Origin of the sequence: Streptomyces sp. NPDC088254 (genome assembly GCF_044740925.1) — a bacterium.
GTDB lineage: Bacteria > Actinomycetota > Actinomycetes > Streptomycetales > Streptomycetaceae > Streptomyces.
Map to the genome: position 1 here is coordinate 571,301 of NZ_JBIURQ010000001.1, position 461,373 is coordinate 1,032,673.

Below are 461,373 nucleotides of genomic sequence, written 5' to 3' on the forward strand. Positions count from 1 at the left end.
GTCGACGAACCGCAGCACACGCCGGCGCCCCCGGTGCGTCAACCCGCCCACCCCGCGCCCCCGTCGACGCCCCAGGCCGCCCCCGCACCGCCGCCCCCGCCGACGCCGCCCGCCTTCCCCGCGACCGTGCCCCCGTCCGGCCACCGGACCCCGCCTGCGCCGCCGCCCGCACCGCCCGCCGCCCCGCCGGTCCGCCTGACCAAGGTGACGCTCACCAAGAGCGCTCCCTCGGTGTCGCTGACCAAGCAGGGCGGAACCTCGGGCGCCATGCGCGTGAACCTCAAGTGGGAGGTGCGCAAGCAGTTCTCCGGGTGGGGAAGCAAACGCGGACGCGCCGTCGCGCTCCACAACGACCTCGACCTCGACCTGTGCGCCCTGTTCGAACTCGCCGACGGCCGCAAGGGAGTCGTCCAGGCCCTCGGGAACGCCTTCGGCGCCCTGCACCAGCCGCCGTACATCCACCTGGACGGCGACGACCGCACCGGTGCGGTGGCGAGCGGCGAGAACCTCACCATCAACCTCGACCACCGCGACGACTTCAAGCGCATCCTCGTCTTCGTCACCATCTACGAGGGCGCCCGCTCCTTCGCCGACCTGCACGCCACTGTCACCCTTCACCCACAGCACGGCGCCCCGATCGACTTCTCGCTGGACGAGTGCACCGTCCCCTCCACCGTGTGCGCGCTCGCGCTCATCACCCACACCGGCGGCGACCTCGTCGTCCAGCGCGAAGCCCGCTACCTGGTGCCGCAGCGCGGGGTGAGCCCCCAGCGCACGGTCGACCACGCCTACGGCTGGGGCATGAACTGGACCCCCGGCCGCAAGTAGACGCCGACCCGCGCAGGCCCTAACCCTCGTCGGGCAGCGGGCCCGGGCGGGCGTAGGTGCGGCCCTTCCAGGCCGCACCGCGCCCGCGGTGGTGCCGCGCCGCGGACTCCACCGTCATCAGCAGATACAGCGCGGCGGTGAACGGCAGCAGCGGAGCCGGCCACAGCGGCAGGCGGTAGTAGCGCAGCATCGGCGCGTACGTCCCCGCCATCACCAGCCACGCGAGCGCGCCGCACACCGCCGCGGCCGGGAGGCCGAGCACCAGCCCTGCCGCGACGGCGAGCGGCGGCACCAGGTACACCAGGGCCAGACCCAGCACCGTGCCCGCCAGCAGCGGCGGACTGTGGCGCAGTTGCGCGTAGGCGCTGCGCGACACCATCCGCCACAGGTCGCGCAGCCCCGGGTACGGGCGCACGCTGTCCACCTTGTCGGCGAGCCCGAGCCAGATGTGCCCGCCCGAGCTCTTCACGGCGCGCGCGAGGGCCACGTCGTCGATGACCGCGTGCCGGACGGCGTCCGGGACCCGGGCCCGCTGTGCCGCATCGGTGCGCAGCAGGACGCAGCCGCCCGCCGCGGCCGCCGTCCGCGCCCCGCGCCGGCCGACCCTGCGGAACGGGTACAGCTGCGCGAAGAAGTAGACGAACGCCGGCACGACCAGCCGCTCCCAACGGCTCTCCACCCGCAGCCTCGCCATCTGGGAGACGAGGTCGAAGCCGCCCGCACGTGCCGCCGCCACCAGCTCGCGCAGACTGTCGGGCGCGTGCGCGATGTCGGCGTCCGTCAGCAGGAGGTACTCGGGCCCACGCGCGCGTGCGAGATCGATGCCGTGGCGCACGGCCCACAGCTTGCCGGTCCAGCCGGCCGGCGGCTCACCCGGCGAGCACACCGTCAGCGGCAGCCCGCCGTGCCGCCGTGCCAGTTCACGCGCCAGCTCCCCGGTGCCGTCCGAACTGCCGTCGTCGACGAGGAAGACCTCCGCACGGCCGGGATAGTCCTGCGCCAACAGGGACGGCAGGCTCGCGGGCAGCACCGCCGCCTCGTCGCGGGCCGGGACGACGACGCCCACGTCCGGCCAGTCCGCGGGCGTCTCGCGCGGGGGCAGCCGGATGTCCGTACGCCAGAAGAAGCCCTGGCAGCAGAGCAGCCACAGCCAGACGAGCAGGGAGACGGACGCGATCCACACGATGGCGCTCACGGCCGCAGTCTGCCCCACCGCAGGGAGGCCGCAAGAGCGCATCGTCTATGGTGACCGGGTGAAGATCGCGCTCATGGACTCCGGAATCGGGCTGTTGGCGGCCACCGCCGCGGTACGGCGCCTGCGACCCGACGCCGATCTCGTGCTCTCCCTGGACCCTGAAGGCATGCCCTGGGGACCGCGCACGCCCGAGGACCTCACCGCGCGCGCGGTGGCCGTCGCGGAGGCCGCCGCGGCCCGCCGGCCCGACGCGCTCATCGTCGGCTGCAACACGGCGACCGTGCACGCCCTGCCCGCCCTGCGGGCCCGTCTCGAACCGGAGATCCCGGTGATCGGCACGGTCCCCGCGATCAAGCCGGCCGCGGCCGGCGGCGGTCCCGTCGCCATCTGGGCCACGCCCGCCACGACCGGCAGCCCCTATCAGCGCAACCTCATCCGGGACTTCGCCGACGGCGTGCCCGTCGCCGAGGTGCCCTGCTGGGGCCTGGCCGAGGCCGTCGAGCAGGCGGACGAGACGGCGATCGGCGCCGCCGTCGCCGCGGCCGCCGCGCTGACGCCCGAGGACGTCACGACCGTGGTCCTGGGCTGCACCCACTACGAACTGGTCGCCGAACGCATTCGCGCCGCCGTGCAGCGCCCCGGCCGCCCGCCGCTCGTCCTGCACGGCTCGGCCGGTGCTGTGGCCGCGCAGGCCCTGCGCCGCGTGGGCGCCGGCCTGCACCCCGAGAGCGAGACCCTCGGCACGGTGACGGTCCTGCTCAGCGGCCAGGAGGGCACGCTTCCCGCGCCCGCGCTGGCCTACGCCGAGGGCCGGCTCCTGCAGGAGGTCAGCCCCGCGCGCTGACGGCGGCTCGCGGTTCGCTCCGCGGGTCGGTCCGTCCCGGCCGGCGCAGTGACCCTGCGCTACGGAGTACCGGCGGAGCGAAACCTGAGTAACCTCGTCCTTATGAGGGACCACCCCCAGGACGAGAAGGCCCCGCATGCCCCTGTCTGGCACGGGCGGGCCACCAACCGTTTCCAGTGGCTGCTCGCGCTCACCGGGGCCGCCTGTATGGCACTCGGCATCGAACTGGCGATCGACTCCGCGTGGACCTCAGGGGCCGCGCCGCTCGTCATGTCCGTCGTCGGCTGCATCGCCGCCGGGCTCCTGGTCCTCTTCGGGACCCTGGCGTTCGTCCACGTCGACCTGAAGCTCGACAAGGAGTCCTTGGAAGTGCGCTGCGGTCACATCGGGCTGCCGCGTCGCCGTATCCCGCTGTCCCACGTCGCCGCAGCGGATTTCGAGCCGCACGTCACCCCGCGCCAATGGGGCGGCTGGGGCTACCGCTGGCGTCCGGAGAAGGGCACCGCCGTCGTCGTACGCCGCGGGGAGGGCGTGGTGCTCCGACTGTGGGACGGACACACCTTCACCATCACCGTGGACGACGCCGAATCCGCCGTCCAGGCGATCAGGGCCCGGCTGCGGCAGGGCAGCACGCCGGGGGCGGCGCACTGACGTCAGGTGTGCGCTGCGCTGCCGTGGACCGTGCTGTCGGCCAAAAGCTCACTCGCCGTAGACTCCCGGAGTGACCGTCACCGCAACTTCCGTGGGCCGACCGGACCAGGTGGAGCCCGCGACCGCGCCGCCGCTCCGTGCTCGGCTCCTGCGCCTCGTCCCCGCCGTCGTAGCGGCGCTCTCCGGCGTCCTGCTCTACGTCAGCTTCCCGCCCCGCACCCTGTGGTGGCTGGCCCTGCCGGCCTTCGCCGGGTTCGGCTGGGCGGTGCGCGGGCGCCGCTGGAAGGCGGCCCTCGGCCTCGGCTACCTTTTCGGCCTCGGCTTCCTGCTGCCGCTGCTGGTGTGGACGGGCGTCGAGGTCGGCCCCGGGCCCTGGCTCGCCCTGGTCGTCATCGAGGCGGTCTTCGTCGCGCTGACCGGCGTCGGGATCGCCGCCGTGTCCAAGCTTCCGGCCTGGCCCGTGTGGGCGGCGGCGGTGTGGATCGCCGGCGAGGCGGCACGCGCGCGTGTGCCCTTCCGCGGCTTCCCCTGGGGCAAGATCGCGTTCGGCCAGGCGGACGGCGTCTTCCTCCCGCTGGCGGCGGTCGGCGGCACCCCGGTGCTCGGCTTCGCCGTCGTCCTGTGCGGCTTCGGGCTGTACGAAGCGGTCCGCGTGGGTCTCGAACGGCGCCGCACGCGCGAGGTGCGCCGAGCCGCGGCCGCCGTGGCCCTGCTCAGCCTGGCCTTGCCGGTGGTGGCGGCCGTGGCAGCCCGCCCGCTGCTCAGCGACACCGCTCAGGACGGCACCGCCACGGTCGCCGTCATCCAGGGCAACGTCCCCCGCCTCGGTCTGGAGTTCAACGCCCAGCGGCGGGCCGTGCTCGACCACCACGCGCGCGAGACGGAGCGGCTGGCCGCCGAGATCAGGGCCGGCAAGGCGCCCCGGCCGGACTTCGTACTGTGGCCGGAGAACTCCTCCGACATCGACCCCTTCGCCAACGCGGACGCCGCCGCTGTCATCGAGCGGGCGGCGAAGGCGATCGACGCGCCCATCTCGGTCGGCGGGGTCGTCGAACGCGACGGCAAGCTCTACAACGAGCAGATCCTCTGGGACCCGGTGAAGGGCCCCACGCAGACGTACGACAAGCGGCAGATCCAGCCGTTCGGCGAGTACCTGCCGCTGCGGTCGCTGATCGGGGCGATCAACGGCGAATGGACGTCGATGGTCCGCCGGGACTTCAGCCGGGGGACCCGGCCGGGCGTGTTCGACATGGGCGAGGCCAAGGTGGGCCTGGTCACCTGCTACGAGGCCGCCTTCGACTGGGCCGTGCGCTCCGAGGTCGCCGACGGCGCCCAGCTGATCTCGGTCCCCAGCAACAACGCCACCTTCGACCGCAGCGAGATGACCTACCAGCAGCTCGCCATGTCCCGGGTGCGCGCCGTCGAGCACAGCAGGACCGTCACCGTGCCGGTGACCAGCGGCGTCAGTGCGATCATCATGCCGGACGGGACGATCACCCAGAAGACCGGCATGTTCGTGGCCGACTCCCTGGTGCAGAAGGTGCCGCTGCGCACCTCCGAGACGCCGGCGACGCGGCTGGGCGTCCTCCCGGAGATCGCCCTGGTGCTTGTCGCGGCGGGCGGCCTGGCCTGGGCGATCGGCGCCGCGGTGCGCGGGCGGCGCGCCGGTGGCGTGTAGCCGTACGCCGGTCGCCCGCTCCCCTGAGCGGCCGGGCGGTGTCACGGCCGCCCGTTAGGGTCGGGCCATGGCTACTCCTGACTTCATCCGTACGCTCCGGGCGTCCGCCGGGAACCAACTGCTGTGGCTTCCCGGCGTCACGGCGGTCGTCTTCGACGACGAGGGACGCGTGCTGCTCGGCCGCCGCTCCGACACCCTCAAGTGGGCGGTGATCGGCGGCATCCCCGACCCGGGGGAGCAGCCCGCGGTCTGCGCTGTGCGGGAGGTCCGGGAGGAGACCGCGGTGGACTGCGTAGTCGAGCGGGTCGTCCTCGTCCAGGCGCAGGAGCCGGTCACGTACGCCAACGGCGACGTCTGCCAGTACATGGACATCACGTTCCGCTGCCGTGCGGTGGGCGGCGAGGCCCGCGTCAACGACGACGAGTCGCTGGAGGTGGGATGGTTCGCGGTGGACGCCCTGCCGGAGCTGAACCAGTTCGCCCTGCTGCGGATCAAGCAGGCGCTGACCGACGCACCTACATGGTTCGACACCATGGGTTCTCAGTGAAGTATGGCTTCTGACCATATGGGGCGGGGGAGGGGCGCTCCCTAGGGTCAGGGCATGACCGCTCGCAGCGCCCCTCCGGCCCTCCAAGCCACCCCGCTCGACCTCGGCGGTCGCACCGCCCTCGTCACCGGCGCCGCCGGCGGCATCGGCCGTGCCTGTGCGCTCCGCCTCGCGGCCGCCGGGGCCGAGGTGCGGGCGGTCGACCTGGACGCCGCCGGCCTGAAGGACCTCGTAGGCAGCGCCGACGGCCTGCCCGGCGCGGTGGAACCCCACGTCCTGGACCTCACCGACCTCGACGCGGCCGAACGGGCCGCCGCCGGAACCGACGTCCTGGTCAACAACGCCGGACTTCAGCTGGTGCGGCCGCTGGAGGAGTTCCCGCCCGACGTCTTCCACACGGTGCTCACCGTGATGCTGGAGGCGCCGTTCCGCCTCATCCGCGGCGCGCTGCCCCACATGTACGGGCAGGGCTGGGGGCGCATCGTCAACGTCTCCTCGGTCCACGGGCTGCGCGCCTCCGCCTACAAGTCGGCCTATGTCGCGGCCAAGCACGGACTGGAGGGACTGTCCAAGACGGCCGCCCTCGAAGGCGCGCCCCACGGGGTCACCTCCAACTGCGTGAACCCGGCCTACGTGCGCACCCCGCTGGTGGAGAAGCAGCTCGCCGACCAGGCGCGCACCCACGGACTGCCCGAGGAGCGCGTGCTCGCGGAGGTGCTGCTGCGGGACAGCGCCGTCAAACGGCTCATCGAACCGGAGGAGGTCGCCGAGGCCGTCGCCTACCTGTGCGGCCCCCGGGCGTCCTTCATGACCGGCGCGTCCGTCGTCCTCGACGGCGGCTGGACCGCGCACTGAGCGAGCCGACCGCGAGCGGATCCCGAAGTTGTCCACAGGCATGACGAGCCGGCCCGTTCATGAGCAATCCTGTGCACATGTCCCGCGATCACGTGGAGCCGATCGAGCGCTCCGTCACCGACGCCGAGCCGGCCGTCGACGCCGAGTCGGCGACCGGCGCCGAGCCGGAAGCTGCCGCGCCCGGCATCTCCGGCGCCGCCGCACCGGCTTCCGGCGCCCCCGGCGCAGCCGAGTGCGTCGAGGCGCCGTTCCTCGAACTGCTCGCCCGGGGCGCGGCCGTCGAGGCGTACGAGCGGCCGGTGCTCCTGGCGCGCGCCGAGGGACACCCCGCCGACCGGATCGCGGCCCTCGAACACGCCAAGCTGCTCGCGCTGCGGGTGCGTGCCGAGCTGGAGGGCCGCCGCCGGCGGGAGGCCGAACTGTCGGCGCTGTTCGAGACCGCCCACGACCTGGCCGGCCTGCGCGACGTCGACGCCGTCCTCCAGGCGATCGTGCAACGGGCCCGCTCGCTGCTGGGCACGGACGTCGCCTACCTCAGCCTCAACGACCCCGCGCGCGGCGACACCTACATGAGGGTCACCGAGGGCTCCGTGGCCGCCCGCTTCCAGCAACTGCGCCTCGGCATGGGCGAGGGGCTCGGCGGCCTCGTGGCCCAGACGGCCCGCCCCTATGTCACCGACGACTACTTCCGGGACGACCGCTTCCGGCACACCACGACCATCGACGCCGGCGTGCACGACGAGGGCCTGGTCGCCATCCTCGGCGTGCCGCTGACCCTCGGCGCGAACGTCATCGGGGTGCTGTTCGCCGCCGACCGGCGCGCGCGGGTCTTCGAACGGGAGCAGATCGCCCTGCTCGGCTCCTTCGCCGCACTCGCCGTCGCCGCACTGGACACCGCCAACCTGCTCACCGAGACCCGCTCCGCCCTGGCCCGGCTGGAGCGGGCCAACGAGATCATCCAGGACCGCAGCGCGGTCATCGAGCGTGCCTCCGACGTCCACGACCGGCTCGCCGAACTCGTGCTGCGCGGTGGCGGCGTCCATGACGTGGCCGCTGCCGTCTCGCAAGTCCTGCACGGGGAAGTCGAGTTCATCGAATCCGCGCCCGCTGCGGCCGTGGAGGCGTCCCGCACCGAAGGACACGCCGTGCGGCACGAGGACGACTGGATCGCGGCCGTCGCCGCGGGTGGCGAACTGCTCGGTGCGCTCGTCCTGCGCGGCCATCCCGGACTCGACCCCGTCGACCAGCGCACCCTGGAACGCGCCGCGATGGTCACGTCACTGTTGCTGCTCGCCCGGCGCTCCGCCGCCGAGGCGGAACAACGCGTCCGGGGCGAACTGCTGGACGACCTGCTCGACGCCCGCGACCGCGATCCCCGCCTGCTGCGCGACCGCGCCGCCCGGCTGCGCGCCGACCTCGACGCCACCCATGTCGTGCTCGCGGCGCGCCTGGACGCCGCCGCGCCCGACGCCGACCAGGAGGCGGCCGCCCGCCGCCGCCTGTGGTCCGCCGCCTCCCACCTCGCCGCCACCCGACAGGGCCTGGCCGCCGCCCGCGACGGAGGCACCGTCCTGCTGCTGCCCCTGGAACCGGGCGACACCGCGACCGAGCTGGCCCGTCGCACCGCGCGGCACCTCGGCACCGCCGTCCACGAAGCGGTCACCGTCGGCGCCTCCGCACCCGTGCGCGACCTCACCGCCCATCCGGACGCCGTCGTCGCCGGGTACGAGGAGAGCCGCCGCTGCCTTCAGGCGCTGCGCCTGCTGGGCCGCTCGGGAGACGGGGCGGCCGCCGAGGACTTCGGCTTCCTGGGGCTGCTGCTCGCCGGCGACCGGGATGTGACGGGCTTCGTCGACCGCACCATCGGCAAGGTCGTCGGCTACGACGAACGGCGCGGCACCGACCTCGTCCGCACCCTCGACGCCTACTTCGCCTGCGGCATGAGCCCGGCCCGCACCAAGGACCGGCTCCACGTCCACGTCAACACGGTGGCCCAGCGCCTGGAACGCGTGGGCCGGCTCCTGGGAGACGACTGGCAGAGCCCGGCTCGCACCCTGGAGATACAACTGGCCCTCAGACTGCACGCGTTGGCAAACCCCGCACGCCGCTGACCCCCGTGCGCGCGGGCGGCGCACGGAGGTCGTCAGGGTGAGGGGAGCCGCGTCGCCGGCTCCACGCTCAGACGGCGCGGACGTCCGCTGCGGGAGCCTCCTCGCTCTCCTCCGCGCCGGCGGAGGGACCGGCGTCGGCCAGGTCGCGGTGCCGGGTCTCCTTGGCCGAGGCCACGGCGACCACGGTCAGCAGGACCGCCGCGATCACATACAGGGCGATCGGGGTGGAGCTGTCGTAGTCGGCCAGCAGCGCGGTGGCGATCAGAGGCGCCGGCGCGCCGGCGGCCACGGAGGCGAACTGGGCGCCGATGGAAGCCCCGGAGTAGCGCATCCGGGTTGCGAACATCTCCGAGAAGAAGGCGGCCTGGGGCGCGTACATGGCCCCGTGCAGCACCAGACCGACGGTCACGGCGAGGACGAGGCTGCTGAGGCGGCCCGTGTCGACGAGCGTGAAGAAGGGGAACATCCACAGTCCGACACCCACCGCGCCGACCAGGTACACAGGACGCCGCCCGATCCGGTCCGACAGCGCGCCCCAGGCCGGGATCACCGCGAAGTGCACGGCGGAGGCGATGAGGACGGCGTTCAGGGCGGTCTGCTTGGAGACGCCGGCCGAGGTCGTCGCGTACACGAGGATGAACGCGGTGATGACGTAGTAGGAGATGTTCTCCGCCATGCGCGCGCCCATTGCCACCAGCACGTCACGCCAGTGGTGACGCAGCACCGACACGAGCGGCAGCTTCTCGGCGTCGGCCGCCCCCTGCGTGGCCTTGCGGGCCTCGGCCTGTTCCAACGCCTGCCGGAAGACGGGCGATTCGTCGACGGACAGACGGATCCACAGTCCGACGATCACCAGTACACCGGAGAGCAGGAACGGGATCCGCCAGCCCCAGCTGACGAAGGCGGTGTCCGACAGCACGGCGGTGAGCAGGGACAGCACGCCGGTCGCGAGCAGCTGCCCCGCCGGCGCACCGGTCTGCGGCCAGGAAGCCCAGTACCCGCGCCGCCGCGCGTCGCCGTGCTCCGACACCAGCAGCACGGCCCCGCCCCACTCACCGCCGAGCGCGAAGCCCTGCACCAGTCGCAGCAGGGTCAGCAGCACCGGCGCGGCGGTCCCGACGTCGGCGTGGGTGGGCAGCAGGCCGATCGCGAAGGTCGCCCCGCCCATCAGCAGCAGACTCAGCACCAGCAGCTTCTTGCGCCCGAGCCGGTCCCCGAAGTGCCCGAACACCAACGCCCCGAGCGGCCGCGCCGCGAACCCGACGGCGTAGGTGAGGAAGGAGAGCAGCGTGCCGACGAGCGGATCGGAGTCCGGAAAGAACAGCTTGTTGAAGACGAGCGCGGCTGCGGAACCGTACAGGAAGAAGTCGTACCACTCGATGGTGGTCCCTATGAGGCTGGCGGCGACGATTCTGGGGAGGCTGGCGGGGGGTGGGGGAGCGGTGGTTCCGGAGGCCATGTGCGCCACTTCCTCGTGTGCGGTGGGGACGGGTACGTGTCGGCACACGGTAGGAAGATGCAGGTCAGGGGCACATGTGGTGGGGCACCATAGTTCGGTGGGCGGCTATGCGTGCGGCCACCATGCCGGGGCGCAGGAGGGCTACTCGGGGGCTTGCGAGTGGTCGATACCAGCGCTGTCCGGTGCGCGTAGTTGGGGGTGATTTGACGCTGCGGTGCTGACTCCCGTGCTGGTTCGGTGCTGACTGAAAGCCCACGTCATCACCCGTCTTCAACCCTCCCGTGCTGACTTGGTGCTGACTACGCTGCGTTGAACTCGGACATCTGGGCTCGATCCGCTCAGAGGCGTCACCTGTGTGATTGGGCTGGGAGACCGTGCCCGTCGCGCCGCTCAGTCCACTGGGCACTGGCATGGCACTGCGGCGGTCCCGATGCTCGTTCGTCCCAGCAGGTTCTTCGTCTGCTGGTGGTACACGGCTTGCATGGCGCTGACCAGCGCGAATGTGACGGCCGATGTGGATCTGGCGGTCTCTGGCCCGCATATGGTCCGGATCTTGGTTGTGGGTTGAGCGAGATCTCGACTGGGTTGGGTAGGGCCAACGGCACTGTTCGCAGTCTCAGAGTCCGGAGGGTTTGGCGAGGCGATTTCTGATGGGCCGGCTCCGCTCATACCGTGGCCGTTGACACCCGGCGAGGGGAGCTGCGAGCGCTGTCTTGAATCCGCGTCGATCGTTTCGGACACGATGCGTCGGTGGATGCGTTGCCGGAATCAGGGAGACACGAGTAGCGTGTGCAGGCTTGTGCCGTCTTGGTCTGTGGTGATGTGAGGGAACCTTTGCCCGATTCCGTCGCTTTGAGGTGTGCCGGGAGTGGGCATGCCTGACACCGATCTTCTGCGTGCGAGCCGTGACGGCGATCAGTTCCACTATCACTGGGCGGCTCGGCAGGCACTGAAGCTATTGCTCCCTGGTGCAGAATTGACTGCGATCGCCATCGAGGGCGTGTCGCAGGATGACACGGCGGGGCGCGACGGTGAAGACGTCATTGACATCGCCGAGTACTACGGCGCGACCGGACTTCGCGAAGCGAACCGCGTGGTGTATCGCCAGCTGAAGCATTCGACTGCGCGGGCCACCGAGGAGTGGACCGTGTCGGGACTTGGCGGCACCGTCAGCGGATTTGCAGAGAAGTACCGACGAATCAAGCTGGAGTCGCCGGGACTTGAGCGGAAGGTCATCTTCGAGTTCCTATCCAACCGGCCGGTCCGCGACTCCGTTCTGCGTGCGATCAGAGTTCTGGCAGGGGGCGGTGAGCTCGGCGACTACGCTCACGAGGTCAAGTTTCTCAAACAATATGCGGGGTTCTCGGACGACGCAGACGGCGAAGCCGGTTTCTTCAATCAGCTGCAAGTGGATCCCACAGCGCCAGGCTTGCTGCGACTCGAAGGGCTGTTCCGGCTGGATCTAGCCGGATTTCTGCCCGGCGCTGCCGATGTGCAGCCGCTTCTGCTGAAAGAGATGATCGCGCGACGCGCGACCTCGCTGGAGACGAATCACGTCGTCGACCGCTCCACTGTGCTTACTGCTCTCGGGGTGCCACCAGAGCGCCTTCTGCCTGCCCCCAACCTCATCGACCTGCCCGGACGCGTCATTGTGACTCCGCAGACTCGTGCGATCGTCGATGACATCGTGCGGCTCGCCCCGCGGCCTGTCATTGTCCACGCGGCCGGCGGTGTAGGGAAATCTGTGCTTACCACGCAGATTGAACGGAACTTGCCGGCGGGCTCCATCACTCTCGTCTACGACTGCTTCGGGAACGGGAGTTACCGTCGCTCCAGCTCGCCCCGCCACCAGCATCAACAAGGCTTGGTCCAGCTGGCTAATGAGCTTGCTGCGCATGCCCTTTGCGATCCGTTGATTCCGGCCGGTACGGCCCAGCCGGCCGATTACGCGAAGGCATTCGTGGTGAGAGTCCGGCGCGCGGCAGAAGCCATCGCGGCCTCCACCCCGGGAGCGCTCTTGGTTCTCGTAGTGGACGCGGCCGACAATGCGGCTCTCATCGCGAGAGATGGTGGTGAGCGCGCCTTCGTCGCAGACCTGTTGCGGGAGGCGCTACCGGACAACGTGCGACTCGTCATGCTGTGCCGCACCGAACGCGTCGATCTGCTGGAACCACCGCCTGGTGTCCACAGAATCGAGCTCGCGGGATTCGGCGTCGCCGAATCCAGGCAGCATTTGGCGTCGGTGTTCGGAGTGGTCACGGAGGCACAGGCGGCCGAGTTCCACCGTCGTACCGGCGGCAACCCCCGGGTCCAGGCGTTCGTTCTTAGCACGACGTCGGACCTCGAGTCCTGTCTCGCCTCTCTCGGGGAGGCGAGACATCCCGACGTCTCCTTGCTCGACGAACTCCTGCAGGGCTTGGTGGACCAGTGTAAGGACGCCAACCACCATCTGAGTGCGGAGATCGACCGACTGTGCGAGGCCATGGCCGCACTTCGGCCGAGGATCCCCGTAGGCGTTCTGGCCGAGCTGTGCGGCGTGCCGGCCTCGGTCATCCACAGCTTCGCAGCGGATCTCCGCCGCCCTCTGCTCGTCGATGGTGACGCCCTGCAGTTCCGTGACGAACCGACCGAGACTTGGTTTCGAACGAGGTATCGTCCGACCGGCCAGTCCCTGATCGACTTCATTGACCGCCTGACGCCGCTCGCCGCAGGCGAACCGTATGTGGCAGCTTCTTTGCCGCAACTGCTGTGGGAGGCCGGTCAGGTCGACACCCTGGTTGAGCTGGCGATGACCGACGGCGCCCTCCCCGAGGGGGACGATCTGGAACAACGGGAGATCGCTCAGCAGCGGGCTCAGTTCGCCCTCAAGGCCACGCTACGCGTGGGCAAGGAATGGGAGGCGGCCCGGCTTGCAATCAAGGCTGGAAGCCTGGCCGCCGGGCACTCTCGTCGGCTTCATCTGCTGAGGAGCAATACCGACCTGGCGGGCGCGTTCCTGGACGCCAGCACGGTCGAAGACATGGTGGCGAACCGTAGCCTTGCCTCGGACTGGCCAGGTTCCAACCTTCACTTCGAAGGCTCCTTGCTCTCGTTCGCCGCAGGCCAGACCGACTTCGCCCGCAGTCGACTGCGCAGCGCGGCGGAATGGCTCAAGGCATGGGTGCGGCGGCCTGACGACGACGATCCGCACCGACACCACGTCACCGCGGCGGACATTGCTGAAGTCGCCTTCGGACTACTCAACACCGACGGTGTGGAGGCGTGCGCCGAGTACTTGGCCCGATGGCGCCCCAATCGAGTTGGCTTCGAAGCTGGAGTGATCATCACTACCCGGCTAGCCGACTCGGGCCGTACTGAGGAACTGGAGGCCCTCGGTCACGCGGCCACGCGCTTGAAGTACCTCCAGTTCGCCGTCGCCTATGCCGCCTGGCAGGCCAACCTCGTGTGCCAGGCACCGCTTGCGCGGCGCCTGGTGAGAATGCTGAAGCGCCAACACAGACCCGTCTCCTTTCGCCGACATCCGGGTGTCCCGGAGGAGAACAAGGCACTTCCGGCGGTCGGTTGGATCATCGCCATGGGGCTGCGCCACGGCGTGCTGTCGGACGCGGAGGCCGAACGGATCCTGCGTCTCAATCTCCCTGACGACCTGGGCCGGGGTGCCGGAAGCCGCTACGGCCGCAACACCGACACACTTGCCCTCCTGTGCGGCTTCGCACTGCTATCGAAGATCCGGAGGCAGCCCTTTGACGCAGACATGCTTGCGGGTGACGACGTCCTGGAAGTGCGGCAACATCCTCATACGTACTCGCGCACACTGAACGACCACGAGCAGAGCGTGGTGCCCCTCGGTGCCTGGGCGAGCCTCTGGACCGACTGCCTAGTCGGAGCCTCCGGCGACACAGAAGTCCCGTTCCGGGATCTCGTGGCCTCCATGCCGGGACAGCATGGTGGACATGAGGTGCCGTACTTCCTCTATCGAGGAGTCGCGCGACTCGGTGTCCGGATTCTCGCCTTCGGCTCGTCCGACGTGACGCGTCAGCTCCTGCTCGACTGGTACCGGGCCACGCAGAGGAACATTGCAGATGAAGTCCTGATTGACGCCGTCCGCGCAGCGGCCCCCGTCGATGAATTGCAGCACATCGCTGTCGAACTCGCGGAGTCCGTCGCTGCGTCGCTCGACACCACACAGGACAGTGCTGAGTACAAGGCGGAGCAGATGGTGAAACTCGCTCGCGCAGTCCAGCGATTTGACACACGCGAGGCTCACGCCTACTTCACCAGGGCGATCGATCTGACCGACCGCGTGGGCGACGACGTACATGTGCTGTGGGGGAGCGTCCTCGCCGTCGCTCGCCGAGCCTCCGAGGGCAATCACGACGACGATCGCCGCGCATATCGCGTTGCACAGCTTGCCGAGAGCATTCAGCCCTATCTCGGGGACGGAATGGATCACGCCGCGGTCCTGAGCGTCATGGGCCGCTTGAACCCGACGACCGCGACAGTCGTCGCCTCCCGTTGGCGTGACCGTCGGTTGTGTACTGAGGGTCCGTTCATTCAGGCACTTCTCGACGAGGAAACGGGCCCGCTTGCTCCCTCCGCGGTCACTGCTCTGGCGACGGTGCCGTTCGACGAGTACCGTGTCGGCGCCCTCCAGCTCGTTGAACGAGCCTTTCGCGAGGCTCCCGACGACGGCGAACGCATCGCCGGGATTCTGGGAGAGTTCCTGCGTGCACGTCGTTTCAGCAGCGAGTCCTTCGAACGCCTTGACCACGCCACCAGCGAATTGGGCATCGACCTCTCCGGCACGTTGTTCGCCGTCCGGTCCCGCAACATCGCGTTCCCAGCGTCGTCCGGCTACAGCTCTCCCCGGTGGACGCGGGGTGAGGAGGACGAAGGGCGGATGGCGCGTACGCGACAGTTGGAGGCTGCCCTAGCAGCGTGTGATCTATCCATCCAGGAGGGCTGGGAGATGGCTCGCCAACTGGTACGCGGATCGGACCACTTGCTGCGTATGGAGCAGGTCATCGACCACGCGGTTAGGGTCCCCCTGCGCCAACTCGACGACATGCTCATCGCATTCCAGTCCAACCCCCACCTCAGCACCTTCGACTACACACATCTGGTCCAGAGGCTGGAAGAGCTGCCCTTGCTGCCCCTGGCCGCCCGCCAGCAACTACGTCACCTCGCTGACATGGTCACCACGCGGTTCAGCCGGGAACTGACCACAAAGGGCTACGAGCCGATCAACCTACAAGGGCTCGCCGGTCTGGCCGGCACACCTGATGCGGATCTGCTCGGAACGGCACTCCGGGAACTCGGTTCGCAGCCTGCTGCGTTCCTCCCCGAGGAGTGCTACTACCTGGCGGCCCGGCTCGCTCCCCGGCTCACCGGCGTACAGGCGCAGGTCGTCCTGGACGACTTCGGGACCATGCTGGCCGGCCTCGCCCCCGACGATTCGGCCGACGGGAGGTTCGCCGATCTTCCCGCCAAACCAGCAGCGGCTGCAGAATGCTTCGCAGGCTATCTATGGGCGGTTCTCGGTGACCCCGAGCCCGGCGCTAGGTGGCGGGCGGCGCACTGCGTCCGACTCCTCGCCGAACTCGGTTGCCAAGAAGAACTCGACGCGCTGCAGCGCTTCGCGCTGGGCACTCTTGACGTCACCCCGTTCCACGATGCTCATCTGCCTTTCTACGACCGACACGCCCTCCAATGGCTACTCTTCGCCCTTGCACGCGCCGCTCAGAACACGGCAACGCATCAAGGACTGATCGAATTCGAGCCGTTGCTGCGTAAGGTCGTCTTCGATGACGAACCGCATGTCGTGATGCAGGAGAGCGCGAAAGTGATCTGCCTCGCCCTGGCCTCTTCCGGCTACGGAAGTCTGACAGCAGACGAACTCGACATCGTGCGCAGCATCAACAGACCGAAGAATGTTGTCAGCCAGTCATGGGCTGAACGCAGGGCAAGGGAACCGAGTGACGCGGATGAGGGATCCCTCGCACTTGAGCCGAGCGATTTCCGGTTCGACTGGGACTTCAAAGACCGCTGGTGCAAACCGCTAGGGGAGGCTTTCGGGATCTCAGAGGAGACGGTCCTGCGACTCGTCGGGCACACCATCACGGCCACCTGGCAGCTCGCCTGTCGTGGCGTACATGAGGACGACCCGCGCTACGCGCTTAAGTTGTACAGGGAAGGAAGCACCTTCGCCCACCATACGACCTGGCCGGACGCCGACGATCTGGACTTTTATCTCTCCACCCACGCCGTGTGGACTGTCGCCGGGGAACTGCTGAAGACGCATCCCGTGTACCAGGACAGCGAGGCGGACACAGACCTGTTCACCGACTGGCTCGGTGACTTCCTACTCACGCGCGACGACGGCAGATGGCTTGCCGACCGGCGAGACGCCTCGCCCCAAAGCGTCTTCCAGGGACCATACGACTCACCAAGACCCGACTGGATCTGGCGGTTGAACAGCCAGCACTTCAGTGAGCGTCTCCTGGCGAGCGACGGGTGGGTCACGGTCTGGGAGAGCTCCGACGACACGAGCTATGAGGCCGCGCAACAAGTCCTGATTCGCAGCGCTCTGGTCACTCCCGAAAAGGCCAGGGCGCTCGCGCTCGCCCTGCAGACCGCCCCTTCGTACATGGCATACCGAATCCCGGACGCCGACGACAGCGAGTACCAGTTCGATACCCAAGGCTTCCAACTGACGGGATGGATTGCCGTCCCGGACGGCCGCGAAGGCCAGGACAACAGAGACCCGCTAGCCGGCGGGGTCCGGTACCCGCCGTACCGGCCCGTTGAGGAATTCGTCGGTCTGCTTGGGCTGGAACCGGACGCAGACATGCGCGAATGGACCCGTGCCGACGGCCTCGCCCTCCGCAGCACTGTCTGGGACGACACAGCCGCGACCAGCTCGGACCGAGTAACAGGAACTGAGGGACAGCGGCTGGAAATCCGGCGCGATGCCCTCCAGCAAATCCTTTCCCTGACCGGACGTAGCATGATCGTTGAAGTGATGATCGACCGCACTCATAAAGACCACAATGAGCCCTACTCGGTGAGGTACGACCAAGACGATGACGAATCCCTCCCCCCACGCGAAAGGTCCTACAAGATTTACCTCTTCGATGACTCCGGAAGATGCGGAGAGCTTTGAGCGCACCCTCGAACTGGGCAAAGAGATCGCAGCTAGCCTCCCGGACCACGATGTACTGGGCCGATGGATGGCCCACCACATCGGCGACTTGATCATCCGCGCCGAGACAGCCTCTGAGGCGGAAGTTGACGACGTACGGCGTGAAACGGCGACCGCTGTGCTCGCGCTTTGGAACCACCGGGCGGCACTCCCCATCTCCAGACCGCCGCTCGACACGTTCGAGCCCGTCTTCACCGCTCTGGAACGGCTGAGCGAGCCTCAAGACCCGTGGGGCTTCTACCGGATGTTCCAGCGGGGGAGTGAACCCAGCGAGGACGACATGGCAGCAGCGCCGCTGCTTCGGATCGCATTGAACCTTGAGGAGATCGTCCGCCGCGTCGTACGTACGATCGTCACAGTCGCTGCACGGGAAGCCGCCGACAGGGAGGCGAAGTGGCTGAGGCTCTCTGACCATGTCGAAGACGACGAGCAGCGAGCCGCCCGGGATGCGATCCTCGAGTTGGCACGGACCCTCGAAACGTACGCCGGTGATGCTGACGGTCAACCAGCAGCGGGGGATGCCGGGCTCTCGAAGTTGATCACTGACCTCCTGCGTGCCGAGGCTCAGCTCGCAGAAGCCCGGGGAGCACTTGAGGACCGTCTGCCCGGGAATCGGTCTGAGAGAGAGTCCGGCGGTCCTGTCTGAGGGCGGGGACACCTGTTGCTGCTGATTGACCTCGGCAGTTCATGACGGCCTCATGCAATTGGCGCACTGTTTCGGCGTGTTGTGCTGAGGGGCAGCGCGGGCATGCCTCGTCGATCGGTGGGGTGCCGTCGTCGCCTTCCTCAACGTCTCGGCGCCAACGATCATGTCCAGGTTTCGGGAGCATTCAGCTGGATGCCCAGATATGGGTCAAGCTTTTGGTGTGTGCTCCGGTTGGAAAGCACTTCTACAACAACCTCGCCATGATCGCCCTGCCCCCGTCCCCGGACTGAGGCACAATTGATCCTTGACGGACTTGGTTAGTCAGATGAGGTGGACTGTCCAGGCACGCTCGTGGTCGCGCGTGAAGAACGCCATTACGGCAAGCTCCTGCCGCTGCGTCAATGACATGCTAGGGAGTTTGTTCAAGGCGTCTCGTGTGACGACTGGGGCCGTGCTGGGTTTGGAGTGATGAACAACGCGAGGCAGCGAAATTCGCTATTAGGGCCCCCAAACTGGGTGTACGGAAGCCAGGCGAGTGTGTAGGTGCCTCGCAGAACTCGGGTGTTGTCCGGGAAGGAACCGCCGGCCCACAGCAAGGTGCCGCTCAGTTCGCGCCCGTGGTGGATACGGAACTCCTCGTCCCTGGTGGGCATCCTGCTTTGCCTGGGGCGCCACAGCGCCGCCTCGTTTGTGATGAGTAGGGCCAGCCCGTTCTGGTCCTCGCGGTCGCAGAAGCGTTCCAGTCTTGCTACGTCCCGCAGGAAGTCCCTACGTGCGACGTCTGGGGCATTGTGTCCGCGCAAGGCGTACTCCTCGGGAGGCGTCCCTGCTGTACCCGACCATTGTCGGGTCACGTACTTGAACTCGATTGCCGTACGGCCCGCCGGCCCCAGGCACAGTAGGTCCAGGTACTCCGAGGCGTTTCTTCCACGCACCGGGACCTCGAGACGGCACCTGACCTCCGGTGCGACCTCGCCTACAGCGAGGGCGAAACTGTGCTGGAGATCGGCCTCGGAGTGGAATACCGGCCGCCGCGCGCGCAGACACTCCAGGACTTCGTCCAGCGTGGCGCTACCCGCGATCGTCTCCAGGGTGGCGGGTGGGGGCGGGGGTGTTGGCATCGGCGTGACCATGACGCCATTGAAGACTGTGCGGCCTGCCCATGTCAGCTGACGTCGACTACCGGCGACAGGACGTCGGCCACATCGCTGGATGCCGAAGCGCGGTCGATGCGGGCCAGGACCAGGGCGTTGTCAGCGAGGACGGCCCAGTCGGCGGCCTCCAGAGCCATGAGAGCGATGCGGGCCTGGCTGCCGGTCAGGGCAGCGGTCACGGCGCTGGGATGGGTTGGGTTGGTGTCGAGGCGGACGTGAGCGTCGATGGAGGTGGTCACGGTGGGTGTCGTCTCTTCTGCCGGTGGCCGGGCCTTCGGGTCCGGCCACCGGCGTGAGTGGGGTGCTATCGGATTGCTCGCGCGGCGCGGGCGGCGTGAGCGGCCGTCGTGGTCGGCGGGCCGGCGCGAGTGGCGGGTGCCGGACGCGGCCCTGGTGGCGGGACAGTTCCGGTGGCGTGCTGCCAGCGGGTGCGAACGGCGCTGATGTCGGCGAGGGAGCGGCGGGCGCCCACCACAAGCTGGAACGGGGTGTTCGCCGGGTCTCCGGCGTACGCCGAGATGCGCCGGCCAGCGTGATCGGCGGTGGCCAGGAGGGAGCGCTGTAGGGCACGTTCGCCCCAGTGCTCCACGGAACCGGCCGGTTCGGCCAGCAGGCGGAGCACCTCGTCGGGTTCACTCGCGTTGTCGAGTAGGCCGCGCTGTAGGGCCTCCCATAGGACGGTGACGGGGTCGACGGGCTCGCGGCGGCGGGCCAGGGCGGTCAGGCATTGCCACAGGCCGGCGTGCAGGGGCCGGGTGAGGTCGTCGGGGAGCAGCCACCGGACGGACTCGACGGAGGCGGGGTGGGCAGTGGCGGTCGCGAGCAGCAGTTGCTCCTCCTCGACCGCCTCGGTGTGGTCGGTGGTGATGGCCGGCGGCGGTGCCGCGGTGCGTGGCAGCACTCCGGCGCGCGGCGGGAACCGGCTCGCGATGTCGTCCACGACCGCGGTGAGCGCTTCGGCCTCGGCGAGCACTATCTCGACTGGGTGCGGGTGGGTGGCGTCGTCGACGCTATGGATGAGGCGTTCGGCGGCCGTCTGCAGGCGCCGGCGGGCGTGTTCGGCCTCGACCATCCGTGCGTAGGCCGGTGCGTGGCGGGGCCAGGGGCAGACCTGGATGAGGGTGTGCAGGTAGGAGGCGGTCAGTCCGCGCGCCTGTTCGCGCCCCGCGGCGAGCACTTGGTCGAGCCATTTGGTGTTCTTCGCGTGCTCGGCGGGGTCGGGCGGAGGCAGGGTGCTGATGGCGGTGAACAGGGCGGCGTGCGCGGCGGTGGAGAACGAGTCGGCGGCGATGCCGGTCACGTCGCCGAGGCGGTGTGGATGAAGGAGGAGGGCGCCGAGGAGGGCCTGCTCGACGTGGAACACCGGCTGCGGCGGTGCGATGGCGTCGAGGTGGTCTTCTTCGGGTTCGGGGACGTGGGGCATCAGGCTGCGAGGGTGAAGTCGTCGGGGTTGAGGGTGACGCCGAGGTGCGGGGCGAGGAGGTGGCCGGCGAGCAACGGCGGTACGGCGTTGCCGATCTGGGAGAACTGCTGGCCCTTGTTGCCGGCCCAGGGGTAGTCGGCGGGGAAGGTCTGCAGGAGGCCGGCCTCGCGGGCGGTGATCCGGATCGGCTCGGGTACCGCTGACGTGTCCGTGTCCTCGGTCGGAGGTGAGGCTGGTTCGGCGACCCAGGTGCACTCGTTCGCGCGGTGCCCGAAGAACAGTGTGCCCGCCGGCTCGGACAGCGGGCGGACGGTGGCGTTCGCTTGGTTGTTGCTGCGCAGGGACCAGGACCAGCGGTGTGCGTCGGCGGTGAACGTCGGCGCCGGAGCGTCGGCGGCACGGTTCTGTCGTGTGCCGTGCCGTGCCTTCCAGCCAGTTCCTTCGCGGCGGGACTGCAGGAGCACACCGTCCGGCCTGGGCATCCAGGTGCCGCGCTCCCGGGCGTCGGAGAGGGACTTGCGGGAGCCCGAAGGGAACGGTTCGGGTCCGCCGCCGGGTCCGCCGCCGGCGCAGACGGTGGGAACGGGCCGATCAGTCGCGCCCCATCCGAGGGCCTCGGCCATGCTGACCCAGCGGGCGCGGCCCGGACCGAACAGCGAGTCAGGCTCGGCGACTTGGGCGTGGGTGGGAGTTGGAGGCTGTGCCGTACGGACCCGGGAGGCGATCAGGATCGCTCGCCTGCGCGTCTGTGGAACGCCGAAGTCGGCGGCGTTGAGGATCCCGTACCAGACCGAGAAACCCCAGCCGCGCAGAACGGCCGCGTACTGCTTCCACAGCGGCAGAACGTCCAGCACCTCCTCCATCGCGACCCACTCGGGCTCTCCGACCGTGTTTAGGGCATGCAGGTAGCGCATCGGCTCGGCCGCGAGCAGGGAGCGCTCGTCGCGGCAGGCGGCGAGGAGACGCTCGCGGGTGTCACGGCCGACGGCGAGGTCCTCCACCGCCGTGTGCACCAGCGGCTGGTCGAGCAGGCCGAGGCGTTTGCCGGCCATGCTCCATGCCTGGCACGGCGGGGAGGCGATCAGCCCGCGCGTGCGGCCGAGGAAGGGCCACGTCGGATACATGGCCACGTCGGTCCGGATCGTCAACTGCCCGGCGGCCACGCGCGTCTTGCAGGCCCATTCGTCCCATTCCAGGCCGACGTCGCGCACGCCGAGGACGCCCAGTGCCCTGCTCCAGCCGCCCGGCCCCGCGAAGATGTCGAGTATCACGTGGCCAGCCCGAAGTCGTCGCGGGTGAGCACGTCCGTGTCCCCGCGGCACGCCCAGGGGGAGCAGCCGTCCATGACGCCGTTCTCCAGCGCGTCGGCTTCGTCCGCGTCTATGCGCAGTGCTGCCCGTTCGGCGGCGGTGACGTGGTCGATCGGCGCCTGGCTCAGCGGGACGCGGGAGCGGTGCAGGAACGCCTCGCCGAGCAGTCGGCTGCCCGAGGCGTTGGCGCGGGCATTGCCCTGCCGGATGGCCGCATCGAATTCGACGACGTCCGCCCACTCGGAAGGGGACGTGTCCCTGATGTGCCTCCACTGCGCATTTCCGTGGAACGGGCATCCCAGGCAGCTCGATTTCGGTGTCTTCGCCAGCCCGAGCGAGGTCAGGTAACGAACGCAGTCCGCTCTGCTCCAGCCAAGGTCCAGGAGTGGATGCCGGTTGCGCATGTATTTCACGTCGGCGTCTTTGGCGCGGTGGAACTCGTCGGTGGAGATCCCCACCCACTGCTCAACGAACACGCCCTTGGGGATTCGCGAGGGGTAGGGGTGTCCGAGGAGTTCGCGTACCTTCTGCTTTATTGGTTTCACCTTGTATTCGCCGGTGCACTGCCTGCGGGTCATGCCGGGCCGCCCGTCCTTATTCAGGATGTGCAGGGGCATGGAGGCGAAGTGGTGGTCCGGGTTCAGGGCGTCGCTGCGAATGTTTCCGGCTGAGACGCGGAGGACCGGTATGCCGGCGGGCTTGGCTATCTCCTGTTCCAGTCGGTCCAGGTGGGCGTAAACGGCTTGGGGTTCCCATCCGGTGTCGGCGAATATCGCGTAGTCGACCTTCGGGAGGATCCCTTCTGCTGAAAGGGCGAGCAGGGTGCTGGACTGAACTCCCGCGCCCAGGGAAAGGGCACGGAATTGAGGCTGATCTGAAATGGTTTGTCCTGGAGATGGGGAAATGGGGGGCGCGCCCTCAATGAGGCTGGTGCGTCAGCCGGCTGGGCGGGATTAGCCGGTCGCGGTGTATGGCGTGGTGGAGGGCGGGGATGCGGTCGAGGAGGTCGGTGGCCGACTCGATGAACTGCTGTGGTGAGGGGCGGATGAGGATGGCCGGCCCCTTCGTGGCGTTGGCTCGGCGGCGTTGGTTCTCCACGGCGCGGGCGAGGGTTGCGGTCAGTTCGGCGCTTGCGTCCTGGGCGGCCTTGGCGATCTGCGCGATGTGGTCGAGGAGCAGCAGCTTCCCGGCCGTGGTGTGCGGCGTGTGCTGGGCGAGGTCAAGGAACAGCCACAGGGCGGCGCTGGCGAGGTCTTGGGCGTCGGTGATCCGCGCGGCCAGTGCGTGCGCGTGGCCGATGGCGTTGGTGCGCAGGGCTCGGTGCAGGACAAGGGCCTCGGCCACGATCCGGTCGAGGGCCTCGGTCAGGGTGGAGCGATCAGAGCGATCAGGCACGGGGCTCCGTGAGGGTGGTCGGGTGCAGGGCTCGGGCGAACGCGGCCGTCAGGTCCGGGGCTTGGGCAGGGTCGGTGGCCAGGGCGCGGACGACGGGGGTGCCGATGACGACGGCGTCCACCAGCGGGGCGACGCGTGCGGCGAGGGCTGGGGTGGAGATCCCGACTCCCGAGACCACGGGCACTGGGCTCGCGGCGCGTAGGCGCTGGGTGAAGCCGGCGAGTCCGGGGATGTCGAGCTGGCCTCCGTAGCCGGTGGAGGCCGTGGTGGCGGGTGCGTAGAGCCATCCGGAGGCGCCGGCGACCGCGGCCGTGAGGAGGGGGTCGGGGGTGGTGCGCGGGATGAGGTGTGGGGTGCGAAGGCCCGTCGCTCGTGCGTTTTTGTGCCAGTGGGCCGTTTGGTGGGCGGGCAGGTCGACGATCATCACGCCGGCGGCGCCGGCGTCGGCGAACAGGCCGGCCACGTACGCGGGGCCGTGGCGGCTCACGGGCTCCCAGTAGGTCATGACAACGGTCGGCCGGAGGCTGGCGGCGTGTTCGACGGCGCGCACCGCGTGGTCGAGGGCGTTTCCGCTGCGCAGGGCGCGGTGGTAGGCGGCCTGAATGACGGGACCGTCGAGGGCTGCGTCCTCGGTGGGCAGGCCGACCTCGAACAGGTCGGCACCTGCGTGCGCGAGCTGATCGAGGTGCTGGCGCTGTGCGGTTGCCGGGTGCAGGCCGGCGGGGACGAACACGCCCAGCGCACAGGATCCTTGGGTGAGGTAGGTCTGGAGGGGATCGGCGGTGGCCAGGTTGGTGCCTTTCCCGGCGGGTGGGCTGTCGCCGGAGGTCAGCGGCGGCGCCCGGCCGGTGGAGTCGTGGGCGCGGGTGGGCTGGCGGTGTGGCGCGGTTGCGCGGCAGGCGGCACGGGCGCGGCGGGCTGGCTGCTGAAAGCGGGTGCGACGGCGTCGAGGATCTTGGTGACCTGCTGAGCCTGGTCGTGGGCCTCCCGGAGCTGCTCGGCGACGCTGTCGGGGAGCCGGTCCCATTGAGTCTGGTACTGGTAGCGCTGGATGATCTCGGTGGCGTTGCGCAGCTGCTCGGCGAGCTGTTGCAGGATCGCGGTCTGCTGCTCGGGGGCGGTCGCGGTGTGGGTGGCCTGCAGGAGCGCGTCAACGGCGGTAGGCAGCGCATCGTCGTCCGTGGGAAGGCCGTGGAGCTGGGCGTGCAGGGCTTGGGCGAAGACCGTCACGGGGCCGCCGCAGGAGCCGTGGTCGTACTTGGCTGCCGCCTGTCGGCGGACGCTGAAGCTGACGGTCACATCACGGGGAGCGGCGCCGGGGTGGATCTGGTCGGCAAGCGCGCAGGCAAGGTCATGCGCGCTCGGGGTCTCGGATGACGTGGCAAGACTCCAAGAGGGATAGCGGTCAACGGCTGGAGTGCGAAGGTGTGTACCGCCACGCGCCCTTGACCGCGGCTCGACGATCGTTCACACCCGACCCCACCCGCGTGGGGGTCAACGGGTGTGACGGCGGGTCGAAGGCGTGGTCGGTGTGCGGATGGCGGCAGATGACGGGCGGCGGGGAGCGGGAGGGATGTCGGCCGGCGTGGGGATGCCGAGGTCGACGCGGACACCGAGACCGTGGGTGTAGGCGTGGGTTTCGGCAGCTGCCACGGCGCCGAGTAGGCCGCGCGCGTCCAGCCCGTCCGGCGGTCGATAGGACAAGCCGTTCGCCACCGGGGTGAAGCCGTGCTGCTCCAGGAGGGAACGCGCGGCGGCAGTCCTGGCCGTCACCGCCACGGCGCCGGCGCTGAAGTGGAAGCGGATCTCAGGATCGGCGACGGGACTGTCGGGGCTCCAGCGGGTCGTCCAGCAGAGATCGACCAGGTCGTGGGTGTGGGCCAGGAGCCCGTACATCGCGATCCCGGCACGCTCGTGCGCGTCCTGGTCAGTGCCCGGCGGCAGCAGGTAGAGCGTGCGGCCGAGGTGCTCCCGGGCGCGGAACCCGGCCTCGGTCAGCAGCCGGTCGGCATCGCGGATGCGGCGGTTGATGACGACGAAGGTGTGCCCGTCGTCGGTGGACCCGATGAACACATCGGGGAAGTCCAAAAGAGACACGGTGGTCCAGGGGATCGGGGAAACGGGATCTGGCGGCTGTTTCAGCGGGCCCGGCGAGCCTGCACGTGGTGGTACCGCGCCTGCTGAGCGGGACGGCCGCGGCGATGACCGCGTCCAGCGCTGCTGACGGACGTCATGTCGTCGCGTTCGTGGGATGCGTAGGTGCCGATGAGCGTGTCCTGTCAGGGCGCTTGCCACAGTGTGCGAGCGATCTGCGAGGTTCCGCGGTCCGTCCGCGGCCGGGACGGCGTGTGCCAGCCCGGCCTTGGAGGACGGTGGGCCAGGATGCGCCACCCGGCGCCGCGCAGCGAGGCTCCGCTCTCCCCTGCCTTCGTATAGGTGATCAGCCGCCGGTATCCGAGCGCTTTGGCCGCTCTCCAAGCAGCTCCGTACAGCAGGGAGTTGGCGTTGCGTGTGCCGTCACTGGCGGTGCGGGTGACTTCGAGGGTGATGCCGTCGTCCAAGTGGCGGGCGACAGGGCGGCCGACCACGGCCACGGCGCGCAGGATGTTGGCCTCGTCGGCGGCACCGAGGGAGAAGATCTGTCCGGCGGGCGGCGGGTGGTGCCGGTGCCAGAGGCGGACGAACTCCTTGGCGTCCCGAGAGCGGACGGGCACCAGGTGCAGGCGCGATTCGCTCACGCCGCGGGCCCGAAGTTGGACTGGACCGGCGCGTGCTTGGCGATGGCCCGGGCGGTGATCGCCTTGGATGCGCGGTCGGACGCCGCGGACAGTTCTGCCGCGCCGGGCTCTTGGTACCACGGGCGCAGGTCGAGCATGGCGGCGCGCAGACCGGTGGCGAAGCAGAGGGCCGTGCCCTTGGGCAGGGCGCGGATCTCGTCGGCGGGAAGGATCCGCTGCTGTCGCATCGACACCGAGGTCGACTTGCCGGACTCGGAGTGCGAGGTCGAGGTGGTCTCGACGTCGTGGTCGCCGATCAGGCGGGACAGCTTGTCCGCGAAGTCGGGGTCGTCGATACCGGAGCCGATGACCTTGACGGTAGAGGCGGACCACATGGCGTCCATGCCGGCGTCCCCCCAGACCTTCTGGCCCTGGCGGTAGGACTGCAGGATCGTGATCGGGATGATGCCGCGCGACCCGAGGTGCGAGTACAGGTCCGGAAGGTCCGAGATCTTGCACACGTTGGCGGCCTCGTCGAGGATCGCGAGCATGGGCGGGTCGAGGCGTCCTCCGGCGCGTTCGGCCTGGGCGGTCGCGGCCCGCATCACCGAGTCCGCGCACGCGGCGATCAGCGCCGAAGCTCCGCCTCCGCCGTCCTTGCTCAACAGGAACAACGTGTCGGTGGAGGTGACGAACTCCGACGGCCTGAACTCCGGGACGTTCTTCTGCGGGGTGACCCAGGCGGCGATCTCGCGGTTGAGCAGCGCGGCGGCGTACTGGCGGGCGGTCTCGTAGATGCCGTCCCGGGTTTCCGGCGGTCCTTCCACGGTGCCCTTGAGCTGGGCGGCAACGGCGGTGAACCCGTGGTCGCGGAGGATGTCGAGCGGGGTGCGGTCGGCGGGGAAGGCCAGCCACTGCATGACGTCGGTGATCGGCCGCTCGTCCAGGGCTGCGGCGAGGAAGAGCTGCGCGAGGATGTTGGATCCGGCCTTGGACCAGAAGTCGCCCTGTTGGGAGGCGTCCACGGAGGCGGCGAGGAAGTGGCCGGCCAGCCGCCCGGCGCCGTCGAGGGTTTTGGCGTCCGCCAAGGGGTTCCACCACATCTCGCGTGCGGCGTGCGCGATCTGCTGCGGGTCCATCGACCATACCCGTCCCACCGTGGCGCGGGCGTCGTAGGTGGCGGTGAACGCATCGCCGGCGGCCTTGTTCGAGGTCAGCAGGACCGGGCCGGGCGCGGCGAGGATGGAGGGGATCGCGAGCGAGGTGGTCTTGCCCGAGCGGGGCGCCATGATGGCGACGGCCACGTCCTCGTAGCCCATGCGGATCTCCTGCTTGGTGCCCTGCAGGTTGCCGAGGAGGATGCCGGTGTCGCGGGCCTCGATGTGCTTGGCGTCCTTCAGGCTCGGGCGCAGGGAGCGGGCCTTGTCGGTGATCGCCTTGGCCATCATCGGTTCGATGTCCCGGGCCTTGGCCATGCCGGTGATCTTCTTCTTCTTGGCCGCCGCTGCGGTTCTTGTGCCGGGCCCACAGGATGCCCGCTGTTGTCCCGAGGGCCAGGAGGAGGAGAACGGGAACGATGCGTGCCCCGATCAGCAGGGATGTTTCTCCCGCGTGGGGCCAGAGGCGCTGAGGGTGGAGCAGGGCGGTGGTCGGCTGGTACGGCGCCCAGCTGCCTCCGGTGAGGTAGGCGGTGATGTTGCCGGACAGCCAGGCGAGGTGGGACAGGGGGACGACGAGGGCTGCGACTCCGATCAGGAGGCGCAGGACGATGTCGTACCCGTCGCTGGAACTGTTGGAGGAGGTGGGGGGCAAAGAATTACGTGCCTTCCGGGCGGGGGCGGGGCATTCAGCGGCTGCGGCTGTTCCTGGCCGGCGGCTGGCGCGGCGGGCCTGGAGTTGCCAGCGGGACGTCGCTGAAGGCGGCGATGAGTTCGACCGGGGTGCGGGCGCCGAAACTCGCGTACCAGGCGGGCCGGTCCGGCTCCGCTGCATGGTTGAGGGTCCACCACTGTCCGTCGGGATCGGGTTCCAGGCGCAGGAGGGTCTCCTGGTCCGGGCTGGAGAGCAGGACGCGGGGTATCAGGGGGTCGTTGCCGTGGCTCCAGCCGCAGGCGCGGTGCAGGGAGACGGTGATCCAGGCGGGGGCACCGCCGCCGACCAGGTGGCGCGGCGTGATGAAGTCAACCTCGACGGTCTCGGGAGTCGGGGGCGTGCTCACTTCCGTGCCGTAGCTCGCCGGTCTGGCGCGGTGGCCGGGGCCGGTGTCGGTGTGGGGGCCAGGGGTGAAGGGGCTTTGCGGGCGGCCGTGTTGATCTCGCAGAGCGCCTTGCCGTGGGTGGCCCAGTCGTCGAGGTAGCTCCACGATTCGGCGTGATGTGCGGCGAGTGCGTCGTCGAAGTCCGGGGTGCCGGGCTTGGCGGGGGCGGGGAGGGCGTCGCGGGTGAGCAGCCATTGCTCGTGCAGTTCGTCGAGTCGGTCGAGGGCGTCGCGCAGGACGCCCAGCTGGTAGACCCAGCGGCTCTGCACGTTGGTCTCCGGGAGCTGGGCCAGTTGCGTTTCGGCCGTGGCCAGCAGGTGACGGGCGCCGTACCGGAGCGGCTCGAATGCCTCGGCGGTGTCGGCGTCGCGCTGGCTGGCGCGCAGGCCGTAGGCGTGGTCGTCGTAGGGCCATCCGTCGAGGTCGGTGTGCTCGTCGGAGTAGGCGTCCCAGGCGTCGAGGATCTTCTTGCTGTCGCTCACGTAATGGTCGAGGTGACGGAGGAGGGCGCGGTGTGCGCGGTGATCGGCGGAAATGGGAAAGGGGTCCTGTCGGTTCAGCGGCGGGCGGCCGGCTGGGCGGTGTGGGCCTTTGCCGGGGTCGGTGCGGGTTTCGTCTGCTGCCTGCGGGCGGAGCGTGCCCGGGCACGGAGCGACTCGATACGGGCGGTGTGGGCGTCGACCACCTGCTGCGGGCGCAGCGGGCTGGGCTCCTGCACGGCGCTGTAGTGGCCGGTGCGGTCGTACATGCCGCGCTGGAGCGGGCTGCGGTCGGCCAGCGCGGTGAGGAACGATCCGACATGGTGGGCGGGGACGTCCTCGTCGAAGTAGGCGTGCCAGATGCGCGGGCCGGGGAACTGCCCGTCGCCGGGCTCGCAGGTCTCAACGTGCCAGGACGACCGGCCACTGAATTCGCTCAATGGGCGCAGTTCGATGTGGCACATGGAGTCCGGCGAGCGCGCCGTACCGTCTGCGTCGCGGTGCCAGCCCGCCGAGGTCACCGGCTGCCACGGGTCTGGCTGTTGTGGCGGCGGGGCGATGAGGGCATCGGTGAAGCCGGCGAGGACCTCGGCGGGCACGAGTTCACCAAACTCGGCGTACCAGCCGGGCTCGGTGTCGGTGGGCTCGGCCCGCAGCCGCCACCACGCAGAGGTGGCGGACTGCGGGTCGAACTGGAGGCTGTGGCGGAGGTCGGGACTGCGCAGGACGATCTCGGCACTCAAAGGGTCGGAGACGGCGCTCCATCCGGCGGCGGCCAGGCCGTGGGTGACGTGGCGGGCATCCCCGGGGCCGGCGAGGTGGCGGGGACTGGTGTCGAAGGGGATCCGCCAGGCGTGCTTGTCGGCGAACCCGGCGAGCTGCCGTTCGCTCAGCGGCACCGGCCGCACCCCGGCTCACTCGAGGCGGCGCTGACGATCTGCTTGCGCAGCTCGTCCAGGACGTAGTGGAGCATGTACTGGTCGGTCTGCACCCACGCGGCGGCACGCAGCTGGGTGACCAGATCGCTGATCTTCTCGCTGCGCGGTGTGTTCGGGTGGCTCTGTACGGCGCGGGCGAGGGCGCGCAGGGTGTCGCCGAGTTGGATGGGCAGGCCGGTGTATTCGTCGAGGAGGGGTTCGACGAGAGCGAGCGCCTCCTTGGGGTCGGGGTTCTCGCGCAGGTATTCGGTGAGGCGGCACAGGGTGTCGGTCGCGGCGCGGATGGTGTCCGGGGTGAGTGAAGGCATCGGGCCCCTCGGGGTGGTGGGTGTCGTGGTCAGCGGCGGGTTCGTGTGCCGTCGGCTGCGGCGGCGTGGGCGCGGGCGGTGGTGCGCGGTCTGGTGCTTCGGGCGCTGTTGCGGGCCCAGGTGGCGGCTCGGGCGGCCGTGATGCGGGCCTGCTGCCAAGCGCTGAGTTGGGAGGGCTTGACGGATACCGACCAGGTGCGGATCTGCGCGCTGTGGGGTACGCGTCCGCGCGGGCGCATCACGGGGTCGGGGCTGGCGAGTTCGGTGGAGAAGGCTTGCACGAGGTGCATCGGGGTGTTCGGCGTGAAGTGGGCCGTCCAGCCGTTGCCTTGCTTGTCCTGCGCTCCGCTCCACCACATCGCCGCCCCGTCGGGGTTCTGGCGGTACTGCATCCAGGCGGTGCCATCGGGGCTGGTCGCGACGTAGTGTTCGCCCTCGAAACGCGTGTGCCAGTTCTGCTCCTGCAGCGGGGCCCAGACGTTGGGGGCGTGGGCGGAGCGGGGACGGGTGAGGGCGTCGGACAGGCCGGCGACGACCTCTACCGGGGCCTGACGGCCCAGGTGCGCCGACCACTCGCCGCTGGCCCCGTCTGCCCGGCCGTGGATGGTCCAGCCGCCGGGAAGGACGTAAGGGTCGTAGGCGACGCGGACGGTCCGGTCCGGGCTCTCCATAAGCAAGGGGCCGCCGGTCTTGGACTTGTCCCGCCAGCCCGAGGCGCGCAGGAACTCCGAGACGTGCCGGACGTCGCCGCCGCCTGCCAGGGCACGGGGCTGGACGAGGTAGTGCTGCTCGGCCTGCTCGCCGGGCCCCCAGCCCTGCCACTGCTTCTTCTTCACCGGCGCCGCCGGACCACGAGCGGTGCGGGCATCGGCGGCTTCGCCGCGGTGGTGGCGGGCTGGGTGCTGACGTGCTGCAGGGCGTCCTTGTGTTCGTCCAGGTCGAGGGTGATGTCGTGCAGTTCGTTCGAGGCACGGCCCAGAGCGAGCCACACCTCCGCGGGGAGCGCGCCGCGCTCTGCCTGGTCCTTGGCGAACACGCTTCCGGTGGCGACGAGGTGAGTGACGCCACCGAGAACTCCGACGTCTGGGTCGAGAACGCGGGCGATGACCTGCGCGGCCTGGGGTGGGGGAAGCTGCGAGAGGTGGTCGGTGAGCTGGCCGAGCTGGCGGGTGATCTCGTCGGCCAGTCTCACCGGATAGGGGGCGGGGTGGGACATGCTCCTCCGGGGCGGTGAACGGTCAGTGGTGGTGGCGCTGCCCGACGCGCTGTGACTCGGCGAGGACGGCCTCCGGGCGGGCGCCGGCCAGCGGGGAGGCGTGGTCGGGTCCGGTCGGAATGCAGGCGCGCAGATTGCGGCGGAAGAGGGCCGTGGCGAGTCGGGGCTTGAGCCGTTTGCTGATCGGTGGGGGTGTGCGGGGTGCTACGGGTTTCTCCGGGAGTCGGGCGGTGTGCTAGGCGGCCCCGGCGGGGTGCCGGGGCCGCCCGGGCGTCTTACGGGGTACGGCGGGCCGGTGCGGAGCGCGCCGGTGCCGGTAGGTGGCTTCGTCGACCGGTCAGGAGCAAGGCGGGGAGACCGAGGTTGGCCTCCGCCTGCTTCACCGAGACCTGGTGGCTGGCGTACGGGTGCCGGCCGGTACCGGCGGCATGGATGCCGGGGCGGAGGTGGGCGCGGTCCGGGCTGCGGGGTGCTGGAGGGCAGTGCCGATGCCGAGGGCGTCGAGCTGCGGGCCGATCTCACGCAGGGCGCGGGCCTGGACCCGGGTGTCGTCACCACCCAGGCGGTAGATGCCGCTCTGCGGGTCCCGGATAAAGCCGTGGGCGACGAGGATGGCGCCGGCCCGGTCGTCGGCGGGGGCGGTGGCGACGCTGCCGTCCGGCTGCCAGGTCAGGACGATCCGGTCCGGCTGGGAGGGCTGGATGCCACCCAGGGCGTTGTGCCGGACCTGTGCGAGCGCACGGTCGTAGCGGGCGAGCAGATCGCCGGCGACCTGCTCGGCACCCAGGAACGGGTCGTCTGCCAGGGCGACGCCGTTGGGCTCAGGGACAGCCCGGTACGCCTTGTCGGGCAGGGCGCGCGGGGCGACGGCGGCGAGAAGGAAGCCGTCGCGTCCGTCGTGCCGGTCCAGGAGGACGAGTTGGGCGCCGTCGGGGCGGCTCAGGACGGCTGCCTGCGTCAGCGGGTGCTCGGCGAGGGAGGCGGCGACCAGGTCCAGGTCCCAGATCCGGTCGGCGAGTTCGGCGAGGTCGTCTTTGGCGTCGGCTGTCAGGTGCGTGCTGGTCCAGGTATCGGGGAGTTCACCGGCGAGGACGTCGGCGTACGAGGCGAGGTGCTCGGAGGTGTCGTGGTCGTGCATGGTGTCCTTGGGCAGTTGCAGGGGCTCAGCGGCGCAGGCGGGTGGCACCGACGGGCGGCGGTGCCGGGGCCGGCAGTGCACGCGGCGGGGGTGGGCAGGCGCACACGGCGGAGCGTTCGGGCTCGTGGTCGGGCACCTGCTCGGCGCAGGGGCGGCGGCCGGGGTGAGGGCGTGCCGGTCGGCCAGCCGTTCGCGGGTGTACGCGAGGTCGGAGTGGATGACGCGGACGTATTCGTCGGCGAGGTAGCGCAGGCGCCGGGCGGTGTGCGGATCGGTCGCGTTGCGAGTCCGTCGAAGAACTCCGCCAGAGCGCCGAGGGTTTCCTCCAACCCGGCGAGAATGCCGTCGTGGGGCGCGGTGAGTTCGGTGAGGATGTCGGCTGCCTCGGCGGTGTCGGTGGCTTCGCGCAGGCGTTCGGCGAGGTGGGAGACCGAGGTACCGAGCGTGGTATAGCGCGCGGGGCGGGCGTCGGTGCCGAAAGGTTCGTCGCAGTCGACGTGGTACCCGGCAGCCCGCAGGCGCGCTACGGCATCGGTGGCGAGACGGGACTCGTCATCCTCAGTGAGGCCGGCGGGGGCGCGGTGGTAGGTCTCGTGGAGGCGGACGACCGCGATGAATCCCGCGCGCTGGAGAATGCTGTGTGCCGCCAAGTCGTCGCCGCGCGCGCGGAGTTCGCTGGAGTTCGAATCGCGGCGGATGTCCATAAAGCGGCCGGTATGGGGCAAGGAGGCGTTGCTCCTACGGAGATCTGTGGGCGGTGTGCCGGGCTACGGTCGGTGCGGCGGCGATCCGGGACCGGCGGACCAGGTGGGCCGCGGTGGTGTCCAGGTCCTGCTGGATCGCGTGGAGCCGGCGGGTGATCAGCTCCAGACCGTGTGCCGCTTCGGTGCCGGCGGCTCCGGGCTGACGGGCGATGCGGTGAGCGGTGTGCTCGATCAGTCCGCGGACCGTGGCCAGCGGGCCGGCCTGCTCGTCGGCGAGCTGCGTAAGGACGCTCGCGAGCTGCGCCGATGCGGTGGGCGCCGTAGGGACAGCCGGGCGTGTCGCGGGTCCGGTGCGGGCGGGGATCAAGTTGAGATCCTGTTCGATGCGGCTTGCCTCGCCCGCAAGGCGCCGCAGGATGTCTGCGGGCGGGGTGCGCCACGTGCCGTCGAGGTGGATCAGGTTGGCGATCAGGTCCAGGCGTCCGGGCTGTGCCTGGACGGCGATCCACCGCCAGCCGTGCTCCGCGGCGCCGGGTATCTCGATACCGGCGGCTCGCGCGAACCGGTGAGCGGTTTCGGCCCACTCGGGACCGGTCAGCTCCCGGTCGTCCGGGTGGAGGCGGATGTCGAGATGGAGGATCGCCCGCCGGTCGTCGTCCGCACTGGCAGTGAACGGATGCTCCAGGTAGGGATCTTCGAGGTGCTCGGCCCACTGAGCGGATGTCCAGGTTCTCTGCTCGTCGTTGGGAGTGTAGTAATCCAGGCCCTGCCAGTGGGCGACGATGGTGTACTCCGTCAGGCCCTCGTTCGCAGAAAGGGGCCCTCCGAGTGCCTCGGCGAGCGGGTCGCGCGGCGAGTGGGCCCGCGCGTGCAGGCGGGGGATCATGACGGCACCCCGCTCAACGTGCGGGTGGGCGGCCGGTGCTGATGAAGGTCGCGGGCCGTGCAGAGCAGGGAGCGCTCGCGACCAGGGCGGTGCGGCCGTGGCGGTGCATGGAGGAAGTCATCGGCCGCCCCGGATGTCCACGATGTGCACGAGCTGGCCCAAGGCGGTGGTGGTGTACCAGCCGCAGTCGATCAGCTCGTCGCGGTCGGCGAACCGCGTAAGGAGTGCATCCTCCATGGCCCGTAGGTAGATCAGGCAGTCCGGGCAGCGGCGCGAGAGGTGCACGAGGTAGCGGGGGTGGGCGGTGACGTAGGACTGGGCGCCGCCGGTCGCATCACGCAGCCGCCAGCCGTCCTCGTCGGTCGGGGTGTGCCAGGACGGGGCCACGACGCGCATCGCATCGCCCCACAGTTCTCCGCCGGCCATCCCCTTCAGGACGACGACGGTGTCACCGGCCTGGAAGTGGGCGTGAGTGATGTCCCGATCGGGGGTGAGCGGGTCGGGCATCGGTGCGAACGCCGAGGTGGGCGGGGGCTGGGACATGAGTTCCTTCCACGCAGATGCTGGCGGGGTGGGAGCATCAATAGTCCGGAGGAACGCCGGTTTGGCTAACCGGGGTTCTCCGGCTATGTTGCCCCGGCGTCAGCGGAACGGGTTCTCCGTCCCGCGGTCCGCCTCATCGGCTGCGTCGAGGAGTTCGAGCAGGTCAGTGCCTGCGGCGTCACGCTGATCGATCCACCATCCGGCACGGGTGATGGCGCGGGCCTTCTCCTCCAGCTCCGCCCAGTCCGCCTCGTCCCACGTGCCCTCGACGACGAGCGCGGTGTGCGCGGCCATCATCAGCTGGTGGCGGGAGCGCTCACCCCAGTCCAGGGCCTTGGCCGGGCCCTCCAACTGCGGCATGTCGAACTGCTTCGCCCACGCGAGGGTTGCCTGCTGCTCCTCGGCCCGCTTGGCCGCGAGCCACTCCTTATTGGACCCGGTGTCGGCGTCGCGCGCCGCCTTCCAGCAGTCGGTGCAGTCCTTCGACGTGAGCCAGCGGGCGAAGCTGGCCCGCTTGTCGGCAGGGCGATTGGACAGGTCATGATCCACGCGGTGGGAGCAGGCGTGCTCCACGGTCCAGTGCGTACGCACGGCCATAATTCGATCTCCTCAAAGGGGTTGCAAGGTGGGGGTTGCGCCCTGATCAGGGCGTCTTGTTCCGGGGGGCCGTCGGGGGTCGGACTGCTCGCGGGTGCCATCGGGACCGCCCGCCGGTCGCGGCCGTCAGATGGACGGTCGGAGCGTACGTGGGCTTCGGCGGGATCGGCCGGGCCGAAGGCGGGGAGGTGGTGGGCGGTGTAGAGCGCTGCGTCGTCCGGCCGGCGGCGGCCTGGGCGAGACGGCTGCGGCGCTCCTGCAGGCCGTTCGGCCGGGCGGGGCGTGGCGGGCCGGCCGAGAGGGACGGGTCGAGGCGGATGTCGGCCTGCACGGTGTAGCCGTGGCGGCGCAGGTCGTGGACGGCTTGGCGGGTGCGGCGGACTCCGTCGCGCTCGGGCTCGCTGAGCCGGTACAGGCCGGGTTCTCCGGGAACGGGTTCGAACTGCTCGCGCTCCAGGTACCAGTGGGCGAGGTGCGCGGGCATAGAGGCGGTGAAGGAGGCGACGAAGCCGTGTTCCTCGTGGTCGCCGAAGGCGAAGTGGGTGCCGGGTTGCAAGGGGGCGGTGTTCTCCTCGGGGCGGGGGGCGGAAAGGTCAGGGGCCGCGGTGCGCGGGCCGGGCCGCGGTAAGGGGGCGGGCCGGCGCGGCGACGGGCAGAGCCGGGCGGCGGTTGGGGTGCGCTGATGCGGGCCTGACGCAAGAACGTTCCGCCGTCGGTGAGCCAGGTCTCGATGGCCGGCCACGCGCGTGCTCGGCGCTTTTGCTCCGGCACGAAACCGCCGTGGACGATCTCGTCGACCAGGATCTCGGCATCAATCACGGCGTCGGCCAGACGGGAGAGGGCCGCGGCGTCGTCGGGCCACGGGCTGCTCGCGGGTCGGCACTGGTCGAGCAGCACCGGGGCGTGGTCGACGACGGTCAGGAAACGGCGCCAGATGGTCGAGGAACAACTCCGTCGCGGCGCCGCGAGCAGCGGCGCTCAGCGGGGTGGCGTCGCTGTAGCGGCCGGAGGCGTTCATGGCCTGCCAGGTGTCGTGCTCGCAGCGGATGTCCCCGAGTACAGCGGCGATGGCCGCCGTCTGGCGGGCGTGGACGGCCTGCTCGTAGGCCGGCAGGTACCGGCCGGTGAGTGCCTGGGCAGCCCGTCCGGCAAACGGCGGCAGGACGATGCTGCGCGGGGCGTGGGGATCGCCGTAGCCCCCTTCCAGTCCCTCGGGCGAGAAGGACCCCACCAGGTAGTCGAGTTGACGGCCGGGGCGTTCGATGAACAGCAGCGTGATGCCCTGCACCGCGTCGGTGAGGAGCGCGGCGTAGGGGATTCGCTCGCTCTGGACGGCGCGGCCGAGTTCGCCGCTGTCCCAGATCCAGGGGACGAGGTCTTCCTGCCAGGCGGGGTGCGAGTAGATCTCGACCGAGGCGTGCCACTGGCCGGGCAGGAGGCGCGCGAGGTCGCGGGCGGGGTCGCCGATGAACCGGCGGCTGCTCGTGTGCACGCTGGTGCGGTGCCGCTTCGCGCACCTGATCAGGTCGACCACGGTGGTCTTGGTGCCGTCCGCGGGCAGGTGCCAGACGCCGTCGTCGTCCCGCTGGAAGCCGCTCTCCGCGAGGGCGGTGTGCGCCCAGGGGTACTGCTCGCCCTAGGCGATGGCGCGCTGCCGCCGTGGCGGGCTTCGGGCCGCTGGGGAGCGCCGGGGTCGTCGGAGGGGGCCGAGTCGTAGAGGACCTCGAACAGCGACGGGTCGTCGGGGTGCTCACGCTTCGCGATCCAGCCCTCGGGGTCTCCGGGCGGGCGCTCGGAGGACGGCTCCTGCGGCGGACCGATGATCAGGTAACTGTCGTCGGGGGGAGAGACGCGCACGATGTAGGCGCTGAGGCCGAACTCGATGTCGCACTGCAGGCCGCGCGCCCGCAGCGGCGTGGTGATGTGCGCGTGGCGACGCCACAGCTCCTGCCACCACGAGGTGTCCACGTTGCGGTGGTCGGGAAGCGGTGCGAGCCAGGCAACGCGGCGGGAGTCTGGGGTGCTCGCTTCGTCAGCGGCCACGGTTCCTCCCGCGGGAGGCGGCGGGCGATCGGTGCGGTGGAGGCGTCCGTCCAGTGGGGGTGACTCCCAGCTGCGACTCCTGACTGAAGCCGAGTTCGTACTCGTCGTGGGTGGCGATCAGGTCGCGTTCCATCTGGGCGTCCTGGTCGGCGACCTGTGCCATGAGGTCGTCGACTTCGGCTCGGCGTTGTTGGTATTCGGCCCATTCGGTGGCGTTCAGGTGAGGGGGACGTTTCAAGAGGACTTCGTGTGCAGGCGGTGGCGGTGCCGTGTCGATCAACAGTGGTGGTCCCTGGCGGGATCGCGTTTGCGAGAGTCGGGCGGGACTGGAATCGCAGAAAGAGAGCTATCGGCGGGGTGCGGTACCGGGGGACGGAGGAGCGGGCGGGACGCCTGCGCTGGCCCCAGGCTGGCCGCCGGTCGGTGTCGCGGGGGTGGGAGCCGGGTCGTAGGCGGCGCGCAGCCTGCTCAGGCCGGCCTCGTCGGCGAGGGCCAGGACCGACAGCGCCCGGCTGGCCGCCGTCATCAGCAGGTTTGAGGGAGACCCCTTGGCCGCACCGCGGTTCTCCCGCCGCCACCGGGCGGCGGCGACGAGGTAGTCGCTCACGGCGCGCAGTGCAGGTTCGGCGGCGTCCAGGACGTGGTCGGTGACTGCTTCGATCTCTGCGGGAGTCTGAGCCGCGGCGAGGGCGTCCAGGTAGGGGGTGAGATCAGGTGCGGGCCGGGGCTGGTCCGGCAGCGGATGCGCGTCGAGGAAGGGCTGCGCGTCGCGTCGCGCCCACCGCTTCAGGTCGCCGCGGGTGGCGAGGTTGTACCGGGCGGCGTGGATCTGGTCGGCGTCGCGGCCGACGTTGTCGTACAGGTCGAAGTCCGGGTCACGCGGGGAGATACGAGAGTCCTTCGATGGGGTGTTGTCAGGCTTCGTGAACTAGACGCATTTTCAATGCATTCGGGCGTCGGTGTCGAAGAGCGCCAGCTCGTTGGGATGCAGCAGGTGCTGGACGATGAAGGATCTGCCAGCGACTTTCCACAGACCACGGCCCCGGTTGAGGTGCGCGATGGCGTCCATTTCCACGGAGGTCAGGCCCAGCAGGGCGGCGGCGGCGTGGAGTTGGTCGGTCTCCTGGCGGTAGATGATCCGGGTGCTGCAGTCGGCAAGGAGGCCCTCCGCGAGGGCGCGGCCTTTTGATCCGGCGTCGCCGGCGGTGAGCAGGTCGGACAGCCGGTGGATCACCATGAGGTTGGCGATGCCAAGGCCACGGGAGAGCTTCCACTGAGCCTGCATCCGCTGGAGCAGACCGACGTGCCGCATCAACCGCCACGCCTCGTCGTACACGATCCAGCGCCTGCCGCCGTTCGGATCGGAGAGGGCGGACTCCATCCAGGCACTTGCGCAGGTCATGGCCAGGACGAGGGCGGTGTCGTCGCCGGATCCGCCGAGGCGGGACAGGTCGATGGTGAGCATCGGCGCGTGCGGGTCGAAGGCGACGGTGGAGGGGGCGTCGAACATGCCGGCCAGGTCACCGTGGACGAGGCGGCGCATCGCGTGGGCCAGGTCGCGGGCGGCGTCGCCGAGCTGGCCGGACATCATGCCGGCGGCTTCGTCGAGCGCACTGGGGGTGTTGAGGGTGGCGGCGACGTCGCCGAGGAGCGGGGTGCGGCCGGTGGCGGCGGCGCGGGTGACGACGGCGTCGAGGGCGACGTCGAGGGCGGTGTGCTCCATGGGCATCAGGTCCCGGCCCAGGACGGTCCGGGCGAGGGAGCCGAGCAGGAGCAGGCGTCGTTTGCGGATCTCGCCGACCCAGTCGGCCTCCGTGACGCTGTCCGGTCGCGGGGCCGCGTCCAGGGGGTTCAGGCGTCCGGGCAGTCCGGGGCCGAGAGCGACGGACCGGCCGCCGAGGGCTTGCGCCACCGGCGTCCACTCGCCTTTGGGATCACAGGGGACGTAGACGCGGTAGCCGAAGGCCACCGAGCGCAGCGCGAAGGACTTGGCGAGCGCGCTCTTGCCCTGGCCGATCACCCCGGCGAGCAGGAGGTTGGGGTTGGTGAATCCCTCGACCTTGCCGTACAGCGCGAACGGGTCGAAGACGAACGACGCTTCCGCGTGGACGTCGCGGCCGATGTAGATGCCCTCGGCGCCGAGCCCGCCTTCGGCGAGGAAGGGGTAGGCGCCGGCGGCCACGGCGGTGGTCATGCGGTAGGCGGGCAGCTTCAGCCGGTTGTTGCGCGCGGATGCGGGCCCGGGACGTCCGCTCGGAGGGTAGAGCGGAGCGGGCATCTCGTGCTCGGCGGGTGTTCTCTCGGCCTGGTGGGCGCTGGCTTCGGCGCGGGCCTTGGCGGCGGCTTCGGCGAGCTGGCGGCGGGCTGCCTTGCGGCTGGCCCGGTCGGTGCCGTGGGGGGTGAACAGCGGGCTGGCGGAGGCGCGGCGGGCGCGGCGAGCGGGCCGGTGGCTCATCGGAGGCCCTCGATTCTGCGGGTGGTGCTCATCGCACGCAGGCCGTGGTATGCGGGCGGAGGTCGGTGGGGGTGGTCTTGCGCCGGATGCTGTGCCCGGTGGCGAGGTGGCGTTGGCAGATGGTCAGCACGGGCGGCCCTTCGGGCAGCCGTTCCGGATGGCACGCGCTCGTCTCGGTGTCTGTCTGCTCTGTATTGCCGGGCAGCAGGTGGAAGGCGGAGTGGAGCTCGGTGGTGGCCTGCCACAGGCGGGTGTGTGCGGTGGCGAGGTGGCGGCCTGCTGCAGGATGCGGGGGCCCTGCTACCTCGGCCAACTGGTCGATGAACCGGTGTAGTTCGGTGAGGTGGGCGTGGAGGGTGTCGAGGTGCCCGCGATCCGGGGGCGCCGCACGGTTGAGGTCACGAGCGTGGTGGCGGACGCCTGCCGTGGCGGCCCGAAGGTAGGGGTGCGCGTCGGGCGCGCTGGGACGGGGAGGGATCAATGGGAGGTCCTTGCCGCCAAAGAGGCGGGAGCGGGGTGTGGGGGCGAACTGGCAGCTACAGGGTGGTGCGGGCCAGGGGGAGTGCGGCGACGGCGAACGCGTCGGGCTGCTGGTAATTCAGCCGTCGCAGGTCGACGCCCGAGGTGACGGCGTGGGTCTCGATCTGTGCGCAGGCGGCGTCCAGGAGGGCGTCGGTCTCGGCGGTGACGGTGACGAGGCCGGTCAGGGCGACGTCCGCGTGTCCGGCGATGAGCTGGCGTTCGCGGGTTTTGACGTCGGCGTACTCGACGGAGTCCTCTTCGGAATCGACCTGTCCGCGGCGGGCGCGCTCGTTGGCGTCGGCGATGATCGCGGCCTTCTTGCGCTGGACGTCCCGCAGTGCGGACTCGAGCCCCTGCGGTACGTAGATGAGGGAGAGGCTGCGTCGCACGCCGGCCGTGAACATGAGGCCGTGCATGAAACCGGCGTTCGTCTCGGTGCGGGGCCAGTTCTCCACCCAATACGTGGCGTGCCGTGCGCTGTCGGTGGCGAGGCGGTCGTACTCCTCGACCTGGACGACGGGACCTGCGGCTGCGGGATCGGCCTCGGCGCGGCCGGTGTCGGACCACTGCTGGAGTGAGGCGAGGGCCCCCGGGTCGTAGGCGGTGCGGATGACGGCGGCGATCTCCCGCGCGGTCAGCCACCCGGTGACCATCAGTCCGGCGTTGCGGGCCGCCTGGGCGATGGAGGCGGTGGTCTGCTCCATGACGGTGAACGCCCCGGGCAGCCCGCCGCCGGCCTGCGAGATCAGCCGCCGGGCGGCTTTGAGGTCGAGGGAGATGGCGAGGTAGGTCTCGTGGGGTGCGGCGGCGGGACCGGCCGAGGCGACCAGTTCGGAGTAGATCTGTCCGGCGACCGGTGTCTGGGGCTGCCCGTTCTGGGCCCAGTGGCGGGTGAGGGTGTCGCCGCTGTCGGGGACGGTGCGTTCCAGCACCTGCACGGTGGCGATGTGCCCGGTGCGGGCGATGCCCGCGAGCGCGCGTCCCCAGCTGCCCACGTTGTGGTTCTGGGTGGCGGGGTCGAGGAGGGCGAAGGCGCGGCTGCTGACCCGGGCGATGGCGGTCAGGGTCTGCCGGTGTGGGTCGTGCACGGCCGCGGCGCCGTTGGCGGAGTCGCCGGGGGTGACCACCTTGAGGGAGGCGGCCGTGCCGGGCAGGTGGAGGATGCCGTCCTGCCGGGGCCGGGTGACGGGCCGGGCGAGCCAGAGCGTCTGGCCGGTGCGTCGGCGCTGTGCGTAGCGGGCGACGATCGGCGCCCAGTCGATCAGGGAGCGTCCGTGCCGACGGATCACCACGAGCGCACCGGAAGCCGCCCACAGCGGTGCCAGGGCGACGGCGCCGACCAGCCCGGTGGAGACCACCGTCATCAGCAGCAGCACCAGCGTGCAGGAAACAAGGACGAGTTGCGGCAGGGAGAGGCCGAGGAGGATGCCGCGGCGGGACCGGTGCGGAAACTTCACGGTGACCGGAGCGACGGAGAGATCAGTCAAGGGGCGGGTCCTGAAGGCGCGGACGGAAACCCGGGGGCGGGGGTGCAGTACACGTCCCGCCCCCGGTAGACGGACAGGGGATCAGAGGCCGGTCGCAGGCGGCGGCGGTGAGGCCGTCCCGCTGGGCGTGGCGTTCTGTGCCCCAGGGGACGGCGGTGCGCCTTGCGGCGGCGGGGTCGTGGTCGGCGGCACTGACTGCCAGCCGCCTTGCTGGCCGGACGCGGCGCTCACGCCGGATCCGCCCGGCCCCGGGCTGCCGCCCACCTGGCCGCTGGTGTCATCCGACACGCTCGTCGGCGCGGGCTGGACGGCCTTCTCCAGGCCGGACTTCATGGCACCGCCACCGGGCGAGCCGCCCGTTCCGCCACCCTGCGAAGCGTCCTTGCCGCCGCCGCTGTCGCCGGTCGGGTTGGCGGCGATGTCGCCGGGGAATCCGCCTCCGCCTGCGGCGTCGGGGCCTTGCGCGGCGGCGACACCCGCTCCGGCTGCCGCGCCGCCGGTTCCGGCGGTGGCGGCTGCTGCCGCGGCCTTGCGGGCGGCGTTTTCGGCGTGGGCCTTGGCGATCTGCGCTCCTGCGCCGCCGGCGCGGTGGATGGACTCGCCGTCGGTGCCGTCGGCCGCCCAGTGCACGAACTTGAAGACGGCATAGGGGCACAGCAGCACCAGGATCATGATCACGATGCCGGACATGACGTCGGCGAGGGCGGCGATGCCGTCGGTGGCGTCGGTCTTGCCCATGGCGGCGATGCCGAGCACGAAGATCACAGTCATCAGCAGCTTGCTGACGACGAGGGTGGCGGTGGCTTCGATCCAGCCCTTGCGCCAGCGGCGTGCGACTTCCCAGCCGCCGCCGGCGGACGCGAAGACGGCCAGGGTGACCATGACGAGGATGCCGACCTTGCGGACCATCATCACGCACCAGTAGAGGAAGGCGCCGATGGCGGCGCCGAGACCGACGACGACTGGGACGAGCCAGCCGAGTCCGGCCAGGGACCCGATCTGGCTGACCTTCACGATGCGGCGCACGGCCGACTCGATGCTCAGGTGCGCGGTCTTGAACAGGCCGTCGCTGACGGCGTCGACGACTTCGACGGCGACCGTGGTCAGGGCGATGGCGCAGAACGCGAACAGGACCCCTGACATGGTGCCGGTGAACGCCTGGGTGAGGGCTTGTCCGTCGCGTCTGACAGCGGCCCGGACGAGCTGCGCGCAGAAGGTGGCGACCAGCAGGACCAGGCCCAGCGGCAGCAGCATCTCGTAGTTGTCGCGGAACCATCCGGCATTCAGGTCGACCCTCGTGGTGGTGTTGACCGCCTTGGCGGCCAAGTCGGCCGCTGCCGCAGCCAGCTCACCTGCGGACTTCGCCATCCAGTCACCGATGGCCTTGCCAGGGTCCGAGGCGAAATCGACCGCGTCGCCGACGGCACAGAGCTTGTCCGCCAGGGGGTAATCACAGAAACCCACGGGGAATTACTCCTCCTTGTCTCGTGTCAGGCGCGGGTCACTGCGTGACGCTCGAAGCGATGGCGGCCAGGGCACAGTCGTGGCCGGGGCGGCACTGCACGGCGAGGGTCACGGCGCGGTCCTCGGCTCCGCCGCCGCCCTTCTTCCATGCGATCTGCTGCTTGCCGTTGACGGTGACGACGTAGATGTACGCCTCGGTGATCGCCGAGGGGTCCTCGGCGAGGGCCTGCTTGAACGCGCCCGGGTAGTGGCCTTCGGTGACGCGGGCGGTGGCGTGCTGGTCCTGGTCGGCCATCCGCGACCACAGCAACGGATCAGGGACCTGGCCGGAGACGGACGCCCAGTCGGCGTAGGTGGGCTCCTTGGTCAGCCACTCGCGCATGCCGGCGAGCTGCTGGTCGCGGCTGGTGTCGCGGGTGTCGTAGGACCACAGCATCTGGGCTGCTGCCTTGGCGTACGCGACCGGCTCGGAGATCTGCGGAGGCTTGGGCACGGAACCGGAGTCGGCCTCGGGTTTCGGTGCGGGGGCCTCGGAGGAGGACGGGCTGTGCGTTGCGGCCGGCCCGGCTGCTGTCGGATCCCGGTGGGCGTTGCCGCTGCCGGACAGCCAGGCGACGGCTGCGGCGATGGTGAGCAGGACGGTGACGACCAGAGCGACGATGGCGATGCGTCGGTTGGCCGACCAGCCGACGCCGTAAGAGGACAGCGAGAGGGTGGGGAATCGGTTCCGCATCAGTGGACCTGCGAGCCGAGGGTGGAGAAGAACGCGACGATTCCGTTCGCGGCGCCGAGGCCGAGGGCGGCGCCCGCGGCGACGACGGCGCCCTTCTTGCCGTTGGCCTCGGCCTGGTGGCCGCCGGTGTGGTGGCCCCATGCCCACACGCCGAGCGAGACGGCGAGGGCGCCGACGACGGCGATGATCCCGAACATGTTGATCGAGTTGACGACGTTCTTCAGCACGCTGAGCCCGGGCAGGCCGCCGCCCTTGGGCGAGATCCCTGGGTCGTAGGCGAGCTGGATGACGCGGTCTGCGAGAGGGAGGGACATAGGTGTGGCGGGCTCCTTGCATACGCGGGCCAGACGAGGGGCCGGCGGGGGAGGGGAAGCAGAGGGGGTGGGGAGATGCGCTCGGGGCGCGGGAGATCGCCGCGGCGGCCGGCCTGGAGCGGTGGCCGGGCGGTGGCGTCAGATGACGCGGCGGGCGGCGAGAATCGTCCAGTCCTTGATCGGGGTGATCCGGACCGGCTTGGTGGTGCGCGGTGCCTCGATCGCGAGGCCCTCGCCGATGTACATGCCGACGTGCTCGGGACGGCTCGCGGTACCGCGGCTGAAGATGAGGTCACCGGGCTTGAGCTGGGCGGGCGAGACTGCCTTGCCCTCGTTGACCTGCGTGTACGTGGTGCGGCTGAGGGTGACGCCGGCGTGTGCGTACGCCTGCTGCATCAGCGAGCTGCAGTCGCAGCGGCCCATCGGGTCGGGGCCGTGGGCGTTGGTGCAGGATCCGCCCCACTGGTAGAGGGTGCCGAGCTGGTGCATCGCCCACTCGATGGCGTTGCGTGCCTTCGGGTCGGCGTCCTTGGGGATCTTGTATCCCTTCGGGACGCTGCCCTCGGGGATGGGGCCAAAGCCGGAGCCGTCCTGGCCCGGAGCGCAGCCGGTAGTGCCGGCTCCCGGGTCCTTGCCTGTGTTCGGCTCCTTGGCGTCCTTGTTGTTGCCGGCGCCGGGGAAGGTCTTGGCGATGGCTTCCTGCAGCGCGGTGGCCAGGTGCTCCCACTGCGCGTAGGCGTCCGGCAGGCCGGACTGCTGTACTGCTTGGGCGGCCTGGGTGACGGTCATCTGCTGCCAGCCGTTCACCTTGAGCAGGTGCTTGTAGAACTGCTCGCTCGCGTACGTCGGGTCACGGATCTGCTCGGCGGTGCCCCAGCCTTGGGAGGGACGCTGCTGGAACAACCCAAGGCTGTCCCTGTCGCCGTAGTTGAGGTTGCGTAGCCTCGACTCCTGCATCGCCGTGGCGAGCGCGATGACCTGGCCCTTCTTGGGGACGTCGAGGCTGATACCGGTGGCCACGATCGTCTGGGCATTGGGCACCTGCTCGGCGGGCAGGTCCAGGCCCTCGACGTGGACGTTCTTGCCGGACGCCCCGTCGAGGATCTTGGTGACCTGCTCGGCGACCTTGCCGGTGTTGATGTCGTTCAGGCAGATGAGGGAGCTGCTGCTGCTTTGAACGGCGTCCGCGGAGGACGCCATCATCATGCCGGTGCCGGCGAGCAGAAGCGGGGAGAGGAAGACGACGCCGATGCCGGCGGCGAGCGCCTTCAACCGGAGCGGACCGCTCGTGGGTCAGCGAGGTCGGGCAGGGGTGGGTAGCGAGACGTCATGAGCGTGTCCTTCGGGGGTGCGGTGTCCGGCGTGCCGCGTGCGCGAGGCGTGGTGGAAGGGCGCGGCGGCCGGGGTGGGCGATCAAGGCGGACCGATGTGGGGCGAGTTGCCGCTCGCTCCCAGCTGGCCGGGCCGTGAGCTAGGTGTGTCAGGGCAAGGGGGTACCTCCGTGAGGTGTGGCGGGGGAGTAGCCAGCGGCGGTGTCCGCCGGGCGGTTCAAAAACAGTAGATGCGGATTGGCGGTTGACCAAAAAGCTGGCGCGAGGTGCCGGAATCCGGCACCCTCGCACGGCACTTCTTGGTCGTCGGCGGATTCGCCTCTACAGTTTTTGGACTCCCCTCGCCTCCTCGGTCTGCGGCCCTGGGCTTCTGCATGCCCACTTCCGGCCTGCGAGGACTCTGTGCGAGGCGGCTAGTTCCCACCGTGAATCCGCACCCGAATAGGGGCCCCTCTTTGCCTTTTTCCCTTCACCAGGGCGACGCCCTTGCCGTTCTCTCCGGCCTTCCGGACGGCTGCGTCGACTCCGTCATCACCGACCCGCCGTACAACAGCGGTGGCCGGACCGCGAAGGAGCGCACCACCCGCTCCGCGAAGCAGAAGTACACCTCCGCCGATGCCAAGAACGACCTCGCAGACTTTACCGGCGAGAACATGGACCAGAGGTCCTACGCGTTCTGGCTGACGCAGATCATGACCGAAGCGCACCGTCTGACGAAGACCGGCGGGACCGCGCTGCTGTTCACCGACTGGCGTCAGCTCCCGACGACGACGGACGCGATCCAGGCAGCCGGGTGGCTGTGGCGCGGTGTGCTGGCCTGGCACAAGCCGCAGGCCAGGCCGCAGAAGGGCCGGTTCACCCAGAACTGCGAATTCATCGTCTGGGCGTCGAAGGGGGCGATCGACGGCTCCCAGAACCCGGTCTATCTGCCCGGCATGTACTCGGCGTCGCAGCCCTCGGGCGCGCAGCGCCGGCACATCACGCAGAAGCCGGTCGAGGTGATGCGCGAGCTGGTCAAGATCAGCCCCGAGGGCGGCACGGTCCTCGACTTCTGCGCCGGCTCCGGCTCCACGGGCGTGGCCGCTCTGCTGGAAGGCCGGGACTTCATCGGCGTGGAGAAGACCGAGCACTACGCGTCGATCGCGGCCGACCGGCTCACCGAGACGATCCGCGAAACCCTCACGCAGGACGACGTGGACCTTACCGGCTGAGACCCGTCCTTGCCTTCTGCCAAGGCGACCGGCTCCCCAAGCGTAGCCGTCGGCGACATACCGCCGCAGTGGCCGTGCAGCTCGCCGGATGGGCCGCGCGCAGACGCTTCCGTCCTTTTCTCATCCCGTGTCTCGTAGGAGGCCGAGCTTTTCAATGCCCGAATCAACAAAGTCGCCTGACGATGGCGAGTTGGAGCCGGTTCGTATTCCGGACCGACAGCTGGAGGGAATCGAGGCGAGCGTGCGGCGGCTCATGGAGCAGTCGGCGCAACAGGCTCAGCAGCTCGACCACCTCGCGTCCGCCCCGCCGTCCAGCGGATCACCGTTCGCGGCCTTCGGCATGCCAGGACTCGGTGGGCCGCCTCCCGCCGCTCCACCGGAGCCCCGCCCGATCCTGGAACTCGATGGAGAAGAACGCGAGGACGAACTCGACGCCCTGTCCGACTGGGTGGATGACTTCTTTCTCCCGGTGTACGGGGCGGAGGTCACCACCGCGGCTCCCTGGTGCCTGCAGTGGCAGGAGCACGACGACGTGGTGGCCTGGCTCCACGCCCTGTGGCTCGCCTACCAGCAGCACAAGGATCCCGAAGCCGGGCTGTCCGGTCTGTTCGTGTGGCACCGGGACTTCCTCACCCACGCCGTCGCGGCGATCCGCGCGCCGGGTGGGCCGCTGTCGGCCTGCATGACCTCGCCCGACCGGCCCGCGCACCGCCTTCTGCCCGGCCCGCCGCCGTCCGTGCGCACGGAGACGGCGAACACGACACAAGCCGCCGAACCGGACGAGCCGACGTCATGACCGCGGGAGCGGGACAGCCCGCCTTCGCACTGAGCTTCGACCCCCGCGCGCTGACCGATCTCCTCCAGGCCCCCAGCGACATACGCGACCTCACCCTCGCCTACCTGCAGGATGTCGTGAACGCGCAGCGCTTCGGCCTGCGTCTCGACGGTGACCTGGAGGGATTCAGGAAGCTGTTCGTGGACTCGCGCAAGGACTGGCGTGTCGTCTACGGCGTCCGCCCGGCACCTGCGGAGTCCGCGCATCCCAAGGAGATCCACGTCGTCGCCATCCGGCCGCGAGCAGGCAACGACGTCTACGATGAGGTCGGCCGCCGCCTAGGGATGACTCGTCGGCCGCTGAGCGCCCGCACCCACGCGGCACGCTCGCGTTCCCCGCAGCTGACCACCCGCGCTCCCGTACCCCGGCCCGGTCCGCCGCCCACCGCACTGCCGGGGCTGCCCCGTCCCGCCCCTAACCCCGCGCACCATCACACCCGCTGAACGCACAGAGGTCCGCCTATGCACCCTCCACCCGCGCCGGCACCCACCCGGCGTGCGGTCTCCCCGCTCGACCACCGCCTCCAAGCCGTCACCGGGCACGACATCGACACCGTGTGGGCCTACCGCGACCGCGGCGTCCTCGACGAGCAGCACGCCCACCTGGTCGACCGGCACCGTGAACTGGCCAAGGCCCAGACCAGCGTCACCTTCTACCTCCGGCTCCTCAACCGCCTGTCCAGCGGCGAGTTCGACGTCGACATCGCCCTGTTCACGCGCATCGACCGCACCGTGGACCAGCTGGAAGAGGCCGCCGCCGCCCGGGCGGTGCTCGCCGCCCTGGAGCCCATCGAAGCCGCAGCGGCGGCTTCCGCGCCCGACGCACGGCAGCTCTCGACGGATGACCAGGCGGCGCTGCTCGCCATCGCCGGCGGCGCCAAGCTCTACGAACACCTGCTGACCGGCCGGATGTCCGTCACAGCCGCCTCCGGTACCCGCATCCCCCACGCCAAGCTGCAGCAGTTGGAGGACGCCGGCCTGGTCGTCCGGGACACCGGCCACCCCGTGCACGCAGGCCAGCCGGTCGCGCTCACCGACGCCGGACGGGCCGCGCTGTTCGCCGCCCGCCGGGCTCCCACGGTGCAGGCGCCGAAGGTCCCGGCTCGCCCCGGCGCATCGCGGCCCACCCCGGCGCAGCGGCGCTGACTTCACCGAAAGGCCCTTGTTGTCTCCCACCGACCCGGCGCCGGACCGGAAGTCCCTCCCCGAAGTCGACTTCGACCTGGACGACCTCGACGCCGACGAGGAGAAATACCTCGACTTCTACCGCAAGGTCGCCGTCCACGAGGACATGCTCGTTCCCCTCGCCGAACACCACGACGGCCCGCACAGCTAATACGTCCTGTTCGACCGCACCACCACCTGGGGGCACCCCGGCATGCCGCAGGTGCTCGCCGTGCATCTGCAACGGGACCGCGAGAAGCGGACGTTCAGCTTCGAGCATGCCCCTCTGCCGCTGCCCGCGATGGCGCAGTCCTGGCTCATCCACCGTGGCTGTCCGTCCGATGCCATCGCCCTCGCCCCACTCGGCCCGCCGCCAGCGGACGAGGCCACGCGCGCGCTGGAGTTGCGCCTCGCCGGCGACGGCGACCACTACGCCATGGGCTACTCCTACACCAGCGACGACCCGGACGACATGGTCATCGTCGTGGCCCTGCGTGCCCTGGACGAGCGAGCTCCCTCGCCGTTCCGCGTCGTGGTCGAAGAGGTCGACACCGAGACGTGGACGCACACCCTGCGCGAGGGCGGCTTCGACACGCTCGGCGAGGCACTGCAGTGGTGCGACGACCGCCTCGCGGGCGAGGCCGGCCCTCTTCCGCCGGTCCGCCCGGCAGCCGCAGTTAGCCGCCCGGCCGGCTTGCCGAAGGTTCCTGCCCCGCGCCCGCCCGGCCGCTCACGCTGAGCGTCAAAGCCGACCAGGGCGGCGCAACATAGCCGACGATCGCCGGTTAGCCAAACCGGCGAATATCCGGATTCTTATACAGCCGCCGGGACAACACCCGCGGCACCTTCCCCGCCATCCCTATGCCTTCACGGAGGTTTCTTCCGCATGCGCTCCACCCGAATTGCCATATCCGCAGCCATGCTCGGCGCACTCGCTCTGCCTGTGCTGTCCGCCACCACCGCCAGCGCGACCCCCGCGAGCAGCTGCTCGTCCCAGCCGCCGCTGCCGTACGAGGTACACACCAGGGCCGTGACCATCCGGTCCAAGGCCACCACGAAGTCCACCGCGCTCGGCGTGCTCTACAAGAGCCACAAGTTCACCGTGCACAAGAAGAGCGGCAACTGGCTCTACATCACGGACAAGACCACCGGGGTCAAGGGCTGGGTCTCCGGCACGTACGTCTACCGCGACGTCCGAATGTGCCTGGACTGACAGAGCCCAGCAGGTGCCCGTAAGCGGCTCAGCCACCGGGTACGGCAGTCCCTCCCACCCCAGGGATCGGCCTTTCCAGAACAGGAGATTTCCCTTTGCCCGATGGCATATCCGATGAGTCTGAGGATGTCGTGGGCGTGCTCACCGAACGGATCGAAGCGCGCTTCGACATGGGCATGGACCAGTTGAAGGCCGCGGTCGCCGCCGCGCCGACCGCGAATCCCGATGCCACCGACGTCGTCAAGTGGCATGGCCTTCTCGTCGAGGCCCAGTCCGTGCTGGAGCGTGCGGAGGACGACCTCCTCGCTGCGCTGCAAACCCAGCCCAGCGAGATCGACGATCCGACGATGGGCCTCGCCCACCGGGTGAACGCGGCCGTCACCGCCCGCGACGGCCGAGCCATGGTCGTGCGCTGGCTCCTCGACCCGGACGCCCCGGGGAAGAAGGACCTCGCCGCCCAACGCCTCGCCCGCCTCCGGCCCCGAACCGGCCCGGCGGTGCAGACCAGCGCTCCCCACCGGCCCGCAGGCACAGCCGCACCGGCATCGGCGTGGCGGCCGGCAAGGACCGCCCGATGAGCCGGGACAAGGCCAGCACCATGGACGCCGACCTGCAGAAGGTCTTCGGCAACCCGCTACCCGAGCTGTACGAGACGGCTGCCAGCCCAGGTGCCTCGCCCGCGCTCGCCCGTGCCCTGGAGCTGCGTTCGTTCCTGGCGCTCACCGAGGAGCAGGTCGCCCGCGTCCGCGACCGCGTCCACGCCGACATGGACCCGGACCGCGACATGGGCGAACTGTCGGCGGACAAGCTCCGCTTCGACGCGCAGTGGCTGGAAGCCGCACTGGAGGCCCGCGACGGCTACCGCGCCGCCCTCGGCGGACTGCTGCGCACCATGCCCCCGCCTGCCCAGCAGGCTCGGCCCGTACGAACGGCTCAGCTCAGGGCCACCGCAACCCTGCCCCCGTCTGCCGCCCCGGCACCGCAGCGTGCCGGGGCGGCCCGGGCCCGCCGACCGTGAAAGCCCCCGCTTGCCCCACCTCACGTCCACCGACATAGCCGGACGGATCGAGGACTTGTACGGCGCGCCGCTCGCCGACCTCGAAGCCCACGCCCAGGGCCAGCCGCCCGGCATGCTCTCCGCCCTGCTCGGCATGCACGACGACCTCGCCCTCGCCGAGCGCAGCATCGACGTCCACCGCGACCACCTCGCCCGGCTCATCCACCCCGAGCGGCAGATCGACCCGCACGAGGTCTCCCACCTCCTCGACGGTGCACGCCGGCTCGCCGAAGCCGTCGCCGTCCGCGACGTCCAGGCCAAGTCGGTCGCCGCCGTCCTGCAGAGCCTGGCTCGCGTCCCGGCCCCGACGCCTGCCCCGCCGGCTCCCTCGCCGTCCGTTCCAGCTCCGCCTCTACCGGTGCCGAGCCCGGCACACAGCCGCTGACCCAGGCGATCTCTCTCTTTCCTTCACCCAGGAGTTCCTCCCTTGGCCATCACCGCTCTGCCCCCTGACACCGACGCCGACATCGCCCGGGTCACCGAGGCCCTCGCCATGATCACCCCACGCTGGAACGTGAGGATCCTCCTGGCCCTCTCTGGCCCGCCGCTGCGCTACAGCGAGCTGGCGGCCAAGGTGTCCTGGCTGCAGAACGGCCAGCTCCACCCCAAGCTCAAGTCTCTGTGCGACGCCGGACTCGTCGAACGCACCGAACACACCGCACGGCACGTGAGCTACCGCCACACCGAACGTGGCGCGGCCCTGCTGCCGGTCCTGCCGGTGATCGTCACCTGGGCCGAGGGACACCTGGAGAAGGCGGACGGTCCGCTGCCCGCGATCGAGCAGATCGAGGACGGCCTCACCCTGCTCACCCGGCGCCACGCCGCCGCCATCCTGTGGGTGCTCAAGTCCCGACAGGAGGTCAGCGGCCGGGCTCTGGCCCGGATCGTGATGCCCAGCAGCGACTGGACCAACATTTATCCGCCGCTGCGGCAGCTCGTCGCCGACGGCCTGGTCGACACCGACGGCATCGGCCAGCCCTACCGGCTGTCCGCAGCCGGCGACGGCCTTGGCCCCGTGCTCGGCGCCCTGTCCGCCTGGTCCGCCGGGCAGAGCCTCGACCAGGCGGCCCAACACCCGGTCTGGGGACAGCCGCAGGCGAAGCCCGCGCCGAGGCCGTGGCTCAGCAGCCAGCCACGGCCGACCCCCGCGGCGCTCCCACCCGCTCGCACGACCGCATCCTCTCCGGCGTGGCACCACCGCGATCTCTTCTCGCACGCTACGACCGCCCGCCCGAAGGCAGCCATCCCGGCGGGAGGCCCGCGCCGATGAGCACCCCCTTCACCCCTGCCGAAGTACGCCACGCCGTCGAACTTCTCGCCTCGCGCTCCTTGATCCGCCTGGTCACCGAGATCGACGACAACGGCGCCATACCGCCGCGACGGCTGGCCGGCACCCTGCCCGACCTCTCCACGCACCAACTGCGAAGCGCCTCCGACACGGCCCGCGCCCACGGCCTCGTCCGGATCGCACCCGGCTCCGGTCTCGAACTTAGCGAGGCAGGAGCGGAGTTGGCCGACCTGTACGACGCGATGGCTCGCTGGGCCCGGCGTCACGCCGTCCCGGCCCCCGTCTGCGAGTTCAGCCGCCGTATCCGGCACGTCCTCGACCTGTTGGCACCGTCGCTCTCCACCGAGCGCGCCGACGCTCTCTCTCCGCTGACCGGCGACGGTGCCGAGGCGGGGCTGGCCCGTCCCCGCACCCTCCTGATCCAGTGGCTGGCCGACAACCCCCAGGTGGCCAGGGTGCCCGAGCCTGAGCCGGTCGCGTGAGCGCAGCGGTCACACCGCGGCACGCACGCCACACCGGCGGGCTGATGCGCAGCATCTACCTGCCGCGCACGGCGGACGCGTTGGCGTTCGCGATGTCCACCTACGGCATCCCGCTGCTTGTCCTAGCCACGACGCGATCCGCTGCGCTGACGGGCGCCGCCTTCGCCCTGGAGTGGATTCCGCGGCTGGCTGCGTTCGGGTGGGCCGGCTCGGTCGTTGACCGGCGCGGTGCCTCAGTGGTTTTCCATCTTGCCTCCCTGGGGAGGGCGCTGGCCCTCGCCGCTGGCGCGGTCCTGCTCCACCTCCACCCGTCCGGCACCGTGGCGGGCGCGACCGTGATGGTGCTGGCGGCGACGACCGGCGTGCTCACCGAGTTCAGCTATATCGCGGCCGAGACCGCGGGCGCCGCCGCCGGACGGCGAGCAGGACGGCGGGCCCACCGTGTCCAGGCCGTCCTGCTTGGCATCGACCAGACCGCAACCATGGCCGGGCCGGCGTTCGCCGCAGTGCTCCTGCTCGCCGGGCCGCCGCCGATGCTGGCAATGATCAGCGTGCTCTCGCTGCTGGCTGCCATGCTCGCCCTGCGCACCCCGCCCTCGCCCGTGGCACCGGCCCGCGCGCCGAAGGGGCAGTCCGGCGCCGGACTGCTCACCGGGTGGCGCACCATCCGCTCGCTGCCCGCGCTCGGCTGGCTCGTGACCGGGCTGACCCTGTCCAACCTGGCCACCGGCCTTCTCCAAGCGGCCGGCCCCGTGATCGTCGTCAAGCACTTCGGGCAGTCCACCACCGCCGTCGGCCTCGTCTGGTCCGCCGCTGCCGCAGCGACGCTCCTCAGCGTCACATTCTGCCGGTTTGCGATCGACCGCCTCGGTCTGTGGCCGGTCGGCGCCGCCTGCGCCGCCCTCGCCTCACTCGGCTGTCTCGCCGCCGCCCAGGCCCCCGACTACCGGTCCTACCTCGTCCTAGTCGCGGTCCTCATGGCGGGCGAAGGAGGCATGACGGTCGTCCTGCGCACCCTGCGCTCCCGCCTGATCCCTCCGGAGAAGTTCGGCAGCACCCTGTCGGCGACCATCCTCATCCTCCTGCTGCCCTTCCCCGTCGCCGGCGTACTCACCGCGCTCACGCCGACCGACGCACTGGGCCACGTCATCACCGCATGTGCCGTCCTGCAGGGCCTCGGACTGGCCCTCGCCTTCACGCGCCTGCGCACCGATCCGGCCCTGCGCACCTGACCCTGCTGCGTCCCAGCCTGTGGAGAACTTCATGTCCATCGCCGCCCTCGGATCGCACCGTGCGACCGGTCGCACCATCACCGAGCAGTTCCACGCCTTCGACGCCCACAACCCGAACGTCTACCGGGCCCTGGAACCGCATGGCCGCCCGCCGTCTGGCCGCCGGCGTCACACGCGTCGGCGTGAAGGACCTCTTCGAGGACCTTCGCCGCCAACTCCCGTACGGCGTCGTCGGGCTGAACAACAACTTCACCGCCCTCTAGCCCGCCGCCTGATCGACGAGCACCCCCACTGGGCCAGCGCGTTCGACTTCGGCACCGACCACGCCGCTCAGCCTCGCCCGCACCGCTCCCGGCGGCTGCTCGCCGGACACCCACAGCGGGCCGCCCCCGCCGATGTCCGCCACCCACATCTCCCTGCCCCCTCTTTAGATTCTGAGGAGCCCGTTCTTGTCCGACCGTCCTGTCGTCCTGGTCGTCGCCGCATCCGACATGGAGGCCGAGGCGTACCGCGGGTACTGCCTTCAGTCCGTGGCCTCCGCCTACGACGTCGTCCTGATCACCGGCGAAGAGCCCTCATGGGAGACGCCGTACCTGCGGGACTGTGTGGTCGTGTCAGACCCGACCGACCAGGCGGCGCTGTCCGCCGCCGGCCGGGCCCTGGCCGACCGCTACGACCTGGCCGGCGTGTTCACCTGGACCGAGTGGTACCTCGTCCCGGTCGCCCGCCTCGCCCGCCAGCTCGGCCTGCCCACCACCGCCCCGGAAGCCATGCAGGCATGCCGCAACAAGGCCACCTCCCGCCTCTTGTTCGCCCGGCACGGGGTTCCATCGGCCGCCTCGGTGAGCGTGCGCACGCGCGCCGAGGCCCAGGCGGCGGCCGAGCGGATCGGCTACCCGGTCGTGCTGAAGCCCGCCGCGCACGCGGCCAGTATCGGCGTGATCCGCGCCGACACCCCCGAACAGCTCACCGCCGCCTTCACGTTCGCCGACCAAGCGGCCGGGCTGGGGCTCGAGTCCACCAGCGTGCTGGTGGAGGAATATCTCGACGGGCCCGAGGTATCGGCCGAGTGTGTCACCTACGGCGGTGAGACCACCGTGGTGGCCGTCACCCGCAAGACGGTCAGCGCCCCGCCCTATTTCGAGGAACTGGCCCACTCCGTCGACGCCGCCGACCCGCTGCTCGACCTGGTCGCACCGGCGGCACGCGCCGCGATCCACGCCCTGGGAATCACCGACGGCGTCTCCCATGTCGAGATGCGGCTGGTCGACGGCCGGCCGCGGCTGGTCGAGGTCAACGGCCGGATCGCCGGCGACATGATCGGCCACCTCGTCCAGCTCGCCACCGGCATCGACCTGCCGCGCAACGCCGCCGACATCGCCTGCGGCCGTGCCCCCGACCTCACCCCGACCCGGTCCTCGGCCGCCGCGATCCAGCTGCTCTACCCCGACACCTCCGGCACCCTGCTCCGCCTCGGATTCGACGGCGCCAGCCCGCGCTGGTTGGAACGCGTGCACTTCCAGCACCAGGTCGGCGACCAGCTGCTCCTCCCGGCCGACGGCGGCAACATGTTCACCGCCCGTATCGGCTACCTGATCACCACCGCCCCCACCGCGGACCTCGCACAGACCCGCGCCAAGCAGGCTGTGCGCCATCTGCAGGTCGCCCTGGTGCCGCACACGGCCGACGAGCCTGCTGCGGGTGGCCGCCCCGCATGACCCGCGCCGACGCTTCCGTGCGCCGCAGCCGTGTCCTGCTGACCAGCTACTTCCTCGGCCTGGGCGTGGTGATGGCGGTCTGGGGCGCCCGGATGCCGGCCGTCCAGCACGCCGCTCACCTCACCACCGCCGGCCTGTCGCTCGTCCTGCTCGCCGCCGCTGTCGGCATGGTTGCCGGACTGCAGGCCGGCGGCCGACTCGCCCGGCCCGACCGACTTCCCCTGCTCCTGATTGGCGGAGCTGTCGCACTGGGAGCGGCTCTCGCCGTGCTGGGGCAGTGCCGGACGCTGACCTCGCTACTCGCGGCGGCTGTCACCTTCGGTGCCGCGCACGGTGTCCTGGACGTCGCCGCCAATACCGCGGCGGTTCGCTGCCAGAACGCCGCCAGCCGGCCGGTCATGTCCTCCCTGCACGCCGCGTACTCGATCGGTGCCCTGGGCGGTGCCGCCCTGGCCGCTGCCACTGCGCGCACAGCCCACAGCGCCTTGTTTATGGCCACCGGCCTCGCGCTGACCGCGACCGTGCTCGTGGCCGGGCCGCGCACCCTCGCGCTGAGCGGCGCCGACCAGCCCAAGCTGCCGGAGCCCCAGGGGGCCGGTCAGGGCCGGGCGGGAGGTGTGTGGCTGTTGGGTGCGCTGGCGGCTGCGAGCCTGCTGGGGGAGGGGGCGGCGGCCGACTGGGCCGCAGTGCACCTGCACACGCTGCACGCCACAACCGCCCTCAGCGCGACAGCGTTTGCCCTCAACAGCATGGGCATGGCGATCGGCCGGCTCACCGGCGACTGGCTCACGACCCGCTTCGGCGCTCCTGCCGTGGTCCGCACCGGCGCTGCGCTCGCCGCCGGCGGACTGACCACCGGCGTCCTGGTCGGCAGCGTGCTTGCGGCGCTGGCCGGCTGGGCGGTCTTCGGGCTCGGCCTGTCCAGCACCGTCCCCTCCCTGATCACCGCCGCCGGCAGACACGGCCCGAGGGCCGTCGCCACGGTCTCCGTCACCGGCTACCTCGGCCTCCTCGCCGGCCCCGCCGTCATCGGCGCCCTCGCCAGCGCCACCACCTTGCCCACGGCCCTGCTGCTGCCCGCCCTCCTCGCAGCCGCTCTCGCCGCCCTCACCCGCCGAGCCCTGGAGAACACCGCCCCTTGACCCGCCCCACCGGCCCCGACGCCGTCATCCTTGACTACAACGGCGTCCTCGGCCTGCAGCCCACCCGCGCCCAGTGGCTACGGCTGGCCCGTACCGCTTCCTGGCCCGAAGACGATCTCGCAGCATTCCAGCGCGTCTTCTGGAACGCCCGCGACCTCTACGACGCCGGCCAGCTCAGCGACCTGGCGTACTGGGCCCGCGTCCTCGGCTTCCATCCGGGCCCCCGCCTGTTGCGCGAACTCCTCGCCGCAGACACCGACATGTGGACCGCGACCGACGAGGGCGTTCTGTCCGTCCTGTGCCGCGCCCATGCCACCGGACTGCCGATGGTGCTGTTGTCCAACGCACCCGCCCACCTCAGTACGGTGCTGGACACCCACGACTGGCGCCGAATGATGACCCAGGCGCTCTACTCGGCCCGCCTGCAGCTGTGCAAGCCCGCCCCGGCCACCTACCAGCAGGCACTGCAGGCCACCGGGGTGAGAGATCCACGACGCGTGCTGTTCGTGGACGACCGCCCCGACAACTGCCAGGCAGCCACCCGCCTGGGCCTGCGCACGCTGCACTACACCGGCTCCACCGACGCCCTCCGAGCGGCTCTGCTGCCCGCCGGCTGACTCATCCGCCCACGCCGCCACTCAGGAACCCGTGTCCCTTCACGACGACCGTCACACGCTCGACGGAGACGTCTTCGTCTCCCCGCGCCATCTCGCCGGCAGCACCTGCACCGGCGACCCTGCCCTCGTCCCGCTCCTCGACCATGGCTGGGACCTTCAGTACGACGACCTCGGCAACGTGTACGTCAACGCCCCCGACCGGCGCGTGCGCTTGGGCTACCTGCCCGAAGGCGAGGACGACGGACTCTGGCGCATCAACGCCTACAAGGACCCATTCGGCCCCCCGACATGGGGCGTGTGTTTCAACGACCGCGTCCCCACCGAGTTCGTCCAGGCGTTCACCACCGCCATCGCCACCGCCTACGAACAGGGGCCGGACACCTACCTCGCCAGGCCGGTCTCGGGAACCGACGAGCACGATCCCTTCCTCGCCGTCGTGCCTCTCCTGCAACAGGGCTGGCAGATCGACCGTCCCCGCTGGGGCGTCTTCGCCGTGCAGGCCCCGGACGGCCTCGCCGGCCTGGAGTTCACCACCGGGGACCTCGATCCGGAAGCCGAGCTGACCACCCGTGACGCCCGCTGGCAGCTCTGGGCGGGAAAATCCATCGACCGGCCCGTCTGGTACGCGACGGCCAGCACCGACACCCCCGTCGCCCTGCTAACCGCAGTCACGCAGTGCGTCGCCGACCCGACCCCGCTGCCCCGGTGGCGCCTGGAAACCCTCAGCTACATCGAGGGCATGGCCCAGCTCACCCCCATCATCCCGCCACAGTCGCCGGCCCCAACCCCGCTCGACGTGCAGCGGGCTGCCGCCTCCCGCCGGCCGGCCGCGCTGCAGGCTGCGAGTGTCCCTCGGTGGAGCACCACCAGCCGACCAGCCCTACCCAGCCCGCGCCGATAGCGCCGGTCCGTTCTCGACTGGAGTTCTCTCTTGCCCCTGCACGCCGCCGAGTTCTTCGCCAAGTTGTGCCTCCCCTTCCACGACCACGCCGTCGTAGGCGCCACCTACTTCGCCGCCCCGGTCCCGGGCGCACCGCTGCGGCTGCGAATCGACTTCACCGCCACCATCCACGCGGACACCTACGGCGGACTTCGTGTGGCGGTCATCCACCCGGGCCGCGGAGAAATCGACGCGGTCGCCCTCAGCTTCCTCGATCACGGCACCTTCCACCGCCGCGACGAAGCCAACAACACCCGGCCGAACACCAAGCAGTACGGCACGTTCAGCACCAACCGCCACCCCGGCCAGCCACCCTGGGACGGAGCCGTCACCACCGGGCTGCGCGACGCCATCGAGCAGTACACCACCGTCTGGTTCCCCGGCGCCTGGGACGCGTTCACGCCCAGCCCCGCGGCGAGCCGGACCGCGCACCGGGCGCCCTACCCGCCGGCCACACGCAGCCAAGCCCGCACCCGCTGAATCCCCGTGCGGTGACCGACCTTCCACCAACCGATCAAGGAGCCCTCTTCCCCGTGCACGCTCGTTTCGTCCGTGGCGCCGTCCGATCCGCCGCCGTCGCCGCCGCGGTGACCGGCACCCTCACCTGGGCGCCGACCGCGAACGCCCAACCCTCCGAACCGACACCCTCCGCGTCGGTCACTGCTGCCGACACACCGGCCCCGGACGCGGGCAGCGTTGAGATCACCACCAGGGACACGGCCGGAGATGTGCTCCCCGACGCCGCGTTCCTGCTGCTCGACTCAGCCGGCCAGGAGGCCGGACGCGGGACAACCGACGCGCGGGGGAAGCTGACCTTCCCCGACCTCGCCCCGGGCGTCTACCGGCTCAAGGAGACGACCTCCGGCAACCCGCTCCACGAGGTTGTCGCCGACCAGGACGTCATCATCACGCCCGGCGCGACCACGCGGCTGACGATCATCGATCCGTTCAAGGCCGCCAGGGTCCACCTGCAGGCCAAGGACGACAAGACCGGCAAGCTCCTGCCCGGCGCAACCGTGAACATCGGCACCGGCACCTCAACGCTGGTCACCCTGACGACCGGCGCCAAGGGCATGGCCTCCGGGGAGCTGCCGGTGTCGAGCCGGAAGACGGAGTTCTGGGTCAAGCAGGTCAAGGCACCTGCCGGTACGACCTCTACAAGCCGTCCAAGACGTTCACCGCGGGCCCCGGCTCACCGGTGACTGTGACCGTCACCAACACCAAGACTGCGACCAGCCCGAAGCCCGACCCCTCGGACAAGCCGACGCGCAAGCCCACCGGTACCCCGTCCACACACGAGGACAAGCCGGGCAGCGAGACCGGCGGGGCCAAGCCTTCCGCGCCGCACACCGGCACGCCGGATGCCAAACCCACCTCCACCGCAGCCGCGATCCCGGACGGCGACTCCACGCCGGCGACGCCGGCAGGCTCCCTCGCCCATACCGGCGCCGACGCCACCCCCTGGATCGCCGCAGGCGCGGGGATCCTTGTCGTCGCAGGCGCCGTCACCCTGGTCGCTGTCCACCGTCGCACGACTACCGAGTCCGAACCGCACGACAACGGCGAGACGAACTAGCCGAACATCGACCACCGCCAGCAGGCTCCCGGGTATCCGGGGGCCTGCCGGCATTCTCTCGACGCCCAACTGCTGCCCCTCCGGCACCGCACACGCGAGGCGGTGTCACCTACTCAGGGCGGCCTCCGCGTCGGCGAGGGTGTCGAAGACGTGCAGAACTTGATCGGCTCCGGTCATCGCGTTCGACTCAGAGCCGTAGGCGACGGCATGAAGCCCTTGCAGTCTGTTCTCCCCGGCCGCTGCCGGGCAGCCCTGGCGGTAGCGGCCGGAGATCCCATGCGAACACCCTTCGACTTGCCCCGATACCTCGATTCATGCCATCACACGCCCGACTGTTCAGCCGCGCCCCTAAGGGGGCGAATCGACTCCGTGCGTACGGTGCTCCATTTGTGCAGGTGCCAGCTGCCGCCTGCCGTCTGTCCCCGGTCGGGTGAGCTGTTCCTTGGACCGCAGCCGAACGCTTGGTATCGGCTGATGTGGAGATTTAGGCGCGTGCCGGGGGCAGCTCGTAGCGGCTGACGGCCAGGTACGGTTTCGGTGTCGCCGCTTCGAGGAGGCCCTCGTCGCCTTCCAGGACGAGTGCCGGCTCCTGGGTCCGGCGCAGCAGGCTGCTCCACTCGCTCGTCGCACCGCGCTCGTAGGCGTCGCGGAGCAGGGGGCGCAGCCGGGGGCGGGCTTGCTCCTGGCGCTCGCGGAAGATCCGCCTTTGGGTGAGTCGCTGTTCTTCTTGAGCTTCGTCGCTGAGGCCCTGGTCATCGGCCGGCTGGTCCTCGGCGGGAAGTCCTGGAGTGCTCCGGGCGATGGCGAGGTCTTCCTCGTGGAGGCGCTCGCATGTGGCGAAGAGCTTGCGTGACATGCCGAGGTGGACGTCGGTTCCGGGGATGCGGCAGGTGAGGAAGTCGTCGAGTCCCCTGGAGCGGATAGCGGCGCGCAGGGTGTGCTGCTCGGCTTGGAGGCGCGCAGGGTGTGCTGCTCGGCTTGGACTGCTGCTCCTCGGGCGTCGGCCCGCATGGCCAGGGTGAGGCCGTCGTCTTCCAGTGGTGTGGTCAGGCTCAAGCGTCGAACCCGGGAAGTGCGGTCAGCAGGCACCGCCACCGTGCGCAGTTGCGAGGCGGGAGCGGAACGCAGGGCGAGGTAGGTGAGCATCTGGGCCCGGGCTGCGGCGATGAGCGCGTCGTCGCTGTCGCCGAGATGCTCTTCCAGATTGCCTCGGCCCGCCACTGCCTCGTCGCTGTCGGATCCGGAAGGGCCGAGGGGCGGCTGGCCAGGGTGCAGGTTGTGGTCGATGGTGAGGAAGAGATCATCTCCAGGGCGTACGGACGCTCCGACCAGGACGGCGCGGTGCGCGTACGCGCTGAGGATCTTGCTGCCGGCCGCCAGCTGCGCCCACCATGCAAAGGCATCGAGTCTCGCGAACGATTAGGGCGGCGCAGGTGGGTGATCGAGCGCACCATGTCGTGGCTGTCCGGCTACCGCCGGCTCAGCCCCGTTACGAGCGAAATCCCCGCAATTACCTGGCCTTTCTTGGACTCGCCGCAGCCATCTGCTGCTACAAGCGACTCGTCCGCCTCACCAGGTAGGACGCGGTCTTAGCAGCTCGGATTCTGCCACGGTTCCAAGGTCGACGAGGCCGTCAGCGCGGCTGTCAATGGCGGGCGAATCCGCTGGTCAGCGGTGGCGTGCGGGTCCCATGGGGCGGCCCATCGGCCTGTACAAAAGTACGCCCTGGCTGGCTAATGGGAGGCGCGAGCGGCGCTCAGGCGGGCATGGAGGGTCTGCCGGGATATCCCCGTCATGCGGGCTAGTGCGGCGAGGTTCACCTCAACGCCGTCCCCCTCCATTAGCTGGACCATGCGGACAATCTCATCGAGCGCTTCGGCGCGCACGGCATTGCCGAACGCCCAGGAACACGCCTTCCCCTGGATGATGTCCAGGCGGCCCTCCGTGATCGAATCGCCCTCCGCGTAGGTCAGCACTTCCCCGATCGGGTTCTGGTCGAAGCGGTCAAGGATTTTGTGCGCCTCTTCCACGTCGATCGAGGTCAGCTCCAGCTTCCCACCCCCGAACTCCCAACGCCCGGTGAGGCGCTCGTACAGTTCGGCCTTGCGGGTCGACCGCGCCGCCAACTCGCGCCACTCTTCGGCTCTCTCCCCCTGACCGATCTTGTCGGCTTCAGCAGCCCTGCGGTACTGATCGCCGGCGCTGATGCGGTACCGCTCGGCTTCCTTCTGAAGGCGCTTGTCATCAAACATGCTGTTATGTAAAGGGCTTAACACTCAAAGCGTCAAGTCCTTTACGGATGCTGGCAGCCTTCCGGCCGTTATCGCCACTCGTTGCCTTCGTGTTGTCCGCCCGTCCGGGCGGCCCTACTCCTGCGCCGCCACCCCTTCCGCCGTAGCCCTTCGGGTGCCGCCGGAGTGTGAGTGAGGCTACAGGCTTCCACCTTTCCGGAGCCCACGTACGTGACGGTCGCCGACCTGCGGCGCGAGTTCGCCACCCTGGCCGGCACGTACGCCCCTTCGTCTGAGCGAAGGGACGAGACCGCGACCGTCGCTGACGGGGAAGCCTCGCCCTCCCGGTCCGTAGATAGCCACCACGTTGATGACCTGGACGAACGTCGTGATGAACCTGACGTGCGGGTCCTGGCTTCTGACGACGACAGCGACGGCGACGACGAAGACTGGGAGCGCATCCTCGTCGAGGAGTTGAAGGGGCTTCGAGAGGAAGAAGACCGGATCGAGCGCCAGGCCGAAGAGGAGCTTCGGATCGTGCTCGAAGCCCTTGGCCCGACCAACCTCGACCGGCGCATGACCGTCGAGGACGCCGATCCCGACGAGGCCAAGCGGCAGGCAGGCTCGCGGCAGGCAGCCGCGGCTTCCCGCATCGCCATGAACGGCGCCCGGTCAACGAACTGGACGCACATGACCCGCGACCGGCGGGCCCTCGGGTACGTGCGCCTGTCGCGTACGGGCACCCCGCGCGGCTGGTGCGCCATGTTGATCAGCCGCGGACCGGTCCACAAGTCCCGCGAGTCCGCCACCTTCGCGGACGGAGACAGGTACCACGACAACTGCCACTGCTACGCGATGCCGATCTGGAATCGGGATCAGTACCAGTCGAGCGAACTGACCGCCATCTCACGGCAGTACGAGGCCCTGGGGCCAGAGGTCACCAAGGGCCACACCGGCAAGGGCGCGGTGAGCGTCTGGCGCCGGTACATCCGCAAGCAACAGCGAGTCGCAGCCCAGGAGGCGCGGCAGTCCACGAGCACGGCCCCGGAGGCGTGAAGTGTCTGACGAGAAGCCAACGAGGAGGAGACCCCGACCGGCCAGAAGTCGGACGAGGAGCGGAAGCCGGACGGCAGCGCAGGTGCCGGCGGATCGTCGAGCAACGAGGAAGACGAGCCCGACTGGGCCCGAAGGGAACTGGCGAAGGTCCGCAACGAGGCGGCCGGATACCGAACCCGACTGCGAGACGCCGAGACGAAGCTCTCCGAGGCCAAGAGCCCGGAGGAGTTCGAGGTCGCCCTCGCGGACGTGAAGGCCAAGAACGCCGAGCTTGAGCGCTCTCTCCTCGTCACCACCGTGGCCGGCAAGTTCGACCTCCCCGACGCCCTGGCCGGACGCCTTCACGGCGAGACCCCCGAGGAGCTGGAGGCCGATGCGAAGGCCCTTCAGGCTCTCGTCACGCCTGCCGCCCCGCCGCCCTCCCTGGGCGGCGGCCTCGACCCGTCCGACGAGGACGACGGCGAGATGGACCCGCGCAAGCTCGCGCGGCGAACCAGGCGCTTCTAGCCAACGTCATGTGGCCCGTACGCCAGAACCTCATCGTGCAGAATGGCGCGATGGATGCGGGATTGGCGGCCGTACTGGGTGCGGCGGTGGGGGCAATTGGCTCCGGAGGGGCGGCTTTCGCCACGGGGTTGTGGGCGGGACGCCAGACACGATGGCAGGTCGACGGGCAGCAGACCATCGCGAGAGAACAGGTGCGGTTCGAGCACCTCAAAGATCGGAGAGAGCCAAGAAGCGTCGCCTACTCCGCTCTCATTGCTTTCATGCAGAACCTGAGCACTGACGCACACGCTGCCCTTCACGCCCTGCTCGCCGAGGAAGATGACAAGGTCAGGGAGTTCGAGGACTCCCTGACTACACGGCGAACAGAGCTCAACTCCGTATTCGCACGAGTCTGTGTTGAGGGCCCCGAGGGCATTGTCACGCCTGCCACTACGGAATATCGCCATGCCCGTGATTTTACGTTCCGGGTTAACCTAATGAGTTACCACTCACGATCCGCCCCCACACAAGAGGTGGTGGATGAAATGGATCAGAGATTCAACGACATTGAGGAAATGTTGAACATTCCTACCGAATTGTTCATCGACGCGGCCCGTGAAATCCTGGACGATCACGGTGCTCCGCCCGAGCCGCACTGACAGAGCCTCAGCAAGCCAGCCTCCGAGTCAACCGGCCGGGGGCCTTCTTTAATGACGAGGTCAAGCGGACTCCGCGAGGAACAGGCTGGGGCGGGCCTGGTGTTCCGCATCGCGTCGGGGTTATTTGGGCGGCATTAACCGTGGTGCTCAGGACGAGGGTGGCGGTGTGGGCTCGGTCCTGCATGAAAACGAAGAAGAGCCTCTGGCCCGCCGTCCCATACTTTCGGCCGTGACCTTCGTCGGTGACGAGCCGGTGGCCGAGGCCCGGGACACCGCTCGTCGATTCCTGACCGAGGCGCAGGCCGTTCACGGCATTCCGGTGTCCGGCCGCGCGAATGGTCCAGCTCGTGGTGAGCGAGCTGGTGACGAACGCCTACAAATACGCGCCTGGCCCGTGCCTGCTGGACCTGGAGGTCAGCGACGGCGCCGTGGAGACCAGCGTGTGGGACACCGATCCGACGCTCCCGGTGGCCCGCGCTGCTGACCCGGGCCAGGTCGGGCAGCACGGCTTGGAAATTGTGATGGCTGTATGCCGCAGCTTTGAGGTGCGCCGAGAGCCGGTGGGCAAGCGCATCAAGGCGACGGTCACGCTGGCCGACGAACCAGGCGGACACCCGGCGGGCCGCATGGTGTAAACACTGGCACGAGGCAAAGGTGTCAAGCCGCCTGGGGTGGCGGTGCCGGGGTGAACACTCGGTCGTCGCGCAAGAGGGCCCATAGGACGTTGGTCCGGCGGCGGGCGCGGGCGACCACGGCCTGAACGTGCTTGCAGCCTTCGGCGCGCTTCTTCAGGTAGAAGTCGCGGTCCGGTCCCTGGCGGTGATCCTGGTCTGCGCGGACAAGTAGATGATGCGTCGCAGGCGGCTGCTGCAGCGGATGGGACGGTACAGGTTGCCGGTGCGGCGACCTGAGTCGCGCGGGACGAGCCCCAGCCGGCTGCCGAGGCCAGGTGGCCGGCGTCTGCGAAGGCGCTCAGGTCGCCGACAGCCATGACGAACTCCGCTCCTAGCAACAGACCAAAGCGCCCAGAGTGGCTGCTCTGGCGACGGACGGCGATGTCATTTCGGGCAGCAGTTCGTGTCCGCTGACATCGAATCCAGTCCACCCGAAGTCTTTGACCTGCGACGACTAACTTGGTTGTCGAAGTAGCGGAGTGGGATCCACCCTGTGGCCGGCGCCCTGACCTGGGCGACTGGATTGGATGGCAAGGATCACCGTTGGGCTAGCCGTGACCATCACGGGATCAGCACCAGACTTCGTCGGGCCCGCACAGCCAGCGGATAGCGTGTTCCATAGCCGTTTGCAGATCTCCATCGCCCCCGGTCTTGGGGCTCCATGCAGCGAAGTAGAGCGGTGGATCAATTGTGAGCCCCCGTAGTTGAGGGCACTCGCTCAGAGTCTTGGCGCCGCAAACGACGACCACAACGGGATTGAAGGCGTCTTTTCCCCGGGCTATGAGTCTATCCAGACGGCTGGAGGGATGAATCAGAGCAACGTCAATGGTGCGCCCCATGGTCAGCCATACCGTCATGTCCACCGGCATGGAGTCACGACGAACCTCGGTGATTCCGACAACGCTGCTGAAAAGCATGTGCAGGCGCGCACTCAAGAGGTGGCGGTAGAGCTCGGCCTTCTCTGGCCAGGAAGCCCACCTGTTTTCGCCTTCAATGTCCCAAGCGAGCAGCCCCTGAAGCTCGGATGATGGCCGCGCAAGAGGCCGGATCTCCACAACGGACTCCGCGCGCAACTCCTGAGTAACAGGCACGTGGATCTTCCACCCCTTGCCCGTCGAAAACGCAGTCTGCCTGCTGACGTGCTGCCAGTAGGCCTTCTGAGTTTCAGGGTTGTAGAGCATCACAAGAACTGGCAGAGAATGCCCCAGCCAGTACTCAATGTGCGCCGTGTCGCCGACGAACCACCATCCCTCTTCGGTAGGTGACGCGAAATAACTCAACCCTGCCTTGATCTGCACAGCAAGGAGTTGGCCTGTCGCCTTTGAGGTGGTGCCGTCCACAACCTCCAAGTGTGCGTCGATACCCACATCGACAGTCGGCTGCTCCCTGAAGACCCACCCGAGCTCCCGAGTGACGAGGTGGCTGATCCAGGTCACTCCCTCTCGCTCAAGTTGCTGTGATTGCCGAACCCGCACGACCGCAACCGCCCCCTGCCATAGTGGAGAGTATTAGCACCCCAGCAGCATCGTACGGCGCAGGGGTTCCAGAGCCAGCGACACCGTCGCGTACGTTCCTTGCATCTGCTGGCCTCGTAGCCAACAAAGAGTTACAGGATTAGCAGAGGACTTTGCCAGGTGCGCTTAGGGCGACTGGATTGGCAACAAGGACATGCAGGCTGGGTTCGGTGTCGACGGACAGTTCGCCGGGGGCAGACAGGAAAGATCGCGGAAGGACTGGCCAACGGGTGCGAGGGCATGTCAACGTAGACGACCCTGCAAAGAAACCCCAGGTCAGAGAGGTGATTACCCGTGACCGTGGCTCCCGCCGGCCCTGGATTCTCCACCACCGTCGAAGCCCTGCGGCTGCGCGAGTGGCAGCTGGGTCCTGGCCAGCCCACGCTCGTCATGGACCAATTCTCCGCGGAGGACTTCAACCTCATCGTGGACGACCGTGCGGACGTTCACGTCAGCTCCAAGGACGGCCGGTTCTACCTCGGCTGGTTCCCGCTCGGTCGTCCCGGCACCGACGGTGAGGGATGGAAGATCGCCGTCACCGGCACGGCCAACGTACGCGGCTACCAGCTGTCGTTCGACACCGAGACGCCGGCAGACATCGTCGCCGCCGCCGTGGCGCGCGTGCTGGAAACCACACGTCGCGTATGACAGTGCAGGCGCCCACGCGTAGTCCTCGCTGGGGAGGGTGGCCGGCTGACTGTCAGGCCGCCGGCTGATTCCACCGCTCACCGTTTTCCCGACCCAAGGAGGCCGTTCATGACGTTCACGGAGATGACCGTCGGCGATCTCATCGACCTGCTGTCCGGTTGCGACCGCAGTGCTCCGGTTCGCCAGGCCATGAACCCGTTCTTTCCCATGGCACACCGCTTGGCGCAGGTCGTACAGTCCGTGGACGAGACCGGCCAAACCGTCGTCTACCTCGCCGAAGACCGAGACGAGGGATCACAGCTCGGCCATCTGCCGCCCGAGGTCGCCGTCGCCCTGACCTGGCAGGGCGACGTCCAGGCACCCCCGCGCCGTCCCCGCCGTCGTGCTGGCGGTAACTAGACCCGTACCGAGCCCTTGGAGGCGCCCCTGTACCCCGACTTCCCGCCCGACCCGTCCACTCCAAGTGGCGGCCAGCCTGCGTTCTGGGTCGGCCCCCGGCATCTGGCCGGTGACGATGGGCGCCTCTACGACTCCGTCGCCGAAACGCTCGCCGGCCTGGGCTGGACTAGCCTGACGATCGTCCGCGGACGGCACGAGCCGGATGAGGCACCCGAGGACCGCAAGATCCTGCGCAGCACCGTCCTGCACGTCAGCCCTGATGTGCTCTGTTGGACGCAGTGGAGCCTGGCGGACGAACCGTTCCACCTGGGGGACCTGCCGATCGCCTGGCAGATCTCCGCCCGCGCGGACACGAGCAGCCCGCTCGCCCAGTGGTCGGCCTACTTCACCCCCGACGTCCCCGGTGAGGCCGTAGCCGACTTCCTCGTCGCGCTCGACGCTCGCGACGAGCCCGCCCTGCCGCTTGCCGGACCCGAGCTGGTCCTGGACGCCGTCGCCGCACACGGATGGCTCCGCGACATCGACCAGCCCCAGGCGGCAGCGACAGACCCGACGTTCACCTCGCACCTCAGCCTCGGCGAGGTGCCGCCTCTCATCCAGGACGGCGACCCGCGCGCCCTGATCACCGAGGACGACGAGGCGAGGCTGGCCGGGTGGCAAGCGTGGGCCGAGCCCGCGCTCGGCGCACCGTGCCTGTGGGCGGCCTCCTTCTCCGCCAGCGTCCCGCACGACCTTGTGGCCGCCTTCGCCGCCTCCCTCAGCTCGACGGCACCGGTCCTGCGGCGGGTGCTGCCCGAGGCCACCCGGGACCGTCTCCTGCGCGCGTCGGCCATCTAACGCCCCGCCGTTGCCATTTCCCCCAAACACACAGCCCGGCCTTTTCCGAAATGGAGGGCCGGGCTTCTTGTTTCTCGGGCCGGTAGTTACGTGCGCACAACGCGCTAGCTGCTGCCCGCCGGGACGGAACCCGGTCGCCAGAGGCGCAGTCGCTGACACTGCCCCTCGTTGTCCCCGAAGGGTTTGCCACCCTGTGACGTCAAGTTGCAGGATGCAGCAATGCACCTCAGCCCCGGCGTCCTTCTTGCCCTCGTCCTTGTCGTCGCCATGATCGTCCCGCTGAAGGTCCGTTCACGCCGCAAGCGCATGTCCGCCCTCGCAGCACAGTGGCAGGCGTTCCAGCAGCACAGGAATGCAGGCCGAGGAGATCTTCTTCAGATCACGCGGGTCTATCAGCGCGGTCGCCGCGAGGCGAAGGCCGTCGTGACTTGGTGCGACATCGGTCGGCAGCAGGACGCCTGGTTCCGGAATTGGCACGTCCCCGCGGGCGCGTACCTGCTGGTCAATGCCTCCAGTGGTTATGGGCCGCACAGCCACAACCCGAACGTGCTCTACGTCCAGCCCGGCCAGGTCCAAGCCTGGGTTCCCGCCCAGGCGGCGCGCGCTGCTCAGCGCATCGGCTGACGCGCTGCTGCCCTCCCGACCACCGTGGTCGAGGGGGCAGCAGCATGACCGGGCAGGTCAGCCGGTTGCGGTGGCCTTGGCGAGGGCCTTGCCGAGGTGGCGGTCGACGAGGGCCGGGGCGCCGGAGACGATCACCAGCAGATTGCCGTCCCGGATCGTGGTCTGCTTCACCACGGTGCTCCGCCCTGCGGTGGAGTACGTCAGCAGCTGGCTCCACTGTTCATCCCCGAGACCTTGGGGCGCGGGCAGCTTCTGCGCGGTTATGTCGATCGGAGTGCCGCCCGCGACGACCTGATAGGTGGGGCAGCCGGTCATGGCGTCGAAGATCCGTCCGATGGCGACGGACAGCTTGTTCGCCGTGTCGCTGTACAGCTCCTCGGAGATCTCCGAGGAGCTGCTGCCGTAGGTGAAGGCGGCCTTCGCCTTGTGCGGGAAGGTGAGCGTGCCGCCGGTCGCCGCGCCGCCGCCCAGCTTGCTCAGGGCCGGGCAGCCGATGACGGTGATGTCGTCGTGCTGGACAGGACGCTGCGGCTTGGGCAGGTAGCCGCTGCCGAGGTCGCTCTGGTCGAGCAGGCGGGACTCGAGCGCGGCCGACGAGAGCGCGGTCGGCTTGTGGACCGCGCCGGTCGGCTTTCCGGTCCGGGCGGAGGAGGGGGTCTGGTGCTTGGCCCCGGTGGTGTCGGTGGAGCAGGCGGGCAGGGCGAGGAGGGCGGCTGTGATGCCGAGGGCGGTGGTGGCGACGCGAACGCGCATGACGGAACTGACCCCTTGGTGCTAGGCGACGGGTGGTCAGTGCGGGCCCGAGGGCCCGGTGGGGTCGTAGGAGTGGTGGTCAGTGCCCGAGGTGGCGCAGGCAGTCCTCGAAGGTGGCGTGCGTCGCGTCCGCCGGCCCGCTGTTCCGGTTGAACCACGCGGTGTCGAGGCGGGTCTCCTGCTGCTGGTGTCCGGCCCGGCAGCGCAGCCAGATCTCGCCGCGGGTGGAGAGGATGAGCCAGTCCCGGTACGCGCTGCACTCGGCGCAGGCGGCCATCTCGCCGTCGAGGACGAGGGGCTGCTTCCACGGCATCATCTTGCCGTCGACCTGGTCGTGGCTCGGCACACGCAGCTCCGGCGGAAGGAAGTCATCCACGACGACGGTCGGCTCGGCGGGCTTCGGTTCAGCCGCCGGCACTCCAATGCCCGGCGGGACCTGGCCCTGCATCCGCGCATGCATCTCGGCGAACTGCCTTTGAGCTTCGCTCGGCTCCTTGGCCCGGCGGCGTATCCGGTGAAACACCCTGGCGTCCTCCTCCACCTCGTCACCTCGTCCTGCGCGCTTCATGATCGTGCCGCGCGCCCCCGGTGGTTGCAATTCACAAAGTCCACAGCCGCCTTCGGCCACGTCATCAGGGGCGCTCCGCTTCTCCGTTGTCCGGATGACGAGTTGGCCACCGTGGGTATCTTCGTGCGGCGAGATGCCGTAGTCACGGTGTGCCCGATCACACGTCGCCGTCTCCCCCGACCGCCCAACTTCGCGACGTCTACTGGCCCGACTCGCCCCATCATCTCGCCTGTCCTGTAGTGCACGAATCCCGACGGCATCCACATCGGACCTCGTCGCCAGCGAGGTCCGATGTGGCGTATGACCGTGCTGTGGGTTGCGGGCGGAGCTGGTGCTCTCCCTTCTTTCGGTGATGCGCTGAGACCGCGTGCCGGCACCAGTCAGGCTCACCGCGTCTTACGCGATGCCTCCTCTCCGCTGCGCCGCCTGCCGGGCGCGGAGGTCCTGGTCGTCGTCCCGCGCGTCGCGGACCGGCTCCCCGTGGTGCTGCTCTCGGGCAGGTGGGAGGCGTCTGCTGGCAGGTCGGCCGTCAGCCGCATCCGCCACACGAGCACGTCGCTCACGGAGTCCGCGGTACCGAGTTCACGGCGTTCGGCGACGTCGGACAGGAGGGTGGCCGGGTCGTGGCCGGCGGCTTCTGCCTCCGCGATGGTCGCTGCCAGGGCGTACCAGCCGGGCTCGGCGAGGATCTGCTCGGCCAGCTCCGGCAGCGCCTCGCGCAGCAGCACGGTCTGCCGCTGGAGTATCGGCCGGCTCATACGCCGGCCTCGTTGGTAGAGCGCTCCGAGGGGCTGGGCGGCGGCGGTCTGGTAGGCGGTACGCAGGTGCTCGGCGGCCCGGGCGGCGGCCTCGGCCTGCTGAGCGTGGCCCTTTCTGGCGTGCCAGTGCGCGGCGGCAGTGATGAGGAAGAACAGCATGTCGATGGCCATCGCCGTGGTGGCGCCGTCCTCACCGCGGCCGAGGGCCGGGCCGCCGTGGACGAGGTCGCGGGCAGCCTGCCGCAGGGCTCGGTCGTGCCCGCGTACGGCGCGGACATGGGAGCGCGAGGCACGTTCGAAGGCCGTAGCCGCGTCCCGGAGTTCGCGGCGGGTGTGGGCGGCGGACGTCTTTGCGAGGGCATCCAGGACCTCGCCGACCGCGGCGATGTGGGCAGCGGCGATCGCATCGTCGCCGTGCTCGACGACGAGGACGGCCTGCCAGGCGGCTGATGCCGTGCTGCGGCGGGCGGAGGCCGGAGCGCCCGGTCCTGTCCGGGGTGCTTGCTGTTGCCGGGCGGCTGGGTTGTCCTGGGCGTCGCCGGACCAGCGCTCTCGGATGCGGGGCAGCGAGAGATCGGGGGCGAGGCGTGCGCCGGGGTAGAAGACCGGCTCGCCGTCCTTGTTGAGGTCGTCGGGCAGAGCGACCTTGTATCCGAGGAGGTCGCCGGAGGGGGCGGCACGCTTGCGGATCAGGAGTCCGGCGGCGGCGAGCCGGTCGAAGAATTCCTCGTCGCTCCTCGCGCCGGTCACCGCGCGCCGTACCGTTTCCCGCAGTTCCTCGCGGGCGGTGCGCTCGCGGCCCTGGCGCTCGGCCTTGTGGCGCTCAGCGCTGGTGGGTCGCTTCGCGCCGGTGCCGTCGCCCTTGTTCAGGCGGCGCAGGCCGAGTTCGGCTTCGAGGGTGCGGGCTTGGGCCTGGACCCGGACGGCGTCGTGGTCGAGGTCGGGCTTGAACCCGTCCTCGCGCACGAGGGTGGCGATGATGTGGATGTGGTCGTCGGCGTGCCGGACCGCCGCCCATCGGCATCCGGCGCCTTCCTCGGGGTCGTCGATGCCGGCGGCGGCCACCATGCGCCGGGCGACCTCGCCCCATTCCTCGTCGCTCAGAATCCGGTCTTCTTCGGCGTTGCGGACCGAGAGGTGCCACACATGCTTCTTGGGCCGGTCGGCCTGCTCGACGTTCTCGACGGGCTGATCGAGGAGCTGCTGGAGCTGTTTGAGCGTGGCGGACGGGTCACGGCCGGGGTCGGGGGCGTTGTCATCCCAGGAGGCGACCAGGTGCGGGTCGGTGTGCTCTTCGAACTTGCCCGGCCCGTAGAGGTAGGAGAGGAGGCCGATGGTGCGCTGTCCGCGCTTCTGGATCCTGGGGATCATGCCGGTGAGGGGGTCCTAGTCCTGGTGGAGGAGCCGATCGGTGGCGTGCTGGACGCGCTGGACTGCGCGGTCGGTGGCCGCGATGACCACGTCGAGTTCGTGCGGGTGCCCTCCGGCGTTGACCGCTCGGGCGATCTGGTTCAAGTTGCCGCCGACATGACCGAGGTGCCGACGGGCGGCGAACAACTCGGCGATCACCTCACGCTCGCTGGCGACGGCACTCGCGGTCCGTTCAAGGTCGCGGGCGGCGGACAGGGCAGCGCGGGCGAGGAAGCCAGCGAGAGTGAGGCCGGCGGCCTTCGCGCCGGCGGTCACGAGGGCGAGTTCGTCGTCGCTGAAGCGGGTGTTGCGGACGTGGGGGCGCTGGCGACGCTGGTACTTGCGGCGGCGCGTGCGCGGCTGCTCACGTCCGTCCTTTATCCCCTCTGGCTGCGATCCGCCCTCGGTCGCAGCCTCCTCGTCTGGCGTCCCCCGGCGCCGGACGAGCCCCTGCCCCCCAGGGGCAGGGGAACCCTTGGATACTCCGCTCAAGGCGGAGTATCCAAGGGGATAACTTGCTCGCCCGGAGACCGAGTTGGAGTCAGCAGCGTCCGGGATGGTGCCGTTCTGGGTGGGGTTCGTCATCGGGATTCGGGCCTCGTAGAGCGGGTGTGGTGCTGGATGGTCGCGGCCAGCGCGAGGAGGTCGGCCGGTCCCATAAGGACGCGGACGGGTCCATCGGGCTGGTCCTGGACGAGCCACTGGCCAGTCGGCGTGAGGACGGCCGCGTGCAGGAGCCGCCGGCGGACCAGGACGTCCGCCCAGGCGCCGGCCTCGTCGACCGTGGGCTCGGATGAGCGAGCAGGTCGCGCAATCACGGCGTGTCTCCTCAAGGGGGGCGGCGGTCCGGCACGGAGTCGGGCCGCCGGTTGCGATTAGGGGCGTTGAGCCGGGGTTTTGCAGGTTCAGCCGCACTCGGGGCAGCGACCGACGTGGCTGTTGAGCGCCCGTGCCATCCGCTGCTTCGTCGATGCAGCCTGCTTCGCGCTGGATTTCGCCGCTGGCCTGCCCTCGTGCCGTTTGGAGTGGGCGAGCATGAAGCCGATCTCCCGCTCGTACTCCGCACGGAGGGTGTCGAACTGGTGGCAGGTCTTCACGGGGCGGTGCTCCTTGTCGTCGTGGTGTCGTCGCTCCGCAGTTGCTGGAGGACGAGGCTGAGTCGGTCGTTCCGGCCGCCCTTCAGGCCCTCGCGGCGGAGGATCTCTCGCAGCTGGACCCGGGTGACGGACTCGTTGCCGTCCCGTTCGAGCAGGGCAGGGACGTGCGGACGGACCTGCTGGACGAGCTGGTCCACCGACTGCTCCGGCTCGCGCGGCGGACGCTGCGTCTGCGTGCGGGACCGGGTGTGCTTCCCCTTGGTCTTAGGCCGGGGTTTCGTGGTCGTCTTCCGGCGGAGGGGGGCCTTGTGTCCCCGGTCCCCGGTGGGCTCGGTCCCCGTGTCGGTGTCGTGCGGTCCCCGGTCCCCGGTGGGCTCGGTCCCCGACTCGGTCGCGTTCGGTCCCCGATGCGAATCCGGGCCCTGAGCAGGGACTTCTCGCGTAGTTCGGTCGGTCCCCGCGCCTCCGGGGTCTCCCTGCGAGGCTTCCAGATTGGCGGGACCGGTCCCCGGGACCGCACCTGCTTCTGGGGCCTGGGTCCCCACCCTGGTCCCCGCGTTCTCGCCCTCGGTCCCCGCGCTAGTTGACTCCTTCGGGACCGCGACTTCGGGGACCGGTCCCCTCGGAGCGCTCGGTCCCCGATCCCCAACCGACTTGTCGGGACCGTCTACGGGGACCGGCGCTTTCGAAGCCGGCTGTGAGGGGACCGTGGCTGCCGTCGAAGGGGTGTGCGCCGGGGACCAGGGGGAGGGAAGCGGGACCGTGGCGAGCGCGAGTGCGTGTCGGCGCGCAGCGAGCTGGTCGAGCAGCTGCGCGCGCTGGCGGGCCTCGGTCCCGACCGAGGCCCTGCCGACCGCCTTCGACAGGCGCCGCGTCAGCCGCCGGCCGCGCCGGCTCTGTTGCTGCTCGGGTGTGCGTTCGGCGAGGCGGGCGGCGAGGGCGACTGCGCGGGCCGTGGCCCGGTCCCTGGTGATCTGCGCGGCGTCGCGGTCGCGTGCGGCGATCCCGAGGCGGGACAGCAGCCGCTCGCGTGCTTCCCGTCCCAGGACGGCGATCAGTCCGTGGGAGGCGGCACCCGGGGTGCGCAGGCGCAGCTCAATTCCCATAGCGAGGTGCCACAGCATCGCTGCCATGACCGGTCCGACGAAGGCCCTTACCGTGCCGCCGATAGGACCGCTCTCGGCATAGGCGGGGATCACCTGCACTGTGGTGATCACCCAGACCAGCGTGCCCGGCAGGCCGGGGGCACCCTCGGTGGCCAGGTTCTGCCGTGCCATCAGCGCCGTCGCGAAGAGCGCCAGCTCGGCTGCGGCGAACATGCCGGCCCGCTCGGCGGCGCCAGCCATGTCGAGGTAGTCGGCGGCGAACCGCCAGCTCGTGTCCGCGGAGTAGCAAGTACAGCCGAGGGCGGCAAGGGCAGCGACCTTGACCGCCGGACCGCTGAAACGTTTCTGCGGGCGCGTGCCCCGGCGCCGGATCGTCCAGGCGGTCAGCACCAGCACGACGGCGGCGGGCACCACGGCGGCGAGGAAGAGAGAGAGGTCCGGAGCAGCGCCGAGGGACAGGAAGGGGTGGGTCATGCGACCTTTCCGAGAGAGGCGTGCGCCGGAGTCGACGCTGCCGGGCGGGCTGCTGGCTGCTGTGTGCCAGGTGCTGAGGCGGGCGGGGGGCCGCCTGGTGCTGGGGCGGTCTTCTTCCGCTTCTTCTTGGGCCGCGGCACGCCGTAGGTGCGGTCGCGGTCGAACACCTTGTTGGCCGCCTGCCGGAGCAGGTCACGGGCGTGCTTGTGGCTGATCTGCAGGGCGGTGGCGAGCCGGTCGGGCCGCCAGCCGCGTACGTAGGCGTGGTCGATGACGACCTGCCGCTCGGCCTCGGTCAGATGCACGTCACGTCCCAGGAAGAAGGACGTGACGCGTCGGTAGTCGAGGCGCTGGTGCAGTCCGTCGTGCAAGGGACGCCGCTCGGCCTCGGTGAGGCCACCCCAGATGCCCTCCTTGAGGACGTTCTCCAGGGCGAAGTTGAGGCAGTCGCTGCGTACCGGGCACCAGCCGCACAGCTCCTTCGCCTCGGCGATGGCTTCGTGGTCCCGCGGGAGCGGGAAGAAGACGGCGTCAGCGTCCTCGACGTCCATGCCGTGGCACGTTCCCTGGGTGTGCCAGTTGGTGTCTCCGATACTGCGCAGGCCGGTGGCCGGCGCGTCGTGGGTGGTGATGTGACGCAAGGGTGGTCTCCGATGTGCTGCCGCGTCGGCCGGCTGGGGCGGTGCTGGGCGCGGCGTCGGGTGCCGGCCGCAGCGCGCGGGCGTGTGCTGCAGCCGAGGCGGGACGGTGATAGGGGGTAGCGGTGCACCGGGCGGGATGCACGCGCCCAACGCGCCGGTCAGGCCACGGCGGGCTGCTGGACCTGCTCGCTCGGCTGGGCCTGCCGGGCGGCGGCGAGGTCGACGCGGCCGGGGTGCGGGGTGGCGCGTGGGGCGGTCGTGCGTACACCGTCGTCGGGACCGATCCGGCGGCGACGACACGGCTCACCGGGCTGGGCCAGGCACCACTCGCACTTGACGCTCAGGGCGTCGGGCAGTCCCTGCGCGACGGCGGCCTCGCGGGCTGCGCGGGCGGGCCGGTAGGGGGCGAGGGCGGCGCGGGCGGCGGGCGGTATGCAGGAGCCGATCTGCCGCAGCCTGGCCTCCAGCCGTGGGTCGATCCGGTCGCGACCGCTGGTGATGACTCTGGCCTGGGCCGGCTGCGCGGTGCCGGCGGCGACGGCGCGGCGGGTGCCGACCAGCTCGGCGGTCCAGGCGGCCTGGTCGTCCGGGTCGGCGGACGGCGTGGGATCGGAGTGCCGGGCCAGGCGGTCGCGCCGGTAGCTCTCCCAGGGGCGGGCGACGTCCGCGGGCAGGATCTGGTACGGCGAGACTCTGATGTGCTGGCGGGCGGCGACGCGGGCGTCCCAGCCGTGCGGAGTGGCCATCGGCACGTCGCCAAGCAGCTCGTGCCACTGTGCGAGCTGGTCGCGTGCCTCGCCCTGGTCGGTGCGGATGGTGCGGGGGTCGAGTCGGCCGATGTAGGCCAGCAGGGCGGCGATTTCGCGGCGGTCCACGGCTACTGCTCCGTTCCGGTCGGCTCGTTCAGGGCGGCGAGAAGTGCGGCGGTGTGTGCCTCTGCCCGCGTCATGCCGCCGGGCTGGCCGGGACCCGTGCCGGGCACGGCGTAGAGGTTCGGGCGGCCAGGGGGGTGCTCCCGGGCGACCCAGGAACGCCAGTCGGCAGCCCACGCAGCCGCCGACCTCGGCTTGAAGCCGGAGCGGTGGGCACGCCACTTCGCGTCGGCCGCCTGCAGGCCCTGCTCGCCCAGACGGTCGAGGTGCCCCTGCTCGCGGGCCCAGGTGTGGGTGGCTGGGTCGACCTGCCACTCGGCAGCTGAGAGGACGGCAGCACCACCACTGCTGTACCTCCGGTTCAAATCCGGTTCACTACGGTTCTGTGTGCCGGTTTCCGGTACATCGCTGTGCCGGTTCCCGGCACAGCGAGGTGCCGGTTTCCGTCCGGGCCTGCCGGATTCCGGTACTGCCGGTTTCCGGGCCCTCGCAGGGGATTCCGGCACCTCACGCGGGCGGATGTTGTAGCGCCGCAGGGCCGAGATCCGGAGCGCCGGGGCGGCCTCGGTCCCCTCCGCCGGGGTCTGGTCGGGGTCCTTGTCGTCCACGGTCTCCGCCAGGACCCTGGCGGCGAGGGGGAGGCGGTAGACGGTGCTGCGCTGCGGGCCGGTGAGGTCTTCGAGCTGCTCCAGCTCACCGGCGTCGACCAGACGGTCGATGGCTTCGCGGACCGTGGAGACGGAGGCGCGGGTGCGCTTGGCCAGGCTCGACAGGGAGGCCCAGGAGACGCACTGCTCGTCGCCCACCCGGTCGGCGATCGACAGCAGGACCAGACGCGCCGTCCCCCGGCTGCAACTGTGCTCCCACACCCAGTCGCGGGCTTCGCTGCTCATCGGCAGCTCCCGACGAGCGGGCGGGCCCCACAGCTCGGCGGGGCCATGAAGGTGCGGTCCGGCTCGGGGCGCTGAGGCGCCGAGGCGGAGATGGCTGCCGCGCAGGCCAGGTGAAAGGGCCTTTTGCGCAGGGCAGGAGACATGCGATACTCCCCTTTGCAGTGTTGCCACGCTGACGCGCCCCTTGGAAGGCTCAGCGTGGTGATGGTGGGCAATCTCCGCCCTTGCCGGGGCGGGTATGCCGCTTAGCGTTCGGCGTCCGTGAGTTACCGCTCCCGGGCGCCGTCGCTGTTTGTGGACCTTCGCGGTCCGGTCCGTCCTCGTGCTCTCCTCATGTCCGTCACTGCGGGCGGGCTGCCCGGGGACGACGAACATACGCACGGACCCGTATCAAGATCCAGACTTGGTTCTTAAACTCTGTACTGGTTGCAGAGAGTCATCGGATGATCGTGTGTCGCAAGTGTCCGTACGGCGCGACCTGGGGCGCAACCCCGCGTCGAAGCGCACCGTTGCCGCGGTTGCCTCGAACGCCGAGAGCGTGCCACTGTGTCCGAATTGGGACGGGTGTCTGTTATTCCCCGCAGTGAAATGCGAGGCGGATGGGGTGTTTCCACTGCCGCCTCCGCGCTTTCTGGTCGAAGAAAAAATCCTGCGTGCCAGACGTGACCTATGTCGCTGGCTGAATGTGGCTTGTGCCACGTCATCCGGCATACTCCTGCCGGTAAAAACGGACAGGCCGACCTGAAACAGGCGGTACGCGTCACACGGAAACGTGCTGGTGAGGAAGAACTTTCCATACAGTGGATCAGCTCGTCAACTCACGTTTATCGCGGGGTAGGGTGCTTGAAGCGACGACGAAGTCCACCCAGGAAAGGATCATGAAAGAAACGACCGAAGGCCAGGTGAGCCCCAAGGGGCTCATGGACCGCCTAAACCGCCTGTTCGACACAGTGCACCCGCCCGACCGCGGCCCCTTCAGCAACGCCGAGGTGGCCGAACTCATGGAGAAGCGCGGGCTGGGCAAACTGTCGGCCCAGTACCTCTGGCTCCTGCGGACCGGGCAGCGCGATAACCCGACGAAGCGTCACCTTGAAGCGCTAGCAGGGTTTTTCGGCGTGGATCCCGCATACTGGTTCGACGACGCCGTCGCCGAAAAGACCGTGCAGGAACTTGAGTTGCTCGCACTGCTTCGCGACACGAAGATCAAAAACGTGCTCCTTCGCCTGTCCGACGTTTCCGCAGACGGAAAGGACGCCGTCCTGGGAATCGTCGAGAGCGTACGAAAATCCGAGGGGTTGCCGCCCTCAACTGGCTCGTAAAACGGCCGCGTTCAGTAAGTGATCAAGGAAAAGCAATGTGGTCCGCACGTAGGCTGCGCCGGCCTGACCTCTTGGCCGAGATGCAGCTCCCGCACGTCACCAATATCCGCGACCTCAGCGACGAGGTCTCACGCCGCACGGGACGGAAGGTGGTCCTGGAGGCCCGTGAGCAGGCGCCCTCCGTGTGCGGGGCATGCGCCGTCACGGAGAGTGCCTTCCACGTGTACTACGACCCGCGGACCAGCTCCCTGCACCAGGACCACATCATCGCCCACGAGTTCAGCCACCTGCTGCTCGGCCACTATAAGAACCGCCCGGCGTCCGCGCTCTCCTCAACGATCTTCACCAGCGTGGGCTCGGCCACCGTCGAGATGATGCTGGGCCGTACCAAGTACGACGAGGACGAGGAGCGGGACACCGAGCTCCTCGCCTCGTTGATCCAGCGCCGGATCATCGATCGGTGGCTGCGCAGCGACGAGTCCTCCGGAGACGAAGTGCAGGACCGGGTCACGCACACGCTGCTGCGCCGACGGGTGGCCCGGCCGTGAAGGACCTGCTCCACCCGATCAGCCTCGTCGTCGCCACGCTCGGCTTCCTCTGCTTGCTGCGGGACGTGCCGACCCGCCGCCGAGACCCCGCCTCCACCGCGCTGGCCGCCGTCTTCTTGCTGTCAGGGCTGTCGTTCCTGTTCTCCATCACACTGATGTGGCAGTACCTCGACCATGTCCTGGGCGTGGTGAACCTCTCCGTACCCCTGGCGATGGGGTGCGTGGTCGTGCTGCTCGCCTGCCAGCAGATCGTCCTCACCTACTGGGGATCACCCCCCGAAGTCGCCCGGAGGAGGGCACGGGGGTGGCTAGCCGCCGGCTTCGCTGTGATCGCAGGGTTGTTGGTGCTGTTCGCCCTGCTGACGCCGAACGCGCCGCGACCGATCAACTTCACGCTGTACTACGCGCATGATGGCTGGTACGCCGCGTATCTCACCCTGTACGTCACGGCCTACACCATCGGTGAACTGTCCCTCGCCCGTGCCTGCTGGCGCCTTGCCCACCGCAGCACACGCGGGTCAGTCCGTATCGGCCTGCGCATCGTTGCCCTCGGCGCGACCGTCACTCTCGGATACAGCGCCGTGCGCATCGGGAACGTGATCGCCGGCGCCTTCAACGCGTCGCTCGCAGAGTGGGAGGGCTTCGCGTGGACCTGTGGCGATGTCGGCGCCATGCTCACTCTCATCGGCTGGCTAGTGCCCACCATCAACGATCAGGCTCAGAGCCTCCAGTACCGGATCAAGCAATACCGCAGCTACTACGGCCTGCGCCCCCTGTGGCTGGCGTTCTACAGCGAGGCGCCCGAGATCGCACTGCCGATCGACCGAGTCGACCCGGCCCAGAGGCGCCGCTTCCGCAGTATCTCGATCCGTCTCTACCGCCGAGCAGTCGAGATCCGAGACGGACGGTTCGTGATCCGTCAGTACCTTGATGCCGCAGTCCGCGAAGCCAGCGAAGCCCGGCACCGGGCCCGAGGGCTTCACGGAGAAGAGCTGTCCGCGGCCGTCACCGCCGACCAGATCCTCGCCGGAATCGCCGCCCGGGCCGCCGGTACCCGCCCGGAGACCGACCAGCTCACCGAGTTCGCTGACTCCGAACGCCAGACCAGCAGGCCCATGGACGACATCGACGCTCTCCTCGACGTCGCGCGCCACCTGCCCCGCCAGCCCGCACGAGCCCCCCACCTTGAGCAGGTCTCCGCATGACGACCGATCTCACCCACGAGCCCGCCCACGTCCAGCTGCAGGCCCTGGATCGCCGCGAGATCTCCAGCCGCGAACTGCTCGACCTCCACCTGGCGCAGATCGACGCCAGCCAGATCAACGCCGTCGTCACCCGCGACGACAGCGCTGCCCGAGCCGTCGCACACGCGGCCGACGAACGCCGCGCCCGCAACGAGAGCACCGGCATCCTCGACGGCCTTCCCCTCACGATCAAGGACAGCTTCGAGACGGCCGGCCTGCGCACCACCAGCGGTGCCGAAGACCTCGCCGATCACGTTCCTGCACATGATGCCGACGCCGTCGCCCGGCTCCGCCACCAAGGCGCCGTCATCATGGGCAAGACCAATACCCCGGCGTACTGCCAAGACCTGCACACCGACAACGTCCTGTTCGGCCCCACGCTTAACCCGCAAGATCCTAAGCGCACTACCGGCGGCTCCTCCGGCGGCCCCGCCGCAGCAGTCGCCGCCCGTCTCACCCCCGCCGACCTCGGCAGCGACCTTGCCGGCTCCCTGCGGCTCCCCGCCCACTACTGTGGTGTCTACGGCCTGCGCCCCACGCAGGGACTCATCCCAGCCCGCGGCCACGTCCCTCGTCCGCCGGGGTGGATCACCAGCAGCGACATGGTCACCCCCGGCCCCCTGGCCCGCCACCCCCGAGATCTCGCCCTGCTCCTCGCCGCACTGATGACACCGTCACCTGACGAGAACAACCCCTGGAGCGTCACGCTGCCCACGGCGCAACGCCCGATCGGCCAGCTCCGCGTGGCAGTGTGGGCCGACGACGCGAGCTGCTCAGTCGACCGCGACACCGCCGATGCTCTCGCCACCGTCGAACGGACGCTGGCCTCCGCCGGCGCGAGTGTCCGCCACACCGCGGGGCCGGTCGGCTTCGCTCACTCTCTCCGCCTCTTCGAGCAGCTCCTCTACGCCACCACGACGGCAGCCACCGACGACGCCGCTGGCGCCGCCGAACTTGCCGCTGCCCGTGACCTGCACACGGACGATGCGAGCCCTCGAGCCACCTTCCTCCGCCACCGAACGCAGACACACCGTGTCTGGCTTCGCGCCAACGAGGAGCGCCTCCGGCTCCGGCAGACGTGGCACCGGTTCTTCGTCGACGCCCAGCACGACGTCCTCATTACCCCCGCCGCTCCTACTGCGGCGATCCCAGCCGGGAGCCGCTCTCTCATGGTCGACGGCGTCGAACGGAGCTTCTTCGACCAGACCGGCTGGGCCAACCTGACCAGCCACGTCGGTCTGCCCAGCCTGGTCATGCCTGCTGCGCGTAGCACCGATGGCCTCCCGATCGGTGTCCAGCTGGTAGGACCGGCCTATTCGGAGCGGTCCTTGCTCGTGATGGCCGAGCACCTGGCGCCTCTGCTCGGCGGGACGGCCGGGGGCGTCATCGGATCATGGAGCGGATGACCTCTGCGTCGCCGTTGTAGGTGATGACGGCACCTTCATCGTCGGTAGGCGGTTCGAACCGAGCGAAGAAGCCGTCCAACGCTTCGGGAGTCACGTTCAAGGCATTGGCTCCTTGCGCTGGTTGCGCGCGACGAGGCGCCGCAGGAGCTCCTCCCTGGAGGCTGGCAGGTAGACGAGCAGCGGCAGTCCGCCCGCGGCCCGGACTGCCTTCTTCCATTCCACGCAATCGGAACGATTGCCGGGGGCGCTTGGTCAGTCATCGCGTGGCGAGGTCCGGGCGGAGGGCGATGGCGTCGCGAAGAAAGCTGCGCTTGGAGTAGAAGGTGTGCTCGGCGGCCCAACCGTGACTGGCGAGGTACTCGCAGAGCCAGCTGTCGATCCGCTTCATCTCGATGAGGATCTCGTCCGGGTCGTGGTCGAGGATGCTGCGTGAGCGGAGGTACTCCAGCTCGCACTGGGAGAGCACCACGTCGGGGGCCGCCAGGAGGGCGCAGCGATCGAGGAAGATGCCGTAGACGTGTCCGGTGCGCAGCGACTCGCACTGGATGTCGTAGCGGACGCGCTGGAAGGGCGGCATGGCCCGGACCTGGAGGTTCAGGTCTTCGCGCAGGAACGTCTCGAAGCGGTCGGGGGTGATGTCGAGGCCAGGGGTGAGTTCCTCGCGGCGGGCGAAGGCGTCCTCGGTGAACCACTTTCGCTTGAGCACGTGCCCGGCGGTGACGGTGGGGATGAAGGAGGCGTAGCCGATCTCGGGCTCGGGGCCGGTGACGTCGAACAGATGGTTCTCGGTGTGGTGGATCTGGAACTCTTCCCGGTACTCCGGACGGCAGCCTTCCAGCTTGCCGTCGCGCAGTGCCTTGAGCAGTTCCATGGACGCGGACCAGATGTCCGGTGCCGGGTCGAGGGTGTACTTGAACTCCAGCTCGGTGCCGGAGAAGTGCTTGCGGAAGTACCGCAGATGATTGTTGAGCGCCGTGCTCGACTCTGCGTGCGCCGTCAGCACGGGGTCGAACCAGCGCAGTTCCTCGACCGGGCCGTGGCCTACTGGGTCCCGGGTGGTGCGGACGAAGCAGGCGTCCTCGGGGTGGAAGCGGATCTGCGCGTACGCGTGGTAGCCGCCGCCGGGGTGTTCGGCTAGGTAGCACAGCGGCACCAGGCCGGGGGCGGCCTCGGTGCCGACCAGGCCGCGCAGGGCGGGGCCGGCGATAGCGTCGGGGAACAGTTCGCCGCCGTCGATCCTGGCCGCCCCGAGCCGGGTGCCGCCGGGGTACAGCGCTTCGACCGGGCAGGGCCCCAGCGCGTTCCAGCGGACGATCACGGTGGTGGCCGGCCGGCATACCTCCTGCGGTGGCACCCGTACGAGCACGATCGGCTCGTCTGGTCGCCGTGGCGCGGTGCGGTTGAGGAGGTGGACGCCGCCGAGGACGACCCAGGCTCCCCGGTCCGAGGGCTGCTCATCGGGCACGCTGGTCTCCTTCGTGTGAAGCGGGTGCCGCAGGTGATCGCCCTGCAGCCCGAAGGGGCCACCGGGTCGGCCGGACATCCCCGGATGGCTGCCTGCTCGTCGCTGCGACGTCCGGCCGGTTTGTCGGCCTAGGGTGGGGCGGGTGAGTCATGATGAAGTCGGTCAGGTGATCTTGGACGAGGCTGTTACGGATGCCCGCCTCGCCGCATGGGAGTTCGACGGTGCACGGGCCTGGCTGGAGGAAGCCCGCAGGCATCCCATGGAGCCGCTGGCGGCCGAGGTGTGGGTCACCGACCCTGCTTTCGAGCACGTCCTGCTGGTCAAGCACCGCGTGCGCGGATGGGTGCCGCCAGGCGGCAAGGTGGAGCCGGGCGAGGCGCCGCGTGCGGCAGCGGCACGAGAGCTGCTGGAGGAGACCGGCCTGCGCACCGAATTGCTGCCCGAGCCCGCGGCCGTGGCGGTGCGTTCCTACCGGGCCGACTGGACTCCGACGCTGGGCCTGTCCTACGCCGCGATCGTCGGACGCGACGTTCCGCTCGCCGGGGAGCAGAGCCAGCCGGCGGCATGGTTCCGTCTGGACACAGGCTGGGACAGCGTCTTCCCCGAAGACCGCGAACGGATCCGTGCGCACGCTCGCCGTCTGGCAGCCGGCCGGGCGGTCGGCTCCCGCTGAGGCAGGCCCCTGGCCGCCGTTCATAGGACGGCCTCGATCCGGTCGAGGTCGGCCGAGGGCAGGGTGACGAGCTCAAGGTCGTGCAGGAAGCGGCACCACACCGGCTCCAGGCCGGGTTCGCGCTCGAACTCCTCACGGTCCAGGCATCCGTTGGCGTGCGCGGCGGTCCGCAGCGCGTGCTGCTGCAGCTGGGCAGGGTGGATCCACCGAGGGGCGAGGACCTCCCGGGGCGAGGGGCACAGCGGCCCGGAAACCTCGGCCTGGAAGATCCACCAGTGGTGGCCGACCGGACCGCTGGGCGTGCGGTGGCAGTGGTTGGGCCGCCACTGGTCCAGCAGCAGGTGCAGGTGGGTGACGGTAAGACCGACCTCTTCGGTGACTTCGTCGCGGGCGGCCTGCTCGGGGCCGCCATGCTCGTCGACGTGGCCGGCGACCGGGGCGATTCCGGCCGGAGGAATCGCCCGCTCGAAGACCAGCAGGCCGCTCGGAGAGGAGATCAGTACCCCGACGCTTGCGTGGTCACAGAGGCGGGCCCCGCCGTCGGGAGCCGGGGCGGCCGGGGTCATGCGGTGGCCTCCGGCCGTTGGGCGACGACGACGAGCCAACTCGTCACGGCCGGGGCGTCGGGGGTTGTCATGGCGTAGGCGGCGTCGAGGATATGCATCCGCTGGGCGTGGGTGAAGTCGCCCTCGGGCCGCGCGAAGACGGGGATGGACAGCCACGCCTTCTTCTCGGCCATGGTGCTGTGCTGGGCGGTGACCTCTGTGCCGACGACCGTCAGTCCGGCTGAAGTCAGCTGCTCGGTGACTGTTTTCATCGGAAGCTTCGGCGGCCTGTCCGCGTCGCGCGGCGGTGGGGTATATCCGTGGGTCTCAGCGGCGACTTGGCGGATGAGGGCGTTCAGGGTAGGTCCGGTGCGGGTGGACAGTTCGTCGGGGTGCCGGACGCCGGCGAAGCCACCGCCGATGTTGAAGACGAAGCGCCCGCCTGGGCGCAGGATGTGGGCGACGGCCGCGAACACTGCGGCGGTGTCGGTCTTCCAGATCGCGGAGTTGCACACCACGGCGTCGGCGCTGCCGGCGTGCAGGTGGTCGGCGAGCCGTTCGGCCGGGGCAGTGATCCAGGTCAGGCGGGCGTCGGTCAGGGTGCGGCGGCCGACGCGCTGCATCGCGGCGGCGTTGTCGACGGAGACGACCCGGGCGCGGGCCGGGATCAGGTCGAGGATCGCGCGGGCGGTCGCGCCGGCGCCGCCGCACAGGTCGACCACCAGGCTGGCGTTGGCCAGATGGCCTCGACGGGCGAGGTCGCGGCTGGTCGCGTCATACATGGGGTAAGCGCGGGTGAAGGCGTCGTACGCCTCGGCGTTGCTGTCCTCGTCCCAGCCGAGGATGGCGTCCTGGGGTGCCATGTTGTGTGGCCTCGCTTCTCAGGGCGGCCCGGCAGTGCAGGCCGGGCGCTCGGGCAGGGTCAAAAGAGCGCGGACTGTACGGCGGCGGGCGGTGAGGAGAACTGTGCGCCGAGGACGATGCGCCGGCCCTTGAGGGTGCCGAGGTCGAGCAGGTAGGGCAGTTGTTCACCGTCGCCGTTGAGGGTGGCGAGGACCTGGGAGCCGAGGCAGGAGAGCACCGTCAGTCCGTGCTCACCGGAGCGTGGGTCGTGCGGGTACAAGGCGCGCCCGGTCTTCGGCGTGCGCAGCAGTTCGCCTTCGCCGGGCGGCGTCCACGGCTCCGGTGTGGCCGGGACGTTCAGGCCGCTCAGGGCCGCGGTGGCGCGGTCGAGGTGCTGATGGTGGGCGGCACCGGCGGGGGCGAGGTCGCGCAGCTCGGCCAGGGCCGTCAGCTTGGCCGCGGCTCGCACGGTCTGCGTCAGGCCGAGGTGGCGGGTGAGGGCATCCTCCAGGAACCGCACGGCGCGGCCGTCAGCACTCCGGGCGAGGTAGGTAGCGATCAGGGCACCCTGTTCGTCGAGGCGGGAGCGCTTACGGGGTTCGGCCGCGGTGCCGATCTTGGTGGTGCCGTCGGCGAACGTCGCCAGGTACAGCCAGTGCGGCTGGGCCATGTACGCCGCCAGGGCGTCGGGAACATGCCCGCCGGAGTGGAACCGGTGGGCGAAGCGGAAGTCGTCCCGCCCGGCGCAGGCCGGGCACTGTCCGCCGGCCTCGGCCGGGGCCCAGTCAGGGCAGGCGACCGCCTCGACGCGGACGCGGTCGGCGAACCGGTACCTGCCGGTGCACCACCGGCCGGTACCGCTCACCTGGTAACTCAGGCGCCTGCCCATGACCGGGGCGTAGACGAGTGGTCCGCCGGTCACGGGGGCGAGCAGAAGGCGGGGGTCTGCGCTCGCCCAGGTGATGCCGTGACAGACGTATGTCCCGCTGGTGGGCAGGGCCTGGTCCATGGTGCGTTCCTTGTCGATCGGGGAGGGAGGGCCGGTTTAGACGGTCAGGCGCAGACGGTCGGCCAGGGCAGCGGCGGCGGCCTTGAAGACCTGGTCGCGGTCCAACTGGGCGACGTCCAGCGTCAGCCAGGCGCCGCGCTCCGCCTGTTCGCGCATCTGGTCCAGGACGGTGTCCTGGTAGCGGATGAAGTCCTCGTCACCGCCGCCGGCGTGGCCGGCCTCCAGGGAAGTGAACGAGCCCTTGCGGACGAGAGCCTCGCGAGCACCGATGTTCAGGAAGAACACCAGGTCCGGCTTTGTGAGATGCGCGAAGACCTGCTCGCACAGGCGGGGGGAGACCTCGGGGTTGACCGCGTACCGAGCGAGGATCTTGTGGTGCGCGTTGTCGAGGATCACGTGGGTTCCCGCGGCGAGGGCCGGCTGGATGACGAGCCGGTCCTGCAGGGTGTACCAGGAGGCCAGGGCAAGCAGCCAGTAGTGGTCGCCGCATGCCTGGGCCACGCCGGCGTCGCGCCGGTAGACCAGCTCGTTGAGGCGGTCGAGGTAGGCGGACAGCTCCGGGTCCCGGCGGACGTCGGTGCTGTGCTTGCCGATGAGGGCTGCCGTGTGGCCGGCGTCGTTGAGGGCCTGGTGCAGGCGGGCGGCGAGGGTGGACTTGCCGGCCCCGTCACCACCGACGAAGGTGATCAGCTTCCCGGCTGCGGTGGTGGTCGGCGCGTTCGCCGTCATCGGGATTCTCCCAGGGGGTGGGTCGGGCCGGCGGTCAAGCGGCCGGTGATGATGGTGCGGATGCGGTCCACCAGGACGGCGCGCTGGTGCAGGACGTCGCTGTGACGCTCATTGGACAGGTCGGCGGGAAAGTGCGTGGCGAGGTTGTTGGAAATGACGTGGAGGTAACCGAATCTGATCCCCGCCTGGCGCGCCGCCGCCCCCATGGGGCCGATCTCCGGGTCGACGAAGGCGTACGAGGCGGTGTGCTGGGCCAGCCAGTCGCGGTTCTCCAGCAGGATCGACGGGGAGGACACGTGCAGGCCGCTGCGCACCCCATCGTGGGCGGCGGCGTAGTCGCCGAAGAAGTCGTCCCAGCTCACCATCACCCCGCGTACCAGGCTGGTGTTGCCGGTCGCCAGCCAGGCGTTCGGTTCGACGCCGGGGGTCAGCGAGCCGACCTTGCCGACGTAGACGACGTCGCCTGCGCCGAGTTCGGCAAGGCGCGTGACGACCCGTCCGGCCACGTCTCCCCAGATGCTGTGGAGGAACCCGAGGTAGACCACGCGACGGCCGGCGACGTCGAGGCGCTGCCAGGCGTAGCCGGGTCCGCGGGTCCACACCCCGTTCTCGGGAGCGAGGTACTGAAGGCCCCAGCCGACGATCACCAGGTCGCCGTCCAGTTCAAGGTCGAGCGCGTCGAGCGCCGTTCGGCACTCCTCCTGCTCGGGCGGCTGATAGGTGACGGTGCCGACGGGGCGGCCGGTCATGGCCAGGTACGTGGCGATGATCAGGGCGTAGTGCTGGACGTAGTCGGCTCCGGGGAACGCCTTGACGATGAGGTCACGGCCGTGGATCTCTGCGGTGGGCCGTTCGATGTTGAACAGCTTCCCGGTCTTCTCGTACCGGGAGATCACCGCCGTGCGGTCGTAGCCGCCGATGACGCGGATGCTGTCCCAGTCCTGGTCCTGGATGAGGTGGTGGACCTTGATCTGCAGGTAGCGCAGCAGCCTCGCGTGGGTCATAGTGTGCCCGGCCGGCTCGATCGGGGCGGCGCGCAGGAGTCCGGGGGTCGGGTCGGCGAGTAAGGGCGTCATCGGTGCTCCTCGGCGATCGTCACGGTGCTGCCGGCCGCCGCGCGAACGACGGAGATGTTCTTCCGGATGAGGTCGAACCGGCCTTCGGGGATCGGGCCGAGCTTCTCGATGCGGGGCGTGGAGGGCTTCTCGTACGGCCCTTCGGGCAGCAGGGCGACGCCCATCGCGCCGAGGATGACCGGGGCTGCGCCGTCCACGGAGGAGATCCACTCGTGCTCGCGCTGCCCGATCAGCTCCAGGTGCCCGGTCCGGCCTAGACCGAGCAGCCGGTAGATGAGTAGATCGTCGACCAGGCCGCGATCCTGCAGGTAGGCGGTCGCCAACCAGCGGGTGCGGCACAGTTGCTCGTCGGGATCCGGTCGACGCGAGGCCGGCAGGGCGATGGCCCCGGCCCAGCCGCTGGTCACAAAGGCGTCGTAGGTGCGCAGCCACTCGTCATCGTCCGCGGCGTGCAGGACCGCGCACAGCCGGAATGCGTCGCCGGACAGCTTCCGGATCTCGCGCGCGGCTTTCTCGCTCGCCTTCAAGGTCGCGGCCCCGTCCCGCATGACGTCCGGCAGGATGATCTCCCTCGCGGACACCGCCAGCGCGGCTTCGACGAGGCTTTCCGCCGGCAGGGCGTAGCCGAGGTCGAAGAGCCCGTTGTCGACGATGATCTCGGCGCCGCGCTCGGCCTCGTGAGCGAAGAAGGCCCGGTAGCTCTCGTCGGACAGGACGTGCTGGGCGGCCACGTGGTGGACGCGGGCCGGCTCCTGGGCGACGAAGTTCTTCAAGTAGGCAGGCGGAGCGATGACGGAGAAGTCGATGCCCACGGTGGTGATCACGACGCCCCCCACAGGCCGGTGGTGACGGTGAGGAACTGCTGGGAAAGGACGGGGTCGGTGCCGAAGCGCCCGCCCGAGTGCACCGTGGTGGTGCGAGCCTCCTCCATCCGTACGCCCCGCATGCTCATGCACAGGTGCACGCCGCGCACGACGACGGCGACGTCCTCGTGTCCGATCACGCCGTTGAGGTATTCGGCGACCTGGCGGGTGAAGCGTTCCTGGACCTGCAGTCGGCCGGCGAAGTGCTGGGCGATCCGCCCGAACTTCGACAGACCCACCACCTCGCCATCCGGCACGTATCCAGCAGTGACCTGCAAGTTCATGGGCAGCATGTGGTGCTCGCAGAGCGACCACACGCTCATGCCGCCCACGATGACCAGCTGACCACCCAGCTGGGACTCGGTGAAGCAGGTGGCCGTTTCGGCGCCGTCCGGGGACAGGAAGGCTTTCCACCAGGCCGCGACGCGGTCCGGGGTGCCGGTCAGCCCCTCGCGGGCGGGGTCCTCGCCCAGCTCGACCAAGAGCTGGTGGATCAGGCCGGCGACCCGGCCGGTGTCGATGACCGCAGCGGGCCCGGCGACGGCAGCCGTCGGCGTCGCCGCAGGGCTGGCGATAGAGGTCGTCATGGGCGTCTCTCGTTTCCGGGGACTGGGGAACGGATGGGGCGTGGAGTCGCGTGCGGTCAGCGGCCTCGTGTGTCCGCGAAGGCCAACACGTGAAGGCGGGTGGTGAAGTGCCAGTGCCGGGCCGCGACCCCGTCCGCGAGGACCCGGGTAGTCGCGGTGATCACCTCGGGGGTGGTGCCCTCCGGCATCACCCACACCGGCGCGAGCCGGTGGGCGTCGGCCAGCTCGGCGATCCGGTCGAGGTCGTGCACCGTGGAAGCGACGAACTTGAACGCCGCCCGCCCGGAGGCCACAAATGCCTCCAGCGCGGCTGGCACGATGCTCTTGGTCTCCTTCACGCCGAAGCTGGCAAGCTTGGGCGAGACGTTGAACCGGACCCCGTCGGCCACCAGCTCGGGGGTGGGCGCGATGGTGCCGTTCGTCTCGAACTCGGTCCGCTTGCCGGCTGCTATCAGTCCCCGGACGAGAGGCACCAGTCGCGCCTGCTGGATCAACGGCTCGCCGCCGGTGATCACGACCAGCTCGACCGGTGAAGACGAGGCCCAGGCCACCAGGCCCGCGACGGATTGCCTCGTCGACTCCTCGTGCGGGTCGAACCGAGACCAATCCCAGGTGTACTTCGTGTCGCATCGCGTGCAAGTGAGGTTGCACCGGGACAGGCGGATGAACAGGGCCGGGTGTCCGCAGCTTGGGCCCTCGCCCTGAAACGTCGGCACCTCGGTACCGAAGCACTCCGCGACGATCAGGGATTCGCCTTCGGCAGCTTCCGCTTCGAGGTTGAGCGGCTTGGTTGTGGTCATTGGCCCACCACATCGAAGCGGGCCCAGCTGCCTGCGGTCTCGCGGACCAGGACGGCGACTAGGCGGCCGGGGATCTCCGACTGGAGGTTCTGAACGAACCAGCCGGCCAGGAACTGGGCCAGGCGCTCCGAAGTGGGCTCGAAGGGCAGGATCTCGTGCAGGTTGTGGTGGTCGAGCTCGGTGTCCAGGAACGACTTGAACGGGGCGAGCGCACCGAAGTCCGTGACAAAGCCGGGATCCTCCAGCGCGGATGCAGTAAGGATGACCTCAACCTCGTAGCTGTGCCCGTGCTGGCGGGAGCACTTGTGCTCATGCGGCAGCCGGGGAAGCCGATGGCCAGCCTCGAAGCCGAACTTCTTACCAATGGTGAAATTGCCGGGCGGCAGTGGAACAGCAGTGAAGCCCATTCGTTTTCTCCGAGAGGTGAGGGTGTGGCTGATTCGGCCGGGGTGGGGCAGCCGCCTCTTCAGGGGGCTACGGGCTGTGCCCCCAGGTGGTTCTTCGCGGCCTTGTCCAGCACCTTGGTGAAGTGCTCGGCGCGCTCGTCGCCCTCGGCCTCCTGAGCGCGGTGGTCCCCAAAACGGGCCCAGTACCGCCGGCAGACGTCGCTCTCCATCAGCTTCGAGGCGTAGAACGGCAGACGCCCGTCCCGGACGAAGCCGAGGCGGTCGCGCAGGCTGAGCATGCAGAAGAGCTGGTTGGCCTTCAGCAGCTGCATGTACTCCTCGACGTCCAGGTCCTCGGGCGTCCAGAGCTTGGCGAGGTCAGGGTTGGCGGACATCCGCGTCAGCCAGTCGAGTTGGTTGCGCGCGACGGTCGCCTCATTTCGATCGGCCTGGTGCCGCGCGTCCTGCCTCAACCGGGCGGCTCCGACCACGGCGGTGGCGAGGGAGACCGCGGCGCCGGCAGCGAGGACGGCGGAGGTGAGCTTCATGCTTTAACGGTCCTTTCACGCAAAGTGATCTGGGGCGAGGGTGGGTCTGTGGAAGCCTGCGGGGCTCGCTGCGTCATGCGACCCCCGCTAGCACGAGAGCCGGTGAGCCGCCGTCAATGCGATCCAGGGCGTACCGGCGGCGCACAGTGTCCAAAGCGACGGCGATCGGCGGCAGTCCGACGGCGGCCCTTCGCTGGTCCAGCAACTGCGGCGCACGCAGTGGGCACAGCTCCACTCCTGCTGCGCTGAGGACGAGTTGCGTCCCGAACTCTTGGGGTCGCCCGCTGTTGACCAGGGCGCGGTCGTGAAGGTGGGCCCAGTGCTGGATGCGCGCATCGCCGTCCTGGACCGCACGTTTCAAAAGGGTGGTGGCCGCCCGCTGGAAGTCGGGTTCGTCGTCGGCGTGAAGAGCGATGCTCCAGGAGGCACGTGCTGCGTCGGGGCCCACGAGACGGTGGCCGGGCCAGTCATGTTCGGCCAGGATGCGGCGCAGCACTTTGGTGTCGGCGTGCTCAGCGTGACGGTCCTGGCCGAGGTGGACGGCGTCGAGCTGGTTGCGTACGCGTCTGGCCCGGCGTGCTGCCGACTGTGCGGCGCGGGCGATGAGTTCGCGGGCGAGGTCCGGCCGCAGCGGTTCCGCGGTCCTCACGCGATACTCCGCTGGTCGGCGGCGGACTGCGGCTCGTGGACCTGGCAGCCGATGAGCGCGCTCAGCCCAGGCCGAAGCTCGGCGGTGAGTTCGAGGCGCGCGACTCGCTCATGGTGCTGTCCGGTGCCCGATCCACGGACGTCCCAGCCCATGTCGTTGAGCCGACGAAGGAATGTGGCGATCGGATCGACGTCGAGAGGATGGCGGGCCATGGCCTCGGCCCGCACAAGCGGTACCTCGAGCAGGGCGGCGAAGTCGGAGGCCCACAGAGTGATCAGCCGGACGGTGTCATCGGAGTGACCGGGCAGGGTGTGGACGCAGTCCAGGAAGAGGCACGGGCCTTCGCCCCATCCGAGGTCGGGCCCGCGTTGCGGGAACATGCAGGCCAACAGCAGCCCGTCCTCGAACAGTCCAGCCGGCTTCACCTGCGGGGCGCGGAACAGGGCCGGGATATCGGACCGGGCGGGTGTCGGCACGCCGCGCATGGCGAGCCAGCGCTGACGGTCCTGGACGAGGGCCGCGGCCTCGTCCCGTTCGGCGTCGGTGCGCAACGACCGCATTTCATATGCGGCCGGTAACCCTGTGGCGCACTGGCTTCGAGGCGCGGGGGAGGACTCGATGGCCGCAGAAGCGGGTGAGGCATTCACTGGCTCGCTCCGCTCTCCATCGTGGTGGCCCGCCTGGCGCCCAACAGGCCCCACGCGTGGGCCCAGACGACAAGTTGGGTGGTGTTGGCCGCCCCGGTCTTGTCGAGCAGTTCGTCATGTGCGGCTCGCACGTCGGCGGGCGCGATCTTGGCTATGGCAGCAATGTCGCTGGGATTGCTGTGCTCAGCGACCGCCCGCAGCAACAGTCGCTGCTCTGGACTGAGTTCCGGGACTGGCCTGTCCGTTGTGGGCGGAGCGACCTGCCGGGCCTTGCACAGGAAGTGCACGATCACCGGGGGCTTGCAGCGGGGCGGGCAGTGGAGGCTCTCCCGGATGTCGCGTACGTACTGGCGGACGGTCACGGCCGACAGCCTGGTCCTCGTGGCGATCTCTTGGGGGCCGAGGCCGTCCACGAGGTGCTGGGCGACGCGCTGCTGGGTCGGGGTCAGGGGGGTGATCGGTGCGCTGGTCGTCATACGCGGGGTCACGGGTGTCTCTTTCGCGGCTGGGTTGAGGGATATCGGGTGGGGTGTCGCCGGACCCCGCGGGGGACGGGGGCCGGCGACACGGGCCCGTGCGCGGCGGTCTGGATTCATGGGGCGCCGCACACGGGGGCTCATGCGGCTGTCGGGTCGGGGCGGGCCCACGCCGCTTCGGCGGCGAGACGTTCTGACCACTGGATGTGGGCCTCGTCGAAGGCGGCGTCGGCGAGGCGTATGCGCTGGACTTCGCCGGTTCCGGCCGGTGGGTAGGTGAACTGGATGTCGCGCCACAGGCGCTGAAGGATGTAGTCGCCGTTGAGGGCGTGGGCGCCGTGCAGCTCCATGGCGTCCTGGGTTGACTGCATCGCCCACTGGTGGCCGAGGTACTTGGCGTTGATCAGGTCGGTGTCGCAGGGCAGGCCCTGGTCGAGGAGGTGCACGGACTGATAGGCCAGGATTCGCCCGGCGCGCAGGCGGGCCTCCATGTCACCGATGCGGTCCCGCAGAACCGGCAGATCGGAGAGGGCGCCCCGGTAGCGGGAGCGCGTCTTGAGGTAAGCGGTCGAGGTGGCCACGACTGCCTCGTGTATTCCCAGGCTGACTGCGGCCAGGTTGGGACGGCCGTACAGGATGCTGCTGCTCTGCGCTACGCCCAGCCCCTGGCCGATCTCTCCGACCACGTTTTCCTCGGGGACGCGGACGTGGTCGAGGTCGAGGCGGCCGGCGGAGAAGCCGTGCAGGCCGAGGCCGGGACGGTGGTCGGCGACTGAGAGCCCTCGGCGCTTGGATTCGACCATGAACGCGGTCAGCGCCTGGGAGGTGCTCACGCCTGCCTTGGCGGTCCGGGCGACCACGAGGTGGGCTCCCGCGAGGTGGCTATTCCCGATGTGGATCTTGCTGCCGGTGATCACCCATTGGTTGCCGACGTGCTCGGCGATGGTTTCGATGCCGCCGATGTGTCCGCCGGCTCGCGGTTCGGTCACGGCGATCGACAAGAGCAGTGAACCGTCCGCTACGCAGGGCAGCCAGTGGCCCTTCTGGTCGTAGGTGGCGAAGTGCAGCAGGGCGCCGACGGGGATCAGCGTGGCCTGGAGGATGGCCGCCGCAGCCGCCGAGACGCGGGCAATGCGGTGGACGAGGATGGTCTTGGCCACGTGTCCGGCGCCCAGCCCGCCGAAGGAGGACGGGACGGTGACGGCGAACCAGCGTCGTGCGGCCATCAGGTCGGCGACCTTGCGCTCCACCCTGCCGGGGGCGGCCTCCATCCGTGCGGCGCGCGGCGCGATGTGCTCGGCCGCGAAGGCGTCCGCCTCGTCCCACAGCAGTTCGTGGCGGGCGGTGAGATAGGGGCGCAGCGCCGGCGGCGGCGTGGTGGGTGTGGCGGGCATGGTCCTCTCCCTCTCCCTGGATGGAGGTCGCACGGTGGAGCGGCCGGGGATCGCCTGCGGCTCCCGGGTGGGGGGTCGTGCAACGGACTAGCGGACGGGCGCGCGGGCGATGTGGTCCATCACCCGGACGCCGGCGTTGATGACGATGTCTCTCAGCCGTCGGGCCTCGCTCAGGGGCCGCTTCTCGGGGTCGATGACGCACACCGTGCCCAGCACGGTGCCGCTGTCGTGGATGAGCGGGGCACCGAAGTAGGAGCGGATCCCGACCGCGTCGACCACGGGGTTGCCGCTGAAGCGCGGGCTGGCGTGCACGTCGTGCAGCGGAAGGGCCTTCTTGCGGGCCATGACCTCCGGGCACCAGCCGTGGTCGCGGCTCATGGTGCGGCCGACGATGACGTACCCGCTGTCCGCGGGCGGCTGGTGCAGCCCGACGAAGGTCTGCTCCTCCAGGAAGAGGTTGACGAAGCCGTACAGGAACCCGGCTCGTGTGGCCATGCCGCGGGCCAGTTCGTCGAAGTCCTCGCTGGCAGCGCTGGGCACGCCTAGGCGATCCAGCAGCTCATACCGCTGCGCCAGCTCGGTCGCCTGCTGGGCCTGCGGGACAGGGACGGCGGCGCCGGCGGGGAGGGATGGCCCATGAGTGACGTCCCGCATGGTGCGTCGCGGCAGCGACTGCGTGAGGGGGGCGATCTGCCGTGCGGGGAAGGGATCGTTGGGCTGATACGACATCAGGCGTCCTGAAAGGTGGTAGTGGATGCGGGGCGAGCGGGGCTTGCCGATGCGCTCTTCAAGGCGTGGCCAACGAGGGTCAGCAGGAGGCCAGCGACGTGGTTCGGATCGCGAGCGTCGCAGGTGACCACCGGCACAGAGGCGGGCAGTTCGAGGGCGGTGCGGACCTCTTCGGGGTGGTAGCGATGTGCTCCGTCGAACTGGTTCACCGCGACGACGAAGGGCAGGCCGATGTCCTCGAAGAAATCGACGGGGGTGAAGCTGCTTTCCAGGCGGCGGGTGTCGACCAGGACGACCGCGCCGACGGCTCCGCGACAAAGGTCGTACCAGAGGCCGCCGAACCGGTCCTGGCCGGGCGTGCCGAACAGGAACAATTCCAAGGGCACGGGCGCGTCGGGCAGGTTGAGGCGACCGAAGTCGAAGGCGACCGTGGTGGTCTGCTTGGCCTCGACGCCCGCCAGGCTGTCCACGTCTGCGCTCGCCTCGGTCAGATACTCCTCCGTGCTCAGCGGCGTGATCTCACTGACGGCACCCACGGCGGTGGTCTTGCCCGCGCCGAAACCGCCGGCGATCACGACCTTCAGCACGGTCGGTGCACCGGCACGCGGGCGCGACGACGGCCGCAGCACCACGGCCGGGTCACCCGGTCTGGGGGTAGGCGATGGCATCGGGCCACTTCCTCTTCAGGCCCGCAGACAGGGCCACCAGGAGTTGTGCAGAGGGACGTGCATGCGCCTCGGACGCGGCATAGGCGGTGACGGGGACGACCAGGGCGTCGGCGTCCAGGAGGTCGGAGATAAGGATCTTGACGGCGGTTACGGGACGGCCGAGTCGGCCCGCCAGCTCGGTCACCGAACGCCGGTGCTCCCGGCACAGGGCGAGGATCTCTGCGCATTCTTCGGCCTGGCCCGGGCCGGGCCGCCCGGGTCCGGCGTCCAGCACCGTGTCCAGGCCGAGCAGATGCCGTGGCCGGGTGCGACCGCGCGTCAGGGTGTAGGTCCGCACGAATGTCGAATCCTCGGTCGCGCTCCCGTGTGCGGTCACCGGACCTCATCACCCGTGCCGACGCGGACGGGGATCTGCATGTAGGGGGCGAACTTCTGCACCAGGCGCCCCATCTCGGACCCGACGGTGCCGGCATCGGCGTCCATGGTCGCGATCACCGCGAGGACCGTGTCCACCACGCCCCGTTCGTTGCCGGGATGGCCCTCGAAGGCCGCGCTGCGACCGGAACTCTGGACGAAGATCAGACAGTCGTCTCGTTCGATGACGACCTGCCTCGCCGGCCTCTTCTTGTGGGTGGGACCGGTGATGTTCGCTGCGAGTGAGGCCACTCCGCTGAGGGCGGCCGACAGTTCGTCCGCCCAGTCCTTGTCGACGTCGCTGTCCAGCAGCCGTAGTCCGTCCCGCGAGAGCAGGACGGCGTGCGTGACGCCCGTCGTGTCGGAGGCGAACTGCCGCAGCAGCCACGCCATGTTGTCCCGCTGTCCGCTTGCCGTTGTCTCGGTTGCGGGTGCGTCACCGGTCACGTTGTTCATCGCGGGGTGGGTGCTCACAGGGATCGCTCCAGAAGGGGGGAAGGGCCAGCGGATGTAACGGCCAGCGGGAACGTGGAGGGACGAGGTTCAGGGACTGGGGTGCTCTGTCGAAGCGGTGGGAGAACCGGCTTGCCCGCCGGTCTGGATGCCGGTACGGAAGGCGGCTGCGAGCCCTGGCGTCGCCGCGGTCACGGGGGCTTGCTCCGGCTCGTGCGGCGGATGGAACGTGCCGGCCTGGCGTCTACGCGTGGGAAGGGCGGGCGCATCAGCAGAGTGACCTGCCTGTGCGGCTTCCGGCGCCCCTGCGGTACCGGGGCCTGGCCTGGGGGTGGCTGGAGTCGCGGCAACCTGCTGCGGTTGCGGTGCCAAGGGGCGGGTGTCCTGGGGCAGCGCGCTCGCTTCGTCGATGGAGGGAATCGCTACCAGGAGCCGTTCCGGGATGACCACCAGGGCGGTGGTGCCTCCCATCATGTTCTCCTGCAGGAGAACGGACAGCCCGTGCGACTGGGCGATCTTCGCGGCGACCAGCAAGCCGAGCTGCCCCGCTCGCACCTGGCCGCTGACGTCGACCTCGTCGGGGGCCTGGAGCAGGTGGTTCATCTGCGCCCGTGTCTGCGGATGCATGGGGATGGCCCGGTCCTCGACCTCGACCGCCAGCCCGTTCGCCACCCGCTGCGCACGCACCATCACCTTCGTAGCCGGATCGGAACACTCACAGGCGTTCTCGATCAGCTCAGCCAGCAGGTGCGTCATGTCCGGACCCACATGGCCGGGAAGGCCCAGCTCCGCGCCCACGGACCCGGCCGCAACCGCCACCCGCGGATACTGCACGACTTCAGAGACGGCGCCGCGCAGCACGCTCTTGACGGGAACGGGCCGACGCACGCTGCGCAGGGACTGCCCGCCCAGCACCGCCGTGCTCTCGACCTGGCGACGCATCCGCGTCACGAGGTGATCGATCTCGAAGATCTTGGCCAGCAGCTCCGGGTCGTCGGTCAGCATCTCCAGCTGGCTCAGTGCTTCAAGTGCTCTGCCGACCAAGGCGTGCTCGCGCATGGCCAAGCGGCGCAGCACTTCCAGGAGGACGACGGACTGGGACTCGTCGTGCACCCGTATCAACGACGCGACGGCCCGCACTTGGAGAGCACTCAACGCCTTGTCAATCTCGGCGTCAGGGCTGGCAGGTGGCGCCTGCAGGTCCGGCAGCGGCGGGCGTCCCCCGCGGCACAGCTCGTCCGCCGACCACTGCACCGACTTCTCGATGGCCGCCGCTGCTCCTGCGATCGCTGCCTGGGCATGCTCCGCAGCCGTCTGCACGGCCCCTGCAGCCGTTCGCGCTCCGCGAGCCGCCAGCGTGGCGACCCCCGCCAGTCCGCAGACCAGGCCGGCGAGGAGCCAGCCGGGGCCCACCGCGGACACCGACCAGAGGGTGAAGGCGGCACCCAGCAGGGCGGCAAGGAGCACTAGGGGCAGTGCGACGGCGCGGTGGACACGGTGCAGGGTGAACGCGTTGATCGGAGGCCGCCGTCGGCGGTGGCCGGTGGCGGCCGGCCGTGCCGAAAAGGCGCTGTCAGGCATGGGAATCCTCGTCAGGGTGGGGGTGGCTAGGCGTGCTGCAGCGTCAGGTCTGCGCAGGTCTGGTGTGTGCTGCGTGGGGTGGAGCTGGGTGACGGAGGCGCGACCGCGCTGGGGTGGGGGGACTGCTGTCGCCGATCAGGCCGTACTGCTCGATGCGCGGGAGGCGTTTCATCGTGTGGGTCTCCGTAGTCCCCGTGGACCCGGGGGTGGCTTCGGGGCCGCCGTGGCAGCCGGGAAGTGTCGGTGAGAGAGGCACGGTGGTTACCGGATCGGGGGAAGTCTGTTCTGCCTCGGCGGGGGATCCTCGTCCCGTGGAGCGATGCGGTCGCTTACTCGATCACCACGAAGGGCCAGCCACGCCATGGGACCGAGAATCAGCGCGATAAGAACTGCCCCGGCGGCGGTCATGTCCGGGGCACCGACGCGGCCAGAACCACGCACGCGAGGGCGAGAGCGAAGACTGCGCGACGCAGCACGTTGATCGGCGGCTTCCACCAGCGCCGTCTCTGGACCGACTTCGCAGGGGCCACGTCGTGGGCCTGCGCGGCAGCGATAAGGTCTTGGGTTGCCTCGGCCAGCCTGACCAGATGGACCCTGCTGGGCATGTAGCCATCGGGGAGGCCGCCCGAACAGAGCTGCTGCGCACGGAGCAGGGCCGGCTCTTGCGAAGGCGTCAGGGCTCCGAGCTGGCTGACGTGTCCTCGCAGCCGCAGTGCGAGGTCCTCCACATCGCCGGCAGCATCGGGTAACGGCGACTCCTCGCCCAGCACGAGCGCCACCGTTTCCGCCGCGGAGGCCGCCGGGTCCGGTCGCAGGATGGGCTCACCAAGGGCGTGGCTTCTCCTTCCCTGATCACTGAGTTGGCACGCCCGGCGAAGGGCCAGTGAGGGACGCATGACGCAACTCCTAGATGAATCAAGCTAACTTGAGCGAGGAACGCTGTTCACCGCAGGCGACTGACGTGCAAGGTGAGTGATCCTGCGGCTACGTTGAGCGAACCGCGAATCCCTGTCAGGGGGTATGCCTACGCGGCCCTCAAGGCCGTCAAAGGCGTCAAAGATCATTTCGGAACCGAGGGGCAGTACATGGCCCGTGAGAGAAACGTCGCCCTTGCCGCGCTCCTGCGCGAAGCGGGCTGGTCCCAGCCCCAAGCAGCCGCCGCGGTCGCTCGTGTTGCCGCGGAGAGCGGTGTACGCGAACTGGAGGCCATTTCCCGCTCCCACATCGCCATGTGGGTCCAGGGCACGAAGCCCAGTGGACGAGCGCCTCATATCCTGCGTGAGACGCTTTCCCGCAGGCTCGGCCGACGCCTCACCCTCGCTGACCTCGGACTGGAAGATGGGCCGACAGGCTCCACTGACAGTAGTTCTGACTGGAGCGTCGACCCTCTGACCGTGCTGGCCGAGCTGGGAAGCGACGATCTGGACATGCACCGACGCAAGCTGTTGGCTACCACCGCGTACTCGGCCGCCGGCCTCGTCCTGCCTGCCGCTCCATGGTGGGCAGCCGCCCCGGCCGCGGCGGCCTCGCGCCCTGCAGTCTCCTCCCGGCTGGTGACTCAGGCTGACATCGACGACGTCCGCAAACTGACCACCTTCTACTCCGCGAGGGACCAGCAGCGCGGTGGAGCCTCGGGGCGCTCGGCCCTGGCCGGCCATCTTCGCGACGAAGCGGTGCCGCTGCTGGGCAGCAGGTTCCGAACGGAACAGCACCGCCGGGATACGTACTCGGCCGTGGCAGAGATGACCTACCTCGCCGGCTGGATGGCGTTCGACGCTTCCGAGCATCGAACCGCCCAGCGCTACCTCACCCTCGCCGCACGCATTGCGGCCGAAGCCGCAGACGGACCGCTGGGCGGCCACATCCTGCGTGCCCTCGCCCATCAAGCAGTCGACCTCGGGCACCCACGCAGAGCGCTCGACCTGGCCGACGCCTCCATGTCCCGCACCCACTACGGCCAGGCCAGCTCGCGGGAGAAGGCCCTGCTCGCGGTAGTCCATGCCCGCGCCCTGGCCGCCGACGGCGACCGCCGCGGCACTCTCGCGGCCATCAGTCGCGCGGAGAGGGACCTCGCACGTGCCGCTAACGAGGATGCCCCCGATCGCGTCAGCTTCTTCCAGGAAGCCTCCCTCGCCCACGAGACCGCCTGTGCCTTGCGGGACCTGGGAAATCCTCTCGACGCGGAGTTGCATTTCCAGCGCAGCGTCGCCACCCGCCGGCGGCAGCAGTATGCCCGTACCCACAGTGTGACCCTCGGCTACCTCGGTGCTGTCCAGGTCCAGCAGGGACGCCTCGATGAGGCATGTGGTACCTGGGGGCAAGCACTGGACGCCATGGCTGGCGTCCAGTCCGGCCGCGCCCGCGACGTCATCGTCCGCATGCAGAGTGACCTCTCGCCTGTGCGGCAACGTGGTGGCCGCCACGTCGCCGAACTGGACCGTCGGGCACGGGAAATGCTGCGCGCCATAGGCTGACCACAGGGCAGGTCCGCAGCTATTGACGGCAGCTGCTGAACACGCGACCCCGTTAGAGAGGAACGAGCGCCGATGGCAACGTACGAGGTCGAATCGATCGCAACAGTGGTCGGGGGCCACACCCGCGTTCAGGACGATTACCAGGGCGGAGTCGAGTCGGTCATCCGGCTCAACGAGGCGTACCCCCTTGAGACGCTCCAGGGAATCGAAGAGTTTTCCCACCTGACGGTGACCTGGCTCTTCCACCTGGCGCGACCGGAAGACGTCCAGCTCCACGCACGCAGCCCCCGCGGGAATCCGGACTGGCCGCCGACCGGTACCTTCGTCCACCGCAACCATCGGCGTCCCAATCAACTGGCCATCAGCTACCCGCGGCTGCTCGAGGTCGAGGGACGGGACCTGTTGGTCACCGATCTCGACGCTGTAGACGGAACGCCCGTGATCGACTTGGCACCGTACTTCGAACAGATGGGGCCTCGTGGCCCGATCCGTCAGCCCGCCTGGCCCGGCGAGATGCTCGAACCGAATTACTGGGCGAAGGCAAGCGAACGGCCCTCGGAGCGGCCTGTGTGACAGAAGCGACTGAGCTGCCCGGCTTGCCATTTGCATCGTCGGGAACCAACTGGAGGTCTGGCTCAAGCTGCAGCCCTCGCGTCTCGGAACTCACACCACGTCTCCTCGCCGCTGCTCTCCCATGCGTCTGAGATCGCATCGACCAGCCGGATCCCGCGCCCCGATTCACCGTCAGGTCCGGCTTCCTTGAGCACAGCGGGCGCCGGGTTGTGGTCGGTTACCGAGACACGCACCACGTCGACGGCCACCGTGATGCGGAGCATGACTTCGCCCTCACCGTGGACCACGGCGTTGGTGACCAGCTCCGAAACGGCCAGTACGACGAACCCCGCCACCGGCTCCGAAACACGGCACCGCCGCAGGAACGCCCTGGCTATGCGCCGCATCTCCCCGACCTTCGCAAGGTCGGGGAGAAGGGCCGCCTGACAGGCATGGGATGCCGCCGGTACCTCTGCCCTCGCCCATGCGCCGGCCTCATCTTCCTGAACCGGCCTGACGCATGACGCGCCTGCTGTAGCCGCACAGCTGCGGATGCCCCCGCCGGGCGGGGCCGCCTCTTGGAGCCTGGTCATGTGGGCTATGGCACCGTGCGGCGACGCCGTCGACCAGGGGAATCCAGAGGGGGAAATTCATGTCAAGGGGGAAACTGAAGGGGGGAATTGAGGCCATGATTGGATTCCGCCCACCGACAGAGGTCACACTCATGCCAGACCTGTTCGCCGACCTGCTCCTCCGGCTTCGGCAGGAGGCGGGCCGGACACAGGAGGAGCAGGCGGAGGCGATCAACGCTGTCTCCGGCCGGGACACCATGACCCGCCGAGAGATCAGCCGTTATGAGAACTTCGAGAACATTCCTACCAACCACACAATCGGCCACATCGCGGCGGCCTGCGGTGTCCCTATCGAGGAACTACTGCGGGAGGCCAAGGCCGCCCGCGCTCGGAAGAGGAAGGGGCATGCCGATGCCGGGGAGGACCAAGACGCCGTGAAGCGTCGCACGCTCCTGGGTAGCGCCACTATCGGCGTGAGCGTGGCCGCCGAGCCCTGGGGGCGCCTCGCCTTCGCCCTCAGCAAGGGGACCAAGATCGATTCGCCCGCTGCCGCCGCGCTCATCGACCGAGCCGCTGAACTGCACGTCCAGGAACTCAACCTCAGCGCGCTGCGGCTACAAAAAACGGTCGAGTCGCATCTTGACGCGATCACTGCGGCCCTGCCTCGTGCAGGCGAACACGAAAGCGCTCTCACCATCGCCGCCGGGGAAACCGCCGCTCTGGCCGGTTGGGTGGCCTGGGACCTGGGGGAGCACGACAAAGCCAACGCCTACTACAAGGTCACGTCGCAGTGCGCGGCGGCTGCCGGGCATCCTCCACTCCGAGCCCTGGCCCTGACCTACAGCAGCTACGGCGCTTTGACGCCAAAGTCGAAGATGGAGTTCCTCTCCCAAGCCGCCAACGACGTGCGAGGCCACGGTAACGCTACTGCTGCCGCCTGGGTTCTCGGTAGGCACGCGGAAGAAGCTGCGGCGGCCGGCGACGAGGTGGGGGCGCTCCAGGCGTTAGACCGAGCGCGCTTCGCCTACGATTTCGCGGACCACACCAGCGAGCAGGCATGGGTCAGGTTCGTGACCCCATACCGCATGGACTCGTTGGCCCTGTCCGTGTACGGCCAGCTGAGGCGCCCCGAGCTCACGTCCACAGCTGATACCGCGGTCGACCGCCTCGGAGACGGGCTACCGGACGGGGGCGTCGTAGTCCTCGGCGATCTCGCTTCGGCCCTACTGCGTGGGGGTGACGTCGATCAAGGGGTGTACGTGTCAAGTCAGTTCGCCGCAGCGGCACAGGCCAAGCCCAACACGATGGGCAAGCAGCGCGCATCGACTATCGCCTCGTCGCTCCCTGACAGTGAGCAGGAACTCGGCCAACATCTACGGAAGTTCGCATCCTGAGAAGCCACACGCAGTAGGCGGGTAGACCCAGGACGCGAGCGCCGTCGTACGGCCGGCCAGGGCGCTCCGCAGAACCTATGCCGTCTCCTCGATAACCCAGGACAGGTACGCCTCCGACCCGCCGGTCACGGGCAGCGTGATCCACTGGGGAACGTCGTACGGGTGTTTCTCGTGCAGCCACGCTTCCAGTGCGGGGAGACGGTCCGTCGTAGTCATGTACGAGATCCGCCACTCCTGCGCCGTCTCGACCTTCCCCTTCCACCAGTAGAAGGCTGTGATCGGCGCATCAATGTGAACGCCCGCTGCCAGCTTGCTCTCGACCGCGCCACGGGCCAACGCCTTCGCCTGATCCTCGTTGTCGCTGGTCGTCTGCGCGATCACAATCTCGTTGGCCATGCAATTACCTCTCCAGTTCAGGTACCGCGACTGTACCGAGCCGTCAAGGGCACGTCACGCTGCTGAAACAGCATCATCCCGGCCCGTGCCGGACCTTCCGCTAAACAGACCCAACGCGAGCATGCGGGTCACCGAGCCATCGAGACGGCGACGCCCCTGTCCGAGACAATCACGGGCAGTTGCGGCATCGAAAGCTGAACTTCGCAATTAGGGCGAGCACAGAGCCGCGGGCACACCCGAGTGCGTGACGTTATGGTCTGCGGTCCTCCTCACCGAAGGCGGCGTAGTCGTCCTGTCCGGGCAGCACGGCCGCGGACTCTTCACGGCGACGGCCCGCCGGGTGCCACGATCACGTTCCGTCGCACCTACGAGCCAGGGTCGACCTGACCGACGAAGCGTCCTCTTCCCGAGCTGCCAGCCCGACCTGGCATTCGCTCACGGCAGACGAGAAAGACTCTCGAAAGACTGGAACCCTCTCCCGGGGTTATGTCAACCTACAAGACCCCCAGCCATGAGGTTGATAACCGGCCCACTGTGTAATCGGATGAGTTCCCTTCTACCGACACGCGCCCTTCGAGCTGTTCGGCTGGTTGCCTCGACCGTTGCAACCCTGGGACCACTCGACACGTAGCCGCCCAAACGTAGTTCGCGCGGAGACCGCAACTCAGGAACATGTGCTCTGACCAAGTGCAAGGGCAACATAGACGACGATCGCCGGTTGGCCAAACCGGCGATCGTGACGACCATTGACCGAGTTCGCGCTTGGGTGACCCTGCAAGGGCATCGTAGCGGGCGCAGTAGGCAGCGCTGCAATCCAAGAAGCGGAAGGTTGCGCGCACCGTCTGCTGCTTCACTGATGTCGATCTTCATGGCGGAGAAGGTAGGTGCGATTTTGACACAAGGTGGAAGCTACCGGCTACTAACGCCGGCTGAAGTGGCCGATTGGTTGAAGGTCAGTGAATTGACGATCAAGAACAAGTACCGAGTCTGGGGTTTGCGACCTCAAAAGGTCGGCCGACTCTTGAGATTTCGCGAACGTGACATCGTCGCATACCTGGAAAGGAAGTACGGGTAGTTTGGTGAAGCGAACCCTCTTCATGGGCTGGCAGGTGGTCCGGTAGCTTGGCTCGGATTTTCCAGAAGTGCAAGGAAGATGAGAAGAGTGGTAACTACCCCTGCACTGCAACTCGCTGCGGCCATCCCTGGACAGTGCGCTACAGGGAGCCTGGTGGGCGCGGCGGGCGGCAGCGAGAGAAGTCGTTCGAGAAAAAGGGAACAGCCGACTCCTTTGCCGCCAAGGTAGAGCGAGAGAAGGATCTCGGTACCTACATTGCCCCCACAGGTCTCCTCGCCCCTCTTGTATCCGTGTACCGCGAGTTCATCGACTCTGGGAGCCGGGTGAATGGGACGCGTTACCAGTACGAGACGAGTCTTCGCCTCCATGTGGAGCCCTATTTTGGGGCTACTGCCATCGGTGCCGTCAAGCCAAAGCATCTTAATGCGTGGCTGAAGTGGATGGTGGAAGATCGTGGTTACGAGGAGAGCACGGCGATCAATCGCTATGAGACGCTTGCCGGCGTCTTTAGCTTCGCCGTCGCCAACGAGTACATAACTAGGAATCCGTGCCAGCACGTCCGCACCAGTCGCCAACGAGTGAAGCGGAGAGTCAAGAAGACGATCCGCCTGCCGACCTTGACGGAGATCGAGGCGATTGAGCGGCACCTACCCGGGCCCTACAAGCTGCTCGTGTGGCTCATGGCTGGGTGCGGGTTGCGCATTGGTGAGGCGTGCGCCGTGACGTTGCAGCAGTTCGACTTTGAGAGCGGCACGCTCTTCGTCGACCGCCAGGTCACGCAAGACGGTGAGAACGAGGAGCCCAAGACCACCGTCCAAAAGGCCATCACCAAGGGCAGGGGGCGTGCCCATTGCATCCGCCACCTCAAATGGCGTGACCTGGACGAGGGTCGAGCGGTTCCCGTGCCACCCACCATCGCCGCGCGGGTTCAGGAGCACGTCCGGCTGTATGGAACCTTTCGCGTAGAGGAGGGTCTCAACCGCCTGGAGGGGGACTATCTCTTTTCCAACGTCGGGCGCACGAACATCCTCATGTACTCCCTCGTCGACCGGCTATGGCGTAACGCGAAGAAGGCGGCGGGCATCTCGCGGAGAGTCACTACACACTGGCTCCGGCACTTCTTCGCCTCGGCCGGCCTGTCGAAGGGCGTTCCGGTGACAGACATGGCTGAGTGGCTGGGGCACCGCGACCCGAGGATCACCCATCAGACCTACGCGCACGTGATGCCCGACGCTCCGGAGCGCTTGAGGTCTCTGATGGATGCCGTGTTCACGATGCAGACGGAGTTGAACCTGCCTCTTGAGTTCGAGGCGGTGGTCGAGGCCGTCTGACGCAGGGTGGGTAGACGTGGGGTGACTCGCGGCATTCGAGGGCTCGAGCATCACGGCTTCCGCGGCGGAGGCGCCCATGGTGGTGGCGGTTCGACAGCGCCTCCGACGTTCGGATGGGGAAACTTCGGCGCCGCCGACCAGGTCCTTCGCTTGACTGCGCCGCACTGGTCGCTCTTGGTTGCATCGTGGGCGTCGAGGCGGTCGCTGGCAACTTCCCCGCACTAGACAGAAGCCACATCACCTACGTTGCCGACAACTTCCTGGGACCGGATCGGCTGGAAGCCTGAACAAGCATCTGCTGGCGCGGCAATCACAGCCGGCGGTCGCTGCATCCCAGAACGACAACCACATGATCGAGCGGTGCACGCTCGACTGATCTTTGGGGCCCCGAGCGCCGACTGCACGGCTGCTCGGGGAGTGGCACGGAGGCACGAGCCGTCCGACTCAGCCGAGTCGGACGGCATCGCTCAGCCCGACTCGGCTGTTGGTCCCGTGGCCGTCCGGCTTCGCCGGACGGCGCCGACGACGAGGTCGGCAGCCAGGAAGGCGGCGAGCGGTATGCCGAACAGGGGGAGTGCCCAGCCGACCGCGGCGACGGCGAGGACGCCGGCTACCACGGCCCAGGACGGGATCTCGCGCCAGGCTCCGCGGGCGGGCGGGGTGCCGAGGAGAGCGCGACGGTCGGAGCGGGTGGGACGACGCTGCCACCACATCCGATAGCCCCAGAAGATCATGCAGATCAGGCCGATGGCCAGTACGGCCAGCACAATCTGGTTGGCGAGGCCGAACAACGTGCCCATGTGGGCGTTGATGCCCCAGCGGGTCAGCTTCGCAAGGACCGGCCAGTCGGCGAAGTCCACCCGGTCGACCACCTTGTCGGTGGTGGCGTCGACGGCGACGCTGTCGCGTCCAACGGGCCACAGGTTGCGGGTCTGCGACACCGTCCAGGCAGTGGTGTCGTCCTGCGGGACGCCGATTGACACGGGTCCGGACAGGCCGTCGCGGCGTGCCGCGTCGAGGACACCGTCGATGGCCATCGGATCGACGCCACGAGCGGTGTGGGCGTCTGCCGGGCCACTGTGGTGGTGGCTGCCCGTTGCGGCGTTGGATGTGCCCGACAGCGAGGTGGATACGGCGGGCGTGTGGGAGCGCAGCGTGTCGAGTGCCTGGGTGAAGTGGTCGCCCGCGAAGCGTGACCAGGTCAGTCCGGTCGCGGAGAGGGCGAGCAGGCCGATCGCGAGCCACGCACCCGTCACCGCGTGCCAGCTGCGAGTGCGGCGTACGCCCTTCTTCGCGGCCAGGTCGGGCAGTAGCAGTCGCCGTGCGGTCAGGGATCGTCGCTGCCGGCGCCACCACAGGACCAGGCCGCCGAGGACGAGGACCCACAGCCAGCTTGCCGCGATCTCCGAGTAGTACCGGCCGACCGTGCCAAGGTGCAGGTTGCGGTGCAGGTCGTCCAGCCAGGTTTTCAGAGGAGTGGATCCGTACCAAGTGGTCAGCTGGCCTCTGACCCTGCCGGTGTACGGGTCCACGTAGACCGTGTGCGCCTTCTCGCCCAGTTCGGGCAGCGCGAAGTCCACCTGCGTCGTCGCGTCACCGCTTCCTGGACGGACGGCGGCCAGAGTGCCCTCGGGGTGCGCTTCCCGGGCGGCGGCCACCTGTGCGGCCAAGGGCCGAGGGCTGCCAGTGACGTGTGCGACCGTGAGTTCCTTCTCGTAGACGAGCGAGTCCAGCTGTGGGGTGAACGTGTAGAGCAGACCGGTCACCGCCGCGACGAGGAGGAACGGCGCGACCAGAACCCCAGCGTAGAAATGCAGTCGCGCCATCAGGGCGCCGAAGCCCGAGGTCTGCCGCATCGACCGCGCCGTCAGCGCTTCGGTGCCCGTCTCCACCTGTCTCTCCGTGATGGACTCGCCCGGTTCGGGGAGGCCGGGAGCCTCGGACTTCATTGACATCGATCAACCTCGTTCTTCGTCGGCTGCACGCGACACCCCCTCATCGGCCTCGGACGATGAACGCCCGACCGACGACACCGCCGCGGCGTCGGTCACCGGTCTGGTTTCGGCCGGTGTCCTAAAGAAGTCGGATGGATGGCCCGTTGAGTTCCCGCGCCTCCGACCACAGGAATGAGCTGAACGGTCGCTGTCCCTTGCTCGTAGAGAGAGCAGGTGAGAGCAGGTGACTAGGGGGCGGAGGCGGGCATGCTCGGGCGGGGGAAGGATCCTCGGTGGGCGTGGCAGCATCTATGGCCGTGACTGTGTCCCTGGCAGTGCGGAGCGTGCGTGCGGCGGTGTTCGCCGCACTCTGCGTGCTGCTCGCTGCCGGGGGCCATGCGCTGGCCACTGGGGCTGTCCCCTCGGTGCTGGTTCAGGTTGCCGGTGCTGTGCCGGTATTCGTGGCCGGGTGTCTTCTGGGGGGCCGTGAGCGGTCACTGTCCGGTATCGGTGGCGCGACGCTCGCCGCCCAGGGCGGGCTGCACCTCGTGTTCCACGCCGCCGGGCTGCATCATGCCGCGATGGTTATGCACGGCGTGCGGATGTCTCATGATCAAGCGCATGCGGTGACGCCTCACGCGACCGCAGCGCATGTTGGGGCCGCCCTCGTGCTCACCTGGTGGTTGCGGCGAGGAGAGGCTGCGCTGTGGTCGCTCCATAGGCGGACGGGCGCTTTCGCTCCCGGCCTTGTCGCCTGGTTGCAGCTGGCCGGCGGGGCGGGGCGCGTTCCGGACGCGCCGTTCGTCCGGCAGTCCGGTGGGAATCTCTGGTCACTCAGGATGGTGCGGCTGCGGTATGCCGTTCACCGGCGTGGGCCGCCCACGCGGTCGTCGTACGCGATCAGACCCCGACATACCCACCTCTCAGTACGGAGATCACACCTCTCATGTCCCCGAACCGCATCGCCCTGCGCCGTGCCGGCACCATCACCGCTCTGAGCGCCGCCGGGCTCCTTGCCGCCGCGGGCGTCGCCTCCGCGCACGTCACCGTCCATCCCGACAGCTACGCCAAGGGCGCCACGGACGGTGTGCTGACCTTCCGTGTGCCGAACGAGGAGGACGGCGCGAGCACCACCAAGGTGCAGGTATTCCTGCCCACCGACCACCCCGTCCTCGGCGTGCTCGTGTCCCCGCAGGACGGCTGGACCGCGAAGGTCACCAACACCAAGCTCAAGACGCCGGTCAAGACCGACGACGGCACCATCACCGACGCCGTCTCGGAGATCACCTGGAGTGGCGGCAAGATCGGCCCCGGCCACTACGAGGACTTCAACGTGGCCTTCGGCCAGTTGCCCGACGACACCGACCGGCTGGCCTTCAAGACTCTCCAGAGCTACTCCGACGGCAAGACCGTCCGCTGGATCGAGGAGCCGACCGGCGGCGACGAGCCGGAAAACCCGGCGCCGGTCCTCAAGCTCACGGCCAAGGCGGCGGAAGGCCGTACCGCGTCGGCGACTTCTTCCGCACCCGCGAAGAGCGGTGCGAACTCCACGTCGAGCGCGTCCGACGATTCGACGGCACGGGGACTGGGTGTCGCCGGTCTGGTCGTGGGCGTACTGGGTCTGGCTGCAGCCGCCTTCGCCGTAGTTCGCACGCGTTCCACGAGAGGCGGGGATGCCTAGCACGCGTGTTCGTCATGCGGCACAGGCCAGAGTTTGATGGCGGGACTCGGCCGTCGGTCCGCCCGAACTCCTAGGACGGTACGGCCGAGTCTGGTCGTCGCCGAACGACGGTTTCGCTGCGGCTTCTCGCCGACCGCCGCCGCTTTCCCGACGGGCGGCGGTCGGGCCACTCCGCCCCGCTCCGAGGGAATAAGGGTCACGCTTTCGGGTGGTGGGAGGCGACGTGGAAGAGGCGTGGCTGGACATCGGTGGCGATGGTGGCCGCCAGGTCCATGTGCTCCCGGGCCTCCGGGTTGTCCAGCATGGCGCGGTAGTGCGCCTCGCTCTCCCACTGCGCGTAGTTGATGACCCGCTCGCCGTCCTCGCTCGCGTGGAAGTTGGCGCAGATGAAGCCCGGGATGTGCTTCATCGTTTCCTCCGTGGCGTGTGCCAGCAGTGCGATCAGCTCGTGCTGGCGCTGCGGTGTCACGGTGAACACGTTGATCAGGGTGGCGACCGGGCGATCGCTGTGGATTCTGGCGGTAACGGTCATACCTCCCTTTCTTCCCTTACCTGGCGGACGAGGGATGAGTCGAGAGTCTGAAATCCCTCCAACGGATGGCATCGCCATATGCCGATCGGACGGCCTGAGCGGACCAGACCGCCGCGTGAGCAGCGCTTGCAAAAGCGGGCGGGGGAGAGCTCAGCTACCGCTGAGGACACGGGGCAGGTCCGTCAGCACACGGCGCAACCGCTCGCCCGTCACGCCGCCCCCCTGCGCGATCTGGGCGGAGCCGCCACCGCGGCCTTCAAGGAGTCGCTTGACGAGTACGGATGCGTCCAGCCCTGCTTCGTTGGCGGCTTGGTTGAGGGTGAGCACCAGCCCACCCTCCTCGGTGGCCACCGCCACCACGGCCGGCCGGGCCGCGGCGACCCTGTCACGGACCGCCAGCGCCAGAGCCCGCGCGTCCCCTGCCTGTCCGTCCACAGTTGTAGTGATCACTCGGGTTCCGTTGGCATCCACTCCCGCGGCGGCCAGCTCCGTCGCCCTTGCTGCGGTGCTCAGCCCCTTGAGCCGGCTGTTCTCCCGGTCCGCTGCTTTCAGCCGGTCCAGCAGGCCGGCGATCTTCTCGGGCAGCTCACCGCGGGAAGTGCCGAGCTGTTCGGCGATGCGGGACACCAGGTCTCGTTCGCGGGCGAGGTACCCGAAGCCCTCGATGCCGACGGCCGCCTCCAGGCGCCGCATTCCGGCGCCGACCGAGGACTCCCCGGTCAGGGCGACGGTGCCGATCTGCGACGCGTGCGCGACGTGGGTACCGCCACACAGCTCCCGTGACCAGGCTCCGCCGATCTCGACTACGCGGACCTTCTCACCGTAGGTCTCGTCGAAGAGGGCGAGGGCGCCGAGTTCCTTGGCCTCCGGCAGCGTCATCCAGTGCACGCCGACGGGGAGGTCCCGGCGCAGGGCCTGGTTGGCGGCCTCCTCGATCTCGCTGCGTGCCTCGGCGGACAGGGCGCCGCGCCAGGGGAAGTCGAGGCGGAGGTAGCCGGGGCGGTTGTAGGAGCCGGACTGCAGGGCGGTGGGACCGAGGATCTGGCGCAGGGCCGCGTGCAGGACGTGGGTGCCGGAGTGGGCCTGGCGGGCGCCGAGCCGCCACTCGGGGTCGACGGCGGCCTGAAGCGTGTCTCCGGCAGCGAGTTCTCCTGCGGTCACGCGTACTCGGTGGATCACCAGGCCCGGCAACGGGCGCTGTACGTCGAGGACTTCGGCTTCCACCGACGCGCCGGAGAGGAGGCCGGCGTCGCTGTCCTGGCCGCCGGACTCGGCGTAGAACGGGGTGCGGTCCAGGACGGTGGTGACGATGTCGCCCTCGCGTGCCACCGGAACCGGACCCGAAGCCGAGAGCAGAGCGAGGACACGGGACTCCGTGGTCAGGGTGTCCCACGCGCGCCAGTCGGTCGGACCGTGTTCGTCCAGGACCGTGCGCAGGACGGTCGTGTCCGTCGTGCTGCCGGACTTACGGGCGCGCGCGTCGGCTCGGGCGCGTTCGCGCTGCTCGCGCATCAGCGCTGTGAAGCCCTCACGGTCCACCTGGACGCCCTGTTCGGCCGCCATCTCCAGGGTGAGGTCGATGGGGAAGCCGTAGGTGTCGTGCAGCAGGAACGCTTGCGTGCCCGGGAGTTGCCGGCCACCGCTCGCCTTGGTCTCGGCCACCGCCGCGTCCAGGACGGTCGTCCCCTGGCGCAGGGTCGCGCGGAAGGCGTCCTCCTCGCCGGCCGCCCGGTCCACGATCCGCTCGTAGGTGTCGGCGACCTCCGGATAGCTGGGCGCCATGCAGTCGCGGGCCACGGCCAGCAGCTCGGGCAGCGCGGGGTCGTGGTAGCCGAGTTGGCGCATCGAGCGCACGGTCCGGCGCAGGATACGGCGCAGGACGTAGCCGCGGCCCTCGTTGCCGGGGGAGGTGCCGTCGGCGAGCAGCATCAGGGCGGTGCGGACGTGGTCGGCGACCACCCTCAGGCGTACGTCGGCTTCCGCGTCCGCGCCGTAGCGGGCACCGGCCAGCGTGGCCGCCCGGTCGAGGATGGGGCGGGTCTCGTCGATCTCGTAGAGGTTGTCGACGCCTTGCAGCAGGGTGGCCATGCGCTCCAGGCCCATGCCGGTGTCGATGTTGCGGCGCGGAAGTTCACCGAGGATCGGGTAGCCGGACTTGCCGGGGCCCTCGCCGCGCTCGTACTGCATGAAGACGAGGTTCCAGAACTCCATGAACCGGTCCTCGTCGACCGCCGGTCCGCCCGCGCGGCCGAGCGCTGGACCGCGGTCGTAGTACAGCTCCGAGCAGGGGCCGCAGGGGCCCGGTACGCCCATGGACCAGAAGTTGTCCTCGTCGCCGCGCGCCACGATCCGCTCGTCGGGCAGGTCGGCGACGCGCCGCCACAGGGTGCGTGACTCGTCGTCGGTGTGGTGCACGGTCACCCAGATGCGGTCCGGGTCCAGACCGTACCCGCCGTCCGCGGCCGGCGTGGTGGACAGCTCCCAGGCGAAGGCGATGGCCTCCTCCTTGAAGTAGTCGCCGAGGGAGAAGTTGCCGTTCATCTGGAAGAAGGAGCCGTGCCGGGTGGTGCGGCCGACCTCCTCGATGTCCAGGGTGCGCACGCACTTCTGCACGCTCGTCGCGCGTGGCCAGGGGGCCGCCGCCTCGCCCGTCAGGTAGGGCTTGAAGGGCACCATGCCCGCGTTGACGAACAGCAGCGTCGGGTCGGGCGTCGGCAGTGGAGCGCTGGGCACGACGGTGTGACCGCGCTCGGCGAAGAAGTCGAGGAAGCGGCGGCGGATCTCGGCGGTGCGCAAGACGTGCTCCGGGGCGGGGTCAGAGGGGGAGGGGGGCGAGGGTGCGGGCCGGGTGGCGGGGGCCGAGGAAGACGGCGATGCCCTTGCCTTCCGGCGACGGATGGGTGGCCTGGGTCCAGCCCTGGCGGCGGTAGAAGGACAGGGCCCGTCCCGATCGCACGGACGTCAGCAGCCAGCATCGGCCTTCGGGGACGTCCGCGGTCACCGCTTCCAGGAGCCGGGCCGCCAGACCGGTGCCTCGGGCATGGGAGCGGACGGCGAGTTCGTCGACCTCCCGTGCGCCGCACAGCCAGTCCTCGGTGCGGCTCTGCCCGAGGCCCGCGGATGCCTCCGGATAGCAGCGGTCGGCAGGAAACGGTGAAGGGGTTGTCCAGGCCGTGGCGAAGCCGAGCAGCTCTCCGTCCCGTATCGCCGCGGTGGCGGTGAAGCCCGGACGGCGTACGTTGACCGTGAGCCGTGCCGTGAACTCTTCGGCCTTCGCCTCGTCCTCGTTCCATGGCGGAGCGCAGAAGGCGTCTACGTACACGGAGCGCAAACCGTCGGCATGCGCGAGCAGTTCGGCGCCGTCGCAGACGCTGATGGTGGTGGTCCTCATGCTGCCACCACTCCGACTGCGACCGGGTGCAGGGTCGCGTACTCGAGCGGTGCCGACGGGTCGATCGACACGTCCAGGGGAGCGGGCTCGGCTCCGGCCCGTACGAGGAGGTCGCCGACGGCGGCGATCATGGCACCGTTGTCGGTACACAGCTTCAGCGGGGGCACGCGCAGGTCGATGCCGGCCGCCCGGCAGCGTTCCTCTGCGAGGGAGCGCACCCGGGAGTTCGCGGCGACGCCGCCGACCACGACGAGGGTTCCCACGCCGTGCTCGGTGCAGGCGGCCACCGCCTTGCGGGTCAGGACGTCGGCGACCGCCTCTTGCAGAGAGGCGGCCCCGTCGGCCACGGGGAGTTCCCGGCCCGCGTGGCTCTCGGCCCAGCGTGCGGCGGCCGTCTTCAGGCCCGAGAAGGAGAAGTCGTAGGAGCCCGGAAGCGGGCGCGGGAAGGGCACGGCGCGCGGGTCGCCCGAGCGTGCGGTGCGGTCGATGGCGGGGCCTCCGGGATAGGGCAGCCCGAACACGCGCGCGACCTTGTCGAAGCACTCGCCGGCGGCGTCGTCGAGGGTGTCGCCGAGGTGCACGATCGGGTCGCGCGCCAGGTCGCGGACGAGGAGGAGCGAGGTGTGGCCGCCGGAGACGATCAGCACCATGCAGGGGTTGGGCAACGGCCCGTGTTCGAGGGTGTCGGCGGCGACGTGGCCGGCAAGGTGGTGGACGCCGTACAGCGGCACCCCAAGTGCGTAGGCGATGCCTTTGGCTCCCGCGAGGCCGACCTGGAGCGCCCCGGACAGGCCCGGTCCCGTGGTGACGGCCACCGCGCCGATGTCGGACAACGCGAGGCCGGCCTCGTCCAGTGCCTGCCTGACGACCGGGCGCAGAGCGTGCAGGTGGGCGCGGGAGGCGATCTCCGGCACGACGCCGCCGTAGCGGGCGTGCTCGTCCATGCTCGACGCCACTGCGTGGCCGAGCAGCCGCCCCTCCCGGACGAGCCCCGCCCCCGCCCCGGTCTCGTCGCAGGACGACTCGATGCCCAGCACGATCGGTGAGCTCACGCCCGCCCCCTTCTGCACTCACTACGCTATTGCAAGTAGTGTGCAATAAGATTCCCCGGGATGTGAACCCGGGCACGGCCGTGCGGATGATCGCCCAGTAGAGTGCGCCTCTGTTGTCCCCCGAAGTCCGAGGTACCGAGCAGTGATCCCCGCCCCGTCAGGTCCGTCCCCTGTCGTCACCGTCGTGGGCATCGGAGCCGATGGCTGGGAGGGCGTCACCGACGCCGCCCGCAGGGTCCTTCGCGATGCCGAGGTTCTGATCGGCGGCCCCCGCCAACTGGATTTGCTGCCGTCCGAATGCGTCGGCGAGCGGATCGCCTGGCCTTCGCCGCTGCGCCCTGCGGTGCCTCGGCTGCTCGCGGAGCACGCCGGCCGTCGCGTCGCCGTACTCGCGAGCGGGGATCCGATGTTCTACGGCATCGGACGCGCCCTCGCCGAGGAAGCCGCCTCACTGCGCGTTCTGCCTCACCCGTCGTCCGTGTCCTACGCCGCGGCCCGCCTCGGCTGGCCACTGGAGGACATCGAGGTCGTCACCCTCGTCGGCCGCCCCGCCGCCCGCCTCGCCGCCGCGCTGCACGACGGCCGGCGCCTTCTCGTGCTCAGCGCCGACGCCACCACCCCCGGCGACGTCGCCGCCCTCCTCAGAGACCGCGGCTTCGGACCCAGCCGTATGCGGGTGCTGGAACAGCTCGGCGGTGACCGGGAACGTACGACCGCCGGGACCACCGCCGACGACTGGGCGCAGGCCCACCCGCCCGGCGATCCGCTCAACGTCGTGGCCATCGAGTGCCGGCGCGCTCCGGACGTCCAACGGCTCGGTGCGGTGCCGGGGTTGCCCGACGAGGCGTACGAACACGACGGCCAGCTGACGAAGAAGCATGTCCGTGCTGCCACGATGGGCGCGCTCGCCCCCGCTCCCGGCGAACTGCTGTGGGACATCGGCGGTGGGTCGGGTTCGATCGCCATCGAGTGGATGCGCGTTCATCCGTCGTGCCGGGCGGTCACCGTCGAACGGGACCCGGTGCGTGCCGAACGCATCGCGCGCAACGCCGAACGGCTCGGCGTACCCGGGCTGCGTGTGGTCACCGGGGACGCGCCTGCCGCCCTGGCCCGACTCCCGCGTCCGGACGCGGTGTTCGTCGGAGGCGGACTCACCGCACCCGGCCTCATCGAGGCTTGCTGGGACGCGCTGCCCGCCGGCGGGCGGCTGGTCGCGAACACCGTGACGCTGGAATCCGAAGCGCTGCTCGCCGACGCCTACCGCCGGCACGGCGGCGAGCTGGTGCGGCTCGCCGTGGCACACGCCGTTCCCGTGGGCGGCTTCACCGGCTGGCGGCAGGCCATGCCGGTCACCCAGTGGTCCGTACAGAAGTCCCTCAACCCCGTTCCAGGAGCAGACGCATGACCGTGTACTTCATCGGCGCCGGCCCCGGCGCCGCCGACCTGATCACGGTGCGCGGCGCACGGACGCTCGCCAGATGCCAGGTGTGCCTGTACGCGGGCAGCCTTGTCCCGCGTGAATTGCTGGCGGAGTGCCCGCCGGACGCACGCCTGGTGGACACGGCTCAGCTCAACCTGGACCAGATCACCGCCGAGTTGGTGCGCGCCCACGAGGAAGGCCAGGACGTGGCCCGGCTGCACTCGGGCGACCCTTCGGTGTTCAGTGCGATCGCCGAGCAGATGCGCCGGCTGGACGCGGCCGGGGTGCCCTACGAGGTCGTCCCCGGCGTCCCTGCCTTCGCCGCCGCTGCCGCCTCCCTCAAGCGGGAGCTGACCGTGCCCACCGTCGGTCAGACCGTCATCCTCACCCGCGTCGCCAACCGTGCCACCGCCATGCCGGAGGGCGAGGACCTTGCCACGCTGGGCCGCAGTGGGGCGCTGATCGTGCTCCACCTCGCCGCCAAGTACGTGGATCGTGTCGTCGACGAACTGCTTCCGCACTACGGCGCCGACTGCCCCGCCGCGGTCGTGGCCTACGCCTCCCGTCCCGACGAACTGATCCTCCGCGGCACGCTGGACGAGATCGCCGGAAAGGTGAAGGCGGCGGGCGTGCTGCGTACCGCGGTCATCATGGTGGGGCGGACGCTGGGAGCGGAGCAGTTCCGCGACAGCCACCTGTACTCGCCGGAGCGGGAGCGTCATGTCTGCTGAGGAGGTGATCCCCATCCTGCGGGTGAGGGACGCCGCCGAGGCGGTCAGGTGGTACGCGCGGCTCGGCTTCGTCCAGCAGTGGGAGCACCGGTTCGAGCCGGGGCTCCCCGTCTTCACCGAGGTGGCCCGGGGCCGGGTGCGCATCTTCCTCTCGGAGCACGAGGGCGACGCGCGGCCCGACACCCTGGTGTATCTCAGGGTGACCGACATCGACGCCGTGGCCGCGGAGTTCGGCGTCCGTATCGAGAACGCACCGTGGGGCCGCGAGCTGCAACTTCGCGATCCCGACGGCAACCGCCTCAGGGTGGGGCCGGCCGGCGAGTGACCGGTGGACACGGTGTCTCGGCGGGGATGCTTCAGGCCACCGAGCTGCGGCCCACGATCGCCCCCGCGCGGTCGATGCAGATGACGTCGACCGCGACCGGCGCGCCGCGCAGCACGGCCAGAGCCTCGTCACGGGCCGCCTTCGCCACCAGGTCACCGAGCGGCACTGCGGCGCCCTGGCACAACTGCAGTGCCGCCAGGCCGGTGTTGGCGGCGGCCACCTCCGCGGCGAGCGTCTCGTCGGCACCGCCGTGCCGGGCCAGTTCGGCGAGGAAGCCCTTGTCGACCTGGGAGCGGCCGGAGTGCAGGTCCAGGTGGCCCGCCGCGAGCTTGGAGAGCTTGGCGAAGCCGCCGCAGATCGTGAGCCGGTCCACTGGGTGGCGGCGGATGTACTTCAACACCGCGCCCGCGAAGTCGCCCATGTCCAGGAGAGCGTCCTCGGGCAGGCCGTACTCGGCGACGACCGTCTTCTCGGACGTGGAACCGGTGCACCCGGCCACATGGGTGCGTCCAGCCGCCCGGGCGACGTCCACTCCTCGTCGGATGGAGTCGATCCAGGCCGAGCAGGAGTACGGCACGACGATCCCCGTGGTGCCCAGGATGGACAGGCCGCCCAGGATGCCGAGACGGGGGTTCCAGGTGGAGTGGGCGATCTCCTCGCCGTGGTCGACGGACACGGTGATCTCCACGTCGCTGCTGCCGCCGTGGCGTGCGGCGACGGCGGCGATGTGCTCGCTCATCATCCGGCGGGGGACGGGGTTGACGGCCGCTTCACCGACGGGCAGCGGGAGTCCGGGCCGGGTGATGGTGCCCACTCCGGGGCCGGCTTTGAAGACGACGCCGCTGCCCGCGGGCAACCGCCGGACCGTGGCCCGCACCAGCGCACCGTGTGTGACGTCGGGGTCGTCCCCCGCGTCCTTCACGATCCCGGCCATGGCCGAGCCTTCGGACAGCTTCTCCGCGGCCAGCGCGAACGACGGCGTCTGTCCCTTGGGCAGCGTGATCGTCACCGGGTCGGGAAACTCACCGGTCAGCAGGGCGGTGTACGCGGCCGTCGTGGCCGCCGTCGCGCACGCACCGGTGGTCCAGCCGTGGCGCAGGCCGGTGTGTTCCAGCTGGGCTCGGCGGCCGCCCTTCGCCTGACCGGAACCCTGTGGTTCGCCCACACCGTTTCCACTCACGCCTCGACCCTTACTACTCCTCATGAACGGACCCGGACTCCCATGCACGTACTGATCCTCGGCGGCACCACGGAGGCCCGCCGCCTTGCGGAACTGCTTCACGGCGCCCCCGGGCTGAAACTGACCAGCTCCCTAGCGGGTCGGGTCGCCAGCCCCCGGCTCCCCCCGGGCGAGACGCGCGTCGGCGGCTTCGGAGGGGCGGAAGGGCTGGCCGCGTGGCTGCGTGAACACGCGGTCGACGCGGTCATCGACGCCACGCACCCCTTCGCCGGGACGATCAGCTTCAACGCGGCACAGGCCGCTGCCACCAGCCATGTTCCCCTGCTCGCCCTGCGCCGGCCCGGCTGGGTCCCCGTAGCGGGCGACCGGTGGCACGAGGTGAGCTCGCTGGGTGAAGCCGCCCGGTCGCTGCCTGCACTCGGCCGACGAGTCTTCCTCACCACCGGGCGTATGGGGCTGGACGCCTTCGCGGACCTCGACGACCTGTGGTTCCTCGTACGGTCCGTGGACGCACCCGAGTCGCCGCATCCGGCCCGCATGGAGGTGCTGCTCGATCGCGGCCCCTTCACGCTCGAAGGGGAGCGTGAGCTGTTGCGGCGCCACCGTATCGACGTCGTCGTCACGAAGGACAGCGGTGGGGCGGCGACCGCGCCGAAGCTCACCGCCGCGCGAGAGGCCGGGCTGCCCGTCGTCGTGGTCCGCAGGCCACCGGTCCCCGAGGGTGTTTCCGTCGTGGCCGACCCCGAGAGCGCGGCGCAGTGGGTCCGCGAAGATCTCGAACAGGGCCCGTTTTCGGTCCGTTGACCGAAACCTGGCACGAGCTTTGCTGCGGTCATATTGTTGTTGCAACAGGTTCGCAGAAATCTGGAAGGCGCGGCTGAAAACAGCCGCTCGCCGAAAAGTAAGGGTCACGCCCCATGACCACCGCTCCTGATTCCGCTCCTGAACGGCCGACCGCTCCGGCCGTCGGCCGCGGCATCTCGTGGCACCGCATCCGCACCTCGATGACCCGCAAGGAATGGGCCAGCGCCGGCGGGATGGCCGCCTTCATCCTGGCCCTGCATGTCATCGGCTGGTTCACCCTGGTCGCGATCGTCGCTCCCGAGCACTACAGCCTGGGCACCAAGACCTTCGGCATCGGCATCGGCGTCACCGCCTACACCCTCGGCATGCGGCACGCCTTCGACGCCGACCACATCGCCGCCATCGACAACACCACCCGCAAGCTCATGAACGAGGGGCAGCGCCCGCTGTCCGTCGGCTTCTGGTTCTCCCTCGGCCACTCCACCATCGTCTTCGCCCTCGCCTTCCTGCTCTCCCTGGGAGTGAAAGCGCTGGCCGGACCCGTCGAGAACGACGACTCCGAGCTCCACAGCATCACCGGCTGGATCGGCACGACCGTCTCCGGGACATTCCTCTACGCCATCGCGATCATCAACCTGCTGATCATGGCGGGGATCTGGAAGGTCTTCCGCGAGATGCGCTCCGGCCACTTCGACGAGGCCGCCCTGGAGGAGCAGCTCAACAACCGCGGCTTCATGAACCGGCTCCTCGGCCGCCTGATGAAGTCGATCACCAAGCCGTGGCAGATGTACCCCCTGGGTGTCCTCTTCGGCCTCGGCTTCGACACCGCGACCGAGATCGCCCTCCTCGTCCTCGCCGGCTCCGGCGCTGCCTCCGGCCTGCCCTGGTACGCCATCCTGTGCCTGCCCGTGCTGTTCGCGGCCGGCATGTCGCTGCTGGACACCATCGACGGCTCGTTCATGAACTTCGCCTACGGCTGGGCCTTCTCCAAGCCGGTCCGCAAGGTCTACTACAACCTCACCATCACCGGCCTGTCCGTCGCCGTGGCTCTCATCATCGGCACCGTCGAACTCCTCGGCCTGATCGCCGAGAAGGCCGACCTGCACGGCGCGTTCTGGGACTGGATCGCCGGCCTCGACCTCAACATCATCGGCTACGTCATCGTCGGCCTGTTCTTCGCCACCTGGGCCGTCGCCCTGCTGGTGTGGAAGGTCGGCCGCATCGAGGAGAAGTGGACGGCGGGGCTCGCCCAGCCGGCCACGGCTCAGGAGCACGGAGAGTAAGGCAGGTGGCGGTGCCGGCCGTGCGGCGCGGCACCGCTCACCCTTACGCCTCGGGATAGCGGCGCGGGGTCCAGACGATCTCCTCGCCGTCTCCGCGCCGTACCACCTGCGTCTGCGAGGAACCGACCAGCAGGACCGTGCGCATGTCGACCTCGGCCGGTTCCAGTTCGCCCAGCCGTACGACGCGTACAGACTCCTGCGGACCACCCACGTCCCGTGCGACCACCACCGGAGTCTCCGGCGGCCGGTACTCGAGCAGCAGCTCGCGGGCCTTGCCCACCTGCCAGGTGCGGCTGCGTGAACCCGGGTTGTACAGGGCCAGGACCAGGTCGGCCGAGGCCGCGGCACGCAGCCTTCCCGCGATGACCTCCCACGGCTTGAGCCGGTCGGAGAGGGAGATGGTCGCGTAGTCGTGGCCGAGGGGAGCGCCCGCCCGTGCCGCGGCCGCGTTGGCCGCGGTGACACCGGGCAGCACGCGCACCGGCACGTACCTGTACTCCTCCTGCGAGGCGGCCTCCAGCACCGCGGTGGCCATCGCGAAGATCCCCGGATCGCCTCCGGACACCACGGCCACCCGCCGCCCTCGCTGGGCGAGTTGCAGAGCGAACTCGGCGCGCTCGGCCTCGACCCGGTTGTCCGAGCCGTGCCGACGCTGGCCCGGCCGTACGGGCACGCGGTCGAGATAGGTCGTGTAGCCGACGAGGTCGTCAGCGGCGGCCAGAGCGCCCCGGGACTCCGGGGTCAGCCACAGCGGCCCCGCCGGGCCGGTGCCGACGACCACCACCTCGCCCCGCTCGCGTGCGGGCGGCTCGGCGTCGACCTGGCTGGGCAGCACGGCGACCGAGAAGTACGGCACCGACTCCACTTCGACGTCGGCCAGTTCGGCCAGACGCTCCCCGGACATCGTGGCCCGCTCGACATACCGCGCCTCACCCAGACGCCCCGCAGTCTCCAGCGCACGGCGCACCTTGGGGAAGGTCCGGCCCAGCTTCATGACCACGGCGGCATCCGTCGCGGCGAGCCGGGCCGCCAGCTCCTCCTCGGGCAGTGTGCCCGGCAGGATCGTCAGGACCTCCTCGCCCTCCGCCAGCGGGGCCCCCAGCCGGGCCGCCGCCGCGCTCACGGACGTCACGCCGGGGATCACCTCGGTGTCGTAGCGGTCGGCGAGCCGCTTGTGCATGTGCATGTAGGAGCCGTAGAAGAGCGGGTCGCCCTCGGCGAGGACCGCGACCGTACGGCCGGAGTCCATGTGCGCGGCGAGCCGGGCGGACGCCTCGGCGTAGAACTCCTCCATCGCACCCTTGTAGCCGCCCGGATGGTCGGTGGTCTCCGTGGTGACCGGGTAGACCAGCCGCTCCTCGATGTGGTCGGCACGGATGTGCTTCGCCGCGATGGAGTGTGCGATCGACCGGCCGTGCCGGGCACTGTGGTAAGCCACCACGTCCGCTTCGGCAATCGCTTCGACCGCTCGTACGGTCATCAGAGAGGGGTCGCCGGGGCCGAGCCCCACCCCGTACAGCTTGCCGTTCACTCTTCCTCGCTCGCGATCGCGTTGAGGGCGGCGGCGGCGATGGCGCTGCCCCCGCGACGGCCGCGCACCACCAGATGGTCCAGGCCCGACGGGTGTGCGGCCAAGGCGTCCTTGGATTCGGCCGCGCCGACGAATCCGACCGGGACGCCGATGACGGCGGCGGGCCGGGGCGCGCCCTCCTCGATCATCTCCAGGAGGCGGAACAGAGCGGTGGGGGCGTTGCCGACGGCGACGACCGCGCCTTCCAGCCGGTCGCGCCACAGTTCCAGGGCGGCGGCGCTGCGCGTGGTGCCCAGCGTGGCCGCCAGCTCGGCGACGGCCGGGTCGGACAAGGTGCAGAGCACGTCGTTGTCGTCGGGAAGCCGCTTGCGGGTCACGCCGCTGGCCACCATCTGCACGTCGCAGAAGATCGGCGCGCCGGCGCGCAGGGCTTCGCGGGCCCGGGCCACCACCGCGGGTGTGTACGAGATGTCCTTGACGAGGTCGACCATCCCGCAGGCGTGGATCATGCGCACCGCGACCTGACTGACGTCGGCGGGCAGTCCTGCGAGGTCCGCTTCCGCGCGGATGGTGGCGAAGGACTGGCGGTAGATCGCCGCTCCGTCCTTCTCGTAGACGTGGGTGGTCACGGGTCTCTTCTCGCTGCTTTCGGTCGTCGTACGGGTCATGAGGTGATCGCCGCAAGTGCGGCGCGGATCCGGGAGGGATCTCCTACGGAGAGGGTTCGTGTGTTCTGGCCCGGCGCGGTGGCCGACAGCTGATAGCCGCCACCTGGGGTCGCGATGATGTCGATGTGCTCGCCATGAGGGCGGCCACAGCGGCGTTCACAGCCGGACCAGTACAGGGAGGGGCCTGCGCTGTTCCCGGCGTCGAGCGTCCGGGCCGCGTCGGCCCTCACGTCCCTGTGCGCCTTGGCGCAGCCGGGCCGGCCGATGCAGGCGCCCACGCGGAGCCAGGCGGATCCGGGTTCGGTGACGAGCCCGGCCGCGGCGAGACGGTCGAGTGACGCGGCCGCCAGCTCGGCCGTCAGGTCCGGAGTGGGGACGACGACGCCCCGCCAAGGGGTCAGCCGCATCTCGATGCCGGCGACCTGCGTCAGTGCCTCCCACTGATGCGGCGTGAGCCGCCCCAGCGGGACGTGCACCGAGAGCGCGTCTCCGACGAGTCCCAGGCGCGGGCCGCCCGTGACGCCGGTCGGTTCCGGGTGCTCTTGGTGGTCGATTCGCTCGGCAGCCAGACGGCGGCGTACGAGATGGGCCATCTCTTCGTCGGAAAGGGCGAGTTCGGATACCCGCCAGGCTTTGGTCCCGTGCGACCGTGCCGCCTCCAGGAACGCTTCCGCCGCCGCCAGCGCTGCCCGGGCCGCGTCACCGGCAGCGACGCGCACGGCCCCGGGAGTCAGCCACGCGCCCCCGTCCTCGATTGCGCGCACGGTGACATCGGCACCGAGCCCGGACACATCGCCGCGCCCGTCGTCCAGAGCGAACAGGAACCTGCCGGAAAGCTCAGTAGCAGCCTCGTTCGCGCAGAGGACTGTGTCCAAAGCTGTCAGCCATGGCCGTACGTCCTGCCGGCCCACGCCGTCGAGTCCTGACAGGGGTGAAGCGACGACGTTGCGTACCCGCTCGTGGTCCCATGAAGGCAACAACCCCGCAGTGTCGAGGACCTCGGCCAGCTCCGCGCCACATCCGGCGCGCAGCCCACGCAGTTGTACGTTGCCGCGCGAGGTCAGATGCACGTCACCGTCGCCGAGCCGTCGCGCCGCACAGCCGAGTGCCTCAGCCTGTCGAGTGGTCAGCACGCCGCCCGGTATCCGGATACGGGCCAGTGCTCCGTCGTCCGCCGCGTGCAGGCGCAGGGTGCCCGGGCAGGCGTCACCGCGGTCCCGGGGAGCCGGTCTGGCCTGGGACGACGGAGGAGGGGAAGCCGTGGGCATGGCGGTGAGCATACCTACGATCACACCGAATGTATGCCCCGCACTCTTCCTGTGACCCTTACTATGCTCCCCAGTGGATCATCCGGTCCACACCGCCACTACGGCGACAGGGAGGAAGCCCGGTGCGAATCCGGCGCGGTCCCGCCACTGTGAACCCGGTCCCGAGGGCCGGGTGAGCCAGGAACTCCCTTCCCCGCCCCTCGGTTCGGCCGAGCAGGGGAGACCCATTCCGACACCGCCCGGGGCGCGGACCCCGAGGAAGGCCAGGCGCCGCATGTCCACTCCGTCCGGGGAGCGTGCCCCGCACGCCCGCGAGATCCTGCTCCTGTCGACGTCCGACACCGACCTGCTCAGCGCCCGCGCGGCCGGCGGCCCGGTCTCCTACCGCTTCGCCAACCCCTCCCGCCTCGCACTGGAGGAGTTGCCGGCTCTCCTCGACGGAGTGGGCCTGGTGGTCGTACGCCTGCTCGGTGGCATCCGGGCCTGGCAGGACGGTCTCGACCTGCTGCTCGCTGACGGCCGCCCGGTCGTGGTGCTGACCGGTGAACAGGCCCCTGACGCCCAGTTGATGGCCGCTTCCACGGTCCCCGTCGGTATCGCGGCCGAGGCCCACGCCTACCTCGCCCACGGCGGCCCCGGCAACCTGGAACAACTCGCCCGGTTCCTCTCGGACACCGTGCTGCTCACCGGGCACGGCTTCGAAGCACCGGCGCCCGCCCCCACTTGGGGCCGGCTGGAACGCCAGTCCCAGCCGGCCGACGGTCCCACCATCGCCGTGCTCTACTACCGCGCCCACCACATGAGCGGCAACACGGCCTTCGTGCACGCCCTGTGCGACGCGGTCGAGGAGGCAGGGGGCCGGCCGCTTCCCTTGTACGTCGCCTCCCTGCGGGCCCCCGAGCCGGAGCTGATCGAGGAACTCCGTGCCGCGGACGCCATCGTCACCACCGTTCTGGCGGCCGGCGGCACCAAGCCGGCGGAGGCGTCGGCCGGCGGTGACGACGAGTCCTGGGACGCGGGCGCGCTGACCTCCGTCGACGTACCCATTCTCCAGGCCCTGTGCCTGACCGGATCGCGCTCCACCTGGGAGGCGAACGACGAAGGCGTCTCCCCGCTGGACGCGGCCAGCCAGATCGCCGTTCCCGAGTTCGACGGCCGTCTGATCACCGTGCCGTTCTCCTTCAAGGAGATCGACGCCGACGGCCTCCCGGCGTACGTCGCCGACCCCGAGCGCGCGGCCCGGGTCGCCGGCATCGCCCTGCGCCACGCCCGCCTGAGGCACATCCCGGCCGCCCGCAAGCGCCTGGCACTCGTCCTGTCGGCCTACCCGACCAAGCACTCCCGGATCGGCAACGCGGTCGGCCTGGACACCCCCGCCAGCGCCGTGGCGCTTCTCAGGCGGCTGAGGGCCGAGGGCTACGACTTCGGCGCCACCGACGTTCCGGGCCTCGCCTCCGGCGACGGCGACGAGCTGATCCGCGCCCTCATCGAGGCGGGCGGCCACGACCACGACTGGCTCACCGAGGAGCAGCTCGCCCGCAACCCGGTACGCATCCCGGCCGCCGACTACCGACGCTGGTTCGCCACACTCCCGAAGGAGCTGCGCACCGCGGTGGAGGAGCACTGGGGCCCGGCACCGGGTGAGATGTTCGTCGACCACAGCCGCAACAAGGACGGCGACATCGTCCTCGCCGCCCTGCGCTTCAACAACCTGCTGATCCTCATCCAGCCCCCGCGCGGTTTCGGCGAGAACCCGATCGCCATCTACCACGACCCGGACCTGCCGCCCTCCCACCACTACCTGGCCGCCTACCGCTGGATCGCCGCCGCGCAGTCGGAGGGCGGCTTCGGCGCGGACGCGATGATCCACCTGGGCAAGCACGGCAACCTGGAATGGCTGCCCGGCAAGAACGCCGGCCTGTCCGCCGCCTGCGGCCCGGACGCCGCCCTCGGTGACCTCCCGCTGATCTACCCCTTCCTCGTCAACGACCCCGGTGAAGGCACCCAGGCCAAGCGCCGCGTCCACGCCACGCTCGTCGACCACCTCGTCCCGCCGATGGCCCGCGCCGACTCCTACGGCGACATCGCGCGCCTGGAGCAACTTCTGGACGAGTACGCCCAGATCTCCGCCATGGACCCGGCCAAGCTGCCCGCCATCCGCGCCCAGATCTGGACGCTCATCCAGGCCGCGAAGCTCGACCACGACCTGGGCATGGCGGACCGCCCGGACGACGACGGCTTCGACGACTTCCTCCTCCACGTCGACGGCTGGCTGTGCGAGGTCAAGGACGCCCAGATCCGCGACGGCCTCCACGTCCTCGGCAACCCGCCCACCGGCGCCGACCGCGTCAACCTCGTCCTCGCCATCCTTCGCGCCCGCCAGATCTGGGGCGGCGCCACCGCCCTCCCCGGCCTGCGTGAGGCCCTGGGGCTGGACGAGTCGTCCGCGACTCGCACGACGGCCGACGAGGCCGAGGAGCGCGCCCGCGCACTGGTCCAGGCAATGGAGGACGCGGACTGGGACCCCGCCGCCGTACCCACCGAGCACGGCGAACAGGTAGCGGCCGTCCTGGAGTTCGCCGCCCGGGAGGTCGTACCGCGCCTGGCCGCGACCACCGCCGAGATCGACCACACCGTGCATGCCCTGGACGGTGGCTTCGTCCCGGCAGGCCCCTCCGGCTCGCCGCTCCGGGGCCTGGTCAACGTCCTGCCGACCGGCCGCAACTTCTACTCCGTCGACCCCAAGGCCGTCCCCTCCCGCCTTGCCTGGGAGACCGGCCAGGCCCTCGCCGAGTCCCTGCTGGAGCGCTACCGCACGGACAACGGCGACTGGCCCACCTCCGTCGGCCTGTCCCTGTGGGGCACGAGCGCCATGCGCACCGCAGGCGACGACGTGGCCGAGGCCCTCGCCCTGCTCGGCATCCGCCCGGTCTGGGACGACGCCTCCCGTCGCGTGACCGGCCTGGAACCCATTTCGCACGAGGAGTTGGGCCGCCCCCGGATCGACGTCACCCTGCGCATCTCCGGCTTCTTCCGCGACGCCTTCCCGCACACCATCGGCCTCCTCGACGACGCGGTGCGTCTGGCCGCCTCCCTGGACGAACCGGCCGAGATCAACCACGTCCGGACGCATGTACAGGCGGACCTGGCGGCTCACGGCGACGAACGCCGGGCCACCACCCGCATCTTCGGCTCCCGCCCCGGCACCTACGGAGCCGGACTGCTCCAGCTCATCGACTCCCGCGACTGGCGCACCGACGCCGACCTCGCCGAGGTCTACACCGTCTGGGGCGGCTACGCCTACGGCCGCGAACTCGACGGCCGGCCGGCGCGGGAGGACATGGAGACCTCCTACAAGCGGATCGCGGTCGCGGCGAAGAACACCGACACCCGCGAGCACGACATCGCCGACTCCGACGACTACTTCCAGTACCACGGCGGCATGGTCGCCACCGTCCGCGCCCTGCGCGGCACCGCCCCCGAGGCGTACATCGGCGACTCCACCCGCCCCGAGACGGTCCGCACCCGCACCCTCGTCGAGGAGACCTCGCGCGTCTTCCGGGCCCGCGTGGTCAACCCCAAGTGGATCGAGGCCATGCGCCGCCACGGCTACAAGGGGGCCTTCGAACTCGCCGCCACCGTGGACTACTTGTTCGGCTACGACGCCACGACCGGCGTGGTCGCCGACTGGATGTACGACAAGCTCACCGAGACGTACGTGCTGGACCCGACGAACCGGGAGTTCCTCCAGCAGGCCAACCCCTGGGCGCTGCACGGCATCGCCGAACGGCTCTTGGAGGCCGAGTCGCGGGGCATGTGGGCCAAGCCGGACCCGGCGGTGCTCGAGGAACTGCGGCAGGTGTACCTGGAGACCGAGGGGAACCTCGAAGGCGATGGATGAGGGATGCGTTATTGCGCACTATTCGCAATAACGATTAGATTGCAGGAGTGGTCGGTGGGCGCCGAAGCGGTGGGCCCACTGGCCGGGTGCGGGGCGTCGTCCCGCCTTTGACAGCGTCCGTTCTCAGGACGGCGCCTCGCACCCGTTCGCCCGTTCACTCGCCGCACCGGACGCAGCGGCCGTAGATGAGCAGTGATCCCGCAGCCCCCGGCTTCAGTCCGGCGAGTTCCGCGACGCGTTCCACGGCCTCCCCGAGTCCTTCATCTGTCAGGGCGTTCACCTGGCCGCACTGCTCGCAGACGGCGTGATGGTGCGTTTCGGAGCTGACGCCGTAGCGCTTCGGGCCGGGGCCGTGCACCGCGTGGATCAGGCCGGCTGCCGTCAGGGTTTCCAGCGTCCGGTACACGGTCGCTTGATCGTACGGTGTGCCGCGCCGGTCCAGTTCGGCCCAGGTCTCCGCGGAGGACAGGTGGAGCTCGGACGAAGAGAGCAAGGCCAGTATGTGCAGCCGGCTGGGAGTGCAGCGCAAGCCGTGCCGGCGCAGCAGCACCGAGACGTTCGGTGTCTCTGTCGCATCGGCAGGTGTCGACAACGAGGGCGTGGTCACGCTGCTGCCTTTCTCGCTGCGGACGAGGAGCCCGGATCGCGAACTGCTCTCACGCAGGTGGTTGCTAATGGTTCGTCCAAGTTCATGGCGCTGAGACTGGCGTGGCCACCCGCCCATGTCTCGTGCGACACGGGGGTCCTAGGTCCAACGCCTGATCGCAAGGTACCGTTCTTGCTGTTAGCGTGCAGCTGCATACCACTGGCAATAACGTCGGAGGACGTTGGACATGGCGCTTTACACGCTCCCGGAGCTTCCGTACGACTACTCGGCGCTCGCCCCCGTGATCAGCCCCGAGATCATCGAGCTGCACCACGACAAGCACCACGCGGCCTACGTGAAGGGTGCGAACGACACGATCGAGCAGCTCGCCGAGGCGCGGGACAAGGAGACGTGGGGCTCCATCAACGGCCTGGAGAAGAACCTGGCCTTCCACCTCTCCGGGCACATCCTGCACAGCATCTACTGGCAGAACATGACCGGCCCGAAGGACGGCGGCGGCGAGCCCCTCGCCCAGGACGGTGTCGGTGACCTGGCCGACGCGATCACCGAGTCCTTCGGCTCCTTCGCCGGATTCAAGGCGCAGCTTTCCAAGGCCGCGGCCACCACGCAGGGTTCGGGCTGGGGCGTGCTCGCCTACGAGCCGCTGAGCGGACGCCTGATCGTCGAGCAGGTCTACGACCACCAGGGCAACGTCGGCCAGGGCTCCACCCCCGTCCTGGTCTTCGACGCCTGGGAGCACGCCTTCTACCTTCAGTACAAGAACCAGAAGGTGGACTTCATCGAGGCCATGTGGGCGGTCGTCAACTGGCAGGACGTGGCCAAGCGCTACGCCGCCGCCAAGGAGCGCGGCGACAGCCTGCTCCTGCGCCCCTGACGACGCGCTCATCCAGATGTCCTGCTCGTGATCGTCTTCTCACCCTTCACGGCAGGCACGCAAGGAGGGCTCCCGCGGGCAAACGTGCCGGCGGGAGCCCTTCCGGTTCTATCGGTCGTTCGTGGCTTCGGAGACCTGATGCGTGAGGACCAGAATCTCGGCGTCGACCCTGCCCAGGGAGTCATCTCGGGGGACGGCCTTGAGACGCTCGGTGACACGGAGCCCTGCCGCGTGAACGTGCGGGACAAGCGTGTCATGCGTCCAGAGACGCTCGCGAACAGCGGCAAGGTGGGCGACAGGCTCTCCCTCGTCGTCCCGGATGGTGTCGGGCGTGAAGAGGGTGCGTGAGAAGTACGGCCCCTCGGTCGCGTAGCGCATGGCCGCGAAGAGCAGGTGCCGGCTGCCCCCGTCGTCTACGAAGTCAGTGGCGAGCAAGCCGTTGCGGCGGGCGTACGTGCTCAGGGCTGTCTCGCTGAGGACGGGCAGGCCGAAGACCCCGTCGCAAGCGAGCAGCGAACGAACGCGGGCGAGGAAGCCGGTGAGCGCCTCCTCATCGACGAACATGTTGACGGCCGTGTCGCCCAGCACCGCTGTCGCGTAGCCGCTGCCGGTCGGTGTCCTCGGGTTCAGGATGTCGCCGTGAACCACCCGGACGCGCGTGGCCGGCTGCGGATGCTGCTCCAGATGGGTGCGGAGGCGGGTGATGGCGGCACGGGACGTGTCCACGGCGGTGACCGACAGTCCCTTCGCGGCGAGTGCCAGGGCAACCCGGCCTCTGCCGCAGCCGATGTCCAGCACCGGCCCTTCGCGGCGAAGCGCGAGGGCGGTGAAGTGATCGAGGTCCCAGCTCTTCGTGGCGGTCTGCTGGTGGAGGTAGGGCTCGAACGGGTCCTCGTAGAAGTCCGTGACCCGCAGGGCGGGCAGCCGGTCGAGCAGATGCCGGAACGGGGGGAGGCAGATCCGCCGGACGTCCTCGGGGACGGTGGTCATCGTGGCTCAGCCACCTTGTCCGGCTCAGCGGCTTCACCGGCCTGGCTGGTGCGGGTGAGCGCGGCGTAGGCGATCGTGAGGGCGGCCAGGGCGGCTGCGGACATCCACAGCGGGGCGCGCAGGCCGAACAGGTCGGCTACGGCACCACCGGCAAGGGAGCCCAGAGGAACCGCCGCCATGGAGAAGGTGCGGTTGGCGCTGTTGACCCTGCCCAGGAGGTCGGCGGGGACGAGCCGTTGGCGGAGGGTGACGGACAGGACGTTCCAGACGGCGAATGCCGCGCCGGTGCCGCCCCAGGCCAAGGCGGCCAGGGCCGGATTCGGGAAAGCGGCGAGGGCGAGATCAAGGGCGGCGGTGGTGGCGATCGAGGCGATCTGCAAGCGGCGGCGGTCGTAGCGTTGCACCAGTGCCGGGGTGACCAGGGCGCCGGCGACGCCGCCTGTCGCGCCGACGGCCAGCATGATGCCGTAGCCGGTTTCCGAGACCCCCATGGGACCGCGTGCCAGCAGGACGAGGCTGGCCTCCCAGGCCATCGTGAAGAAGGTGAGGGCGGAGCCGGTGAGGAGGATGGTGCGGACGTAGCGAGCGCGCCACAGCCAGCGCATGCCTGCGACGGCGTCGGTGACGACGGTGCGGACGATCCGTTCACTCGTCATGCCGGGGTCGGAGGCGACAGGCGTGGTGGCCCGGATCCGGGCGAGCAGGAGCACGCCGATCGCCATGGTGACGGCGTTGAGGCCGAAGGGCAGGGAGGGGGAGAGGGCGAACAGGAGGCCGCCGAGGGCCGGACCGGCGAGGTCCTGGCCGAGGCGTTCGGCGGTGATGAGTGCACCGTTGGCCCTTTCCAGCTTCTCGTCGGGCACGATGCGGGGGACCAGGGACTGGGCGGCGTTGTCGTAGGCCGCCTCACCGATGCCCAGCAGGAACGCCAACGTGTACAGCAGGACCATCGACCGTACGTCGGCCAGAAGTACGAGAGCCAGTACGGCGAGCAGCACGGTGCGGGCGGTGTTCGCCCATGCCATGAACCGCTCCGGTCGGCTGCGGTCGACCAGTGCGCCGATGGGCAGACCGAACAGGAACCACGGCAGGAAAGCGACTGCGGTCAGGGCGCTCACGGAGAACGCGTCACGGGTCGTGGCCGCGGCCAGCAGCGGGAGGGCCACCACGCGGATGCCGTCACCGATGTTGGACAAGGTGGCGGCGGCCAGGACGCGAGGGAAGCGGGTGTCCGGGGCGGGGCTGGTCGTCACCGGGGCGGCTCCGCGACTCGGGTCCCGGCCAGGGCCGCGGTGAGGCGGCCGCGGGGAGCGGGTTCGGGCAGCGCGCTGTGCCGGTCGATGATGCGGGCGGCGAGCTGGTCGGTGTCGACGGAGTCGAGGAACGCCCGCAGCAGGGCGAGGCGTTCCTTGGCCTGGCCGGCGACGGCGTCCGGGGCGTCGGCGAACCGCCAGGGGAAAGTCTCCCGTAGTGCCGGCTCCTCCGCGACCGCCTGGTCGAGGAGGTCGTGCAGGACGTCGGCCCACATGGGCGGGGTGTCACCGCTGAAGGTGATGTGCACGGATTCGGTGTCGGTGGTCCAGGCATCGTGGACGTAGCCGCGAGGGACGTAGAGGGATTCGCCGGGATGCAGGTCGAGCTCGGCGACCACCGGGGTGTCGTACTGTTCACCCGGCCTGGGCATCGTGCGAGGCCACTGGACGGGTGGCGCCTGAATGCGCCAGTGCTTGACACCGTGCACCTGACGTACCAGGACGGACATCGGATCGTAGTGGGGACCGGCGCCGCGCGAGTGGGGCGGGGTGAGGTAGGCGCCGGCTGATGTGGCGAAGCCCAGATCGGCCGACAGCTGCTCGCAGAAGGTGGCGACTTCCGGGCAGTACCTCACCAGACCGCGCAGCACCACGGTCGCGCCGCGCTCCATCTCCCGGAACACGCCGTGCGGGTCGGCCACTCCGTCGGCCTGGCCTGCTGCGGTGCCGGTGCGATGGGTGAAGCGGGATGCGGGCAGGTAACCCCCGTTGTTCAGCAGCCTGATGTACGGGATGCGTAGTCCCCGGTTGACGATCAGGTCCTCGGCGAGGCGGAGGCCGAAGATGTCGTCGAAGGCGCCCAGGCCGTGGGAGTGGAGCGGGGCGGTCTCCCAGGCTCGGCGCAGCTCGTCGATGTCGCTGACCAGCCGGTGCAGCACCATGTCAGGTACTCCTGTTCATCGTTCAGGTCTTCAGCAGCCGCAGACGGGGTGTGTCGGCGAGGCCGAGGTGCGGGGCGAAGCGCCGGGCGCGTACGTCGAGATCGTCCAGGCTCGTGAAGCCGCGGTCGTACAGAGCGGGGACGAGCGAGGTGGTGTTCCAGCGCTGTAGGCAGCGACGGTGCAGGGCGGTCCGGGATATGCGATGAAGAACGTAACCCCGTTCGGCGAGCTGGGCATTGAGCTGGTCGGTCTCCTTCACCAACTCGTCGAGACGGGCCGCGCCCGGGGTGGCGCGGACCGCGTTGGCGAGTGCGGGAAGCGGTGCCAGACCGCCCGTCCAGCGGTATGAGCGCACCAGGGCGCGTGCGATCGAGGAGGCGGCGCTCTCGCGTGACCCGGTCGTCTCCTCATCACTCAGCCAGTACGCCAAGGGTGATGCTGCCGGATCGGCGTCGGGGAGTAACCCACGGCGTCGGGCAGCATCGGCAGCGTGCTGTTCGAGGAGGCGGATGTCCTCGTCCCGCCTGCCGCTGATCAGCTGCAGCACAGTGCGGTAGTGCAGGGCGGGGTAGTCGTCGGCGTATACCTGCGCTGCGGCGAGCACGGAGAGGGATTCGACGTCGGCAGTCCGTCGCCAGCTCTCCACGTGCACCGTGGTCGGTACGGGGGCGGGCCGAGGGGCGGATCGCGGTGACGCCTGGGCGAGGCGGGAGAGCAGGGCGTGGGCGTCCTGCGTCTTGATGTCCCAGCTTGCGGAGGGGCCGGCCACAGTCTTTCGTACGACATCGGCTGCTGCTCGAGAGACGCCCTCCGCCTCCTGGAGAATGCCCCGCCACGTACGGGCCGTGAAGGGCAGTCGTTCGGCGGCGGCCAGTAGCCGAGCCTCGTCCTCGGGTGTGATACGCCGGTGTCGGGTGAGACGGCGCAGGAGCACGCGCACGGAGATCAGGGCGACGGTCAGCGCGCGTGATCCGGCGTCGGGTTCGGTGTGGAGGAGGGCCACCTCGTCGTCGCGTTCGAGAAGTCCACTGGAGTACAGGCGGTACACGACGCCGCTGCCGGTCATGCCGTGGCCGGCGAGCTCGGCTGCCCTCAGCGCGCCCATGCTCGCCGCTCCGAACACCGCCGCACCGCGTGCGATGACCTCGCAGATCTCCTTGTGCCGTACGGAGGCCGACTGGAAGAACTGCCCGTCGAGGATGACCACACGGTCACCCGTACCGACCCGACTGGTCGTGAGGTCACCATGCCGCACGGGCGGATGGACCACCGCGTCCGGCAGCAGGCGGCGCACTGCGGACGCGCTCAGGGAGGGCCCGGCGTAGACGTGGGTGGTGTTCATCGGACCGCACCGCCGGTCCGGGGCTGTCCAGCGCCGGCACTGACATTCGTCCGGTCGTCGAAGGCGAGCCCCGGGGCGATCACCTTGACCACGGGGATGCCGGTCGGGCTGGGGAGTACCACGCGGACCGGCTCATTGCCCGTGCGGTCGGCGATGACCTCTGCCAGCTCGCGGACGTCGGCTTCGAGGTCGTCCGCGGCCGGTGCGTGCCACCAGGTGAGGGCCTGCGCGCCGAGGTTCTCCCTGACTCGGGCTCGGTCGGACGCCGTGCGGTAGAGCAGTGGTGGAAGGTCGTCGCGGGCGCCGGTGATGGCGGTCAGGCGGCTCTGTGCGGCCTCGGTCAGCGCGCGGCTCAAGGCGATGGCCGGGTCGGGGTGAGAGCCGGCGCCGGTGTAGGTGACGGGGTGGGCCTCGGAGCGGATGCGGGCCTCGAAGCAGGCGGGGTGGCGGTCGGCGATCACCACGTCGACGGTCACCTGTGCCGCGGCGTAGCGGTCCAGGAGACATCGACAGTCCGCGTCGTCGACCGAGCCGAGGTCCAGGCGCCGCCAGTCGGTGCGGGGCCGGGCGCGCAGCCGGGCCAGGGAGTCCCGCTCGCACAGCTCTGCCAGAGCGTGGGCGGTCGCCTCCGTCACGGTGTTGCCCGAGGCGAGGCCGTTGCTGGTCGTACGGAACAGCGGAGGGGTCCACTCGGGGCGGTACGCGTGGTCGAGTCGTACAGCGGGCTCCGGCACAGGGACCGATGCGCTGCTGAGAAGGCCCGTGCCTTCGAGCCAGGGCAACGGGAGGCCCGGGTGGAGCAGGGAACCTTCGGCGAGATCCAGGTCGGTGAGACGATACGGAAGGTCAAGTTCGCCAGCCCTGTACCTGTTTCGAGGCACGGTGAGATTTTCGGCGTGCCACAGTTCGATGGCCTCCATCGCGGCCGACACCCGTGCCGCCGCAGTGCTCAGTCCCTTGCCCTGGGAGACGGAGACCGTACGAGAGGCCGGGCGTACGGCTTGGAAGACGGGGATGCCGATGTCGTCAAGGCCGGTGACGTCGGCCATCCGGGAGATTCCGTAGCGCGGCAACTGGGTGCGAATGCGCTGCCAGGTCTCTTCCGGCGACACCACTCGGTGTGTGCCGCGGCGGTACCCCTTGACCGTCGTGTGGGCGCTGATCGTCGGCACCGCCCAACCCCCCGTCAGTCGATGACCCTTATCCGGAATCGCTGCAGTGCGGAACGCGGGGAGGGTGCGGAGCGCCATCCACTGGACGGACGTCGACAGGCAGGTCGGTGCGCCCCGCACCCGGTTCATGTCGGCGGCGTGCCGATCAGGTGTGGTGGGCGACGCTCACCACGGTCTCCTCGTCGGTCTCCTCGACCTCGAAGACCTCAGCCAGTTCCTCGTCGGAGTACTGCATGCTGCACCTCCTCTTCCCCTGCCAGGGGTCCCGGTGCGGGGCCCTGTCGCCACTCTGGCTCAAACACCCGCTCTCTGCAACCATTTGGTTATTGCAAGTCATGCGCAACAAGGGGGGCTTGAGTGATCGGTGTGACGAGCAGGCGTGTGCTGGCGACGGTAGTTGCGGCTGTGGCCCTGGCGGCCTGCGGAAGCGCGACGGACACCGGAAGCGGCGGCGGTCATCAGGCGGCATCCGCCGTCCACATGAAGCGCTGCGGCGAGGACATCAAGCTGGACAAACCGGCGTCGCGCGTGGTGACGCTCAACCAGCACGCCACGGAGCTGGTGCTGGCCATGGGCCTGGGAGACCGGCTGATCGGCACCTCGCTGCTGGACAATCCGGTACGGCCCGATCTGAAGACCGCCTACGACAAAGTGCCCGTGCTGTCCGAGAAGGCGTACCCGTCCAAGGAGAGCCTGATCGGCATGGCCCCCGAAGTGCTGATCGGTGGCTTCGGCCCCACGTTCAGCGAGGCCAACGGGCTGCCGCCCGACCAGCTGCGCTCAGCAGGCATCAACCTCTTCACCGTTCAGTGCAAGGGGCAGAAGCTGACCTTCGACTCCCTGACCGAGACCGTCACCGCGCTGGGGATTCTCTTCGGCGAACCGGAGGCGGCGCGGCGTCTGAACGCCCGGCTGGACGGGCAACTGGAAGCGGTGCGGGGGCAGGTCAAAGGCGAGAAGCCGGTGGACGTCCTCGTCTACGACTCCGGACAGACCGCACCGACGGTGGCCGGCGGACAGGGGCTGGCCGACACCCTGGTGAAGACCGGCGGTGGTCGCAACGTCTTCTCCGACCTGAAGTCCGACTGGGGTGAAACGAGTTGGGACGAGATCGTCCGTCGCGACCCCGACGTCATCATCGTGGTGGACTACTTCACCGCGCAGTCCACCGCCGAGGCGAAGATCAAGCAACTGCGGTCCGACCCGGTCCTCCGGAATGTGACCGCCGTGAAGAACAAGCGGTTCCTGGTCGTGGGACTGACCGGCTTGGGAGCGCTGAGCCCGCGCAACCCCGAAGTCGCCCACCAGATCGCCGACACACTGCACCCGCAGCGGTGACACGCGCCATGGCCGCCGCGGTGGCGGACCCGGTGCCGAGCGGACCCGAGCGGCTCATGACGCGCGGCCTCGTTCCCCTGCTCGTCGTGCTCGTCGTAGCCAGTGCCGGCGCGGGCATCGCACTGGGCTCGTTCCAGGTGCCCGTGGACGCCGTTCTCCGAGTGCTGTCGGCGCATCTGCGCGGCGAGGAGGTGACCGGCACCGACCTGCGCTACGACGCGATCGTGTGGCAGATCCGCCTGCCCCGCGTGCTGCTCGGCGCCTTGGTGGGCGCCGGCCTCGCCATGGTCGGCACCGTTCTGCAGACCCTGCTGCGCAATCCGCTCGCCGACCCGTTCGTCCTGGGCACCAGCTACGGCGCGGGCGTCGGAGCGGTGACCGTCACGCTCGCCGGAAGTGCCCTGGCCGGTGTCTACACACTGTCCGCAGGCGCCTTCGCCGGCGCGCTCGCCGCGACCGCCGTGGTCTTCGGCGTGGCGCGCGCCCATCGCGGTACGGGCGCGGGCCGTCTGCTCCTGGCAGGGGTCGCGGTGTCCTTCGTGGGGCAGGCGGTCACGAACGTGCTCGTCATGGTGGGTGACGACAGCGGCGGGCAGGCAGCCCGGTCGGTGCTGTTCTGGCTCATGGGGGGTCTGGGCGGGGCTCGCTGGACCTCTCTGACGGTCATCGCCGCGGCCACCTTCTGCGCGCTGCCGCTGTTCCTGCTGCGGGCACGCGCCCTGGACGCGCTGCTGCTGGGCGAGCAGACCGCCGCCAGCCTGGGACTGAGGCCGACTCGGCTGCGTACCGAACTGTTCGTCGTCACCTCCCTGCTGACGGGAGCGCTGGTGGCCGTCAGCGGCGCGATCGGCTTCGTAGGTCTGATGATGCCGCTGTTCACGCGGCTACTGCTGCGCACCGCGGAGAACGCTCGCGTCCTGCCGGTCGCCGCGCTGCTCGGCGCCGTCTTCCTTCTGTGGGCCGACCTGGCGGCCCGCATGGTCATCGCCCCGGCCGAACTGCCCGTGGGGGTGGTCACCGCGCTGTGCGGCGGCCCGGTTTTCCTGTGGCTGCTCATCAGACGCGGTGGTTCGGCCGCCACGGGGCTCGGCGGGGGAGGAGCACTGTGAACGAGCCGAAGCCGGCCCGGCTGTCGATCGACGGACTCGATGTGACGCTGTCCGGTGTCCCCGTGCTGCGTGACATCGACCTACGTGTGGACGCCGGCGAGGTGCTGGGCGTGGTCGGGCCCAACGGAGCCGGCAAGAGCACCCTTCTGCGCTGCCTGTACCGGGCCCTCACCCCGGACACCGGCACGGTGCTCGTGGACGACGCCGACCTTCTCGCCATGGACGCCGCAACGTCGGGCCGCCAGACCGCCGCGCTCCCCCAGGAGTCCGAGCCGATCTCGGGGCTGCGGGTCCGCCGGGTCGTCCTGCTCGGTCGTACGGCCTACCTGCGCACCTGGGAGAACCCCACCGCAAGGGACCACTGGATCGCCGAGGAGGCCATGCGCCGGGTCGGAGCGCTGGGGCTCGCCGACCGTGACATCGGCACCCTGTCCGGCGGCGAACGCCAACGCGTGCTGCTGGCCCGCGCCCTGACCCAGCAGCCCCGGGTCCTCGTCCTCGACGAACCCCTCAACCACCTCGACATACGACACCAGCTGGACGCACTCCTCACCGTGCGGGAGCTGGGCGTCACCACCGTACTCGCCGTCCACGACCTCGACCTGGCGCTGCGCTACTGCGACCGGTTGTGCGTCCTCGCCGGAGGAACGGTCGTCGCGGCGGGCCCACCCCGGGAGGTGCTCCAGCCACCTCTCATGGCCGAGGTGTTCGGCGTTCGCGCACGGCAGGTCGAGATCGCTCCCGGGCGGCACGGTCTGTGGTGCGAGCCCCTGGACACCTCCGGCATGCCGGCCGTCGCCCACCCCTCGCAGGAGGAACCCGCGTGCTGACAGCCCTGCTCGCCCACGCCCGGCCCGGGTACCGATGGCTCGCGGCGTCGGTCACCCTCGGAGTGGCGGTGTCCGCCTGCTACATCGGGCAAGGTCTGCTGCTGACCCTCGCCGTGGACCGTGGCCTGCACGGTGATCTCACTGGGGCCGTCGTGGCCTGCTGTGGCGCGCTCGCTCTGACCGCCGTACGCGCGGCCCTGACCTGGGCGCGCGAGGTCACGGCGGCGCGCGGCGCCGAGCACGTCAAGACGGCACTGCGGCTGCGTCTGTACCGGCATCTGATCACCCTCGGTCCCGGCTACACGACCAGGCAACGCACGGGAGCCGTGCTCACCACGCTCCAGGACAGCGTGGACGCCCTGGACCGGTTCGTCAGCATCTTCCTGCCCCAGGTGCTCATCTCCGTCATCGGTCTCGTGGGCATCGTCGCGGTTCTCACCGCGATCGACCCGCACGTGGCCCTGCTCGTGGCAGTCACAGCCGTCCTGGCCGGAGCCACGCCGCGGCTGCTGCGGCACCGCGTACGCCGTCTGAGAACGGACTACATGCGCGGCTGGCGCGGCCTGAGCGCCGACTACCTGGACGCCGTACAGGGACTGGCCGCGCTCAAGGCCGTCGGGGCACACCAGCCCTTCGCCACCCGACTCGTCCGCAGCGCCTGGGACTTCTACCGCTCCTCGCTCCGCTTCACGCAGATCGCCACCGTGTCCGCCGGCCTCGTCGGGTTCTTCGCCGCCCTCGGCACTTCCGCCGCCGTCGGGCTGGCAGCCTGGCAGTACGCCGCCGGAAGCCTGAGCCTGTCCGCCGTCTTCGCCGTCCTGCTGCTGTCCCGCGAGGCGTTCCGCCCGGTGACCGATCTCATGACGGCCTTCCACGCCGGACAGACGGCCCTGCCCGCCCACGAGGCGATCCGTGAACTGCTCGAAACCCGGCCGACGGTCGCCGACAGCGGGACACTGCGGGTTGCCGACCCTGACACGGCACCCCGAGTCGTCTTCGACGACGTCCACTACGCGTACCCCGGCCAGGACAGCCCGGCCCTCGACCACGTCAGCCTCACCCTGGAGGCTGGAACGACCACCGCCGTGGTCGGCCCCTCCGGCGCCGGAAAGTCCACCCTGGCACGTCTGCTGCTGCGTTTCGCCGACCCCGACCGCGGCACCATCACCGCAGACGGCCTCGACCTGCGTGAGACGCCCCTGGCCGACTGGCACGCACGGATCGCCGTCGTCTCCCAGGACGTGTTCCTCTTCCACGGTACTGTCCGCGACAACATCGCTTTCGGCCGTGCGGGGGCCTCGCGCAGTGACATCGAGGACGCGGCCCGCGCCGCTCACGCCCACGACTTCATCACCGCCCTGCCCGACGGCTACGACACGATCATCGGCGAACGCGGCATGCGCCTGTCCGGCGGGCAGCGTCAGCGCCTGGCCGTCGCCCGGGCTCTCGTCTCCGACGCACCGCTGCTCATCCTCGACGAGGCCACGTCCAGCGTCGACATCGCCGCAGAAAAGGCCGTCGTAGACGCTCTGGAGAAACTCCGTGCCGGACGCACGGTCCTCGTGATCGCCCATCGGCTGTCCACCGTCGCAGGCGCCGACCACCTCGTCGTCCTCACCGACGGGCACATCGCGGAAGCCGCCGCACCCACCGAGCTACTCAGCCGGGACGGGGCCTACGCCAGACTCATCGCCCGGCAGCGCGAGGGAGCCGTCTGATGACCTCCACGTCCGGATCCGAGACGACCACCGCACCACAAGGTCAACGCGCCGCCCTTCGCACACTGCTGCGACCTGAACGCGCACGCCTGCTCGGCGCCATCGGCTGTGGACTGCTCGACCAGGCTCTGGCCCTCACCGCGGCCCTCGTCGGTGCTCACCTGATCGGCAGGGCGCTGTCCGGCGCGGCTCCCGGCGACCTCACGCCGGCCCTATGGCTCCTGGCCGCCTTGGTCCTCCCCAAGGTCCTCGCCGCCTGGGCCGAGTCCTACCTCGCGCACGACCTCGCCTTCCGTGTCCTGGCCGACCTGCGCGACCGCTGCTACCGGTCCCTGGCCGCCCTCACCCCCGGCTACCTGCTGCGCCGTCGCTCCGGGGACATCGGAGCCACCGCGATGGCCGACGTCGAACTCCTCGAGCTGTTCTTCGCCCACAGCCTCAGCCCACTTGTCGTCGCCGGCTCCGTACCGCCCGCCTGCCTCATCGCGGCGTTCGTCCTGCACCCGATGGTCGGCGCAGCGCTGCTCCCCGCGATCATCCTCATGGCCACCGTGCCGTTCTGGCTGCGTCGTCGCTCCGCCGACCAGGGCCGACGCATGCGCGAGGCCACCGGTGAAGCCGCCGCGGAAACCGTCGACGCTGTGCAGGGGCTGGCCGAGACCATGGTCTTCGCCCGCCAGGAGACGCAGATCGAGCGCCTGCGCCAGGCCACCATGCAGCTGGGCCGAGCCACCCTTGCCCACCGGTCGCGCGGAGGCATCGAAAAGGCCGCTGGTGACGCCATCGCCGCCGTTGGCCTCGTCGCTGTCCTGCTCACCTCCCTGGCCCTCGTCCACAACGGCCACCTGGAGACGAGCCGGATCCCCATCGCGGCCGTCCTCGGCGGTTTCACCTTCCTCCCTCTGATGACCCTGGTCGACACCTGGCGCGAACTCGCCTCGGTCCGAGCCGCGGCCACCCGTCTCACCGACATCGTCACCGCACGGCCGGACGTCACCGACCAGTCGAGCGAGAACGCCACACCGAGCGGGGCGATCGAGCCCACCGTGACCTTCGAAGACGTCTGCTTCCGTTACGCCCCCGACCTGCCGGATGCGGTGCACGGCGTGTCCTTCTCCCTCCCCGCCGGATCCACGATCGCACTCGCCGGCCACTCCGGCGCCGGCAAGAGCACCTGCGCGTCGCTCCTCCTGCGCCATTGGGATCCCGGCACCGGAACGATCAGCGTCGGTGGCCACGACCTGCGCACTCTCCCCCTGTCCCTGCTGCACCGGCTGATCGTCGCGGTACCGCAGGACACGTATCTCTTCAACATGAGCATCCGCGACAACATCCGCGTCTCCCGCCCCGACGCCGACGACGCGGAAGTAGAGCGCGCCGCCCGTGCCGCCCACGCCCACGACTTCATCGTCGACGACCTGCCGAACGGGTACGACACCCAGGCCGGCGAACGCGGCGCGCACCTCTCCGGCGGACAACGCCAGCGCATCGCCATCGCCCGCGCGCTGCTGACCGAAGCCCCCGTCCTCGTCCTCGACGAAGCCGTCTCCAACCTGGATGCCGAAAGCGCGGCGGCTGTCGACCGCGCGCTCCGCACTACTGGGACAGACCGCACCACCCTGGTCGTCGCGCACCGTCCCTCCACCCTCCGCGCCGCCGACACGGTCGTCCTCCTCGCAGAAGGCCAGGTCATCGATATCGGTGCCCATGACGAACTTCTCGCCCGCTGCACGCACTACCGGCGCCTGCTCAGCGAGCAGCCGCACCACCCGGCTGAGGGACGAGTGGCGCGAAGTGTGTGATCGAGCGTGCCGTCACCCGACCGCGGCGCATGGTCATTGCGGGCAGTCATTCAGCCAATATCAGAAAGTCCGATGTGGGCTCGTCGAATCGCCATAGTATGAGGGCAGTTCGCCTGTGCTTTGGTACACGCGAGCCGTCAGCACGACAACCGCATAGGCGCGCGACTGGGGGAAGCCGGTGGAAGTCCGGCGCTGACCTGCAACCGTGTGCGGCCGTAGGGCCGTGAGTCGGGATACCCGGCGCGTGCCGTGAACCGCTTCCCACTGTCATGGTCTGCAGCGCGAAGCCGAGAGCCTCGTTCGGGTCGCACTGGGTCGGTGCCGTCAAGCCGTCGTACACCACGGTGGTGGACCACACGCTCCGGTGATTTCCGTCCGCACGGCGATGGGCTGCGGGCCACCCCATCAGGAAGGCTCCAGCCTTGCACCGTACATCCGCACGCCGCAGCCTGATCGCCGCGACCGCTCTCGGACTCGCGCTCGCCTCCGCTCCGGCGGTTGCCCAGGCCGAGAGCACGCCCGGTACGAACGCTCCCGTCAAGGTGACCCTCACCGTGCAGGGCCCGGACGGCCTGCTGTTCAAGGGGAAGATCAGAACCCGAGGTCATGAGGTCACCACCGCGACCGGTGGCACGCACAGATGCGACGGCACCAACGGCGGCGCCAACCCCTCCGCCGTGCCGACGCCGACCGCGGCCCTCGACGACGCTGCACGCAAACGGCACTTCACCTGGGACGGCACCTGGTACGCGTCGTTCGACGACTACTCGGTCGACACCATCAAGAACGTGAGCGGTGGTGGCAGCGCCTACTGGAACATCTCGGTCAACGGCACGTCCACCCCGGTGGGCGGTTGCCAGTTCAAGCTGAACGCCGGCGACAAGGTGGCGTTCACCTGGACAGCGTTCTGACCCTTGTTCCTTCGTCACCGGTCAGGGAACGGACGTGCCTCGGCCGGTGTGACCGGCTCTCCGGTCCGTACGTTGTGCAGGACATGGGCGAGTACCTCGGCTCCGCGCACCACCCGTGGCCCCGGGCGGTTGAAGTAGGCGGGGCCGTCCAGCACCCACACCCGGCCGGACCGTACGGCGGGCAGATCCGGCCAGCCCGGTAGCCCTGTGAGCAACGTGCTTTCCCGCAGCGTGCGTTCGGGTGGGAAGCCGCACGGCAGGACAACGACCACGTCCGGCTGCGCGGCGCGCACCGCCTCCCAGGTCATCGGCTTGGTGTGCTCGCCCGGCCTTGCGAGCAGAGGTTCACCGCCGGCCGTCGTGACCTGCTCGGGCACCCAGTGCCCGGCGGGCCACAGCGGGTCGAGCCACTCGATCGCTACCACGCGCGGCCGCTGACGTCCTGCGACCGTTGCGCGCACCTGGTCCAGGCGGGCCGCCATCGCCGCCCGCTTCTGCTCGGCGAGCCCGCGTACGCCGAGCAGCTCGCCCACCGTGACCAGGCAGTCCAGGACGTCGTCGAGTGTGCGCGGCTCCAGGCTGAGGACCTGGGTGTCCGCGTCGAGCAGTCGTACCGTGCGGCTGACCTTCTCGTACGAGACGGCGCACACGTCGCAGAGATCCTGGGTGAGGATCACGTCGGGGCGCAGGGTCGCGAGTGCTTCCGTGTCGAGCGTGTACAACGACGAACCGGAGTGCGCCGAGCCACCGACGGCGTCGGAGATCTCCCTGCTGGTGAGTGCCTCCTGGTCCAGGTCCGCGCCGGTCACCACGGGTACCGACGCGACCTCGCCCGGTGGCCAGTCGCACTCGTGGGTGCGGCCGACCAGCTGGTCCGTCAGTCCGAGTTCGGCGACGATGTCGGTCGCGGCGGGCAGCAGGGAGACGATGCGCATACCTCGACTCTGGGTCCCGCCGCGCCGACAGGACTGGTGTCAGGCGCCCCAGCGTACGGCGATCGTGTCACCGACGCCGACGACCGTGCCCCGCGTGGCGGCGGTGAACGCCGAGCCGTCGATGCTGACCTTCCACGTGTTGGATCCGCTGTTGGCCTTGCCGTTGACGGCGGTGATGATTCCGGTGCCGGAGGACGGAGTGACACTCGTGACGCAGCCGGACGGCGTGGCGGCGCTCGTGGCCGCGTCGAGGACCGCACCCAGCGTGGTCGTCGAGCCGGCCGGGGTGAGGGCGACGGAGCAGACCTTCAGGCCACCCGCGCCGTCGTCCACGGTGAGCGCCAGCTTCGTGGCCGTACCTGAGGTGAGGGAGGACTGGGCCACCCACTGCGGCGCACCCGGAGTCGTGGGAACCGGCGGGGTAGCCGTGAAGCCGCCGCCGGCCACGGCCCGCAGTCCGTCGATCGACGCGTACGCCGTCGGCGCGGTGTCGGAGGGCAGGTACTTGAAGCCACCGCCCGGGTTGAACTGCTGAGCGATCAGGAAGTCCACCGGTGTCTTGCCCATCGAGGTGAGGAAGTCACCGGTCTGTGGGTTGATGCCGCAGGCGTTCAGGCCGGAGACGGCCCAGCCGTTGGAGTCGGTGTTGACGCCGAACATCGCGTTGAAGGCACCGCTGTTCGGTACCAGCTTGCTCTTGAGGAACGCCTTGGCCTGCACTATGTCGGTGTCGGTGTTCGGCACCCCGGAGACACACAGGGCGGCCATCGCGGCTCCGGTCATGTCGATGTCGCTCGCGGCGGCGAGCTGGCTGGGGTTGCCCTCGGCCTTGCTGTAGTTCCAGCCGCCGTCGTTGTGCTGGTTGGCCCGGAGGCGGGTGACGACCGCGTCGCGCAGCGCCTGCGGAATGCGGGCCTGCCCGGACTGGGTCTTCGCACCGTTCAGGGCGAGGGCGGCGAAGACGGTGCCGTTGAAGTTGGCGAAGGGGCCGATGTAGCCGGGTTCGGCGGTCTGCCAGTAGCCGTAGATGTCGGCGATCAGGTTGCGGGATGCGGACACCCGGGCGGGGTCGATGCCGGCAGCGTAGGCGTTCAGCGTGGCGCGTTCGTAGTCGGTGACGACGGGCGAGGAGGACGGCCAGCCCGCCGTGGACAGCAGGTTGCGGTAGACGGTTCTCGCGTTCTTGCTCGTGTCGCCACCGGGCGCCACGTCCACCGCGGCGGTCCCGGCCGAGGCGAACGCGCTGAACGCCCACTCGTTGGAGAGTCCCGAGCCGGCGTACGAACCATCCGCCGCCTGCAGCGACTTGAGGTAGGCAACGCCGTTCGTCTTCGATGTGGCGATCTGGGCCGGCGTGGAGGTGGCCGCCGCGGGCAGCGTGGTGAGAGTGAACGCGCCGAGCGCGGCTGCCGCTATGAGGGCGGGGCGACGGTAGGAAAGCGGACGGGGCATGGCCTGCTCCTTGGGTGAAGGACGCCGACCGGACCCGGTGCGCGGGCCTCTGACGTCCCGGGGAGCAGCGGGTCTGGCCGCCGTCCGGAACGCGTGGATCGGCTTCCAAAAGCACTTCACCGCTTGGGCATTCGGGCTCGGGTCGGCCCCCGCCGTCCCACACCGCTGCGCGTCAGCCCCGGACTCCCACCGGGTTCCCCCACTCGGCAGTCCGGGACGGTACCCGACGCGCAACCGACCCGCCAGCGTCGCCCCGACCGGCCTGTGGTCCACCTTGACGGAGTCTGTGAACCGTGCTCAAATCCCGCTGATACGCAATAAGTTCCAGGGGAAGCCGGTCGAAGTCCGGCGCTGACCCGCAACCGTAGGCCCGGCACTGCCGAGCGAGCCGGAATGCCTGGAGCGTGTTCTTCAGCTACAGACGCCGTCGCGGACTACGGCGTGGTGCGACCAGCTTCCGGCTGCGGGGGACTCCCCGTCCGGCGGGAGCCCTCTGCCACGTCTGCGCCCGTGTCGGGCAGGCGCGAGGGGGCCGTGGTGCGAACGGGGAAGCGAAGAGACAGGAGAACAACGGGCGCACGAGGCGTGGCATCACTCGCTTCCGCCCTGTTCATTCTCCTGGCGGCCTGCGCGACGTTCCTCACGACGACGCCCGCCGCGGCCGATGGTGCCGGTGACTGCACCGCGACCAAGGGTGCTGTCGTCGCCGTCGACTTCGGGCCGTTCGGCGGCACGGTCGAACCCGGCTGCGATCCCACGCCCACCACCGGCTACGAGCTGCTGCACGACGCCGGATTCAGCACCACCGGCACCCAGCACGACGGCCCCGGCTTCATCTGCCGCATCGGCTACGGCTCGTTCAACTCCGGTACGCAGTACCCGACTCCGGACAAGGAGTCCTGCGTACTGACTCCGCAGGCCACGGCGTACTGGTCGTACTGGACCGCCTCGCCCGGCCAGGACGACTGGACCTACAGCCAGTACGGTGCCATGGACCGCAAGCTCAAGGACGGCGACGTCGACGCCTGGGTCTACGGCGGCACGGACGTCGGCGGCACCACGGGCAAGCCCACCTTCAGTCCCGACGACGTACGCGCCGGTGGCACGCACACTCCGGATCCCGGTGACACGCCCACCGGCGCCCCGGGCAAGGTCGACGTGAAGGCTGCCGCCACCTGGCTCAAGGGCCGCCTTACCGACGGTGAACGCATCGTCGACGACGGCGCGACCACCCCCGACTACTCGCTGACCGTCGACACCGCCTACGCGCTCGCCGCGGTCGACGGAAAGAGCACCGCGCTCGACAGGGTCACCGCTTTCCTTGCCGCCCACGTCACGGAATACGCCTACCCGAATGGCACCGACCAGGCCCCCGACGCCACCGCCGTCGCCCGGCTGGCTCTGCTGGCCGAGGTCACCGAACGCGACCCGCGGGCCTTCGGCGGGCATGACCTCGTCGACGCCCTCACGAAGAACGTGTGCGCGGCGGGCCCCGAGTCCGGCGATTCCGGCCCGGGGTGCACTGCCAAGGGTGACTTCCGGTCCGCGTCCTACACCGAGGGCCAGGCCCTGGCGGTCCTCACCCTGCTGCGCGCCGGAGTGACGCCGCCGGCGGCCACGGTGGACCGCCTCGCACAACTGCAGTGCAGGGACGGCGGCGTCACCAGCATCCTCATCCGCCCGGGCGAGTACTGCGACGGCGACCCCGCCACCACGGGACTCGTCGCCCTGGTGCTGCACAAGGCCGGCGGCCACGACGACGCGGTGACCGCCTCCCGCACCTACCTGGCCAAGGCCCAGCGCAAGGACGGCGCATTCCCCGGCTACACCGGCTCCACCACCGGCAGTGTCACCGCGACCGCGTACGCCGCGCAGGCCCAGCGCACCCTCAAGGACACCAAGCGCGCGGACGCGGCCGTCGGATGGCTGTCACGGCAGCAGCTCAAGGACGGTGGCTTCGGCTTCGAGGAGAGCGCCACCGACCCCGTCGTCTACCCGACACCACCGGCCGTCCTCGCGGGGACGGGTACCAGTCTGGTCACGCTGACGACCAAGAAGACCGATCCCCCCAAGCCGCCGACCACCCCCACCGGCAAGCCCACCACTTCGGCTCCCGGAGCCGGCCCCGACCTGAAGAAGGGCGTCGCCTACCTCACCAAGGCGGCCACCTTGAAGCAGGGCCAGTACTACACCGCCGGTACCGGCTCGGCCCGCGCCGACTTCGGCCTCACCATTGACGGCGCCTACGCGCTCGCCGCCACCGGCCTGAACAACGCCAAGCTGCGCGGTATCGTCGACTTCCTCGACCACCGCGGCAAGGACGGCGAGGGCCGCACCGTCGATGACTGGACCGGCATCGGCACGCCGTACGCGGCGGGCGGCTCCCTCGGCAAGACCGCCTTGCTCGCCGAGGCCGTGGGCCGCGACCCGCACCGCTTCGCCGGGCACGACCTCATCGCCGCGCTGGCGAAGGCCGTGTGCACCAAGCCGAGCACCGCCCCCGACCGTTCCTGCGCGGCCAAGGGCGCCTACACCTACGCTCCCTCCGTTTTCGCTCAGTCCCTGGCTGTGATGGCGCAGCTTCGCGCGGGTGAGAAGGCGGCGGCCGCGCAACCGATCGCCTACTTGGAGAGCCTTCAGCAGTCCAGCGGGGCCTGGCCGAGCCTGATCCCGTCCACGAAGGACTCCGACGTGGACTCCACCGCCATCGCCGCCATGACCCTCGATCTGGCGGGCGAGGCTAAGGCGGACAAGGCCGTGGACAAGGCGCTGGCCTGGATCGCGTCCAGGCAGCTGGTCGACGGCGGCTTCCCCGGCGCCGCGGGCGACTCGGTGAACTCCGCTGCCCTCGCCGTGCAAGGGCTGTCGCTGGATGCCGGAAAGTATGCGGCGAGGATCGCCAAGGCGCGGAAGTTCCTCGCGTCCCAGCAGAACACCGACGGCGGCTTCAACGTCGCCAAGGGCGGACAGCGCGGCTCCGACCTGCGCGCCTCCACCCAGGCCGTCGGCGGCACCACCGGTATCTCCTTCGGCAGGCTGAAGCGCAGCCTGACCGGCACGTCCCCGCAGCCGACACCCAGGCCGAGCCCCAGCAGCAGCGCTCCGAACATCATCACCACTGGTGGTGACGCGGGTGGCGGGACTTCCACCACCGGCGGCGGGGACGGTGGCGGCGGTGTTCTCGCCTCCACCGGTGCACAGGTCGGAGTTCTCGCTGCGATCGCCGCTCTGATGGTGCTCGCCGGCTGGCGCACGGTGATCGTGGCCCGTCGTCGTACGGGCACGGGGAGCGGACGATGACGGCCGCACGCGTCCTGCGGGTGCTGGCCGCGCTCGGCCTGACGACCGCGGCCGTCGCCGCAACCGGCCCTCCTGCCTCCGCAGCCCCGCAGCCCATGGGCCGCTGCACCACCACCTCCGGCGCGGTCCTCGCGGTCGACTTCAGTCACTGGGGTGGGCCGATCATGCGCTCCTGCGGTACGACCCCGACCACCGGCTACGAGCTGCTCAACCAGGGTGGCTGGCGCACTACGGGCACCGGGCACGACGGTCCGGCGTTCATCTGCCGCATCGGCTACAGCGGGTACAAGGGCGGCAAGCAGTACCCCACCCCCGCGCAGGACGACTGCGTGCTCACGCCGCCCGCCTCCGCCTACTGGTCGTACTGGCACGCCGACCCGGGAGCCCGGGACTGGACGTACAGCCAGCTGGGCGCGATGCTCTACAAGCCCAAGCCGGGCAGCGTCGACCTGTGGATCTTCGGCGGCACGAACATCGAGGGCACCGAGGGCCGGCCGAAGGTCACCCCCGACCAGTTGCGGGCCCACAACACCAGGCCGCAGGGCGACGCGGGCAAGCCCGCGTCCACGCACAAGGCGTCTCCGCTGCCGCCCGACGTGAACACCGGCCCGGCGCCCGAGCGGCGGAACACCGAAGCTCCGGCATCCGCGTCGCCGAAGCCGAGGAAACCGAAGAAGCCGAAGCCCGGCGAGACCGCCGGCCCGACGCCCTCTCCGACGCCCAGTGCCATCAGCAGCGGGCCGGCCGCGGCGGCGGCGAGCACGGGCACCAGGGTGGTCGACGCCGAACCGGCCGCCGAGGCCCGCCACGACTCCGGCTCCCTCGTTCCCGTCGCCACCGGCGCCGGACTCGTCGTCCTGATCGGCGGCGCCGCGGCCTTCGTAGCACGCCGACGCCGTCGTACCGAGTGACCGCTGTGGCTCGTACGACCGTCGAGGCAGCCTCGGCCGCCCCGTCCGGACCCGCGCCGGACCGGGGTGGCCGACGCCTGCCGCGCACCCTGCACCCCGTGGCCTGGTGGGTGTGGGCCCTGGCCCTCGCCACGGCCGTCAGCCGGACCAACAACCCGCTGCTGCTGTTCCTGGTGCTCGCGGTCCTCGGCTACGTCGTCACTGCGCGACGGACCGAGGCCCCGTGGGCTAGGGGCTTCAAGTACTATCTCTACCTGGCGCTGACGGTCGTGACGATCCGCGTCGCCTTCCGGGCCGTGTTCGCCACGGGCATCACCCCGCACGACCACTTCCTCTTCTCGCTCCCGCACATCCCCACCCCCGACTGGTACGCCGGCATCAAGATCGGTGGCCCGGTGTCGCTGGAGGCACTGCTGTCGGCGGCCACCGACGGACTGCGGCTGGCCTGCATGCTGTGCTGCATCGGCGCCGCCAACACCCTCGCCAACCCCAAGCGCGCGCTGCGCGTGCTGCCCGGCGCCCTGTACGAGCTCGGCGTCGCGGTCACCGTCGCGATCAGCGTGGCACCACAGCTCGTGCAGAGCGTCCAACGCGTCGTGCGAGCAAGGAGGTTGCGCGCGGGGCGTACCAAGGGGATGAAGGCGCTGCGCGGCATCGTGATCCCCGTCCTGGAGGACGCCCTCGAACGCTCCCTGCGGCTGGCCGCGGCCATGGACTCGCGCGGATACGGCCGGGCGGGCACCGCGACTCGCCGCTCCCGCCGCATCACCGGAGTGCTGATGCTGCTCGGCATGTGCGGCCTGTGCTCAGGGGCGTACGGGCTCCTGGATGCCACCGCCCCCGCATTCCTCGGGCTGCCGGCGATGTCCGCCGGAGCCGTACTCTGCGTCGCGGGCCTGCGACTCGGCGGCCGGCGCGTCACCCGCACCACTTACCGCCCCGATCCATGGCGCCTGCCCGAGTGGGCCGTCGCGGGCAGCGGCGTGGTCTCCGCCGTGCTGCTCTTCAGCAACCTCGGCTACGACCCGGCCCAGCTCAACCCGACCTTCTACCCACTGACCTGGCCCGGCCTGCCACTCGTGCCGACCGCCGCGATCCTCCTGGCCGGCACGGCCGGATTCCTCGCACCTCCGCCCAGCCCCGTCCAGAGAGCCGAAGCCTCGTGATCACGTTCGACCAGGTCACCGTCCAGTACGAAGACGCGGCGGGGCCCGCCCTGCGCGATGTCGACCTCACAGTGAAGGAGGGCGAACTCTGCCTCGTCGTCGGACACACGGGCGTCGGCAAGTCGACGCTTCTCGGCGCCGTCAACGGGCTGGTCCCGCACTTCACCGGCGGCACCCTGTACGGCCGCGTCACCGTCGACGGCCGCGACACCGCCGACCACCCGCCCCGCGAGCTCGCCGACGTCGTCGGCGTGGTCGGCCAGGACCCCATCGACGGCTTCGTCACGGACACCGTCGAGGAGGAACTGGCCTATGCGATGGAGCAGTTGGCGATCCCTCCAGGCACCATGCGCAAGCGTGTCGAGGAGACCCTTGACCTGCTCGGCCTCGCCGACCTGCGCCACCGTGCCCTGCACGAACTCTCCGGCGGCCAGCAGCAGCGCGTCGCCATCGGCTCGGTGCTGACCGCCCACCCCCGCGTTCTGGTCCTGGACGAACCCACCTCGGCGCTCGACCCGACCGCGGCGGAGGAGGTCCTCGCCGCCGTCACCCGGCTCGTCCACGACCTCGGTGTCACCGTCCTGATGGCCGAGCACCGCCTCGAACGCGTCGTTCAGTACGCGGACCGCGTCATCCACCTGCCCGGCGACGGCCACGCCCGCGTCGGCTTGCCCGCCGAGATCCTGCGTACGTCCACGATCGCACCGCCGATCGTGGAACTGGGCCGGGCCGCGAACTGGACTCCGCTGCCCCTGTCCATCCGCGACGCCCGCCGGGCCGCCGCCCCCCTCCGGGCCAGGCTCGCCGATCACACGCCCGTCTCGGTCCGGCCGCCGGTCCCGGACGGCGAACGGACATGCCTGCTGGCCGCCCGCGGCGTCACGGTCTCCTACCGCGGTGTCGCCGCTGTACGCGAGGTGGACCTCGACCTGCATGCGGGCGAGGTCATCGCGCTCATGGGCCGCAACGGATCCGGCAAGTCGTCGCTGCTCTGGGCCCTGCAGGGTTCCGGGCCGCGGCGAGCGGGAAGCGTACGCGTGGCAGGTGAGCACGGTGGCGGTACGGACCCCAGGGCCGCGTCGGCCGTCGAGGCCCGCCGGCTCGTCGGCCTGGTCCCGCAGACTCCGAGCGACCTGCTGTACCTGGAGAGTGTCAAGCAGGAACTCGACCAGGCGGACGCCGAGTCGGGCGCGGACGTGAAGGCGCGCGCCCTCCTGGACCGGCTCGCGCCCGGCATCGACGACGCCACCCATCCGCGTGACCTGTCGGAAGGCCAGAAGCTCGCTCTCGTCCTCGCCATCCAGCTCTCCGCCGCGCCGAGAGTCGTCCTCCTGGACGAGCCGACCCGCGGCCTGGACTACCAGGCCAAGACGGCACTGATCGGCATCGTGGACGCCTTGGCGGCCGAGGGCAGGGCCGTGGTCATCTCCACCCATGACGTCGAGTTCGCCGCGCGTGCCGCCGACCGTGTGGTCGTCTTGGCCGAGGGCGATGTCGTCGCTGACGGCCCGACCACGGAAGTCATCGTCTCCTCCCCGACCTTCGCCCCTCAGACGGCCAAGATCTTGTCTCCGCTGCTGTTCCTGACGGTCGAACAAGTGGCGCGGGCGCTGGCGGTCGAAGGTCACGACGGGGCACGCCCGTGAGGACACGCGTCGGCACCGCCATCCGGCTGACCCCGCGCGTCGGCATCGTCATGACCATGGCAGCCTTCCTCGGGCTCGTCGCCTTCTTCTGGCCGTTCGTGGTCGCGCCGGGCAAGTTCGGGTCCAACTACGCACCACCGCTCATCTTCGGTGTCCTGCTGGCCCTCGTCCTGTGCGTGGTGCTGTCGGAGATCGCCGAGGGCGGCATCGACTCGAAGGCACTCGCGATGCTCGGGGTCCTCTCCGCCGTCAACGCCGCACTGCGTCCGCTGGGCGCCGGAACCGCCGGAATCGAGACGGTCTTCTTCGTCCTCGTCCTGGCGGGACGGGTCTACGGCCCCGGCTTCGGCTTCGTGCTCGGCTGCACTTCCCTGTTCGCCTCCGCGCTCATCACCGGTGGGGTCGGGCCGTGGATGCCCTACCAGATGTTCGGCTGCGCCTTCGTGGGGATGCTCGCCGGGTTGCTCCCCAGGGCGACCGGTCGGCGCGAGGTGCTGATGCTGGCCGTCTATGGCTCACTCTCCGGCTATCTCTTCGGCTTCCTCCTCAACCTCTCCTTCTGGCCGTTCTCCCTGGACCCCAACAGCTCGATCGCCTACCTCCCGGGCCTGCCGTTCACCGAGCAGTGGCACCGCTACGTCGCGTTCGACCTGGCCACCTCGCTGGGCTGGGACACCGGGCGGGCGGTCACGAACTTCGTGTGCGTGCTGCTGGCCGGCCCCGCGGTGCTGACCACCTTCCGGCGCGCCGCGCGCAAGGCCCGCTTCCGGGCGCCGGTGCGCTTTGCAACCCCTCGGACGGCCGAATCCGACCCACGCTGACCGGGAACACCACCGGAACGCACCCTGCGGGGGTGGATTTACTAGGACGTCCAACTATATATTCGAGGGGTAGGCCCGCGGTGCAGGGAAGCCGGTGTGATTCCGGCACGGTCCCGCCACTGTGACCGGGGAGTACGCCGTCGAGCAGGACGCCACTGACGAGCTGGATGTCGGGAAGGCGGACGGCGCGCGCTGATCCGGGAGTCAGGATACCGGCCGTGGGATGTTCCGTGTTGTCCACGAGGATGGAGCTGACACACATGGCACCGGTGCGTATTCACGACCCCCGCGGACTCGGCCGTCGGCGTCCCTCACGCCGTATCCCTGTCGTCACCGCCTGACGGTTCGCCCGCCATACGCGTTCTCGCGCTGCCCCCGCACACACGTGCACGCCACCGCGTCCCTGTGTGCCGGTTCGGCGCGCCATCCCGGATCACCCGCACCTGACGAGAGCAGGCACCCATGATCCGTCCGAACGACTCCACCGACGTACGTGAGTTGACCCACTTCATTGGTGGCAAGCACACCCCGGGAACCTCGGGGTCCTACGGCGACGTGTACGACCCCAACACCGGTAGGGTCCAGGCCCGCGTGCCGCTGGCCGACCGGGCCGAGACCGAGGCGGCGATCACCGTCGCCGCCGAGGCGCAGCCTGAGTGGGGTGGGTGGAACCCGCAGCGCCGCGCCCGCGTCCTGCTGCGCTTCCTGCGTCTCGTCGAACAGGAGCAGGACGCGCTCGCCCGGCTGTTGTCGTCCGAGCACGGCAAGACCATCGCAGATGCGCACGGCGACATCCAACGGGGCCTGGAGGTGGTGGAGTTCGCGGCAGGCATCCCGCATCTACTCAAGGGCGAGTTCACCGACAACGCCGGCACCGGGATCGACGTCCACTCCCTGCGCGCCCCGCTCGGAGTCGTCGCCGGCATCACACCGTTCAACTTCCCGGCGATGATTCCCCTCTGGAAGGCCGCGCCCGCACTGGCCTGCGGCAACGCCTTCATCCTCAAGCCCTCGGAGCGCGACCCTTCCGTCCCGCTCAGGCTGGCGGAACTGTTCCAGGAGGCGGGACTGCCGGCCGGCGTCCTCAACGTCGTCAACGGCGCCAGGGAAGCGGTCGACACCCTCCTGGAAGATCCCCGCGTCGCCGCCCTCGGCTTCGTCGGATCCACACCCGTCGCCGCGCACGTCTACGCGACCGCCGCGGCCCATGGCAAACGTGCCCAGTGCTTCGGGGGCGCCAAGAACCACATGATCGTGATGCCGGACGCCGACCTCGACCAGGCGGTGGAGGCCCTGATCGGCGCAGGGTACGGCTCGGCGGGCGAGCGCTGCATGGCCGTCTCCGTGGCCGTGCCCGTGGGCGAGGACACCGCCGACGCGCTGGTCGCCCGGTTGAAGGAGCGCATCGGCGCGCTGCGGATCGGCCGCAGCGACGACCCCGAGGCCGACTTCGGCCCGCTGGTCGGCAGGGACGCCGTCGACAGAGTCCGCGAGTACATCGACCTGGGTGTCGAGGAAGGCGCCGAACTCGTCGTGGACGGCAGGGACTTCGGCCTGCCCGGTCACGAGAACGGCTTCTTCGCTGGGGCCTCGCTGTTCGACCGGGTCACCCCGGCGATGCGCATCTACCAGGAGGAGATCTTCGGCCCCGTGCTGTCGGTCGTGCGTGCCGCCGACTACGAGGAGGCCCTGCGCCTGCCCAGCGAACACCTCTACGGCAACGGCGTCGCCATCTTCACCCGGGACGGCGACACCGCCCGCGATTTCACCCGGCGGGTGAACACCGGCATGGTCGGCGTCAACGTGCCCATCCCGGTGCCGGTCGCCTACCACACCTTCGGCGGCTGGAAGCGCTCCGGCTTCGGCGACCTGAACCAGCACGGCCCGGACGCGATCCGCTTCTACACCCGCACCAAGACTGTCACCTCCCGCTGGCCGGCCGGGCTGCGCGAGGGCGCGAGCTTCACGATCCCCACGATGGGCTGAGTGCCGTATGACCATCACCCTGCTCACCGAGGACCAGCAGGCCCTCGTCGAGACGACGCTCGACTTCGCCCAGGACCATCTGGCGCCGCACGCCCTGGACTGGGACCGCGACAAGCACTTCCCGGTCGATGTGCTGCGCAAGGCGGCCGGGCTCGGACTGGGCGGCGTCTACGTCCGCGAGGAGTCGGGCGGTTCCGGCCTCACCCGCAGCGACGGCGTGCTCGTCTTCGAGACCCTCGCCTCCGGCTGCCCGTCCATCGCCGGATACCTCTCCATCCACAACATGGTCGCCTGGATGATCGACCGCTACGGCGACGACGCCCAGCGCGACCGGTGGCTGCCCCGCCTCTGCGCCATGGACGACCTCGCCAGCTACTGCCTGACCGAACCGGGCGCCGGCTCCGACGCGGCAGCACTGACCACCAGGGCCGTCCGTGACGATGACCACTACGTCCTGACCGGCGTCAAGCAGTTCATCTCCGGCGCGGGCGCCTCCCAGGTGTACGTGGTCATGGCCCGCACCGGCGGCACCGGCCCTGACGGCGTCTCCGCCTTCCTCGTCGACAAGGACGACCCCGGGCTCACCTTCGGCCCCAACGAACGAAAGATGGGCTGGAACGCCCAGCCCACCCGCCAGGTCGTCATGGACGGCGTACGACTGCCCGCCGATCGACTCCTAGGGCGCGAGGGCGAGGGCTTCCGCATCGCCATGAGCGGTCTGAACGGCGGTCGCCTCGGCATCGCCGCCTGCTCCCTCGGCGGCGCACGCAGCGCCCTCGACCGCAGCCTCGCCCACCTCGCCGACCGGGAGGCGTTCGGCGCACGGCTCCTCGACGCGCAGGCGCTGCGCTTCCGCCTCGCCGACATGGCGACCGAGCTGGCCGCCGCCCGCGCCCTGGTCCAGCAGGCCGCGGGGGCCCTCGATCGCGGCGACCCGCAGGCACCGTACCTGTGCGCCATGGCGAAGCGGTTCGCCACCGACACCGGGTACTCGGTCGCCGACCGCGCACTCCAGTTGCACGGGGGCTACGGATACCTGAGCGAGTACGGCATCGAGAAGATCGTCCGAGACCTGCGCGTCCACCAGATCCTTGAAGGAACCAACGAGATTATGCGCGTCATCGTGGCCCGTGGCCTGACGGAGGCGTGCGCATGACCGCCGCCGACGAACCCGTCCTGTTCCACACCACCGGCCGGGCCGCCCACATCACCCTGAACCGGCCCAGGGCCCTCAACGCCCTCAACCACGAGATGGTCCGGCGCATCGACGACGCACTCAGCCACTGGGAGCCGGACCCGGCCGTGGAGACCGTGGTCATCACCGGTTCCGGGGAACGTGGCCTGTGCGCGGGCGGCGACATCCGCAGCATCCACGACGACGCCCGGGACGGCGACGGCTCCGCGTCGGCCGCGTTCTGGCGCGACGAGTACCGTCTCAACGCCCGGATCGCCCGCTACCCCAAGCCGTACGTGGCCGTCATGGACGGCATCGTCATGGGCGGCGGGGTCGGCCTCTCCGCGCACGGCAGCGTCCGGATCGTCACCGAACGATCGAGGATCGCGATGCCCGAGACCGGGATCGGGTTCGTCCCGGACGTCGGCGGCACCTACCTGCTCGGCCTGGCGCCGGGTGAACTGGGCACGCACCTGGCACTGACCGGCGCACAGATCGGCGCGGGTGACGCCCTGCTCTGCGGGCTCGCCGACCACTTCGTGCCGACGACGGCACTCCAGGGGTTCATCGACGACCTCGCCGAGATGCCTGTGCGCGACGCACTGGCCCGTCATGTACAGCCTTCTCCGTCAGGCGAGTTGGGTCGCCGACGGGCATGGATCGACTCCTGCTACGCCGCTGACACGGTCGAGGAGATCGTGGACCGGTTGCTCGCCGACGGCGGCCCGGACGCAAAGGAGACAGCCGAGACCCTCCTCGCCAAGTCGCCTACCGCCCTCAAGGTCACCCTCACCGCCCTGTCCCGCGCCCGGCGCCTCGGCCCGCTGGAGCGAGTCCTCGACCAGGAGTACCGCGTCTCCTGCGCCGCCCTCCGGCACCCGGACCTGGTGGAGGGCATCCGCGCCCAGGTCATCGACAAGGACCGCGACCCGCACTGGTCGCCGGCCACTTTGGTGGAGGTGACCGACGCCGACGTCGAAGACTTCTTCGCTCCGCTCGGCGAGCGAGAACTCGGACTCACCGGTTCGGGCGGGAGCACGGAGGTGGCCTGGTGAGCCGTACCGTCGCTTTCATCGGCCTCGGGCACATGGGCGCCCCGATGGCCGCCAACCTGGTGAAGGCCGGGCTCCGCGTACACGGTCATGACCTCGTGCCCGAGGCCGTGAACAGCGCCACGCGGGCGGGCGTGGAACCCGCGCCGTCGGCGGCCGCCGCGGTCGACGGCGCCGACGTGGTCATCACCATGCTTCCCGCGGGCCGCCACGTCCTGGACCTCTACGACACCCTTCTGCCCGCCGCCCGGCCCGGCACCCTGTTCGTCGACTGCTCCACCATCGACGTCACCGACGCCCGTACCGCCCACGACCGCGCGGCAGCCGCCGGAATGCGAACCCTGGACGCACCGGTTTCCGGCGGAGTGGTGGGAGCCGAAGCGGCCACCCTCACTTTCATGGCCGGCGGGGGAGAGACCGAGTTCGCCGAGGCGCTTCCCCTGCTCGAAGCCATGGGCAAGAAGGCCGTCCACTGCGGCGGTGCGGGTGCCGGACAGGCGGCCAAGATCTGCAACAACATGATCCTCGGCGTCTCCATGATCGCCGTCAGCGAGGCGTTCGTCCTCGGCGAGAGCCTCGGCCTGTCGCACCAGGCCCTGTACGACGTGGCCTCGACGGCATCCGGGCAGTGCTGGGCCCTCAGCGTCAACTGCCCCGTTCCCGGGCCCGTGCCGACCAGCCCGGCCAACCGGGACTACCGTCCGGGCTTCGCCGCCTCTTTGATGGCCAAGGACCTGGGACTCGCGGCAGACGCGGCCAAGGCCGGCGGAGTACACGCGGAACTGGGCCTGAGAGCAGCCGAGTTGTACGCCGCCTATGCCGAGCGAGGCGGGGCCATGCAGGACTTCTCCGGCATCGTACGTACGATCAGGGACCAGAGCGGAGCTGAGGGATGACCATGGAACCGGCCGCCGAATACGAGACGATCCTGGTCGAGCGCAAGGGCCGAACCGCCCTGCTCACCCTGAACCGGCCCAAGGCACTCAACGCCCTCAACCTGCAGGTCATGAACGAAGTCGTCGCGGCGACCGAAGCCCTCGACCGGGACCCGGGCTGTGGCTGCATCGTGATCACCGGTTCGGCGAAGGCGTTCGCGGCTGGCGCCGACATCAAGGAGATGCAGCCCCAGGGATACATGGACATGTACCTGGCCGACTGGTTCGCTGCCTGGGACCGCATCGGAGAGTTGCGCACGCCGACCGTGGCCGCCGTCGCCGGATACGCCCTGGGAGGGGGCTGCGAGCTCGCCATGCTCTGCGACATCCTGCTCGCCGCCGACACGGCCGTCTTCGGCCAGCCCGAGATCAAACTGGGGGTGATTCCCGGCATCGGCGGCTCCCAGCGCCTGACCCGTGCTGTCGGCAAGGCCAAGGCCATGGAGCTGTGCCTGACCGGGCGCACCATGGACGCGACCGAAGCCGAGCGAGCCGGACTGGTCTCCCGTGTGGTCCCCGCCGACGACCTGCTCGGCGAAGCCCTGGCCGTCGCCGAGACGGTCGCCGGCATGTCGCTGCCGGTCGCGATGATGGCGAAGGAAGCGGTCGGGCGGGCTTTCGAGACCACCCTCACGGAAGGCGTCCGCTTCGAACGCCGTCTGTTCCACGCCATGTTCGCGACCGCAGACCAGAAGGAAGGCATGGGAGCATTCGTCGGCAAACGGCCACCGGTATTCCGTCACCGCTGAACCACGAAGCCCGTGCCCGTACCGTCCGTCCGGTGGGAGAGGAAGATCACGCCGGACGGACGCGGTCTTGGCCATGCCCGCGCCACGCGGTACGGTCTGTCCGATATCGACGACGGCGAGACGGAAGCCGGTGGGAATCCGGCACGGTCGCGCCACTGTATGCGGGACCCCCTTCGGGGCGTCGCGTGAGTCAGACCCGTGGCCGTCGTCCTGTGCACCACCGAGATGGGACGCGAACTCCCAGAGGAGGTTCTGCCATGGCGCAGACCGTCGCCCAGCCGACAGCCACCACTCCCGCCGTTCCCGCCACGCTGCCGCTGAAGGCGATAGCGCCCTGGGCGGTCTTCTTCGGCGTCCTGATGCTGGTCCTGCTCTACTTCGTCGGCGCCGAGCAGGGCGCCACCTCCGTGTTCAACGGCACCGACGTCCACGAGTGGGTGCACGACGCCCGCCACCTGCTCGGCTTCCCCTGCCACTGACACGAGGGACGCCGCACACCCATGAACTCCGCAACGGTAAGAAACCTCCTCGTGCGGGGCATGCTCGCCGGCCTTGTCGCCGGTGTGCTCGCCCTGGTTGTCGCCTATCTCCTCGGTGAGCCGAGCGTCGACAAGGCGATCGCCTTCGAGGACGCCCACTCCCACGAGCACGAGATGGAAGTCGTCTCCCGCTCCCTGCAGTCCACCGCCGGCCTCGCCACGGGCGTCCTCGTCTACGGGGTCGCCTTCGGCGGCATCGCTGCGCTCGCGTACTGCTTCGCCCTGGGCCGCGTGGGCCGCTTCAGCCCGCGGGCGACCGCGCTGCTGCTGTCCGGCTGCGCACTGCTCGCCGTCTACGTCGTGCCCTTCCTCAAGTACCCGGCGAACCCGCCGTCGGTCGGCGACCCCGACACCATCAGCAAGCGGACCACGCTGTACTTCCTGATGATGCTGCTCAGCGTTCTTCTCGCGGTCGCCGCCACCATCCTGGGCAAGCGCCTGGCGCCCAGCCTGGGCACCTGGTGGGCGACAGTCGTCGCGGTGGCCGCCTTCGCCGTCGTCATCGGTCTGGCCTACGAGTTCCTGCCCGTCATCAACGAGGTGCCGCAGGACTTCCCGGCCGCCCTGCTGTGGCGGTTCCGGCTGTCCGCACTGGCCATCCAGTCCGCCCTGTGGGCCGGCTTCGGCCTGCTCTTCGGTGAACTGGCGGAACGCCTGCTGAACCCCAAGCCGGCGACGGCCACGAGCGGCCGCGCGGTTCCGGCCGCGCACTGATTCCTTCCGGACAACAGAGGGCCCTTCGGAACCATCCGGGGGCCCTCTGGCGTTCTCCGGACACCGAGTCCGACGGAAGAGCGACTACGACTCGATGTTCAGCCCGACCCGACGCGGACCACCCGGCCGATGAGCGGAGGAACCGAGTGGCCAAAACCCCCCAGCCGCGCCACATTACCCTCGGCGGCCGTGACGCGGTCGCCCTCACCCGGGAGGAATTCGACCAACTGATCGCCAGCCGACGGCAGATCGGCGGCCAGAGCGCCCGGGTACGAGTCCTCGCCCAGCAGGCCAAACGCACCGAACGGCTGCTCCACGACCTGGAAGCACTGATCGCCTCACAGGGGGAGGACTGCAGCGGGCAGGTCCACACATCGTCGACGCCCTGTGCCGAAAGTCCGTCCGCCCAGACGAGCGCCGCTGGTTCCTGCCTGCGCTGCGAGCTGGCGGCGTTGCTACGCCGTCACCGGGATCCGGCGTCCTGAACACTGGTGACCGAGTCCTAGTTGACGTCCGGCTCGCCCAAGGGACGCCCGAGCCGCAGATTCCAGCGCCCGGCCCGGCCGCTGAGCTCGGTCACCGTAAGGGGTGGCACATCGAGGCGCCAGAAGACAGCGGCGGGTACGTCCAACGCTTGGGTGATCGCCGCCCGCACCACCTCCGGCTCGACCACAGCGAGCACACGACCCTCGACAGCCGCCGCTTCCTCCAGCCACCGCCCGACTTTCCCGCACAGGACTCGTACGGACTCACCCCCGTGCGGTGCGCTCCCCGGGTCGGTGAGCCAGAGGGCCACGGCTTCCGGCTCGGCAGCCGCCACCGCCTCCAGTGTGCGGCCTCGCCAGCGGCCCACATCCAGTCCGTCCAGCTCCGGCGTCTCCACGCCGTCGAGGCCGAGCGCAGTCGCCGTCTCCCGACAGCGCACACTCGGGGACACCACCACACGCGCCGCCACGGGCAGTGACCCGGCGGCCTCACGGGCGCGGGCCGCGCCGCTGTCGTCGATCGAGTCCCCGTCGTAGAACCGCGCCCTCCGCAGTGATGGGCTCGTGGCGGGTGAGACGAAGGTGACGCGGCTGGTCACGCGGCTGCTCCTGCTCTCGATGTCATGGGTCGTGGGTGTCCACCACGCGGGACCGGAGCAGTGGGCGGTGCCCACGGCCGAGTAGGGATACGCGGCTGCCGGCGTCCCTGCGTGGCGGAGCCATCAGGGCCGGGGCGCACATGGCACCCCGGCCCAGTGAAGTGTCCGGTCAGGTCACGCGTCCGGCAACTCCCCGCGGACGGTGCGGGCGGCGGCGACCAGGTTCTCCAGGGAGGCGCGGGTCTCGGGCCAGCCTCGGGTCTTCAGACCGCAGTCCGGGTTGACCCAGAGCCGTTCGGCGGGAATGGCCTTCAGCCCCGTGCGCAGCAGGTCGGCGGCCTCCTCGGCGCTCGGGACGCGGGGGGAGTGGATGTCGTAGACACCGGGCCCGGCCTCGCGCGGGTAGCCGTGCGCGGCGAGCTCGCGGGCGACCTGCATGTGGGAGCGGGCGGCCTCCAGACTGATGACGTCGGCGTCGAGGTCGTCGATGGCCCGGACGATGTCACCGAACTCGGCGTAGCACATGTGGGTGTGGATCTGCGTGTCCGGGCGCACCCCGCCGGTCGTCAGCCGGAAGGCTTCCGTCGCCCACTCCAGGTAGGCCGGACGGCCGGCGGCGCGCAGCGGCAGGGTCTCGCGCAGTGCCGGCTCGTCCACCTGGATCACCGAGGTGCCCGCCGCCTCCAGATCATTGACCTCGTCGCGCAGGGCGAGGGCGACCTGGCGGGCGGTGTCGGCGAGGGGCTGGTCGTCGCGGACGAAGGACCAGGCGAGCATGGTGACCGGGCCGGTGAGCATGCCCTTGACCGGCCGGTCGGTGAGGGACTGGGCGTACGTCGTCCAGCGCACGGTCATCGGCTCGGGGCGGAAGATGTCGCCGGCGAGGATCGGCGGGCGGACGTAGCGGGTGCCGTAGGACTGGACCCAGCCGTGCTGCGTGGCGAGGTAGCCGGTGAGCTGCTCGGCGAAGTACTGGACCATGTCGTTGCGTTCGGCCTCGCCATGTACGAGGACGTCCAGGCCGGTCTTCTCCTGGAAGGAGATCACCTCATGGATCTCGGCCTTGATCCGTTCCTCGTAACCGGCCGTGTTCAGGCGGCCGGCACGCAGGTCGGCCCTCGCCATGCGCAGTTCGTCCGTCTGCGGGAAGGACCCGATGGTCGTGGTCGGGAGGAGGGGCAGGCGGAGGTGGGCGCGCTGGGCCGCGGCGCGTTCGGCGTAGGGCTGGGCGCGGCGGACGTCGGCCTCGGTGACCGCGGCGGCACGGGAGCGCACGGCCGGGTCGTGGGTGATGGGCGAGCCTGCCCGGGAGGCCAGGTCGGCGCGGTTGGCGGCCAGTTCGGCGGTGATCGTGCCGGTGCCCTGGGCGAGGCCCCTGGCGAGGGTGACGACCTCGCGCGTCTTCTGCCGGGCGAAGGCGAGCCAGCGCAGGATCTGCGGCTCGATGTCCCGTTCCGCGGTGGCGTCGAGGGGGACGTGCAGCAGGGAGCAGGATGCGGAGACGTCGACGTGTTCGGCCAGCCCCAGCAGGGTGCCCAGGGTGGACAGGGACTTGGACAGGTCGTTGACCCAGATGTTGCGGCCGTTGACGACGCCGGCGACCAGCCGTTTGCCTGGCAGGCCGCCGACGGCGGCGAGGTCGTCCAGGTTGGCGGCGGCGGCCTCGGTGAAGTCCAGCGCCAGGCCCTCGACCGGGGCTTTGGCGAGTACCGGCAGAGCCTCGCCGAGCCGGTCGAAGTAGGAGGCGACCAGCAGCTTGGGCCGGTCGGTGAGGAGGCCGAGGTCGCGGTAGGCGCGGCCGGCCGCGTTGAGTTCGGCCGGGGTGCGGTCCTGGACGAGGGCTGGCTCGTCCAGCTGGACCCACTCCGCGCCCTCGGCCCGCAGGTCGGCGAGGATCTCGGCGTACACCGGCAGCAGGCGGTCCAGCAGGGTGAGCGGCTGGAAGTCGGCTGGTACGCCGGGTGCGGGCTTGGCCAGCAGGAGATAGGTGACCGGACCGACCAGCACGGGGCGGGCGGTGAGGCCCAGGGCCAGGGCCTCCTTCAGCTCGGCGACCTGCTTGGTCGCATCGGCGGCGAACACGGTGTCGGGGCCGAGTTCGGGGACCAGGTAGTGGTAGTTGGTGTCGAACCACTTGGTCATCTCCAGTGGCGCGACGTTCTGGGAGCCGCGGGCCATGGCGAAGTAGCCGTCGAGCGGGTCGGCGGCGACCGCGTCCCGGTGGCGGGCGGGGATGGCGCCGACCATGACGGTGGTGTCCAGGACGTGGTCGTAGTACGAGAAGTCGCCGGTGGGCACTTCGTCGATGCCGGCTTCGGCGAGCTGCCGCCAGTTCGCGCGGCGCAGATCGGCGGCGGTGGCGTGGAGGGCGCCGACGTTGACGCGGCCGTTCCAGTAGCCCTCGATCGCCTTCTTCAGTTCCCGGTGCTGTCCCTGGCGGGGGTAGCCGTACACGGTGGCCCGTGCTGCCGCGGCTGCGGGCTTGGTGGTCACGGAGATCTCCTTCGCGAGATGAATCCCTGAGATCCCGGGGACGGGACGAGAGCGCGAAGGGGTGACGGAACCGGACGGGTACGACGCGCGCGGCGCGGCGCGGTCCTCCGCCTGGTATGTCGCCGACCCGCCCTCGAGGTCACCGGGATATCCGCGCACGAGTGGTTCGGGCGCGGGCAGGTGGCAGGTCTTCGGACTCGCGGGCACGTCTGGTCGTACGAAGTCGTACGAGACACCTACTGGCCGTCGCTTCCCAGGCCCTCCTCGGACCCAGTGCGTATGACGGCGGTCGTTCCCGCTCACCGCTGCGGGGCAGTCCCGGATTCCCACCGGGTTCCCTCTTACGACGCATCCCGCCTGGCGGACGGGGCGAACCAGCTGCATCGGCCAGCTTACGGGGTCGCCGCGGGGGAAAAGAGCGGAACGTCCATCATTCGGACGGTGCGGCGGACGACGTTGCGTAGGCGGGACCACAGGGCGGGAAGCCCGCCCGCACGCGCGCTTCCCGCCCTTCCCCGCTCACGCCGTCCGGGGACCCTCACCCCTGCGGCGGCGCGGGCCCCTCGGCCCGTGTCGTACCGGGCCCTCAGACCCGGTCGTAGGTGTGGAAGCCGCGGCCGGTCTTCCTGCCGAGCAGTCCCGCCTCCACCATCCGCTGGAGCAGCGGCGGCGGCGCGTAGAGGGGCTCCCGGAACTCGTCGTAGAGCGACTCGGCGATCGAGGCGACGGTGTCCAGTCCGATCAGGTCCGCGAGCCTCAGTGGGCCCATGGGGTGGGCGCAGCCCAGCTCCATGCCGGTGTCGATACCGGCGGCCGTGGCGAAGCCTGACTCTGCCATGCGGATCGCGGACAGCAGGTAGGGGATGAGCAGTGCGTTGACGACGAAGCCGGCCCGGTCCTGGGACCGGATGACGGTCTTGCCGAGCGCGCGGGCCGCGAAGTGCTCGACCGTGGCGGTCGTGTCGGCCGATGTGTGCAGCGAGGTCACGACCTCCACCAGCGGCAGCACGGGGACAGGGTTGAAGAAGTGCAGTCCCACGACCCGGTCCGCACGGCTCGTGGCCATGCCGAGCCGCATGATCGGCAGGGAGGAGGTGTTGGTGGCGAGGACGGCGGCAGGGTCCTCGATGATCTTGTCGAGAGCGGCGAACACCTCAGTCTTGGCGTCCGGGTTCTCCACCACGGCTTCCACGACGAGCTGCCGATCGGCCAGGTCTTCGAGATCACCGGTGAAGACGAGCCGGGTGAAGGCGTCCTGTGCAGCGGACTCCTCCAGCTTGCCGCGCCGTAGGGCGCGGTCCAGCGAGGCCGCCACCCGGTCCCGCGCGGCACGGGCCGCGACGGCGTCGACCTCGCACACCACCGTGTCGAGCCCGGCCCGTGCGCAGACCTCGGCGATGCCGGCGCCCATCTGACCGCCGCCCACAATGCCGACGCGCCGGATCTCCCCGCTCATGCCCCGGCCTCCGTCCGGCGCACGATGTGCCGCGTGTAGGCGTCAGGGGTGAAGAAGAGCGGCAACTCACCGGACAGCGCGGTACGTTCGAAGAGCGCGCGCGCCTCCTGGACGGGCGCCCAGGGATACGCGGCGCCGAGCGCGACGGCCTCGTCGTCGAGCAGCCCGAGGACCGTCTCCCGGTCGATCACCCGGTGCCGTAGCCACTGCCAGATCTGCACGCGGGCGATCTCGGCGGTGGCCGCGTCCTCCATGAGCCCGTCCAGGGCGACGGCACCCTGGCCGCGCAGCCAGGCGGCGAAGTAGCGCAGGGCGACGGCGATGTTGGTGCGGACGCCCTCGGCGGTCGGCGGACTGCTGATGCGCCGCACGGACAGCAGGTCGGCCGCCGTCACCTCCACGTCGTCGCGCGTCCGGTCGATCTGATGGGGGCGTGCGCCGAGCACGTCGTCGAAGACCGCACGGCAGACGGGGACCAGGCCGGGGTGGGCGACCCAGGAGCCGTCGAAGCCGTCCTCCGCCTCGCGCTCCTTGTCCAGCCGGACCTTGGCCAGTGCGGCCTCGTGGGCGGCCGGGTCCTTGTCCGGTACCTGTGCCGCCATGCCGCCGATGGCGTGTGCGCCGCGCTTGTGGCAGGTGCGGACGAGGAGTTCGGTGTAGGCGCGCATGAACGGCGCGGTCATCGTGACCTTGGCGCGGTCGGGCAGCAGGAAGTCGGTACGGTGCCCGAAGGTCTTGATCACGCTGAACAGGTAGTCCCAACGCCCCGCGTTCAGGCCGGCGCTGTGCTCACGCAGCTCGTAGAGGATCTCCTCCATCTCGAACGCAGCGGTGATCGTCTCGATGAGAACGGTGGCGCGGACGGTTCCACGGGGGATGCCGAGCAGTTCCTGTGCGGTGACGAAGATGTCGTTCCAGAGCCTGGCCTCGTAGCGGTTCTCCAGCTTGGGCAGGTAGAAGTACGGGCCGTGGCCTGCATCGATCTGCCGCTGGGCGCAGTGGAAGAAGTACAGGCCGAAGTCGACCAGCGCGGCGGGCACGGGGCGGCCGTCGTACTCCAGGTGCTCCTCGTCGAGGTGCCAACCGCGCGGCCGTACGACGATGGTGGCGAGCTGTTCGCCGAGCCGGTACTCCTTGCCCCCGGGTGTGGTGAAGTCGATGCGGCGCTCTATGGCGTCGAGCAGGTTCAGCTGGCCGCCGATGACGTTGTTCCAGGTGGGTGCGGTGGCGTCCTCGAAGTCGGCCATCCAGACTTTGGCCCCGGAGTTGAGGGCGTTGACCGTCATCCGGCGGTCCGGCGGGCCGGTGATCTCGACGCGGCGGTCGGTCAGCCCGGGGGCGGCTGGTGCGACCCGCCAGGACGGGTCGGCACGGATGGCGGAGGTGACCATCGGGAAGTCGAGCGGGGAGCCCGAGGCCAGGCGCAGGACCTGCCGGCGGCGTTCCCTCATCAGGTCCGTCCGGCGTGTACCGACGGCCGCGGCCAGGCGACCCAGGAAGTCCAGGGCGGCGGGCGTGAGGATCTCGTCGTGGCGGTCACCCGCGGGTGCGAGGACGCGGACGTGGTGGGTCAGGGCACTGGTGGACATCGCTTCTCCTGCGAGCAGGGCGGAGTGGGAGGGAGGGTACGGGGAGCGGGGGCCGGACGGGGACGGTCGTACGTCCCCCGCTCATCAGGGCAGACCAGGCAGATCCCGAGGGCCGGCCTAGTGGAACTGCTCCTCCTCCGTGGAACCGGCCAGCGCGGTCGTCGAGGAGGCGGGGTTGACGGCCGTGGACACCAGGTCGAAGTAGCCGGTGCCGACCTCGCGCTGGTGCTTGACGGCGGTGAAGCCGTGGGCCTGGGCGGCGAACTCCCGCTCCTGGAGGTCGACATAGGCGGTCATGCCGTGCTCGGCGTAGCCGCGGGCGAGGTCGAACATGCCGTGGTTGAGGGAATGGAAGCCGGCCAGAGTGATGAACTGGAAGCGATAGCCCATCGCACCCAACTCCCTCTGGAACTTCGCGATCTGGTCATCGTCCAGGGCCGCCTTCCAGTTGAAGGAGGGCGAGCAGTTGTACGCCAGCATCTGGTCCGGGTACTGCGCATGGATCGCCTCGGCGAACTCGCGGGCCTGCGCCAGGTCCGGCGTACCCGTCTCGACCCAGATCAGGTCGGCGTACGGGGCGTAGGCCAGGCCGCGGGCGATCACGGGTGCCATGCCGTTGCGGACCCGGTAGAAGCCCTCGGCGGTGCGTTCCCCGGTGACGAACTCGGCGTCGCGCTCGTCGACGTCGGTCGTGAGCAGGTTCGCGGCGAGGGCGTCGGTGCGGGCGATGATGACCGTGGGCACATCGGCGATGTCGGCCGCGAGGCGGGCCGCGTTGAGGGTGCGGATGTGCTGGGAGGTCGGCACCAAAACCTTGCCGCCGAGGTGGCCGCACTTCTTCTCCGAGGCCAGCTGGTCCTCGTAGTGGATGCCGGCCGCACCGGCCGCGATCATCGCCTTCGTCAGCTCGAAGGCGTTCAGCGGACCACCGAAACCGGCCTCGGCGTCGGCGACGATCGGCGCCAGCCAGTCCGTGGTGTCGCCGGTGTTCTCGGCGGTGGCGATCTGGTCGGCGCGCAGGAGTGCGTTGTTGATCCGGCGGACCACCTGGGGAACGGAGTTGGCGGGGTAGAGGCTCTGGTCGGGGTAGGTGTGGCCGGCCTGGTTGGCGTCGGCGGCGACTTGCCAGCCGGACAGGTAGATGGCCTGCAGACCGGCCTTGACCTGCTGGACCGCCTGGCCACCGGTCAGGGCGCCGAGCGCGTGGATGTAGTCCCGCTCGTGCAACTGGCGCCACAGCCGCTCGGCGCCGCGCCGGGCCAGGGTGTGCTCCTCGCGGACGCTGCCGGAGAGCCGGACGACGTCGTCGGCGCTGTAGGTGCGCTCGATGCCCTGCCACCGGGGGTCGGTGTCCCAGCGCCGCGCGAGTTCCTCGGCCGTCTGCGTCGTCGCCTCTGCCATGTCTGTCACGTCTCCTCGATCCAGGGCTGTTGCCAAGTCTGTGCTGCTCGATGTGCAGACGGCACTGTGTGTCGTCGCGCTGAGATGCGGCCCGCCGACTCCGAGAAGAGCGAAAGCGAGCAATGCTGTCGCAGTCCACCGTCCCTACCGGAAACCCAATGTCAGGGCACTGAGTTGAGTTCCGGATCAGGCGGTGCCTGCCGAGGTCCGGCGGGCCGCACTGGAACTCTGTCACTGGCACTCAGTGCCATCAACTATGGATGCCTGCCAACTTCTGCAAATCTTCCCGCCGCTTTTTGCTAACTTTGCGAAGGGGGTCGATGGCGCTGTTTGGCCTACACTCGCGAGGTACCGGACAGGGAGGATCACGGTGGGCAAGACCTACGCGGGAGCGCGCCTGCGGCGGCTGCGCGAAGAGCGCCGCATGAGCCAGGCGGAACTCGCCCGCGTCCTGGGCATCTCCCCGAGCTACCTCAACCAGATGGAGCACGATTCCCGTCCGCTCACCGTGCCTGTTCTGCTGAGGTTGACGGAGACGTTCGGCGTCGACCCGGGCTTCTTCTCGGAACGCGACACGACCCGCCTCGTCGCCGACCTGCGCGAGGCGCTGACGCGCGACATCGTCAACGCCCGCATCTCCTCTTCAGATCTCGCCGAACTGGCTTCGCGGCTGCCTGAGGTCGCGCAGGTCCTCCTCGATCTGGGCCGCCGTAACCAACTGCTGACCGAGCGCCTGACCGGCACAACCGACGGCCGCGACCCCGCTGGGGAGACACCCCGCTCACCCCACGAGGAGATCCGTGACTTCTTCTACCGCCGCCAGAACTACCTCCACGACACCGACCTCGCGGCCGAGCGGTTGGCTGAGGAAGCAGGCATCCGACCCGGCGAGGTCGTACAGGCCCTGACGAACCGCCTTACCAAGAGGCACAGCATCCACCTCTCGGCCGACGCCGGCGACCACCTCCACCGCTACGACGAAGCCACCCGCACACTCCGTATGTCCAATCGCCTGCGCCCCGGTCAGCGAGCCTTCCGGATGGCTACGCAGCTCGCCCTGCTCGAGTACGGCGAGGAACTGGACCGTCAGGCCGCCGAGGACTTCGAGGCCGGCTCACCGGCTCACCGCCTGGCTCGCATCGGCATCGCCAACTACTTCGCGGCGGCCCTCATCCTGCCGTACGGTGCCTTCCACGCGGCCGCGGAGGAGGTGCGTTACGACATCGAGCGCCTCACCGACCGCTACGGCCTGGGCTACGAGACGGTCTGCCACCGCCTGAGCACCCTCCAGCGCCCCCGCCTGCGAGGTGTGCCCTTCTCCTTCGTCCGCGTCGACCGCGCCGGCAATATGTCCAAGCGCCAGTCGGCCACCGGCTTCCACTTCTCCCGCGCCGGCGGCACCTGCCCGCTGTGGAACATCTACGAGGCGTTCGCGGCCCCCGGCCGCATCCACGTCCAGATCGCCGAAATGCCCGACGGCCAGCGCTACCTGTGGACCGCGCGAGCCGTCACCCGGCACCGCGGCGGCTGGGGCGAACCCGGCAAGACCTTCGCCATCGGGCTCGGCTGCGAGATCCGCCACGCCCACCGTCTCGTCTATTCCGACGGCCTCGACCTCACCAGCGCCTCCGCCGCCACACCGATCGGCATGGGCTGCCGCGTCTGCGAGCGCCTCGACTGCCCGCAGCGTGCCGCACCGCCCCTGGGCCACTCACTCCGGATCGACCAGAACGCCAGCACCTTCGTGCCGTACCCCGTGACACAGCACATGAGCTGACCTCGTCGGCTCTCATCTCCTCCTTGGTACTGGTCGCCGACACGGCCCGTCGCCGGCGTGGACCCGCCCGGAGCGGACGGCGTGGTCTCCCGGGACTGGCCGAACAGCTGCGGTCGCCGCTCCTTCAACTGCTCGGGCTTGTTGGATTCGTCGCCTGGGGAGGAGGCGCCGAGAATCCGGTGGATCGGCCGTCCCGGGAAACGAGGGGCGCGTCACGCAAGAACCACCCACGGGTGCGCCCCCGCGCCGATGATCGGTGTAGCGCCCGGCCGGACCTGCCGAATTTCATGAGTCGGGCGCGAAGGGTTGCATGCGTGCGATGAGCACGGCGACATCGTCCGGGTCGGCGGGAAGCCGGAGTTCGTGAAGGAGTCGGTCGCAGGTGTCGTCTAGGGTGGGGTCAGGTGTGTCAAGCAGGCTCAGGAGGGTGTTGAGGCGTTCGTCGATGGGGTGATGACGGACCTCGACGAGGCCGTCGGTGTACAGGACCAGCCGATCACCAGCGCCGACGGGGATGGTCGTGGTCACGAAGGGCACGCCGCCGACCCCGAGCGGGGTGCCGGTCGGAAGGTCGAGCAGTACCGGAAGTTCGCCATTGCGCACCAGGACGGGCGGCAGATGGCCGGCGACGGAGATGTGGCACTCCGCGCGGTGCGGATCGTAGACGGCGTAGACGCAGGTGGCTATGTACTGCTCAAGCCCTGAGGTGATCTTGTCGAGGTGGTGGAGGACCTCGGCGGGGTCCAGGTCGAGGTCGGCGAAGTCGCTGGTGCCGGTGCGCAGGCGGCCCATGGTGACGGCGGCGTCGATACCACTGCCCATGACGTCTCCCACGACCAGCACGGTCTTGTCGCCGTCGAGCGGGAGGACGTCGTACCAGTCGCCACCGACCTCGTAGGCCGCCTGTGCAGGCCGGTACCGGGAGGCGACTTCCAGGCCCGGGAGGTGCGGCGGGGGGTCAGGAAGCAGGCTGCGCTGAAGGGTCTCGGCCGTATTGCGCACCGTCTGATGGGAGCGGGCGTTGTCGATGCACACCGCGGCGCGGGAGGCTAGCTCACCGGCGAGGGCGAGGTCGTCCTCGTCGAAGGGCTGTGGGTTACGGGCGCGGCTCAGCCCCAGTATGCCGAGGATCTGACCGCGGGCGGTGAGCGGGAGCAGCATGTAGGAGTGCACGCCGGCACGGGCCAGCAGCGTGGCGGCGCGGTCGTCGCGGGCGATGCGGGCCATGGCGGTGTCATCCACGTGGGAGATCAGGATCGGCCGGCCGGTGCGTACGCATTCGGTGGGCAGGCGGTCGGCGTCGTAAGCAGCGATCTGCCCGGGCGGGTCGGCGGACCGGACGGCTTCGGTGGCATAGGCGGCCTGCACTGCGAGGGCGCGGAAGAGCGCGGGACCGTCGCTCAAGGGCAGACGGGGCTCGTGGAGGACGGAGTCGAGGACGTCGACCGTGGCCATGTCGGCGAGCTCCGGAACGGTGACGCCGGCCAGCTCCCGGGCGGTCTGTTCCACTTCCAGGGTGGTGCCTATGCGGGCAGAGCCGTCGACGATCAAGGCCAGACGATGGCGGGCCTCGGCAGCCTCCGTGGCTGCCTGGTAACGGTCGGTGACGTCCACCACCAGGTCGGCCACCCCGAGGACCCGCCCCTGGGGGTCGTCCAGCCGGTACAGCGAGATCGACCAGGCGTGCACGTTCGGGTCGGCGGGGGTGTGGCCGACGATGGTGTACTCGTCGACCATGGGGACCCCGGTCTCGAGGACCTGCCACATCCCGGCCTCCGGCCCCTCGAACTTCGCCGAGGTCATGATCTCGCGATAGTGCCGGCCCAGATGGGCTTCCGCGGGAATGCCGTGCATCCGCTCCAGAGCGGGGTTGACGGCGACGTACCGCAATTGGGTATCGAGAATCGCCAGCCCGATGGGCGACTGGGAGATCAGCCGGGTGGACAGGGCGAGGTCCCTCTCGACCTCCCGGAGCTTTGAGCTGTCGGTGGCCAGACCAAGGGCGTAGAAGTCACCGAGGCGGTCCAGCAGCCGCATGTTGCGGAACTCCACCAAGCGAGTGCTGCCGTCCTTGTGCTGGATGGGGAAGGCCCCGGCCCACCTCTCCCCGGTGGCCATGACCTCGGCGAACAGCTTGATCATCTGGTCCCATTGCTGCTCGTGAACGAGCAGCGGCGCTGCGTACTGTCCGAGCGCCTCCTCGGCGGTGTAGCCGAACAGGTCCTCGGCCTCCGGGCTCCACAGATCGATCCGCCCATCGGCGTCCAAGAGCACCGCAGCGACGCCGAGAAGATCCATCAGCCCACTCGGCTGTGACGATCGCCCCTCCGGCTGGCCGGTGCCACCCGGACGCCCATCGGCTGCGCTCACACGGGCACCCCTTCCATGCGCCGGACCACCAGGGCCTCCACTCGCGCCAGCCCGTGGCCCTGCCCCGTACCTACGGAGTGCTTCGGCTTCCATGGTCTCCCTGGAGCGGCCTTCCGCGCACGCATTGGAGCAGGACGGCTCCGCTCTCTTTTCATTCGTCGTGAGCACTGCCTGGAATCAGCGGCGCACCCTGGTAGGTCACGGTCTGGCTTCGGGAGTACCCGAAAGGACTCCGGCGAGGTGTGCGGTCCCCACATCAGCCGACGTGCCAAGCGACTCCCCCGTGCCCTGCCTGCTGGAGTCGCTTGGCACGGCCGATGAGCAGCCTGGCACCGCAAGGCCAATGATCGGAGCCGGTCATCGCCGAAGCACCAGAGCTGTCGGTGTCCGTGGCGGACAGCTCATCGAGCGCCTGAAGGATGGTGGCGATCGTCGGCTTACCTCAGTGCTCATTAACGGCGGGAATGCTGTTGCTGACGTGGAAGAGAGGGATCAAGTCCACCATCAGATCGAGCCGGTCGAGAACTTCACCATCCGACCGGACCCGGGACGTGGCCCTTTGCACGGACAGGTCATAGAAGAAGTCGGCGTACTTGTCGTCCAGCTCCCAGTCGGCGTCGGTGAGGTAGCACGTCCACAGGGCTCGGCCGGTTCGGCGCCCATGGGCAGGTGCGGGTGATCACCCCGGTCTCCTTGTTGAGGGAGCCGCCAGCAGTCAGGGCCGGTTCCCCGTGGTCGGCGTACACGTAGACGCGCACAGCGTTCCCGTTCTTGGCCGTACCGCGTCGGCTGGCCTGGACGATCGGGCCCAGCTCGTAAGTGACTCGGCGCAGCGGGCTTTCAGGCCGCGCTGCTTGTCTTTCGGCAGTTCCCAGGCCAGGTGGACACGCATGGGGAACTCGACGCCATCCTGCTCTCTGTACTCCGGCCACTTCTGGAAATACCCGGTTCCCACGTGCGCAGCAGCACGCGGCCCTTCGCTCCACGGGGCCTGCATACATCGGCGCCGCTGGCTTGCGTACCGCTTCCGACGGGGCTGGGAACGATCGCCCGCGAGTCGAGACGTTGACTACACAGTGTGAGAGCCGCTGGTCGTCCAATATGCCTTCCCTGACGCTGCGTCGAGCCCTCGAATGCTGCCCACTCAGCACCGGTGAGTTCCCGTGCTGGTTGGTTGCAGACTTTCAGGCCGCTGAGGTGGCATATCCGCAGGTCCTAGCCCCGATCGAGGCGAGGTTCGGGATGATTTGGCGGTGCGGTGCTGACTCCCGTGCTGGTTCGGTGCTGACTAAAAGCCCATGTCATCACCTGTCTTCAACCCTCCCGGGCTGACTTGGTGCTGACTACGCTGCGTTGAACCAGGAGCTTTCGGACCGTTGCACCGCCTCCACTGGGCGCGGGAGAGGTCGTGGCTGGCCCTGCGACGGCCGTGCGGGTACTGGCCTGGGCTCCGGCCAGCAGTCCGAGGCCGGGCGCAATGACCACGCCGACGAGCGGCTGGCCGCTGTCCCTCTCGGTCGTGGCCCCACTGACCGCTCAGCCCGGACATCCGTAGAGGCAGTCGGTGGTCCCGTCGATCGGGTCGCTGATCCTTCGCAGCCCGGCCTGTGCTCGGTGTAGTCGCGGCGGCAGGGGCCATGGTCGTGCTGGGAGAGCCGGGCGCTGGTAAGACTTCCGTCCTGAAGCAGCTCACCAATGAGTTGCCCCGTGCTTTCGGCACCTGTAGCGGAGACTCCGATGCATGCCTTTGGGTGACAGGTGGGATCTCACCGAGCACTCCTATCAGGAGGAGCTTGGATGCCATCTTGTCTCCTTGCCTTCGGAAGGAGACGCCGCCGGGGGTGCTGGAGTGCTGACAGTAGCCCTGGACCAGGCCGACGAGAGTCCACTTCTGCCGCGTCTGTCCAGGTGGTTGAGAAAGTCGCTGAACGGCCGGGATACCAGCCGGGTTCGGTTCCTCATGGCCTGCCGGACGGCCGACTATCCGGTGGTGCTGACGTCTGTGCTGGCCGAGGCTTTCGGCGCGTGCCGATGCGTCGCTCCGTTGAGTCGCACGGAGGCTGTGACGTTGGCTGACAGCGCCGGCGTGCCGGGAGAAGAGCTGGTGGAGGCAGCTGAGGCATCTGAGGCAGCTGAGGCGGCGGGCGCCGCCGTGCTGGCCGGCAAGGTAAGCCTCTTCGAAGAGGACTTCGGGCACTCGAACTTCACCAGGCTCCGCAGCTGGCGCCGTGGACTGCGGAGACACACCTGGACTCCGTCCAGGTCATCGCGACCCGGATGCCGCCCGAATAGTGCCGCAGCCGGTAGGCTGCGGAGCGGAAGCGACCCAGTCAGATCGACACCACTTTCAAGATTGCCGCAATGATGCCGCAGCAGGGCGCTGCGGAGAACGCGACCGCCAAGATCGTGTCGAGCCAGTGCTTCTGCCAGCCGTAATGGTGCCGCAGCCGTGGGCTGCGGAGAGGTGCGGTGAACGTCTGACAGACCGCCGTCCCCGTTCTCTAGCCGTAATGGTGCCGCAGCCTCGGGCTACGGACGAAGCTGCGTCTTTCTCACCTCAGTAGGCGATCATGCTGCCACCGCAATGGCGCCGCAGCCGCTGGCTGCGGAGACACGGCAACAGCCAGGGGACGTTCCAGTACCGCATCGTGCCGCAATGGTGCCGCAGCCGAGGACTGCGGAGATACTGGCCATCGCCGAGGAAACTCAGTCCGGCATGTACCAGCCGCAATGGTGCCGCAGCCTTGGGCCGGCAGACGCGAGATGTCGTGGGGATGATGTGCCATTCACTGGTCGCCGCAATGGTGCCGCAGCTGTGGGCTGCGGAGGGGGAAGCGACTCGGCGTCGGCATGATCGGTCCGATCCAGCTGCCGTCATGGTGCCGCAGCAGGGCTGCGGAGACGCGCGTCGCCATCGACGCCTGGTCGTGGCCGAACTAGCCGCAAAGGTGCCGCAGCCGTGGGCTGTGGAAAACGCGGGCCGGCTAGAGCCGATCTGGACGCTCATGACACCACAATGGTGCCGCAGCGGTGAGCTGCGGAGATGCACTGGCCAACACCGGGCAATTAGCTGACGATCCAGTCGGAATGATGCCGCAGCTCCACGCTGCGGATATCCCTGCCCAGCCCTGTTCGAGACCGAGATCGAGAAGGTACCGCAATGGTGCCGCAACCGCAGGCTGCGGAGACACCTCGGTCAGAGCGGGCAGCCCTTCGCGGCCCTCGATACCGCAATGGCGCCGCAGTTGTGAGCCGCGGCGACACATCCAGAACCTCACGGATGGCATGTACCAAGTCGAGCCGCAATAATGCCGCAGCCCAGGCTGCAGAGATGCTCTCATGCCTTGATGAGGTTCGGAGCACCGTTGGCCGTGCCGCAATGGTGCCGCAGCTTTGCGCTGCGGACACATCCACGGTTGGCAGGACGATCCGGTCCGCGTTTGGACGCCGCAATGATGCCGCAGCCAGGGGCTGCGGAGACGCTCGACCTTGCATGGCCTGCCGGTCACCGATCAGGTAGCCGCAATGGGTCTGCAGCCCCTGGGCGGCTGCAGAGATCTCTATCACCTCAAGGCCACTGACACCGTCCGAGTCATGCCATGGTGGTGCCACAGCCGGCGGGCGCGGAGGCGCTCCTCGCCGATGACAAACATGATGCTGAACGGCGTGTTGCCCCGGTGGTGCCGCAGCTGTGGACTGCGGAGACGGTGTATGGGCCACAGGAGACAACCGAGACTAAAAGGGGCAGCGATGGTCCTGCAGTCAAGAGCTGCGGGACACACGTCGAAATCGACGCGACCGACGGTCTTCGTGTCGTCGCAATGGTGCCGCAGTTCCAGGCTGCGGAGACGCAACCGCTGCTGTTTCCTGTAGAGGGGCGTGACGGGCCACAATGATGCCGCAGCCGAGGACTGCGGAGATACGTCCAAGGCGTTATTGCAGCGCGGGAAATCGACGTACCCGTAATGGTGCCGCAACCGTGGGCTGTGGAGACGTTGGTTTCCCCGTGCTCTACTCCCTCGACGTCGAAGAGTCACAATGGTGCCGCAGCCGCCGACTGCGGAGACACTTCCTTGGCCTACTGGTCTGGCTCTGGGCCGTGGTGCCGCGGCCCAGAGCTGCGGAGCACCGGTCGCTGAGGTTGCGCACATCCTCGATGGCCACAAGCCATAATGATGCCGCAGCCGTGATGCGGAAACACCTCCGCGGCCTTGTCGCAGTGCGGGAACTCGACGTAGCCACGCTGGTGCCGCAGCTAGGGGCTGTGGAGAGGTAGCGACTCGGTGTCGGCATTGTCGGTCCGATCCAGCTGCCGCAATAGTGCCGCAGTTCCAGGCTGCGGAGACGCCCGATACGTGCGTGTGATCGCCGTCGACAAGACCGGGCCGTAATGGTGCCGCAGCGGGGGCTACGGAGAAACTCGGAACCAGGCTGCTCGACCTCGAAGGCATCAAGTCGCGTTGGCGCCACAGCCGTCAGCCTCGGAAAACTAGTCAACGACATTGGCTGCGTGGGTCTGGGGCAGATACCGCAATGGTGCCGCAGAAAATGCGGAGATGTTGCATCAAGGTGACGTGACCGTCGTGAACTTCGGCGCGCCGTAATGGTGCCGCAGCTTGAGAGTGCGGAGGTGCCGCTGGCGTTGATCACATTCGATGCGCCATTGGCCGTTCCGCAATGGTGCCGCAGCCTGGGGCTGCGGGGACACTGCTCAGCTGCGCGCTTCAGGTTCACGCGATCTTCGCCGCAATGGGGCCGCAGTCATGAACTGCGGAGGGGACTGGCGGTATGGCTCGGACGATCGGAAACGGCACGAAGCCGCAATGGGGCCGCAGCCCGGAGACTGCGGAGACGCAGTGTGCCCTGCACCTGCCTGCGTGATACCGATCATGCCGCCATGGTGCCGCAGCGGCGGGCTGCGGGGACACGCCGACGGCCAGGCACTGGGGGCGAGGTCAGAGCGTCGCATTGGTGCCGCAGCCTCGGGCTGCGGAGACGCGAAACTGTCTACAACAGAGGCATCGTCGAGGTCTGGCCGCAATGATGCCGCAGCCTTGGAACTGCGGAGACGCCGCTGCCACTTGGTGTGGGTGCTTTGGCCCTCCTGGCCATAATGGTGCCGAAGCTTCGATGGCTGCGGAGACACTCCTGGACACCGTCGAGGTCATCGCGGCTCGGAGGCCGTCAAATGGTGCCGCAGCTGGCGGCTGCGGAGACCTACGTTCTCGTGATCATAGAGCTGGGCGCCCAGGCCACCGCAATGGTGCCGCAGCCTTGGGCCGCGGGGACACTCGGGGACGTAGAGCGGGGGAGCCTCGGTGGTGTAGTCGCCGGCATGGTGCCGCAGCCCGTGGACTGCGGAGACACCTCGAAGTCGACGTACAGCATCGAGCCGTCCTGCTGGCCGCAATGGTCCCGTAGCTTCGCGCTACGGCGTCCCTGCCCGAACCTGTTTGAGATCGAGATCGACAAAGTTCCGCAATGGCGCCGCAGCTTTGGAACTGCGGAGACACAGGAGTTGTCACCGGTGCGAGCCGGCACCCTGCGGGTGCCGTAACTGTGCCGCAGCCATGGGCTGCGGAGGCGCTTCGAGTAAGGGATCGTCGCACGGCAGAACGGGTCGCAATGGTGCCGCAGTCTGGGGCTGCGGAAAGATTTGCGGACATGGAGAACGCCCGCAAGGAAGAGAAGGAGCCGCAACGGGGCCGCAGTAGCTGGGCTGCGGAGACATCTGGAGGTGACCCCGGAGGCCAAGCGGCTGGACGTGTCGCAATTGGGCCGCAGCTAAGTGCTGCGGAACATACCGCCATGACACCGTCGGTCAGACCGTTGATCTCAGGGCCGTGATGGTGCCGCATTGGGACTGCGGAGACGCTTTTCGGCACAACGTGGCAGTGGATTTACCAGCAGGCGCCGCAATGGTGCCGCCGCAGTTGGCAGCGGAGACGCTTCCACGTGGTCACACTGCCGATGGTGACGTCGTGGCCGCCGCGGTGCCGCAGCCAGAGGCTACGGAGACGCGTAGTTAGCCCATGCACCGGGCGTGATGTGCGCGTGGCCGCAATGGTGCCGCAACCTGGGCTGCGGAGGGGCTGGCACAACTATGGCACCGCTGTTCGACTACTGGGGGCCGCAATGGTGCCGCAGACTGGGGACTGCGGAGACGCCGATGTCGGCGCCGCTCTGGCCATCTTTGGTGACAAGCCGCAATGGTGCCGCAGCGCGTGAGCTGCGGAGGCACATCGCCACCGGTGTGCTGGCACATTTCGGCCTGTGGCCGCGATGGTGCCGCAGCCGGGGCTGCGGAGACGCCAGAAGCCCTCCCAGAAATTGCCGAGGAGGTCGGGGCCGCGATGGTGCCGCAACGTGGGCTGCGGAGACGCTTTGACGCCTTGATGAGGTTCAAAGCACCGTTTGCAGTGCCGCAATGATGCTGCAGCCAGGGGCTGCAGAGACGCTCGACCGCATCGATCTCGTGCGAGTCTGGGAGCCGTAATGGGGCCGTAGTTGTAGCTGCGGAGACGCTGGTGGCTGACCTCCCGGTTCCATACGCAGATCACATCGCAATGGTGCCGCAGCCGAGGGCTACGGAGCTGCGCGGCGTACTTGACGCCCTCGATCATGCGGGTGTTGATGCCGTAATGATGCCGCAGCGGTGGGCTGAGGAGACACCGCCGCTCTCGGCCAGGCGGAAGAGCGTGAACGTGCCGCAATGGTGCCGCAGCGGTGCGCCACGGAGAAGTAGCGGCTCGGCGTTGGCATGATCGGTCCGATCCAGCTGCCGCAATGGGGCCGCACCCGTGGAGCGTGGAGAGGTACTGGTACTCCAGCACGTTGCCGATGTTCGCCTGCGGGCGACAATGGAGGGCAGCCGAGGACTGCGGAGCGACGGCGTGCCGCAGCCGGTGGACTGCGGAGAGGCCGGCACGACTATCGCACCGCTGCTCGACTACTGGGGGCCGCACTGTGGGCTGCGGAGAGGCACGACCTCAGCCATCCACTGATGGTCAGGCGCTGGTCGCTACGGGTGCCGCAGCCTCCGGCTGCGGAGATCTGTCCACGACGTTATAGCAGCGCGGTAACTCGATGTACCCGTAATGGTGCCGCAGCCATGGGCTGCGGGGGCGCCTTCACGTACCGCTGGCCGTTGCGTTCTTCATAGTCGGCGTAATGGTGCCGCATGTCGGGATGCGGGGGGACTCCATGCCACCGAGCGGGCAATGGTCTCCGGCACACCCTATGTCCTTCCGGTGCCCTATGAGAGTCGAACCGCGCCTACTCACCAGTTCAGTGATGGATTGTCAGTGCCGGGTGCTTCAATCCTCGCTACCTGATTGTTCGGGATCCGAGGAGGGGTTGTGGAGGCGTTGTACGAGCGGCTGCGGGCTGCGGCGAGCTTGCAGTCGGGGGACGGGGCAGTGCGAGTGGTGGCCGAGTACGAACCCGTGGGCGGCCCAGGATCACCGATCTTCCCGCCGACTGTGAAGGTGAAGGCCACGGACGCGGCTGGATACTTGGTGGAGCCACGTTGGGTGGACGGGCAGCAAACGGACGTAGTGCTGCTGGACCAGCGGCAGTCGCAGGCGAACCGGTGCGAGACCGCGCTTCTCTCCGCGATCGAGCGCGAGGAGACCTTCATCCCCCACTTGGCGCTGAGCACGCAGGCAGCAGGTGTGGGCGTGCGGATGACGAGCCTGGAAGCGCCTCACCGATCCCGGGACGCCTACTTCCGCGACGCCGTGGACGCCGAGAGCCAGCCGTTCGACAAGACCGAAGCCGGCACCGGACTACAGGCGGCCAGCGCCCGGGACCTGCGCGCCTACCTCCGCTGGGTACCGAGTGACTTGGTGTACGGGGTGTGGGACTCCCACCGCAAGCGCCGGATCCAGGTGAAGATCCCCCGCGCGTACTCCTCAGAGATGGTGGGGGTAGCCCCGCTGGCCGGCAAGCGGGCAGCGGGTCGGATGGATCCGTTGAACCTACCCGGCGAAGTCGTGCAGGTCACCGCGTCCGGCTGGCAGTTCACCGACGGTGCGAAAAAAGCGAAAGACAAGTCGCAGGCGAAGCTCTCGGAGCTGGGGCACGGGATGATCCCGCCGTCCGAGGGAGCGGGCGGGGTTGTGGTCAAGGCTGTGCAGCGCACAGCGACGCTGAGCATGGCCCAGCTGGCGAGCCTCCGCTTCGGCGATGCCAGCCCGGAATTCTGTGCGGCAGGACGGGCGCTTGTGGGGGCGATCGCGCTGCTCGGGGATCGGTTGGCGTTCGCGGCGCCGGTGATCCGCCTGCGGTCCGGCTGCGATCTGATGCTGGTGTCCGAGCGCATCGAGTGGGTGGGCCGCGGCGTGGACGGCCGCCCGTCCACGGAGCCGTTGGAGCTCGCGACGCCGGAGCAGGCGCGCGCGCTCTTCGAGGTAGCGGTGGCGCGGGCGGAAGCGGCCGGAGTCGAGTGGCCCAAGAGGCCGGTCGAGTTGCAGCCGGCCTCTGGCCTGCAAGAGGCGATCCGCCGGTCATTCGAGGTGACCGGAATCGGTGAGGCAGAGAGCGAGTAGCGGTCGTGCCGTTCACTGTACGAGTGCACCTGCTGGAGCCGCTGTATCAGGCGTCGGGGTCACAGCCTGGACGAGCCGAGTGGCCGCCGCACCCGGCTCGGTTGTTCTGCGCGTTGGTGTCCGTCGCTGATCGCGATGATCCGGTGGAGGAGGCGGCTTTGCGTTGGCTGGAGACCCAGCCCGCTCCTCTGATCCGGGTACCGGCGCAAACGGCGGAGGCGGTGACTGCACGGAACGCCTGGGTGCCGACGAACGCTGTGGTGAAGGAGCCCAGCCATGCCGTGTTGCCGGGCCGGACGAACGGCGGTTCCCCGAAGAGTTGGCCACAGCGCGTACTTCGCCATCCTGAAGTGGCGTTCGTGTGGGAGGTGGAGCCGCCGCAGAGTGTGCGGGTGGTGTTGGAAGCCATCGCTGGCCGGGTGCCGTACTTCGGGCGTGCCACCGGTCACGCCCTGCTCAGCACCCAGAACTCGCCCGCGCGTGAGGACCAGGGTGCAGGGGACCCAGAATTCGTGGAGTGGCAGCCGCTCCAGCCGACCGATCCGGTGAAGACGGGAAGCACGCTGCGGGTGCCTTACGCCGGATACCTGCAGCGGCTGCGGACCGCGTTCGACGCCCAGCAGCCCGCCTGGCAACAAGCCCAATCACTGCGCTACCGAGTGCTCGGCAGTGAGTCTCCCGCAGAGGCCGGGCAGGACCGAGGTCCATACCGGGACTTGGTGACGTTCGCCTTCTCGCCCGGCATCGCCGTGGACCCCGGCTTTACCCTCGCGGTCACAGCCGCACTTCGGGCTGCGGTGATGAGCAGGTTGGAGAAGGCCGGCCACGACGTGCGTGCGATGCCACAGGTGCATGGACACAAGGACAAGAACGATCAAGGGCGGTTGTGCGCCTACCTGGGATTGCCCTTCGTCGGACACACCCACGCGGACGGCATGCTGCGAGGCGTGGCCATCGCCCTGCCGCATGACCTCCCCGTGCTGCACAGGCGAGCGCTGCTCGGCGTTCTACTCCACTTCGACGGTGGTCTACGCAAGTTGGCCGTACCCAAGATGGGTCCTCCGCTGAACCTGACGTACGTCAAACCAGCGGCCTCCGTGCTGAAGACGGTGCAACCCCACAACTGGACACGGCCGTCTCGGGTGTGGACCACGGCACTGCCGATGGTCCTCGACCACTTTCCTAAGCGGGGCGGCCGGGGACTGGACGACTCCGTCGTCAAGAGCTGCCGTATGGCCGGTCTACCGGTGCCGGAGCGGGTAGAGGTGGTCCGCCAAGGTGGACTGCTGCCTGGCACACGGGACCTCGCCAGCCACCAGCTGCGCCGTAAGGCGGGAGAACCGCCCCTGCCAAGCTGCCATGTACGGCTGCACTTCGCGCGTCCGCTGAGCGGGCCGGTAGTGCTCGGGAGCAAGAAGACGTTCGGTCTGGGCCTGTGCCTGCCGGCCTCTACCGTGACGGAGACCGTCTCATGAGCGACCCCATCGGTCTCGACGAGTTCCCCGCCTTCGTCCGCGAAGCCTTCGGCTACCTCCCGTTTCCCTGGCAGGAGGCGTATCTGCGGGCGGTCGCTGCCGGAGCGGACTGGCCAGACCTCGATGTGCCCACGGCGTTGGGCAAGACGTCGCTCATCGACATCTGGGTCTTCCTCCTGGCCTGGCAGGCGGCCCAGGGCAGCGATCGCACGATACCGCTGCGCCTTTTCTTCGCCGTTGATCGTCGCTTGGTGGTCGACCAGGCCCACGAGCATGCCGAGCGTCTCGCTGATGTCCTCCGACAGGCCGAGCCGGGGACCGTGTGCGGACGTGTCGCCGATGCGCTGTCACAGCTGGGTGGGGGCGACGAGCCGCTCAGCGTGGTCCGCATGCGCGGCGGTGTGGACTGGGCGTCCCGCTGGCTACGCAGCACAGCACAGCCCGCCGTGGTGGTCAGCACGGTCGACCAATACGGCAGCCGACTGCTGTTCCGCGGCTACCACACGACACCGCGGATGCGCCCCATTGATGCCTCCTTGACCGGCTTCGATGCGCTGCTGGCTCTCGATGAAGCGCACCTGTCGCAAGCACTGCTCACCACGGCCCGCGACTGCGCCGCGTACCAGGCCACCGCAGCCGATCCCTACTTCGCTGCCCGAGCATTGAAGGTGGTCAGTCTTTCCGCCACAGCCGACGACTCCGGCAGGCCGCGTCTGGGCGTGGGGCCGGAAGACCGTGCTCACCCTGTGGCAGGAAGACGCCTGCATGCCAACCGCCGAGTGACCCTGCTCGATGTCTCCACATGGGCTAAGTTCCCCACCGATGCATTCGCCCATGGCGCCACCACCGCAGTGAACGCGCTTCTTCCTCACATCGAGCGCCCTGTAGTGGCCGTGGTGGCCAACACGATCGCCTCCGCCCGCGCCGCCTTCCAGGCCTTGTCAGCCCGAGACGACCTGGACGTACTTCTGCTGACCGGACGCTGCCGGGACGGAGAACGCACAAACCTCGTCGAGGGCCCCCTTTCGGAACTGCTCAACGGAGTCGACCCCCACCGGGCCCGGCCGTTGATCGTCGTGGCAACCCAGACAATCGAAGTTGGCCTCGATGTCAGTGTGGCTGGCATGTGTATCGAGGCTGCCGCATGGGATGCCGTGCTCCAGCGTCTGGGCCGCTTGGATCGCACCGGTGATCTCGCCCTGGCACCGGCCGTCCTCGTCAGGAGCCACGCGCCGGATGACGACCGGACCATCCCCGTCTACGGGGAAGCCGTCGCCCACACCTGGCACTGGCTTGCCTCCCATACCCTCGTTCTGGACCAGCCCGGGGCTACGGAAGAACTGGAGCAAGCCCTTACAAGTGGCCTGCTGCTCAACCCTTCTACTCTCCCCGCACTGAGGGCCGACATCGACATCTCGGCCTTGACCGCGCCGAGCCCGCGCATCCCGGTCGTGCACCGGACGGTGCTCGAATCGTGGGCTCGCACTGACCCTGCTCCGGTGCCCGATCAGGTTCCGGCCCCTTTCCTCCATGGCATGGACGCCTCCCCGGCAGACGTGCAGGTGCTCTGGAGAGCTGATCTTCCCTGGGAGGACGGCACCGCACCTCTCTGGGAGGTTTGGGCAGCGCGGCTGGCCCAAACCCCGCCTCACCCGGGTGAAGCCGTTGCGGTGCCTATCCACCGCCTGCGTCGATTCTTGGTACGCCAAGCCGATGCCGACGCATGCGGCGACCTTGAGGGTGCTCCCGACCCCGAGCTGGCACCAAGCAAGCGCGGCATGGCGCGGTCTCAAGTGCTTCCCGCTTTGCGCTGGGACGGGCCAGGTGACTGGGCGCCGGCGCTGACTCCTGGGGAGGTTCGGCCCGGTTGCACTGTTGTCCTTCCCTCCGCAGTCGGTGGCCACGATGCGTTCGGCTGGACAGGTGTTGCGGGCACAGCAGTGGTGCCGGATCTCGGCGACTTCTCGCTTGGAGACGCACTTGCACCCACACGCTTGGACGCTGACGTCGTCACCAGCCTGACGGGCCGAGCAGACCAGGCGGCCAAGTTGCGAGGACTTCTCGGTGACGCTATCGGGCGTCTGCAGTCTGGTGACGACCAGGAACCCACCACTGAGGTCGTGCGCGATCTACTCACCGCTGTCATCGACCTGCTGCCCACAGAGCTACCGGAACCGACCGGAACCGACCGTTTCACCCAGCGCCTGCTCGGCCGACTGGTCCTCCTGCGAGGCAGTGTCGCGCAGTGGGAGCAGTCTGCATCGGCTCGCCCTGGAGGGGGACATGTAGTGATCAGCACCGCGTCCGATGGCTTGCACCTGATGCTGATCCCCCCGCGCGTGCCGAACGGCCTTCTAGAAAGTGTCCCTGGAGTAGGAGACGAGGAAGCTGACTCCAGCTCACTGACCCGGGTTGTCGGGCTGGCTCAGCATGGCAAGGCTGTCGGCGCCCGTGCCGCCGACTTCGCCCAGCGTGTTGGACTGCCTCAGCCAGCCATTGCCGCGACGGAGATCGCGGGACAAGCCCACGACTGCGGCAAGCAACACCCACGCTTCCAGACCATGCTGTGCGGAGGCGACGATCTGCTCGCCGAATCCCTGCCGGAACCACTCGCGAAGTCCGGCATGGACCCCGCTGACCTCGTCGGGCGGCGGACAGCCGCACGCTTGGCCGGCTGGAATCTAGGCTTGCGGCACGAAGCCCTCAGCGCTGCGGCCGTCCAGCGGTGGCTCAACAACGATCCTCCGATGGCCATCGGGCTGGACACGAACTTGATCACCCACCTTGTCGCGGCCCATCACGGTCGTGGCCGCCCCTTGCTTCCGCCCGTGCCTGATCCAGATCCCGTCGAAGTCGAGTGCACCATGCCCGACGGCCAGCAGGTCACCGTGTCCAGCTCAGTCATGGGGGTCGACTGGGACGGCCCCGACCGCTTCGCCGCTCTGATGGACCGATACGGCCCGTGGGGCACCGCAATGCTGGAGACCATTGTCCGGCTCGCCGACATGTCAGTCTCCGAGGAGGGCAGTTGAACACGCACCAACTAGAGCTTCCGGCTCTGCACAGCGACGACCCGCTCGGATTCCTCGCCGCTCTTGGCGTACTGGAACTTGCGGAGGCGGCCCTCGGCCAGGCAGTCCGCCTGTCCTGGCGCGGGCTCGCCGCGCCAGCGGTCCTGCACACCGATCAGTCTGTGACCCTCACCCAGTTGGCTGAACTACTGGCCGGCTTCCTTCCGGGGGAACCAGCGAAGGAGCCGCTGCCCGCAGCACCGGGCATCCTCGGACTGCCTCGGGACACGAGCCCCGGGGCACCCAACGACGCCCTGCGTATGCCCATCGAACAGGCACACCGGCTGCTGCGCGATTTCGCAACGGCGGAGCGTCTCGAAAACGACCCCCGCGCGCGGTGGTTCGCGGCATTGGTCAATCAGCTCTGCGTCACTCCCGCTAAAAAATCCAAGGACGAGCCACAACAGGAACAACGGGGTGCCGCCGCGGCTGCCAGTGCTGTGACCGCTCAAGGGCCCGTCTGGTATACGGAATCAACACCCCTCTTCGCGGCGTCCGGTCAGATGACCCTCGCCAATAACTGGGTCAAGGCCGCCGAGCAGTGCCGCCGTCAAGGCGCCCACATCAGTGCGGCACTCACGGGATGGATACGAGTGCCCGACTACACCGGTGCGAACCTCGACCACCGGTCGACCGGTGATGCTTCCATGACCGGTGACGGCAAGCCTTCCCAGCAGGGTGTCCCAGGGGCGACCTGGCTCGCCTTGCACGCCTTTGCCACCTTCCGCCTCACCGGGGACACCACGAGGAGCGCCACAACCGCATGGGACACCTCCGGGGACCTACCTGCTCTCATCTGGCCAGTCTGGACATCGGCGCTCTCCAGAACATCAATCAGGGCACTGCTGGAACACCCACTCGTGCGCGCTGAAAATCCCGCCCGCTTCGGTGAATCCCTCGCCAACCTCGGTCTGATTGGCATCTGCTCGGCTTCTCGGACCAAACTCAGCAACTCCTACGGTCCCTTCGAGCCCGGACAGGTGCTTTGGCCCTAACCAGCGGCTCGACGGTGTAGACCCAAAGGATTGCTGTGCTCAGTCGCATGGAAAACCGCGCCACCCGACGGTACAACTACCGCGAGTGAGCGTGCGGATCCCGCCCGGCTGACGGCTCACCGGCCATCGTCGTGGTGATCCAGCCGCCCTGCCTGGAAGGGCAGGAGGACGAAGTCACCGCGTCGTGAGGTACCTCGCCTGCTTCGATCGCATGGCGTTGTCCCTCTTCGGGCGGTTGACGCACCCCTGTCGGCTCAGACTCTCGGTAACATTGAGTAACCAGGTGTGGATGCCGTCGGGGCAATGGAGCGCGCTGCGACGCAGGTCGGCCAGCACGGAGTCAGCACGTCAGAAACCCCGTGCTGGTTCCGTGCTGACTTCGCGGGCCGGAATCATAGAAAACCGCAGGTCCTAGCCCCGATTGAATGAGTTGTCGTACCACTCGATGGTGGTGCCGATGAGGCTGGCGGTGACGATGCGCTTGAGGTTGGCGGGGGGTGGGGGAGCGGTCGCGGGGGAGGTCATCGGCACCACTTCCAGGCGGTTGGCGGGGACGGTTGTGTGTCGCCATACCGTAGGAAGCCGCAGGTCAGGCGCACATGTGGCGGGGCAACATAGTTCGAGGGTTCGCTATGCGTGCGGCCACCATGCCGACTGGTGGAAAGGCGGTTCAGGGGAGCGATGTTGGTCGAGACGAGTGCCGTCCGGGACGCGCAGTTCAGGGTGATTTGACGGTGCGGTGCTGACTCCCGTGCTGGCTTGGTGCTGACCGAAAGCCCACATCATCACCTGTGCTCACCCCCACGTGCTGACTTGGTGCTGACTGCACTCCGTTGAACTCGGACATCTTGGGGCTGATTGAACCGCTCCGGGATCGGTGGAGGCTCTATGCGTTGACCCCAGCCGCGGGTTGGGGCTGGAGAGCGCGTTGTCGAGCAGTTCCGGCCGGTCGTGGAACATCGCGCCGTAGAAACGGGTGGTCCCACAACCCGCACCGTCGCAGGGCCGCACGGTACCGGGGCGACCGACTGTCGGCTCTGTCCGTGGCAGCCGTTCCGGGCGAGGGCCGGCGGCGACGTGATCGCCAGGCGCTGCGCAAGCCGCACGCTGAGGGAGATGGGTTTCGGGGCGGTCTACTGATTCAGCTTCCACTTCCGGTATGCGGCCACCGCCGTCGGCAGAGTGGGAAAGATCCGTTCGCGGCCGACGGACTCCGCCAGGCCGTACGCCGTCAGGTCGTCCAGCAGGTCCTGCTTGACGCGTGCCAGGGCGAAGACGATGCCGCGCTGGGCGAGTTCGCGGCGCAGTTCCTCGACCGCGTCCAGGGCGGTGATGTCGACCTCCACGTTGGCCTCGGTGTTGAGGACGAACCAGCGGACCGGTTCGGTCTGTTCGTCCACGGCGGCCAGGGCCCGGCGGCGGAAGTTCTCGGCGTTGGCGAAGAACAGCGGGGAGTCGTAGCGGTAGACGAGCAGGCCAGGGACGGTGCGGGCCCGGGGGTAGTCGTCGATGTCGTGCATGCCGGCCACACCGGGGACCAGGCCCTGGACGGCGTCGTGCGGGCGGGCCACCCGGGTGAGCAGTTCGGCCACGGACAGGCCGACGGCGACCAGCACGCCGTACAGGATGTCCAAGGCGAGAACCCCGGCCAGGCAGCCGAGCGCCAGCAGGAGTTCCCGGCGGCGAAAGGATGCCAGTCGCCGGAAGCCTGTCAGGTCGATCATGCGGACGGCCGCGTAGACGACGAGCGCCCCGAGGATCGCCGTGGGCGTGCGGGAGAGCAGCGGACTCAGGAAGAGCAGGACCGTGAGGACGGCCGCGCCGGCCACCAGTGCGTACGCCTGGCTGTGCCCGCCTGCTGATGAGGCGAGCGCGGTTCGGCTGGCGCTGCTGCTGACCGGGAATCCGTGCAGCGTGCCCGCGCCGAGGTTGGCCGCGCCCAGAGCGAGGAACTCCTGGTTGGCGTCGAGCCCGGAACCCTTGTCATCGCCCGTGGTGAAGGCCCGTGCGGTGAGGATGAAGTCGGTGTAGCCGACCAGGAGGAGGCCCAAGGCGGGGAGGATCAGGCGCGGCAGTTCGGTCAGGTCCGGCAGGGCCACGGCGGGCAGGCCCGACGGGACCTCGCCGATCACCTTGATGCCGTATCGGTCGTCGAGATCGAACAGGGATACGGCCGCCGTGGCGAAGACCACGACCAGGAAGGGGCCGGGAACGTCGCGGTGGAAGCGGGCCACCATGAAGAGGACGCCGAGCGCCACCAGGGCGAACAGGGCCGTGGCCACGTGGACGTGTGACAGGTGCCGCACGAAGGACCACAGTTGGGCGAAGAAGGCCGAGCCCGTCGTCGGGACACCGGTGAGTTTGGGAACCTGGTCCACAATCATGATCAGCGCCACGCCCGCCAGATACCCGATCAACACCGGCCGGGACAGCAGATCCGCGACGAATCCGAGCCGCGTCGCCCATGCCAGCGCGCACAGCAAGCCGACCGCGATCGCGAGGGTCGCCGCCAGCGTCGCGTACCGGCTCGGATCTCCGGCGGCGAGCGGCCCGACCACCGTCGCCGTCATCAGCGCAGTCGTCGACTCCGGGCCGACCGAAAGCAGGCGGGAGGAGCCGAGCAAGGCGTACAGGGCGAGCGCGGGCAGGATCGCCCACAGCCCGGCGACCGGCGGCAGGCCGGCCACCCCCGCGTACGCCATCACCTGAGGCACGAGATACGCGGCCACCGTGACTCCGGCCAGGACGTCGCCTCTCAGCCACGAGCGCCGATAGCCGAGCAGCGTGCCGAGTCCGGGCAGCAGACGGCGCCATAGTGGAGCACGGTCGGCCGAGCTCTGGGACATGATCCTCCTTGGGGCGAAGGACTCAGCATCCTCCGGGCTTCTGGCCGGCCGCGAGATGCCGAACGGCCCGCGAGGCATCTTCTGCCGGCACAGCGCTGCTGGTCGACATGGCGGGCAGGGGGCGCCAACACTTCCTCGGGGAACAGACCGCGCACGAGCACGAGCGCTCCGACCGCGGCTGGGCGCCTGGACGCCACCGCGTGACTTCGCTCCGCTCGCACGTCCCGCTCCGTCGTCGATCGGCGTCGCCGGACGCCGCGATGGTGAATACAGCTGTCGGCCCCATGGGGCCTATCGGTCCTCGACAGGGGACCTGCGGTCTCTGCATCGCTCCGTTCCCTCGCCACCACCCTGGGACCGTAACCCCGATTCAGGAGGTGGACATCAATGTCCCGCACCGTCACCGTGGGCCTCGACGGCTCGCTCGAGAGCCGTGCCGCCGCCGAGTGGGCGGTCCGAGAGGCGAAGCTGCGCGACCTGCCGCTGAAGCTCGTGCACGTCTGGCAGCCGGTTCCGGAGCCCATCGCGCAGGCCCCGCTCCTGGGTGCTGAGACGCAGCAGCATTGGAGCGAGCGAATTCCGCGCGAGGTGGCTGAGGGACTCCGCCTGCATCACCCGGTGTGGACGTGGCCATGGAGCAGATCTTCGGCGGGCCGGCGGACGCGTTGGCGAAGGCGTCGAAAGACGCTGAGCTGCTGGTCCTCGGCTCCCGTGGGCTGAGCGGTATCGGAGGGTTCCTCGTCGGGTCCGTGGGTATGTCCGTGATCGCGCACACCGACACCCCCGTCGTCCTCGTGCGATCCGGCGAACAGGCCGCCGACGAGCACGAGAAGGACCCCGCCGGCATCCCGTCCGCCGCCACCGCGTACCGGCCCGTGGTGCTCGGCCTCGACACCGACCACCCCGATGACGCGGTGATCGCTTTCGCGTTCGAGGAGGCCGCCCGCCGTGGCACCGTGCTGAAGGTCGTGCACGGCTGGATCCTGCCGCCCTACTACGTCTCCAGCCTGCCTGCCGCCCCCGAGGTAGGCGTGGAGCTGGGCCGACAGGACGCCGCCGCCCTGGCCAGGGTCCTGAGCCCCTGGCGGCAGAAGTACCCGGACGTCGGGGTCGTCGAGGAGTCCCGCCTCGGCAGCCCCGCCAACCACGTCATCGACGCCTCCCGCGAGGCGTCGCTGGTCGTCGTCGGCCGCCGGATCCGGCGCAGCCCGATCGGTGCCCACATCGGGCCCGTCACGCACGCGGTACTGCACCACGCAACCGCCCCCGTCGCCGTTGTCGCGCACGACTGAACGCACCACCTGAGGAGTAGAGATCATGAACACACCGGCCGAACGAGCCCTCACCGGGCCCCTGGTCGTAGGCGTGGACGGCTCCGAGCCGAGTCTGCGTGCCGTCGACTGGGCGGCCGACGAGGCCGCGCTGCGCGCAGTCCCGCTGCGGGTGGTGTATGCCTGCCTGTGGGAGCGGTACGAGGGCGCCGCCCTCGCCCGGGACATCGGCAAGCCGACCGCGCTGCCCTTGGCCCAGGACGTGGTCGGCGCCGCCGCTCGGCGGGCCCGCGACCGGCACCCCGGCCTGCGGGTGAGCGCCGACGTGGTGTTCGAGGAGCCGGAGTACGCCCTGGTGCGCGAGGCCCGGCACGCCTCCGCGCTGGTGGTGGGCACCCGCGGCCGCAGCGGCATCGCCGAGACGCTGCTCGGCTCCGTCAGCCTGGCCGTCGCCGCCCATGCCGACTGCCCGGTGATCGTGCTGCGCGGCAGCCACGACAACCAGGCGACGCCGCCCGTGCACGGCCGCGTCGTCGTGGGCGTCGGCGAGGACGCGAAGGAGCCGGCGGCGGTGCGCTTCGCCGCCGAGGAGGCCCGGCGACGCGGCGTGCCCCTGGAGGCCGTTCGGGCCTGGCGGCGCCCCGCGCATGAGACCACCGACCATCCTCTACTCGTCGGTGACCCCGCCCGGCTGCGCGAGGAGGGTGCCGCGGAGGAGCTGGAAGCGGCACTGCAGGACGTCCCGGAGGACGTCGAGGTGCACCGGCGCACCGTCGAAGGCCACGCCCGCCGGGTGCTGGTGGACGCCTCGCACCGTGCCGACCTCCTGGTCGTCGGCGCCACGCGCCGCGAGGGGCACTTCGGGCTCCAGCTCGGGCGGGTCGCCCACGCCGTGCTGTATCACTCCGCCTGCCCGGTCGCCGTCGTACCGCACCAGGCGCACGAGAACTGACCGGTGCCTCAGAGGCTCGCCGCGTGATCGGGGACATAGGTCTGCAGATGACGCGGCCGGCGCTCATAGCCCGTCGACGGCGGCCGTTCCGGCAGCTCCAGCACCGGCGGCGGCACCTCACGACACGGCACGGAATCGAGCAGATGTGCGCTCATGTTGAGCCGGGCCCGCCGCTTGTCGTCGCTCTCGACCACGTACCACGGTGCCTCGGCGATGTCGGTGTGCACCGTCATCTCGTCCTTCGCCCGGGAGTACGCCTCCCAGCGGGTGATCGACTCCGGGTCCCTCGGCGACAGCTTCCAGCGCCGCACCGGATCCTGCAGCCGGCGCCGGACCGCTCATCGTGCCCTGGGCGATGACCGGGACAGCACCGTACTGACCGGCAGGAAGTGGCGCACCGCTATCCGTGTACGGCAGTCGAGCGGCGGTTTGGTCGGTCTCGGGTCGAGCATGCCCGGGCCGACCGGCGAAACCCCGGGGCCGACCGGCCCTCACATCGCCCCCGGACAGCCCATGGGACCACCCCGCGATCCGCCGGATGCTCGAAGCGTCAAGAGCATTGGAGGAGTCCCGCGATGACGCACGACGTGACCGACCGGTTCCCCGTCCACGCCTTGCTCGCGGACGGCACCACTGTGTGCATCCGTCCCGCGCTGCCCGGCGACCACGACCAGCTGGAGGGGTTCTACGAGGAGATGTCCCCGGAGAACCTGCGACTGCGGTTCTTCGCCGCGAGCCACCGGTCGGCCCGTCTGGCCGCCGACCGGGCCTGCGCCCTGGCGCACCCGGGCTACCGGGCGCTGCTGGCCGAGACGCAGGGCCGGGTGATCGGCCTCGCCGAGTACGACACCGGGGACGAGAAGGACACGGCGGAGATCTCCATCGCCGTCGCCGACGGACTGCACCACCGGGGCGTCGGCACTCTCCTCGTGGAGCACCTCGTCTCGGCCGCCCGCGCGGAGGGAATCACCACCCTCACCGCTGACGCGCTCAGCGAGAACCACGAGGTGCTGAGGCTCTTCGCCGACCTCGGCCTGCGCACCGCCCGCCGCTTCGAGGGTCCGGAGGTGCGCTGCGCCATCACCCTCGACCAGAGCGACACCTACCTGACGGCCGTCGAGGAACGCGGCCGGGCCGCCGACGTCGCAAGCCTCCGCCCGCTGCTGCAGCCGGACGTGGTGGCCGTCGTCGGCGCCGGCCGCAAGCCGGGCTCGGTGGGCCGGGCGGTCCTGCACCAGCTGCACGCGGGCGGCTTCACCGGGCGGCTGTTCGCGGTGAACCCCGCCGCGCACTCGATCCTCGGCGTGCCGTCCTACCCGTCCGTCAGCGCCCTGCCCAAGACACCCGACCTCGCCGTCGTCGCCGTACCCGCCGCCGCGGTCCCGGAGACCGCCGAGGGGTGCGGCAAAGCCGGTGTACGGGCCCTGCTCGTCGTCACGGCGGGCCTGGACGCCGACCAGGCGCACGCTCTGCTCACGGCCTGCCGGGCCCACGGCATGCGCCTCGTCGGACCCAACTGCCTCGGCATCTCCAACACCGCGCCCGAACTCTGCCTCGACGCCACCTTCGCCGCCGGCCACCCGCGCCCCGGCACCGCCGGAGTCGCCGTTCAGTCCGGCGGTATCGGCATCGCGCTGCTCGACGGGCTGTCCCGGCTCGGCATCGGCATCTCCTCCCTCGCCTCCCTCGGCGACAAGTACGACGTCAGCGGCAACGACATGCTCCAGTGGTGGGAGAGCGACGGCCGCACCGACCTCGCCCTGCTGCACCTGGAGTCCTTCGGCAACCCGCGCGCGTTCTCCCGCACCGCCCGGCGCGTCACCCGCCGCATGCCGGTGCTGACCGTCGACGCCGGACGTACCGACGCGGGCCGCCGTGCCGCCGCCTCCCACACCGCGGCCGCCGCCACCCGCACCATGACGCGCGGCGCGCTGTTCACTCAGGCCGGCATCACCGCCACCCGCTCGGTCGGCGAACTCCTGGAGACCGCCGCGCTGTTGCACTCGCAGCCGGTGCCCGCGGGCAGCCGGGTGGTGATCGTCACCAATGCGGGCGGAGCCGGCGTCCTCGCAGCCGACGCCTGCGCCGAGGCCGGGCTGTCGCTGCCGATCCCGACCCCCGAACTGATCGACGACCTGCTCGCCCTCCTGCCGGACGGAGCTGCCGTGGGCAACCCGGTCGACGCCACCGCCGCCGTCACGGAGGAACAGCTCACGGAGTGTGTGGACCGGATCATGCGCCACGGCGGCGTCGACGCCGTCCTCGTGGCCCTCGTGCCCACCGCGGTCGCCGCGGCGACCGGCGACGACCTCGTCCGGGCCCTCACCCGAGCCCCTGGCCGACGGCCCAAGCCGCTCGTCGCGGTACGGCTCGAACAGGGCCTGCCCGTCGAGCTGCTGCCCGCCGCTGACGGCGGCACCGTCCCGTCGTACGCCGAACCCCAGGCGGCGGCACGGGCGTTCGCCCACGCTGCCCACCGCGCGGCCTGGCTCGCCCGGCCCGCCGGGACCGTACCCGACCTCGACGGCGTCGAGAGGGAGCGTGCCCGCGCGGTCGTCGCGGACTGCCTCGCCGCACACCCTGACGGTGGCTGGCTCGAACCAGGCACTTGCGCCGACCTGCTGGCCTGCTACGGCATCGCACAGATCCCGTGGGCGTGGGCCGAGACCGAGGACGAGGCTGTCCTGGCCGCCGACCGGCTGCGCGGCGTCGACGGCCGCGTGGTCATGAAGGCCCACTGGCCCGGGCTGGTGCACAAGAGTCAGCAGCACGCCGTCCATCTCGACCTGCGCGGCGATTCCGAGATCCGGGCCGCCTTCCGTGACCTGGAGACCCGCTTCGCCGGGCTGATGACCGGCGTCGTGCTGCAGCCGCTCGCCGCCCGAGGCACCGAGCTGTTCGCCGGCGTCGTCCAGGACCAGGTCTTCGGCCCGCTCGTCCTGTTCGGGCTCGGCGGTACGGCCACGGAGGTACTGGCCGACCACGCGGCCCGGCTCGCCCCACTCACCGACCACGACGTACACGACCTGATCACCGCCCCTCGCTGCGCCCCGCTCCTGTTCGGCGCGCACGGCAACGGCCCCGTCGACCTCGCAGGGCTGGAGCAACTGCTGCTGCGGCTGTCGCGCATGGCGGCGGACCTGCCGCAGCTCGCCGAGGCCGACTTCAACCCGGTCCTCGCGACACCGGACGGCGTCACCGTGCTCGACGCCCGGATCCGCCTGGTGCCGTGCGGGCCCCAGGACCCCTATCTGCGCCGGCTCCGCTGAGTCACTGAGGAGGAACAGACATGAAGCACAACAAGGTCGGCTCCGTGATGACCACGGACGTTGTCAGCGCCGAGTACGGCACCCCGTTCAAGGAGGTCGCGAGGCTGCTCGCAGCCCACCGGGTCAGCGGACTGCCCGTGGTCGACGAGGGCGACAAGGTCATCGGCGTCATCTCCGAAACGGACCTGATCGCACGCCAGGCCGCCACCCCAGAACCGTACGAACCGCGCCGTCGCTTCACGTTCCGCGATCTGACGCGCGGTGCACGACGGCAGGCGGCGAAGGCGAACGCTCGCACCGCCGGCCGGCTCATGACCGGGCCGCCCGTCACCGCCCACGCCGACGACACCATCGTCGAGGCCGCCCGCACCATGGCCCAGCACCAGGTGGAACGGCTGCCGGTGCTCGACGAGGAGGACCGGCTGGTCGGCATCGTCACCCGCCGGGACCTGCTCCAGGTCTTCCTGCGCCCCGACAAGGACATCCGCGAGGAGGTGATCGAGGAGGTACTGGTGAACACCCTGTGGCTGGCGCCCCGCGGCATCGACGTGTCCGTGGTGCAAGGCGTTGTCACGCTCACCGGTCACATGGAACGCAAGAGCGAGACGGCGATCGCCTTGTCGATGACCCGCCGGATCGACGGCGTGGTCAGCGTGGTCGACAAGCTCACCTACCGACTGGACGACGCGCACCTGCCCACCCCGGAACAGGCGCTGCACGGCGTGGCCGACGACTGGCTGCGCCGATTCTGAGAGGAGGCGTACGCCCATGACCGGCACCGTGTTGGTCACCTACGGATCCATGAACGGATCGACGGCGCAGATCGCCGAAACCGTCGGCGACGTTCTGCGCAAGTACGGGCTGACGGTCGAGGCCCTTCCGGCCCAGTCCGTCGCGAGTGTGGAGTCGTACGACGCAGTGGTGATCGGTGGCGGACTGTACGGCGGACGCTGGCAGAGACACGCCCGCCGGTTCCTCCGCCGTCACCGCCGCGACCTGGCCGAACGCCCCCTGTGGCTGTTCAGCAGCGGCCCGCTCGACGCCTCGGCCTCGGAACGGGACATCCCGCCCGTACCCGGCGTGAAGAAGGCCATGATCCGGCTCGACGCCAGGGAGCACGTCACCTTCGGAGGTTGCCTGGAGGAGGGGGCGAAGGGATGGGTCGCGCGAATGATCCTCCGTAACGGCAAGGGCGGGGACTTCCGCGACTTCACCGCGATCGAGACATGGGCGGCACACGTTGCCGACGAGCTGACGCACATGAATGCGTGACGCTGTCGGGGATCGTGACAGCCACGAGGTGGACAAGACGCTGACTTTGGTTCGCTGATGTACAGCAATTCGAAGTTCTCCCTGCTCAGCGGCCTGCGAAGGCGGCTCCGCGATGCTGCCGCTGCCTCGGCACCTGCTGTGTGACTGTTCCGCGAACGCCACTCTGGTGGCTGCTGAGACAGGTGACGCAGAAGGTGACCTGCGGTTTTCGAAACCCCGAATGGAGATCTCGCAGGCCCATCGGTCTGGCTTCCGGGACAAGACGCAGTACCGCTGTACCAGCGAAAGACAGGTTGGCAGATGCATCCCAACGACGGATTCCGCGAACTCGGGCGGCAGGAATGTCCGCGGCTGATGGCCAAGGTGCCCGTCGGCCGCATCGTCTACACGCGCCGGGCCCTGCCCGCCGTACTGCCGGTCAACTTCAGCCTCGACGACGATGGCGCGGTCCTGCTGCGCACCTCCGCGGCTTCGGATCTGGTCCGCGCGATCGACGGCGCGGTCGTCGCCTTCGAGGCAGACGACGTCGACGCGGCCAGGCACTCCGGCTGGAGCGTTGTCGTCACAGGAACGGCCACAGTGGTGACCGACCCTTCCGAGCACGAACGCCTGTCCCGCAGCGGCCCGGTCTCCTGGGTGCCCGCGCCGCAGGAGGTCTTCGTTCGCATCGAGCCGGAACTGGTCACCGGGCGTGAGCTCATCGGCGGACGCACCTTGTATGGCGTGGACTTCACCGCTTGAACGTCTCCTTCCTCCTTCCCGGGGTTCCCTCTCGTCCAGGCGGGCGGGGCCTTCCCGGGCCATACGTCCCGAGGGGACGGGCCGTAAGGCGTGCCGAAGGGTTTCATCGGCCCCTGCCCGCACCGTCCGCGGACGATGAGCATCCTTCGCGGACCCTCCGTGCGATCGACGCCCAGTCGACCGGCGTGAGTTCGCCACCGCCCCCGGCGTCCCATCCCCCCGAGGGGAACGCGCCGCGCACGGCAGAGAAGGGAACAGGACAATGACTGATCGTCATGTGGCCGTCGGAGTGGACGGTTCACTGGCCGCCGTACGGGTACCCGGGGCTTCGGCAGTGTCTCCGCCCTGCTGGCCGGGTCTTGCTGCTCGGTCCTGGAGAGTGACGCCGACGAGGCCGCGGCCGCCTGTGCCTTCCAGGAAGCGGCGCGGCGCGGGGACCGGCTGCGTGTCCTGCACGCTGCGACACATCGGCACATCACACCCGAACTGCCCTCGCCGGTAGCCGCGACGAGCCCCGGCCAACTGCGCCAGGCCCGCAACGACCGGGCGGAAGAAGCCGTGGCGCGGTTCAGCATCGCCCGGCTGAGGGAGGTGCATCCCCAGGTCGAGGTCGACAGCCGCACGGTCCGCATCGGCCCGGCCCACGCTCTGCTGGCGGGCACGCGTGAGGCCGGCGTCGTGGTCGTCGGCACGCGTCGGCGTGCGGGTCGGATCGGTCCACCGGTCGGCGCTGTCGCGCACGTCCTGTTGCAGCACTCCCACTGCCCTGTCGTGCTCGTGCCGGCGACCGGATGACGGACACAGCGGTCCCGGGATGGCCCGGTCGGCCCTGTCGGGTACCCGGCGGACCGGGGAAGGGTGGGGAGGTACGGACCCGCATGCACCTCCGACCGACCCCGATCCGGAAGGGACGCCGCGACTAGGATTCCGCTTCCCGTCCCTGCGCAGGGCGGGGACGGCTCCCGCCTCCGCCGCCGAGACGACCGCCGCCGCGACGGCGACCCGTGCGTACGTGTTCGCCGGGCTGCGGCTGCTGACCGGCTTCGTCTTCCTGTGGGCGTTCCTCGACAAGACCTTCGGCTTCGGCTACGCCACGCCGTCGGGTAAGGGCTGGATCGACGGCGGATCGCCGACCGAGGGCTTCCTCAGCGGCGTGGCGGTCGGCCCGATGGAGTCCACCTTCCACGACTGGGCCGGCGCCGCGTGGGCGGACTGGCTGTTCATGCTCGGTCTGCTCGGCGTCGGCCTCGCCCTGATGGCGGGCATCGGCCTGCGGCTCGCCGCGGTCGCCGGCACCGCCATGATGGCGCTGATGTGGATCGCGGAGTGGCCGCCGGCCAAGCACCTGTCCGACGGGTCGGCGAGCATGTCGACCAACCCGTTCGCCGACCACCACCTCGTCTACGCCGTCGTCCTCATCGCCCTCGCGGCCGCGGGCGCCGGCGCCACCTGGGGTCTGGGCAGGGCCTGGGCGCGGCTGCCGTTCGTCAGCCGGAACCGCTGGCTGCTCTGAGGCCGCATACTCGTCGGACCCGGGGCACCCCCGCTCGTCGGCGGGAGTGTCCCGGTTGCTTGTCCCCGTCGCCTCGGCGAGACGAAGCTCGGCCTGACCGGGCCCAACGGCCCCGCTGCGAGGGACGGACGGCGTGCCCCGGGTACGCCGACAGGCCCTCCCATCAGGCATCGCGGACGACGAGCATCGACAGTGCAGATATTCACGTGCACAACGAGGGAGAGACCGGCGATGACGGCAACGGTGACAGCTGGAGCCCGGGCGACAACCGAGGCATGGCGAGGCTTCGCCGGTACGCACTGGCGGAGCCAGGTCGATGTGCGCGACTTCATCCAGGCCAACTACACGCCGTACGAGGGCGACGCCGCCTTCCTGACCGGCCCGACCGAGCGCACCCGCACGGTCTGGGACAAGGTCAGCTCCCTGTTCCCCGAGGAGCGACGGCGCGGCATCCTCGACGTGGACGCCGCCACGCCGTCGACGATCACCTCCCACGCCCCCGGCTGCATCGACCCGGACCGCGAACTGATCGTCGGCCTGCAGACCGACGCCCCGCTGAAGCGCGCGATCATGCCGAACGGCGGCCTGCGGATGGTGGAGAACGGACTGAAGGCATACGGCTACGAGCCCGACCCCTTCGTCACCAAGGTCTTCGGCAGCTACCGCAAAACCCACAACGACGGCGTCTTCGACGCCTACACCCCCGAGATGCGCGCCGCACGCAAGGTCGCGATCATCACCGGCCTGCCGGACGCCTACGGCCGCGGCCGGATCATCGGCGACTACCGGCGCGTCGCCCTGTACGGCACCGACCGGCTCATCGAAGCCAAGCGTGCCGAGCGCGCCCGGCTGGACGCACAGCCGTCCAGCCCGGACATCATCCGCGACCGCGAGGAGCTGGCCGAGCAGATCAAGGCTCTGGGCGAGCTGGCGCGGATGGCGGCCACCTACGGCTGCGACGTCACCCGGCCCGCCACGACCGCGCACGAGGCGGTGCAGTGGCTCTACCTCGGCTTCCTGGCCGCGGTGAAGGAGCAGAACGGCGCCGCGATGTCGCTGGGCCGCACCTCCACCTTCCTCGACGTCTACCTCCAGCGTGACCTGGACGAGGGGACCATCGACGAGGTCCGTGCCCAGGAGCTGGTGGACGACTTCGTGATCAAGCTGCGGATCGTACGGTTCCTGCGCACCCCCGAGTACGACGCGCTGTTCTCCGGCGACCCGACCTGGGTGACGGAGTCCATCGGCGGAATCGGCACCGACGGCCGCCCCCTCGTCTCCCGCACGTCCTTCCGCTTCCTGCAGACCCTCTACAACCTCGGCCCCGCCCCCGAGCCCAACCTCACCGTGCTGTGGTCGGCGCGCCTGCCGGAGGGCTTCAAGCGGTTCTGCGCACAGGTCTCCATCGACACCAGCGCCATCCAGTACGAGTCCGACGACTTGATGCGCCCGCGTACCGGGGACGACACCGCGATCGCCTGCTGCGTGTCGGCCATGGCGGTCGGCAAGCAGATGCAGTTCTTCGGGGCGCGGGTCAACCTGGCCAAGGCGCTCCTGTACGCGATCAACGGCGGCCGGGACGAGATGACCGGCGAGCAGATCGCGCCCGAGGCGCCCGCGCTGACCCGCGAGTACCTGGACTACGAGCAGCTGTCCGCGGCGTACGACCGCATGCTCGACTGGCTCGCGGCGACCTACGTCAACACCCTCAACGTCATCCACTACATGCACGACAAGTACGCCTACGAGCGCATCGAGATGGCCCTGCACGACCACCCTGTGCACCGCTTCATGGCCTGCGGCATCGCCGGCCTCTCGGTCGCCGTCGACAGCCTGTCCGCCGTCAAGTACGCGCGCGTGAAGGTCATCCGGGACGACACCGGGCTCGCCGTCGACTACGAGATCGAGGGCGACTACCCGGCCTACGGCAACAACGACGACCGGGCCGACGCCATCGCGACCGAGCTGGTGGAGTCGTTCATGGCGAAGGTGCGCCAGCACCCCACCTACCGCAACGCCGAGCACACCCAGTCCGTGCTGACCATCACCTCCAACGTCGTGTACGGCAAGCACACCGGCAACACCCCCGACGGCCGACGGGCTGGGGCGCCCTTCGCACCCGGAGCCAACCCCATGAACGGCCGCGACCGGCACGGCGTGGCAGCCTCGGCGCTCTCGGTGGCCAAGCTCCCGTACGAGCAGGCCAGGGACGGCATTTCGCTGACCTCGACGATCACGCCCGAGGGACTGGGGCACGACCCGGCCGAGCGCGCGGGCCATCTGGTCGGCATCCTCGACGCTTACATGGCCTCCGGCGGATTCCACATGAACGTCAACGTCCTGGACCGTGCAACACTCGAGGACGCCATGGAACACCCGGAGAAGTACCCGGAACTGACGGTCCGGGTCTCCGGATACGCGGTCAACTTCGTCCGCCTGACCCGCGAGCAGCAGCTCGACGTGATCAGCCGCACCTTCCACGGAGCGCTGTGAACACCGCCGTCGAGCCGGTGACGGGCCGAATCCACTCCTGGGACCTGTCCACGGGAGTGGACGGTCCCGGGACCCGGTTCGTGCTGTTCCTCAGCGGGTGCCCGCTGCGCTGCCTGTACTGCGCCAACCCGGACACCTGGCACATGCGTGACGGGAAACCGAGCACCGTCGACGAGGTGATGGCCGAGATCGAGAAGTACCGGTCGTTCATCACCACGGCCGGCGGGGGAGTGACCCTCACCGGCGGAGAAGCCTTGCTGCAGCCCGCCTTCATGTCCGCGGTCTTCCGCCGCTGCAAGGAACTCGGACTGCACACAGCCCTCGACACCTCCGGCTTCCTCGGCGCCCGCGCGACCGACGAACTGCTCGCCGACACCGACCTCGTTCTGCTGGACATCAAGTCCTTCGACGTCCGGACCTACCGGAAGCTGACCGGCGGCGACCTCGCCCCGACCCTTAGCTTCGCCGCCCGCCTGGACCGGCTCGGCGTCCCGGTCTGGATCCGCTACGTCCTCGTGCCCGGCTGGACCGACGACCCGGTGGCCGTCGACGGGCTCGGTGCGTTCCTCACCGGGCTGGGCAACGTCGACCGGGTGGACGTCCTGCAGTTCCACAAGCTCGGCGCCCACAAGTACGACGGGCTGGGCATCCCCTTCCCCCTGCGCGACACACCCGCACCGGGTCCGGAGCTGACCGAGCGGGTCCGCGAGCAGTTCCGGGAGCACGGCCTGCGGGCGCTGTGAACGGGTGGTGCATCACGGGTGGGCGAGACGCACATCCCCGAAGCTCCGGCCGGGGCACTCCGGCCGGAGCTTCGGGGATGTTGCTGGGTTGGGAGCCGTTCCCAAGGAGGCTTCGAGTGAGGCGGCGCTGGGAGTGGTTGGCGGTACGAGCCCTCACGATGCGAAGTGAAGAGCGGCATGACAGCTCGAGTTGGCCCACCCGCGGCCACCGGGGCCTACTCGCCAGGTATGCCGGCCGTTCCGTGATAGGCCGCCTGCATGATCCCCTCCATGTCGTCGAGCATCGGCATCCGCGGGTTGGCGGGCGCGCACTGGTCTTCGTAGGCGTTGAGGGCCTGCTGGGGCAGCGCGTCGCGGAAGGCCCGCTCGTCGACACCGAGAGCCTGGAAGGACGGCTCGATGCCCACGGCGTCGCGCAGGCGCTCGACCGCGGTGGCGAGGGACTCCACGCCCTCGGCCGGGGTGGTGGTGGGCAGGCCGAGGGTGCGGGCGATGTCCTGGAAGCGTTCGGGGGCACGGTAGTTCTCGTACTTGGGCCAGCCGGTGAGCTTGGCCGGGACGGTGCCGTTGTAGCGGATGACGTGGGGGAGCAGGACCGCGTTGGTGCGGCCGTGGGCGATGTGGAAGGTGGCGCCGAGGGTGTGGGACATGGCGTGGACGATGCCGAGGAAGGCGTTGCCGAAGGCCATGCCCGCGATGGTGCCGGCGTTGTGCATCTTCTCCTGTGCGTCCGGGCGGGCCGTGCGGTCGTTCACCGCCGCTTCGATGTTGTCGAAGATCAGGCGGATCGCGTGCAGGGCCAGACCGTCGGTGAAGTCGTTGGCGTAGACGGACACGTATGCCTCGATGGCGTGCGTGAGGGCGTCGAAGCCGCTGTCGGCCGCCAGCGCCGGGGGCAGTTCGGCGGTGAGCAGCGGGTCGATGATCGCGACGCTGGGGGTGAGCGCGTAGTCGGCCAGCGGGTACTTCTTGCCCGTCGCCGGGTCGGAGATCACGGCGAAGGGGGTGACCTCGGCGCCGGTGCCGGAGGTGGTGGGCACGCACACCAGGCGGGCGAGCTTGCCCAGGACAGGGAAGCGGAAGGCGCGCTTGCGGATGTCGGAGAACTTGTGCCGCATGTCGGCGAATTCGACGTCCTTGCCGGCGGCCTGCTGTTCGTACAGCAGCCACATCACCTTGGCCGCGTCCATGGGCGAGCCGCCGCCCAGCGCGATGATCGTGTCCGGGCGGAAGTCGCCCATGAGGCGGGCCCCGCGGCGCACGGAGTCGATGCTCGGCTCGGGCTCGACGTTGTCGATGATCTGGACGGTCACCGGCTCGCGGCGGCGCTGCAATACGCGGGTGACGCGGTCGACGAAGCCGAGGCGGGTCATGGTCGCGTCGGTGACGATGGTGACGCGGTGGACGTCCGGCATGTCGGCGAGGTACCGGATGGCCTGCGGCTCGAAGTAGATCTTCGGCGGGACCTTGAACCACTGGAGGTTGTTGCGGCGGGTGGAGACCCGCTTGACGTTCAGCAGCTGGGGAGCGGAGACGTTGTTGGACACCGACGTGCTGCCCCAGGAGCCGCAGCCCAGGGTCAGGGAGGGCAGCAGGTTGTTGTAGATGCCGCCGATGGCGCCCTGCGAGGAGGGCGAGTTGACGATGACCCGTACGGTCTTCATGCGCCTGCCGTACGCCTCGGCGAGTTCGCGGTCCTCGGTGTGGATGACGGAGCTGTGGCCCTGGCCGTGGAAGGCGACCATGTCGGCGGCGAGGTCGAAGCCCTGCCGGTCGGAGCCGGCGCGCAGCACGGCGAGCACAGGGCAGAGCTTCTCGCGGGTCAGCGGCTCGTCCGGGCCGACCCGTTCGGCCTCGACCAGGATGACCGAGGTGTCCGCGGGGACGGTGAATCCGGCCTGTTCGGCGATCCACTGAGGGCTCTGGCCGACGGCCGCCGCGTTCACCTTGGGCTCGCAGCCTCCCCCGGTCTCCGGCCGGGGGCGCCCCCAGTTCGAGGCGGCGGCGGGGAAGAGGAACCGCTCCAGCTTCGCCTTCTCCTCGGCGGTGGCCAGGTGGGCGTGCAGGGTGCGGAACTCGGCAAGGGCGGCGTCGTAGATCTCCTCGTCGAGGATGACGGCCTGCTCCGAGGCGCAGATCATGCCGTTGTCGAACGACTTGGACAGCACCAGGTCGTTGACGGCCCGGCGCAGCTTCGCGCTCTTGTGCACGTAGGCGGGGACGTTGCCGGCGCCCACGCCCAGGGCGGGCTTTCCGGCCGAGTAGGCGGCCTTGACCATGGCGTTGCCGCCGGTGGCGAGGATGAGGGAGACACCGGGGTGGTGCATGAGTGTCCTGGTCGCCTCGACGGACGGGGTCTCGATCCACTGGATGCAGTGCTCGGGCGCGCCCGCGGCGACTGCGGCGTCGCGCACGATGCGGGCCGCCCGCGCGCTGCAGCGCTGAGCGGAGGGGTGGAAGGCGAACACGACCGGGTTGCGGGTCTTCAGCGCCGTCAGCGCCTTGAAGATTGTCGTGGAGGTCGGGTTGGTGACGGGCGTGACCGCGCACACCACGCCGACCGGTTCCGCGATCTCGACGATGTCCTCGATGTCGTCGCGAGCGATCACGCCGACGGTCTTCATGTGGCCCATGCTGTGCGTGACGTGCTCGCACGCGAACATGTTCTTCGCGGCCTTGTCCTCGAAGACGCCGCGTCCGGTCTCCTCCACCGCGAGCCGTGCGAGCGCGGTGTGCTGGTCCAGGGCGGCGACCGATGCCTTGTTGACGACGTGGTCGACCTGCTCCTGGTCGAGCCCCTCGTAGTCGGCCAGTGCCTTGAGCCCGTTCGTGACCAGCCGGTCGACGGCGACGGCGATGTCCGACGGCACCTCGGCGGGGGCAGCGATCGCGGTTCGGTCGGCGTGGCGGGTCATGTGGGTGCCTCCGTGGTCGAGAGGTGAAGCCGCACGGTCTGCGGCCCGTACAAGAGCGGCGCCGAGCGGATGGGTGTGGTTCCACCAGCAGCCTTCCTCCGGCACCGCTTCGCCGTGCAGGTCCCCCGGGTCCCGGGTGGGCGTCTGACCGGCCCTGATCGCCGGGACCGGTTGGCCAGCGCTTGGGGCGACCTCTTGTCGCGGAGGTCCCCGTGGCTGCCTTTCCTGAAGCCGGGCGTCTGCGTCTCCACCGCGCCCGTGCTCTGGATGCCGTCGCGGTTGCTGTATCGCATGTGGACAGCGGGGAGCTGAACTTTCTTCCCCTGCCCCAGGAGGCCACTGCCGTGTTGGCCGCCTACGGCGTCCCTTGGCGCCGGGCGCCCGTCACCTGCTGTCGCTTCCCTCCGTCTCGGGCAGGGCGGCGCGTCCGGCCTCCAGGCGTGCGACCGGGACGCGGAACGGTGAGCAGGAGACGTAGTCCAGTCCGGCAGCGTGGAAGAAGTGCACCGACTCCGGGTCTCCGCCGTGCTCGCCGCAGACACCGATCTTCAGGTCAGGCCGTGCGGCTCGGCCCTCGGCGACCGCGATCTCGACCAGGCGCCCCACACCGTCAAGGTCGATCGTCTCGAACGGGGAGACCTTGAAGATGCCCTTGTCGAGATAGGCGGAGAAGAACGCCGCCTCCACGTCGTCGCGGGAGAAGCCCCACGTGGTCTGGGTCAGGTCGTTGGTGCCGAAGGAGAAGAACCTCGCCTCTTCGGCGATGCGGCCCGCAGTGAGGGCGGCCCGGGGCAGCTCGATCATGGTGCCGACCGGGCACTCGACCGGAACGCCCGACGCCTCGGAGACCTCGGCCAGTACCCGCTCGACTTCCTCGCGGACGAGCCGCAGTTCCTCGACCGTGTCGATCAGCGGGACCATGATCTCGGCTCGCGGGTCGCCGCCGGCCCGCTTGCGCTCCACGACCGCCTCGGCGATCGCCCGCACCTGCATGGCCACCAGGCCCGGGGCCACCAGCCCCAGGCGCACCCCGCGCAGGCCGAGCATCGGGTTCTCCTCGTGCATGCGGTTCACGGCGTCCAGCAGTTCGGCGTCGTGCGCACCGGGCGGGATGCCGTGAGCCTCGGCAGCCGCGAGACGCACGGCGAGTCCGGTGCGGTCCGGGAGGAACTCGTGCAGCGGAGGGTCGAGGAGCCGGATCGTCACCGGCAGCCCGTCCATCGCCTCCAGGATCCCGACGAAGTCCTGCCGTTGCAGCGGCAGCAGCGCATCCAGAGCCCGTTCGCGCTCGCCGTCGGTACGGGCCAATATCATCGCCTCGACCAGCTGCCGCCGGTCGCCGAGGAACATGTGCTCGGTGCGGCACAGGCCGATGCCCTCGGCGCCGAACCGGCGGGCGCGGGCGGCGTCCTCGGGAGTGTCGGCGTTGGCCCGCACGCCCAACTTCCGTACCCCGTCCGCCTGCTCCATGGCCCGGGCCACGGCGTCGACCAGGCCCGCTGACCGTTCGCCGGTCTCGAAGTAGCGCATCACCGAGGAGTCGACCAGCGGCGCGGCGCCGAGGTACACGGCGCCATCGGAGCCGTCGACCGAGAGGACGGTCCCTTCTTCCACGGTGATGCCGTTGGCCGTGAACTTCCGCGCCTGCGTGTCCACGGCGAGTTGCTCGGCGCCGCAGACGCACACCTTGCCCATGCCGCGGGCGACCACGGCCGCGTGGCTGGTCTTGCCGCCCCGGCTGGTCAGCACGGCCTGGGCGGCGACCATGCCGGGCAGGTCGTCGGGAGTGGTCTCCTGCCGTACGAGGACCACCTTCTCGCCGGCTGCGGCGCGGCGCACCGCCTCGGCCGAGTCGAACACCGCGGCCCCGACGGCCGCACCCGGCGAGGCCGGGATACCGTGCGCGAGCGCCGAGCCGACCGCGTCGGTGTCGAAGCGCGGGAACATCAGCCGCACCAGGCCGTCCCCGCCGACCCGGGCCAGGCCCTCGTCCGGGGTGATGAGTTCCTCGTCCACCAGCTCGGCGGCGATGGCGAACGCGGCCTCCGCGGTGCGCTTGCCCACCCGCGTCTGCAGCATCCACAGCCGACCGCGCTCGACAGTGAACTCGATGTCGCACAGGTCGCGGTAATGGGCCTCCAACGTCCCCATGTGGTCGCGCAGTTGGACGTACGCTTCCGGGTTCAGGTGCTTGAGCTCGTCGAGCCCGACAGTGTTGCGGATGCCCGCGACGACGTCCTCGCCCTGGGCGTTGGACAGGTAGTCGCCGTACAGGCCCGGGCGGCCGGTGGCCGGGTCGCGGGTGAAGGCGACACCGCTGCCGGAGTCGGTGCCGAGGTTGCCGAAGACCATCATCTGAACGTTGACGGCGGTGCCCAGGTCGTCCGGGATGTGCTCGCGGCGGCGGTAGAGCCGAGCGCGCTCGCCGTTCCAGGACTCGAAGACGGCCAGAATCGCCCGGCGCAACTGCTCGGCCGGGTTCTGCGGGAAGTACTCGCCGGTCTCCTGACGGATCAGGTCCTTGTAGACCTCGACGAGAGCGGCCAGGTCGGCCGCGTCCAGGCCCAGGTCGTCGGCAGCGCCCCGCGACTCCTTCAGCCCGGTCATGGCGTCCTCGAACCGCTCGCCGGCCACGCCCATGACCGTGCTGCCGAACATCTGCACAAGGCGGCGGTAGGAGTCCCAGGCGAAGCGTTCGTTCCCGGAGGACTTCGCCAGGCCGAGAACGGTCTCGTCGTTGAGACCGATGTCCAAAACCGTGTCCATCATGCCGGGCATGGAGAAGCGGGCCCCGGACCGGACGGACAACAGCAGCGGATCGTCGCGCTGCCCCAGCAGACGCCCGGCCGCCCGCTCCAGGACGGTCAGCCGGTCGGAGACCTCACGAGCCAGTCCGTCCGGCTCGTGCCCGGTGGCGAGAAAGGCACGGCAGGCTTCGGTGGTGATCGTGAATCCCGGCGGCACCAGCAGACCCATCCGGGTCATCTCGGCCAGGTTGGCGCCCTTGCCGCCGAACAGGTCGGCCATGTCACGGCCGCCCTCGGTGAACGCGTACACGTAGCGGACCATGACAGTGCTGTTCCTTCCTGCTTCGCAAGGGACAGGTGTGGCCCGGGACCCGAGCTGCACCCCGATCAGTGCAGGAGGCGCAGCGGCCACCCGGGAGGGTCACATCTCGAAGACGATGCGTGCCTTGATCTGACCGTTCAGGACTTCTGCGATGGACTCGTTGACGGTCTCCAGCGGCCGGGTCTCGTAGATCACCTCGGTGCGTCCGGCGGCATGCAGCCGGAACACCTCGTCCAGGTCCTGGCGGGTGCCGACGATGGAGCCGATGACCGAGGTGCCGTTCAGGACGGTGTCGAAGATCGGTATCTGGATGGTTCCGCCGGCGGGCAGGGCGACCATGACCAGCTTGCCGCCGCGCCGCAGACCGCCGTAGACGGAGGCGAACGCCTGCTCGTCGACGGCCAGCGCGATCGCGGCGTGCGCGCCCCCATGCCGCTTGAGGACCTCGGCGGGGTCCTCCTTGCGGGCGTCGATCAGGATGTGGGCGCCGAGTTCCCGGGCGAGTTCGAGCTTGTCGTCGGTGACGTCGATCGCGGCGACGGTGGCTCCGGCGATCTTCGCGTACTGGACGGCGAGATGGCCGAGTCCGCCGATGCCGGAGATCGCCACGAGCTGGGTCGGGCAGACGCCGGCGACCTTCAGCGCCTTGTACGTGGTCACGCCGGCGCAGGTCAGCGGGGCGGCGTCGCGCGGGTCGATGCCCTCGGGGACCACGGCGGCGAAGTCGGCCGGGGCGAGCATCTTCTCGGCGTACCCGCCGTCCACGCTGTAGCCGGTGTTCTGCTGCTGCTCGCACAGGGTCTCCCAGCCGGACAGGCAGTGCTCGCACCGCCCGCACGCCCACCCCAGCCACGGCACCGCGACGCGCTGACCGACGGTCAGGCGGGTCACGCCCTCGCCGAGCGCCTCGACGATGCCGACGCCCTCGTGGCCGGGGACGAACGGCGGGCTCGGCTTGACCGGCCAGTCGCCGTGCGCGGCGTGGATGTCGGTGTGGCACAGCCCGGACGCCTCGAGCCGGATGCGGACCCGGCCCGGACCTGGCTCCGGATCCGGCCGTTCCTCGATCACCAACGGTTCCCCGAAGGCCCGGACGACTGCTGCCTTCATGGAATGCTCCTCAGACTCTCTCGGGTGCGGTGCGGTTCCAGCATCGACTGCGGCCCGGTGCCGCGGCAGGTGCTGGACGTCCTCACGAGTGGGGCCGGTCGGCCCTGAACCGCGCGCGGCACCGGACCCCTTTGTCCGCCGGGATTCACTGCCGTGGGATGAGCCACGGCGTTCGGCGGGCTTGATGCAGCGCGACTGGCAGCCCGCGCCCTTGTGCAGAGTCCGGAACCCGCCGGGCGACCCACAGACCGCCGGGCTGATCTGCCGCGCGTCCAGCCGCGCGGTGCTGTGCTGTGCTGTGATGCGCGGGACGGCCACGGCGCGGCCGACCACCCGGCCCGGGCTCGTGTGGCGGGCGTGCCGCAGGAGGCGTGACCGGGACCGACCGCCTGGTGACCAGGATCTGGAGGTCATGCTCGCCCCACGGCATTGAGCGCGTCGGCCAGATCCCTGCCCGGCAGTGCTGGCTCCGGGCAGGCGATCCGGTCCGATGGGGTACTCCGTGGGCAGACGGCGCGCCAGTGCCAGTAGGGCCGACCGGCCCTGGCCCTTTGGCCCGGGATCGCGCAAGATCTGCGACAGACAAGGACCGGTAGCACCCATTGCACCCATGGGCGAAGTCAGGTGCGGGATTCAGACGGCGCGGAACGGGGCATTCTGTGCGTGTCCGACGCCCCGATCGTCTCCCGGGACATCGTCGGCGACCCGGCCTCCTGCGTCCTGGACGCTCCGCTGACGCAGGCGCACGGCGACCTGGTGAAGGTCTTCGGCTGGTACGACAACGAGTGGGGGTACACCAACCGGCTGCTCGACCTCACCGAGTACGTCGCGGGCACGCTCCCTCGCAACTGACCGAACGGGCCGTGGAACGAGAGCGCCTCGGCCCGTCAGTGAGCTCTCACCTGCCCGGCAGGTGTGCCCGTGCCCGCTGGACTCCGGATTCAGTGGTCGGCCCCGATCCACGGTGCGAGGACATGCACGCCGACGGCATCGGCCGGTATCCCTGTTGGGGGTGACGGCAGCTGCAAGTGCTCAGCGCGCCGGGCTGCGCCGGTGCCCGTACCGGCGACATCCTGCGACGTTCCGTCGGCGCGGGCCTCCACCGCGTTGAAGAATTTCATCTCCCACTGCCTGTACAGGGCTCCACCCCGCTCCGACGCGCTGGGGCGCAGGCGGGAGAGCAGCTCCTCGAGAGGCGGCGATCCACGGGGCTCAGGCTTCCGCCTGTACGGAGAGGGGCACCGTCCATTCCAGGATGGTGCCGGTGGGATCGTTCGGCTTGAGAGTGAAGCTGCCCCCGAGGTCGGTGGCGCGCCGGCGGAGGTTGCCCAGGCCACTGCGGCGGGTGACGGCCGGGTCGACTCCTGTGCCGTTGTCGGCGACGCGCAGGTGGAGTCGGCTGCCGTCGGTCTCGGCAGTGACCTCGACGGCGGTGGCATGTGCGTGCCGGGCCGCGTTCGAGAGGGCCTCGCGCAGCACCGCCAGCAGGTGCTCGGCATGGCCGGAGGGCACGTCGGTGTCCAGCAGGCCGGTCATACGCAGGGCGGGGGTGAAGCCGAGTACGGCGGCGGCCTGGTCGGTCTCGGCCAGCAGTCTCCCGCGCAGACCGCCGCGGCTGTCGGCACGGTCGCGCTCGCGCAGTGCGTAGATCGTGCCGCGCACGGTCTTGATGGTGTCGTCGAGGTCGTCGACGACTCGCTGCACCCGCTCGGCCACCTGGGGCCGGTCGGAGATGCGGCCGAGCACCGAGTTCAGAGTGAGCCCGGAGGCGAACAGCCGCTGGATGGCCAGGTCATGGAGGTCGCGGGCGATGCGGTCGCGGTCGCTCAGGACCAGCAGGTGGTCGGCCTCGCGCCGGTGCTCGGCAATCTCCAGGGCGAGCGCGGCCTGGTCGGCGAAACTGCTGATCATGGCCATGGTGGCCTCGGAGAACTCTGGGCCGCCATTCAGGTTGGCGACCTGCAGAACCCCCCGCACGTGCTCGCCGCCGCCCAGGGGAAGCAGGAATCCTGGCCCCAGGCCGATCTTGGCCGCGGAGCCGCCCCCGGCCTGCGGTTCGTCGGACAGCGCACTGCTGGTGATCCGCTCGTTGGATTGGTAGACCTTCACGGCCAGCGTGGCAGCCGGCAATACCAGCCCATGGACCTGCTCGGCACCTTCACCGTCGGCGGCCTCGATCACCAGCTCGTCGCCGCCCTCGAACGGCACCGCCAGCGTCACCAGATCCGCTCCGGACAGAGCCCTGACGGTCGAGGCGACCTTGTACAGCACCTGGTCCGGGTCGGTGCCCGACAGCAGGCTGCGGGTCAGGTCGCTGCTCGCCGCCAGCCACTGCTCCCGGCGGCGGGAGTCCTCGTACAGGCGGGCGTTGTCGATCGCGACGCCGGCCGCGGCCGCCAGCGTGCGCAGTACCGCCTCGTCATCGTCGTCGAACTCCGCCCCGCCGCGCTTGTCGGTCAGGTACAGGTTGCCGAAGACCTGGTCGCGCACGCGCACCGGCGCCCCCAGGAACGTGGTCATCGGCGGATGCCCGGCGGGGAAGCCGACGGAGTCGTGATGGCGGCCCAGGTCGGCCAGGCGCAGCGGCTCCGGTTCGCGGATCAGCAGCCCCAGGATGCCGTTGCCTTCGGGATAGTGCCCGATCTCCTCGATGGTGCTCTCGTCCATGCCGACCGTGATGAACTGCCGGATCTTCCCCTCTTCGCCGAGCACCCCCAGGGCCCCGTACCGGGCGTCCACCAGGGTGACGGCAGACTCGGTGATCCGGCGCAGCACCACGTCGAGATCCAGATCGGTGCCGATGGAGAGGACCGCGTCCAGCAGCGTGTGCACCCGGTCCCGTGTCGCGCGGACCTGTTCCACCTGTGCCTGCAGGCCCGCCAGCAGCTCGTCCAGCCGCAACTGGGGCGCCGCCGGACCGCCCTTCCGCCCCTGCGCCGGACTCTCCGCCATTCCCGCTCCCTCCAGAGGGGTGCCTTCCAGCACCCTCCCCATCATGCCCGAACGGCCCTGCCAGACATGCGAACGCATGCGTCACATGGGGCCGCCCAGTAGTCAAGACTTCGGGCCTCCGCCGGGGCCGTTTCTGGCGCCGCCTGACCGCTCGACCCGCCTTCCGGTTCACACGGCCCGCGGCAAGATCGCGGTGCCGTCGCCGTCGCCTCGCCACATCGTCGGCACAATGCCCCCGGTGTTGGTCACCGGCATCGGCCGGCAGGCCGGGACGGTCTCCGGCTCCGGACGGGCCGGTTCGGCCTTGGCTGCGGTGAGGGAGAGGGGGGCGCGGGCCTCGGCAGCGGCGCGTTCGGTGTCGGTCAGGGGCACCGGGCCGGGGCGCATCTCGGCGCCGTGGACCTTCTCGAAGGCGAGCAGGGCCGCAGCGGGTGAGTCGAAGGTGTCGGTGACCTGGCGCAGGTGGTCCTCGCCGCACAATGCCGCGTTCGCGAACCTGGTCGCGGTGGATGTCATGGTCGCGCGGTCGGCGAAGAGTGAGTCGGGTCCGCGGTCGGGTCGGACGCCCCCGCCGCAAGCCGGCTCCCTGTTCGCGACCGCGGCCTCGCTCTTCGCCGATCGGATACGCGCAGCCGCCGGCCGGGGGGGCCTGGACTTCGTCTTCTCGACCGCGCCGGCCTGTCTGCCGTCCGCGATCAGGCCGCTTCCGCGCTCGGCTTGAACGGTCCGTGTCCGCGCCGCACACCGTCCAGTCGCTGAGAGGCAAGCTCTTCAAGGGCGGCGACCTCGGATACCTCAGGTGGTCTGCGTGGGGCACAGTGATCATGGTCGCATTCGGGGGCGCCGCCTGAAGGAGACGGGCTCGCCATACTCAAGAGTCGGCGAGGTCGGCGGGGGTTTCGGGGTGGGTGGGGTCGGGGCTGGAGCCTCAGCCGCTGGCCAGGGTGCGGTCCAGGAGGGGGAGCAGACGATCCCAGTGGCGCTTCAGCCCGGAGGCGCTGAAAGCGTCGGTGTCGGACATGGTGAAGCCGTGGACGGTGCCGGGGTAGATCTCGGAGGTGTGGACGACACCTGCCGCATCCAGAGCCTGGTTGAGCTCGCCGAGGGCCTCGGGTGTCATGTCGCCTTCGGCGTGGCCGAGATGGACCTGGGAGGTGAGCTTGGAGAAGAGATCGGCCCCGTCGACGCCCACGGGGCCGTGGAATGCGGCGACGGCCGCCACCTGGTCGGAGTGGGCCGCGGCGGTGCGCATCGCGTAAAGGCCGCCTATGCAGTAGCCGGTCACCGCGACCGGTCCGGCGCCGACCTCGGGCTGAGTGGTGAGGAACCTGAGGTAGGCGTCGGCGTCACTCAGGACACGTTCGGCGGTGTGCGCCTCGATCAGGGGCATCAGCTGGGCGAAGACCGCGGGCCGCACCTCGTCTCCGATGTACTCGGGAAGCTCGACCAGCGGTGCCGGGCCGTGCCGGTAGAAGGAGTTGGGGACGAGCACGTAGTAGCCGTGCCCGGCCAGTTCGCGGGCCATCCCCCGCAGCACGGGCCGGATGCCGAGGCCGTCCGCGTACATCAGCACCCCGGGGTGCCGCTCACCGTGGTCGGGGAAGGCGGCGAACGCGTCGGCCTGGCCGTCCGCGGTGGGAATCCGCAGAGACTTGATGGGCATGGATCCTCCTGTCGTGGTTGATGTGCAAAGCCTGTGATCAACACGACGGAGGCGGAGCCCGCGCAGCAGCGCAAGAGCCTCGGTCGAACAGCGGGCCCGAACCGGCCCGTACGGTGCTCAGAAGAGCACCGGGTCACCGATCCGTGTGTGGCGCAAGGCCGTCCCGGTATTCATAGCCGCACAGCGTAGCCCACCGGATATCAGCCAGGCCTTCGCCCCTTCCGTGACCCGGCCGCCGTCGGAGACGACGAAGGGTGACGGCTGACGTCCCACCCCTTCCGGGCACGAACTCAAGCGGGTGCCGTGGCCGGGGGCCCATCCTCGTACCCGACAAAGGCGGTGCGGAGAATGTCGGGTGAACGGGGCCGGTGGCGCTGCACGATGGCGGCATGGACGACACGGCCTCGGTATCCCTTTTCCTCCGCGACGGCTTCGTGAAGTTGGAGGGCGCCGTCGCGCCGCGTGTGGCCGCGGACTGCGCGCGGCTGCTGTGGCGGGAGACGGGCTGCGACCCGGACGACCCGTCGACGTGGACGCAGCCTGTGCACCGGGTGGGCGGCATGGCGCAGGGACCGTTCGCTGCCGCGCCCAACTCACCGTCTCTGCAGCACGCTTACGACCTGCTCGTCGGCGCGGGACGCTGGCAGCCGCGCTACTCACTGGGCACGTTTCCGCTGCGCTTCCCTCACGAGGAGGAGCCGGGTCTTCACCACCTCCGGGCCGGTGCCTCAGGCCATCCAGGAGCTGTGGCGGGACGTGTTCACCGAGTGGTTCCCGTCGAACCCGTACCGCACTCGCACCGGCCCCGAGATCCTGCGCACCCACCTGCCACAGACGAAGACCGAGGCCGACGCCGAACTGTGGCTCCCGGTGGAGCCCGAGCACGGCTGAACGGCGTTCCGTCGTCCGGCGGCGGCATCGAGCACACGGCATCCCCCTCCGCCGCCGTGGCACGCAGCCCCTCTCAGGGCATGACCGGCAGTTCCAGCCGATGAAGCGCGAGGCGGAGGGGAAAGGTGACGGTCAGCCGACCTTGAGAAGGCCGGCTTCGACGACGGCGCGGCCGAAGGGGCTCGCGAGATCGGCGAGCCGCTCACAGTCGGCTTCACCCAGTGCGGCGTAGGCGGGAAGGGCGAGGTGGTCGGTACGGTCCTCGATGTGTCGGCGCAGGGTCGCGCCTTCCGGGCTGAGGGAGTCGCCGTCCAGGAGACCTCGCTCGCGCAGGCGCTCCTCGGCGGCGGTCCACTCCTCCTCGGGCCATGCGCGGCTGGCTTTGAGGAAGTCGACGGGTACGTCACCGGTGGCGGCGTGCAGGATCAGGGCTTCCAAGCCGCCGACGCCCTCGCTCAGCAGGCAGGCAACGTGGCCGTCTCCGCGGAACTCCCGAAGCAGTGTCTGGGCGTGCCACAGCTGCAGCACCGGCTCCTGCGGCCAAGGCAGTGCGGCATGCGCGGCGAACAGCGGGCGGCCCTGTGCGTGTTCGCGGGCCGCCTCGGCCGCCCGGCGGGTCAGCGCCAGGACCTCGCTCAGGTCGGGCAGTTCGTGGACTTTCGCCCGCCGCAGAGCCTCGCCCGCCGCGGCGTACCGCGCGTCCAGCACCTGCTGCGGCGTCGCCGTCTCCCAGACCCCGTCGACCGCCTGCCGTACGACATCGGGGTTGAAGTTGTAGAAGGTGGAGATGACCAGCTCGGCGGAGGCTCGGCCGAAGGCGGCGCTGCGGAAGGCGAAGTAGCCGGCGCGTCCGCTCAGGCCGAGCTCCGCGTAGCGCCGCCTTGCCTCAGGGGCGAAGTAGATCATGGCGTGTACGGGCTCGAGGCGGCGCCAGGCCGCACGCGCAGCATCCATGGGGGGTCACCTTTTCTGAGGGTCGACGACAGCGTTTTCGCTGCGGGTTGAGTACTCGCCGTGCGCTCGGAGATGGTCGAGCAGCAGGTGGCTCAGCGGCTCGGGCGCTTCCTCGGGGATCCAGTGGCTGACGCCTTGGAGGATCTCGAATCGGTACGGCCCGTTGACCCATCGCTCGGTCTCCTGCGCGGCTGCCGGGCCGAACGCGCTGTCGTCCGTGCTCCAGACGTACAGCGTGGGAACGTCGATGACGCCGATCGCGCCGTCGGGGCGGCCGGCGCGGTACCAGTTCAGCGCAGCGGTGAGAGCGCCGGGCTGGGACAGGTGACGCACATAGGCGTCCGCACTGTCTTGCGGGACCGTTCCGGCGTAGAAATCGCGAAGCTGTTGGGCGTCGTGGGCCAGCATGCGCTCTTCGGTCGTGGGCGTTTCGCGCCAGTCGATCATGTAGTGCGAGCGACTGCGCTGGTCCTCATCCGTGCGCAGGGTGGTGGCCAGGGCGCCGGGGTGCGGGGTCGAGACGACCGCGAGAGTGCGCACGCGGCCGGGGTGGGCGTCGGCCGTCCACCAGGCCACCGCGCCGCCCCAGTCGTGGCCGACCAGGTCGAACGTCGCCCAGCCCAGTTCCTCCGTGATCGCCACGACGTCGTCGACGAGATGGCTGATCCGATAGTCCTCGGGCCGCTGGGGGCGGGCCCCGGGGGAGTACCCACGCTGGTCGGGTGCCACCACCCGGTAGCCCTGCGCGGCCAACGCCTCGATCTGCCGCCGCCACACCAACCCCGTCTGCGGGAATCCGTGCAGCAAGAGCACCGGGCGGCCCCCGGCGGGACCGGCCGCGATCGCGTCGAACACGCCCGCATCCGTGGAGATGCTCAGCTGAGTCACGATCCACCCCTTGGTACCGACTGGTCGGTACCTTTGCGGTAAGGGGAGGGGCTGTCAAGAGCCCGCTGCGGTTGAACCTGACGCCGAATTCAAATATAACCGGTCGGAAGGCCGATACCTGTCACCCCTGCGGCCATGACATGTCCTCGGATCACCCGAGGAGACGGTCATGAGCCATGTCCGCACGGCAGTTGGCGTACGGCACCGTCTACCGGCAATCGAGCCCGGCTCACGGGGCTCGGAGTTCCGACCCCGGAGTCCCCGGACGAACCGGACCGACAGGAAACAGCGAGGCGACATGAGGGAAGCAGTCATCGTTTCGACGGCACGGACGCCGATCGGAAAGGCCTACCGCGGCGCGTTCAACGACACGCAGGCGCAGGAACTCGCCGCCCACGCCCTTTCGCACGCGGTGCGGCGCGCCGGTCTCGAGGGAGGCGAGGTCGAGGACGTCGTCTTCGGCTGCGCCGTGCAGCAAGGGCCCTCCGGGTTCAACGTGGCGCGTCAGGCCGCTCTGCGGGCCGGACTTCCGGACACCGTGTCCGGGATGTCGATCGACCGGCAGTGCTCGTCGGGACTGATGGCCATCGCGACGGCCGCGAAGCAGATCGTCACGGACGGCATGCAGGTCGCCGTCGGCGGCGGTGTCGAGTCGATCTCCCTGGTCCAGAACGACCACATGAACACCCACCGCATGACGGATCCCTGGCTCGTCGAGCACAAGCCGGGCATCTACCTGCCGATGCTGCAGACGGCGGAGATCGTCGCCGAGCGCTACGGCGTGAGCCGGGAGCGCCAGGACGAGTTCGCGCTGCTGTCACAGCAGCGCACCGCGGCGGCGCAGGACGCCGGCCGGTTCGACCAGGAGATCGTCGCGCTCAGCAGCGTCAAGAAGGTCCTCGACAAGCGATCCGGGGAAGTACGGGACGAGGAGGTCACCCTGACCCGGGACGAGGGCAACCGCGCGTCGACCACCCTCGACGGCCTGGCCGGCCTGGCGCCGGTGCTGCCCGACGGTCAGGTGAGCGCACACTCCAGCGTGACGGCGGGAAACTCCTCGCAGCTGTCGGACGGGGCGTCGGCCTCGGTGCTGATGGAGGCGAAGGAGGCCGAGCGCCGCGGCCTGGAACCGCTGGGCGTCTACCGGGGTATGACCGTCGCCGGGTGCGCGCCGGACGAGATGGGCATCGGCCCGGTCTTCGCCATCCCGAAGCTGCTGAAGCAGCACAACCTCACCGTCGACGACATCGGCCTGTGGGAACTCAACGAGGCCTTCGCCTCCCAGGCGCTGTACTGCCGCGACGAACTGCACATCGACCCGGAGCGGTTCAACGTCGACGGCGGCGCGATCTCGGTCGGTCACCCGTACGGCATGACCGGCGCCCGACTGGTGGGGCATGCCCTCATCGAGGGCAAGCGCCGCGGCGTTCGGTATGTGGTGATCTCCATGTGCATCGGCGGCGGAATGGGTGCAGCCGGACTGTTCGAGGTCGCCTGAGCATGGACACGTTGCCGAACGCGATGGAAGAGACCCGAAGCGCGGTCCTGGTGGACTTCGGCGGTGTCATCACCTCCAGTGTGGTGCGGGCCTTCACCGAATTCGGTGCCTCGCTCGGCGGCGACCCACGCCTTCCGCTGGACCTCCTGAGCCGGGACCAGCCCTCACGCACCCTGCTGGCCGACCACGAGTGCGGCCGTATCGACGCCGCAGCCTTCGAGCGGGGATTCGCCGAACGCCTCCGTGTCCATGGCGCGGAGGTGTCGGCCGAGGGGCTCACGGCCCGGATGCAAGCGGGATTGTCGATCGACCGGGACATGCTCGCGCTGCTCGGTGAGGTGCGAGCCGCCGGTCATCCCGTTGCGCTGGTGTCCAATTCGTTCGGCACCGGGACCTACGACGGCGTCGACCTCGCGGCCGTCGCCGATGCGGTCGTCATTTCGTCCGAGGTCGGCATCCGCAAGCCTTCCCGGCGGATCTACGCGATCGCGTGTGAACGCCTCGGCATCGACCCCGAGGAGGCGGTCATGATCGACGATCTGCAGCAGAACCTCGACGGAGCGGCGCGGATCGGAATCGGAGGCCTACTGCACACCAGCGCCGCGACCACCCGCCGCCGACTCGCCGACCGCTTCGGGATCACAGCCTGACCGATACCCGTCGACTGACCGCCCGGACGCACTGAGGCCGGCCATCCGGCCACACCGCCCGAGGACTTGATGGCGAAGCCGGGCGAAGTCACCTCGTCGGCGAGGGTGCGACCCGCACCATCACCTGCTCACATCCCGGAAGGCACCGCCCCACTCGTCCGATGGCTGGTTCCGCACCGGCGACCTCGGTGAGACCGACACGGACGGCGACCTGCGCATCGTCGACCGTGTGAAGGACCTGATCATCCGGGGCGGCTACAACGTCTACCCCGGCGAGGTCGAGGAAGTTCTCTACGAGCACCCCGACATCGTCGAGGCAGCCGTGATCGGCGTTCCCGACGACCACTACGGCGAGGAGGTCGCCGCGCTCGTCGCCGCCCGGCCCGGTGCGGACCTCGGTGCCGCCGAGGTGACGAACTGGGCACGAGAGCGGCTGTCCGCCTACAAGATCCCGCGCATCGTCCGGTTCGTCGATGCGCTGCCCAAGGGGCCGACGGGGAAGATCCTCAAGCGGTCCATCGACCGTAGTGCTCTGACCCGCGACACCGCCCTCGGTGACGTTGCCGCCCGCCGCCCCTGAGTCCCGGGAAACCAGGACATCAGCCTGCTCCGTCTGCCCTCGGGATTTATGGCTATGGCGTCGGATTCAAGTAAAGTCCCGGGGATGGACACCACTGCGCCCGAGGGGACCGACAGCGAGCAGGCACCGCCCGTGGCGCCCTTCTCGCAACTTCGTGAGCCGCCCACGACGCAGCGCGGAGCGCGGACCCGGGCCGCTCTGGTGAAGGCCGCGCGCAAGGTGTTCGAACGGGACGGTTACCTCGGCACCCGCCTGACCGACATCACCAAAGAGGCCCGGTGCGCGGCGGGATCCTTCTACACCTACTTCGCCAACAAGGAAGAGGTGCTTGCCGCCGTCCTCCTGGAGGCGCAGGAGGACATGATGCACCCCGGCATGGGCCGGGTGCAGGGCGCCGACGATCCCTATGCGGTACTCGAGGCGAGCAACCGCGCCTATCTCGCGGCGTACAGGCGGAACGCGAAGCTGATGGCACTGCTCGAGCAGGTCGCCCAAGTGGAGCCGGAGTTCCGTGAGTTCCGAAGGCGGCGCGGGGACGCGTTCATCCGCCGCAACGCCCGCGGTATCGCCGACCTGCAGGCGCGGGGTGTCGCAGACCGTGAGGTCGATCCGATGATGGCGTCCCGTGCGCTGTCCGGCATGGTCAGTGTCATGGCTTACAACGCCTTCGTGCGCAGTGAAGAGCAAGAGGAAGATACGCCGGTGGACTTCGAGGAACTCGTGTCCACGGTCACCCGCCTGTGGGCGAACGCCCTGCGGTTCCCCGGCCACCGCTGATCCGCCCGCCTCGCAGCCGCTCATACCCCTGGGGTTGGGCGGCTTCTTCATCGGTTCCGTGCGGACAGCTATTGAACTTGACGTCGGATTCAATTATACAGGTCGGACGCATCGCACGCCCCGTCAACGGAGAGGGTTGCCGTGAACCTTGCAGAGAGAGTCGCCATCGTCACCGGTGGGGGCGGCGGCATCGGCGGCGCGCTGGTCGCACGGCTCGCTCGCGAGGGCGCCCGGGTCGTGGTCGCCGACCTCGACGCGGAGGCCGCGCGGGCGGTGTCGGAGACAGTCGACGCCGACCGTCCGGGCACCACCGTCAGCGCCGGCGCGGACGTGTCGGACACCGAGCAGATCCAGCTCTTGATCGACCTGGCGGAGAGCGCCTTCGGTCCGGTCGACTTCTACTTCGCGAACGCGGGCATCGGCGGCGCGCTCGGCCTCGACGTGAGCGAGCAGGACTGGGATCGCTCGATCGACGTCAACCTGCGAGCCCACATCCGTGCGGCAAGGCTGCTGGTACCCCGGTGGCTCGAGCGCGGTGAGGGCTACTTCGTCAGCACGGCCTCGGCGGCCGGACTGCTCACCCAGATCGGCTCCGCCACGTACGCCGTCACCAAGCACGCGGCCGTCGCCTTCGCCGAGTGGCTGAGTGTCACCTACGGCGACCGCGGTGTTCGAGTCAGCTGTCTGTGCCCGATGGGCGTGAACACCAGGATGCTCACCGCCGGGGAGGACTCCGGGGACGCGCTGGGAAGAGCCGCGACGCGGGCCGTCACCTCCGCTGGTGACGTCCTGGAGCCGGATGAAGTCGCCGACGCCGTCCTGGCCGCCATCGAGGACGAGCGCTTCCTCGTCCTGCCGCACGAAGACGTTCTCGAGATGTACCGGCAGAAGGGCTCGGACTACGACCGCTGGGTGCGCGGGATGCGCCGCTACCAGAGCTCCCTGCTGGCGCAGGCATGACCGGCGCGCCGGGCGGGCTCGTCCTCGCCGAACGCCGAGGGCAGGTGCTGCTGGTCACGTTCAACCGGCCCACCGAGCTGAACGCCTGGACCGACGAACTCGAGGACCGCTGTTTCGCCCTGCTCGACGCCGCAGAGGACGATCCGGACGTACGTGCCGTCGTGGTCACCGGCGCGGGACGCGGACTCTGCGCCGGAGCCGACCTGCAACGGCTGCAGGCGGTCGGCGAGGTCTCCGAGGCGGGCCGGGCCCGGCGCCGTCCCCAGCGGATCCGCTGCTGTCGAGTCGCGTGGCGGATGCCGAGGAGGCCTTCCGTGTCGGACTCCTCGACCACCTGGTCACCACCGGCAGCGTGGTCGATGCCGCTGTCGCCTACGCCGCCGATCCGGCGGAGCGCTGCTCCCCGGGATCCATGGCCACCATCAAGAGCCGGCTGAGCAACGACGCGGACGGCGCCTGCGCCGATTCCGTGACCCGGGCGGAGGGCCTGATGCTCCACGCCTTCCGCGGGTCCGATGTCGTCGAAGGCGTCGCCGGTCACCTGGACAAGCGCTCACCCGACTTTCCCTCCCTACCCGTAAGGAGTTCGTATGTCCCTGTTTGAGATGTCGGACCGTGCCGAGAAGTACCGGGCGGATCTGCTCGAGTTCATGGATGAGCACGTCTACCCGGCCGAGTCGGTGTACGACGAGCAGATGCGCGCGTCGGGCGACCCGCACTTCCACCCGCCGATCCTCGAGGAGCTCAAGGCGGAGGCGCGCAGGCGCGGACTGTGGAACCTGTTCCACCCGCACCCGGAGTGGGGCCCCGGCCTGACGAACCTCGAGTACGCGCCGCTGGCGGAGATCATGGGCCGCAGTCACATCGCCTCCGAGGCGTGCAACTGCAACGCGCCCGACACCGGCAACATGGAGGTGCTCACCCTCTTCGGCACCGACGAGCACAAGGAGAAGTACCTCAAGCCGCTGCTCGACGGGACGATGGCCTCGGCCTTCGCGATGACCGAGCCGCGTGTCGCCAGCTCCGATGCCACCAACATCGAGCTGCGGATGGAGCGCGACGGCGACGAGTACGTGCTCAACGGCCGCAAGTGGTTCGCCTCGAACGCGATGCACAAGAACTGCAAGGTGCTCATCGTCATGGGCAAGACCGACCCCGCGGCGGCCCCGCATCGCCAGCAGTCGATGATGGTCGTACCCGTGGACGCCCCCGGCGTCACCGTGGTCCGCAACCTCCCGGTGTTCGGGTACGCGGACCGCGAGGGCCATGCGGAGATCATCTTCGAGAACGTCCGGGTGCCGGCCGAGGACCTCCTCAAGGGCGAGGGCGAGGGTTTCGCCATCAGCCAGGCCCGGCTCGGGCCCGGCCGCATACACCACTGCATGCGGGCCATCGGCGCGGCCGAGCGGGCACTGGAACTGATGTGCCGGCGCGCACAGTCACGGGTGACCTTCGGCAGCCCGGTCGCCGAACGGTCGAACATCCAGGACTGGATCGCGGAAGCGCGGATCGACATCGAGATGATCCGCCTGCTCACGCTCAAGGCCGCGTATCTGATGGACACGGTCGGGAACAAGGAAGCGCGCACCGAGATCGCGGCCATCAAGGTGGCCGCCCCCGACATCGCGTTGAAGATCGTCGACCGCGCGATCCAGGTGCACGGGGGAGCGGGAGTGACCGACGACTTCCCCTTGGCGATGATGTACGCGCATCTGCGGACGCTGCGGCTGGCGGACGGTCCCGACGAGGTTCACAAGCGGGCCATCGCCAAGCAGGAACTGCGGCGGTACCGCGACGCGGCGGCGGTGAACTGAGATGGCAGGACTCGACCTCACCGGTCGTACAGCCGTCGTCACCGGGGCCTCGCGCGGTATCGGGCTGGCGATAGCCCGATCCATCGCCGAGGCCGGCGCAAACGTCGTCCTCACCTCCCGGACCCAAGAGGCGGCGGAGGCCGCCGCGGCCCAGGTCAAGGGCACAGCGGTCGGCGTGGGAGCGCATGCGGTCGACGAAGAGGCGGCCCGGCGCTGTGTGGATCTGACGCTCGAGCGCTTCGGCAGGCTGGACATCCTCGTCAACAACGCGGGGACCAACCCGGCCTTCGGGCCGGTCATCGACCAGGACCACGGCCGGTTCGCGAAGACCTTCGACGTGAACCTGTGGGCACCCGTCCTGTGGACGGGTCTGGCCACGCGAGCCTGGATGGGGGAGCACGGCGGGGCGGTCGTCAACACCGCGTCGGTGGGCGGCATGGCCTCCGAGGCGAACATCGGGCTGTACAACGCCTCGAAGGCCGCGCTGATCCATCTCACCAGGCAACTGGCCCTGGAACTCTCGCCGAAGATCCGCGTCAACGCCGTGGCACCGGGGGTGGTGCGCACAAAGCTGGCCGAGGCGCTGTGGAAGGAGCACGAGGAGGAGGTGTCCGCCTCGGTTGCGCTGGGCCGCATCGGGGAGCCTGCCGACATCGCGTCCGCGGTCGCCTTCCTCGTCTCGGACGCCGCGAGTTGGATCACCGGCGAGACGATGGTGATCGACGGCGGCCAACTGCTCGGTGAGGCGCTCCCGTTCAGGACGAGCTCACCGACGGGATGACACACTGATCGGTCGAGAGTTCGCCGTGCTGCCGGACTCCGACTGAGCTGACACCGAGGTCATGCGACCGGTCGTCGCGCAGGGTGCGGTGATCGCCGTGGCGGGCGCGGTGCCCGGCGCGGCGGCGGGGCTCGCACTGCGGCACGCAGGCGCCACGCAGGCACCATGCGTTTCAGCCGGGAGGTGCCGACAGATGGATCAGGATGCCGCACACCTCGTCGACGATCTCCTGGGCCTCCGTCTCGTCGCCGCAGTCGCCCAGCTCGCGTGCCGCCCCGCCGATCACGGTGGTGAGCACTCTCACCCGCACCCGGCCGGCGCGTCGCTTCTCGTCCACCTCCAGCAGCCGGGCGTTGCGCCGTACCCACGCGCGGTCCCACTGGCGGCGCAGCGCGTCGAAGCCCGTGGGGCCGTCATCCTCCACGAGGAGTCTGCCGAACCGCCGGTTGTCCCAGGCGCCCTCCAGGTACGCCCTGGCTCCCGCCACGAAAAGGGCGATGGGGTCGTCCACGCCACGGCCTCGCTCGGCGGTCAGCGTGGCCGCGGTCCGGCGCTCCTGCGCCTCCCGGAACTCCTCCCAAAGAGCGAGGTAGAGCCCTCGCTTACCGCCGTAGTGCTGGAAGAGGCTGCCCACCCGGATGCCGGAGCGCGCCGCGATCTCGGCGAGACCGGCGTTGTCGTAACCGCGCTCGGTGAACACCTCCAGCGCGGCGTCCAGAAGCGCACTCCGGACCGTTCGGTTCTGCCCGGTGGGCGCCTCCTCCGTCCCCGCGGACTCCACGATGCCGCTCACTGGTGATCCCCACCTTCCCCGGCCCCGTCGCGGATGGCGAGGGCGACCAGCAGTTCCAGGAGGTCGGCGATCCGGCGCGGATTGCGCCCAGTGCGTTCCTCGATCCGGCGCAACCGGTAGTGCGCCGTGTTGTGGTGTATCCGCAGCCGGTCGGCGGCCAGCCGCAGGTTGAGGTCGGCCTCCGCGAAGGCCCGTACGGTGGCCGCCAGCGTGTCGCCACGTCTGCGGTCGTCCTCCAGCAGCGTACGCACGCGCGGATCGACCAGCTGGCGGGCGAGGTCGTCGGCGCGCAGCGCCAGGTAGTCGAAGGGCGACAGGCGCGGCAGTGCCGCCACCCCGCCCTCGCTCGGTACGAGGTCGAGGGCGGCGCGTGCCTCCTCGTAGGCGCGTGGCAGTTCGCCGGCGCCCTCGGCGACCGTGCTGATGCCCATGGAGAGCATGGTTCCCTCGCGCGCGAGCCGCCGCTGCACCGTCTCGAAGTGGCTGCAGATGTCCTCCGCGTCCATGCCGGTGCGGACCACCGGCACGGCCACCACCTCGCCGTGGCGCACGACGACCAGGGTCCGGCCGGCCCACGGCCCGGCGATGCCGATGGACGCGCTGGTCGCGTAGCCATGCTCGGCCGAGGTGAGGTCGCCGGTGCGGGTGTCGTCGACGCACACCGCCACGACCGCCATCATCGGCGAGTGCGGCCCTATGCCGTACGCCTGCGCCGCGGCGAGCAGCGGCCCGCGCGCCGGTGCCGCGCCGGCCAGGAGCTGGTCGAGGAGGTCCCGGCGCTCCCGGTCGGCGTCGGCGACCACGTGCTGCTGGTACTCGACATAGGCCTGCGCGGCATGCGTGCTGGCGAAGTCGACGTACCGCATCAGCGGTGTGACGAGGGACAGCGCGGCCTGCTGTGCCTCGGCGGACGTGCCCGCGCAGTCCAGCAGCACGTCCCACAACACCTGCCGGCCGACCCGGAAGGCACTGATCCAGTCCTCGAGGGCGAACCCCGCGCGTGCTCTGCGCATGGCCGCCCCGCGGCTGAAGACCAGGTCTTCTGGGGCGATGTCCCGGCCGCCGGCCAGTGCCGCCAGCTGCATCCGGTAGTGCGTGAGGACCTGGTCCCGTACGTCGTCGAAGAACCGCTCGTCCTGCAGCGCGTACGACGGGATCTCCGTGCGCATGACCGCGACAGCGGCCCTCGCCACGTCCTCGAGCCGGTCCTGGACGGCGTGCAGGATCCGGTGCCGCTCCCGGCTGAGCGGGTCGGAGAGTGCGGGGGCGCCCAGGGCGGGTCCGCGAGACATGGCGCCGATCGTCGCTGCCCTCCTCGTCTCCCGTCAACAGGCCCGGCGGGCGACATACCGGGGGAGCTGGGCGCGGCGCACAAGGCGGTGGCCACGAACTTGGGTGCTCGCACCCAATGTGTGCTCGGAAGGCCCTCACCTACTGTGACGCTCGCCCACCCCCCAGCACCTCGGAAGGGGCGTCACTCATGCTCGCGGTCGACGGTATCAGCGTGCGCTTCGGCGGGATCACGGCACTGGACGGTGTCGCGTTCGCCGTCGAGCCGGGCACCGCCATGGGGCTCATCGGACCGAACGGAGCCGGCAAGACCACCTTGTTCAACTGCCTCACCCGGCGCTGCACCCCTGATGCGGGGACGGTGCGGTTCGAGGACGAGGACCTGCTCGCCCTCCCGCCGCACTCCGTGGCCGGGCGCGGCATCGCCCGCACCTTCCAGAACCTGGGTCTGTTCCCGCTGCTCACGGTCCGGGAGAACGTCATGGTCGGCGCCCATGGCCAGGGGCGCACGGGACACCTCGCCGCAGCGCTCCGGCTGCCCCGCGTCCGGCGGGAGGAAAGGGAACTACGTGACCAGGCGGACGACTTGCTACGGCGTCTCGGCCTGGCGGAGGTCGCCGACCACCCCGCCTCCGGGCTGCCGTTCGGCACGCTCAAACGCGTCGAACTCGCCCGGGCGCTCGCGGTACGGCCCCGGCTGCTGTTGCTCGACGAACCCGTCAACGGGCTCAGCCACGGCGAGGTGGACCAGTTCGCGGATCTGGTCCGCTCGGTGCGCGAGGACTTCGACCTGACGCTCCTGGTGGTCGAACACCACATGGGGTTCGTGATGGGCCTGTGCGACCAGGTGGTCTGCCTCGACTTCGGGCGCAAGATCGCCGAGGGCTCACCGGAGGAGATCCAGCGCGACCCGGCGGTCATCGAGGCGTACCTGGGGGTGGCGGCATGACGGAACCCACCATCGACAGCACCGAAGTCGGACAGGTGAACGCGGAGCCGGACTTCCTGAAGGTCGCCGGGCTGCATGCCGGATACGGTCAGGCCCGTGTGCTCCAGGGGCTCGACTTCTCCGTCGCGCGCGGCGAGGTGTGCGCGATCCTCGGGCCCAACGGGGCGGGCAAGACAACGACACTGCGGGCCCTGTGCGGCACGGTCCGCGGACGCGGCTCGGTGACGTTGAACGGCACGGAGCTGCTGGGCCGCTCGCCCGAGCAGACCGCCCGTCTCGGCGTGGCGCACGTGCCCGAGGGCCGGGGCACCTTCAACGACCTGACCGTCGAGGAGAACCTGCGCGTCGGCGCCCACGTGCGCACCGGCCGGTGGCGGCGGGGCAGCGCCGAACGCGTGGCCGTGGCGGCCGACCTGGAACGGATCTACGACTACTTCCCCAAGCTGCGCCAGCGGTCCCGCCAGGCCGCCGGCAGCCTCAGCGGCGGCGAACAGCAGATGCTCGCCATCGGCAGGGCGCTGATGCTGCGGCCCGCCCTGCTGCTCCTGGACGAGCCGTCGCTGGGGCTCGCGCCGCTGGTCACGCGCGAGCTGTTCGAGATCGTCCGTGCCGTCAACGAGGAGGAACGCACCACCGTGGTCGTCGTCGAACAGAACGCCCAGCTCGCGCTGGATGTCGCGCACCGGGCGCACGTACTGGAGGCCGGCCGCCTGGTGCTGTCCGGGCCGTCCCGGGAGATCCGCGAGGACGGGCAGGTCGCCGAGGTCTACCTCGGTGTGTCCGTCCGCTCCGCAAAGGGAGGGGGAGCGCCGTGACCGAACTGCTCCAGCAAATGGTGGAAGGGGTCGGCTCCGGCGCTGTCTACGCCAGCCTGGCGCTGGCCCTGGTGCTGATCCACCGGTTCACCGGCATCGTGAACTTCGCCCAGGGCGAGCTCGCCATGATCTCCACGTACGTGGCGTGGCAGCTCGTGGCGTCCGGGATGTCCTTCTGGCTCGCGCTGCCGGTCACCCTGGCGGTGTCGTTCGCCGGCGGCATGCTGGTCGAGCGGATCGTCATCCGTCCCGTGCAGAAAGCGCCCGAGCTGACGACGGTCATCGTCACCGTGGGCCTGTTCATCTTCGTCAACGCGATGGCCGGTCTCATCTGGTCGTTCACCGTGAAGGACTTCCCGCAGCCGTTCCCCGACGGCGGGATCGACCTGGCCGGGGTACGGGTGGACTGGTCGACACTCGGGATCATCGCGGTGGTGGCCGTCGTGATGGGGCTGCTGTACCTGCTGTTCCAGCACACCTCCAGCGGCCTGGTGATGCGCGCGGTCGCCTGCAACCCCGCCTCCGCCCGGCTGTCGGGCATCAGGGTGGGCCGGGTGCTGATGCTCGGCTGGGGGCTGGCCGCGACAGTCGGCGCCGTGTCGGGCGTGCTCGTCGCCCCGCTGCTTTTCCTCGAGCCCAACATGATGGGCGGGGTGCTGATCTACGCGTTCGCCGCGGCCACCCTCGGCGGCTTCGACAGCCCGGTCGGCGCGGTCGTCGGCGGCCTGTGCGTGGGCGTCGCCGAGACGCTGGCCGGGGCGTACGTGGATGTCGTCGGCGCCGATCTGAAGGTGGGCGTACCCCTGGTGATCATCCTGGCGGTGCTGTTGGTGCGGCCCCAGGGCCTGTTCGGACGGGCGGCGGTGGAACGCGCATGAGCACGATCGTCGCAACCCTCGGCACCGACCGCGCCCGGCGTCTGCGGGCCGCGCTCACCGCGCTGCTCGTGGCGGCCGTCGCCGTGAGCGCACCGTTCTACTTCGCCCCCTTCCAGGTCTTCCAGCTGACCATGGTGCTGCTGTACGCGGTGGCGCTGGCCGGACTGAACCTGCTGGTCGGATTCGGCGGGCAGATCTCACTCGGGCACGGCGCGTTCTTCGCGGCAGGGGCCTACACGGCGGCCGTCATGCTCGACCGGTACGACACCGGTCACCTGGCCACGCTGCCGGTCGCGGCCGCCGGATGCTTCCTGCTGGGCCTCGCTTTCGGCGTGCCAGCCCTGCGACTGCGCGGACTGTACCTGGCCCTCGTCACCCTCGCGTTCGCGGTGTTCCTGCCGCCCCTGCTCAAACGGCTCGAACCGGTGACGGGCGGCTCCATGGGCCTGACCGTGGACAAACTGCAACCGCCCGCGTGGAGCGGGATGGCCGAGGACCAGTGGACGTACTTCGTCGTCCTCGCGGTCACCGCGGTGTCCCTGCTGCTCGCCCGCAACCTGCTGCGGTCCCGGGTCGGCCGGGCACTGCTCGCCGTGCGGGACAACGAGAGCGCCGCGGAGGTCCTGGGCGTACGGCTGTCGCTGCACAAGACCCTCGCCTTCGCATGGAGCGCGCTGTTCGCGGGCGTCTCCGGGTGCGTCTACACCTGGGTGATCGGCTTCGTCTCACCCGACTCGTTCAGCTTCGTCCTGTCCATCACCCTGCTGGCCGGCCTGGTGGTCGGAGGGCTCGCCTCGCTGTACGGACCGCTGCTGGGAGCGGCCTTCGTGATGTACGTGCCGAGCATCGCCCAGGACATCAGCGAGGCGGCGCCCGGTGTGGTGTTCGGCCTGCTGATCATCGCGGTGATGTTCGTGGCGCCGACCGGACTGGCCGGTCTGGCGGGCCGTGTCCGGGGCACCGCCGCCCGACGACTCATCCGCACCACCACCCCCGCCGCCGACGACGGCCGGACGTCCGGCTCCGAACCTTCCGCGCTCCACACTCCGGCGGATCCCACCCCTGTCGATGCCGAACCCGCGGGCGCACCGCCCCGCCCGGAAAAGGAATGAACCACATGCGCAAGAAGACCACTCTGCGGGCGGCCGCGGCCGCTTCCGCCGCCCTGCTCCTCACCACCGCCTGCAACAGCCAGCGCGGGCAGGACGACAAGGACGCGGCCGCCGACGGCGCGTGCCAGGGCCAGCAGACCACCGGCATCACCGACAAGACCATCAAGCTGGGCGGCGTCTACCCGCTCTCCGGACCGGCCTCCGCGTACGGCACGATCAGCAAGGGCGTGAGCGCCTACTTCAAGCACGTCAACGACAAGGGCGGCATCGACGGCCGCACGGTCGAGTTCATCGTCCGCGACGACGGCTACCAGCCTCCCAAGGCGGTCGAGGAGGCCCGCAGACTCGTCGAGCAGGAGAAGGTGTTCGCCGTCTTCCAGACCCTGGGCACGCCCTCCACGGCCGCCGTGTGGGACTACCTGGACAAGCGGAAGGTGCCGCAGCCCTTCGTCGCCACCGGCGCCTCCGTCTGGGGCACGGACGACAACCACCCGTGGACCACCGGCTGGCAGCCCAACTACATCTCCGAGGCACGCGTGTACGCCAAATACCTCAAGGAGGAGAAGCCGAAGGCCAAGGTCGCCGTCCTCTACCAGAACGACGACTTCGGCAAGGATCTGCTCGGCGGGTTCGAGGCGGCCGTCGCCGGCAGCGGCGTCAAGGTGGTCGCCGAGGAGAGCTACGAGGTCACCGACCCCTCGGTCTCGGCGCAGATGACGAGCCTCGCCCGGTCCAAGGCGGATGTGCTGCTCAACATCACCACCCCGAAGTTCGGCAGCCAGGCCCTCGCCGCCGATGCCAAGAACACCAAGTGGAACCCACTGCACATCGTGAACAACGTGTCCTCGTCCGCCACCGTGCTGAAGCCCGTCGGGTTCAGGAACGTCCAGGGCGTGGTCTCGGCGACCTACTTCAAGGACCCCGCCGACCCGCAGTGGGCGGACGACGCGGAGATGAAGACGTACCGGGAAGCGCTGCGCACGTACGTGCCCGGCTCCGACCCGGCCAACCAGTTCAACGCCTACGGCTGGGCCGTCGCCTCCAGCCTGCACAAGGCCCTGGACGCGATGAAATGCCCGACCAGGGAGGGGCTGCGGGACGCGGTGCGCAACCTCAAGGACGTCAAGGTGGGCATGCTGCTCCCCGGTGTCGCCCTCTCCACCGGGCCCGATGACGCCTTCCCGATCGAGACGATGCAGCTGATGCGGTTCAAGGGCGAGCGGTGGCAGCTGTTCGGCAAGCCCGTGGACACCCGTAAGGAGTTCGGCCCGCCGGCGAAGTGAGTCTGCGGGGCCGGTCCCCGGGGGGCGGTGCCCCAGCCCCCTGGGGGACCGGCCCCGCTCAGCCCGTCGTAACCCTCCTGCCCGCCGTGCCGCGCGCCGGACAGGGCGGCCGCGGTCTGTGCCGGGTTTCAATAGGCTTACCGGGTCAGCAGGAGACATCGGCGACCGAGTACGCGGTGGTGTCCAGCGGTGGAGGGGCCGATGACGGAGCTCAGCGAAAGCCACGACGATCCGTTCGCCCCGCACCTCGCTGCCTTGGTGGTGCTCGACGACCGAGGAGTAGTGGTCGGATGGAACCGGCGGGCTCAGGAGCTGCTCGGCCATCCGGACACAGCCGTGATCGGTCGTCCGGCGTTCGAGGTGCTGGTCGATCCTCCTGATCTGCCGGCTGTCACCGAGGCCGCGGCGAAGTGCAGGAGGGCCGGTGGTTGGTTCGGCGTGCTCACCCTGCGCCACCGCGACGGGCAGCTCGTGGAGCTGGGGCTCAGGGCCCATGAGCTGTCACGCGGTGACCGGGGACGTGAGTGGTTTCTCGCGGGGGCGCCCGCGGGTGACGTACTCGAATGGCAGAGGGACCGGGCGGTCCTCGACGGGTTGTACCGCCAGTGCCCGATCGGCTTGGTCATCCACGGCCCCGACCAGAGGATCCTCCGGGTCAACCGGGCCATCGAACGGTTCAGCGGCGTCCCGGCAGCGGACTTCCGGGGGTTGTCCACCGGCCGGTTCCTCCTCGCCGACGACGCGCGCAAGGCCGTGGACCGCGTGCGCCAGGTGATGCAGACCGGAAGACCCCTGGTCTACTCCGAGCAGTTCGTCCGCCTGGAGCAGGATCCGGCACGAGAGCGGGTCGCGTTGGTCTCGTCCTTCCGGATGGAGGATCCCTCCGGCCGTGTCCTGGGTGTGGCCGAGATGATCGAGGACATCACCGAACGCCATCGGGCCCAGCGTCGGCTCGCGCTCCTCGACCAGGTGGGCAGCCGTATCGGAACCACGCTCGACGTGGCCGAGACCGCCCGGGAACTGGCCGAAGTGATGGTGCCCCACCTCGCAGACCACGCGTCGGTGGACCTGCTTCAGGCGGTGACGCGCGGTGAGGAACCTACGCGCGCCGTGGCAGGGCCTGTGGTCCGACTGGGAACCTGCAGCGTCGGTGCCCAGCAACCCGGCCCGCCCCACCCCGAGGGTCACCCCGTGGAGTTCGGGCCCGACGCACCCCAGGCCGGATGTCTGGCCGAGGGACGGCCCCTGCTGGAGCCGGTTCTGCCGCCCGACTGGGTTTCGGCGGCAGGCCGGCAGGGGGCCCAGGCTCCGGACCTGGGCGCCCACTCCCTGATTGTGGTACCTCTTGCCGCGCGCGGCCTGGTGCTCGGTGTGATGACCCTGTGGCGCTCGCGCCGCCCCGACGCCTTCGAGACGGACGATCTCACCCTCGCTCAGGAACTCGCCTCGCGCGCCGCCGTCGCCATCGACAACGCCCGGCGCTTCACCCAGCAGCAGACCGCGTTCACCTTGCAGAGCAGCCTTCTGCCCCGGACGGTTCCGGACCAGTCGGCCGTCGAGGTGGCCCTGCGGTACCTGCCGGCCAGCGCAGGCCCCGGCCTGGGCGGCGACTGGTTCGACGTCATCCCCCTGTCCGGGGCCCGGGTCGCCCTCGTCGTCGGCGACGTGGTGGGGCGCGGCATTCATGCTGCCGCCACCATGGGCCGGCTACGCACCGCCGTCCACACGCTCGCCAGCCTTGACCTGGAACCGGACGAGGTCCTCTCCCGCCTCGACGACCTGGTCGACCTGCTGGCGGCCGAACACGAAGCAGTCGGCGAGCGGTCCGTGGGTGAGCAGGTCGTCGGCGCCACGTGCCTGTACGCCGTCTACGACCCGGTCTCAGGACGCTGCTCCGTGGCCCGTGCCGGTCACCCGCCGCCGGTGGTGACCGCTCCGGATGGACAGGTGGCGGTGCTCGACCTGCCGGCCGGCCCACCGCTCGGCCTGGGCGGTCTGCCGTTCGAGACCCGGGACATCGAACTGGCCGAGGGAAGCCTGCTGTGTCTGTACACCAACGGGATCATCGGCGAGCGCCACATCGATGCCGACGCCGGCCTGACGAAGCTGTGCGCGGCGCTCGCCCGCCCTGCCGGCGCGCTGGAACGCACCTGCCAAGCGGTGATCGACGCGCTTGTGCCCTCGCGCCCCAGCGACGACGTCGTACTGCTGATCGCCCGCACCCACATGCTGCCACCGGCCAACGTCGCCTCCTGGTGTCTGCCGCCAGAGCCTGCCAGCGCCGGCCGGGCCAGGACGTTGATCTCGGCCAAGCTGACCGAGTGGGGTCTGGAGCACTTGGCGTTCACCACGGAGTTGATCGCCAGCGAACTGGTCACCAACGTCTATCGCTATGCCGGCGGCCCTGCGACCCTGCGGCTGATCCGTGAGCAGTGTCTGGTGTGCGAGGTCAGCGACACCAGCCACACCTCACCACACCTGCGCCACGCCCGTACGACCGACGAGGGCGGGCGCGGCCTGTTCCTGGTGGCCCAGATGACCGAACGCTGGGGTACCCGCTACACCCGCGAGGGCAAGACCGTGTGGACCGAACAACCGCTGACCGGTACGCCCGTCTGACCGTCTCGGGCCGCGGGGGGGGGGGGGGGGGGCCCCCCCCCCCCCCCCCCCCCCCCCCCCCCCCCCGGCCGGGGGCCCGCGCCGGGGGCCGCCGCCCCCCCCCCCCCCCCCCCCCCCCCCCCCCCGCCGCCCCGGTGCGCTCCCGCGGGGCCCCCCCCCCCCCCCCCCCCCGGCCCCCGGGGGGGGGGGGGGGCGGGGGGGGGGGGGGGCGCCCCCCGCCCGCCCCCCCCCCCCCCGCCGCGGTGGTCATTCGGCTGCGGCGAGAAGCCGTGCCTCGCCCTCCTCGTACAGGCACCGCTGCTCACGGCTGTCGGCGGCACGGCGACGGTGGTCCAGACGGCTGCCCAGCCAGCCCGCGAGGTAGCCGAACGGGATGGAGACCAGCCCGGTGGACTGCATGGGGAACAGGTCGAAGTCGGCATGCGGGAAGACGGCGGACGGCGTGCCCGAAACGGCCTTGGAGAAGACCATGAGCAGCAAGGCGCAGGCCGCGCCGCCGTAGAGCGCGGCGAGCAGACCGGTGCGCGTGAACCCGCGCCAGAACAGGGAGTAGGTGAGCGCGGGCGCCACCGCTGATGCACCTATGCAGATGGCCAGAGTGGTCAGCACGCCGACGTCCCAGTTCTGCACCATGGTGGCGAGCCCGATGGCGACGATCCCCACGGCCACGCTCGTCCACGCCGCCACCGTCATCTCGGTACGGGGCTCGGCCTGTCCCCGCCGCACCGCGTGGGCGAACAGGTCGTGGGCGAGTGACGAAGCCGCGGCCAGGGTCATCCCCGCGACCGACGACAGCAGGGTGATGAACACCATGCCCGCCACGGCCGAGTACAGGATCGCCGCGCCCGCGGAGCCGGGGGCCCCGCCGAGCACCTGGGACAGCATGAGCACCGACGTCCTGCCGTGCGGGTCTGCCGCGACGATGTGCTGCGATCCCACCAGGGCCGCCGCACCCGTGCCCATGACGATCACGAGCAGGCAGAACGTGGTGACCGTGCCGACCGCCCATGACATGGAGCGACGCACGGCCGGTACGTCCTGCGCGGAGTACAGGCGCATGGTGATGTGCGGCAGGCAGGCCACGCCGAGGATGATGGTGATCTGGAGGCTGACGAAGTCCAGCCGGCCACCGGTGGACGTGCCGAGCTGCAGGCCCTGCTCAAGGTAGGCGGGGCCCGCGCCGCTGCCGTGCTGGGCTGCCCTGAGGATGTCGCCGGGGTTCCAGTCGAAGCGGTTGAGGACGAGAGCGGCGACGACGATGCTGGTGCCGAGCAGGATCACGATCTTGATCATCTGAAGGAGCGCGGTGCCCCGCATACCGCCGATCGCCGCGTAGATGATCATCAGAGTGCCGACGATGACGATGCACGCCGTCCTGGCGCCCGCAGCGAACGGAATGTCCAGGATGAAGGTGAGCAGCGACCCGGCTCCGGAGAGCTGGACGACCAGGAAGGGCAGCGTCGCCGAGAGTGTCACCACGCAGGCGGCGATCCGCACGGCCCGTCCGGACATGTTGCGGGCCAGGACGTCGCCCATGGTGAAACTGCCGGCGTTGCGCAGGGGTTCGGCCAGTAGGAACATCAGCAGCACCAGGGACAGGGCGGTGCTGACCGCAAGGACGTAGCCGTCGTATCCGGCGAGCGCGATGATGCCCGTGGTGCTCAGCACCGTGGCGGCGGAGATGTAGTCGCCCGCGATCGCCAGGCCGTTCTTGAGCGGGGTGAGCGACAGGTAGCCGGTGTAGAAGTTCGCCAGGTCGTCGCGGTCCGGTCCCGCCATGACGCACATCAGCAGCGTGACGGTGACCAGCGTGGTGAACAGAACCAGGATGATGGCCTGCGTCCCGGAGCTGAAGTCGTTCATCTCGCCGTCCCCGTGTTCCGGCCGGTCGGGACCGCCCGCTCCCGGACGGCGCGGGCCAACGGATCCACGGAGCGTTGTGCGCTGCGCCCGTACCAGAAGACCGCCGCGAAGGTGACGACGAGTTGGAGGATGCCCAAGGCCATGCCCAGGCTCAGCTCTCCGGTGACCTTGGACCCCATCAGACCGGGCGCGTAGCAGGACAGCACGACATACACGACGAAGGAGCCGAGCGCGGTGAGCGTGGAGATCCGGCGGAGCAGGCGGTAGGCCGAGCGGAGGGCGGTGAGGTCGGCGTCGTCTCGACGGGTCTCGTGCGCGTAGGGGGCGCCCCAGGGGGCTTGCCGACCGTACGAGTCGTGTCGCGCGGCGTCGTGCCCGTACGACTCCGGCCACGGGTTCTGGTACGGCTCCGGCCACGGGTTCTGTCCGTACGTCTCGTGTCGAGGGGGGATTCCGTAGGACTGTGCTGAGGGTGGGTACCGGTTCTCGTCGGCGTGTGTCATCGCCTGGCCTTCCACTACGGCTGGGATCCCTGCGGTAAACGGGAAAGGTGCTTCAGGCGGGGCACCATACCGACTGGTTGGAATGCCTGTAAGTCCGCCGGAGGTCACGTTTCGGCGTTGATGTGATCCCCTGGGCGCGGAAGCATGGGATACATCACAGGCAGTTATGTTGTGCACAATTTAATTGCTGGCTAGCGTCTGGTGTCAGGAGACCGACACGTGGAGGCAGCACTATGGATCCCGTCCGCTACGAGCATTACCGTCCCGTCGAACGTCCGACCTATCAGGAAGAGTTGGATGCGGTGGTCGCACAGGTGGCGCAGCGCACCAACGCCTCGGTCGAGCGTGAGGCCGTCGGCGGCGCCGTCCGCACCGCCCACGGAAAGACCTACGGCCTGATGAAGGCCACCGTCACGGTCGGTGACAATTACGGCTTCCACGGGCAGGGCATCTTCGCCCGGCCCGCCGAGTACGACGCCGTCGTCCGCTACTCCAACGGTCTGGGCCACCAGCGTCCCGACCATCAACTGGGCGCGGCGTGCGGCATGGGCATCAAGCTGTTCGGGGTCCCCGGACCCTCATTGCTGGCCGACGAACCCGACACCGGCACCTTCGACCTCAACCTGATCAACAACGACGTCTTCTTCGCGAACACGGCCTACGACTACATGGTCATCGAGGATCTGTTCGCGGAGCTGCCCGAGGCCCTGGTGAACCCCGCCCGCCGCAAGACCTGGATGGCGGAGTTCCTGACCCGCCGGGGCACGCTCGCCGACCCGGACGGCTGGCTGTGGGACGAACTGTTCGCCATGCTCTCGTTCACCACCGTCCCGCGCAGAAACCTGCTGTCGTACACCTACAACAGCATGGGCGCCTTCCGGTACGGCGATCACATCGCCAAGATCCGCACCGTGCCGACGGCCGAGTCGCTGGCCGCTCTCACGCACCAGATCGTGGACGTGCGCGCGGACAACGAGGCGTTTCGCCGCACCCTGGTCGCCGAGGCCGCGGAACGGGATCACTCCTTCGAGCTCCAAGTGCAGCTGAACACCGATCTGGCTCGTATGCCGGTGGACAACACCTCCGTGAAGTGGTCCGACGAGTTGTCCCCCTGGGTGACCGTCGCCCGTGTGGACATCCCGCGTCAGGACATCGGCGGGGACGACAACGTGACGGCCGCCGACGCCACGTCGATCACACCGTGGCGCTCACGAGAGGAGCACCGGCCCATCGGCGAGATCCAGCGGGTGCGGCAGGAGGTCTACCGGCGCTCGTCCATCGAGCGGCACCGCATCAATGGACAACAGCGGCGCGAACCGGTCAGCAGCGCGCAGGTGCTCGGCTGAGTCTGCCGAGCCGCGTCCCCTCACCTGCGCCGGCCGTGCCCGGAGACGGTCCTGCCCCTGCTCGTGAACGGCCGTCTCGCCCGGGAGCGACCAGTCGTCCTGCGGAACGTTCGCGTTCATGCGGGGGGTCTCGATCAGGCGGGGCGGCAGGGTCTGCTGCGCGGCTCTGAAGTGCGCCGACTGCACGTGAGCAGCGTCTGCTCTGTCCTCGCGGAAGGCCTCGACCAGGACGTACTCCGTGGTGTCCGTCATGACGAGCACGCGGTGGCCGCAGGTGTGCGGGGCAGTGGCGAACGCGTTCTGGGCGCGCGTCGCCCAGTTCGCCAACGGTCCAGCGGTTCGCTTCGCGATCCGTGCACGGTGTCCGTGCGGGCGTGATCAGCGGGCCTTGGAACGCATCTCCCGGGGGCTCACCCCGAAGCGTCGTCGGAAGGCCGTGCTCATGGCCTTCGCCGAGGAGAAGCCCGAGGCATACGCCAGGTCCGTGATCGTCATGTGCTCGCAGTCGGCGCGAGGGTGGATCAGCGGTGTAGTGGCGCACGGCTCTGCGCACTGTCCGTCGCTGTGGTTCACTCAGCAGCCAGACGGTCAGCGGCGGGCGGGCGGGAGGGCGTTGGTGGCGGTGAGTCGGCCAGTCGGCGGCGAGCCGGCCAGTCGGCGGTGAGCCGGCCAGTCGGCGGCGAGCCGGGGTGAGCTCCTCCAGGGAGAGGGTACGTCGCAGCAGGCCTCGGCGCAGTTCGAGAGTTCACGGACGGAATTCAGGTCGGCGGCTCGCGCGGTGCGGATCTCGGCGGCGGGGACGGCGTGGACAGCGGCCTGATCCCTGATGACCATCACTCAAGAGAAGGCACCCGGCATGACCGACAAATACGACGTCAAGCGCGAGCTCAAGAAGTGCTACTCGCCCAAGAACACTGACTGGCAGCTCGTTGACATCCCCGAGCTCCGGTTCCTCGCCATCGACGGGCACGGCGACCCGAACACCAGCGCCGCGTACCGTAGCGCGGTCGAGGCGCTCTACGCGGTCGCCTATACCGTCAAGTTCGCGAGCAAAGGTGCCCTCGGCAAGGACTTCGTCGTGGGCCCGCTTGAGGGACTGTGGTGGGCGGACGACATGGACGACTTCCTGGCCAGGCTGAAGGACAACTGGCGATGGAGACTGCTCATCAACGTCCCCGACTGGATCACCAGCGACATGATCGAAGACGCCAAGCACACCGCCCTGACCAAGAAGAAGCTTCCTGCGATTCCGAACGTTCGGTCAGAGACCTTGCGCGAGGGCACCAGCGCCCAGGTCCTCCACATCGGCCCTTACGACGACGAGACGCCGATCCTGACCAGGCTGCACCACGAGTACCTACCCGCCAACAACTTGCGGGAGGTGGGGCTGCACCACGAGATCTACCTCAGCGACCCACGTAGGACCGGCCCCGCCAAGCTCAGGACGATCCTGCGGCAACCCGTAGAAGCGCAATCCGGTTGAGTGACGTCGGGGTGTCAGCGGAGGCCGATGCCCACGGGCGAGGTTGAAGAACAGCCTTCGACGTACGACCTTGCACACCGCCACCGTTCGGGCCGGCACCGCCCCGGCCCCCAAGATCTCCGCGGACACCCTCATGGCCATCGCCGAGGCGTGCCGCCGGCGCGAGCAACTGCGCTTCGACTACGCGAGCCCCCGCCACGGCCGAAGCAGGCGCTCGGCCGAGCCGCACAGCCCCGTCGGCTTCGACCGCCACTGGTATCTGATCGCCTGGGACACCGACCGCACCGACTGGCGCACCTTCCGTGTCGACAGGCTCACGCCGCGCACGCCGACTGGACCGCGGTTCAGCCCCCCCGAACTCGCCGACGCCTTGCGCACGCACGCCGCCCGCTGCCTGAGCGCCATACGCAAAGCATGACAGAGGAGCAGGCTGCTGAACAGCGGTCAGGTGGCAGAGCGGTGCCGGCGGGCTACCGGGTGTCGGCGGACGGCTTCCTGGGTCGCCGGCTGTTGTTCACGGCCGTACTGTTCGCCGGTCGGGCGCGCCTCTTCGTGCTGCGGCTGCGCAGGGCGACGAAGGAGCGTCCTCCGGTGGTCCAGTGATCGACGGCGTGCCAGCCCGCGCGGGCTCCGTGCCGCAGTAGGGCCGGCGTACCGAGCCGGGCCCAGGGGAACGGCGCGCCGGATGCGTTGTGCGTGTCGGTGATACGGACGTGGATGCGTTCGTCGACGTCCACCGGAACGGTTTCGGCGATCAGCAGGCCACCCGGTAGGAGGACCTGGGCGAGCCGGCGGAGCAGGGCGCGTGGATCGCCGCCGATGCCGACATTGCCGTCCACGAGGAGCGCACTGCCCCAGCGGCCCTCGGCGGGCAGCGGCTCGAAGACGGACCGGCGCAGGGCTGAGCCGCCGATGGCGGTGGTCCGGGTGACGGCTGCCTCACTGACGTCGATGCCGAGGACTCGCCGTCCCCGCTCCGCGAGCTCGGCGACCAACCGCCCGGGGCCGCACCCCACGTCGAGTACGGAGCCCTCGCACCGGCCGAGGATCTCCAGGTCCACGGCGTCGGCGCGCGCACACCACCGTTCCACCTCCAGCGGCAGCAGCCAGCCGTCGGCCCGGCGCAGGAAGAGCGGTCCACGGCCGCTGTGCAGCGCGCGGGAGTAGGGATCGGCGGTGGCCCAGGCAGGCTCGTCCAGCGGTTGCGTGCGGTCGAGTTCTCCGATGTCGGAGGGCGCGACGGTCTGTGTCGTCCGGTTCATCGACCCGCGGCCGTCGTCAACTCGGCCCGGGCGCGGAGCGAAAGGGCTGTGGGGCGCCGCCGCGGTATCGGGTGCGGCCGGCCCGGGGGCCCGGAACCCGCCGTCTTCAGCCGGTCCGAAGACGGCGTCGGGGTCGGCGAAGTCCACGGTGAGCAGTTCCGGCGGCGTGTCCGTCGCGGGCCGCCATCCGGGGCAGGCGTCGAGGGGGGGAGAGGGAGTCGGGGTGGTCACAGGACTCACCCTACGGAGACAAAACGTGCATACCGGATATCGGGTCCTTACGAAACGCGGACGTCGGAGACCTCAGGTACGTCAGGCACAGCCGGGGTGCGAGGCTGGGGCAATGCAGCAGCCGTACGAATCGATGGACGCCGCAGCCACGGTGCTCCCTGGCGCCGAAGCCGCCCGCGTCCTGGTCGTGGAAGACGACCGCACCGTCGCCGAGGTCGTCGCCGGCTACCTCGAACGCGCCGGCTACGCGGTGCAGCGGGCCGACGACGGACCGACCGCGCTCATGCGGGCCGCCGAATGCCGGCCCCATCTGGTGGTGCTGGACCTGATGCTGCCCGGAATGGACGGCCTGGAAGTGTGCCGTCGGCTGCGGCAGCGCGGCCCGGTGCCGGTCATCATGCTCACCGCGCGGGGCGACGAGGACGACCGCATCATGGGCCTGGAGGTGGGCGCGGACGACTACGTCACCAAGCCCTTCAGCCCCAGGGAACTGGTCCTGCGCGTGGAGTCGGTCCTGCGCCGCACCCGGCCCGTCGTCGCGTCGCAGCCGCTCAGCGCGGCCGGCCTGACCATCGACCCCGCAGCGCGCCGAACCACCAAGAACGGCACCGAACTGTCCCTCACCCTGAGGGAGTTCGACCTGCTCTCCTTCCTCGTGCGCCATCCGGGCCGCGCCTTCAGCCGCGAGGACCTGATGCGCGAGGTGTGGGGCTGGGACTTCGGTGACCTCTCCACCGTCACCGTTCATGTCCGTCGGCTGCGGGGCAAGGTCGAGGACGATCCGGCGCAGCCCCGGCTGATCCAGACCGTGTGGGGCGTGGGCTACCGCTTCGACCCCGCCGGTCAGGACGCTGACGCCGGCCGGGAGCGGGCCGACCATGAATGACACCCTCCTGATCGCCGTGTACGCCTTCTCCGGTGCGGCGGTGGCCGGCCTGGCCGGTGCGGGCGTCCTCCGCTTGATCCGGCGGCGCTCCCTGACCGTGTCGCTCGCCGTCGTCGCCGCTGTGGCGGTGACCGCGATGCTCGCGGGCACACTCGCCGTGGCGGAGGCGATGTTCCTGTCGGCGCACGACCTGAGCGTCGTCACCATGGTCGTCGCCATGGCCGCGGTGGTGTCCTTGGTCACCGCTCTGCTGCTGGGCCGCTGGGTCGTCGCACGTAGCCACGAACTCGCCGTGGCGGCCCGGTCGTTCGGTGACGGCGGTGACTTCACCGCGCCCGAGCAACCGGCCACGGCCGAACTGTCGGCGCTCAGCCGGGAGTTGGCTGTCACCAGTGCCAGACTCGCCGAGTCACGCGAACGCGAACGCGCTCTGGAAGCCTCCCGGCGCGAACTCGTCGCCTGGATCTCGCACGACCTGCGCACCCCGCTCGCCGGCCTGCGCGCGATGTCGGAGGCGCTGGAGGACGGTGTGGCGTCGGATCCCCGACGTTACCTGCGGCAGATCCGCACCGAGGTCGAGCGCCTCAACGGCATGGTGGGCGACCTCTTCGAGCTCTCCCGCATCCACGCCGGAACGCTCGCCCTGTCCCCGTCCAGGATCTCGCTGTACGACCTGGTCAGCGACGCCCTCGCCGGAGTGGACCCCCTCGCGCGCGAGCACGGGGTACGGCTGGTGGGCGAGTACGTCGAGCCGGTGCCGGTCGAGGTGGACGGCAAGGAGATGAGCCGCGTGCTGGGCAACCTCCTCATCAACGCGATCCGACGCACCCCGGCCGACGGGACGGTCGCCGTGACCGCCGGGCGCTCCCGCGACGGCGTCGTCCTGTCCGTCTCCGACGGCTGCGGCGGGATCCCCGAGGACGACCTGCCGCGCGTCTTCGACACCGGCTGGCGTGGGACGGACGCCCGCACGCCGCCGGCCGGCGCCGGCCTGGGGCTCGCCATTGTCCGGGGCATCGTCGAAGCCCACCGGGGACGCGCCACCGTGCACAACATCACCGGCGGTTGCCGCTTCGAGGTGACGCTGCCCGCGGCCGGTGTGTGACGTCGCCGGACCGCTCCCGTGTGCCGCGGGCGATGTCACGTCTTCCGGGGACCGACAGGTCGGGACTTATCCGAGACTCGGCGCGCACATAGCGTGGGATTCGCCCAGCAGGGGAATCGGTGCCGCGCGTCAGAAAAGGCGTGGCGGTCGAGGGAGTCGTCTTGGCCACTCACGTCCCGGTCGTTCCGGTCGTTCCGGAAGAACCGTCCGCAGAATCGCCGGTGAATTCGTCACCGGAATCGTCACCGGAATCGTCTCCGGAAGCGTCCGGGGAATCCGCTGTCGCCGTCTTCCGCGCCTCGCGGGCGCAACAGCGCATGTACTTCCTCCAGGAGATGGAGGGAGCCAGGCCCACCTATCACATGCCGGTCTTCTGCGCGTTCGACGCCGACGTGGACACGGACCTGCTGCGGGTCTGCGCGCAGCGGCTGCTCGACCGGCACGAGGCGCTGCGCACCCGGTTCGTCCTGAGCGAAGGGGAGTTGACGCAGTGCGTGGACTCCTCCGCGCGCCTCGACTGGTCGGTGGAGACGGCGGGAACGGGGGAGACGGAAGGCGCCGACGGCGCCGAGGCCGTGCGCCGCTGGATGGACGCGCAGTACCGGCGGCCCTTCGACCTCGCCGCCGGTCCTCTGTTCCGGGCCGCCCTGCTGCGCCGCCCGGGAGGGTCGGCCGGCGCACTGCTGGCGCTCGGAATGCATCACATCGTCGGCGACGGATGGTCGGCGGGAATCCTGCTCCGGGAACTCTTCGCGGAATACGCCGCTGAAGCGGGCGGCGGGGAATGCGTCGGCGTGGAGGAGCCGGAATTTCATTACGCCGATTTCTCCGAATGGCAGGAGGAATGGCTGCGCGGTCCCGCCGCCGAACGGCAGCTCGCCTATTGGGCCGGACAACTGGGCGGTGAGCTGCCCACCTCCGCGATCCCCGCCGACCTCCGCCCGGCGGCCGTCCCCGGCCCCGCCGCCCCCGCCCCGCGGGCGGCCGCCACGTACGAGGTCCCTCTGCCGGACGCCCTGCTCGGGCGGCTCGACCAGGTCTGCCGGGACACCGGCAGCACGCGCTTCATGGCCATGCTCGCCGCCCTCCAGGTCGTCCTGGGCCGCTACTCCGGCAGCGAGGACGTCGTCGTCGGCACCCCCGTGGCCAACCGCAACCGCAAGGAGTTCGCGGAGACGGTCGGCCTGTTCGTCAACACCCTCGTCATCCGCTCGGACCTCTCCGCGGACCCCCGGTTCCGCGAGCACGTCGCAGCGGTGCGGGACACCGTCGCGGACGCCCAGGACCACCAGGACCTGCCGTTCGAGCGGATCGTCGAGCACCTCAACCCCGGGCGCACCACCGAGCGGGCCCCGTTCTTCGACGTCCTCGTCGGCTTCCACGACGAGGACGAGACCACGGCGGACCTGCCCGGCCCTCGCGTCCGGCTGCTCGAAGGCCCCTCCCACACCGCGAAGTTCGACCTGACTTTCGACATCGTGCAGTCGGGCGGCGGTGTGCGCCTCCGCCTGGAGTACCGGGCCGACCTCTACGAGGCCGCCACCGTCGAGCGGTTCACCCGGCACTACCTGCGGCTGCTCGACGCCGCCCTCGACGCGCCGCACCTGCCGCTGTCCGCGCTGCCGTTGCTCTCGGAGGAAGAGCAACTGCCCCTCACATCACCGCCCGGCCCCGCCACGACACCCCCCTTCCTCGGCACAACGCCCGCCGCGGCGACCGCGGACAGCGCAACCACGGGCACCGCAATCAAGGACACCGCGACCGCCGTCGACCCCACGCCCTGCGCCCACGAGGTCTTCGCCGAGCACGCGGCCCGCGAACCCGACGCCGTCGCCGTGACCGACGGCGATCGCCACCTCGGCTACGGCGAACTCGACCGCCGCGCCAACCAGGTCGCCCACCGCCTGCGCGCCCTCGGTGTCGTCCCCGGCACCCTCGTCGGCCTGTGCGTCCCCCGTTCCGCCGAACTGGTCGTCGGCCTGCTCGGCATCCTCAAGGCGGGCGGCGCGTACCTGCCCCTCGACCCCGACAACCCGCCGGAGCGCCTGCGCCACATCGTCGGCGACGCCGGTCTCGGCCACGTCGTCGGCACCACCGGGACCCGCCCGCTGTGGGACGCCCCGGGCCTGTACGCCGTCGACCTGGAAGCCGACGCGGCCGAGCTGGACCTGCTGCCGGACACCGCCCCCGACAGCGGCGTCAGTCCCGACGACCTCGCCTACGCCATCTACACCTCCGGCTCCACAGGACTGCCCAAGGGCACCCTGGTGCCGCACCGCAACATCACCCGGCTGTTCTCCGCGACCGACCACTGGTTCGGCTTCGGCCCCGACGACGTCTGGACCCTCTTCCACTCCATCGCCTTCGACTTCTCGGTGTGGGAGCTGTGGGGCGCCCTGCTGCACGGCGGCAGGCTCGTCGTCGTGCCGTACGCCGTCAGCCGGTCCCCGGAGGAGTTCCACCGACTGCTGCACGACGAGAGGGTGACCGTCCTCAACCAGACGCCGTCGGCCTTCCACCAGCTCGACCGCGTCGACGAACTCAGTTCCCCGAGGGAACAACTCGCCCTGCGGCAGGTGGTGTTCGGCGGCGAGGCGCTGGACGTCGGCGCGCTGCGCGGCTGGTTCGGCCGCCACGGCGACGTATCGCCCCGCCTGGTGAACATGTACGGCATCACCGAGACCACGGTGCACGTCACCTACCGTCCGCTGACCGCCCGCGACGCCGAGGAAGGACGCGGCAGCGTCATCGGCGTGCCCATCCCCGACCTGCGGCTGCATCTGCTGGACGGCCGGGGCAGGGCCGTGCCCCGGGGTGCGGTGGGCGAGCTGTACGTCGCCGGGGCGGGCCTCGCCCGCGGCTACCTCAACCGCCCCGACCTGACCGCCGAACGCTTCCCCACCGCCGCCTCGGGGGAGCGGACGTACCGCACCGGAGACCTCGCCCGGGTCCGTGCGGACGGCGAACTGGAGTACCTCGGCCGCATCGACGACCAGGTCAAACTGCGGGGCTTCCGCATCGAGCTGGGCGAGATCGAGTCGGCGCTCACCGCCCACGCCGGAGTCGGCGCCGCCGTCGCTCGCGTGGTCCCGGACGCCACCGGAAATCCGGTCCTGACCGGGTACGTCGTGCCGGCCGCGGAGAACGCCGCCGGCGCCGCCCCGGAAACCGAGGCCACCCACCGGACCGTCGCTGAGCCCACCCCGGGCGCCATGGCCCCCCTCACCGTCGACGCGCTGCGCGCACACCTCTCCGCGCGGCTGCCCGACTACATGATCCCCGGCGTCTTCGTCACCCTGCCGGCGTTCCCCCTCACCGCCAACGGCAAGGCCGACCGGCGCGCCCTGCCGGCCCCGGGCGCCGAGGGCGCGACGATCCTGGGGTCCGCCGCCGCCCACGAGCCGGTGAGCGGGCCGGTCGAGACGGCGCTCGCCGAGATCTGGCAGGAGATCCTCGGCCACGAGCGGATCGGCGCACTCGACAACTACTTCGCCCTCGGCGGAGACTCCATCCGCTCGCTCCAGGTGCTCGCCCGCGCACGCGACCGCGGACTGCGCTTCGCCGTCGCCGACCTGATGCGGCACCAGACCGTCCGCGGTCTCGCCGGGGCGGTCGTCCGGGAGGCGGACACGCCGTCCGGAGGGCCGTCGGACACCTGGTCCGGCCCGGCGTCGTACCGTCCGTTCTCGCTCCTCGCCGAGGCCGACCGGGCGGCGCTGCCCGCCGGGCTGGAGGACGCCTACCCGATGACCCGGCTCCAGGCCGGGATGCTCTTCCACAGCGACCTGCCCGCGGAGGCCGGCCGGGTGTACCACAACGTCGCCTCCTACCACGTCGAGGCGCCCTGGTCCGAGCGGGCCTGGCGGCGGACGGTCGAGGAGGCCGGGGCCCGGCACGAGATGCTGCGCACCTCCTTCGATCCGCACGGATTCAGCGAGCCCCTCCAGCTCGTCCACCGCGACGCCCGCCCCCGCATCACCTTCGAGGACCTGCGCGGGCTGGACGACGCCGCGCGGGAAGAGGCCGTCGCCGCACGCTACGAGGCCGAGCGGGCCCGCCCGTTCGCCTGGGACGAGGCGCCCCTGATCCGCTTCCACGTCCAGCGCCGCACCGACATGACCTTCCAGCTGTTCGTCGTCGAGCACCACGCGGTCATGGACGGCTGGAGCGAGCGCTCCCTCCTCACCGAGCTCTCCTCCCGCTACGTCCGGCTCCGCGACGCCGAGGACGCCGCCGCGCAGCCCGCCGCCCCGGCCCCCGCGCCGCGCTCCCGCTTCGCCTCCTTCGTCGCACTGGAGCGCGCCGCGCTCGCCGACCCCGCCCAGCGGGACTTCTGGGACGAGGTGACCGAGGGCGCCCCCGTGACCCGGTTGCCGCGCTCCGTGACGGCGGCCGGGCCGCCCCGGATGACCTGGCACCACGCACCGCTGCCCGCCGGCCTCCACGAGCGGCTGGCCGTGCTCGCCGCCGAACTCGGCGTGCCGCTGCGCATCGTCCTGCTCGCCGCGCACGCTCGTGTCATGGCCCTGATGGGCGGCGGCGACGAGATCACCACCGGCGTGGTGCTCAACGGCCGCACCGAGGAGCCCGACGGCGACAAGGTCGTCGGCGCGTTCCTCAACACACTGCCCTTCCGGCTCGCCCTCGTCCCGGAGAGCTGGCGGGACCTCGTGCGCCGCGTCGCCGACCTCGACCTGCGTGTGCACGACCATCGGCGCTACCCGCTCGCCGAGGTCGTGCGCCGCAACGGCGGGGCGGCGCCGTTCGAGACCTTCTTCAACTACACCCACTTCCACGTCGAGCAGGGCGGGCCGTCCGACGAGGCGTTCACCGTCCTGGAGGAGACCGGGGAGGCCGCCACGGACGTCGCCTTCGGCGCGGAGTTCTCCCGCACCCCCGACGGCCGTCTGCTCGAACTCGGCCTGCGCTACGACGCGGCGCGGTTCACCGCCGAGCGGGTCGCCGCGCTGCACGCCTCCTACACCGCGGCGCTGCGAGCCATCGCCGACGAGCCCGGCCAGGACTGCTTCGCGGCCGACCTCGTCCCGCCGCGGGACCGCCGTCATCACGCCACGTGGAACGACACCGCGAAGCACTTCGAAGCACCCCACACACTCACGGAGTTGATCGACCGTCAGGTACGGCGGACGCCGGACGCGACGGCGCTCCGCTTCGAAGGCGAGGGGCTCGACTACCGGCGGCTCGACGAGACGGCCGAACGCCTGGCCGCCCGGCTGCGGGACCTCGGCGCCCGCCCCGGCTCCTTCGTGGGCCTGCTGATGGACCGCTCCCTGATGCTGCCGGTGGCCCTGCTCTCGGTGCTCAAGTCTGGAGCGGCGTATGTGCCGTTGGACCCCGAGCACCCCGAGGCGCGCACCCGGGAGCTGCTCGCGGAGGCCGGCATCCGCCTGGTCGTCGCGGACGGCTGCCGGGCGCCGGGGCTGCGGAAGGCGGAAACGGGCGGATCCGACGAAGGTCTCGACGTCCCCGGCCTGACCGTCGTCGTCGCGGACGAGTGGTGGACGGGCGGGCCGGCCGAGTCCACCCCCGAAGCCCCCGAACCCGCCTCCGTGGCCGCCGCCGGTCCGGACGACCCCGCCTACATGATCTTCACCTCGGGCTCGACGGGCACGCCCAAGGGCGTGGTGGTCTCCCACCGCGCCATCGCCAACCGTCTGTTGTGGATGCAGGACGCCTACGGGCTCACCCCCGGCGAACGCGTCCTGCAGAAGACGCCCTACACCTTCGACGTGTCGGTGTGGGAGCTGTTCTGGCCCCTGCTCACCGGCGCCACGCTCGTCCTCGCCCGGCCCGGCGGCCAGCGCGACCCCGCGTACCTGGCGGGCCTTGTCCGGGAGGAGGGCGTCAGTACCGTGCACTTCGTGCCGTCGATGCTCGGCGTCTTCCTCGACGACCCCCTCGCGGTACGGCTCGCCGCCGGCCTCACCCGCGTCGTGTGCAGCGGAGAGGCCCTGCCCCACGAGGTGCAGAACCGCTTCCTCGACCTGCTGCCGGGCGTCGAACTGCACAACCTGTACGGCCCGACCGAGGCGGCCGTCGACGTCACCGCGTGGCGCTGCCGCCCCGAGGCCGGGGACACCGTGCCCATCGGCCGGCCCATCGCCAACATGCGCACCCACGTCCTGGACGCGCGCCTGTCCGAGGTCCCCACGGGCGTCACCGGCGAGCTGTACCTCGAAGGCGTCGGACTGGCCCTCGGCTACCACGGACGCCCGGACCTCACCGCCGAACGGTTCGTCGAGCACACGGGACCCGACGGCGTCACCCGCCGTCTCTACCGTACGGGCGACCTCGCCCGCCACCGGGCGGACGGCGCCTTGGAGTACGCGGGGCGCACCGACCACCAGATGAAGATCCGCGGCTTCCGAGTCGAGCCCGGCGAGATCGAGGCCGTGCTCGCCGAGCACCCCTCGGTGCGCGCCTGCGCGGTCCTGCTGCGCGGCGAACGCCTGACCGGCTACGTGGTCACGGCAAGAGATGACGGGGCGGACGAGGCCGCTGTCCTCACGGAACTGGACCAGTACGCCCGCACCCGGCTCCCGGGCCACATGGTGCCCGCGGCGTGGGTGCTGCTCGACGCGCTGCCCCTCACCCGAAACGGGAAGCTGGACCGGGCGGCCTTGCCCTCCCCGGACGCGGGCCACACACTCCGCCGGGAAGCGTCCCGGCCGCCCCGCGGCGCGACCGAGACCCGTCTCGCCGGCATCTGGGAGCGGCTCCTCGGCGCCGGACCGGTCGGCGCCCACGACGACTTCTTCGCCGCGGGCGGGCACTCGATCGACGCGCTGCGCCTCATCGGCCGGATCAACGAGGCGTTCGGCGAACGCCTGTCGGTGTCCACCGTGATGGAACACCCGACCGTGGCCCGCCAGGCGCAGGCCCTGCGCGCCCGGCGCCGGCCCGGCCACCGGGACACCGTCGTGCGCATCCGCCCGGACGGCGACCTGGCCCCCCTCTTCCTCGTCCACCCCGTCGGCGGCAACGTCCTCTGCTACCGCGCACTCGCGACGGCGCTGCGTCCGGGCCGGCCGGTGTACGGCCTGGCGGCTCCGGGCCTGACGGCTCCCCATCCGGCAGCGCCGGGCTCGGGGGCGGCGGTACTCGACGCCCCGGCCACCGTCCCGGCCCTCGCCGCCGCCCACGTCGCCGCTCTGCGCGAAGTCCGGCCGCACGGCCCGTACCACCTGGCGGGCTGGTCCCTCGGTGGGCTGCTCGCCTACGAGATGGCCCACCAACTGCGGACCGCCGGTGAGGAGGTGGCGACGCTCACCCTGCTCGACACCGCCTACCCCGGGATCACGGACGTGCCCGCTGACGAGTGCGCCCTGCTGGAGTGGTTCCACGACGACCTGGCCCGGTCCGCCGGGGCGGACCCCGACGACGCCGCGCGGGACGCCCTGCGCGCCGAGCTGCTCGTGGCCGACGGCACCCCCGCCCGGCTGCGGGCCGTCGCCGCCGCGCTCGCCGCGGACGGGTCCACGCCCGCCTTCGACAGCGGCGAACTCGCCCGCCACTACGACGTGTTCCGCACCGGGTTGCTCGCCGCGGCTCGCTACGAGCCGCCCGTCGCCACCGGCGCCGTGCACTTCCACCAGAGCACCACCGGCGCCGCCCTGCGCTCCGCCGGCCGGTGGGCCGGCCGGACGCCGGACGGTCTCGTACGGCACGACAGCGAGGCCGACCATTACGCGCTGGTGCGAGCCCCTCACGTGACGGCCGTCGCCGCCGCCCTCGACGCCGAACTCGCCCTGGCCACTTGCCCCGACGGGCACCGCCGGCGGTGATCCCTCACGTCACACCGGCAGACCCGCCCCTGCGCACCACCCGCCCACACCACAGAACGGACACCGTCACCGTGACGAGCCAGCCCACGGCGCCCGCCGCCGAACTCAGTGGCCGTATCCGCGGCGGGCCGAGCGACCTGCTGCACGAGGAGCTGCTCGCTCCGCAGTTCCGGTTCGAGGTCCGCCACCTGCTGGACCACTACATCGCCATCGAGAAGACCCTGGCGGCCGAGTACGCCCGTATGGGCCTGCTCAGCACGGCCGAGGCCCGCTCCGTCGCCGTCCTGCTGGACGAGGTGGGCCCCGAGACCCTCACCGCCCGGCCCGACGACAACATGTCGGACATCGCCTTCGCCCTCGAACGCCACGTCACGGCCGGACTGCCGGCCCCGCTCCCGCGCTGGCACGTCGACCGCAGCCGCAACGACCTCCAGGCCTGCGCCCAGGCGATGTTCGGCCGCGAGCAGCTCGCGCGACTCGCCGCAGCCCTGCTGGACCTGTGCGCCGTCGTCCTCGAACGCGCGGAGGAGACACGCACGTTGCCCATGCCCGGCTACACCCACTTCCAGGCCGCGCAGATCATCACGCCGGGATTCCATCTCGCCGCCCTCGCCGAGCAGTTGCTGCACACCCAGCGGCGTCTGCTGCAGGCCTACGACGGGATGAACGCCTGCCCGCTAGGAGCCGGAGCGATGGCCGGACAGGAACTTCCCTGGGACCGCGCCCGGTTGGCCCGCATGCTGGGCTTCGACCGCCCGCAGCCCAACGCCCTGACGGCGGTCGCCTCCCGCCGCTGGAGCGTCGAGGCCACCGCCGAACTCAGCCTGCTCGGCGCGGCCTTGAGCCGCTTCGCCACCGATCTGCTCACCTGGGGCGGCAGCGAGCACGGCTTCATCGAACTGCCCGACGAATTGTCCGGCATCTCCTCGGCGATGCCGCAGAAGAAGAACTACCCCGTCCTGGAGCGAATCCGGGGCCGCACGGCCCATCTGACCGCCTTCCACACCGACGTCCTGCTCGGCCAGCGCAACACCCCCTTCTGCAACCTGGTGGAGGTCTCCAAGGAGGCCGGCACGCACGTCCTCACCGCGTTCGACTCGGCGCACGGCACGATCCGGCTGCTCACCGAGGTGGTACGCCGCGTCGGCTTCCGGGCCGACCGGATGCGCGCGGTGTGCGAGCGCGAGTATCTGGGCGGGTTCAGCCTCGCCAACGCCCTCACCCTGAGCGAGGGGGTGCCGTGGCGGACCGCGCAGGTCGTCGCCGGGAAGTACGTCGTCAGCGCCGCGGGGACGGGGGCGCCGCCCCACCCGGGGGAGCCGGACCTGCTGACCCGGGCCGCCGCCGAGCACGGGCTGACCCTCACCGACCCGGCCGGGCTCCTCGCCGACGCCTTCGACGTGGACCGCGGCCTCACCCGCCTGGCCTCCACCGGCTCGGCCCACCCCGACGCCGTACGCCAAGCGCTGCGCGCCCAGCGGGACACCCACGAGGAGCTGCGCGCCGCCTGGGACCGGAGATCCGGGACGGTTCGCGCGGGCGCGGCGGAGACGGCCCGCGCACTGGACCTTCAGGGCCCGGCACACCAGGACTCCGCCGGCGTGGGATCCGGCCGTCCGGGAACGGGGGAGCGCTGATGTCCCCGGCCCCGCTGAGCGGCCCGGCCGCCCTTTCCGGCCCCGCCCCGTGCGACCCCACCGCTCTCTTCACCACCACCGCGCCGGCCCTTGGCACCGGGCACGCCTTCGGCACCTTCGGGGAGTTGCTCCAGGGCGCCTTGCCCGCCCCCGACAGCGACTTCCTCGTCACCTTCCCGCTGGCCCGCTGGGCCACCGCCGTCTACCGGCCCGCCCCCGACGCGCGGGAGGTGCGGGTCGTACCCGGGCACAAGGGCAAGTCACGGCGCGTCGCCGAAGCCGTCCTCGCCGCGCTCGGCGAGAGCGGCGGCGGACTGCTGGAACTGCGCGGCGACCTCCCCGAGGGCAAGGGCATGGCCAGCTCATCGGCCGACCTCGTCGCCACCGTGCGGGCCGTCGGAGCCGCCTACGGGCGGACGTTCACCCCGGCGCAGACCGAGGCGTTCCTGCGCGGAGTGGAACCGGCCGACGGCGTGATGTACGACGAGATCGTCTGCTTCCACCACCGGGCCGTGCGGCTGCGCCGCAGACTCGGCACGCTGCCCCCGCTCGTCCTCGTCGCCCACGACGAGGGCGGACAGGTCGACACCGTGACCCACAACCGGACCGCGACGGCCATCGGGACGTCCGAACGGTACGAGTACGCGCGGCTGTTGGACCAACTGACCGGTGCGGTGGCCACGGGCGACCTGCCCGCCGTGGGCGAGGTCGCCACCCGCAGCGCAGAACTCAACGGCCGCCGGCGCCCCCGGGCCGGATTCCCCGAACTGCGCACGCTGTGCCGCGAGGTCGACGGCCACGGCCTGGTCCTCGCCCACAGCGGCACCCTGCTCGGCGTCCTCCTCGACGCCCACGACCCCGAACTCGACGGCAAGGCGGCCCACATCCGCGCCGGCTGCGCCCCGCTCGGCGGCGACGTGTCCGTCCACCGCGCGCTGGGCGCCGGCGACGACTGGAGTCCCGGCCGGCACCTGGCGGTGTCGGCTGCCGCCGACGACCGGCCATCCGCCTCCCATCTGGCGGTGTCGGCTGCCGCCGGCGACCGGCCATCCGCCTCCCATCTGGCGGTGTCGGCTGCCGCCGGCGACCGGCCACCCGCCCGGCCTTCGGCGATCCCGGCCGCCCCTCACACCACCCACCGACTGGAGATCTGAGCATGCTCTTCGACACGCTGACGGACGCGATCGGCCGTACGCCGCTCGTCCGGCTGCGCCTCGGCGCGGAGCGCGGGGTGGAGGTCTACGCCAAGCTGGAGCTCCAGAACCTGTTCGCGATGAAGGACCGGGTCGCCCGCAACATCGTCCTGGAGGCCAGACGGCTCGGCACCCTGCGTCCGGGCGCCCCGGTGGTGGAGAGTTCCTCCGGCACCATGGCGCTCGGCGTCGCCCTCGTCGGCCGCTCCCTCGGCCATGAGGTGCACATCGTCACCGACCCGCGCATCGATCCCGTCACCCTGGCCAAACTGCGCGCCCTGGGCTGCCAGGTGCACATCGTCGACGCGATGACCAGCCACGGCTGGCAGTCCGCCCGACTGGAACGGCTCGCCCAGCTGATGGCCGAACTGCCCGGCGCCTTCTGGCCCCAGCAGTACACCAACCCTGACAACCCCGGTGCCTACCGCGACCTCGCCCGTGAACTCCTCGACGACCTCGGCCACATCGACGCCCTCGTCGGGGCCGTCGGCAGCGGCGGCTCGCTGTGCGGGACGGGACGGGCCCTGCGGGAGACCCTGCCCGCCGTGCGCGTCGTCGGCGTCGACTGCGTCGGCAGCTCCCTGTTCGGGCAGCCCGACCTGCCGCAGCGGCTCCAGAGCGGCCTCGGCAACAGCCTGCTGCCGAAGAACCTCGACCGCTCCCTCGTCGACGAGGTCCACTGGCTCAACGACCACGAGGCGTTCGCCGCCACCCGCGAACTCGCCCGCGAACAGCAGATCTTCGGCGGCAACACCTCCGGCTCGGTCTACCGCGTCCTCGGCGACCTGGCCCGGCGCGCCGAGCCCGGCTCCCGCATGGTCGGCATCCTGCCCGACCGGGGCGACCGCTACGCCGACACCGTCTACAGCGACGAGCACTGGGACGACCACGGCCTGCGCGCACTGCCCACGCCCCACCGGCCGGCCGTCGTACCCGCCGGGACCACCGTCGAGAGCTGGTCCCGCCAGTCCTACGCCGCCCCCGCCGACCTGCGCCGGCACCTCGTGTTCGTCGAGTCCAACACCACCGGCACCGGCATGCTCGCTCTCGACCTGGCCCGGGACCGGCTCGACACCGCGCCCGTCCTGCTGACCGGCGACCCCGGCCGCTACCGCGGCCTGGAGGCCACCGGAGCCGAGGTCATCCACTGCGACACCAACTCCGACGCCGCGCTGCGGGCCGCCCTCCAGGACCGCTTCCGCCGCGAGGAGATCGCCGGGATCACCACCACCAGCGACTTCTACGTCCCCGTCGCCGCCCGTCTGGCCCGCTGGCTCGGCCTGCCCGGCAACCCGCCCGAGGCCGTGACCGCCTGCCGTGACAAGTCGGCCCTGCGCGCGCTGCTGGACGACGCCGGAGTGCGCCAGCCCCGCTATGCGGTGGTGCGCGATCCCGGCGAGGTCGCCGCGGCCGTCGCCCGGACCGGGCTGCCGTGCGTGGTCAAGCCCGCCGACGACTCGGGCTCGGTCAACGTCCTGCTCTGCGCCGACGAGGAGCAGGCCGTCGCCCAGACCGAGCGGATCCTCGCCGTCACCACCAACGCGCGGGGCATGCCGACGGCGCGGACCGTCCTCGTCGAGGAGTACCTCGACGGCCCCGAGTACAGCGTGGAGACGTTCAGCCGGGACGGCCGCACCGAATGCGTCGGCATCACCGCCAAGTCGGTCACCGGCACACCCCACTTCGTGGAGCACCGCCACCTCTTCCCCGCCCCGCTCCCGGCCGCCACGGCCCAGCACGTCACCGAGACGGTGACAGTCGCCCTGGACGCGGCCGGCATCCGGCTCGGCGCCGCCCACACCGAGGTGAAGCTGACCGCCGGGGGACCGGCCGTCGTCGAGATCAACCCGCGCCCCGCGGGAGGGATGATCCCCGAACTCGTCCGGCTGGCCTGCGGCATCGACCTGCTCGAACAGCAGCTCAAGACCGCGGTCGGCCTGGAGCCCGACCTCAAGCCCCTCCACGGGGCCCACGCCGGCATCCAGTTCCTGCTCGCCGACGCCGACGGGGTCCTCGACGCCGTGGACGGCATGGCGCGGGCGGCGGCCGTGGACGGCGTCGAGGCGGTGACCGTCACCGCCGCGCCCGGGTCCGTCGTCCGGCGTGCGCACAGCGCCGGCGACCGCATCGGGCACGTCATCGCGTGCCGTCCGGGCCCCGAGGAGGTCACGGCGGCGCTGGACGAGGCCCGGGCGCTCATCCGGCTCACGGTCGACGACCACCGCCCCGCCCGCTGAACGGCCCGCACACCCCGGGCCCCTTCCCGCCGTGCGTCGTACGGACCCGTACGGCGCTCCCACCCACCCCATCCAGGAGAACCGCCATGAGCAACCCCTTCGAGAACGACGACGCCGTCTACCTCGTCGTCCGCAACGACGAGCTCCAGCACTCGCTGTGGCCGGCCGACCTCACCGTCCCGGCCGGCTGGACCACGGTCCACGGCCCGGACAGCCGCCAGGCCTGCCTCGACCACGTCGAGCGGCGCTGGACGGACATGCGTCCCGCGTCCCTGGTCGCGGCCCTCGCCGGGGACACGGCCCGTGCCTGAGCCCGCACACCTCCCGTCCGCCTCCGGCTGGCCGCCCCCACCGGCGGCCGGGGCGGCCCGGGAGGGCTCCCCAGCGAGCGTCACGGCCCTGGCCGACATGGCTCCGGCCGACGCGGCCCTGGCTCGCTCCGCCACCACTGTCACCGCCGCCGGCGCTCACCGCACGCACCCTGCGGCCGCCGCCGAGCCGGCCGACGCCACCCCCGCCCCCGCAGCCCCGGCCCATGCCGCCCCGGCGGCCCGCGCAGCGGACGGCGGTCCGCACCCGTCGGGCGACCGGGCCCCGGTCCCGACCAGCCCCCTGGACACCCTCCGCCACCTCGTCGCCCAAGTGCTGGGCATGCCCGCCGACGCCGTCCGTCCCGGCCACGGCTTCACCGAGCTCGGCGGTGACAGCATCCAGGCCATCCAGGTCGTCAGCCGTGCCCGGGCGGCCGGGCTGCTGGTCACCACCCGCGACGTCCTGCGCAGCGAGAGCGTCGGCGCGCTCGCCACCGCCGCCCGCGCCGCGGACGGCCCCCGGGCGGGCGAGGGACCCTTTCAACCCCCGCGCCGCACAGGCCCGTTGGCTGCGACCCCGATCATGGCGTGGCTCGGCGAACTCGCAGGCCCCGTCGACACCTACCACCAGTCACTCGTCGTCCGCACCCCGGCGGGGTTCCGCGCGGAACACGCCGTGCGCGTCGTGCGGGCCCTGCTCGACACGCACGACGTCCTGCGTCTCACGGTGCCCGGCGGGGCGGGCACCGCCGCCGCCGGATGCTCGGTGCCGCCGCCGGGCGACGTCGACGCGCACACCCTGGTCGAACACGTCCGCGCGCCCGACGCCGACGACGCCGAGCTGCCCGCCCTCACCACCGACCGGATCCGGGCCGCCCGGCGGCTGCTGTCCCCGGCGGACGGCGTCATGCTGCGCGCCGTGCTCGTCGACCGCGGCCCCGGCCGGCAGGGCCGGCTCGCCCTGGTCGTGCACCACCTGGTCGTCGACGGCGTGTCCTGGCGCATCCTCCAGGACGACCTGCGTACCTGCTGGGCTCGGCTCGCGGCCGGCGAGGACCCCGTCCTCGAACCCGCGCCCACACCGTTTACGCACTGGGCGGACCTGCTGCGCGCCGACGCCACCTCCGGCCGCCGCATGCGCGAGGCGGCCCGCTGGACCGACACCCTCCGCGCCGCCCCCGAACCACTCGGCGGCGTCTGCCCGTTGACCCGGCTCGACGCCGAGACCCCGGACCACCGACTCACCCTCACCCTGCCCCCGGACGTGGCCGGGCCGCTGCTCACCGTCGTGCCGGGCGTCGTCAACGGCACCGTCAACGACGTCCTGCTCACCGGGCTGGCCCTCGCCGTCCTCGCCTGGCGTCGCCCGCTCACCGGCCCGTGGGACGGCGGCACGGTCCTCGTCGACGTCGAGGGCCACGGCCGCGAGGACGTCGCCGGCGCCCCCGACCTGTCCCGGACCGTCGGCTGGTTCACCACCGTGTACCCGGTCCGCTTCGACCTCGGCCGGCCCGACCTCGACGACGCCCGCGCGGGCGGCCCCGCCGCCGGCGCGGTCCTGCGCACGGTCAAGGAGACCCTGCGGGCCGTCCCCGAAAACGGCATCGGCCACGGCCTGCTGCGCCACGGCAACAGCCGCACCGGCCCCGCCCTCGCGGCCCTGGGCGTCCCCGAGATCGGCTTCAACTACCTCGGCCGCTTCCCGATGGGCGGCACGGCCGACTGGGCCGCCGCCCCCGGGCACGACTTCGCCCTGGACGAGGCCGACGACGGCCTGGCCATGGCCCATGCCGTGGAGGTCAACGCCGCCGCCCACGAAGGTCCCGACGGCCCCACCCTGAGCGCCACCTGGACCTGGGCGGGCAACGCCTGCCCGGCCGACCGCGCGCACGCCCTGGCCCACGAGTGGTTCGCCATGCTGCGCGCCCTCGTCCGGCACGCGGCACTGCCCGGCGCCGCCGGACTGACCCCGTCCGACGTGTCCCTGCCCGGCCTCGTCCAGGCCGAACTCGACGCTTTCGAAGCCCAGTTCGGAGAACTGCTGTGATCCCCCTGTCCCACGCCCAGCGCCGCCTGTGGTTCCTCTGCCGCGACGGCGACCCCGGCGGCCTGCACAACATCCCGGTGGGGCTGCACCTGCACGGCGACCTCGACCGCGCCGCCCTCACCGCCGCCCTCACGGACGTCACCGACCGGCACGAAGCACTGCGCACGGTCTTCCCCCACCGGGACGGCGTCCCCCACCAGCACGTCCTGGACCCGGGCACCGTACCGCCCTGCACGGTCACCGCCGTCCCGGCCGGCGAGCACCGGCGCCTCGCCCGGGAGGCCGCGACGCCGTCCTTCGACCTGGCCGCCGAACCGCCGCTGCGCGCCCACCTGTTCACCGACGGGGCGCAGGACCACTACCTGCTGCTCGTCCTGCACCACATCGCGGGCGACGGCGCCTCCCTGGACGTCCTCCTGCGCGACCTGGCCGCCGCCTACACCGCCCGGATCCTCGGCGCGGATCCGGACTGGCCCGAACTCCCCGTCCAGTACCCGGACTACGCCCTGTGGCGGCACGACGTCCTCGGCGACCCGGACGACCCGCACTCCGAGCACTCCCGGCAACTCGACCACCGGGCCCGTGCGCTCGCCGGCCTGCCCGAGGAGCACACCCTCCCCACCGACCGGCCCCGTCCCGCCGTCGCCTCCCACCGCGGCGCCGTCGTCACCGCCGAGGCGCACGCCACCACGCACACCCGTCTCGCCGGCCTCGCCCGCGACCGGCGCGCCACCGTCTTCATGGCCGTCCAGGCGGCCTTCGCCACCCTGCTCACCCGCCTCGGCGCCGGCACCGACCTCGCCCTCGGCTGCCCCGTCGACGGCCGCGACGACGAGGCGCTGGAACACCTCGTGGGCCTCTTCGTCGACACCGTCGTGGTGCGGGCCGACACCTCCGGCGACCCCGTGTTCACCGATGTCCTCGACCGGGTCCGCGACGCCGCCCTGGACGCCCACGCCCACCGGGACGTGCCCTTCGACGCCCTGGTGGAACGGCTCAACCCGCCCCGCTCGCCCGGCCGTCACCCCCTGTTCCAGCTCGCGGTCGCCGGCCGCCGGGACACGGGCGGCGCGCCGGCCCTGCCGGGCCTGCGGGTCCATGCGGAACCCGTGCGCACCACCACGGCCAAGTTCGACCTGACCCTCGAGGTCGACGAACGCCACGACCCCGGCGACGGCCGGCCGGCCGGGATCGGCCTCGCCCTCGAACACGCCGCCGACCTGTTCGACGCCGCCACCGCCCAGCGGCTCCTGGACCGGCTGATCCTCCTCCTCGACGCGGTCGCCGCCGACCCCGCCGCCCCGATCGCCGTCCACGACCTGCTGACGTCCGAGGAGCGCGCAGCCGTCACGGTCGGCTGGCAGGGCGCGCCGGCCGTGCCCCACGACACCACCGTGCACGCCCTGTTCGCCGAGCGGGCCGCCGCCCACCCGGAACGGACCGCGGCCGTCTGCGGCGACCGAGAGGCGAGCTACGGCGCACTCGACGCCCTCTCCGACCGGGTGGCGGCCCGGCTCGGCGCCCTCGGGGTGCGCCCCGGCGCGACGGTGGCCGTCCTCATGGACCGGTCCGTCGAGCTGATCGCCGGCTGCCTGGGCGTGTTGAAGGCCGGGGCGGCGTACCTGCCCCTGGACGCCCGCGCGCCGCGCGCCCGCTCCGCGTCGGTCCTCACCGCCGCCGACGTGACGGTCCTCGTCACCGACCCGGGCACGGACACCGCCGGACTCGGCGTCCGCCACACCCTCCGCCTCGACGACGACCTCGCGATGCACGGCGTGGACGGCGGGGACGGCGGGAACGGCGAAGGGCCTCACCGTGCCGAGCCGGCGGGCCCCGGGCCGACGAGCCGCACCCACGGGCGCCCCGACGACCTCGCCTACGTGATGTACACCTCCGGCTCGACCGGCACGCCCAAGGGCGTCGCCGTCGCCCACCGAGAGGTCGTCGCCCTCGCCCTGGACCGGCGCTGGCGCGGCGGCGCGCACGACCGTGTCCTGATGCGCTCCCCGCACGCCTTCGACGCCTCCACCTACGAGCTGTGGGTGCCGCTGCTGAACGGCGGGCTCGTGGTCGTCGCCCCGCCCGGCGACCTGGACGTGCCCGGCCTCGCCCGCCTCATCGGTGAACAGAGGGTCACCGGCACCTTCCTGACGGCCACCCTCTTCAACGAACTCGCCGACCGCTGCCCGGAACGGCTCGGCACGTTGCGCGAGGTGATGACCGGCGGCGAGGCCGCGTCCCCGGCCGCCGTCCGCCGGGTCCGCGAGCACTGCCCGGACACCACCGTGACCAACGCGTACGGGCCGACGGAGACCACCACCTTCGCCGTCCTCTTCCCGCTCGCCCCAGGGCAGGAGATGCCGGCCGGACAGGTGCCGATCGGACGCCCCCTGGACGGCACCCGCCTCCACGTCCTCGACGGCCGGCTCGCCCCCGTCCCGCCCGGCGTCACCGGCGAGCTGTACATCGCCGGAGCCGGTCTGGCCCGCGGCTACCTGGGACGCCCGGGGCTCACCGCCGAACGTTTCACCGCCTGCCCGTCCGGCCCGCCCGGCACCCGGATGTACCGCACCGGCGACCTCGCCCGCTGGACGGCGGACGGCCGGATCGAGTACCTCGGCCGCGCCGACCGGCAGATCAAGATCCGAGGTCTGCGCATCGAGCCGGGCGAGATCGAGACCGTCCTCGCCGGCCACCCGGACGTGGGCCGCGCCGCGGTCACCGTGGCCCCGACCCCCGCCGGGCCGGTCCTCGCCGGCTACGCGGTGCCCGCCGAGGGAAGGCGGCCCGACCCGGCGGCGCTGCGCGAGCACCTGCGGACCGAACTGCCCGACTACATGGTCCCGTTGACGGTCACCGTGCTCGACCGCTTCCCGGTGACGCCCAACGGCAAGATCGACCTGGCCGCCCTCCCCGCTCCCGGCCCCGCCACCCGGGAACTGCCCTACCAGGCCCCGAGGAACGCCACCGAGCGCGCCCTCGCCGCCCTGTGGGAGCGGCTGCTCGGCGCCGAACGGGTCGGCGTCCACGACGACTTCTTCGCCCTGGGCGGTCACTCCCTCCTCGCGACCCGCCTCCTCGCGGAGACGCGCTCCCTGCTCGGTGCGACCGTCACGGTCCGCCACTTCTTCGCGGGCCCGACGGTGGCCCGACTCGCCGCAGCCGCGACGTCGGCCGCCGCGACCGCCCCCACCGACGACCCCCCGGTCGTACGCCGGGCCCGCCGCCCCAGCCCCGCCTGACCGGGCCCACGCCCACCCCGCCCACCGACCACCAGTCGCCCACCGACCACAGGGAGCCACCGTGAGCCGTACCCCTGCCCCCGCCCCCTCCGCGACAGCCGCACCCCCCGTCCCGTCGCCCGCCTCCAAGGTCGAGGACGTCCTCCCGCTCTCGCCCCTCCAAGAGGGCATCCTCTTCCACGCGTTGTTCGACGAGCGGGAACGCGACGTGTACGTGGCGCAGCTGCTCCTCGACCTGTCGGGACCGCTGGACGCCGGACGGCTGCGCGCCGCCGCCGACACCGTGCTGGTGCGGCACGCGAACCTCCGCGCCGGGTTCCTCCGCCGCGCCTCCGGCGAGCCCGCGCAGGTCGTACGACGTGACGCCCGGGTGCCGTGGGAGGAGCGCGACCTCTCCGCGCTGGACGAGGACGGACAGGCCGACGCCGTCCGGACGCTGCTGGCCGAGGACCGGGCCCGCCGCTTCGACCTGGCCCGGCCGCCGCTGCTCCGCCTCACCCTCCTGCGCACCGGGCCGCTGAGCCACCGACTGCTCCTGACGTACCATCACATTCTGCTGGACGGCTGGTCCTGGCCCGTGCTGGTCCGCGAACTGCTCGCCCTGCACGACGCCGGAGCCGACGCCGCGGCATTGCCCCCGGTCACGCCGTACGCGTCGTTCCTGGACTGGCTCGGCTCCCGCGACACCGGCGCGGCCCGCGACGCATGGGGCCGGGCCCTGGCCGGACTGGCCGGCGGCAGCCGCACCGCACCCGTCTCCACCGGCCCCTCCGCGCTGCTTCCCCACCGCGTCGAGACCGCCCTCACACCCGACCTCACCGAGCGGCTCACCGCCCTCTCGCGCGCCCACCGGATCACCCCGGGCACCCTCCTCCAGGGCTCCTGGGCCCTGCTGCTCGCGAACCGGCTCCGCTCCGACGACGTGGTCTTCGGCGCCGTCGTCAGCGGACGTCCCGCCGAACTGCCCGGCGTCGCCGACATCGTGGGCCTGTGCATCAACACCGTGCCGGTCCGCGTCCGCGTCGACCGCGCCGAACCGCTCGTCGGTCTGTTCACCCGGCTCCAGGACGAGCAGACGCGACTGATCGAGCACCACCACCTCGGCCTCACCGAGATCCAGCGCACCGCCGGGGCCGGTGAGCTGTTCGACTCCTGCGTGGCCTACCAGAACTATCCGGTGGACGGCGCGGGACTCGCCGCGCTGTCCGCGGGCGAGCTCCGCGTCACCGCCGTGGACCCGCACGACGCGGCGCACTATCCGCTCACCCTGACCGCCATCCCCGGCGACAGACTGCGCCTGCAGATCGACCACCGTCCGGACGCCTTCGACACCGCCGACGCGCAGGCCCTGCTGGACCGGCTCGTCCGCCTCCTCGAAGCCGTGGCCGACGACCCGTCCCGCCCGGCCGGCGCGGTGGACCTGCTGTCGCCGGCCGAACGGCGGCGCGTACTCGAAGAGTTCAACGACACCGCCCGCGACGAGGACTACGCCGAGGTGACTGACCGGGTGCGGCGCCAGGCACAACTGCGCCCGCACGCCGTCGCCGTGACCGACGACCAGGGCCGCGCCCTCACCTACACCGAACTCGTCGCCCGCGCCGGCGCGCTCGCCGAACGGCTGCACGCGGAAGGCGTCGACGACGGCGCCCTCGTCGCGGTCCTCGGCGAGCCGACCGCCCGGGTGCCCGTCGCCTTCCTCGGCATCCTCGGCGCCGGGGCCGCCTACGTGCCGCTCGACCCCGTCGGCCCGGTCGCCCGCACCGCCGCCCTGCTGACCGCCGGGGGAGTGCCGTGGCTGCTCACCGCGCCCGAACAGCGTGAGCGCGCCGCGCAGATCGCGGCCGCGGCCGGGCATCCGGTACGGGTGCTGGTCCTCGACGACGCCGAGACCCGCCCGGCCGGAGCGCCGTCCCGGGACGGCGGCGGGCGCGACGCCCTGGCCTACGTGTGCTTCACCTCCGGATCCACCGGCCGCCCCAAGGGCGCCATGGTGCACCGGCGGGGCATGAACAACCACCTGCTCGCCAAGCTCGACGACCTGCGGCTCACCCCCGACGACCGGGTGGTGATGAACGCGCCGCTCACCTTCGACATCTCCGTGTGGCAGATGCTCGCCCCGCTGATCACCGGCGGCCGGGTCCATCTCGTCTCCCGCGACACCGCCCGCGACCCCGACGCCCTGTTCGCCGCCGTCGCCCGGCACGGCGTCACCGTCATGGAGACCGTCCCCTCCTTCGTGCGCGCCGCCCTCGACCTGTGGGACTCCGGAGTGCCCCGGCCGGCGCTCCCGGCGCTGCGCTGGTTCGTCGTCAACGGCGAGGTCCTCCCGCCGGAACTGTGCACCCGCTGGTACGACCACCACCCCGAAGCGGCGATCGTCAACGCGTACGGGCTCACCGAGTGCTCGGACGACAACACGCACGCCTTCATCGTCCGGGGGGAGGTGAACGGGCTGCTCGAACAGGGCCGGCTGCCCGTCGGCAGGCCGCTGCGCAACAACCGGCTCTACATCCTCGACCCGTCGCTCGCGCCCGTGCCGCCCGGCGTCCCCGGCGAACTCTTCATCGCGGGCACCGGCGTCGGGCCCGGCTACCTGAACGAGCCGCGCCGCAGCAGCGAGCGTTACGTCCCCGACCCGTTCGCGACCGCGCCCGGCGCCCGCATGTACCGCACCGGCGACCTGGCCCGGCTGCGCGCCGACGGCCAACTGGACTTCCTCGGACGCCAGGACCACCAGGTCAAGATCCGCGGCAACCGCATCGAGCTCGGCGAGGTCGAGACCGCGCTGCGGGCCGTGCCGGGCGTCGGGGACGCGGTGGTGACCGTGGACCGCGACGGCGCCGGACAGCAGCGGCTCGTCGGCTGGTACACCGGGGAGGCCGACGACGACGGCATCCGCGCGGCGCTCTCCCAGAGCCTGCCGAACTACATGGTCCCCTCACTGCTGTTCGCGCTGCCCGCTCTGCCGCTGACGACCAACGGCAAGATCGACCGCAAGGCCCTGCCCGACCCGGCGGACCTCACGCGGCCCGCCGGACGCGCCCCGGCGAACGCCGCCGAGGAGGCCGTCTGCGCCCTCTTCGCCGCCGTCCTCGGCCTCGCCGTCGCCGGACCCGACGACGACTTCTTCGCCCACGGGGGCCACTCCCTCCTCGCCACCCGGCTGACCGGACGGCTGCGCACCGAACTCGGCGCACACCTCACCATCCGCGACCTCTTCGAGACCCCCACCCCCGCCGGCATCGCCGCCCGTCTGACGGCCGCAGCCCCCGCCCCCGCCCGTCCGGCGCTGCGCCCCCGCGCCCGTGCCTGACGCCCGCCCGGCCGCACCGACCAGGAGACGACACACCCCATGAGCCCCGACGACATCCCGGTCCCCCTGCGCATCGCCCGGCAGGCGGACCGGACCCCCGACGCGACGGCCGTGATCGCCCCCGAGGGCGAGCTGACCTACCGCCTGCTGGACCGGCGGGCCAGAGCCGTCGCCGGAGAACTGCGCGCCGCCGGCGCGGGCCCCGAGGACACCGTGCTCGTCGGGGTGGGCAGGTGCGCCGACTGGGCCGTCGCCCTCCTGGGCGTCTGGTACGCCGGCGCCGCGCCGCTGCTCGTCGACCCCGCCGCCCCCGACGAGCGGCTGCGTTCCCTGCTGGCCGCCGCCGGCACCCGGCACGCGGTCGTCACCGGCCACGCCGCCGCGGCCCGCCTGCACCGCCGCTGCGGCCGGGAGCTGTTCTGGGCGGCCACCCGGGGCGACGCCCCCGGCGCCGACCCGGACGCGGCGAGCCGGGGCGCCGGCCCCGAACCGGCAGCCGTCGCCCCGGGATCGCTCGCCTACGTCCTGTTCACCTCCGGCTCGACCGGAAGGCCCAAGCCGGTCGCCGTCGCGCACGCGGGCCTCGCCCGGCAGACCGGCGTGCTCGCCGAGCGCTACGGCCTGACCGCCGACGACCGGGTGCTCCAGTTCGCCGCGCCCGCCTTCGACGTCGCCCTGGAGGAGGCCCTGCCCACCTGGTGCACGGGCGGCACGGCCGTGTTCGTCGACGACAACGTCGTCTCGCCCGCCGAACTGGAGCCCTTCCTCACCGAACGGGCCGTCACCCTCGTCAACCTGCCGACCCCGTACTGGTCACAGTGGGCCAAGGACGTCGAACGCCGGCCCCGGCCGCTGCCGCCCGCCCTGCGCCATGTGGTCATCGGCAGCGACGCGGGCCGCACCGCCGACCTCGTCCGCTGGCACGCCGCCGGCGGCCCGCCGGTGACCAGCGCCTACGGCCTCACCGAGTCCACGATCACCGCCACCTGCCACGAGGCGCACGCCGCGACCCTCGCGGACGCCGCCGACGAGGTCATCCCGCTCGGCGTCCCGCTGCCGGGAGTGCGCGCCTACGTCCTGGACGAGGCGCTCAGGCGCACGGCCGACGGCGAGGCGGGGGAGCTGTACCTCGCCGGGGCCTGCCTGGCCCGCGGCTACCACGACCGGCCCGCCCTGACCGCCGAACGGTTCGTCGCCGACCCCTTCGCCGCCGGCCCGGGGGAGCGGATGTACCGGACGGGGGACCGGGTCCTGCGCGCCCCGGACGGCACGCTGCGCTTCCTCGGCCGTACCGACGACCAGGTCAAGATCCGCGGTCACCGGGTGGAGCTCAAGGAGGTCGAGGCCGCGATCGCCGCCCACCCGGACGTGGTGGACGTCGTCGCCCGCGCCGTACGGCAGGGGGGCGAGCCCCAGCTTGCGGCCTGGGTCGAAGCCGCCCCCGGACGGCTTCTGGACGGCGGGGAGTTGCGGCGGCACGTGGCCGCGCGGGCGCCGGGCCACCTCGTCCCGGCCCGGGTGTGCGTCCTGCCCCGGCTCCCGCGCACCCCGGGCGGCAAGCTCGACGTGCGCGCCCTGCCGGACCCGTTCCACCGGGCGGCGGTCGTGGAACCGCCGCTCCCCGAACCCGTCTGAACCACCGACCGCCCGGACGGGTCCGCCCCCGCCGCACCCGAACAGCCCACCAGAGAAGGACCTTTCGTGTCCCAGCCCACCGCCGCCCCCGATCCCGCCGCCGGAGCCGACAACGCCCCAGGACCGGCGGGCCCCGCGCCCTCCCCGCGGCAGCGGCGCGACTTCCGCCGGTTCATGGCCTCGCACGTGTGCAACGAACTCGGCAACAGCATCACGTACGTGGCCCTGCCGCTCACCGCCGTGCTCACCCTGCACGCCTCCGCGTGGGAGGCGGGTCTGCTCGCCGCCGCCGAGAGCGCAGCGTTCCTGCTGCTCGGGCTGCCCGCCGGAGCCTGGGTCGACCGGATGCGACGCCGCGACGTCATGATCGCCGCCGACCTGGCGCGGGCCGTGCTGCTCACGGCGGTGCCGGTGGCCTGGCTGCTGGACGCCCACTCCATGCCGCTGTTGTACGCCGTCGCCCTGCTGCTGGGATGCGCGCGGCTGTTCGGCGACGTGGCCGACCAGAGCTATCTGCCCACCCTCGTCGGCCGGTCGACGCTGATCGAGGGCAACTCGCGCTTGGAGACCGTGCGTTCGGGTGCCGAACTGGCCGGTCCCGGCGTGGCGGGCTTCCTCGTCCAACTCCTCGGCCCGGCGGGCACCCTGGCCGGACAGGCCGTCACCTCCCTCACCTCCGCGGCCCTGCTGGGCCGTATCGAGGCGAGGGAGGAACGGCCCGCGCCGCCGCCGTCCGGGCGCGGCGGCCTCCTGCCGGAGATCAGGGAAGGACTCCACCACGTCCTGCGCCACCGCGTGCTGAGGCTGATCGCGCTGAGCACGGCATCGGTGAACCTCTGCCTCAGCGGCGTCTTCGCCCTGGAGACGCTGTTCCTGACCCGCACCGTGGGCCTGCCGCCCGCGGCGGTCGGCTGGGTGCTCGCCACGGCAGCGGTCGGCTCGGTCCTCGCCGCACTCGTCACCCAGCGGCTCTCCCGTCGGGTGGGCGCCGCCCGGCTGACCTGGCTGTCCCTGCTGGCCGCCATGCCCTTCGGCCTGCTGCTCCCGCCGGCCGAACAGGGCTGGCGGCTCGGGCTGTTCGTGCTGGGCGCGCTGGTGCAGTCGGCGGGCGTGACCACGTACAACATCTGCCAGGTCGCCTACCGGCAGACCGTCTGCCCGCCGCACCTGCTCGGCCGGATGACGGCCACCATGCGGTTCCTGGTGTGGGGAACCCTGCCGGTGAGCGGGCTGCTGGCCGGCGCCCTCGGTGAACTGGCCGGTGTGCGCGGTGCGTTGTGGATCCTGACGGCGGGGCTGACGCTCACCCCGCTGATCCTGCTGTGCTCGCCGTTGCGGCGGATGCGGGACTTCGAGGGAACCGCGGCTCAGTAGCCGGGCCCGTACCCCAACTGGAAAGCGAGATGCGCCAGTTGGATGCGGTTCACGGAACCGGTCTTGCCGCGCAGCCGGCGCACATAGGTGTCGACCGTGTGCGGGCTGAGCCCCATGCGGCGGGCGATGATCCGGTAGGTGCACCCCTGCGCGAGATACGCCAGCACCTCCTCCTCGCGGGGCGAGAGCGCGGCGGGACGCAGGGTCGGCTGGGCGGTCTCGGACACGGCGGACTCCGATGCAGTGGGTGCGGGCTCCCAGGCAGGGGCGGGAACTGTTGCGGTTGAAATCGCTCTCGACGCGTTTTTCTTCGCGGAAAGGCCGGTGTTCACTCTGCTCCTTCACGTATCAACGACGGTGTCGCGTAAGTCGACTCGCCGCCGAAGCTGCTCATCAACAGCCTTTCCGCTTGCTTATGCTGACGCCAGGGGGCGGGCGCCTCACCAAGGTGCCTGGCAGCAAAGCGACCCGGGGTGAAGGCATGCAAAATGGGGCAAGGGTGCTATCGGATCTCAAGGACGTCGACCTCGACGTCTACAGCTGGGTGCTCCAGCACCGCACGATCGAGATCGACACCGTCGCCGCCGGCACCGGACACGCTCCGCAGGAGGTCCGGCTCAGCGTGGAGCGGCTGCTCGACGTCCAATTACTGCACCGCAGTCCGGAGGACGACTCGGTGGCTTTCGCCGTGGCGCCGGACACTGCGGCGTCCCGCCTCGCCGCACCGCTGGAGGAGGAGATCCGCACCCGCGAGCGGGAGATCAGCGGCATCCGCGAGGACCTCGGGCGCTTCATGCCCCACTACCTCCAACGCCGTTCAGCCGGTGAGGCGCTGGAGGTACTGGGTAACGTCGAGGACGTGCGCGGCGCACTGAACGCCGCCTCCGACCGGTGCCGGCGCGAGGTCCTCACCAGCCAGCCCGGCGGCGGCAGCCGGGTGCCCGAGGCGATGCAGGAGGCGCTGAGACGGGACGAGGCCATGCTGCGCAGGGGCATCTCCATGCGCAGCCTCTACCATCACACCGCCCGGTTCAACGGCCCCAGCCAGGCCTACGTGGCCGCCGCCTCGGCGCTCGGCGCGCAGTACCGCACCGCGCACGAACTCTTCGGCAGGCTCATCGCCTTCGACCGCGAGCTGGCGTTCATACCGGTGCCCGACGGGAGTTGGGGCGCCGTGGTGATCCGGGAGCCCGCCACCGTCGCCTACCTCTGCGACATCTTCGACCAGACCTGGGACCACGCCACCCCGTTCTCCAACGCCGTCGGCCAGGGGCTGGAGGAGGTCGCCCGCGAGATCCACGAGACGATCATCCGGCTGCTCGCGGCCGGGCTGAAGGACGAGGCCATCGCCCGGCGGCTCGGCATGTCGTTGCGCACCGCGCGCCGGCACATCGCCGACATCATGGAGGAGCTCGGCGCGGGGAGCCGCTTCCAGGCGGGAGTCGCCGCCGCGGCCCGCGGCCTGCTGGACGACCCCGCAGCGGCGAAGCCGGACCAGGAGGCCGCCGCGGACTGAAGCCGGTCGCCCCGGTCGTGTCACGGCTTTCGGGGAACGTGTTTCCGTGGCTGGTACGCACCCTGAGCGATGGACGATGCTTCCTCGACGGGGTCGCGGCACGCGGCCCGGCGCGCACGGCGGTCGCGGTGCGCCGGCGAGTCATGCACAGACTGAGGGGCGCACGATGAACATGCCGATCGACGGGCCGGCGGCGGGATCTGCTGACGGCCGTCCGCAGGGCCTGCCCGTCCATCGGCCCGCCGGCCCGGCGGGGGAGCACCTGCGGGAGGTCGCTCTCTTCGTCGCGCTCCACCTGGGCCGCGCCCCGGGCGTCCTGTGGCCGGAACACGACCATCCGCTGGTCGGTGACGTCGAGGAACACGGCGAGGACGACGGCGAGTACCGGGCGGCGACGCCCGATCTGCACGCACTGGCCGCCCAGATCACCGCCGCGACCGGTCTCACGGCCCGCCCCGCCCCCGTCGGCGTCCCGCCCGGTCATCTGCTGGTCCATCAGATCGCGGGCGCGGCCACCTGGAACATCGTCGGCACAGGCGGCGACGGCCGGGACGCCTCACTCCGCTACCGCCTGCGCGCGGGCGAGGTGCTCTACGTCCCCGACGGCTGGGCGCGTACCGCCGAGCCCGCCACCGGCGCCCGCTGGACGGTCCTCGTCCTCACCCCGGAGTGTCCGACGACGAGTTGAAGGCGGGGTCACGGCCTTCGCACGCACGGAACGAGGCGCCCCGCGGGGCGCCTCGTTCCGTGCGTTCACCGGACGTCGCGCCGGTCAGCCGCCCCAGGAGGTGTCGGTCGGGGGCTTCGGGCGGTTCGAGCCGCCCGTGGCGCCGGTCGTCGTCGTGACGACGATCACGGGCCGGTCGCCCGCCGTGACCCGGGTGGCGCCCCCGTCGAACGGGGCGGTCGCCGCGGTCCCCGTCAGGACGGCGGCGAAGGCCGCGGCCACGGTGCAGACGGCGAGTGCGAGACGCTTCGTCATGGTGTTCCCCCAGCAGGTGGATGGCCGGCCCGGGGGGTGTTTCCCCGGGCCGTTCGGTCGTTGCCTTGCAGGAACAACCCTGCCGCCGCGACCGCCCCGCATCGATCCATCCGGCGGCTCATCAAGCTGCCTGACTCTAAAGTGAGGGGCGGCAAACCTCCGCATTCTGCGCGGAACAGTCGGCCATCGGGCCGCTGGTGAGGGGCGGAACGTCCAACTCCGCCCACACACGGAACACCAGAGGCGTCACGGTGACCCCGAGATAGACCGCACCGGTCGCCAGCAGAGCGGGCGTCAGCCCCCAGCCGTCCAGCACCGGTCCCGCGGCCAGCATCCCCAGCGGCGTGGCCGCCAGGGCGCAGGCGGTGAGCATGCCGAACACCCGGCCGCGCACCTCCTCGGGCACCCGCTCGTAGGCGACGGACATCATCAGCGGAGCGAGCGCCCCCGACCCCAGACCCGACAGGGCGAGCAGCGACAGCAGCGCCCAGGGCGGCGGCCCGGCGGCGAGCGTCGCACAGCGCACCGCGCCGACCAGGAGGAACGCGCCGACGAACAGAGCCCGGCGCGGCAGACGGCGCCCGATGCGGCCGTACAGGGCCGCCCCCAGCAGGGCGCCCGCGCCGATCGCGGTCACCATGGCCCCGAACAGGGCGCTGCTGTCCAGCACCCTTGTGCCGTACGCCGGGTACAGGACCCCGTTGAGCGCGCCGTCCAGCGCGTTGGTCACCAGCAGCACGGCCGTCACCGCCCGCACCGGCCGGTCCCCGTTCAGGTACGCCCAGCCCGCCCGCAGATCCGACGCGTACGACGCCACGGCCCCGCCGGAGGCGCCACGGTCCGGGGGCCTGGGCGGGGACGGCACCAGTGTCGCCACCAGCAGACAGCACAGCAGGGCCGCGCCCACATCCGCGGACAGGGTGCGCACCGGCCCGACGACGGCGATGAGCAGGCCCGCCAGCGGCGCCCCGGCCATCAGACCGATCCGGCGCGCGGCCTCCACCGAGCCGGTGCCCGCCTCCAAGGCGACCCCCGCCCGCCGCATCGCGTCGGGCAGCAGCAGCTGGCGCGCGGTCTCCGCGGGACCTCGGGCCGCCCCCACCGCGAAGACCAGGACGACGAGCACCGGCAGGGCCAGCGCGTCCACCGCGTGCAGCGCGGGGATCAGGGTGAGCGCCGACGCTGTCAGCAGATCGGCGCCCAGGCTCACGGCCCGCGCCGGCAGCCGGTCGACCACCGGCCCCGCGAGCACCGCCGAGCAGAGCAGGCCCGCGGTCTCGGCCGCCGCGACCAGCCCCGTCCAGGTGCCGCTGCCGGTGCTGTGCAGCACGAACCAGGGCACGGCGACCAGGGTCGCCGAGAGTCCCAGCGCGGACACCCCGGCGACGGCCACGAGGGCCAGCAGCGGTGCGGCCCGCCGCGCCCGTGGGGCCAAGAAGGCCCAGGGCGACATTCGTCGATTCATCACGATCCATTCCTCGCGGGAACCGCGCCGCCCGGCGCTCCACGGCAGCGGAGCGCCGGGCGGCGGTGTGCCCGTCGGTCGTAGGGTCAGCCGGCCATGCTGAGCCGAAGGCTGAGCGGACGCATGTCGGTCCACACCCGCTCGATGTGCGCCAGGCACTCCTCGCGCGAGCCCCGCACGCCCTGCGAGTGCCAGCCGGCCGGGACGGGCCGGTCCGTCTCCCAGAGGGAGTACTGCTCCTCGTCGTTGGCCACGACCAGGTACTGCCGCGTCGTCTCGTCACTCATGGTGGTTCTCCTCGTTCGTCGGGTCGGATCGGTTCGGTTCATGGGGTCGGGTCGGGTTCGACCGGCCGGTTCGTGCCGGCGGTCAGTCACCGAAGCCGGGCAGGTGCGTCGCGTCGGCGATCGCCCGGGCGAGCCGGTCCGCCAGCACCGCGCTGTGCTGTGGGTCCACCAGCGTGTGGTGGTTGCCGGGGATCGCGAGGTGACGCACGGCGCTCGCCCGCGCCCTCCACGGGTCAGGGTCCACCAGCGGGGTGGCGAGTTCGGCATGCACCTCGGACACCGTGAACAGGTGGACCGGGGCGTCGAGGACGGCGTCGGTGCGGTACGCGGCTGCCGCGGCGCCGTTGGCCGAGGCGACCCGCAGCATCCGGCGCAGTGCCTGCGGAGCACAGTGCCTCGGGAGGCTGCCGTTGTCGCGCCCCTTGCGGATCAGGGCGTCGAGCAGGGCCTCCTCGTCGAGCACGCGCGCCTCGTCGGCGTCCAGGCCGGCCGCGAGTCCGTGGCGCAGCAGGTCGTCGTCCCCGGGGTCCGGCTCGGCCCCGGCGCGCGGGCCGGGGGCGGCGGAGTCGACCAGGCCGAGGAAGGCGACCTGCTCGCCGGCGGCTTCGAGCCGCGCCGCGATCTCGTAGGCGACGGTGCCGCCGAACGACCAGCCGGCCAACAGGTAGGGGCCGGACGGCACTTCCGCGCGGATCGCCGCGAGGTACCGCTCCGCCATCGCCGACACGTCGTCGAGCGGAGCGTCGTCGGTGTTGCAGCCCACCGCCTCCACACCGAGCACCCGCCGGCCGCCGTCGGGGGTCTTCGCCAGCTCCCGGACCAGGTCCAGGTAGCAGACGACGTCGCCGCCTCGCGGGTGGAACAGGATCAGCGGGGGACGGTCGTCGCCGCCGTCGGAGAGCGGCACCAGCAGCCGGCCGGACGCGGCGGCCGCCTCCGGCAGCGCCTCGCACAGCAGCTCCACCGTCGGCCTGCGGAAGACGAGGTTCAGCGGGAGTTCCACCCCGAACTCCGCGCGCACGGCCGTCATCAGCTCGAACGCCTTCAGGGAGTGGCCGCCCAGGGCGAAGAAATCGTCCCTGACCCCGACCGGTCCGGTGCCGAGCACCGCCTCCCACAGCCGGACCATCCGCAGCTCGGCCGCGTCGCGCGGAGCCACCCGCGGCGCGTCCCCCGCGAGGGCGGCGCCCGGCGCGGGAGCGGGCAGGGCCCGGCGGTCGAGCTTGCCGTTCGGCGTGAGCGGCAGCCGCTCCAGCGCGGTCAGCACGCCGGGCACCATCGGGGCCGGAAGCTCCTCCCGCAGGACGTTGCGCAGCGCCGCCGGATCGCCGTCCCCGTCCCGCCAGACCACATAGCCGACGAGGACCGCGTCCACACCGCTCCCGTGCACCGCGGCGGCGGCCGCCGCCACCTCGGGACGGCGGGCGAGCGCCGCCTCGATCTCGCCCAGCTCGATTCGATGCCCGCGCACCTTGACCTGCCCGTCCGCCCGGCCCCGGTACTCCAGGCCGCCGTCGGACAGCCTGCGCACCAGGTCACCCGTGCGATAGAGCCGGCCGCCGTCGTCGAACGGGTCGGCGACGAACCGCTCCGCGGTCAGCGCGGGCCGGCCGTGGTAGCCGCGGGCCACCCCGTCCCCGCCGATGTACAACTCGCCGAACACGCCCACCGGCAGCGGCCGCAGCCGCTCGTCGAGCACGTGCAGCCGGGTGTTGGCGAGCGCCTTGCCGATCGGCGCCGGCCCGTCGGGGTCCTCGGGGGAGAGCCGGTGCGCCGTCGACCAGACCGTCGTCTCCGTCGGCCCGTACACGTTCCACACGGCGCCCAGGGCGGACCGCATCCGCGCGGCGAGCGCCGTCGGCAGCGCCTCACCGCCGCACAGGGCACGGACCCCCGGACTCTCCCAGCCGGCCTCCATCAGCTGGTGCCAGGTGGCGGGTGTGGCCTGGACGACCGTGGCCCCGGCCGAGTCCAGCTCCTTCGCCAGCAGCCTGCCGTCCCGGGCGGTCTCACGGTCGACGACCCGCACCCGCGCCCCGCAGGTCAGCGGCACCAGCAGCTCCAGCACGGCGATGTCGAACGACGCGGTGGTGACGGCGGCGACGATGTCACCCGGACCCGTCCCGAGCCTGTTCACCATGTCGTGCGTGAAGTTGGCCAGCGCCCGGTGCGACACCATGACGCCCTTGGGCCGGCCGGTCGAACCGGACGTGTACAGCACGTACGCCAGGTCCTCGGCGTGCACCGGCGCCGAGAGCGCCCCTTGGGCGGCTGTACGGCCGTCCACCAGGCCGGCGACGTCCAGCACCCGCACCGGCCCGGGGACCGGCGGTGTGCCGGCCGGGCCGTCCGAGGCGATCAACAGCCTCGCGCCGCTGTCCGACAGCATGTGGCCGATCCGCTCGGCCGGATACCCGGGGTCGACCGGAACGTACCGGGCGCCGCTGCGCAGGACGCCCAGCAGGGCGACCGGCAGCAGCACGGACCGGTCGACGCTCACGGCGACCGCCGTGCCGGGGCCCGCGCCGAGCGCGGCCAGCCGGTCGGCCACCCGGCCCGAGAGCTCCCACAGCCCGGCGTAGTCGAGCCGGCGACGGCCGTCGTCGACGGCCACCGCCTCCGGCGTCCGGGCGGCCTGCTCACCGACGCACTCGTGCAGGGGCGCGTCCGGGACCTGCTCGGCGGTGTCGTTCCACCGGCCGGCGAACTCCAGCTCCCGGCCCGCCGCGAGCAGCGGCAGGGAGGTGACGCGGGTGTCCGGGGCGGCCACCGCCGCCGACAGCAGCTCCAGCAGCGCCGCCGTCAGCCGGGCGACGCTCGGCCGGCCGAAGAGGTCGGTGGCGAACACCGCTTCGCCGCGCAACTCGCCCGCCTCCTCGGTGAAGTAGAGCGACAGGTCGAACTTCGAGGCGCTGCTGTCCAGTTCGAGGGGTTCGGCCGTGAGCCCCGCCGGCAGACGCGGCGCCTCCGGCTCCTCGTTGAGGACCAGCATCACCTGGAACAGCGGGTTGCGGCTGAGGTCGCGCTCCGGGCGCAGGTCCTCCACCAGCCGCTCGAACGGCACCTCCTGGTGCGCGTACGCCTCCAGCGCCGTGTCCCGGGCCCGGGCGACGAGATCGGCGAAGGCCGGGTCGTCGGAGAGATCCCCGCGCAGGACCAGGTTGTTGACGAAGAAGCCCACCAGCAGCTCCAGTTCGCCCCGGTCCCGGCCCGCGACGGGCGAGCCGACGGCCACGTCATGCGCGCCCGCCCAGCGGCCCAGCAGCGCCTGGACGCCGGCCAGCAGCACCATGAAGAGGGTCGCCTCGCGGTCCCTGCCGAGCGCCCGCAGCCGCTCCACGAGCGGCGCCGGCACCGTGAACGAGTGCCGGTCGCCTCGCCCCGAAGGGACGGCGGGACGCGGGCGGTCCGTGGGCAGTTCGAGCGGGGCGAGTCCCGCCAGCCGCTCCCGCCAGTACGCGAGCTGCCCCTCCAGCAGCTCACCGCTCAGCCGCTCACGTTGCCAGGCGGCGAAGTCACGGTAGGAGACGGACAGTTGAGGCAGCGGTTCGGCGCCGTCCCCGGTCCGCGCGCGGTAGGCGGCGAAGAAGTCCCGCCAGAACACCCCGGCCGACCACCCGTCGAAGACGGCGTGATGGGCGACGACCACGAGGAGGTGCTCGCGTGGCGCGATCCGGATCAGCCGGGCACGCACCAGGGGCGCGCGGGTCAGGTCGAAGGGCAGGGAGGCGTCGGCACCGGCCAGCTCCATGGCCCGACGGCCGGCCGGTTCGGCGTCGTCGCCGGACAGGTCCGTGAAGACCGGTTCGAACACGTCGGCCGGTTCCGTCACCAGCCGGGCGGACCCGGCGGGGCCGCCCTCCTCGACACGCGAGCGCAGCACCTCGTGCCGGGTGACGACGTCCCGCAGCGCGCCGAGGGCGGCCGGCGCGTCGAGCGCCCCCGTCAGACGCGTCGTGCCGGGCATGTTGTAGTCCGGGCGGCCCGGCTGGAGCCGGTCCAGCAGCCACAGCCGCTGCTGGCCGAAGGAGAGCGGCGACGGCCCCGCCGGGAGCACCGGGATCCCCGGTTCCTCGTCCGCGCCCAGGGATGCCAGGGCCCGGGCGAAGTCCTCGGCGACCGGGTGCCGGAACAGGGACCGCATCGGCACGTCCAGGCCGAGCAGCCTGCGCAGCCGGGACACCACCCGCGTCGCCTTCAGCGAGTGCCCGCCCCGCTCGAAGAAGTGGTCCAGGACACCGACCGGGCCGTCCCCGAGGACCTCCTCCCACACCTGGACGACCGTCCGCTCCAGCGTCGTCCGGGGCGCGACGTGCGGCCGGCCCGTGCCGCCCGCGCCCGGCGCGGGAGCGGGCAGCGCCTTGCGGTCCGTCTTGCCGTTGGGCGTCAGCGGCAGCGCGTCCAGCACCACGACCGACGACGGCACCAGCGCCGCCGGCAGGGTCGCGCGCACGGTGTCCAGCACCTCCGCAGGACCGCCCTGTGGCGCCCCGTCCGCCTGCCACTCCACATAGGCGACCAGGGTGCGGTCGGCGCCCGTGCCGTGCGCGGCCACCGCCGTGCGGGCCACGGCGGGATGCCGCAGCACCGCGGCCTCGACCTCGCCCAGCTCCACCCGGTGCCCGCGCACCTTCACCTGGTTGTCGCGCCGGCCGTGGAACTCCAGCACCCCGTCCGCCCGCAGCCGGGCCAGGTCGCCGGTCCGGTACATGCGGCTCCCGGGCGGACCGTAGGGGTCGGGCACGTAGGCCGTCGCGGTGCGGCCCGGGTCGCCGAGGTAGCCGCGGGCCACACCGCGCCCGGCGATGAACAACTCGCCGACCGCGCCCGCCGGGAGGAGCTCAAGACGCGGGCCCAGGACCCGCACCCGCGCGCCGGGCAGCGGCCTGCCGATCGGGACGCGCCCGCGGGCCACGTCCTCGTCCGTGACGACGTGGTATGTCGTGGTGTTGGTGCACTCGGTGGGCCCGTACTGGTTGACCAGCCGCAGCCGGTCCCGGCCGCCCAGCGCCCGCGCCGCCTCGGCGAGCGGCGCGGTGAGCGCCTCGCCGGTCGTCAGCACCAGCCGCAGGTCCGCGGACGGACCGGGCGACGCGGCCACCACGAGGGCCAGCATCGACGGGACGACGGACAGGACCGCCGTGACCCGCTCGGCGTGCAGCAGCCGGGCCAGTGCGTCCGGGTCGTCGGCCTCCTCGCCGGTGGCCAGCACCACGCGGCCGCCCGTCGCCAGCGGGGCGAACAGGTCGCGCACCGACGGGTCGAAGGTGAGCGCGGTCCGCGCCAGGACCGTGTCCTCCTCGCCGAGACCGAACGTGCCGGTCAGCGCGGCCAGATAGCCGGTGATCGCCGCGTGCGGCACCGCGACGCCCTTGGGACGCCCGGTGGAGCCCGAGGTGTAGAGCAGGTAGGCGAGGTCGCCGGGGCCCGCCGCGGGGGGCGGCGGCGTGGCCGGCAGCGCGTCGATCAGCGGCCGCTCCCGGTCCAGGTCCAGCACCGTCACACCGTTCGGGATCCCGGCGACCGCGACCTCTCCGGACGAGCCGTCCGTCACCGCGATCCGCGTCGCGCTGTCGGCGAGGACCGTGCGGACGCGCTCGGCCGGCTGACCGGGATCCACCGGCACGTACGCCGCGCCCGACTTGAGCACGGCCAGGACGGCGGCGACCGCCCCGGTACCGCGTCCGGTCATGACGGCGACCGTCGACCCCGCGCCGGCGCCCAGCTCGCGCAGCCGCCGGGCGAGCCGGTTGGCGCCGGCGTCCAGCTCCCCGTACGTGGTGGAGCGTCCCGCGCAGGTCACGGCGACCGCGCCGGGCCGACGGCGGGCCTGCTCCTCGACCAGGGCGTGCAGGGTCGCGGCCCGGGCGGGAAACTCCCGCTCGCCGGGCGCGTCCGCACCGAGCAGCGCGCCGCGTTCCGCCTCCGACAGCACCTCCAGCCGGGACAGCGGCGTGTCCGGGGCGGCCACCGCCGAGCGCAGCAGCCGCGCGTAGTGCCCGGCGAAGCGCTCCATCGTCGCGTGGTCGAACAGGTCGGACGCGTAACTCAGGGTGCCGGTCAGACCGCCCGGGTGCTCGGTGACGGCGAGGCTCAGGTCGAACTTGGCCGTACCGTTCGCGGTGTCCAGCGAGGTGGTGCGCACGCCCTCCAGGGGCAACGTGTCCAACTGCTCGGGGTGCAGCTGGAAGAGGACGTCGAAGAGCGGGTTGCGGCTCAGGTCGCGCTCCGGGCGCAGCTCCTCCACCAGCCGGTCGAACGGCACGTCCTGATGCTCGAAGGCCGCCAGCGCCGTCTCCCGCACCCGGCGCACGGCCTCGCCGAACGACGGGTCGCCGGACAGGTCGGTGCGCAGCACCAGCGTGTTCACGAAGAACCCGATGAGCGGCTCCAGTTCGGTGCGGTCCCGGCCCGCGACCGGTGAGCCCACGGCCACGTCCTGCTGCCCCGTCCACCGGGCCAGCAGGGACTGGAAACCGGCGAGCAGCACCATGAACAGCGTCGCCCCCTCCTCGCGGGCGAGGGCGCCGAGCCGCCCGGCGAGGTCCGGCGGCAGCTCGAAGGTGAGCGCGCCGCCCGCACCGGTCCGGGCGTGCGGCCGGGGCCGGTCCGTGGGCAGCTCCAGAGCGGGCAGACCGGCGAGCCGCTCACGCCAGTGCGCGATGCCGCGGTCGGCCGCGCCCTCCGCCAGCCGGCGCTGCTGCCAGTGCGCGTAGTCGCCGTACTGGACGGGCAGGGCGGGCGGCGCGGGGCGCTCACCGCGCCGCAGGGCCGCGTAACCGTCCGACAGCTCCCGCCACAGCACGGGCATCGACCAGCCGTCGCCCACGGTGTGGTGCAGGACGAGGACGAGGAGATGTTCCTCCGCGTGGACGCGCACCAGACGGGCCCGCAGCAGCGGCGCCCGGGTCAGGTCGAACGGAGCGGCGGCGTCCGCGTGCGCCAGGCCGAGGGCCCGCGACCGGGCCTCGTCCGGCGGCAGCCCGTCGAGATCGGTCAAGAGCGGCTCGAACACCTCGGCGGGCTCCACCAGTTGGACGGGCCCGTCCGCATCCTCGGTCAGCCGTGAACGCAGCACCTCGTGCCGCCCGACCACGGCGCGCAGCGCCTCCAGCAGGGCGCCCGCGTCGAGCGCGCCCTCCAGCCGGACGGCGACCGGGATGTTGTAGTCCGGGCGGCCCGGCTGGAGCTGATCCAGGAACCACAGGCGCTGCTGTGCGAAGGACAGCGGGGCCGTGCTCCCGGCGGGACGCGGCACGACCCGGTCCGCGACGGCGTCCGGCGCGTCGAGGCGCAGCGCGTCCAGAGCGGCGGCGAACCGCTCCAGCACCGGGTGTTCGAACAGCAGCCGCAGCGGCACCTCGGTGCCCAGCCGCACGCCGAGACGGGACACCGTCCGGGTGGCGCGCAGGGAGTGGCCGCCGAGGGCGAAGAAGTCGTCGTGCCGGCCGACGGGGTTGGTGCCGAGCACCTCGCCCCACACCTCGGCGGCGAGCCGTTCGGTCTCCGTGCGCGGCTCGACGAACTCGGCTTTGTTCAGGGCCTGTTCACCGGGGGCGGGCAGGGCGCGCCGGTCGAGCTTGCCGTTGGGCGTCGTCGGCAGCCCGGGCACCGGCACGATCGCGGCGGGCAGCATGTACGCGGGCAGCCGGTCCGTGAGCGCGCGGTGCAGCTCCTCGGGTACGACGTCCGCGCCGGGGGCGGCCACCACATAGGCGACCAGGCGCAGTTCGCCCGGGGTGTCCTCGCGGACGACGACCGCGGCGCGGCCCACGCCGGGGCAGCGGGTCAGCTCGGCCTCGACCTCGCCCGGCTCGATGCGGAAACCGCGGATCTTCACCTGCTGGTCGGCACGGCCCAGGTAGTCGACGGTGCCGTCCGGGCGCCGCCGGGCCAGGTCCCCGGTGCGGTACATCCGCGCCCCGGGCGGCCCGTAGGGATCGACGGCGAACCTGTCCGCCGTCAGCCCCGGCCTGCCGAGGTAGCCGCGGGCGACACCGGTGCCGCCGACGCACAGTTCACCGACCGCGCCCTCCGGCACCGGGCGCCCGCGCTCGTCGAGCACGTACAGCCGGGTGTCGTCGAGCGCCGAGCCGATCGGCACCCGGCCCTCCACCTCGGCGCCGGCTTCCAGCCGGTGCGCGGTGGCGAACGTGGTCGTCTCGGTGGGGCCGTAGACGTTCACCAGCACGGTGCCGGGAGCCGCCTCCAGGGCCCGCCGGAAGGACACGGGATTAGCGGCCTCTCCGCCGGTCCACACCTCCCTGAGCTCGGTGAGCAGTTCCACGCGCTCCTCGACGACCAGGTCGAACAGGGCGGCGGTGAGGAACAGCGCGGTGATCCCGTGCTCGCGCACCAGACGGGCGAGCGTGTCGGCGCCCATCCGGCCGGGCGGCGCCATCACCACCGTGCCGCCCGTCAGCAGGGGCGTCCACACCTCGTACGTGGAGGCGTCGAAGGCGAGCGGCGAGTGGGCGAGGACCCTGCGGTGGGCCGCGCCGAAGGCGGAGTCGCGGGCGAGGGCCGCGATGTTCCCCTGCGTCACGCCGATCCCCTTGGGCTCACCCGTCGAGCCGGAGGTGTACATGACGTAGGCGAGCTGGTCCGGGGTGTACGCCGCAGCGTCGAGTCGGTCGGCGGCGCACACCACCGCGTCGGGCCGGGCAGGGCCGGCCGCGTCGACCGCGGCGCCCTCGGTCGCGTCGAGCACCGGCACCGGCGACCCCACGACGGCCTCGTGCCCGGCCAGGGTGGCGTCGGTGAGCAGCAGACGGGCGCCGGTGCGCTCCAGCATCCAGTGCAGACGCTGTACGGGGAAGGCCGGGTTGAGCGGCACGTACGCGCCGCCCGCCTTCAGCACCGCCAGCATCGCGACCGGCACATGCACCGAGCGGTCCATGAACAGCGCCACCGGCGTCTCGCGCACCACCCCGCCCGCCCGCAGCCGCGCCGCCAACGCGTCCGAACGGGCGTCGAGTTCGGCGTAGGTGAGCCGGTCGTCGCCGCAGACCACGGCCGTCGCACCGGGGGAGCGGAGGACCTGCTCGGCGAACAGCTCGCCCGGTGCTGCGGGGGCCAGGTCCTCGCGTACCCTGCCGTGGCCGTCGGAGACGAGCCGAGCGGCGGAGTCGTCGCCGGGCAGCAGCTCGGCGAGCGGCCGGTCCGGGGCCTCCACGACCGCGGACAGCAGTTCCAGATAGTGGCCGAGCAGCAGTTCTGCGGTGACCGGGTCGAACAGGTCGGTGTCGGCCACCAGCGAGCCGGTGCAGCGGTCGGCCCCCTCGGAGACGAACACGCTGAGATCGAACAGCGACGCGCCGAAATCGCACGTCACGGTCTCGACGCCCACCCCCGGCAGCCGCAGCGCCGCCGTCTCGTCGCTCGCGGCGGCGAACATCACCTGCACCAGCGGGTTCATGTCACCGGACCGCTCCGGGCTCAGATGCTCCACCAGCCGGTCGAACGGCACCTCCTGGTGGTCGTACGCGTCCAGCGACACCCGCCGGACCCGGCCCAGCAGCTCCCGGAAGCCGATGTCGCCCGACAGGTCGGTGCGCAGCACCAGGGTGTTGACGAAGAAGCCGATCAGCGGCTCCAGTTCGACCCGGTCACGGCCGGCGACCGGGGTGCCGACCGCGACGTCGGTACGGCCCGACACCCGGGCCAGGACCGCCTGGAAGGCGGCGAGCAGGGTCATGAACAGGGTGACGCCGTGCGCCTCTGCCAGCCGGCGCAGCCGGTCGGTGAGGTCCTGGTCGAGTGTGAACTCCACGCTGTGCCCGGCGCCGCTGCGGCGGGTGGGCCGCGGCCGGTCCGTCGGCAGCTCCAGCGGCTCCAGACCGGCCAGCCGCTCCTCCCAGTGCCGCAGCCCTGAGTCCAGGGCGCCGCTCGTCAGGCGCTCCCGCTGGCGGCGGGCATGGTCCTGGTAGGCGACGGGCAGATCGGGGACGCGCGGCGGCACGTCCCGCAGGAGGGCCGTGTAGCCCTCGGACAGCTCCTGCCACAGCAGCGACATCGACCAGCCGTCGGTCGCTATGTGATGGACCACCAGCACCAGCACGTGATCGTCCGCGCCGAGGCGGATCAGCAGGGCGCGCAGCAGCGGACCGGCGGCGAGGTCGAACGGCCGGCGGGCCTCCTCCCGGGCCAGGTCCAGGGCACGGCGCTCGACGTCCGCCGCCGAGCCGCCGTCACCGGCCGTGCCGAGGTCGAGCAGAGCCAACGGCACCTCGTCCGGGGCGGGGAGCACGACCGGGACCGGCTGCCCGTCGTGCTCCTCGAACACCGTCCGCAGCGGCGCGTGCCGCCCCACGACGGCGGTCAGACTGCGCCGCAGCAGGTCCCGGCGCAGCGGGCCGCGCAGCCGTACGACCTCCGGTATCGCGTAGCCGGGCGCGCCGCCCCGCATCCGGTCCACCAGCCACATGCGCTCCTGAGCGAACGAGGCGACGGGCGGGGCGGGGGCGGCGGGCGCGGAGGTGGGGGACCCGGTTGCGGGCATGGAGTCGGGGGACGCCGAGGTGTGGGGCGCGGAGGTGTGGGGTGCCGAGGTGTGGGACGCGGAGGTGTGGGGCGCGGACGTCTCGCCCGTGACCGCCGTCGCGTCCGCGAGCGCCGACCGCACCCGGCGGCGCATCAGCTCACGGGCTGCGCTCAGCCGGCTGTCGGCGGCGCCCGGCGTGCTCTCCTGGATGGTCACGAGGTCTCTCCCTGCGAAACGTGGGCCACGGAAGACGTGAGGGACGTGCTTGGCGTGGGGGACATGGGGGATGTCGGGGGCATGGCGGGTGTCGCGGACATGAGGGGCAGCGCGTCGTCCGCCGTCGAGGCGGCGATGTCCTCGAGGAGGGCGGTCTCGACCGCCGCGGCGAGCGCGGCGACGGTCCGCTGTTCGAACAGGGTGTGCAGAGGCAGCTCCAGGGCCAGCGACTGGCGCAGCCGCGCCGCGACCCGGGTGGCGCTCAGCGAGTGGCCGCCGAGGGCGAAGAAGTCGTCGTGGCGTCCGACGGCCTCGACGCCGAGGACCGCGCGCCACACGGCCGCGACCAGCTCCTCGATCTCTCCGTCCGGCGGTTCGTGCCCGGTCGGCGCCGCGGTCGGCGCGGGCAGGGCCCTGCGGTCGAGCTTGCCGTTCGGTGTGACGGGCAGCGCGTCCACGACGACCACCAGCGGCACCATGTACTCGGGCAGGCTCCGCGCCAGTTCGGCGCGCAGCGCCGCGGCTTCCGGCGCCACCTGCCGCGCCGCTTCCGGCACCGCTCGCGACGCCGGTACGACATAGCCGACGAGCCTGCGCTCGCCCGGCGTGTCCTCGCGGACCACGACCGCGGCCCGTCCCACCCCGGCACATCGGGCGAGGGCGGTCTCGATCTCGCCGAGCTCGATCCGGAAGCCGTGGATCTTCACCTGGTCGTCGGTGCGGCCGAGGTACTCGACGGCACCGTCCGCCCGCAGCCGCGCGATGTCGCCGGTGCGGTACATCCGCGATCCCGGCGGCCCGAACGGGTCGAGCGGGAAGCGCTCCGCGGTCAGCGCGGGCCGCCGCAGATAGCCGCGGGCAAGGCCCGCCCCGGCGAGGAACAGCTCACCCGGGAACCCGACCGGCACGGGCCGGCCCGCCGGATCGAGCACGTACAGCGCGGTGTTCCAGATCGGCCGCCCGATGGGCACCGGCCCCTCGTCCGAGGGGCGGCAGTCCCAGTGGGTGACGTCGACGGCCGCCTCGGTGGGCCCGTACAGGTTGTGCAGCGGCACGTCGAGCATGTCGAGGAAGCGGTTCTTCAGCTCCTCGGGCAGTGCCTCCCCGCTGCACACCACCCGGCGCAGCGAACGGCATCCGGCGGCGGCGGGCTCCGCCACGAACGCGGCGAGCATGGAGGGCACGAAGTGCGCGGTGGTCACGCACTCCTGCTGGATCACCCGCGCCAGGTACGCCGGGTCCTTGTGCCCGCCGGGCTCGGCGACCACCAGGGCGGCGCCGGTCAGCAGCGGCCAGAAGAACTCCCACACCGACACGTCGAAGCCGAACGGCGTCTTCTGTAACACCCGGTCGTCGGGCCCGAGCCCGTACCGGTCCTGCATCCACAGCAGCCGGTTGACGATCGCGGAGTGCTCGACGACGACGGCCTTGGGACGGCCGGTGGAGCCGGAGGTGTAGATGACGTAGGCGGGGTGGGCCGGCAGCGGCCTGCCCCGACCGTCAGCCGCCCCGGAAGGCGCCGCGGGCGCCGCGAGTGCGGGGTCCGCCTTACCGGCGTGTCCGGCGTCGAGGAGCAGCCGGGGCGCCGACGTGTCGGCCGGGAGCCCGGCGGCCACGTCGGAGGTGGTCAGGAGCAGCACCGGCGCCGCGTCGGACAGCATGAACGCGATCCGCTCGGCCGGCAGGGAGGGGTCCACCGGGAGGTAGGCCGCACCCGACTTGAGGACGGCGAGCAGCGCCACGACCAGTTCGGTGGACCGGTTGAGGGCGACCGCGACGATCTCCTCGGGGCGCGCGCCCCGCGCTCGGAGCCAGGCGGCGAGCGCCTCGGCACGGGCGTCGAGTTCGGCGTACGTCAGACGCTCGTCGCCGAACACGGTCGCGAGGGCGTCCGGGGTGCGCGCGGTCTGCCGCTCGAACAGTTCCACGAGCGTGGTCGCGGGCACGGGCACCGCCGTGTCGTTCCACTCCGCGACCAGCCGGTGCTGCTCGGCCGAGACGACGTCCACCTCGCCCACGGTCGTCGTCTCCGCCTCCTCGGCGACGGCCGTCAGCAGCCGCTGGAGTCCCTCGGCGACGCTCAGCGCGGCGCGCGCGTCGAGGACGTCCGGCCGGTGGTCGAGGTGCAGCCGCAGCCGCTCTCCCGGCAGGACGATGAGGTTGACGGTGTAGTGCGTCGCGTCCGACCCGTCCACGTCGGCCAGCCGCACCTCCCCGCCCAGGTCCCGCATCTCCGCGAGGTCCAGCGGATAGTTCTCGACGACGACCGCGGTGTCGAACAGGGTGCCGAGGCCGGCGGCCTGCTGGATGTCCGCCAGCCCCAGGTGCTGGTGGTCCATCAGCGGCGCCTGCTCGTCCTGGAAGCGGGCCAGGGCGGCGAGAAGGCTCTCCTCGTCCCGCACCCGGAAGCGCACCGGCAGGGTGTTGATCAGCAGCCCCACCATGCTCTCGATCCCCGGGACCGGCGCGGTGCGCCCGGAGACGGTGCCGCCGAAGACCACGTCGTCACGGGCCGTCAGCCGGGCCAGCAGAATGGCCCAGCACCCCTGCACGACGCTGTTGAGGGTGATGCCGGCCGACCGGGCCCGTTGGGTGAGCCGGGCGGTCGCCTCCGGTGACAGCTCCACCGTGGTGCGCTCGGGCAGCGCGCCGAGCTTGTTCGGGTCCGCCGAACCCAGCAGGGTGGGCTCGTCCAGGCCCGCCAGCGCGTCCCGCCAGGCCGTCGTCGCCGCTTCCCGGTCCTGGTCGGCCAGCCACGCGAGATGCTCGCGGTAGGGGACCGCGGCCGCGGTGGCGGAGCGGCCCGCCGGGACGGGGCGGGACGCGGTGCCGGTCAGGTCCGCGTAACCGGTGAGGAGTTCCCGCAGCAGGACGGCGGACGACCAGCCGTCCCACAGGATGTGATGGTTCGTCATCAGCAGCCGGTGCCGGTCCTCGCCCGTGCGGACCAGGGTGAAACGCACCAGCGGAGGCCGTTCCAGGTCGAAGCGCCGTGCCCGGTCGTCGGCGAGCACCCGCTCCCAGGCGGCTTCGCGTTCCTCCGTCGGGTGCGTGGTCAAATCGACCGAGTCCCATGGGACTTCGACGTCGCCGGCCACCACCTGTACGGGGCGGTCGAGCCCGCGGTCGGTGAACGCCGCCCGCAGCGCGTCGTGCCGCTCCAGCAGTGCGCCGCAGGCCTGGCGCAGGGCGCCCGCGTCGAGCACGCCGTCCAGGGTCAGGACGATCTGGCCGGTGTAGGCGTCCGTGCCGGTGGCGTCGTAGGCGGCGTGGAAGAACAGCCCTTCCTGCAACGGCGACAGGGGCAGTACGTCGGTCAGCCCCGGGTGGCGTTCGGCGAGGCCGTCCATGTCCGCACGGGACAGGCCGGCCGGCGCGAGGTCGGAGCGGACGGGACCGGCCGGGGTCGCGTTCGCCGCATAGACCGCTTCGACCGCATCGATCGCGTCGGTCGCCTTGGCCGATGACGCGGCCAGCAGGCGCAGGGCCGCCAGCCAGGCGTCGGCGAGGGCGTCGGCCTCGTCCTGGACGAGCAGGCCCTCCGGCCAGGTCAGCACGGCGGTGAGGGAGGGGCCGTCCGCCTCCTCCACTGTCAGCGCGTCGATCTGGAGACAGTGGTCGACCGGCATCGCGGGGTCGGCGTGGGCGGCCAGTGCGCCCGAGCCGGGGGCCGGGCTCCATGGCCCGTGGTCCGTGCCGTCGAACCGGCCCAGGTAGTTGAACAGCACGCGTGGCTGGGGGAGTTGGGATAGTTCGCCGGAGGTCGCCGGGTTCAGTCGGCTCAGCAGTCCGTAGCCGGTGCCGTGGTCCGGGACCGCGGCGAGGCAGCCGTGCACCCGCCCGGCCACGGCGGCGAGCGCGTCGCCGTCACCCTTTCCGGCCGCGGCCATGTCGAGTCCGCGCAGATCGAGGCGGACCGGGTACTGGGTGGTGAACCAGCCCACCGTGCGCGACAGATCATGCCGGTCCGTGCGGTCCGCCCGGCCGTGCCCCTCCAGGTCCAGCAGCAGCGAGCCGGGGCCGCCGCCCCCGGCGACACTGGGGTGATGGGCGGCCAGGGCCAGCGCCGTCAGCAACACCTCGGCCGGGCCGGTGCGAAGTGCCGCCGGCACGGACGTCAGCAACGGTCCTGCGGTCTCGGCCGGCAGGGTCAGCGTACGGGTGCGGGTGGTGCCTACGGTGTCCCGCGCCGGGTCGGGCACGCGGTCCCACGGCGGGGGCGTCGCGTCCTGTTGTGGCGAGGCCGCGTCCGTCTCCGAGCCCGTGCCCGCGTCCGTGCTCATATCCGCGTCCGGCGCCAAGGTCCGCCGCCAGTGGGGGAGTTCCGCCAACACCTCGGGGGAGGCGGCCAGCTCCTGGAGGTGGGCGGCCCACGCGCGGAACGAGGAGCCCGTGCCCGGCGGCCGCGACACCGCGTCCCGGTGGCAGGCCGCCGCGGACCCCTCATCGGTCACCGCGTCCCAGGCGGCGGCGAGGTCGTCGAGCAGGATGCGCCAGGACACGCCGTCCACGGCCAGGTGGTGGACGCACAGCAGCAGCCGGTCCGGCAGCCCGTCACGGCCGTCCCACCGCACGGCCCGCACCAACACCCCGCGGGACGGGTCCAGTTCCGCCGCCAGGGCGGCCCCGGCGGTGCGTGCGTCGAAGGGCTCGTCCGCCCGCCGCAGCACCTCGGCGGCGTCGACCGACCCGGGCTCGCCGATCACGACGGCGGGACGCCCGTCCGGCCCCTCGGTCACCCGCATCCGCAGCGCCGCGTGACGGTCCAGGACCGTTTGCAAGACGCGGGTCAGCCGGGCGTCGTCCGCGTCGGCGGGCAGGGTGAGGGTCATCGACTGGCTGAAGCGGCCGATCGGCCCCGGCCCGTCGAGCAGCCACCGCATCACGGGTGTGGCCGCCGACTCCCCGAACTCCTCGACGTAGTAAGCCCCTTCAAAGGTTCTCACGGCCGATGTGCCGACGGCGGTGGCGAGAGCGGCCGGGGTCTTGTGCGTGAAGACGTCGCCCAGCGTGAAGGTGAGCCCCCGGGCGCGGGCGCGGCTGACCATGGTGAGGGCGGCGATGCTGTCGCCGCCGAGGGAGAAGAAGTTGTCATCGGGCGCGACGGCGCGGCCGAGCACGTCCGCGAAGAGCGCGCACAGGGTGCTCTCGGCTTCCGTCGCGGCCGCGCGCGCCGGTGCCTCCGGTTCCGGCTCCTGGTCCGGTCCCGGCGTGGGCAGCGCCCTGCGGTCGACCTTCTTGTTGGCCGTCAGAGGCAGTGCGTCCAGGGCGACGAAAGTGTGGGGCACCATGTAGTGCGGCAGGAACTCCGCCAGGTGCGCCGCCAGTTCGGCCGGAGCGGCGACCGTCAGGCCGGGTTCCGGTGCGACGAACGCGACGAGACGCCGCCCGCCGCCCGGTGCGGGGCGCACGTCGACCGCCGCCTGGCGCACCGAGGGGTGACGGCCCAGAACGGTCTCGATCTCGCCCAGCTCGATGCGGTAGCCGTTCACCTTGACCTGCTGGTCGATACGGCCCAGGTACTCCAGGTCGCCGTCCGCCGACCAGCGCACCAGGTCGCCCGTGCGGTACATCCGGGTGCCGGGGACGTCCGAGAACGGGTCGGGCACGAAACGCCCGGCGGTCAGTCCCGGGCGCCCGGCGTACCCCTGCGCCAGACCGGCGCCCGCCACGCACAGCTCGCCCGCGGCGCCGGGAGGCAGCAGCCGAAGTCGTGAATCCACCACGTAGGCACGGTGGTTGACCATCGGCCGGCCGATGGGCGGCACCCCGCCGTCGTCACCGGACGCGCACCGGTGCATGGTCACCTCGACCGTGGCCTCGGTGGGACCGTAGCCGTTCCACACCTCGCGGCCGCCGGCCGCCCAACGGGCCACAGCGTCGGCCGACGGCGCCTCACCGCCGGTGGACAGGAAACGCAGGCCGGGAACCGCGCCCGGGTCCAGCAACGGCAGCAGCGCGGACGGCAGGTCGGCGACCGTGACCATCTGACGGGCCATCAGCGACTGGAGCCGGTCCAGGTCCGTCCGCTCCTCGTCGGTGGCCAGGACCAGCGTGCCGCCGCTCAGCAGCGCACCGAACACGTCGAGCACGGACACGTCGAAGGACAGCGCCGCGAACCCGAGGAACCGCTCGCCCTCGCCCCGACCGGCCTCGACGCCCGCCACCGCGAGATGGGCGTACACGAAGTCGACCGCGGCGGCGTGCGGCACGACGACGCCCTTCGGCTCGCCGGTGCTGCCGGACGTGTACAGCAGATACGCGGCCGAGAGCGCCGGCACCGCCGTACGGCCTGCCCCGCCCGCCCCGCCCGAAGCTCCCGAGGCGCCCGCACCGCGCGCGTCCCGCGCCGAGACCACGGCCGTGCCCTCCGGCAGCGCCCCGTCGGTGCCCGCATCGGCGACGACGGCATCGATGCCGGCCCGGTGCACCACGTACGCGACGCGGGCTGCGGGCAGCGCCGGATCCAGCGGCACATAGCAGCCACCCGCCTTGAGCACGCCGAGCAGCGCGGCGACCATCGCGGGCGAACGCCGCACGCGCACCCCGACCGGCTGTCCCGGCTCCGTCAACGGCCGCAGCCGTCCGGCGAGTTCCTCCGCCCAGACGTCGAGAGCGCCGTACGTCACCTCCTCGCCGTCGCAGACGACGGCGACGGCGTCCGGGGTGCGCGCCGCCTGCTCCTCGAAGAGCTCGTGCAGACAGCGGCCCGCGGGCGCGTCACCCGCCCCGCCGTCCGCGAAGACGGCGAGCCGGCGCTCGTCGTCCGGCGTGAGCAACTCCAGGGAGTCCACGACGGCCTCCGGCCCGGCGGCTGCCAGACCGGCCAGGAACCGCGTGAACCGCTCACGGTGGGAATGCGCCTGAGCCGCGTCCGTCTCACCGGCGTCCGCCTCGACCTGCACGGTCAGCGGGCTGTCGCCGCCACGGTCGCAGACGTTCAGCGTCAGATGGTCGACCGGGCCGACGGACAGGTTGTGCACGGTGGCCGGCGCCCCGCCGAAGGTCAGCCCGTAGTCGAAGGACATCAGATTGACGGTGGCGTCCCACAGCCGCGCACCGCCGTGCACCTCCTCGATGCGGAACCTCTGATGCCGCAGCACGTCCTTGATGCCGGCCGAGGTGCGGCGCACCAGCTCACCGAGCGTCATCGTGCCCGTGACGGCCAGGCGCAGCGGGAGGACCCGGGAGAACATGCCCGGCGTACGACGGGCGGCGGCCGTGGCACGACCGGTCACGGGCAGCCCGAGCACCACGTCCTCGGCGCCGTTCACCCGGTGCAGATAGGCGGCGGCCGCCGCGATGACGAGCGCGGACCACCGTGTCCCGTACTCCCGGGCGGCCTCACGCAACAGCCGCGCGTCACCGTCGGGCACGTCCCCCCTGACCCGTACCACCTCGTGCGTCGCCGCAGCGGAACCGCCACCGCCCGGCCGCCCCGCGAACCCGACGGGCTCGGGGACGCCCGCCAGCACGCTCTGCCAGAAAGCCCGGTCGGCCTCCCGCGCGTCGGACGCGAGGTAGGCCTCCTCCTCGGCCACGATCTGCCGCCACGGCGCCGCGTCGGGCGGCGGTACGGTCCCGCCGTCGACCAGCGCGGAGTAGTGCTCGGCGACCCGGCGGGCGATGAGGGGCCCGCTCACGCCGTCGGCGACGATGTGGTGGTATCCCTGCATCCAGCAGAACGATTCGGGACCGGTGCGCACCAGCAGCTGCCGGTGCACGTCACCGGTGGCCGGGTCCATGGGCCTGTCGAGCTCGGCCCGCATGAGAGCCTCGGCCGCGGCGACGGGATCGGGGTCGCCGCTCACGTCGGTGGTCCGAAGCCTGAACGGCGGCAGCCCGGCCGGCGCCTGCCACGCGGCCCCGTCGCTCTCCCCGAAGCGCATCCCGAGCGCCTCGGTCTCCGCCAGCATCCGCCGCAGCGCCTCCTCGAAGAGCTCGGCGTCGAGGGCTCCGTGGATCTCGAGATACTCGCCGATGGCGTAGTCGCGACGCAGGGGGTCCAGTCGCTGCGCGAACCAGACACCGGCCTGCGCCGAGGTCAGGGGCAGCGACCCGTGGTCATCAGTGGGCATGGGGGCGTCTCCTCGGGTTCGTTCGACGACGACACCTTCGGCGATGACCGACGCCCCTTGTAGTCACCAGAATTCGCCTCTTGACAGCGCCGCCCCCGCTCCCGGCCGTTCCCGGTCACGGGATCCCGTGACAAAGGACCGCGCCACCGGTGCCACTGTCATCGCGACCGCGATCCGGTCGGGTCGATTCTCCGGCGGGCCGCGGCGAGGTTTCCCGAGATGCCACGCTCTGCACAGAACACCACGGCCGCAGTGCGCTGTGCACTGCGGCCGTGGGATCAGCGGGCCTCGTCGCCCGATGGTCTCAGCAGACTTCGAACCAGAGCGAAGCGGGGAAATGCCCCTCCCCGGCCAGGAGGCCGTCGCGATGGGGCGCCGGCCGGTAGTCCGGGAAGACCGCCCGCATCTCGTCGGGCCTTTCGTAATGCAGATGCGACATGCACGCGAGGATGCGGGCACGGCTGTTGTTCGCCAGGAAGGCCCGTACGAGCGAGGTCTCCGCCCAATGCAACACGCTGTCCAGCAGGTCGCATTGATAGTCGTACGGCAGGTAGATGTCGTGAACGTGGACAATGACGCCCGGTGCGAGACGCGGGAAGACTTCCAGAACGAGGAAGTTCACGTCCGAACCGGGTTTCACCACGTGGGACGAGTCCACGAACAGCACATCACCTGCGGTCAGGGAGGTGAACGCCGTCAGGTCGACCGTCTGGACCGGTACGCGGTGGAGCTGAACGCGGGCGTCCCGGGACAACCAGTCGCGCGGGTACGGCTCGATGCAGGTGACCGTCCCCGGACGACCTTCCTCGGCGTTGCGGGCGAGTGCCTGCAGTGCGATATGCGTGGATACTCCGCTGCCCACTTCGAGGTACCGGCCCGGGGACAGCGAGCGCAGGATGCCGTGCAGGGCCTGCGCCTCGATATAGCCGTATCCCGGGCCGAGGTCGCCCGCCTTCTCGAACACCTTGTTTCCGCGGTATTCGTCGAGGAACGGCTTGCACGCCTTCTCGAGCCAGGCCATCTGTTCATCGAGGTCGATGTGCAGTCCTGGAAGACTGGAAGGGCGGCGCCACACCTCACGGGTTTCCGCCAGGCCGCGCAGGTCCGGCGCGGAAGAATAGTAATGGCGTGGCGCGACAAGAATTCCCAACCGGGAGAAAACTCTGTTCATGACGACCGCCTGACGCTTGGCGGCGCGTTTGATCTGCTGTCGAACGCTCAATGAAGTCTGGCTGTTCCCCATGGGCGTCAAACTAAGCGATGCGGCATTCGGCAACCCCGGACACGCCGATGTCCGATCAGGTGAACAATGCGCCTTCGACCGGCGGAGGGGGGCCACGGCCCAGTGGCCTCACGAAGCCCCCTTCAAGACGTCGTTCAGGCCGCGGTGTCCGGCAGCCAGAGGTCGGGGCCGAAGACCTCGTAGCGGATGCGACGGGACGGCACCCCCAGGTGCAGCAGCCGGGCGCGGATGTCGCGCATGAACGGCAGCGGGCCGCAGAGGAACACCGTTGCGCCGTCGGGGAGTTCGACGCCGTCGAGGTTCATGAGGCCTTCGCGGGCATCTCGTTGGCCCTGTCCGGGCCGCTCGTACCAGAAGACGGCACGCGCACCCGGAAGCCGGTCCACCAGTTCCTCCGTCTCGGTCCGCAGCGCGTGGTCGGCGGGGGAGCGGTCGGCGTGCAGGACCAGCACCGGGCGGGTCGAGCCGAGCGCGGCGAGGTGGGCCAGGATGCTGGTCATGGGGGTGCCGCCGATGCCCGCGGAGACCAGGACGACCGGAGTGGCGGCGTCGGCGGGGTCGTCGAGGAAGACGTCACCGAAGGGCGCGGAGAGCGTCAGTTCGTCTCCTTCACGGATCTGCTCGTGCAGCATGCCGGAGACCTCGCCGTCCGGTGCGCCGTCCGTGCCGGCGACCCGCTTGACGGTGATGCGCCGCAGGTCCTCGCCGGGATCGGAGGACAGGCTGTACTGGCGCAGCTGGTGGACGCCGTCGGCCATCGGCACCCGTACGCTCACGTACTGTCCCGCGCGTGCCTTGGGGGCCGGCCGTCCGTCGGCCGGGCGCACGACGAACGACACCACGTCCGGGGTCTCGCGGCGGCGCTCGACGACCGTCCACTGCCGCCAGATCCGGCCCGGTGCGACGCCCGCGTCCTGGTAGAGACGGGCCTCCCGGCCGATCAGAGCGCCGGCCATCAGCCAGTACACCTCGTCCCAGGCGGCCGCCACCTCCGGGGTCACCGCGTCGCCGAGGACCTCGACTATCGCCCCGAACAGGTACTTGTGCACGATCGTGTACTGGTCCTCGGTGACGCCGACGGCGGCGTGCTTGTGCGCGATCCGGTCCAGCAGCGCATCGGGGCGGGCGTCCGGGTCAGCCAGCAGCGCGGTGGCGAACCCGGCGATCGAGCCCGCCAGCGCGCGTCGCTGCGCACCGCTGGCCTGGTTGCCCCGGTTGAACTTGCCGTCGAGCAGCTCCGGCCGGTCGCGGAACATCGCGCCGTAGAAACGCGCGGTGATCTCGTCGAGCGCACCGGCGACGGCCGGCAGGGTGGCACGGACCACTGCGGCGGATTCTGCGGACAGCATGGAGCCTCCCGGACAGGGGGTGGGGGAACGAAGCCGCGTCGTGTCGGGCGGCATCATCTGTTTAGCAGGCGGCCGACCGTGTTTCGGCGCTGTTCCGCGGTCCTGGACGAAGAAGGGCCGAACGGCCCCGTCGATCGAGGGCCATCGGCCCCGCTCCACGAGGCAGTAGGGCCGAACGGCCCTGGCCCCGCGGCCCGGGATCACGGAAGATCTGATACAGGCATGGACCGGGCTACGCTCAGTGAGCCACGGCCGGTGCGGGACTTCAGGCAGCGCGGGAACGCAGAACGAGGAGCATCCGATGGCGGACGGCGAGCAGCCCGGCCCCGACAACCCGATCCGGGTCTTCCTGCTGGACGACCACGAGGTGGTACGGCGCGGGGTGCACGACCTGCTGGACGACGAGCCGGACATCACGGTCGTCGGCGAGGCCGCCAATGCCGAGCAGGCCCTGACCCGTGTGCCCGCCCTGCGACCCCAGGTCGCGGTGCTGGATGTGCGCCTGCCGGACGGCGACGGCGTGACCGTGTGCCGGGAGCTGCGCTCACAGATGCCGGAGCTGGCCTGCCTGATGCTGACCTCGTTCGATGACGAGGAGGCCCTGCTGGACTCGATCATGGCGGGTGCGTCCGGCTATGTGCTGAAGCAGATCCAGGGGACGGACCTGGTGTCGGCCGTGCGCACGGTGGCCCGCGGCCAGTCACTGCTCGACCCCAGCGCCACCGCCAAGCTGATGGCCCGGCTGCGTCAGGGCCAGGAACCGGAGCCCGAGACCGACGCCCTGCCGGGCCTGACCGACCGTGAGCGGGAGATCCTGGCCCTGATCGGCGAGGGACTGACGAACCGGCAGATCGGCCAGCGGCTGTACCTCGCGGAGAAGACGGTGAAGAACCACATCTCCCGGCTGCTGGCCAAGCTCGGTGTGGAGCGGCGCATCCAGGCCGCCGTCATCGCCACCCAGGCCAAGGACCGGCTCAAGCGACAAGGCCACTGACGCGAGCACCTCGCCGCCGGCGGCGCCACGCGCCCGGTGACGGTGCTGCACGCGGACCGTTCCCCGGCCGACCACGCACTGCGCGCGGGCACCCGCCGACTCGTCGAGGAACCCCCGCACGCGCGAGCCCAGTTCTGGTACGAACAGGACGCTGCCGGCGAAGAAGGCGCCCGCAGCGGCCTGATGGACCTCACCGATGAGGATGTGCCCCCGGCCGCCGACGTCTGCCCGTGCGGCTCGCCGCCGTTCATGCGTGCCGTACGAGCCCAGTTGCTCCAGGCCGGCGTCCCCGCCCGGCGCATCCGCCTCGAGGTCATCGGCCCGGACCTGTGGCTGGCCCGCACGGAGAGCTGAGCTGTCCGCGTCGGCGGTGGGCGGGAGCGGGGTGGGCGGTGCGCCGGCAGGCTGCGTCCGCCGACTGCGCCTCACCGGGTGGCGAGCGCCCCGTTGAGTTCGCGTCCGGTGATCAGCTCTGACTCGATCCGTACGAACACCCCGTCCTGCAACGGCATCCAGGACCCGGGTCCAGTTCGCGACAGCCGCTCGTGTTCTGCGGGATCGGTCACCACGGTGGCCCGTCCGGTGACGACCACGCTCCACCCGGACCGGGTCGCCGCATGGAACTCGTCCGCCTCGAAGGCGACCACGACGCCGTCGATGGCGTGCACGAGGTCCGAGGCCGACGAGGTGCACAGCACGACCGACGCGTCCGAGTCCAGCGAGAAGTTGACGGGGAGGACCGCGGGCAGCGCCTGCCGGGTGTACACCACGCGGCCGACCGGTGCCTGAGCGAGCATGCGCAGGCACTCCTGCCGGTCGAGCGTGCGAAAGCCGTCTGTCTGGAACATCGATCCAGCGTCCCCCGCGGCCGCCGCCCGGGGTAGGGCCGACCGGCCCCAATAGGGCAGCGATACGACCGCCGCTGCCGGACAGGCACCGCGTGGTCGCGGCTACGGAGTCCGCGCCGCAGCCGGAGGCGGCGAGCGCAAGCCGCGCCCCGGTGGCGGCCCCGTGCGCCATCGTCTCCGACCCCGCCGAGGAGCGCCGACAACGGTGAGGGCGTGGTGCGGGCGCGCGACACCCGGCCCTGCGCGCCCGTCACGGCTGGGAACGTGCGGGGCCTTGAGCGGTGTCTCCGGTGGCCGCCCGGTCGCGCATGTCGCTGCGGAAATGGGTATCTCGCGCGTCACGGCCCACAAGTGGATCCGCCGCTGGCGGGCCGAGGGCGAGCCGGGGCGGGACGGCCGCGGCATGCCTCGCCGGGAGCCCGCATCTCCCAGGCTGCGCCGACGATCGATCCGCCATTCCGCAGCGATCGCGGCGGCTCGCGCGGGGCGGTCAGCGGGCCGGCACGGGGAAGAGCATGCAACTGCTGGTGGCGTGGGCGAGCAGCCGGTCCTCGGAGTCGCGCAGTTCGGCCTGGGCGAGGGCGGTGCGGCGACCGCTGTTGAGGACGGTGCCGATGGCGCGGACCTTGCCGGTGTCGACTGTGATCGGGCGCAGGAACTTCAAGGTCAGGTCGATCGAGGTGTATCCCATGCCCTGGGGCAGCACGGACTGCACCGCGCAGCCCGCGGCCGAGTCGAGGAGGGTGGCGTAGACGCCGCCGTGGACGCTGCCGATCGGGTTGTAGTGCTCCTCGCCCGGCACCAGTGCGAAGACCGCCCGGCCGTGCTCGGCCTCCTCCAGGCTGAAGCCCAGGGTGGCGGCGACGGGCGGTGCGGGGAGGCGCCCGGCGAGGATCTCGTGCAGGAATTCGAGACCGCTGTGATGACCCACGGCGCCGGCGGATATGGCTGGGTCTTCCCAATCGAACGTACGTGACCTGCCCATTCCCACTCCCTGCCGCATCTGGCTTCGTTCTGCGAAGTTAGCCGGGCCGCCCTCTGGCTGTCAATCGTGAAGTCAGCCTAGGATGGGCGCATGAGGTGGCTGGAGACGAGCACGGAGAACTGCACCGTGCATCGGACACTGGACCTGGTCGGTGAGAAGTGGTCGTTGCTGCTGCTCCGGGACGCCATGAACGGCGTCCGGCGTTTCGACGACTTCCGGCGGCACGTGGGGCTGTCCGAGGCCGTGCTGGCGGACCGGCTGCGCAAGCTGGTGGCCGCCGGGATCCTGGAGACCGTCGCGTATCGCGAGCCGGGAAGCCGTACCCGCAACGAGTACCGGCTCACGCGCAAGGGCTGGGATCTGTGGCCCGCGATGATCGCCCTCAAGCAGTGGGGCGACCGCTACACGGCGGACGCCGAGGGCCCGCCCTTGGAGGTGCACCACGCTGACTGCGGTGAACCTCTGCGAGCGGTGGTCGTCTGCGGGCACGACCACGGACCGCTGACCCCTCCGGAGGCCCGTACCCGCCCAGGCCCCTCGGCACGGCTCCTCGACTGACAGACCGGAGACTGCTCCCCAAGCCGGAGTCGGTCCACCGGCCTTCGCCCCACAGTGGTGACCATGCTGAACCGAGTAGCCGTTCTGTCCGACATCCACGGAGTCCTGCCGGCATTGGAGGCGGTGCTCGCCGAACCGGACGTCGGCGCCGCCGAGCACATCGTGCTCACCGGCGACATCGCCGCCGGCCCGCAACCGGCCCAGGTCCTCGACCTGCTGACCAGCCTCGGCGAGCACGTCGTCTGGGTCGGTGGCAACGCCGACCGGGAACTCCTCGAATACCGCCGGGGGCAACGCGACACGATCCCCGATCCGATCGCCCCTTGGGCGGCCGAACAACTCCGTGAGGACCATCTCGACCTTCTCGCCTCGCTTCCACGATCACTCTCCCTGTCCGTGAACGGCCTGGGAAAGGTGCTGTTCTGCCACGCCACCCCTCGCGACGACGAGGAGGTCGTCCTGGTCGACTCCCGCCTCGACCGCTGGGAGGAAGTCTTCAACGGACTCGATGCCGACATTCGCACCGTCGTCTGCGGCCACACCCACATGCCGTTCGTCCGCCTCGCCCACGGCCGGCTCGTGATCAACCCCGGCAGCGTCGGCATGCCCTACGGGCGAACCGGAGCGCACTGGGCCCTCCTGGGCCCGGGCGTCGACCTCCGCACCACGCAGTACGACCTCCGGGCCGCAGCCGCCCAGCTCGGCCAGGACTCGTCCTACCCCGACATCACCGAATGGGCCGACTACTTCCTGCACGCTCGCGCGACCGACGCCGACGCCCTCGCCGCCTTCGCCCCGCGGGACGGGCGCGACCGCAGCCTGTGACACGCGCTCGCCCTTCACGACAGCGAGGAGCCGAACGCCGACCGCACGATCAACGATGTCCACCGATCGCGACCCCGAAGTGACCAAGTCCGGTTCTACAATGCCCACTTGCAGTCGCACGCCGCCGGCGCCCGTCGCGTTCTGGTTCGTGTGGTTGGAAACCGGGGGGTCTGGTGGGGGAACGAGTTGCGCCTGTGGGCGTGTTGCGGTTCGTCGTGCTGCGGGCGTGGGCGTACCGCGCGCTTCTCGGCGCCGTGTCACTGACCGTGCTGCTGACCACGGTCGTGCTCGCCGCGCTCACCGCCTACTCGGGTGCGATGGGCGACGCGGCGCTGCGGCGGTCGCTCGCTGAGCAACGTACCGCCGCCGAGGCCGCGTTGGTGGTCAAGGCCGACGTCTCGGCCGGTGAGCGGCGGGCCGCCGACGACGCCGTGCGGGCGGGGGCCCGTACCGTCTTCGCCGGACTGCCCGTGCGGGTGCTCACCCTGCTGCGGTCAGGGCCCTACGCCCTGCCGCTCGCACTGCGGCCGGCCACCGAGCGGAGCGAGAACCCGGACCTCACCTTCTTCGCGGCCCTGGACCGCACGCAGGTGCGGACCGTCGCCGGAAGGCTGCCCGCCGAGGTGGCGACCGGCGGGCCCGTCGAGGCCGCACTGCCGCAGAGCGCCGCCCAGCGGCTCGGGGTGGCGCCCGGCGCCCGGCTGACCGTCACCGACCAGCTGGGCGGCCCGGCGGTGCGCGTCTTGATCACCGGCGTGTACCGGCCGGTGGATCTCCGGGCGCCCTACTGGCAGTTGGACGACCTGGGCGGCCGTGGCGTGCAGGCGTCGAGCTTCACGACGTACGGCCCCCTGCTCACCGCCGCGAGCGTGCCGACGTCGGGCCGGGTGAGCGTCGGCGCGTCCGGCTGGCTGGCCTCGGCCGACTACTCCTCGCTGACGGCGCAGCGGATCGGCGCGCTGCGCGAGGCCGCCCGCTCGGGGAGCGCCGAGCTGCGCAAGCGCCCCGCGCTCGGCAGCGCCACCAAAGCGGACACCGCGTTGCCCGCGGTCCTGGACCGGGTCGAACGCTCGCTGCTCGTCACGCGGTCCAGCATGCTGATCGTCGCCGCTCAGCTCGCCCTGCTCGCCGCCTGCACACTGCTGCTCGTCGCCCGGCTGCTCACCTCCGAGCGCACCGCCGAGACCCGGCTGCTGCGTGCGCGCGGCGCCACCCGGACACGCCTGGCGGGCCTGGCCGCCCTGGAGGCCCTGCTGATCTCCGCGCCGGCGGTGCTGGTGGCACCGCTGCTGTCAGGGCCGTTGACGCGACTGCTGGCAGGCCAGGGGGCGCTGGGCCGGGCCGGGGTGCGCGTCGACGTGCCGGCCGGCGGCCGGCCCGAGGTGTGGGCGGTCGCCGCGGGCGTGGCCGCACTGTGCGCGCTGGCGGTGGCCGTACCGGCGTGGCGGGCGTCCTCCGCGGACACCGCCGCGGTGCGGGCGGGGGCGCTGCCCGCGTCGCTGCGCGCCGGGGCGGACGTCGGGCTGCTCGCGGTGGCAGGTGTCGCTCTCTGGCTGCTCGGCAGCCGGCGCTCCGGTGCGGTCACCGCCGACCGCGAGGGGGTCCTCGGCGTCGACCCGCTGCTGGTGGTGGCGCCCGCTCTGGTGCTGCTCGCCGGGACGGTCCTGGTGCTGCGGCTGCTGCCCCTGCTGGCGCGGGCCGGTGAGCGCCTCGTCACCCGCGACCGCGGACTGACCGCGGCCATGGTCGGCTGGCAGTTCAGCCGCCGGCCGATGCGGGGAGCGGGCCCGGTGCTGCTCCTGGTCATCTCCGTGGCGCTCGGCGTGGTGGCGGTCGGTCAGGACGCGTCCTGGCGCCGCTCCCAGGCCGACCAGGCCGACTTCCGCGCGGGCGCCGAGGTGCGCGTCCTGACCGCCGGGGGCGGCGAGGTGGGCCGTACGGACGTCTACGCGGGCCTCCCGCACGTGGACGCGGTCGCCCCCGCGGTCCGCGGCACGGTGGCGCTGTCCGGCAGCCGCACCGCGACCGTCGTGGCCCTCAACACGACGGAAGCCGCCCAACTGATTCTGGCACGGCGCGACCTGACGGAGGGTCCGGTGTTCGCCGGACTCGCGCCGCGCGGAGCGTCGGCAGGCGTCGGGATACCGGAGGGCACCACCCGGCTCACCCTGACCGCTGCCCTGCACAGCAGCGGGCCGGGGCCGGAGGCCGATGTGACGCTCACCGTGCGGGACCGCCACGGAACGTCCTACGAGGTGCCGTCCGGCCGCCTTCCCGCCGACGGCCGCCCGCACCCGCTGACCCCCGATCTCAACGGCGCCCGGGGCCCGTTGGCGCTGACCGGACTCGAACTGAGCATGGCGCAGCCGACCGGCCGGCCCCAACGCCACCGCCTGGTCCTCGGCGCGCTCACGGCGACCGCGGCCGACGGCGCCGTACGGCGGTTGACCCTGCCGGCGAGATGGACGACCGAGATCGAGGCCGACCCGACCGCCGCCGCGCCCGACGACGCCTCCGGACCCACCCGCCCCCGCCTCGCCTCGACGGCACCCCTCACCCTGACGTACAGCACCGGCTACCTGCTGTCCGACTTCGCCGCGCTCGCCCTGCCGATGGAGGTCCGGCTCAAGGCCGCCCAGCCCGCGGTGCCGGAGATCCTCGCCGTCGCCACCGACCGGTACCTCACCGCGTCCGGCGCGCGCGAAGGGCAGCGCGTCGAGGTGGCGTTCGACGGCCGTTCCGTGCCCGTACGCATCGTCCGCACCGCGAGCGCCCTGCCGACGACGGAGGCCACCGCGCAGGAAGGCGGGGCCCTGCTCGTCGATCTGCGGGCCGTCAACAGGGTCCTGCAGGCCCGCTACGGCGCCGGGCTCGCGCCCACCGAGTGGTGGCTGGGCACGGCCGCGCCCGCTGCCACCGCGGCGGCCGCGCGCGCCCTGCCCGACGTCGAGCCGGAACAGGTGATGGTGCGCGACGAGATCGCGGCGGAGCTGCGCGACGACCCGTTCGGCGCGGCCCCCGAAGCGGCGCTGATCGCCGCGGCGGCGGTGACGGTGCTCTTCGCCGCGCTCGGCTTCGCGGTGAGCGCGGCGGGGGCGATGCGCACCCGGGACGGGGAGTTCGCCGTGCTGCGCGCCCTGGGGACCTCGCGCGGCCGGCTGGCCCGGCTGGTCGCCGTGGAGCACGGCGTGCTGGTGACCCTGGCGCTGCTGGTCGGCGCGGCCCTCGGCACGGTGCTCGCCCACGCGCTGGTCCCCCTCGTCGTCCTCACCGGGCAGGCCACCCGGCCGCTCCCACCGGTGCTGGTCGAACTCCCGCTCCCGCGTCTGACCGCCCTGCTCGCGGCCCTCGCAGCGGGCCCCGCCCTCGTGACGGCGGCCCACGCCCTTCGACGGGCGAAACCCGCGACGGCCCTCAGGGACGAGGTGACGCAGTGACCACACAACCGGTGTCCCCACAGGACGGGGGGACGAAGGCGAAACCTCGTCTGGACGGGGAGACGAAGGCGGTACGGCAGCACGCACGGGCCGGATTGCGGACCCGGCTGAGAGCCTTCGCCGGTACGTCCGTCGTCCTCGCGCTCCTGGTGGCCGTGACCGCGGCGCTGGCAGCCGCGTACCCGCGTGCCGTCGACCGGTACGGGGACGCGGGGCTGCGCAGGGCCGTCGAACAGGCCCTGCCCGACCGGACGACCGTGCAGGTGCAGGTCCCGCTCGGCTGGATGGACACCCTCGAGGAGACGGAGGCCGCCCTGCGCCCCGGCCCGCTGACCGCGGTGCGCGCCCAGGTCCTCGCCACCGCGGAGAAGCCGCTGGTCGCCGACCTCGCGCAGTCGGCGTACGGCGTGCGCACCACCGTCGCCCTCACGGCGTCCGACACCTGGCTTCCCCGGCCCTCCGGGCTGCCCGCCCACCTGGTGCTCGCCGCCCAGCAGGACCTCGCCTCCCACGCCCGGATCGGCGCGGGCCGGCTGCCGCGCACCTCGGGCGCACCGGTGACAGCGCGGACCACGCGGGTCGAGGCCGCCGTCACCGAGGACACCGCCCGCAGACTCGGCATCCGGGTGGGCTCGGTGATCCACGTGGCGGGCACGGAACGCGGCCCGCTCACCGTGCAGGTCACCGGGATCGTCGTCCCGCGCGCCCCCGAGGGCGCCTACTGGTCGGCGCAGCCGGTGCTGCGCACCCCCGCGCTGAGCCGTATGCCCGGCTTCCTGCCAACGGACGTCTACTGGCTCGGAGGCCTGCTCCTCGCCCCCGACGCCGGTCCGGCCCTCCTGGGCACCCTCGGCCGCCCGCACCGGTACTGGAACGTCGCCCCTGACGTCGCCACCCTGCGCGGCCACGACGTCGACCGGCTGGCCTCCGCCGTGGCCGCTCTGGAGTCGGGGCCGGGAGTGCAGCGGCTGCGGGGCGTCGTGGACGAAAGCCTGGAGGCTCAGACGAATCTCGACGAGGTCCTCGTGGACCATGCCCGGCTGCGCTCGGGCATCGATCCGCTGCTGCTCCTCGCCGCCGTCGGGACCGGCAGCCTCGCCGTGATCGTCCTGGTCATGGCCGGCGGCGTGGCGGCCGACCGCCGTCGCGCGGAGCTGGCCCTGCTGCGGGCCCGCGGCGCCTCACTGCCCGGCCTGGCCGTCCGGTTGCTGGCGGAGACGGCGGTGGTGGCCGTGCCGGCCGGCGCGCTCGGACTGACGGCGGCACTGCTCGCCCTGCCCGCGGCCCGCACCGCGCCCGCCCTGGCCGCCGCTCTCGCCGTCACCCTGCTCGCCTGTGGCGCGTTTCCCCTGCGCGCCGTGGTCGCCCACCGCACGGTACGGCTGCACGACGACCGCGACGACCTCGTCGCCGCCCGGCCGTCGCGCCGCCGGACGGTGGCCGAACTGACCGTCCTGGTCATCGCGTCGGCGGCCGTCGCCGTACTGCGCCGCCAGGGATCCGGGGGCACCGCTCTGGTGGCCGCCGCACCGCTGCTGACGGGCGTCGTCGCGGCCCTGCTGCTGGCACGCCTGCACCCCCTGCCGCTGCGTGCGCTGAGCAGGGCGACCACACGCATGCGGGGCCTGGTGGTTCCGCTGGCGCTGGCCCAGGCGGCCCGCGCCCCCGGCTTCGCCGTGCTGCCCCTGCTCGCCCTGCTCAGCGCCCTGACCACGGCCGCGTTCGGCGGCTCGGTCCTGGCAGGGGTCACGCAGGCCCGCGACCAGGCCGCACTGCGCTACGTCGGCGCCGACGGCCGCGTCGAGAGCACCACCGGCGGACTCCCCAACGCCCTGCCCGACCGCGTACGCAGGCTGCCCGGTGTGCGGGACATGACGGAAGCCGGCGTCATCGACGACGCGACGCCGCAGCAGAGCAGCCGGTCGGTACCGCTGGCCGGTGTCGACCCCGACGCCTACGCGCGGCTGGCGCGCCACACGGGACTGGGGCCGTTCGACGCGGCGAGCCTCCTGCAGCGGGACGCCGGCACGACGGGCGGCGCCGACCGGCCGCTGCCCGCGCTGGCCTCACCGCGCGTGGCCGACGAGTACGGCACCGGCCCCTACTCCGTCCAGCTCCCGGACGGCGCCTCCGTCACCGTCCGGATCGTCGCGGTCCGGGACCGCACCCCGGCCGTCTTCGGTGACGACTTCCTGGTCGTGGACCGCGCCGGCCTCCCCCGCCAGGCGGCGCGTACGACGACCCTGCTGCTGACCGGTGACGCCCTGGACGGCCGGGCGCTGCGCTCGGCGGCGCAAGGCACGGTGGTGGGCGTCTTCCTGCGCAGCGAGGAACGCTCGCGGCACGTCGACTCACCGCTGCAGTCCGGCGCGGAACGCCTCTACGGCGTCGCGGTCGCCGCGGGCGCCGGATACGCGCTCCTCGCGCTCGTGCTGACCGTGTTGCGCACCGCTCCCGAACGGGGCGCCCTGCTCGCCCGGTTGCGCACGATGGGCATGACCCGGTCCCAGGGCCGCCGGCTGCTGATCCTCACGTCCCTCCCGCAGGCGTTCCTGGCCGCGGCCGGCGGCCTGCTGACCGGCTGGGCCGGCATCCGGCTGCTGTCGCCCGGCGTCGACCTCGCGACCATCGCCCTGGCCTCCCCGTCCGCCCTCGAAGGGGCCGTGCTGCGCACCGATCCGCTCTCCCTGGCGGTTCCGTCGCTCGCCGTGCTGCTCCTGGCCGTCGGCGCGCCCGCCGCCCAGGCCTGGTGGTCCGGCCGACGTGGCTCGGTGCGCGAACTGAGGCTGGGTGACAAGTAGACAGTGAGCGCGACCTCGAGACCGAGCCCCCGAAGGCACCGGCCCGTGCCCCTCCGACCGTCCAGGAGCAGCCGATGACCAGCAGTCCGACCTTCCACGAGCTCGCCGACCGCGCTCTCGCCGCGCGGGACGCCGTCGCGTACGGTCATGACGCCCTGATCACCTGCGACCGGCTGGTGCGGATCTTCACCGCCGACGGCGTGGAGGTCCAGGCACTGCAGGGCCTCGACCTGCTCGTTCGCAAGGGGGAGCTGATGGCCCTGGTCGGCGCGTCCGGCAGCGGCAAGTCCACCCTCATGAACATTCTGGCCGGACTGGACAAGCCCACCGCCGGCGCGGCCCGTGTCGCCGACCACGACCTGGTCACCATGTCCTCCAAGGAACGACTCGCCTACCGTCGCAGGACCGTCGGCTTCGTCCGGCAGCAGACCTCCCACAACCTGCTGCCCTATCTCACCGCCGCGCAGAACGTCTCCCTGCCCCTGCAGCTGGCTCGCGCCGGCGGCCGGCGTCGCGCCCGGGCCGACCGCGCCATGGAACTCCTCGGCCTGCTGGACGTCTCCGCCTGCCGTGACCGCCGGCCGCAGGAGATGTCCGGCGGCCAGCAGCAGCGGGTCTCCCTCGCCGTCGCCCTCGCCAACGATCCCGCGGTCCTGCTCGCCGACGAACCCACCGGCGAACTCGACTCCCACACCGCCGAACAGGTCTTCGCCGCGTTCCGCACCGCCAACGAGGAGTTGGGGACCACCATCGTGATCGTCACCCATGACCAGTCCGTCGCCGGGGAGGTCCGCCGCACGGTCGCCATCCGGGACGGCCGCACGGCCACGGAGGTCCTGCGACACAGCGAGGTCGACTCCGCCACCGGCCAGGAGAACCTGGTCGCCCGCGAGTACGCCATGCTGGACCGGGCCGGACGCCTCCAACTCCCCGCCGAGTACACCCGCGCCCTGGGCATGCGCGACCGTGTCGCCCTGGAACTGGAACCCGACCACATCGCCGTCCGTCCGGACGACCCGCGCGAGGACGTGCCGGGGGAGTGACCCCGGCGGCCGGCCTCAGGATTCGGTGATCCCGCCGTCCTTCAGCTCCAGCACCCGGTCGGCGAGGTCGAGGAGCGTCGTGTCGTGGGTGGCCACGAGAGCCGTGATCTGTTCGCTGCGGACGACCGCGCGGAGCAGTTCCATCACGGAGTGGCCGGATTCCGCGTCCAACTGGCCCGTCGGCTCGTCGGCGATGAGGATCGACGGATTGTTGGCCAGCGCGCGGGCGATGGCCACACGCTGGCGCTGCCCGCCCGACAACTCGCCCGGGCGCTGCGCGGCGTGGTCCGCGAGCCCCACGAGCGAGAGCAGCAACTCGACGCGCTCCCGCCGCTCGCGCGGGTCCGCCCTGCGCAACCGCAGTGGCACGCCCACGTTCTCGGCGGCCGTGAGGATGGGGATGAGCCCGAACGACTGGAAGACGAAGCCGATGCGCTCCCGGCGCAGCGCGAGGAGGGCGTCCTCACCCTGGTCCCGGAGGTGCAGCCCGTCGATGGTGACGCGTCCCCTGTCCGGCTCGTCCAGACCGCCGACGATGTTGAGCAAAGTGGTCTTGCCCGAGCCCGAACGGCCCTTGAGGGCGACGAGTTCACCCCGGGGGACCTCGAAGGACACACCACGCAAGGCATGAACGGCACCCGCGCCCCGCCCGTACGACTTGTGCACGTCCGCCACCTGCAGCATGGCCGCCGTCACCGCCTGGCTCATCACGCCCCCGTAAGCTCCGCCGATCCAGCAGCGCGCAAGTATCGCATCCGGCGCAACTTGCGGTAAAGCAGGAGGTGTTGAGGGGGAGATGCTGAACGGCACGGCAGTGACGGCGTTCGCCGGCGGCGCCGAAGCGGCCTCCTCTTCGGCGCCGCCGCAGCCCGCCCACGTACGCGGCGGTTGTCCGGTTGTAGCCCATCCGCGTTAAATGCCTGGACCGCCGACCGCCCCTGACGGGACACTTCCGACTTCCGAACGGACGGACGGGAGTGTGATGGCGACCACGGACACACGAGGGACGACACCGGCCAGGAGCGCGGTCGTACTGGCCCTGCGCCGCTACTGCCGGGAACTGCTGCGGCTGCGAAGGCTGGCCCTGCCCGCGCTGCTGCTGCCCTCCGTCGGCAACATCGGCATCCGGTACATCGCCCCCCTGCTGATCGCCAAACTGGCGGGACAGGCGGCCGACGAGGGTGGACTCACCCTCGCCTCGGCGCTGCCCTACGTGCTGGGCTTCGGTGCGACGCTGCTGCTCGCCGAGGCGGTGTGGCGGGTCGGGCAGCACTGCCTGAACCGCGTGGACGCGCTCGGCATGGAACACCTGTACGTGAGCGGCATGGACGAACTCCTCGCCCAGGACGCCGCGTTCTTCCACGACAACTTCGCCGGCTCCCTGACCAAACGGGTGCTGAGCTTCGGCAAGCGCTTCGAGGACTTCGTCGACACGGTGACGTACCGGATCGTCGGCAGTCTCGTCCCCCTGGTGTTCGGCGCCGTGGTGCTCTGGAGCTACGAACCGATGCTCGTCGTCGGCCTGTTCGTGATGATCGCGCTGACGGTGGTGGCCGCGACACCGCTGATCCGGCGCCGGCAGCGGCTCGTCAACCAGCGTGAGGCCGCGCTCGCCCGGGTCTCCGGGCATGTCGCCGACAGCCTGATGAACATGGAGACCATCCGGGCGTTCGCCGCCGAACGGCGGGAGGCCGAGGAGCACCGCAGCCGCGTCGCCGACTCCCGGCGTCTGACGCTGAGGTCGTGGGACTACGGCAACCTGCGGGTGGACGTGCTGATCGCCCCGATGTCCGTGCTGACCAACGTGCTGGGCCTGCTGGTCGCCATCGCCTTCGGCGGCCCGGGCCAGGGGGTGGAGGAGGTCGTCGTCGCCTTCACCTACTACTCCAACGCCACCCAGATCATGTTCGAGTTCAACCAGATCTACCGGCGTCTGGAGAGCTCGATGACCGAGGCCGCGCAGTTCACGGAACTGCTGCTGGATCCGCCCACCGTGCTCGACCCGGCGGAACCCGAACCGCTCGCACCGCGCGACGAGGGCGTCCGCTTCGAGGCGGTGACCTTCGCCCACGCGGGCGCGAAGCCGATCTTCCGCAAGCTCGACCTGGACGTGCCGGCCGGCGCGCGCATCGGCCTGGTCGGCAGGTCGGGCGGCGGGAAGACCACACTCACCCGGCTCCTGCTGCGGATGTCCGACATCGACGAGGGGCGCATCCTGATCGGCGGTCAGGACATCAGCCGTATGCGCCAGAGCGACCTGCGCTCACTGATCGCCTACGTTCCGCAGGAACCCGCCATGTTCCACCGCAGCCTGCGGGACAACATCGCCTTCGCCCGGCCCGGCGCCACCGACGAGGAGATCCTCGCCGCGGCCGAGGCCGCGCACGTCACGGAGTTCGCCGGTCAACTCCCCGACGGCTTCGACACGTTGGTGGGGGAGCGGGGCGTGAAACTCTCGGGCGGCCAGCGTCAGCGCGTCGCCCTCGCCAGGGCCATCCTGCGCGACGCGCCGATCCTGCTGCTCGACGAGGCGACCAGCGCGCTGGACTCGGAGAGCGAACTCCTCGTTCAGGACGCCCTGTGGCGGCTGATGGACGGACGGACGGCCCTCGTGGTCGCCCACCGGCTGAGCACCGTCGCGGGCATGGACCGTCTCGCCGTCCTCGACCGTGGAAGCGTCGTCGAGCAGGGCAGCCACGAGGAACTCCTCGCGGCGGACGGCGCGTACGCCAAGCTGTGGCGGCACCAGTCGGGCGGCTTCCTCGGCGAGAGCGCCGAGCCGGCCGAGGAAGCGCGCCCCGCCGGCCTGCCCGGACCGTCCGACCCCGCGCCGGAGGAGGACCCCAGGACGACGGCGTCACGCGCGGGTACGAGCACCGGGCACGTGTGACCGTGGGGCGGATACCGCCCGCGACGATCGAGGAGAGCCCCGGCACACCCCCACCGTCTACCGGCCGCCCACTTCGCGGAGGTCGTCAACGGGGCGCTGCCGCGGCGTGCGTCGGGGGTGCCCCCGCGGGACGGGGAGAGTGTCGTCGAGACCGTCGGGTCGGCTCCCGGCCGAAGCCCGGGGGCCCTCTCCCCCCTCCAGGACGATCCGGGACGGGCGATGAGATCGTCTTCGATCCGCGGCAACCGACCGTGCCCGGCCGGCACCGTCGTCATCCTCATCCCACGATCAAAGGGGCGGGGTCGCAGCCAGCGGTGCACCGATCTGGATGTCGAAGTAGGCCGCGACGTCGCGTCCGCCGGGACGGGGCGCGTCCGCGTCGATGACGACGACCGTTCCGGCCACGATGCCGGCGTAGCCGGTGCCGGTTCGCCGGGACTGTTCGATGCGCTCCGTGACGGGACGGCGGACGGCCTCGGTGAGGAAGGTGAGGCCGCGCGGGAACTGCCCGGTGAGCGGGATTCGCTGCCGCCCGGATTCGATCCGGCTGCCGATGCCGAACCGGGCGGTGACGATCCGGTCACCACGCAGGGTCACCTGGAAGGAGCCGTTCGGCGGGCGGTTGCAGACTTCCTGGGGCGGATAGAAGCAGTCGTAACCACCGGCGAGGAGATCATCGACGGCGGAGCTCATCGAGGTCGCGTAGTGCTCCGAGCCGAACGGCCAGCGCCGTACGGAGGCGTTCCGGGCGGTGACGACCAGTCCGTTGTGCGGGTCGAACCTGTACTCCGCGTGCGCGTCCCGCCACCCTGTCCGGGGGACACCGTCCTCCCTCACCGTCGGGTCAGCGCGGCGGTCGGCGTTGAAGTCGTCGATCTCCTCCCGCAGTCGATCACCGGCGCCCGCCCAGATCGCGGTCAGCGCCGGTGCCGCGGTCGCGGCGACCTCGTCGTCCGGACGGTCCGCGTGGTCGGCGTGGTCCGCATCGGGGTCCGGGAACCACGCCCAGGCGAGACGGTCGTCGCGGTCCAGCAGGAACTGCGCCACCTGCGGACGGACCGCGTCTGCCTCATCGCGGTGCGCGATCCGGCACCACAGGGCGCGGCCGTCCGCGTTGGCCCGGACCTGCGCACAGAACCAGCCGGCCTCCCGCAGCGGTCGGGTGAGTGCCGCTGCCGTGCCGTCGGGAGGGATGGGCTCAGCCTGTGAGTACTCGGCCGCTGCGCCGTGCTCGTAAGCGCCGGCGGGCGGAAGGGGCGGCGGCTCGTCCCATCGGTCGCGTTCGTTCAGCGCGAGCAGTCCGAGCATCGTGACGGCCACGGCCGCGAGAATCGCCCCCACGAACCATGGACTGCGGCGTGCGTGCAGGAAAGAGGGAAGGGAATCGGAGTTCATCTCGTAGAAGCTGTCGAGTGGTGTCAGCGCAGGGCGTCGGCCAGGAGGCGTGCGGTGTCCGCGATCAGCTTGTTCTCCGACGCGGCGTCCTGGTCGAACTTGCGGGACATGATGGAGAGGACCAGCGGGGTGCCGTCCTCGGTCCAGGCGATGCCCACGTTGTTGTTGGTGCCGTAGGAGCCACCGCCCGTCTTGTCCGCGACCGCCCACGAGGACGGCAGACCGGCGCGCAGGCGGGTGTCGCTGGTCCTGTTGTGCAGCAGCCAGTCCGTGAGGAGCGCGCGGTCGGGCCGGCTGAGCGCGTCGCCGAGGACGAGCCGGGCGTAGGCGCGGCCGATCGCGTGCGGGCTGGTGGTGTCCGTGATCCGCCACGGCTCGCCCGAGTTCAGCTCCGTCTCCCACCGGTCGAGCCGGGTCACCGGGTCACCGAGGGACCGGGCGAAGCGAGCGATCGCCGTGGGGCCGCCCAGCTCCCGCAGGAGCAGATTGCCCGCCGTGTTGTCGCTCCGGCAGATCGCGGCCTCGCACAGCTCGGCGATCGCCATCCCCGTGGCCAGGTGCTCTTTCGTCACGTCCGAGTGTTCGACCAGGTCGGCCGCCGTGTAGTGGATCCGGCGGGCCAGCACCTCGCCGTCGCGGTCCAGGTCGCGCAGCACCGCCGCGGCGGCGAGCGTCTTGAACAGCGAACAGATCGGGAACAGCGTGTCGGCACGGTGCCGGACCGTTTGCCCGGTACCCACATTGTGGGCGTAGACCCCCAGCCGGGCCCCGTACTGCTCCTCCAGCGCCCGAAGGCCGCCGGTGACAGCGTCCGACGCGCGGGCGGGCGCACCCGCGAGCAGGCCCGTGGCGGTGGCAGCACCGGCCACAAGCAGCGTGCGCCGGCTCATCGCAGAGGCAAGAGGACCGCTCGTGCGTAACATCGTCCACTCCTTCATCACGTGCGTCAGCGGTTACATCAATGACCGACGCAGCGCCTCGCGCGTTGGTTGCATCGGCTGTGCGCGTGGGGCCGGTCCGTGCGTGGCGGCTTTTCCGAGGGGCGGGGCTGGGACATCATGATCCGCCGTCAGCCGTTTCCGTCGGCGAAGAGGTGATAGCCATGGGCAGGCTCCGTCCGGGTGAGGGGATTCTCCGTCGCAAACCCATCGAGCACATCGAGGAGACGGAGGTCACCGAGGGCGCCCGGCTCGACCGGTCGCTCGGGCTGTGGCAGCTCACCGCGATCGGCGTGGGCGGCATCATCGGCGCGGGCATCTTCACGCTGGCCGGCACCGTGGCCAACGGCAAGGCCGGGCCCGCGGTGCTGGTGTCCTTCCTGGTCGCCGGTGTGGCGAGCGCGTGCGCCGCGTTGTCGTACGCGGAGTTCGCGGGGCTGATCCCGAAGGCCGGGTCGGCCTACACCTACGGGTACGCGGTGCTGGGCGAGTTCGCGGGCTGGTTCATCGGCTGGGACCTGCTGCTGGAGTACACGGCGATCGTGGCCGTCGTGGCGATCGGCATCTCCGGCTACTTCGGCTTCCTGGTGGAGGAGTTCGGCGCGAGCCTGCCCGCCTGGATGCTGGGTGCGCCCGGCACCGGCACGGGGCGCCGCGTCGATCTGTTCGCGGCCCTGCTGTGTCTTCTGATCGCCTGGCTGCTCAACCTGGGCATCAAGAGCGCGGCCCGCTTCGAGACGTTCGTCGTGGCGCTGAAGGTGCTGGTGGTGCTGCTGGTGATCGGGGTGGGCGTCTTCCACATCACGACCGCCAACTACCACCCCTTCTTCCCGTTCGGCATCGGCGGCGCGTTCACCGGTGCTGCGACGGTGTTCTTCGCGGTGTTCGGCTACGACGCCATGTCGACGGCGGCCGAGGAGTCCAAGGACGCGGTACGGCACATGCCCAAGGCGATCATCTACTCCCTGGCGATCTCGATGGTGCTGTACGTCGCGGCGTGCCTGGTGCTCACGGGCATGCAGAAGTACACGGACATCGACCCGCGGAGCGGCTTCTCCACGGCGTTCAAAGCGGTGGGACTCGACGCGCTCGCGGACGTGATCGCGGTCGGCGCGATCATCGGCATCCTCACCGTCATGTTCACCTTCATGCTGGGCGTGACCCGCGTCTGGTTCTCGATGTCCCGTGACGGACTGCTTCCCCGGTGGTTCGCCAAGACGCACCCGACACGGCACGTGCCGACCCGGGTCACCTGGATCGTCGGTGTGGTGTCGGCCCTCATCGCGGGGTTCGTCCCGATCGGCGAGGCGGCCGAGCTGACCAACATCGGCATCCTGCTGGCGTTCGTGGTGGTGTGCGCGGCGGTGATCGTGCTGCGCTACCGGCAGCCGGAGCTGCCGCGCAGCTTCCGCACGCCGTGGATGCCGGTGGTGCCGGCGCTCGGGGTCCTCTTCTCGATCTGGCTGATCACGTTCCTGCAGTGGCAGACCTGGGTGCGGTTCGCGATCTGGTTCGCGATCGGGTGCGTCATCTACTTCTCCTACTCCTACAAGCGCTCCATCCTGGCGGCACGGCCGTCCGCCGAGTGACCACTCGCCCTCGCACCTCGATCGCTGCCTCGGTTAGGGTGGCGAACGGAATCCGGTTTCGGCGTCCTTGGCCGAAGTGATGGACAAGTGAGGCTCGGTGGCGAGGAGTTGGTGTCGGCCGGAAGGTGACACCAGCGTGCTGCCTCCATCGCTGCGCGCGTGGCTCGGGCTCACCGCGGTCCTCGCCGCACTCGTCGTCCTCGGGCTGGGGGGCCTGTACGCCGGCGACAGCACACCCGGCGCCCTGGACACGCGCATATGCGCGGCGGTGGACGGGGCGGGGCCGCCGTGGCGGGACATCGCCCTGGCCGTGGACTTCCTGGGCGAGCCCCTGGGCGCGGCGACACTGGTGGGGGCCGCCGTCATCGGCTGCCTGCTCCTGCGGCGGCCTCGCGCGGCGGTGTCCGTCGTCGCCGGCGCCGGCGCGGCCGTCGGCACGGCGACGCTGCTCAAGCACCTCGTGGGGCGCACCATCCACGGCGAGGCGAACCTGTCCTACCCGAGTGGCCACACCGCCTTCCTCACCGCCCTCGCCCTCGCGGTGGCGCTGCTCGCGACCGGCCGGCCCGGCCTCGGCGGCGCGGCCGGCATGTCACTCGTGCTCGCCTCGGCGCTGGTCGCCGGGGCCACCATGGGCTGGGCGCAGGTCACCCTGGGGGCGCACTACCCGACCGACGCCCTCGGCGGCTGGTGCACCGCGCTGGCGGTGACACCGGCGACCGCGTGGCTGGTCGACCGCACGGCCGGCCGCATGCCCACATCACCTCAGCCCACAGCTCGCTGACGTCACATCACGTCACGCCACCTCACACCAGCCGCCGGAACACCGGCTTCACCGGCCGTCCCCCCAGCCAGGGGGTCGGGTCGCCGGCGTCCAGGGCCTTGCGGTACACCGCGCACGCCTCGGCCACCACGTCGACGGTGTGAGCGATGTCGGCGTCGTCGAGCGCGGCGCTCACCACGAACGACGGGGCCAGCACCCCGCCCGCGAGAAGCCGGCGCAGGAACAGAGTGCGGTACCGCTGCGACGGCCGGAGGTTCTCGTCCAGAGTGGCGAAGACCAGGTTGCTGGCCCGCCCCCGCAGGACGAGGTGGTCGCCGACGCCCATGGCGGCCGCGGCCTCGCGGACACCGGCGGCAAGCCGCTCGCCGAGGGCGTGCAGCCGCGCGGTGACGCCCTCCTCGACGTACGTCGCCTGCACGGCCGTCGCGGCGGCCAACGAGTGCGTCTCCGCGCCGTGCGTGGTGGACAGCAGGAACACCCGCTCACCGGAGTGACGCAGTCCGCCCCGCTCCATCAGCTCGCGCCGTCCCGCCAGCGCGGAGACGGCGAACCCGTTGCCCAGCGCCTTGCCGAACGTGGAGAGGTCGGGAACGACGCCGTACAGGCCCTGCGCGCCCGCCTCCGACCAGCGGAAGCCGGTGATCATCTCGTCGAAGACCAGCACACAGCCGTGCCGGTCGGCCAGTTCGCGCAGGCCCTCCAGATACCCGGGCGGCGGTTCGGTGTGGGTGGCGGGCTCCAGGATCAGGCAGGCCACCTCGTCCGGGTACCGGGCGAGCAGGTCCCGTACGGCGGTCAGGTCGCCGTACGGGAAGGACACGGTGAGCTCGGTGGTCGCCGCCGGGACGCCGGCGGACATCGGTGTGGTGCCGATGAACCAGTCGTCGACGGAGAAGAACGGGTGGTCGGCGCAGAGGGCCACCCGTGGCCGCCCGGTGACCGCGCGGGCCAGGCGCACCGCGGCCGTGGTGGCGTCGGAGCCGTTCTTCGCGAACTTCACCATCTCGGCGGTCGGCACCGTGGCCAGGAAGCGTTCCGCGGCCTCGACCTCGAGAACGGACGGGCGGACGAAGTTGCCGCCGCGGTCGAGCTCCCGCCGCACCGCCTCGGTCACCCGTGGGTGGGCGTGGCCCAGGCTGACCGACCGCAGGCCGGAGCCGTACTCGACGTAGCGGTTGCCGTCGACGTCCCACACGTGGGCGCCGCGGCCGTGGCTGATGACCGGGGCCAGGCCCTCGGGGTACTGGTCGTCACCTTTGGCGTAGGTGTGCGCGCCCCCGGGGATCAGGGCGTGCAGCCGCTCGTTCGCCAGCCGCGACCGGGGCAGGCGGAACTCCTCAGTGTCCACGCTGACTTCAGCTCTCCTTCTGCTTCAGGACCTCGGCGAGGCTCGGCGCCCGCCGGTCCCGCCCGGACATCGAGGTGACCGGCAGCGGCCACGGAATGGCGAGCTCCGGGTCGTCGAAGGCGATCGTCACGTCCTCGGCCGGATCGTGCTCACGGTCGATCCGGTACGAGGTGTCGGCGATGTCGGTCAGCGCCTGGAAGCCGTGCGCGCACCCCGCCGGGACGTACAGGCTCACCTGCGTCTCGCCGGACAGCTCGAAGAAGGCCTGACCCAGATACGTCGGCGAGTCCGGGCGCAGGTCCACGACGACGTCGAAGATCCTCCCGTACGAGCAGCGCACCAGCTTCGCCTCGCCGGCGCCGGAGCGCAGGTGCAGGCCGCGCAGCACGCCCCGTACCGAGCGGGACAGGCTGTCCTGGACGAAGGCGTCCGGGTCGAGGCCCACGGACCGGACCACGTCGGCGTCGAAGGTGCGGCAGAAGAAGCCGCGCTCGTCGGCGTGCGGCGTCGGCTCGAACAGGTACGCGCCGGCGATCGCCGGGACTTCGGTCGCTCTCAAGGAGCCTCCCTCAGGGCGTGGACAGGGGCGGACTCGGGGAACAGGGCCGCCGTCAGGGCGGTGAACTGGTGGTCGACCCGCCGGGCGACGGCGAGGTTCCGCTCGGCGAGGGTCCGCCGCAGCTCTGCCGAGTGCTTCTCCAACGCGCGGAACTGTTCGAGCAGCCGGTCGGCGTCGACCTCGCGGGCCGGATGGCAGTACGCGCCCAGTCCCATCCGGTCCATGAGCGCGTCGCTCTTGGCCGCGTAGCTGAGCGCGAGGGTCGGCGTGCCGGCCTTCAGCGCGCACACCAGGTTGTGGTAGCGGGTGGCGACGACGGCGTCGGCGGCCGACGCCTCCTTCGTCAGGCCGTCCAGTGAGGCCGCCTCGGCTGCGGTGACCAGCGGCGAGTCCACCGCGTCGAGGATCGCGGCGACCACCGGCGCGTCGCACGCGTCGCCGGTGAGCAGCCGGACCGGCCGGCCCTCCGCGACCAGCGCGCGGACGAAGCGGGTCGTCCCGTCGAGGTAGCGGCGGTGGATCTCCTCGGCCCGGGCGCGGTCGTCGTTGCCGCCGTGGAAGTCCATGACGCCCACGCAGACCGGCCCCGGCGGCCCCGAGGGCGCCTTCGCCCGCGGTGTCGGCAGTGCGAACGCGAGGTCGGGACACACCTCGTCGCGCGCGGTGTCCACGCCCATCGCCCGTATGGCGTCGCGGGACTGGGCATCCCGGTACGACCGGTAGGCGGCCAGCCGCGCCGACCAGCGCACCAGGGCCCGGGTCGGCCGGTCGCCGATCGGGCCGGCGCCGACGCCCACGAGCGCGACCCGCGTGCCGAACAGCCGGCCGGTCGCGCAGAGCAGGAACAGCGAGTACGGGAAGCCCCAGGGCCGCAGCGGCAGCGTGGCCTCCAGCACCCCCATGCCCGGCACGATCACCACGTCGTGCCGGCGCACCCAGGCGGCCGTACGGAAGACGTCGACGAGCTTGCCCAGTCCCTTCGCCGCGACCGCGCCCGCACGGGAGGCGGTCCGGTACTCCCCGCGGTACCAGTGCAGCCGTGTCGCGGGGATGCCGTACCGGGCGGCGACGACCTCGGGCCCGCCGCACAGCGCGTCCACGACCGCGTCCGGGTGCTCGGTGCGGAGATAGCCGAGCACGGCCTCCAGCGACCCGTCGTTGCCGAGATTGCCGGAGCCGAGCAGGCCGAACACCCCCACCCGTGTCGCCGCCTTCATGTCCGCCTCCGCTCACGGCCGGCGACCAGGTCGTCCACGGAGACCGTGAGCAGGGCCGGGTCGACCGGGGCACGGTCCTCGACGCGCTCACCGGCGCCCGGCCGGGCCCGGCTGGCCATCCACGCGGCCAGGTGCCCGTAGCACGCGCGCCGGTCGGACGAGGACAGCGGCGCCCGCCGGATCGCGCCGACGAAGCCGCCGACGTACTCGGCGAGGAGCCGGGGCGTCGGGTGCAGCGGGCCCGCCCGGCGCGGGTCCAGGTTGACGCACCGGGCACGCTTGGACGGGTTCGCCCGCTCGGCCCGGGTGGGGTGGTCGCGGCGGAAGTACAGCAGCTCCGGCACCTGGTGGAACGGGCCGTGCAGGCCGATCTCGGCGACGAACGTGCGGTCCGCGTGGTGGTAGCTGTCGTGCGGCTTCACCCGGCGCAGCACATCGGCCCGGATCACCCCGTAGAAGTCGTCGCCGCCGGGCTCGAACAGCATGCTGCGAAAGCGCGCGGGCGCGCTCGGCGAGGCGGTGTCGAGCGTGTACGCGTAGGGGACCTTCACCTTGCCGTCCTCGTCGACGACGGCCTGGTCGGCGTGCGCGAGGACCACCTCGGGCCGCTCGTCCAGCGCCTCCACGCAAGCCCGCAGCAGGTCCCGGGCGTACAGGTCGTCGTGCGAGGCCCACTTGAACAGCTCGCCCCGGCACTGGGTGAACACGTAGTTGTGGTTCGGCGCGGCGCCGATGTTACGGCGCAGCCGCAGGTACCGGATGCGCGGGTCCCGCGCGGCGTACTCGCGGCAGATGTCCTCGGTCCCGTCGGTCGAGGCGTTGTCGGTGACGACCAGTTCGAAGTCCTCGTAGGTCTGGCCGAGCAGGGCGTCGAACGACTCGGCCAGGTACTCCTCGCCGTTGTAGACGGGCAGGCCGACGCTCAGCCGGGGGTGGGCGGTCATGACGTCCTCACTTCGCGGATGGGTTCTTGACGGTGCTCGCGCAGGGCGGAGCGCAGGTGCAGCCACCACACGGCCGAGCCGCAGACGGTCGCGGCGGCGACGCCCCAGGCCGAGCCGACCGCGCCGGCCGCGACCGCCCCGCCGAGCCCGCCGCCGACGTAGCAGACGGAGGCGAACAGCTGGCAGCGCAGGCTGCGCCGGGCCGCGGCGAGCGCGCGCAGCCCGGCCGCCGCGCCGGTGCCGAGGCTCGCGCCCGCGACGCCGAGGGTGACCGGCACGATGAGCCGGGAGGCGGAAGGCCAGACGTCGCCGAGCGCGAGAGCGCCGAGCCGGTCCGGCGTCAGAAGCAGCGCCCCGCCCCAGAGCAGTGCGGCGGCGGCCTGCCCGCCGCCGAGGAGCAGGCAGAACTTCGCCAGCCGCCGCGGGGCCTGCCGCAGCACCCTTGCCGCCTCGGGGACGGTGACCAGCGACAGGCCCATCAGCACGGCGAGGAACGGGCCGAGCAGCAGCTCCGCGCCCCGCACCGCGCCCACCGCGCCGATCCCGGCGATCACGCCGAGCCCGTACGCCCGCAGCTGGCTGGCGCCGCTGAGGCTGACGTTCTCCACCAGGTACCGGTAGCCGAGGTCGCGCTGCTCACGAAGCCAGTCGCGTGCCCCGGACGGCCGGGGCCGGATGCCGGACTGGAGGCACCCGTAGGCGGCGGCGACCGCGGCGGACGCGCCCCAGGCGAGCACGAAGGCGGCGACGCTGCCGACGCGGGCCGCGACGAGCATGGCCGGGACGAGCGCCACGCCCCACACGACGTCGTTGACGAACGCCTTGCGCCCGGCGCCGGCGGCGAAGAACGAGAACCGCCAGGCGTCCTGCAGCAGCAGTCCCGGCAGCATGACGCCGAGACAGGCGAACGCGGGCCCCACGGAGCCGCCGAGAGCGGGGCCGGCCAGCAGACACGTCGTGCCGAGGGCGGTGCCGACGCAGAGCGCGGTACCCGAGGACCGGGCCACCGCCGCGCGCCAGGACGCCTCCGGCACGCCGCTGAAGCGCACCACGAGAGGGTCGGTGGCCAGGCCCCTGGAGACGTTGAGCACCACGCCGTAGGTCACCCAGGCCAGGCTGAACACGCCGAACGCGGTCACCCCCAGCGAGCGGGCCACATAGATGCCCACCGCGAAGTTGGACATGCTGGAGGCCGCCTGGTCGGCCAGCCCCCACGACAGCCGGCCGACGAGGCCCCGCCTGCCGGACGCGGCAGGCCGCACGGTCGTCCGTGCGCTCGTCCGCGCCTCGTCCCTCTCGGTGCCCACCGGTCTCACGCCTTGATCAGCTCGGCGTCGCGCAGGGCGTCGGCCGCTTCGGCGACGGCGTCGAACGGCAGCCCGGACCGCTCGGCGACGTCCAGCAGACTGTGCTCGCCGTCGGAGAGGCTGAGCACCCAGAGCATGGCCATCTGGGCCTGCCTGGTGTCGCTGCGGCCGCCGAGCGCGTCGTACAGCCCGCGCCGGCCCAACTGCGGTTCGCCGTAAGGGCTGAGGTTGACGTATCGCCGGTTGCGGTCCAGGACGCCGAACGCCTCGCGGCACACGGCGAGCGTGTCCGCCATCGCCTCCGGGGAGACGAAGTCCGGATCGTCCGCCGAGGTGTGGTACTCGGGGTAGCCGGCGTACGGGGTCCGGCTGAGCGAGCCCACGCCGAGGTCGAACCCGGGCGAGCAGTACTGCCGCTCGTCGTAGCCGTACGGGGTGAACTCGGTGACGCGGTGGGGGCGTTCGGAGGTGGACAGCACATGCCGCAGCACCCGGTCGATCTCCGCGTCGCCGCGCCTGCTCTGTTTGTACGTCACTCGACCCCGGTCGCCGGCGCAGGCCAGCACCAGCCCGTGCTTGACCCGGTCCACCCGCTCCGCGTTGCGGGCCAGCCAGGTGATCGCCCCGATCGTGCCGGGCGCGAAGATGAACCGGTAGGTGTAGTGAGGCGTCCGCTCCGCCAGCTCCCGCGCCAGGAACGTCGCCACCGCGACGCCGGCCAGGTTGTCGTTCGCCAGCGAGGGGTGGCAGACATGGCAGGAGACGATGACCTCGTCGGCGACCTGCCCGGGGATCACGTGCTCGGCGTAGGTGAGGTGGCCGTCGGCGAGCGTGGAGTCGATCCGTACCTCGTAGTCGCCGTCCGGCAGCGCGTCCAGGGTCTCCTGGGTCAGGCAGAACCCCCACTCCCGCTTGTAGTAACTGGTGCGGTACGGAACCCAGTTCGGGTGGTCGGGCAGGGTGTGCAGGTGGCTTCGCAGCTCGGCCAGCGGCATGGTCGCCGACACCGGCACGCTGTAGCCGAGCACGTGCAGACTGGACGCGGCGAAGTCGACGACCCGGTTCCCTGCGGCGTCGGCGATGTACGCGTCCCGGATGTTCCACTCCTGCGGCACGGTCCAGTCGAGGACCTGCGTCCCGGTCGGCACCTCGTGCACCTGGAGCGGGACGTGCTCGCCGACGATGTCCAGGGTGGCGCGCACCCCGTCGCCGGTGATGCTCCGGCACAGCGGGTACAGCCGCTTCACCAGCGCGTGCATCTCCTCGCCGGCCGACCCCGACGGCCCTTCGCCGGCCCCGGTCACGGGCTGTTCGTCGGCCGCGGTCACCGGCGCCACCGCAGGCGATCGTCGACCGCGCCGGCGTCGGACGCCGCGCGCAGCACGGCCAGCCGGGTGAAGCGCCGGTCGAAGCCCTCCTGGGTCAGCCCGAACTTCCGGTAGGCGTCGGCGAGTTCGAGCGCCCCCTGCTTCACCGTCCACGCGCACTCGAAGCCGGGGATCGCTGCGCGGAACCGGGAGAAGTCCACCCGGTACGACCGCGGATCGGCGCCGTTCTCCCCGGTGATCACCACCTTGGCCCCGTCCACCGCCTCGGCGACCTGCTCGGCGATCTCGGCGACGGTGACGTTGTTGGTCTCGCTGCCGATGTTGAACGCCCGGCCGTGCACCGCCTCGCGCGGCGCGGCCAGCGCGGCCGTGAAGGCCCGGGCGATGTCGGCGGCGTGCACCAGCGGACGCCAGGGCGTGCCGTCGGAGAGCACGAGCACCTCGCCGGACAACAGGGCGTGCCCCACGAGGTTGTTCAGCACGATGTCGGCGCGCAGCCGGGGTGAGAAGCCGAAGGCGGTGGCGTTGCGCATGTACACCGGGCTGAAGTCGCCGTCGGCGAGGGCGTGCAGGTCGTCCTCCACCCGCACCTTCGACTCCGCGTACGGCGTCACCGGGCGCAGCGGGGCGTCCTCGGCCACCAGGTCGTCACCGCCGGCCGCGCCGTAGACGGAGCAGGTCGACGCGTACAGGAAGCGCCGCACCCCGGCGTCGCGGGCCAGCCGGGCCAGCCGTACGGACGCGTGGTGGTTGATGTCGTAGGTGAGTTCCGGCGCCAGCGATCCCAGCGGGTCGTTGGACAGTGCGGCCAGATGGACCACGGCGTCCACCCCGGCCAGGTGCTCGGCCGTGACGTCGCGCAGGTCCACCCGGTGTCCCGGCGGGTCCGCGGGCGTCTCGCCGAGGACGCAGTCGGCGAACAGGCCGGCGTCCAGACCGACGACCTCGTGCCCGGCGGCCGCGAGCACCGGGGCCATGACGGTGCCCAGGTAGCCCTGGTGTCCGGTCAGCAGTACGCGCAAGGTTCAACCCCCCAGGTTGAGCGTGAGTTTGGTGACGGTGAACGCCTCGGCGTAACGCTCGTGGCATTCGATGCCGCGGATCCGCGCGAGACCGAGGAAGGCCTCGCGGTCGTACCAGGGCCGGTGCCGCTGCGAGGGGTAGTGCTCCTGCAGCAGCCGCACCTTCTCCTCGGCCCTCTCCGGCGACAGCGGCTGGTACACCGACGGACGGCCGAGATCGCCGTCCCACTTGACGATCTCGTAGCCGAGGACCAGATGGTCGCGGAACGCCGTGGGCACGAGCCGCGCCAGGCCGCGGTGGTCCTGGTGCGCGTCGTCGGCGCGCGGGGCCAGGACCAGATCCGGGTCGGTCCGCAGGCGCAGCTCCTCGACCGCGCCCTTGGCCTCCTCCCAGTGCGCGGGCAGCCGGCCGTCGGGCAGCTTGTGCACGGTCAGCCGAAGGTCCGCGCCCGGGCAGAAGGCGGCGAGCGCGGCCCGCTCCTCCTGCTCCCGCTCGCCGCCGCCTCCGGACAGCACCAGCGCGTCGACACGGACGCCCGGCCGCGCCAGGCACAGCGTCAGCAGCGTGCCGCCGGCGCCGATGGCGATGTCGTCGCAGTGCGCGCCCACCGCGACGATCCGCTCCAGCCGCCCGGCCCCGAGACGGATCACGCGCTCACCCCCGCGCCGTCCCGCTCCCACACGGCCCACGGGCGGTCGCCCCGCGCGTAGGCCTCGTCGAGTGCGGCCCTTTCCTTCACGGTATCGGTGGGCTTCCAGAAGCCGCGGTGCTGGTGCGCCAACAGCCTTCCCTGCTTCGCGAGTTGGGTGCACCCGTCCGCGACCAGGTCCCCGCCCTCCGGGATGTGGTCGAAGACCTCCTGGCGGAGCACGAAGTAGCCGCCGTTCTCCCACAGCGGCATGTCGCTCACCGCGGTGATGCCCCCCACGAGGCCGTTCTCGCCGAGGTCCACGCAGTGGAACGACGACTGCGGCGGCACCACCATCATCGACGCGCCGGCGTCACGCCGGGCGAACCGGTCGATCATCTCCGGCAGCGGGGCGTCGGTGAGCACGTCGGCGTAGTTGGCGAGGAACATCTCGTCGCCGTCCAGGTGGTGCCGCACCCGGCGCAGCCGCTCCCCGATCGGGGACTCGATGCCGGTCTGCGCGAACGTGATCGTCCAGTCCGCGATGTCGGTGGACAGCAACTCCGTCCGCCCGCCCCTAAGTACGAAGTCGTTGGACGTCGTCTCCTCGTAGTTGAGGAAGAAGTCCTTGATGTGGTGCGCCCCGTACCCCAGGCACAGGATGAACTCCGTGTGCCCGAAGTGCGCGTAGTAGCGCATGACGTGCCAGATCAGCGGCCGGGGGCCGACCATCGCCATCGGCTTGGGCACGTCGTCGGAGGACCCGTTGCGCATCCGCATCCCGTAACCGCCGCAGAACAGTACGACCTTCACCGCTCGACCTCGACAATGCTCAGTTCCGGTATGGGAAAGACGAGCCGGCCGCCCCAGTCGTGCACATAGGACAACTGCTCGGTCAGCTCTGCCCGCAGGTTCCACGGCAGGACCAGGACGTAGTCCGGCTTGTCCGCGGCGATCCGCTCGGGCGGCAGGACCGGGATGCGGGTGCCCGGGGTGAACCTGCCGTGCTTGTAGGGGTTGCGGTCGACCGTGTAGGGGAGCAGGTCGGGCCGGATGCCGCAGTGGTTGAGCAGGGTGTTGCCCTTGCCCGGGGCGCCGTAGCCGACGACCGTCTCGCCGCGCTCGGCCGCCTCGATGAGGAACTTCAGCAGGTCCCGGCGCACCTTGGCCACCCGGGCGGAGAACTCGGTGTACCCGGACAGCTCCTGCAGCCCGGCCGCCTTCTCCCGGGCCAGCACGTCCGTCACCCGCTGCGTCGGTTCACCGGCCACCTCGGCCGGGCGGGCCCACAGCCGGATGGAGCCGCCGTGCGTGGGCAGCAACTCCACGTCCACGAGGGCGAGTCCGCCGCTCGCGAGGGCCCGGATCGCGGAGGCGACCGTGTAGTACTGGAAGTGCTCGTGGTAGATCGTGTCGTACTGGTTCTCCTCGATCAGGGTCAGCAGGTGCTGCACCTCGACGGAGACCCAGCCGTCGTCGGCGACCAGGGCGCGCAGTCCCCGCGTGAAACCGACGACGTCGGGGATGTGCGCGTACACGTTGTTCGCGACGACCAGGTCCGCCGGGCCGTGCTCGGCGCGCACGGCCGTGCCGGTGTCCGGGCTCAGGAACTCCGTGAGCGTGGGCACTCCCGCGTCCCGCGCCGCCGCCCCGACGTTCACCGACGGCTCGATGCCCAGGCAGCGGATCCCGCGGTCCACCACGTGCCGCAGCAGATACCCGTCGTTGCTCGCGACCTCCACCACGAAGGCGTCGGCCCCGAGCCCCAGCCGCCGCACGGCGTCGGCGACGAACGTGCGCGCGTGCTCCACCCAGGACGTCGAGTACGAGGAGAAGTACGCGTACTCCTCGAACGTCTCCTCCGGCGTGATCAGCGGCGGGATCTGCGCGAGCCAGCAGTCGGTGCAGACCCGCAGATGCAGCGGGTACGCCGGTTCCGGCCGGTCCAGTCGGTCCGCGGCGAGGAAGCTCTCGCAGGGCGGCGTCGCCCCCAGGTCGACGACGCTCGCCATCGCTTCCGAGCCGCAGAGTCGGCATCGTGTCATCTACTGCCCCCCATTGATTCCGTCCGGCCCGCGATCGCGGAGCGGTACCCCTCCACCAGGCGCTCCAGCCCGACCACCGGGCTGAACTCCTGCTCGTAACGCCGCCGGGCCGCCCGGCCCATCTCCCGGTTGCGGTCCGGGGCGGCCGTGATCCGGCGCAGACATGCCGCGAGCGAGGCGGCCTCGCCCGGCCGGTGCAGCAGCCCGCTCACCCCGTCCTCGACCAGTTCCACGAACGCGCCGTGACCGGCGGCGACGGCCGGCACCCCCGCCGCCATCCCCTCCGCGACCACCAGGCCGAACGTCTCCAGAGCCATCGAGGGAGCCACCACGGCGACCGAACGCGCGATCTCGCGCCGGCACCGGTCAGGGTCGAGCAGACCGGCGAAGCGCACGTCGTCGCGGCCCTCCGCCCAGGCGGTCACCTCCCGCTCCAGCGGCCCCGCCCCGGCGAGCACGAGCGGCACGCCCACCCCGCCGGCCGCGGCGACCTCGTCCCACGCGGCCATGAGCAGCCGCACCCCCTTGGCCTCCGCCATCCGGCCCAGGAAGAGCAACTGCTCGCCGGCGCCCGTCCGGCGGACACCCGGCTCGGGCACGAAGTTGTGCTTCACCGCCAGCCGCTCGGCCGGCATGCCGGCCCGCACCAGGATGTCGCGCTGCGCCTCGGAGATGCAGAAGAACCGCTCCACCCCCGATCGCCACCGCCGCCGGTTGACCGACAGACTCACCGCGAGCGGCACCGTCGCCAGCCGGGAACTCCGGTAGCAGCCGTGCCGGACCGCGGGCAGCGGCACCGCAGGACCGACGCACTCGGTGCACAGCCGGCCGTCCCGTCGCAGCGTGCCGGGCGGACAGATCTGGGTGTAGTTGTGCAGCGTCGCGACGGCGGGCACGCCCGCGTCGGCGCAGGCGGCCAGCACCGCGGGCGACAGCAGCGGGAAGACGTTGTGGACGTGGACCACGTCCGGCCGCTCGGCGCGGAGCCGGGCGGTGAGCTCGGAGCGGACCGCCGGGTTCCAGGGCACCAGCAGCGGCACCGCCGCCTTGCCCAGCAGGGACCGGGAGGCGATGTCGTCGCTGCGTCGCTCGAACACCTCCACCCGGTGCCCGGCCGCACGCAGCAGCCCCACCTCCTGCTCGACGACCCTGTTCTCCCCGCTCGGCTGCGCCGAGGAGTAGTGGTTGTGCAGTACCAGCACGTGCAGGCCTCGCACGGTCAGGTCACCTCCGTTCTGCGGACCCATCTCGGGATGCGTCGGCGGGGGCCTTCGGGCGCCGGAAGGGGCGCGTTCGGGGCGGGCGCCGCCAGCAGGGTGGCGGCGAGCGCCAGGTGCAGCAGGTACGGCGAGGCGTCGCCCAGCCCGGCCTCGGTGTACGACGAGAGCGCCACGTAGCTGATCAGGAAGATCGCGCAGGCCCTCGGCAGCGACGGCGGCCGCAGCAGGGCCACGCCGCCCAGCACGAGGAGGGCGGCCGCCACGATGGCGACGCCGGTCAGCCCCTGTTCGAGGTAGACGGCGAGCCAGCTGTTGTCGATGGGCAGTCCGTCGAACGACTTGTCGCCCAGGCCCACGCCGAACACCCTCTCCTCCGTGGTCCGGGGCGCCGCCAGCAGGGCGTCCCACACCTTGGCCCGGCCGGTGAGGTTGGAGAAGTTCTCCTTGCTCTGCCCGCGCAGGAACCACGCCCGCAGCGCGGAACTGAACGCCACCGCGGCCACCAGGGCGCACACCACCGCCCAGGTGAAGAACCGGCGGGCGGCGGCGCTGGTCAGGACGAGCGAGCCGATCGCCAACGCCAGCCCGATGAGCAGGCCGAGCGTGGCCGTGCGGGTATGGGTCAACGCGAGCAGGACGAGCGCCGGCACGATGACCGCCGCCGCGCCGGCCGTGGTGGTCCGGCGGCCCATGAGGAGCAGCACGGTCAGCCCGATGATCACCGCCGAGTACTGTCCGATCTGCGGCGGTGTCAGCGGCCAGAGTGCGCCGACCAGCCGCCCGCCGTAGTAGTCGGGCATGGCCGTGCCCGGCGAGACGGCCAGACCGGCGGCCACCAGCACGAGCACCGCGAAGTACATCCGGATGTGGTAGCGGACGAACGTCAGGCCACCGTCCCACCAGCGACTGAGCAGCCACAGCGTGGCGACGAAGACGACCAGCCGGGCGCAGCGGAACAGCGCGCCGAGCCCGGACTGCGGATCGGCGCTGGAGATCACGCTCGGCACCAGCAGCAGGGTGAGCAGGAACACGAAGGCGCTGGGCCGGACGAGCAGCCGGACATTGAGCAGGAGCGCCAGCGTGAACGCGGCGACCAGCGCGCCCATGGTGGCCATCTGGATGAGGGAGCGGGGCAGCGGGACGACGGTCTTCGCCCCGGCGGAGCCGAGCGTGTTGAGGCCCAGCAGGGCCCAGGCGATCCCCACGGCCTTCGGTGTGCGGTCCCCGCCCCCGGGTGCGCCGTCACCACCCGTCGCTCCGTGGACCCCGTGGCTCGGGGCGCGGTCCTCTCCCATGGGTGTGCGGTCGCCGACCATGTCAGCCACCGTCCCTCGGGTCGAGGGTGCTGCCCGCGTCCTGCCGGTACGGCGTGCCCTGCCACTGGGCGAAGTCCAGCGTCCGGCTCTGGTCGTCGGTGACGAAGCTCCACGGCCCCCGGTAGACGTTGTCGTGCCAGCGGTTGCCCTGCTTGAGGGTGATCGCCTCGGCCACCCGCTTGCCCTTGTACGGCGACCAGTCCGGGTAGGTGCCGTAGTTGGAGAGCACCGCCATGCGGCCGCACTGCGCCGCGCACTCGACGACGGAGGTGTCCAGGGCGAAACGGTTGCCGCGGATGTCCACCCGCTGGGTCTTCCACCGGCAGTCCGCGTAGAGCGGCGCGACGGCGATCGCCGGCCGGGCGCACCTGCCGGTGTCCTTCACCAGCAACGTGCAGTACCCCGTGGAGGTGTTGGCCGGGCTGTTGCAGTACCGGTCGGCGTTCTCCCACAGGGTGATCCCGGACCAGTTGTCCTTCAGCACGTTCCGGTAGATCTCGATCTTGTCCGTGCGGGCCGGTATCCGGGGCTCGCCGCCGGACTCCGACACATAGACGGCCGCGAACGGGAAGCTGTCCCCGCGCTCGGCGCCGCTGCGGCCCTCGACCCAGTTGTTCCGCCGGATCATGTTGTTCCGGATGATCGCGTTGTAGCTGGTCTCGTACATCAGCGCGGCGCCGTCGTTGGCCTCCAGCACGTTGTTCTCGACCAGGAAGTCGTTGTTGTTGTTGTCCGCCCACAACCCGGCCCCGCGGTTGTCGTGCACCCAGTTGCCGCGCACGTCGGCGCCGTCGACCGCCCAGAACTTGACGCCTCCGGTGCAGCCGCAGCCCGGCCGCCGGCGTTCCCAGTCGTCGGTGTTGTTGCCCACGATCTCGTTGCCCTCGACCAGCAGACCGCGTATCGAGTCACCGGTCTTGTACGCGTTCATGCCGTACTGGCCGTTGCCGCGCAGGCAGTTGGCGCGGACCCGCTGGCGGGCCCCGGCCATCAGCCCGGCGCCCGAGTTGTACTGGATCTTCGCGTGCTCGATCACCCACCCGTCGGCCATGTCATGGTTGACCACGCCCTCGTCGTGCGGCGCGACGAAGCCCTGCACGGTCAGATGGCCGATGGTGACGCCCCGGGCGGTGCCGCCGAACGCGTACTGGTTGGTCTTCCGCCCGTCGAGCACCGCGCCCGGCGCGCCGAGGTAGGTGTTCCCCTCCTTCGGGATCACCTGGGCGTAGCGGTCCGGCTCCAGCAGGTGCCGGCCCGGCCGAAGCCAGAACGTGGTGTGCGGCGGGCTGCTCTCGGTCTTCGCCGCCAGGTCGCCGAGGACCGCGGGATCGACCGTCACCGCTCCCGCCGGCGCCTTCGCCGGCCCGGCCGCGGGCGCGGCGCACACCCGGGCCACCGCGGCGGGCGCGACGGACGCACTCCGCCGCGCGCTCGGCTTCGGCGTCGCGTCCGGCGCGCTCTCGCAGCCGGTCGCCGCCAGCAGGGCCAGCGCCAGCGGTGCCACGGCGAACGCCCGGTGCCGCCGCTCGATCCCCACGTGTCCCCTCCCCCTGCCTAGCCGTGGAACCTGAGTACGGTGGTGAACTCCGCCGCGCCGTCGGCGAGACCGGTGCCGAGAAGCGTCGTGGCGGGCTCCTTGCGCCCGAAGCCGGGGGAGTACCAGCCCAGTGGCGGGTCGCTCTCGCCGTAGTGCGCCCGCCAGTGCAGCCGCCCGGGCAGGTGGAGCGTCGCGGAGCGCTCCTCGCCGTCCCGGGTCCAGGTGAGTTCCGCCCGGTCGTCGACCAGGACCGCGGCGATCGCCGGGCCGAGGTGGAAGGCGAGCCGCACGGTCCGGCGTCGGCCGTGTCCGCCGCGCACCTCGTCGACCACCCTCAACTCCCGGGTAGCGGCCACCAGTTCCACCCGGCGGCGGTGCGTGGAGGGCCGGTAGCCGTCGTGCTCGGCGCACCAGCGGGCCGTCCCCCCGCCGGAGGCGTCGAACGGGTCCGCGAGCAGGACGCGGCTGCGGGCGTGCCGGGTCCACAGGAACGGGCCGCCGGAGACGGACTGGTCCTCGCCGTCCAGTTGAAGGGTGTTGTGGCCGAGGGTCGACCGGAAGTACCGCCGCCATTGCGCCTGCCCGTGGTAGCAGTACGTCCCCGGGTCGGCGAGCACGTCGACCCCGTCGTGCCGGACCTCCACGGACAGCGCGTCCGCGTGAGCGTGCGCGGCGATGGACAGGAACCCGTGCGGGCCGCCGTCGCAGCGGCACCAGATCTCCCCGGGACCGCGCAGGACGGTCAGGCCGGCGTCGGCGAAGTGGCCCGGCCGGCTCGCCGGGCGCGTGGTCCCCTTCGTCGCGTACGGCCGGATCAGCGCGGCCAGCAGCGGGGTGCGTACATCGGCGCCGGTCACCGCCGGCCACCAGGCGAGCCGGCCGAACACGGCGTCCCCGGTGGCCAGCAGCGAGGCCCAGCGGTCGGTGCCCGCGCCGTCCACGACCAGACCGTGCCCGTCGTCTCCGTCCCCCTGGCGCGGCGGCCGCAGCCGGTTGTCCACGACGGCAGCGAGCGCGTCCGTCATCCGCAGCAGCACCAGCCGTACGGTCGCCGGAACCGGCACGCCCGCCGCGTCCGCCTCGGCCAGGGCGGCCAGGCCGAGTTCCAGCACCAGTCCGTGGTACTCGCTCGCCAGCTCGCGGTTGAGGCCGGAGGGGAAGGTGTTGCCGCGCAGATGCCGTTCCAGCGACGTCAGCGCGTCGGCCCGCCACCGCGCCGATGCGGGGAACCAGCCGAACGCGCAGGCCGCGGCGAACTGCCCGGCGGCCTCGGCGATCACGTGGTTGTTCGCCGAGGACCCCCGGCTGGGGAAGGCGGCCAGCCAGCGCTGATGGTGCCAGATCTGGTTCACCGCCACCGGGTTGCCCTCGAACAGTCCGGGCGCGCCCGGCCAGCCGTCGAGCAGCCGGCGGATCCACACCCAGGACAGCAGCCTGATCCCCAGCTCGATGCCGCTGGTCCAGTGCACCGAGCGCAGCGGCGCGTTGGCCGCCCACCACGACCGCAGGTGCGCCGCCACCCGCTCGGCGTACCGCTCGTCTCCGGTGACCGCGTAGGCGGCGGCGAGCACGGTGAGGTACTGGTGCCGGGACGGCTCCCAGATCTGCTTGATGTCCCCGACCGAGTCCTCGTCCCGGTACGGCACGTCGAAGGCGTGACCCTGGGGCGCCCGGCGCCCCGTCTTCGGGTCCCACGACCAGTCCGGGTCGGCCATGTCGTCGCGGACCACCCCGAAGTACTCGGCGTGCCCGTCCATCAGCCGGTCCGCCTCGGCGACGAGCCGCTTCACCGCGTCCGGCGGCACCTCGGCGACCGTCCCCGCGGGCAGCACCGCCGTGAACCGGGCGCCGGTCACGCGTGGGCAGTCGGGCGGCGCCGCGCGCCACCGCCGTCTGCGCACCGTGTCGTTCACCCGGCCCGCGACCTCCGCCGGTCCCATCCGGGACAGCCGCCGCAGGTACCATCCCGGGCTCCCCGAGCTGACGGTCATCGCGTCCGCTCCAGCGTCACCGGCGCACCGCTCGCCAGGCCGGTGTGCACGGCGAGGGTCGCCGCCGTCGTGGCGACCAGCGACTCGAGCGGCACCGGCATCGGCCCGCCGGTCCGCACGGCCTTGACGAACGCGGCCAGTTCGGCGTTCTGGCCCTTGTCCCGGGCCCTGGGCAGCCGCGAACCGACCCACTGCCTGCGGCGGCCGTCGTACACCGAGGCGCGGACGAAGTCGTCCAGCCGCAGCGCCTTGCCGTCCGCGACGAGGTCCAGTGTCTCCTTGGGGAAGCCGGACGGGCCGGTGGTGACATAGCTGAGCGTGGCGGTGGACCCGTCCGGGTAGCGCATTACGACGTTCAGGTCCTCGTTGCCGGACGGGGCGACCGCGTACACCGAGACCGGGTCGGCCTCCAGCAGCCAGCTCGCCGTGTCGATGAAGTGCCCGCCCTCGCCGGCGAACCGCGAACCTTCGGTGCCCTGCCGGAGGTACCAGCTGCCGTGCGCGAGCCGGCCCGCGTTGACCAGGTAGCGCAGGTTCGCCGGACCGCTGCGGGCGCCGAAGCGCTCCTTGGCCTCCCGCAGCAGCGGCGCGAACCGGCGGTTGAAGCCCACCTGCAGCCGGTCGTTGCCCGACTCCTCGACAGCCGCGAGAACACCGGCCAGTTCGTCCTCAGTGAGCGCCAACGGCTTCTCCACGAACACCGCCTTGCCGGCCAGCAGCGCCCTGCGCGTCAGTTCGGCGTGCGAACTGTGGCGGGTGACCACGAACACCGCGTCGACGGACTCGTCGCCGAGCACTGCGTCGAGGTCGGTGGTCGCCGCGGCGAAGCCGAACTTGCGCCGCGCGTTGGCCGCGGACAGCGCCGTCGTGGTCACGACGGCCGACAGCTCCACGCCGTCGCGGCGAGCCAGGTGCGGCAGCAGCATCGACGTCGCGTAGTTCCCCGCGCCGACGAACGCGAGGCGAACCGGCGTCGTGGCCGCCCGGGCCGGAGGCGGCTTCACGCTCACCGTGGGCACGGCCACCGCCGGGGCCGCCGCCTCCACCGCCTGCCCCGGGTACCGGAACAGCACGGCCACGGCCTTCAACTCGCCGTCCTTAAGGCCCTGGTACGTCTCGACGGCGTCGCCGAAGTCGGCGACGTGCGAGACCAGGGGCTCCACGTCGACATGGCCGCGGGCGACGAGGTCGAGGAAGCACGCCAGGTTGCGCCGCTCGGTCCAGCGCACGTAGCCGATCGGGTAGTCCCGGCCCTCCAGCTCGTACTCCGGGTCGTAGCGCCCGGGGCCGTAGCTGCGGGAGAAACGGACGTCGAGCTCCTTCTCGTAGTACGCGTTCCACGGCAGGTCCAGGCTGCACTTGCCGATGTCGACGACCCGGCCGCGGTCGCGGCTCAGCCGCGCGGCCAGCTCGACGGGCTGGTTGCTCCCGCCGCCGGCGGCCAGATACACCTGGTCCACCCCGTGGCCGCCGGTGAGTTCGGCGACGGCGCCCTCCACGGCCGCCGAGCCGGGATCGCCGCAGGCCGCCGCGCCCAGCCGCTCGGCGAGCTCGCAGCGCGCCGGATCGGGGTCGGCCCCGACGACGCGGACGCCCGAGGCGGCCAGCAGTTGCACCACCAACTGCCCGATCAGACCGAGTCCGACGACCAGCGCCACCTCGCCGAGCCGCGGCTCGCCCTGGCGGACGCCCTGCAACGCGATCGACCCGACGGTGCCGAAGGCCGCGTGCCGCGGCGCGAGCCGGTCCGGCACCGGGGTGTAGAGGTTCCTCGGCACCCAGTTCAACTCGGCATGCAACGCGTGCTCGTTGCCGGCGCAGGCGACGAGGTCGCCGGCCTTCACGTCGTCGATGCCCGCGCCGACCTCCTCGACCACCCCGCACAGCGAGTAGCCCAGCGGCGTGTAGGAGTCCAGCTTGCCCATCACCTTGCGGTAGGTCGCGGGCACTCCGTTGGTCGCCACGCTCTGCACGACCTTGGCGACCTGGTCGGGACGGGAGCGGGCCTTGCCCAGCATCGACATGCCCGCCTCGGACACCTTCATAAGCTCGGTCCCCGTGGAGATCAGCGAGTAGGCGGTACGCACCAGCACCCCGCCCGGCTTGCACCCCGGCGCCGGCACGTCGAGCACCGCCAGCTCGCCGCTCTTGTAGTTCTGCACGACCTGTTTCACCCGAACTCCTCTGATTCCTACGCCGTCAAGCGAGTGCTCTGGCCGGACCCGGAGGTCGCGTCGCGATACCAGTACTCGAGGGTCAGCACATGCCACAGGTGCTTGGAGAAGTCCCGCTGCCCGGCGGCGTCCTCGGCGACCATGCGCGCCAGCGCGTCGCGGCGCAGGAACCCGGAACGGACGAGCACCCCGTCGTCGACCACCTCGCGCACCAGCGGCGCCAGGTCCCGGCTCATCCAGGCCCGCAGCGGGGCGCTGAACAGGCCCTTCGGCCGGTAGACGATCTCCCTGGGCAGGATCGACGTGGCCGCCTCCTTCAGGACGGCCTTGCCCTGCCGTCCGACGATCTTCCGGTCGCCCGGCACGGCGAACGCCGCCTCGACCACCTCGACGTCCACGTACGGCACCCGCACCTCGGTCGACGCGGCCATGCTGGAGCGGTCGGTGTAGGCGAGGTTCAGGCCCGGCAGGAACATCCGGGCGTCGGCGAGGCACATGCGGTTGACGAAGTCGTCGAGGTCGTTGTCCTGGTAGACGTCCGCGTGCTCGGTCAGCACGTCGTCCACGGTCCCCGCCAGGTCCGGATCGACCAGGGCGAGCAGCTCGGCCTGGTCGTACAAGGTGTAGCTGCGCCGGAACGCGGTCTCCTCCGGCAGCCCCGCGAAGGACAGGAACCGCTTCGCGAAGCGCACCGACCGGTACCCCCGGCGGCTCGTCGCGACCGGCAGCCGGTCCACGGCCGCGGACACCCCGCTCCGCAGCGGCCGCGGGACGCGCTGGTAGCGCAGCGCGATCAGGTTGGCCAGGTGCTTGCGGTACCCGGCGAACAACTCGTCGGCGCCCATGCCGGACAGCATCACCTTCACCCCGGCCTCCCGGGCCGCCGAGCAGATCAGGAAGGTGTTGATCGCGGCGGGGTCCCCGATCGGCTCGTCCAGGTGGTACGTCATGCGCGGCAGCAGGTCGAGCACGTCCGGGGCGATCTCGATCTCGTGCAGGTCGACGCCGAACCGCTCGGCGACCCGCCGGGCGTAGCGCAGGTCGTCCGGCATCGCCTCGAACCTGGCGTCCTCGGCGCGGAACCCGATCGTGTAGGCGGAGATCCCGGGCCGGTGGCGGGCCGCCAGCGCGGTCAGATAGCTGGAGTCGAGGCCGCCGGACAGGAACGTCGCCACGGGCACGTCGGAGAGCAGATGGCGCCGGGTCGACTCCTCGACCACGGCGGCCAGGTCGGGCCGCTCACCGGCCCGGGCCCGCTCCCGACCCTCGGCGGCCACGTCCTTCAGGTTCCAGTACCGGCCGCGCTCCACCCGGCCGTCGGGCCGGCACCTCAGCCAGCTCCCCGGCGGCAGCTTCTCCGCCTCGCGGAACGCGCACCGCGTGTCCGGCACCCAGTAGTACAGCAGCGAGGCCACCAGCGCCGCGTGGTCCACCTCCAGCGACCCGCCCGTCACGGCGGCCAGCGCCTTGAGCTCCGAGGCGAACACCAGACCCTCGCCGCGCCGGATCAGGAACAGCGGCTTGATGCCCAACTGGTCGCGGGCGAGCACGAGTTCACCGGTTCGCTCGTCGAAGACCCCGAACGCGAACATGCCGCGCAGCCGGGGCAGACAGTCCGTGCCCCAGCGCCGCCAGGCCTCCAGCAGCACCTCGGTGTCGGAGGTGCCCCGGAAGCGCGCCCCGGTGGCCGTCAGCTCGGCACGCAGCTCGGGCGCGTTGTACAGCTCGCCGTTGTACGTCAGGGCCAGGCCGTCCGAGACCATCGGCTGGGCGCCGGTCGGGGACAGGTCGATGATCGACAGCCGGCGGTGCCCCAGATGTACTTCGCCGTCACCGGCGGGATGGCTGTAGCGGCCCGCCCCGTCCGGACCCCGGTGGGCGAGGACCTCGGTGAGCCGGTCGGTCACGGCCTTTCCCTCCGGCCACCGGTATGTGCCTGCGATGCCACACATGTCCTACCGCGCCTCCTGGTCGCTGTCCGGGACCCGTGCCGCCCAGGTCGGCGGCCGCTCCGTCCGGTGCCGGCCCGTTCCGTTCCTCTGGGCCGTCCGCTCGTGGTGGCCGCGCAGCGCTGTGTACGGCCCGTTCCACAGGGTGCCGTCGGTCCGGTCCCGCGGATCGGGGTCGATCAGCACCACGCCGATCACCTCGATGTGCTGTTCCGCGAGCTGCCGCGCCACCGTGTGCAGCCATGCGGCGCTGCCGTGCCCGGCACGCACGACGAGCACCGTCCGCGTGCCGAGGTACCGCAGGTCGGTCCACGCCGTGCCGGGCGCCACCGAGCCGACGCCGAGCCGGCGCTCCTGCGGCGACGCGGCCATGGCGTGCTCGCCGCCGATCACGGCCGGGTCTCCCGGTTTCCGGCGGCGGCCGGAGAGCTGCGGGCCGGGCAGTCCGTCGACGACGGCCACCGGACCGTCCGCCGCCAGCGCCCGGGCGAGGTCCAGGGCGATCACGCTCGCGCTGTGCGCGCACCCCAGTTCCAGCAGCGACACCGTTTCCGCCGAGTCCCGCACGGTCCGGGCCAGGGACGCGGTGAGCCGCTCACGTGCCGCCCGCACCCGCCGGCGACGCCACGGCCCGACCGGCCGACGGGGCAGCTCGGTGATCACCGACACGCCGAGGTTCGCCGCGATGTCGCGGCGCAGCACGGGGCGGTCGGCCACCACCGCGCCGACCGACGACACCGCGAGCCCGAGGGCGAGACCGAGGACCAACCCGATCACGGCGTCGGTGGCGGCGGCCCTGAGCAGTGACTGCCGAACCGCGCGCGGTGCGTCGACGATCTGCGTGCCGGCGATGAGCTGGGGCGTGCCGATGCGCGCCTCCGCGGCGCGCTGGCCGAAGTCGGCTGTGCGCGAGGTGAGTTCGGCACGGCGGGCGAAGAGCGACTCCATGTTCGCCGACGCCTTGGGCCCGCTCTGCGTCGATGCCTCGCCGATCGCCTTGTCGACCTCGGCGAGGTCCTCCCGGATCCGGTCACGCTGGTCGAGGAGCGTCTTGGCCTCGGCGTTCGCGGCTTCCTGGATGCGTCTGACATGGTCCGCGACGAACGCGTCGGCCAGCGCCCCGGCACGGGCCACCGCCTGTGCGTCGCTGTCCCCGGTCACGGTGATCCGGAGCAGGTTGTTGGTGAGACCGGCGCCCTCGTAGTCCTGCATGAAGTCCTCGGGCTTCTCGGTGGACCCGATCGCCTGGAGGGCCTTGCCGGCGATGCGCGTGGTGTGCAGCAGCGCGACGTCGGTGCGGATCAGCGTCCCGGTGTCGTTCGGCTGGTCCTGCTGATGCGCGACCAGCACCTTCACGACGGCGGTCGGAGGCGGCGGCAGCAGGATGGCCACCGCCGCGCCCACGAGCAGTCCCAGCAGTGCCGCCGAACTCCACAGACGCCGCCGCCTGCGCACCGCCGCCACCAGCGTCTGCAGGTCGAGCAGCGGTGCGGCGGCCGACGGCCCCCCGGCCGTACCCGCCGTCACCCCGCACCCCCCGTCGCCTCGTTGCCGACCGGGACCGCCGAAGCGGCGGCGCGGGACCGGGACCGGCCCGCGGACCGCGCCGCGACGGCCCGTACCGTGCCGGCGACGACCACGCCGACAACGTCGTGCCCGGCGTCCGCGCACGCCTCGGCGACGCCCGTGAGCTCCGCCGCGGTCCAGTCGCCCGCGCCGAGCACGACCAGGGCGCCCGCCTCGTCGTCGCGGTCCGGCACCATCGGCCGGGCCACCGACACCTCGACGACCCGCAAGCGCGGATCGCCCTCGGCCTCGGCGACGAGCTGCCCGGCGGCCCGGCCGGCGACCTCGTCAGCGTCGGGGACCACGACCAGCAGCTCACGGGACGAGGGCAGCCGGTCCCGGAGGCGGGCGCACACCCGCCGGTAGCGGATCCGCCGGCCGGCCTCGTCGCCGGCCGCCCTCGGGGCGGGCGTGTCCCACCGGACGTCGACGCCGAGCAGCCGGCGGACCCAAGCCCCCCGGCCCCGGCCCCGCGGACGGCGCGCACGCCGTTCGGCGGGCACGTCGACCGCGCCCAGCAGCGTCGCGCCCAGCGCCGAGGCGATCTCCGGCCCGGTGCGCAGCCGACGGCTCATCCGCGCGGCGGCGAGGTGGGCGATCACCGCGAGCAGGAGGAACAGCAGCGCCCCGGAGCCGACGAGCTGCGCCCTCGTCGGCGGAACCTCACCGGTCGGCCGGGCCGCCGGCCCCATGACGACCATGTCGGCCTTGTGGGTGGCGGGGTCGGCCTTGTCCAGTTCGTCGATGGCTTCCTGCAGCGCGGTGCGCAGCTTCGCGAGTTCGGTGCGGGTCTGCACGCTCTCCACGCTCTGCCCCGAACCGGCCCCGTCGGCCAACTCGTTGATACGGCGGCTGGTCTTCACCACCAGCTGCCGCAGCGCCTCGGGCCGCGCCGCCGCAGCGGAGCCGGCGCCGTCGCCCAGGACCCGCGCGGCGTACGCGACGAACTGCCGCGCCACCTGGTCGGCGAGCTGCTGCGCCCGCTCCGGGGTCTCGGCCGTGCCCGAGATCTTGATGATGTTCCCGTCGGCGGCGCCGGCGCTCACCCGGTCCCGCAGCTCGCCGCCGCCGACCCCGGCCCAGCGCAGCTCGGCCGCCGCACGGTCGACCACCACCGAACTGGTCGCGATCTCCTGCTGGGTCAGCAGCTCACGCTCCTCCCACGCCCCCGGCAGCAGCACCGACGCCGACGTCGTGTAGCGCGGCGGGAACAGCAGCGAGGCGCCGTAGCCGACGAGCGCGCCCAGCACAGCGAGGACGACGAGCAGCCGCCCACGCCGACGGATGATCCGCCCGACGGTGACCAGGCGTATGGTGTCATCGCTCAACGGCGCGGCCTTCTCCCCGGCCGGTACGGGCCGCCCGCCGGCGCCGCGGCGAGGCCACTGCAGGCGGCGGCGTAGGCGGCGAGCAGCGACGCCTGCGAGTTCCGCCAGGACAGCGGCCCGCTGATCCGCTCCTGGCCGATCTTGCCCATCAGGGCCCGCTTCTCCGGATCGTCCAGCAGCCGCGCGATGTGCCCGGCGAACGCGCTCTCGTCGTTCGCGGGCGCGTAGACGGCCGCGTCGCCGGCGGAGACCCGCGCCTCCTTGAGGTCGAACGAGACGACCGGCCGGCCCATCACCATGTACTCCAGGACCTTGTTCATGGTCGACACGTCGTTGAGCGGATTGCGCGGGTCGGGGGAGAGGCACACGTCGGCGGTGGACAGGTAGCGCACCAGGTCGGCGTCCGGGACGCGCCCGGTGAACTCCACCTGTTCCGAGAGCCCGAGCCGGCCGGCCAGTTCCACCATCGCGTCGAAGGTGTCGCCGCCGCCCACGAACACCGCGTGCCAGTCGGTCCGTCCGAGCTCGTCGCGCAGCCTCGCCAGGGCCCGCAGCGCGTAGTCGACGCCGTCCTGCGGGCCCATCACCCCCAGATAGCACAGCAGATGAGGCTTGCCGCGCTTCAGCTCCGGCTCCGGCGGCACCGGGTGGAATCGGCCGATGTCGGGCGCGCTGCGCACCACGAAGACGTCCGCGGGCCGCCGGCCGCCACGGCGCACCGCGACGTCCCGGTAGCTCTCGTTCGTGGCGAGCACGATGTCCGCGGCCCGGTAGGTCAGGCGTTCCAGCGCACACACGGCGCGGTGGAGCAGGTCCTCGCCGCGCCCGAACCGGGACAGGTACAGCTCGGGCACCAGGTCGTGCTGGTCGAAGACGAACCGCGCCCCGCGCCGCTTCAGCCACAGCGCCGGCAGGAACAGCAGGTCGGGCGGGTTGCAGGCGTGGACCACGTCGACCGCGCCGACCTGGCGGGCCAGCCGGACCGTGTGCCACAGCGCCGCCCCGTACTCCCGCAGATAGCCGGCCGGCCCGCCGGTGGCCGCGCGCAACGGGTAGCGGTGGATCCGCACCCCGTCGATCACCACCTCCGGCTCCGTGTCCCGCTTGCTCCCCCGCGGGCAGACGACGTGCACCTCCCAGCCCGCGTCGCGCAGCGTGGTGCACTCCTGCCACACCCGCCGGTCGAACGGCACCGACAGGTTCTCCACGAGGATCAGGGCACGCCGGCCCGGCCGGTCGCCGCCGGCGGACGTCGTGCTGTCAGCTGATGTGTCATCAGGCGATGTGCCACCGCGTGGTTCGTCACCGGAGGACCGGTCATCGGACGTTCTGCCACCGAACGATCTGTCACCAAGCAAGGCCCATATACCCCGGTTCGGACTGACGCGCCTCGGCGTCGGGAAGGCGGATGAGGTCGACGATCACCGGGCCGTCCCCATGGGGCAGCGCCGACAGCACGGCCGGGTCCCTGGTCCCGACCAGGCACACCTCGGAGTGTTCGAGCACCTCTTCGACGGAGTTCGCGAGCAGCTGCGCGAGGTGCGGCAGCCGGTTCTCGATGTACTCGCGGTTCGCGCCGAGCAGCCGGGACAGGCTCACGTTGGCGTCGTAGATCTTCAGGTCGTACCCCTTGCCGTAGAGCCGTTCCGCCAGCTCCACGAGCGGACTCTCGCGCAGGTCGTCGGTGCCGGGTTTGAAGGACAGCCCGAAGATCCCCGCCCGGCGCTTGCCGGTGCGCTCGACCAGCTCCACCGCCCGCTGCAGATGGTCGGAGTTGGAGGGCAGCACATGGGACAGGATCGGCACCGATACGTCGGCCCGCCGCGCCGCATGGACCAGGCTGCGCAGGTCCTTGGGCAGGCAGGAACCGCCGAAGGCGAAGCCGGGCCGCAGGTAGGCGGGGCTGATGTTCAGCTTGCGGTCGGCCAGGAACACGTCCATCACCTGGTGCGAGTCCACCCCGAGCGCCTGGCACACCGCGCCCAGCTCGTTCGCGAAGCCGATCTTGAGGCCGTGGAAGGCGTTGTCCGCGTACTTGATCGCCTCGGCCGTGGGGACCGGCACCCGGAACACCTCGCCGGGCAGACCCTCGTACAGCGCCGCCACCGCGTCGCCGCTCTCCGGGTCGAGCTCTCCGATGACGGTCTTGGGCGGGTCGAAGAAGTCCTTGACGCTCGTGCCCTCCCGCAGGAACTCCGGGTTGACCGCGACGCCGACGTCCACCCCGGCCGTGCCTCCGACGTACTTCTCCAGGAGGGGCACCAGCAGGTTCAGACAGGTGCCCGGGAGCATGGTGCTGCGGAACACCACGGTGTGCCGGCGTCCCTTCTCGCGGCCGCCCGTCTCGCCCTCCTCGGCCAGCGCCGCGCCGATCTGCTCGGTGACCCGTTCCAAGTAGGCGGTGCACAGACTGCCGTTGAGCTCCGACGGGGTGCCCACGCACACCAGCGAGATGTCGCTGCCCGCGATCGCCTCACGCACGTCGCCGGTGGCCCGTAACGCCCCGCCGCGCACGACGTCTGCGACGAGCTCGCCGATGCGCTCCTCGACCACCGGGGCCTTGCCGGCGTTGACCAGGTCGACCTTCACCTGGCTGACGTCCACGCCGATGACCTCGTGGCCCATGTCGGCCAGGCACGCGGCCGACACACAGCCCACGTAGCCGAGACCGAAAACGCTGACTCTCATGACCCGTTCCTCCCCCCAGGCAGGCCCTCGCGGCCTGCGGTCCCCGCGCCGGCGGGGCCGTCGGATCGCAGCCCCCCGCGCATCAGTAGGCCCCCTGCCCGTGGAGCACCGCCCGCATCGTCTTCCACAAGATCACCGTGTCCAGGGCGAGCGACCAGTCCTCCACGTACCGCAGGTCCAGCCGGACCGCCTCCTCCCATGACAGGTCGCTGCGTCCGCTGATCTGCCACAGACCGGTGAGCCCGGGCTTGACCAGCAGCCGCCGCCGGATGTCCGGCCCGTACGCGGCGGACTCCTCCGGCAGCGGAGGCCGCGGGCCGACGAGCGACATCGACCCGGTGAGCACGTTGAACAGCTGCGGCAGCTCGTCGAGCGAGTAGCGGCGCAGCACCGCCCCCACCCGGGTCACCCGCGGGTCCCGGCGGAGTTTGAACAGCGGGCCGGCACCCTCGTTGAGGCCGGCCAGCTCGGCACGCGCCCTGTCGGCCCCGACGACCATGGTGCGGAACTTCCAGATCGTGAACTCGCGGCCGTCCTTGCCGACCCTGCGCTGGCGGTAGAACGCCCCGCCCCGGCTGTCCACCATCACGAGCAGCCCGACGAGCGCCATCAGCGGCGCGAACAGCACCAGCAGGGCCGCCGCGCCCGCCCGGTCCACGACCCCCTTGACCGCCCGGCGGCCCCCCGTGAACGTCGGCATGCTGACCCGCAGCAGCGGGATCCCCAGCACCGCGTCGATGTGCAGGCGCGGTCCGGCCACCTCCATCAGGACGGGGGCCACGACCATCTCGGCGTCGCTGCCCTCGAGGTTCCAGGCCAGCCGTTGCAGCCGGTCAGGCGACCAGTGCGGGTCCGGTGTGACCGCGACGACCCGGTAGCCGTCGCGGCGGACATGGCCCGCGACGTCGGCAAGCCGGCCGACGACCGGCACCCCGTCCAGGTGACCGCCGTCGAGCCCGAGGCCGTCCGGCGTGCACACCGCGTCCACCCGCCAGCCCAGGTGCGGGAACTTACGGGTCCGGCTGATCAGGTCGCGCACGGTGGCCGGACTCCCCGCGGCCAGCACCGGTCTCAGACACCGGCCCTCCTTGCGCTCTCTGTGCAGCCACAGCCGCAGCATGTACCGCGCGGTCATGGTGACGAGCGCGATCGCGGGGATCGCCACGAAGATCCAGAGCTTGATGTTGCGCGAGGTCAGGGCGATCCCGCCGAGCGCCAGCACGACGGTCGCCGCGAACAGGGAGCGTCCGAGCCTGCGGAACTCCTCGGCGCCCTGACCGAGCACGGCCGGAGCCCACGCCCGTCCGACCGCCAACGCCCCCAGCACCAGCAGTTCGGTGCCGAACGCGAGAATCCCCCATTTCTCATGCCAGTTGGCCGCGTCCCGCACTCCGAAGAAGTTGCCGATCCCCGCCACCACGACGGCGGTGGCCACGGTGTCGGTCGTCATCACGGTACGGCGGTAGCGCTGCTCCCAGTCACTCGCGGGCCGGCTGACCGCCTCGTCCGCCAGATCTCCGCGCGCCGGCGGATACGGGCTGACCAATCCCCCTTGCCGCACAGAACCCCCCAAGGTTCCCAGTGGTTCGACGTGTTCGCCTCACACTGTTCTTCGCCGGGAGGCCCCCGCCTCCCGCGCTGTCCTCCCCTCGGGAGGCCCCCGCCTCCCGTGCCGCGCTGTTCTTCTCCGCGCGAGGCCCCCGCCTCGCCGCGCATGATGTGCCGGCTGTTTCACGGTGCTTGAACAACGCCCCCTGGCGGCAGCGGACTCGCGTGTCCGGCCAGGCTCTCGACGTGCGCGGAACCCGTAGCGACCGCGAGTGCTCCCCGCACTCGAGGCCCCGTCCGGGCTCCGGATCGATCATCCCCACGTCCGGCTCCGAGGAGGCGACTGACGGCTTCCCGTGGTGCCGGACCAATAGATCATTACTGGTCGCCTCGTGTTCGAACCCCCGAAGCACGGTCAATCTAGACCATCGGGGCCGGGTTGGAGAGGGGGCGTGTGCAATTGATGCTCATGGTTTGAGACAGGATGAACCGATCAGTGAGCGCTTGCGATCGCCCTGCGGCCACCGCCCGCCACAGCCGCCCGCCCCGTCCCGGACCCGGTGTCCACCCCCACGCCGACCGGTGCGTCGCGGCGCGCCCGCGGGTTCTGGCCATGGTCAGGTCGTACGGACGGCAGGTTGGCGCGGCCCGGCCCCGAGACGTCGGCATGTCCGCGACGACGCCGCCGCGGGCCGCTCGCGCTGATCGGCTTGATGTGAACGGTGCCGACGCCGGCCCGCCGGGCGGACGCCGCTGCGCAAGGCGGTCGCGCACGCTCGGCTCCCGCCCCGGCTGCCGGACTCCGCCTTGGCCGGGAAGCGGCGGCGCGTCGCCTTTCCCGGACGGCGGAACCCACGCGCATGCCCGTCGGTACGACGGGTACCTCCCTCCCGTACGGGAGGCGTCGCGGAAGTGGCGGAAGAGCGAGGAGTGACGCAGGTGATCCGAAAACTTCAGGCGATCGCGCTGGACTGTGCCGATCCGCTTCAGCTCGCGGAGTTCTACGCGGCTCTGCTCGGCGGCCGGGTGGTCCCCGACCCGGAGGAGGACGGCTGGGTCGAGGTGCACGGATTCGAGGGAACGCCGATCGCCTGCCAGCGGGCGGACGGCTACCGGCCGCCCGAATGGCCCGGCCAGGACCGCCCGCAGCAACTCCATCTGGACTTCGACGTGGACGACCTCGACGGCGAGGAGAAGCGGGCGCTCGCCCTCGGCGCGACCGTGCTGGAGCGGACGGATCAGCTCCGCCCAGGAGCCAACTGGCGCGTCTACGCGGACCCGGCCGGTCACCCCTTCTGCCTCTGTCTGCACTGAGGGGTCCTATATCCGGTTGCCGCAGGCCCGCCCGGCCGGATAGGAAGCTCGCATGCTGAAGGGCGGCAAGGTCGGGCTCAGGGCCCGGCACGAGGACGACATCCCGGTGCTGCGGGCCGAACTCTACGACGACGTGGTCAACTCCTCGCGGGCGGCGGCCGCGCCGTGGCGGCCGGTCACGCCCGGTCCGAACGACCCGCGGTTCGTGGTGGACGACACGGACCACACAGTCGTGCCGTTCTCGGTCGTGGAGCTGGAGGGCGGCGCCCTGGTCGGCACCGCGACGCTGTGGGGCATCGACACCCACCATCGCTCCGCGCACATCGGTCTGGGACTGCTGCCGGCCTCGCGCGGCAAGGGCTACGGCACCGACGTGGTCGCCGTGCTGTGCCACTACGGGTTCGTCGTGCGCGGCCTGCAGCGACTGCAGATCGAGACGCTGTCGGACAACGCGGCGATGCTGCGCTCCGCGGAGCGCAACGGCTTCGTCCGCGAGGGAGTGCTGCGCGCCTCGGCCTGGGTGCTCGGCGAGTTCCTCGACGAGGTCCTGCTCGGCCTCCTCGCCCGGGACTGGAAGCCGGGTTCGGATCGATAGGGCGGGGGTCGCGAAAGTGCCTGCGCTGTCAGGGGACGTGCGGTCGGGGACGTCGAGGCGGGGTGGCGAGGGGCAGAAGTACGCGCTGACCTCGGACGAGGACGAGGCCGACTTCTGGGGCTTCGCGCACGACGCCGACGGGCTGTTCACGGTTCTGCCGGACGAGGAGGGCACGCGCCGGGTACGCCTCACGGGCTGCCGCGCGCAGGGGCCACTGCTGAAGAGCGTCGGCAAGGTCGGCCGCCGGGGCGCGTCGGCGGGGAGCGCCTGGCTCGCGGTCCTCGACGCCGAGGGCGCCACCATGGGGTCCTACTTCGCCGGCGGGGTCACCGTCGTGGACGTACATCCCTCCGCCCACGGAGTCGGCCTGCTCGACATCACGGCGACACTGTGGTGCGAGGACGCCCTGCCGGGAGCGGACCGGGTGTGGGACCTGATCCGTGCGGGCGGTCTGACCCGCACCGGCATGTGGCACGACCTCGCCCTCGCGGACCGAAGTGTGTGGCTGTCGGTGGCGATGTGGTCCTCGGACTACCGCCGCGCCGGCCGGCCGGACGCGCCTGCGGGCCATGAGTACGTCTTGGACGGCCGGCATGTCGTCGACACCAACAGCTTCTACTGCGCCATCGGCGAAGCCGTCAACGGGCCCGGCGGATACTTCGGTTGGAACCTCGACGCTCTGGACGACTGCCTCCGCGGCGGCTGGGGCGCCACTGCTCCGTTCACCCTGCGCTGGGAATCCATGGCGGAGTCCCGAGCGCGGCTGGCGGAACGCCGACGCGTCGGCGACCGCGACATCGCGCTGTTCGACCTGCTCCTGAGCATCTTGGAACAGCGGGGCGTCGACGTGGTGGGCGGGTGAGGACCGAGCAGTGGACGGTGAGCGCGTGGTCGATGAGGCGGGACGGGGCGAGCTGGGGGACGTAGGGGAGGCGGGGCGGCCGGTCGTTCTGGTGACGGGGGCGGGGCGGGCGGCTGGGATCGGGGCGTCCGTGGTCGTCGACCTGGCCAGGGCCGGCTGGGACGTGGCGTTCACCTACTGGGCCCCGTACGACGCGCGGATGCGGTGGGGCGCGGAGCCGGGCGCGCCCGAGGAACTGCGGGACAGGGCGGCGGCCCTAGGGGCGAGAACACACGCCGTCGAGGCCGACCTGAGCGACCCTGCCGTACCGGCTCGGCTCTTCGACGGCGTCGAGCGCGCTCTGGGGAGCGTCACCGCGCTGGTGCTCTGCCACTGCGAGTCGGTCGACTCGGGCCTGCTGGACACCACGGTGGAGAGCTTCGACCGTCACTACGCGGTCAACGCGCGGGCGACGTGGCTGCTGATCCGGGAGTACGGCCTGCGGTTCCGCGGGCGGCGCGGCAGCGGGCGGATCGTCAGCCTGACCAGCGACCACACCGCCGGAAACCTGCCCTACGGGGCGAGCAAGGGCGCCATGGACCGGATCACGCTGGCGGCGGCCCGAGAGCTCGCCCACCTCGGGGTGACGTGCAACGCGATCGACCCCGGTCCGACCGACACCGGTTGGATGACCGAGGAGCAGAAGGCGGACCTGGTCCGTCACACGCCCCTGGGGCGCCTGGGTGTGCCCCAGGACTGCGCGAACCTGATCACCTTCCTCTGCTCCGCGGAAGGGGGATGGATCAACGGCCGGCTCCTGCACAGCGACGGCGGCCTCGGGTAGTCCTTGCCCGGTGAAGAGGGCCGTTGATCACGGTGCGGCGTCGGGGTCGGTCAGCGCCCCAGGAGGTCGACCACGCCCGTCAGGCCCTCCTCACCGCTGCCCTCGGCCAGCCGGCGGCGCATCAACTCGAAGTAGGGAGTCAGCAGTTCAGGACTGACGCCTTGCTCCTCGGCGGTGCTCAGGAAGGTCGGCGTGCCGGCCACCTGCATGCCGAGACCGGAGACGACGTCCTTGGTGTAGTCGCCGCCGCGCAGATGCTCGGCGGTCTGGTGGACCGCCGGCGCCATCGCGACGAGCCAGTCCGCGAGCAGCGGGGCGAACGAGGCCGGGTCGATGTCCTCCTTGCGGATCAGGGCGAAGGCGTGCGCGGCCCCGGCGAACATCCCGTACATGGCGCTGAGCAGGGCCACGTCGTGCAGGGCCGCGAAGCCCGCGTCCTCGCCCACGTAGACGGTGCCGACCGGGACGCGCAACGCGTCGTGGTGCCGCTCGAACAGGTCCCGCGAGCCGCTGTAGAAGACGTAGCCGCCGGCTTCCGGTACGCCGACCATCGGAGGGACGGCCATGATCCCGCCGTCCAGACAACGGGCCCCGCGCGCACGGGCCCACTCGGCGCGGGCGCGGGCGCGGGCCTGGGCGGGGGTGCTGGTGGTCAGGTTGACCAGATCCGTGCCGGTCAGGTCGACGCCGGCCAGCGCCTCCTCGACCGAGGCGTCGTCCAGCAGGCAGACGACGACCAGGGTGTTCGCCGCGACCGCCTCGGCGGCACTGTCCGCGACCCGCGCCCCCTCGGCGGCGAGCGCCGCCGCTCGGGCGGGGGTGCGGTTCCAGACGGTGAGCTGGTGGCCCGCGGCCAGCCAGGCGCGGGCGAACGCGGCGCCCATCGCGCCGAGGCCCAGCAGGGTGAGGGAGGTCTTCTCAACAGGGTTGCGTGTCATGCCGATTAGGCTGGTCGCGGGCCCGGTGGTGATCAAGTACGCACTTGGGAGTGGGTGGTTACCCCGGGGTGAGCGAGCACGTCAGAGGGGTGGGACACATGACGACGCTGAACCGGCCGGGCGCGCCGGACGGTCATGTCTGCGGGATCGACACCGCGATGGAGGTGATCGGCGGCAAGTGGAAGGTGCTGATCCTCTGGGCGCTCCATGAGCGTCCTCACCGCCGCTTCGGCGAGTTGCGCCGACTCGTACCGGGGATCACCGAGAAGGTGCTGGCCTCGCATCTGCGTGAGATGGAAGCGGACGGGGTCGTGCAGCGGATCTCCTACGACGAGGTGCCGCCCCGGGTGGAGTACGCGCTGACGGCTGACGGCACACGCCTCAACGAGGCGCTCCAGCCGCTGGCCACCTGGGGGCGTGAACGGCGAACCGCCCTGGCACCGATGGGTAGTGACGGATAGTCAAGTCCCTTCCAGCGGACGGAGGATGACTCGCCCTGCGGGTGCTATCCCCACCTTCATATGGTGGTCGGCCGGATGGGCGGCGGCGAACGCGGACGGCGATCATGTGGCATCACCTCGCGGTGACGCCCCGCCGGCCGACTCCCGGCTCGGCACGGGGCTCACCCGAACCGTCTCCTGGGGGGAAGCATGGATCGTCCGACGGAACACGTCCTCGCACGCCGTACGCTGCTGGCCGGTGCGGCGGCACTGGGCGCGGGAGCCATGTGGGGGACCGCGCACGGGGCCGCCGCCGACGGGTGGCCCCGGCCGGTGGACCAGGCGTCGGTGGACGCCCAGGCGGCGCGACTGAGCCGCGGACTGATCGCGCTGCGGCGCGACATCCACCGGCACCCCGAGGCCCCGGGACAGGAGCAGCGCACCGCCGCGCTCGTGGCCAGGCGACTGCGGGCGGCCGGACTGACCGTGACCACCGGGGTCGGCGGCCACGGTGTCGTCGGCGTCCTGCGGGGCTCGCGTCCGGGCCGGACGGTGGCGTACCGGGCCGACATGGACGCCGTCCCGCCCAAGGACATCGTCGGGGGCGGCCCGGCGCCGGCCCACCTGTGCGGGCACGACGTCCACACCACGGTGGCCGTCGGCGTCGCCCAGGTCCTCGCACGGCTGCGCAGACGGCTGGCAGGCACGGTGGTCTTCCTCTTCCAGCCCGCCGAGGAGTCGCTGTCCGGAGCTCGCGCGCTGATCGACGCGGGCGTCCTGGAACGCGCCGGAGTGCAGGAGATCCACGCGCTGCACTGCGGCCCTTTTCCCGTCGGCCGGTTCGCGGTGACCGGGGGCTTCGGGATGCCGGGCCAGGACAAGGGGGAGGTGATCCTTTCCGGACCGGACGCGTCCGACGCCGCCGCACGGCTGGCCGCTGCCGTCGGCGGGCTCGCCACGGTGGCGCTGCCGCAGACTCCCGCCGACCTGGAACGGATCATCGACGAGGCCCAGACGCCCGACGGGCCGCTGACCCGGTTCGTGGCCGCCCGTGCCGTGGCCCAGGGGCCCAAGGTGAGCGTGTCCTACCGCTGCTGGCCCGAGGAACGGTACCGGGAAGTGCGTGACGCCGTCCGGGACCTGGCCGCGTCGCACCCGGGCGCCGGGGTGAGGTTCCCCGCCGAGCCGTTCCCCGCCATGGTCTGCCCGGAACCCGAGGGCCGCATGCTCGCCGGCCATCTGCGGCACACACTCGGCCGGGACGCGGTCACCCGACTCCATGCCGCGTTCCCGCCCTTCAGCGGCGAGGACTTCGCCCTCTATCTGGCCCGCGTCCCCGGCACGTACACGTTCCTCGGCGTCCGGTCTCCCGGAACCCCCGTCACCGCCGGTTACCCGCACTACCCCGACTTCGCCCCGGACGAGCGGGCCGTCGGCCTCGGCGTACGGGCGATGGCAGGCTGGCTCGCCCGGCGCACGCTCGAAACGCAGAGCGGGCCCGGCGGGTCCTGGCGGCGGTGAGTGCAGAGTACGGCACTTCATTACTGTCAAGCGTTTGATCCCTGTCCGCGCTGTCAGCCCTGTCGACCGCAAGACGACCGGCCCGCCCCGTACCCCGAGGGGGCGCGAGACGGGCCGGTCGCCTGTACGCCGGGATGTGCGCGGTCGGCTCAGAGGGTGAGCAGGACCTTGGTGGCGCGGCGTTCGTCCATGGCCTTGTAACCCTCCGCCGCCTGCTCCAGAGGCAGGGTGAGGTCGAAGACCTTCCCGGGGTCGATCTCACGGTCCCAGATGAGCTGGATCAGCTCGGGCAGGAACCGGCGCACCGGGGCGGGCCCGCCGAGCGTGTGGATGCCGGCGAAGAACAGCTCGATCCCCGGGATGCTCACGTCGTAGTTCACGCCCACGTAGCCCAGGTGCCCGCCGCCGCGGGTGGCACCGACGGCCTGCATGAACGACTCCTGGGTGCCGACCGCCTCGATCACCGAGTGCGCGCCGAGCCCGCCCGTGAGCTCCTTGATCTTCGCGACGCCCTCGTCACCCCGCTCCTCGACCATGTCGGTCGCACCGTAATAGCGGGCCAGCTTCTGCCGCTCGGGGTGACGGGACATGGCGATGATCCGCTCCGCGCCCAGCTGCCTCGCGGCCAGGATCGCCATCAGGCCGACCGCGCCGTCGCCGACGACCGCGACGGTCTTGCCGGGCCCGGCCTCGGCGGCGACGGCGGCGAACCAGCCGGTGCCCAGGACGTCGGAGGCGGCCAGCAGCGCCGGGACCAGCTCGGGGTCGGGCTGCCCCGGCGTGGCGACGAGCGTGCCGTCGGCGTACGGGATGCGGGCCTTCTCGGCCTGGGTGCCGATCCCCGCGTGGACGAACTCGGCGTGCACGCACTTGGACTGGAACCCGGCCCGGCAGATCTCGCAGGTGTTGTCGGAGATGACGAACGACCCGACCACGAAGTCCCCGGGCTTGACGTTCCTCACCTCGGAGCCGACCTCCTCCACGACGCCGACGTACTCGTGGCCCATGAGGGTGTGGTCGGCGGGCTCGACGCCGCGGTAGGGCCACAGGTCCGAGCCGCAGATGCAGGTTGCGGTCAGCTTCACGATCGCGTCGGTGGGCTCGACGATCTTCGGATCCTCGCGCTCCTCGACCCGGACGTCTCCGGCCTTGTGCATCACTACTCCACGCATGACTGCCTCTCCTTGCTGTCTTGCTGTTTTGCTCTCTTGCTTTGTGCTGCTTGCTTCTTGTCCGGTGTCCGTCGTTCGTGCGAGGGCACCGCGAACGGCGCCCTACAGACGTGCGGTCACCGCGCGGCGGCGGGCGGCGAGGGCGATGGCCGTGGTGGGGACCAGGGTCAGCGCTGCGACGGCGGTGCCGACCGCGGCCGGCCCGGTGACCCCCAGGGCCGAGTCGAGGGTGAGGCCGGCGGCCCAGGAACCGACCGCGGTGCCCAGGTTGAACGCCGACACCGTGAGCGCCGAGCCCAGGGTGGGCGCCCGCCCCGCGTACCGGACGGCCAGGGAGATCAGCACCGGGTTGGCGCCCAGCCCGAAGAGTCCCAGCAGGGCGATCAGCGCGACCGTGGGCAGGGCCGAGCCGCCCAGCAGGCAGACCCCCAGCAGGATCACCGTGGTGGCCGCGGCGGCCGTGATGGTCGTCGCGTAGGGCCGGACGTCCCCGAGCCGGCCCCCGAGGAGGAACCCGGTCAGCGCGCCCGCGCCGAAGCCGACGAGCACCAGCGGCACCAGCCCGGCGGCGAGCCCGGTCCGGTCGGTGAGCAGCGGCGCGATGTACGTGTACGTCGACAGCACACCGCCGGTCGTGGTCGCGCAGGCCGCCAGCGCCAGCCACAGCCGGCCGGAACCCAGCGCGGACAGCTCCGACCGGACCGACACCGCGCGCTGCCCGCCCTCGTGCGGGACATGGCGCACGATCAGCGCCGTAGCGGCCGCTCCGAGGGCGGCCAGCGCCCAGAACGGTCCCCGCCAGCCCATGACCTGCCCGGCGAAGGCGCCGAGCGGCACCCCGACGACGTTGGCCAGCATGGCGCCGGAGCCCACCACGCCCACGGCGCGCGAGCTCGCGGCCGGGCCGGCGACACGCGTGGCCACCACGTTCGCCACCGCCCAGAACGCCCCCGTGGCCAGCGCCGTCAGGAACCGGGCCGCGAGCAGCGTCATGAAGCCGGTGCCCAGCGCGACGACGACGTGTCCGGCGGCGAAGACGCCCAGGGCGAGGACCAGCGTCCAGCGCGCCGGCAGGCGCAGCGTCAGCATCGCCATCAGCGGCGCGCCGACGATCATCCCGACCGCGAAGACCGTGATCATCAGGCCGGCCCGGGCCACGCTCACCTGGAGGTCGCCCGCGATCTCCGGCAGCAGGCCCGCCACCACGAACTCGGTGGTGCCCATCAGGAACGTGCCGAGAGCCAGCACGTAGACGACCACGGGAAGCCGGGTCGGGGCGAAACTGCTCCGGTCGGACGGTTCGCGCCGCCCGACGCCGGTGACGGTGTCGTCGGGCCTTTGGAGGATCGCTCCTCGCATGGTGGTGCCTCATCTCCCTCACGGTCGTGACTGCGGCTGCGCACCCCAGGTAACCGGGCGCGCCGAGGGGGAGGAAGGGTGGGTTTATGGGGGGTACAAGCTCGACCTCCCTTCCGGGCGGCTCGTGCCTACCGTTGAGGACATGGACGACCGCTCCGACAACCGCGCCGACATCCGGGACTTCCTCGCCAGCCGGCGTGCCAGGATCACGCCCGAGCAGGCAGGGCTGCCCAGCAGCGGACGGCGACGGGTCCCGGGGCTGCGCCGCGAGGAGGTCGCGGTGCTGGCGGGCGTCAGCACCGACTGGTACACGCGGCTGGAGAAGGGCCACATCAACGGTGTGTCCGAGGACGTCCTGGAGGCGGTCGCCCGCGCGCTGCAACTGGACGACGACGAACGCACCTATCTCTTCGACCTGGCCAGGGCCGCGCAGCCGCCCAGCCGCACGCCCCGGCGTCGCAAGGCCGTCGACATCCCGGCCCGTGTGCAGTGGCTGCTCGACTCCGTGACCCTGTCCGCCGCCTTCGTCACCAACGGACGCCTGGACATCATGGCCACCAACGCGCTCGCCCGCGCCCTCTTCGCGCCCGTGTTCAACAGCGTGACCGTGGACGACCGGGGCCGTCCCAACTTCGCCCGCTACTACTTCCTCGATCCCGGCTCACGCGACTTCGTCGACGACTGGGACCGCGCGGCCGCCCTCACCGCCGCCCTGCTCCGCGCCGAGGCCGGGCGCTGCCCGAACGACAAGGGGCTGCGCGAACTCGTCGGGGAGCTGTCCACACTGAGCGCCGAGTTCCGCACCCTGTGGGCCGCTCACGACGTACGGATCCACCACGGAGGCGTCAAACGATTCCGCCACCCCGACGCCGGCCCCCTGGAACTCACCTACCAGCCCCTGGACCTGCCCCTCTCCGCCCGCGAGGCGCACGCCCTGACCATCTACACCGCGGAACCGGGCAGCCCCGACGAGGAACGCCTCCGGCTCCTCGCCAGTTGGACGGCCGAACCCACGGCGCACGGGCGCGACTGACTCACGGGGGTGCGGCGACAGGACTCACTCCACCCGGTTTCCAGGAGCGGTGGACCCTCGCGCCCGTCTGGACCATGGTGGGCGGCATGAACGATCACAGTGAGGGACCGGTGGGGGCGGAGGTCGGGGAAGTCCGCCGCTTCTGGGGCGGGCTCGGTCTGCCGGGGCTGGTCGACGTCCACACGCACTTCATGCCCGAGCGGGTCATGCGCAAGGTCTGGGACTACTTCGACGCGCTCGGACCGCTGACCGGCGGACTGGACTGGCCGATCACCTACCGGCACGAGGAGGACCGACGGACCGAGCTGCTGCGGGAGTTCGGCGTGCGGGCCTTCACCGCGATGCTCTACCCGCACAAGCCCGGCATGGCCCGGTGGCTGAACTCATGGGCGGTCGACTTCGCCCGCCGCACCCCCGACTGCCTGCACACCGCCACCCTCTACCCCGAGCCGGGGGTCGAGGCGTACGTCAGGGAAGCCGTCGAGGCCGGCGCGCGCGTCTTCAAGGCGCACGTGCAGGTGGGCGCGTACGACCCGGCCGACGAACTCCTTGACTCCGCTTGGGGGTTGCTGGCCGACGCCGGGGTCCCCGTGGTGATCCACTGCGGCTCCGGGCCCGCGCCCGGCAAGCACACAGGACCCGGACCCGTCGGACAGGTGCTCGCAAGGCATCCCCGACTCGCCCTGGTCGTCGCGCACATGGGCATGCCCGAGTACGAGGACTTCTTCGGCCTCGCCGAGCGCTACCGGGAGGTGCGGCTGGACACGACGATGGCGTTCACCGACTTCGGCGAGGCGCTCATGCCGTTCCCCCGCCGGGCCCTGCCCCGGCTGGCCGCGCTCGGCGACCGCGTCCTGCTCGGCTCCGACTTCCCGAACATCCCCTACCCGTACCTGCATCAACTCCGCGCCCTGGAAAGGCTGGGCCTCTCGGAGGACTGGCTGCGAGCGGTGTGCCACGACAACGGGGCGCGGCTGTTCGGGCTGTGAGAACGCGGGCACCCCAGCTACCCCCGGTGCCGGCGTCGAGTCGGTGGTCCGCCCGGACGTACGCCTCGGGCAGCAACTCCACCGAGTTCGCCGTCTGTTGACTGTGGCACGATCCCTGCGGGGGTGTGCTCGGCCAGCGCTGTGTCAGCACAGCAGAAGACGACGCGTCCGGCACACCCCGGCGCCAGTCCACCCCGGATGAACGGACCCCTGCTTCCATGACGACCGACGTTCTCCCCACGGAGTCCGCACTGGCGCGCCGCGTCACCGACTGGCTCGAGCCGAAGAACTGGATCATCGCCGTCACGCTGCTGGTCGGCTGGCACACCGCGCGGTGGACCGGCGTGGCCTGGGGAGCCGTCGGGGCGTTCTTCGCCGCCGTCGTGCCGCTCGCGTTCATCAAATACGGCATGCGGAAGGGGTTCGTGGGGGACCGGCATGTCGGTGCCCGGCCCGCACGGCTGGTCGTGATGTCGCTCGCCCTGCTCTCCGTCGCAGCCGGCATCCTGCTGATGGTCGCCGCCGGGGCGCCCCGGACGATGACCGCCCTCATCGTGACCATGCTGGTGTCGCTGATCGTCCTCGTCGCCATCACCTTCGCCTGGAAGATCTCCGTCCACCAGGCCGTCTCCGCGGGCGCCTGCGCCATCCTCGTGCAGACCTACGGCGTGTGGACGGCCGTCGGCTTCCTGCTGGTCGTCCTCGTCGGCTGGTCCCGGGTCGAACTGGGGGACCACACGCGCAACCAGGTCGTCGCCGGCACGATCCTGGGCGCCGCCGTGGCCGCGACGATGTTTCAGCTGACCCGCTGACAAGGGAAGAGGCACTGTGCCGCGCCTCCCTGAATGATGGGATGTATAGACCGAACTGGGATGGGCGTGGTGGTGCGCTACTGGGGACGAGAGTGCTCTGATGGGCCGGCAGTGGGGGATGGTTCCGTGAAAGGGGAGTGCGCGACCGTGAATCCATCCCATCAATATGGTGCAGGATGGTTGACATCAGCGAGACGCATGGCCGACCTTCGTGGCATGTCCAATGGAACCAGCAGACGTCACTTCCTCGCCGGCGCCACCTGCGTGGCCGCGGCCTCGGTCGCGGGAGGCGCGGTCGGCGCGGGCGGCGCCCAGGCGGCGCCTCGCTCCTACACGCCCGACTGGGACTCGGTCGACCGGCACCGGCCCGCCCCGGAATGGTTCCAGGACGCCAAGTTCGGCATCTACTTCCACTGGGGAGCCTTCAGCGTCCCCGCCTACGACAACGAGTGGTACCCGCGCCAGATGTACATCGACGGCCATGTGGCCAACCGGCACCACATCGCCACCTACGGCCCGCCCGAGGCGTGGCCGTACCGCAACTTCATCGACGGGGGCGAGGACCTCGAGGGCAACACCGTGGGGTTCGCACCCCGACTGAGGTCGGCGGGCGGCGCGTTCGACCCGGAGGAGTGGGTGCGGCTGTTCGTGGACGCCGGCGCCCGGTTCGCCGGCCCCGTCGCCGAGCACCACGACGGCTTCTCGATGTGGGACAGCGAGGTCAGCGAATGGAACTCGGTGGCCAGGGGCCCCCGGCTCGACCTGCTGCGGCTGTTCACCCGCGCCATCCGCGCCGAGGGCCTCAAGGTGCTGGTGGCCATGCACCACGCGTACCACTTCAACGGCTTCTTCGACCATGTGCCGGCGCAGACCGACCCCAGCCTCGAGAAGCTGTACGGGCAGCTTGACACGACGGAGGAGAACCAGCTCTGGTTCGACAAGCTGAAGGAGGTCGTGGACCGGGCCGAACCGGACATCCTCTGGCAGGACTTCAAGCTCGACGCCGTCGACGAACAGCAGCGGCTGAACTTCCTCGCGTACTACTACAACCGCGCCGACGACTGGGGCAAGGAGGTCGTCGCCACCTACAAGGACGGCCTGAACGACCGCGGCGCCGTCTTCGACTACGAGCGCGGCGGCCCGGCCGACCTCACCGCCCCGTACTGGCTCACCGACGACAGCATCTCCGACTCCAGCTGGTGCTACACGCAGGGCATCGGCTACTACAGCGTCCAGCAGATGGTGCACTCGCTCCTCGACCGGGTGAGCAAGAACGGCAACGTCCTCCTCAACATCGCGCCCATGGCCGACGGCACCGTCCCGCAGGCGCAGAAGGACATCCTGCTGGGCATCGGCGATTACCTGAAGCGCTTCGGCGAGTCGGTGTACGGCACCCGCGCGTGGACGACGTACGGCGAAGGCCCGACCAAGATGGGCGGCGGCGCGTTCACCAAACCGACGGCCGGCACCGCGCAGGACATCCGCTTCACCCGGAACAAGGCCAGTACGGTCCTTTACGCCACCGTGCTGGGCTGGCCCGGCAGTTCGCTGAACGTCACCACGCTCGGCTCGGACCGGATCGACCTGTCGACCCTGAGGCCGGTGCAGTTGCTCGACCACACCGCGGGCCGCTACATCGACCTGGCCACGCCCGTGCAGGACGCCGCAGGGCTGCGGGTGACGCTGCCGTCGGCGGCGCCGTTCGACGCCCAGGCGTACGTCCTGAAGTTCCGCTTCTTGGGCGGGATCCCGGCACTGCGGCCCGAGCACGGCGCCGTGGTCTTCGAGGCCCCCCACTACGGCGGACCCGGCGTGGTCCTCACCGTCGGCGACCACACCGCCGAGGACCTCGAACGCGCCGGTCTGCGCCGCCGCGGCCTGTCATCGCTGCGTCCCGCCCCCGGCTACCAGGTCGTCGGCTACTCCCGCGACGACTTCACCGGCGCCTCCTGGACCTTCACCGCCGACAGCCCCGACCTGCGGCTCACGGGCGACGACGACAAGATCGCCTCGCTCAGGGTGCAGTTCCAGCCGTCCGCCCACTTCCGGATCACCAACGTCACGGACCAGCTGGCCCTGGACGGCGGCGGTGACGTCGCCGCCGGCTCCGACCTCAAGCAGTGGACCTGGGACGGCAGCCCCAACCTCCAGTGGCAGGCGGTCGCCGTCGGCGGCGGCTACTACAAGATCGTCAACCGCGCCAACGGCATGGTCGCCGACGGCTGGGGAGCCGTGTCCGACGGCTCCACCGCCCGCCAGGCCGTCTGTAACGGCGGCCCCGACCAGCAGTGGACCATCACCCACCGGGGCGACGGCCGCTACTCGATCGCCAACCGCACGAGCGGCCTCGTCCTCGACGGAGGGGGCAAGGTGCCCTCCGGGTCCGTCACCAAGCAGTGGACGTACGACGGCAGCACCAACCTCATGTGGACCTTCACGCTCCTGTGAGGCCCGGGCTCCCGCCCCCCGCTGCCCGCCGATCGCGTCCGCCGTACGGGGTGATCGGTGGACGGGTGGGAGCCCTGGTCGACCGGATGGAGGCGGCGGGGCTGGTCGAGCGGGTCGAGGACCCCGGCGACCGGCGCGGGCGGCTGGTGCGCCTGACGCCGCTGGGGCAGGAGACCACGGTCGCCGCCTCCCGGGTGCACAGGGAGAACGTCCGGCGCTGCTTCCTCGCGCCGCTGCCCGCCGGGGACCGGGTCCGGTTCGCCGACAACCTGCGCGTGCTCAGCCACGCGGCCCGGGACATGCTGCCCCGGCTGCCCTGAGGGTCCTTCGGTGCGCCGTCACCGCCGTGACGCGGACTCACGTGGTGGCGACGGCGCACCGGCGCCTCAGCGCTTGGTGTAGATGAAGCCCAGCTTGTCGACCTCGTCGCCGCCGCGCCCGTGGAATCCGGCGATCTGCCAGCCCGACGGCGCCGTGCGCGTCACGCAGTCGGAGGTGGTGGTCCCGCCGGACAGCTTCCTGCCGAGGTTGGTGGTGAACTCGGCGGAGAAGATCCGGGTGCGCCCGTCCTTCTGCCCCTGGCACAGCTGGGCGGAGGTGAGGTACTCCCCGCTGCCCAGGGCGAGGGACGACGCCGTGCCGCCGGTCCCGCCGTGGGTGAGGACCTTCCCGTCGCCGAGGGTCAGCGAGACGCCGTCGACGCGCGCGCCGCTGCGCAGCGTGATCCCGGCCGGGCGCGCGCCCGCCGGGACGGCGTCGACGTCGTTGTAGTAGTCGCCGTGCGGGCCGCCGAACTGGTCGCTGAACTGGAAGGCCGCGTTGCGGGACCAGGCGAGGTCGACCTTGACCGGGTCGTGGTCGGACAGCATGAGGCCCGCCTCGTTGAGGAACTTGGCGTGCTCGTTGTTGTAGGACGTCGCGTTGAGCGAGACGAGCTTGCTGCCCCGGTACAGGACCTTGTCCACGATCTCGCAGGTGTTGGGCACAGTGGGGCCGCTCTGGTCGCAGACCAGGGCGTCGCTGCCCTTGGCGGGCGGTGTGCCGCCGCGGACGAGCTGCACCCAGGGGTCGGTCAGGCCGTTCGCCGCCGCGAACTCGGCGATGGTGTCGCCGGAACGGGTGTAGCGGGTGTTGGTGTCGCCCATGACGACGACGGCGTTGCCCGCGGAGTGGGACTTGATGAAGGCGGTGAGCTGGTTGAGGTTGTCGGCGCGGGAGGCCAGGTCGCCGGGGTTGGTGCCGGCGTTGGTGTGCAGGTTGTAGAAGTCCACGTACACGCCCTCGGCGAGGCGGTGGCGGATGAACGTGAACCCCTTGGGCGTGAGGCAGTCGCCGGAGTCGAACTGGCAGGAGTTCCAGCGCGCACGCTCGAAGTCGTCGGTGTCGTACGGCAGTTTGGACAGGGTGTTGAGCCCGCTGCCGATGCCCGCGCCGCCGCTGGTGGGGGTGCGGTACGCGTGCGCGGTGTCGCCGGCGTACAGCCGCGCGTGGTAGTTGAAGTCCTCCTGGACATGGACGATGTCGTACGGCGCGATCCGCCGGCCGATGGCCGTGGTGGCGGGCTCGCGGGGCGTGGGCGCGCTGGAGATGGCCTCCGGCAGCCCCGCCACGTTGTAGACGAGGACGCTGAGGGAACCGGAGGCCGGATCCGCGGCGGCCGCGGGGGAGGCGTCGGCGATGAAGCCGCCGAGTACGGCTGAGGCCGCCACGACGCAGGTGAGAAGTCGGCGCATGAAGCGGAACTCCTGAGAACGGGGAGTGGGCGGGCGGAACTTACCGCGGGTAACGCCACGGTGCCCCCGCTTCCGGCGAGCGAGACCGAATCTTGACCGGCCGGTCCGTACCAGCCCGCGCCGCGATCGCCCCCCAAGGTGTGCGGTGCGCGGGCGCCGTCGGTGGGTGCCGGTATGACGACCGGTATCACGGGTTCCCCGAGACACTGAGCCGTTCAGGAAGAGTGGGCCGCCCGCGCCCCATACGTGCTGCGCGTCCCCTCCGGCACTCCCCGCACCTCTCCCACGCCGACGACGTCGCGGCTTTCTCGCGGAAGCGGGCGCACGGGCTGCCGCCCAGGAGCGAACGCGCTTTTTCTTTGGCCCGGCCGGCTGTCGGACCGGTCGGGCCGGGCGGTGCCCCGGGCGTCACGCGGCGCCCGGGGCCCATGCGTCACCCGACGGCGCCGGTCACGGTGGAGCCGGACCTCGTCACGCGGTACGTCACGCTCGCTCCGCTCCAGAAGTGGAAGGTGAGCGTCGCCTGCGCGTTCTCCCGCAGCGAGGTGACGAACTTCGACGTGAGGACGAGGGCGTTGCCCCCGTAGTCGGGGGAGAAGGCCTCGTTGAACTCCTGGAACGGCGTCCAGTCCGTCGGTCCCGCGTTGCCGCCGTCGGCGTACTTGGCCTCCATGGTGGCCAGTTGGTCACCGCGGTACCGGGTGGGGACGGTGAGACCACCGGTGTCGCCGGACGCGTTCGAGAGCTCCGGCCTGTCGTACGTGGTCACGTGGATCCTCCAGGGCACGCCCCGCGAGAACCGGGCCTCGACCGTGGAGTTGATCCCGTAGGCGCGGTTGCCGGCCAGCCGGGTCAGCGCGGTGGCCGTGAGGGTGAGCTGGTTGCCCGAGACGGTGTAGTCCCGGCCCTGGGCCAGCTTGGCGCCGCCCTGCCAAAGTCCTTGGAAGTTGGTGCCGTTCGGGTTCAGCGTGAGAGTCCTGGCGGTGATCGCACTCGACTTCGCCAGGTAGACCCGGTCCGAGGAGGCGTTTCCCGAGCGGGTGGTCCAGCTCGACTTGATCTGGTTGATCAGTTCGGGCTCACGCCACTGGAAGGTGCTGCGGTTCAGGAAGTTGAAGGCGTCCCACAGGGCCGTGGTGACTTTGGTGGTGCGGGCCTGGTGGCCGAGCATCTCGAAGTACTTCAGTGCCTCGCCCTGTTCGACACGGGCGGGGTGGTTGTGGTCGGGGTAGTTCAGCAGGCCGTACTCGCCCAGGTAGACGGGGATTCCCTTGGAGACGAGGGAGTCGCCTATCCGGGTGAAGGTGTCCGTCATGTCCTTCTGCGAGGTGGCGTCGAACCGCGTGCCGCCGGCGATGTTCACGCTGAACGGGTACCAGCCGTAGTAGTGCACGGTGGCCACGAGGTTGGGGTCGTTCAGCGACCTGATCTCACCGACCAGGGGGTCGATGCGTTCCTGGGAGGGCGTGCAGCCCAGGCTGGGCAGCACGAGCAGCCGGGTCGCGTTGTTGCCGCCGGACCGGCGCACGATGGTGTGGAACGCGGTGTTCAGTTCGTCGAGGTACTGGCTGCCCTGCGCGTCGGTGGTGTTGTCGAACTGCGGCTCGTTGACGCTCTCGAAGAGCAGCGACCGCGGGGAGTTCCTGAACTCGGCGGCGATCTGGGTCCAGGAGGCCTTGAAGCGGGCCAGGACGTTGTCGTGGTCGGTGGGCATGGTGGCGATCCACTGCCACGAGTCGTGATGAATGTTGACCACGACGTACAGACCGTCGGCCAGGGCCCAGTCGACGACCTGCTTCACGCGGTTCATCCACGCCGCGTCGATCGCGTAGGGGGCGGTGGAGGACTGGTGGTCGGTCCAGGTCACGGGGATGCGGACGCTGCGGAAGCCCTGCGCCTTGACGGTGTCCAACAGGGCCTTGGTGGCCGGCGGGTTGCCCCAGGACGTCTCGTCGGGGATGGCGTCCAGGGTGTTGCCCAGGTTCCAGCCGGGCTGCATCGCGGCCACCGTCTGCGCCGGGGTGGCGGCGAGCCGGGGGAGCGGGGCCGGGGGTGTGTCCTGCGGGCCGGGGGCGGCGACCGCCGTCGCGCCGGCCGGACCGATCAGGGCGACCAGCGCCAGCAGCAGGCCGAGCACTCGGCCGCGGTGGCTTCGTGGGTGGTGCGTTCCCTTCATCGTGGGCCTTTCCGTGAAGTCCGAGCGGGAGGTTCCGCCCGTGGGGGGAGGGGTCTTCCAGCGGTCTTGCGGAGGGGCGCGCGATGTCGGTTCAGGGGGCCGGCGGCTCGTAGTCGAACCAGTCGAAGTGGACCGTGCCGGCCGCCGCGTACAGGCCGATGACCCGGCCGGTGAACCCGCCGGCCACCTCGGTCGACAGATAGCGGCCGTCGAGGGAGGCGAGCGCGGTGAACGAGCCGTCCGGTTCCTCGACGCCGAACGTGACGGTGTCCGGTCCGGTGCGGGGGCCGCGCGGGGCGCTCTCCTCGACGCGGACGCCGAGGACCACCGGGCCCGCGGGGACGGACCGGGACGCGACGACGACGCGCAGCGGGCCGATGCGGCTGAGCACCCGCACCTCCCCTTCGCCCGCCTCGATCTCGTAGTGGTGCTCCTCGTCCAGCCGTACGGCGAGCCCGCCGCGCCCCTCCGCCGGGTCGATCAGGGTGCGCGCGGCGCACGCGGGGTGCTGCTGGCGCCGGCCGGCGAACACGACGTCCGGCTCGTCCAGACCGTCACCGCGGGCGCTCAGCGTCAGCCAGCCGGAGCGCTCCTTGAGCGTGCAGTGCGCCGGCGGGCGGTCGCGCACCGAGATCCACTGCGGCCGTAGCTCACCGAGGTCGAAGTCGTCCCGCACCGCCTCGACGGGGCCGGGGACGAGGGGCCAGGCGGGAGCGGGCAGGCCGAGCGGCACCTCGTCGACGACGGGCCAGTCGTCCACCCAGCGCACCGGCGCGAGGAACGTCTCACGGCCCAGCACATGCCAGCCCGGGGTGCCGCCGCCCGCCCGCACGCCGAGCAGCAGCATCCACCACGAGCCGTCGGGACCCTGGACCAGGTCGGCGTGGCCGGTGTTCTGGACGGGGTGGTCGGTGCCGCGGTGGGTGAGGACCGGGTTGTCCGGGCACGGCTCGAACGGCCCGTTCGGGGTGCGTCCGCGGGCGACGGACACGCCGTGGCAGCGCTCGGTGCCGCCCTCGGCGATGAGCAGGTACCAGTAGTCGCCGATCCGGTACAGGTGCGGCGCCTCCGGGGCCTTGGCGCCGGGGTTCGCGGACCACAGTGCGCGCGGCGGTCCGAACGTCTCGCCGGTGTACGGGTCGATGCGGACCTGCGACACCCCGGCGACCGTGCACCAGCAGGTGCCGTCCTCGTCCCAGGCGAGGTCCGGGTCGATGCCGGGCACGCCCGGCAGCCGGACGGGATCCGACCACGGGCCGGCGGGGTCCGTCGCGGTGAACAGCATGTTGCCGCCGCCCTCGGCGACGTTGGTGACGATCAGCCAGAAGCGGCCGTCGTGATGGCGCAGCGTGGGCGCGTAGACGCCGCCGGAGGACGGTGTGCCGGCGGTCAGCCGGAGCTGGCCCGGCCGGTCGAGGGCGTTGCCGATCTGCGTCCAGTGCACCAGGTCCCGGCTGTGGAAGACGGGGACGCCGGGGAAGTACTCGAAGCTGGAGCAGACGACGTAGTAGTCGGCGCCCACACGGCAGACGCTCGGGTCCGGGTGGAAGCCGGGGATCACGGGGTTCGCCACGACGACGTCCCCCCGCTGGTCACTTGCCACTCGGTCAGTTCCTTTCCCTCGCAAGGTCGTCGAGGAGTGAGGCGCGGTCAGCGTCGGGTCGAGGCAACGAATCGAAGCGCTTCACATCGCTCGGCCGCGAACGCTAATGACAAGTGCCGAGCAGAACAAGAGGGAGGAGTGAAGAGCGGCAACGAAACTTTTCTGGCGTGGCGTTGCCGGTGGCTCACGGGTGTGAATGACGACGTCGAAGCGCTTCGACGAACTTTTCTGCTCAGGGAGCGAGTTCGACCCGGCGCAGGCGAGGGAACGCCTCGGGGCTCGCCCACCCGCGGAGGGTGGCGTGAACAGCCGCCCGGAAGGCGCCCTCCGCCGTGGCGCCGTCGAACGCTCCGGCCAGTTCCGGCGTCACCGCGCCGTGCAGGGTCACCCACAGCGAGAGCGCGATCGACGTCGCTTCCCCGGCTAGGACGTCGCCCGCCACGGCTCGTTCGTGGGGCACCACATGTGGAACGGCCTGACCGGAAACGACGACCGTGCCGCCGCCGTCGTCACCGCGTTCCTCCGGGACGAGCCGGCACCCCTGCCGGACCACCCCATGCGTGAGGGGATCGCCGCCTTCCTGCGGGGTCGCGAGTGACGCTCGTGCCTTACCGGTGCCGGTGTGAGTCGCCTGGGGTGTGTCACAGCGCCGCCTCATCCCGGCAAGGGAAGTTCCGCCCAGATCGTCTTGCCCGTCGGGGTCTGGCGGCTGCCCCAGCGCTCGGCCAGTTGGGCTACGAGGAGCAGTCCGCGTCCGCCCTCGTCGAAGGTGCGGGCGCGGCGCAGGTGCGGGGCGGTGCTGCTGCCGTCCGAGACCTCGCAGATGAGCGCGTCGCCCCGGATGAGGCGCAACTGGATCGGGTCGTGGCCGTAGCGGATGGCGTTGGTGACCAGCTCGCTGACGATCAGTTCGGTGGCGAAGGCCGGCTCGTCCAACCCCCAGGCGGCCAGCTGGTCGGTCGCCATCCGGCGGGCCCCGGCGACGGCCGCCGGCTCCGAGGGCAGCCGCCATGTGTGCACCTGGTCGGCGCCGAGCGCCCGCGTGCGGGCCAGGATCAGCACGACGTCGTCGGCGGGAGCGGCGGGCATCACCTTGCGCACCACCCGGTCGCAGTTCTCGTCCAGGTCGTGCCCCGTGCAGCTCAACGCGTCCCGCAGCAGCCCGAGTCCGACGTCGATGTCCCGCTCGGCGGCCTCGATCAGACCGTCGGTGTACAGGGCGAGCAGGCTGCCCTCCTCCAGGTCGACCTCGACGGCCTCGAACGGCAGGCCGCCGAGGCCCAGCGGCGGCCCCGCGGGCACGTCCAGGAACCGTACGTCTCCCTCTGGGGTCACCAGCGCGGGCGGCGGATGTCCGGCCCGGGCCAACTGGCACCGGCGGAACACCGGGTCGTAGACGGCGTACAGGCAGGTGGCGCCGACCTCGCTCGAGCCCTCCTCGGTCCGCTCCCGCGCGTCCGGCCCCTCCTCCCTGTCCAGGCGGATGACGAGGTCGTCGAGGTGGGTGAGCAGCTCGTCCGGGGCGAGGTCGACGTCGGCGAGCGTGTGGACGGCGGTGCGCAGCCGGCCCATCGTGGCCGAGGCGTGGATGCCGTGGCCCACCACATCACCCACCACCAGCGCGACCCGCCCCCCGGACAGGGAGATCGCGTCGAACCAGTCGCCGCCGACGCCGCTCGCGGAACCGGCCGGCAGATAGCGGTAGGCGACGTCCACCGCCGCCAGGGACGGCAGCCGCTCGGGCAGCAGGCTGCGCTGGAGCGCCAGTGCGGTCCGGCGCTGGTGGGTGTAGCGGCGGGCGTTGTCGACGCTCACGGCCGCCCGCGCCGCGATCTCCTCGGCGAGCAGCAGATCGTCGTCGCCGAAGGCCTCCGGTGTGCGGTGCCGCACCAGGTGGACCAGGCCCAGGGTGACCCCGCGGGCGCGCAGCGGCACCAGCAGGATCGAGTGCATCGCGTGCCGTCGCGCGCTGGCGGCACGGTCCGGGGAGCTCGACAGCCACGAGCGCAGCGCCGGGTCGCCGACCCGGTGGCGGGTGCCCTGTCCGCTGAGCAGTGCCCGGGCCGGCGGGGAGTCCGGTGGATAAATGCCCGTTCCCTCCACCGGGAGCACGGCCTCCGGGCAGCCGGGCAGCACCGAGTTCTGCGCGGAGCGGCGGAAGGTGACGGGCGCGCCGGGCGACAGCGGCTCCGGCTCGTCCCCGCGGACGACGGACTCCAGCAGGTCGACGGTGACGAAGTCGGCGAACCCGGTGACGGCCACCTCGGCCAGTTCCTCGGCGGTCCGGGTGACGTCGAGGGTCCTGCCGATGCTCAGGCTGGCGTCGTTCAGCACCTCCAGGCGACGCCGGGACCAGTAATGCTCGGTGGTGTCGACGACCAGCGCCGACAGACCGCGTACCGTGCCGTTCTCGTCCTTCACGGGGGTGAGGAACAGCGACCAGGCGTGGTCGTGGACCTCGCCGAGGGCCCGGCCGGGCTGCTCCTCACGGTAGACGGCCTCACCGGTGCGCAGGACCTGCCGCTGGAGACGGTCGGTCTCGCTGTGGGACGGCTGGATCTCCCGCAGGGTGCGGCCCCGCATCTCCTCCTGCGTCAGGCCCATCGCCCGGCTCATCATCTGGTTGCAGGCGACGAACCGCGCCTCATGGTCGTAGACGGCCACGGGCAGCGGCAGCTGCGCGAGCGCCCGCTCCCACAGCAGTGCCGCGCCCTCGTCGCCCGGCCCGGCCGGGTAGGTCACGGGCGCACCGGTGACGAGCCACAGGGGCCTCGGGCCGGCGTCCGTCAGCGGTGTGCCGCTCAGCTGCACCGTGATGCGGTCGCCGTCCCGGCAGCGCAACGAGACCTCGCTCGTCCACGGCTCACCGCCCGCGATGTGGCTGCGGGTGGAGAGGGGCAGGTCGGCGGCGAGCAGTTCGGCGACGGGCCTGCCCACGGCCTCGCGGGCCGCGAAGCCCAGCAGGGACTCGGCCCCGGTGCTCCACACCATGACCCGTGCCGCCACGTCGACGACGACCGCGAAGTCGGCGGGCACGACCGGGTCCCCGGCGGTCGCGGTCATACCGGACGCGCCGTCCACCGACCCCGGAGCTTCCACGGGGTCGCCCGCAGGGATCTTGGGATCCACAGGGTCCATACGATCCACCCGTCGCCGCAGTGACCCGCGCGCGCCGCACCGCGTCAGGGGCACCGCCGTCGGCGTCCCGCCGCACGGCACCGCACGGGCCATTGCTTCCAGCATCCCGCCGCACCGCACACCGCTCAACCGGCCCGGCCCCCGGGGCGCGGCGGGGGCGCGCTTCAGCCGTCCGAGGGCTCGCCCGTGAGAAGGCGAGCCGCATGCCCTCCCTCCCCGCCCCGCCCGGCGGGGTCCGTACCCGCCGGGCCGAGCGCAACCCCGTTCTGGACGTCCCCCATGAAGGTGATCGGCCTGCTCAAGCGTGCCACCCGCCTGCTCGACCGTGCCGTCGAGCCGCTCCACGCGGGCGCCCCGCTCACCGCCCCGGAGGTCGACATGCTCGTCGCCCTGCGGCACGGCACCGGATCCGGTGATCGCCAGCCGCCTCGCCCAGCGCTTCGGCCTGTCCCGCGCGGGCGTGAGCAAGACGCTCGGCAGACTGGAGCGCCGCGGCTTCACCGACGGTCGGGGGCTGACCGCGCGGCGGCGGGAGAAAGCCACGCGGGCCCCGCCCGTCGGCGGGACCCGTGAGGACGGGCTCTACCGGCGGACGGCGGAGCCGCCCATCGCCGTCAGGACGGCCTGGTAGGCGGCCTTCTTGTTGCCGTTGTTGTCGAACAGCAGCGGGTTCTGGCCCGTCCGCCAGGAGTCGCTGTCCCGGATGCCCCACACGGTGACGCCGGTGCAGCGGGGCACGTTCAGACACGCCCGCACGCTGTTCGCGTAGGCGCCCGACGGCGCCTGGGCGATGTCGAGTTCGGTGATCTGCACGTCGACGCCGAGCGCGGCGAAGCTGGACAGCGTCGTCTGGAAGCTCGCCGGCGGCCCGCCCGTGCCGAAGTGGGCCTGGAAGCCGACGCAGTCGATGGGGACGCCGCGCGCCTTGAAGTCGCGCACCATGCGGTAGACGCCCTGGGTCTTGGCGTCGCTCCAGTTCTCGATGTTGTAGTCGTTGTAGCAGAGCTTGACCGACGGGTCGGCCGAGCGGGCGGCGCGGAACGCCTCCTCGACGAACCCGGTGCCCAGCACCCTGCGGAAGACCGAGTCGCGCAGCTGGCCGCTGCCGCCGTCGGCGAACGCCTCGTTGACCACGTCCCAGGCGTACAGCTTGCCCCGGTAGCGGGACATCACCGTGTTGATGTGGTTGTTCATCACGCTGCGCAGGGTGCCCGCGTCGTTGATGCCGCCGACCCAGCCCGGCAGTTGGGAGTGCCAGACGAGCGTGTGGCCGCGTACGCGCTGACCGCGTCCGAGGGCGCGGTTGACGATCTGGTCGGCGGGGCCGAAGCTGAACGAGCCGCGGGAGCGTTCCGTGGCGTCCCACTTCAGCTCGTTCTCCGGGGTGACGGAGTTGAACTCGCGGTCGAGGATGCCGGTGTACTGCCCGATGCCGAGCTTCCCGGCGGCCACCGCCGTCCCGAAGTAGCGCCCCGTCTGGGCCGCCTGGGCCCCCAGGGTGCTCGCCTTGACGGCGGGCGCGGCGTCCGCCGCGGCGGACCGGGCCGGGGCCGCCTGTGCCGCCGCTGGTGTGAGGGCCGCCGTCCCGGTGGCCAGCAGTGCCGAGGCGACGAGTACGACTGACGCAGGTGTGCGGCGCCGGGCTGGTCGCCGTGCGGGCTCGAAGGGATCCATGTCTCTCCTCGTACGGTCGAGTGCGGGTGGAGGTTGGCGTGCGGGTGGAAGTCGGTGACTTGCGCGGCGCTCAGGGCGTGGACAGCTCGAACCGCGTCACGCGGACCGAGCCGCCGAGCGCCTGCGTCGCGTGGTTGAAGAGGGCGAACCGGTAGCCCATGAAGAAGCGCCAGTCGTTGCCCATCGTGAAAGCGGGGCCCAGGCGGGTGAAGTTGACGCCGTCGGTGCTGTAGGAGAAGGTCCCGGGCCGGGAGGAGCCGGGGCGGATGTCGGCGGTCGCCCGCAGCCATATGCGGCCGCCGCCCTGCACGTTGACGCTCGCCCGCTCGGTCCCCTTGCCGGTGGTGTTCCAATTGCCGTCCATGGCCAGCCCGTCCACCATGACCAGCCGGGTCGTGCCCCCGGCGCGCTTGAGCCCGATCCACGCCGAGGAGTCCCGGAGCAGGGCGAGGCCGGCCCGGTCGCCGTCCAGCATCGCCGAGTGGTCGAGCTGGACCGTCGCGGTGGACGTGGGTCCCTGGATGCGGTGGGTGAGGGTGTTGCGGGCCCAGTACAGGTCGTCGGTGACGGTGGCGGTGCGCAGGGTCAGGCCGTTGTTCACGGACCACTTGCCGTTGTCCGGGTTGTGGTTCCACTCCCACCTCGGCTTGAGGGCCGTCCCGTCGAAGGTGTCGACGCCGGTCAGGGGAGTGACCTGGCGGGGCGGCGCCGGCACGGCCGGGGCGGGGTAGGACGCGCCCCAGGCGCCGTTCACGAGCTGGAGGGCGGGCCAGCCGTCCGAGGTCCAGGTGACCGGCGCCAGCGCGGGCATCCGGCCGCCCGGGTAGGCGTCGACGAAGGCCATGTAGTACCAGGCTCCGCCCTGCGTCCGCACCAGCCCGCCCTGGTGCGGGACGCCCCCGCCGGGGATCGGCCCGGGCAGGTTCAGCAGGACCTGCCGCATCGTGTACGGGCCGAAGGGGCCGCTGGTCGACCGCAGGATGTACTGGCCGTTGGCGGGGCGGGTCAGGAAGATGTAGTAGCTGCCATTGATCTTGTAGAAGCGGGAGCCCTCCAGGGTGCCGACGCTGGACGGCGTGGTGAACACCTGCTGCGACCGCACCTGGCTGCGGCCGTCGGCGGAGAGCTGGGCCACGCTGATGGTGCTGTTGCCGTAGGAGACGTACATCGTGTCGTCGTCGTCCACCAGCAGGCCCGCGTCGTAGTAGGCGGTGCCGAGCATCGCGTGCCGGGTCCAGGGGCCCTCGGCGGCGGTCGCGGTGTAGATGTAGGTCCGGGCGAAGTCGATCTGGCCCAGCCAGTAGAACGTCCTGTTGCTCGGGCGGTACGCCAGCGACGAGGCCCAGATGCCCCGGACGTAGCCGCGCCCGCCGTTCAGGTCGTACTTGGAGCCGAAGTCGAGGACGGGCACCGAGTGGCCGGCGATCTCCCAGTTCACCAGGTCGTACGAGCGCAGGACCGGCGCGCCGGGGGAGTAGTGCATCGTGGAGGCGGAGAGGTAGTAGGTGCTGCCGACGCGGATGACGTCGATGTCCGCGAAGTCCTGCCAGATCACCGGGTTGGCGAAGGACGCCGCTGCCGCGCCCGCCGTGGGTCCCGGCGGGGCCGCGGGCAGGGGGCCGCCGGGGGCGCCGCTCGCGATGCCGGGAGGCAACAGGGCGCCGGCGGCCAGGCCGGCGGTGCCGGCGAGGGCCGCACGGCGACCGATTGTGTGATTTGTCCATGCCATAACGATCGCCGACCTTCCGGAAACTGGACTGCCGAGGGGGCGGGCGGGCCGCGGCCAGGCGAGGGCGACGTGTTTTGAGGGAGGGGCTGCGGATGCTGCGGGGCCTGGTCGGAGCCTCGTGCACAGTGCCGATGTTCAGTATTTCGAACACCGATTGTTCCTCTGAACGCCTTGGATGATAGGAAAGCCTGACGCGGCGTCAATATCTCTCGCAGCATTCGATGTGAACGCCGCAAGTTTTCGGTGCCTGCCCGCGCGAAAGCCCGGACCGGGGCCTCACGCCTCGGACGTCGTCGTGGCTGAGCGCGGTGCGGCCCTGCTCGACGCCGCTCAGCCGGCCCCGCACACCGGAAGCGTCGGGCGGCGGCCGTCGTTCAGCGCCTGCAGAGACCGCAGTTGGGCCTCAAGCCCCTCCGGGGCGACGAGGAAGCGCAGCACCGCCTGGTGGAAGGCGTTGCGCAGCACCGGGGGCATGGTGTCCGAGGCGTCCCAGCACAGCCGCTGCTGCGAGCCGCGCAGGATCGCGCCGATCTTCCGCTTCACCGGGTCCCCGTGGCCGTCCGGCGCGGCGGCCTTCCGGTTGGCCGTGTAGTCGGGCAGTTCGGTGCCGGGGTCGGCCAGGAACCGGATCAGCTTGCGGGCCTCGTCGGTCGCGTTCAGCATCGTCGCCAGGTCGCCCGAGACCTCCCACTGGGCGGAGTCCGGGCGGGCGCCGGGGATCACCTCGGCGGAGTGGACGAAGTCACCGGCGACGCGCTTCCAGTGGGCGTCGCGGAACGAGCCCTGGTGCTCCAGACTCTGCCGGGGGCAGTCCCCGCCGTACTCGCCCTCCAGCACTCGCTCGACACGACCCCTGGAGCCCGCGCCCACCATCTCCCCCCAGGTCCGCCACGCCCTCCGCACCCGGGGGTCCGTCCACGCCAGGCCGCCGCTCGCCCACTGCGCGTAGACCTGCGGGCCGGCCTGCTGCAGCAGGATGTCCTCCACCCAGTCGGTGCCCGGCCAGCCGGAGGTCGCGCCGGACGCCATGGCCAGACACCAGCCGTCGGGATCGCCGGCCAGAGCGGTGAGCCCGCCCCGCTGCACGTCCCCCGCGTGCCACACCATGCTCTTCAGCCCGGTCTTCACGGGCAGCCAGTACGTGCGCTCCCGGCCGTCCGCGCCGGCCACCTTCGGCATCCAGACCCGGTCGTAGGCCCCGGCCTCGAACAGGCCGTCCAGCGGGACGAGCCGCCCCTCGGCCGCGTACGCCACCAGCTCGCCCGGTCCGGGCAGCACCGCCACGTCGGGCTGCGTGCCGGCCGCGAGATCGGCGGCCAGCACCTGGCTCAGTGCGGAGCTGCCCTGGTAGACGACGTCGATGTGGTACTGCTCCTCGAACCGCTTCACGGCCGACTCGAACTGCGCCCGCTCGTCGCCGCTCCAGTTGGCCAGTACGGTGACCGACCCCGTCCACTCCCGGGCCCAGCGCACCCCCGCCACCACGCCCGCCGCGAGCAGCGTCAGGCAGAGGACCAGGACGACGAGCGGCCGGCGTCGCGGGTGGCTCATCGCGGCCCCCTGAACCGGTACTCGGCGATACGCGGCCACAGCCCGGCCACCGTCAACGCCATCAGCGCCACCCCTGCGACCAGCACCCATTCGGACAGCGACGCCCACAGGCCCGCGTCGGCGAGATTGCGCCGCACGTCCGCACCGGCCTGCGGGATCTCCGGCGCCGGCCGGGGCGTGCGCAGCTCGGCCACCGAATCGGCCATCGCCGAGTGCGCCCGCACGGTGAACCAGCCGAGCGTCGCCACCCCGCCCGCGCACAGCACGGTCGCCGCGAGCAGCGGAGGGTGCACGGCGTCGCGGAACCGCCGCCGCGCGTACCACTGCGCCTCCACCAGCGCCGCACACCAGGCGAGGCTCAGCACCGCGACGGCGCCCCAGCCCAGCCACAGCGGCCAGGGGAACGACGCCTGCCTCCGGGCGACCGCCAACTGCTGGGCCCGCAGCTCGTCGAGGCGCTCGACGATGTCGTCCCGGCCCTGCCGCGCGTAGTCCAGATAGGCTCCGCGCAGCGACGGGTCCGCCTCCCGGCCGGCCCGCTCCACCCAGGACGAGTACACGGTGATCAGCCCGGTGACGGTCTGCAGCGTGTGACGGTCCGCCAGCCCGGTGACGTCCTCCGACGCCGCGACGGCGATGCTCTGGTGGGCGACCGAGATCTGGGTGTGGAACTCACCCGTCGTGTCACCCGCCGGCCCGCTTCCGTCGACGGCCGCGTGCGCTCGTCGCAGCGCGTTCTTCGCGGTGTCCACGGCCAGGATCCCCGGCGTGCTGGACGACGCCAGCGGCACCGTGTCGTCGTGGACGCCCCGGTAGGAGCCGAACAGGACGAGGGTGGTCACGGCCCCGAGGGACAGCAGCAGCCACAGCCGCCGCACCAGATCCCGCCGTGTGGTGCTCACGGCCGCCTCCGCAGAGCCGCGCTGCACGATGTGCAGAAGTTCCCCGTGGCGTCCGTGCGCTCACCGCAGTTCGGGCAGTTCGCCGGGGCCGTGGCGGGCACGGCGTCCCGCACGTCGTCGGTGGAGATCGCGCTGCAGGCGGGCGCCGACCCGTCGGCCGGCCCGGGGGTGTACGTACTGCGCGCGCTTCCAATGAGCGCATGCTCGAAGTCGATGGCCGCCACTCCGGGACGGAGCCTGACCCGCCCCTCCTCGACGCCGTCGAGGTCCACGAGAGGTTCCAGCCAGTCCAGCGGCTCACCGGGTCCGATGCGGCGGGCGAGCCGCACGGCCGTGCCCAGGTGCCGCTCCGCCGCCTCGCGCAGGCCGCCGCGGTGGGCGTCGGTGGCGGCCCGGACGGCATCGGCGACCATGCGATGCAGTTCGAAGTGCTCGACGTGGACGTCGCTGTGCCCGGACAGCGCCGCGTCGTCGGTCCAGTGCACCACGCACGGCAGCGGCGGCGTCACCTCCACGCCGTCGCCCCCGGGCACGTCGACGGACACCACCGCGAGCTGCAGATCCTCCCCGCGGGGCCGCCCCACCGGGTCGGCGGCGAGACACAGGTGGTAGCGGCGGGCCTCGTCGCCCCACGCCCGGGTGACGAACCGCAGCGTCCCGTCCGGGCCGGCGCCGACGGGGGCGAGGTCGGTCCGGGTCGGAAAGACCTGCTTGAGATAGCGCACCTTCGCCCCCGGCACGGGCCGCACCGAGACGACCACCTCGGGGACGCTCTTCACGAGCAGACGGCGCATCAGCCGTTCGTACGCGTGGGGCAGCTCCGCCGCCTCCCGCACCGCGGAGGCCTGCCCGTGCAACCGGCCGGTGATCCGCAGGAGTTCACGGGCGTCCCAGCCGTCGCCGATGCCCCAGGCATCGCACACGAACCGTCCGGCGCAGGCCTCCAGCACCTCCGTCAGGGGCATCGCCCCGTCGTGCTGGTTCTTGCCGTCCGTGACCAGCAGGACATGTCCGATCGGGGCGTCGGCCCGCGCCAGCAGCCGTCGGGCCAGGTCGAGCCAGCTGCCGAAGCAGGTGCCGCCTCCCGCGACGAGCCGGTGCACGGCCGCCTCCGCCGCCGCGCGCTGCCGTGGGTCCGCCCGGACCATTGCCGGGGCCGCCGGATAGATCATGTCCGCCGACCGGGTGCCCTGGACCACCGCGAAAGGGGTGCCGTCCGGCAGCATGCGCAGCGCCGCCACCGCCGCCTGGTGGGCCGCCCGCAGCTTCTCCTGCGGGTAGCCCATCGAACCGGAGCAGTCCAGGACCAGGACCTGCGCGAGCGCGGGGCGCGCACCGCCGCCGCTCCGCGTGCCGTGCGCCTCGACGCTCAGAATGGCGTGCATCTGCGGGTCGGGAGACTCGGCGGACAGGTACTTCCACTGACTGACGTCGAGGACGACCGTCGCGTTCCCGGCCGGACCGCCGCCCTTCGCACGTACGCCGTCGGCGTCCTCGTGGGCACCCGACGACGTGCCGGCGTCGGTGTCCCGGTTCACCTGTGCGTCTTCGTTCACGGATGCGACCCCCGTGTCCCGTGTGCGTCCCTGTGTCCTCGGTGCTCGTCCTCGTGCGCGTTCTCGTTCGCCGGCCTTGAGCGTTCCCTCCGCCCGGCGGCGGCCGGGCGGGTCAGGCGCGTTCGCGCAGCGCGTGTCGCCACCCCCGCAGCAGCTCCCGCCAGCCCGCCGCCGGGGGGAGGACCGCGTACGCCCGGTCGAGCAGGTCGCCGCGCTCGGAGGCGCTGCCGGCCTGGTCCGCGAGCCGTTTCAGCGAGCGGGACAGCAGAGTGCTCAGCGCGCTCGGCGTGTCCGTCCGTCCGAACCGTTCGCCGGCCGGGAAACCGGGCCCCCAGCCCTCGGGCGGGCGGCCGGCCCACGCGTGCTCGCGCACCTCGGTGACCAGCCGGTCCCACGCCCCGCTGCCGACGAGGTGATGCCCGGACCTCCCGAGCAGCGCCAACCTGTGGTCTGCGTCGGCCAGTTGCTCCACCGTGGGGCCGGCGCCGCCCAGCCGGCCGGTGAGCACCCTGATCGCCGCGATGCGCGCGGTGTCGTAGTGCCGTGACGTCGTCGGCACCTCGTCGAGCACCGCGACGGCACGCGCCCGCTCGCCCCGGCGCAGATGCAGCCGGGCCAGCCCGAACGCCGCGCTGCCCTGCGTCCGGTCCCGCCGCCAGACCGCCTCGTAGTAGGCCTCGGTCTGATCCTCCGCCGCACCCCGGGACTCGGCGCAGTAGCCCAGGGCCAGCTTCGGCGCCGACTCCCCGGGCAGTGCGGCGTAGGTGGATTCGAACTCCCTCTCCGCACGCTCGACCTGATGTGCCGTCAGCAAGGTCAGGCCCCGGTGCCAGGAGATCCGCCAGTCGTACGCGCCGCTGCGCTCGCGGGCCCGGTCGAGCCACTGTGCGGCCTGTTCGGCGTCCCCGGCGTCGAGGTAGGCGCGGCACAGCCACAGCGAGGTCTCCACCGTGGCCAACGACGAGTCCCGGACGGCCCGTTCCGCGATCCGCTGCGGATCGCCGGACACCAGGCCGAGCAGCAGGGCGGCGGCGTCGTGCGGGTCGGGGACCGGCCGGGGCAGGGCCTTCGCGGTGTCCGCGGGAGCGGGCGCGCCGATGGGCAGCTCCGGCGTCACGCCGTCGGCGCGCTCGGTCCAGTGGTCCAGCGAGGCCACCGTGCCGAGCGCCGCGCCGAACACCGCCGCCGTCGGCTCGAACCGGGTGGAGCGCTCCGGGTACGGCTCGTGTCCGCTGAGCGCCAGGTGCTCGCGCAGCACCTCCCACAGCTGGCGGGACATCTCCGCCGCGGAGGCGAACCGGGCCTCCGGGTCCGTGTGGGTGGCCCGTGCGATCAGCGCCGCGAAGGAGCGGGCCGCCTGCCCGGTGGCCGGCTCGACGCGGGTGGCGAGGGTGGCCAGGGTGCGGCCGACGGTGAACAGGTCGCTGTCGACGTGGAAGCCCCGCCGGTCGCGTTCCCGCTTCGGCGGCGCGTAGTTGACCGTGCAGACCAGAGCGGAGGAGCGGTCGTCGGCACGGCGGATGGCCCCGAGGTCGATGACCTTGATGTCGCGCCCGTAGTGGATGACGTTGTCGGGCTTCATGTCGCAGTACAACAGCCCCTGTTGGTGCAGGTACTGGAGCGCGCCGAGGATCTTGCAGCCGTAGGTGATCACATGGCCGATGCTGAAGGCGCCACCGAACAGACGCGTCAGCTCCCCCTCGCCGGCGCGCCGGATCCAGTCGAGCGACCGTCCGCCGACGTACTCCATCACGATGTATCCGGTGGGCTCCGGCTCGCCGGGCGACCGGTGCTGCACATACGTGACGATGCGCACGATGTCCCGGTGGTGGAGCGTGGTCAGCGAGCGGCGCTCCTCCACGGCCGACCGGCGGGCGATCGCGTCACCGGTGTTGATCAGTCCCTTGAGGACGACGTGGAGGCCGGGCACCCGGGTGTCCTCCGCCAGGTAGACCCAGCCGAGGCCGCCCGCCGCGAGGTAGCCGAGCACCCGGTAGTGGCCGCCGACGTGGTCGCCGGGTTTCAGCCTCGGCTCGAAGGAGTACTCCCGGCCGCACCGGGGGCAGTAGCCGTGGGCGAGGGCGGGACCTCCCGGATACGCGAGCCCGATGGTGCCGGAGCAGTTGTCGACGCCGCAGCGCCGGCCGTCGGAGGGCGGGGTCGCGGTGGTGGTGACGGCATCCGTGGCGTCGGGTATGGGGATGTCCGGGAGGACGAGGAGACCGTCGTTGTCGAGTTCGACGGCGGCCGGCCCCGCGGCCCGGTGCGCGGGCTCGGCGGGTTCCACGACGGGCCGCTCGGGCAGGCCGGGGGCGGGGGGCCGCCGGTGGCAGCTGTCGCAGAAGCCGGTCACCATGATGCGGCCGCCGGCGCACCCGGGTCTCGGGCACGGCGTGCGGGAGGTCGTCGGGACCGTCATGACGCCGACGCACCCCCCTGCCGTCCGCGCGCGATCGCACGCTCGACAGCGCCGATGTACTCCGCCACGGCGGCCTCGGCGGCCCGGACGTCGCAGGGCCTGGCCCGGAGCAGCGTCTGCGCGTGGAGCCGGATGGCGTCCAGGTCCGCATCATCCTCCGTGCCTCGTGCGCAGGTCGCGTGCAGGACCTGGTAGGCGCGCATCCGTCCGTTCAGCTCGTCCAGCAGGTCGCTGAGACGGTCGAGCGTGCCGAGGATGCCGGTCAGCCGCCCGGCCAGCTCCGTGGCGCGGTGCTCGTACCGGGCGCGTTCCAGCCGAGGGCGGTCCCACGGGGTGGCCGCGTTCCCCGCCCTGATGGCGGCCAGTGTCAGGTAGGCCCGCACCAGGTACCCGCTGACGGCGTCGGACTCCTTCGCCAGAACTCTCGCCCTGCGGCGGCTCAGGGCCTGGGCCAGCGATTCGGTCACGTGCCTCAGCTGCGCCACGGCGTCGCCGTCCGGCCGCGGTTCCGGTTCGTCGACCAGTTCCCGCCGGGCCCGCCGGCAGAGGACGCCGTTGTGGCGGAACACCAGCAGCAGCCGGTTGCCGGCGGCGTACAGCGTCTTCAGCAGTTCCAGGAGGCCGGGCGGGTCCTCGGCTTCGTCGACGCCGACGACGACCAGGGTGAGGACGTCGCCCGCCTCCCTGATCCGCTGGTCCACCGGCTCGGCCGGATGCTGCCACACGCCCATGCGCTTGAGGATCCGCTCCCCGACCTCGGCGGAGCTGCGCCCTGTCGCGTCCACGGCCAGATCGTGGTCGCCGGCCGAGGGAATCGTGTCGGGCGGGTCGCCGGAGACCCTGTCGACGGACGCCGCGGTGCGCAGCTCCCGGTCGGCCAGGGTGATGGCACGGCGCAGGGTGGCGTCGCGCACCTTGTCGTTCTCGTGGACGACGCTGATCTTCACGCGGCTGCCGTCGTCCCGGAGCCAGCGGGCGAGGCGCTGGGCGAACTTCCGGTCGAAGGTCTGCGCCGCGTCCTCGAGCGTCGACCTGAGACGGTCGTCGACCGCTTCCCTGCCCTCGACCCGGTCGGCGAGCTGAGGAAGGTGGCGGACGATGGTCTCGGCCGGGCTCATGAAGGAGAACCCGTTTCCGTGCTCGTCCCGCACGCTGCTGAGGAGCATCCCGATGACCTTGCCGGTCCGGACGTCCATCACGCCGGAGCCGCTGCATCCCGGACTGGCGACCTCGCCGCCCGTGAGCGGGCGCAACTGGACCTGTCCGTCCCGCCCGCAGGCGCCGAGGACGGTCGCCCCGAACCAGATGCCACCGTTGTGCCCGACCGGGAAGCCGTACGTCTGCACCTCGCGGTGGGACGCGGCGACCCGGTGAAGGCGCGTCGTCTCGTGATCCGGCCTGGGCCGGTCGAGCCTCAGCAGCGCCACATCGCCGCTGGGATCGCCGTCGGCGTCCCACCGGCCGGGCACATAGGCGTCCTCGTCGACCCCGGCTCCCACCGAGGGCACCTCGCCACCGGACGCCGCGCCGACGAACTCCGCGGTGTATCGCGCGTGTCTGTCCTTCGCCACATGGGCGCAGGTCAGCACCCGATCGGGGCTCAGCAGGATTCCTGTGCCGGTGATCTCCCCGTCCGCACGCCGAATGCGAACCGCCCAGAGAGGCGTGCGGATTGACGAACCATCATCGACTCCCCCGTCGACCGTCATAGCACGACTATACGAGCGGGTGGTCCTGGCGCATACTGGGGCGACACGAGATCAACAGGTCTACTGGGGAGGCATGTTGACGAACGGGCCGGGCTTCGTGGGGCTGACCGAGGTGATCAGCCAGATCAGGGGCGAACTGGAGCGGGCCCGCGACGAGGCGCAGGGCCGCGATCTCGGCTTCACCGTCGAGAACGTGAGCCTGACGTTCACCGTCCAGGTCCACCAGTCCGGGACGGGCCGCGGCGGCGTCCACATCGGCGTCGTGACGGCCGAACTCGGCGGGACGATCGACCGTCAGACGACCCATCAGGTCCAGGTCGACCTGAAACCCGAGACACGGGCGGGCGGCCGGGTCTCGGTGAGCCGACAGGGGGAGCCGAGCGCACAGCGGGGCTGACGGTGAGGGGGGGAGGGGAGCCCAGGGGGCGTGCCCCCGGCCTCCCGATCCCGGCCTGGGGCGCCACCCCGGCCCCGGTCGCCAGGTCCGATCCCCGGCCCCGACCCCCGCCCCGGTCGGCTACTCGCTCGCCTTCGGCACATCCCAGCGCGCCAGATCCCTCAGCCAGGTTCGGGCCGTCGAGTCGGACGGAGCTCGCCAGTCACCCCGGGGGGAGAGGGAGCCGCCGGCCGACACCTTCGGGCCGTTCGGCATGGCGGAGCGCTTGAACTGGGCGAAGCCGAAGAAGCGGCGGCAGAAGTACTCCAGCCAGTGCCAGATCTCCGGCAACTCGTACGCCGTCCGCTCGTTCTCCGGGAACCCGGGCGGCCACGCGCCCGCGTCCTTCTCCCGCCACGCGTGCCAGGCCAGGAAGCCGATCTTCGACGGGCGGAAGCCGTAGCGCAGCACGTGGAAGAGGGTGAAGTCGTGCAGCGCGTACGGGCCGATCTTCGACTCGGTGGACTGCAGCTCCTCGCCAGGCACCAGCTCCGGGCTGATCTCGGTGTCGAGGATCGCCGTCAGCGTGTCGTTGGTCTCCTCGTCGAACTGCCCGCTGCTCACGACCCAGCGGATCAGATGCTGGATCAGCGTCTTCGGCACACCGGAGTTGACGTTGTAGTGGCTCATCTGGTCGCCGACGCCGTACGTGCACCAGCCGAGCGCCAGCTCCGACAGGTCGCCGGTGCCGAGCACGATCCCGCCGCGCTGGTTGGCCAGCCGGAAGAGGTAGTCGGTGCGCAGTCCGGCCTGCACGTTCTCGAACGTCACGTCGTACACCGGCTCGCCCGAGGAGAAGGGGTGGCCCATCTCCTTGAGCATCAGCCGGGCCGTCGGCGTGATGTCCAGCTCCGCCGCGGTCACACCCAGCGCGCGCATCAGCTTGTGGGCGTTGCCCTTGGTGTGCTCGCCGGTGGCGAAACCGGGCAGCGTGAAAGCCAGGATGTCGCTGCGGGGTCGTCCGGCGCGGTCCATGGCCCGGGCGGCGACGATCAGCGCGTGCGTGGAGTCGAGACCGCCCGACACGCCGATGACGACCTTCGGGCCGCCGATCGCCGCCAGCCGCTGCTGCAACCCCGCGACCTGGATGTTGTACGCCTCGTAGCAGTCCTGCGCGAGACGCTCGGGGTCGGCCGGCACGAACGGGAACCGCTCCACCCGCCGGCGCAGCCCGAGGTCCGTCCTGGGGGCGTCGAGGCGGAACGGCACCTGTCGGAAGCCGCCGGTGCGCGCGGCGTGCACCCGGCGGTTGTCGTCGAACGTGCCCATCCGGTGGCGTTCCTGCCGCAACAGGTCGAGGTCCACGTCGGCCACCGCGCACTGGTCGTCCTGCGGGAAACGGTCCGTCTCGGCGAGCAGCACGCCGTTCTCGTAGATCATGGTCTGGCCGTCCCAGGACAGGTCCGTGGTCGACTCGCCCAGACCGGCCGCCGCGTAGACGTACGCGGCGAGGCAGCGGGAGGACGCCGAGCGGCACAGCAGCTTGCGGTCCTCGGCCCGCCCGACGGTGATCGGGCTGCCGGACAGGTTGAGCAGGACGGTCGCCCCGGCCAGCGCCGCCTCCGCGCTCGGCGGCACCGGCACCCACATGTCCTCGCAGATCTCCGCGTGCAGCACCAGACCGGGGACGTCCTCGGCCGCGAACAGCAGGTCCGGGCCGAACGGCACGCTCGCGCCGCCGAGAACGATCGTCCCGCCGCGCTCGTCGTCGCCGGCGGCGATCTGGCGCTTCTCGTAGAACTCCCGGTAGTTCGGCAGGTACGACTTGGGCGCGACGCCGAGGATCCGGCCCCGGTGCACGATCACCGCGCAGTTGTAGATCCGGTGGCGGTGACGCAGCGGGGCGCCGACCACGAGCACCGGCAGCAGGTCCGCCGAGCCGGCCACCACCGCCAGGAGCGCTTCTTCGACCTCGTCGAGCAGGGCGTCCTGGAGAAGCAGGTCCTCGATCGAGTAGCCGCACAGGCCCAGCTCGGGGAAGAGGGCGACCGCGACCCCCTCCTCCGAGCACCGGCGTGCCTGCCGCAGGACCGCCTCGGCGTTGGCGTTCGGCTCGGCGATGGCCGCGTGGCCGGTACACGCGGCGACACGCGCGAAGCCGTGTTCGTAGATCGACCCGAAGTTGCTCATGCAAGTTCCCTTTCCCGGCACAGCTCTCTCAAGGAGGTCCCGGTCCCATTGTGATCAGCGTGTGATGCGGCGGCCCGAGGGGTTCACGGCGATCTTCATGCGCCGAGCCTAGACGGCGGCGGCGGTGTCGTCGTCACGCGGTCGGCGTAACCCCTGTGGTGGCCGGTCCGCGGCGGCCGGAGGGTCGGGAGCAGGCCGGTGCAAGGGCCACTGAGGGGCGGAGTCCCGGGAGCGGCAGGTGCACAACCCGGAGGGCCGGAGGGAGCACGATGCGACGACGCTATCCCCCCATCGGGGACCACGGGCTGGTCGGCGATCTCCAGACGGCGGCCCTGGTCTCCTCCGAGGGCGTGGTCGACTGGTTCTGCGCACCGCGCTTCGACTCGCCGAGCCTCTTCGCCGCACTGCTGGACCACGACCGCGGCGGCCACTTCGCCGTCAGCGTCGAAGGCGACGACGTCACCACCCGCCAGCTCTACCTGGCCGACACCGCCGTACTCGTCACCCGTTTCCTCACCCCCGGCGGGGTGGGCGAGGTCATCGACTTCATGCCGGTCGACCGGCCGGAGACCGCCACCGACCGGCGCACGCTCGTCCGGATCATGCGGGTCACCCGCGGCCGGATCCGCTTCACGCTGAGCTGCCGACCCCGCTTCGACTACGCCCGCGCAGGCCACCGCCTCGACCTGCGCCCGGACACGGCGCTCTTCGCCGGCCCCGGCTCCGACGCGTACCTCCAGACCGCCGGGCCGATCACCCTCGAAGCGGACGGCGGCGACGTACGGGCCGCCGTCGAGCTCGGACACGGCGAGCGGGCCGCCGTCGTCCTCACCGTCGGCGCGACCGGGACGCCGCCGCCCGCCACGCCCACCGCCGACAGTCTGCGGGAGGAGTTCGACGCGACCCGCGGATACTGGTACCGCTGGGTCCGCCGCAGCCGCTACCGGGGCCGCTGGCAGGACATGGTCCACCGCTCCGCCATCACCCTCAAGCTCCTCACCTACGCCCCCACCGGCGCACCCGTCGCGGCGGCGACGGCGGGCCTGCCCGAACAGCCGGGCGGCGAGCGCAACTGGGACTACCGCTACACCTGGGTGCGGGACGCCTCCCTGTCGATGCGGGCCCTGCTCGGCCTGGGCTTCACCGACGAGGCGCAGGCTTTTCGCCGCTGGCTCGGCGCACGGCTCCAGGAGGGCCGCACGGTCACCGGTGAGCCTTTGCAGATCATGTACCGGATCGACGGCGACCCCCGTCTCGCCGAGGAGACCCTCGACCATCTGGAGGGCTACCGCGGCTCGTCCCCCGTCCGCATCGGCAACAACGCCGCCGGGCAGCTCCAACTGGACATCTACGGCGAGGCCGTCCACGCCCTGTCCGGCACCGACGACATCACGCACATCGCCGGCTACGACGGCTGGCTGGCCCTGTCCGGCCTGCTGGACTGGCTGACGCAGAACTGGGACCGGCCCGACGAGGGCATCTGGGAGACACGGGGCGGCCGGCAGGACTTCACCTACAGCCGTCTGATGTGCTGGACGGCGTTCGATCGGGGCATCCGCCTCGCCCGGGACTTCGCCCGCCCCGCCGACCTCGCCGGCTGGACCGCCGCCCGCGACACCGTCCTCCACCAGGTCATGGACCGCGGATGGAGTGAGAGCCGCGGGGCGTTCGTCCAGCACTACGGCAGCGAGGTACTCGACGCCTCGCTGCTGCTCATGCCGGCGGTCGGTTTCGTCGCCCCGCGTGACCCGCGCTGGCTGTCCACCCTGGACGCCATGGAGGCCGACCTGGTCTCCGACAGCCTCGTCTACCGCTACGACCCGGCCGCCTCACCCGACGGCCTGCGCGGCGGCGAGGGCACCTTCTCACTGTGCAGCTTCCTCTACGTGGACGCGCTCGCCCGCTCCGGACGCGTGGACACGGCACGGTACGCCTTCGACAAGATGCTCACCTACGCCAACCATGTCGGGCTGTTCGCCGAGGAGATCGGGCTGACGGGCGAGCAACTCGGCAACTTCCCGCAGGCGTTCACCCACCTGGCGCTGATCGGGGCCGCCCTCGCCCTCGACGAGGAGCTGGACCGGGCGGAAAGCTGAACCCGCCCGGTCCGGGAGGCCGTTCAGGCGTGGCTCACACCGAACCCGCCAAGCCCGCCGGGCTCGTCAGGCCCGCCCGTCAGGCCCTTACAGCTCACCGCGTCCGTCGTGTTCGTCGTCGAGGTCGAACATGTCGCTGTACACGTCGCCCACGTACGCGTCGCCCGGCTGTACGGCCTCTTCCGGCCCCGGGCCCCGCTCGTCCATGAACCGCACGGAGGGCCCGCCGAACGGGCGCCGCAGCACGCCCCTCGCCCGGTACAGGGGCGTCAGCTCGCCCTGCGAGAGGATGCGGGTGCTGACGCCGGACCCGCCGGCCCACTCGAGGCGGGCCCTGGCCGTCAGGGCGTCCCAGCCGAGCGCCGTCGCGTCCGCGGTGGTCCGCAGCCGGGCGCTGTCGGTGCGGGAGTCGGAGATCAGCACCGTGCTCCACCCCGCGTGCACCACCTCGGTGACCACGGCGTGGCGAGCCGGCCACTTCTTCTCCCGGCGGCGCGCCTTCATCTCCTCCTCGATCTCGCCGATGTTCTCGATCTCCTCGGACCAGCAGTCGACGGCCCGGAAGAGCACCGCGCCGGCCCTGGTGAACCGCACGTCGATGCCGCCGCCCGCGGTGACGGCCGGAGCGCCGCCCGACGCCGTGACGGCCGACGAAACGTCGACGGCTCCCTCGGACCGGTGCTCGTAGAGCGGGCTGGCGCCGGGACGCACACGCGGCTGCCACCCGATGCCCCACTCCTCCAGGGACGCCTTCCGCTCGAACTGCCCACCGCGGAACACGCCGATGTCACCGAGCCGCACCTCGCTGTCGGGAAACCAGGTGGCCTGAAAGCCGAAAGCCCTGCGCAATTCGCGTACATATCCCTTGTGTTTGTGCATCACATCCCCCGATCGCACGGGATCCTTTGGAATCCCGGTGAGTGTGGAGTCGAATGGAGTCGAACGTGCCGGCGCGCCGACGCTATATCAAGGGACCCTCATCATGGACCGGTTGACGGTTTTGTCGATACGCCAGGGCCAGTTCGTGTACGACGGTGAGCGCGGCCTGCCGTCGGCGTGGACCTGGACGCTGGAGAGGCCGGGCGGCGCGCCGGTGCTGACGCACACCGTACGGCTGGACCGGATCCCCGGTGGCCGGCAGGCTCTCGCGGACCTCCGCCGGCTGCCGCAGCGGATCCGGGAACTGCGGGCGCGGAACCCCGATGACCTGGACGGCATCGAGGACGAGTTGCGCCGGGCGGGGGAGTGGCTGGCCGGCGAGGGCCTGGGCGGGCTGGCGAAGGAGCTGGCGGACGTGGGAGAGGTCGCCATGCGACTGCCGCCCGAGCTGGCCGAGCTCGAGGCGCTGCCCTGGGAACTCGCCCTGGTGCGGGGGGAGTCGCTGACCCCGGAACCCGGCGTGCCGCTGGCCCTGCACCGCACGACCCTGGTGAGGGGCGTCCGGGCGTCTCCGCGCGGTCGTACCGGGGCGGTCGCCGGCCGGAGGCTGCGCGTCCTGGCGTTGTTCAGTCTCGCCGAGGGGACGCTTCCCCTGGACCTGACCGCCCACCGGGACGCCCTGCGCGCGGCCGTCCTGGCCGGCACCGCCGGCCGGGAGGTCGCGGCCCACGTCAGAACCCTCCAGTTCGGTGTCGGGCCGACGGCGCTCGGTGAGACGGTCGGTGAGGACGGAGACTGGGACGTGGTCCACATCGTGTGCCACGGCCTGCCGGGCGGGCTACTGCTCGAACGAGACCAGACGGGACTTTCGAAACGCGCCCTACGGGAGGACGAGGGCGACCGGAGCGGCGGGGGCAGCCCGTCGGTCGTCGGCGCGGGGGAGGTCGGACGACTGCTGGCCGCCGCCCGGGGGAGGCTCAAGCTGCTCTGTCTGACGGCCTGTTGGTCGGGCGGCGAGGACCCCGCGCGGAGTACCGGCCGCCCGATGACGTCCCTCGCCGCGACGCTGGCCGACGAACTCGACTGTGCGGTGGTGGCGATGCGCTTCCCGGTGGGCAACGACTTCGCCGTCCGTTTCGACGCCGCTCTGTATCAGGGGCTGTTGGGGAAGGGATGGCCGCTGCCCGCGGCGTTGCGGTACGCGCTGCGCACGGCGGCCGACGATCCCGACCTGCCCGAACGTGCCCTGCCGCTGCTGTCGGCGTGCACCCCGGTGCTGTTCGGGACCGACGCGCCCTGCCTGACGCTAGCTCAGGAAGACTTACTGCTCGGCCCGTTCGACGCTCCTGGCCTGAACATGGCCGGACCGCTGCCGGATCCGCCCGAGCCGTTCGTCGCCCGCGAGCAGGAGATGAGCGCCGCACGCGCGGCCACCTCCCCGTCCGGGGCGAGCCGCGGCGCCGTACTGCACGGGGCCGCGGGACTCGGTTCGACGTCCTGCGCCGCCGTCCTGGCACACCGGCACCAGCAGGAGATCTCCCCGGTCCTGTGGCACCCGCGTCCCGAATGGGCGCCGCCGGTCCACGACGGCGGCGCGGCTGCGGGCCGTCCGCCCGCCCATCCCCACTCCGTCGACGGCTTCCTGGCACACCTGGCCCATCGGCTGCCGGCCTGCGAGGACACTCTGGACGCCGCGCGGGAGGAGGGCCGGCCCGCACCGGTCGAGGCGGCCGTCGGCTGTCTCGCCGGACGGCCGGACCTGCTCCTCGTGCTGGACGGAGTCGACCGTCTGCTGCGCCAGGACCCCTGCTGGCCTCCCCTCCTCGAGGCCCTCGCCGGGACGGCGGACACGCCGCGGATCCTCCTCACCTCCCGTACCGAACTGCCCGGCATCGCAGCGTCCTTGCTCCGCGTGCGGCTCGAGCCGCTGCCGCCGGCGCGACTGCTGCCGCTGCTGACCGCCGCCGCCCCCCGGCTCCGGGCGCTCCTCGACGGCAACGACGAACTCGCCTGGTGCGCCTACGACATCGCGGCCGGCAATCCGGGGCTGCTCGTCGAGGCGGACCGAGCGGCGATCCGGCGACAGGACTTGAGAAATTGGGTGCGAATTCACGGCGATGACTGACCGATTGGCGTACGGTCCCGCGCGTTCTGTTCAAAACGGGGGTGGGTTCTTCCGACGGCCCTACTCTGCTGCCACGGGCTCACGCCCGATTCCGATGGCAGGCTGCAGGGGGGAACCGAGCCGTGACGGGGGACGATTGCGTCCTGATGTCCGTGAGCGACTTCGCCGTGGACGAACGCGGAGTGCCTCGCTGGACCTGGCGGTGCAGCCCTCCCGGCCACGAACGGGCGTTCACGCACACGGTCGCCCTCGGGGGAAGCGTGAAGGACCACCGCTTCCTGTACGACCCGCACGGCTTCGTCCGCGACGAACACGCCGACCCCCCGACCGCCGACAAGATCGTCAGCCGGCAGGGTGAGTGGCTGCGCGACAAGGTCCTCGGCGAGAGGCTGTGGACCGTCCTCGCGAACTCGGCTTCGCACGGCACCGGAGTGATCCGGCTGGTGCTGCGCGCGGACCGGCCCGAGTGGGAGATCGCCCGCTACCCGCTGGGACTGGCGGCGGACCTCGACGGGCCCCTCGTCGACCGGGGACTGACCTTCGTCATCGAGCCGACGACGGCCGACGTCAACGCGGCCGCGCGGCTCTCCCCGGCGGAGATCCGGGACGAGGCGGCCCTCCCGGTCCATGTGATAGGGGCGTTCCACCACCCCGGCGGCGAGGACACCGTCGACCTGCGGGCCGAACAGCGTGGTGTCCTCACCACCGTCCGGGACATCGGCCGCGACGAACAGGCCGACATCACCACACAGACCCTCTCCCACCGGCTGACCCACACCGAGCTGCGCGGCCAGCTGGAACACGCCAGTCGTCCGCACCCCACGACCGGCCTCTGGCAGCTCATCCTGCACCTCGCCGCGCCGGGACCGCTCGGGGGGTGGGTGGCCGACGACGGCAAAGGCCGCCAGCCGGCGCTCACCGCCGAAACCCTCATCGACATGCTGCGATCGGCCGACCCCTACCGAATACTGCGGCTGGCCGTGATCAGCGGCCGCCCGGCCGACCCCTCCCAGGCCGACCTCATGGCGGCCTTCGGCGTCGAAGCCGCGTCCCCCCGAGCCGCCGCCCCGCTCACCCCGGCCGCCCGCGCCACGCAGGCCGTCCCCGCCCGGGCCGACGGTGGACCGGCAGCCGACCGGCTGGCCGCCGACCTCGCCCGTCTGCACGGCTGTGCCGTCCTCGCCTTCCGGCACCCCATCGACGACTCGGCGGCCGTGCGGATCCTCACGTCCCTCTACCGCAAGCTCCTGCATCGGGAACTCCCACTGCCCCGGGCCCTCGCCCTGGCGATCGCGGACCACCGCGAAGCGATCACCGGCCTCGACGCGATCTCGCCGGTCCTCTACGGCGCGGCAGCCACCGACCTGACCGTGCACAAGCGCCCCCTGACGGCGTACCGCAGGACGCCGCCCAAACTGCTCCCCTCCCCGCCCGACCGGCTGCTGGGACACCACGACGCCATGGAACTGGGCGACGCGATCATCGGGCCCGGACCCCGGTGCAAGAAGAACGGCATCGTCCTCCACGGCATGGAGGGCGTCGGCAAGAGCGCCTGCGCCGCTGAACTGATCAACCAGCACGCCGATCTCTACCGGCGGATCCTGCACCACCCCGCCGAGCCCTGGCCCGAGGACCCGGGCGAGGCGCTGGAGGGCTTCCTCGACGCGCTGATCAGGTGCTTCAGCGAGATCGAGGACCACTATCGCAGCGAGAGGGGGCGCGTCCCCTCCGCGGCCGACCTGGTCACCGACCCACGCGAGCTCACCCGGTTCTGCGACCTGCTCACCGCGTATCTGACGAACAACCGAAGTCACAACCACCTCGTGTACCTGCAGGGCGTCGGCCCCCTGCTCAACGACCTCGTCGACGACACGCCCACGCAGCCCGGACGGCCCGCGCCCGACCCCTGGCGGCATCCCGGCTGGCACAAGGTGATCAGCGCCCTGACCGACCGCGAGGCCGTCGGCTTCCGGCTGATCATGACGAGCCCGCGCCCCATCCCGCTGAAGAACATGGAGTCCGTACCCGTGCGGCTGCTGTCCCCGCGCGAGGCCTTCCGGTACGCCAGAAGCCTGCCGCACCTGGGCGACTTCATCGACCGCGCCGCGCGGGACCCGGACGAGCGCGGGCTCGTCGAGCGGATACTGCACGCGACCGAAGGCCACCCCGCCCTGCTCGGCCTCGCCGACTCCGCCGCCGGCAAAGGCGCCGACGCGCTGCGCCGACTCGTCGAGGACGGCTGCACGGCGACCGCCGACGACCAGCGCATCCAGGACCGGCTCGGCGCCTGGGCCCGCGACGCCATCGACCGGCTCGCCCCGGACGACGGCTCCCGCGACCTCCTCTTCGTGCTGTGCCGGCTCAGCGCCGTGCACCGCGTCCTCGTCGCCCGCGCGGACGACCCGTGCGCCACGTCCCTGCTGGCCGTCGTCTGGGCCGGCGTGCGCAGCCGCCCGCTGGAGCGCGACGACGTCGTCGCCGACATCCGCCGGCTGCTGACCGGCCTCCGGGACGAGAACCTCATCCACCTGGCCGAGTCGACCGACGGGCGCAGACTGACGGTGCGGATCCATCCGGCGGTGGTGCGGGCCGCCAGGACCGCACAGCACACCGGCACCGCAGGCCAGGACGGCGCGGCCCGCCTGCGCGACCTCGCGCGGGTCGCCGCCGACCACACCGAGGGGCTCGTCCGGGAGGCGTTCCGCAACCGCTCCTACGGCCGCTCGGCCGACCTCCAGTTCCTGATCCCCGAAGCCCTGCCCTACCTGGAGAGCGTCGAACGCTGGGACCTGTGCCTGGAGTTCGTCGGCGGCCTGCTCAGCCGCGCGCCGACGGGACACGTGCAGGACGAGGTCAAGCGCCTGCTGCGAAGAATCAGCGGCCGGGCGGGACTGGAGCCCGCCCAACTCGCCCTGGCCGACCGGCTGCTGAAGACCGCGGAGAAGACCGCCGACGGCACCGGCCCGCCCGTCCCGGCCGCCGCCTCCCTCGTCGCCGACGCGCCCGGAACCCCGCGGGCCGACCTGAGGCTCGCCGCTGTCACCCAGGCGCTGTACGTGCGTGGACTGCGTGAGTGCGGACACCTGAGCGAGGCCCGGAAAGCGGGCGAGGAGTTCCTGCGGGATCTGGGCGCCGGCGCGCAGGACAGTGAGCAAGCCGCCCTGCTGAAGGTCGAGTTGCTGCGCGTACTGCGTGACCTCGGGGCATGGCGGGAGGTCCTCGAACGTGTCGGCCTGGTCTTCGACACGCTCGTCCCGGCCCGCTGGACCGCCGGCGTCGACCAGTACAGCCGCCACGGCGACGGTGAGACCCTGCGCAAGGACCTCTTCGCCCTGCGCCGCGACTGTGAGTTGCTCCTCGCCGAGCACGCCGAGCACGCCGTCGAGGACAAACTGGAGGACGACCGGCCCGGTCCCCGCCGGGCGCGGGCCCGCGCCGACCACCTCACCCTGGAACGCTACGCACGGCGCGAGGACCCGGCGGGCCTGGCCGCACACCGCCACCGGGTGGAAGGCGTTCTGCTGGGCCTCGACGACCACGCCGACCGTCCTGAACTGCATCTGCTGGAAGAGCGATTGGGCACCTGGCTGGGGGCCGCCGAGGGGCACGGCGACGAGGCGCTGCGGGCCATGACGAAGAGCGCCCTGGCACGCGTGCTCCGCCTGCGCGCCGGAGCCCTTCCCGAAGCCGACGACGGCTGGTGCAGGATCCGCAAGCAAGCCCTCAGCCTCGAACACGAAGCCCTGCGCAGGCTCTACAAGTCGGGCACCCCGATGGACGTGGGCGCCTGCCATCTGCGCATCCGGGACGACCAGTCGGGCTGTCCCCGTCCGGAGATCCGCGCGCTCGCGCTGTTCCATCACCTGTTCGTGCTGCTGGTCGGCGAACTCACCCACGCTCACGCCCTGAGAGAGGGCGCGGCGCTGAATGACGAACAGAGGGCCGCGATGCGGGAGTTCACCTCGGCCTGTCCCGACACGACGGAAGCACTCTGCGCGGACCTGCGCGACGACCCGACCGGCGGGAAGGAAGGCGGAGCGCGTTCGCTCATCGACCCCGCGACCCTGCTGTCCGGGCTGGCCGGGCCCGGCCGGCCCGGCGGGGAACGACTGCGGTCCATCTGGCAGCGCGTTCTCGAAGCGTTCCGGTCCGATATGGAAGGCCGTTGAGAAGAAAGGGACTTGAGGAGCAAGTGAGTCACAGGGGGGTGGTGGAGATGTCAGCCGTCGGTCCACCGGTAGCGCACATACGACTGAAGGTCTCCGCGACGCCGGGAGTCCACCACGCGGTGCTGACGTGGCCGCGCGGAGAGCGGACAGGGTTCCGCGAGGCGGAGATCCGGGACGACGGGGGAGGGGAGGGGATGTGCGCGGAGCTGCTCGCGGCCGTCGCACAGGGCGAGAAGGCGCTCGCCCAGGACCAGGACGGCTCGCCCGCCGCGCAGGAGGGCGGGGCCGCGCCCCCGAAGCCGTCGGAGGTCACGCCGTCCGGTCTCGTGGTGCTGCAGATCAAGTCGCCCGAACTCGAAGAGGTCCCGTGGGAGGAGCTGTTCCAGCAGGCGGGGCGGGTCCACGGACGGGTCTGGCGGCTGGTGCGCAGCCGCCTGGGCCCCGGGAACTTCCAGCCGGACGCGCCGGCGGTGTTCCCCGATCTCCCCGTCCGGGTAATGGTGCTGGGGGTGGATCCCTCCGTGCGCCCCGGCGGAGGGGTGTCCGGGCACGAGGACATCGCCGCGCACTACGCGCTGCGCGACAAGGTGCCCTGGTGGGAGGTGGACGTACTGCCAGGTCGTCTGAACCGTGAAACGCTCCTTCCCCGCCTGCGTCACGTTCAACCGCACATCCTCCATCTCGCCGGGTCCGCCGCGGAGGAACTCCTCGCCGACGAAACGCCGGACCTCGGCGAACTGAACCTGTCGCACACCCGCCTCGTCGTCTCCACGGGCCCCGTGCGGACACCGGAGGCCCGCAGCAGGCTCGACGCCTTCCTGCGGAGCGACGCGCAGGACCCCGTGCTCGGCACCGTCAGCCTCGCGCTGCGGGACGCGAGGGCCCCCGACGACTGCCGGCTGTGCGCGCCGGTCAGCGCGTTCTACCGAACCCTCGCCGAGGGCGGCGCGCTCGACGAGGCCGCCGGGAGCGCCGTGCGGACCGCGCCCGAACTGCGCGCCGTCACCACCGTGAACTGCCACCCCGGTCTCGTCCTGCCCCGCCCGATGCCCTCGTCCCAGGCGGAGGCCAGGGTCCGCCGGTCCCTGTACGACGACCTGCACCACGGGGCCGACCGCGTCGCACAGCGCAGGCGGGCCCTCGACGCCCTCCAGGACGGGGCCTCCGTCAAGCGGCTGGTGGCCGTGCACGGCCCCAGGACCCACGGCGGGCCCCGAAGGGGCGCCCACTCGGGCACCACCCATGTGCTGAAGTCGGTGCTGCGCGCCTGGGAGGCGCGCGGTGGCGTCGCGCTCTACGTCGACCTCCACCGGCACGAGGACGGGCTGTCCGACGGAGAGCTGCGCCCGCCACCCGACCCCTACGTCGAGACGGTCGCGCAACTGGCCGAGAGCGTGGCCCGCGACCACTGGGCCCACGACGAGGAGATCGAGCGCCAACTCGCCGGTCTGCGCGAACGGATCGACGAATGGCGCCGGCGGCACGAGCGAGGCGACGGCCGCACCGTGCTGCGGGGGCACGCGGAGGACGTCTTCTCCGCCGGCCGCGAGCTCATGGTCAAGATCGCGCCGCCCGGATCACACGTCGTTCTGGCGATCGACCACTTCGAGGAGGCGGACGACGCCGTCGCAGGTCAGCTGGTCAGGAACCTCTTCGACAAGATCCTCGCGAGCGCGTCCCTGAGCATCGTCGCGGCGACCAGGAACGGGGCTGACGTGCGCTGGCTCAGACTGTTCTGCACCGCGCCGTTCGACATCCACTGCGAGAACTGGCCCGCGGACTTCGCGGGCCCCCTGTTCCGGGAGATCGGGGCCAGGAACGGGATCGACTGGCACGGGACACCCGAATGGCGCACCACGGTCAAGGAGTTGGCCGACGGGGACGGCCGTGAGGTCGGAGTGGACCTGCTGGCGACGGCCGGACGCGTCGCCCGGAGGACGCAGAGCGGAGGCAGGTCGTGATCGTACGCTCGGCGACGGAGGTCGCGGAACCCTACCGGACGCACTTCCGCGCCTTCCGGTGCACCTTCGACACCGACAGGACGCTCTACGAGGTGCTGAAACGGTGCAGCGTGTGCACCCGCTTCACCCGGGGCGCCTTCGACGCGCTGGCGGGAGGACTCGGCCACTCCCTGGACGACCTGGTGGACCGCGACTACGTCAAGCTCTGCGAGGACGACAAACGCCGCTACCACGTGCCGCAGGACATCAGGCTCGGCGCCTGGACCGCCTGGTGGCATGACGCCGGGAACCACGGCGACCGCACCAGGGGACCGAAGTACGCCGGCCGTCCCACGGAACTCGTCGAACACGCAATGGAGTTGGCGCGGCATCTCGAGGAGGAGGGCGGTGGCGCCGCCGCGGTCGAGAGGGTCAGGCTTCTGGTGGTGGCCGGGCGCACCGACGAGGCGATCGAACTCTTCGACCACTGGTACTCCGGCGCGCTGCGCCTCGGTCATGTGGTCGCGGGCCGGCGCTTCAAGGAAGCCATCGCGCCCGCCGAACTCCGGGACTTCGTCCAAGAAGACCTGATCGACGCAAAGTTGATCAAACGTCAGAGAAGGGCTGAGGCGCAGCTGGCCATGCTGGGCGTCTGGCGCACCTGCTTCGACCGGACCCGGCACTACGTCGCCCGCCCCCAGGTGGAGGGCGCGCTCGAGACAGCGCTCCACGCCGACGAGGCGAACGCCCCCAAGGTCGTCCACCTGCACGGCCCGGGCGGCAACGGCAAGAGCACCCAGCTCTCCTGGCTGATCGCCCGGCACTGCGCCGAGCAGGACCCGCCCGTGCCCTGCGCCCTGCGCGACGTCGACACCCTCGACTCGGCCCGCCTGCTGCGTCATCCCCTCCTGCTCCTGGTCGACTTCGCCCGCCAACTGCTCAGCCAGCTGAAGCCCGTGGCGACGCGGTCCACTACGGCCCGCCTCCAGGCCCTCGTCGACCAGCACGAGCAACTGCTGGACGCGCTCGCCCGCGAGCACGTGGACGGCACCGCGCTGCACCCGGAAGCCGTCGTACCACCCGAACGCCTCATGGACGAGTTCGTCGCGGCGCTGGAGGACATGGTCGCGGGCGGGGGAGAGGACGTGGTCGCGGGCGGGGGAGCGCGCATGGTCGTGCTCTGCCTCGACACCCTGGACGAACTGCTCGGCACCGCCGGATTCGACATGGGCCCGCTCTTCGACGTGCTCGGCGCCCTCACCCGCGTCGAAGGGGTCCGGCTGGTGCTCTCGGGGCGCGCCGACATCGCCGAACACCCCCAGTTCCCGCAGGCCTTCGGTCATCTGTCGGGGCGGTGGCGGTCTCTCGAAGTGCCCCCCTTCACCCTGGAGAATGCGGGTGAATACCTGCGCACCCGCGGCATAGACGAGCCCCTGGCGAACCGGATCGTGACGGCCTGCCGCGAGGACTTCGAGGGCGCCCCCGGGTTCACGCCGTTCGTGCTCGCCCTCCTGGCGGACCTCGCCCTGGACAAGCCCGACGAACTGCCCCGGGCCCGCATGGAGTCCCTGGAACTGTTCGTCCTCGACCGGGAACTCAGCCGCAGGAACCCGCGCGTCGAACTCGCCCTGCGCTACTGCGCCGTGGCCCGTCACCCCACCTACGACTATTTCCGGCAGGTCCTCGTCCCCCTGCTGAGCCAGACACTGCCCGGGGAACCGGACCTGCGCACCGACGACGCGGCGGACAGCCTCTGGCAGGAACTGCTCGACGCGGCCCACAGCTCCGCCTGGATGAGGATCGAGGAGAAGGACCAACTGGTGGTCCACGTCAACGTCCGGCGCGCGGTGCGCCACAGCATGCGCCGGCAGGACGCGGAAGCCTGGTGGCGGCTGCACCACGACGGCAGGGTCCGCTGCGCGGGACTCGCCGCGCAAGCGCGCAAGGACCGCTCCGAGACGGCCGCCGAGTGGACGATCGAGCAGATCTACCACGAGCTGCACAGTGCCGCCGACCCCGACCGCGGCCGCGCCGGATCCATCGACGAGGCCGCCCGGGTCTGGCGCGAGGCGGTCGAGGACGCCTGGCGGCGCGGCGCCGTGCGGACGGTCCTCAACCTCGCCGAACGCCTGCTCAGCGCCGACTTCGGCAGGCAGGAGACCCAACTGGGCGAGGCGCAGCTCCCCGACCCGCGGACCATGACCCTCCAGCTCTGGTACGACATCGCCCTCGAACGCGCCTACGGGGAACTGCACGCCGTCCTCTACGACGGCCGCCCCGGCTGGCCGGACGTCGCCCGCTACTACGAACTGGCGTGCCGCCGCGCCACGATGAGCCAGGACGGCGAGCCGCCGCCCCGCCCCGACGAACGTCGGATGGAACTCCTGCACTGCGCCCTGCTGCTCGGCGACCCCGCCCGCGCCGGCGCCGGCACCCTCGACGAGGTACGGGAGACCCTCGCGGCGATCTTCCGGGAACGCGAGAGCGGACCTCCTGGCCGGGAGCGTCCCTGGTCCAGGGAACGCCTCGACGATCTCTGGCTCGCCGACGCGGGTCTGCTGTACGCGACGTGCCTGGCCCGCACCGGACCCGGCCCCGACGGCTCGGCGGACGGGGAGCGCGCCGCGGACGGCGTGTTCACCACGACCTTCGACTGGATGACGGGCGGAGCCGACTCCAGGGCCCTGCTCATCGCCCGCTACGCGATGCGCGAATGGCGCCTGGCCGCACGCCCCGACCTGGTGCGCGCCTGGAAGACCCGGTTCGACCGGGCCGCCCTGCGCCGGCCCGAGGAGGCGGCCGCCGAGCGGACCAGGGCGGCGCTGGCCGACGCCGAGGCCGCCGTGCGGTCGGGCGTGCCCGTCGAGGGCATCCTGCGCACCGACCCCGGCGCCGACGCCATGGGCTTCGACGTGCTGGAAGCCCGCGTCCGGATGCTGCGCGGCGAACCGCTGCGCGCCGTCCACCTCCTGGACGCCACCGTGCAGCGCTTCGTCGACCCCGACGACGAACGCCGCCGCGCCCTCGGCTACGACGCCCACCTGATCCGCGCACGGGCCTGGGCGGGCGTCCTGGAGCCGGCCCGCGCCGAGGACCACGCCCGGCAGGCCATGCTCCTCGCCCGGGACGACGAGGAGCGGCTGCGCGTGCTGGCGCTGCGCGCCGAACTCGCCCTGTCCGCCGCGGGCGACCTCGTGCGGGCCGACCGCTGGATCGGCCTCGCCGCCCCCCTCAGGTCGGCCCGGCGCGGCCGTGCCGGCAGCGAGATCGCCCGCGCCGAGTGCGCCCTGCTGCACCGGCTCGGCAGGACCGAGGCCGCACGGCGGGCGCTGGCCGACTGGAGGGACGCGCTGCGGGCCCGCACCGGCGAACGGCCGTGCGGCGGCCCTCCGCCGGCGGCGCCCGACGAGTGGTTCGCCCAGGCGCTGCACTCCCTGATCCACTGCGAGCCGGGGGAGGCGCGACCCCACCTGGACGCCCTGAGCGCGGCACTCACCCGGATCCCCGACCCCGGACGCCGGCTCGTGCTCGTCGCCGGGGAGGCCGCTCTGTACGGTCCCGTCGCCGGGGCGCCGCTGCTGCCCGAATCGCTGCGCGAACCGGTGGCCCGCCTCATCGGCCGCCTCCCCGGCGAACGGAGCACCGCACCCCTGTCCCTGGCCGCGGCCGTGTTCCACGGCCACCTCCTCGGCGACCGGCGGCGCGCCGCCGCGGACCTCAAGGCCGCCCGGCAGCGCTTCGGAGCGCCCAACCACGGCGTGCACCGCACCTGGCTGCTGCTGCACCGCGTCCTGCCCTCGGGCGTCGACCCCGCGCCGCTGCCGGAACGCGAGGCCCACGAGGAGCAACTGCCCGCCCTGCGCGGGGCGGACCTGCTGGCCCGTGAGAGCCGGCGCCGCCGCCCCCGGCGGCAGATGGCCGTGGACGCGGCCGACCTGCTGGGCGACGACCGGTCGGCGCCCACCCAGTGGCATCTCACGGCGGCCGAGCTGACGGCCCCGTCCGACCCCGCCACCGCCCGGCTGCGCCGGCGGCTGCAGCACCCGGGCGACGGCCTCCCGCGCACCCGCAACCTCGACCTCGCCCGACGGGCCCTGCGACGGCACGGCGGAGCCCTCGCCGAGAGCCGGGCCGACTCCGCCGCCGGGCTGCGGGCGGCGCTCACCGCCCGGGTCCCCGAGCGCCCCCTGCGCTGCGAACTCCTCGACCCCGGCGGCGTATCCACCGCGCAGGACCAGGACGCACCCGTCGACGTCCTCGTCCTGCGGGGCGTCATGCGCCCGTTCGGCCGGGGCGCCGCCCTGCGCCTCCTCGGCACCGCCCGCCCGGTCCGGCCCACCGACGTGCACCAGGAGATCCGCCGGATCTGCCTGCGCGGCGACCAGCCGCCCCCGCTGGTGCTGCTCGACGCGGTCGCTGAGGGCCTGACCCGGCGGCGGCAGGCCGAGCTGCGGGACCTGTTCGCCCACGAGGTGTTCCTGCTCGGGCGTGGCGACGACACCGATCCGGTCGGCGGAGCGGCCGTCGTGCTGGCGGCCGGGCTCGTGGCGGCCGAGTACGTCGACGACGGCGCATGGGAGGAGACATGGCGTCGGGCCGTGTTGCGGTTCGGCCGCACGGCGGCCGAGGTGGCGGAGGAACTGGACGCGGCCGTCCGGGAGTCGGCCGCCGGGGACGCGGCCGCGCCGCCCGTCCGGCTGTTCTCGCACCTGCCCGAGGAGGAGATGTTCGGCCTCGGGCAGGTGTGACGGGCGGCTGCCGCCTCAGGTGCTGAACAGCACCACGAAGAGGAACACCAGGGCCGCGGTGAGCCCGAGCAGCATGACCGCCGCCAGGAGCCGGTCGTCGCTGTCCCCGGCGGCGTGCGCCCGCGCCGGTTCGCCGCGTCGGCGACGGGTCGGCTGTTCGGCCGGGCCGGCCAGCCCGTGGGCCCGCATGATGGCCGCAGGGCCGTGAGTGGTGAAGAAGGCCGGGTGAACGAGCTCCGGCCTGAGCATGTGGTCCTGGAGTGTGGTCAGCAGGAGGCCGGAGAGCTCCGCGGGGAGCGCCCACCCGTGCATCCCGAGGAACCTCGCCCAGACCCGGGCGGGGCCGGGCCTGCGCACGGGCTTGCGCACGAGCAGCCGGTGGAGGTGTTTGGGGGGAATGACGGACTCCCGCCTGAGCCGGCCGGAGTTCGTCCGGGTCAGGCCCAGCCCCTGGGTGATGGCCAGCTCGCACGCCGCGTCGGCGGTCGCCTCGTCCCAGTGCGCGGTGCGCTTCTCCAGCTCGCGGTGGAGGGCGTCCGCCTCGTCGCGGGTCCGGCACCGAGTCGCTCTCTCCACCAGCTCCATGTCGCCGAGTGCGCTCGCCCACTCGGCGCCCGCGCCGTCCCGCCGTGTGTCCTCGGCCCGCCGCGCGGCACCCTCGCCTGGTGCGTCGCCGTCCTGACGCGGGCCGTCGTGCGGCCGTGCGGCGTCGTCCCGTCGTACGGCGTCCGCGCCCGGCGGGTCCTCGGTCCGCTGCGGAGCGGCGTGGGCCCCCTCGCGCCTGCGCCACCGCTGGGGCCACGCCCCCTTCTTCGTCCGGGGCGGCGCCGGGGAGCCGTGCACGACCGACGGTGGCAACCCCGCAGGGCTGAAGGGCAGTTGCTCGGCCATCCCGTCCGAAGGGGGCGCGGCCGGTTCGGCGGGGGCGGTGAACGACTCGTGTCCGAGCACGGACCGGCGCGTCGCGGTCACGAAGGACGACTCGTGGTGGGCGCCGTGAACCGTGTCGTGCCGGGTGTCGTGACCGGGGTCGTGGTGGGACTGGGGGTGAGCCGACGGGCCGGTGGACGCGTCGTCGTCGTGCGGGTCGTAGGGAAGGAGCGGCTGGAAGGCGGCGGCCTCGTGCTCGTGCGTGGTCGCCTCCGTGTCGTCGGGCGGGCCCCCCGGACGGGCGGGCGCCTGGCCGGTGTCCGACGCCTCACGCACGTGCCAGCCCCGGGGGAGGGCCGGCACGTCGTCGGGCGAGGGGGCGCCGGACGACGTCTCCGCGCCGCCGCCGTCGGCAGGCGGCCGCTCCTCCGGCCCAACGGTGTCGTCCGGCAGGTGCTCGTCCTGGGCGGGGGAGGAGGCCGGGCCGGGGGCGATGCGCGGCCGAAGCAGCGACAGCAGCTCACGGCACCGCTCCTCGGGGGTCATCTCCGACCAGCGCAGGGCCGGGTGGTCCACCAGCCCCAGCGTCTGCGTCCCGGACTCGGCGTAGCGGGCGACCAGCAGCCGCGCCGCCTCCAGCGCCCAGTCCGCGGGCGGCTCCTGACCGTGCAGCCGCAGCCTGCGGTGCGTGGAGTGCCCCGGCGTGGGCCACTTCGGCATGATCATCAGACGGTAGGGCCCGGACTCCTCGTACTCCAGCGTCGAGAAGGTCCACGGGCCGGGCACCAGCCGCTCCAGCATCTCGACCAGGCCCAGCAGGACCAGCGCACGGGGACTGTCGCCGACGCACTCCTCCTCGGCTATCGACAGCTGCCGCCCGGGCTCGTACAGCACCCAGGACACCAGATGGCGCAGCACGTCCGCGTGGTCGGCCGCCTGCGCCCGGAGCACGTCCGCTCCCTGCTCCGCCTCCCGGCGCAACTCGCCGAGGTCCAGCACGTCGAGCGTGCGGCCCAGACCCGCGTCGAGCGCGCCCGAGCGCCGCGACCACTCCCGTCCCGTCAGCCCGAGGGCGACAGGGGCCGTCAGCCGGCCCGACGGCGCGAACAGGGCGTGACAGCGCAGGCTGCCCCGGTCCATGCCGTCCCGCGCGGTGACCCTCCACACGATCACCTCCTGGCCGGCCACCGTCGCGAAGGCGAGGGAGTCCCGGCCAGCGGCGGACGCCCCGTGCGGCCGGACGATCCGCTCCGCCAGTTGCCAGAAGCTGACGGCCTGCGGACCGGCGCAGGAATGGGCCACCGGCCCGAAGCCCCTGTTCTCGGAGATGTTGAACGGGTCGTGGACGAAAGTGATCTGATCGGCGGTGGGACCGGTGTGCATGGTTCAGACCCCCATCAGCTGCGGGACCGGCGGATCGAGCAGGCCGCACATGGTGAACAGCGACAGCAGCGGGCCGAGGACGCGGCGCGGCCGCACGCCCCCGACGAACGCCTTGCGCGGACCGTGCGGATCGGTCCGGCCCGGCACGGCCGTCGGCGACATGCCGGTGGCGGAGACGAAGTGCAGGGTGCACCGGCGGCAGTCGTGCACCGGGCGCAGCCACGCGCTCGCGCCGTGCTGGGCGAGGAAGGCGTAGACGTCCCGGCTCTCCTCGTACGCCTCCTGCGGATCGACGGTCTTCCCGCCGGCCGGCGGCCCGTTGCGCAGCCACTGGTCGATGGGGTCCTCGAAGCGCAGCACATCGCACTTGTTGAGCACCACGGCACAGGGCACGTCACTGAAGTCGCCGTCGCGGGGCAGCCGGTCCAGCACCGTGGAGAACGTCGGGTCGGGCACCCCGGCCAGCGCGTGGCTGATGCCCGCGCTCTCCCGCGCAGGCACCAGCTGGGGCATGCGCAGCGCCCGCATCGTGTCCACCACGAAGATCAACGCGTCCACGCCCAGCAGGAACTGGGTGCTCTGACCGCTGAGCGTGAGGGACTCGCCGGCGATGTCGAAGAACGCCACCGGCCGGGTCCTGCCCCTGACGGTCACCAGCAACGCGTCGGTGAACTCGACGAACGACACGGGGTCGGTGGACGGCAGCACCAGGCCGGCCTCCAGCTGGCTCACCGCCTGGGACAGGAACGTCTGGTGCCGGACCGTGTTCACCGAACGGCAGTGGATGCCGTACGGGTCGAGCCCGCCGCGGCCGATCTCCGCCATCATCGCCGCGAGCAGATGCGTCTTGCCGGTGCCCGACTGGCCCACGAACGCGATGGACAGCGGGGTGCCGTGACTGAGGTACGGCACGGGCAGGAAGTGCTCGCCCGGCCGCTCGTTGGGGCACTTCAGGAAGGCCTGGTTGAGCAGGTCCCGGCGCCGGATCTCGTTCGTCTCCTCACCCGGATCCCACGGCCTGAGCTCATGGGTGGGCGGCTCCGGCAGGAACAGCCGCCGGGCGTCGAAGTACAGGTCCTCCAGACAACTCGGGCAACGGATCGGCCGCGGCTGCTCGCCCGCGAGTACGTCGTCCACTATCCGCTCTCTCCCGTCCTGTCATGGTGCGTACTGCGGCGCGGGATGCGCAGGCTCCACACCGCGCCCCTGCCCCCGGCGTCCGGGCGCGGCGGCTCCTCGGGCGTCGGCGGCGCCGGGGCCGGCTCGGGCCGCGGTCGCGGGGGCCAGGCGTGCGGCCCCTTGGCGGCCAGCAGTTCGTCGAACCGCCGCCGGCCCGCGCGGAGCGGGTCGGGCGCCTCGCCCAGGTCGGCGACCGGGTCGCGTCCCGAGATCCGCTTGAGGAGCGTCCGGGCGTCGCAGCGGCGGGCGGGGTCCTCCTCGAACACGCCGCGCAGCAGATCCGTCAGGGCCTGCCCCGACCCCGGCGGCGGGCGGTCGCCCGCGCTCTCCCGGCCCGTCGCCACGAAGTGGACCAGCTGCCCGGCGCTCCAGACGTCGTCCAGGGGATGTACGGCGCCGAAGCCCTCCCGCTGCTCCGGCGAGGCCCACGGGCGCACCCCCAGCCGCCTGCGCGGCCGCCCGGCCAGTTCGGCGCCGCCGAACTGGGTGAGCTGGATCCGCGAGCCGTCCCAGCGCACCGTGCCGGGGCCGATCGACCGGTGCACCAGCGAGGCCCACTCCAGCAGCCGCAGCGTGCGGAACAGGCTGTACTCGAACTTCTGCTGCTCGCGCACCATGAGACGGCCCGCGAACTCCGCCATCGGGTGGCCCTTGCGCAGCGGGTCCAGCAGCAGGAACGGCTCGGGCGCCTCGATGGCGTACCCCGCGAGCCGGGTGAACTCCGGCGGGTAGCCCTCACGCCCGAAGGCCCGCACGAGCCGCAGCCCGGCCCGGATCTCCGTCTCCAGGGCGTCCAGGGCTTCCGGCCGGGCGGCGTGCGCCGGGTGTATCCGCCGCTGGGAGAGGTGCCGGCCGTCCTCCAGCGTGATCATCCGGGTGCGGAACGGGGAGCCGGGAGCGTGCGGCTCGTCCGGTTCGGCCCGCAGCACGCGCACCCGCTCGGGCATGCCCGTGGAGTCCACGAACAGAAGTACGTCGGTCATTCAGGCACCTTTCCGCCCCCGGCCGCACCCCGGCCACAGCCCGCCGCGCCGCCACCGAGACCCGCCGGCCTCCGCGCTCCTCCCGGCGATCCGCCGCCGGGGCGCGGGGACCGCCGAACGCACGTCGCCCGCGACCCTGCTCCCGCCCTCCGGGCGGACGGCCCCGCGCCCGGAAGACGACCCCGCGCCGCCCTCTCCGCGCCCGCCGCGCGTCGCGGGGCTCACCCCGCGCCCCCCGTCGTGTCGCCCCCGCCGCGTGCGGAGGGCTTGCCGGGCTGGACGCGGCTGCCGCCGCCGTGCTGTGCGCCGTCGCGGGCGCCGGGGAGCCGGCCGCCCTCCCGGCCGCCCGGCCGGGGAGTGCCCCCCGCCCCGCTCGACTCGCGGTCGTCGGACCAGGACAGGCGGACCGAGCTCTCAGCGAGCGGGACGAGGCGCAGCAGGCCGGCGAAGCGGCCCGTGGCCGTCCACACGATGTCCGGCAGGCCGGCGTCCGGCACGCTCGTCCACCGGGTGCGCGGCTCGGCCCGCCCGGCCGTCGTCCCGTGCGCGCCGCCCGGCGCGTTCTCGACGGCCTTCCAGAACGAGCTCTGCATCGCCTGCGGCACGAACCCGAAGTGCCGGGTGGCGTCCGGCGCCCGGTCGAGCATCCGCAGCTGCCCGGGGGAGCACAGATGCAGGGCGTCGTCGTGATGGCCCGGCAGGAGCACGCCCACCACGCGCTGCATGTCCACGCCGACCAGACTCGCCGGGTCGGGCCGGCTCACCGACGTCAGGGCGAAGCGGGGTGCGGGGGCGGTGCCGACCCGGGCCAGCTGGTGCTGGTACTCGAAGATCAGCTCGCCGGTGCGGGCGGCCACCGGCAGCGCGGTGACGGTGGAGGGGTCGCGCAGCACCAACGGCCAGTAGGGAGTGAGGACTTCGGCCATCAGGTCCGACAGGTCGCCGACGACCGTGTCGAGCAGCGCCTGCCCGGCCTGGCCCACATGTTCGACGGCGTACGGCGAGCCGCCCCGCCCGTCCACGGTCCCGCCGCCCGGCGGGATCCCTCGTGACGCCGGACCCCAGTCGGCCCCGGCCCGGCCTTCCAGTTGCTCGCCGAACTCGGCGAGGGTCGCACAGCCCGCCTCCAGGAGCGCGGCGACCGCCCGCGCCTGGTCGGACGCGGCCGCCCGGGCGTCCGCGAGCAGCCAGTACTCGAACACTCCGTCGTCCAGCGCCTCGGCGAGCCGCTCCGCCGCGAGGGCGGCGGCGTCGAGCCGTACCTCTCGCCGCCAGTCCGCCACCGCGGCCGCCCACAGGCTGTGACCGGCCTGGACGGCCGCCGCGCCGGCCGCCACCGCGAGCAGCGGCACGGACCAGACGGGCATCGTCACCGCGGCCCGGGCGGACAGGCCCACGAGGCAGCCGGCGGCCCACCCGCCGGCGAGCACGCCCACCGTCCGCCGGGGGAGCCGGGCGGCCCACGGCGGCTCGTCGGACGCCTCGTCCTCCGGGCCCGCGACGAGGGTCCACCCCACGGCGCCGGCGAGGAGGAGCAGCAGCAGTCCAGACACCAGCGGCCACCACGGCGCGACGGCGGCCGTCGACGCGGCGAGTGCCGCCCAGCCGGCCGCCCGGCCGGCTCCGGCGCCCACGGTGAACGCGGGCGGCCGGATCAGCGGGGCCAGCACGTCGTCCGGGCAGACCTGCTGGATCCGCTCGATCTGGGCCGCGCTGCCGGACGGCACGGTCGAGTTGGTGAACTCGCGCAGCCAGGAGACGATCTCCGGCAGCGGGCGCCGGCGCTCCAGCCGGGTCAGCACCTGCTGCCGCAGAGCCGCCCCGACCTCCTCCGGCCGGGTGCCCGGGACCAGCGGCAGCCGCACGCCGAGCCGCAGCAGATGGTCCCGCGCGTCCGCGCCGATGCCCGCCCGGCCGTCGACCCACTCGAAGGTCTGCTCGATGGTGCGCCGGTGCTCGGCGAGCCGGTGCCCGGCCTCCCGCACCGCGTCGAGAGCCTCCCGGACCCCCGAGGCGCGCCGCAGCCAGCCCCGCCGGCCGCTCAGCTCCGCCAGACGCAGCCCGGCCCGGCGCATGCCCGCGACGGTCTGCCGGTGCGACTGCCGCAGCGGGCTGTCCTCCGGCAGACAGTCCTCCGAGCTGAGGTCCTCGGGGTCCGCGGTCCCCGCGAGGACGGCCAGCGGCCCCTCCGGCGGCGCGGGGCTCGTCACGGCGGTGGGCGCGCCGGTGCAGTATTCGAGGGCCTGCACCTGCGTCCGCAGCAGCTCCTCCTCCGGCACCTCGTGGATCAGCAGCCGCAGCGCCGGACTCGCCACCGCCGACGGCAGTTCGTGCAGGGTGCCCACTGTCTCGTCGAACACCTCGGCCACCTGGAGCAGTTCGACGAGCGGGTCCAGTCCGCCCAGGTCGTTCTCCGCGGCCCCCGTGTCGGTCAGCGCCGGCGCCCCGCTCTGCCCGGGACGCCAGCCGATGCCCCGTACGTCCCCCACCCACACCGTCGCGGCCAGCGGCGGGCGCAACTGCACCGGCAGCGCCAGCACATGCGACTCCTGGTACGGCTCGTCCGCGGCGTCGGCGGGGTCCGCCGCCGGGCCGGCCGGCCGGGCGGCGGGCGGGCCCACCGCGAGACAGAGCACCGCCGACACACCCGGGTGGGAGCAGATGCGCTCGTAGGCGTCCTCGTGGGGGACGAGGTCGGCGGCCGTGTCGATGACCAGCACCCGGGAGACGTCGGCCGCGCGCACCCGCGCCTCGCGCATCGTCTCCCGGAAACGCTCGTCGAGCGCCGCCGCGGTCCCGACGTGGTCCAGGCCCCGGCGCAGGTCGATGCAGACGACCAGACGGTCCCGGTGCGGTGTGCTCACTGGCCGGCCTCCCCACCGAGCGCGTGGTGCAGCTTGCGCAGCGTCCAGCCCTGCAGCCGGTGCGCCCGGGGGAACGGCAGGTCCAGAGCCTCCTGGAAGGTCTCCGTCCAGAACGCGCGCAGTTCCGCCCGGTGCGCCGGATCCTGTTCCACCGGCCAGGGCGACCGCCCCACGAGCAGCTCCGCCTGCTGCGCCGCCACCTTGTCGACGAGGGTGCGGAACAGCCCGGACGGCGCCACCGGAGTGCCCTCGAGCCCCAGCGGCGTGGTGGCCATCAACTGCTCGCAGAACGCGTCGCGGATGCCCCCGCTGTCCTCCCCCAGCGTCCAGGACTCGTACGCGCGCAGCAGCCCGCCCCAGCTCGACAGACCGGGGCCGGGTGACTGGAGCGCGCACACCATGGCCGCCGACTCCCGGTCCCGCAGGCCGACGCGCACCCGCTTCGGGCTGGTCACGTCCCCGAACACGGTCACCTGGTCGTTCCACAGCGCGCACAGCAGGCGGTGCAGGATGTGCCGGCGGTCCTGCGCCGTCCCCATCAGGAAGTCGGACTCGTGGCCCAGCCGGTGCCGCCAGCGCAGCAGGTCGCCCGGCTGCTCCGCGCCCAGCGCCTCCGCCCACAGCGTCAGCGTGCCGCGCACCTCCGGCACCTCGGTCAGGCTCATCGAGCTGCGGAACAGGATGACGGTGACCGACTCGGTGGACACCGGACGGAACTCGATCTCCCGCTCGTTGTCCCTGGGCAGCCGCATCTCCCGCTCCAGGAAACGGCGCACCGCGGAGTCGGTGGACGTGGCGGGGTAGACGATCAGCACCTTCAGCTTCCCCCGCCCCTCGGGGGAGAAGCCCACCGGCAGCAGCGAGGCCAGCTTGTGCCGGCACTGCTCCACGGCGTCCTCGCCGACCTGCAGCCCGTCCCCTGCGGCCGACGCCGCGAGCAGCGCGCCCAGCGACGGCAGCAGCGGACGCTGCCCCACCCCGCCGGCCTCCCCGAACAGACGCTTCACCCGGTTCTGCAGATGGTCCTTGACGATCGACACCGACCGGCGCGGATCCACCCGCGCCTCCGTGAAGGCGGCCCGCCACCGCTCGGCGCCGATCAGATGCCCGAGCAGCGCCTCCTCGCCGTCCGTCTCCCGCAGCCCCTCGGCGAGCAGCAGACGGTGCACGACGGCCTCGTAGAAGGAGACCAGGTCGTTCTGTGGCGGCAGCAGGTACGACACCCCGGTGCGCGGCCGATACAACTGCCTCGTCCGCTGGGTGAACGAGGCCTGCTCGTCGTCGGCCTGCTCCTGGAACGCGCCGGTCAGCGCGTCCAGTTCGGCGCGCAACGCGGACAGCGTGCGGTCCCAGCGGGGGGCGTGGTCGGCCCAGTGCCGGTGCCAGACGCGCCGGCACTCCCACTGGTACCAGGCGTCCTGTTCCTGAAGGGCCTGCACGACCTCGGCGTCGCCCCATCTCAGCTTCACCAGCCCGGCCATGCGGTCCTTGATGTTCCTCGGCTGCGGCGGACCCACGCTCAGGCCCGGCGGGCGTTCCGGCTCCCGGCCGCGGTTCTGCAGCAGCCCGGCGAAACCGGCCCGGGCCAGCCGGTCCTTGGCGGCGGGCTCGCCCAGCACGACCTGTCGCAGCCTCGGCACGTCGACCCGGCCGAGGAGTTCGCGCACTCCGCGGAACGGGTCGAAGGCGGTGGCGAGTTCGGAGACCTGCTGGCGCAACTGGCGGTCGAGGTCGCCGAGCGCGTCGTCCATCGCGCTCTGCCGCGCCGCCAGCGCCTCCAGCACGGCCCGCGCGCCGGTGGCCGGACGCGGCTCGCTGAACGGCGGGCTCGGGCGCGTCCACAGCTGGTCCAGGTGGGACGCGGCGAAGAACTCGCGGATCAGGTCGCGTTGGGTCGCGTCATGCGTCGCCGGATGGTAGGCGCGGCGCTTGAGCGCGGTGGCCAGCAGCCGGGACGCCACCAGTTCGGCCAGTTCGTCGACGGGGACCGCCATGGAGGCGACCAGGCTCGTGGAGACACCCCGGTTGCCGATGCCGGTCGGGGCGACGGCGGCCCGCTCCACGTTGGCGTTGATGAAACTGTCGGCGAACGACTGGTACAGGTTGTCGCCGTCGCGGATCCGGCTGTCGTCCTCGCCGAGCTCCGTGCCCAGCAGGGACATCACCAGCGACACGATGGAACGGTGCAGGTCCTCGCGTTCGATGCCGGAGGTGCGGGAGAACAGGAACGCGGTCTGCGTGGTGGAGGGCCGCATCCGCACCGAGACGCCGCCCGGGTACTCGACGGAGAGCTGGCCGGTGCTGCCCACGTCGTCCAGGTTGTCGTCGGCGTCGGGCGCGTTCTGGTCGTCCACGAGACGGAACAGGTCCACCAGGGCCCGGCCCGCGTTGAGACGGGCCGCGCGGCCCCCGCCCCGCCCGTCGTCGAAGGCGGACGGCATGACCACCAGCGGGTAGATCCGCACCCGGTAGCGGGCCTCCTCGAAGGCGTGCCCGAGCAGATGGAGGTAGTCGTAGAAGATGCCCGCGCCGGTGCCGCCGGCGACGGAGAAGGCGACGAACACGTCGCAGCTGTCGGCGAGCGAGCCGCCGAGCGAGGTGAGGTCGCCGCCGGACTTGCTGATCAGGGAGATCGCCTCGCGCAGCGGGTTCAGCGCGGGCCCCAGACCGCCGCGGAAGGTCTCGAACAGGGCCGCCCGGCCCACGGCGGGCAGCTGGCCCGCGCCCCGGATCAGCGGGGCGACGCGCGGCTCGCCCTGGCGCGGGGGCACCCAACGGCACAGCGGGCCGGGCAGGTTGGTGCGCAGACTGCGGGCCACCTCGGGGTAGGAGTCGAAGCGCGGCAGCAGCCCGAACGTGGCCCGGGCCGTCCTGCCGTACGCGGCCTTGAGCAGTCCGTCGGCCCGCATGTGCGGCAGCCGGCTCAACTCGGCCTCGTTCAGGTCCGCGTAGACGAACTGAAGGCAGTCGGGCAGCTGGTAGGGGAGCAGTTGGCGGCCGCGCAGCGCGGGGAAGAGTGCCGTTCCGTCGGGGCCGCACAGCGCTTCCCGCAGCCGGTTCTCCAGCTCGGCGCCGATGAGGCATCCGGTGCCGCCCAGCCCCACGAACAACATAGGCTGGTAGATCTTCATCCAACTCCCCCTCGTGCGCGGCCGTGTGGGCGCCCGGCTCCGTCGCGCGGCCGTCCATGGCCGTCCCGGCGGTCGGACACCGGGTCAGAAAGCGTCGTCATAAGGCTGTTTCGCGGGCATCGGCGGGGACGCCGGCGCTCCCGTCGCACCGGACCGCCGGCGCCGGACCTGGCCGTCCGGGGCGGCCGGCGCCGCAGTGGCCTGAGCCGTCGTGGCGGCGGACCTGCGGCCGGGGCCGCGCCGGGGCGCGGGGGCCGTGGAGCGGGTGTCGGCGAAACCCAGCGCCAGCCCGTCCCGCAGCGCCGCGGTCCGCCCGCGCGGGACGGTGAGCCGCTCCCCGTCCGGCGTCCTGACGGCCAGGCCGTCGCGGAAGCGCCGCACCCGGTAGCGGCCGGGGGAGTCGTCGAGGAACAGCCGGGGCGCACCGCCCGCCGAGCGCACCTGGAACCCGAACTCGGCCCCGCCCCCGGCCGGCGCCCGCAACCGGCTGCGCTCCATGCCCTGTTGATGGAGAATCAGCTGGAGGGTGGACACGTCCCGGCTCCTGCGCTGCCCCTGCCAGCGCAGCGCGAGGACGAGGGCCAGCAGGGCGAGCACCGCCGAACCGACGCCCACCGCGGGCGCGTTGCGTTCCAGGAACCCGGGCCGGGGCACCACCTGGAGGATCAGGAAGGACTGTGCCACCGGACGCCCCCGTTCGTCCCGCAGCGAGACCGTGCCCGGCACCGGACCGGTCGGCGCGTCCTCGGCGAAGCGCAACGTCAGCGGCACGGAGATCTGCTGGCCCGCGCCGACCCGCACCTGCTGCGGGCTGATCGTGAAGGACACCCGGTCCCCGGCGTCGCCGAGCACCACGCGCACGGTGCGGGCGGCGCTGCCGGAGTTGTGCACCTTGACCAGCCCGCGCGCCGTCCCTCCGGGCTCCACCCGGCGGTCCTCGAACTGGACGGACCCGGCGAGCGGGGAGAGCGGGTCGGGCGGGGTGGTCCGGTAGGGGCGTTCGTCGCCGGTGATCCCCTCGCCCACCATGTGGCCTACGAACTCCAACTCGCCGTCCGCCGCAGCCGGCACCGTCACCGTGCCCGAGAACTCCCCGTCGCCCGCGGCGTGGTCCGGTGAACGCCCGTCGTCCGTGAGCCGGGTCTCGACCGGGGCGAAGCCCTTGCCGGTGAGGCTCACCGAGACGCCGATGCCGGCGAGTTGCCCGGGGTCGATGAGGCGGGCGTCCCGCGCGGTCTGCAACAGCACGTGCACGGCGGCCTTCTGGCCCGGGGCGGGAGACGGCGGGTCGAGGACGATGAAAGAGCGCAGCACGCCCTGCCACAGGGCGGTGGCGCTGACCTGCTGGCCGGCCGAGCCGCCGAGCACCTCCACGTGGACCCGCCAGGTCCCCGGGTGCGGGTCGCGGATCCGCAGGGACTCCACCGGGCCGTCCTGGCCGACGAGTTCGAAGGCGGAGCCGTGCGCCGAGCCGCGCAGGGGGACCTTGCGGCCCTCGGGGTCGTAGTAGGTGACGGCCACGGCTTCGGGGCGTTCCTTCACCACCACGATGGAACCGTCGCTGGCCACCGGCGGGATGGTGACGCTGAGATCGGCGGTCGTGGTGACCGTGCCCTGTGCCTGGTCCGGACTGGTGCGGGCGCAGCGGGCTCCCGCGAACGCCTGCAGCAGGGCCTTCGACACGGCGTCCGAGTCCGGTGTGACCCGGGCCCGCGGCCGGGCCGACGGCAGTGCCCCGCACCGGGTCTGGTAGCCGCCGGCGGCCAGTGCGTCCAGTTGGGACCGGTCGATGCCGTCGCCGAAACCGAGCGGCCAGATCTGCACCCTGTCGGCCCGGGCCTGGGCCACCGCGGTGGTGAGCGCCTTGGCGGCATTGTCGTTGCGCCGGTCGGGATCGGGTCCGTAGTTGGGGCTGTCGCGGACGTCGAGCCGGCCGTCGGTGAGCAGGAAGAGGATCTTCGGGGCGGCCGGTGCGGCGGTGTCCCCGGTCGTGCGGAGCATCGACAGGCCCTGGGTGATCGCCGCGGGGAAGTCGGTGCCGTTGCCCTCGGCCGCGGTGCGCGGCCGGATGCCGGAGACGCAGGTGCTCAGGCGTTCCCGGCCCGCCGTGTCCGCCCTGGTGAGCGGGCACACCACGTCCACGGGGCGCCGCCCCTGCTCGCTCTGGCTGCCGAAGCCCACGACGGCGGCGCGCGACCTCGGGGAGAACTCGCCGAGGGTGAGCATGGAGGCGGCCGCGCGCTCGGCGGTGACGTCCTGAGGGGAGAGGCTTCCGGACTCGTCGACGAGGACGACGAAGTCGACGGGTGCGGGGTCCGGCGCGGGCGCCGGGGCGGCACGGCTCGGTGAGGCTCCGGGCAGCAGCAGAAGGCCGCACATCAGTGCCAACGACAGAACGAGACGTCCGGCATGACCCGGGAAACCGGCACAAGGGCGGTCCGTCTGCATGGGATCCCCCCTGGCCCCCGCTGGAAAAGAACTGTCTCGCATTTGTAGCACCGCGAGAAGACGCATCGTAAGAGATCGGCGCATTATCGTGCTTGCCTTCTGAAGGCTTATCCGAAACATTCCCGCGCGGTTTCCCCGGGGTGGTCAACCGTGGTGTCGTGCCTGTTCAAGGGGTTGTGCCAAGCGACCGAGGCGGGTCGTCGACTTCTCGGAACGGTGATGACGGCAGTGGCCGAAGTTTTTTGCCGGCGCTCGCCTTCGTATTCTTTCCCGGCGTTTGTTGACCGATGATGATCGGTTTTTATGGCTGCTGTACCGGATCGCGGTCAGGGTTCGGGCGCGTGTGGTGCCGTGGTGCGGGGGAACTCGGCCCGCGCCATCGACAAGGCCGCGATCGATGCGGCCGCGCGGACCAACAGGAGGTGCCATGACCGCGGACGCCGCGCACGACGAGGACCGGGACCGCAGCGACGGCCGGGAGGATCTGCCCCTCGGCGGGTACGCGGCGCTCACCGCCGCCTTCGCCGCGAGCGTCGCCGTCTTCGCCGGCGTGGCGCGGCGCAAGGGCGTGCGGCTGCCGGACGAGGTGCCGCCGTGGGACGTCGCCCTGATGGGGGCGGCGGTCTACAAGACGTCGCGGCTGCTGTCCCGGGACAAGATCACCAGATTCGTCCGGGCGCCGTTCACCCGCCGCGGTTCCGACGCCCCGGCCGGCGAGATCCTGGACGAGCCCCGCGGCACCGGTGTGCGGCGCGCCGTGGGGGACCTGGTCTCCTGCCCGTTCTGCGTCTCGGTGTGGGTCGCGGGCGCCGCCGTCGCCTCGTACGCCTGCGCGCCCCGGGCCACCCGCCTTGGCTGCGCGGGCCTGGGCGCGGTGACCTTGGCGGACTGGCTCCAGTACGCCTGGACCTGGACACAGCAGACCACCGAGAACTGACGCCAGGAGTGAGCAGCATGACCGAGCACACCCCCTCCCGGGCCGAGGGCGACCGGGAGGAGCAGGACGCCCGGGAGACGGCCGAGCAGTCCTCCCCGGACCACGCCACGCCTTCTCAGGCCGAGGGCGACCGCGACGACGCCGACGGGAGCGGGGAGAACGGCAGCGGCTCCTGACCCGCGGGGCCCTCCAGCAGGCCGAGCGCCGCCGCCACGGCCTCGTCGATGCGCGTCAGCCGGGGGGGCGGGCACCTCCCCACGTGGGGATCCCCGGGCGGCCCCGGCTTTCACAGCGCGCGGTGACGCCCGGACCCGGGCGGCGGTCCCCACAGACGGGGCGCGACCGGCCCGAACAGCGTCACGGAGGGCGTGCCGTGGGTGACGGCGAGATGGGCGGCCCGGTGTCGCCGCTCACGAGCAGCGTGGCCCCGGCGACCAGCGCCGACAGCTCCCCGAACGGCAGCCCCCCCCGCACAACGCATCCCACGCCGGCAGCCCGGCCGACCCCGCCACGTCCCGCACCAGCGCGTCCTCTCCCGGCCCGCCCGCGACGACGACACGCCGGCCGGTGGGGCGCAGCCGCCGTACGAGCGCGGCGTACCGCTCGTCGGGCCGGCGCCGGGCCGCGGACTCCGCCCCGGGATGCACGACGACGGCTCCCGGCGCCGGCGAGGCCGCGGCGGGCGGGGGCAGCCGCACGTCGCGGCGGGCGGGGGGGGGGGCAGCCGCACGTCGCCGAGGGCGGCCGCGATGCCGTACGCGTCGAGGAATCGGCACCACCGGGTGCGTTCGTGCTCGTCCGCCCGCCACCGTGCGGGCCGGGGCTCGGGATGGGCGAAAGACCGGCAGCCGTCCCGGGGGCGAGCGCGGCGACGGCGTCGCCGCTCTCGGGACCCTTGCCGTGCAGGTCGATCGCCCGGTCGGGCGGCGGCCCCGGTCAGTGCGCCGGCGACGGCACGGCACGTCCCGGCGCCTCGGCCGGGAACACGGCGTCCACGGCCCCGGTGGCCAGGGCGGCCTCCTCCAGCGCTCCGGGCCGCGCCAGCACGACACGGGCCCCGGGGGGAGGCCCGGCGGATGCCCCGCAGGGCGGGCACCCCGGCCAGCAGGTCCCCCAGTCCGAGCGCCCGCAGCACGAGCACGCAGGGCGTCGCGGCCGGCGCCTCTCCCGCCGAGTCCGCCGGCCGCGCCCCGGTGCGCGGGCCGCTCACCCTCGCCGCCTCCCGCGGAAGCCTCTCGGCCGGTGCGGGGACAGCGCCGCCCGCTCCGCGAGGCCGGTCGTCGAACGGCCGTCCAGGTAAGGGAGAAGGACGACCTGGCCGCCCCAGCTCTCCACCAGGGACGCTTCCGGCAGCCGCTCCAGCGCGTAGTCGCCGCCCTTCGCCCAGACGTCCGGCCGCAGCTCGCCGAGCAGCCGCTCCGGAGTGTCCTCCTCGAACACCGCGACCGCGTCCACGCACTCCAGGGCCCGCAGCACCCTGACCCGGTCCGCCACCGGCACCAGCGGCCGCCCACCGCCCTTGCGGCGGCGCACGGACGCGTCCGAGTTGACGCACACGACCAGGCAGTCGCCGGCCCGGCGGGCCGCCTGGAGCAGGGCGACATGGCCGGCGTGCAGGAGATCGAAACAGCCGCCCGCCGCGACGACGGTCCCGCCGGCCGCGCGCACCCGGGCCGCCGTCCGCAGGGCGTCGTCGGCGGCCGGGGGAGCCGCCTGGGCCGCCGGGACCGTCTCGGGGGCGGTCTCGACGAGCGAGCGGACGCCGCCCTGGGCGACGTACCGGGTGGCGGCGTGCACGGCCTCACGCACCGCCGTCTCGGTCAGCTCACCGTCGGCGAGGAGACCGGCGGCGGTCGCCGCGAAGCGGTCCCCGGCGCCGCAGGCGTCGCCCTCGGCCGTCACCGGCACGGGCACCAGCAGCGGCGTCCCGCCGTGGGAGAGCAGCGCGCCGCGTCCGCCGAGGGTCACGGCCACGGAAACGGCCCGCCACGCGCGAAGCAGCACATCGGCGTCACCGGCCGCGGCCCGCAGCTCCCGCCCGCGGCCCGGGTCGTCGCCGGCCGCCGGAGGCGTCGCCGCCGCCCGCGGCCGGCCACTTTCCGCAGCGGGCCCGTCCGCGCTCACCACCCGCACGGCGAACGCGTGCGCCTCGCTCGCCGACGGCGTCACGAGGCGTACGCCCGGCACCGGGGGTTCGCCCCGGGGGTGTGGGTCCCAGACGACGGGGACCCGTGCGGCGGCCGACCGCAGGGGCTCGCGGAGTGCGCCCGCCGTGCCCCGGCCGTAGTCGGCGACCAGGATCGCGCCCGCCTCGGCGACGGCGTGGCGGGCCTCCTCCGTCGCCTCGCCGGCCAGGCCCTCACCGTCGTCCAGGCGCAGCAGCGGCGTGCCCTCCGCGAAGACGCGGGTCTTGCTGGGCAGCGCCCCCGCCAGCGGCATCCGCACCAGCCGCACCCGGCCGGCGAGCAGCCGTTCCAGCGTCGCGCTGGCCTCGTCGCCGCCCAGCGCGGTGACCAGGGTGACCGGCCTGCCGTCGGCGGCGGCGAGGAGTGCGGCGAGCGCGGCGCCGCCCGGCCGGGAGACGCGCCGGGTGCCGCTGACGACCGGGACCGGCGCGTCGGGGGCCAGCCGCTCCGCCCGCCCGCACAGGTCGTGATCGAGCAGCGCGTCCCCGACGACGAGCAGCGGCGCCCGGGCGCTCATCCGCCGCCCCCGCCCGTCACGGGCCGCGTACCGTTCTTCCAACGGCCGTCGACCGCCGTACGGCGCTCCACCCTCCGGTCGAAGGCCTCGCACAGCATGTGCACGGCCACCAGGTGCAGCTCCTGGACCGTGGCGGCGGCCGCCGCCTCCACGCACAGCGCGTCGTCCGCGGCCCCCTCCAGCGGGTTGGGCGCCGGCCCGGTCAGCGCCCACACGGTCATCCCGAGCCGGCCCGCCTCCTTCGACGCCACGAGCAGGTTCGCGCTCGCGCCGCTGGTGGACAGCAGCATCAGCACGTCCCCGGCCCGGCCGTGCGCGGCGACCTGCCGGGCGAAGATCTCCTGCACGCCGTAGTCGTTGGCGATGGCCGTGGTGGAGGAGGTGTCCGCGTGCAGGGAGAGCGCCGAGTACGGCGGCCGGTCGTCGCGGTAGCGGCCGACCAGCTCGGCGGTCAGATGCTGGGCCTGCGCGGCGCTCCCGCCGTTCCCGGCGACGAGCAGCCGCGAGCCCGCCCCCAGCCGGTCGGCGAGGGCGCCTCCCCAGCGTCGGATCACCGGGGCGGCGTATTCGCGGAAGCCTTCCAGTGCCTTCATCAGGTCGTCGCAGTGCGCGACTCCGGGGGCGAGCGTCATCGGACCACTCCCGACAGCGAGGGGACGCAGGACACGGCGCCGTACACCCGAGACACGCCGTCGGCGACGCGGTCCCAGGTGTAGCGTGCGAGGACCCGGCGCCGGCCGGCGGCCCCGTACCGGGCGAGCCGCTCGGGGTCGTCGAGCAGACGGTTCACGGTGTCCACGAGATGCCGGTCGTGGCCCCGGTCCGGTGACTCCGGTGCGACGTGCACGCCCGTGAGGTCGTCCACGACGGTGTCGAGCTGCCCGCCGACCGCCGTGGCGACGACGGGCGCGCAGCACGCCATCGCCTCGACGGGGACGATCCCGAAGGGCTCGTACCGGGGCAGGGAGAGCACCAGGTCCGCCTCGGACATCAGCCGGGGCATGCGCGCGGGACCCACCCCGCCCAGCAGGGTCACCCGGTCGGCCACCCCGCACTCCTCGGCGACCGCCCGCAGCCGCTCCGCCTCGGGCTCGGCGCCCAGCAGGGCGGCCTCGGGCCCGCCCGCGACGAGCAGTTCGGCGTCGGGGATGCCCGCCAGGGCGCGGATCGCCCGGTCGAAGCCCTTGCGCGGCACCAGCCGGCCGACCGAGAGGAGCCGCCGGGGCGCCGACGCGGGCCGCCGCCGCGCGCCGGCCACCGGGGCGAACAGCTCGGGGTCCACGCCGCAGGGAACCACCGAGACCCGCTCGCGGGGCAGCCCCATGGCGACCAGTTCGGCCACCTCGTCCTGGCAGGTGGCGATGATGCCCGAGCACTCCCGTCCGACCGCCGTCTCGATCGCCACGCGCTGCGGCGGACTGGTGTCGGCGGCCCCCTGGTGCCGTTTCTTCACCGTGCCGAGCGCGTGGTACGTCTGCACCACGGGCACGCCGAGCTCGCGTGCCCCGGCCAGCGCCGCCATCCCGGACATCCAGAAGTGGGCGTGCACCACGTCCGGAGGATCGGCCGCCCACTCCCGCGCCAGCCACGCGCCGAACTCCGGCATGTACGGCAGGAGTTCGTCCTTGGGTATGGGGGCCGGAGGTCCGGCGGGCACATGAACCACCTTCACCCCGTCCGCGGTGGTGACCCGTTCCTGCAGCCCGGGGTCGTCGCGGCGCGTGTACACGACGACCTCGTGGCCCCGGCGGGCCAGCTGTGCGGCGAGTCGGGCCACGTACACGTTCTGTCCGCCCGCGTCCGGTCCGCCGAGCTCGGCCAGCGGGCTGGCGTGCTCGGAGACCATGGCGACGCGGCCGGCCGTCGGCTGGCTGGGGCTCATCGGGTGACCTCCTTGATCAGGCGCTCCCAGTCGTCCCGGAAACGCCGTTCTCCGTAGCGGGCCCGGACCGCGGCCCGGGCGGCCTCCCCCGTCGCGCGGGCGTACGCCGGGTCCGCGGTGAAGCGGCGGACGGCGTCCTCCAGCACGTCGATCCGGTTGGAGACCACTCCCGCCCCGTCCGGCACGGCTTCCCGCACCTCCGTGGCGTCCAGCGCCACCACCGGCATGCCGAGGAACATGGCCTCCAGCAGGGACAGCCCGAGCGACGTCCAGCGCACCGGGTGCAGGTACAGCCGGCAGCGGGCCATCGCCGGGTGCAGTTCGCCCTGGGGCAGGTCCCGGGTGCGGCAGCGGTCGGGCGGCAGCCCGAGACGGTCCGCGAGACCCGCCGTGCCCATGCCGAAGACGTCCAGCGGAGCCGCCCGCGCGAAGGCGGGCAGCAGGTCCGTGCCGGTGGTCCGGCCCCGCCGCACCGGCTCGTTGACGACGACGGCGGCGCGCGGCTCCTCGCCGGTCCACAGGGGGCCGGGGTCGACGACGCCGTGCTCGATCACCGTGGTCGGGGCGCGGCCGCTGTCCCACATCAGCCGGTTGAAGTGGGTGACGTGGACGATCGTGACGTCGGTACGGCCGGCGAGGGGGTGACGGGTGTCGACGGCCGAGTGGTGCGGGCAGTTGTGCTCGACGTACACCGCGGGCACGTCGACGCCGGGGCGCCGGCCCGTCCACCGGTGGGCGAGGCCGATCTCGTGCGGCCGCTGCAGCACCATCAGGTCGATCGGCGCGTCGCGCAGCTCGCCGGGCGTCGCCTCCCGCACGGTGTCCGGCCACCGCCAGGTACGGGCCCGCCCCAGGCCGTCCGGCCCACGGTCGGGCGTCACCGGGACCAGGAAGGTGTACGGGCCCTGGACGAACGACGTCAGCCATGAGCCGTGCACATGCCAGACCAGGATGTTCATGCTCATGCGGTCTCCTCGATCAGTTTCCGCACCGCCAGCACCACGTCATGGCCCGTGACCTCCTCCAGGCACGGGTGGCCCGGCACCGGGCAGCGCCGGGCGCGGCTGTCCGCGCACGGCGCGTTCTGGTCGCCGAGGAGCACATACGGCACCCCGTACGGCGCCCACCGCTCCGCCGGCACGACCGGCGCGAACAGCGACACCACCGGGGTGCCGACGGCCGCTGCCAGATGGGCGGGCCCGGTGTTGCCGCACACCACCGCGTCGGCGGCGCGCAGCACGCCCGCGAGGGTGCTCGGCGGCGTCCTTCCGCCGAGGTCCACGCCCGTGCCGCCGCTCACCCGCCGGGTCAGGTCCCGCTCGCCGGGACCGCCGGTGACGACCACCCGGTGCCCCGCGTCCGCCAGGAGGGACACGGCCTCTGCGCAGCGCCCCGCACTCCACGCCCGCGCGTGCGCGCTGGCCCCCGGGTGGACGACGACGTAGGGGCCGTCTCCGGTGAGGGCGACGGTGTCGGGCGGCGGCAGGACGCGCAGCCGGCCGTCGTCCCCGGGAGGCGGGCGGAAGCCCATCGCGGCGGCCGTGTCCAGCGCGGCCTGCGCCTCGTGCCGCCCGGGCAACCGCCGGTGGCGTACGTCGAGGAGGCTGCCGGGGGCGTCGACGCTGTCGGCGCCGATCCGTCCGACGCCGGCCAGCCGCAGCACCAGGGCGGTCGGCAGCGGGCTCTGGTGGAACGAGGTGAGGATCAGCGCGGCGTCGTACGCCCGGCCGCGCAGCCGCCGTACGAGGCCCTCGACGTCCGCCTCCGCCACCGTGGGCGGGTCCACGCCCTCCCACGGCGCCGCCCACACGATCACCTCGTCCACTCCGGGCAGCAGCCGGGCGGCGGGCTCGCCGCGCGGACCGCAGAGCATCGTCACCCCACGGGAGCACGCGGCGACGGCGCGCACGGCCGGCCCGGCGAGCAGCACGTCGCCGAAGCTGTCGAGGCGTACGACCAGGGACCTCACGACCGGTCTCCCTCCGGGTGGGCCAGCAGCCGGCCGACCGCCGTGAGCAGGTCGGGAGCGGTCACGGGCGCCGACGCCACCTCGGCGGGCAGCGTCGCCGGGGTGGGCACCAGCACGCCCCGGGCGCCCGCAGCGAGCGCGGCCGCCACGTCGGCGCCGATGTCGCCGACGACCACGCAGTCCCGTGGATCGGCGCCGAGCCGGCGGGCCGCCTCGATCACCAGCCCCGGCCGGGGCTTGCGGCAGCGGCAGCCGGCATCGGGCAGATGGGGGCAGTACACCCACACGTCCAGGCCGCCGAGCAGGACGTCCGCCCGGTCGTTGACCCGCCGTACGTCGTCGTGCGTGAGCAGGCCGCGCCCGACGCCGGACTGGTTGCTGACCACGCCGGTCGCCACCCCCGCGGCCCGCAGCAGTTCGACAGCCCGCCCGGCCCCGGCCACGGGCCGCACCGACGCGGGGTCGCCGTTGTAGGGAACGTCCTCGATGAGGGTCCCGTCCCGGTCGAAGAGCACGGCGGCGGGAGGCCGCGGTGACGCGCACCCCACGGCCCGGCTCCCGGTGGGGCCGCGCGTCATGGCGTGCCCTCGTGGGGGACGGCCGCACGGTGGCGCAGCTGACCGTGCAGCCAGTGGCGGACGGCCGACGGCGGGATGAGCACGCTCGTGCAGAGCATGGTGGCGACCTCCCGCCGAGTCCGCGGGCCGGGGACGATACGGGCCAGGGCGAACTCCGCCGTGCCCAGCGACCACAGGGCGCCCGCGACGGCCGCGGCGCGCCGCCTGCCGGTCAGCGCGCAGACCGACGCGGTGAGCGCGGCGGCGGTCACCAGCACATGCCGGGGGAACCGGCCACGGGGCGCCTCGGCGCGGGTCCACCAGTCGCGGCCGTGCAGCCGCGTCATCAGGACGTCGTCCGCGTTGCCCCGCTGGGCCCGCACCGACGCCCAGGGGTCCGAGGGCCGGACCGGGTGGAGGGTGGCGCGCCGCCCGCGGCACAGGCTCCAGCCGGCCGCCCGGACCCGCAGCGCGAGGTCGGCGTCCTCCCGGAAGGCCCGGCGGAACCGCTCGTCGAAGCCGCCCACGTCGACCAGGGCGGCCGTCCGGTAGGCCATGTCGGCGGTGGCCCAGGCGGCCTCCTCCAGGCCGGCCGTGCCGCGCTCCCAGTCGGTGGGCCTGCGGTCCCCGGGGAGCGGGACGGACAGCCGGCCCTGCACCCCGCCGGTGAAGGCGTCGGCCGCGCGCAGGTCCTGCGCGAGGAGACGGGACCAGTCCGGCAGGACCCGGACGTCGTCGTCGAGGAACACTGTCCACGGCGTGCCGACGGTGCGCCAGCCGGCGTTGCGCGCCGCGGCGGGCCCGCGCCCACCGGTGCGCAGGGTGCGCACCCGCCCGTACAGGGGACCCGCCGCCGCGAGCGGCACTTCCCCGACGCCGTCGGGCCGGTCGTCCACCACGACGACCTCCTCGGGCGGATGCCCGGCAGCGGCGGCGAGCGCCCGCAGGCAGTCGGCGAGGCAGGGCCGCCCGACGGTCGGCACGACGACGGAGTAGGCGGGGGCGTCCACCGGGACCGGCGGACGCTCAGGGCCCCTGCCCGAGGCCGGAGTCATGCGAACACCCGCCGACGGCGGATCGCGAACGGGCCCAGCGCGAGCAGGTCCACCGGCGCCGAGCCGAAGCACTCCAGGGCGTCACGGGGGTCGTCGACCATCGGCCGGCCCGCGGTGTTGAGGCTGGTGTTGACCACCACGGGCAGCCCCGTGCGGCGTTCGAAGCCCTCGATCATCCGCGCCACCAGCGGCTCCTCCGCCCGGTCCACGGTCTGCACACGGGCCGTGCCGTCGACGTGGACGACGGCCGGGATCCGCTCCCGCCAGCCGGCCGCGACATCGTGCACGAACAGCATGTACGGGCTGGGCAGCGGCCCGTCGAACAGCTCCGCCGCCCGTTCCGCCAGCACCATCGGGGCGACCGGACGGAACTCCTCCCGCCCCTTCACCGCGTTGAGCCGCTCCAGGTTCCCGGCCCGCCCGGGATGCGCCAGCAGCGAGCGGTGCCCGAGCGCCCGGGGCCCGTACTCGCTGCGGCCCTGGAACCAGGCCACGATCCCGTCCCGGGCCAGCTCCTCGGCGACCGTCTCGGCGATGTCGTCCGGCTCCTCGTACGGGACGGCGGCCCGCTCCAGCCAGGCGCGCAGCTCCGCGTCACGCCAGCCGCGGCCCAGGGCGGCGGTCGGCATCGCCTCCACCGCCTCCTTCTGCTGGGCGACGTGCAGGGCCGCGCCGAGCGCGGTGCCCGCGTCCCCGGCCGCCGGCTGCACCCAGATCCGCTCGAACGGCCCGTCCCGGTGCAGCCGGGTGTTGGCCACGCAGTTCAGCGCCACCCCGCCCGCGAGCGCCAGCACGGCCTCGCCGGTACGGTCGTGCAGCCACCGGGCCAGCCCGAGCAGCACCTCCTCAAGGCAGGCCTGGGCACTGGCCGCGATGTCCGCGTGGTCCTCGGTCCAGGCGGCGCCCGCGGGACGCGGCGGGACGAGGGACGCCCAGGGCACCGGACGGGTACGGAAGCCGCCCTCGCCGTCGAGCGTCACGTACTCCCGCAGCCGGTCGAGGAAGCGCGGCCTGCCGTAGGAGGCGAGCGCCATCACCTTGAACTCGTCGCTGCTGCGCAGGAAACCGAGGTGCTGGGTCAGCTCCTCGTAGAACAGGCCCATCGAGTGGGGCAGCGACTGCGCGCCCAGCACGGTCAGTTCACGGTTGGCGTAGCGGCCCGCGAGATGGGAGCCGCACTCGCCGCGCCCGTCGAGCACGAGCACCGCGCAGTCCGGGTGCGGGGAGGCCTGGCCGGCCGAGGCGGCGTGGGCGATGTGGTGGGGGACGAAGCGCACCTTGGCCGGGTCGAGTCCGGGCAGCGCCTCGGCGAGGAACTCCGGAGCGCGGCGCGCGTACTCCTGGCGCAGGTGGTCGAAAGGGTCGTCCAGGCCCAACCGGTCGGCGGAAAGCGCGAGTTGGGGGTCGTAGGAGTAGGCGACGGCATCCACCTCGGACGGGTCGAGGCCGGTGTGCTCCAGGCACCAGCGGGCGGACAGCTCGGGCAGCTCCCAGGCGGCGAAGGGGACGGGCCGCTTGCCGTGCTTGCGTCTGCTGAAGCGCTCCTCCTCAGCGGCCGCCACGACCCGGCCGTCCAGGACGAGGGCGGCGGCGGGGTCGTGGAAGAGGGCGTTGATTCCGAGGACACGCATACAAGGCCTCCGTGGCGGCGTGGGGAAGACGTCTCAGGCCTGCGGGGTGGGGTCGCGGCCGGGCTCGTGAGCCGCCCTCGCCGACTGCTTCGCGGCGAAGTAGGCGATCGTGTGCTTGACGCCCTCCTCCCAGGGCACCCTGGGCGTCCAGCCCAGCAGCTCGCGGGCGAGGGTGGTGTCCGGGCGGCGGCGCTGCGGGTCGTCCACCGGGCGGTCGACGAACTCGATGCGGGAGGAGGACCCGGTCAGCTCCACCACCCGGCGGGCGATGTCCCGGACGGTCACCTCGTCGCTGCCGCCGATGTTCACCGGCCGCACCGAGTGGCTCGCGGCCACCAGCAGCACGCCCTCGACGGTGTCGTCCACGTAGCACAGCGACCGCGTCTGACTCCCGTCGCCCGCCACCGTCAGCGGCTCGCCCGCCAGGGCCTGGCTGACGAAGGTGGGCACGGCCCGGCCGTCGTGCGCGCGCATCCGCGGCCCGTAGGTGTTGAACAGCCGTACGATCCCGGCGTCGGCGTCCCGGGCGCTCACATGCGCGGTGACCAGGGCCTCGGCGAACCGCTTGGCCTCGTCGTACACGCTGCGCGGCCCGACGGGGTTGACGTTGCCCCAGTAGTCCTCACGCTGCGGATGCACCAGGGGGTCGCCGTACACCTCGGACGTCGAGGCCAGCAGGAAGCGGGCGCCGTCCCGCTCGGCGACGGCCAGCATGGCGCGGGTGCCGAGACTGCCGACGTCGAGGGTCTCCAGAGGCAGCCGCAGGTAGTCGGCGGGGGAGGCGGGACACGCGAAGTGCAGCACCACGTCGTACGGCCCGGTGAGGCGCCCCGGCGCGTCGGGGTCGCAGACGTCGCACTCCACGAGCCGGAATCCGGGCCGCCCGAGGAGGTGGGCGATGTTGTCGTGTGAACCCGACACCAGGTTGTCCGCGCAGTCGACTTCGGCACCCGAATCCAGCAGGCGCTCGCACAGATGACTGCCGAGGAAGCCGGCACCGCCCGTCACCAGGGCACGACGCCAGGGCAGGCGGGGAGTCGCATCGGTCATGGAACGTCCTTCGGCCGCGGTCGAAAACGCCGGGAAGTGCGGCGCACGGGGTCCGGTGCACGCAATGCGGTGCAGCGGGAGGAGACATGCCGGAGAGGGACGGGGTGGGACAGGGACCGGGAGGGCTCAGGGCCGGGACGTAAGGGGCGCTGACCCGCAGCGTCGTCCCGGGCCGGCCGCCGTGTTCCCGACGGCTGAGGTCTGACGGTAGTGGACGGGGTTCCCGAACCAGTTGGTTTCACACGTTGATCCCTGTTCGTTCCTCATTGTGCTCATTCACCCATTTGCGCGCGACTTCTCACGATGCGTTCTGCTTTGCGGCATCGCTCCCGGCATCCCTCGCGGGGCGGTGTCGACCATGCGCAGTGGGGCACTCGGCCCCCTGGCGGATCCGCCCGGGAACCGTCCCAGGCTGGAGGTGAAGGACATGGGTCATGGTGGGAACGTCATCGACGAACTGGTGACCGATCACCGCGAGGTGGAAGAACTGTTCGGCAAGATCGAGGCGCTGCCGTCCGGACACAAGGTCCGCAAGCTGTACGCGGACCAGGTCACGATGGAACTGGTCCGGCACTCGGTGGCCGAGGAGGCCTACCTCTACCCGGCGGTGCGCGAGCACGTCGCCGGCGGGGACGCCCTCGCGGACAAGGAGCTGGAGGACCACGCCAAGGCCGAGCAGCTCATGAAGGACCTGGAGGGCCGCGCCGCGGACGACCCCGACTTCGACCGGCTGGTCCGCTCCCTGATGAGCGAGATCCGCGAGCATGTGGCCGACGAGGAGGAGAACCTCTTCCCGAAACTGCGCGCGGCCTGTCCCGAGAGCGCCTTGGACGAGCTGGGCGACAAGGTCCGCACGGCGAAGAAGACGGCGCCGACGCGGCCCCACCCGGCCGCCCCGGACAAGCCGCCGGCCAACAAGATGCTGGCGCCGGGCATGGGCATGGTCGATCGCATGCGAGACGCGCTGACGGGGCGGGGCAAGAAGAGCTGATCCCGCCCGACGAGGGACGCTGCCGAGGGGCCCGTCACCGTGTGACGGGCCCCTCGGCGCGCCCGGCCCCCGAAGGGCTTGTGAGCAAGCACACTCAGTGAGGCAAAGGCCTCTGGCCCGGCGGAACTTGAGGCCACGCGCGGCGGTGCGGTCAAGCCGCTCCGCCCGCTTCATCCCACCCCGTCTGCCACGATGGTCCGCGCCGTGACCGACGGGGCCCGCACCAGGTCCCCAGCAGGAGTGGCCGTGCAGCGAAGCCGGCGTTCCCCGGTTTCCGCTGCCCCTGTGACCGCCGCTCGCCCCTCGGGTTCCGCACTGTGCCTACGATCCCCGCCGCCCCCGCGCCTCGCCCTGCCCCCGACACCACCGCCGCCCCCGCCCTCCCGGGGGCAGGGTCCCGCTCGCCGTGGCGGTCGCTGAGACACCGCGGCATGCGCTGGTGGTCCGTGGCGAACCTCCTGTCGAACACCGGCACCTGGATGCAGCTCACGGTCCAGAACCTGCTGGTGCTGCAGATCACCGGGTCGGCCGCCGCGACCGGCCTGTCCATGTCGGTGCAGGCCGCCCCGGCGCTCTTCATGAGCGTCCTGGGCGGCGCGGCCGTCGACCGCTGGCCCCGCAAGCTGATCGCCGCCGTCAGCCAGGCCCTCCTGGGCGCGGTCGCCTTCACGACCGCGGTGCTGGTGGCGCTGGACCGGCTCGACATGACGTCCCTGATGGTGCTGGCCGCCGTCACCGGCACGATCGCCACCGTGGACGGCCCGGCCTGCGCCCTGCTGGGCAACGACCTCGTGCCCGTGGAGGACCTGCCCTCCGCGATCGGCGTCGGCGCGCTGGTCCACAACGCGGGCCGGCTCGCCGGCGCGGCACTGGCCGGCGTGACCGTGGGCTTCCTCGGCACGGCCTCCGCATACGTGGCCAACGGCCTGTCCTTCCTCTTCGTGACCGCCGTCATCCCGTTCCTGAAGCCCGCGCGAGGCACGAGCGTCGTCGCCCGGGCCGGGCGGGTCGTCCCACGGCAGCGCGACCGGCGGGCCGGGACGAGCGCGCGCGACGGCCTGCTGTTCTTCGCCCGCCGCCCCCGTCTGGTCGCTCTCGCCGGCATCACCGGCGTCAGCAGCGTCTTCGGCCGCAACTACGGCCTCACCCTCGCCGTGCTCGTCACCGGCCCCCTCGCGGGCGGTCCCGGCGCGTTCGGCACGGTCTCCACGGTCCTCGCCGTCGGCGGGATCCTCGGCGCGGTCCTCGGCGCCCGGCTGCGCAAGCCCTCGGTGCGGGCGGTGGGCGCGTTGGCGGCGGCGGGCGGGCTGCTCCAGGTCGTGGCGGGACTGTCGCCGTCCCTGGTCGTGCTCCTCGTCCTGGTCCTGCCCATGGCGGTGGTGGAGTCCGTCTCCGACACCGCCGGAACGGCCGTCCTCCAGACCGACCCGCCCGCCCACATGCGCGGACGCGTCCTCGGCGTGTGGAGCAGCGTCGGCACGGTGTGGAGCCTGGGCGGCCCGCCCGCCCTCGGCCTGCTCATGGAACTCGCGGGAGCCCGCGGCGCCCTGGTCACCAGCGGCCTCCTGATCGCCATCACGATCACCACCGGCCTCGTCCTCCACCGCCGCCGCCCCCGCACACCCCCACTCCACCCCCTCCCCAGCCACCCGGACGACGACCACCCCACCCGAGAATCCCTCCAAACGGCAGCCTGAGCGCCCGGGCCACCGCCACGACCTGCGAGGACGCGGAGAACGCCGCTCACGCGCGCTCGTATGATCTCGTCCCGTGAAGGACGAACAGCGGCCGAGCGCCGCAACGCCCACCGAGGCCCGCCCGGCCCCCGCGCCCACCCTGGCGCCCCCTGCCCCGGAGCCGGCCTCCGCGCCGGCCCTCAGGGAGCCGGATGCGGCGCCGACCGTCGTGGAGCTGGCCTATGTACCGACCCGGGCCGATGCCGCCGAGGCGCTGCGCGCACGCACCGGCCGGGCCTCATGGGCCGTCCCGGCGTTCGTCCTGCTGGTCACGGCAGTCGCCGTCGCCGTCCTCGCCTGGCGCGCCGCGCCTGCGGACGTCGTCGGCGAGGTGGGCGTGGTCGGCCTGTGCGGGGCCCTGGGAGGTCCGTTCGGCAGCGGGGCGAACCGTTGGTGGCGGGCGCGGCAACTGACCAGGGTCGCGGGTTACCGCGGATACGTCATGTGGGTGAACGGGAACGGCGTCCAGACGGCCAGCTCGATCATGGAGAGCCGGATCCCCTGGACCTCCTTCCGCCACGGCATCGAGACCGCGAACCTGTTCGTCCTGGTCGTCGACGACACTGTGGGAGGCATGGTGCTGGTGCCCAAGCGCGGGCTGCGCGGGGGAGCGGACGTCGGCATGCTGCGGACGCTCGTCGCGTCGCGGGTCGCTCTGCGGCGGGCGTCCGGGGCCTGAGCGAACCCCGGCCCGGAAGTGCCCGGCCTCAGGCGATGAGTGCCTGGCCCCGGCGCAGGTGGTTCACGAGTTGGCGGCGGTGGAGGTCGGACACGGGGGCGAGGAGGTCGGGGTGGCGCAGGAGGGCCGCCGCCCGGCGGTCGTGGGCGTCCGGGGCGAGCAGGCGGCCGAAGCTCATCGGCAGTCCGGTGGTGTGGTCGCCGCCGTCCAGGCCGGCCACCGCCAGGGCCGCCAGCTCGGGGTCGGTCAGCAGACAGGCCGCCCAGCTCGCGACCACCTCGTCCACCCAGCTGCGCCAGGCCGCGTCGTCGGCCCTCGCGCCGCTGACCCGGTCCAGGCGCGCCGAGCCCCCGGGGCCGGCCACGTCCACCAGCGCGGCGTCCATCACCGTCGGGTACCGCAGCCACGCCGCGACGGTCACCGCCTGCCGGGCCTGCGCCTCGCACAGGGCCGAGGCCATCGCCCCGCCGGACGCCGGATACGACCGGGTCAGCCACTGGGCGGTCGCCGCTATGACAGGGGAGAGGTCTGCGCGCACTGAAAGCCGTCCGGACTGCGAAGAGGGGGACAGGGAGCCGTTGAAACGGTAGCCCGCGGCCCCCGCCCGGCGACATGCCCGCACCCCCGCAGCCGACGTGGCCTGCGCCACAGGGAAGGCGAGGCGCTCGCCTCCGCCGCGGCGCTCGCCTCCGCCGCGGCGCTCCGGCCGCTCGCGGACACCCTGCGGGCGGGCCGAGGCACCTTTCTTCCGTCCTCGTCGAGAAGATCCGCCTTCCGAGCCGTACCTGTCGGCAACGAGGGGCCGCGCGCCCCTCTCGCGGATCGATCCAAGGGACGTACCTCATGAACGCAACCGCTGCCATCGGCGTCACCGGCCTCGGCGTGATGGGCCGCAACCTCGCGCGGAACTTCGCCCGCAACGGCTACACCGTCGCCGTCCACAACCGCAGCGCCGGCCGCACCCGGGCGCTCGTGGACGAGTACGGGCACGAGGGCGCGTTCGTGCCCGCCGAGACGGCCGCGGAGTTCGTGGCCGCCCTGGAGCGCCCCCGCCGACTGATGATCATGGTGCAGGCGGGCGCGGTCACCGACGCCGTGATCGACGAGTTCGCCCCGCTCCTGGAGCCCGGCGACATGATCATCGACGGCGGCAACGCCCACTTCGCCGACACCCGCCGCCGTGAGGAGGCCCTGCGCGCCCGCGGCATCCACTTCGTCGGCACCGGCGTCTCCGGCGGCGAGGAAGGCGCCCTCAACGGGCCGTCGATCATGGTCGGCGGCTCCACCGAGTCGTACGCCGTGCTCGGCCCGATGTTCGAGAAGATCGGCGCGCAGATCGAGGGCGAGCCGTGCGCCGCCCACGTCGGCACCGACGGCGCCGGGCACTTCGTCAAGATGGTCCACAACGGCATCGAGTACGCCGACATGCAGCTCATCGCCGAGGCGTACGACCTGCTGCGCCAGGTCGCCGGCTACACCCCGACCGAGATCGCGTCCATCTTCCGCACCTGGAACGACGGCCGGCTCGGCTCCTACCTGATCGAGATCACCGCCGAGGTCCTCGCCCACACCGACGCCGCCACCGGACGGCCGTTCGTGGACATCGTCGCGGACGCCGCCGGCCAGAAGGGCACCGGCCGCTGGACCGTGCAGACCGCCCTCGACCTGGGATCCCCGGTCACCGCCATCGCCCAGGCCACCTTCGCCCGCGCCGCCTCCGGCCAGAGCGACCTGCGCGCCGCCTACGCCGGGCTGCCCGGCGGCACCGCGCCCGAGCTCAGCCGCACCGAGGCCGCACGCTTCACCTCGCAGGTGGAGCACGCCCTGTACGCGTCGAAGGTCGTCGCCTACGACCAGGGCTGGAAGATGATCCAGGACGCGGCCGGAGAGTTCGGCTGGAAGATCGACCTGGGCGAGGTCGCCAAGATCTGGCGCGGCGGCTGCATCATCCGCGCCTCGTTCCTCGACCGCATCCGCACCGCGTACGCCGCCGACCCCGAGCTGGTCAGCCTGCTCGCCGAGGAGGAGTTCTCCCGGGAGATCGCCGCCGCGCAGGTCCCGTGGCGCGAGACCGTCGCCTCGGCCGCCCGGCGCGGCATCCCCGTGCCCGCGTTCTCCGCCGCCCTCGCCCACTACGACACCCTGCGCGCCGGCCGGCTGCCCGCCGCCCTGCTCCAGGGGCAGCGCGACTACTTCGGCGCCCACACCTACCGCCGCACCGACCGCCCCGGCTCCTTCCACACCCACTGGTCGGAGCCGGGCCGCCCGGAGACCGTCTCCGACTGAGCCCCCGGACACGCGGAAACCCGTACGGCCCCGCCCCGCTGCACGCGGGAACGGGGCCGTACGCGGCGCGGGGCGCCCGGCGGTCAGGCGCTGGGCGCCGGGTACGTCGGGTACTCCACCCCGGAGACGTGCTGGACGACGCGGACGACCTGGCAGGAGTAGCCGAACTCGTTGTCGTACCAGAGGTAGAGGATCGCGTTGTCGCCCTCCACCTTCAGCGCGCCGGCGTCCACGATCGAGGCGTGCCGCGAGCCGATGAAGTCGCTGGAGACCGCGTCGGGCGCGCTGATGAAGTCGATCTGGCGCTTGAGCGGCGAGGTCAGCGACACATGGCGCAGGTAGTCGACGACCTCCTCGCGGTCGGCCTCCCGGGCGAGCTGGAGGTTCAGGATCGCGATCGACACGTCGGGCACCGGGACGCGGATCGAGCTGCCCGTGATCCGCGCCTTGAGGTCGGGCAGCGCCTTGGCGACGGCGGAGGCGGCCCCGGTCTCGGTGATGACCATGTTGAGCGGCGCGGAACGGCCCCGGCGGTCGGACTTGTGGTAGTTGTCCAGCAGGTTCTGGTCGTTGGTGAACGAGTGGACGGTCTCCACGTGACCGCGCAGCACGCCGTACTCGTCCGCCATCGCCTTCAACGGCGGCACGATCGCGTTGGTGGTGCAGGAGGCGCAGGACAGGATGTTCTCGTCCGGCTTGATCGTGTCGTGGTTGACGCCGTGCACGATGTTCGGCACGTCGCCCTTGCCGGGCGCGGTCAGCACGACCTTGCCGACGCCGGGCCGCAGGTGCTTCGACAGGCCCTCGCGGTCACGCCACTTGCCCGTGTTGTCGATCAGGATGGCGTCGTTGATGCCGTACGCGGTGTAGTCGACCTCGGAGGGGTCGTTCGCGTAGATCACCTTGATCTCGTTGCCGTTGGCGACGATCGTGCTGTTCGCCTCGTCGACGGTGATCGTGCCCTGGAACTGGCCGTGGACGGAGTCGCGGCGCAGCAGTGAGGCGCGCTTGACCATGTCCTCGCCGGCCCGCTCCCCGCCGCCCCGCACGACGATGGCGCGCAGCCGCAGACCGTTGCCGGAGCCGGACTTCTCGATCAGCAGCCGGGCGACGAGCCGGCCGATGCGGCCGAAGCCGTAGAGCACGACGTCGCGCGGCTCACGGCGCTCGATCTTGTTCTCACCCGTGGCGCCGGATACGGCGTCGGCGGTGAAGTCCAGCACCGACAGACCGCGGTCGTCGGCCCGGTAGGTCGCGGCGAGCATGCCGATGTCGATCTGGGACGGGCCGAGGTCCAGCGTGGTGAGGGCCTGGAGGAAGGGCAGCGTCTCGGTCACCGAGAGTTCCTCGCCGGCGATCTGCCGGGCGAAGCGGTGGGTCTTGAGGATGCTGACCACCGACTTGTTCACCAGGGAGCGGCTGTGCAGCAGGACGGTGACGTCCCGCTCCCGGTGGAGCTTCCCGATCATCGGGATCATCGACTCCGCGATCTCCTCGCGGTTCTTCCAGTTGGTGAACGAGTCGTCGTTGACAGTCACAGGTTTCTCTTTCGAGCTAGGCAGCGCTCATACGATAACCCGCTCGTTCCGCGGTCCTTCAGGGGGGCCGCTACCTGCGGGTATCACAACCGCGGCGCGGTGCCGAAGCGCGGGCCGAGGTCGGGGCGGTCGCTGCCCGCGAGTTCGGTGACCCGGTGGTGGACGCGCCTGAGGTCGTCCAGCAGGATCTGCGTCTCGTCCGTGCCGAGCCCGGCCCCGCGCGAGATCTCCTCCAGATGGACCGGCTCGCCGCCGCCGCGCTCCTCGGCCGCGGCCAGCGCGCGCAGGACCTCCTCGTGCCGCTCGGTGTAAGGGGGTGGCTCCGGGTGCTTCATGGGTCCCTCCAGCGTCGTGGGCAAAGGTCCCGGGTATCCACGAAACGGCGGCCGCACCCCGATTGAGCGCGGTGCGAGCGGGTACGCGAGGCCGGACCGCCCATCCGCCGCCCGTCTGGGGAAGAACCATGGAAACACCCGCCCACGAGCCCGACACGACCCCCGCCGCCCGAGCGCTGGACGCGCTGGCCAAGGACACGGGGGACACCGAGGCGCTGGACACCCTCGCCCACTGCGACGTGCTGGTGCCCGTCCCCGACGACGCCGCCGACGAGGACGTCACCAACCCCGCCACGCTGGCGCTCCCCGTGCTGGAGCAGCCCGGCGGCGCGCACGTGGTCCCTGTCTTCACCTCCGAGCCGGAGATGGTCGACCTCCTTCCGGAGGTGGCCCGCTACCGTCTGGTGCCGCTGGGCGCGCTCGCCCACCAGTGGCCGGAAGGCGAGCTCTCCCTCTCCATCGACGCGGCCGGCGACCACCCCCTGACCCTCACCTCGGAGGGGGTCCGCACACTGCTGGCCAGGTGACCCGACCACACCCCCGAGGGCCCCGGTCGTTCCCGCAGGCGCCCGCGCTCGTCCGCGTGGGCGCCTGCCGGTGTGCTCAGCCGCCCAGCATCCGCTCCAGCACCGCTCGCTGGAGCGGCCGGACCTCCGTGTGCAGGTCGCGGCCCTTGGGGGTGAGGGCGACCCAGACGCCGCGCCGGTCCTCCATGCAGACGGAGCGCTCCACCAGGCCGTCCTTCTCCAGGCGGCCGATCAGACGGGACAGGGCGCTCTGGCTGAGGTGCACCCGGCCGACGAGGTTCTGCACCCGGCACTGGTCACCCTGCCGGGGCGCCTCGGCGGCGAGGATGTCGAGCACCTCGAAGTCGCTCGCGCCGAGGCCGTGGGGGTGCAGCGCGCGGTCGATCTCGCACATCGTGCGCGCGTGCACCGAGAGGATGTCGCGCCACCGCTCTTCGAGGCCCGCCTCGACCGTCTTCGCTGCCATACCCGCACGGTAACACTGTCGACGCCCATTGTTTACCGTGCAACTAGTGCGGGTGCAAGAAGCGCTCGTCCCGCACCGGCCCGCAGCTCACGTCGCCGCAGCCCTCACGTCGACTCCCGTCGGACCAGCTCCGTCGGCAGGATCACCGCCGCCGGGTCCTCGCCGCCGATCTGGGCGAGCAGCACCCGCACCATCTCGCCGCTGATCCGGTCCCAGGGCTGGCGGATCGTGGTGAGCGCCGGCGAGGCCGCCGTCGCCGCGGGGGAGTCGTCGAAACCGCCCACCGCCACGTCCTCGGGGACGCGCCGGCCCGCCCGGTGCAGCACCGTCAGCACGCCCTGCGCCATCAGGTCGGACGCCACGAACACCGCGTCCAGGTCGGCCGCCCGCTCCAGCAGCCGCTCCGCGCCCGCCTCGCCGCTGGCCCGGCTGTAGTCGCCGGAGACGACCAGACGCTCGTCGTAGGCGACCCCCGCCTCGGCCAGCACCTCCTTGTAACCGGCGAGCCGCTCCACCCCGCCCGGTGTGTCCAGCGGGCCGGTGACCACTGCGATCCGGCGCCGGCCGAGCCCCAGCAGATGGCGCACCATGTCCCGCGCGCCGTCCCGGTCGTCGGCGGCCACGTAGCTCACCTTCGACCCGAGCCCGATCGGCTTGCCGCAGGCGACCAGCGGCACCCCCGCCTCGCGCAGCTCGGAGGCGATCGGGTCCCCGGAGTGGCTGGAGACCAGCAGCACCCCGTCCACGTGCCCGGCGGTGATGTACCGGGTGATGCGCCGACGTTCGTCCTCGGTCCCGGCCAGCATCAGCAGCAGCGGGATGTCGTGCGCGGCCAGCGCCTGGGTGCAGTGCCGCAGCAGGACGTTGAAGTTGGGGTCCTCGAAGAACCGCTCCTGGGGCTCCGTGAGCAGGAAGCCGACGGAGTCGGAGCGCCCGGTGATCAGCGAACGGGCGTGCCGGTTGACGACGTAACCCGTTCTGCGGATGGCCGCGTCGACCGCCTCCCGGGCGGACCTGCTGACGTAGTGCCCGCCGTTGAGCACCCGGGAGACGGTGCCCCGTGAGACCCCCGCCTCGCGGGCCACATCGTGGATCGTCGGCGGTCTGCGCCTGCCCCCCGCGCCATTGCTCATCGTCATGACTTTACTGCCCCGGACAGCAGGTCCAGGCTCCAGAACCGCTGGACGACCAGGAACAGCGCCACCAGCGGGATCACCGCCAGGAACGCGCCGGTGATCACCAGCGTGTACAGCGCGGGCGTGTTGGAGCCCTGCTCCAGCAGTGTGTGCAGGCCCAGCGTGATCGGGAACCGCTCGTCGTCGCTGAGCATGACGTACGGCAGCAGGAAGTTGTTCCACACGGCCACGAACTGGAACAGGAACACCGTCACCAGCCCCGGCGCCATCATCGGCAGCGCGATCCGCGTGAAGATCCGCCACTCGCCCGCCCCGTCCATCCGCCCGGCCTCCACCACGTCGGCCGGCACGGCCGCCGCCGCGTAGACGCGCGCGAGGTAGACGCCGTAGGGGGAGAGGACCTGCGGCAGCAGCACCGACCAGTAGGAGTCCGTGAGGTTCGCCTGCGCCAGCAGCAGGTACTGCGGGACGGCCAGGATGACCGGCGGCATCAGCACGCCCGCCAGCAGCACGTTGAACACCGTCTCACGGCCCCGGAAGCGGTACGTCGCCAGCGCGTAGCCGCTGACCGCCGACACGCACGTCGACAGCAGGGCGCCGGCGCCGGCGTACAGGGCGGAGTTGCCCATCCACCGCCAGTACAGGCCGTCGCGGTAGGAGTTGAGGTCGGCGATGTTGCCGGCGAAACCGGTCCCCGGCCAGAACGTGAACGTGGAGAACAGCTCACGCCCCGACTTGGTGGAGGCGATCACCACCCACGCCACCGGCAGCAGGCAGTACGCCGCGCCGAACAGCAACGTCAGCGTCGGGACGAACGCTACGCGAGCGCGCAGCGGCGGGCGGCCGCGGTCCGCGCGCCTGGCGCCGGCAGCGGCGGGCGCCTCGTGGACGGCGAGGGAACTCATCGGGTCGCCTCCCCCTCGGTACGGCGGTTCGCGACCCGCAGGAACCCGAAGGACAGCAGCAGCGTGGCCAGCGCGATGATCACGGCCTGCGCGGACGCCCCGTGGACGTCGCCCGTGCGGAACGCGTCCCGGTACACCTTCATCAGTGGACTCCACGTCGTGGAAACGGAGTTGGTGAGCGGCTTCAGCGTCGTCGGCTCACTGAACACCTGGAGCGTCGCGATGATCGAGAAGAAGAACGTCAGCACCAGCGAGGGCGCCACCATCGGGATCTTGATCCGCAGCGCGATCTGCAGCGGGGTGGCCCCGTCCAGCTTCGCCGCCTCGTACACCTCGCCCGGGACGGCCCGCAGCGCGGTGTAGATGACGATCATGTTGAAGCCGGTGCCGCCCCAGACCGCGATGTTCGACAGGGCCAGGTACAGCGGCCCGCCGTCCAGCAGGTCGGGCTGCGGCAGGCCCAGCGCGTCGAGCACGAAGTAGAACGGGCTGACGTCCGGCAGGTACAGGAAGCCCCACAGCAGCGCCGCCACCACGCCGGGAATGGCGTACGGCAGGAAGATCGCGAGCCGGGTGAAGGGGGACAGCCGTACCTTCTCGGAGTCCAGCATCAGCGCGAACAGCAGCGCCAGGCCCAGCATCACCGGGACCACGATGCAGCCGTAACCGAGCACGCGCAGCGCGCCGTTCAGCAACTCGTCGTCGGTGAAGGCGGCCGTGTAGTTCTCCAGGCCGGCCCAGACCTCCCTGCGGGCCCCGGCGCCCAGGCCCAGCCCGGACACCTTCACCTTGCGGAAGCTGAGCCAGACCGCGTAGCCGATGGGCAGCGCGAAGAACAGCACGAAGAGCACCGTGGCGGGAAGGAGGAAGAAGTACGGGGCGCTGCGCGCTCGTTCGCGGCGCGCGGCGCGGGAGGGGAGGACGTACGGGGCCTTCCCGGCCCCGTACGGCGTGCCGTGTGCGCTGGTCACTCGGAGACCCCGAAGCCGTTCTTCTTGAGGTCGGCGACGGTGGCCGCGTGCATCGTGTCCAGGGCGGCGGAGAAGTCCGACTTGTTCTTCGCGGCGGCGCCGAAGGCGTCCTTGAAGCTGGTGTACGCGACGTTCACGTTCGGGCCCCAGGCCGAGGGCGCCGTCGTCTTCGCGATGGCGGCGGCCTTGGTGTAGAAGTCCGGCTGGTTGGAGAAGAAGGCCGGCGGCGTGGTGAAGGCGCCGCTGAGCTGCGCGGAGGTGGAGGCCGGGTAGATGCCGCCCTCCTTGGCCAGCGCGTTGAGCGCCGTGCCGTCGGTGTTCAGCCAGACGGCGAACTTCGCCGCGGCCGCCTTGTGCTGGGAATCGGTGGTGACGGCGGTGGACGAGCCGCCCCAGCTGCCGGTGACGTTCTCGGACTGCGACCACTGGGGGAGCGGGGCCATGGCCCACTTGCCCTTGGTGTCCGGCGCGGCGGTGGTCAGGGTGCCGGGCGCCCACACGGCGCTCACCCAGGCGATCTGCTTGCCGGTGTCGAGCGCCTTGTTCCAGGCCGGGGTGTACATCGGCTGGTCGTCGACGGCGCCCTCCTTGACCAGGCCGCCCCAGAAGTCGGCGACCTTCTTGGTGGCCGCGTCATGGATGCCGACCTTCCACTTGTCGCCGGTGGTCGTCCACCACTTGGCGCCGGCCTGCTGCGCGAGGCCCGCGAACAGTCCGGAGTCGTTGGCGGAGAACGTGGTCAGGTCCTTGTCCGGCGCCTTCTTCTTCAGCGCGCGAGCGGTCTGGGCGAACTGCTCCCAGGTGGTGGGGACCGTGAGGCCGTACTGCTTGAACAGGTCCTCGCGGTAGTAGAACATCATCGGCCCGATGTCCTGCGGCACCGCGTACAGCGCGTCCGTGCCCAGCGTCGTCTGCTGCCAGACGCCCTCGGCGAACTTGCCCCTGGCCTCGCCGACGTCCCCCGCTATGTCCGCCAGCGCGTCGTTGCTGACCAGCGTGGGCAGCGCCTGGTACTCGGCCTGGACCAGGTCGGGGGCCTTGCCGGCCTTGTGCGCGGTGAGGATCTTGGTGACCAGGTCGTCGCCGGACGCCTGCTTCTTCACCGTGACCGTGATCTGCGCGCTCTTGCCGGGCCCCTTGTTCCACAGGTCCGCGACCTTGTCCATGCCGGGCGTCCAGCTCCAGTACGTCAGCGAGACCGGTCCGGACCGGGCGTCGCTCCCGTCGGACGAGCCGCACGCGGCGAGGGCGGTGCCGCCGAGAGCGGCGGCGACGGCGGCGGCCGTGACTCTGAACAGCCGGCGGCGCTTCGCGTTGGGCATGGATCTTCTCCCCTGACCTGGGTTCCCACCTGCTGCGAGAACCTGCCATGCTTCTGTGAGCGTTCACAGTAGAGAAACATCCTGGACACTTGTCAATGGTTGTTGCTGTGCGGTTATGTTGGGTTCGCACCGCCGATCCGGTGTGTGCACGTTCCCATGATCCGTGGTGCGCACGGTCCCAAAATGATCGATCCGACGGGAGACACCCATGCCGGAGCCCATCCCGGAGACCACCCCCAGGGGCCTCACCAGGCTCGCCTTCGGCGGGGACTACAACCCCGAGCAGTGGCCGGAAAGCGTCTGGCAGGAAGACGTCCGGCTCATGCGGGAGGCCGGCGTCACCATGGTCAGCGTCGGCATCTTCTCCTGGGCCATGCTGGAGCCGGAACCGGGTGTGTACGACTTCGGCTGGCTGGACCGCATCCTCGGCCTGCTCCACGACAACGGCATCCGCGTCGACCTCGGCACGCCCACCGTCTGCCCGCCCGTCTGGTTCTACCGCGCGCACCCCGAGGCGCTGCCCGTCACCCCCGACGGCGTGCGCCTCGCGTTCGGCTCCCGCGGCGCGATCTGCCACAGCGACGCCGACTACCGCACGGCCGCCGCGAACATCACCACCCGGCTCGCCGAACGCTACGGCGACCACCCGGCCCTGGCGATGTGGCACGTCCACAACGAGTACGGCGTTCCCGTCTCCGCCTGCTACTGCGACTCCTGCGCCGCACACTTCCGCCGCTGGCTGCGAGAGACGTACGGCACCGTCGCCGCCGTCAACGAGGCCTGGGGCACCGCCTTCTGGGGCCAGCGCTACGCGAGCTTCGACGACATCGACCCGCCGCGCACCACCCCCACCGTCGGCAACCCCGGCCAGGCTCTCGACTACAAGCGCTTCGCCGACGCCACCATGCGTGAGAACTTCCGCGCGGAGCGGGACATCCTGCACCGCCTCTCACCCGGCGTCCCGGTCACGACGAACTTCATGACCGCCCTCAGCCAGTGCGACTCCGTCGACTACTGGGCCTGGGGCCGCGAGGTCGACATCGTCACCAACGACCACTACCTGATCACCGACGGCCGCCGCACCCACGTCAACCTCGCCATGGCCGCCGACCTCACCCGCTCCGTCGCCGGCGGCGCCCCCTGGATCCTCCTGGAGCACTCCACCTCGGGCGTCAACTGGCAGCCCCGCAACCCCGCCAAGGCCCCCGGCCAGATGGCCCGCAACTCCCTCGGTCACGTCGCCCGCGGCTCCGAGGGCGCCATGTTCTTCCAGTGGCGGCAGTCCCGGCGGGGCGCCGAGAAGTTCCACTCCTCGATGGTCCCGCACGGCGGCACCGACACCCGCGTGTGGCGCGAGGTCGTCCGACTCGGCGCCGCCCTCGACTCCCTGAGCCCCCTGCGCGGCACCCGCACCGAGGCCGACGTGGCCGTCCTGTGGGACTGGCAGTCCTGGTGGGCGCAGAACCTCGCCTGGCGCCCCAGTGAGGACCACGACGCCCGCGAACGCGCCGACGCATTCTACGAAGCCCTCTACGACCTCCACCTCACCGTCGACTTCGCCCACCCGGAAGCCGACCTGTCCGCCCACCCCCTCGTCGTCGTGCCCGCAATGTACCTCACCACCGAGGCGGCCGGGCGCAACCTCACGCGATACGTCGAGGCCGGGGGCACCCTCGTCGTCTCCTGCTTCTCGGGGATCGTCGACGAGCACGACGCCGTCCACGAGGGCCCCCACCCGGGCGCGCTGCGCGACGTCCTCGGCCTGACCGTCGAGGAGTTCTCCCCGCTGCTCCAGGGCGAGAGCGTCCGGGTCACCGGCCCCGACGGCGTCGAGCTGAGCGGCGACGTGTGGAGCGAGTTCGTCGTGCCGCGCGGCGCGGAGACGGTCTGGACGTACGCCGACGGCCTCACCGCCGGCCACCCGGCCGTCACCCGCCACCGCCTCGGCGAGGGCGCCGCCTGGTACGTCTCCACGCGCCTCGGCCACGACGGCCTGACCGCCCTGCTGGAGCGGGCCGCCGACGACGCACGGCTCGCCCCGCGCACCGGACTGCCGCGCGACCTGGAGGTCGTCCGGCGCTCCGGCGAGACGGGCGTCTACCTGTTCGCGATCAACCACACCGGCGCCGACGCCAAGGTGCCGCTGGACACCCCCGGCACCGAACTGCTGACCGGCGAACACGCCGCGGGCCGCCTCGCGGTACCGGCGGGAGCCGTACGCGTCGTACGACTCGACGGCTGAACCAGCTCCTTCCTCGCCCGTGGAGCCACGAGCCGCGGGCGAGGGAGGCCTTCGCCGCGGGGGGATCCGCCTCTGTGACCAGTCCTCCCCGTGAGAATCCACCTCCACCACGTCGAAGGGACGACGGACGACGATGTTCCATCCCAGACGCACCCTCAGGGCCCTGCTGCTGCCGCTCGCCGCGGGACTCGCCCTCACCGCCCTCCCTGCGCTCAGCGCGCACGCCGCGGCCCCGCTCGCCAACGGCGGCTTCGAAGCCGACGGCTCCGGGACGGCCGTGCCCGCCGGCTGGTCGGAGAGCGGCGACAGCGCCGCCTCGTTCACCGAGGCGGGCGGCCACGGCGGCAGCCTGCGCCTGTCCCACTGGGCGTCCACCCCCTACAAGGTGGAGACCTACCAGCGGCTGTCCGGGCTCGCCGACGGCGCTTACACCCTGACCGCCTGGGTGCGCTCCGGCGGCGGCCAGAACTCCGCCTCCATCGGCCTGAAGAACTGCGGCGGCCCCGAACAGCGCACCGACATCCCGGTCTCCGCGAGCGGCTGGATCCGCGTCGTCGCCTCCGTCACGGTCACCCTCCACCAGTGCACGGTCAGTGTCGCCTCCGACGCCAACGCCGGGAACTGGATCAACGTCGACGACCTGACCCTCACCCCGGGCTCCACGGGCCTCACCGTCAAGGGCTCCGACGTCTCCTCCCTCATCAAGAGCGAGGCCAAGGGCGGCGTCTACCGCGACGGTTCGGGAGCGAGGGGCGACGCGCTCGCCATCCTGAGGAACGCCGGGCAGAACTGGGCGCGCTTGAAGGTCTGGGTGGACCCCGCCGACGGCTACAACGACAAGGCCCGGGTGCTGGCGGCCGCCAAGCGCGTCAAGGCGCGGGGCATGAAGCTGCTGGTCGACTTCCACTACTCGGACACCTGGGCCGACCCCGGCGCGCAGAAGGTGCCCGCCCACTGGTCCGGCCACTCCTACGAGCAGCTCAAGACCGACGTCAGCCGGCACACCTCCGACGTCCTGCGCGCCCTCAAGGCACAGGGCACCACCGCCGACATGGTGCAGGTCGGCAACGAGATCAACGGCGGCACGCTGTGGCCCGCCGGCTCCACGGACAACTGGGCCCAGCTCGCCGGACTGCTCAACTCCGGCTACGACGCCGTCAAGGCCGTCGACTCCCGCACGGCGGTGGCCCTGCACCTCGCCAAGGGCGGCGACCTGGCCGGCACCCGCTGGTGGTTCGACAACGCCGTCTCCCACGGGGTGAGGTTCGACGTCATCGGCCTGTCCTACTACGGCTACTGGCACGGCACGCTCGCCGACTTCCAGACCACCCTGGACGACGCGGCCTCCCGTTACGCCAAGCCGGTCTTCGTCGCCGAGACGGCCTACCCCTTCCGGCTGGACAGCAAGGACGCGCACGAGAACATCATCGACGTCCCCGGCGAACTGGTCCCCGGCTACCCGGCCACGGTCGCCGGCCAGACCCGGTGGATGAAGGACGTGGCGAGCATCGTCGAGGCCGTCCCGAACGGACGCGGCCTCGGCCTGTTCCACTGGGAGTCCACCTGGACCGCCGTCGCGGGCAACGGCTGGGACCCGGCCGACGCCGCCTCCGGCAACGGCTGGGAGAACCAGGCCCTGTTCGGATACGACGACAGGGCGCTGCCCTCGATGTCCTGGTTCAGCCACCGCTGACACCCGACGCGCAGTCAAGGGGCCGGCCGCGGCACGCGGGCGGCCCCTTTCCGTCTTCCGCGACGCCCCCGAACCGCTCCATGGGCAGGTGGCGTTGCATCCAGGCCAAGGGTGGCGGAGTCCAGGACACGACCGCCCCCGCTGCGCGACAGTGGGAGGAAGCGGGGCAGGCGCTGCTTTCGCAACACGCCCTAGGAGCCCGGTCCCACTAGGACGGAGGGGACGACATGCTGAGGACTCCGGTCAGCGAACGGCGTCTGGCCATCCTGGAGTGGCTGAAGGATCCGGAGAGGCACTTCCCGCCGCAACGGCACGGCGACCTCGTCGAGGACGGCGTGAGCGCGGACGCCCTCGCGGCGAAACTGGGCGTGCGCCGCAGAGTCGCCGACACCCACCTCACCCTGCTCGCCGACCTCGGTCTGCTGCGCGCCAAGCGGATCCGCCGCCGCACCCACTACCGGCGCGACGAGATGCGCATCGCGGAAGTGGCCCGAATGTTCGAGAAAGGGTGGTGACGGCTGACGGCGAACCCGCACCCCCGTGAGCCTTACCCGCACGGCCCCCCGACGGCGACACCACCTACGCGCCCCGCGTCCCGGCATCGACCCCCACCAGCGAAGGGCAGACCCCACTCATGCACCGACCCTCGGATCTCGTCCCCGTGAGGTACCTCTCCCTCGGCGGCTCCGGCCCCGAGGACGTCGTGGCCGACCCGCACGGCCGCGTCCTGACCGGGCTCGCGGACGGCCGGATCCTGCGCGTCGACGGCCTCGACGACCCCGTGTGCGCCCGGGTCGAGGAGCTCGCCGTGATCGGCGGTCGCCCCCTCGGCCTCGAACTCCTTCCTGATGGCGATCTGTTGGTGTGCGACGCGGACGGCGCGCTGCTGCGCGTCGACACCCGCACCGGCCGCACGCGCGTCCTCGCGGAGTGGGCGGCGGGGGAGCGGCTGCGGTTCTGCAGCAACGTCGTCGCCCTGCCCGACGGGACCGTCTTCTTCACCGTCTCCAGCCAGGTCCACCCCTTGCACGACTGGATCGGCGACCTCGTCGAACACACCGGCACGGGCCGTCTGCTGCGCCTCGCACCCGGCGAGGAGGAACCCGAAGTCCTCCTCGAGGGGCTCCAGTTCGCCAACGGCCTCGCCCTCAGCGCCGACGGCGGCGCGCTCGTCGTCGCCGAGACCGGCGCCCGCCGCCTCACCCGCTACCGGCTCACCGGCCCCGGCGCGGGCCGTGCCGACACCCTCGTCGAGGACCTGCCGGGCTTCCCGGACAACCTGTGGCGCGGCGCCCCCGACGGCCCGATCTGGGTCGCCCTGGCCGGACCGCGGGTCCCCCCGCTCGACCTCCTGCACCGCGCGTCACCCGAGGTCCGCCGGCGCGCGGCCCGGCTCGCCCTGCGCGCGCCGTTCCACCCCACCGGCTCCGTCGGCGTGCTCGCAGTCGACGACGAGGGCCGCACCGTGCACCACCTCACCCGCCGGCGCTCCGGCTTCCGCATGGTCACCAGCGTCTGCGAGGCCCGCGGCCGGCTCGTCCTGGGCAGCCTGTGGGAACGCGGCATCGCGGTGTGCGAGGCGCCCGCCGCGAAGTGACCCCGGTCCGGCGCCGAGGCTATCCTGGTCACCGGTCGCGATCGCCTCGCGCCGCGGCGGTGGGGCCCGCCGTATTCGAACCGCGGCATGCGCGCCGCCAACGGTCCCTGCTCGCGATGGAGCGCGCCCGTGTGCCAGGGCCCCGGTGAGTAGGAGACACGCAGGCATGACAGCCCCGGAGACCGAGAGCCTCCGCACCCGGACCCGTCCCGCACGGCCCTCCGCCCGACGCGGTCAGGCGCCGGTGGTTGCGGTGGTCGCCCTCGGCGGCGCCCTCGGCGCGACCGCCCGGTACGCGGCCTCGCTCCACTGGCCCGCGCCACCCGGGGGGTTCCCCTGGGCCACCCTGTGGACCAACGTCGTGGGATGCGCCGTCATCGGCGTGTTCATGGTGGTCGTCACCGAGGCCAGGGCGGCTCACCGACTGGTCCGCCCCTTCTTCGGCACCGGCGTCCTCGGCGGCTTCACCACGTTCTCCACCTACGCCGTCGACATCCAGAAGCTGGTCGACTCCGGCCGCCCGGGCACGGGCCTGGCCTACCTCGCCGCGACGCCCCTCGCGGCCCTCTCCGCGGTGTGGCTCGCCTCCACGGCGACTCGCCGTGGCCTGAAGCGGAGGCAGCCATGACGAGGCTGACCGGCGACGCCGTTCGGGTGACCGTCCTCATCGGTGAGACCGACACCTGGCGTCATAAGCCCCTCTACGCCGAGATCGTGCACCGCGCCCACGCAGCCGGTCTCGCCGGCGCAAGCGTCTTCCGCGGCATCGAGGGCTACGGCGCCTCCTCCCTGATCCACACCTCGCGACTGCTCTCCCTCAGCGAGGACCTGCCGGTGGCCGTCGTCATCGTCGACACGCGGGCCCGCGTCCGGGAGTTCCTCCCGCAGCTCGACGAGCTCGTCACCGAGGGGCTGGTGATCCTCGACGACTGCGAGGTCATCCGATACGTCGGCCGTGACGAAATCCAGGATGAAGCGGACACGCAGGGTAAGAGGTCGTTGTGAACTGGCTGCTGGTCGTCGCGGGTGCCGTGGTCGGCGCCCCGCTGAGGTACCTCACCGACCGCGCGGTGCAGTCCCGGCACGACTCGGTGTTCCCGTGGGGCACCTTCACCGTCAACGTCGCCGGCTGCCTGATCCTCGGTCTGCTCACCGGCGCGGCGGTCGCGGGAGCGGCCGGCTCCCACCTCCAGCTGCTCCTGGGCACCGGACTGTGCGGAGCGCTGACGACGTACTCGACCTTCTCCTACGAGACCTTGCGGCTGGCCGAGACCGGAGCGCGTGTGTTCGCCGCGGCGAACGTCGTCGCGAGCGTGGTCGCCGGTCCAGGCGCGGCGTTCGTGGGAGTGGCCCTGGCGCGGGCGGTGTGGGCGTAGAGGGTCCACGTCCAGATGTAGTAGGACTGTCCCCGCCGCACCCGCTGCCGAGAAGAACTGGATCCCATGAGCGCCATCTCCGTCGGCCAAGCCGTCGTCCTCGGAGCCGTCGAGGGAGTGACCGAGTTCCTCCCTGTCTCGTCCACCGGCCATCTCAAGATCACCGAGGGCCTGATGGGCATCCCGGTCGACGACGACGCGGTCGTCGGCTTCTCGGCCGTCATCCAGGTCGGGGCGATCGCGGCCGTGCTCGTCTACTTCCGCAAGGACATCGCGCGGATCGTCTCCGCGTGGGCGCGCGGCCTCGCCGACAAGGAGCAGCGCTACCACCACGACTACAAGTTCGCCTGGTGGGTGATCTTCGCGACGATCCCGATCGTCCTCGTCGGCCTGGCCGCCAAGCCGCTCATCCAGGGCCCGCTGGCCTCCCTGTGGGTGGTCGCCGGCTCGCTCATCGCCGGCAGCGGCGTGATGTGGGCCGCCGACCGCATGGGCCGGCACAAGCGCGGCGAGGACGACACCTCCCTCAAGGACGCGATGCTCGTCGGCGGCTCGCAGATCCTCGCGCTGCTCTTCCCCGGCTTCTCCCGCTCCGGCGCCACCATGTCCACCGCCCTCATGCTCGACCTGGACCGCGTGGCCGCCACCCGGCTGTCCTTCTTCCTCGGCATCCCGGCCCTCACCGGAGCCGGCCTGTACGAACTGAAGGACGCCCTCGGGACCGGAGCGGGCGCGGCCCCCCTGATCGTCGGCACCGCCGTCTCCTTCGCCGTGGCGTACGCCTCCATCGCCTGGCTGCTCCGCTTCGTCGCCAAGCACTCCTTCAGCGCCTTCGTGATCTACCGGCTCGCGGTGGGCGTGCTGCTGTTCGCACTGCTCGGAACCGGTGTCCTGCACGGCTGAGCCGCGTCCGGGGGCGGCCCGGCGCCGCAGGGCCGCCGACGGTCCGCATTCCGGTCCGCCCCTTGACATCGTCCCGGGCCTCCCGGAGCATCGGGTCCCGTGAACCTGTCAGACAGCCAGACAGGTGGTCCGGCACCCCGCCGCGTCAGCGCGATGGAAGCGGTCCTCGGCCACCTCCGCGACGCCATCGAACGCGGCGCGTACGCCATCGGCGACAAGCTCCCCTCCGAGGCGGAGCTCTGCCGCACGCTGGAGGTCTCCCGCCCCGTCCTGCGTGAGGCCCTGCGCGCCCTGCAGACCATGGGCCTGACCATGTCGCGGACCGGCAAGGGCACCTTCGTGATCGCGAACACCGTCGAGGACCCCACCTTCGGCGACTACGCGGCCAGCGACCTGCTGGAGGTGCGCCGCCACGTCGAGATCCCGGTCGCCGGGTACGCGGCCCTGCGCCGCACCCCGGAGAACCTGGACCACCTGGCCCATCTGCTGGACCGCATGGAGCGGGAGACGGACACCACCGCATGGGTCGCGATGGACTCCCTCTTCCATCTCGCGGTGGCCGAAGCCGCCCAGAACCCGGTCTTCCGCCGGGTCATCGAGGAGATCCGCGACGCACTGGCGCGTCAGTCGGCCTTCCTCAACGAGCTGGGCGGCCGGCGCGAGCAGTCCAACCGCGAGCACCGGGCCATCGTCGAGGCGCTGATCGACGGTTCCGAACACGACGCCGTGGAGGCCATGAGCCACCACCTCGACCGCGTCGAGACGACCCTCACCGACATCGTGCGCTCCGCGCGCACGGACAGCACCACGGAAGGCGGTACCGAGGCGTGAGCGAACAGCACCTCAAAGACGAGACGCGCCCCACCTCCCGTCATGTGGACGCCGGCGACGAGGGGTACAGCAAGTCCCTCAAGTCCCGCCACGTCAACATGATCGCCATCGGCGGAGCCATCGGCACCGGCCTCTTCCTCGGCGCCGGCGGCAGGCTCGCCGACGCCGGGCCCTCCCTCTTCATCGCCTACGCGGTCTGCGGCGTCTTCGCCTTCCTCGTGGTGCGCGCCCTCGGCGAACTCGTCCTCTACCGCCCCTCCTCGGGCGCCTTCGTCTCCTACGCCCGGGAGTTCCTCGGCGAGAAGGGCGCCTACACGGCCGGCTGGATGTACTTCCTGAACTGGGCCACCACCGGCATCGCCGACATCACCGCCGTCGCCACCTACACCCACTACTGGGGCATGTTCTCCGACATACCCCAGTGGGTGATCGCGCTCGTCGCCCTGGCCGTCGTCCTCACCGTGAACCTGATCTCGGTGAAGATCTTCGGCGAACTGGAGTTCTGGTTCGCGATCGTCAAGGTCGGCGCGCTCGTCGTCTTCATGTGCATCGGCATCTTCCTGCTGGTCACCCAGCACCCGGTCGACGGCGTCACGCCCGGTCCCGGCCTCGTCACCGACCACGGCGGCCTCTTCCCCAACGGCGTGCTGCCCATGCTGCTGATCGTCCAGGGCGTCGTCTTCGCCTACGCCTCCGTCGAGCTGGTCGGCGTCGCCGCCGGCGAGACCGAGAACCCCGAGAAGATCCTGCCCAAGGCCATCAACTCGATCATGTGGCGCGTCGGCCTGTTCTACGTCGGCTCGGTGATCCTGCTGTCGATGCTGCTGCCCTGGTCGTCCTACACCGCCGGGGAGAGCCCGTTCGTCACCGTCCTGTCCAAGGTCGGCATCCCCGCGGCCGGCGGCGTGATGAACCTCGTGGTCCTCACCGCCGCCATGTCCTCCCTCAACTCCGGCCTGTACTCCACCGGACGCATCCTGCGCTCCATGGCGAAGTCCGGTTCCGCGCCCGCGTTCACGGGCGTGATGAGCCGCAGCCAGGTCCCCTACGGCGGCATCCTGCTCACCAGCGGCATCTGCGTCCTCGGCGTCGGCCTCAACTTCGTCGTGCCCGCCGACGCATTCGAGATCGTGCTCAACTTCGCGGCGATCGGCATCCTCGCCACCTGGGGCATGATCATGATCTGTCACCTGCTCTTCTGGCAGAAGACCCGGAAGGGCGAGCTCACCCGGCCCGGCTACCGACTGCCGGGCTCCCCCTGGACCGAAGTCGTGACGCTGGCCTTCCTCGCCTCCGTCCTGGTCCTCATGTACACCGACGGCGGCGCGGGACGCACCACCGTGCTGTGCCTGCCGCTGATCGTCGCCGCGCTCGTGGCAGGCTGGTACGCCATCCGCGGCCGCCTCGCCCGCTCCACGCCCCGGGCCGACGCCTGAGGAACCTCGTGCCGCGCCCGCCCGGGCGCGGCACGAGGACCTCGCAAGCCGACGCCGGCCCATGCCCACCCACCAGTGATCAGGCAGTGATGTACAGCAGTTCCCTCGCCCAGGCGCCCACCCTCCGCGAACCCCTCCACGCCCCCGTCGCCCACCTCGTCCGCGGCGGGGTGACCGAAGGCGTCCACCACGGCTCCGTCGTCGTCCTCGGCACGGACGGCGAGGTCGCCTTCCAGCTCGGCGACATCGAGGTGGCCTTCCACCCGCGCTCGGCGCTCAAGCCCGTCCAGGCCGTCGCCATGGTGCGCGCCGGGCTCCCGCTCGACGGCGAGCTGCTCTCGCTCGCCGCCGCCAGCCACTCCGGCGAGGAACGCCACCTCGCCGGGGCCCGGCGCATCCTGGACGAGGCCGGACTCACCGAGGGCGACCTGCGCAACGTCCCCGACATGCCGTTCGGCAGGCCGGTCCGCGACACCTGGATCCGCGACGGGCGCGGGCCGTCCCGCCTCGCCCAGAACTGCTCCGGCAAGCACGCGGCCATGCTCTACACCTGCAAGCTGAACGGCTGGCCTCTCGACGGCTACCTCGACCCCGGGCACCCCCTCCAGCAGGCGATCGCCGAGATCGTCGAGGACCTCACAGGACAGCGCATCGCCCACACCACCGTCGACGGCTGCGGCGCGCCCCTCTTCTCCGTCTCCCTGCACGGCCTCGCCCGCGCCGCCGCCCGCATCACCACGGCCGTCCCGGGCACCCCGGAGTCCCGTGTCGCGGACGCGATGCGCGAGCACCCCGAGATGGCCTCCGGCGTCGGCCGGGACGTCGCCGAGCTGATGCGGGCGGTGCCCGGGCTGCTCGCCAAGGACGGCTTCGAGGGCGTCGAGGTGGCCGCGCTGCCCGACGGCCGCGCGATCGCCGTCAAGATCTCCGACGGCGCCGACCGGGCCCGCGTCCCCGTCGCGGCGGCCGCGCTGGCCCGCGCCGGCGTCGACCCCGCCCTCCTGACCGCCTTCGCGGGCGAGCCGCTGCTCGGCGGCGGCGAGCCCGTGGGAAGCGTGCGACCGGCGCGGGCCCTGGACCCGGTGTCGGCCCGCGTCTAGTGCGTCACTGACCTCCTCGACGTCCCTTTCGTCCGCGGCGGCAGCCGCGCATCCACCATGCCCCGCGTCCCTTCGAGGGCGCCCGGTCCCCGCCCCCTCAGAAAGAGGACCCGCACTCCCATGACCGCCGCAGCCACCCGCCGTGAACACGATCTGCTGGGGGACCGGGACGTCCCCGCCGACGCGTACTGGGGTGTGCACACCCTGCGCGCGACGGAGAACTTCCCCATCACCGGCACCCCGATCTCCGCCTACCCGCACCTCATCGACGCCCTCGCCGCGGTGAAGGAGGCCGCCGCCCTCGCCAACGAGGAACTCGGGCTGCTGGCGCCGGAGAAGGCCGCCGCCATCGTCGCCGCCTGCCGCGAGATACGCGCCGGCCGTCTGCACGAGCAGTTCGTGGTGGACGTCGTGCAGGGCGGCGCCGGCACCTCGACCAACATGAACGCCAACGAGGTGGTCGCCAACCGGGCGTTGGAGCTGCTGGGCCACGACAAGGGCCAGTACGCGTTCCTGCACCCCAACGAGGACGTCAACCTCGGCCAGTCCACCAACGACGTCTATCCGACCGCCGTCAAGGTCGCCACGGTCTTCGCGGTGCGCGGACTGCTCAAGGCGATGGCCGTCCTCCAGGACGCCTTCGCCCGCAAGGCGGTGGAGTTCGAGGGCGTCCTGAAGATGGGCCGCACCCAGCTCCAGGACGCGGTGCCGATGACGCTCGGGCAGGAGTTCTCGGCGTTCGCGGTGATGCTGGACGAGGACCGCAGCCGGCTCGCCGAGGCCGTCGAGCTGATCCACGAGATCAACCTCGGCGCCACCGCGATCGGCACCGGCCTCAACGCCCCCGCCGGATACGCAGAGTCGGCCCGCAGCCATCTCGCCGAGATCACCGGGCTGCCGCTGGTGACCGCCGCCAACCTGGTCGAGGCCACCCAGGACTGCGGGGCGTTCGTCCAGATGTCCGGTGTCCTCAAGCGGATCGCCGTGAAGCTCTCCAAGAGCTGCAACGACCTGCGCCTGTTGTCCTCCGGGCCGCGCGCCGGTCTGGGGGAGATCAACCTGCCGCCGGTGCAGGCCGGTTCGTCGATCATGCCGGGCAAGGTCAACCCGGTCATCCCCGAGGTCGTCAACCAGGTCGCCTTCGAGGTGATCGGCAACGACGTCACCATCACCATGGCCGCCGAGGCCGGACAGCTCCAGCTCAACGCCTTCGAACCGATCATCCTGCATTCCCTGTCGGAGTCGATCACCCACCTGCGCGCCGCGTGCCTCACCCTCGCCGAACGCTGCGTCGACGGGATCACCGCCAACACCGAGACCCTGCGCGCGACGGTCGAGAACTCCATCGGCCTCGTCACCGCCCTCAACCCCCACATCGGCTACACGGCGGCCACCGACATCGCCAAGGAGGCCCTCGCCACCGGCCGAGGAGTCGCCGAACTCGTCCTGGAGAAGGGCCTGTTGCCCGCCGAACGACTCACCGATCTGCTCCGGCCGGAGATCCTCGCCGGCAGCGGCTCGCCGCTCGCCCCGCAGTCCCTGACCTGATCCGTTCCGGCCCGCGGCGACGCTCCCGGACCGGCGCCGGGAAACCCTGAGAGGCACAATGGCGATCATGACGACGACGTCCTCGCCCGGTTTCCGCCCGGTCCTGGAGCGCATCGCCGAGGAGATGGAGCGCACCCCGGGCCGCGGCCGGCCCGCCGACTACATCCCGGCGCTCGCGGCCCGCGACCCGCGCCGCTTCGGCATGGCCGTCGCCGAACCGGACGGCACGGTGTACGGCGTGGGGGACTGGCGCGAGCCGTTCTCCACGCAGTCCATCACCAAGGTGTTCACCCTCGCCCTGGACCTCGCCCGCGAGGGCGACGAACTCTGGGAGCACGTGGGCCGCGAGCCCTCCGGCAACCCCTTCAACTCCCTGGTCCAGCTGGAGTACGAGAACGGCATCCCCCGCAACCCGTTCATCAACGCGGGCGCCCTCGTCGTCACCGACCGCCTCCACACCCGTACGTCGGACGCGGCCGGAGAGCTGCTGGCGTTCCTGCGCGCCGAGAGCGGCGACCCCGCCCTCGACTTCGACCTGGACGTCGCCGCCTCCGAGTCGGCGCACGGCGACCGCAACGCCGCCCTCGCCCATTTCATGGCGTCCTACGGCAACATCGACAACCCGGTGCCGGTCCTGCTCGACCAGTACTTCCGCCAGTGCTCGATCACCGCCTCCTGCGCCGGGCTCGCCCTGGCGACGGGCTTCCTCGCCCGGCACGGCGTCCGCGCCGATGGCACCCGGCTGCTCACCCGCAGCCAGGCCAAGCAGGTCAACGCCGTCATGCTGACCTGCGGCACCTACGACGCGGCCGGCGACTTCGCCTACCGCGTCGGCCTGCCCGGCAAGAGCGGGGTCGGCGGCGGCATCATCGCGGTCGTCCCCGGCCGCTGCACGCTGTGCGTGTGGAGCCCGGGCCTGGACGAGCGCGGCAACTCGGTGGCGGGCGTCGCCGCCCTGGACCGCTTCACGACACTGACCGGCCTGTCGGTGTTCTGACCCCCGACAGGCCGGACAACGCGTCGGCTAGTGGTCGTTCTTGTAGTAGTGCTGCGTCTGGTTCCTGCGGTCCGGACCCAGCCAGATGGTGACGCCGATGTTCTTGCCCTCGGGGAGGTCGTAGACGCCTCCCTGTGAAGCCCTGGCCACGACACAGGAGCCCTCGCCGCCCGAGGCGGTGAGCGTGTAGCGGATGTCGTAGGCGCCGGCGATGCTCTGCTCGACGGCGATCGAGACGCGAGGAGCCAGGCTGTCGGCGTCGGTGTCGCAGAGCGAGACGACGTCACCGTGCTCGGCGATGTAGACCGTGCCGCCGGGCACGGAGTCGGACGTGGTCCACGTGTGGTCCCAGCCGCCCGCGGGCGGGTCGACGGTGGCGGAAGCCGACGTCGCGGTGGCGAGCATGCCGGCGGCGAGGAAAGCGCTGGCCGCGGCCACGGTCGCGATCTTTCGGCGCATTGATGTACCCCCTTCGTACGCCCGCTCGGACAGTCCGGCGAGCAGGAGCGACCATACGTCATTCGATCAGACGGGAACATCAAATTTCGATCATGTTTTCCGTCGCGTTTCGAGGGTAACGCGCCTTGCTTTCAAGGTAGTTGAAGGGTCACATGCCTGACGGCGGGCGGCGTCTCCTCGGCCGCAGGGCCAGCGCCATGACGGCCGCACCGAGGAAGGCCGCGCCCGCGATCACGGCCGCGTCCGCCCAGCCGGGTCCGTCGGCGGGGGCCGCCGCGGCCGCCACCGGCACGACCTCGGGGCCCGGCGCCGGACGCCGCCGCTCGCGCAGCCCGTCCAGCGAGCCGACCGGATCGACCTGCCCGGCCGCCTCGAACCCCCAGTCCAGCAGGTCGCGTGCCTCCTCGTAGACAGCGTGGGCGCCGCCCGTCCGGGGGTGCATCACCGTGACCACGAGGGTGCGGCCCTCACGGCGGGCGGCGGCCACCAGCGTGTGGCCGGCCTCGCTCGTGTAGCCGTTCTTCACGCCGATCAGCCCCTGGTACGGCTCGACGCCGTCCTCGCCGCTCAGCAGCCGATTGGTGTTGGCGATCCCGAACCACCGGCCGTCACGCCCGGGGAATCGCGCCTGCACGGTGGCGCAGTGCCGCGCGAAGTCGGCGTTGCGCAGTCCCGCCCGCCCGAACACCGCCAGGTCGTACGCCGATGACACCTGGCCGGGCGCGTCGTACCCGTCGGGCGACACCACGTGCGTGTCCAGGGCCCCCAGGGAACGCGCCTTGGCCCGCATCCGCGCCGCCGTGGTCTCCCACCCCCCGTTGAGCGCGGCCAGGACGTGCACGGCGTCGTTGCCGGAGCTGAGGAACACCCCCCGCCACAGATCGTCGACCGAGTACGTCTCGCCCTCGACGACGCCCACGAGACTGCTGCCCGCACCGATCCCCATGAGCTCCTCCTCGGCGACCCGGTGGCGGATGCCGCCGGGCAGGACCGGCAGCACGGTGAGGGCGAACAGGGTCTTCATGGTGCTGGCCGGCGGCAGCGGGCGGTGCGCGTTCGACGCGGCGAGCACCTCGCCGGTGCGGGCGTCGGCCACCACCCAAGACAGCGCGGAGACGTCCGGCAGCCCGGGTGCTCCCGGATGCGGCCGCACCTGTGTGCCGGCCCGGTACAGCTGGGCCGGCCGGGGCAGCGTGGCCCGCGCTCCGCCGTGTGGACCGGGGTCCGGCTCGGCGGGTGCGGCGACGGCCGCGGGCCCGAGGGCCAGCACGCCCGCCACACAGATCGCGCAGGCCTGCGCGGCCGTCCGAGAGGAGAATCCGATCGTCATGTGATCAAACTAGGAACTCTCCCGTGCTTCCCGGCGCTGCCGGTGCCCGACGCGCGCACGAGCCACCCGGATGCCGCACCCCAGGGGTCCTGGAGGATGCGCGGGGGTCAGCCGGCGGGCAGCGTGGGCCGGACGTGGCGCAGGAAGGCCGCGTTGTCCGGGGTCTCGCGCAGCCGCTGCAACAGCGTCTCCAGGTTCGCCCGGCCGTCCCGGGTCCGCAGGGCCCGGCGCAGCCCCCGCACGGCCGCCAGCTCGCCGGGAGACAGGAGGAGTTCCTCACGGCGGGTGCCGGAGCCGTCGATGTCGACGGCGGGGAAGACCCGGCGGGAGGCCGGCTCCCGGTCGAGACGCAGCTCCATGTTGCCGGTGCTCTTCAGCTCCTCGAAGAAGAAGTCGTCGGCGCGGGATCCGGTCTCCACCAGGGCGGTGGCCAGCACGGTGAGCGAGCCGCCCTCCTCCGCCGCCCGCGCCGCGCCGAAGAACCGCTTGGGCCCGGTCAGCGCGGTCGCGTCGACCCCGCCGCTGAGGGTGCGGCCCCCCGGGCCGGCCGCGTTGTTGTGGGCCCGGCACAGCCGGGTCAGCGAGTCGAGCAGGATCACCACGTCCTCGCCGGCCTCGACGAGCCGCTTGGCCCGCTCCACCACCAGCTCGGCGAGGGCGATGTGCTGCAGGGGAGTCCGGTCGAAGGTCGAGGCGTACACCTCGCCCCGTACGGAGCGCCGCATGTCGGTGACTTCCTCGGGGCGTTCGTCGAGGAGCACCACCATCAGCCGTGCCTCGGGGTGGTTCCCGGCCACGGAGGCGGCGATCTGCTGGAGCAGCATGGTCTTGCCGGTCTTGGGCGGGGCGACGATCAGCCCGCGCTGCCCCTTGCCGACAGGCGCGAGCAGGTCCGTGACCCGCCCGGCGAGACCGGCCGCCGGATGTTCGAGCCGCAGCCGCTCGTGCGGATGCAGGGGCGTCAGATCGCGGAAGTCCCTGCGGGTGCGGGCCTCCTGTGGCGTACGGACGTTGACGCGCGCCACGTCGGTGAGCGTGCGCGCCGCGCCGTGCGTCCCCTCCACGAAGTCGCCTCGGCGCAGGCCCAGTCGGCGGATCAGCGCGGCCGGGACCTGGACGTCGGCGGGGGAGGGCAGCAGGCTCTCGGCGCGCAGCCGGCCCTTCCCGTGTCCGTCGACGTCGAGGACGCCGCCGGCGAGCTGGGCCGGGAACTCCGGCCGGACAGAGGGGTGTTCGAGAGTGGTGGTCATGGTGCGGAGTCCTTTCGGAAGGACGGAGGGCTGGAGAGCCAAGTGGAGAAGGGGAGTTGCCGCGAGAGGGAGGGGCGATGGAACGCACGCCTGCCGACGGCGGGAAACGCACACCTCGGGCGCGGCGCGAAGAGCCAGCTCAGGAGGAGTGCGGGAAAACCGGCGCCCATGCCGTCGAACGGCGGGCGGATCGGCGAAAACGAAGACGGCACCGAAGCCGAAGACACGGCCTGTACGAATGCCACGGGCAGCATAGCACGCCCTCGCGTCGGCCGGTCGGGCAACCGCGATCGAGGGCGAGGTACCCAGACCATAACGATCCGCGACAACAGGGGACTTGACCACCAACGATGGGTATCGTCACGCCATGTCCACGCCGCCGCAGCCGCAGCAACCGGAACAGCCTTCCGACGCGCCCGTCCAGCCGAGCGCGTACCCGTACCCGCACCCCCGGTCGCCGGGCCCGGGCGAGGGCACGGGGCACCCGCAGGCCGCACCGGCTCCGCAGCCGGGGCAGCAGGCCTTCTACCACCAGCCGACCCTGGCCGGACTGCCCGCGCAGCCCCAGCCCCAGCCTCACCCGGGCAACCCGTACGCCCAGCACACCGGCTACGGCCCCGCGCCCGCCCCGCCGTCCGGCGGTGGCGGCGGAAAGGCCGCCGGACGCGCCGTGCTGTGGGCCGTCGTCGGCGCGGTCGTGGCCTCCGCCGCCTGGGCGGCGGGCGTCTTCCTCATCGGTGACGGCGGGGGAGCCGAGGCGGACCTGCGCGGCTACACCGCGCCCGCGAACCTGTGCACCAGCGCCGACTACTCGTCGTTCAAGGCGCTGTACACCGGGGACGCCGGCACGCCGACCCACAACGAGCTGGAGGACCCCGCCCTCGACGACAGCTACTGCAGCGTCAGCCTGAAGAAGACCGGCTCCACCTACACCGACGCCTACCTCTCCATCCAGCTGCAACTGCACAAGAAGACCGACCCCGGGCCCGAGTTCACCGCCCGCTGGAAGAACTACGCGGAGAGCCGCACCGGTTACGACGTGGACACCGTCACCGGCATCGGCGACGAGGCCTATCTCGTCAGCCAGGACACCACCGGCAGCGCCGGCAGCAGCGGCTCCATCGACGCCACCCTCGCCGTCCGGGACGGCTGGGTGACGTACTCGATGGACTACAGCCTCTACCTCTCCTCGTACGACGTCGACAAGGACCCGCCGGAGCTCGACGAGGTGGTCGACTGGCTGAAGAAGGACACCAGGGCCACCCTGGGGGCGCTCGGCGACTGACCGCCCCCGTCGTGGAGGCGCGGCACGCTCACACCGCCCGCGCCTCCGCCTCCTTGACGATGCCGTCGAACCGCGCGCCCATGGCCGCCGCCAGCGCCTGCGCGCCCGACAACGGCCGTACCATCACGGTCAGTTCGTCGATCAGGCCGTCCTCGCCGACATGGATGAAGTCGCAGCCGCTCAACTCCCGGCCGCCGACGCGGGCCGTGAACACCAGCGCGCTGTCCCGGCCGTCCGGCCCGGCGAGCTCCTTCTCGTACCGGAAGTCCTCGAAGACCTGCGACACCGCCCGCAGGATCGCCGCGGTGATCGCCTTGCCCGGGTACGGCTTGAAGACGACCGGGCTGGTGAACACCACGTCATCGGCCAGCAGGTCCGCCACGGCGTCGATGTCGCCGGCCTCGACCGCCTCACGGAAGGCACGCATCCCGATCACCTCATAGTCAACTAGTTGATTAGACACTGAGGAGAGTAATCAGTCACCCGCGACCGGACAAGCAGCCGGCCCCTGTGCTTCGCGGCCGGCCGGGCCGCCGGCCCGCCCGGGTAGGCTGGCGACGATGTTCAGCCCCGAAGGCCCCACGCTGCGCGAGCTCGCCGTCCAGGCCCTGTCGTCCGTCGAGCGCGGCTACGACCTGCTCGCGCCGAAGTTCGACCACACGCCGTTCCGCACCCCCGACTCCGTTCTGGACGCGGTGAGTTCGGCACTGCGCCGGACCGGCCCCTACGACGACGGCCTGGACCTGTGCTGCGGCACGGGCGCCGGCGTCGACGTCCTCGCCGCGCTGTGCCGGCGCAGCGTCACCGGCGTCGACTTCAGCGCGGGCATGCTCGATGTGGCCCGCGAGCGCACGAAGGCGGACCCTGCGACACCGCCCCGGGTGTCCTGGGTGCGCGCGGACGCGCGGGCCCTGCCGTTCACCGCCGCCCGCTTCGACCTCGTCGTCAGCTTCGGCGCGTTCGGGCACTTCCTGCCGCGCGAACTGCCCGGCCTCTTCGCCCAGGTGCACGCCGCCCTGCGGCCCGGCGGACGTTTCGCCTTCCCCGTCGTCGCCCCGCCCCGCGCGACCTCCCGCGCCTACTGGATGCTCATCGGCTTCGACGCCGTGATGCGGGCGCGCAACGCCGTGTGGCGGCCGCCGTTCGTCATGTACTACCGGGCGTTCCGGCTCGGCGAGGTATGCCGTGAACTGGAGCGCGCGGGATTCGACGTGAGCCTGCGCGCCCTCCCCGAATTCGGCGCGAGGAGCGACGGAAGTCCGCGCGTGCGGCTGGTCGAGGCACGCAGAACGGGGCCCGCCGAGAACTCCTGACCGTGCGCCGCATCGCGGTACGCGCCCAAAACGCGTGGACAACTCTCCGCCCCGCCCGGCAGAGTGACGCCGATGACGAGCAGTGAGCTGTGGACGCGAGCGACCGCCGACCGCTACGACGCCGAGGAGACGGAGATGACCTCGGCCGCCGTCCTGGGGCCGACCGTCGCCTTCCTCGCCGAACTCGCCGGAGACGGCCCGGCACTCGAGTTCGCCGTCGGCACCGGCCGAGTGGGAGTCCCGCTCCGCGAGAGCGGCGTGCCCGTCGTGGGCATCGAATTGTCGAAGGACATGGCCGCGGTCCTGCGGCGCAAGATCGGCGAGGACATGCTCCCGGTGACCATCGGGGACATGGCCACGACCGTCGTCCCCGGCGAGTTCACTCTCGTCTATCTCGTCTACAACACGATCACGAACCTGCTCACCCAGGACGAGCAGGTCGAGTGCTTCCGCAACGCCGCCCGCCATCTTGCCCCCGGCGGCCGGTTCGTCATCGAACTGGGCGTGCCTCCACTGCGGTTGCTGCCCCCCCGGGCAGATCGCGGTCCCCTTCGACGTCTCCGAGCGGCACCTCGGCTTCGACACCTTCGACCTGGTCGAGCAGATCCTCGTCTCGAACCACTTCACCCGCGACGGCGAGGACGGCCGTTACCGGCGCGGCAACTCCCGCCACCGGTTCGCGTGGCCGGCGGAGCTCGACCTGATGGCGCGGATCGCGGGGCTGGAGCTGGAACGGCGCGTCGCCGACTGGGACGGATCGCCGTTCACCCAGGACTCCCCGAAGCACATCTCCGTGTGGCGCAAGCCGGCCTGAGCCCGCCCGGTCTTCCCCGGCGAGCCCCGGCGCACCACCGCGCTCCCGTGTCACAGGGCGCTGTACACCGCCCGCACCAGCGCCATCTTCCGGGGATCGTCCGCGATGTGGGGTCCCATGCGGTTCATGACATAGCCCAGGGAGACTCCCGTCTCCGGGTCTGCGAGGCCGCAGGAGCCGCCGAAGCCGTCGTGCCCGACGGCCCGAGGATTGGGCCCGTACGAGCCGTTCGGCCCGCTCAGCCACAGCCCGAGCCCGATCTCCGTGTCGTGTGCGAAACCCGCCCCCAGCACCAGGTCCCGGCAGGCCCCCTGCCCCTCACGGACCCGCTCGGCCGCCTCCGGCGACAGCACCCGCCGGCCGGCGAGCGCACCCCGGCCGGCGATCACGCCGTACAGCGCGGCGACAGCCCGCGCCGTGCCGTGGCCGTTCGCCGCCGGTATCTCGGCGGCCCGCCAGCCAGGCGAGTTCGCCTCGTCGGCGCCCGCCAGGGGGTTGGTGAGGGCGGCGAGCGCGGCGGGCGTCAACTGGCTGAAGACCGCCGCCTGTTCGCTGCTCGTGGCGGCGCGCGGGTGCACCGTCTCGGCCGCGCGGCCGGCCTCCTTCTCCGGCAGCCCGATCGTGAAGTCGACACCGAGCGGTCCGGTCACCTCCCGCTCCAGGAACGCGCCCGGCAGCAGACCCGACACCCGCCGCACGACCTCCCCGACCAGGAAGCCGTAGGTGAGGGCGTGGTAGCCGGACCGGGTGCCCGGCTCCCACCAGGGTTCGGTGGCCGCCAGCCGGGCGACGGTCAGCTCCCAGTCGTACAGCTCGTCGAGGGAGTGCGGTTCCCGCAGGCCCGCCAGTCCCGCGCGGTGGGACAGCAGATGCCGCACCAGGACCCGCTCCTTGCCCGCCGCGGCGAACTCGGGCCAGTACGCAGCCACCGGCGCGTCGAGGTCGAGCAGCCCGCGGTCGACGAGGATGTGCGCGCACAGCGCCGTCGGCCCCTTCGACGTGGACCACACGTTGACCAGCGTGTCCCGCTCCCACGCGCGGGTGCGCGCCGCGTCCGCCCAGCCGCCCCAGAGGTCCACCACCGGCGTGCCGTCCACGAGGACGCGCACCGCCGCGCCCAGTTCGTCGCGTTCCCGGAAGTTCTCCTCGAACGCGGCGCGCACCGCCGCGAACCGCTCGTCGCAGTGGCCGTGGACCTGTGGCACGTGCTCGGACATGGACCCTCCGTGATCCGCCGGAACCCCGGACCGCCACAGCGCGGCCCGGGCGCCCCGAACATACCGACTGGTCGGACAGGAGGGAAGGTCCGGTCCCGGCGCCTCCGGCCGTCAGGCGTACGACCGCAGCCAGCGCAGCTTGGCCGCCTCCTGGTAGGGGCCGCCGCCCTCGTGGTCGTTGAAGTCGTACACCTCGATCGCCTTGTCCTCGTGCGCCCACGCGTTGAACGCGGCGAACACCGTCGACGGCGGGCACGTCTGGTCCTCCAGCGCCGCCGAGAAGAGGGCGGGCGCCGACGCGCGGGCGGCGAAGTGGACGCCGTCGAAGTACGACAGCGTCCGCAGCACGTCCTGCGTGCGGCCCCGGTGCGTCTTGAGGAACAGGCCGATCTCACGGTATGGGTGACGGTCCGTCAATGTCGCCGCACGCGGGAAGTCGCACAGGAAGGGCACGTCCGGCGCGACCGCCGCCAGGTCCGGCACCAGACCGCCCACAGCGATCGAGATACCGCCGCCCTGGCTCCCGCCCAGCACCGTCGTGCGCGCCGCGTCGCTCAGCGGGTGCGAGCGCGCCGCCTCCACGGCCCGCACCGCGTCGGTGAACACCCGGCGGTAGTAGTAGTGCTCCGGCGCGTCGACGCCCCGGGTCATGAACCCCGGGAACGCCGGTCCGCCGCCGACCGGGTCGGCCGTGCCGCCCCCGCCGCCCCACGCGCTGCCCTGACCGCGGGTGTCCATGACGAAGTGCGCCCGGCCCGACGACGCCCACAGCAGGTGCTGGTGCGCCAGCCCGCGTCCGCCGCCGTACCCGACGAACTCCACGACCAGCGGCAGCGGTTCGGATGCGCCGGCCGGCAGCGTCAGCCAGCCCTTCACCGGGTGACCGCCGAACCCGGCGAAGGTCACGTCGTACACCGAGACCGTGGCCAGCCCCGTGTCGACCGGCTCGAAACGGGCGTCCAGGTCGTGCTCGCGGGCCTCCTGAAGGGTCTTCGACCAGAAGGCGTCGAAGTCCTCCGGCTCGGCGGACGCGCTGCGGTACTCGTGCAGCTCCTCCAGGGACAGGTCGAACAGGGGCATGAACAACCGCCTTTTTGTCAAGTGCCCGAACGAACGATCACACCGTATGTGCGGTCGGGACCTCCGCACCAGACCGTGATCCGCCAGGGACTCTCCGTCCTCATGCCCGGCGTCCGCTCCACTCGGGGCCGGTGCGCGCCCACTCCCTGCCCCACTCGTCCAGCCGGCGGCGCCGCGTCACCCGCCGGAACACCGCGTGCCCGAGCAGCACCGCGGCGGCCGCGCCGCCCGCCGTGCCCACACCCCACGTGAGGGTGTGCTGCCACACCGCCGCGCCGTCCGGGGGCGCGGGCACGGCGCGTCCCCGCGCGTCGAACCACACGCCGACCGTGTCGCCGAGCTCCGTGCCGGACGGCACCCGTGCCGGGGCCGTGCGGGCCACCCCGCCGGGCTCCGTCCAGCGCACGGTCACCCGGTACGCCTCCTCCCGCACGCCCTCCGCGGTGGGCAGCGTCTCCGGCGGGCGGCTCTCCACCTCCGCCCGCACCAGGCGCCGTTCGGCCCGCTGCTCGGCCGCGCCGGCCCGCGCCTCGTCGTACGCCCACCGGCCGACGAGCGCCCCGGCCAGGGGCGCGGCGATCAGCAGCAGGACGGCCACGACCAGCACCGTCCAGGCCTCCACGACGTCGGAGCGGCGCCGCAGCGGGTTCTCCCGCCAGCGCCAGCACAGGCTGGTTCGCATGCGACCTCCTCGCCGTCACACGGACGAGTCACCACAAACAGGAGATACCCGTTCGGGTGAAGATCGCTCACCGGGACGTTTCCCGGAACGCCCCGGGCCGTTCCGGCCCGCTCAGCCGAAGCGTTCGATGCGGATCCGCTCCACCGGTTGTCCCGCCGCGACCAGCAGTCGCGACGCGTGCTCGGCGAACCCGTTCGAGCCGCACACGTACGCCTCCCAGCCGCCCGCCGGCGCCTCGGCGACCAGCCGCGCCAGGTGGCCGGCCGCGAGCCGCCCCACGGCCGTGCCCTCGGGCGCGCTCCGGGTGAACACGGGCGTGGTCTCCGCGCCGTACTCGTCCGCGTAGATCAGCTCCCCGGGGCTGCGGGCCGACACCAGCAGGCGCAGCGGCACGGACAGCCCCCGGGCCCGGCGGTGGCGCAGCATCGACATCAGCGGGACGACCCCGGAGCCCGCGCCGATCAGCAGCGCGGGCCGGTCGCCGGGCCAGGCGAAGAAGCCGCTGAGCGGCCCGCGCACCTCGACCTCGTCGCCGGGCTCGGCGACGGTGTGGAACCAGCCGGAGACCTCGCCGCCGGCCACGTGGTCCAGGGTCAGCTCGATGTGCCCCGAGTCGTCGGGGGCGGAGGCGATCGAGTAGTGCCGCTGGGCGGTGTAACCGTCGCCGGCGGTGAGCCGCAGCGCCAGGTGCTGTCCCGGCAGGTGCCCGGACCAGGCGGGCACCGCGAAGCGGAACGTCGACGCGTTCGGCGTCTCGCGGCGGATGCCGGTGAGCGTGGCCGTCTGCCACACCGACGCCGCCGGGTCGCTCACGGGGATGCGGCCGGGTACGGCGAACCTGGTCGGGGGAGTGAACGCGGGAAGGGTCTCAGTCACCGGAGTACCTCTGCTCCTCCCAGGGGTTGCCACGCTCGTGGTAGCCGTTCCGCTCCCAGAAGCCCGCCTCGTCGTGGTCGAGCAGCCGCAGGCCGGCGATCCACTTGGCGCTCTTCCAGAAGTACAGGTGCGGCACGAGCAGCCGCGCCGGGCCGCCGTGCTCCGGGGCGAGCGGCTCGCCGTCGTAGGTGAAGGCGATCCACGCCCGGCCGTCGGTCAGGTCCGCGAGCGGCAGGCCGGCGGTGTACCCGGTGTGCGAGTAGGCGACGGCGTGGGTGGCGTTGGCCCGCGGCCGGACGGCGTCCAGGAAGGCGTCGAGCGACACGCCGCCGAACGTCACCCCGAACTTCGACCAGCCGGTCACGCAGTGGATGTCGCCCCTGTACGCGGAGGCGGGCAGTTCGTGTGCCTGCCGCCAGTTCCAGGCGCGGGGCGCGTCCACCAGCCCGTCGATCGTGAGGCTCCAGTCGGCGGGCGCGAGGTCGGGGGTGACCTCGGCGGACAGCACGGGCCAGTCGTCGCCCGCGTCGTACTGGCCGGGCGGCAGCCCCGGGTTGTGGACGCGCGGGCGTCCGGTGAAGCCTCGGGTGACGTTCATGTGGGTCCAGCGTGAGGATGGCGGGCGGTTGCACCGCCCACGGTACGTGCCCGCCGGCGGGGCGCTCCCGCCCGGGGGCGTCCGCGATCGTCAAGCGCGTATGAACACTGGCGGCCGGTGGGAATAGCCGTCCGCCGATCTCCCTTGCACGTGTCGATCCGGACCCAGCGGTGGCCACCGGTCCGGCGGCACGAGGGAGAGTGGGGAGCACATGGCGGAGGCGAACGTCTTCACACACGACGGCGACCGAAAGCCCGACCCGACGGAACCGGAACCCGACTCCCCGCCGGTGCCAGGCGACCCGGCTGAGGCTTCGCTCGCGGGGAGGCGTGTGGCGGGCGACCCGGCTTCGGTCTCGCTCACGGGGCGGCACGTCTCGGGTGACTCGGCTGCGGCTTCGCCCATCGGGCGGGGTGTGTCAGGTGACTCGGCTGCGGCTTCGCCGCCGGGGCGGCAGGTGTCGGGTGACCCGGCTTCGGCTTCGCCTTCGGGGCGGCCTGCGGCTGGTGATCCGGCTGCGGCTTCGCCCATCGGGCGGCAGGTGTCGGGTGACCCGGCTTCGGCTTCGCCTTCGGGGCGGCCTGCGGCTGGTGATACGGCTGCGGCTGGGCCCGCCGACCGGCACGTGTCCGGTGACCCGGCTTCGGCCTCGACCACCAGGCGGCCCGTCTCCGGCACCCCGGCTCCTGCCTCGCCCACCGGGCGGCACGTGCTCGACAACCCCGCTCTCGCCTCCCTCACCGGGCCGCACGCCCGGTTCGCCGAGCGGCGGGGGCGGGTCCTGCGCTACCCCGTGGACGTGTCGCCCTGGCTGGCGCTGCCCGACGAGCCGGACGCCGACGACTGGGCGGACCTCGCTGCGCTCGCCGGTCCCGGCACGGAAGTGCCGCTGCCCGGCTTCAGGGGTGAGGTCCCCGCGGGCTGGGAGGTGACGATGCGCGTCGAGGGCGTGCAGTTCGTCGACGACGGCCTGGCCGCCGCCCCGGAGCCGGAGGCGGTCCGCCTCGGCCCCGCCGACGTACCCGAGATGCTCGACCTGGTGGCCCGCACCCAGCCCGGCCCGTTCGAGCGCCGCACCGTCGAACTCGGGGAGTACCTCGGCATCCGCCGCGACGGCGTCCTCGTCGCCATGGCAGGCGAGCGGCTCCACCCGCCGGGCTGGACCGAGATCAGCGCCGTCTGCACCGACCCCGCCGTCCGCGGCGAGGGCCTCGCCACCCGGCTGATCCTCGCCGTCTCCCACGGCATCCGGGAGCGCGGCGAGACGCCCTTCCTCCACACCGCCGCCGCCAACGTCAACGCGATCCGCCTCTACGAGTCCCTCGGCTTCCGCCTCCGCCGCAGGACCGCGTTCCTGGCGGCGCGGGTGCCGGCGGGGACGCCCCAGCGGGAGACGGCGCCGGTCGCGTGACGCGCGGCGCGCGCTCAGCCGGACGGCGAAGGAGGTTCCGTCACCGTCGAGTTGTAGCGGACGAGGTACTCCGCGAACCGTTCCAGATCCTCCGCGGACCACGGCGCGAGCCGTTCCCGGAAGGCGACGCGGCGGCTCTCGGTGACCTGCGCGAGGATGCGGCGGCCGGCGTCGGTGAGCTGGAGCAACTGGACGCGGTGATCGCCCGGGGCCTGGCGACGCTCGATCAGGGCGGCCCGCTCCAGCGCCGCGACCTGGCGGCTGACGGTGGACTTGTCCAGCGCGTAGTGCGCGGCCAGATCGGTGGCGCGGCAGCCGCCGCCCTCCCCGTACGCCTCCTCCTGCTCCTCCAGATGCCCGAGCAGGGTGTACGACACCAGCGACAGTTCGGGGTGCAACCGGCCCGCCGCCGCGCGGGCGCGCCGCGCGAAGGCCGTCATCTCGCGCTGAATGGTCTCCACGGCCTGAGCCGCTGCCGGGCCGGCGTCGCCCGAATCCTCCCTCGCACTCATAGGTGTAGCGTACAACTGCAAATCGTCTCCGGTTCGGCCCGCCCCTGCGGAGGTTCGGGTAGGGTGACCGTCGGCCGAGGACCTTCCCGGCCGTGAACGACCGAGGAGGTGAGACCCATTACCGCTGTGTCAGGTCGGGTGCTCTCACCTCGGAACGGCGCGGACCGCCGCCGGTAGGCGACCGCGAGAGCGCCCTTCGGCTCCCCGAAAGGCTCTCGGCTCTCATGCCCCCACTTCCCCCCTCGTCGCCCCTAGCCCGGTCCAGGGCTCTCTTCCCGCCCTCCTCCCGTGACGCCGTCGTCCTCGCGCTGCGCGCCGCCGGGTGCGTCTTCGCCGAGGACGAGGCCGAGTTGATCCTCGACGCCGCCCGCACCCCGGACGAGCTCACCGCCATGGTGGAGCGCCGGGCGGCAGGCCGTCCCCTCGAAGTCGTCGTCGGCTGGGCGGAGTTCCACGGTCGGCGCGTCCTCGTCGAGCCGGGCGTCTTCGTGCCCCGCCGCCGCACCGAGTTCCTCGTCGACCGGGCCCTCGCCCACGCCCCGCACGCCCGCGTCGTGGTGGACCTGTGCTGCGGCACGGGCGCGGTCGGCGCCGCCCTCGCCGCGCGGATCGGCGGAGTCGAGCTGCACGCCGCCGACATCGAACCGGCGGCCGTCGGGTGCGCCCGCCGCAACCTGGCGGCTCACGGCGGACACGTCCACCAGGGCGACCTGTTCGGGGCGCTGCCGGGCCGGCTCCGCGGCCGCGTCGACATCCTGGCCGCCAACGTGCCGTACGTCCCCACCGATGAAGTGCCCCTGCTGCCCGCGGAGGCACGCGAGCACGAGCCGCTCACCGCCCTCGACGGCGGCGCCGACGGACTCGACGTGCTGCGCCGGGTCGCCGCCGAGGCCGGGGACTGGCTCGCGCCGGGCGGCTGCCTCCTCGTCGAGACCAGTGAACGCCAAGCCCCCGCGGCCATCGAGGCGTTCACCCGGTGCGGCCTGACGGCCCGGCTGGCCCTGGACGAGGAGCTGTACGCCCACGTGGTGATCGGAAGCAACCACACCCTTGCAAACGTCGGCACTTGACGGCGGGTCACTCGAGGGCGCGTGCCACCAGCAGGGCCACGTCGTCGTGGTTGTCCGGGTGGTGGAGCGCGCTCAGGAGATGGTCGCAGAGCTCCTCCAGCGGGCGCTCCGGACCGTCGAGGAGGGCGAGCAGCGCGTCCAGGCGCTCGTCGAGCGAGTGCCGGCGCGTCTCGACCAACCCGTCGGTGTAGAAGACGAGTTGGTCGCCGGGTGCGAAGTCGACGTCGGTGGTGGAGAACTCCACCCCGCCCACGCCCAGGGGCGCCCCGGTGGGCAGGTCGAGCAACTCCGGTGCGTGGCCGGGGCGTACGCGGGCGGGCGGCAGGTGCCCGGCGTTGGCGATCCGGCACCGCCCGAGCCCGGGATCGTGGACGGCGTAGACACAGGTCGCGATCGAGTGGTCCAGTCCCGAGGTGATGCGGTCGAGGTGCTCCAGCAGCACCGACGGCTCGAGGTCGAGGGAGGCCAGCGTGGTCGTCGCCGTACGCAACCGGCCCATGGTGGCGGCGGCGTCGATGCCGCTGCCCATCACGTCGCCGACGACGAGCGCGGTCTTGCCGCCCTCCAGCGGGATGACGTCGAACCAGTCGCCGCCCACCTCGGTGGTGGCCCCGGCCGGCTGGTAGCGGGAGGCGACCTCCAGACCGCCGGTCACCGGCGGGTGGCTGGGCAGCAGGCTGCGCTGCAGGGTGAGCGCGGTGGTGCGGGCGTTCTGGTACCAGCGGGCGTTGTCGATCTGCACGGCCGCGCGGGCGGCCAGCTCTCGCGCGAGCAGGAGGTCGTCCTGGCCGAACGGCAGCGGGTTGCGGGTCCGTTTGAGGTCGAGGGCGCCGAGCACCTCGCCGCGTGCGATCAGCGGCACCGCGAGATAGGAGTGGACGCCGGCGCGGGCCAGCAGACCCGCCGCCTCGGGTGAGGGGGCGATGCGCTCCAGGTCCTCGTCCTTGACCTGGGCCACCATCACGGGCCGGCCGGTGCGCACGCACTGCGTGACGAGCCGGTCGGGTGCGTACCGGGCCACCCGGCCGGGCGGGTCGGCTTCGCAGGGCACGTCCGGCGCGTCGGAGGTCCGTACCGCCAGGGCGCGGATCAGGGCCGGTTCGGCCGGCCCGAGGCTGCTGTGCCGGCCCGCGACGACCGCGTCGAGCAGGTCCACGGCGGCGACGTCGGCCAGCTCGGGCACGGCGACCTCGGCCAGTTCGCAGGCGGTCCGCTCCAGGTTCAGAGTGGTGCCGATGCGGGCCGAGGCGTCGGCGATCAGGGCCAGTCTGCGGCGCGCGGTCTCCGCCTCGACGCCGGCCCGGTACTGCTCGGTGACGTCCACGACCGAGAAGGCCGCGCCCAGCACCGTGCCCCGGCTGTCCTCCAGGCGGTACAGCGACACCGACCAGGCGTGGTCGACGCCGGGGTCCGCCGGGGTGCGGCCCACCGTGGAGCGGTCGACGATCGGCACCCCGGTGCGCAGCACCCGGCGCGCCGCCTCCTCCAGACCGTCGGGGTCGAGCAGCGGGAGCACCTCGCGGGCGGTGCGGCCGAGGTGCTGCTCCACGGGGGCGCCGCTGATCCGCGCCAGTGCGGGGTTGACGGTGACGAACCGCAGATCGGTGTCCAGCACGGCGAGCCCGATCGGCGACTGGGTGACCATCCGGGTGGACAGCGCCACGTCCCTCTCCAGCCGGCGCACCGTGGACTGGTCGGCGGCCAGACCGAGGGCGTAGACGTCGCCCTCGTCGTCGACGAGCCGCATGTTGCGGAACTCCACGAGAATCGTCGTGCCGTCCTTGCGCCGGACGGGGAATGCCCCGGCCCAGCTCCGGCCGGTCTCCATCACGTCGGCGAACAGCTTCACCACGAGGTCGACGTGCCGTTCGTGCACCATGACGTGCGCGGCGTAGCGGCCCAGCGCCTCTCGCGCCGGGTAGCCGAACAGCTCCTCGGCCTGCGGGCTCCACAGCACGATGCGGCCGTCGGTGTCGAGGACCACCGACGCCACGTTCAGCACGTCCAGGAGCCCGCTGGGACTCGTGGGGCCGCCGTCGACTCCTGCTGGGCCCGTGGGGCCGCCGCCCCCGGCCGCTTCGGGTGCACTCATGCCGCGCATCTCCTCCGCACGTCCACGTGGCACCTCGTCCCCCGTGCCGAGTCCCCCTTCTCCACCGCGCACAACCGTTTCTCCCACGTCCGGGGCACCGACTTCCATGCTCCTCCAGTACGGCCCTGTCCGCCGCTCTCCTCACCGGCCGCGGCGTTCGTTCCCGGCTTGGTCTGTACATGACCGTCGCCGAAGGCCAGACTGTCCGCCGACTGCGCCCCCGTGGAGCGGACCGCGCACCACGCCCCCGTAGAGGAGTCCCATGCCCCTGCGCCCTGCCCGCAGACGACCGGTCCGCGCCGCCCTGGTCGCGCTGGCCACCGCGGCCGTCACCGCCCTCTCCGCGGCCCCGCCCGCCGCGGCGGCCGACACCTGGACCGAGGTGGGCTCCGACCGCGCCGACCCGCTGACCGAGAGCCAGGGCCTGGCCTCGGTGGAGGTCCCGGCCGACAGCGCCAACCGCTACACCGGCATCGGCACCATCCCGATCGGCGTGAGCATGCGCGGCTGGAACCACGTCGGCGACCCCGACGCCTCCTACGACGGCTACTACGTCGAGCCCTACCAGCGCGACTCGGGCGGCGCGAAGATGTTCCGCGTGCAGGCGCCCGGCGGCGCCTGGTCGGAGTACGTCCACGCGCTCAGCCCCGGCGAGGCCTCCAACAACTCCTGGGTGGCCGTCACGCCCGGCGGCCAGTGGATGTTGGCGGGGGAGTGGGGCACCATGACCCGGCTGCTCGTCTTCCCCACCCCCGGCGTCAATCCCGGCACCTCGCCCTCGGCGAACCTCCCGCAGGCCGCCACCGTCCGCCTCGACCGCCCGGTGCGCGACGTCCAGGGCTGCGACTTCACCGGGCCGACCACCCTGCTGTGCTCCTCCGACGACCCGGCCGGCACCCTCTTCGGCATCACCAAGCCCCTGCTCCAGATCGACCTGTCGGCCCCGCCGAACGGCGCCTCGGACGTGACCGGCCGGGTCGCCGCTCTGCGTCAGCTGCCCCTGCGCAGCGGCTGCTCGGGCACGTTCGAGACGGAGGGCGTCGACTACGACCGCCGCTCCGGCACCCTGCGGGTCATCGTCGTGTCGCCGGGCTTCTGCGTGCTGACGGACAGCAAGACCTACCGCTTCACCCGGAGCTGAACCGCCAAGGGCCCCGAGGCCCGGGTGCGGGCGGCTGGAGCGCCCGCGGCCGGAAAGTGGTGCTTTTCTTGGGATGTGGCGCGGTTCGCGGGGAACTCGCGCAACCGCGCCACCGTCATGAGAGGAGCGAACACGATGGATCGTGAGCGACCGCACGAGGAGTCCGTCTCCGTCGAGATCAGCGGATGCAGCAAGGAGGACGCCCGGGTCGTGTTCGACGCGCTGTGCGCGTGCTTCGAGTCGGACCGGTGCGCCGAGGACGTGCCGGAACAGATCCACGAGAGTCGCCCGATGGTCTGGCTCGGTACCTTCGAGGTCACCGAAGTGCACGAGTGCGCCAAGCCCGTCCGGCTGTCGTCGTCGGTGGAAGCGGACGCCCAGGGGAGCTACTGGGCGATCGAACGGCTCCGCACGACGCTGGACTCCCTGTTCAGCGTGCGCGACCTCGCCTCGGCCTCCGGCGACCAGGAGCGGGAGCTGCACGTCCTGCTCGAGAGCCGGTGACCATCGGCACACAAGGCCTGTTGTGCAACTAGTTGCATAAACCGTGCGCGGTCGTCTAGAACGGAAGGTGACGACACCGCGCACGGAGGCCTGCCTTGAGCCGATACCCGCACCTGCTGAGCCCGCTGGACCTGGGGTTCACCACACTGCCCAACCGGGTCCTGATGGGCTCCATGCACGTCGGCCTGGAAGAGGCCGAGAACGGCTTCGAACGCATGGCCGCGTTCTACGCCGCCCGGGCCCGCGGGGGAGTGGGCCTCATCGTCACCGGCGGCATCGCCCCCAACGACGAGGGACGCCCCGGCGAGGGTGGCGCCAAGCTCACCACCGACGAGGAGGCCGAGCAGCACCGGACGGTCACCGACGCCGTGCACCGCGAGGGCGGCCGCATCGCGATGCAGATCCTGCACTTCGGCCGCTACGCCTACCACCCGGACCTCGTCGCCCCCAGCCCGCTCCAGGCCCCGATCAGCCCCTTCCAGCCCCGTGAGCTGACCGACGCCGACATCGAGCGCACCATCGACGACTACGCCCGCACCGCCCGCCTCGC

At 71.6% G+C, this 461,373-nt stretch carries 364 protein-coding genes, 19 pseudogenes and 7 riboswitches (2 of these 390 only partly in view); of the genes and pseudogenes, 183 read left to right on the plus strand and 200 right to left on the minus strand.

Translation table 11 applies throughout. The features are described from left to right. A protein-coding gene (locus tag ACIOC0_RS02545; protein WP_402153157.1) for a TerD family protein crosses the window boundary here: on the plus strand, positions 1–828 show its 3' portion. It extends 504 nt beyond the left edge of the window; only the last 828 of its 1,332 coding nucleotides appear in the window; the start codon falls outside the window, past its left edge; the stop codon is at positions 826–828. 19 nt (positions 829–847) lie between these two features. On the opposite strand, the gene ACIOC0_RS02550 is transcribed toward ACIOC0_RS02545, so the two are convergent. Next, positions 848–2,065 (minus strand): glycosyltransferase, encoded by a 1,218-nt coding sequence (locus tag ACIOC0_RS02550; RefSeq protein WP_402151395.1) that lies wholly within the window; start codon positions 2,063–2,065, stop codon positions 848–850. A gap of 16 nt (positions 2,066–2,081) precedes the next feature. Between ACIOC0_RS02550 and ACIOC0_RS02555 the strand changes: the two genes are divergently transcribed. From ACIOC0_RS02555 to ACIOC0_RS02580, 6 genes are all read left to right on the plus strand, one after another. Continuing rightward, complete coding sequence (locus ACIOC0_RS02555; protein WP_351089019.1) at positions 2,082–2,867, plus strand: aspartate/glutamate racemase family protein; 786 nt, start codon at positions 2,082–2,084, stop codon at positions 2,865–2,867. Positions 2,868–2,969: 102 nt separating this feature from the next. Continuing rightward, positions 2,970–3,518, plus strand: a complete 549-nt coding sequence (locus ACIOC0_RS02560) for a hypothetical protein (RefSeq protein WP_402151398.1) — start codon at positions 2,970–2,972, stop codon at positions 3,516–3,518. Between the two features lie 70 nt (positions 3,519–3,588). Next, positions 3,589–5,196: an apolipoprotein N-acyltransferase gene (gene lnt / locus ACIOC0_RS02565; protein WP_402151401.1), complete on the plus strand. Its 1,608-nt coding sequence runs from the start codon at positions 3,589–3,591 to the stop codon at positions 5,194–5,196. 67 nt (positions 5,197–5,263) lie between these two features. Then, the gene (locus tag ACIOC0_RS02570) at positions 5,264–5,743 is read left to right on the plus strand and encodes an NUDIX hydrolase (RefSeq protein WP_402151404.1); all 480 of its coding nucleotides are present in this window, start codon (positions 5,264–5,266) and stop codon (positions 5,741–5,743) included. A 54-nt stretch (positions 5,744–5,797) separates the two neighbouring features. Next, positions 5,798–6,598 (plus strand): 3-hydroxybutyrate dehydrogenase, encoded by an 801-nt coding sequence (locus ACIOC0_RS02575; RefSeq protein WP_402151407.1) that lies wholly within the window; start codon positions 5,798–5,800, stop codon positions 6,596–6,598. Positions 6,599–6,675: 77 nt separating this feature from the next. Further along, entirely contained in the window at positions 6,676–8,709 is a 2,034-nt protein-coding gene (locus tag ACIOC0_RS02580; RefSeq protein ID WP_402151410.1) for a helix-turn-helix domain-containing protein, read from the plus strand. Positions 8,710–8,776: 67 nt separating this feature from the next. Here ACIOC0_RS02580 and ACIOC0_RS02585 read toward each other — a convergent pair whose 3' ends face one another. Beyond that, positions 8,777–10,168 (minus strand): MFS transporter, encoded by a 1,392-nt coding sequence (locus tag ACIOC0_RS02585; protein ID WP_402151412.1) that lies wholly within the window; start codon positions 10,166–10,168, stop codon positions 8,777–8,779. 874 nt (positions 10,169–11,042) lie between these two features. Here ACIOC0_RS02585 and ACIOC0_RS02590 point away from each other — a divergent pair. Next, a complete protein-coding gene (locus tag ACIOC0_RS02590) occupies positions 11,043–17,330 on the plus strand; it encodes a hypothetical protein (protein WP_402151415.1) in 6,288 nt (2,095 codons plus the stop codon). Beyond that, on the plus strand, positions 17,302–18,015 hold the full coding sequence (locus ACIOC0_RS02595) for a hypothetical protein (protein WP_402151418.1): 714 nt from the start codon (positions 17,302–17,304) through the stop codon (positions 18,013–18,015). The genes ACIOC0_RS02590 and ACIOC0_RS02595 overlap by 29 nt, the downstream gene beginning before the upstream one ends. Positions 18,016–19,180: 1,165 nt before the next feature. Here the strand turns inward: ACIOC0_RS02595 and ACIOC0_RS02600 are convergent. The 32 genes and pseudogenes from ACIOC0_RS02600 to ACIOC0_RS02755 all read right to left on the minus strand — a co-directional run bounded on the left by ACIOC0_RS02600 (position 19,181) and on the right by ACIOC0_RS02755 (position 45,370). Beyond that, on the minus strand, positions 19,181–19,408 hold the full coding sequence (locus ACIOC0_RS02600; protein WP_402151421.1) for a hypothetical protein: 228 nt from the start codon (positions 19,406–19,408) through the stop codon (positions 19,181–19,183). 65 nt (positions 19,409–19,473) lie between these two features. Beyond that, complete coding sequence (locus tag ACIOC0_RS02605; protein WP_402151424.1) at positions 19,474–20,592, minus strand: DnaB-like helicase N-terminal domain-containing protein; 1,119 nt, start codon at positions 20,590–20,592, stop codon at positions 19,474–19,476. Further along, positions 20,592–21,863, minus strand: coding sequence for a DNA cytosine methyltransferase (locus ACIOC0_RS02610; RefSeq protein WP_402151427.1), 1,272 nt, complete (start codon positions 21,861–21,863; stop codon positions 20,592–20,594). The genes ACIOC0_RS02605 and ACIOC0_RS02610 overlap by 1 nt, the downstream gene beginning before the upstream one ends. Continuing rightward, the gene (locus ACIOC0_RS02615) at positions 21,860–22,723 is read right to left on the minus strand and encodes a hypothetical protein (RefSeq protein ID WP_402153159.1); all 864 of its coding nucleotides are present in this window, start codon (positions 22,721–22,723) and stop codon (positions 21,860–21,862) included. The genes ACIOC0_RS02610 and ACIOC0_RS02615 overlap by 4 nt, the downstream gene beginning before the upstream one ends. 97 nt (positions 22,724–22,820) lie before the next feature. After that, complete coding sequence (locus tag ACIOC0_RS02620) at positions 22,821–23,297, minus strand: hypothetical protein (RefSeq protein WP_402151430.1); 477 nt, start codon at positions 23,295–23,297, stop codon at positions 22,821–22,823. Then, positions 23,290–24,129 carry a tryptophan synthase subunit alpha gene (trpA, locus tag ACIOC0_RS02625; protein WP_402153161.1) on the minus strand — a complete coding sequence of 280 codons (840 nt, stop codon included), beginning with the start codon at positions 24,127–24,129 and terminating at the stop codon, positions 23,290–23,292. The genes ACIOC0_RS02620 and trpA overlap by 8 nt, the downstream gene beginning before the upstream one ends. After that, positions 24,126–24,596: a hypothetical protein gene (locus tag ACIOC0_RS02630; RefSeq protein ID WP_402151433.1), complete on the minus strand. Its 471-nt coding sequence runs from the start codon at positions 24,594–24,596 to the stop codon at positions 24,126–24,128. Before ACIOC0_RS02630 ends, trpA begins: the two co-directional genes overlap by 4 nt. Before the next feature lie 195 nt (positions 24,597–24,791). Beyond that, entirely contained in the window at positions 24,792–25,394 is a 603-nt protein-coding gene (locus ACIOC0_RS02635) for a hypothetical protein (protein ID WP_402151436.1), read from the minus strand. A 182-nt stretch (positions 25,395–25,576) separates the two neighbouring features. Beyond that, positions 25,577–26,035 (minus strand): XF1762 family protein, encoded by a 459-nt coding sequence (locus ACIOC0_RS02640; RefSeq protein ID WP_402151438.1) that lies wholly within the window; start codon positions 26,033–26,035, stop codon positions 25,577–25,579. Next, positions 26,032–27,826: pseudogene (locus ACIOC0_RS02645) on the minus strand (type IV secretory system conjugative DNA transfer family protein). Before ACIOC0_RS02645 ends, ACIOC0_RS02640 begins: the two are co-directional and overlap by 4 nt. 70 nt (positions 27,827–27,896) lie before the next feature. Next, a pseudogene (locus tag ACIOC0_RS02650) lies at positions 27,897–28,232 on the minus strand (DUF317 domain-containing protein); the annotation flags it as partial. Next, on the minus strand, positions 28,229–28,753 hold the full coding sequence (locus ACIOC0_RS02655; protein WP_402151441.1) for a hypothetical protein: 525 nt from the start codon (positions 28,751–28,753) through the stop codon (positions 28,229–28,231). The gene ACIOC0_RS02655 and the pseudogene ACIOC0_RS02650, both read right to left, overlap by 4 nt. A gap of 74 nt (positions 28,754–28,827) precedes the next feature. Then, the gene (locus ACIOC0_RS02660) at positions 28,828–29,649 is read right to left on the minus strand and encodes a DUF317 domain-containing protein (protein WP_402151444.1); all 822 of its coding nucleotides are present in this window, start codon (positions 29,647–29,649) and stop codon (positions 28,828–28,830) included. Next, positions 29,640–29,996: a hypothetical protein gene (locus ACIOC0_RS02665; RefSeq protein ID WP_356307311.1), complete on the minus strand. Its 357-nt coding sequence runs from the start codon at positions 29,994–29,996 to the stop codon at positions 29,640–29,642. Before ACIOC0_RS02665 ends, ACIOC0_RS02660 begins: the two co-directional genes overlap by 10 nt. Positions 29,997–30,025: 29 nt before the next feature. Then, positions 30,026–30,832, minus strand: coding sequence for a DUF317 domain-containing protein (locus tag ACIOC0_RS02670; protein WP_402151447.1), 807 nt, complete (start codon positions 30,830–30,832; stop codon positions 30,026–30,028). Then, the gene (locus tag ACIOC0_RS02675; protein WP_176119225.1) at positions 30,829–31,212 is read right to left on the minus strand and encodes a hypothetical protein; all 384 of its coding nucleotides are present in this window, start codon (positions 31,210–31,212) and stop codon (positions 30,829–30,831) included. Before ACIOC0_RS02675 ends, ACIOC0_RS02670 begins: the two co-directional genes overlap by 4 nt. A gap of 379 nt (positions 31,213–31,591) precedes the next feature. Next, positions 31,592–32,350 (minus strand): hypothetical protein, encoded by a 759-nt coding sequence (locus tag ACIOC0_RS02680; protein WP_402151450.1) that lies wholly within the window; start codon positions 32,348–32,350, stop codon positions 31,592–31,594. A 738-nt stretch (positions 32,351–33,088) separates the two neighbouring features. Continuing rightward, positions 33,089–33,940, minus strand: coding sequence for a relaxase/mobilization nuclease (locus tag ACIOC0_RS02685; protein ID WP_402151453.1), 852 nt, complete (start codon positions 33,938–33,940; stop codon positions 33,089–33,091). 117 nt (positions 33,941–34,057) lie between these two features. Beyond that, positions 34,058–34,483: a hypothetical protein gene (locus tag ACIOC0_RS02690; RefSeq protein ID WP_402151456.1), complete on the minus strand. Its 426-nt coding sequence runs from the start codon at positions 34,481–34,483 to the stop codon at positions 34,058–34,060. A 99-nt stretch (positions 34,484–34,582) separates the two neighbouring features. Continuing rightward, entirely contained in the window at positions 34,583–35,080 is a 498-nt protein-coding gene (locus ACIOC0_RS02695) for a hypothetical protein (protein WP_402151458.1), read from the minus strand. Positions 35,081–35,126: 46 nt separating this feature from the next. Further along, positions 35,127–35,636: a hypothetical protein gene (locus ACIOC0_RS02700; protein ID WP_402151461.1), complete on the minus strand. Its 510-nt coding sequence runs from the start codon at positions 35,634–35,636 to the stop codon at positions 35,127–35,129. A gap of 255 nt (positions 35,637–35,891) precedes the next feature. Further along, positions 35,892–36,614 carry a hypothetical protein gene (locus ACIOC0_RS02705; protein ID WP_402151464.1) on the minus strand — a complete coding sequence of 241 codons (723 nt, stop codon included), beginning with the start codon at positions 36,612–36,614 and terminating at the stop codon, positions 35,892–35,894. Beyond that, on the minus strand, positions 36,602–37,123 hold the full coding sequence (locus ACIOC0_RS02710; protein ID WP_402151466.1) for a hypothetical protein: 522 nt from the start codon (positions 37,121–37,123) through the stop codon (positions 36,602–36,604). Before ACIOC0_RS02710 ends, ACIOC0_RS02705 begins: the two co-directional genes overlap by 13 nt. Beyond that, positions 37,113–37,361, minus strand: a complete 249-nt coding sequence (locus ACIOC0_RS02715) for a hypothetical protein (protein ID WP_402151469.1) — start codon at positions 37,359–37,361, stop codon at positions 37,113–37,115. Before ACIOC0_RS02715 ends, ACIOC0_RS02710 begins: the two co-directional genes overlap by 11 nt. Before the next feature lie 108 nt (positions 37,362–37,469). Beyond that, positions 37,470–37,730: a hypothetical protein gene (locus tag ACIOC0_RS02720; protein WP_006143170.1), complete on the minus strand. Its 261-nt coding sequence runs from the start codon at positions 37,728–37,730 to the stop codon at positions 37,470–37,472. A gap of 333 nt (positions 37,731–38,063) precedes the next feature. Next, entirely contained in the window at positions 38,064–39,578 is a 1,515-nt protein-coding gene (locus ACIOC0_RS02725) for an ATP-binding protein (protein ID WP_402151473.1), read from the minus strand. A 28-nt stretch (positions 39,579–39,606) separates the two neighbouring features. Next, on the minus strand, positions 39,607–40,059 hold the full coding sequence (locus ACIOC0_RS02730; protein WP_402151476.1) for a DUF6238 family protein: 453 nt from the start codon (positions 40,057–40,059) through the stop codon (positions 39,607–39,609). A 55-nt stretch (positions 40,060–40,114) separates the two neighbouring features. Continuing rightward, a complete protein-coding gene (locus tag ACIOC0_RS02735) occupies positions 40,115–41,587 on the minus strand; it encodes an SCO6880 family protein (protein WP_402151479.1) in 1,473 nt (490 codons plus the stop codon). Between the two features lie 81 nt (positions 41,588–41,668). After that, positions 41,669–43,051, minus strand: coding sequence for an ATP-binding protein (locus ACIOC0_RS02740; protein ID WP_356307277.1), 1,383 nt, complete (start codon positions 43,049–43,051; stop codon positions 41,669–41,671). 37 nt (positions 43,052–43,088) lie between these two features. Beyond that, positions 43,089–43,784, minus strand: coding sequence for a hypothetical protein (locus ACIOC0_RS02745; protein WP_402151482.1), 696 nt, complete (start codon positions 43,782–43,784; stop codon positions 43,089–43,091). Beyond that, positions 43,784–44,098, minus strand: coding sequence for a DUF6112 family protein (locus ACIOC0_RS02750; RefSeq protein WP_006143162.1), 315 nt, complete (start codon positions 44,096–44,098; stop codon positions 43,784–43,786). The genes ACIOC0_RS02745 and ACIOC0_RS02750 overlap by 1 nt, the downstream gene beginning before the upstream one ends. A gap of 138 nt (positions 44,099–44,236) precedes the next feature. Continuing rightward, positions 44,237–45,370 carry a C40 family peptidase gene (locus ACIOC0_RS02755; RefSeq protein ID WP_402151485.1) on the minus strand — a complete coding sequence of 378 codons (1,134 nt, stop codon included), beginning with the start codon at positions 45,368–45,370 and terminating at the stop codon, positions 44,237–44,239. A 514-nt stretch (positions 45,371–45,884) separates the two neighbouring features. On the opposite strand from ACIOC0_RS02755, the gene ACIOC0_RS02760 reads away from it, so the two are divergent. The 20 genes and pseudogenes from ACIOC0_RS02760 to ACIOC0_RS02855 all read left to right on the plus strand — a co-directional run bounded on the left by ACIOC0_RS02760 (position 45,885) and on the right by ACIOC0_RS02855 (position 59,903). Continuing rightward, the gene (locus tag ACIOC0_RS02760) at positions 45,885–46,640 is read left to right on the plus strand and encodes a site-specific DNA-methyltransferase (protein WP_093721462.1); all 756 of its coding nucleotides are present in this window, start codon (positions 45,885–45,887) and stop codon (positions 46,638–46,640) included. 253 nt (positions 46,641–46,893) lie between these two features. After that, on the plus strand, positions 46,894–47,436 hold the full coding sequence (locus ACIOC0_RS02765) for a DUF4913 domain-containing protein (protein WP_176119695.1): 543 nt from the start codon (positions 46,894–46,896) through the stop codon (positions 47,434–47,436). Beyond that, on the plus strand, positions 47,433–47,918 hold the full coding sequence (locus ACIOC0_RS02770; RefSeq protein WP_334540745.1) for a hypothetical protein: 486 nt from the start codon (positions 47,433–47,435) through the stop codon (positions 47,916–47,918). The genes ACIOC0_RS02765 and ACIOC0_RS02770 overlap by 4 nt, the downstream gene beginning before the upstream one ends. A gap of 18 nt (positions 47,919–47,936) precedes the next feature. Continuing rightward, the gene (locus tag ACIOC0_RS02775; protein WP_402151490.1) at positions 47,937–48,620 is read left to right on the plus strand and encodes a hypothetical protein; all 684 of its coding nucleotides are present in this window, start codon (positions 47,937–47,939) and stop codon (positions 48,618–48,620) included. Positions 48,621–48,636: 16 nt separating this feature from the next. Further along, positions 48,637–48,810 carry a hypothetical protein gene (locus ACIOC0_RS02780; protein WP_402151493.1) on the plus strand — a complete coding sequence of 58 codons (174 nt, stop codon included), beginning with the start codon at positions 48,637–48,639 and terminating at the stop codon, positions 48,808–48,810. Between the two features lie 6 nt (positions 48,811–48,816). Further along, positions 48,817–49,377, plus strand: coding sequence for a hypothetical protein (locus ACIOC0_RS02785; RefSeq protein WP_402153163.1), 561 nt, complete (start codon positions 48,817–48,819; stop codon positions 49,375–49,377). Positions 49,378–49,524: 147 nt separating this feature from the next. Then, entirely contained in the window at positions 49,525–49,851 is a 327-nt protein-coding gene (locus ACIOC0_RS02790; protein WP_402151496.1) for an SH3 domain-containing protein, read from the plus strand. Positions 49,852–49,946: 95 nt separating this feature from the next. After that, positions 49,947–50,429 carry a hypothetical protein gene (locus ACIOC0_RS02795; protein ID WP_061915850.1) on the plus strand — a complete coding sequence of 161 codons (483 nt, stop codon included), beginning with the start codon at positions 49,947–49,949 and terminating at the stop codon, positions 50,427–50,429. Next, entirely contained in the window at positions 50,426–50,869 is a 444-nt protein-coding gene (locus tag ACIOC0_RS02800; RefSeq protein WP_006143150.1) for a hypothetical protein, read from the plus strand. Before ACIOC0_RS02795 ends, ACIOC0_RS02800 begins: the two co-directional genes overlap by 4 nt. 10 nt (positions 50,870–50,879) lie before the next feature. Next, on the plus strand, positions 50,880–51,293 hold the full coding sequence (locus tag ACIOC0_RS02805; RefSeq protein ID WP_402151500.1) for a hypothetical protein: 414 nt from the start codon (positions 50,880–50,882) through the stop codon (positions 51,291–51,293). A gap of 42 nt (positions 51,294–51,335) precedes the next feature. After that, positions 51,336–52,178: a winged helix-turn-helix transcriptional regulator gene (locus tag ACIOC0_RS02810; RefSeq protein ID WP_402151503.1), complete on the plus strand. Its 843-nt coding sequence runs from the start codon at positions 51,336–51,338 to the stop codon at positions 52,176–52,178. After that, positions 52,175–52,678, plus strand: a complete 504-nt coding sequence (locus ACIOC0_RS02815) for a regulator (protein WP_402151506.1) — start codon at positions 52,175–52,177, stop codon at positions 52,676–52,678. The genes ACIOC0_RS02810 and ACIOC0_RS02815 overlap by 4 nt, the downstream gene beginning before the upstream one ends. Further along, a complete protein-coding gene (locus tag ACIOC0_RS02820) occupies positions 52,675–53,910 on the plus strand; it encodes an MFS transporter (protein WP_402151509.1) in 1,236 nt (411 codons plus the stop codon). Before ACIOC0_RS02815 ends, ACIOC0_RS02820 begins: the two co-directional genes overlap by 4 nt. A gap of 31 nt (positions 53,911–53,941) precedes the next feature. Continuing rightward, positions 53,942–54,241 (plus strand): annotated as a pseudogene (locus ACIOC0_RS02825) (hypothetical protein); the annotation flags it as partial. Between the two features lie 160 nt (positions 54,242–54,401). Next, the gene (locus ACIOC0_RS02830; protein WP_402153165.1) at positions 54,402–55,628 is read left to right on the plus strand and encodes an ATP-grasp domain-containing protein; all 1,227 of its coding nucleotides are present in this window, start codon (positions 54,402–54,404) and stop codon (positions 55,626–55,628) included. Then, a complete protein-coding gene (locus ACIOC0_RS02835; protein WP_402151512.1) occupies positions 55,625–56,770 on the plus strand; it encodes an MFS transporter in 1,146 nt (381 codons plus the stop codon). The genes ACIOC0_RS02830 and ACIOC0_RS02835 overlap by 4 nt, the downstream gene beginning before the upstream one ends. After that, positions 56,767–57,387, plus strand: coding sequence for an HAD-IA family hydrolase (locus ACIOC0_RS02840; RefSeq protein ID WP_402151515.1), 621 nt, complete (start codon positions 56,767–56,769; stop codon positions 57,385–57,387). The genes ACIOC0_RS02835 and ACIOC0_RS02840 overlap by 4 nt, the downstream gene beginning before the upstream one ends. Before the next feature lie 31 nt (positions 57,388–57,418). Further along, positions 57,419–58,288: a DUF317 domain-containing protein gene (locus tag ACIOC0_RS02845; protein ID WP_402151518.1), complete on the plus strand. Its 870-nt coding sequence runs from the start codon at positions 57,419–57,421 to the stop codon at positions 58,286–58,288. Positions 58,289–58,318: 30 nt separating this feature from the next. Beyond that, positions 58,319–58,807 carry a hypothetical protein gene (locus ACIOC0_RS02850; RefSeq protein ID WP_402151521.1) on the plus strand — a complete coding sequence of 163 codons (489 nt, stop codon included), beginning with the start codon at positions 58,319–58,321 and terminating at the stop codon, positions 58,805–58,807. A gap of 53 nt (positions 58,808–58,860) precedes the next feature. Beyond that, positions 58,861–59,903, plus strand: a pseudogene (locus ACIOC0_RS02855) (SpaA isopeptide-forming pilin-related protein). Positions 59,904–60,387: 484 nt separating this feature from the next. Here ACIOC0_RS02855 and ACIOC0_RS02860 read toward each other — a convergent pair. Further along, positions 60,388–60,759, minus strand: a complete 372-nt coding sequence (locus ACIOC0_RS02860; RefSeq protein WP_402151524.1) for a hypothetical protein — start codon at positions 60,757–60,759, stop codon at positions 60,388–60,390. 539 nt (positions 60,760–61,298) lie between these two features. Here ACIOC0_RS02860 and ACIOC0_RS02865 point away from each other — a divergent pair. Then, positions 61,299–61,483 (plus strand): annotated as a pseudogene (locus ACIOC0_RS02865) (transposase); the annotation flags it as partial. Between the two features lie 153 nt (positions 61,484–61,636). Here ACIOC0_RS02865 and ACIOC0_RS02870 read toward each other — a convergent pair. Then, complete coding sequence (locus tag ACIOC0_RS02870; RefSeq protein WP_402151527.1) at positions 61,637–62,155, minus strand: hypothetical protein; 519 nt, start codon at positions 62,153–62,155, stop codon at positions 61,637–61,639. A 210-nt stretch (positions 62,156–62,365) separates the two neighbouring features. Here ACIOC0_RS02870 and ACIOC0_RS02875 point away from each other — a divergent pair, with 210 nt between their 5' ends. The 4 genes and pseudogenes from ACIOC0_RS02875 to ACIOC0_RS02890 all read left to right on the plus strand — a co-directional run bounded on the left by ACIOC0_RS02875 (position 62,366) and on the right by ACIOC0_RS02890 (position 64,970). After that, positions 62,366–63,190, plus strand: a complete 825-nt coding sequence (locus ACIOC0_RS02875) for a hypothetical protein (RefSeq protein ID WP_402151530.1) — start codon at positions 62,366–62,368, stop codon at positions 63,188–63,190. 249 nt (positions 63,191–63,439) lie between these two features. Beyond that, positions 63,440–63,697 (plus strand): hypothetical protein, encoded by a 258-nt coding sequence (locus ACIOC0_RS02880; protein WP_402151532.1) that lies wholly within the window; start codon positions 63,440–63,442, stop codon positions 63,695–63,697. 35 nt (positions 63,698–63,732) lie between these two features. Continuing rightward, positions 63,733–64,335 (plus strand): hypothetical protein, encoded by a 603-nt coding sequence (locus ACIOC0_RS02885; protein WP_402151535.1) that lies wholly within the window; start codon positions 63,733–63,735, stop codon positions 64,333–64,335. Between the two features lie 217 nt (positions 64,336–64,552). Then, positions 64,553–64,970 (plus strand): annotated as a pseudogene (locus ACIOC0_RS02890) (ATP-binding protein). A gap of 22 nt (positions 64,971–64,992) precedes the next feature. Here the strand turns inward: ACIOC0_RS02890 and ACIOC0_RS02895 are convergent. Next, positions 64,993–65,353, minus strand: a pseudogene (locus ACIOC0_RS02895) (transposase); the annotation flags it as partial. Positions 65,354–65,578: 225 nt separating this feature from the next. Further along, positions 65,579–66,484 (minus strand): DUF4365 domain-containing protein, encoded by a 906-nt coding sequence (locus ACIOC0_RS02900; protein WP_402151538.1) that lies wholly within the window; start codon positions 66,482–66,484, stop codon positions 65,579–65,581. A gap of 333 nt (positions 66,485–66,817) precedes the next feature. Here ACIOC0_RS02900 and ACIOC0_RS02905 point away from each other — a divergent pair, with 333 nt between their 5' ends. The 4 genes from ACIOC0_RS02905 (at position 66,818) to ACIOC0_RS02920 (ending at position 69,031) form a co-directional block, all read left to right on the plus strand. After that, the gene (locus ACIOC0_RS02905) at positions 66,818–67,171 is read left to right on the plus strand and encodes a DUF317 domain-containing protein (protein ID WP_402151541.1); all 354 of its coding nucleotides are present in this window, start codon (positions 66,818–66,820) and stop codon (positions 67,169–67,171) included. Positions 67,172–67,279: 108 nt separating this feature from the next. Beyond that, positions 67,280–67,570 (plus strand): hypothetical protein, encoded by a 291-nt coding sequence (locus ACIOC0_RS02910; protein WP_402151544.1) that lies wholly within the window; start codon positions 67,280–67,282, stop codon positions 67,568–67,570. 15 nt (positions 67,571–67,585) lie between these two features. Next, positions 67,586–68,407: a DUF317 domain-containing protein gene (locus ACIOC0_RS02915; RefSeq protein ID WP_402151547.1), complete on the plus strand. Its 822-nt coding sequence runs from the start codon at positions 67,586–67,588 to the stop codon at positions 68,405–68,407. A gap of 219 nt (positions 68,408–68,626) precedes the next feature. Then, a complete protein-coding gene (locus ACIOC0_RS02920) occupies positions 68,627–69,031 on the plus strand; it encodes a hypothetical protein (protein ID WP_402151550.1) in 405 nt (134 codons plus the stop codon). 57 nt (positions 69,032–69,088) lie between these two features. Here the strand turns inward: ACIOC0_RS02920 and ACIOC0_RS02925 are convergent, their stop codons facing one another. The 10 genes from ACIOC0_RS02925 to ACIOC0_RS02970 all read right to left on the minus strand — a co-directional run bounded on the left by ACIOC0_RS02925 (position 69,089) and on the right by ACIOC0_RS02970 (position 77,603). After that, the gene (locus ACIOC0_RS02925) at positions 69,089–69,784 is read right to left on the minus strand and encodes a hypothetical protein (RefSeq protein WP_402151553.1); all 696 of its coding nucleotides are present in this window, start codon (positions 69,782–69,784) and stop codon (positions 69,089–69,091) included. A 79-nt stretch (positions 69,785–69,863) separates the two neighbouring features. Further along, complete coding sequence (locus tag ACIOC0_RS02930) at positions 69,864–70,352, minus strand: hypothetical protein (RefSeq protein WP_402151556.1); 489 nt, start codon at positions 70,350–70,352, stop codon at positions 69,864–69,866. Positions 70,353–70,738: 386 nt separating this feature from the next. Beyond that, a complete protein-coding gene (locus ACIOC0_RS02935; RefSeq protein WP_402151558.1) occupies positions 70,739–72,481 on the minus strand; it encodes a relaxase/mobilization nuclease domain-containing protein in 1,743 nt (580 codons plus the stop codon). Between the two features lie 15 nt (positions 72,482–72,496). Further along, positions 72,497–73,012: a plasmid mobilization protein gene (locus ACIOC0_RS02940; protein WP_402151561.1), complete on the minus strand. Its 516-nt coding sequence runs from the start codon at positions 73,010–73,012 to the stop codon at positions 72,497–72,499. 89 nt (positions 73,013–73,101) lie between these two features. Then, complete coding sequence (locus ACIOC0_RS02945; RefSeq protein WP_402151565.1) at positions 73,102–73,338, minus strand: hypothetical protein; 237 nt, start codon at positions 73,336–73,338, stop codon at positions 73,102–73,104. Positions 73,339–73,425: 87 nt separating this feature from the next. Further along, positions 73,426–73,617, minus strand: a complete 192-nt coding sequence (locus tag ACIOC0_RS02950; RefSeq protein ID WP_402151568.1) for a hypothetical protein — start codon at positions 73,615–73,617, stop codon at positions 73,426–73,428. Further along, the gene (locus ACIOC0_RS02955; RefSeq protein WP_402151571.1) at positions 73,614–75,197 is read right to left on the minus strand and encodes a hypothetical protein; all 1,584 of its coding nucleotides are present in this window, start codon (positions 75,195–75,197) and stop codon (positions 73,614–73,616) included. Before ACIOC0_RS02955 ends, ACIOC0_RS02950 begins: the two co-directional genes overlap by 4 nt. Beyond that, positions 75,194–75,838 (minus strand): WhiB family transcriptional regulator, encoded by a 645-nt coding sequence (locus ACIOC0_RS02960; RefSeq protein WP_402151574.1) that lies wholly within the window; start codon positions 75,836–75,838, stop codon positions 75,194–75,196. The genes ACIOC0_RS02955 and ACIOC0_RS02960 overlap by 4 nt, the downstream gene beginning before the upstream one ends. Before the next feature lie 158 nt (positions 75,839–75,996). Next, on the minus strand, positions 75,997–76,713 hold the full coding sequence (locus ACIOC0_RS02965) for a hypothetical protein (RefSeq protein WP_402151577.1): 717 nt from the start codon (positions 76,711–76,713) through the stop codon (positions 75,997–75,999). Positions 76,714–76,715: 2 nt separating this feature from the next. After that, positions 76,716–77,603 carry a helix-turn-helix domain-containing protein gene (locus ACIOC0_RS02970; protein WP_402151580.1) on the minus strand — a complete coding sequence of 296 codons (888 nt, stop codon included), beginning with the start codon at positions 77,601–77,603 and terminating at the stop codon, positions 76,716–76,718. 878 nt (positions 77,604–78,481) lie between these two features. On the opposite strand from ACIOC0_RS02970, the gene ACIOC0_RS02975 reads away from it, so the two are divergent. The 4 genes from ACIOC0_RS02975 to ACIOC0_RS02990 are packed head-to-tail and all read left to right on the plus strand — an operon-like array spanning position 78,482 to position 82,120. Then, the gene (locus ACIOC0_RS02975) at positions 78,482–78,922 is read left to right on the plus strand and encodes an XRE family transcriptional regulator (RefSeq protein ID WP_402151583.1); all 441 of its coding nucleotides are present in this window, start codon (positions 78,482–78,484) and stop codon (positions 78,920–78,922) included. Between the two features lie 35 nt (positions 78,923–78,957). After that, the gene (locus tag ACIOC0_RS02980; RefSeq protein WP_402151586.1) at positions 78,958–79,470 is read left to right on the plus strand and encodes a hypothetical protein; all 513 of its coding nucleotides are present in this window, start codon (positions 78,958–78,960) and stop codon (positions 79,468–79,470) included. Continuing rightward, entirely contained in the window at positions 79,467–80,675 is a 1,209-nt protein-coding gene (locus tag ACIOC0_RS02985) for an MAB_1171c family putative transporter (protein WP_402151589.1), read from the plus strand. Before ACIOC0_RS02980 ends, ACIOC0_RS02985 begins: the two co-directional genes overlap by 4 nt. Then, positions 80,672–82,120: an amidase family protein gene (locus tag ACIOC0_RS02990; protein ID WP_402151592.1), complete on the plus strand. Its 1,449-nt coding sequence runs from the start codon at positions 80,672–80,674 to the stop codon at positions 82,118–82,120. The genes ACIOC0_RS02985 and ACIOC0_RS02990 overlap by 4 nt, the downstream gene beginning before the upstream one ends. Here the strand turns inward: ACIOC0_RS02990 and ACIOC0_RS02995 are convergent. Continuing rightward, positions 82,098–82,220, minus strand: a complete 123-nt coding sequence (locus ACIOC0_RS02995; RefSeq protein WP_402151595.1) for a hypothetical protein — start codon at positions 82,218–82,220, stop codon at positions 82,098–82,100. The two genes, ACIOC0_RS02990 and ACIOC0_RS02995, sit on opposite strands and share 23 nt — an antisense overlap. Before the next feature lie 156 nt (positions 82,221–82,376). After that, positions 82,377–83,585, minus strand: coding sequence for a hypothetical protein (locus tag ACIOC0_RS03000; RefSeq protein WP_402151597.1), 1,209 nt, complete (start codon positions 83,583–83,585; stop codon positions 82,377–82,379). Between the two features lie 142 nt (positions 83,586–83,727). On the opposite strand from ACIOC0_RS03000, the gene ACIOC0_RS03005 reads away from it, so the two are divergent. Beyond that, positions 83,728–84,258, plus strand: coding sequence for an NUDIX domain-containing protein (locus tag ACIOC0_RS03005; RefSeq protein WP_402151600.1), 531 nt, complete (start codon positions 83,728–83,730; stop codon positions 84,256–84,258). Positions 84,259–84,278: 20 nt separating this feature from the next. Here ACIOC0_RS03005 and ACIOC0_RS03010 read toward each other — a convergent pair whose 3' ends face one another. From ACIOC0_RS03010 to ACIOC0_RS03105, 20 genes are all read right to left on the minus strand, one after another. Next, positions 84,279–84,824, minus strand: coding sequence for an NUDIX domain-containing protein (locus tag ACIOC0_RS03010; RefSeq protein ID WP_402151603.1), 546 nt, complete (start codon positions 84,822–84,824; stop codon positions 84,279–84,281). Then, a complete protein-coding gene (locus ACIOC0_RS03015) occupies positions 84,821–85,666 on the minus strand; it encodes a class I SAM-dependent methyltransferase (RefSeq protein WP_402151606.1) in 846 nt (281 codons plus the stop codon). Before ACIOC0_RS03015 ends, ACIOC0_RS03010 begins: the two co-directional genes overlap by 4 nt. Before the next feature lie 59 nt (positions 85,667–85,725). Then, positions 85,726–86,655 carry a DUF2797 domain-containing protein gene (locus tag ACIOC0_RS03020; RefSeq protein ID WP_402151609.1) on the minus strand — a complete coding sequence of 310 codons (930 nt, stop codon included), beginning with the start codon at positions 86,653–86,655 and terminating at the stop codon, positions 85,726–85,728. A gap of 36 nt (positions 86,656–86,691) precedes the next feature. Further along, positions 86,692–87,384, minus strand: a complete 693-nt coding sequence (locus ACIOC0_RS03025) for a dTMP kinase (RefSeq protein ID WP_402151612.1) — start codon at positions 87,382–87,384, stop codon at positions 86,692–86,694. Continuing rightward, on the minus strand, positions 87,381–88,460 hold the full coding sequence (locus ACIOC0_RS03030) for a hypothetical protein (protein ID WP_402151615.1): 1,080 nt from the start codon (positions 88,458–88,460) through the stop codon (positions 87,381–87,383). Before ACIOC0_RS03030 ends, ACIOC0_RS03025 begins: the two co-directional genes overlap by 4 nt. Continuing rightward, complete coding sequence (locus tag ACIOC0_RS03035; RefSeq protein ID WP_402151618.1) at positions 88,457–89,284, minus strand: hypothetical protein; 828 nt, start codon at positions 89,282–89,284, stop codon at positions 88,457–88,459. The genes ACIOC0_RS03030 and ACIOC0_RS03035 overlap by 4 nt, the downstream gene beginning before the upstream one ends. Next, positions 89,281–89,910: a GTP cyclohydrolase I gene (gene folE / locus ACIOC0_RS03040; RefSeq protein WP_402151621.1), complete on the minus strand. Its 630-nt coding sequence runs from the start codon at positions 89,908–89,910 to the stop codon at positions 89,281–89,283. Before folE ends, ACIOC0_RS03035 begins: the two co-directional genes overlap by 4 nt. A 56-nt stretch (positions 89,911–89,966) precedes the next feature. Next, positions 89,967–90,710 (minus strand): 7-carboxy-7-deazaguanine synthase QueE, encoded by a 744-nt coding sequence (locus tag ACIOC0_RS03045; RefSeq protein ID WP_402151623.1) that lies wholly within the window; start codon positions 90,708–90,710, stop codon positions 89,967–89,969. Continuing rightward, positions 90,707–91,117, minus strand: a complete 411-nt coding sequence (locus ACIOC0_RS03050) for a 6-pyruvoyl trahydropterin synthase family protein (RefSeq protein WP_402151626.1) — start codon at positions 91,115–91,117, stop codon at positions 90,707–90,709. Before ACIOC0_RS03050 ends, ACIOC0_RS03045 begins: the two co-directional genes overlap by 4 nt. Before the next feature lie 59 nt (positions 91,118–91,176). Then, the gene (locus ACIOC0_RS03055) at positions 91,177–91,644 is read right to left on the minus strand and encodes a DUF6082 family protein (RefSeq protein ID WP_402151628.1); all 468 of its coding nucleotides are present in this window, start codon (positions 91,642–91,644) and stop codon (positions 91,177–91,179) included. Between the two features lie 73 nt (positions 91,645–91,717). Continuing rightward, positions 91,718–92,293: a DUF6624 domain-containing protein gene (locus ACIOC0_RS03060; RefSeq protein WP_402151631.1), complete on the minus strand. Its 576-nt coding sequence runs from the start codon at positions 92,291–92,293 to the stop codon at positions 91,718–91,720. Next, a complete protein-coding gene (locus ACIOC0_RS03065; RefSeq protein WP_402151634.1) occupies positions 92,290–92,853 on the minus strand; it encodes a hypothetical protein in 564 nt (187 codons plus the stop codon). The genes ACIOC0_RS03060 and ACIOC0_RS03065 overlap by 4 nt, the downstream gene beginning before the upstream one ends. 83 nt (positions 92,854–92,936) lie before the next feature. Continuing rightward, positions 92,937–93,428, minus strand: coding sequence for a LuxR C-terminal-related transcriptional regulator (locus tag ACIOC0_RS03070; protein ID WP_402151637.1), 492 nt, complete (start codon positions 93,426–93,428; stop codon positions 92,937–92,939). 128 nt (positions 93,429–93,556) lie between these two features. Beyond that, positions 93,557–94,810, minus strand: a complete 1,254-nt coding sequence (locus ACIOC0_RS03075) for an acyl-CoA dehydrogenase family protein (RefSeq protein ID WP_402151640.1) — start codon at positions 94,808–94,810, stop codon at positions 93,557–93,559. 87 nt (positions 94,811–94,897) lie between these two features. Continuing rightward, positions 94,898–95,539, minus strand: coding sequence for a GAF domain-containing protein (locus ACIOC0_RS03080; RefSeq protein WP_402151643.1), 642 nt, complete (start codon positions 95,537–95,539; stop codon positions 94,898–94,900). After that, on the minus strand, positions 95,539–96,171 hold the full coding sequence (locus tag ACIOC0_RS03085; protein WP_402151646.1) for a GTP-binding protein: 633 nt from the start codon (positions 96,169–96,171) through the stop codon (positions 95,539–95,541). Before ACIOC0_RS03085 ends, ACIOC0_RS03080 begins: the two co-directional genes overlap by 1 nt. A gap of 7 nt (positions 96,172–96,178) precedes the next feature. Next, a complete protein-coding gene (locus tag ACIOC0_RS03090) occupies positions 96,179–96,583 on the minus strand; it encodes a DUF742 domain-containing protein (protein ID WP_402151649.1) in 405 nt (134 codons plus the stop codon). After that, positions 96,580–97,095 carry a roadblock/LC7 domain-containing protein gene (locus ACIOC0_RS03095; protein ID WP_402151652.1) on the minus strand — a complete coding sequence of 172 codons (516 nt, stop codon included), beginning with the start codon at positions 97,093–97,095 and terminating at the stop codon, positions 96,580–96,582. Before ACIOC0_RS03095 ends, ACIOC0_RS03090 begins: the two co-directional genes overlap by 4 nt. A 69-nt stretch (positions 97,096–97,164) precedes the next feature. Continuing rightward, the gene (locus tag ACIOC0_RS03100; RefSeq protein WP_402151655.1) at positions 97,165–98,655 is read right to left on the minus strand and encodes an ATP-binding protein; all 1,491 of its coding nucleotides are present in this window, start codon (positions 98,653–98,655) and stop codon (positions 97,165–97,167) included. A 404-nt stretch (positions 98,656–99,059) separates the two neighbouring features. Then, positions 99,060–99,551, minus strand: coding sequence for a DUF6415 family natural product biosynthesis protein (locus ACIOC0_RS03105; protein ID WP_402151658.1), 492 nt, complete (start codon positions 99,549–99,551; stop codon positions 99,060–99,062). A gap of 189 nt (positions 99,552–99,740) precedes the next feature. Between ACIOC0_RS03105 and ACIOC0_RS03110 the strand changes: the two genes are divergently transcribed. Both ACIOC0_RS03110 and ACIOC0_RS03115 read left to right on the plus strand, forming a co-directional pair. Then, positions 99,741–101,129 carry a Tat pathway signal protein gene (locus ACIOC0_RS03110; RefSeq protein ID WP_402153167.1) on the plus strand — a complete coding sequence of 463 codons (1,389 nt, stop codon included), beginning with the start codon at positions 99,741–99,743 and terminating at the stop codon, positions 101,127–101,129. 72 nt (positions 101,130–101,201) lie between these two features. Further along, the gene (locus ACIOC0_RS03115) at positions 101,202–101,702 is read left to right on the plus strand and encodes an SAM-dependent methyltransferase (protein ID WP_402151661.1); all 501 of its coding nucleotides are present in this window, start codon (positions 101,202–101,204) and stop codon (positions 101,700–101,702) included. A 62-nt stretch (positions 101,703–101,764) separates the two neighbouring features. On the opposite strand, the gene ACIOC0_RS03120 is transcribed toward ACIOC0_RS03115, so the two are convergent. Beyond that, positions 101,765–102,274, minus strand: a complete 510-nt coding sequence (locus ACIOC0_RS03120; protein WP_402151664.1) for an ATP-binding protein — start codon at positions 102,272–102,274, stop codon at positions 101,765–101,767. A gap of 131 nt (positions 102,275–102,405) precedes the next feature. Between ACIOC0_RS03120 and ACIOC0_RS03125 the strand changes: the two genes are divergently transcribed. Next, positions 102,406–103,647, plus strand: coding sequence for a helix-turn-helix transcriptional regulator (locus ACIOC0_RS03125; RefSeq protein ID WP_402151667.1), 1,242 nt, complete (start codon positions 102,406–102,408; stop codon positions 103,645–103,647). Positions 103,648–103,722: 75 nt separating this feature from the next. On the opposite strand, the gene cutA is transcribed toward ACIOC0_RS03125, so the two are convergent. Beyond that, on the minus strand, positions 103,723–104,043 hold the full coding sequence (gene cutA / locus ACIOC0_RS03130) for a divalent-cation tolerance protein CutA (RefSeq protein ID WP_073948164.1): 321 nt from the start codon (positions 104,041–104,043) through the stop codon (positions 103,723–103,725). An 868-nt stretch (positions 104,044–104,911) separates the two neighbouring features. Between cutA and ACIOC0_RS03135 the strand changes: the two genes are divergently transcribed. Together ACIOC0_RS03135 and ACIOC0_RS03140 are read left to right on the plus strand one after the other, a co-directional pair. Then, positions 104,912–105,118 (plus strand): helix-turn-helix domain-containing protein, encoded by a 207-nt coding sequence (locus ACIOC0_RS03135; protein WP_402153169.1) that lies wholly within the window; start codon positions 104,912–104,914, stop codon positions 105,116–105,118. A 134-nt stretch (positions 105,119–105,252) separates the two neighbouring features. After that, entirely contained in the window at positions 105,253–106,449 is a 1,197-nt protein-coding gene (locus tag ACIOC0_RS03140; protein WP_402151670.1) for a tyrosine-type recombinase/integrase, read from the plus strand. Positions 106,450–106,916: 467 nt separating this feature from the next. Here the strand turns inward: ACIOC0_RS03140 and ACIOC0_RS03145 are convergent, their stop codons facing one another. After that, on the minus strand, positions 106,917–108,404 hold the full coding sequence (locus ACIOC0_RS03145) for a PepSY-associated TM helix domain-containing protein (RefSeq protein WP_402151673.1): 1,488 nt from the start codon (positions 108,402–108,404) through the stop codon (positions 106,917–106,919). A 473-nt stretch (positions 108,405–108,877) separates the two neighbouring features. Beyond that, on the minus strand, positions 108,878–109,006 hold the full coding sequence (locus ACIOC0_RS03150; RefSeq protein WP_402151676.1) for a hypothetical protein: 129 nt from the start codon (positions 109,004–109,006) through the stop codon (positions 108,878–108,880). Between the two features lie 323 nt (positions 109,007–109,329). Here ACIOC0_RS03150 and ACIOC0_RS03155 point away from each other — a divergent pair, with 323 nt between their 5' ends. Continuing rightward, positions 109,330–110,064: a YcnI family protein gene (locus tag ACIOC0_RS03155; RefSeq protein ID WP_402151679.1), complete on the plus strand. Its 735-nt coding sequence runs from the start codon at positions 109,330–109,332 to the stop codon at positions 110,062–110,064. A 196-nt stretch (positions 110,065–110,260) separates the two neighbouring features. Here the strand turns inward: ACIOC0_RS03155 and ACIOC0_RS03160 are convergent, their stop codons facing one another. From ACIOC0_RS03160 to tsaD, 4 genes are all read right to left on the minus strand, one after another. Beyond that, complete coding sequence (locus tag ACIOC0_RS03160; protein WP_402151682.1) at positions 110,261–110,596, minus strand: antibiotic biosynthesis monooxygenase family protein; 336 nt, start codon at positions 110,594–110,596, stop codon at positions 110,261–110,263. A gap of 150 nt (positions 110,597–110,746) precedes the next feature. Beyond that, the gene (gene alaS, locus ACIOC0_RS03165) at positions 110,747–113,392 is read right to left on the minus strand and encodes an alanine--tRNA ligase (protein ID WP_402151685.1); all 2,646 of its coding nucleotides are present in this window, start codon (positions 113,390–113,392) and stop codon (positions 110,747–110,749) included. A 19-nt stretch (positions 113,393–113,411) separates the two neighbouring features. Beyond that, positions 113,412–113,987, minus strand: coding sequence for a GNAT family N-acetyltransferase (locus ACIOC0_RS03170; protein ID WP_402151688.1), 576 nt, complete (start codon positions 113,985–113,987; stop codon positions 113,412–113,414). Further along, positions 113,984–115,039: a tRNA (adenosine(37)-N6)-threonylcarbamoyltransferase complex transferase subunit TsaD gene (tsaD, locus tag ACIOC0_RS03175; protein ID WP_402151691.1), complete on the minus strand. Its 1,056-nt coding sequence runs from the start codon at positions 115,037–115,039 to the stop codon at positions 113,984–113,986. Before tsaD ends, ACIOC0_RS03170 begins: the two co-directional genes overlap by 4 nt. A gap of 142 nt (positions 115,040–115,181) precedes the next feature. Between tsaD and cbiE the strand changes: the two genes are divergently transcribed. From cbiE to ACIOC0_RS03190, 3 genes are read left to right on the plus strand one after another with little or no spacing between them, the layout of a single operon-like run. Continuing rightward, positions 115,182–116,444: a precorrin-6y C5,15-methyltransferase (decarboxylating) subunit CbiE gene (gene cbiE / locus ACIOC0_RS03180; RefSeq protein WP_402151694.1), complete on the plus strand. Its 1,263-nt coding sequence runs from the start codon at positions 115,182–115,184 to the stop codon at positions 116,442–116,444. Further along, positions 116,441–117,190, plus strand: a complete 750-nt coding sequence (gene cobM, locus ACIOC0_RS03185; RefSeq protein WP_402151696.1) for a precorrin-4 C(11)-methyltransferase — start codon at positions 116,441–116,443, stop codon at positions 117,188–117,190. The genes cbiE and cobM overlap by 4 nt, the downstream gene beginning before the upstream one ends. After that, positions 117,180–117,515 (plus strand): glyoxalase superfamily protein, encoded by a 336-nt coding sequence (locus ACIOC0_RS03190; RefSeq protein ID WP_402151698.1) that lies wholly within the window; start codon positions 117,180–117,182, stop codon positions 117,513–117,515. The genes cobM and ACIOC0_RS03190 overlap by 11 nt, the downstream gene beginning before the upstream one ends. A gap of 31 nt (positions 117,516–117,546) precedes the next feature. On the opposite strand, the gene ACIOC0_RS03195 is transcribed toward ACIOC0_RS03190, so the two are convergent. After that, positions 117,547–118,719 carry a cobalt-precorrin-5B (C(1))-methyltransferase gene (locus ACIOC0_RS03195; RefSeq protein ID WP_402151700.1) on the minus strand — a complete coding sequence of 391 codons (1,173 nt, stop codon included), beginning with the start codon at positions 118,717–118,719 and terminating at the stop codon, positions 117,547–117,549. Between the two features lie 18 nt (positions 118,720–118,737). Between ACIOC0_RS03195 and ACIOC0_RS03200 the strand changes: the two genes are divergently transcribed. Continuing rightward, positions 118,738–119,499: a cobalt-precorrin-6A reductase gene (locus ACIOC0_RS03200; protein WP_402151702.1), complete on the plus strand. Its 762-nt coding sequence runs from the start codon at positions 118,738–118,740 to the stop codon at positions 119,497–119,499. 113 nt (positions 119,500–119,612) lie between these two features. Further along, positions 119,613–120,782: a HoxN/HupN/NixA family nickel/cobalt transporter gene (locus tag ACIOC0_RS03205; protein ID WP_402151705.1), complete on the plus strand. Its 1,170-nt coding sequence runs from the start codon at positions 119,613–119,615 to the stop codon at positions 120,780–120,782. 43 nt (positions 120,783–120,825) lie between these two features. On the opposite strand, the gene ACIOC0_RS03210 is transcribed toward ACIOC0_RS03205, so the two are convergent. Genes ACIOC0_RS03210 through ACIOC0_RS03220 form a run of 3 tightly spaced genes read right to left on the minus strand, consistent with a single transcriptional unit; the run spans position 120,826 to position 124,261 of the window. Further along, positions 120,826–122,313, minus strand: coding sequence for a precorrin-2 C(20)-methyltransferase (locus tag ACIOC0_RS03210; protein ID WP_402151708.1), 1,488 nt, complete (start codon positions 122,311–122,313; stop codon positions 120,826–120,828). After that, positions 122,310–122,981: a precorrin-8X methylmutase gene (locus ACIOC0_RS03215; RefSeq protein WP_402151711.1), complete on the minus strand. Its 672-nt coding sequence runs from the start codon at positions 122,979–122,981 to the stop codon at positions 122,310–122,312. The genes ACIOC0_RS03210 and ACIOC0_RS03215 overlap by 4 nt, the downstream gene beginning before the upstream one ends. After that, positions 122,978–124,261 (minus strand): cobalamin biosynthesis protein CobG, encoded by a 1,284-nt coding sequence (locus ACIOC0_RS03220; RefSeq protein ID WP_402153171.1) that lies wholly within the window; start codon positions 124,259–124,261, stop codon positions 122,978–122,980. The genes ACIOC0_RS03215 and ACIOC0_RS03220 overlap by 4 nt, the downstream gene beginning before the upstream one ends. Before the next feature lie 99 nt (positions 124,262–124,360). Beyond that, positions 124,361–124,436, plus strand: a riboswitch (cobalamin riboswitch). Positions 124,437–124,523: 87 nt separating this feature from the next. Between ACIOC0_RS03220 and cobN the strand changes: the two genes are divergently transcribed. After that, positions 124,524–128,150: a cobaltochelatase subunit CobN gene (gene cobN, locus ACIOC0_RS03225; RefSeq protein WP_402151714.1), complete on the plus strand. Its 3,627-nt coding sequence runs from the start codon at positions 124,524–124,526 to the stop codon at positions 128,148–128,150. Positions 128,151–128,304: 154 nt separating this feature from the next. On the opposite strand, the gene ACIOC0_RS03230 is transcribed toward cobN, so the two are convergent. Continuing rightward, the gene (locus ACIOC0_RS03230; RefSeq protein ID WP_402151716.1) at positions 128,305–128,757 is read right to left on the minus strand and encodes a Fur family transcriptional regulator; all 453 of its coding nucleotides are present in this window, start codon (positions 128,755–128,757) and stop codon (positions 128,305–128,307) included. 226 nt (positions 128,758–128,983) lie between these two features. Here ACIOC0_RS03230 and ACIOC0_RS03235 point away from each other — a divergent pair, with 226 nt between their 5' ends. Next, positions 128,984–129,631: a superoxide dismutase gene (locus ACIOC0_RS03235; protein WP_402151719.1), complete on the plus strand. Its 648-nt coding sequence runs from the start codon at positions 128,984–128,986 to the stop codon at positions 129,629–129,631. 108 nt (positions 129,632–129,739) lie between these two features. On the opposite strand, the gene ACIOC0_RS03240 is transcribed toward ACIOC0_RS03235, so the two are convergent. Genes ACIOC0_RS03240 through ACIOC0_RS03260 form a run of 5 tightly spaced genes read right to left on the minus strand, consistent with a single transcriptional unit; the run spans position 129,740 to position 135,329 of the window. After that, positions 129,740–130,621, minus strand: coding sequence for a class I SAM-dependent methyltransferase (locus ACIOC0_RS03240; protein ID WP_402151722.1), 882 nt, complete (start codon positions 130,619–130,621; stop codon positions 129,740–129,742). After that, on the minus strand, positions 130,618–131,874 hold the full coding sequence (locus ACIOC0_RS03245; protein WP_402151725.1) for an MFS transporter: 1,257 nt from the start codon (positions 131,872–131,874) through the stop codon (positions 130,618–130,620). The genes ACIOC0_RS03240 and ACIOC0_RS03245 overlap by 4 nt, the downstream gene beginning before the upstream one ends. Beyond that, the gene (locus ACIOC0_RS03250) at positions 131,871–132,815 is read right to left on the minus strand and encodes a JmjC domain-containing protein (protein ID WP_402151728.1); all 945 of its coding nucleotides are present in this window, start codon (positions 132,813–132,815) and stop codon (positions 131,871–131,873) included. Before ACIOC0_RS03250 ends, ACIOC0_RS03245 begins: the two co-directional genes overlap by 4 nt. Positions 132,816–132,837: 22 nt before the next feature. Then, a complete protein-coding gene (locus ACIOC0_RS03255; protein WP_402151731.1) occupies positions 132,838–134,157 on the minus strand; it encodes a TfuA-like protein in 1,320 nt (439 codons plus the stop codon). Next, positions 134,154–135,329, minus strand: a complete 1,176-nt coding sequence (locus ACIOC0_RS03260; protein WP_402151736.1) for a YcaO-like family protein — start codon at positions 135,327–135,329, stop codon at positions 134,154–134,156. The genes ACIOC0_RS03255 and ACIOC0_RS03260 overlap by 4 nt, the downstream gene beginning before the upstream one ends. 366 nt (positions 135,330–135,695) lie before the next feature. Between ACIOC0_RS03260 and ACIOC0_RS03265 the strand changes: the two genes are divergently transcribed. The 6 genes from ACIOC0_RS03265 to ACIOC0_RS03290 all read left to right on the plus strand — a co-directional run bounded on the left by ACIOC0_RS03265 (position 135,696) and on the right by ACIOC0_RS03290 (position 143,037). Then, positions 135,696–136,667, plus strand: a complete 972-nt coding sequence (locus ACIOC0_RS03265; protein WP_402151739.1) for an ABC transporter substrate-binding protein — start codon at positions 135,696–135,698, stop codon at positions 136,665–136,667. Between the two features lie 8 nt (positions 136,668–136,675). Then, positions 136,676–137,776 (plus strand): FecCD family ABC transporter permease, encoded by a 1,101-nt coding sequence (locus tag ACIOC0_RS03270; RefSeq protein WP_402151742.1) that lies wholly within the window; start codon positions 136,676–136,678, stop codon positions 137,774–137,776. After that, complete coding sequence (locus ACIOC0_RS03275) at positions 137,773–138,606, plus strand: ABC transporter ATP-binding protein (protein ID WP_402151745.1); 834 nt, start codon at positions 137,773–137,775, stop codon at positions 138,604–138,606. Before ACIOC0_RS03270 ends, ACIOC0_RS03275 begins: the two co-directional genes overlap by 4 nt. Further along, positions 138,600–140,324: an ABC transporter ATP-binding protein gene (locus tag ACIOC0_RS03280; RefSeq protein ID WP_402151748.1), complete on the plus strand. Its 1,725-nt coding sequence runs from the start codon at positions 138,600–138,602 to the stop codon at positions 140,322–140,324. The genes ACIOC0_RS03275 and ACIOC0_RS03280 overlap by 7 nt, the downstream gene beginning before the upstream one ends. Continuing rightward, positions 140,324–142,126: an ABC transporter ATP-binding protein gene (locus tag ACIOC0_RS03285; RefSeq protein ID WP_402151751.1), complete on the plus strand. Its 1,803-nt coding sequence runs from the start codon at positions 140,324–140,326 to the stop codon at positions 142,124–142,126. The genes ACIOC0_RS03280 and ACIOC0_RS03285 overlap by 1 nt, the downstream gene beginning before the upstream one ends. A gap of 115 nt (positions 142,127–142,241) precedes the next feature. Further along, positions 142,242–142,386: riboswitch (cobalamin riboswitch) on the plus strand. A gap of 162 nt (positions 142,387–142,548) precedes the next feature. Beyond that, positions 142,549–143,037, plus strand: coding sequence for a DUF4430 domain-containing protein (locus ACIOC0_RS03290; RefSeq protein ID WP_402151754.1), 489 nt, complete (start codon positions 142,549–142,551; stop codon positions 143,035–143,037). A 14-nt stretch (positions 143,038–143,051) separates the two neighbouring features. Here ACIOC0_RS03290 and ACIOC0_RS03295 read toward each other — a convergent pair whose 3' ends face one another. Further along, a complete protein-coding gene (locus tag ACIOC0_RS03295) occupies positions 143,052–143,972 on the minus strand; it encodes a cobalamin-binding protein (protein ID WP_402151757.1) in 921 nt (306 codons plus the stop codon). 39 nt (positions 143,973–144,011) lie between these two features. After that, positions 144,012–145,424: a hypothetical protein gene (locus ACIOC0_RS03300; RefSeq protein WP_402151760.1), complete on the minus strand. Its 1,413-nt coding sequence runs from the start codon at positions 145,422–145,424 to the stop codon at positions 144,012–144,014. A 125-nt stretch (positions 145,425–145,549) separates the two neighbouring features. Beyond that, positions 145,550–145,624: riboswitch (cobalamin riboswitch) on the minus strand. Positions 145,625–145,752: 128 nt separating this feature from the next. Further along, positions 145,753–145,822: riboswitch (cobalamin riboswitch) on the plus strand. Between the two features lie 187 nt (positions 145,823–146,009). On the opposite strand from ACIOC0_RS03300, the gene ACIOC0_RS03305 reads away from it, so the two are divergent. The 13 genes and pseudogenes from ACIOC0_RS03305 (at position 146,010) to ACIOC0_RS03365 (ending at position 160,902) form a co-directional block, all read left to right on the plus strand. Beyond that, positions 146,010–148,724: a prenyltransferase/squalene oxidase repeat-containing protein gene (locus ACIOC0_RS03305; RefSeq protein WP_402151763.1), complete on the plus strand. Its 2,715-nt coding sequence runs from the start codon at positions 146,010–146,012 to the stop codon at positions 148,722–148,724. After that, positions 148,721–149,635 (plus strand): hypothetical protein, encoded by a 915-nt coding sequence (locus ACIOC0_RS03310; RefSeq protein ID WP_402151766.1) that lies wholly within the window; start codon positions 148,721–148,723, stop codon positions 149,633–149,635. The genes ACIOC0_RS03305 and ACIOC0_RS03310 overlap by 4 nt, the downstream gene beginning before the upstream one ends. Beyond that, the gene (locus ACIOC0_RS03315; RefSeq protein ID WP_402151769.1) at positions 149,632–150,801 is read left to right on the plus strand and encodes an energy-coupling factor transporter transmembrane component T; all 1,170 of its coding nucleotides are present in this window, start codon (positions 149,632–149,634) and stop codon (positions 150,799–150,801) included. The genes ACIOC0_RS03310 and ACIOC0_RS03315 overlap by 4 nt, the downstream gene beginning before the upstream one ends. Beyond that, positions 150,798–152,447 carry an ABC transporter ATP-binding protein gene (locus ACIOC0_RS03320; RefSeq protein ID WP_402151771.1) on the plus strand — a complete coding sequence of 550 codons (1,650 nt, stop codon included), beginning with the start codon at positions 150,798–150,800 and terminating at the stop codon, positions 152,445–152,447. Before ACIOC0_RS03315 ends, ACIOC0_RS03320 begins: the two co-directional genes overlap by 4 nt. Positions 152,448–152,497: 50 nt before the next feature. Next, complete coding sequence (locus ACIOC0_RS03325) at positions 152,498–153,268, plus strand: ECF transporter S component (RefSeq protein ID WP_402153173.1); 771 nt, start codon at positions 152,498–152,500, stop codon at positions 153,266–153,268. Positions 153,269–153,318: 50 nt separating this feature from the next. Beyond that, a riboswitch (cobalamin riboswitch) is annotated at positions 153,319–153,504 on the plus strand. A gap of 226 nt (positions 153,505–153,730) precedes the next feature. After that, on the plus strand, positions 153,731–155,254 hold the full coding sequence (locus ACIOC0_RS03330; protein WP_402151774.1) for a CoA-acylating methylmalonate-semialdehyde dehydrogenase: 1,524 nt from the start codon (positions 153,731–153,733) through the stop codon (positions 155,252–155,254). 7 nt (positions 155,255–155,261) lie between these two features. Then, the gene (locus ACIOC0_RS03335; protein WP_402151777.1) at positions 155,262–156,410 is read left to right on the plus strand and encodes an acyl-CoA dehydrogenase family protein; all 1,149 of its coding nucleotides are present in this window, start codon (positions 155,262–155,264) and stop codon (positions 156,408–156,410) included. Next, positions 156,407–157,432, plus strand: a pseudogene (locus ACIOC0_RS03340) (enoyl-CoA hydratase/isomerase family protein); the annotation flags it as partial. The gene ACIOC0_RS03335 and the pseudogene ACIOC0_RS03340, both read left to right, overlap by 4 nt. Beyond that, positions 157,363–158,376 (plus strand): 3-hydroxyisobutyrate dehydrogenase, encoded by a 1,014-nt coding sequence (mmsB, locus tag ACIOC0_RS03345; protein ID WP_402153175.1) that lies wholly within the window; start codon positions 157,363–157,365, stop codon positions 158,374–158,376. The pseudogene ACIOC0_RS03340 and the gene mmsB, both read left to right, overlap by 70 nt. Beyond that, entirely contained in the window at positions 158,373–159,164 is a 792-nt protein-coding gene (locus tag ACIOC0_RS03350; protein WP_402151780.1) for an enoyl-CoA hydratase, read from the plus strand. The genes mmsB and ACIOC0_RS03350 overlap by 4 nt, the downstream gene beginning before the upstream one ends. Before the next feature lie 76 nt (positions 159,165–159,240). Further along, positions 159,241–159,385: riboswitch (cobalamin riboswitch) on the plus strand. 36 nt (positions 159,386–159,421) lie between these two features. After that, positions 159,422–159,643, plus strand: coding sequence for a CbtB-domain containing protein (locus tag ACIOC0_RS03355; RefSeq protein ID WP_073891245.1), 222 nt, complete (start codon positions 159,422–159,424; stop codon positions 159,641–159,643). A gap of 21 nt (positions 159,644–159,664) precedes the next feature. Beyond that, positions 159,665–160,417, plus strand: coding sequence for a CbtA family protein (locus tag ACIOC0_RS03360; RefSeq protein WP_402151783.1), 753 nt, complete (start codon positions 159,665–159,667; stop codon positions 160,415–160,417). Positions 160,418–160,563: 146 nt separating this feature from the next. Continuing rightward, complete coding sequence (locus ACIOC0_RS03365) at positions 160,564–160,902, plus strand: hypothetical protein (protein WP_402151785.1); 339 nt, start codon at positions 160,564–160,566, stop codon at positions 160,900–160,902. Between the two features lie 17 nt (positions 160,903–160,919). Here ACIOC0_RS03365 and ACIOC0_RS03370 read toward each other — a convergent pair whose 3' ends face one another. From ACIOC0_RS03370 to aceA, 5 genes are all read right to left on the minus strand, one after another. After that, a complete protein-coding gene (locus ACIOC0_RS03370) occupies positions 160,920–161,501 on the minus strand; it encodes a histidine phosphatase family protein (protein ID WP_402151787.1) in 582 nt (193 codons plus the stop codon). 174 nt (positions 161,502–161,675) lie between these two features. Beyond that, on the minus strand, positions 161,676–163,994 hold the full coding sequence (gene metE, locus ACIOC0_RS03375; protein WP_402151790.1) for a 5-methyltetrahydropteroyltriglutamate--homocysteine S-methyltransferase: 2,319 nt from the start codon (positions 163,992–163,994) through the stop codon (positions 161,676–161,678). A gap of 164 nt (positions 163,995–164,158) precedes the next feature. Next, positions 164,159–164,388: riboswitch (cobalamin riboswitch) on the minus strand. 192 nt (positions 164,389–164,580) lie between these two features. Continuing rightward, positions 164,581–165,450 carry a 3-hydroxybutyryl-CoA dehydrogenase gene (locus ACIOC0_RS03380; RefSeq protein WP_402151793.1) on the minus strand — a complete coding sequence of 290 codons (870 nt, stop codon included), beginning with the start codon at positions 165,448–165,450 and terminating at the stop codon, positions 164,581–164,583. Beyond that, on the minus strand, positions 165,447–167,039 hold the full coding sequence (aceB, locus tag ACIOC0_RS03385; RefSeq protein WP_402151795.1) for a malate synthase A: 1,593 nt from the start codon (positions 167,037–167,039) through the stop codon (positions 165,447–165,449). The genes ACIOC0_RS03380 and aceB overlap by 4 nt, the downstream gene beginning before the upstream one ends. A 117-nt stretch (positions 167,040–167,156) precedes the next feature. Continuing rightward, entirely contained in the window at positions 167,157–168,440 is a 1,284-nt protein-coding gene (aceA, locus tag ACIOC0_RS03390; protein ID WP_402151798.1) for an isocitrate lyase, read from the minus strand. Between the two features lie 370 nt (positions 168,441–168,810). On the opposite strand from aceA, the gene ACIOC0_RS03395 reads away from it, so the two are divergent. Next, the gene (locus ACIOC0_RS03395; RefSeq protein ID WP_402151801.1) at positions 168,811–170,217 is read left to right on the plus strand and encodes a short-chain fatty acyl-CoA regulator family protein; all 1,407 of its coding nucleotides are present in this window, start codon (positions 168,811–168,813) and stop codon (positions 170,215–170,217) included. A gap of 285 nt (positions 170,218–170,502) precedes the next feature. Here ACIOC0_RS03395 and ACIOC0_RS03400 read toward each other — a convergent pair whose 3' ends face one another. Beyond that, positions 170,503–172,587 (minus strand): SpoIIE family protein phosphatase, encoded by a 2,085-nt coding sequence (locus ACIOC0_RS03400; protein WP_402151804.1) that lies wholly within the window; start codon positions 172,585–172,587, stop codon positions 170,503–170,505. Positions 172,588–180,005: 7,418 nt separating this feature from the next. Between ACIOC0_RS03400 and cas7u the strand changes: the two genes are divergently transcribed. The 4 genes from cas7u to ACIOC0_RS03420 are packed head-to-tail and all read left to right on the plus strand — an operon-like array spanning position 180,006 to position 186,677. Beyond that, positions 180,006–181,136 (plus strand): type I-U CRISPR-associated RAMP protein Csb1/Cas7u, encoded by a 1,131-nt coding sequence (cas7u, locus tag ACIOC0_RS03405; protein WP_402153177.1) that lies wholly within the window; start codon positions 180,006–180,008, stop codon positions 181,134–181,136. A 23-nt stretch (positions 181,137–181,159) separates the two neighbouring features. After that, complete coding sequence (gene csb2, locus ACIOC0_RS03410) at positions 181,160–182,611, plus strand: type I-U CRISPR-associated protein Csb2 (RefSeq protein WP_402151807.1); 1,452 nt, start codon at positions 181,160–181,162, stop codon at positions 182,609–182,611. Next, complete coding sequence (gene cas3u / locus ACIOC0_RS03415) at positions 182,608–185,643, plus strand: type I-U CRISPR-associated helicase/endonuclease Cas3 (protein WP_402151810.1); 3,036 nt, start codon at positions 182,608–182,610, stop codon at positions 185,641–185,643. The genes csb2 and cas3u overlap by 4 nt, the downstream gene beginning before the upstream one ends. After that, a complete protein-coding gene (locus ACIOC0_RS03420; RefSeq protein WP_402151813.1) occupies positions 185,640–186,677 on the plus strand; it encodes a hypothetical protein in 1,038 nt (345 codons plus the stop codon). The genes cas3u and ACIOC0_RS03420 overlap by 4 nt, the downstream gene beginning before the upstream one ends. A 1,133-nt stretch (positions 186,678–187,810) precedes the next feature. Here the strand turns inward: ACIOC0_RS03420 and ACIOC0_RS03425 are convergent. Continuing rightward, on the minus strand, positions 187,811–189,523 hold the full coding sequence (locus ACIOC0_RS03425; protein WP_402151816.1) for a SulP family inorganic anion transporter: 1,713 nt from the start codon (positions 189,521–189,523) through the stop codon (positions 187,811–187,813). 387 nt (positions 189,524–189,910) lie between these two features. Between ACIOC0_RS03425 and ACIOC0_RS03430 the strand changes: the two are divergent. Together ACIOC0_RS03430 and ACIOC0_RS03435 are read left to right on the plus strand one after the other, a co-directional pair. Next, positions 189,911–190,815 (plus strand): annotated as a pseudogene (locus ACIOC0_RS03430) (universal stress protein). A gap of 25 nt (positions 190,816–190,840) precedes the next feature. After that, positions 190,841–191,746: a universal stress protein gene (locus ACIOC0_RS03435; RefSeq protein ID WP_402151819.1), complete on the plus strand. Its 906-nt coding sequence runs from the start codon at positions 190,841–190,843 to the stop codon at positions 191,744–191,746. An 8-nt stretch (positions 191,747–191,754) separates the two neighbouring features. Here ACIOC0_RS03435 and ACIOC0_RS03440 read toward each other — a convergent pair. Then, positions 191,755–192,078: pseudogene (locus ACIOC0_RS03440) on the minus strand (polyphosphate kinase 2); the annotation flags it as partial. A gap of 243 nt (positions 192,079–192,321) precedes the next feature. Here ACIOC0_RS03440 and ACIOC0_RS03445 point away from each other — a divergent pair. The 8 genes from ACIOC0_RS03445 (at position 192,322) to pflA (ending at position 201,777) form a co-directional block, all read left to right on the plus strand. Further along, entirely contained in the window at positions 192,322–195,015 is a 2,694-nt protein-coding gene (locus ACIOC0_RS03445; RefSeq protein ID WP_402151822.1) for a GNAT family N-acetyltransferase, read from the plus strand. Positions 195,016–195,035: 20 nt separating this feature from the next. Further along, positions 195,036–195,767, plus strand: coding sequence for a CBS domain-containing protein (locus ACIOC0_RS03450; protein WP_402151825.1), 732 nt, complete (start codon positions 195,036–195,038; stop codon positions 195,765–195,767). Between the two features lie 16 nt (positions 195,768–195,783). After that, complete coding sequence (locus tag ACIOC0_RS03455) at positions 195,784–196,287, plus strand: flavodoxin domain-containing protein (RefSeq protein WP_402151828.1); 504 nt, start codon at positions 195,784–195,786, stop codon at positions 196,285–196,287. Between the two features lie 300 nt (positions 196,288–196,587). Continuing rightward, positions 196,588–197,028: a pyridoxamine 5'-phosphate oxidase family protein gene (locus tag ACIOC0_RS03460; RefSeq protein WP_402151831.1), complete on the plus strand. Its 441-nt coding sequence runs from the start codon at positions 196,588–196,590 to the stop codon at positions 197,026–197,028. Between the two features lie 372 nt (positions 197,029–197,400). Beyond that, positions 197,401–197,823 carry a universal stress protein gene (locus ACIOC0_RS03465; RefSeq protein WP_402153179.1) on the plus strand — a complete coding sequence of 141 codons (423 nt, stop codon included), beginning with the start codon at positions 197,401–197,403 and terminating at the stop codon, positions 197,821–197,823. Positions 197,824–197,968: 145 nt separating this feature from the next. Then, entirely contained in the window at positions 197,969–198,541 is a 573-nt protein-coding gene (locus ACIOC0_RS03470; protein WP_402153181.1) for a hypothetical protein, read from the plus strand. Positions 198,542–198,772: 231 nt separating this feature from the next. After that, entirely contained in the window at positions 198,773–201,034 is a 2,262-nt protein-coding gene (gene pflB / locus ACIOC0_RS03475; protein ID WP_402151834.1) for a formate C-acetyltransferase, read from the plus strand. Further along, entirely contained in the window at positions 201,031–201,777 is a 747-nt protein-coding gene (pflA, locus tag ACIOC0_RS03480) for a pyruvate formate-lyase-activating protein (RefSeq protein WP_402151837.1), read from the plus strand. Before pflB ends, pflA begins: the two co-directional genes overlap by 4 nt. Before the next feature lie 215 nt (positions 201,778–201,992). Here pflA and adhE read toward each other — a convergent pair whose 3' ends face one another. The 3 genes from adhE to adhP all read right to left on the minus strand — a co-directional run bounded on the left by adhE (position 201,993) and on the right by adhP (position 208,871). After that, on the minus strand, positions 201,993–204,692 hold the full coding sequence (adhE, locus tag ACIOC0_RS03485; RefSeq protein ID WP_402151840.1) for a bifunctional acetaldehyde-CoA/alcohol dehydrogenase: 2,700 nt from the start codon (positions 204,690–204,692) through the stop codon (positions 201,993–201,995). A gap of 384 nt (positions 204,693–205,076) precedes the next feature. Next, positions 205,077–207,761: a pyruvate, phosphate dikinase gene (gene ppdK / locus ACIOC0_RS03490; protein ID WP_402151843.1), complete on the minus strand. Its 2,685-nt coding sequence runs from the start codon at positions 207,759–207,761 to the stop codon at positions 205,077–205,079. Between the two features lie 99 nt (positions 207,762–207,860). Beyond that, complete coding sequence (gene adhP / locus ACIOC0_RS03495) at positions 207,861–208,871, minus strand: alcohol dehydrogenase AdhP (RefSeq protein ID WP_402151846.1); 1,011 nt, start codon at positions 208,869–208,871, stop codon at positions 207,861–207,863. 645 nt (positions 208,872–209,516) lie between these two features. Here adhP and ACIOC0_RS03500 point away from each other — a divergent pair. Beyond that, positions 209,517–209,723, plus strand: a pseudogene (locus tag ACIOC0_RS03500) (type I glyceraldehyde-3-phosphate dehydrogenase); the annotation flags it as partial. An 89-nt stretch (positions 209,724–209,812) separates the two neighbouring features. Here ACIOC0_RS03500 and ACIOC0_RS03505 read toward each other — a convergent pair. From ACIOC0_RS03505 to ACIOC0_RS03520, 4 genes are all read right to left on the minus strand, one after another. Beyond that, complete coding sequence (locus ACIOC0_RS03505) at positions 209,813–209,992, minus strand: hypothetical protein (RefSeq protein WP_402151849.1); 180 nt, start codon at positions 209,990–209,992, stop codon at positions 209,813–209,815. 91 nt (positions 209,993–210,083) lie between these two features. Next, on the minus strand, positions 210,084–211,823 hold the full coding sequence (locus ACIOC0_RS03510) for a GAF domain-containing sensor histidine kinase (RefSeq protein ID WP_402151852.1): 1,740 nt from the start codon (positions 211,821–211,823) through the stop codon (positions 210,084–210,086). A 168-nt stretch (positions 211,824–211,991) separates the two neighbouring features. Next, complete coding sequence (locus tag ACIOC0_RS03515) at positions 211,992–212,339, minus strand: hypothetical protein (RefSeq protein WP_402151855.1); 348 nt, start codon at positions 212,337–212,339, stop codon at positions 211,992–211,994. 412 nt (positions 212,340–212,751) lie between these two features. Next, entirely contained in the window at positions 212,752–213,486 is a 735-nt protein-coding gene (locus tag ACIOC0_RS03520) for a dienelactone hydrolase family protein (RefSeq protein ID WP_402151858.1), read from the minus strand. A 389-nt stretch (positions 213,487–213,875) separates the two neighbouring features. Between ACIOC0_RS03520 and ACIOC0_RS03525 the strand changes: the two are divergent. Continuing rightward, positions 213,876–214,187 (plus strand): annotated as a pseudogene (locus tag ACIOC0_RS03525) (phytanoyl-CoA dioxygenase); the annotation flags it as partial. Between the two features lies 1 nt (position 214,188). Continuing rightward, positions 214,189–214,377 (plus strand): annotated as a pseudogene (locus tag ACIOC0_RS03530) (GyrI-like domain-containing protein); the annotation flags it as partial. A 132-nt stretch (positions 214,378–214,509) separates the two neighbouring features. On the opposite strand, the gene ACIOC0_RS03535 reads toward ACIOC0_RS03530, so the two are convergent. Continuing rightward, positions 214,510–215,331, minus strand: coding sequence for a hypothetical protein (locus ACIOC0_RS03535; RefSeq protein ID WP_402151861.1), 822 nt, complete (start codon positions 215,329–215,331; stop codon positions 214,510–214,512). Between the two features lie 6 nt (positions 215,332–215,337). Next, on the minus strand, positions 215,338–216,210 hold the full coding sequence (locus ACIOC0_RS03540; protein WP_402153183.1) for an alpha/beta fold hydrolase: 873 nt from the start codon (positions 216,208–216,210) through the stop codon (positions 215,338–215,340). Positions 216,211–216,517: 307 nt separating this feature from the next. Here ACIOC0_RS03540 and ACIOC0_RS03545 point away from each other — a divergent pair, with 307 nt between their 5' ends. The 9 genes and pseudogenes from ACIOC0_RS03545 to ACIOC0_RS03585 all read left to right on the plus strand — a co-directional run bounded on the left by ACIOC0_RS03545 (position 216,518) and on the right by ACIOC0_RS03585 (position 223,279). After that, a complete protein-coding gene (locus tag ACIOC0_RS03545) occupies positions 216,518–217,717 on the plus strand; it encodes an acetyl-CoA C-acyltransferase (protein ID WP_402151864.1) in 1,200 nt (399 codons plus the stop codon). 2 nt (positions 217,718–217,719) lie between these two features. Beyond that, complete coding sequence (locus tag ACIOC0_RS03550) at positions 217,720–218,367, plus strand: HAD family hydrolase (protein WP_402151866.1); 648 nt, start codon at positions 217,720–217,722, stop codon at positions 218,365–218,367. A gap of 229 nt (positions 218,368–218,596) precedes the next feature. After that, positions 218,597–218,947 (plus strand): hypothetical protein, encoded by a 351-nt coding sequence (locus ACIOC0_RS03555; protein ID WP_402151869.1) that lies wholly within the window; start codon positions 218,597–218,599, stop codon positions 218,945–218,947. Positions 218,948–219,031: 84 nt separating this feature from the next. Then, entirely contained in the window at positions 219,032–219,724 is a 693-nt protein-coding gene (locus ACIOC0_RS03560; RefSeq protein ID WP_402151871.1) for a TetR/AcrR family transcriptional regulator, read from the plus strand. A gap of 141 nt (positions 219,725–219,865) precedes the next feature. Then, positions 219,866–220,684: an SDR family oxidoreductase gene (locus ACIOC0_RS03565; RefSeq protein WP_402151874.1), complete on the plus strand. Its 819-nt coding sequence runs from the start codon at positions 219,866–219,868 to the stop codon at positions 220,682–220,684. Then, positions 220,681–220,851, plus strand: a pseudogene (locus ACIOC0_RS03570) (enoyl-CoA hydratase-related protein); the annotation flags it as partial. The gene ACIOC0_RS03565 and the pseudogene ACIOC0_RS03570, both read left to right, overlap by 4 nt. Positions 220,852–220,973: 122 nt before the next feature. Continuing rightward, positions 220,974–221,288, plus strand: coding sequence for a hypothetical protein (locus ACIOC0_RS03575; RefSeq protein WP_402153266.1), 315 nt, complete (start codon positions 220,974–220,976; stop codon positions 221,286–221,288). Then, on the plus strand, positions 221,275–222,498 hold the full coding sequence (locus tag ACIOC0_RS03580; protein ID WP_402151877.1) for an acyl-CoA dehydrogenase family protein: 1,224 nt from the start codon (positions 221,275–221,277) through the stop codon (positions 222,496–222,498). The genes ACIOC0_RS03575 and ACIOC0_RS03580 overlap by 14 nt, the downstream gene beginning before the upstream one ends. Position 222,499: 1 nt before the next feature. Continuing rightward, positions 222,500–223,279: an SDR family oxidoreductase gene (locus tag ACIOC0_RS03585; RefSeq protein WP_402151880.1), complete on the plus strand. Its 780-nt coding sequence runs from the start codon at positions 222,500–222,502 to the stop codon at positions 223,277–223,279. Positions 223,280–223,451: 172 nt separating this feature from the next. On the opposite strand, the gene ACIOC0_RS03590 is transcribed toward ACIOC0_RS03585, so the two are convergent. Together ACIOC0_RS03590 and ACIOC0_RS03595 are read right to left on the minus strand one after the other, a co-directional pair. Continuing rightward, positions 223,452–224,072 carry a TetR/AcrR family transcriptional regulator gene (locus ACIOC0_RS03590; protein WP_402151883.1) on the minus strand — a complete coding sequence of 207 codons (621 nt, stop codon included), beginning with the start codon at positions 224,070–224,072 and terminating at the stop codon, positions 223,452–223,454. Next, positions 224,069–225,364: a PucR family transcriptional regulator gene (locus ACIOC0_RS03595; protein ID WP_402151886.1), complete on the minus strand. Its 1,296-nt coding sequence runs from the start codon at positions 225,362–225,364 to the stop codon at positions 224,069–224,071. Before ACIOC0_RS03595 ends, ACIOC0_RS03590 begins: the two co-directional genes overlap by 4 nt. A 188-nt stretch (positions 225,365–225,552) precedes the next feature. Between ACIOC0_RS03595 and ACIOC0_RS03600 the strand changes: the two genes are divergently transcribed. From ACIOC0_RS03600 to ACIOC0_RS03625, 6 genes are all read left to right on the plus strand, one after another. Next, a complete protein-coding gene (locus tag ACIOC0_RS03600) occupies positions 225,553–226,311 on the plus strand; it encodes an ABC transporter ATP-binding protein (protein ID WP_402151889.1) in 759 nt (252 codons plus the stop codon). Further along, on the plus strand, positions 226,308–227,126 hold the full coding sequence (locus ACIOC0_RS03605) for an ABC transporter ATP-binding protein (protein ID WP_402151892.1): 819 nt from the start codon (positions 226,308–226,310) through the stop codon (positions 227,124–227,126). The genes ACIOC0_RS03600 and ACIOC0_RS03605 overlap by 4 nt, the downstream gene beginning before the upstream one ends. Further along, the gene (locus ACIOC0_RS03610; RefSeq protein ID WP_402151895.1) at positions 227,123–228,004 is read left to right on the plus strand and encodes a branched-chain amino acid ABC transporter permease; all 882 of its coding nucleotides are present in this window, start codon (positions 227,123–227,125) and stop codon (positions 228,002–228,004) included. Before ACIOC0_RS03605 ends, ACIOC0_RS03610 begins: the two co-directional genes overlap by 4 nt. Then, positions 228,001–229,116 (plus strand): branched-chain amino acid ABC transporter permease, encoded by a 1,116-nt coding sequence (locus tag ACIOC0_RS03615; RefSeq protein WP_402151898.1) that lies wholly within the window; start codon positions 228,001–228,003, stop codon positions 229,114–229,116. Before ACIOC0_RS03610 ends, ACIOC0_RS03615 begins: the two co-directional genes overlap by 4 nt. Positions 229,117–229,121: 5 nt before the next feature. Continuing rightward, complete coding sequence (locus ACIOC0_RS03620; RefSeq protein ID WP_402151901.1) at positions 229,122–230,399, plus strand: ABC transporter substrate-binding protein; 1,278 nt, start codon at positions 229,122–229,124, stop codon at positions 230,397–230,399. 201 nt (positions 230,400–230,600) lie between these two features. Further along, positions 230,601–233,018 carry a SpoIIE family protein phosphatase gene (locus tag ACIOC0_RS03625; RefSeq protein ID WP_402151904.1) on the plus strand — a complete coding sequence of 806 codons (2,418 nt, stop codon included), beginning with the start codon at positions 230,601–230,603 and terminating at the stop codon, positions 233,016–233,018. A 246-nt stretch (positions 233,019–233,264) separates the two neighbouring features. Here ACIOC0_RS03625 and ACIOC0_RS03630 read toward each other — a convergent pair whose 3' ends face one another. Both ACIOC0_RS03630 and ACIOC0_RS03635 read right to left on the minus strand, forming a co-directional pair. Continuing rightward, positions 233,265–234,881, minus strand: a complete 1,617-nt coding sequence (locus ACIOC0_RS03630; protein WP_402151907.1) for a cation acetate symporter — start codon at positions 234,879–234,881, stop codon at positions 233,265–233,267. Beyond that, on the minus strand, positions 234,878–235,384 hold the full coding sequence (locus ACIOC0_RS03635; protein ID WP_402151910.1) for a DUF485 domain-containing protein: 507 nt from the start codon (positions 235,382–235,384) through the stop codon (positions 234,878–234,880). The genes ACIOC0_RS03630 and ACIOC0_RS03635 overlap by 4 nt, the downstream gene beginning before the upstream one ends. Positions 235,385–235,617: 233 nt before the next feature. Between ACIOC0_RS03635 and ACIOC0_RS03640 the strand changes: the two genes are divergently transcribed. Further along, positions 235,618–236,730, plus strand: a complete 1,113-nt coding sequence (locus tag ACIOC0_RS03640) for a catalase family protein (protein WP_402151913.1) — start codon at positions 235,618–235,620, stop codon at positions 236,728–236,730. 57 nt (positions 236,731–236,787) lie between these two features. Here ACIOC0_RS03640 and ACIOC0_RS03645 read toward each other — a convergent pair. From ACIOC0_RS03645 to ACIOC0_RS03655, 3 genes and pseudogenes are all read right to left on the minus strand, one after another. Continuing rightward, positions 236,788–237,057, minus strand: a pseudogene (locus ACIOC0_RS03645) (antibiotic biosynthesis monooxygenase); the annotation flags it as partial. Positions 237,058–237,108: 51 nt separating this feature from the next. Next, positions 237,109–237,225 (minus strand): helix-turn-helix domain-containing protein, encoded by a 117-nt coding sequence (locus ACIOC0_RS03650; RefSeq protein WP_402151916.1) that lies wholly within the window; start codon positions 237,223–237,225, stop codon positions 237,109–237,111. A 93-nt stretch (positions 237,226–237,318) separates the two neighbouring features. Continuing rightward, on the minus strand, positions 237,319–237,564 hold the full coding sequence (locus ACIOC0_RS03655) for a hypothetical protein (RefSeq protein ID WP_402151919.1): 246 nt from the start codon (positions 237,562–237,564) through the stop codon (positions 237,319–237,321). Between the two features lie 22 nt (positions 237,565–237,586). On the opposite strand from ACIOC0_RS03655, the gene ACIOC0_RS03660 reads away from it, so the two are divergent. After that, positions 237,587–238,213: a GyrI-like domain-containing protein gene (locus ACIOC0_RS03660; protein WP_402151922.1), complete on the plus strand. Its 627-nt coding sequence runs from the start codon at positions 237,587–237,589 to the stop codon at positions 238,211–238,213. 70 nt (positions 238,214–238,283) lie between these two features. After that, positions 238,284–238,631, plus strand: a complete 348-nt coding sequence (locus ACIOC0_RS03665; protein WP_402151925.1) for a helix-turn-helix transcriptional regulator — start codon at positions 238,284–238,286, stop codon at positions 238,629–238,631. Between the two features lie 52 nt (positions 238,632–238,683). Here the strand turns inward: ACIOC0_RS03665 and ACIOC0_RS03670 are convergent, their stop codons facing one another. Then, complete coding sequence (locus ACIOC0_RS03670) at positions 238,684–239,475, minus strand: methyltransferase domain-containing protein (RefSeq protein ID WP_402153185.1); 792 nt, start codon at positions 239,473–239,475, stop codon at positions 238,684–238,686. A gap of 343 nt (positions 239,476–239,818) precedes the next feature. On the opposite strand from ACIOC0_RS03670, the gene ACIOC0_RS03675 reads away from it, so the two are divergent. The 12 genes from ACIOC0_RS03675 (at position 239,819) to ACIOC0_RS03730 (ending at position 266,491) form a co-directional block, all read left to right on the plus strand. Then, on the plus strand, positions 239,819–240,592 hold the full coding sequence (locus ACIOC0_RS03675) for a response regulator transcription factor (protein ID WP_402151928.1): 774 nt from the start codon (positions 239,819–239,821) through the stop codon (positions 240,590–240,592). Then, complete coding sequence (locus tag ACIOC0_RS03680) at positions 240,585–241,697, plus strand: sensor histidine kinase (RefSeq protein ID WP_402151931.1); 1,113 nt, start codon at positions 240,585–240,587, stop codon at positions 241,695–241,697. The genes ACIOC0_RS03675 and ACIOC0_RS03680 overlap by 8 nt, the downstream gene beginning before the upstream one ends. Before the next feature lie 221 nt (positions 241,698–241,918). Continuing rightward, positions 241,919–249,502, plus strand: a complete 7,584-nt coding sequence (locus tag ACIOC0_RS03685) for an amino acid adenylation domain-containing protein (RefSeq protein ID WP_402151934.1) — start codon at positions 241,919–241,921, stop codon at positions 249,500–249,502. Between the two features lie 71 nt (positions 249,503–249,573). After that, complete coding sequence (locus tag ACIOC0_RS03690; protein ID WP_402151937.1) at positions 249,574–251,139, plus strand: argininosuccinate lyase; 1,566 nt, start codon at positions 249,574–249,576, stop codon at positions 251,137–251,139. Continuing rightward, entirely contained in the window at positions 251,139–252,293 is a 1,155-nt protein-coding gene (locus ACIOC0_RS03695; RefSeq protein ID WP_402151939.1) for a kinase, read from the plus strand. Before ACIOC0_RS03690 ends, ACIOC0_RS03695 begins: the two co-directional genes overlap by 1 nt. 2 nt (positions 252,294–252,295) lie before the next feature. After that, complete coding sequence (locus ACIOC0_RS03700) at positions 252,296–254,569, plus strand: pyridoxal-phosphate dependent enzyme (protein ID WP_402151942.1); 2,274 nt, start codon at positions 252,296–252,298, stop codon at positions 254,567–254,569. Positions 254,570–254,655: 86 nt separating this feature from the next. Further along, the gene (locus ACIOC0_RS03705; RefSeq protein ID WP_402151944.1) at positions 254,656–254,880 is read left to right on the plus strand and encodes an MbtH family protein; all 225 of its coding nucleotides are present in this window, start codon (positions 254,656–254,658) and stop codon (positions 254,878–254,880) included. Beyond that, positions 254,873–256,927, plus strand: a complete 2,055-nt coding sequence (locus tag ACIOC0_RS03710; protein ID WP_402151947.1) for a condensation domain-containing protein — start codon at positions 254,873–254,875, stop codon at positions 256,925–256,927. The genes ACIOC0_RS03705 and ACIOC0_RS03710 overlap by 8 nt, the downstream gene beginning before the upstream one ends. Beyond that, positions 256,924–260,169 carry an amino acid adenylation domain-containing protein gene (locus tag ACIOC0_RS03715; protein WP_402151950.1) on the plus strand — a complete coding sequence of 1,082 codons (3,246 nt, stop codon included), beginning with the start codon at positions 256,924–256,926 and terminating at the stop codon, positions 260,167–260,169. The genes ACIOC0_RS03710 and ACIOC0_RS03715 overlap by 4 nt, the downstream gene beginning before the upstream one ends. Positions 260,170–260,230: 61 nt before the next feature. Then, entirely contained in the window at positions 260,231–263,482 is a 3,252-nt protein-coding gene (locus ACIOC0_RS03720; RefSeq protein WP_402151953.1) for an amino acid adenylation domain-containing protein, read from the plus strand. Positions 263,483–263,521: 39 nt separating this feature from the next. Next, positions 263,522–265,117 carry an amino acid adenylation domain-containing protein gene (locus tag ACIOC0_RS03725; RefSeq protein WP_402151956.1) on the plus strand — a complete coding sequence of 532 codons (1,596 nt, stop codon included), beginning with the start codon at positions 263,522–263,524 and terminating at the stop codon, positions 265,115–265,117. A 66-nt stretch (positions 265,118–265,183) separates the two neighbouring features. Further along, on the plus strand, positions 265,184–266,491 hold the full coding sequence (locus tag ACIOC0_RS03730; protein WP_402151958.1) for an MFS transporter: 1,308 nt from the start codon (positions 265,184–265,186) through the stop codon (positions 266,489–266,491). On the opposite strand, the gene ACIOC0_RS03735 is transcribed toward ACIOC0_RS03730, so the two are convergent. Continuing rightward, entirely contained in the window at positions 266,485–266,718 is a 234-nt protein-coding gene (locus ACIOC0_RS03735; protein WP_351089141.1) for a helix-turn-helix transcriptional regulator, read from the minus strand. The genes ACIOC0_RS03730 and ACIOC0_RS03735 overlap by 7 nt on opposite strands. Positions 266,719–266,990: 272 nt before the next feature. Between ACIOC0_RS03735 and ACIOC0_RS03740 the strand changes: the two genes are divergently transcribed. Together ACIOC0_RS03740 and ACIOC0_RS03745 are read left to right on the plus strand one after the other, a co-directional pair. After that, positions 266,991–268,007 carry a helix-turn-helix transcriptional regulator gene (locus ACIOC0_RS03740; RefSeq protein ID WP_351089143.1) on the plus strand — a complete coding sequence of 339 codons (1,017 nt, stop codon included), beginning with the start codon at positions 266,991–266,993 and terminating at the stop codon, positions 268,005–268,007. 166 nt (positions 268,008–268,173) lie between these two features. Next, positions 268,174–268,695: a hypothetical protein gene (locus tag ACIOC0_RS03745; RefSeq protein ID WP_402151961.1), complete on the plus strand. Its 522-nt coding sequence runs from the start codon at positions 268,174–268,176 to the stop codon at positions 268,693–268,695. Between the two features lie 84 nt (positions 268,696–268,779). Here ACIOC0_RS03745 and ACIOC0_RS03750 read toward each other — a convergent pair whose 3' ends face one another. The 7 genes from ACIOC0_RS03750 to ACIOC0_RS03780 form a co-directional block, all read right to left on the minus strand. Then, positions 268,780–268,989 (minus strand): hypothetical protein, encoded by a 210-nt coding sequence (locus ACIOC0_RS03750; RefSeq protein ID WP_402151964.1) that lies wholly within the window; start codon positions 268,987–268,989, stop codon positions 268,780–268,782. 136 nt (positions 268,990–269,125) lie between these two features. Then, positions 269,126–270,454: an MFS transporter gene (locus ACIOC0_RS03755; RefSeq protein ID WP_402151966.1), complete on the minus strand. Its 1,329-nt coding sequence runs from the start codon at positions 270,452–270,454 to the stop codon at positions 269,126–269,128. 86 nt (positions 270,455–270,540) lie between these two features. Then, on the minus strand, positions 270,541–270,741 hold the full coding sequence (locus tag ACIOC0_RS03760) for an MbtH family protein (protein ID WP_402151969.1): 201 nt from the start codon (positions 270,739–270,741) through the stop codon (positions 270,541–270,543). Positions 270,742–270,823: 82 nt separating this feature from the next. Continuing rightward, positions 270,824–281,440, minus strand: a complete 10,617-nt coding sequence (locus ACIOC0_RS03765; RefSeq protein WP_402151972.1) for an amino acid adenylation domain-containing protein — start codon at positions 281,438–281,440, stop codon at positions 270,824–270,826. Further along, complete coding sequence (locus ACIOC0_RS03770) at positions 281,437–289,518, minus strand: amino acid adenylation domain-containing protein (RefSeq protein WP_402151975.1); 8,082 nt, start codon at positions 289,516–289,518, stop codon at positions 281,437–281,439. The genes ACIOC0_RS03765 and ACIOC0_RS03770 overlap by 4 nt, the downstream gene beginning before the upstream one ends. Positions 289,519–289,822: 304 nt before the next feature. Next, positions 289,823–290,761, minus strand: coding sequence for a class I SAM-dependent methyltransferase (locus ACIOC0_RS03775; RefSeq protein ID WP_402151977.1), 939 nt, complete (start codon positions 290,759–290,761; stop codon positions 289,823–289,825). Between the two features lie 134 nt (positions 290,762–290,895). Further along, positions 290,896–292,110, minus strand: a complete 1,215-nt coding sequence (locus ACIOC0_RS03780; protein ID WP_402151980.1) for a globin domain-containing protein — start codon at positions 292,108–292,110, stop codon at positions 290,896–290,898. 301 nt (positions 292,111–292,411) lie between these two features. On the opposite strand from ACIOC0_RS03780, the gene ACIOC0_RS03785 reads away from it, so the two are divergent. Continuing rightward, entirely contained in the window at positions 292,412–293,104 is a 693-nt protein-coding gene (locus ACIOC0_RS03785) for a response regulator (RefSeq protein ID WP_402151983.1), read from the plus strand. 33 nt (positions 293,105–293,137) lie between these two features. Beyond that, positions 293,138–293,458, plus strand: a pseudogene (locus ACIOC0_RS03790) (hemin transporter); the annotation flags it as partial. Between the two features lie 71 nt (positions 293,459–293,529). Here ACIOC0_RS03790 and ACIOC0_RS03795 read toward each other — a convergent pair. Further along, the gene (locus ACIOC0_RS03795; RefSeq protein WP_402151986.1) at positions 293,530–293,952 is read right to left on the minus strand and encodes a pyridoxamine 5'-phosphate oxidase family protein; all 423 of its coding nucleotides are present in this window, start codon (positions 293,950–293,952) and stop codon (positions 293,530–293,532) included. Between the two features lie 256 nt (positions 293,953–294,208). Here ACIOC0_RS03795 and ACIOC0_RS03800 point away from each other — a divergent pair. After that, positions 294,209–294,340 (plus strand): annotated as a pseudogene (locus ACIOC0_RS03800) (helix-turn-helix domain-containing protein); the annotation flags it as partial. Between the two features lie 102 nt (positions 294,341–294,442). Here ACIOC0_RS03800 and ACIOC0_RS03805 read toward each other — a convergent pair. After that, a complete protein-coding gene (locus tag ACIOC0_RS03805) occupies positions 294,443–294,937 on the minus strand; it encodes a PaaI family thioesterase (RefSeq protein WP_402151989.1) in 495 nt (164 codons plus the stop codon). Positions 294,938–295,027: 90 nt separating this feature from the next. Here ACIOC0_RS03805 and ACIOC0_RS03810 point away from each other — a divergent pair, with 90 nt between their 5' ends. The 5 genes from ACIOC0_RS03810 (at position 295,028) to ACIOC0_RS03830 (ending at position 303,601) form a co-directional block, all read left to right on the plus strand. After that, on the plus strand, positions 295,028–295,495 hold the full coding sequence (locus ACIOC0_RS03810) for a winged helix-turn-helix transcriptional regulator (protein ID WP_402151992.1): 468 nt from the start codon (positions 295,028–295,030) through the stop codon (positions 295,493–295,495). Positions 295,496–295,558: 63 nt separating this feature from the next. Then, positions 295,559–296,320, plus strand: coding sequence for a metallophosphoesterase family protein (locus ACIOC0_RS03815; protein ID WP_402151995.1), 762 nt, complete (start codon positions 295,559–295,561; stop codon positions 296,318–296,320). A gap of 200 nt (positions 296,321–296,520) precedes the next feature. Continuing rightward, positions 296,521–299,757 (plus strand): FtsX-like permease family protein, encoded by a 3,237-nt coding sequence (locus ACIOC0_RS03820; protein ID WP_402153187.1) that lies wholly within the window; start codon positions 296,521–296,523, stop codon positions 299,755–299,757. Then, entirely contained in the window at positions 299,754–302,558 is a 2,805-nt protein-coding gene (locus ACIOC0_RS03825) for an ABC transporter permease (protein ID WP_402151998.1), read from the plus strand. The genes ACIOC0_RS03820 and ACIOC0_RS03825 overlap by 4 nt, the downstream gene beginning before the upstream one ends. A 74-nt stretch (positions 302,559–302,632) precedes the next feature. Beyond that, positions 302,633–303,601: an ATP-binding cassette domain-containing protein gene (locus ACIOC0_RS03830; protein ID WP_402152001.1), complete on the plus strand. Its 969-nt coding sequence runs from the start codon at positions 302,633–302,635 to the stop codon at positions 303,599–303,601. 15 nt (positions 303,602–303,616) lie between these two features. Here ACIOC0_RS03830 and ACIOC0_RS03835 read toward each other — a convergent pair whose 3' ends face one another. Next, positions 303,617–304,309 carry an ABC transporter ATP-binding protein gene (locus ACIOC0_RS03835; protein WP_402152004.1) on the minus strand — a complete coding sequence of 231 codons (693 nt, stop codon included), beginning with the start codon at positions 304,307–304,309 and terminating at the stop codon, positions 303,617–303,619. A 274-nt stretch (positions 304,310–304,583) separates the two neighbouring features. Here ACIOC0_RS03835 and ACIOC0_RS03840 point away from each other — a divergent pair, with 274 nt between their 5' ends. Beyond that, a complete protein-coding gene (locus ACIOC0_RS03840) occupies positions 304,584–306,491 on the plus strand; it encodes an ABC transporter ATP-binding protein (protein ID WP_402152007.1) in 1,908 nt (635 codons plus the stop codon). Positions 306,492–306,779: 288 nt separating this feature from the next. Here the strand turns inward: ACIOC0_RS03840 and ACIOC0_RS03845 are convergent, their stop codons facing one another. After that, positions 306,780–307,811 (minus strand): hypothetical protein, encoded by a 1,032-nt coding sequence (locus ACIOC0_RS03845; protein ID WP_402152010.1) that lies wholly within the window; start codon positions 307,809–307,811, stop codon positions 306,780–306,782. A 98-nt stretch (positions 307,812–307,909) separates the two neighbouring features. Continuing rightward, positions 307,910–308,809: a class A beta-lactamase gene (gene bla, locus ACIOC0_RS03850; protein WP_402152013.1), complete on the minus strand. Its 900-nt coding sequence runs from the start codon at positions 308,807–308,809 to the stop codon at positions 307,910–307,912. A 179-nt stretch (positions 308,810–308,988) separates the two neighbouring features. Here bla and ACIOC0_RS03855 point away from each other — a divergent pair, with 179 nt between their 5' ends. Continuing rightward, positions 308,989–310,413, plus strand: a complete 1,425-nt coding sequence (locus ACIOC0_RS03855) for an amino acid permease (protein WP_402152016.1) — start codon at positions 308,989–308,991, stop codon at positions 310,411–310,413. Between the two features lie 136 nt (positions 310,414–310,549). Continuing rightward, positions 310,550–311,197, plus strand: a complete 648-nt coding sequence (locus ACIOC0_RS03860) for a phosphatase PAP2 family protein (RefSeq protein WP_402152019.1) — start codon at positions 310,550–310,552, stop codon at positions 311,195–311,197. 22 nt (positions 311,198–311,219) lie between these two features. On the opposite strand, the gene ACIOC0_RS03865 is transcribed toward ACIOC0_RS03860, so the two are convergent. From ACIOC0_RS03865 to ACIOC0_RS03965, 21 genes are all read right to left on the minus strand, one after another. Further along, positions 311,220–312,545 carry a glutamate-1-semialdehyde 2,1-aminomutase gene (locus ACIOC0_RS03865; RefSeq protein WP_402152021.1) on the minus strand — a complete coding sequence of 442 codons (1,326 nt, stop codon included), beginning with the start codon at positions 312,543–312,545 and terminating at the stop codon, positions 311,220–311,222. A 7-nt stretch (positions 312,546–312,552) separates the two neighbouring features. Continuing rightward, positions 312,553–313,104 carry a dTDP-4-dehydrorhamnose 3,5-epimerase family protein gene (locus ACIOC0_RS03870; protein WP_402152024.1) on the minus strand — a complete coding sequence of 184 codons (552 nt, stop codon included), beginning with the start codon at positions 313,102–313,104 and terminating at the stop codon, positions 312,553–312,555. Beyond that, complete coding sequence (locus ACIOC0_RS03875; protein WP_402152026.1) at positions 313,101–314,321, minus strand: polysaccharide pyruvyl transferase family protein; 1,221 nt, start codon at positions 314,319–314,321, stop codon at positions 313,101–313,103. Before ACIOC0_RS03875 ends, ACIOC0_RS03870 begins: the two co-directional genes overlap by 4 nt. Continuing rightward, positions 314,318–315,265 carry a glycosyltransferase family 2 protein gene (locus tag ACIOC0_RS03880; RefSeq protein WP_402152028.1) on the minus strand — a complete coding sequence of 316 codons (948 nt, stop codon included), beginning with the start codon at positions 315,263–315,265 and terminating at the stop codon, positions 314,318–314,320. Before ACIOC0_RS03880 ends, ACIOC0_RS03875 begins: the two co-directional genes overlap by 4 nt. After that, a complete protein-coding gene (locus ACIOC0_RS03885) occupies positions 315,262–316,581 on the minus strand; it encodes a hypothetical protein (protein ID WP_402152031.1) in 1,320 nt (439 codons plus the stop codon). The genes ACIOC0_RS03880 and ACIOC0_RS03885 overlap by 4 nt, the downstream gene beginning before the upstream one ends. Beyond that, entirely contained in the window at positions 316,578–317,831 is a 1,254-nt protein-coding gene (locus tag ACIOC0_RS03890; protein ID WP_402153189.1) for a DUF4910 domain-containing protein, read from the minus strand. The genes ACIOC0_RS03885 and ACIOC0_RS03890 overlap by 4 nt, the downstream gene beginning before the upstream one ends. Positions 317,832–317,896: 65 nt before the next feature. Next, positions 317,897–318,922 carry an NAD-dependent epimerase/dehydratase family protein gene (locus tag ACIOC0_RS03895; RefSeq protein WP_402152034.1) on the minus strand — a complete coding sequence of 342 codons (1,026 nt, stop codon included), beginning with the start codon at positions 318,920–318,922 and terminating at the stop codon, positions 317,897–317,899. Positions 318,923–318,925: 3 nt separating this feature from the next. After that, positions 318,926–319,573: a PIG-L deacetylase family protein gene (locus tag ACIOC0_RS03900; RefSeq protein ID WP_402152036.1), complete on the minus strand. Its 648-nt coding sequence runs from the start codon at positions 319,571–319,573 to the stop codon at positions 318,926–318,928. Then, entirely contained in the window at positions 319,570–320,364 is a 795-nt protein-coding gene (locus ACIOC0_RS03905) for a glucose-1-phosphate cytidylyltransferase (protein ID WP_402152039.1), read from the minus strand. The genes ACIOC0_RS03900 and ACIOC0_RS03905 overlap by 4 nt, the downstream gene beginning before the upstream one ends. Next, positions 320,361–321,596, minus strand: a complete 1,236-nt coding sequence (locus ACIOC0_RS03910; protein ID WP_402152041.1) for a class I SAM-dependent methyltransferase — start codon at positions 321,594–321,596, stop codon at positions 320,361–320,363. The genes ACIOC0_RS03905 and ACIOC0_RS03910 overlap by 4 nt, the downstream gene beginning before the upstream one ends. Beyond that, on the minus strand, positions 321,593–322,804 hold the full coding sequence (locus tag ACIOC0_RS03915; RefSeq protein ID WP_402153191.1) for a glycosyltransferase: 1,212 nt from the start codon (positions 322,802–322,804) through the stop codon (positions 321,593–321,595). Before ACIOC0_RS03915 ends, ACIOC0_RS03910 begins: the two co-directional genes overlap by 4 nt. A gap of 11 nt (positions 322,805–322,815) precedes the next feature. Then, positions 322,816–324,111: an O-antigen ligase domain-containing protein gene (locus ACIOC0_RS03920; RefSeq protein ID WP_402153193.1), complete on the minus strand. Its 1,296-nt coding sequence runs from the start codon at positions 324,109–324,111 to the stop codon at positions 322,816–322,818. 22 nt (positions 324,112–324,133) lie between these two features. Beyond that, on the minus strand, positions 324,134–325,669 hold the full coding sequence (locus ACIOC0_RS03925; protein WP_402152044.1) for a right-handed parallel beta-helix repeat-containing protein: 1,536 nt from the start codon (positions 325,667–325,669) through the stop codon (positions 324,134–324,136). Positions 325,670–325,686: 17 nt separating this feature from the next. Then, the gene (locus ACIOC0_RS03930; RefSeq protein ID WP_402152047.1) at positions 325,687–327,660 is read right to left on the minus strand and encodes an alginate lyase family protein; all 1,974 of its coding nucleotides are present in this window, start codon (positions 327,658–327,660) and stop codon (positions 325,687–325,689) included. Then, complete coding sequence (locus tag ACIOC0_RS03935; RefSeq protein ID WP_402152050.1) at positions 327,657–329,834, minus strand: bi-domain-containing oxidoreductase; 2,178 nt, start codon at positions 329,832–329,834, stop codon at positions 327,657–327,659. Before ACIOC0_RS03935 ends, ACIOC0_RS03930 begins: the two co-directional genes overlap by 4 nt. A gap of 17 nt (positions 329,835–329,851) precedes the next feature. Then, positions 329,852–331,786, minus strand: coding sequence for an asparagine synthase (glutamine-hydrolyzing) (asnB, locus tag ACIOC0_RS03940; RefSeq protein WP_402152053.1), 1,935 nt, complete (start codon positions 331,784–331,786; stop codon positions 329,852–329,854). A gap of 3 nt (positions 331,787–331,789) precedes the next feature. Continuing rightward, the gene (locus tag ACIOC0_RS03945; RefSeq protein WP_402152055.1) at positions 331,790–333,310 is read right to left on the minus strand and encodes a Wzz/FepE/Etk N-terminal domain-containing protein; all 1,521 of its coding nucleotides are present in this window, start codon (positions 333,308–333,310) and stop codon (positions 331,790–331,792) included. Beyond that, positions 333,307–334,677: a polysaccharide biosynthesis protein gene (locus tag ACIOC0_RS03950; RefSeq protein ID WP_402152058.1), complete on the minus strand. Its 1,371-nt coding sequence runs from the start codon at positions 334,675–334,677 to the stop codon at positions 333,307–333,309. Before ACIOC0_RS03950 ends, ACIOC0_RS03945 begins: the two co-directional genes overlap by 4 nt. Then, positions 334,674–335,894 (minus strand): glycosyltransferase family 4 protein, encoded by a 1,221-nt coding sequence (locus ACIOC0_RS03955; protein ID WP_402153195.1) that lies wholly within the window; start codon positions 335,892–335,894, stop codon positions 334,674–334,676. The genes ACIOC0_RS03950 and ACIOC0_RS03955 overlap by 4 nt, the downstream gene beginning before the upstream one ends. A gap of 130 nt (positions 335,895–336,024) precedes the next feature. After that, positions 336,025–337,365: a nucleotide sugar dehydrogenase gene (locus ACIOC0_RS03960; protein ID WP_402152061.1), complete on the minus strand. Its 1,341-nt coding sequence runs from the start codon at positions 337,363–337,365 to the stop codon at positions 336,025–336,027. Between the two features lie 82 nt (positions 337,366–337,447). Then, positions 337,448–338,926: a sugar transferase gene (locus tag ACIOC0_RS03965; protein WP_402152064.1), complete on the minus strand. Its 1,479-nt coding sequence runs from the start codon at positions 338,924–338,926 to the stop codon at positions 337,448–337,450. Between the two features lie 926 nt (positions 338,927–339,852). Between ACIOC0_RS03965 and ACIOC0_RS03970 the strand changes: the two genes are divergently transcribed. The 4 genes from ACIOC0_RS03970 to ACIOC0_RS03985 are packed head-to-tail and all read left to right on the plus strand — an operon-like array spanning position 339,853 to position 342,507. Beyond that, the gene (locus ACIOC0_RS03970) at positions 339,853–340,227 is read left to right on the plus strand and encodes a VOC family protein (RefSeq protein WP_402152067.1); all 375 of its coding nucleotides are present in this window, start codon (positions 339,853–339,855) and stop codon (positions 340,225–340,227) included. A gap of 52 nt (positions 340,228–340,279) precedes the next feature. Then, positions 340,280–340,822 carry a GNAT family N-acetyltransferase gene (locus ACIOC0_RS03975; protein WP_402152069.1) on the plus strand — a complete coding sequence of 181 codons (543 nt, stop codon included), beginning with the start codon at positions 340,280–340,282 and terminating at the stop codon, positions 340,820–340,822. A 16-nt stretch (positions 340,823–340,838) separates the two neighbouring features. Next, positions 340,839–341,684, plus strand: a complete 846-nt coding sequence (locus ACIOC0_RS03980; protein ID WP_402152072.1) for a barstar family protein — start codon at positions 340,839–340,841, stop codon at positions 341,682–341,684. A gap of 52 nt (positions 341,685–341,736) precedes the next feature. Beyond that, the gene (locus tag ACIOC0_RS03985) at positions 341,737–342,507 is read left to right on the plus strand and encodes an SDR family oxidoreductase (RefSeq protein ID WP_402153197.1); all 771 of its coding nucleotides are present in this window, start codon (positions 341,737–341,739) and stop codon (positions 342,505–342,507) included. A 50-nt stretch (positions 342,508–342,557) separates the two neighbouring features. Here ACIOC0_RS03985 and ACIOC0_RS03990 read toward each other — a convergent pair whose 3' ends face one another. After that, positions 342,558–343,445: an NAD(P)-binding domain-containing protein gene (locus ACIOC0_RS03990; protein ID WP_402152075.1), complete on the minus strand. Its 888-nt coding sequence runs from the start codon at positions 343,443–343,445 to the stop codon at positions 342,558–342,560. Between the two features lie 98 nt (positions 343,446–343,543). Between ACIOC0_RS03990 and ACIOC0_RS03995 the strand changes: the two genes are divergently transcribed. Next, positions 343,544–343,906 carry a winged helix-turn-helix transcriptional regulator gene (locus ACIOC0_RS03995; protein ID WP_402152078.1) on the plus strand — a complete coding sequence of 121 codons (363 nt, stop codon included), beginning with the start codon at positions 343,544–343,546 and terminating at the stop codon, positions 343,904–343,906. A 189-nt stretch (positions 343,907–344,095) separates the two neighbouring features. Then, positions 344,096–345,406, plus strand: coding sequence for a M20 family metallopeptidase (locus ACIOC0_RS04000; protein WP_402152081.1), 1,311 nt, complete (start codon positions 344,096–344,098; stop codon positions 345,404–345,406). Positions 345,407–345,555: 149 nt separating this feature from the next. Here the strand turns inward: ACIOC0_RS04000 and ACIOC0_RS04005 are convergent, their stop codons facing one another. Next, entirely contained in the window at positions 345,556–346,578 is a 1,023-nt protein-coding gene (locus tag ACIOC0_RS04005) for a zinc-dependent alcohol dehydrogenase family protein (protein ID WP_402152084.1), read from the minus strand. A 102-nt stretch (positions 346,579–346,680) separates the two neighbouring features. Further along, positions 346,681–347,937 carry an MFS transporter gene (locus ACIOC0_RS04010; RefSeq protein ID WP_402152087.1) on the minus strand — a complete coding sequence of 419 codons (1,257 nt, stop codon included), beginning with the start codon at positions 347,935–347,937 and terminating at the stop codon, positions 346,681–346,683. 142 nt (positions 347,938–348,079) lie between these two features. On the opposite strand from ACIOC0_RS04010, the gene ACIOC0_RS04015 reads away from it, so the two are divergent. The 5 genes and pseudogenes from ACIOC0_RS04015 to ACIOC0_RS04035 all read left to right on the plus strand — a co-directional run. After that, the gene (locus tag ACIOC0_RS04015; protein WP_402152090.1) at positions 348,080–348,970 is read left to right on the plus strand and encodes a helix-turn-helix domain-containing protein; all 891 of its coding nucleotides are present in this window, start codon (positions 348,080–348,082) and stop codon (positions 348,968–348,970) included. 86 nt (positions 348,971–349,056) lie between these two features. Beyond that, entirely contained in the window at positions 349,057–349,959 is a 903-nt protein-coding gene (locus tag ACIOC0_RS04020) for an amidohydrolase family protein (RefSeq protein ID WP_402152093.1), read from the plus strand. Between the two features lie 218 nt (positions 349,960–350,177). Further along, positions 350,178–350,771 (plus strand): hypothetical protein, encoded by a 594-nt coding sequence (locus tag ACIOC0_RS04025; RefSeq protein WP_402152096.1) that lies wholly within the window; start codon positions 350,178–350,180, stop codon positions 350,769–350,771. 216 nt (positions 350,772–350,987) lie between these two features. Beyond that, positions 350,988–353,219, plus strand: coding sequence for an alpha-L-fucosidase (locus tag ACIOC0_RS04030; protein ID WP_402152099.1), 2,232 nt, complete (start codon positions 350,988–350,990; stop codon positions 353,217–353,219). A gap of 68 nt (positions 353,220–353,287) precedes the next feature. Then, positions 353,288–353,539, plus strand: a pseudogene (locus ACIOC0_RS04035) (MarR family winged helix-turn-helix transcriptional regulator); the annotation flags it as partial. Positions 353,540–353,605: 66 nt separating this feature from the next. On the opposite strand, the gene ACIOC0_RS04040 reads toward ACIOC0_RS04035, so the two are convergent. The 4 genes from ACIOC0_RS04040 to ACIOC0_RS04055 all read right to left on the minus strand — a co-directional run bounded on the left by ACIOC0_RS04040 (position 353,606) and on the right by ACIOC0_RS04055 (position 359,173). Beyond that, complete coding sequence (locus tag ACIOC0_RS04040; RefSeq protein ID WP_402152102.1) at positions 353,606–354,952, minus strand: jacalin-like lectin; 1,347 nt, start codon at positions 354,950–354,952, stop codon at positions 353,606–353,608. Positions 354,953–355,385: 433 nt separating this feature from the next. Next, entirely contained in the window at positions 355,386–357,128 is a 1,743-nt protein-coding gene (locus ACIOC0_RS04045; RefSeq protein WP_402152105.1) for a cellulase family glycosylhydrolase, read from the minus strand. A gap of 91 nt (positions 357,129–357,219) precedes the next feature. Further along, positions 357,220–358,731, minus strand: coding sequence for a glycoside hydrolase family 43 protein (locus ACIOC0_RS04050; RefSeq protein ID WP_402152108.1), 1,512 nt, complete (start codon positions 358,729–358,731; stop codon positions 357,220–357,222). A 232-nt stretch (positions 358,732–358,963) separates the two neighbouring features. Beyond that, a complete protein-coding gene (locus tag ACIOC0_RS04055; protein ID WP_402152111.1) occupies positions 358,964–359,173 on the minus strand; it encodes a hypothetical protein in 210 nt (69 codons plus the stop codon). A 9-nt stretch (positions 359,174–359,182) separates the two neighbouring features. Between ACIOC0_RS04055 and ACIOC0_RS04060 the strand changes: the two genes are divergently transcribed. Beyond that, on the plus strand, positions 359,183–359,329 hold the full coding sequence (locus ACIOC0_RS04060) for a hypothetical protein (RefSeq protein WP_402152114.1): 147 nt from the start codon (positions 359,183–359,185) through the stop codon (positions 359,327–359,329). Positions 359,330–359,385: 56 nt separating this feature from the next. On the opposite strand, the gene ACIOC0_RS04065 is transcribed toward ACIOC0_RS04060, so the two are convergent. After that, a complete protein-coding gene (locus ACIOC0_RS04065; RefSeq protein WP_402153199.1) occupies positions 359,386–361,794 on the minus strand; it encodes a SpoIIE family protein phosphatase in 2,409 nt (802 codons plus the stop codon). Between the two features lie 487 nt (positions 361,795–362,281). On the opposite strand from ACIOC0_RS04065, the gene ACIOC0_RS04070 reads away from it, so the two are divergent. Continuing rightward, positions 362,282–362,500 (plus strand): hypothetical protein, encoded by a 219-nt coding sequence (locus ACIOC0_RS04070; RefSeq protein WP_402152117.1) that lies wholly within the window; start codon positions 362,282–362,284, stop codon positions 362,498–362,500. Here ACIOC0_RS04070 and ACIOC0_RS04075 read toward each other — a convergent pair. The 7 genes from ACIOC0_RS04075 to ACIOC0_RS04105 form a co-directional block, all read right to left on the minus strand. Next, on the minus strand, positions 362,452–363,543 hold the full coding sequence (locus ACIOC0_RS04075; RefSeq protein ID WP_402152120.1) for an endo-1,4-beta-xylanase: 1,092 nt from the start codon (positions 363,541–363,543) through the stop codon (positions 362,452–362,454). The two genes, ACIOC0_RS04070 and ACIOC0_RS04075, sit on opposite strands and share 49 nt — an antisense overlap. A gap of 70 nt (positions 363,544–363,613) precedes the next feature. Continuing rightward, a complete protein-coding gene (locus ACIOC0_RS04080) occupies positions 363,614–365,272 on the minus strand; it encodes a glycoside hydrolase 43 family protein (RefSeq protein WP_402152122.1) in 1,659 nt (552 codons plus the stop codon). 330 nt (positions 365,273–365,602) lie between these two features. Next, positions 365,603–366,823, minus strand: a complete 1,221-nt coding sequence (locus ACIOC0_RS04085; protein WP_402152125.1) for an ABC transporter substrate-binding protein — start codon at positions 366,821–366,823, stop codon at positions 365,603–365,605. Then, a complete protein-coding gene (locus tag ACIOC0_RS04090; RefSeq protein WP_402152128.1) occupies positions 366,820–367,725 on the minus strand; it encodes a hypothetical protein in 906 nt (301 codons plus the stop codon). The genes ACIOC0_RS04085 and ACIOC0_RS04090 overlap by 4 nt, the downstream gene beginning before the upstream one ends. Continuing rightward, on the minus strand, positions 367,722–369,281 hold the full coding sequence (locus ACIOC0_RS04095; RefSeq protein WP_402152131.1) for a VWA domain-containing protein: 1,560 nt from the start codon (positions 369,279–369,281) through the stop codon (positions 367,722–367,724). Before ACIOC0_RS04095 ends, ACIOC0_RS04090 begins: the two co-directional genes overlap by 4 nt. Positions 369,282–369,393: 112 nt before the next feature. After that, complete coding sequence (locus ACIOC0_RS04100) at positions 369,394–371,700, minus strand: tetratricopeptide repeat protein (RefSeq protein ID WP_402152134.1); 2,307 nt, start codon at positions 371,698–371,700, stop codon at positions 369,394–369,396. Then, positions 371,697–373,409 (minus strand): trypsin-like serine peptidase, encoded by a 1,713-nt coding sequence (locus ACIOC0_RS04105; protein ID WP_402152137.1) that lies wholly within the window; start codon positions 373,407–373,409, stop codon positions 371,697–371,699. The genes ACIOC0_RS04100 and ACIOC0_RS04105 overlap by 4 nt, the downstream gene beginning before the upstream one ends. Before the next feature lie 73 nt (positions 373,410–373,482). Between ACIOC0_RS04105 and ACIOC0_RS04110 the strand changes: the two genes are divergently transcribed. Then, complete coding sequence (locus ACIOC0_RS04110) at positions 373,483–373,806, plus strand: trypco2 family protein (RefSeq protein ID WP_356683699.1); 324 nt, start codon at positions 373,483–373,485, stop codon at positions 373,804–373,806. 120 nt (positions 373,807–373,926) lie between these two features. Here ACIOC0_RS04110 and ACIOC0_RS04115 read toward each other — a convergent pair whose 3' ends face one another. Next, positions 373,927–375,975 carry an NAD(+) synthase gene (locus tag ACIOC0_RS04115; protein WP_402152140.1) on the minus strand — a complete coding sequence of 683 codons (2,049 nt, stop codon included), beginning with the start codon at positions 375,973–375,975 and terminating at the stop codon, positions 373,927–373,929. Between the two features lie 269 nt (positions 375,976–376,244). Here ACIOC0_RS04115 and ACIOC0_RS04120 point away from each other — a divergent pair, with 269 nt between their 5' ends. Next, positions 376,245–378,071, plus strand: a complete 1,827-nt coding sequence (locus ACIOC0_RS04120) for a glycoside hydrolase family 15 protein (RefSeq protein ID WP_402152143.1) — start codon at positions 376,245–376,247, stop codon at positions 378,069–378,071. A gap of 87 nt (positions 378,072–378,158) precedes the next feature. On the opposite strand, the gene ACIOC0_RS04125 is transcribed toward ACIOC0_RS04120, so the two are convergent. Further along, positions 378,159–378,920 carry a hypothetical protein gene (locus ACIOC0_RS04125; protein ID WP_402152146.1) on the minus strand — a complete coding sequence of 254 codons (762 nt, stop codon included), beginning with the start codon at positions 378,918–378,920 and terminating at the stop codon, positions 378,159–378,161. A 142-nt stretch (positions 378,921–379,062) separates the two neighbouring features. Here ACIOC0_RS04125 and ACIOC0_RS04130 point away from each other — a divergent pair, with 142 nt between their 5' ends. From ACIOC0_RS04130 to ACIOC0_RS04145, 4 genes are all read left to right on the plus strand, one after another. Then, positions 379,063–381,075 (plus strand): CHAT domain-containing protein, encoded by a 2,013-nt coding sequence (locus ACIOC0_RS04130; protein ID WP_402152149.1) that lies wholly within the window; start codon positions 379,063–379,065, stop codon positions 381,073–381,075. A gap of 122 nt (positions 381,076–381,197) precedes the next feature. Beyond that, complete coding sequence (locus ACIOC0_RS04135; protein WP_402152152.1) at positions 381,198–385,244, plus strand: hypothetical protein; 4,047 nt, start codon at positions 381,198–381,200, stop codon at positions 385,242–385,244. Positions 385,245–385,291: 47 nt separating this feature from the next. Further along, the gene (locus tag ACIOC0_RS04140; protein WP_402152155.1) at positions 385,292–387,205 is read left to right on the plus strand and encodes a hypothetical protein; all 1,914 of its coding nucleotides are present in this window, start codon (positions 385,292–385,294) and stop codon (positions 387,203–387,205) included. Further along, the gene (locus ACIOC0_RS04145) at positions 387,202–391,932 is read left to right on the plus strand and encodes a hypothetical protein (protein ID WP_402152158.1); all 4,731 of its coding nucleotides are present in this window, start codon (positions 387,202–387,204) and stop codon (positions 391,930–391,932) included. The genes ACIOC0_RS04140 and ACIOC0_RS04145 overlap by 4 nt, the downstream gene beginning before the upstream one ends. Positions 391,933–391,947: 15 nt before the next feature. Here the strand turns inward: ACIOC0_RS04145 and ACIOC0_RS04150 are convergent, their stop codons facing one another. The 6 genes from ACIOC0_RS04150 to ACIOC0_RS04175 all read right to left on the minus strand — a co-directional run bounded on the left by ACIOC0_RS04150 (position 391,948) and on the right by ACIOC0_RS04175 (position 404,721). Next, positions 391,948–394,185: a hypothetical protein gene (locus ACIOC0_RS04150; protein WP_402152161.1), complete on the minus strand. Its 2,238-nt coding sequence runs from the start codon at positions 394,183–394,185 to the stop codon at positions 391,948–391,950. Between the two features lie 3 nt (positions 394,186–394,188). Then, a complete protein-coding gene (locus ACIOC0_RS04155) occupies positions 394,189–395,322 on the minus strand; it encodes a hypothetical protein (protein ID WP_351089292.1) in 1,134 nt (377 codons plus the stop codon). Beyond that, positions 395,322–396,347 (minus strand): hypothetical protein, encoded by a 1,026-nt coding sequence (locus ACIOC0_RS04160; RefSeq protein ID WP_402152164.1) that lies wholly within the window; start codon positions 396,345–396,347, stop codon positions 395,322–395,324. Before ACIOC0_RS04160 ends, ACIOC0_RS04155 begins: the two co-directional genes overlap by 1 nt. A 221-nt stretch (positions 396,348–396,568) precedes the next feature. After that, complete coding sequence (locus ACIOC0_RS04165; protein WP_402152167.1) at positions 396,569–399,211, minus strand: hypothetical protein; 2,643 nt, start codon at positions 399,209–399,211, stop codon at positions 396,569–396,571. Next, a complete protein-coding gene (locus tag ACIOC0_RS04170; protein WP_402152170.1) occupies positions 399,208–402,342 on the minus strand; it encodes a tubulin-like doman-containing protein in 3,135 nt (1,044 codons plus the stop codon). Before ACIOC0_RS04170 ends, ACIOC0_RS04165 begins: the two co-directional genes overlap by 4 nt. Positions 402,343–402,426: 84 nt before the next feature. Then, a complete protein-coding gene (locus ACIOC0_RS04175; RefSeq protein WP_402153201.1) occupies positions 402,427–404,721 on the minus strand; it encodes a VWA domain-containing protein in 2,295 nt (764 codons plus the stop codon). A 496-nt stretch (positions 404,722–405,217) separates the two neighbouring features. Between ACIOC0_RS04175 and ACIOC0_RS04180 the strand changes: the two genes are divergently transcribed. Both ACIOC0_RS04180 and ACIOC0_RS04185 read left to right on the plus strand, forming a co-directional pair. Continuing rightward, positions 405,218–405,727: a DUF1360 domain-containing protein gene (locus ACIOC0_RS04180; RefSeq protein ID WP_402152173.1), complete on the plus strand. Its 510-nt coding sequence runs from the start codon at positions 405,218–405,220 to the stop codon at positions 405,725–405,727. Positions 405,728–405,744: 17 nt separating this feature from the next. After that, on the plus strand, positions 405,745–405,903 hold the full coding sequence (locus tag ACIOC0_RS04185) for a hypothetical protein (protein ID WP_402152176.1): 159 nt from the start codon (positions 405,745–405,747) through the stop codon (positions 405,901–405,903). 1,030 nt (positions 405,904–406,933) lie between these two features. On the opposite strand, the gene rfaE2 is transcribed toward ACIOC0_RS04185, so the two are convergent. The 9 genes from rfaE2 to ACIOC0_RS04230 are packed head-to-tail and all read right to left on the minus strand — an operon-like array spanning position 406,934 to position 416,574. Further along, positions 406,934–408,430 carry a D-glycero-beta-D-manno-heptose 1-phosphate adenylyltransferase gene (rfaE2, locus tag ACIOC0_RS04190; RefSeq protein WP_402152179.1) on the minus strand — a complete coding sequence of 499 codons (1,497 nt, stop codon included), beginning with the start codon at positions 408,428–408,430 and terminating at the stop codon, positions 406,934–406,936. Continuing rightward, the gene (locus ACIOC0_RS04195) at positions 408,427–409,062 is read right to left on the minus strand and encodes an SIS domain-containing protein (RefSeq protein WP_402152182.1); all 636 of its coding nucleotides are present in this window, start codon (positions 409,060–409,062) and stop codon (positions 408,427–408,429) included. The genes rfaE2 and ACIOC0_RS04195 overlap by 4 nt, the downstream gene beginning before the upstream one ends. Continuing rightward, positions 409,059–410,312 carry a glycosyltransferase gene (locus ACIOC0_RS04200; RefSeq protein WP_402152185.1) on the minus strand — a complete coding sequence of 418 codons (1,254 nt, stop codon included), beginning with the start codon at positions 410,310–410,312 and terminating at the stop codon, positions 409,059–409,061. The genes ACIOC0_RS04195 and ACIOC0_RS04200 overlap by 4 nt, the downstream gene beginning before the upstream one ends. Further along, entirely contained in the window at positions 410,309–411,271 is a 963-nt protein-coding gene (locus ACIOC0_RS04205; RefSeq protein WP_402153203.1) for a glycosyltransferase, read from the minus strand. The genes ACIOC0_RS04200 and ACIOC0_RS04205 overlap by 4 nt, the downstream gene beginning before the upstream one ends. Positions 411,272–411,273: 2 nt before the next feature. Continuing rightward, positions 411,274–412,281 carry a glycosyltransferase family 9 protein gene (locus ACIOC0_RS04210; RefSeq protein ID WP_402152188.1) on the minus strand — a complete coding sequence of 336 codons (1,008 nt, stop codon included), beginning with the start codon at positions 412,279–412,281 and terminating at the stop codon, positions 411,274–411,276. Then, positions 412,278–412,859, minus strand: a complete 582-nt coding sequence (locus ACIOC0_RS04215) for a D-glycero-alpha-D-manno-heptose-1,7-bisphosphate 7-phosphatase (RefSeq protein ID WP_402152191.1) — start codon at positions 412,857–412,859, stop codon at positions 412,278–412,280. The genes ACIOC0_RS04210 and ACIOC0_RS04215 overlap by 4 nt, the downstream gene beginning before the upstream one ends. Continuing rightward, positions 412,856–413,893 carry a glycosyltransferase family 2 protein gene (locus ACIOC0_RS04220; protein ID WP_402152194.1) on the minus strand — a complete coding sequence of 346 codons (1,038 nt, stop codon included), beginning with the start codon at positions 413,891–413,893 and terminating at the stop codon, positions 412,856–412,858. The genes ACIOC0_RS04215 and ACIOC0_RS04220 overlap by 4 nt, the downstream gene beginning before the upstream one ends. After that, positions 413,890–415,524, minus strand: a complete 1,635-nt coding sequence (locus ACIOC0_RS04225; RefSeq protein ID WP_402152197.1) for a carbamoyltransferase — start codon at positions 415,522–415,524, stop codon at positions 413,890–413,892. The genes ACIOC0_RS04220 and ACIOC0_RS04225 overlap by 4 nt, the downstream gene beginning before the upstream one ends. A gap of 33 nt (positions 415,525–415,557) precedes the next feature. Continuing rightward, the gene (locus ACIOC0_RS04230; RefSeq protein WP_402152199.1) at positions 415,558–416,574 is read right to left on the minus strand and encodes an NAD-dependent epimerase/dehydratase family protein; all 1,017 of its coding nucleotides are present in this window, start codon (positions 416,572–416,574) and stop codon (positions 415,558–415,560) included. A gap of 427 nt (positions 416,575–417,001) precedes the next feature. Here ACIOC0_RS04230 and ACIOC0_RS04235 point away from each other — a divergent pair, with 427 nt between their 5' ends. The 3 genes from ACIOC0_RS04235 (at position 417,002) to ACIOC0_RS04245 (ending at position 419,980) form a co-directional block, all read left to right on the plus strand. Further along, a complete protein-coding gene (locus ACIOC0_RS04235) occupies positions 417,002–417,565 on the plus strand; it encodes a hemerythrin domain-containing protein (RefSeq protein WP_402152202.1) in 564 nt (187 codons plus the stop codon). 431 nt (positions 417,566–417,996) lie between these two features. Further along, on the plus strand, positions 417,997–419,262 hold the full coding sequence (locus tag ACIOC0_RS04240; RefSeq protein ID WP_402152205.1) for an MFS transporter: 1,266 nt from the start codon (positions 417,997–417,999) through the stop codon (positions 419,260–419,262). Positions 419,263–419,335: 73 nt separating this feature from the next. Continuing rightward, positions 419,336–419,980: a YcxB family protein gene (locus ACIOC0_RS04245; RefSeq protein ID WP_402152208.1), complete on the plus strand. Its 645-nt coding sequence runs from the start codon at positions 419,336–419,338 to the stop codon at positions 419,978–419,980. Positions 419,981–420,008: 28 nt separating this feature from the next. Here ACIOC0_RS04245 and ACIOC0_RS04250 read toward each other — a convergent pair whose 3' ends face one another. Then, a complete protein-coding gene (locus ACIOC0_RS04250) occupies positions 420,009–420,518 on the minus strand; it encodes a hypothetical protein (protein ID WP_402152211.1) in 510 nt (169 codons plus the stop codon). A 305-nt stretch (positions 420,519–420,823) separates the two neighbouring features. Here ACIOC0_RS04250 and gndA point away from each other — a divergent pair, with 305 nt between their 5' ends. Next, positions 420,824–422,266 carry an NADP-dependent phosphogluconate dehydrogenase gene (gndA, locus tag ACIOC0_RS04255; RefSeq protein ID WP_352248323.1) on the plus strand — a complete coding sequence of 481 codons (1,443 nt, stop codon included), beginning with the start codon at positions 420,824–420,826 and terminating at the stop codon, positions 422,264–422,266. A gap of 83 nt (positions 422,267–422,349) precedes the next feature. On the opposite strand, the gene ACIOC0_RS04260 is transcribed toward gndA, so the two are convergent. Together ACIOC0_RS04260 and ACIOC0_RS04265 are read right to left on the minus strand one after the other, a co-directional pair. Further along, entirely contained in the window at positions 422,350–423,804 is a 1,455-nt protein-coding gene (locus tag ACIOC0_RS04260) for a glyceraldehyde-3-phosphate dehydrogenase (RefSeq protein ID WP_402152214.1), read from the minus strand. An 83-nt stretch (positions 423,805–423,887) separates the two neighbouring features. Beyond that, positions 423,888–424,139, minus strand: a complete 252-nt coding sequence (locus ACIOC0_RS04265; protein WP_402152217.1) for a hypothetical protein — start codon at positions 424,137–424,139, stop codon at positions 423,888–423,890. Positions 424,140–424,267: 128 nt separating this feature from the next. Between ACIOC0_RS04265 and ACIOC0_RS04270 the strand changes: the two genes are divergently transcribed. Next, complete coding sequence (locus tag ACIOC0_RS04270; RefSeq protein WP_402152219.1) at positions 424,268–424,666, plus strand: SseB family protein; 399 nt, start codon at positions 424,268–424,270, stop codon at positions 424,664–424,666. Positions 424,667–424,742: 76 nt separating this feature from the next. Here the strand turns inward: ACIOC0_RS04270 and ACIOC0_RS04275 are convergent, their stop codons facing one another. The 5 genes from ACIOC0_RS04275 to ACIOC0_RS04295 all read right to left on the minus strand — a co-directional run bounded on the left by ACIOC0_RS04275 (position 424,743) and on the right by ACIOC0_RS04295 (position 429,466). Next, on the minus strand, positions 424,743–425,132 hold the full coding sequence (locus ACIOC0_RS04275) for a MarR family winged helix-turn-helix transcriptional regulator (protein ID WP_402152222.1): 390 nt from the start codon (positions 425,130–425,132) through the stop codon (positions 424,743–424,745). Between the two features lie 104 nt (positions 425,133–425,236). Further along, a complete protein-coding gene (locus ACIOC0_RS04280; RefSeq protein WP_402152225.1) occupies positions 425,237–426,271 on the minus strand; it encodes a LacI family DNA-binding transcriptional regulator in 1,035 nt (344 codons plus the stop codon). Next, positions 426,268–427,173, minus strand: coding sequence for a carbohydrate ABC transporter permease (locus ACIOC0_RS04285; protein ID WP_402152228.1), 906 nt, complete (start codon positions 427,171–427,173; stop codon positions 426,268–426,270). The genes ACIOC0_RS04280 and ACIOC0_RS04285 overlap by 4 nt, the downstream gene beginning before the upstream one ends. Beyond that, complete coding sequence (locus ACIOC0_RS04290; protein ID WP_402152231.1) at positions 427,170–428,144, minus strand: carbohydrate ABC transporter permease; 975 nt, start codon at positions 428,142–428,144, stop codon at positions 427,170–427,172. Before ACIOC0_RS04290 ends, ACIOC0_RS04285 begins: the two co-directional genes overlap by 4 nt. Beyond that, entirely contained in the window at positions 428,141–429,466 is a 1,326-nt protein-coding gene (locus ACIOC0_RS04295) for a sugar ABC transporter substrate-binding protein (RefSeq protein WP_402152234.1), read from the minus strand. Before ACIOC0_RS04295 ends, ACIOC0_RS04290 begins: the two co-directional genes overlap by 4 nt. 220 nt (positions 429,467–429,686) lie before the next feature. On the opposite strand from ACIOC0_RS04295, the gene ACIOC0_RS04300 reads away from it, so the two are divergent. From ACIOC0_RS04300 to ACIOC0_RS04360, 13 genes are all read left to right on the plus strand, one after another. Then, positions 429,687–431,708, plus strand: coding sequence for a beta-galactosidase (locus ACIOC0_RS04300; RefSeq protein ID WP_402153205.1), 2,022 nt, complete (start codon positions 429,687–429,689; stop codon positions 431,706–431,708). Positions 431,709–431,841: 133 nt separating this feature from the next. Next, positions 431,842–433,401: an arabinogalactan endo-beta-1,4-galactanase gene (locus tag ACIOC0_RS04305; protein WP_402152237.1), complete on the plus strand. Its 1,560-nt coding sequence runs from the start codon at positions 431,842–431,844 to the stop codon at positions 433,399–433,401. A gap of 227 nt (positions 433,402–433,628) precedes the next feature. Then, a complete protein-coding gene (locus tag ACIOC0_RS04310; protein ID WP_351089339.1) occupies positions 433,629–433,916 on the plus strand; it encodes an ArsR family transcriptional regulator in 288 nt (95 codons plus the stop codon). 119 nt (positions 433,917–434,035) lie between these two features. Continuing rightward, complete coding sequence (locus ACIOC0_RS04315; RefSeq protein ID WP_402152240.1) at positions 434,036–434,998, plus strand: SMP-30/gluconolactonase/LRE family protein; 963 nt, start codon at positions 434,036–434,038, stop codon at positions 434,996–434,998. A gap of 166 nt (positions 434,999–435,164) precedes the next feature. After that, the gene (gene crcB, locus ACIOC0_RS04320; protein WP_402152243.1) at positions 435,165–435,626 is read left to right on the plus strand and encodes a fluoride efflux transporter CrcB; all 462 of its coding nucleotides are present in this window, start codon (positions 435,165–435,167) and stop codon (positions 435,624–435,626) included. Then, positions 435,623–436,003: a DUF190 domain-containing protein gene (locus ACIOC0_RS04325; protein ID WP_402152246.1), complete on the plus strand. Its 381-nt coding sequence runs from the start codon at positions 435,623–435,625 to the stop codon at positions 436,001–436,003. The genes crcB (ACIOC0_RS04320) and ACIOC0_RS04325 overlap by 4 nt, the downstream gene beginning before the upstream one ends. Next, positions 436,000–436,374, plus strand: a complete 375-nt coding sequence (crcB, locus tag ACIOC0_RS04330; RefSeq protein ID WP_402152249.1) for a fluoride efflux transporter CrcB — start codon at positions 436,000–436,002, stop codon at positions 436,372–436,374. Before ACIOC0_RS04325 ends, crcB (ACIOC0_RS04330) begins: the two co-directional genes overlap by 4 nt. Before the next feature lie 66 nt (positions 436,375–436,440). Next, positions 436,441–437,277 carry an undecaprenyl-diphosphate phosphatase gene (locus ACIOC0_RS04335; RefSeq protein WP_402152252.1) on the plus strand — a complete coding sequence of 279 codons (837 nt, stop codon included), beginning with the start codon at positions 436,441–436,443 and terminating at the stop codon, positions 437,275–437,277. 99 nt (positions 437,278–437,376) lie between these two features. Further along, positions 437,377–438,108, plus strand: a complete 732-nt coding sequence (locus ACIOC0_RS04340) for a FadR/GntR family transcriptional regulator (RefSeq protein ID WP_402152255.1) — start codon at positions 437,377–437,379, stop codon at positions 438,106–438,108. Further along, the gene (locus ACIOC0_RS04345) at positions 438,105–439,544 is read left to right on the plus strand and encodes an amino acid permease (RefSeq protein ID WP_402152257.1); all 1,440 of its coding nucleotides are present in this window, start codon (positions 438,105–438,107) and stop codon (positions 439,542–439,544) included. Before ACIOC0_RS04340 ends, ACIOC0_RS04345 begins: the two co-directional genes overlap by 4 nt. A gap of 89 nt (positions 439,545–439,633) precedes the next feature. After that, positions 439,634–440,644, plus strand: coding sequence for an asparaginase (locus tag ACIOC0_RS04350; RefSeq protein ID WP_402152260.1), 1,011 nt, complete (start codon positions 439,634–439,636; stop codon positions 440,642–440,644). 120 nt (positions 440,645–440,764) lie between these two features. Continuing rightward, a complete protein-coding gene (gene aspA, locus ACIOC0_RS04355) occupies positions 440,765–442,192 on the plus strand; it encodes an aspartate ammonia-lyase (protein ID WP_402152263.1) in 1,428 nt (475 codons plus the stop codon). A 58-nt stretch (positions 442,193–442,250) separates the two neighbouring features. Then, complete coding sequence (locus tag ACIOC0_RS04360) at positions 442,251–443,189, plus strand: glutaminase (RefSeq protein ID WP_402152266.1); 939 nt, start codon at positions 442,251–442,253, stop codon at positions 443,187–443,189. A gap of 27 nt (positions 443,190–443,216) precedes the next feature. On the opposite strand, the gene ACIOC0_RS04365 is transcribed toward ACIOC0_RS04360, so the two are convergent. The 3 genes from ACIOC0_RS04365 to rho form a co-directional block, all read right to left on the minus strand. After that, complete coding sequence (locus ACIOC0_RS04365) at positions 443,217–443,648, minus strand: hypothetical protein (protein ID WP_402152269.1); 432 nt, start codon at positions 443,646–443,648, stop codon at positions 443,217–443,219. A gap of 148 nt (positions 443,649–443,796) precedes the next feature. Further along, positions 443,797–444,978, minus strand: a complete 1,182-nt coding sequence (locus ACIOC0_RS04370; protein WP_402152272.1) for a D-alanyl-D-alanine carboxypeptidase family protein — start codon at positions 444,976–444,978, stop codon at positions 443,797–443,799. A 107-nt stretch (positions 444,979–445,085) separates the two neighbouring features. After that, positions 445,086–446,228: a transcription termination factor Rho gene (rho, locus tag ACIOC0_RS04375; protein ID WP_402152275.1), complete on the minus strand. Its 1,143-nt coding sequence runs from the start codon at positions 446,226–446,228 to the stop codon at positions 445,086–445,088. A gap of 367 nt (positions 446,229–446,595) precedes the next feature. Between rho and ACIOC0_RS04380 the strand changes: the two genes are divergently transcribed. Continuing rightward, positions 446,596–447,513: a hypothetical protein gene (locus tag ACIOC0_RS04380; protein ID WP_402152278.1), complete on the plus strand. Its 918-nt coding sequence runs from the start codon at positions 446,596–446,598 to the stop codon at positions 447,511–447,513. Positions 447,514–447,541: 28 nt separating this feature from the next. Here ACIOC0_RS04380 and ACIOC0_RS04385 read toward each other — a convergent pair whose 3' ends face one another. After that, the gene (locus ACIOC0_RS04385) at positions 447,542–447,940 is read right to left on the minus strand and encodes a nuclear transport factor 2 family protein (RefSeq protein ID WP_402152281.1); all 399 of its coding nucleotides are present in this window, start codon (positions 447,938–447,940) and stop codon (positions 447,542–447,544) included. A 133-nt stretch (positions 447,941–448,073) separates the two neighbouring features. Between ACIOC0_RS04385 and ACIOC0_RS04390 the strand changes: the two genes are divergently transcribed. Both ACIOC0_RS04390 and ACIOC0_RS04395 read left to right on the plus strand, forming a co-directional pair. Beyond that, positions 448,074–448,826, plus strand: coding sequence for a class I SAM-dependent methyltransferase (locus ACIOC0_RS04390; protein WP_402152284.1), 753 nt, complete (start codon positions 448,074–448,076; stop codon positions 448,824–448,826). 72 nt (positions 448,827–448,898) lie between these two features. Beyond that, a pseudogene (locus tag ACIOC0_RS04395) lies at positions 448,899–449,640 on the plus strand (class I SAM-dependent DNA methyltransferase). 50 nt (positions 449,641–449,690) lie between these two features. On the opposite strand, the gene ACIOC0_RS04400 reads toward ACIOC0_RS04395, so the two are convergent. The 5 genes from ACIOC0_RS04400 to ACIOC0_RS04420 all read right to left on the minus strand — a co-directional run bounded on the left by ACIOC0_RS04400 (position 449,691) and on the right by ACIOC0_RS04420 (position 454,093). Next, a complete protein-coding gene (locus tag ACIOC0_RS04400) occupies positions 449,691–450,857 on the minus strand; it encodes a serine hydrolase domain-containing protein (protein WP_402152287.1) in 1,167 nt (388 codons plus the stop codon). 111 nt (positions 450,858–450,968) lie between these two features. Continuing rightward, on the minus strand, positions 450,969–451,937 hold the full coding sequence (locus ACIOC0_RS04405) for an acetylxylan esterase (RefSeq protein WP_351089369.1): 969 nt from the start codon (positions 451,935–451,937) through the stop codon (positions 450,969–450,971). 100 nt (positions 451,938–452,037) lie between these two features. Beyond that, complete coding sequence (locus ACIOC0_RS04410) at positions 452,038–452,619, minus strand: hypothetical protein (protein ID WP_402152291.1); 582 nt, start codon at positions 452,617–452,619, stop codon at positions 452,038–452,040. Positions 452,620–452,730: 111 nt separating this feature from the next. Then, on the minus strand, positions 452,731–453,495 hold the full coding sequence (locus ACIOC0_RS04415) for a ferredoxin reductase (RefSeq protein ID WP_402152294.1): 765 nt from the start codon (positions 453,493–453,495) through the stop codon (positions 452,731–452,733). Continuing rightward, a complete protein-coding gene (locus ACIOC0_RS04420; protein ID WP_402152297.1) occupies positions 453,488–454,093 on the minus strand; it encodes a sulfite oxidase-like oxidoreductase in 606 nt (201 codons plus the stop codon). Before ACIOC0_RS04420 ends, ACIOC0_RS04415 begins: the two co-directional genes overlap by 8 nt. A gap of 709 nt (positions 454,094–454,802) precedes the next feature. On the opposite strand from ACIOC0_RS04420, the gene ACIOC0_RS04425 reads away from it, so the two are divergent. Beyond that, positions 454,803–455,504 carry a GNAT family N-acetyltransferase gene (locus ACIOC0_RS04425; RefSeq protein ID WP_402152300.1) on the plus strand — a complete coding sequence of 234 codons (702 nt, stop codon included), beginning with the start codon at positions 454,803–454,805 and terminating at the stop codon, positions 455,502–455,504. A gap of 14 nt (positions 455,505–455,518) precedes the next feature. Here the strand turns inward: ACIOC0_RS04425 and ACIOC0_RS04430 are convergent, their stop codons facing one another. Beyond that, a complete protein-coding gene (locus ACIOC0_RS04430) occupies positions 455,519–456,016 on the minus strand; it encodes a MarR family winged helix-turn-helix transcriptional regulator (RefSeq protein WP_402152303.1) in 498 nt (165 codons plus the stop codon). A gap of 224 nt (positions 456,017–456,240) precedes the next feature. Between ACIOC0_RS04430 and ACIOC0_RS04435 the strand changes: the two genes are divergently transcribed. Further along, on the plus strand, positions 456,241–457,086 hold the full coding sequence (locus ACIOC0_RS04435; protein ID WP_402152306.1) for a putative protein N(5)-glutamine methyltransferase: 846 nt from the start codon (positions 456,241–456,243) through the stop codon (positions 457,084–457,086). 7 nt (positions 457,087–457,093) lie between these two features. Here ACIOC0_RS04435 and ACIOC0_RS04440 read toward each other — a convergent pair whose 3' ends face one another. Continuing rightward, a complete protein-coding gene (locus tag ACIOC0_RS04440; protein WP_402152309.1) occupies positions 457,094–459,178 on the minus strand; it encodes a SpoIIE family protein phosphatase in 2,085 nt (694 codons plus the stop codon). A 262-nt stretch (positions 459,179–459,440) separates the two neighbouring features. Here ACIOC0_RS04440 and ACIOC0_RS04445 point away from each other — a divergent pair, with 262 nt between their 5' ends. The 3 genes from ACIOC0_RS04445 to ACIOC0_RS04455 all read left to right on the plus strand — a co-directional run. Then, entirely contained in the window at positions 459,441–460,319 is an 879-nt protein-coding gene (locus ACIOC0_RS04445) for a hypothetical protein (RefSeq protein WP_402152312.1), read from the plus strand. A gap of 135 nt (positions 460,320–460,454) precedes the next feature. Then, positions 460,455–460,823 (plus strand): hypothetical protein, encoded by a 369-nt coding sequence (locus tag ACIOC0_RS04450; RefSeq protein ID WP_402152315.1) that lies wholly within the window; start codon positions 460,455–460,457, stop codon positions 460,821–460,823. A gap of 95 nt (positions 460,824–460,918) precedes the next feature. Then, on the plus strand, positions 460,919–461,373 hold the 5' end (the start) of the coding sequence (locus ACIOC0_RS04455) for an FAD-dependent oxidoreductase (RefSeq protein WP_402152318.1). Its footprint extends 1,561 nt past the window's final position; the window shows 455 of its 2,016 coding nt (coding positions 1–455); it begins with the start codon at positions 460,919–460,921; the stop codon falls past the right edge of the window.

Excerpts from the sequence above, each read along its gene's own strand:
- ACIOC0_RS02550 (WP_402151395.1), bottom strand. The coding sequence starts at position 2,065 with ATGCGCTCTTGCGGCCTCCCTGCGGTGGGGCAGACTGCGGCCGTGAGC.
- ACIOC0_RS02560 (WP_402151398.1), top strand. The coding sequence starts at position 2,970 with ATGAGGGACCACCCCCAGGACGAGAAGGCCCCGCATGCCCCTGTCTGG.
- ACIOC0_RS02570 (WP_402151404.1), top strand. The coding sequence starts at position 5,264 with ATGGCTACTCCTGACTTCATCCGTACGCTCCGGGCGTCCGCCGGGAAC.
- ACIOC0_RS02575 (WP_402151407.1), top strand. The coding sequence starts at position 5,798 with ATGACCGCTCGCAGCGCCCCTCCGGCCCTCCAAGCCACCCCGCTCGAC.
- ACIOC0_RS02580 (WP_402151410.1), top strand. The coding sequence starts at position 6,676 with ATGTCCCGCGATCACGTGGAGCCGATCGAGCGCTCCGTCACCGACGCC.
- ACIOC0_RS02585 (WP_402151412.1), bottom strand. The coding sequence starts at position 10,168 with ATGGCCTCCGGAACCACCGCTCCCCCACCCCCCGCCAGCCTCCCCAGA.
- ACIOC0_RS02590 (WP_402151415.1), top strand. The coding sequence starts at position 11,043 with ATGCCTGACACCGATCTTCTGCGTGCGAGCCGTGACGGCGATCAGTTC.
- ACIOC0_RS02595 (WP_402151418.1), top strand. The coding sequence starts at position 17,302 with ATGACTCCGGAAGATGCGGAGAGCTTTGAGCGCACCCTCGAACTGGGC.
- ACIOC0_RS02605 (WP_402151424.1), bottom strand. The coding sequence starts at position 20,592 with ATGCCCCACGTCCCCGAACCCGAAGAAGACCACCTCGACGCCATCGCA.
- ACIOC0_RS02665 (WP_356307311.1), bottom strand. The coding sequence starts at position 29,996 with ATGCCTTCACTCACCCCGGACACCATCCGCGCCGCGACCGACACCCTG.
- ACIOC0_RS02675 (WP_176119225.1), bottom strand. The coding sequence starts at position 31,212 with ATGTCCCACCCCGCCCCCTATCCGGTGAGACTGGCCGACGAGATCACC.
- ACIOC0_RS02680 (WP_402151450.1), bottom strand. The coding sequence starts at position 32,350 with ATGCACGACCACGACACCTCCGAGCACCTCGCCTCGTACGCCGACGTC.
- ACIOC0_RS02685 (WP_402151453.1), bottom strand. The coding sequence starts at position 33,940 with ATGATCCCCCGCCTGCACGCGCGGGCCCACTCGCCGCGCGACCCGCTC.
- ACIOC0_RS02690 (WP_402151456.1), bottom strand. The coding sequence starts at position 34,483 with ATGTCCCAGCCCCCGCCCACCTCGGCGTTCGCACCGATGCCCGACCCG.
- ACIOC0_RS02695 (WP_402151458.1), bottom strand. The coding sequence starts at position 35,080 with ATGGCCGTGCGTACGCACTGGACCGTGGAGCACGCCTGCTCCCACCGC.
- ACIOC0_RS02725 (WP_402151473.1), bottom strand. The coding sequence starts at position 39,578 with ATGAGCCACCGGCCCGCTCGCCGCGCCCGCCGCGCCTCCGCCAGCCCG.
- ACIOC0_RS02745 (WP_402151482.1), bottom strand. The coding sequence starts at position 43,784 with ATGCGGAACCGATTCCCCACCCTCTCGCTGTCCTCTTACGGCGTCGGC.
- ACIOC0_RS02750 (WP_006143162.1), bottom strand. The coding sequence starts at position 44,098 with ATGTCCCTCCCTCTCGCAGACCGCGTCATCCAGCTCGCCTACGACCCA.
- ACIOC0_RS02765 (WP_176119695.1), top strand. The coding sequence starts at position 46,894 with ATGGAGCAGTCGGCGCAACAGGCTCAGCAGCTCGACCACCTCGCGTCC.
- ACIOC0_RS02770 (WP_334540745.1), top strand. The coding sequence starts at position 47,433 with ATGACCGCGGGAGCGGGACAGCCCGCCTTCGCACTGAGCTTCGACCCC.
- ACIOC0_RS02775 (WP_402151490.1), top strand. The coding sequence starts at position 47,937 with ATGCACCCTCCACCCGCGCCGGCACCCACCCGGCGTGCGGTCTCCCCG.
- ACIOC0_RS02790 (WP_402151496.1), top strand. The coding sequence starts at position 49,525 with ATGCGCTCCACCCGAATTGCCATATCCGCAGCCATGCTCGGCGCACTC.
- ACIOC0_RS02800 (WP_006143150.1), top strand. The coding sequence starts at position 50,426 with ATGAGCCGGGACAAGGCCAGCACCATGGACGCCGACCTGCAGAAGGTC.
- ACIOC0_RS02815 (WP_402151506.1), top strand. The coding sequence starts at position 52,175 with ATGAGCACCCCCTTCACCCCTGCCGAAGTACGCCACGCCGTCGAACTT.
- ACIOC0_RS02830 (WP_402153165.1), top strand. The coding sequence starts at position 54,402 with ATGGAGGCCGAGGCGTACCGCGGGTACTGCCTTCAGTCCGTGGCCTCC.
- ACIOC0_RS02835 (WP_402151512.1), top strand. The coding sequence starts at position 55,625 with ATGACCCGCGCCGACGCTTCCGTGCGCCGCAGCCGTGTCCTGCTGACC.
- ACIOC0_RS02860 (WP_402151524.1), bottom strand. The coding sequence starts at position 60,759 with ATGTCACGCAAGCTCTTCGCCACATGCGAGCGCCTCCACGAGGAAGAC.
- ACIOC0_RS02870 (WP_402151527.1), bottom strand. The coding sequence starts at position 62,155 with ATGTTTGATGACAAGCGCCTTCAGAAGGAAGCCGAGCGGTACCGCATC.
- ACIOC0_RS02910 (WP_402151544.1), top strand. The coding sequence starts at position 67,280 with ATGACGTTCACGGAGATGACCGTCGGCGATCTCATCGACCTGCTGTCC.
- ACIOC0_RS02920 (WP_402151550.1), top strand. The coding sequence starts at position 68,627 with ATGCACCTCAGCCCCGGCGTCCTTCTTGCCCTCGTCCTTGTCGTCGCC.
- ACIOC0_RS02925 (WP_402151553.1), bottom strand. The coding sequence starts at position 69,784 with ATGCGCGTTCGCGTCGCCACCACCGCCCTCGGCATCACAGCCGCCCTC.
- ACIOC0_RS02930 (WP_402151556.1), bottom strand. The coding sequence starts at position 70,352 with ATGAAGCGCGCAGGACGAGGTGACGAGGTGGAGGAGGACGCCAGGGTG.
- ACIOC0_RS02935 (WP_402151558.1), bottom strand. The coding sequence starts at position 72,481 with ATGATCCCCAGGATCCAGAAGCGCGGACAGCGCACCATCGGCCTCCTC.
- ACIOC0_RS02955 (WP_402151571.1), bottom strand. The coding sequence starts at position 75,197 with ATGACCCACCCCTTCCTGTCCCTCGGCGCTGCTCCGGACCTCTCTCTC.
- ACIOC0_RS02970 (WP_402151580.1), bottom strand. The coding sequence starts at position 77,603 with ATGAGCAGCGAAGCCCGCGACTGGGTGTGGGAGCACAGTTGCAGCCGG.
- ACIOC0_RS02975 (WP_402151583.1), top strand. The coding sequence starts at position 78,482 with ATGAAAGAAACGACCGAAGGCCAGGTGAGCCCCAAGGGGCTCATGGAC.
- ACIOC0_RS02980 (WP_402151586.1), top strand. The coding sequence starts at position 78,958 with ATGTGGTCCGCACGTAGGCTGCGCCGGCCTGACCTCTTGGCCGAGATG.
- ACIOC0_RS02990 (WP_402151592.1), top strand. The coding sequence starts at position 80,672 with ATGACGACCGATCTCACCCACGAGCCCGCCCACGTCCAGCTGCAGGCC.
- ACIOC0_RS03010 (WP_402151603.1), bottom strand. The coding sequence starts at position 84,824 with ATGACCCCGGCCGCCCCGGCTCCCGACGGCGGGGCCCGCCTCTGTGAC.
- ACIOC0_RS03015 (WP_402151606.1), bottom strand. The coding sequence starts at position 85,666 with ATGGCACCCCAGGACGCCATCCTCGGCTGGGACGAGGACAGCAACGCC.
- ACIOC0_RS03020 (WP_402151609.1), bottom strand. The coding sequence starts at position 86,655 with ATGGACCAGGCCCTGCCCACCAGCGGGACATACGTCTGTCACGGCATC.
- ACIOC0_RS03025 (WP_402151612.1), bottom strand. The coding sequence starts at position 87,384 with ATGACGGCGAACGCGCCGACCACCACCGCAGCCGGGAAGCTGATCACC.
- ACIOC0_RS03030 (WP_402151615.1), bottom strand. The coding sequence starts at position 88,460 with ATGACGCCCTTACTCGCCGACCCGACCCCCGGACTCCTGCGCGCCGCC.
- folE (WP_402151621.1), bottom strand. The coding sequence starts at position 89,910 with ATGACGACCTCTATCGCCAGCCCTGCGGCGACGCCGACGGCTGCCGTC.
- ACIOC0_RS03045 (WP_402151623.1), bottom strand. The coding sequence starts at position 90,710 with ATGACCACAACCAAGCCGCTCAACCTCGAAGCGGAAGCTGCCGAAGGC.
- ACIOC0_RS03050 (WP_402151626.1), bottom strand. The coding sequence starts at position 91,117 with ATGGGCTTCACTGCTGTTCCACTGCCGCCCGGCAATTTCACCATTGGT.
- ACIOC0_RS03055 (WP_402151628.1), bottom strand. The coding sequence starts at position 91,644 with ATGAAGCTCACCTCCGCCGTCCTCGCTGCCGGCGCCGCGGTCTCCCTC.
- ACIOC0_RS03065 (WP_402151634.1), bottom strand. The coding sequence starts at position 92,853 with ATGCGGTCGTTGCGCACCGACGCCGAACGGGACGAGGCCGCGGCCCTC.
- ACIOC0_RS03075 (WP_402151640.1), bottom strand. The coding sequence starts at position 94,810 with ATGCCCGCCACACCCACCACGCCGCCGCCGGCGCTGCGCCCCTATCTC.
- ACIOC0_RS03080 (WP_402151643.1), bottom strand. The coding sequence starts at position 95,539 with ATGTCGTATCAGCCCAACGATCCCTTCCCCGCACGGCAGATCGCCCCC.
- ACIOC0_RS03100 (WP_402151655.1), bottom strand. The coding sequence starts at position 98,655 with ATGCCTGACAGCGCCTTTTCGGCACGGCCGGCCGCCACCGGCCACCGC.
- ACIOC0_RS03105 (WP_402151658.1), bottom strand. The coding sequence starts at position 99,551 with ATGCGTCCCTCACTGGCCCTTCGCCGGGCGTGCCAACTCAGTGATCAG.
- ACIOC0_RS03110 (WP_402153167.1), top strand. The coding sequence starts at position 99,741 with ATGGCCCGTGAGAGAAACGTCGCCCTTGCCGCGCTCCTGCGCGAAGCG.
- ACIOC0_RS03115 (WP_402151661.1), top strand. The coding sequence starts at position 101,202 with ATGGCAACGTACGAGGTCGAATCGATCGCAACAGTGGTCGGGGGCCAC.
- ACIOC0_RS03120 (WP_402151664.1), bottom strand. The coding sequence starts at position 102,274 with ATGACCAGGCTCCAAGAGGCGGCCCCGCCCGGCGGGGGCATCCGCAGC.
- ACIOC0_RS03125 (WP_402151667.1), top strand. The coding sequence starts at position 102,406 with ATGCCAGACCTGTTCGCCGACCTGCTCCTCCGGCTTCGGCAGGAGGCG.
- cutA (WP_073948164.1), bottom strand. The coding sequence starts at position 104,043 with ATGGCCAACGAGATTGTGATCGCGCAGACGACCAGCGACAACGAGGAT.
- ACIOC0_RS03135 (WP_402153169.1), top strand. The coding sequence starts at position 104,912 with ATGGCGGAGAAGGTAGGTGCGATTTTGACACAAGGTGGAAGCTACCGG.
- ACIOC0_RS03145 (WP_402151673.1), bottom strand. The coding sequence starts at position 108,404 with ATGTCAATGAAGTCCGAGGCTCCCGGCCTCCCCGAACCGGGCGAGTCC.
- ACIOC0_RS03150 (WP_402151676.1), bottom strand. The coding sequence starts at position 109,006 with ATGCGCTTGATCATGAGACATCCGCACGCCGTGCATAACCATCGCGGC.
- ACIOC0_RS03155 (WP_402151679.1), top strand. The coding sequence starts at position 109,330 with ATGTCCCCGAACCGCATCGCCCTGCGCCGTGCCGGCACCATCACCGCT.
- ACIOC0_RS03160 (WP_402151682.1), bottom strand. The coding sequence starts at position 110,596 with ATGACCGTTACCGCCAGAATCCACAGCGATCGCCCGGTCGCCACCCTG.
- ACIOC0_RS03170 (WP_402151688.1), bottom strand. The coding sequence starts at position 113,987 with ATGAGGACCACCACCATCAGCGTCTGCGACGGCGCCGAACTGCTCGCG.
- cobM (WP_402151696.1), top strand. The coding sequence starts at position 116,441 with ATGACCGTGTACTTCATCGGCGCCGGCCCCGGCGCCGCCGACCTGATC.
- ACIOC0_RS03190 (WP_402151698.1), top strand. The coding sequence starts at position 117,180 with ATGTCTGCTGAGGAGGTGATCCCCATCCTGCGGGTGAGGGACGCCGCC.
- ACIOC0_RS03195 (WP_402151700.1), bottom strand. The coding sequence starts at position 118,719 with ATGAGGAGTAGTAAGGGTCGAGGCGTGAGTGGAAACGGTGTGGGCGAA.
- ACIOC0_RS03200 (WP_402151702.1), top strand. The coding sequence starts at position 118,738 with ATGCACGTACTGATCCTCGGCGGCACCACGGAGGCCCGCCGCCTTGCG.
- ACIOC0_RS03205 (WP_402151705.1), top strand. The coding sequence starts at position 119,613 with ATGACCACCGCTCCTGATTCCGCTCCTGAACGGCCGACCGCTCCGGCC.
- ACIOC0_RS03215 (WP_402151711.1), bottom strand. The coding sequence starts at position 122,981 with ATGACCCGTACGACGACCGAAAGCAGCGAGAAGAGACCCGTGACCACC.
- ACIOC0_RS03220 (WP_402153171.1), bottom strand. The coding sequence starts at position 124,261 with ATGCTCACCGCCATGCCCACGGCTTCCCCTCCTCCGTCGTCCCAGGCC.
- cobN (WP_402151714.1), top strand. The coding sequence starts at position 124,524 with ATGTCCACTCCGTCCGGGGAGCGTGCCCCGCACGCCCGCGAGATCCTG.
- ACIOC0_RS03235 (WP_402151719.1), top strand. The coding sequence starts at position 128,984 with ATGGCGCTTTACACGCTCCCGGAGCTTCCGTACGACTACTCGGCGCTC.
- ACIOC0_RS03240 (WP_402151722.1), bottom strand. The coding sequence starts at position 130,621 with ATGACCACCGTCCCCGAGGACGTCCGGCGGATCTGCCTCCCCCCGTTC.
- ACIOC0_RS03250 (WP_402151728.1), bottom strand. The coding sequence starts at position 132,815 with ATGGTGCTGCACCGGCTGGTCAGCGACATCGACGAGCTGCGCCGAGCC.
- ACIOC0_RS03255 (WP_402151731.1), bottom strand. The coding sequence starts at position 134,157 with ATGAACACCACCCACGTCTACGCCGGGCCCTCCCTGAGCGCGTCCGCA.
- ACIOC0_RS03270 (WP_402151742.1), top strand. The coding sequence starts at position 136,676 with ATGGCCGCCGCGGTGGCGGACCCGGTGCCGAGCGGACCCGAGCGGCTC.
- ACIOC0_RS03285 (WP_402151751.1), top strand. The coding sequence starts at position 140,324 with ATGACCTCCACGTCCGGATCCGAGACGACCACCGCACCACAAGGTCAA.
- ACIOC0_RS03295 (WP_402151757.1), bottom strand. The coding sequence starts at position 143,972 with ATGCGCATCGTCTCCCTGCTGCCCGCCGCGACCGACATCGTCGCCGAA.
- ACIOC0_RS03300 (WP_402151760.1), bottom strand. The coding sequence starts at position 145,424 with ATGCCCCGTCCGCTTTCCTACCGTCGCCCCGCCCTCATAGCGGCAGCC.
- ACIOC0_RS03310 (WP_402151766.1), top strand. The coding sequence starts at position 148,721 with ATGACGGCCGCACGCGTCCTGCGGGTGCTGGCCGCGCTCGGCCTGACG.
- ACIOC0_RS03325 (WP_402153173.1), top strand. The coding sequence starts at position 152,498 with ATGACCATGGCAGCCTTCCTCGGGCTCGTCGCCTTCTTCTGGCCGTTC.
- ACIOC0_RS03330 (WP_402151774.1), top strand. The coding sequence starts at position 153,731 with ATGATCCGTCCGAACGACTCCACCGACGTACGTGAGTTGACCCACTTC.
- ACIOC0_RS03335 (WP_402151777.1), top strand. The coding sequence starts at position 155,262 with ATGACCATCACCCTGCTCACCGAGGACCAGCAGGCCCTCGTCGAGACG.
- ACIOC0_RS03350 (WP_402151780.1), top strand. The coding sequence starts at position 158,373 with ATGACCATGGAACCGGCCGCCGAATACGAGACGATCCTGGTCGAGCGC.
- ACIOC0_RS03355 (WP_073891245.1), top strand. The coding sequence starts at position 159,422 with ATGGCGCAGACCGTCGCCCAGCCGACAGCCACCACTCCCGCCGTTCCC.
- ACIOC0_RS03360 (WP_402151783.1), top strand. The coding sequence starts at position 159,665 with ATGAACTCCGCAACGGTAAGAAACCTCCTCGTGCGGGGCATGCTCGCC.
- ACIOC0_RS03380 (WP_402151793.1), bottom strand. The coding sequence starts at position 165,450 with ATGAGCGGGGAGATCCGGCGCGTCGGCATTGTGGGCGGCGGTCAGATG.
- aceB (WP_402151795.1), bottom strand. The coding sequence starts at position 167,039 with ATGTCCACCAGTGCCCTGACCCACCACGTCCGCGTCCTCGCACCCGCG.
- aceA (WP_402151798.1), bottom strand. The coding sequence starts at position 168,440 with ATGGCAGAGGCGACGACGCAGACGGCCGAGGAACTCGCGCGGCGCTGG.
- cas3u (WP_402151810.1), top strand. The coding sequence starts at position 182,608 with ATGAGCGACCCCATCGGTCTCGACGAGTTCCCCGCCTTCGTCCGCGAA.
- ACIOC0_RS03425 (WP_402151816.1), bottom strand. The coding sequence starts at position 189,523 with ATGTCCCAGAGCTCGGCCGACCGTGCTCCACTATGGCGCCGTCTGCTG.
- ACIOC0_RS03435 (WP_402151819.1), top strand. The coding sequence starts at position 190,841 with ATGAACACACCGGCCGAACGAGCCCTCACCGGGCCCCTGGTCGTAGGC.
- ACIOC0_RS03445 (WP_402151822.1), top strand. The coding sequence starts at position 192,322 with ATGACGCACGACGTGACCGACCGGTTCCCCGTCCACGCCTTGCTCGCG.
- ACIOC0_RS03450 (WP_402151825.1), top strand. The coding sequence starts at position 195,036 with ATGAAGCACAACAAGGTCGGCTCCGTGATGACCACGGACGTTGTCAGC.
- ACIOC0_RS03455 (WP_402151828.1), top strand. The coding sequence starts at position 195,784 with ATGACCGGCACCGTGTTGGTCACCTACGGATCCATGAACGGATCGACG.
- ACIOC0_RS03460 (WP_402151831.1), top strand. The coding sequence starts at position 196,588 with ATGCATCCCAACGACGGATTCCGCGAACTCGGGCGGCAGGAATGTCCG.
- pflB (WP_402151834.1), top strand. The coding sequence starts at position 198,773 with ATGACGGCAACGGTGACAGCTGGAGCCCGGGCGACAACCGAGGCATGG.
- adhE (WP_402151840.1), bottom strand. The coding sequence starts at position 204,692 with ATGACCCGCCACGCCGACCGAACCGCGATCGCTGCCCCCGCCGAGGTG.
- ppdK (WP_402151843.1), bottom strand. The coding sequence starts at position 207,761 with ATGGTCCGCTACGTGTACGCGTTCACCGAGGGCGGCCGTGACATGGCC.
- adhP (WP_402151846.1), bottom strand. The coding sequence starts at position 208,871 with ATGAAGGCAGCAGTCGTCCGGGCCTTCGGGGAACCGTTGGTGATCGAG.
- ACIOC0_RS03505 (WP_402151849.1), bottom strand. The coding sequence starts at position 209,992 with ATGAAATTCTTCAACGCGGTGGAGGCCCGCGCCGACGGAACGTCGCAG.
- ACIOC0_RS03510 (WP_402151852.1), bottom strand. The coding sequence starts at position 211,823 with ATGGCGGAGAGTCCGGCGCAGGGGCGGAAGGGCGGTCCGGCGGCGCCC.
- ACIOC0_RS03515 (WP_402151855.1), bottom strand. The coding sequence starts at position 212,339 with ATGACATCCACCGCGACCAGGTTCGCGAACGCGGCATTGTGCGGCGAG.
- ACIOC0_RS03520 (WP_402151858.1), bottom strand. The coding sequence starts at position 213,486 with ATGCCCATCAAGTCTCTGCGGATTCCCACCGCGGACGGCCAGGCCGAC.
- ACIOC0_RS03535 (WP_402151861.1), bottom strand. The coding sequence starts at position 215,331 with ATGGATGCTGCGCGTGCGGCCTGGCGCCGCCTCGAGCCCGTACACGCC.
- ACIOC0_RS03545 (WP_402151864.1), top strand. The coding sequence starts at position 216,518 with ATGAGGGAAGCAGTCATCGTTTCGACGGCACGGACGCCGATCGGAAAG.
- ACIOC0_RS03550 (WP_402151866.1), top strand. The coding sequence starts at position 217,720 with ATGGACACGTTGCCGAACGCGATGGAAGAGACCCGAAGCGCGGTCCTG.
- ACIOC0_RS03560 (WP_402151871.1), top strand. The coding sequence starts at position 219,032 with ATGGACACCACTGCGCCCGAGGGGACCGACAGCGAGCAGGCACCGCCC.
- ACIOC0_RS03580 (WP_402151877.1), top strand. The coding sequence starts at position 221,275 with ATGTCCCTGTTTGAGATGTCGGACCGTGCCGAGAAGTACCGGGCGGAT.
- ACIOC0_RS03585 (WP_402151880.1), top strand. The coding sequence starts at position 222,500 with ATGGCAGGACTCGACCTCACCGGTCGTACAGCCGTCGTCACCGGGGCC.
- ACIOC0_RS03595 (WP_402151886.1), bottom strand. The coding sequence starts at position 225,364 with ATGTCTCGCGGACCCGCCCTGGGCGCCCCCGCACTCTCCGACCCGCTC.
- ACIOC0_RS03600 (WP_402151889.1), top strand. The coding sequence starts at position 225,553 with ATGCTCGCGGTCGACGGTATCAGCGTGCGCTTCGGCGGGATCACGGCA.
- ACIOC0_RS03605 (WP_402151892.1), top strand. The coding sequence starts at position 226,308 with ATGACGGAACCCACCATCGACAGCACCGAAGTCGGACAGGTGAACGCG.
- ACIOC0_RS03615 (WP_402151898.1), top strand. The coding sequence starts at position 228,001 with ATGAGCACGATCGTCGCAACCCTCGGCACCGACCGCGCCCGGCGTCTG.
- ACIOC0_RS03620 (WP_402151901.1), top strand. The coding sequence starts at position 229,122 with ATGCGCAAGAAGACCACTCTGCGGGCGGCCGCGGCCGCTTCCGCCGCC.
- ACIOC0_RS03625 (WP_402151904.1), top strand. The coding sequence starts at position 230,601 with ATGACGGAGCTCAGCGAAAGCCACGACGATCCGTTCGCCCCGCACCTC.
- ACIOC0_RS03630 (WP_402151907.1), bottom strand. The coding sequence starts at position 234,881 with ATGAACGACTTCAGCTCCGGGACGCAGGCCATCATCCTGGTTCTGTTC.
- ACIOC0_RS03635 (WP_402151910.1), bottom strand. The coding sequence starts at position 235,384 with ATGACACACGCCGACGAGAACCGGTACCCACCCTCAGCACAGTCCTAC.
- ACIOC0_RS03640 (WP_402151913.1), top strand. The coding sequence starts at position 235,618 with ATGGATCCCGTCCGCTACGAGCATTACCGTCCCGTCGAACGTCCGACC.
- ACIOC0_RS03650 (WP_402151916.1), bottom strand. The coding sequence starts at position 237,225 with ATGACGATCACGGACCTGGCGTATGCCTCGGGCTTCTCCTCGGCGAAG.
- ACIOC0_RS03655 (WP_402151919.1), bottom strand. The coding sequence starts at position 237,564 with ATGGTCATCAGGGATCAGGCCGCTGTCCACGCCGTCCCCGCCGCCGAG.
- ACIOC0_RS03660 (WP_402151922.1), top strand. The coding sequence starts at position 237,587 with ATGACCGACAAATACGACGTCAAGCGCGAGCTCAAGAAGTGCTACTCG.
- ACIOC0_RS03670 (WP_402153185.1), bottom strand. The coding sequence starts at position 239,475 with ATGAACCGGACGACACAGACCGTCGCGCCCTCCGACATCGGAGAACTC.
- ACIOC0_RS03675 (WP_402151928.1), top strand. The coding sequence starts at position 239,819 with ATGCAGCAGCCGTACGAATCGATGGACGCCGCAGCCACGGTGCTCCCT.
- ACIOC0_RS03680 (WP_402151931.1), top strand. The coding sequence starts at position 240,585 with ATGAATGACACCCTCCTGATCGCCGTGTACGCCTTCTCCGGTGCGGCG.
- ACIOC0_RS03695 (WP_402151939.1), top strand. The coding sequence starts at position 251,139 with ATGTCCCCGGCCCCGCTGAGCGGCCCGGCCGCCCTTTCCGGCCCCGCC.
- ACIOC0_RS03700 (WP_402151942.1), top strand. The coding sequence starts at position 252,296 with ATGCTCTTCGACACGCTGACGGACGCGATCGGCCGTACGCCGCTCGTC.
- ACIOC0_RS03705 (WP_402151944.1), top strand. The coding sequence starts at position 254,656 with ATGAGCAACCCCTTCGAGAACGACGACGCCGTCTACCTCGTCGTCCGC.
- ACIOC0_RS03725 (WP_402151956.1), top strand. The coding sequence starts at position 263,522 with ATGAGCCCCGACGACATCCCGGTCCCCCTGCGCATCGCCCGGCAGGCG.
- ACIOC0_RS03745 (WP_402151961.1), top strand. The coding sequence starts at position 268,174 with ATGAACATGCCGATCGACGGGCCGGCGGCGGGATCTGCTGACGGCCGT.
- ACIOC0_RS03750 (WP_402151964.1), bottom strand. The coding sequence starts at position 268,989 with ATGACGAAGCGTCTCGCACTCGCCGTCTGCACCGTGGCCGCGGCCTTC.
- ACIOC0_RS03755 (WP_402151966.1), bottom strand. The coding sequence starts at position 270,454 with ATGAATCGACGAATGTCGCCCTGGGCCTTCTTGGCCCCACGGGCGCGG.
- ACIOC0_RS03760 (WP_402151969.1), bottom strand. The coding sequence starts at position 270,741 with ATGAGTGACGAGACGACGCGGCAGTACCTGGTCGTGGCCAACGACGAG.
- ACIOC0_RS03770 (WP_402151975.1), bottom strand. The coding sequence starts at position 289,518 with ATGCCCACTGATGACCACGGGTCGCTGCCCCTGACCTCGGCGCAGGCC.
- ACIOC0_RS03775 (WP_402151977.1), bottom strand. The coding sequence starts at position 290,761 with ATGGGGAACAGCCAGACTTCATTGAGCGTTCGACAGCAGATCAAACGC.
- ACIOC0_RS03780 (WP_402151980.1), bottom strand. The coding sequence starts at position 292,110 with ATGCTGTCCGCAGAATCCGCCGCAGTGGTCCGTGCCACCCTGCCGGCC.
- ACIOC0_RS03785 (WP_402151983.1), top strand. The coding sequence starts at position 292,412 with ATGGCGGACGGCGAGCAGCCCGGCCCCGACAACCCGATCCGGGTCTTC.
- ACIOC0_RS03795 (WP_402151986.1), bottom strand. The coding sequence starts at position 293,952 with ATGTTCCAGACAGACGGCTTTCGCACGCTCGACCGGCAGGAGTGCCTG.
- ACIOC0_RS03805 (WP_402151989.1), bottom strand. The coding sequence starts at position 294,937 with ATGGGCAGGTCACGTACGTTCGATTGGGAAGACCCAGCCATATCCGCC.
- ACIOC0_RS03810 (WP_402151992.1), top strand. The coding sequence starts at position 295,028 with ATGAGGTGGCTGGAGACGAGCACGGAGAACTGCACCGTGCATCGGACA.
- ACIOC0_RS03815 (WP_402151995.1), top strand. The coding sequence starts at position 295,559 with ATGCTGAACCGAGTAGCCGTTCTGTCCGACATCCACGGAGTCCTGCCG.
- ACIOC0_RS03830 (WP_402152001.1), top strand. The coding sequence starts at position 302,633 with ATGACCAGCAGTCCGACCTTCCACGAGCTCGCCGACCGCGCTCTCGCC.
- ACIOC0_RS03835 (WP_402152004.1), bottom strand. The coding sequence starts at position 304,309 with ATGAGCCAGGCGGTGACGGCGGCCATGCTGCAGGTGGCGGACGTGCAC.
- ACIOC0_RS03840 (WP_402152007.1), top strand. The coding sequence starts at position 304,584 with ATGGCGACCACGGACACACGAGGGACGACACCGGCCAGGAGCGCGGTC.
- bla (WP_402152013.1), bottom strand. The coding sequence starts at position 308,809 with ATGTTACGCACGAGCGGTCCTCTTGCCTCTGCGATGAGCCGGCGCACG.
- ACIOC0_RS03855 (WP_402152016.1), top strand. The coding sequence starts at position 308,989 with ATGGGCAGGCTCCGTCCGGGTGAGGGGATTCTCCGTCGCAAACCCATC.
- ACIOC0_RS03875 (WP_402152026.1), bottom strand. The coding sequence starts at position 314,321 with ATGAAGGCGGCGACACGGGTGGGGGTGTTCGGCCTGCTCGGCTCCGGC.
- ACIOC0_RS03880 (WP_402152028.1), bottom strand. The coding sequence starts at position 315,265 with ATGACCGCCCACCCCCGGCTGAGCGTCGGCCTGCCCGTCTACAACGGC.
- ACIOC0_RS03890 (WP_402153189.1), bottom strand. The coding sequence starts at position 317,831 with ATGCACGCGCTGGTGAAGCGGCTGTACCCGCTGTGCCGGAGCATCACC.
- ACIOC0_RS03910 (WP_402152041.1), bottom strand. The coding sequence starts at position 321,596 with ATGACACGATGCCGACTCTGCGGCTCGGAAGCGATGGCGAGCGTCGTC.
- ACIOC0_RS03920 (WP_402153193.1), bottom strand. The coding sequence starts at position 324,111 with ATGGGAGAGGACCGCGCCCCGAGCCACGGGGTCCACGGAGCGACGGGT.
- ACIOC0_RS03930 (WP_402152047.1), bottom strand. The coding sequence starts at position 327,660 with ATGACCGTCAGCTCGGGGAGCCCGGGATGGTACCTGCGGCGGCTGTCC.
- asnB (WP_402152053.1), bottom strand. The coding sequence starts at position 331,786 with ATGTGTGGCATCGCAGGCACATACCGGTGGCCGGAGGGAAAGGCCGTG.
- ACIOC0_RS03960 (WP_402152061.1), bottom strand. The coding sequence starts at position 337,365 with ATGAGAGTCAGCGTTTTCGGTCTCGGCTACGTGGGCTGTGTGTCGGCC.
- ACIOC0_RS03975 (WP_402152069.1), top strand. The coding sequence starts at position 340,280 with ATGCTGAAGGGCGGCAAGGTCGGGCTCAGGGCCCGGCACGAGGACGAC.
- ACIOC0_RS03990 (WP_402152075.1), bottom strand. The coding sequence starts at position 343,445 with ATGACACGCAACCCTGTTGAGAAGACCTCCCTCACCCTGCTGGGCCTC.
- ACIOC0_RS03995 (WP_402152078.1), top strand. The coding sequence starts at position 343,544 with ATGACGACGCTGAACCGGCCGGGCGCGCCGGACGGTCATGTCTGCGGG.
- ACIOC0_RS04000 (WP_402152081.1), top strand. The coding sequence starts at position 344,096 with ATGGATCGTCCGACGGAACACGTCCTCGCACGCCGTACGCTGCTGGCC.
- ACIOC0_RS04005 (WP_402152084.1), bottom strand. The coding sequence starts at position 346,578 with ATGCGTGGAGTAGTGATGCACAAGGCCGGAGACGTCCGGGTCGAGGAG.
- ACIOC0_RS04010 (WP_402152087.1), bottom strand. The coding sequence starts at position 347,937 with ATGCGAGGAGCGATCCTCCAAAGGCCCGACGACACCGTCACCGGCGTC.
- ACIOC0_RS04015 (WP_402152090.1), top strand. The coding sequence starts at position 348,080 with ATGGACGACCGCTCCGACAACCGCGCCGACATCCGGGACTTCCTCGCC.
- ACIOC0_RS04020 (WP_402152093.1), top strand. The coding sequence starts at position 349,057 with ATGAACGATCACAGTGAGGGACCGGTGGGGGCGGAGGTCGGGGAAGTC.
- ACIOC0_RS04025 (WP_402152096.1), top strand. The coding sequence starts at position 350,178 with ATGACGACCGACGTTCTCCCCACGGAGTCCGCACTGGCGCGCCGCGTC.
- ACIOC0_RS04030 (WP_402152099.1), top strand. The coding sequence starts at position 350,988 with ATGTCCAATGGAACCAGCAGACGTCACTTCCTCGCCGGCGCCACCTGC.
- ACIOC0_RS04040 (WP_402152102.1), bottom strand. The coding sequence starts at position 354,952 with ATGCGCCGACTTCTCACCTGCGTCGTGGCGGCCTCAGCCGTACTCGGC.
- ACIOC0_RS04045 (WP_402152105.1), bottom strand. The coding sequence starts at position 357,128 with ATGAAGGGAACGCACCACCCACGAAGCCACCGCGGCCGAGTGCTCGGC.
- ACIOC0_RS04065 (WP_402153199.1), bottom strand. The coding sequence starts at position 361,794 with ATGACCGCGACCGCCGGGGACCCGGTCGTGCCCGCCGACTTCGCGGTC.
- ACIOC0_RS04075 (WP_402152120.1), bottom strand. The coding sequence starts at position 363,543 with ATGGATCCCTTCGAGCCCGCACGGCGACCAGCCCGGCGCCGCACACCT.
- ACIOC0_RS04080 (WP_402152122.1), bottom strand. The coding sequence starts at position 365,272 with ATGGCATGGACAAATCACACAATCGGTCGCCGTGCGGCCCTCGCCGGC.
- ACIOC0_RS04085 (WP_402152125.1), bottom strand. The coding sequence starts at position 366,823 with ATGAGCCACCCGCGACGCCGGCCGCTCGTCGTCCTGGTCCTCTGCCTG.
- ACIOC0_RS04100 (WP_402152134.1), bottom strand. The coding sequence starts at position 371,700 with ATGACGGTCCCGACGACCTCCCGCACGCCGTGCCCGAGACCCGGGTGC.
- ACIOC0_RS04105 (WP_402152137.1), bottom strand. The coding sequence starts at position 373,409 with ATGACGGTCGACGGGGGAGTCGATGATGGTTCGTCAATCCGCACGCCT.
- ACIOC0_RS04110 (WP_356683699.1), top strand. The coding sequence starts at position 373,483 with ATGTTGACGAACGGGCCGGGCTTCGTGGGGCTGACCGAGGTGATCAGC.
- ACIOC0_RS04115 (WP_402152140.1), bottom strand. The coding sequence starts at position 375,975 with ATGAGCAACTTCGGGTCGATCTACGAACACGGCTTCGCGCGTGTCGCC.
- ACIOC0_RS04120 (WP_402152143.1), top strand. The coding sequence starts at position 376,245 with ATGCGACGACGCTATCCCCCCATCGGGGACCACGGGCTGGTCGGCGAT.
- ACIOC0_RS04140 (WP_402152155.1), top strand. The coding sequence starts at position 385,292 with ATGTCAGCCGTCGGTCCACCGGTAGCGCACATACGACTGAAGGTCTCC.
- ACIOC0_RS04150 (WP_402152161.1), bottom strand. The coding sequence starts at position 394,185 with ATGCACACCGGTCCCACCGCCGATCAGATCACTTTCGTCCACGACCCG.
- ACIOC0_RS04160 (WP_402152164.1), bottom strand. The coding sequence starts at position 396,347 with ATGACCGACGTACTTCTGTTCGTGGACTCCACGGGCATGCCCGAGCGG.
- ACIOC0_RS04170 (WP_402152170.1), bottom strand. The coding sequence starts at position 402,342 with ATGAAGATCTACCAGCCTATGTTGTTCGTGGGGCTGGGCGGCACCGGA.
- ACIOC0_RS04175 (WP_402153201.1), bottom strand. The coding sequence starts at position 404,721 with ATGTGCGGCCTTCTGCTGCTGCCCGGAGCCTCACCGAGCCGTGCCGCC.
- ACIOC0_RS04180 (WP_402152173.1), top strand. The coding sequence starts at position 405,218 with ATGACCGCGGACGCCGCGCACGACGAGGACCGGGACCGCAGCGACGGC.
- ACIOC0_RS04185 (WP_402152176.1), top strand. The coding sequence starts at position 405,745 with ATGACCGAGCACACCCCCTCCCGGGCCGAGGGCGACCGGGAGGAGCAG.
- rfaE2 (WP_402152179.1), bottom strand. The coding sequence starts at position 408,430 with ATGAGCGCCCGGGCGCCGCTGCTCGTCGTCGGGGACGCGCTGCTCGAT.
- ACIOC0_RS04195 (WP_402152182.1), bottom strand. The coding sequence starts at position 409,062 with ATGACGCTCGCCCCCGGAGTCGCGCACTGCGACGACCTGATGAAGGCA.
- ACIOC0_RS04200 (WP_402152185.1), bottom strand. The coding sequence starts at position 410,312 with ATGAGCCCCAGCCAGCCGACGGCCGGCCGCGTCGCCATGGTCTCCGAG.
- ACIOC0_RS04205 (WP_402153203.1), bottom strand. The coding sequence starts at position 411,271 with ATGAACATCCTGGTCTGGCATGTGCACGGCTCATGGCTGACGTCGTTC.
- ACIOC0_RS04215 (WP_402152191.1), bottom strand. The coding sequence starts at position 412,859 with ATGACGCGCGGCCCCACCGGGAGCCGGGCCGTGGGGTGCGCGTCACCG.
- ACIOC0_RS04220 (WP_402152194.1), bottom strand. The coding sequence starts at position 413,893 with ATGACTCCGGCCTCGGGCAGGGGCCCTGAGCGTCCGCCGGTCCCGGTG.
- ACIOC0_RS04225 (WP_402152197.1), bottom strand. The coding sequence starts at position 415,524 with ATGCGTGTCCTCGGAATCAACGCCCTCTTCCACGACCCCGCCGCCGCC.
- ACIOC0_RS04230 (WP_402152199.1), bottom strand. The coding sequence starts at position 416,574 with ATGACCGATGCGACTCCCCGCCTGCCCTGGCGTCGTGCCCTGGTGACG.
- ACIOC0_RS04235 (WP_402152202.1), top strand. The coding sequence starts at position 417,002 with ATGGGTCATGGTGGGAACGTCATCGACGAACTGGTGACCGATCACCGC.
- ACIOC0_RS04240 (WP_402152205.1), top strand. The coding sequence starts at position 417,997 with ATGCGCTGGTGGTCCGTGGCGAACCTCCTGTCGAACACCGGCACCTGG.
- gndA (WP_352248323.1), top strand. The coding sequence starts at position 420,824 with ATGAACGCAACCGCTGCCATCGGCGTCACCGGCCTCGGCGTGATGGGC.
- ACIOC0_RS04265 (WP_402152217.1), bottom strand. The coding sequence starts at position 424,139 with ATGAAGCACCCGGAGCCACCCCCTTACACCGAGCGGCACGAGGAGGTC.
- ACIOC0_RS04270 (WP_402152219.1), top strand. The coding sequence starts at position 424,268 with ATGGAAACACCCGCCCACGAGCCCGACACGACCCCCGCCGCCCGAGCG.
- ACIOC0_RS04275 (WP_402152222.1), bottom strand. The coding sequence starts at position 425,132 with ATGGCAGCGAAGACGGTCGAGGCGGGCCTCGAAGAGCGGTGGCGCGAC.
- ACIOC0_RS04280 (WP_402152225.1), bottom strand. The coding sequence starts at position 426,271 with ATGACGATGAGCAATGGCGCGGGGGGCAGGCGCAGACCGCCGACGATC.
- ACIOC0_RS04285 (WP_402152228.1), bottom strand. The coding sequence starts at position 427,173 with ATGAGTTCCCTCGCCGTCCACGAGGCGCCCGCCGCTGCCGGCGCCAGG.
- ACIOC0_RS04295 (WP_402152234.1), bottom strand. The coding sequence starts at position 429,466 with ATGCCCAACGCGAAGCGCCGCCGGCTGTTCAGAGTCACGGCCGCCGCC.
- ACIOC0_RS04305 (WP_402152237.1), top strand. The coding sequence starts at position 431,842 with ATGTTCCATCCCAGACGCACCCTCAGGGCCCTGCTGCTGCCGCTCGCC.
- ACIOC0_RS04310 (WP_351089339.1), top strand. The coding sequence starts at position 433,629 with ATGCTGAGGACTCCGGTCAGCGAACGGCGTCTGGCCATCCTGGAGTGG.
- ACIOC0_RS04315 (WP_402152240.1), top strand. The coding sequence starts at position 434,036 with ATGCACCGACCCTCGGATCTCGTCCCCGTGAGGTACCTCTCCCTCGGC.
- crcB (WP_402152243.1), top strand. The coding sequence starts at position 435,165 with ATGACAGCCCCGGAGACCGAGAGCCTCCGCACCCGGACCCGTCCCGCA.
- ACIOC0_RS04325 (WP_402152246.1), top strand. The coding sequence starts at position 435,623 with ATGACGAGGCTGACCGGCGACGCCGTTCGGGTGACCGTCCTCATCGGT.
- ACIOC0_RS04335 (WP_402152252.1), top strand. The coding sequence starts at position 436,441 with ATGAGCGCCATCTCCGTCGGCCAAGCCGTCGTCCTCGGAGCCGTCGAG.
- ACIOC0_RS04350 (WP_402152260.1), top strand. The coding sequence starts at position 439,634 with ATGTACAGCAGTTCCCTCGCCCAGGCGCCCACCCTCCGCGAACCCCTC.
- aspA (WP_402152263.1), top strand. The coding sequence starts at position 440,765 with ATGACCGCCGCAGCCACCCGCCGTGAACACGATCTGCTGGGGGACCGG.
- ACIOC0_RS04360 (WP_402152266.1), top strand. The coding sequence starts at position 442,251 with ATGGCGATCATGACGACGACGTCCTCGCCCGGTTTCCGCCCGGTCCTG.
- ACIOC0_RS04365 (WP_402152269.1), bottom strand. The coding sequence starts at position 443,648 with ATGCGCCGAAAGATCGCGACCGTGGCCGCGGCCAGCGCTTTCCTCGCC.
- ACIOC0_RS04370 (WP_402152272.1), bottom strand. The coding sequence starts at position 444,978 with ATGACGATCGGATTCTCCTCTCGGACGGCCGCGCAGGCCTGCGCGATC.
- rho (WP_402152275.1), bottom strand. The coding sequence starts at position 446,228 with ATGACCACCACTCTCGAACACCCCTCTGTCCGGCCGGAGTTCCCGGCC.
- ACIOC0_RS04380 (WP_402152278.1), top strand. The coding sequence starts at position 446,596 with ATGTCCACGCCGCCGCAGCCGCAGCAACCGGAACAGCCTTCCGACGCG.
- ACIOC0_RS04385 (WP_402152281.1), bottom strand. The coding sequence starts at position 447,940 with ATGCGTGCCTTCCGTGAGGCGGTCGAGGCCGGCGACATCGACGCCGTG.
- ACIOC0_RS04390 (WP_402152284.1), top strand. The coding sequence starts at position 448,074 with ATGTTCAGCCCCGAAGGCCCCACGCTGCGCGAGCTCGCCGTCCAGGCC.
- ACIOC0_RS04400 (WP_402152287.1), bottom strand. The coding sequence starts at position 450,857 with ATGTCCGAGCACGTGCCACAGGTCCACGGCCACTGCGACGAGCGGTTC.
- ACIOC0_RS04405 (WP_351089369.1), bottom strand. The coding sequence starts at position 451,937 with ATGCCCCTGTTCGACCTGTCCCTGGAGGAGCTGCACGAGTACCGCAGC.
- ACIOC0_RS04410 (WP_402152291.1), bottom strand. The coding sequence starts at position 452,619 with ATGCGAACCAGCCTGTGCTGGCGCTGGCGGGAGAACCCGCTGCGGCGC.
- ACIOC0_RS04420 (WP_402152297.1), bottom strand. The coding sequence starts at position 454,093 with ATGAACGTCACCCGAGGCTTCACCGGACGCCCGCGCGTCCACAACCCG.
- ACIOC0_RS04430 (WP_402152303.1), bottom strand. The coding sequence starts at position 456,016 with ATGAGTGCGAGGGAGGATTCGGGCGACGCCGGCCCGGCAGCGGCTCAG.
- ACIOC0_RS04435 (WP_402152306.1), top strand. The coding sequence starts at position 456,241 with ATGCCCCCACTTCCCCCCTCGTCGCCCCTAGCCCGGTCCAGGGCTCTC.
- ACIOC0_RS04440 (WP_402152309.1), bottom strand. The coding sequence starts at position 459,178 with ATGAGTGCACCCGAAGCGGCCGGGGGCGGCGGCCCCACGGGCCCAGCA.
- ACIOC0_RS04445 (WP_402152312.1), top strand. The coding sequence starts at position 459,441 with ATGCCCCTGCGCCCTGCCCGCAGACGACCGGTCCGCGCCGCCCTGGTC.
- ACIOC0_RS04450 (WP_402152315.1), top strand. The coding sequence starts at position 460,455 with ATGGATCGTGAGCGACCGCACGAGGAGTCCGTCTCCGTCGAGATCAGC.